Origin of the sequence: Parabacteroides merdae ATCC 43184, from assembly GCF_025151215.1 — a bacterium.
GTDB lineage: Bacteria > Bacteroidota > Bacteroidia > Bacteroidales > Tannerellaceae > Parabacteroides > Parabacteroides merdae.
The window spans coordinates 4,037,003-4,377,447 of the sequence record NZ_CP102286.1; the positions used below are offsets into that span (position 1 = coordinate 4,037,003).

The following is a 340,445-nucleotide window of genomic DNA, read 5'->3' on the forward strand; positions in this document are numbered from 1 at the left end:
CATTGGCAGCCATGGAAGATGGATAGAAATTCTTTTTACTGTATGCCCGTTCAGCAATTTTGTTAAGTGAAGCAATCGCACCGGGCAAATCATTTTTTGCTAATTTGATTTCTGCATCAAATAGGATGGCGTCAGCATAACGGTATACGATTATATCTGAATCAAAGATACGTGTTCCGTTTGTCCATGTTCCGGCAAATTTATTGATCCATTGAAATGTTGCATTTTTCGGTTCGTCGAAATAAGTTTCGAAACTTACAATTGTTCTTTGATCTTCTTTATTTTCAGAAAGTAAAGCTTTGTAATCTTCTGTATAGAAGCACCATTGTTGATGGCTACCTACTTTTACCGGATTTTCTATTGCTTCGACAGAAACATATTGAGAAGGAACCAGATAATCTCCAGGATATCCACCTGTATATTCATCTTGAATGTAACTCCACGCAAATATAATCTCGTTACCTAATTCGTTGTAAAAAATGTTGCCGAAATCTTCTTCAAGCGAGTAATTTGAGTTGTTCAAAACAGCTTGGACAGCAGTGTTTGCATTGTCGAGTGCCACCTCTCCTGCGTTTCGTACTTTATACATCCATAAAGAGTAGTCTGCTTTCAACATATTAATGGCTCCCAATGATGCCAGATTCCTGTCTGCTACAGATGTAGGCATCAAAGTTAAAGCATTGTCGATGTCTTCGCCTACCTGTTTGAATACATCTTCGGCTGGTTGACGCGTCGGAAAAAGTCCTTCTTGCTGATCCGATTCAAAGCCGTCCAGCAATATGGGAGCATCTCCCCAAATACGCCCAATCCAATAGTAGCAAAATGCTCTTACATAATATGCGTTTGCTAAAATCTTATTTTTAGCATCTTCACTATTGAACGCAATATCCGGTGTGTATTTTAAAATCAAATTAGCATTGTTGATTGTTGTATATAAATCAGCCCAATTTGCATAACCGTGGTTTGTTGGTATCTGATTTTGATATACTTGGTCACGTGCTGTTTGTCCGGCTAAACCGTCTGCCCAAAGACCGGTTCTATATTCTCCCCAGTAAATGTAACCAGTGCTGAATGTAGCTCTGAATTTATTAAACATACCATACATGGCAGAAGTTGCATCTCCTTCATCTTGCCACATGGAGTTGGCTGATACTTCACTTTTCTGGATGATATTCAGATCACCATGGCATGAAGCAAGTAGAGTTCCAGCCAATAATATTACTAATATTGTTTTGATTTTCATGATATAAATGTTTTTATAACTTAAGAAATCGTTTGATTAGAAAGTAACTTTTACTCCTACGGAATATTTACGGATAGGAGGATAATTGTAATAATCCTTATTATAGGTCGTAGAAGCACCCACTTCAGGAGAGACACCCTTTACAGCTGTAAAGTAATGCAGATTGTTTCCTGCTAATGTAATAGCCAAATTTTGAATACCCAGTTTTGTCAACTTATTTGTTGGAACATTGTATTGTAGACTTATTTCACGGATGCAGAGGTAATCACCTTTGTAGTTGAATACATTCGATGTACGGCTAAAATTAGCATTTCCATCATCCGGATCATTGGCTGTAAAACGTGCGTATTTTGTATTGTCGCCCGGCTGTTTCCAACATTGTTTCACTTCATCAATCAGTGTATAATTGTTTGCAAATGTATTCATGAAATAACGCATTTCTGAATTGTTATTGATGGAGTGGCCTAAAGCCCAATCAACAAAGATATTCAAAGTGAAATTTTTATAGGTGAAATTGTTGTTCAAACCTCCGGTTGAATGTGGAACTGTATAACCAAGCAAGAATTGATCTTGACTGTCAATATAATCTTTTCCGTCTTTTGTTTGGCTACCTTCACGGTTTTTCCATTCGTAATCACCGATTTCTTTACGTCCGGCTATATTTTTTCCATCGGAAGGCCGATAACCTTTTGCGGAACTATCATACATCGCATTGTCTGCTTGTTCTTGTGTTTCGATAATATGGTCAACTACATAACCATAATAACGATATAACGGTTCCCCCTCTGCTGTTCCCCCGAAGGCTGTCCCATCTGCCAAAGTAATACCTCCTATACGATTTTTGTCTCGTCCGTTGTCAGGGAGTTTTAAAACTTTATTTTTTACATAACTCCATGTAAATTTGGATGTCCATATGAAATCTTTTGTTTCGATGTTTGTGGAACTGATTTCGATATCGAAACCATAGAATTTTACTTTACCAATGTTAGTTTGAACATTGTCAAAGCCAGAAGTATTTGGTAATTCTTTGCTAAATAATAGGTTGTCAGTTCTTTTGTCGAAATAGTCTGCGCTGATGTTTAAGCGATTGTTAAACATTGATAGATCGAAACCTGCATCTAACTGTGTAGAGACCTCCCATGTTAATCCTAAATTAGGCATAGTAGACGGGATAATTCCTGCAACTCCATCGTATTTGGCATTTGTTGAATATTTGCCATAAGCGTCATATAGCCCGATTGCATTGTTTCCTGTTTGTCCATAGCTTATACGCCATTTCAAGTTATCAATGGGTTTTATATTTTGCATAAAGGATTCGTCAGACATAACCCAGCCCACGGAAGCACCAGGGAAAAAACCCCATTGATTTCCAGTCGCAAAACGGGAAGATGCATCTTCTCTAAATGTGGCAGAAAACAAATATTTCTTTTGGAAATCATAGGATAATCGGCCGAAATAACCAATTGTGACATCCTCTGTGAAATCACTTTTTGCGTCTTTTTTATTGGGACCTGCTGTTAATGTCGGAACTTTGTCGGAACTGGCACCTGTAACAGTTGCTTCCATTGATTGATTTTTATCTTTCTGATAGGAGTAACCAGCCATAACAGAGAAAGAATGATCTTTGATTGTCTTGTTATATGTTCCATAGGCTTCCAATTTATTTCTGTTTAATTCACCGAATTGCGCAGTGGTTGTACGTAAACCACTGAATTCGTTGGCTTTTTCGAAACTGTCACTTCTCCAATGATGATTATATGTAGACATTTGCACATCTGCTTTCAGACCTTCAATAATGTGGTATGTTAGTCTTCCAAATGCAGACATTCGTTTTTCCTCTTTGCTTTGGTCATTGTAATATTGATACCATAATGGGTTAGGAGATGTTGCATTATAGCCTTTTGTGGGTGTTCCGTCTTCATTATATTTCTTTTGAGTCGGTGGAGTTGCTAGACCTCTTGATATAACATTCATCTGGTTAGGATATTCAGATGAATTGGTTTTAGAATAATCAAAACCCATTGCAAAAGACAATTTGCTATTAATTTTTACATCCAGATTATTCCGCATGCTTAAACGGGAATAGCCTGTAGCTAAAGCGACTCCCCCGTCATCTGTGTATCCTGCACTAGCACTGTATCTGACAGATTCACTTCCTCCATCAATTCCTACATAATAGTTTTGCCATAGTGCGTTTTTGTAGATTTCGTCTTGAAAGTTGTTATCCTGGAAAATCAGTGTTTTAGTTGGATCTAATGGATCTGGCATGGATTTGTATCCAGTTGGTATGCTTTCCCCTTCTTTGAGGTAGCGAGTTGAATAGATTGAAGATTCTGTATTTCCTGAACTTGCAGAATAACCATCCATAAAGTTGTAGTGAGATTTGGGACCTAAGGCTACAGCTGGACGAACAGTATTGATATAATCTTCGGCATTCATGAAATTATACAATGTTTCTGCTTGTTGTAATGCCAAATTAGCCTCGAATGTTATTCGGGGAGCTTGATTGGCTGATCCTTTTTTTGTAGTGATAAGAATTACACCATTAGAAGCTCTTGAACCATAGATTGCAGTGGATGCCGCATCTTTTAAAACTTCAATAGATTCAATGTCATTTGGGTTAATACCCGAGAATGCACGTTCTACGCCATCAACTAAGATCAGAGGGTCGTTGCTTTTATTGATAGAAGAACCACCACGAATGCGGATTGTAGCATCAGCCCCAGGTGTGTTGTTATTGGAGTATAGGCGTGCACCGGCAATTTTTCCTTTTAAACCTTCACCAATAGTATTTACTGGAACATTTTTTAATGCATCACCACTTACTTTTGTAATAGCAGAGGTGATTGTTCTTCTTGATTGTGTACCATAACCGACAACAACTACTTCATCCAAACCTATAGTAGAGGCGTTTAGTGTAATGTTTAAAATGTTTTCGTTTCCTACTTTTACCTCTTTTGTCGTATATCCGATAAAAGAGAAAAGAAGAGTTGCCCCTTTTTGTACATTGAGGTTGTATTTACCGTCAATATCGGTAATAGTACCTGTTGTTGTTCCCTTGACAGAAACAGAAACACCTGGCATAGTTAGTCCATCGTTGTCTATAACAACGCCCGAAATATTCATTTCTTGAGCAGAAATTGAAATAAAAGGGAATAATAAGAGGACTAACAGTAAACATAAATGATTTAATTTGTTCATCTTTGTACTGGTTTTAAAATAGTGCTATTTTAAGATTGACACGAGGGAATAAGTACCGATCAAAGTTTTATTCCCCGTGTCTTTTTATTTAGATAAGAAACCGATTTTTATTAAATCGTTTTTCAGCATATCATATTCTTCCTTGCTTACAGCTGGAATGGGTAGTCTGCATGGGCCGCACTCTATTCCGATCAAATTCATAATTGCTTTACCTCCTCGTACACCTCCTCCGTATTTAATGATTATTTTTACTATTTCTATTGATTTCATTTGTAATTTTCTCGCATGTTGGAAGTCCCCTTCTTCAACTGCTTTCAAAATACCGTGGTAGACTTCGGGAAGATAGTTATAGGTGCTTCCAACGCCGGCAACTGCTCCGAATGCTAATCCTGAGATTAGAATTTCATCATACCCGTGAAGTACTTCAAATTCACCGTTATTTAATGTTAAACATTCACCCATTTCCATGAGATTATTGTGTGTAAATTTTGTTCCCACTAAATTAGGCATCACTTTTTTACCCTCTGTCAGAAAGGTCGCAACAGGTAAAAATACACCAGTCATAGATGGCATATTGTAATAATAGAATGGTAGTTCTTCTGCACTGTTGGCAATCGGAGTAAAAAAGTCAATTAAATCTTTGACAGTTTCCGGCTTGAAGAAACAAGGTGCCATTGCGGCAATAGCATCGGCTCCTGTCTCTGCCGCATGGCGTGCTAATTCGATTGCTTCTACTTGTGAATTACTGCCTACATGGACTATTACTTTAAATCGTCCATTGGATGATTTAACCCATTGCTCTAGAATATTTTTTCGTTCATTAGTTGTTAGGGATTGCGACTCTCCGGTCGTACCGCACACGAACACTCCTGTCATATCAGATTTAGCCATCAGATCTGCATACTTATCGATTACGGAAAGATTAATCTTTCCTTGGGCATCCATAGGAGTGAAAGATGCCGCAATTAGCCCTTTTAAACGTTGATAGTTTTTCATGTTTTTATTTTTTAGAGAATATTTTATATATTGTTAAATGATCTATGTTTTTAGTCTTGCCGGGAATAATCCAACTTGCTATATACCCAATAACGAAGCATGAGACAAATCCAGTAGTTGTATATAGTAAGAGATGTACGGATTGCTGTTGGATGACGATCAGTTGTATAAATATACTACCGATAATGCCGCATAATGCTCCTGCAGTATTTGCTTTTCGTGTGATCATTCCTAATAGGAAGAGTCCACCAAGGCTACCTAAAATGATACCTAAAATTTTATTGAATTCATCCCATAATGATTTTATTTCCCAAGTTGCCATCATATAAGCAAAAGCTATTCCTGCAATACCTAAGAAAAGAGTTGCTATTTTTGCTGTGCGTAAGTTGTCTTTTGCTTCTTTTTTAATTATTTTGCCGTGAATATCAACAATGTAGGCGGTGGCGGCCGAATTCATACTGCTACTGAGGGTAGACATGGCTGCTGCAAATATCCCTGAAATTAAAAGTCCTGTGACTCCTTGGGGGAGTTGAGAATAAATGTACCAAGGGAGAATTGCATCTCCGTCTGTGATTGTCAAACTTAAATCTGTTGGATTATGTTTATAGTAAACATATAATACTGTGCCTACGAAAAAGAAAAGAAGTGTCGCGGGAATAGTAAGAATTGCATTTGTCAGTACACTTTTCTGTGCTTGTTTTTCTGTTTCGGTAGTCATATAGCGTTGTACCATTGTCTGGTCTGTACCATAAGTTGTTAAATTGGTAAAGAAAGTCGCAATTAGTACAGTCCATAATGTTGATTGCCTCAAGTCGAAATTTAAACTTCCCAAGTCGAATTTATTGTCAACTGATGCTTCTCGGATAATACCTGAGACCCCATCAGGGATATTGCATGCGGCCATGATAACAACCAGGATGGCACCACCTAATAGAATAACGACTTGTAAAGCATCTGTCCACACTACAGCTTCAATACCTCCCATCATGGTATAGATAAGACTTAATATTCCCATCAGCCCTATGCAGAGAAATATATCGAAGCCTGTAACAACATTTAATGCTATAGCTGGTAAGAATAAGACAATTCCCATACGACCAACCTGAAATAGGATGAAAGCTATACTGCAAAGTACCCGAATTAAAGAACTGAATCGTTGTTCTAAATATTCGTATGCTGTTGTAACATTCAGTTTGCGATAGAATGGAATAAACAAATATAATATGAATGGAACAACCATTAAGATACCTGCATTTACAAGCATGTAGCTCCAATCGGAAGAATAAGCTTTTGCGGGAATGGACATGAATGTGATAGCACTCAGACTCGTTCCGAAAATACTTAGTCCAACAGCCCACCAAGGGAGTCGTCCTCCTCCTTTGAAATAGTCGTCTGTATTTTTTTGCTTCTTCGAAAAATAGTAGCCAATCCAACCAAGAGATACAAAATATAAAATGATAACAATTGTATTGACTATACCCAGTTTTTTTTCGAATGGGATGATTTCCCCTTTTAGGACATGAGGTGTACGAATACCAGGCTTGACTTCACCACTCCCTACATAAAATGTATTGCCTTTTTGGGCAATATTGGTTGTAACGGAAATAGGATAAGGAGCAACTTCTTTCTTTATCAAACTTTGGGTGATAGTATGGTAAAGACGAATTGTATTGTCAAAACCTGGATGATCATCGGATCCTGGAATTAATTGTGGTACACCCCCTAAAAAAAGAATATGGTTTGCACCACAAGATAATGCATTGCCAGCCATGACTGGAAAGCTTTGTTTCAGTTTCTTCCATGAATTTAAACGTGGGTTGAAGGCATAGCCATCTGTAAGTGTATTTATGTATCCGTCAGCTTTATAGTTACGCCCACTAAAAAGATAAAAGCATTTATCAAAACCGTCACTTTGAGTTGTACTCACTGCATATCCTCGAGGTTCTCCTGGCCATGATGGTAATTCTTTCCAACCTTTATTGCGGCTGTTGAGATCTAGAACAAAAAAATAATTGGTAGCTTCGGGCTTTTCCATGCTTTTCTGACCTCCGGCCACATATATTTTATCTCCAAGCAAAGAGGCTGTCGCATTTGCTAAAGGAACAGGTAAGGAAGGCCACTCTGTGTCAATTTTTATTTGTCCGTCAATTAGTTGAATTTGGAAAACATCATTATAGCATTGGATGGAATCGCAACCTCCAATACATAATATACCTGTATGCAATTCTATAGAATTGCCGTATGCCAAGGCTTTTGGCATACTTTCTGGTAATACTAACCATTTGGAGGCTGGCTGGATTGTGTTTATACAATATATTGTATTCTGATAAGTCTTATTTCCTCCATTCCAAGGTGTGGCATAAGGAAAATTTGCGCCTCCTGCAATAATTAGGTGGTTGTCTATAAAACCTGAAAAAGCTCCCGCAACTCCGATATTCGGCTTGCCGTCTAAATCAGGTAGAGTAAGAGAATTATCCCATTTGATTTTTTCCAATCTAGGATTAGTTGAAGGGATACTTTCTTTTAATGCTGCGGCTTGAAATAAATTCAATAAACAAGCCAGAAAAATTGTTCCTATTTTGACTGTATTAGACATATTGTTAACAAGTTATTTCTTCATTTTCTACTGTTTAGAAATCTTTTATATACTTCAAAGTGTTGTTCTATTGCTTTTCGATACCCAAGCTCATTTCTGTTTTTGAGAAAATTAAGCAGATCTACGTGGGTAACTATCTGCCCTTGCTCTTTCATTTCTATATTGATAGGTTCTAATAAATCCTTGAATTTGTTTTTTACAAAAATCATTACGGGATGAATGATATCTTGGAATTCGGAAATAGTTTTATTTCCTGTGATTTCGTATAATTTAGCATGGAATGTAAATTCGCTGACAGGGGCATATTCATTATTTTCAAAGACAATTCCCATTTTTACAATTTCTTCCAGTTCTGAAATGTCTTCCGGAGTAATATTTCTGAAAATATCGCTACATATCCCTATTTCCAAAGCAATTCTGAATCCTAAAATATCGAAAAGAGCCTCTTCGCCTAAAATACGTGGATCGACAACTCGTTTCATTCCTCCAAGAATCGTTGGTTCTGTTAGGATCATCCCCCGACGCGTACGAGTTTCTATCATCCCCATCATCTTTAACCGACTTAAAGCCTCTCGAAGTACACTGCGAGCTACCCCCAGTGCTGCTGCCAATTCCAATTCATTAGGAATAGAATCTCCTGTACGTATATCTTTTTCTTTTAAATAATTGAGAAGTTTATCCTCTACTTGATCAACAAGTGTGATTGTCTGACTATGTACTTTTAATGTATCCATTGCAATAATATTAGACGATAATTATGATTAATCTTATTTGTCAGACAAATAAATGCAAAAGATATATTATATGCAATAATTGGGTTAGTTTTTTGGATAAATTAACTATTCTTCTATTTCATCCAGCCAGATTTCCAAGCAAACCTGAGGGAATAGCTCCATTGTTTCCTGTACGGTAGTCAACGACTTCATCCGGTTAGCAATCTTATCCGCTGTATTGGGGTAGGCAGTTTCGATCAGATCGTTCAGAATGAAAGAGAAGAAAGGGGGATTTCGTTTTAGGTAGCGGTCCATTAACAAATAGCAGGTAGCGGGAGAGGATGACAGTATTAGCTTTTTCAGATCTGCATACTCTTCCGTTTCCATATATTGATAGGGAGTATTTTCTGATCCCATTTCATCGCATTTGTGAAGAAAAGAGTTGAATGTCTCGTTGAAAAGCCTCTTTTCTGTGCGGGAAGCCATTTTTATCCCAGTATTGATACGGGTGCGGAGGTCTGGTGTTACCTTGAAAACATCCGGTTCCGGATAATCTTCATTATTGCATGCTCCCAGCATGGCAAAGATGAAAAGTGCCAACAGTGTAGCTAATAGTTGTATTTTTGTCATAACCTGTTTCCGATTAATATTTCTTGTATAACTATAAGACGTTATATGACACTGGATTGTTGCAAAATGATACGACTTTTTTTGAAAATTTATTCTATGGGCTGTTTAGTTCATCGGAGCAAAGGAGGTTACGTGTGTCGTGTCTTTTAACTGCAACGAATCCTTGCGTGACAAAAGCGTATCCTGCCTGGCAAATTCCGGATGACCAGTTGCGAGTTTCTTCTTTTTCTTGATGATGTCGGGAGTAGGCAGATTGTTGTAATTTCTCCATGTCCCATCTCTTTTGGCATTACGTTTGTGTATATAACTCTTCCTGCTGGTCATTTCTGCGAAGTCGAAAGTGACGAAGCCTGTGTTATGAGAACGATTCATAGGATCGTTTTTCCATGTTTCGAGCATATTTTTATAGACCGGTAAAAATTTACCGGGAGGAGGAGCATATAACCAGAAAACACCAGGAGGCAGGTCCTTTAATGCTATTTTACGATGGGTTGAATCTGTTTGTATGTATTCGGTGAAATCTTTGAGGATGGGTAACGGGGTTACCGGTGACATTTTCATGTCGGAAGCCGGTTCATCCAAGTTTATAAAAGAACCTGATTGAATCGCTTTCATCGTCTCTGGATTCAGTTCCAGCTTTTCTTTACCGGACAAGACGTTCTGGAGCCAGACTGAATCCTTTTTTGTCCACTGCTGTGCAGATATATAATCGGCACCTTTCAGACAAATCAACATCACTATAAGCAGTTGTTTGTGCATGTTATATTATTGCATCATCTCTTTTACTTTTGCTTTCAACGCATCGCCTCTCAGGTCGCGAGCTACGATTGTCCCGTCAGGGCCAAACAAGATGATATGCGGAATTCCGTTGAAGCCGTACAGTTCAGAAGGCGTGTTCTGGGCATTGAGAATCTGTGGCCAAGTAATCTTCAAATCTTCGATGGCTTTCTTTGTATCTTTCGGCTGGTCCCATGTGGCTACACCAAGTACTTGGAATCCTTTATCCTTGTATTGGTTATACACTTCTGCCAGTATCGGGGTCTCTGCACGACAGGGGCCGCACCAGCTTGCCCAGAAGTCAACCAATACATAATTCCCTTTTCCTACATAGTCGGAGAGGGAAACCTTTTTGCCATCTTCGGTTTCCACTGTAAAGTCGGTGAAAGGTTGTCCGACGGCCGTCTTTTTCAGGTTGGTAATCCGTTGGCTCAGTTTCCGGATGATGTTCCTACTTTGGATAAAGGCGCTGGATTGGGCAATGATAGATTCCATTTCTTCCGGGTTCATAAAGTTCGATAGGTTTTGAAGGGCAAAAGCACCGATGTAATTATCTTGGTTTTTATCGATGAAGTCCTTCAGCATAGCCATATAGGCCGGCTTATACTCATTGTCGTAATAGGTCTTTGTCAATTCTTGGACTTTACTTTTATCTTGTTCCTGCTCCCGGATCTCTTTCATTTTGTTCTGGAAGAGTTCACTGATTCTTTTTTCTTCTTGGATATAGCTGCTGAAGGTCTCATTCAAGGGAGTGCCGGACGCGCTGTTCGGAGTTTCCATGTTCAGTTGGATGGTACCGTTTTCGAGCATGAAGGTGGTATAGTATTTCCTTCCGACTTGGGTTAGGCATAAAACAGCGGTGTCAATCTGACCGGTGAACGTAAACGCTCCGTTTTCAATCACTGCGCTGTCAATGTTTTGCCCCTTATCCCGGTCGAAGATATAGACTGTTTTCCCATTAAAGGTAGAATCGGGGATATTTCCCATTACCGTGTAGGAGGGAATCGGCTGTGAACAGGAGGCAAGGCCTGCTCCTGCCATGAGCAATGCGATTAATGTTTTTGTATTCATAAAATAAATATTAATGTTTTGAGGACAAAAGTAAAACATGTTGGCTTATGATAAGCCCTAATTCATGTAATTTGTCTTATCATCCAAAATATTAATTGTTTTTAGTGCTGTGTTCCCGCGCTTAATGTGGGAACACATCCTCCTTTATTCCGTTTTGATTACCTCTGCCGGGTTCAACCGTGAAATCAGCCAGATACGATAGGCGACGGTTACGAATACGATAGTGGTGGTCAGAAGGAGGATTGCCAGCCACATCAATGGATTGTTTAACCAGCCGGGATCAATCGTTATCTTTTCTTGCGTCAATATTCGCAGGAGCATATAGACGATTGCCAGCGCAGGGATGGCTGAAATGGCAAGTAAACGGATATATAGTTTACCGAACAATAGTGCAATGACCTTAGGGCCGGCTCCGTTGATTTTCCGTATGGCGACTTCTTTTTGCCGGCTGACCGTGTCGAGTGTAATGGCGGAATAGATACCCAGGACTGTAATGACTATGCTGATAACGGACAATAGGCTGAACAGGTCGCTTATCAGCATCTCCCCTCCATTGAGCCGGAATCGCTCCTCTTGTTTGGTGGTCAGCAGGAAAGGAATGGATGCCGGCAACCAGTTATGTACGATTTTGAGTATTTCTTTCCGTACGTTCTGTTCCTGTCCGGCTATGCATTTGATGTAAGCGACCCTATAGTTCGGTTCCTTAGGAACGGAGATGAAGGAGAAACGGTGATATTGAGATTGATTGGCTTTAGCCATTTGATCTTGGGTATATACCGGTTCGAACGGTAGTTGCTCATATATGCCGGTAATCTGGAAAGTCTGGTCTCCCAATTGTACGGATGTCGGATTCTTTTCCCCGTCTTTCTCCAATTCCCAGATAAGCGACCGTGAAACCACTATTTCGTTAGCCGCCTGTGGCATTCTTCCCTCTATCGGCAGTTTCATGAAAGACGGGTAGTTTTTACTGGTGAGGAAATGTATCCCGTGCAGTGTCTCTCCCTGTTTGTTCTTATAATCCAGATATTTGCCGGGAGTCTCTAAAAGCACGTCTTCAACCCCAGCAAGCGTACGGATACGGGAGACGATCTCTTCTTCGTGTCCTTGTACTTGCGGTTCCCAAAGTTCTATCTTCCAGATACGGGTACATTCTTCTTCCGTCAGCGTGTTGTTCCTTTTTTCTTCTGCGAGGTGGTAAATATTTCTTAGTCCGATAGCTCCGGCAATAAAGAGGAAACAGATGAACAGTTGGACTCCTAACATGAAGTTCCTTATACTATGTTTCTGTCGTTTCACGCCTTTTATTCCTTCTGTCAATGTGATATGTTTGATGCGGAAGATGACCAATGACACAATCAAGGCGCAGAGAACAAACAAGAAACAGAGATACTCCATTTCCTGCTGGATCAAGGTAGGCGTATGGATAAACAGATTCTCGTTGATCGTTTCTTTCGAGGCCATATACTGATAATAAACAGGCACTATCCATTCGGTCAGGACGAGACTTGCCAATGCCGACAGGATGAAAAGAACCGCAATCTCGCTGAAGAGTAATCTGAACAATCCTTTTGCGTCTGAACCTAAGCATTTCCGTAAACTGAGTTCTCGTGTCCGGTTATAGAACGACTGAATGCAGAACTTCAGGAAGTTTATCATCGCGGCAATCAATATCAGGAGGCCGATCAACGGGATGAAGAATGTCGCACTGAGATTATCCGGTTTGTACATCTCTTCCTTGAAAGTGCGTGCTGTCAGATAGTGATCGTTGTTTTTTCCAAAAGCCGGTATTTGTTGGCGTAACCTTTGGTTTATTTCTTTGCTTGAAACACCTTTATCCAGCAGGACCACCAGATCTCGGTATTTACGTTTTGGTTGGATGCCGGCTGTTTCCAGGAAATAAAAGTCACTCTTTTCCCGTGTCCCATCCGGAAAATCCCTGATAACGGCGCTGATTGTGGAATAGTGGATGGCAGACGTGTCGCTGTCTGCACGACTGAAATAGAGTGTTTTTCCGATAGAGTTTTCTGCTCCGAATATTTTTTTCGCGGATGATTCGCTGATGAATACTTCTCCCGGTTTGAGTGTCGGTGTCTGGCCTTCCAACGTTTGAATGCTGAATATGGTCGGAAAATCTTTTGTGACATTCTGGATGCTGCACTGGTACGGGATTTCTTTCTGGTTCTCTTTGGATATGGAAATATTGGCTTGGCCGTATCCGTATGAATAAGCGATTTGCCCAATTCCGGTGATCGGATTCCCCATCAGTTCTTGCACCACCTCTCCTGGAATATAAGGGTCCTCATAACCGTATTGGGCCGATTTGACATATATATTCGCCATCCGATCGCTGTTTGCCCAAGCAATAAACTGGTTGTTGAATCTTCTGATATAATAAGAGGTTATACTGAAACAAAGAAGTCCGACTGCGATTCCGATGATGGAAAGCAAATACTGGATCTTGTTTTTAAGAATTTGGCGGATAGCCATTTTCAAGTAGTGTTTGAACATGATGTGATGTTTTTGTCGTTATTATGTTTTTGTTTTTATTATTCCGTTTTGATTACCTCTGCCGGATTGGTGGCGGCTGCCCTTTTGACCTGACGGAATATAGAGAGCAGCACGATCCCACAGGTGATAAGGAAAACCAACAGGAACAATCCTGCCGGCAATGTGGTATGGTTGGCGTATGTCTCGAGCCAACGTTTTATAACCAAGTAGCCGACTGGAAGAGCAAAAACATTGCCTAATGTCACTAATATGAAATACTCTCGGAAGAACAGTTGAAGAATGTGATAAAAGGTAGCTCCGTTTACTTTGCGGATGGCAATCTCTTTCCGCCGCTGTTCGGTGGCGAGGCTCACCAGAGAGTAAATGCCGAATGTGGAGATAAGGATGCAAACCAGCGAAAGGATGCTGAAGATGGTAAAGATCACTTTTTCCGGCCGGTTGAACCGATCTATTAGATCGGACAGCTCCGTAAACATTTTACTCCGGTTGACATTGTCATTCTGAATATGTGATGTTATCTCGTGAAGATGTTCCAGCACTTCTTTTTTATGTCCTTTTGCATAGCGGACATAAATAAGGTAAGGACGCTCGAAGTCTTTTACCATCGGATTTTCGTATGTGGTGAAGAACAGCGGTAATATAGGATATTGCATCGGAGCGTAGAGATAGTCTTTGATGACACCGCAAACTCGGGCTTGGCTTGCTTGCCCTTTTATGTATATAGGCCGTTCAAGCAGATCCGTGTAGCCTAATGTTTGCAGGCAAGTTGCATTTACCATATAGCTATATGGGGTTGCGTCCGTCGGCCAGCTACCTGCTTTCAGTTGCAGTTTGAAGAACGAAAAGAAGTCCTTGTCGGCAACGATTACCGAGTTGTAACTATTGGGTTCGGCTTCATTCGGATTGAAACAGAAATACGAGTAAAAGGAACCGTACCAATCCCCTTGTTCCGTAAAGACTGGAGCGTTCCCGCAGGTGTATGTGACTTCTTCTACATACGGATGGTTGGTCATTTCCGGTTTCAAAACACTTAAATCCGTCTGAAAGGAGGTGTCATATCCTAAATCTACCTGTATGACCCGTTCATAATCGATCCCTTTATCTTTTGAAAGGATAAAATGCAACTGTCGGAACAATCCGATGGAGGTGATAAAGAATAGTGAACCGATAAATATCTGAACGATGATCAGGCCCTGTTTGAAAAGAGCCGGTTTCTGTATTTTATGCTCTAAAAGATTTCGTATCGGATAATAACAGATAAGAAGGAATACTAACATACAGATTCCAGCGAGTGACAGCGTATTGCCTAAAAGTGAAGTTCGTGAAAGGTGGCGACTGACGTTCTCATAGATACCATACCGGTGCCAGGTCGTATAGCTTTCATAGTAAGGATAGATGCTCTCGATCAGACAGAAAGAAATCAGGAAGGCGATGATCAAAGGAAGTGCCAGTTCGATGAAACTTTTTGTAATCATACTTGTGGTTGAGGCTCCTATACAAAGATAAGTCCGGTTTTTTTGTTGTTTCCGTTGCTGTTGACCGATAAAAAGGACAAGTAGGTTGATCAGAGCGCTAAGGAAAGCCATTGTCCCGGCCAAAGCCAGGATATGAATGTTACGGATGCGGTCTGTCAATTCAGGATGGCACCGAAGATGCACTTCGGAGGCTGTCAGCAGGTTTATTTTCCAGTTTTTTACCTGTTCGCGATCCCATTTGTTTTCGGCATGGCTTTTATAGTGCGCCAGTTTGTTCCGTACATTTGCCACGTTCGCATTCTTTTGGAGCCGCACGTAGGTCGTCATGCGTTTGACATGATTGGGGTGAGGGGTTCTGATCAACAGAAAGTCGAACAGCAGATCAGTATTATCCGGATAGTTACGGATAATACCGACTACAGAGGGACGAAGATTATTATCCAATACGACTTCCTTGCCAATACAGTTTGTTGTCCCGAACAATTTGTGGGCTGTCCGTTCCGTTAAAATGACAGAACTGCCGTCGGGAATGACCCCTTGGTGAGTCCCTTCGATAAAATCTGCCCGGAAAAGGTCGAAGAAGGACTGTTCGCTTTCCATTCCATGCAGGTTGATTGCTTCGTTGTCCTGTTTCAATGTAAAACTGAGGTGGTTGAATGAACAAGAGACTTCGATTTCGGGGAGCAGCTTGAATAATTCTTCCCGGTCGTTAATATGTAACTGGTCTAAATCTGATTGTGTTCCGTTGGCACGCTTGACAAGTCCTTCTGTCGTCAGGCAGTAAAGTCGGTCTGCTTCCGGATGGAAATTATCGAAATGTGTCTCCCACCATAGCCAGTAACCTCCTAAAATGAAGGCAGTAAATCCTACGGCCAGACCAATGATGCTGACAATTGATTGAGTTCGGTATTTCAGTAGTTCCCGAAAAGAAACTTTGACATAGTGTGATAACATAATCTGATTGTTTGTTATAAGATATTGTTCAAAGACATTCTTATTCCGACTTGATCACTTCTGCCGGGTTCTGGTTCGCTGCCTTCTGTATGCGCCAACCGGTACAAAGAGTCAGCAGCAGGACCAGTACACCCCAGATGACCGGATAAAGCCACCAACTGATTGCTGCTTGCAACACATAGTTTTCAATCCATGATTTCATGATCAGGTAACTGGCCGGAAATGCTATGACCGAAGCGATGCATAGCAGGCGGAGATTACCGGCAAAAAACATTCTCATGATATCGGAGGCCTCTGCCCCGTTTACTTTACGGACAGCGATTTCTTTCTTCTTCTGTTCGCAGTCCAGAGTTACTTGAGAGAATACGCCGAACAATGAGATCAAAATACAGACTATAGTCACGAAGTCAAGCATCTTGAGTAGCGCCTTTTCCGATTTCAGAAACTTTTCATACTCTTCTTCCATAAAAGTAACATGTATGTCGACGGCGTTCGGTTGCATTTTCTTTGCCAACTGTTCAACCTGTTGTTTGCACAGTTCGCGGCTTCCCGGCTGATGCCGGAATATGGCAGTCGTTGAATAATCATTCTGTATATTCTTTTTTCCCGGACTGAACTCGAGCATAACCGGCTTTACCGGAACGGTAGGAGGTGCGATATAAAAGTCTTTGAAAATGCCGTCGATGATAAATCCTTTCTGATCTTTGCGGCTAAGTGTTTTGCCAATCGGGTTGTCGATCTTCAATTCCTTTACAGCTGCTTCGTTTAGGAGTATGTGCCGTTCGGTATCTCCTTCCGGCAACTTGCCTTTTAGCAATTGCAGACCATAAAATTCAAAGTAGCGATTGTTGCATGGGATTATTTGGATCGTAAGACCTTCCACAGAGGCCGGCTTGCCTTCCCAATCGGTAAAGGACCTGTAGGAACGTGAATGGCTTGGAAATAGTGGATCGTTTTCATCCGGATATACTTCGGCGATGGAGGAGAGTTTGGCAATTTCTTCTTTCAAACCGTCTGTTTGGGGATATATACGGACATCGCCCCGGTCTTTCCGGTTTAGTCCGATATCGGTGGTGTGCAAGTGATGGATTTGCTTGATCAGTACCGACGAACAGAATATGAATCCGATGCTGATTATCAATTGCAAGGTAAGGCTTGCTTTGGGGAAGAGGTTCTTTCCTTTTCCGTCAGACGAACCTTTAAGGGCCTTTTGTAGCGAACGCTTCCTGAAATAGTAGATAGGGAATAAAGAGAACAGGAAAGCCAGTAAGGTGATGAATCCGAAATAGACGAATGTTTCCAGATAGAGACTGAACGAATCCGTTTTTACATTCGATAATTCTTGGAATACAGGCAGTATGATTTCGATCAAGGCTATTCCGGCTAAAAGAGAGATGGAAAGCGTAAGCAGGTATTCGGAAGCGAACAGGACAAACAGATTGCCGTCAGACGAGCCGCACACTTTCCGAAGCCCGATCTCTTTACTGCGTATTCGTATACGGTTTACGAATAGGGTCAGATAGTTGAATAGTGCGCACAGGATTACCAATCCTCCGGCAAGAGCGAATAGCAAGATATGTTCGAACTTGATAGTTGGCTCTTCTTCGGGGTGGTCATACCGCATGGCGGTGATTGACGTCAGAACGAAATGACTCAGCGAGTCTCTGTCTTTCTTTATTTTATGTTCGTAAAGTTTCTTTTTAAAAGCTCTCATATCCGTTTCCGGACGGACCTTTATAAAAGTCTGACAATAGGCTACGTTCCATTCCTCCGTTTGTCGGGACGGCTTCAGTATTCCGAACGGGAAATTCGAGTGCTGGTCCTGACTTTTGACTATGGCACATATTTCCATATCGTCAGACCAAATTTTCAGTTTTTCACCTAATGGGTCCTTTGTGCCGAAGACCTCTTTGGCAAGCTTGTCCGTGATCGCGATCTTGTTACTTTTCGGGATCATAAAATCCCGGCTACCGGAGATCAGTTCTATTTCGAACATATGTTCGGCAGCTGAATCCATGACCATGTCGAAAGATTCGTATTTCTTCTCGTTGTAGAGGAAATCGGTTTTCCAGGCACTCGTGTTGCAACTTTCCTCTATCTCCGGGAATGTCTCTTTCAAATATCGGGCCAGCGGGTAAGGTGTAACGCTTGATAATCCTTGGTCATCGGTTTCCGATTCCATCCGGACGTAATAGATCCGGTCTGCGTCTTTCCTAAACGTATCGTAGGTCAGTTCATATCGTATCCAGAGCGACGATAACGCGAAACTTGTAAATCCGATTGCGAGCCCGACGATACAGATGAATGATTGCAATTTATATTTCAAGAGATTACGGAAAGCTATTTTGATGTAATGGTGTAGCATGGTTCAATGATTTAGTTTGTTATTATTCCGATTTGATCACTTCCGCAGGATTGGTCCGGGCAGCCTGTATCGTCTGATAGAGGACGGTTCCGATGATCAGAGTGATGGTGGCAAATACGATTACGATATACATCCAGGCAGAGATATGGCTCCGATAGGCATATTGCTGCAACCAACTTTGCATGAACAACCACGCGAGTGGCAATGCAAGAAGGTTGGCTATCAATGCAATTGTCAGATATTCCATAAAAAACATTTTGACAATCGTGCCGGCAGAGGCTCCCATCACTTTCCGTATGGCAATTTCTTTCCTTCGTTGTTCCATATTGCTGGATGAAATGGAATAAAGCCCGAAGATGGAGATTAGCGTACAGAACAGAGCCAGCAAAGTAAAGAGCTGCAGGCTGGCATCTTCGGAAGTGCTGAGCCGATCAAGTATCTGGCTTATGGTCTGTACATTGCAGGTAGTGGGATCGCCTGACTTAGAGTGTTTTTTGAATATATTCCGGATTGCTTTGATCGTGGCTTTTTCTTTTCCGGGTTCGGTACGGGCATAATAAAAATAACTGTTCCATTTGCTTTGGTCGATTACGATCACTTGTGGCAGGATCGGGTTGCGCAAACTGGCCGCTTGGAAGTTTTGGATGATCCCGACGATCTCCATTTCGGCACGTCCTCTGCTTCCGTCTTGCATGATCGTATAATTCCAAATACTGATTTTCTTGCCGATCGGGTTATCGATGCCCATGATGCGAGCAGCTTCTTCATTGATGACGGCTTTTGTCCAAGAAGCTCGCCAATCTCCATTGTCTGCCAGATCGCCGTCATTGATGAAACGGCCTTTCAGCATCGGTATGTTAAAAACTTCCGAGAAGTTGCTGCCTACTTGCAGGACTTGGAAGTTTGGATTGAAATCCAGAGGCTTACCTTCCCATTCGACTTCGTTTTGTGTATAAGGTTCATGGGTGATGGTAAATATTCCGGCTTGTGTGAATCCTTTTAGGACTGCTAATGAAGAAATCTCGCGATTGATTCCTTCCCGGTCGTTGAATGTCATTTCCATCTGTATCAGACCCTCTTTCTGGAATCCCAAGTTTTTATGTTTCATGAAAGATATTTGCCTGAACATGATAAATGTGCTCATCAGGAAGAATATGCAGATACATAGTTGGAGTGTCATGCTGATTTTGCGGAAACCGCTTTTCCGGGTAGGAGAGATTCCTCCGGATATTAATAGAGAAGAAGCGCGTACAAAATGCAAGAATAACGGTAGACTGACAATCATGAGTGTCAGCCAGCTAATGCCTGCTATGATACAAAGATGGCTGAATAATAACTTTCGCTGTAATGTCGTATCGAAGAGGTGTGAGAAACCGCCAGCGGTTAATTCCAACAGGCAGGAAGCCAATAGAAAACTGATCCCGACAAGCAATGTCAATTCCAGCAACAACTGGATAACCAAGTTCTTTTTATCAGCGCCGATCGCATTTCTCAATTTCATTTCTTTGTTCCGTAAGTAGATACGATTCAACAGCAGATTGGTGAAATTAAAGAAAACGCAGAGTAACAATAAGAGGCCGGTTACCGTGAATGTCCGGATGTAGGAAAGATTAAATGTCAATTCACTTCCGAATGTATGACGGACATCTGTCAGGGGAACCAACTTTAACAAAATTGATTTATTATATTCATGTTCGACTATATAAGAATTGATCTTCTTCTCAAAAGCTTTTATATTAATGTTGGGTGCTAATAATAGATAGATTTTAGTGTTTAGCAAGGCCCATTGTTTTTCGTCCGTGATCCGGTTTTCCCGGTCACGGTCGAATTTGTCCAGTTCATAAACATCGGCTTGCATCATGGAGTTGTTGGGCGAATCTTCCAGGACGGACACGATCGTAATGCTTTTGCGATATCCGTTTTCAAGGGTTTTGCCTAATGCTTCCTCCGGTGTTTTGAAATATTTCACGGCAAAAGAGCGGGTGACGGCTATCTCATCCAGCGTTTTCAGGATATCATCCCTTTTACCGCAAATTACGGGACGTGGAAAGAATTTGAAATACTGTTCGTCAATGAATTCCTCGTCCGGATCCTCTAACCTTGTTTCTCCATATTTGAAAGTCGAGCCGTATTTGGAATAAATCTGCGTTGTCTCTATTACTTCCGGGAAATCTTTTTTCAGTTTGCGTGCCAGAATAAGTGGTAATTCCTCCGATTTCTTTCCCGTTTGTTTATCGATTCCGTATATTCGGTAAATTTGTCCGGATTGTGGGTAGAACCCGTCGTAGTTCGTTTCATACCTGTACCAGTTCCATCCGTATGTAAAACAGATCAGCCCGATTGCCAAACCGACAATACTGATGGCAGATTGTACTTTATATTTTGCCAAGTTACGAAATGCAATTTTGATATAATGTTGTAGTATCATGATTCGAATATTATTTTAAAATCAGTTCTTCCGCATCCCCAAAGGTACTATATCCTGTGACAATCACCTTGTCGCCCGGTTGGAGGCCGCCGGTTATTTCGTATTGCTGCGGGTTTTGGCGGCCGATGCTGACCGGGGTTTTCCGGGCTTTCGTGCCGGATTCATTCAGTTTGTATATCCATTGGCCGCCGGTGGCCTGGAAGAAGTCACCACGTGGGATGACGAGGGCCTCTTCCGGTTGTCCGAGTTCGATCTGGACACGGAAACTTTTTCCGATGCGTACGTTCTCCGGGCTTGCCTCCGTAAAGACCAGGTCGACATCGAAGTTCCGGTCTTTGACTTCCGGAACGACTTTGGTGATCCGGAGCGGGTACTTTTTGTTTTGCCAGGTGATGGTGGCGGGTAGACCGGTGGTGATCCGGTCGATGTAGTATTCGCTGAGGGAAGTATGGATCTTGAACTGATCGAGGACTTTGATCTCGGCGATCGCTTCGGTACTTTGCACCTGTTGTCCGGGAGTTACTTTCACAAAACTGAGTTGTCCGGAGAGAGGAGCACGAACAACCAAGTCCTCCATGCGTTCCCGGACACGTTCGAACTTTTTACGTTCCCGTTCAAGATCGTTTTTCATCAACTCACGGCGCAAGATCGTAGCTGCACTATCATGGCGCAAACCTTCCAACTGCAAAGCGGTGCTTCGGGTTTTATAGTCGAATTCGTCCCGGGCCACTTCGAGCTGTGCTTTGCTTTTGACTCCCATATTGAATTCCTCTTCATCGAGTGCATAGCTTTTTTTGAGCCGGTTCAGTTCGTAGGTCGTTTGTAAGGTCTTTTGTTGCAGGTCGATACTTTTCTGTTCCATCTCGATCTCTTTCTCCTGATAAGAGATCAGCTGCTTTTCCCATTCATCCTGTTGGTCCTCGATGGCGCGGATAAGGTCGGGATTGTTGAGTGTCAGGATCGTGTCTCCCTTGTTCATCATAGTTCCTTCCTCTGCAATGATCCTGTCCACGCTGCCGGCTTCGCGGGTGTTGATCTGGATGGTGAGGATGGGTTGCACGACGCCTTCGACGTCTACATATTCCAGAAATTTGTCGCTTGTCGCTTCTCCGATGATCAGGTTTTCTGCATCGGTACGGAGCTTCCTGCCACCGGAAGCGGCGATCCCGACATAGATGAGAAGAACAATAAATGCGATTCCCCCGGCGATATGCCAGCGGTAGCGGTAATAAACGGGTTTCTTTGCTATGGGCTTGTCCATGTATATGATTTATAATTTATGATTTATGAATTGTCAATTGTCCATTGTCAATTGTTTAAAAGGAGTTCATAGTCTTCTGTGATCGGGATCATCTTCTCGAAATCGTAACCGGTCAGGCTGCGGAGACCGTAATAGAGATTCCAATAATTATATAAAGCCGCGATGTAAGCACGACGGGAATTGTCTTTTTCGGCTATGGCGGCATTGAGATCGAGAATCGTCGATTTGCCTAACAGGTAGAGCCTGCGTGCCACATCGTTACGGCGCTGGGCCGTTTGGTCTGTTTTATAGGCTATGGCAACTTTTCCGGCCTGTATGTTGAATTGCTTGACAATCTTGGCTACGTTCAGTTCGAAATCCATCCGTTCTTGTTCCAGTTCGGTGTAAACCTTGTCGCGGTTGCTTTTGGCCACTTTCACCCGGCCTTTACCTACGCCCCAGTCCAATATCGGTATGCGTATCCCCAATGTCACCAATTGCTGGTCCATCGGGTCGCGGTAGGATTCTTTCAGCTTTTCGTTGCTTTGCGTCAGACCGAACTGTGCATATAAGGCTGCTTTAAAACCCCGGTTGGCTTTTGCCTCGGCAACGTTGCTTTCACTTTGCAGCCGGCGGCGTTCGAAAGCGCTGATATCCGGGTTGTTTTGGAAAGCAAGCTGCATGGCTTCGTTTACGTCGACTGTGAAGTGAGGAATACTGTCGTCGGGAATCACTACCAAGTTTATATTTTCGGAAATGCCCAGATAACTGCGGAGCGACTGGATATAATCGTCGACCTCGATTTGCGCATTGAGGCAGTTTGTTTGTTCGGTCAGTTTGTTGAGTTCCAATTGGAGCATTTCGTTTTCGGTGATCGTTCCGATATTGTAACGTCCTTGTGCATACCGGTAAAGCGTGTCGGCGTATGCAAAATTATAGTTCGCGATTTCCAGCGATGTCTGTGCCGTAGCCAAGTTAAAAAAGCGGTTGGTCGTATAGGCTGCTACCAGTTCAAGTGTTTCGATATAGGTCTTTTTTGCTTCTTCGTATTTGATCGGCTCGATACGGCGTTCCCATTTAAGGTCATTGAAGCCGAATAAGTCTTGTTCATATCCTACGACAACCGGAGTACTTTTGTAAGACGAGATATTGTCGGTAAACATATCCAGTCTTTCAAGTCCGGTTTTCAATAAAACCTTTCCCCCTGTAAGGGCTATATTTTGTTGGATTTCGAGGCTGGCATCGACTGAGAGTTGGTTCCGATGCACAAACTTGTCGCTACCGTCTTCCAAGGTGACTGACTGGATGGAACGATTCAAGCTCGGATCGGATGTAAGTGTCAGGCTCGGCAACTGTTTAGCCCGGAACGAACGCCAGTTCCAGTAAGAAGCCCTGAAAGCGTGACGGGCGGCAATCGCTTCAGGAGAATTCCGACGTGCCATTTCGATAGCTTCGCTCAATGTCAGCGTAAGTGTTTTCTGCGCCTGGAGCTGTAAGGGGAGCAGAAATAGTATTGCTATGTATATTATTTGTTTCATGGCAAAAATGAAGCAAATAATATGCCATTTTTGTAAAAGGTTGGTACTTATGTAAATAGTGATGTGTAGTGATATGGATAGGGTGCTAATCCGCACAATTTACGTGCGGATTAGCACGGTATATTCAGGCTGAAATTGTATTAAGAAACGATAGACATCTCTTTATGGTTTTGCGGGATTCTCTATCACTCTATCACGCTTTGCTTTGTAAGTATTGATAAGCATGATGTACAAGGAGTGATACATGCCGGATTCATGTATCACTCCTGTGTCACACTTGTATCAATTGAAACGGAGAATCGGTATTGTTCTGAAAGTAGCGGGAAGCGTATCTATATGTATTTGTGAGCAAGTTATTTCGTCGACATAAGGTCCTTTTTTGCAGAAAACAAGGAGGAAAAGAGTGGAAAGCAAGCAGAAATGTTCGGAAACATGCCCATCTTCCGGCATTCTACACCCGGATGTTGACGCTCCCTACACCCGGATGTTGACGCCTCGAACATCCGGGTGTAGAGAATCATTACATACTGACATGTTGTAATGAAGATGCTTATTATGCAAGAAAAGGCTATATGTATTCCAAACATTCTTAATATGTTACTATTAGCTTGCCTGTAAGTGTATGAAAAAACGTGTTATTTCGCACAAATTATGTGCAGTATCGCACATACATTCCGTATATATAATACATATCTTTGTCACGTCAAGGATGATTTTTTACACGAGATAGAATAATACCAGGAATATGAAGAACGGGAAAATATTGATTATAGATGATAACGAAGATGTCCTCTTTGCGTTGAATCTGTTGCTTGAACCTTATGTGGAACAGATAAAAGTGACGACGCAGCCGGAACGGATCGAGCATTTTATGTCGACATTCGTGCCCGATGTTATTTTATTGGATATGAATTTCCGGCGGGATGCGATCAGCGGACAGGAGGGGTTCTTTTGGCTCGAAAAGATAAAGGCCGCCGACCCCGATGCCGTGGTTCTTTTTATTACGGCCTATGCAGATACGGAAAAGGCCGTACGTGCCATAAAGGCGGGGGCTACCGACTTTATTCCGAAACCCTGGGAAAAAGAAAAACTGCTTGCTACTCTCTCGGCAGCCTTGAAACTGCGTGAAAGCCGTACGGAAATCAATACATTGAAACAGCGGGTCGAGGCATTAGGAAGCCCTGATGATACCGGCTTTGAGATTATCGGTGAGAGCGATGTCATGCAGGAATTGTTTGCCACGATTGCCAAACTGAAGGATACGGATGCCAATATTCTGATTTTAGGCGAAAACGGGACTGGAAAGGATCTGATTGCACGCGCTCTTTATCATCATTCGCCCCGTTGCAACCAGGTTTTTATCAGTATCGATCTTGGGAGTATCCCGGAACAATTATTTGAAAGCGAACTGTTCGGATATGAAAAAGGAGCTTTCACGGATGCACGGCGCGATAAGCCCGGACGTATGGAAGTGGCTTCCGGCGGGACCCTGTTTCTGGATGAAATCGGTAATTTGAGCTTGCCGATGCAGGCGAAGTTATTGACCGCTATCGAGAAAAGGCAGATTCTCCGTCTGGGTGCTACCCGTTCCGTGCCGATCGATGTCCGGCTGATCTCTGCCACGAATATGGATATCCATGCGATGGTACAGGAAGGAACTTTCCGGCAGGATTTGTTGTACCGGATCAATACGATCGAGTTGCATATCCCTCCACTCCGCGAACGGGGAAATGACATCTTGCTGTTGGCCGATTATTTTCTGGACTGTTATGCCCGCAAGTATAAGAAAAAGATAGGAGGGCTTACCAGAGATGCGAAAACGAAATTGCAAAGCTATGCATGGCCGGGCAATGTCCGCGAACTGCAACATGCGATCGAGCGTGCCGTGATTCTTTCGGATGGCCCCATGCTGAGACCTGAAAACTTTATGCTGCATCCTGCACCTGCCCAAAAGAAAGGGGAGCCGGAAGAACTGAACCTGGGAGTTCTCGAAAAGGAAGCGATTGAACGAGCCCTCCGCCGGGCGGACGGGAATATCACGCGTGCTGCCGAGCTGCTGGGAATCACCCGTTTTGCCTTGTACCGGAAACTGGATAAGTTGGGCCTATGAAACGATATGTCCTTTTCCTGAAGATCGGGTTGTTGGTCGGGCTATCTCTTTCAATTGCCTTTCTGCTTTTGAAGGAATTGTATTTTACGGCTGTCATGTGTTTTATAATCTTGCTGGGAACTGCTTTTTCCCTTTATCAGGATCAGCGGAAAATGCTTCAGAAGATGGAGCATCTGATTGCCAACATCCACTATGGAGATATGAATCTGTCTTTTCCTATCCCTTCGACAGACGGGCCCGAAGCCAACCTGACGCGTGCCATGAATGAAGCGCTATCTGCTTTTCGGACCCGTCTGTACAATGTGGTGGTGGCGGAGGCGGAGACAGAAGCCTGGCAAAAGCTGATCCGTGTCTTGACGCATGAGATCATGAATTCTATCGCCCCTATCATTTCCTTGTCGGAAACGGTGACGGAACGTGCGAGTTCCAACGGGTTGAACGAGCGGGATTACAGTATTATGTTGCAAGCCATGCAAACGATACACCGTCGGAGCAAGGGGTTATTGGATTTTGTCGAAAATTATCGGAAACTGACTCGTATTCCGGTTCCGATGCAGCAGTTGTTTCCGGTTTCCTCTCTTTTTGACGATTTAAGGGGGCTGTATCCTGCCGGTGCTGTTTCGTTCTCTTTCTCTGTCCGGCCGGTAGACTTGCGTATTTATGCGGATCGTGCCATGATTGAACAGGTGTTGATAAACCTGTTGAAAAATGCAGTCGAGGCATGCCAGGAACGTTCTTATCCCGAAGTCCGGGTGAATGCGTTCAGGCGTGAAGGTGTTCCGGTGATTACGGTCTCCGACAACGGATACGGCATTGTGCCGGAAGCGATGGATAAGGTATTTGTTCCGTTTTTTACAACTAAACAGGGCGGTTCGGGAATCGGTCTGAGTGTTTGCCGTCAGATCATGAACCGGCATGGCGGTAGTATTTCCGTTATTTCAGAAGAAGAGAAAGGAACTACTTTCACTTTGCAATTTCCCCAGACGCGTGTGTTGTAAGGGAGAGATATTGGACAATGATTTTTTTCAATTCCGCCGGTTTGATCGGCTTGGCCGCATATCCGTTGAAGCCGTTTTGCTTTACTCGCTGCTCATCCTCTGAAAAAGCAAAAGCGGTTACGGCAATAATAGGAATGTCGGAGTCTTCTTTTCTGATTTCGACAGTTGCCTCATATCCGTCCATGTCCGGCATCTTGAGATCCATCAGGATAAGGTCGGGACGGTGTTCGCGATAAAGCCGGACGGCTTCGTTACCATCGTGGGCATGCAATAGGTCGTATTCTTTCAGGACCGCACGGATCAGTATGTAGTTGCTTTCGTTGTCTTCTGCGATCAGCAGCGTCGCTTTTTTCGGATTCGTGTTGTCGATTACAGCATCTTCGTTTACCGCCGTTTTTATCGACTGAACGTCAATGCCATGAATGACGGTATCCGGCAAAGTGAACCAGAAAGTCGAACCTTTCCCCAATTGGGATTCCACACCGATCTCACCGCCCATTTTTTTGACGATCATCTGGCAGATGGCAAGTCCCAGGCCTGTTCCTTGTGCAAAGCTGTTCAGCTTTACGAAACGGTTGAACACAAGATCTTTCTTCTCCGGTTCTATGCCACATCCCGTATCTCTGACGTAGAGTAACAGTTTATCGTCTTTATGCCGGTAGCCGAACCGGATGCTTCCTTCTTTCGTAAACTTGATCGCGTTGTTGATGAAGTTCGTGATGACTTGTGCCAATCGGTTCTTGTCCGACATGATGATGCAATAAGGCATTTTTTCGACAAAAGAAATCTGTACCCCTTCGGGTGCTTTTAGGCGGGACGATTGCTCGATATCGGATAATAGGGCGTTGATGTCTATCTCAGAGTCGATAAATTCCAATGTGCCGGCCTCGATTTTGGCTACGTCCAGGATATCGTTGATTAGTTGCAGGAGCAATTCATTGTTGCTGCTGATGATATTGATATATTCATTCCGTTCCTCTTCGTCCTCCGCCATGGTCAGCAGGTTGGAGAAACCGACAATTGCATTCAGCGGCGTACGGATCTCATGGCTCATATTGGCCAGGAAAGCCGATTTCAAACGGTCGGATTCTTCTGCCTTGTCTTTGGCTTTTCTCAGTTCTATTTCGTCTTCTTTCTGTTTGTCGATCAGGATCAGTAATTTATTTTTCAGCTTGCTGGTGCGCAGGTAAAAGTAAAGCACCATGATCAGGAACAGTAACAACACGATTGCGACCAACAATAGGATTTCAAATTTATATTGGACGAATAATCCTACCTCGGTATTAATAAATACGGAATGAGGAGGCAGTTCTTTTGTCGAGATGTGCCTTTCTTTCAGTTTCTTGGCATCGAATGTATATAGGTTCGGAATTGTTTCTGTGTCCAATTTTTCAGGATGTTCCTTTAAAAGGTGGAGAGCCTGACGGGCCAGATCTTTTCCTATGGAGCGGTATTGGGGTATACAGCCTCCGATTGCCCAATGCCCCAGCCCGATGGAAGTCAGTGAAAATGCCGGTACTTTGGGATTTGCCAACATCATGGTGTAAGTTGCGTTGCCGACATAGTATCCGTCATTGACGTCTACACGCCAGGTTCCCAGAAGAATGATGCTTTGCGGGGGTAACTGCTTGATCTCCTCGATGATGTTATAGATGTCGTTCTTACGCCCGTCCAAAGGGATGAAGTCTATCCCCTTTATTTTGCCGATTTCCTTTTTTACCAGGGCTTGGAGAGAAATACCGCCATAGCTGTTGTCTGTGATAAGGGCAAAATGTTTGGTGCTCGGATACAATTTCCGGACCAGTTCTATATTGGCTTTGATATCATAGTTGTAGACGAATCCAGCCAGGTTTCTTCTCTTGTTTTTCAGGTCTTCTACATTTACACTTTCGGGAGTCCATTCCGCTACGTTTATATTACTGTCAGGTAATAAGACGGCATTTCGGCTGACCATGCCGCAAAGTATCGGAATATCTCGGATTATGCTGTCATCTTGAGAAAGGTAGGAGGCCCATCCTTCTTGTCCGAGTATAACGATCAGGTTAGGGCTGTTTTCTCCCTGATATTTGTTCAGCAGTTTACGCATTCTTTCCTTCCAGAGGGGAGCTTCGGGCAGGCTTTTGCAGTTCATGTTCTCGATTACGACAGGCGAGTTTCCCCCCTGTTTCTTATACTCTTCCATGAATTCGGAAATATTTTGCGTCGTATTGCGTGTGTCGGGATTGTAAGAGCTGATGATCAGGATAGGGTTATTTTCATCAGCATGGACCCGGCATGTGAAGAGTAGGCATATGACAGTGAAAAAAAATAGCCATCTGTACATTACTTTGTAGTCTGATGATTTGCCCATTAAGTAAATATTATTCTAAACTCCCAAATAGATTCCTTTTGAATCCCGCATGCAAAAATAGGAATTATTTGGTATAAGCTTACATAAATCAACACTTTTCTAAAATTCGATCATGAGTCCTATGCTGGGTAATAGGGTCCCGGTACGTCGTTCTACAGGTTTTAGTTCATATCGTTGTTGGTCGAGAGGTGCGTCCGGATTTAGGATTTTACCTGTTTTGATATACACATCCTGTTCTTTATATTTGGAATTCAGAATATTCTGAATGTCAATATAGGCCCCCAACATGAACTTTTTCAGATAGAAGGTCTTGTCTATCCGGATATCCAGTTGGGTGAAAGGTTTTAACCGTTCGCTGTTGAAGCGGCTGTAATCGTAATAGAGACTGCCGCTGGCGTCCCAAGCTTCGACCAGGCTACTTTTTTCAACATCGTAAGGGGTATAGGGCGCACCGCCCACAACTCTTAGTTTGGCTCCGATATCCCAGTTTTTAGGCAGTGCGTAGGTCCCGCTGAATGTAAAGAGATGGCGGTTGTCCCAAGCTGACGGAATGTATTTTCTGCTCCCGCGTCCATCCTTGAATTCGCTCCGTACATAGGTGTAAGAAGCGATAAAGGTCAGTCCTTTATAATTATACCACCGTCCGGTAAGTTCGAGGCCGTATGCTCTTCCTGTGGCGGTCGAGCTGACCGCTTCGTTTCCTAAAACCCCGTAGTCCGTACCTTTAGAGGCGAGTGGAATGCTATCGACTAATGACATCGGGTATTGGTCGTATTTCTTGTAAAAACCTTCTGCCGAGAATTTCAGATATGAGGAAGGGCGATACTCCAGTCCGAGTCCTGCCTGGTCGCTTCGGATATAAGTCAGGTGGTTGGCTTTATTCAGGTAATTACCTTGATTGTCTTTGAATCCTAGAACCGTGTAAGGTGGCAATTCGTAATATCTGCCGATGCTTCCGTTCAGATAGACCGCTCCAAACAAACGGTAGGAAAGGGAGAGACGGGGCGAGAGTTGATCCAGGAGGTTGTTCATCTCCGGCGAATAGTCGTTGGCATCCGCCCGTACTCCTAAAGAAGCGGTGAAACGCTCGTTGTCGCTTTCGTATATGGCTGTGGCATAAAGCCCCCATTTCAAAAGTCCTAGATCTGTGTGATAGTTGATCACTCTGGGGATCGTGGTGAACTGTTTCTGGTATGTACGATTGGTGTAGGTCGCATATTCGAGGTTTCCGCCGACATTCAGCCGGAAGAAAGGAAAACGGAATATATTTTCACTGCGCAGTTTATTTTCGATTTCGTCCGAACGGTAATTGAGAGTCAGGTTCTCTTCCGAACTTTCGTCATTATCCCTGTATTTGATATTCTTATTGTTTAACTGGCTCCGGCTGACAATTAGCGAATAGATGTTTTTGCCAGAGTAATGTTTGTAAACAGCTCCTAATGTGTATGTCTTTTGCTTGACCACCGGCAGGTAGGCTAAGATATACTGGTTCTTTTCACTCATGTCTTCCATACCGGTGTTGAGTTTCATGTCGTCTATGGCTCCCAATCCCAGAATAGCCAGTTCGTTTTTCCGGTCGAATGTATGTTTCACTTTGAATTGTGCGTCTGTGAAGGTCGGCAGGAAAGGCAGCCCGATCATGTCGAACAGGAACTGAAGGTATGAACGGCGAATAGACACTTGGTAGGTCGTCTTCTTGCCGGCCGGTCCGTTGGCAGAGAATCCGATATCCGAAGCTCCTATCACTCCCCGTAGGGAGAATTTTTCTTTGTTTCCGTCCTGCAACTTGAAATCAAGAACCGAGCTAAGAGCGTTTCCACGCGCGGCAGGATAGGCTGCAGAGTAGAAATCGACTTCGCGTATGAAATCTGGGTTAATGATCCCGACAGGACCTCCGGATGCTCCCTGTGTGGAGAAGTGGTTGATGTTCGGTATTTCTACGCCATCGAGAAAGAAACGGTTTTCAGACGGTCCTCCTCCTCTGACCATCAGGTCGTTTCGGAAAGCAGCCGTAGATGCCACACCAGGAAAAGATTGCACGACCCTGGATATGTCCCGGTTTCCTCCGGCACTTTTCTCGATCTCTTTGAACCCGATCACGCGCAGTCCGAGCGGACTTTCTGCCGTCTTGCGGAAAGGAGAGGCGACAATGCTCACTTCTTGCAGGCTTTCACTACTTTCTTCCAGTTCGATCGGAAAAAACATGTCCTTGTTGGAAATTCTGAATTCAGCCGTAACTGTTGGTTTATAACCGATAAAGGAGGCTTGCAGGCGATAGCTTCCGGGAGAGACTCCGGTGATCTCGAATTGGCCGATCGAATCAGTGACAGTCCCTTCTATCGTGTTCCAGATGACCACATTGGCGAAGCTAACCGGTTCGCCGTTGGCGGCATCTTTTACAATCCCTTTTATTGAATATGTTTGTTGGGCCTGCATTATTTGTAAACCCGTAAACATCAAGAGTAAAAGAAAGATAAATTTTTTGGTCATCTTTGATTCTTGTTATGGTTACAAAGGTATATAAAAACCGGGATTAAAAACTTACCTTTGCAGGCATATTATAGAAATACATGCAGAACGCAACGAATCATATCAAACGGGAATTGCAACTGACGGCGGATGGGAGCCATACGCTTTTTATCCCCGAAATGGACGAACACTACCATTCTGTGAACGGCGCCGTGCAGGAGTCGCGCCATGTCTTTATTGAAGCTGGGTTACACCATCTGGAACGGAAAGAAATCGTCGTTCTGGAAATAGGTTTCGGTACTGGGCTCAATGCCTTCTTGACTTTGTTGGATGCCGAGGTGCATCAACGGAAAATACATTACTATTCGGTTGAACTTTATCCGCTTGATATGGACGTGATCGAGAGCTTGAATTACGGCGAAATGATCTGTGCCGGACGGAAAGATGTTTTCCAAGCCTTGCATCAGGCGGAATGGAATGTTGCGGTCCAGGTTACGGATTTCTTTGGACTGCATAAAATACAAGGAGACAGTAATACGTGTGCTTTGCCGGATCGGATCGACCTGGTCTATTTTGATGCGTTCGCTCCCGATAAGCAGCCGGAGATGTGGAATCAGGAAATCTTCAACCGACTGTATGCCCGCATGACCGGAGGCGGTGTTTTGACAACCTATTGTGCGAAAGGTGTCGTCAGACGTATGATGAAAGAAGCCGGATATTCTGTCGAAAGAATACCCGGCCCCCCAGGAAAACGCGAAATGCTTCGCGCTATTAAATTATAAAAGAGCTTCTATTTTAGATACGAATGTAGTTTTAGGAGCAGCACCTACCTGTTTATCTACTACCTTGCCGTCTTTGAAGAAAAGAACGGTCGGAATATTACGGATGCCAAATTGTGCAACCACGTCGTTGTTGTTGTCTACATCCATTTTGCCGATAGTAACACGGCCTTCATATTCGGTAGCCAGTTCATCGATGATCGGACCAACCATGCGGCAAGGACCACACCATTCAGCCCAGAAGTCAAGGACCATAGGCTTACCAGAGTTTACCAACTCTTCAAAATTTGCATCTGTAATTTGTAGTGCCATATCTTTAATTATGAATTATATATTCGAATTTTGTGCAAAAGTACAAATTCTTTTATACCATACAAATACTACCCGTTAATTTTAAAATCCATATTCTCGTTCGTTTGCAAGAATTCGACTAGGTTGCGTGTGACATTAAGCCGTATGTTTTGTGAGAAAAAATTCTGTATGACATTATGTTCGCAGTCAACCACCTTGAAATATAACAGGCTCTGACCCGGATTGTTTTTAATCAAGGTCGACAGTTCGTTTATGGTCGGTTCGTCCAAATCGTGGATCGGGACCGTGATACTGATCTTTTCGATCAGGCGGTCTTTCTCTTCCTGCAGCAATTGGATGGCCCCGATAGACAAGCTAAGGCGACCTGAATTGTAGCGGTCTTCCACACGCGCCTTGATCAGCAGGTACATGCCGCGCTTGCCGAATTTGCTGTAATCGACGTAATCTTTACCGAATAATGCTATTTCGCCGCTACCGGTAAAATCTTCTATCTTGATAATGCCGTAAGGATTCCCTTTTTTGGTCATCCCTTCGCGGAAGTCCGTAACGATACCGCCGAACAGCAAGTCTTTGCCTACCAGGTTTTCCTTGTCGTTTATTTCCGCCATGCCGGTATTACAAACATATGTCAGAATAATACGGTATTCATCCAACGGATGGGCGGAAAGATAGATACCGACCAGTTCTTTTTCTTTATTCAGGCGTTCGAGGTCGCTCCAACGTTCACATTTGGGAATCTCCGGTTTGGCGATGGCGATAAAAGCATCTCCTCCGAACAGGGAATTGGTAGCCGTGCTCTTGTCTGTCTGGAACTTATTGCCATAGCGAACCAGTGTTTCAAGGAATATTTCTCCTTTTCCGGTTTCGGCAAAGAACTGTTCCCGCTGGATGCCGAAATTGTCAAAAGCACCGGCTAATGCCAGCGATTCGATGTTTTTCTTGTTGCAGGCAGTCAGGTTGACACGTTCCACAAAATCAAAGATATCTTTGTACGGACCGTTTTTCCTCCGTTCTTCAATGATATTCTGCACGGCGGCTTCGCCGACACCCTTCACAGCACCCAGACCGAAGCGGATGTTCTTATTCTTGTCCACACTGAACTTCAGGATCGACTCGTTCACGTCCGGTCCGAGCACCTGAATGCCCATCGCCTTACATTCGTCCATGAATTTCGTGATATCCACAATATTCGATAAACTTCGGCTCAAGACGGCAGCCATATACTCGGACGGGTAGTTCGCTTTCAAAAAAGCTGTCTGATAGGCTACCCATGAGTAGCAGGTGGCATGGCTCTTGTTGAAGGCGTATGAGGCGAATTTTTCCCAGTCGGACCATATCTTCTGCAAAGTTTCTTCCTTGTAACCATTCGTCTTTCCACCCGCCATGAATTTGGATTTCAGGTGGTTCATCTTTTCGATCAGCTTCTTACCCATTGCCTTACGGAGGGCGTCACTCTCGCCACGGGTGAAGTTCGCTAACAGACGTGACAGAAGCATGACCTGCTCCTGGTAGACGGTGATGCCATATGTGTCTTTCAGATACCGCTCCATGACGGGAATATCGTACTTGATTTCTTCTTTTCCCTGTTTACGGGCGATAAAGGAAGGAATATAATCCATAGGTCCCGGACGATACAGGGCGTTCATCGCGATCAAGTCTTCGAATTTAGACGGTTGCAGTTCTTTCAGGTACTTCTGCATACCAGCGGATTCAAACTGGAAGGTACCTGTGGTTTTCCCGTCGCAATACAGTTTGTAAGTTGCCGGATCTTCCAGACTGATATGATCGATATCCAGGTCATGGCCGGTCGTCAGCCGGATGTTTTCAATTGCTTCCTTGATGATGGACAGTGTTTTCAGTCCTAAGAAGTCCATCTTGATCAAACCGGTCTCTTCGATCACCGAACCTTCATATTGGGTGACGAGCATCTCTTCACCGGTATCTTTGTCCTTGGCCGTACTGACAGGTACGACATCCGATATATCGTAGCGTCCGATAATGACGCCGCAGGCATGTACACCTGTGTTGCGCACGTTACCTTCCAGCATTTGGGCATATTTCAAGGTGTCGCGTGCCAGCGGGTCGTTTCCGGTAGCCGCTTCTTTCAGCTCCGGCACATAATTGATCGCATCCTTCAGCTTGAACTTCTTCATATCCGGAATCTTGTCCGGAACGAGTTTTGCGAGGCGGTTCGATTCGGCAAGCGGAAGCTTCTGTACACGTGCGACATCCTTGATGGCCGATTTGGTCGCCATCGTACCATACGTGATGATATGCGCTACACGTTCGGCCCCGTATTTTTCCGTTACCCAACGGAGTACTTCCCCGCGGCCGTCATCGTCGAAGTCGGTATCGATATCGGGGAGGGAAATACGGTCCGGATTCAGGAAACGTTCGAACAGCAAGTCATATTTGATCGGGTCGATGCGGGTGATCCCCAGACAGTAGGCAACAGCCGAACCGGCTGCCGATCCACGGCCGGGACCGACCGAAACGCCCAGTTCTTCGCGGGCGGCCCGGATGAAGTCTTGCACGATCAAGAAGTAACCGGGGAACCCCATCGTCTTCATGATGTGCAACTCGAAGTTCAGCCGCTCCTTGACTTCGTCGTTCAGATCATCTCCGTAGCAAATCTTTGCCCCGTCGTATGTGATCTTTTTCAGGTAGTCGGCTTCCAGTTTGATGCGGTATAGTTTTTCGTAACCGCCTAATTTTTTTATTTTGTCGTGTGCGGCCTCTTCACTCAGGACAACGTTTCCGTTTTCATCGCGGGTGAATTCGTCGAATAAGTCCTGTTCGGTGAATTTCTGGCGATATTCTTCTTCCGTCCCGAAATCTTCCGGGATGGCGAAGGTCGGCATGATAGGACCGTGGTCGATGGAGTAGAATTCCACCTTGTCGGCTATTTCCAGTGTGTTGCTGAGGGCTTCAGGAATATCAGAAAAGATGGTATTCATCTCTGCTGTCGTCTTCATCCATTCCTGTTTGGTGTAGCGCATACGGTTCGGGTCATCCAAATCTTTACCCGTACTAAGGCAGATTAGGCGGTCGTGAGCTTCCGCATCTTCCGCATTGACGAAATGAACGTCGTTGGTCGCGATAACCTTGATATTGTGTTTACGCGCCAGTTCCAGAATCGCCTTGTTTGCCGTAACTTGGTGGGGGTATACATCTTGTGCGGCGTTCGGGTCATGTGTCTCGTGTCGCTGTATTTCCAGATAGTAATCTTCTCCGAACAGGTTCTTGAACCAAAGGACCGATTCTTCGGCCTTGTCCATCCGTCCGTTCAGGATATGCTGCGGAATTTCCCCACCGATACAGGCGGAGCAAATGATCAGGTCTTCATGATATTTTTCCAACAACTCCTTGTCGATGCGCGGACGTCCGTAAAATCCTTCCGTCCAGGATAAGGAAACCATCTTGATCAAATTTTTGTAACCGTTCAGGTTCTTAGCCAGCACGATCAAGTGCCATCCGCTTCGGTCGTTCTGTGAAGCAAGCTTGCTATGCCGTCCGTTACGAGCACAATAGCACTCGCAACCGAAGATCGGTTTGAATATTTTTTTCTTCTCTTCTTCGATCTTTGCAGGTATTTCTTCAAGGCGGGCTTGCTCTTCGGCGGTCAGTTCCGTTTTACTTTTTAGCTCTTTTAGCTCTTTTTCATAGTCCTTGATGGCTCCTAACGGCTTGCCGTTTTTTTTGGATACCTTGTTGAAGAACTCTTTTATTCCGAACATCACACCATGGTCAGTGACGGCAATCGCCGGCATACCATCCTTTTGCGCTTTGTCAATCAAAGCGTCGATCGATGCTTGTCCGTCCAGCAGTGAATACTGGGTATGTACGTGCAGATGTATAAACGGTTCCATATGGGGTCTTAATCTTTTTTATTTCGGCCTATAAAGATACGGGTTATTTTATAAATTTATTCTATCGGCTGCAATAATCCGGTTGAAAAACTCTATCTTTGCTTTTAATAACTCAGAGATTAGCAATATGAGAAAAATTATATTTATCGCCTTTTGGGCAATGTTGATGATTATGCCGGCTGTCGGTCAAGTTACTTTCGGCGTGCGTGCGGGTGGTGCTTATTCTTCTCTGGTGCAAAAAGTTGAAGGGACATACAATGCAGGTGCCCGTTTCGGTTTCAGCTTGGCCGGACTTGCCGATATACATTTATATAAGGGCTTGTCTTTGCGTCCCGAACTGGCGTTTGTGAACCAAGGTGGTTCTTTCTACTCTAATCCGCAGGTGGAAGGGGCAAAGAATTCTTTCAATAAATGCAGTTACTATTCTATCCAGGTTCCGGTGAACTTGGCTTATACCTTTATTATAAATGATGTGCAGTTGGGCGTTTATGCCGGTCCGGCTCTCGACTTCTCTCTTTTTGGAAAGATGAAAACTGAAAACCAGAACGTCGATATCCATTTCGGCCAGACCAAGGAGGCTGATCTCAAAACATTTGATCTGGGTGTCAATGTCGGCTTGCGTGTGGATTACAGTCGCTACTTCTTTTCCGTCAGCGCCCTTTGCGGCACACTGGATCGTCGCGCTATAGAACGCGAAGGCGAATCTTCCCTCTATCAGAACAACGTGACGTTGTCGTTGGGGTATATGTTCCGGTAAATATTTATTACTCCGGCATACCGAAAACGAGATGATCCTTCTTTGTCATTTAGACGGAGAAAGGATATATTTCTTGATGTAAAATATTAGATGCTTTTTATGTCCGGTCTATAGCATCTTTTTCCTGAATTTGACCTACTTGTGTAAATTCTTTCTACGAAAAGTTTTGTGTTTTGCAGAAAAACCGTACCTTTGCAAGCCGAATATTATCAAAATTGTACTAAGAGTTTAATTTTTAGCACGTTGTTATGTCAAGTGTCCGTGGTGACAGCGCATGCGAGGATTGGATTCTTGTTTTTTAGAGTTATTAATTTATTAATTTTTTAAGCAAGTGGATACTTTAAGTTTTAAGACCATTTCTGCAAACAAAGCAACTGTAAACAAAGAGTGGGTCATTGTTGACGCCGAAGGACAGACTTTGGGACGCCTTTGCGCAAAGGTAGCGAAGCTTTTGCGTGGTAAGTACAAACCCAATTTTACTCCGCACGTTGATTGTGGTGATAACGTAATTATCATCAATGCAGACAAAATCGTTCTGACAGGTAATAAGTGGAACGATCGTATTTATTTGAGATATACCGGATATCCCGGTGGACAGATCGCTTATACGCCGGCTGACTTACAGGCTAAAGGTGACGACCGTCTGTTCCGTAAAGTAGTAAAAGGTATGCTTCCGAAGAATCGTCTGGGTGCTAAACTGTTGAACAATCTGTATGTATATGCAGGAACAGAGCACAAACACGAAGCTCAGCAGCCTAAATTAATCGATATAAACTCATATAAATAATCACAATGGAAGTAGTAAATGCAATAGGAAGACGTAAGGCAGCAGTTGCTCGCGTATTCGTAAGCGAAGGTACAGGAAAGATTACTATCAACAAACGTGATCTGGCTAATTACTTTCCTTCTACAATCCTTCAGTTCATTGTTAAGCAGCCGCTCGCAAAGCTGAACGTTGCAGAACAATATGATATCAAGATCAACCTCGATGGAGGTGGCTTCAAAGGACAGTCTGAGGCAGCTCGCTTGGCTATCGCTCGCGCACTGGTTAAGATCAATCCGGAAGACAAATCCGCTCTTCGTGCAGAAGGTTTCGTTACTCGTGACCCGCGTGCTGTTGAACGTAAGAAACCGGGACGTCCTAAAGCTCGTAAGAGATTCCAGTTCAGTAAACGTTAATCTTATTTGTGAGTCCCTTACAAGTATAGCAAAGCGTTTAGTATCTAAATTATCAGGATTCTTTTTATATGCTGACATACAGGAGGACTACCTGATGATTGAGTTAAACAAAAGAAAGTAAACGATTTTAAGAAAAAAACAATGTCAAGAGTTAATTTTGATCAGTTATTAGAAGCTGGCGTACACTTCGGACACTTAAAAAGAAAGTGGAACCCTGCAATGGCTCCTTATATCTTCATGGAGCGTAATGGTATTCATATCATTGACTTATATAAAACAGTTGCTAAAGTAGACGAAGCAGCAGAAGTAATGAAGAACCTTGCAAAACAAGGTAAGAAAGTACTTTTCGTTGCTACTAAAAAACAAGCTAAACAGGTTGTCGCTGATAAGGCTTCTTCTGTAGGTATGCCTTACGTTATCGAACGCTGGCCGGGTGGTATGTTGACCAACTTCCCGACTATCCGTAAAGCTATCAAGAAGATGGCTACTATCGATAAGATGACAAAAGATGGTACATTTGATAATCTTTCTAAGAGAGAAAAACTTCAGATCACTCGCCAGCGTGCTAAGTTGGAAAAGACCTTAGGTTCTATCGTGGACCTGACTCGTCTTCCGTCAGCTTTGTTCGTCGTTGACGTAATGAAAGAGCATATCGCAGTTCGTGAAGCTAACCGCTTGGGGATTCCTGTATTCGGTATGGTTGATACAAACTCCGACCCGAACAATATCGACTACGTGATTCCGGCTAACGATGACGCTACAAAATCTGTAGAAGTTATCTTGGGAGCTATCTGTGAAGCAATGAACGAAGGTTTGCAGGAACGTAAAGCTGAAAAGATCGATACAGAAGCTGCCGGTGAAGGCGAAGCTCCTAAAAGAGAACGCAAAGCTAAAGCTGCTGTAAAGAAAGAACGTACTAAGAAGGAAGACGACGAAGCTCTGAATGCTAACGTTGCTGACAAATTCGCTAAGGACGAAGAGTAATTCAATTGACAATTGAAAATTGACAATTGAAAATTAAGAGAAACATAAAATGAAACGATGGGCAATTGGCTTTTGACTTGAATTGTCAATTGTCAATTGTCCATTGTCAATTAATAAAGTAAATATTTAATAAATAAGAAAATAAGATTATGGCTGTAACTATGGCTGATATTACCAAGCTGCGCAAAATGAGTGGAGCTGGTATGATGGACTGCAAGAAGGCTTTGACCGAATCTGATGGTGATATCGAAAAGGCAATGGAAATTATCCGTAAAAAAGGACAGGCTATTGCTGCTAAGCGTTCTGACCGTGAAGCTGCTGAAGGTTGCGTATTGGCAAAGAAAGATGGCGAATTCGCTGCTATCATCGCTTTGAAGTGCGAAACAGACTTTGTGGCTAAGAATGAAGATTTCATCGCACTGACTCAGGCTATCTTGGATGCTGCTGTGGCTAACAAGTGCAAGACTCTGGACGAAGTGAAGGCTTTGCCGATGGGTAAAGGCACTGTACAGGATGCTGTTACCGACCGTAGCGGTATCACGGGCGAAAAGATGGAATTGGACGGCTATAACGTAGTGGAAGGCGCTTATACCACTGTTTATAACCACATGGGTAAGAATCAGTTGTGTACGATCGCTGCGTTTAATAAGGAATCTGAAGAAGCTGCTCACAACATCGCTATGCAGATCGCAGCCATGAACCCGATCGCTATCGATGAAGCCGGTGTTCCTGAATCTGTAAAAGAACAGGAAATCCAAGTGGCTATCGAGAAGACTAAAGCTGAACAGGTACAGAAAGCTGTTGAAGCTGCCCTGAAGAAAGCTGGAATCAACCCGACACACGTTGACAGCGAAGACCATATGGAAAGCAACATGGCTAAAGGCTGGATCACGGCTGAAGATGTTGCCAAAGCAAAAGAAATCATTGCTACTGTTTCTGCTGAAAAAGCAGCAAACTTGCCTCAGCAGATGATCGAGAACATCGCTAAGGGGCGTCTTGGCAAATTCTTGAAGGAAGTTTGCTTGCTGAACCAGGAAGATATCATGGATGGCAAGAAGACTGTAAAAGAAACAATGAAGGAAGCTGATCCTGAATTGCAGATCTTGGCATTCAAACGCTTTACTTTGCGTTCCGAATAATTTTGCTACGGCAGTTTGAAATAAAAAAGGAGATGTTTTCAAAAAACATCTCCTTTTCTGTTTTTTAGACACGGATTTCACAATTGTGAAATCCGTTTATATCCGTAGGTTTATTTTAAAGCAGCCAAAGCCTCTTTGATACGTTTGATAGCTTCCACGATGTTTTCATCGCTGGTAGCGTAACTCATGCGGATGCATTCGGGGGCACCGAAAGATGTTCCGCCAACGCAAGCTACATGGGCGACTTCTAACAAGTACATGGCTAGATCATCTGCATTCTCGATCGTGCGTGTACCGTCGGTTTTGCCAAAGTAATAGCTACATTTGGGGAACAGGTAGAAAGCTCCTTCCGGCTGATTTACTTCGAATCCCGGAATCTCTTTCGCTAAGCCGACAATCAAGTTGCGGCGGCGTTCGAATGCCTGGCGCATTTCTTCGACCGGTGCTTGTGAACCTGTGTAAGCAGCTTCTGCCGCTTTCTGGGATACGGAGCATGGTCCGGAAGTATATTGTCCCTGCAATTTGTTTACTGCCTTTACGATCCATTCCGGTCCGGCAATGAAACCGATACGCCATCCGGTCATGGCATAGGCTTTGGAAACACCGTTGACAATGACAGTACGGTCTTTCATTCCGTCCACCTGTGCGATGCTGTTATGTTTGCCGATATAGTTGATATGTTCGTAGATCTCGTCTGCAATCACGATGATTTCCGGATGTTTTTTCAGGACTTCGGCCAAGCCTGCCAATTCTTCTGCACTATAGACCGAGCCTGTAGGGTTAGACGGGGAGCAGAGGATCAACGCCTTTGTCTTCGGTGTGATAGCCGTTTCCAACTGTGCCGGAGTGATTTTGAAATCCTGTTCGATACCGGCCGCAACGATTACTGGTGTACCTTCGGCCAATTTTACCATTTCCGGATAGCTGACCCAGAACGGAGCCGGGATAATCACTTCGTCACCCGGATTTACCAATACCATGATTGTATTACAAACGGATTGTTTGGCACCATTTGCGCAAGAAATCTGGTTGGCTGTGTATTCCAATCCGTTTTCGTTTTTCAGCTTGGCAACGATGGCGTTACGCAAGGCCGGATAACCAGCGACGGGAGAATAACGAGAATAGTTTTCGTCGATAGCTTTTTTGGCAGCATCCTTAATAGGTTCGGGAGTATTGAAGTCGGGTTCTCCGACACTTAAGTTGATAACATCAACTCCCTGAGCCTTTAATTCACTGCTCTTCTGGGACATCGCCAATGTTGCGGATGGCGACAAACTTGCTAAACGTGCTGATACTTGTGTCATGATAGTGTTATTATGTAATTATGAATTATTTGATATTGTGCAAGACGTGTCCCATACGTTCCTTTTTCGTTTTCATGTAGAATTCGTTGTAAGGATTCGGAGCGACTTCGATAGGAACGTTTTCTACGACTGTCAGCCCGTATGCTTCCAGTCCGACACGCTTGACGGGGTTGTTGGTCATCAGGCGCATCTTGGTGACTCCCAAATGGCGCAGGATCTGGGCACCGACGCCGTAATCGCGTTCGTCTGCCTGATGTCCGAGATGCAAATTTGCATCGACAGTGTCCAAACCGTCTTCTTGAAGTTTATAGGCTTTCATCTTTTCCATCAGTCCGATGCCGCGTCCTTCTTGGTTCAGGTAAACGATTACTCCTTTGCCTTCTTGCTCGATACGTTGCATTGCTTTGTGCAACTGCTCGCCACATTCGCAGCGCATGGAGCCAAAGATATCACCGGTTGCACAAGAAGAATGTACACGGACCAAGATCGGTTCGTCCGGTTCGAACCTACCTTTTATCAGGGCAATATGTTCCAGTCCGTTGCTTTTTTGGCGGAAAGGGATCAAGCGGAAGTGGCCATACTGGGTGGGCAGATCAACTTCGACGCCATTTTCTACGATCGATTCTGTTTTCAAACGATATGAAATCAGATCTTTGATACAGATGATTTTGATATCGAACTTCTTGGCGACCTCGATCAGTTGGGGCAGGCGAGCCATGGTCCCGTCTTCATTGATGATTTCGATCAGTGCGCCAGCCGGGTATAAACCGGCAAGGCGTGCCAGATCAACAGCTGCTTCGGTATGTCCGGCACGGCGCAACACACCACGTGAACGGGCACGAAGCGGGTTGATATGTCCCGGACGGCCCAGGTCGGACGGTTTGGTTTTCGGATCGGCAAGCGCCAGAATAGTTTCTGCACGATCAAACATCGAAACGCCGGTTGTACAGCCACCTCCTAATTTATCAACCGTTATCGTGAAAGGAGTTCCTAGTAAAGAGGTATTATTTGCAACCTGCATGTCCAGTTCTAATTCTTGACAACGTTCTTCCGTGATCGGTGCGCACAATACGCCACGACCGTTTTTCAACATGAAGTTTACTTTTTCAGGAGTTATCTTTTCGGCGGCAATAATAAAATCACCTTCATTTTCGCGATCTTCATCATCGACTACGATTAAGAATTTTCCTTCTCGGAAGTCTTCAATAGCTTCTTCAATGGTGTTTAATTTGATTTCGCTCATATATTATTTTACTTATATTTCTTATTTTACAAAGATACAGGTAATTTTTCAATTATATCAATCAGTTCATAGCTTGTCTTTTGTACCATCTTGATATCGTGCCGTAAAAGTTTACGCTGATACGTGGCAAGCAGATAAACCGGGAATCCGATCGGGAAAAAGAGGCTGATTGCCAGCCCGGCTTTTCCATTTATTTTTGCATTTATCTGGTTGTAACCGTTGATGACCGGATAGTCCATCAGTTTGTTCAGAACCAAGTTTTGGTCCGAATTAGACAATTCTTCGATGATCCCGTCCATTTTTACTGCTAATTGTTCGGCCGTATGGTCACGACCTCCCTGTTTCCAGAAGAGAAAATAGTTTGTCCATCGTTTATGGGCGGCTAGGTAGGCATTGCTTTCTTCTGCCAGTTGTTTCAGGCGGAGAATGATTTGCCCGTAATCCGGATTGAACATGATCACCTCTTTCATTTCAACTTTTCTGCCCGAACGTTTTCCGAACAGGTTTTTTAAGGCATTCAGGTATGTGTCGGCATTCAGGATGACGGAGTCGTTGACCGCTTTATAAGTCAGGAAGATACCTAACGGAGCCAAAATTGCGGAACTTAGCCACATCCCTTGCCATGCTTCCCATACGCCGTCACGCGCCATTTTGAAACCGATATTGTCAATGATGTAATAGAAAATAAACAGTATGACCGAAATGACGACCGGCATCCCCAATCCGCCTTTACGAATGATGGCTCCCAGCGGTGCGCCGATAAAGAAAAAGACCATGCAGGCGAAAGACAAAGTGAACTTCTTGTGCCATTCCGTCAAGTGGCGGCGTACCCTGTAAGCTTCGTCTCCGATAGTGGCTGCTTTGAAGAAGTAATCAGCCTTCATATTTTCTATGCTCGATTTCGCACGTGTCAGGATAGTTGCCTTCTTTCCGGGATTTTCTGCCTGATAGAGACTGTCAAAGTTCATGACAATTACCGGCTCGTCCGTTTTGGGCGTCTCTAGTGTCGTTTTTGTATCTGATTTTTCACTATTCGAATCATCCTTTACGTTATTCTGCTTTATGTCTTGCGGCTTCTTTAGTGTCTTTTTGTATGAGGTTTCGTAAACATTTTTGGCGTTGACGTTTTGTATGCTGTCTAAGCGTACGGAAACAGAATCGATGAAGATTTGTAAATCATGCATGTTTTTACCCATAAACTGGTTTTGCATGAATGATTCGTCCGTCCGTGAAAAGTTGGCATCAAATTCGATCAGGATATCCCGGCTTTTGAATGTCTCCCTTTGGTAAGGAACGGAACTTTTTGTACCTGCGGTACTCGGTTGCTTGTCCAGGCTTCTAAAGGATTCTCCATTAAATAGGGAAAGGACTAAGAACATTTTGTCTGCCGATGTCTTCAGGCGTCCCGAATCTGCGACCATCACGCTTACTTTGTTGAATCCTTCAGAATAATCATAGATCATCATATCGCGAAGGAGCCCCGTTTCAGTATCCTTATGCTTCACATATACATTAAATCCAGTGATTTCGCTGTAAAAAACCCCTTCAGGAATATCTAGCTCCGGCGATTTCTGCCGCATAGACCAAAGTAGCGTGTAAAGTTTGACTTGTACGACAGGCATGGCATAGTTCTGGAAGAAGAAAGCCCCGATACTTATAATACTGATGGTGATGATTAGCGGGCGCATGATATGGACAAGTGAGACACCCGCCGATTTCATAGCCAGTAATTCCAATCGTTCGCCAAGATTCCCGAAAGTCATAAGCGAGGCAAGCAAAATAGCCAGTGGTAGTGCCATCGGTACGAGAAATAGGGCGGCATACATAAACATTTCCGCCAAAACAGGAATCCCCAAACCTTTCCCGACCATGTCGTCAATGTACCTCCACAGGAACTGCATAAGCACAATAAACAGACAGATGCCGAAGGTCATCAAGAACAACGGCAGGAAAGTCTGCAGCATAAATGTATATAATCGTTTTATTTTCAACATTGCTTATCCGGTTGACGGCGCAAAAGTAGTGAAAAAACGATATGATCGCTAACAGAAATCACTAAAACAAGCTAAATACCGAGTGTACGTTTCAGTTCTTCTACTTGCGTGTCCCATAAATCGATAGAATCCTTTTTTTCATCTTGTTCGGCAAAATCCGTTATTTGTAAAGAAGTCGATCCTGTTAATTCATGGCTGTGGATCTGGAATTCGAAATAGGCATTTTCATCCTCTTCATCCATCCAACGGTAACGGATGCTCATTTCCGGTTTTATAGACAGCACTTCCGCTTCCTGTTCGGCTTTGTTCCATTTAAAAACATATATGTTACCATTGATAATAACATCATCGGCGAACCAGGCGGATAGTCCTGGAGGAGTTGTGAGGTGATTCCATAAGCTTCGTCGTGAAACTTTATCGAAAATGTATTCGATATGAAATTTCTCTTTTTTCATCTTTCATCGTGTTTATTGCGCAGCAAGATAATAAAAGAATTGATATTTGCCAAATCTGTTCGCCAAAAAAACAACTCTGAATTAAGATCTTAACAGGAAGCTTTCAAAATAATTGAATTTTTTTTCATGAAAGTGTTGCACAATATAAAAATAAGCTCTACTTTTGCAGCGTCAATCAAGGAAATGGTGACATTTGATGGCGAGATAGCTCAGCTGGTTAGAGCGCATGATTCATAATCATGAGGTCCCCGGTTCAATCCCGGGTCTCGCTACACGGAAAAAGACTTCGTAAACTAAACATTTACGAAGTCTTTTTCCGTTTTATTTAGTAATCAAAAACGAGAAAAAAGTCCAGGTTTTCTGTTCTTGTCAAAAAGAAGCAGAGAGCCTGGACTTTTATGATAATTATGTAACCTCACGGTTATATTAATTAGGTTTGCTTGCAGAATTAAGGGATTCGTGCAAACAGAGTATAGGGTAAAATTTCACAAATTGTATTGTGTTATTTCTTGCTACAAAGTTACGCTATCAATAGTGTTTATATGCGTGGCAAAAATATCATACGGGCATTGTACCCATATCATTCGTGATAATGTAAAATGCTTGTAATCAGATGAAATATTTATTAACGATTGTATTTGTATCATATTGGCTGGTATTCCTATCACGGAGGATCGCATATTTATAAAAAGTGGTGCACACTCGGAATAATCCGAATGTGCACCTATTGCATATAAAAAATTGAGGGTCGAATTATCCGACTGTAACATACTGAATAACAGTACCCCATTCTGAAATGCTAATATTGATATTGTTGCGGGAAAGGTCAAAAATGATATTTGTTTGTTCTCCTTCGTTTGCAGCCACATTTTCTGAATTTTTGACATTTTCGGAAGAAAGAACTAAAACGTCATCTCTGTAAAGCTCTATAGTCATATTATCAGCCGGTAAAATGGAGAATGTACCTGTGGTTAGGTTGCCATTATCATTTAAAGTAGCTGGAATAATATATCCGATATCATTGCCTGTCAATTCACCATTGCAGTTGAATGAGCTTTTTGTTCTTTTGATTTTGTAATAATAATTGCCTTCTTTGGAGTCAAATACCTTTAAAGCACCTTTTGTCAAGATCGACATGGAAGACACCTTGCGTTCGATCTTTAATTCCTGCGAAGTTGCTTTTGTAGAAGAACGATGTAGAACGATTTGTCCATAAAACAAGTCTCCCGGCAGATTGTTTGCAACGCCATTATTGTGTTTTAGGCTCACTTGCAGGTCTGAGATGACGTTTGCCTGGTTCATATTGCTGATTTCTTCGCTATTGCTTGAAAGGCCTGCCCAAGCGATGACGGTGATCTTGTCGGATCCCGGACAGTTTATTTCGACCGGCTTAACCTGTAAAAGATAATCATTGTCCACTGTGATTTGTTTGTAGAAATCGTTATTTTCATCGAAAACATACAGTGTAGTGCTTTTTACGTCCCCTTTGGCAGTGATGTCCGAATTCTCGGAGTATGCTTTCAAGATTATGGAAAAAGGTGCTTCTGTTTCCAGTGGAACTCTTTCATCTATGATTGAAATGGAATCACCATCGGAAGAGCAACTTGCGAAAGATAGAATAACGGACAATGTCCAAATAGAAAACAAACAATTTGTGAAAATTTTACCCTTTTTCATGACCCTAATTTTTTTTATATGCTAATTAAAACCCTATACTCCGAAAGAACATTTGTAAGGTTAAGACCCTCATCAAAACCTTCGTTTCTTTTTTTCGATAGTGCAAATGTATCATTGGTTTTCGAATAATACAATAATTCTGTATGTAAAATATGTTAAACGAATCAAAATGGTTGGAGAATATCTCTTTATGAGGGTTGTTTGTCTCATTTTTGCATGGTAAAGGTATTAATTATCATTCGTTATTGAAAGGTCTACCACTTTTCTAGAGGCAGGTAAAGTGTCATGAATGTGGTTGATTCTGTCATGACTCGGATTTTGTTTTTAGATTTACCATTTCGCTGGTAAATGTATCAGCTGAGATAGGTGAAACTATTGGTTCTCCCTTGAAGTTGGTGATTGCCTATGTTGATAGGTTTTCTGAATATTCATAATATAATGCCCCTTCTATGTCGTGTATAAAATATGTACGTGCATAAAACAGGCAAAAAAAGTGGCGCACACGCGGAACAATCCGGATGTACGCCTATGCATATAAAAAATTGAGGGTAAAATAAATCAAATGAAATATTTTATTGATGGACAACTCATTTAGAGAAGCTTGTTTTGAAAAGTTTCCGATACTATGAGTATTGATAATTAATGATTGTTTGCTATGAAACAAGCTGCATTCTATAATACCTTAATTTGGAACCGATAAGCCTCGTCTGAATCTCTGTCCATTATTTTTGTACAAAAATAAAATGTCTTTTTCTGTTCTACAATAATACGTGCGTAAAAGATGTTAAACGTGTCAATGTGTAGGTATTCGTGTCATGTTCTGATGGGGAAGAGTTTTTTGATGCCCTATTTTTAATTGCGTCTATCGGATGAAATTTGGATGCTGTCATGTTTTTGTAACGATTTTGTATGTTTAAAAATATATGATTATCATGATATTTTTTGAAAAATAGTTGGTGTTAAATATCTCGTAAGAAAAATATTTTTGCCATCTTTGTCGTTCAATGCTGACGATGAGTTTTGATTTATAGAAGGATATATAATAAATGCATATAAATATGAAGAAAAAATCTCTGTTCAAGAGGGTGAGTGGAGTATTGACAGGTGTTTTTTTCAGTACTTCATTTATCTTGGCTGCCAATGAAAACGGACAACTATTCGGAAGTGAGACATTGATTGTGGTGGTTGCTCTACTGCTTTTATTTGTCCCCCTGTTTCTTTATGTGAGAAAATTACATTCCAATATGAATGATCGCTCGGATCGGATCATCAAGGAAAACGCCGCACTTGAAAGTTTGAATAAAGAAATCAGCTCCCGAAACGAAGAAGTGAATACCCGCAATGAAGAACTTGATTCCCGGAATAAGTCGTTGGAAGGGCAAATCGAGCAACAGGAAGAAAGATACCGGGTTTTACGGGAGCAGAATGACGATTTGGCGAAAGCCAATAGTGATTTGGTCCGGAAGAATAACGAACTGGAGTTGGTGATCTCTACATTAAACAATAACAAGAAAGAGTTGGAGCAGCTCATCGTAACCAAGATTAAGGAAAACGACATGATCCAGCGTGAGGCTGCCGACAAGCTTGCCGAAGCGGAAAAACGCCTGAAAGACGCTGAAAGCATCAACGACAACTTCTTTATCGAGACGATCCACGAAATGCGCACCCCGCTTTCCTTAGTGTTGGGTTCTCTTGCCTTGGTGGTGCAGAACGACGATCCGGAGAAAGATATGTCTACCCAGTTGCTTTCCGCTTATCGTAATACACTTGCCATGCAGGACTTGGCGGACCAGTTGATCGGTACGCACCGTTCGAACGATGTCGCCAATTATTTGCGCATCGCCCGTTACGATATGGTCGAGATTGCCCGCCAGATCTGCGATATCTTTGTCGATTGGGTAGCCATGAACAACATCGATTTCCGTATCAACACGCAGACGCCCGCCCTTTGGGTCTGGATGGACCGCCGCAAGATGGAGTTCGCTCTGCGTATGTTACTGTCGAATGCCTTCAAAAATACGTTTGTTTATGGGAAAGTGACACTCGATATATCTGTTGTAAATGAAAACGGAAAAGCCTACAGCGCACTGGTTGTGACAGACGAGGGGTTGGATGAAGACGAAAGTACACGCCGCGGCTTGAAGCAGATCATGGACATGGCTGATGCGATAGGCGGTATGTACCGAAGCGAGTCGGACAAGAACGGCACTTCCTACATAATCATGATCCCGCTTGGCAAGCAGCATCTGTTGGACCGTCGTGTCGAGTTTGTGGAACCCGAATCCGACCTGGTCAAACTGAATGCCCGCCAGAAAGAAGAGATCGCCGAACTGATCCATGTGATTCCGCAAAAGAAGGAAACCGGAAAGAAACTCCTTGTGATCGACGACAGCGACCAGATACGTTGGTTCCTGAAGCATGTCTTTAATAAGGAATACCAGATATTGGAAGCCCGCAATGGCCAGGATGGGATAAACGTCGCTTTGAAAGAAGAGCCGGACCTGATCCTTTGTGATGTCATGATGCCGGTGAAAGACGGCTACGAGACCTGCCGTGAGATCAAGAACGATCCCAAGATGGCGCAGACGCCTGTCGTGATGTTGACAGCCAAAGTCGAGAGCGAAGATGTGATTACCGGTATCGAAGCGGGTGCTGACGATTACATCACGAAACCTTTCGACGTGGAAATCCTGCGGAGCAAGATCAACAGCCTGATGAAGAAGCGCGACGATATGAAACGTTACTTCTCTAATTCTTCTGCTGCTTCGCACAATGAAGAAAACACGCTGTCGACCAACCCGTTCATGGATGCCGTTGTCAAAAACATAGAGAAACACCTCGATGACTCTACTTTTGAGGCAAAAGTGCTGGCAGACTCATTGAATATGAGTCTGCCAACCTTGTATAGGAAAATTAAACAATACTCAGATCTGAGTATCCTTGAACTGACACGCAACATAAGGCTGAAAAAAGCCGCCGAACTGCTTGCCAGCCAGCAATACTCCGTACAGGAAGTCGCCGAAATGGTGGGATTTAACGATACGGCTACATTCCGTAAACGTTTTACCGAGCAATACGGAGTTACACCTTCACAATACGGAATTCCAGCTTAAGGCTGGACATTCCGTCCTTCCGGACAATTAGTCGTACTATATTCCTCTCTTATTCTTGTTCTATAATAAGATGTAAGCACCATAAAAACTGAAAATATCTCAAAAATAGGTGCAAATAAATCAAAATAGTCACTTAGAGTTTTACCGATTATATTTGAGAGTCACGCCCCTAATGCGTATTTACTTTTTCTCCCACCTTTGCAATGTCGAAAGACGATAACCCGAAACGATGAGACAGATAAAGATAATATTATAGATGGTATCAATAAATATAGTAAAGATAGTTAGCCGATGGGAAGTATAGGACAACATAAAACACAACAATCGTTCCGAACAACTCAGTAAGCTATAGGGGAAGAAAAATAAAGATCATTATATAAACGAATTTATTAACTTTTTAATTTTGAAAAATATGAAACTAAGAAATTTAATGTATGCAACAATGATTGCATGTGCTTTCGCTTCGTGTTCGAATGATGATGTGCCGACTCCGGATAACGGTAATCCTGATGCGCAGGGTGGGACAAGTTTGACCGTGAAGTTTGACAAAGCAGCTGATACAAAAGCATCTGGTGATATTACGTCTTTATCCATGTTGGTTTTTAATGCAGATGGCAAACTGGAAGTTGTCGGAACTAAAGTAAATACACCTGCTGTGGAAGGGGGAAATGATGCCGTTGCTCATGCTGAATTGACTGCTGGTGTTAAAGAGGTGGCTTTGATTGCCAATTATACAGTACCAACAAATTTGATAGGAGAAACAAAAGAGGAGGTTTTTACTGCTTTAAATAAAACGTTTGATTCTGAATTGGAAGTTGGTGCAGCTCTTACAATGAACAGTAAAATCTATACTGGTGTGGTTGTTGCTGCTGAAAAGAAGAATGTATTTGGTTTCACAACTGAGCCTACTGGTTATGTAAATGTAGAAGGCTTGTCTGACAATGATTTGAAAAAACCGGTGAAATTGTATCGTAACGTGGCTAAAGTTGTGTTGAATAAAATTTCTGCGAAAGTGACAACTGATGAAAATAAGCCTAAATATTCAGATCCTCAGTTGGATCTTAAAGAAATCTTTATTCTTCAGGGACATAAGAAAACTAATTTGATGGGTGAGGACTGGAAAGAATATGGATCTACAAATGTAGAAAATGAATGGTATAGTGCTTATGAGCATACGACTGATTGGCTTAACAAGGATGACAAGTATACGCTTGTTGATAATCCTACTGTCCCAGATGGGACTCCGTCTTGGATTAAAACAACTATCACTGGTACAGTTACAACTTCAAATGCTTATGAGACAGTAAACAGTTTTTATGTGTATGAAAATACAAATTTAACCAATAGAACACTGTTGGTTGTGAAAGGTGACTTCTCTTATAAAATCAATGATACTGATCGTAAAACAGAGAGCGATCGTTATTACACAATCGCTTTAGGTGAAAATTTCCAAGTGTCAGCTGGTGAAAGCAATGTCGCTTCTGAGCTTTTGACTCTGCGTGGAGTAACAGGAAATGATGGCAAATACAATGGTTTGTATCGTAACTTGCAGTATGATTTGACTTTGACAGTTACAGGACCGGGCTATCAGACTCCTGGTGGTGGTGGCGATCCTACAACGCTGGATGTACAGTGCGTGGTTGTTCCTTTCGGGTATGTTAGTCAAGATGTTGAAATCTAATCATCATTTATAAATATAGAAAATCCCCGGTCCTTAAAGGCTGGGGATTTTTAGTTTATAGAAAGGAGGTATTTATGGCATCTGTTGCACAAACCTATGCAAACCTATCAAAACGCCTGTGTGATAGGTTTATCTATTAATAAAGAGAGTGACACCTATTCTTAAAACACGCAAAGCTAAATACTTTTGTATTGTATAAATCAAAATAAGGGATAAATAGAAATTAATAAAATATACATATTTATGAAATTGAAGAGTTATTTTCTTTTGAGTATAGTGGTAGGGATGACATTTGCGTGTTCATCAGACGAGAACGTCCCGGAGGTGGAGGTTTTTACTCCGGATGCAACTTTGTCTTTGGCTGCTGTTGCAGATGGGAAAAGCTTGACTAAAGCCGGTGAAGGAGAGGGGGAAAATATTGATCAGGAAGATGCTATTAATAGTTTGCATGTGATGGTTTTTTATGCTGATGGAAACTTGCAAATTGATAAAGTGGTTGCAATCAATAGAGTGGAGGATTTGGATGTACAAAGCGGTGCTGTCAAAATTCTTGTATTAGCAAATGCTGGAACGCGGGAAAAACAATTTGGCACATTAAAGGAAGCATTAGTATATCAGAGGGCATTAGATAATGAGAATGAAAATAACGGATACTCTATGAGCAGTCGGTTAATCGAGGCTACGTTAGATGAGGGAAAGCATAATATTTTTGGTGAAATAAAAGATTTCTCCGGTCATATGCCGAATGTATCAAAGGACGGAAATAATATTAAACTGACACGCCACATTGCCCAAATCAACTTGAAATCAGTTTCTGTGAAATCTGATAATGGAAAAGCTTCTTTCGTCATTGACTCTGTCTTTATGGCAAATGTGAAAGGCTATTCTTTGATGGCGGCCAATTCCACTGAAGAATGGGGGATGGTGGAGAGCAAAGGAGCACCGGAAGGTAATTTCTTATGGTGGTACGGCCAATATGAAAATGAATATTGGAATGGTGAATACAAGACGATTGAGGATGGTTTGTTGAAGGCTGATTTGTTAGGCTTTAATGCTAATAAACGGAAAGTGACCTCTTCCTCTCCTTGGAAACCAGAAACAGGCCAACTCGCTTGTGGCAAATCATTTATCGTATATGAAAATATGGTTGATGCCGTCAAGCCCGGACAACGTACTTTGTTAGTGTTGAAGGGCACTTATACAGATGATAACGGCAGAGTAGAAGAGAACCGTTTTTATACGATCCCTGTCAATGCAATGGGGACGATGACAAATGCTGAAGGTGGTACACCTGACCACTCTTACGTCAAACGCAACTACCGTTACAACATCTCCCTCACCATTAATAGCAGTGGTTCCGACCGGCCGTATGATCCGGTGACTGAGGCTTGTATGGATGTGGCTGTTACGGTGGCTGACTGGGATGTGATCGAGCAAAATGAAGATTTGGATTAATAGGGTAAAATGAATGGGAATAAAAAACAAAACGTTATGAAATCAATATTGACAAAAAAGGTTTTATTTCTGGCACTTGTCGCAGTTACGGTCTTTGCCACCGGCTGTATCAAGGAAGACTTGGACGAGTGCTATAAGCTGACACTAAAGGTCGTGAACCACAAAGGTGATGATATCACGGCTTTGAGCGTTGTTTCGGAAGCCAAGCTCTTTATCTACGATAACAACTCGAAGCTGCTTGATACGCGCGATCTCAACGATGCCTTTATCAGAGGCAAAGAAACCATTGAGTTGAACTATCCCGAAAGTTCGAAACTGCACCTGATCGCATGGGGAAACCTCAAAGGACATCAGGACGTGAACGAGGCCACCAAGGCCGAAGACTTCGCCGTTTCTCTGAAGAGCGAAGGCGAGATCGCACAATCTCCCGACAGCATCTTTTTCGGCGATATCGATGTGACAGTACGCGGGAACGGTGTGGCTGGCGGAAACCAGGAAATCGTGCTCGAACCCAAAACCGGAACGGTCGAGATGAGAACGCTTAACCTTCAATATGCCCTGACGGCAAGAGGGCTGCGTGCGACCGATGAATGCGATTTCTATATGGACCGCACCTTGAACACGATCGACTATAAGGGCGAGTTGACCGGCGACAGCGTCTACTACAACCCCGAAGCCGACTGGAAAGACTCCGAATGGGAAACGACAGGACCGCAGGCGCTCTATTTAGGTCAGAATATGACCGGAAGCATACAGGTCGGTAACGACCGTTACGAAGTGAAGGAAGGAACTTTCGACGACGGTACGACAGGCCCGATCGAAATCCATCCGTTCCAGCGTACATTGGTACTATTCGCATGGGGCGAAGACGGCGCCTTCTTAGGCGCAAGGATCAAAGTGACTCCTTGGGGTGTTGTCGATGATGATATTGAATGGTAATAAGAAACGAATGCTAATATATAAAGACGAATGAGTATGTTACATAAAAATATAGTAAAGCTGGCAGCCCTCCTTTGGTGTGTGCTGACAGTTGCTTCGTGTACCAACGAAGATTTCGATAAAGGCAACAACGGTCCGGATGTCCCCGAAGGTCTGCCGGTGACCTTGAAACTGAATATCGGCACCCCCGAAGTCCCGGTGGTGGAAACAAAATCCTTAGACAATGGCGCTACTTTCGGTGCGATCAATGACTTGGCGGTGTTAGTGTATGATGAGAAGGGGGAAAACCCGATCGTTACGTTTCATGATGTGGAAGGAGAGAATCAAACATCTGTAAACAATATGACTTTCGATGCCAAGACCGGCAAGCACAAGATCTATGTGTTGGCAAATGTCGGTTCTGAAGATGCTGCAAAAGAATATACAACGGAACAAGCTCTGTTATCCAAACAAATTGAATCTCAAGAACCGATGGGAACAGAAATGATGCTGGGGTTTGTCGCAAAAGATATGGAGACGAGCATAAATCTATATAACAGTGGCAATAACGAAGTGATTGATATAACAGGCGATGCTTCCTTTGCAGCAAAAGTCGTGCCGCCTTATTCAAAGATAACGTTCAAGATCACGAAGGATCTGCCGAGTGACAAACATGTTTATTTGGCCATAACAGAAGTCAATGTCCGTCATTTGCCTGTTAAATATAGTCTGCTCCCCTATGAAAAGTGGACGATGGACAATGGTGTATCGGGTGAAAGCATCATCTCTTTGTATGAAAATAAATCGGCAAAGCCGGAAGATGAAGTAGACGGATTAGCCACCGGCAGGGATTTTTATATGTATGAAAATTTGCAAGGTGAGAATAATATTAACAACGATGATCCATCATTAAAAACTCCTGTTGGTTTGGAGGTCCCGACAATAGGAGATGGCAAGATCGACTATACTGAGTGGTTTAAAAAATGGTCTTCCGTACCTTGTACTTATATAGAGGTGAAAGGGAATTACACGATTTTTACTTCTGAACCGGGTGTCAATCATGTCGGGGATGGCGAGATCAACTATCGTTTTTTCTTAGGTGAGAATAGTACATCGGATTTCAATATCAAACGCAATACTCATTATAATGTGACTTTGGCCTTTACCGGTTTGGCCGGCAAGAACGAATTGCAGTATGAATGGCGCGTACAAGCGGATCTGGAAAACTCGACGTTTTATCCGAAGGGAACATTGGTAATTGATGGGGCTCCTTCAACCATTGGCATCGTTCCTTTTTATGTGGTTAACAATAGTGGTAGTGCTGTAAACATGACTACTGATGGATACACAGGTTCTGATATGAAAGTTTTTTATGAAACTACAGAGTCTGGATATTGGACAAATGCTTCGACAGCAACTGTTGAAGTAAAGAATAATAATTATAGTAAATTGGGTGTTGCAAGTAATTATATTGGAATCATTGGAAGCCAAGGACATACAAGTATCTATGGAGAGAATAATGAATATAAGAATCAAAATACAAATACGGAAGTTAAGGAAGAAAGTGACAATTATACTTTAAGAGATCAAGTCGCTAACGGTACTATCTATAGGAAAAGAGATTTCAAATTGAATACTGGAGAAACTATTGAAGTACACGAATATCCATTGCTGTATTTAGGTGATTTGAGTAGTGGAATTGGGGCTGCTGGTTATTCTGCCTATTATGCACGAAGAGTTGATGGTGGATCTTATTCGGTTGGTGAGAGTTGGTTGAATCAGTGGGAAACAAAAAGTGGAAAAGTACAGTCTGTGCAAGATGCCAAGTTATTGTGCAATGATCAATATGGAACGATGAATATTGATTACATTCAGTCTGTTTCAGGAACTGCTTATATCATATCTCTGTTGCCAACCCAAGAGGATATTAAAAAGATTATTTACCATGAAAAGAAGTTCCAATTGAAAGATGAAGCTTATTGGACAAGAGATGCCGGTTTGGTAAGTGGAAAAACGGGTGAACGGACTACATCACGCGATGGTGGTTATGTTCGATGCGTTTATAAAAGTAAAGGTTTGCTGAAATAATATTATAGACTTATGAAACTATCAAACATATTCCTCTCGACCCTGGCAGTACTCCTATGCTGTACTGCCTGCTCCAAGGATGAAGAATCATTTAAGGGGAAGGATGCGGATGCTTCGTTGAGCATTGCGGTCAAGGCGGCGGGGTCGGCCGTAACGAAAGGGTTTCACCCGAATGATGAGAATGAGTTGGCCGGAGAGGCCAAAGTAAATAACCTTTCGGTGCTCGTTTTCGACGAAAGCGGTGCACAACTGATTGGCTATGGCTGGCAGGCAACCAACTCGGAAGGCGAGGCCTCTATCCTGAACGTGCCTGCTATGACCATGCGGGCGCAGATCGTGATCGTTTCCAATACGCCGGAAAATTCGCTTGCCGGTGTTACGAGCTATTCCGATTTCGAATCCAAGCTGGCACAACTTGCCGACCAGTCTCAGAGCAACCTGGTCATGAGCAGTCCGGTTATTACGACCCAAGCGCCTCTTGTCAAGGGAGACAACTATCTGGGATACGCATCGATGGGCAGTGAAAATATCAACGGTATCGCCGAACCAGTCGAAATCACTCGTCTTGCCGCCCGTCTCGACTTGGTCAATGTCAAGACCGATTTTACAAAAACACTTCTGCGCAATCGTACAGTGAGAGTGGAAGAGGTCACGATATTGAACCAGAGTACGGCTTCACGTTTTTTCAGCCGTGATTATTGGGGAGTGGTGATGGCAACCGGACACCTCGGCAACAGCGATGCGACAGCATTGAACCGCGATATCGCCAACGGTTCTCCGATAAACGACACACCTTATGTGCACTACGTGATGGAAAACGATGGCTCTGAAGCCCCGACAGAAATACAGGTCAGAGCAACTTTGCTTGAAACGGACACGTATGAGGCGGAAACAAAAATATTCACCGCCGTAATCAACCGGAACGGTCTGGACAGAGGATATAATCACAACTACGTTAAACGCAACTATGTATATCGCCTGAATGTCACCTTCGGAGATACCAGCTTCGATGGCGACCACGAAAAAGATCCCAATATACCGATTCCGCCACGGCCGACTACCGGAGACCTGGATGTACAAGTCGAAGTGGTCAATTGGGGACAAGTGAGCCAGGATGTTGAAATCTGATGATGGCAACACATAGGGTAAATATTTAAAGTAGAACAAATTAAACGTATTATAATTATGAAATTAAGAAATTTATTTTTAGCCTCTTTGGCAGTTTGCACAATGGCATCCTGCTCAAAAGACGATGACGGAATATCCGGCCCGCAGGAGGTAGACGCTTATCTCTCTTTCGCCTCCACAACCGATGTCATGACGAAGGCATCGACCGAAGGTGACGCTGATGCCGGCAACGGCAAAGAAGCCAAGATCCAGTCTTTGACGGCTTATGTCTTTGACGAAGCCGGAAAGTATGTGATCAGTAAGCATGTCAGTTTGGAAGGTTCCGGTACGGTAGGTGAGGACTATAATGTTACTGGAGAAGGCGAAAATCAGTCCATCACCTCAATCAAGGCTATCCATGTGAAAGTGGCAAAACCGACTACAGAAGGGGGAAATTCTTCTACAACCTTTAAAGTTGTTTTGTTGGCCAATACGGAGCATTATAATGATGTTACCAAGTTAGTGGATTTGGAGGGAAAGACAACGAAAGACATCAGATCATTAAATGCTGTAGGAGTAGGAAAATCTTATTTGCCAATGCACAGTCCAGAGTTGACTGTTGGAGGTTTAAAGCCTTCTTCCGACACGGAACATTTCATAAATTGGTATAATGGTGCTTCTTCTTGTACACCGGAAAAAGTAACAGCAAAGGACGATCATACAGGAAGTATTCCAGCTGCAGGTGCGACTAAAGTAATAATGACTCGCTCCATCGCGCGTGTGCAATTGGTTTCTTTGAAGGCTGACTTCAGCGCATTGGAATCTGATGGTAAAACGATAAGATTTGATGTTACGTCTGTGTTCTTGGCCAATGTCCGTGCTAACGCATCGGTTATGGGCGAAGAAAATACGGGAGCCAGTTTCTACAGAGGAGCCCCTGAATCGTTTGATGAACATCAGTTTTTGATTGCATTGAATAGTACTGTAGATGAAGCATTGGTGGCTACATATTCCGACAGGTCATTGACTACGGCTGGAAACGCTTTGACAGGATGGGATTTTGACAAATATATCAATGCAAATAGCCCGGAAAGCATTATGGGTATTCCATTCACTGCTAATGGTGATGGGTCTTATTCGAAAGAAGAGGGTGGCGCTTACCAGACCCGTTTGATTATTGCCGGCAACTATTATGATGGGAATCAAAGTAAAGGAACAAGATACTTCCATATCCCTTTGAAGTTGGTTGGTGATGCCGGTAATGTTGCAAGCAACAAGTTTTTCAAGGTCTCGGCAACTATCACCGGTGAAGGTAGCCCGAATCCGGATGAAATCTTGGAAAATGCTTGTATCAATTTCAGTATTGAAGTGGCACCGTGGAATGTGGTCGAGCAAACAGAAGATGATACGAATTAATAAAATCATTGATTCACAATAAACAAAGGGGACGTTTCAAAACGCCCCCTTATTTTTTGTCTATTAAAAGAAGCTTATCGTTTCTATCGCAATTAAAGGGTGTACCTCTCAATTTGCCTTTTGGTATTTTTACCACTTAATCTTGAAAGTTTCGCCTATCGCCTCCTGTCGGCATTCCCTGTACATTTGCACCGTAAGTCAAATGAGAAAATACATAGGATTATGAAAATTAAGAATATATTTTTCGCAGCAATATTGGTTCTTGCCGGTTTTTCCTGCTCCATGGAAGATGATGCTATCATGAATGATGTAGAGAAGGGTATTGAAGAAGCCACGGAAGCTTATACAGTATTGGACTTCGGTGTCGCTTTTAATGAAATGGCTACAAAAGCTTCAACAACTGTTGTTCCCGGTGAAGACAGACCTGCAACAGGTGATGAGAACAATGACGAAAAAAAGATATCTGAAGTATCTGTATTCTTATTGGAAGATGGAAAGGTAATAGGTATTTTAATCCCCCAAAATAGGAATCAGGTAAGTTCTAATAGTGATGGTTCTATCACTTTGAAGGATCTGAAGTTTGTGACGAAGTACAAAACTAATCGTACATTGGAGGCCCATGTTGTTATAAATGGTAATCAATTTTTGAAAAATATCAATATTGGAGATGCACAAAGTGCTTTGAATCAACAAATATCCGGATGTCTTTCTGCGGATCAACTAATCAAATATGGTTCTACGCGCATTGTTTTTGGAAAAGATATAACTAATTCTTATTCATCTCCGTCTGTTGCGGAAAATAATCCTACGACCATTCTTGTGAAGGTATCCCATGTGGCTGCACGACTTGACTTCTCTCAGTTTGATGTGACACTTAACGGTTTTGAAGGGAATCCGACTGTTGTTTTTGATGAAGCTAAATTCGTGAACTTGCAACAAAATGGCAAGATTGTTGAAGGGGATGCGAGTGTCAATGTTAAAGATGGCGCTTTTTTGAACCGTAGTAACCGAATTGGAACGAGATGGACTGACATGGGAACAGCCTATGGCTATGCTAACCAATATAAACAAGATTCTGAAATGAATACAGCCTTGTATGTGAAGTTCACAGTTGACGGCAGAACATTTGAGAAAACATACCCGATCAATCCGGCTGGTATAACGAAGGAAGTCGATCATAACGGTATCAAAGGCGGCTACCTTTACGACATAAAAGTGCGTTGGACGATCACTCCGGACTGGGGAGATTCCACAATCGAATTCTATACGAGAGACTGGGTTCATAATTCCATCCCGGAAATTGTATTGTGATTAAATAGGAGAGTATAAAAATGAAAGTATCGACAGGTAAAATACACACAATTATGAAAACGAAAAATATATTCCTGACAGCTATATCTGCATTGTTCATCTTTGCAGCATGTACTGAAGAAAAAATAATAGACGAGCCGGGCGTTTCCGGCAAAGGCGATCTCGTCATCGAACTATCTCCCTCTTCCGTCATCACAAAAGCTGCTGCAACAAACGAAGGATATGTGTATGCGACAGAGGAAGAATTGAATGTAGAGGATTGCTGGATATTCGTGTTCGGTGAAAATGAAAAATATATTACGTCTCAGTATTTTTCTGGCGATGCTTTATCGGAAACTGAGAATGAATATGTAGATACCCCCGTTCCAAATGGAGGTAGCCAGACGTATAAAAAAGGATATACAATCACTTTAACCGGTTTGGATTATGGTACTTATGACTTTTGGGTCGTAGCCAATCCGACAGAGGCTAATGATGCTTATAAATCTTGTCAATCTCTGGATGCATTGAAGGAGATTATTGAAGGTGGCGATTCATATCAAACTGCATTTGCAGAGAAAGCTGACCAGTTGGTGAAAGTCGGTAACAAATCCGCAACATTTAACGTGACGACTGTCGCTTCTCCAATCCAGATCCCGTTAACACAGTTGGCTGCACGGGTGGAACTGAAAGTGCGGGTGGATATTCCGAGACAATTGTTAGAAGGGAAATATGAGTATCCGGATTTAGGAAGTATGAGTGGAGTGCTTACAGAGGCACAATTAGAAAAATTATTCCCTGATGGTAAGATACCTGGAGGAGTAAAGACGAATGCACAAGAATTAAGTGAAAGAGACAGTAATGGTAAGCTAAAGTATACATATTTTGGTCATCCCGTTACGACTACATCTACTCCCAAAAGTGCACATCCTGGTGCTTTGTCAGTTATTAAAAAGACAAAATATAAAGGTTTTTTGTTGAAAGAAATTAAGCTTGTGGTAGAGGATATACGAATTAAAAGTGAACTTGTGCCGAACAAAGAAGAATTTGAAGGACAGTTGGGTATAGCCTCTTTTGATCCGAATGAAGATGTAAGTACTACTTATTCTTTTAAATTTTACACATATACAAAAGAAGATTTAAAGATAAACTTGACGGGGAATCTTTATGATGCTGAATATCAAGTTTCTCAAAAAGGAAAAGTAGAAGATTGTATGTTTGTAAACGATAAGGCTCCAAGTGAGTTGGTTGCGCAGATTAATTCAGGTAATATTAAAGAGGGTGAAACCTTACATTTTACTGGTGGTAATGGTTGGGGAGATAAGGGAGTTGGTGTCATGCTCTGTAACGAGGAGACTTGGGTTGCTGTTGATGAAACAATAGAAAATTCGACGATTGAGGGGGAGGTTAAGCATTATTCCTCCGGTAGCGTAACCCTGAAACCCGAAGGCGGTTTTCAAGTCGGCAATATGTATGAAGCATCTGCATTGATACAGAGTGTTCCGGCTACAGGTTCTTTAAATATAGTGATAGAAAATATTCAGTCTGGAGGCGAGATCAAATTCGGCTTCAATTAATTACCAAAGCGATTATTAGTCTTTCAAGGGCTATGCCGAAACAGCTTTGTTCCCGCACCAAGCGTGTGGAGACAAGGCTGTTTCGGCATAGCCCTTGAATTTTGATGGAGGTGTGCCAATATCGGTATCCCCCGTTTTTCAGCAGTTTAAACCTCTATCTCCCCGCAAACTATCCCGAATCTTCCCACAAACTAACTCAAACCATGCCATAAACTAATTCATAGCATATTACATACTCTCGATAGATAGTACGACATAACACCGATAGGTAGTACTACCTATTAGCAATTCATAGTACTACCTATACCTTATACATAGTACTACCTATCCCAACTTTCCTGTATGTCCCGGATTAGTTTATGGTATGGTTCGAGTTAGTTTCCGGTATGTTTTGTATTAGTTTGTGCATAAAATAATTGAAAAACATAGAATATCCGAAATATAAACCTTACCTTGCAGGAAATTTAAAAACTAATGCTAATATGAAAATAACGCAACTTCGCGGTGACCTGGCGGCCTTCCGTAACCTTGAACTAAGCATTGTCCTGAACGCCATGAAAACGGAAAATAGCCGGAAGCCGGTGACCACCTTGCGGCAGAACATTCCTTATCTGACTCCCGGGATAAAAAGCCTTGCAGCAGAAAAGATACCTGTAGTTTTGTTTGGCGTTACGCTGAAGCGGGATGATGAGAGGATCGGTGTGGCTACCTATGCAGGATTGGTGCTGCTCAGTATCGGCAACCTGATCGATTATGCGGAGGCGGCTGCCATACGGGACCGGGCGGCGGGATTTCCGCAGACACTCGCTTCGTTTGTAGGATCGAGCGGACGGAGCGTTAAAATCGTGGTTCCTTTTACCTTGTCGGACGGTTCGCTGCCGAAGACGGAAAGGCATATGCGCCTTTTTCACACCCATGCCTGCCTTCGTGCAGGACGCTATTACGAAGCACAGCTCCAGTTGCCCGTCGAATGGAAAGAAGAAGGATGCCCGACGCCGGAACAAGGATGCCGTGTGTCGTATGATCCCGACCTGTATTATAATCCGGATGCCTTGCCGATCCGCCTGGAACAACCTTTGCAGATGCCTGCTCCTGTGACGACACGCGAGGCACACGATGCCGAGACGGACCCTCTGTTGCGCATGGCGCCCGGCTATGAACGCTACAAACGCATATCGCTCCTTTATGAAACCAGCCTTACCGACACCTTGCGGCAGGTCGGGTCGGAAGACGGTGGCGATGAAGGACGGAAAAAGTTCATCGTGCATCTGGCGCGTAAATGCCGGCAATCCGCCATCCCGGAGGAAGATGCCGTCCGTTTTGCCCTGATACACCCGTTCGGCAGGGAGCAGGAGATGGAGTTGAGGGCGACGTTCGGGAACGTCTACAGGAAAGAAAAACATTGCAGCGTACGGCCCTGTATGCCCCGGCGGATGCTGGTGGCGATGCAGATGGAAGAGTTTATGACAAGGCGTTATGAGTTGAGGTTCAACCGGATGAAGGGATGCAAGGAGTATCGCGAACGACATTCGCTGTTTACGGACTATCGCCCGGTGACGGCCGAGGCGGTCAAAAGCATCTGTTTCGAGGCGCAGTTGGAAGGGATATCGGCAATCGAATATGACGTGCAGCGTTACGTGGACTCCCGGCGTGTTTCCCATTACTGGCCGATCGAGGAGTTCCTTTTCGATCTGCCGCATTGGGACGGGCAGGACCGCATCCGTGCCCTTGCCGATTGTGTGCCATGCGAAAACAAGGAGTGGAGGGATTTCTTTTATATTTGGTTCCTCAGTATGGTGGCACACTGGTTGCAGATGGACAGGGAACATGCCAATAGCACGTCACCCCTGTTGGTCGGGCCGCAGGGTTGCCGCAAGAGTTCTTTTTGCCAGAGTCTTCTGCCGCCCGAATTGCGACCTTACTATGTCGATGGGATCGACTTGGGAAGCCGGAAGGATGCGGAGATGGCGTTGAACCGTTTCGCGCTGATCAACCTGGATGAGTTCGACTCGATACCCGCTTCCCGTCAGCCTTATTTGAAAAACCTGCTTCAGAAGGCGAAAGTGACGTTGCGCAAGCCTTATGGCGAGAGCATGGAGGAGATGAGGCGGTTCGCTTCGTTTATCGCAACCTCCAATACGTTCTCTTTGCTGACCGATACCACCGGCAGCCGCCGTTTTATCGGGGTGGAGGTGAAGGGGATGATCCGGATAGAACCCATCGATTATCCTCAACTCTACGCCCAGGCGGTCAGTGCCTTGAGGGAAGGTGAACGCTATTGGTTTACCCCGGAAGAGGAGGTGCTTTTGAACCGGAATAACCGGATGTTCGAAAAGCGGCCTTTGCTGGAAGAGTTGTTCCTCCATTATTTCCGTATTCCGGAGGAAGAGGAGGTTTGTGAGCCGTTGTCAGCACCTGAAATATTGATGACAATCAGCAAACAGAGCAAAATAGACCTTACGGAAACAAAGCTGAGGTTGTTCGGACAATTAATGCAAAAATATAATGTACGGAAGAAGATGAAAAAAGACCGGAAATACTATTATGTCATACCGGAAACAGAAGAACCGGGTGCCGATGTGCCGGTCGGGTGAGTACATCGACATCTGTATCGACACCAACATCGACACCTGATAATAGATAAATAATCAGGTGGTTGGGTTGAAAGGTGTCGATGTGTAGCATGATAATCATTTATAAAAATAATATAGTATGAGTATACAATACAGATTTGTCCCCATTTATGATAACCTGAATGAGGACAGCGAGAAAGTAACGGGTTTTTATCCCAAAGTAGTCAGCCGTGGCACAATAAACAAAGAGCGGATGTTTGAAGAAATATCGCACGGTTCGTCTTCCCTCCGTTCGGAACTGGCACGTTCGTGGATGCTGATGGAAGACTATATTATAGATCGGTTGAAAGATGGTTACGATGTCTGCCTGAACGATTTTTGCACTTTCGGTATCTCCGCCAAATACCGTCGTGTAGACCGCATCAACGAAATCCGAGCCGAATCCATTTTCGTAAAGGGCATGCATGTCCGCACTTCGGAGGTCGTCAATAAAAAACTCAAATGGGCGCGTTTCGAGAGGGAGTCGGAGAAATGAATCGATATGATAATATTTCCGTGTGTTAATCGGTATTTCTATCGTCTTGTCCTTTTTTCGTCGGTATTTATATCACGCGGTCCGTTCTTGGTAGCTTTGCCCGTGAAACTTGAAACGAGCACCTACCGCGCGTGGTAAAGACTTATTCTATTTTTGTGTCGGGATAAACTGTATTATCCCCTTTGCTGTTTAACATGGGATAGAAAAACGAAAGATAATTAAAAATGAAGTGTATGAAAAAAGTACTTTTCCTCTTTTTGCTTCTAGCCGGCATGACGAATGTTTATGGGCAGAAGTTTGCGGTAAAGTCAAACTTGCTGTACGACGTGACTGCAACGATCAACCTCGGTGTTGAAATGGGATTGAGCAAGAAGTGGACACTGGACTTGTCCGGTAACTACAACGGATGGAAGTTTGGCGACGACATGCGTTGGAAACATTGGATGGTTCAGCCGGAAGCGCGTTATTGGTTATGTGAGAAGTTTAACGGCCATTTTCTCGGAGTGCATGCCCATTATGCCGATTATAATGTCGGCGGGATCAAATTCCTGAGTAAAAATATGGAGAATTATCGTTATCAGGGCAACCTCTACGGAGCCGGCTTGTCCTATGGTTACCAATGGCTGCTGAGCAACCGTTGGAGCATGGAGGCTGTGATCGGTGTCGGATGGGCGCATCTGGACTATGATAAATATCCGTGCGCATCGTGCGGTACGGTTCAGAAGAGCGAAACGAAAGACTATTTCGGAGTGACGAAGGCTGCTCTTTCTATTATTTACTTTATTAAATAATCGGAGCGATGAAGAAAACAATGAAAATATATATGGCAGCAGCTTTGCTGGCTGTCGTTTCGCCGGCTATCCTGGCTCAGGCCCCGGTAAAAGTGGTTTGTAACGAACTGAAACAAAAAGGGAACGAATTGGTGATCGACGCCGTGATCACGGTCGACGGTAGCCGGATCAAATCTCGCGATAACCTCTCCCTGACACCGGTCTTGGAATCGGCTTCGCAGAAGGAAGGGCTGCCTTCCATCCTGCTGAACGGACGGATCAGTCAGAAAGTGTATGACCGCGAGATCGCTTTGAACAACTTGCAGGATGAACCCCGCTTTTTGGTCGTGCAGGCCGGAAAGAGCGAAAGCGTCATCAACTATAAGACGGTAATCCCGTTTGAGCCGTGGATGAAAGACGCTCGCTTCGTGCTGATCCCGAACATGTGCGGTTGTGGAAAAGAGGAACAGGGTGCTCTGCTCGTGATGGCCGACAAGGTCCTGACCCGTCCCGACAAGCGGTATGAGGTGCAGCCTACCCTGGCTTATATCTCTCCGGAAGCGGAAACGGTAAAACATCGTGCCGAGGTGGGGACTGCTTATCTGGACTTCCAGGTGGGAAAATATGCGATCCTGCCGGATTTCCGTAACAATGCGCTGGAACTGGCGAAGATCGACAATACGGTCAGTACGGTCGTAAACGATAAGAACATCACGCTTGAAGGCATTATCCTGAAAGGTTTTGCGTCGCCCGAAGGCAGCTACAAGTCCAATACGGTCCTGGCCGGCAATCGTGTGAAAGCGCTTGCCGAATATATACGGAAGAAACACGACTTCAAACCGGAGCTGTTCACGTTAGATAACGGTTCAGAAGATTGGGAAGGCCTGAAAGCAAAAGTAGAGGCCGACCGGAGCGTTCCTTCGCGTGAGGCTGTGCTGGCTATCATCAACAGCAATGACGAGCCGGACAAGAAAGACGCCAGGCTGGCTGCTTTGGACGGAGGGGCTCCTTACCGTTATGTATTGAAGAATATCTATCCTTCGTTGCGCCGTTCCGATTACCGTGTCGCTTACCAGGTGCGTTTCTTTACGGTCGAAGAAGGACGCGAGATTATCAAGACGCGTCCGCAGCAGTTGAGTTTGAGCGAAATGTTCGCGGTGGCCAACAGCTACGAGATCGGAAGCAAGGAATATAATGAAGTGTTCGAGATTGCGGTCCGCATGTACAGCGACGATCCTGTCGCCAATCTGAACGCCGCCAATATCGCATTGTCGAAGAACGATTTGGATGCGGCCCGTACTTATCTGGCTAAGGCCGGCAATAGCCCCGAAGCCATCCATGCGCGTGGTGTCCTGAACCTGCTGGATGGGAATCTGGACGAGGCAGGAAAACTGCTGGAACAGGCAAAAGCTGCCGGTGTGAAGGAAGCAGCGGCCAATTTGGACGAGTTGCGTAAGAAAGAGGCCGATAATCAGCTCTTTGATAGCTTTGAGTAGTAAGATTGAGACTTTTACAGTGCAACCTTTGCGGCATTAACCCATATCTTTGTAATATGGAGTTTGCATATAGGAGATTGAGAATTTAAATTATTAAGATTATGGAACGTATAGTGGATGTCGAAAAGGTTCTGATGAACGAGATAGACAACCTGCATGGTGTCTACTTATATCTCGAAGGCGATTCATGGTGCGCGTATGAACGTTCTGCTTATTATCTGGCCAAATTGAATGTGCCGGTGATACTACAGAAAGAAGTAATCCGCGAGGGGTACGATGTGGTTTTGTTGAAAGCACTGTTTGCAGTGGATGACATGTGTTTGCCACTGGCTCCTAAAATGGAGTTGAAGAGGGTGGCGGATGACAAGTTGCAGTTCCACATGTATGACGATATTGATGGTTTTCCCGAATGGAAAGCTTCTCAATTGAATAAGCTGCCTGCGTGACAGGTTGTTGAATAGCATTTTTATTAAACAGCCGTGAGGCTTGAATAAATACTAAGTTGTAAAATTGAGGGTGTATTTTGTCCCGAAGGCTGATCGAAAGATCCCCTTCGGGACTTTTTATTATAAGAATATTTGAAACATACAAATGATGATTTACATCTGCCAAAATTGAACTACATTATTTGGAGGGTGCGGTAAACTATGATCCGGGCATCCGCAGAGAGGGTGACGGTGAAGTTGTTACCGGTTGCCTCGTTTAACGTGCCTTGCCACCAGGCTGTCAGCCGGCGGTTGCGGATGGGCCAGCGCAGCCCGGTGGTGGAAATCGTGCCGGAAGGGGCGAGCGAGAAAAGGGACACTTGGGTTCCGGGTTTACTTTCCAGTGTTGTCGTTTGAAGGATAGGAGTGAAGATCCCATAGTCTGAAAGCATCTCTATCCGTTGGAACAGCGGGGCGTAGTCCATCAGCAACGAGATATTGCCTAACGTATGGTCTTCGCGCAGCCCGGTAGCTCCTAATATCAGAACTTCCTGCTGCCCGGACCGGTGGGCGAAGCGGACGGATTTTGTCAGGTCGTTTATTTCCTGGTCCTCTACGATATGGATGCGGTCGGCATACTGTTCACGAAAACGGGATGGGATACTGTCGAGGTCTCCGACAATCGCTGTCGGAGTGATGCCTGCTTTATCCAACGCCTCGACGGCTCCGTCACAAGCGATGACGACGGAGGCTTGATGCAGAAGATGAAGCGGTAAAGCTGTTTGCGGAAAACGGCCGTTTGCCACGACTACGCAATTATAAGGTGCTATCATTTGTTCTTATTCCTTTCTTTTTCCAAGTGTATAATCCGGCTGCCGCCAGTATGGCGTAGCAAATATAGAGAAACATTGTGGGATAGAGCCCACGCAGGTAATAAAGATAGACGGACACGCAGTTGACGACGATCCAGAAGATCCAGTGCTCGACGATCCGGCGTGCCAGCATCCAAGTGGCGACGATTCCGACGGCGGTGGTAAAAGCATCGCCTGCCGGTATCGGCGAATCGGTGAAATAATGCAGGACATAATAGAGTAACGCAAACAGGGCGACGATGGAAAAGCTGATCCCGGCAAAAAGACGGAGTGTCATATTGCGGTAGAGGATTACCTCCTGAGGAGCTGTCTCTATGTCTTCCGCTGTTTGTTCTTGCCTGCCCTTGCTGCGTGTCCATTGCCAGAAACCGTATATGCTGATGGCTACATAATAGATGTTCAATCCCATATCCGCATATATCTTTGAAAAGAAAAAGACAAAAACATAGACAAGGGAAGTCAGGAAGCCGACAACCCACATGGCACGATGCTGCCTTATCTCCAGAAAGAGATAAAGCAGGCCGGTCAGTACTCCGAAATATTCCAGTAATTGTTCCATCATTTAGAATTTGAATGTTACCCGTGCCATTGCGTTTGTTCCCGCCTGGGTGAAATAGCCGTCTTCTTTGTAACGTTCGCCGTCGACCATTGCCGAGTATACCCATGCATTGGTTTCGTATTGCTCGTTGAACAAATTGTTGATCGTGACATCGAGGGCGATCTCCTTCATAAACTTCGGTTTGAAAACGTAGCCGACACGCAGGTTGCTGACGAAATAGGGATCGATGGAACGGTCTTTGCAAGAGGTGTTGTCGATATACTGGCGGCCGACAAACTGGGAGTTGAAACTTGCGCTGAATTGTTTCCAGCTGAAATTGAACATGCTGTTGGCGATGATGTCTGGCGAAAAGGCGATGTCGGTTGTCCCTAAGTCGTTGTGGTCCTCGCGTAGGAAGTTCCAGTCGGCATCGTAAACCTCGATGCTTTCGATGAAGTTCTTGATCTTGTTCCGGCTGAGTGTCAGGTTTCCGCTCCAGTCCAGCCAGCGGGCGATTTCCACGCCTCCCGTGAGTTCTATTCCCATCCGGTAGCTGTCTTTGATATTGGAAGTGAGGGCTTCGCCGATTTCGCTGATCTTGCCGGTCAGGATCAGCTGGTTGCTGTAATCCATGAAGTAAAGATTGGCGCCGACATGGAAACGGGAGTTTCCGAAACCGTAACCCGCTTCATAGTCGTAGAGCGTCTCGTGCTGCGGGCGTTCGTCCCGGCCGGCCTCGGTGAAGTTGTCCCGGTTTGGTTCGCGGTTGGCTACCGAGAACGAGACGAACGCGTTGTGGCCTCCCTTCTGGAAGTTAATGCCCGCCTTGGGGTTGAAGAAGTTCCAGTGCTTGTCGACATTCACGTGGTCGCCGGCTTTGTCGTCGCTGCCTTCGATCGTGTAGTGGATGCCCCGGTACTGCATGTCCAGATAACCGTTCAGGTTGGGATGGAGCTGGTAATTGGCCTTGGCATACATATTATAATCCAGTTTGTCACCCGTGTTACGGTAATATTCGTAGTCCGGTTCGGGAAGGTTGTTCGATTGTTTCGCCCACATGACACGCCCGAAGTGGTCGCCGTCGTAACGGTTGATGGCGGCTCCGGCTGAGAATTGCAAACGCTCTCCCCGATAGTTGGCGCTGTAGATCGCTCCGTAGAAGTCGTTTTCCAGCCACTTGCGGCGGACGAGGTCCGTCTTGGCGATGGTGTCTCCCTGGCTGTCGATATATGGGGGCAGTTTGTAGTCCTTGACTTTGGCTCCTCCTTTATAATCTTCATAATAGCCTGCCCCATGTGTGTAATGGAGTGTCAGGTTCATGTTCCACAGATCGCTCAGGCGCTGGCTGGCTGTCAGGTGGTAGTTCTGCTGCCGGTAATTGTCTGTTTGGTTCTTGTAATATTTGGTGACCCCGTCTTCTTTATATTCCCCGCAAGGGTTGTAGGTGCGGTCTGAATCTAGCAGATAGGAAGGGACGCCGGTCCATGCCTGGTAGGTCTTCTCGATGCTGCCGAAAGTCTGGAAGCGAATCAGCGTGTTGTTTCCGTAGTAAGCCGCCGAAGCAAAGTAAGAGTGCATGTTGGCCTTGGCTCGGTCGATGTATCCGTCGCTCTGGATATTGGAATAGCGGGCATCGAAAACGAAATGGTCCTGTAGAAGCCCGGTTCCGAGCTTGACAGTGTTCTTGACTGTCCCGAACGATCCGGCCGAGACCGAATATTCGGCATAAGGTTTCAACTCCGATTTCTGCGTCTGCATGGCGACGGTTGCTCCGAAGGCGGCTGCCCCGTTGGTCGAGGTCCCGGCTCCGCGTTGTATCTGGATATTATCGACCGAAGAGGCAAAGTCTGGCATGTTCACCCAGAAGACCGTGTGTGACTCGGAGTCGTTTACCGGTACTCCATTGACTGTGATGTTGATACGGTTGGCATCCGTCCCCCGGATGCGGAAACCGGAATAGCCGATACCTGTCCCTGCATCTGACGTCATGATTACGGACGGCGATTGGAGGATCAGGAAGGGGATGCCTTGTCCGTCGTTCCGACGATTCAGCTCGTCCTTTGTCAGTTCGCTGTAGGCAACCGGTGTCCCTTTGGCTACTTTGGTTGCGGTGACGACCACTTCGTCCAGCGAGATGTCTTTTGAGATTTTCAGAGAATCGGCCGGTCCGGTCGTTTTGCCTTCCGCCGACAATGCCATTAATGTTGAGGCAATAATAAGAACACTTTTCATCCTTTTTCTTTTTGATAACCTGAATTTTAAAAGGAATAGCAGAGGTGGACTGTTTTTACTGAAGATACACTTTTTTCCCTTCGTCGGCATTACCCGTACAGGTTCAATGGGTATAATCTCAGCCAGCCTTCCTGTTTTTGGGCGTCATTCCGGCAAGCACCCCTTATATTCGAGGGCAAAGGAACGAAAAAAACGGGTAATGACCAAATGTTCTGATATATGCTTACTTTTGACATATTAAGTATAAATGTACGCGATAAATCTCTTAACATGCAGAAAAAATATATATTTATTTGAAAACTCACTGATTATTTGTATATTTGCAGACGATTAAGCGAAGATGAGGAGGGGGCGGGCAGTCCCCTTCTTTTGTTCTTAACTGTATGTATATGATTGAAAAGGACGTGATAAGTCAGTTGGTAGAAGAGAAATTAGCTTCTTCCGGCAATTATTTAGTGGATGTAGTAATAAAACCAGGTAACCTGATTATCATAGAAATAGATAATGATGAGGGTGTTTGTATCGACGATTGCGCTGAGTTGAGCCGCTATGTGGAAGGTCACCTGGACCGTGATGTGGAAGACTTCGAACTGGAAGTCGGTTCCGCAGGGATAACATCTCCGTTTAAAGTGCTTCGCCAGTATGTGAAAAATATAGGTAACGAAGTGGAAATGCTGCTTAAAAGCGGTACGAAGTTGACCGGCGTATTGAAATCGGCCGACGAAAACGGGGTGGTGGTCACTGTTGAAAAACAAGTGAAGCCCGAAGGAGCCAAGCGTAAAGTGACTGTCCGGGAAGACCAGTCATATACATTCGATGAAATAAAATATACAAAATACCTAATAAGATTCAAGTAAAAAGATTATGGCCAAGAAAGAGGAAACAATCAGTATGATTGACACACTTGCTGAGTTCAAGGAGTTGAAAAATATAGATAAAGATACGATGATCAGCGTGTTGGAAGACTCATTCCGCAACGTGATCGCTAAAATGTTCGGTACGGATGAAAATTACGATGTAATTATCAACCCGGAAAAAGGTGACTTCGAAATCTGGAGAAACCGTACGGTTGTCGCCGATGACGAACTGGAGGACGAGAATCTTCAGCTGACACTGACCGAGGCCCGTAAGATCGATGCCGACTGTGAAGTGGGCGAAGAGGTGACTGATGAAGTGCATTTTGCCGATTTCGGACGTCGTGCCATCCTGAACCTGCGCCAGACGTTGGCTTCAAAAATACTTGAATTGCAGAAAGACAGTTTGTTTGCTAAGTATAAGGATAAAATCGGCAATATCATCGCAGCCGATGTTTACCAGGTATGGAAGAAGGAGATCCTGTTGTTGGATGACGAGGGTAATGAGTTGCTGCTCCCGAAAACAGAACAGATCCCGACTGATTTTTACCGTAAAGGTGAAACCGTGCGTGCTATCGTACAGCGGGTGGATAACTATAACAACAATCCGAAGATCATCCTTTCCCGTACAGACAAATTGTTCCTGCAGCGTTTGTTCGAACTTGAAGTTCCGGAAATCAACGATGGTCTGATCACCATCAAGGCGATTGCCCGTATTCCGGGAGAGAGAGCAAAAGTGGCCGTTGAGTCGTACGATGACCGTATCGACCCGGTCGGCGCTTGCGTCGGAATGAAAGGTTCCCGTATCCATGGTATCGTTCGCGAGCTGAGAAACGAGAACATCGATGTTATTAATTATACATCCAATATATCGCTGTTTATCCAGCGTGCATTAAGCCCGGCAAAAATTTCCTCTATACGAGTGAACGAAGAAGAACATAAGGCAGAGGTTTATCTTCGTCCTGAAGAAGTTTCATTGGCTATCGGTAAAGGTGGTTTGAATATCAAGCTTGCCTGTATGCTGACCGAATACGCCATCGATGTCTTCCGCGATGTGGAAGGTGCAGATGAAGAGGATATCTATTTGGATGAATTCTCGGACGAAATTGACAGCTGGGTAATCGAAGCACTGAAGAATATCGGGTGCTACACGGCGAAGAGCGTATTGGCTATGAACCGCGAAGAGATTGTAGAACGTGCCGACCTCGAAGAACAGACTGTTGACGAGGTACTTGCTATCTTATCTGCCGAATTTGAAGAAGAAGAGGGAGAACCTCAAGAATAAGTATTACGACAAAGTTTGATATGCCCATAAAATTAATACAAGTACAGAGAAAATTAAATGTAGGAATCAACACGGTTGTTGAGTTTCTACGCAAGAAAGGGTTCGAGGTTGAGGATAACAATCCCAACACGCGAATCGGTGATGAACAGTATGCTTTGCTCGTAAAAGAGTTTGGAAAAGATTTACCGAACGGCGGACGTGAGCGTGAACGGGTCGTGCCCGAACGCTCTCACAGGGAAGCTTCTTCTGTGAAAGAAGAAAAGAGTTCGGAAATAAAGACTGTAATACCGGAAGAATTCAGACCTAAAATTGTGACGAAGGGTCGGATCGATCTGGACAGACCGCATAAAAAAGTGCAGGAGGTGCAGCATCAGCCTGTTTCCGTTCCTGTGGAAAAGAAAGTGGAGAAGCCTGTGGAGGCGGCCACTGCTGCAAAAACTGCTGATGCTCCGGTTGAGGAGGTGAAAACCCCCGAAGTAAAGGCACCTGAGGTGGAAATGCCTGAAGTGAAAATCCCGGAAATGAAACAGCAGCCAGAGGAGATAAAAGAAGAAAAAGTTATAGTAGTGGAAAAGGAACCAGCAGAAGTGATGAAACCGGAGCCTGTACAGGAGCCGAAAACTGCAAATGTAGAGTCAACGACTGCGACGACTGCAGAACCGGCGGCATCTGCCGGCAACGATTCTGACGAGGGATTATTCCGGTTGAATACTCCGAAGTTCGAGTCGAAAATCAAGGTGACAGGGAAGATAGATCTGAACGCGTTGAATCAGTCTACCCGTCCGAAGAAAAAGACGAAGGAGGAACGCAAGAAAGAGCGGGAAGACAAGCGCGAGAAGTTCGCCGGTAACAAAGCGGGGCAACAGTCGGGTAACGGGCTTTTCAATAAAGGACCGAAAGACGGAACGGCAAGACCAGGTGCTCCTGTCAAACCGGGAGAAGGCGGTACGGATGCAAAGAAAAAACGTAACCGTATCAAGAAAGACCGCGTAGATGTGAACAATACGCCGGGAACTAATGCACGCCCGTCACGTCCGAACGATGATCGCAAGCCGCGCCTACGCAAGCCGGTGAAGGCGGAAATCAGCGAGGAAGATGTACAGAAGCAGGTAAAGGAAACCTTGGCCCGTCTGACCAACAAGGGAAATAAGAATAATAAAGGTGCCAAGTACCGTCGCGACAAACGCGATGCCATCCAGAAGCGTGAACACGAACTGATGGAACAGGAAGAAATGGAAAGCAAGGTGTTGAAGCTGACGGAGTTTGTGACTGCCAATGACCTTGCCAACATGATGGACGTTCCTGTGACGCAGGTTATCGGTACTTGTATGAGTATCGGTATCATGGTTTCCATTAACCAGCGTCTGGATGCGGAAACAATTAATATCGTAGCTGAAGAATTCGGTTTCCAGACCGAATATGTAAGTGCCGAAGTGGTGGAAGCCATCAAGGCCGACGAAGAAGACGACAACGAAGAAGACTGGGTGGCGCGTCCTCCTATCGTGACTGTGATGGGACACGTTGACCACGGTAAGACCTCTTTGTTGGATAATATCCGTAATGCAAACGTAATTGCCGGTGAGGCAGGAGGTATCACGCAGCACATCGGTGCTTACAACGTGAAGTTGCAGAGCGGGCGTCGTATCACGTTCCTGGATACGCCGGGCCATGAGGCTTTTACCGCCATGCGTGCCCGTGGTGCCAAGGTGACGGATATCGCGATTATCATTGTGGCTGCCGACGATAATGTCATGCCACAGACTGTCGAAGCGATCAACCATGCTTCGGCTGCTGGTGTACCTATCGTATTTGCTATCAATAAGATCGACAAGCCTCATGCCAATCCTGACAAGATCAAGGAGGAACTGGCTAACATGAATTATTTGGTTGAAGACTGGGGAGGTAAGTACCAGAGCCAGGAAATTTCAGCCAAGAAAGGTATCGGTGTGGAGGACTTGTTGGAAAAAGTATTGTTGGAAGCCGATTTGCTCGACTTGAAGGCTAATCCGAAGAGACGTGCTGTTGGTTCCATCATCGAATCTTCACTTGACAAAGGACGTGGATATGTTTCTACCGTGTTGGTTGAAAACGGAACACTGAAGGTCGGTGACATCGTACTGGCCGGAACCCATTTCGGTCGCGTAAAAGCGATGTTCAACGAACGTAACCAGCGTATCGAAAAGGCTGGTCCTTCCGAACCGGCTCTGATCCTCGGTCTGAACGGTGCTCCGCAGGCTGGCGATACGTTCAACGTACTGGAAACAGACCAGGAAGCCCGCGAAATTGCCAACCGTCGCGAACAGTTGCAGCGTGAGTTGGGCCTACGTACGCAGAAGATGCTTACGCTGGATGATATCGGTCGCCGTATCGCAGTCGGAAACTTCCAAGAACTGAACGTGATTGTGAAGGGTGACGTGGACGGTTCCGTAGAAGCGTTGTCAGACTCCCTGATCCGTCTGTCTACAGAGGAAATCCAGGTGAACGTGATCCACAAGGCTGTCGGTCAGATCTCCGAATCGGATGTCGTACTGGCTGCCGCTTCTGATGCGATTATTATCGGATTCCAGGTGCGCCCGGCATTGCCTGCACGCCGCCTGGCAGAGAAAGAGGGAGTTGAAATCCGTCTGTACTCGATTATCTATGATGCGATCGAAGAAGTGAAGAGCGCTATGGAAGGTATGCTTTCACCGGAAATCAAGGAAGAGATCACTGCGAACGTGGAAGTGCTTCAGGTCTTCAAGATCACGAAAGTGGGTACGATTGCCGGGTGTATGGTACGTGAAGGTAAGATCAAGCGTTCGAACAAGGTGCGCGTGATCCGTGACGGTATCGTGGTTCATTCCGGAGAGTTGGAATCTTTGAAACGTTTCAAGGATGATGTGAAGGAAGTGGTTGCCGGTTTGGATTGTGGTTTGAACATTGTCAACTACAATGATATTCAGGTTGGTGATATCATCGAGGCATACGAAGAAACGGAAATCAAGAAGACATTGTAAACATGAACTGGTTGGACATTACATTGCTATGTCTGGCAGGAATAGGATTTGTGAAAGGCCTGTTTGATGGAGTCATCAAACAGGTTGTTTCGCTTATAGCCCTTTTGGTCGGGATCTTTTTTTGTACGAAGGCGGCACTTTGGCTGCGTGGATATATATTGGCATTGGGCTGGTTTCCCGAACAAGGAGTGACGGTGCTCAGCTACGTGGCGGGTTTCCTGTTGATCGTGGGTGTCATATTGCTGGCGGGTGAGATTCTGACTCGTGTCGTGGGAGCGACGCCGTTGAGCGTCCTGAACCATTTGGTGGGTGGTGTCTTGGGGCTTTGCTTTATGATGGCGTTTGTCAGCCTTCTGCTGAACAGTATGGAGATGATAGACAAGGGATCGGTCCTGATCCCGCGTCAGGCAAAGGTCGAATCCCGTTTTTATAATTCAGTCAAAGAAATAATCCCAACCATTTACTTCCAAAATTTGTTTTTTAAGGAGGAATAGGTTTCATAATTTGAACAATATATTTAATGTATAATGGAAGATTCAAACGACATACTAAATGAGGTGACGACCGGTGATTATAAGTACGGATTCGTTACCGATATAGATACGGAGGTGATTCATCGCGGATTGGATGAAGAGACTGTTCGTATTATTTCCGCCAAGAAGAATGAACCGGAATGGCTGCTTGAGTTCCGCTTGAAAGCCTTCCGCCATTGGCAGACACTGGAGATGCCGACATGGCCTCACCTGAATATCCCGCCGATCGACTATCAAGATATCATCTACTATGCCGCTCCGAAGAAGAAGGAAGGCCCGAAGAGCCTGGATGAGGTCGATCCGGAACTGATGAAGACTTTCGACAAACTGGGTATTCCTCTGCACGAACGTGCGCAGCTTAGCGGGATGGCGGTCGATGCAGTGATGGACAGCGTCTCCGTAAAGACAACATTCAAGGAGACGCTTGCTGAGAAGGGCATTATCTTCTGTTCTTTCAGCGAAGCCGTCCAGCATCATCCCGATTTGGTCCAGAAATATCTGGGAAGCGTGGTCAGTTATCGTGATAATTTCTTTGCCGCATTGAATTCGGCGGTGTTTTCGGACGGTTCGTTTGTCTATATCCCGAAAGGCGTGCGTTGTCCGATGGAGCTTTCTACCTATTTCCGTATCAATGCGGCCAATACCGGACAGTTCGAACGTACATTGATTGTGGCGGATGATGAAGCCTATGTCAGTTACCTTGAAGGTTGTACCGCCCCGATGCGCGATGAGAACCAGCTTCATGCGGCTATCGTCGAAATCGTAGCGCATGAACGGGCCGAAGTGAAATATTCCACCGTTCAGAACTGGTATCCGGGTGACAAGGATGGAAAGGGAGGTATCTACAACTTCGTGACTAAACGCGGACTGTGCAAGGGCGAAGGGAGCAAGATCTCTTGGACACAGGTGGAGACTGGTTCCGCTATTACCTGGAAATACCCAAGCTGTATTCTGGCCGGTGATAATTCGGTAGGCGAGTTCTACTCGGTGGCCGTCACCAACAATTACCAGCAGGCCGACACCGGTACGAAGATGATCCACCTTGGACGGAATACTCGCAGTACGATCGTCTCGAAAGGTATCTCCGCCGGGCATAGCCAGAACAGCTATCGCGGCTTGGTGAAAGTTTCTCCCCGTGCCGAAGGCGCCCGTAATCATAGCCAGTGCGACAGCCTGTTGCTTAGTTCGACTTGCGGTGCCCATACCTTCCCCTATGCCGATATCCAGAACGAGACGGCGGTAGTGGAACACGAAGCGACGACGAGCAAGATCAGCGAAGAACAGTTGTTCTATTGCCGGCAGCGCGGTATCTCGGTCGAGGAAGCTGTCGGTCTGATCGTCAACGGGTATGCCCGCGAGGTAATGAACAAGCTCCCTATGGAGTTTGCCGTGGAGGCACAGAAGCTGCTGACTATTTCTTTAGAAGGAAGCGTAGGATGATTTTATGATTTATGATTTATGATTTATGCGTCGATGATAAATCATAAATCATAAATCATAAATCGCATAAATCATAAATTATAAAGTCATGTTAGAGATAAAGAACTTACATGCCAATATCAATGGCAAAGAGATATTGAAAGGAATCAACCTTTCTGTCAAGGCGGGTGAGGTACACGCCATCATGGGGCCGAACGGTTCCGGGAAAAGTACCTTGAGCAGTGTGTTGGTCGGTAATCCGGCATTCGAAGTAACGGAAGGGGAGGTGATCTTCAACGGTAAGAGCCTGTTGGATCTCGAACCGGAAGACCGTAGCCGTGAAGGTATTTTCCTGAGTTTCCAGTATCCGGTGGAGATTCCGGGAGTCAGCATGGTGAACTTCATGCGTGCCGCCTTGAACGAACATCGTAAATATAAAGGGCTGGAACCTGTTTCGGCTACCGACTTCCTGAAGCTGATGCGCGAGAAGCGTGCGATTGTGGAATTGGACAATAAGCTGGCGAGCCGCAGCGTGAACGAAGGTTTTTCGGGTGGTGAGAAGAAGCGGAACGAAATCTTCCAGATGGCAATGCTCGAACCGAAGCTGGCGATTCTCGATGAGACGGATAGCGGTCTGGATATCGATGCCCTCCGCATCGTGGCAAATGGTGTCAACCAACTTCGTACGCCAGAGAATGCGGCTATCGTGATCACGCACTACCAACGTCTGCTGGATTATATCAAGCCTGACGTGGTCCATGTCCTCTACAAAGGACGTATTGTCAAAACCGCCGGTCCCGAACTGGCTCTCGAACTCGAAGAAAAAGGCTACGACTGGATCAAGAAAGAGATGGGAGAAGAATAAGAATAATTAGGCACGGATTACACGCGAAATCCGTGTAATCCATGCCAAAAAATTAGATAGTAATGAAAGCAGAACAACAATATATCGATCTTTTCACCCATTATGAGGATCTGATTTGTCGGCATGCGGCGGGGTTGATGAATTTGCCGCGTGCAGAGGCTTTGGCTGATTTGGAACGGTTGGGCTTTCCGACGGTGAAGAGTGAAGATTATAAATATACAGATGTGGCGCAGGCTTTTGCTCCGGATTACGGGGTGAATATCAATCGTCTTGATATCCCGGTCAATCCGTACGACGTGTTTCGTTGTGATGTCCCCAACCTGAGTACCTCGCTTTATTTTGTGGTGAATGATACTTTCTATGACAAGATGTTACCGAAAGCCCATCTTCCCGAAGGTGTTTATGCCGGGGGAATGCGTACTTTCATGGAAAAGTATCCCGAAGTGGCTTCCCGCTATTATGGCAAGGCGGCACCAACCGGTAAGGATGGTATCGTTGCCTTGAACACTATGTTGGCTCAGGACGGTTTTGTGGTCTATGTGCCGGAAGGTGTCGTAGTGGAGCGTCCGATCCAGTTGGTGAATATCTTCCGCAGCGATGTAGACACGATGGCGAACCGCCGTATCCTGGTGATTATGGAGCCTCGTTCGGAAGCCAAGCTGTTGGTGTGCGATCATAGCATCGACGATGTTAAGTTCTTAGCCACGCAGGTTGTCGAGATCTTTGCGGGTGAAGGTGCCTTCTTCGATTATTACGACCTCGAAGAGAGCAGCATGTCGACTACTCGTTTTGCCTCCGTGCATGTGAAGCAGGAAGCGGGAAGTAATGTTTTGGTGAATGGTATCACGCTGAATAACGGCCTTACCCGTAACAACTATTATATCGAGCTGAACGGCGAACAGGCTGAAGCGACTTTGTGCGGTATGTCGATCCTAGACAAAGAACAGCAGCTGGATACCTATAGCCATATTACGCATGCCGTACCTTATTGTACTAGCAACGAACTGTTCAAGAATGTTTTGGACGATCATGCGGTCGGTGCGTTCAGCGGCCGTATTTTAGTGAAGGAAGATGCACAGAAGACTGCGGCCTATCAGACGAACCGCAATCTTTGTGCGACCCGTGAAGCTCGCATGTACAGCAAACCTCAGTTGGAAATCTATGCCGACGATGTGAAATGTTCGCATGGCATGACCACCGGACAGTTGGACGAAACTGCTTTGTTCTATATGCAGAGCCGCGGCATTCCTCGTGACGAGGCACGCATGTTGTTAAGCGTAGCTTTCACCGCGGACGTGATCGATTACGTACGTCTGGATGCTTTGAAAGACCGTTTGCATAAATTAGTAGAAAAACGTTTTCGTGGAGAACTGGCGAGATGTGCCGGTTGCCGGATTTGTAAATAAGAATAACATATGCAATTGACTCATATCGCTATCTGGACGAACGAACTGGAACGTTCGCGTGATTTCTATATCAAGTATTTCAACGGGAAAAGCAACGAGAAGTATGTGAATCCGAAGAAAGGCTTTGCCTCTTATTTCGTCACTTTCGAGGGAGGGGCTTCACTTGAAATCATGCAGCGGACCGATATTACCAAAGAAACGGCAGATGTCTTCATCGGACTTGCCCATTTTGCCTTTTCTACCGGATCGAAAGAGAAGGTGGATGCCATGATCGAACAATTCCGTTCGGACGGTTACAAGATCGTAGGCGAGCCGCGTATTACTGGTGACGGTTATTATGAAGGAGCTGTTTTGGATCCGGATGGTAACATTGTTGAGGTGATCGCTTGACGGAAACGTACCGGGATTGATATTACCAGACGCAGATAAATACGGAAGGGCGCTGAGTTATGCGGACATCATTGGTAAGATAAGTCCGCATGATTCTGCGCTCTTTTGTTTTCGGTACTCAGTAAAGCCAGACAGCCGTGTATGGGCGGAAAGGCCGGATCAGTTCATATAGGATAAGAATACCAACAGAGGTATGTAGTCTTTCAGATTGACATGTAACTTTTTCAGAGCCTGGGCGATATGGTATTCCACGCCTTTGGTTGTCATACCGAGTGTTTCTGCGATCTCTTTGTAAGGTTTGTTTTCGTAGCGACTCATGATGAAGATACGGCGGGTCTGTTCCGGCAGGGAGGCCAATGTCTTGTTCACGATTTCTTGTGCTTCGGCTGTAAACAGTTCTTCCGGATTGCAGGCTTCGAGGGTGGAGATGCGGGTGTTCAGTTCCCATTCGGCATGATTCTTCAGATGTTCGCTGGCATCTTCCCTGACTTGTATATGTTGCAGGTAGTTGATACATTTGTTTTTGATGATCGTGAGTATATAGGCCGGAACATTGGAATCTGCCTTTAACGTGTTCCGGTTTTCCCAGTATTGCATCAGTGCCTCTATGGTGAAATCTTCGGCAACAGCTATATCCCTCACATATATATTCGCAAAGCGGATGAACCGTCCTTGATAATCTGCGAATAATTGATTGAAGGCCTTTAAATCTGCTGAATATTCCATATACCCTATCGATTAGCGCGTAAATATAATAAAATTTAAAAGAAAAGCTATATTTATTCCACGTAGATTACCTTTCCGATTTTTACCGCTTCCTTCTCTATATTGAAAATTCCTGCCCTGTGTCTGGTAGGACGGTGAGGCAGAGCAGGAATATGTAAATGATTTTTTTATGCGTCGTTCTTTATAACCCCATTGAAGGTGGAAGCGATCCGGCGGAAGAAGCCCATTCTTTATTGGGGCTATCTCCCATGACGAACGAAAGGATGCCTCCGTTCATGATGTCTTTGTGGAGGATGTAGCTCTTGTTGTATGGCTGACCGTTAAGGGTAGCCGACTGAATGTAGATATTCTTTTCCGATGCCCCTTTGGCTTCGATTGTGAATTTCTTGCCGTTTTCAAGTGTGATAACGCTTTCTTCGAATGACGGGCTGCCGATCACGTAGTAGGGCATGCCCGGACAGACCGGATAGAAGCCGACCATGCTGAAGACCAGCCAGGATGACATCTGGCCGGCATCGTCGTTGCCGGATAGTCCGTCGGGAGTCGTGAAATACTCGCGGTTGATGATATCATGTACCCATTTTTGTGTCTTCCAAGGTTCACCGGCATAAGCGAAAAGATAGGCGATGTGGTGTCCCGGCTCGTTGCCATGCCAGTAATAGTTCCCTTCGAAGAAGTTGTCCAGACGGTTGATGAAACGTTCTTTTCCGCCCATGTGCCGGATCAGTCCGGCTATGTCCTGGGGAGCATACCAGGTGTAGTGGTAAGGAGTCCCTTCACAGATGAACGAAGTGGAGGCAAACGGATCGAATGGCTCGATCCAGGTTCCGTCGGCATGGCGTCCACGGGCATAGCCTGTTTCGGGGTCGATTACGTTCCGGTAGTTTTCCGCCCGTTTGATGAGTGCTTTATAATCGTCTGTCTTGCCTAACTTCTTGGCAACCTGTGCAAGGACAAAATCATCATAGGCATATTCCAGTGTGCGGGATACTTGTTCACGACGGTGGAATGCTTCCGTTACTTGATCCTCTAACGGCACGTAATTGTATTTCAGGTAAGACTCCATTGCCCGTCGGCCTTTCCCGTCGCGATAGCTGCCGGAGTCCGGATTGGCCTCGAAAGCGTTTTTGCGCATCAGCGTGTAAGCTTCTTCATAGTCAAAACCCGGAGTGTCTTTGACGATGGCGTCTCCGATCATGGCGATGCAGTGGTCACCGATCATGGCAGCCGTGTAGCTGTTCCAGGACGGGAAGATGGGCAACCAGCCGCCCTGCTGTCCTTTTAATACGAGCGAATGTGCCATGTCTCCGTTGCGGGAAGGGGTAAGGATAGAAAACAGAGGGTGGACGGCACGGTAGGTATCCCATTGCGAGAAGTCGCAATAGTAGGTTCCGTGGTCCATCTTCATAATCTGTCCGTCACCGTCGAATCTCGGATAGGAGCCGTCCACGTCGCTGAACGCGCGGGGCAGGAAGTGTGCGTTGTAGAGAGCTGAATAGAATTTGACCTTTTCTTTTTCGTTGTTTCCTTTTACTGCGATTTGCCCCAATGCCTGGTTCCAGATGTCGGAGGATGCCTGTCGCACTTCGTTGAAGTTCCATCCCGGAATTTCGGCAGCCAAGTTTTTGCGGGCATTGTCGATGCTCGTAAAGGAAGTGGCAACTTTGACCAGTATTTTCCCCGGCTTATCGGAAGTCAGCTTTATCCAAGCTCCGACAGCATGTTTTTGTCCTTTTGCCGATTTTCGTCCGGGGGTGATCGTGGTGCTGTCCCAAACGCCATAGTCGGCAATCTCTTCATTCAGCTGAATCACGAAATGTCCGCTGAATCCGGCTTCCTTACCGTATCCTTGGTAGATGCGGTGTACGGGGTTGTAACCGGTAATTTCTTTTTTCTCCGGATCGATTTCGACGAAGGCGACACCTTCATCACTATTGGGTTCGATCACGATGTAGTGGTCGCCATCCTGTTCGAAGCTGAATTGCATGATGCCTGCACGGGAGAGTCCGGTCAATTCGGCATGGATGTCATAGTCGTTCAAGTCGACCGAATAATAGGAGGGAGTTGCTGTTTCCTGAGTGTGATCGAAAGTGGAGGCGCGTTTGACCGGGTCTATTTCGAGCTTATTGCTGAGCGGCATAATTGTGATGCTGCCGTAGTCTTGTGTACAGGAGCCGTTCATCCAGTGGCTGGCCCGGAATCCCTGGATTGCATCCTGGAAATAATAGTAGGGAGGATGACATTTCTGTTCGGTCGCCTGTGTCTGTGCCACCCAGTTGGTCATACCGTGTGGAACCCCGACTGCCGGCATGATTTGTCCGCGTTCTTCCGTCGAGTTCTTGTCTTTTCCTTGTACGATGCGGATATCTGTACCGATCAGCGGGTCTACATATTTTTCAAATTTATTTTCCTGTTGGTTGCATGAGAATAAACACAACGTACTTAATAAAATTGTCCAGCTCTTCATGTTATATTATTTTAGGTATGCTGTAAAGATAGAAAAAAAGCAGAAAAGTGTATCAAAACTATCCTTTGTTCCCGCGCTTGACGCGGGATCGCATTATATCAAGCGCGGGGACAAGGGGATTTTGATACACTTTTGAGTGTATATTTGCTTGCTGTAATAGTTTGAAGTGAATCCTAAAAGCTTAGATATAAAACTTTTAGAGTTTACTTCTTTATCCAGATTAGGCTTTATTTTTCAATGAATATCTTTATTCATTAATTGAGCCCAAATATTTCCTGGATAGAGCTGAAGAGCTTGAGTAAAGTCATTTTTTGCTGCTGACGGATTATTTTGTAGGAGATGTATCAAGCCGGAATAATAGGAGATATTGCTCTGTTGTACGTTTTGGTTGGCTTCACCGAATTTAGCATATGAATCCGTTGGATTTCGCAGTATACGTTCCAGTGTTTTTTGCATATTACTTAGAGCTACATCTGCTTCTCCATTTCTGTTTAGTTTCCTGAGAGATTTTATTTTATAGTAATTTAAATCTGTCAGATGGCTTCTGAAGTGTGTGTCAGCAGATTTTTCGAAACATATCTTAGCTTTATCTGTTTGCTTCATTGCTTCGTATGCAATGCCGGATAAATAATAGATCTTGGCTTCGTAACCGCCATTGGGTGAAGGTGCTACTTCCAAATTGGACGGATATTGATTGGCAAGGTCAAATTCTCGGATCGCTTCTTTGTACTGTTTTCTTTTCAGAAATTGCATCCCTTTCAATATATGTGAATCGGCGTAAATATCGTGTACTTGTCCGCCTCCTTCCCATAAATGAAAATGTCTGGTATTCAGTATTTTTATTGATTTGTCATATTTTGATTCGGCATTATAGAGTGTAAGCAATCGCATCACGGCATCGTCATGTTTCATGACGGTTTTCAAGTGGGATTCCAGTCTTTTTAGTCGTTGGTCTGTCGGGATGTTTGCTTGCTCATATATTTTGTCCGATTCTGTCAATAATAGTGGATCATTTGGATTGGCATTGATTGCTCTATCATAATATTTTATGGATTTTTCCAAGTCGTTTAGGCATCCATATCCGAAGCCTACATTACGTGCTGCAATAGCAAAAGATGGATCAGTTTCTGTTGCGTGTAACCAATGTTCGAGACCACTTTCTTTCTGTCCGAGAAAATAGAGTAAATTACCCAAATGATAGTGAAGGAGCGCATCGTCTGGTCTTTTTTGTAATAGCGTTTTGAAAAGAGCTATTTCTTCAATCCGGAAAGGATAATTGTTTAATGGTGATAACGATCTTGCTTTATCTAAACAAGTTTGGAATTCGATTGAGTTTTTGCTTTTTAGTAGATTATATGCCTTGTAATAATAAAGCAAAGGATTAGAAGCATAAGGTTCACCTAAAGAAATAGCACTGTTCAGCAAAGTAAGTGCGTCTTCTGTTGCTCCGATAGTCATGTAATTGTTCACAACTTCCAGTAATTCTTGTATAGCTATGATTCCTTTGCTGTTATGATTCGTTCCTGCTTTTAGAAAAGAAGCACCTTGTGAAGCGGATAAGCTAGCTTCGGCTGCACTCCAGTAATCAAGCGGATCAATCTGTTGGATATAGTGGATCGTTTCCTGTGCCTCTTCTTTCTTATCTTGCATCCTGAGAATATATGCTTTGAGAGTAAGTGCTTGTAAGTCACGTCCTCCAACGTAAAGTGATTGGGTGATCATGTCCATCGCTTGTTTGTAATCCTTATCTTTGACAGCCAAGACGGCTAGCTCATAGAAAGAGCGATGTTTGAAGTCTGGAGTCCAGGTTGCAGCCCAATAAGCATCAGTTGCCTTACTGATCTTGCCTGTCATTTGATATAAATACCCCAGATAGTAGAGGGCTTCTGTATTCTTTACCGTTGTATAGTCGTGGGACAAGCGTGCCTGAGCACGTAATAGGTGCTGTTCTGCTTTTTCCCACTTTCCCTGGCGAATATAATGTTTTCCTATTTCGATGTTTACACGTGCATCCATTGAGTCACGTAAAAGAGCCTCGTTGTAAAAATCCATATAATCCAGACGGGCATTGTTGAACTGGTCGATGCGAAGACCTGCCAGATAGAGTTCTTCGTTTGTTTTGTATTCTTTGACAGGTTTGGTTCCGTCGATAACTTTTGGCAGTTTTTTTTCTTCCTGTACGATCGGACGGTAATCGACTAACAAGTTGTCTTTTGCATCGTAAAGTGCAGTGTAGAGCATCGAGGGGATTAAGGAATCAGGCACGGCTATTTGATCAAGAAAATATTTGTCTGGATCAATGTTGACCTGTTTATCCAGTATTATCTGATTTTTATATTTTACGACAACGCGGGCGTTTTTGTATGAAGTAGTTGTACAATAACCTATACGGTAGTTGTTGCCTTCAGTTGGTTCAAAGTTTACGGCTGCGTCTTTCGTTGCATTTTTTACGCCTTTGATACCTTTTATCGGATACCAGATTTGACTGAATTCACGGATTTCACCTGGATTTATCCAACTGTAATCAGGTTGGTTATCGGAGTAACCGCCTACCATCAACTCAAGGTAATGTCCGTCGTTGTCGGATAGTATTTTGTTCCACATTTCGCCGTTTGCATTGTTCCCCCATAAGAAAAATTTCTTTCCGGGGACGATATGCCGATTGGCTACGTGTACTGTTCCTGCATCTTTTCCATAGTCATAGCCCGCGAGGAAAGACATTTCACTACCCCAGGCAAAAATAGAACGGGAGTTTCCCGTAAAGTTTTTCCACCAAGATAAATTGGCATTTTTTCCGCTGCCGAGGTTCGCTTCTCCGATCGGCCAATTTGTGAAGTATACTTTATGATGATCGGCACCAAATTGTACGTCAGGTGGAAATATCACTTGATATTGATCGTTACAATGGACGGATACATTAGCCCAATATAACATCGATTGGATCATCGGGGTTGGGTTAATCACTTTGATTTTGGCTTCTACCCAAGAACGGTTAGGATATACTGATATACCTATCGACCATTTTAGTCGATGACGCAATTCTGTCTCTCCTACCCAGATGGTTTTGCTTCCGTCTTCATTTTCTTTCATTGTCCAATTGATAGGCATATAGCTGCTGGCACGATGATGATCGGGAATATTCCACTCGACACCACCTGAAAGCCATGCTCCCAACATGCCAATCAAGGCCGGTTTTATTCCTGTTTGGGTGTAGAAAAAAGGATAATCGTTTGTTTTGTCGGAGGCTGCAAAGATACGGCCTCCGATCTCTGGAAGAATAGCAATGTCTACGTACTGATTGTTCAACCGGAGTACATTATAATCCTTTTCAATTTTCTTTTCTGTTAGGATATCATAAAGGGGATAAGGGTAAATATATCCTTCTGCTCCTTGATAAACACGACCAGTAAAAAAAATCGGATCGATTTCCGGGGCACCGATTTGATAGGTTGGTATTTTCTCTGTTACAGATTTCATGTGAACCTCTTGAGCCAAAAGAGGAGTTGCACATAACAATAACGCTGATAGAAATTTAGAATTCATGGTGTCACAACTTTAATTTATTATTAAGTATGCATAATAGGATGATTTTGAGGGGATAAAGAACTGCTCGAGATTTATTCCCGAACAGTTCTCAACAAGTTGCATTTTGACTAATACCGTAATTTGAAAGGTAAATTCATCGAGTCAAATTAGGATTCAGTTGGGTGTCGGATGCTGGATATGGCAGATAAATGGATTTTTCACCTTGCCAGGTAAGAGAAGCCGGCAATTCCACTTTTTCCTTTCGCATAACGCCAGGAGCTACTTCGATAGCTGTGTTGGCTTTACGTTCATTGAATGCCTGTTCTAGTAATTCCATACGCATCTGGTCATCGCGACGGGTTACCAAAGCAACAAAGTAGCCAGCTACTTCCCAACCGTGTTCTTTCAAGGCTGCATTAGCAAAAGCTTCACCGCTCATACCTGATTGTAGTGGTTCTAAACCGGCGCGTTCACGTACTTGGTTTATACATTCATAAGCCATTGCGTTCGGTGTGCCATCGGCACGAGCCTGTGCTTCGGCATACCATAGTAATACTTCCGAATAACGAATCAGACGATGGCGGTGATCGTTGGTCATTAAGGAGGTATTGGCTGGTTTTGTATAATCATAATCCCCACCGTCTTCACTGATGGTAAAAGCGCAGAACATGGGTTGTTGTTCTGGAATACTTTCATCCCACCAATCCAACAATTTGCCTCCTTCTTTGTTACCCTCTAGAATCTTTGGGTTGTAGGTTGCATCTTTTCTAGGACCGGAAGGAAATTCTTTCCAAAATTTGATTTCTCCTAATGCATCTCCCCATCCGGTAAGTGATTCGAATAAGTGGCTATTTGTCATCTGTGAATCTTCTGACCAAGTTCCGACAGCACTGGAAAAATTGATGCCGACTACTGTTTCATTCGTATAATTATGACTTGGAGCATATACATACTTATATTCCGGCTCTAAAATATATTCATATGTTCCGCCATTTACACCGTCAATAACCGCTTTTGCCTGTTCTGCAGCGGATGCATAATATTGTGTCTGTTTTAAAGGCCAGCCTGCCATTGCCATATAGACGGCAGCCAGCGTTGCTTGAGCAGCCTGCTTGGTAATGAAGATGTTGGCCCCTTGATATTTCTGGGGAGGTTTGGAGTAATCGGTCGGAAGCGTAGTAACGCAGTCTTGTAAATCTTTGACAATTTGATCATAGATCTCTTGTATGCTGGCTAAAGGACGTTCGTAGTTGACTTCGGTGTCTAAAATCAGAGGAACGGCTCCCCAACGACGAACTAACCAGAAATAATGTACTGCACGCCAATATTTGGCCTGACCTAATGCAATATTTATTTCTTCTGGAGTTGTAGGCGTTTTAGCGCCATTCTCTATGATATAATTGGCCGCTTTGATCACGACATATGAGGTAGACCAAGCTGCTTCTACTCCTTTGTTGGCATCTGAACCTCGGAAGGCATCTATTTCTGCGTAAGCTTGTTTGTTACTGCCTGGGTTAGCTGTTACATCGTCACCTAACCAAGAAGGAATTGTTGGATTGGTATTGGTCTGTGTTAAACAGACATTTTTGTATAGCGCATAAGTTGCCATTGTCAATTCATCTTGTGTTGAGAAAAAAGTTCCCGGTGTAAGTTTGCCTTTTGGATCTTCGTCAAGAAAATCATTACATGAGCTTGACAACATGGCTATGCCTAAAGTATATAATATATATTTTGCTTTCATGATAATTATGCTTTATTTTAGTTAGAAATTCATGCGAACTCCGAATGTATATGAACGAGTTAACGGATAAGCTCCAAGATCGATACCATCGTTTACATCCACACTGCCTGTACCTGTATCTACAAATGAAATACCAGCTGGATCCATTCCTTTATAGTTGGTTATAGTGAATAAATTCTGACAACTAAATGTAAAGCGGAGATCTGCAAATTTGGAGACTGCTTTTGGTAGATTGTATGACAGGCTGATATTGTCTAGCCGGAAATAATTTGCTGATTCCAAATATTTTGTAGATGTTGCAGCTGCTTGATAATTATTACCTTTAACATTTACGGAAGGATAGCGGGCTGATTGTCCTTTTGTATCGAAATTATCATTCAAATACTCTTTAAGAGTGATGAAAGCAAAGTCACCAGTCATGGAGGTACCGGTATAACGTACCATATTGAAACGTTCAGCTCCGAATGAGCCAGTAAAGAATATGTTCAAGTCCCAATTTTTCCAGTGTAAGCTATTGTTCCATCCCAAAGTGAAATCTGGAGTGGCTTTACCAATAAAGGTACGGTCTTTGCTATCGATTATGCCATCCTTGTTCCGATCAACGAATGAGTCATTACCTGCTGCATCCAATCCAGTCCATTCATAACCGTAGAATGCACCGATCGGTTGTCCTACTGCTATACGGGTGACACCATCTGTGGAAAACATTCCGCTAGCGATATTCGCACCTTGGATAAAGTCCAAACCCGCCAGATCTTTTACTTCATTCTTTAAATAAGTACCGTTAAAGTTCGTATTCCAACTGAAATCTGAGCTTTCGAAAATATTTGCATTGATAGAAAAGTCAATACCACGATTGCTGATTTCAGCGGCATTCACCCAGTAAGAACCTCCACCGTCATAATTTGGAATTGTTCGTTTTAGTAGACCGTCTTTTGTCCGTTTGTCAAAATAGTCGAAAGATATATTCAATCGGCTATTCAAAATGGAAAAATCTAAACCTACGTCGAATTGGTGAGTCGTTTCCCATGATAAATCAGGTGTTGCAACAGTTTGTCCAATCCAATATCCTGTATAATAAGCGTTTCCTCCGAATGCATACATGGCTTGAGTCATTAATCCCAATGTTTCGTACGGATCGATGGCTTGGCTGCCGATCAAACCGTAGCTGGCGCGTATCTTGAGGTCTTGTATGAAATTCTGATGTTGCATAAAGTTCTCATTGCCCATTGACCAAGCGGCTGCAATTGAAGGAAACCAACCCCATTTATTGTTGAAAAACTTCGATGAGCCGTCGGCACGAATCGTTCCGGTCAGCATGTAACGGTCTTTGTAGTTATACATTACACGACCTACGCCAGACATCAGAGCCCATTTTGAATAATCGTTTTTCGCATTGCGGGTGCCGGCCATTTCTACATTCCACCATCCCACGCTTTCTGTCATCAGATTATTCCCACTGATATTCATATAGCGGTATTCTGATTGTGTAGCTTCGTAAACGGCAGTAGCAGTCAAAGCATGGTCGCCCCATTTACCGTTGTAGGTTAAGTTATTTGTCGTTTGTAAAGTCATTCGGTACGCATCATTGTTACTCATACTGCTTGAACTGGATACTTTTGTGGTAGCGAAAGAGTAATTTTTTACATCGTTGTAATCAATACCGTTGCTAGTCGTAAAAGTTAAACCAGGCAAAATGTTGAATTTTAAGTCTATATGAGCATTGACGATATCTCTCATTGATTCTCCGATTTGCTCATTAAGCAGACCTACCGGATTCAATTGGGTGATAGCACTGTATGGGTCACGTGTATAGGTGCCATCTTCATTCATGATTCCGAGTACCGGTGCATAATTCATTGCTATATTGACAATATTACCTTTTGCTGCGCTGAAATCGGCACTTCTCTTCACATTGTGAGATGCATTTACATCGGCCGTTAGGTGTAACCAGTCTGTCAGCTGAGAAGTAATATTGGCACGTGCCTGATAACGTTTGTTTGTATTTTCTTTGACAACACCTTCCTGTCCGACGTAGTTACCAGAAATAATATACTGGATTTTATCACTACCCCCTGAAAGAGTTAGTTTGTAATCCTGTGTGATGCCATTTTGAAAGATTTCGTCCAGCCAGTCTGTACCTGCTGTTCCGTTTTGAAATGCGGACAACTGTTCAGGTGAGAATGTCTCTTTCCGATATGTATTATATAGTGTTGCAAACTCATATGGATTGAGGGTTTCGTAACGTTTGGCTACAGTACCGACACCAATTTGTGCATCAAACATGATTTGACGGACATTTGCTTTACCGGTTTTTGTCGTGATTAGAACGACCCCATTTGCACCACGGGAACCATAAATGGCTGTAGAAGAGGCATCTTTTAATATTTGCATGGACTGAATGTCTTCCGGATTCAAACCTGTCAGACCACTTTCACGAACGATACCGTCAATTACATACAAAGGATCGTTACTGCGATTGATAGAACCGGAACCACGGACGCGAATCTTAACAGTTCCACCAGGTACACCGCTGCTCTGTACTTGAACGCCTGACACCCGACCTTGCAAAGCGTCTGATATCTGTGTGATCGGCTGATCTTTGAATGCCTTATTGTCCAAAACTGCTACAGAGCCTGCTAAATCGGCCTTACGAACTGTACCGTAACCTACAACAACGACTTCGTCGAGTGATTGATTATCTTCTTTCAACATAATGTTATAAGAAGACTGGTTGTTAACTGTAATTTCTTGTGGAAGATAACCGATATAGGAAATTTGCAGGATTGCGTTGGCAGGAACATTTTCCAGGGTAAATTTTCCATCTAGGTCACTGATTGTTCCGTTGGTCGTTCCTTTGATAACAATGTTAGCACCAGTAACAGGCCCCATATTATCTCTTACAATACCTGAAATTGTACGTGTGTCTTTTTGATTTGTTTTAGTATTTACAGGTGTTTCTTTTTTAGAAATGATTATCTGACGGTCAGATATGGAATAATTATTTTCCGTGTTGGAAAATAATTGATCAAGGATAGTCTCTATTTTCTGTTCTTTTACATTGATAGATACTTTACGGTTCAGATCAATAGATTTGTCTAGGTAAAAGAAGATAAATTCGCTGTTGTTTTCTATTTCGTTAATAATTTCTTTAATCGTTTTGTTTTCGTAGTTCATAGAGAATGATGCTTCTTGAGAATATGTTTCTGAAGCAAAACATGATCCTGTTGTCAAGAGTGCAAAAAGTAGAAAAAACTTCATGGCGCGTATCAGTTTTTTAGGTTGTTTTTCCTTTTGAGGAAACCTGATGTTCTTATTCATGTTGTGTTACGATTTAAGTTTATAATACGGTTTTAATACATGTAATTTTACTGTTGAGGAAAAATTTCTAAAATTTTATTCCTCTGAATCTAAGGTCCCATAATATTTTGATTTTTAATGTTTAACAATAAAAATATGAATCTGTTCGTCTATTTGCTCAACTTTGATCGGGGCTGCGTTCTGAAGAGCATTGAGTACTTTCTCCGGATTCTCTTTCAGATCCAGCTTTCCGCTGCAAGTGAGTTCACCGACTTTTTCGTCCCAATGGATTTTGATCCCATAGTATTTACAGAGCTTTTCCAGTACAGTGTCTAACTTCTGGTGATTGAATTGATAATACCCGTCTTTCCAGGCAACATAATCTTGTGTATTTACTTGGTGTACGGATTCTTTGTCTTTCTTGTTGTCATACAGGAACAACTGATTGGGACTTAATGTATTTTTCCTTTTTCCTTTTGTTTCGATTTCAACTTTTCCTTTTACCAGTACGACATGGCTGTTTGCATCATTATTGTAGGCAGAGACACAGAACTGAGTACCAAGGTCTCTGATTTCCATCTTTCTGGTTTTTACAATGAAAGGCCTTTTTTCATCATGTACTATGTCAAGATAGATTTCTCCTTCTATAAATATTTCCCGACTATCGGTGGTAAATTGAGCGGGGTAGATCACTTTTGAACCTGAATTCACCCAAATTTTGCTTCCATCAGTAAATGTAATAGAAGTACGTTTACCTATCGGGACAATTAGTTGATTGAAAGATTGGATTCCATCGTTTTTCTCCTCTTCTTTTTTTATGCTTTTTTCTTCAGAGTTTACATTAATGTTTCCTTCTTTTGTATATTCCAATTGGATATCTTTCCCTTCAATAGATATTTGTTTCCCTTTTGAAAGGATCAGCTGAACATTCTCTGATGGATTATCTACTTGTGGGATAGAATTTATCATTGCTTCATAATTAACTACTTGTTTCTGATCATGTAAAGTATGCCATCCATAAACGGAAATTATCAATAAGGATGCTGCGACAGAAGCTGCTATTTTTAGAAAATGAATTTTCTTTTTGTGTTTTTCGTATGATGCATTGGCCGTCTGTATGCGTTTCCATAATTCTTTTTCTTCGTCAATTGATAGGATACTATTTGTTGAGTAATTTTTTATGCCTTTAAGAAAAAGGCGAGCGACTTCGATCTCTTTGGAAAAAGTGTTGTCTGTTTGCTGAAGTTGATACCAAAACTTCCGATTATTTTCTGTCGGATATAATTCCGATTGCAGAAAATAATCGTCGTTCAGTAACTCGTCTGCCTTATATTTCGTATAGTCTTTCCCCATTTGTTTAAAAGGCTTTTTTATATAAGGAGACATTGTTTTCTGTTTTATACTCATTAAAAAGAATCTTTTTTTAAAAAAAGATATATTTATTGATATTTCATTGAAAGGTAGAGCAGTAGAAGATATAATCCGAAAGAACTGTGATTTTGTTTGATTTTTTTTAATGACCGTTGTATTAGGTTTTGTGCAGATTGGTAGTTTATATCCATCAATATACAGATATCTTCCATACTCATTTCTTGAATGAATCGGTAATATATGATCTCTTTTTGGCGGGGAGTCAGAATAGAAAGGATTTCTTTAACTTTTTTTTGTTGATTATTGTATTGTTCATTATTGACGAATTCGTCTTCAACAGTTGGTTCGAGTAAAAATGGAACTTGTTCCATTGCACTTCTTTCATAGATTGATTCTTTATAAAGAGTTCGTTGGATGCAGTTTTTTATGGCAACGAACAGATACACTTTGATATTATTGGGAACGATGAGACGCTCTCTGTTTTTGTATAATCCGGTAAAAACATCCTGGATGCAATCTTTTATAAGTTCCGTATCGGAGGTAAAGTTGTGTCCGTAACGGAACAGCATTTGTATGTAGACTTTGTATATCCAGCAATAAGCCTCATTATCGCCGGCTAGGAACTGACTCCATTTTATTTTGCTTTCATCTTCCTGCATAATTGTGCTGTATGGTCGCAAATATAATATTTTTGTTAGAATAACGGAAACTTACCGCAACTTCGTTAGGGCAACCTCACCAAAACCGTGGTTAAAAAAGCAGGTATTCCACTGGATTATAATCAGAAACAGTGCATAAAATCTCCTCAAACAAGGCAGATAAACAGCTCCACATCCCCGTTCCGGTTTCACGAAGATCCGGGTCTCCACCTCCTCCACACCCGGATCTCCCATGCCCTTCCACCCGGGTCTGAAGAAACTTTTCAAGTTGTTTTTCACCAAAAAGTAGCTTGTCTTCATGAAAAAACGAGCCTATTTAATCTGTTTTGTATTAGCTTCAGAATATATCTGAAATTTGATAGAATGTTGATATATAATGATTTATTATTTTTACCCATGATAGTTATGATAGATAAATGATAGTTAAAAATAGGAACTATCATGGAGTAACATGCTGTTTTACAATTATATAAATTTGATTATGATAGTATGATAGTTGTTTTGCTCAAAAAACTTTATATAGAAATACCCGTACTAAAGACAAGGATTGATTGTCCCTTATGATTTTGGTGCGGTTACACTACAACTTCGTTCAGAGCTTCGGAATCTTTCAGGAGAGTATTTTAAAATATTCCCGATCCTTCTTGGAAGGAGCTATTATTGCAGGTTTCCAAGACTGTGAATGATGACAAACAGGGGTTCTGGTTGGAACGGATATTTCTTGAAAAAGAACGTAGTTCCAAGAGAACTATGGTATTCGATATCGGAAGAAAAAATATAAAAATGAAATTTTTTCCATTTTTAACTGGGGATATAGGCTTGTGAACTGTTAGTATTATGTAAGCATAAGTAAAAAGATGAAAAATGGACAGGGAAACGTTATATAAGTTCTTTGAAGGAGCCGCTTCTTATGAAGAAGAAGTCCGGATCCGGCAATGGATGGAACATTCCCCGGAAAACAGACGAGAATTCTTGAAAGAGAGAAAGATATTCGACTCGATGTTGCTTCTTGGCGATGAAAAAACGATCGAAGAAAAGATGCGACACAAGTCATGGAGCTTGAGTTCTCTTGGAACTGAGTTAATCAAGATTGCGGTAGCTGTCGCTGTGACATTGGGGCTTAGCTTATTATATCAATTTGTTTCAGATAAAAATGGAGTTGTGCCGATGCAATCCATTTATGTTCCTACCGGACAACGGGTGAACATCACGCTGTCGGACGGGACGAATGTCTGGCTGAATGCTCGGACGAAGATCGTTTACCCGGCTGTGTTCGACAAGTCCGTACGCCAGGTAGCGGTAGACGGAGAAGCCTATTTCGATGTAGCCAAAGATAAGAAAAGGCCTTTTATCGTGGAAACGGGCAAATGTAATATGGAAGTGCTGGGAACAAAATTTAATGTGGAAGGCTATTCCGATAAAGACGATTTCGAGGTTACGTTGATGGAAGGAAGTGTGCGAGTTGCCTCCCGTATCGGTCTGGGGGATACATTGATGTTGAAGCCGGACAGCAAAGCTTGCCTGCAAAAGGACGGCAGGCTGAAAGTCATTCCGGTTGACGATTACAATCCCTATCGTTGGAAAGAAGGACTGATATGTTTTCGGAACGAATCATTCCTCTCGATCATGAATGATCTGGAGAAATATTTCGGAGTTAGCATAGTTGTTGAGAATAAGAATGTATTGAAATACTATTTCACGGGAAAGTTCAGGCAAGCAGACGGTATCGACTATGCGTTGAGGGTATTGCAGAGGGATATTCGTTTCAAGTATGAACGGGACGATGAAAATCAGATTATTTATATTAGGTGAACACAAGTAATAGAAGAACAGAAATAAAAAACACAATAATTAGTATTAACCTTATAAAATAAAAGGAAACATGAAAACAGGCAGTCAATAACAGAAAAATGCCGGCAAGCGCTGGGGGGCATTTACCGGCATTCCAATCAACACAATTTTAATTCATTGTATTAACTTCAAATCAGTTACAAAGGTATGAAAAAAAACTTTTTGTCGGGGGGATATTATCCGAAAACTCCGTCAGGTAAAAAAATCTTGAGAACTATGCGAATATCCACATTCCTTTTGGGAGCCTGCGTATTCTGTTCGTATGCTGAAGATTCACATTCGCAGAATGCCCGGGTTAGTATTAACAAGAACAATTCTCAGTTAGAGGAAATTCTAAATGAGATTGAAAGTCAGACAGATTATTTGTTTATCTATAATAACCAGGTAGATGTTAACCGGAAAGTTTCGGTAAAGGCGAAAACGAAACCTGTTTCAGAGGTATTGGATAACCTGTTCAAGAATGCGGGTGTCGAATATGAAATGGAAGGAACTCATATTATTTTGTCTTCGAAAAGCCGGGATGCGATCGCTGCCGCTCAACTGCAGACACATGTCTTAACCGGTCGGATTGTCGATAATAACGGCGAAGCGATCATTGGAGCGAACGTGGTGGTGAAAGGTACTACAAATGGTACGGTTACCGATATAGATGGTAATTTCTCTATCGAGGCCGATCCTAATTCGGTTTTGAATATTTCTTATATTGGTTACCTGTCAAAGGAGATCGTTGTCGGTAACCAAAAAACAATCAATGTCGTATTATTGGAAGATACGAAAACGCTGGATGAAGTTGTCGTGATCGGTTACGGTACGCAGAAAAAGGCGGACTTGACCGGTTCTGTAGCTAACGTGAGCACAGATGATTTGAATACACAGAGCAACACTACTATCGGGCAGGCCTTGCAAGGTAAGATTGCCGGTGTGGATATCGTTTCGCAGGGTGGTGCGCCGGGCGGTAGTACCCGTGTCATGGTCCGTGGTATCGGAACGTTGAACAATTCTTCTCCTTTGTATATCGTGGACGGTATGTATATGAGTGGAATCGATCATATCAATCCGAACGATATTGCCAGTATCGATGTGTTGAAAGATGCTTCTTCGGCTGCGATTTATGGTTCACGTGCAGCTAACGGCGTCGTTATAGTAACGACAAAAGAGGGAAGCAATACGGAAGGGAAACCGATTATCGATCTATCGGCCAATGTCGGCGTCAGTTCGCCTTCCAAATATCTGGATTTATTGGATGCTGCCGGCTGGGCGGAAGTGACGACCGTTTCCAGAAGGGGCCGGATTGAGTCCGCTCGAAATGGCACAGGATTTGGCTTCAAAACCGGATAATGACTGGCAGGACTTGATGTTTGGTCCGGCATTGATGCAAAACTATGCGCTTTCTGTGAAGGGAGGAGGTAAATATTCCACCTACTATAATAGTGTGGGGTATACGAATCAGGACGGCGTGATGAAAGGCACGAACTACCAGCGTTACACGTTGCAGAGCAAACAGGATTTCAAGAAGGGTATTTTCCAGGCTGGGACAAATGTCGTGTTGACTTATGATCAAAGTAATCCTTTATATTCGGTCATTAGAGGGGGAATGGTCGGACATACGTTGCAGGCTATTCCGACATGGGAACAATATGATGAAAACCGGACAGGTGGATATGGTGGCTTGTACGGAGACGTTGTGAATTTGACTCATCCGTTAGGTATGGTGGACGATAATTTAATGAAGAGATATAGTGATAATGTAAAAATATTTGCAAATGCTTATGTCTCCGTAGAATTAATGAAAGGTCTGAAATATAAGTTAAACCTGACTCCGGATTTCCAATTTTATCGCTATAATAGTTATGAAGGTCTGTTTGATTTCGGGCTGGCAAAACATGATATAACAGCGGTGACGGAACAGCAGACCCGTACACGTAATATTTTGGTCGAAAACTTGCTGACTTTTGATCGTACGTTCGGAGACCATAAGGTGTCGGCTCTTGTCGGATATACATATCAGGATTCCCGGTATCGTTATATGCAAGGTTCCGGGCAAGGAATGCCGACTGGAATTACTGAAATAGATGCCGCATCTCAAGGATTGGCCGTAAGTGGTAATTCAAGCCGCAGCGTGTTGACTTCCATTTTAGGACGTGCTTTCTATTCTTATAAGAATCGCTATTTGTTGACTGCGACCATTCGCCGTGATGGTTCTTCTAAGTTCGGTTCCAATTATCGGTATGGTAATTTCCCATCGGTATCTGTTGGTTGGAATATTGCAGAAGAGGATTTTGTAAAGAATAGCGTATCTTGGTTGGATCAGTTGAAGTTGAGAGGCGGATATGGGGTGCTAGGTAATCAGGAAATTGATAACTATCAATATGTGTCTGTTGTTACGACCGGCATTAATTATCCGGATGGAAAGAGCGGACTGATACAAGGTGCTTTCCCAAAAACGTTTGCCAATCCGGATATCAAATGGGAAGAAACGGCGATGACGAATGTCGGTATTGACTTTATGGCCCTGCGTAATCGTTTGACTTTGACTGCCGATTGGTATGTAAAGAATACGAAAGATATCTTGTTGAATGTGCCTATTCCTATTTCTACGGGAGGTGCTAATGATCCGATTCGTAATGCAGGTAAGATCCGTAATCAAGGATTTGAATTTAATTTGGGATGGAATGAGTCTTTGAATAAGGATCTGTCCTATGGTGTAAGTTTCCTTGGAACTTATAATAAAAACGAAGTGGTGGAAATGGGGGCAGAATCGCAGGTAATTACCGGTGGGACGATTCATGGAGGAACTTATACGAGCAGAACGTTGGCCGGTTATCCTATAGGTGGTTTTTGGTTGATTCCTACTGACGGCTATTTTAATAGCACGGAAGAGGTGCAAGCTCATCAGAAAGATGGGGTTCTGATTCAGCCGAGTGCCGAACCCGGCGATATTCGTTTCAAGGATACAAATAATGACGGAACGATTAATGATGAGGATCGTGTGTATTGTGGCAGCCCATTCCCGAAATTCACCTATTCGATCAATGGTAATATTACGTATAAGAATGTTGATTTCTCGATTGGTTTCCAAGGTGTCACTGGTAATAAAATTTATAATGCGACGAAATTGGAATTGACGGATGTGACCCGTGGTACGAACTATTTGGCAAGTACTTTGGATTATTGGACGCCTGAAAATCAAAATGCGTCCTCTCCTCGGCTGATTTGGACCGACCCGAATAGGAATGCCCGTTCCGAATCCGACCGTTATTTGGAGAGCGGTTCTTATTTCCGCTTGAGAAATCTTCAGGTAGGTTATACCTTGCCTACGGTTTGGTTTCATGGCTTTGTCCAGAAAGCTCGTGTGTATGTCAATGCGGAGAATCTCTTTACGATCTCCTCTTATTCGGGGTATACGCCGGACGTGAATTCTTCAGATGTATATTCTCGTGGTTTCGATGAATTTATATATCCTTCTAATCGTACATTTATGTTTGGTTTGAATGTCACATTTTAAATAAAATAACAGTATGAAACGAATATATCTATATTTTATATCTTGTATAATGGTTGTTACAGGTTTGTGTACTTCGTGCGACGCTCAGTTGGAGCAGATGAATCCGAACAAGGCGACCGAAGATACTTTCTGGCAGACCGAAGCTGACTTTGAATTGGCTTTGACTTCATGCTATACCCCTTTGAAAAATGCTCTAAACGGGGGATATTATGGAACTCGTGGTGTAATGATGCGTATTGCTCGTGCGGACGAAGTGGAGTTTAGAAACGATATCAGCGATGTCTTTCAAGCCTGTTATTTTACAAATACAAATGGTAATTCTCTTTCACAAGGGATGTTTTATCAATTCTATAATGCATTGTATAGAACGAATTCAATCATGCAGAAGCTGGAAGAGAAGCAAGGAGAATTCGGAGAGGATTTCGTCAATAAGGTGAAGGCGGAGTGTTTGTTTATTCGCGGGTTCTATTTGTTCCAATTAGGAAAAGAGTTTAAAAATGCACCTTTGCGTCTGACAGCTTCTCAGTCTCCTTCTACATTCCCTTTGGAAAAGTCTTCTCAGGCCGAGATATGGTCGCAGGCTGAACAGGATTTGCTTACTGCGGCTTCTTTGTTGCCGGTGAAGAATGATGTTATCGGAAAACCGACAAAAGGTGCAGCGTATGCTGTGTTGGGTAAAATATATGTATATGAAGAAGACTTTGATAAGGCAATTGAAATATTGGAACCTTTGACAAAATCACCTTATACGTATCGTTTGGTAGAGGATTTTGCATGGAATTTTGATGATGTACACGAAAACAATGAAGAGAGTATTTTCGAATTGTTGATGGAGCCGGTTGGTGGAACGGATATTTGGGGAGATGGAGAGAATATCAATTCGACTCAAACGAATACACGTCCGAAAGAATATGCGGCACCGGAAGCCAGTGGTTGATATGAGGCAAATCCGACCCCGCAAATAATGGATTATTTCTTGGAAGAAAAAGATAAAGATGGAAATTTTGATTATCGTGCACGTTCATCGGTTGCTTGGGATTATGAAGGATGTATGTATTATTTGAAGCCTTTTCGGGAGAAGTTTGCAGAAGACAGATGGAATACATATTGGATTTTGAAATATCAGAATTGGAATACGGCCGAATCGGAGGCTGATCCGCCTATGTCTTGCATCAATGAACGGGCGATACGGTATGCAGATGTGCTTCTTCTGCTTGCTGAGTCTTATTTACGTGGAAAGCAGGATTTGCCGATGGCAATCGGGTATTTGAATCAGATTCGTGAACGGGCTAATTTGAACCCCTATAGCGGAGCACAGACGTATGAGGCTGTCTTTAATGATTTGGAGCGTCAGCGTGCCATCGAGTTCTTTGTGGAAGGGGAACGTTTTTACGATCTTCGCCGTTGGGGATTGTTGGAAAAGCGTATGCAGACTTGTAATGAAGTTCGGTATAAACAATTAATGACTGGTAAGGTCGGGGATACGAATCGTTATTATTATTATCCTATACCATCCAAGGAGTTGGAGACAAATCCGTTATGTACCCCGAATGAAGGTTGGTGATTGACCGTTTTTTAATAGGTATTATTCTAAGGGTCGGTTGTAATGGTGTAAAACATGTTATGGCTGGCCCTTTTCTTCTTTTATTTATTAGGACTTTCTTTTTGAGTCCCGTATCTTTGATAAAAATAACGTATATCATGAAAATACAACTATTAATCATAAGTCTGTTGTTTATGACAAATGGCTTCTGTGCCCGTGGCTTGGACAAGGCGTTTCAGCTCCTGCCCCAACCTCAATCTGTCGAACTGCTTCCGGGAAAAGGAATTATGTATACCGATCTTAAATTTGTATCGGCCGCATCAGACACACTTGTCCCTATATTGGGAGCGTTGACGGATGTCCTTCCCCGTGCAGGACATATGGGAAAGGGATTGTTCTTACAACTTTCCGAATCGAACGTGCCTGATTCGCCCGAAGGATATGTTTTGGAGGTGAATGATAAAGGTGTGACAGTCACGGCCCGCACAGAAGCCGGACTGTTTTACGGTTGCCAAACGTTAGAGCAGTTGTTGGAAGATAGCCGGGATTTTGACCTGGAAATTCCGCAGATGAAGATAACTGATTATCCGGCTATCGCCTACCGTGCCGTCCATCTTGATACGAAGCATCATCTGGACCGGATGGAATATTATTACCGGATGATCGACAGGTTGGCACGTTATAAAGTGAATGCGATTATCTGGGAACTGGAAGATAAACTGCGCTTTACTCGCCGTCCGGAAGTCGCAGCTCCGAATGCGATCAGCAAGCAGGAGATGCAGGCGCTCTGCCGGTATGCGAAGGAACGGAATGTCGAGATCTGTCCACTTGTGCAAGGACTCGGCCATGCCGGTTTTATATTGAAACATCATTGGGAACTGCGTGAGAATCCGGACAGCGATTGGGAATTCTGTCCGTCCGATCCGCGTACATACGAGGTGCAGTTCGATCTTTATCTGGATGCGCTTGAAGCCATGCCGTACGGGAAATATCTGCATGTCGGTGGGGATGAGATCACGGCGATCGGAATCGACGACCGTTGCAAGGCTACAGGCAAGACTGCTTTCGAATTGCAGATGATCTGGTTGAAGAATGTCTGCCAGTTTGCTGTAGACCATGGTCGTATTCCTATATTTTGGGATGATATGCCGTTAAAATATGCCGGTATATGGGAACTTGCGTTAAGCGATAAATCCGAAGAGGAAGTGGTGAAGGTCTGGAACACCGACAAACTGGATGAGGCGATCGGTTTGTTTCCGAAAGAATGCGTGTATATGCGTTGGAAATATGAGGATGCGACGACGCCTGCCCATCGACGCCTTTTGGAATGGTATCATGATAAGGGGCTGAAGGTGATGGGGGCGACGGCTGCTTCTGCCGGTGACTCGCCTTTTATGCCGCGCCGGAATACCCGTTCGGAATACGTGAAAGGATTCAGCCAGTTGGTTGCCGACAATCAACTGGAAGGAATATTGGCGACTGCTTGGGATGACGGTTCGCCGCATCTGGAAACGGTATGGAGGGGGTTCATTGCACAAGGAGAATTCGGTTGGAATCCGTCGGCACGGGATATCGAAGCGTTTAAAAAAGCACATGCACAGCGGGAATATGGTTTTCGCCCGGAGGATAACCGGATGGCCTTTCTGGATGAACTGGAGAAGGCGGTCTTTTTCTTCGATGGCGCGTTGGTGACTTCCGGACGCCGCAATCCGGCGTGGGGCACGACTGCTTTCACATTGATGGAGTTGCCGGACAAGACGAAACCGGGGGCATGGAGCGAACTGTATAAAGATAAAATTGCACAGGCAAAGATTGAAGCCGGACGTTACGAGAAGATAGTCCAGGGTATCAGAACGGCGCAGGCGGAGGCATTACGCAATCGCTATACGCTGCAAGTCTATGAACAGACGAATAACCTGCAAAACTATCCGGTGCGCCTCATCCTGGCCTTGAACGCTTATGACACGGCAAAGGACGATGCAGCCCGGGAAGCGGCTTTGGAGAAAGTCGCAGAGGTGTGTAGTTATTTCGATGTCATGCGCTCCAACCTGGAATCGGTCTATTCCGAAACTCGCTTCATGGAGCAGCCTGAAGGTTTCATCTCTGATCTGAACCATCACAATCATCTGGCTTCTAAAACGAACAATAGCGATTGGTGGTATTATTACGAGATTCCGATGGTGAAGAAAGTCCGCGCGTGGATGAAATAGTCGTACGGAATGACCAAAAAAATAATTTGGACACTTTGTACGACATCAAACCCTTCAAAAAAATGAATTGGACACTTTGTGGCTTACAAAACGTCCCCTCAAAATAATTTGAACACTTTGTACAGCTTCAAAACGTTCAAAAAAATATTTTGGCCTCATTGAAGTACTTCAATGGCCTCACTGGAGATTTCGGGGGCGTTGTCGGGCGACAATAAGAACAAACGATCTGTTCTAATGATGCATAAAAATAAAATGGTGTAAATCATCATTTATGTGTACGTCATTATATTAATATATCACTTAATGAAAAATTATAAATATTCATATCATGAAGAAAATTACATTCAGTATCCTGTTTGTCTGGCTTAGCCTGTCCCTGTGGGCAGCCCGGCAGCCGGAGTTTTCGACAGCCGGCTTTTTCCGCCTCGATAATAGCGGGCGGGAAGTCTATTCGATGAATCCTGCCTGGCGCTTCCATAAAGGTGCGGTGGAAGGTGCGGAAACAAAAGAATTTAATGATAAAGACTGGACGGTTGTCTCCCTGCCGGACGGTATCGAATATTTGCCGACCGAGGCGAGTGGTTGTATCAATTACCAAGGGGAGGTCTGGTATCGCAAGCATTTTACGCCCGATGCCGCTCTGAAAGGGAAGAAACTTTTTCTGCATTTCGAGGCCATTATGGGCAAAAGTAAGGTGTTCGTGAACGGCAAACTGTTGACGGAGCATTTCGGCGGTTACCTGCCTGTCATAGCCGATGTGACGGATGTGCTGGATTGGAATGGCGATAATGTGATTGCCGTCTGGGCGGATAACAGCGACGATCCTTCCTATCCTCCCGGAAAGGCGCAGGACGTGTTGGACTATACCTATTTCGGCGGCATCTACCGGGATTGCTGGTTGATCGCGCATAACAATGTGTTTATCACCGATCCAAATTATGAAAACGAGGTAGCAGGAGGCGGCTTGTTCGTCGCTTTCGGAAAGGTTTCGGATGCCTTGGCGGAAGTTCAGTTAAAGATACATGTGCGCAATGCTACGAAGAACCCTTTTTCCGGTCGGGTGGAATATATGCTGTTGCAGCCGGATGGCACCGAAGTCGCCCGGCTGAGTGACAAGATACAGGTGAAGGTGGGTAGGGCAACTACTGTTTCCGACCGGATGCCGGTGAAGCAGCCGATGCTTTGGACCCCTTCGACACCGACCTTGTATAACCTGCTGGTGCGGGTACTTGATAAGGAAGGAAATGTGATCGACGGTTACCGCCGCCGTATCGGAATCCGCAGCATTGAGTTTAAAGGGAAAGACGGCTTCTACCTGAATGGCAGACCGTACGGCAAACCGTTGATCGGAGCTAACCGCCACCAGGATTTTGCGGTTGTCGGAAACGCTGTCGCAAATAGTATTCATTGGCGGGATGCCAAGAAACTGAAAGATGTCGGGATGGAGATCATCCGTAATGCTCACTGTCCGCAAGATCCGGCTTTTATGGACGCCTGCGATGAGTTGGGCTTGTTCGTGATCGTCAATACGCCCGGCTGGCAGTTCTGGAATGACGCGCCCGAATTTGCACAGCGTGTGTATAGCGATATCCGCAATGTCGTGCGCCGCGACCGTAACCATCCTTCGGTCTGGCTGTGGGAACCGATCCTGAACGAGACTTGGTATCCGGCTGATTTCGCCAAGAACACCCGTGATATCGTGGATGCCGAATATCCGTATCCTTATTGTTATAGCGGAAGTGACAGCGAAGCACGCGGGCATGAGAATTTCCCGGTCTATTTTGCCCATCCCGCCAATATGCAGGATGCTTCGAAAGAGATCGATCCGACGAAGACCTACTTTACCCGCGAATGGGGCGACAATGTGGATGATTGGAGCTCACACAATTCGCCGAGTCGTGTAGCCCGTAACTGGGGAGAACAGCCGATGCGCGTACAGGCACAGCATTATGCCTGCCCTTATTATCCGGTGACCAGCTACGATGTTCTTTATAAGCAGTCTCCGCAGCATGTCGGCGGTTGTCTCTGGCATTCGTTCGACCATCAGCGCGGTTACCATCCTGATCCTTTCTATGGTGGTTTGATGGATGTCTTCCGCCAGCCGAAATATTCATATTATATGTTTATGGCGCAACGTCCGGCAGTCAAGAATGACCGAAATGCCGGAAGCGGGCCGATGGTGTATATCGCCCATGAGATGACGCCTTTCTCCGGCAAGGATGTAACGGTCTATTCCAATTGTGACGAGGTTCGTCTCACGTTCAACAAGGGTGGAAAGACTTATACTTATAAGAAAGACAAGAACCGTCCCGGAATGCCTTCTCCGGTTATCACTTTCCCGGATGTCTATGATTTTATGGTGGACAAGGCTTTTTCAAGAACTCAAAAACAAGATGATGTCTATCTGCTTGCCGAGGGTTTGATCGACGGCAAGGTCGTAGCTACACATAAAGTCGTACCTGCCCGTCGCCCCGAAAAAATCCTGTTGTGGATGGATAATGAAGGCACGGACCTGAAAGCCGATGGTTCCGATTTCGTTACGGTAGTGGCAGCCGTCGCTGATAAGAATGGGAATATCAAACGGCTGAATAACTATAATATCCGTTTTTCTATTGAAGGTGAAGGACGTTTGTTAGGTGGTCCAGGAGTACTGGCAAATCCGGTTCCCGTAAAATGGGGAACTGCGCCTGTCTTGGTTCAGTCTACCTTGAAACCGGGTAAGATACGGATTACGGCGAGTGTCCTGTTCGAAGGTTCGCAAATGCCGATAAGTGGTGAACTTGAGTTCGAATCGAAGCCGTCTGTTTTCCCGTTGGTCTATGATGCTGCGGATGCTGCCCGCATCCCGCTTGGTAGTGCTTCGGCCGGACAGAACACCGCTTCCAAAACGGATGCAGAACGGGAAGTGGAACGTCTGCGCAAGGAGTTGAACACCTTGAAACTTAAAGAGGTGGAACGGCAGCAGTCGGAGTTTGGTGAAAAAGAGTAGTTATAAAATGCAGAGGTACGGAGTTGGATGTTTAAAATGAACAGGATTCTCTGTACCTTTGCGTTGAAAAGAACTATTTTTGCAAAAAAATAAAAATAGGTTGATAATAATGAAGCAAGGATTATTCACATTAGGACTGTCAGTGGCTCTGTCGATTATGGCAGGTTGCCGGTCGCAACAGGAAGGGTGGAAATTGGTTTGGGAGGAAAACTTCGACCAGGAGGATCATTTCGATGAGGCTTCGTGGAGTAAGATACCGCGTGGAAAGTCAGACTGGAATAATTATATGTCGGACTTCGATTCCTGCTATACTATGCGCGATGGCAATTTGGTTTTGCGTGGATTAGTCAATTACAGTTTGCCGGCTGACACGGCTCCTTTTATCACGGGGGGCGTTTATACGAAGGGCAAGGTCGGTTTTTCCGACGGGCGCCTGGATATCCGTGCCAAGTTGTATGGGGCAACTGGCGCATGGCCAGCATTCTGGTTGTTGCCAGAAAATGAGGGTTGGCCGAATGGTGGCGAGATCGACATCATGGAACGCTTGAATAATGATACGATTGCTTATCAGACCGTTCATTCTGCCTATACGTACACTTTGGGAATCAAAGATAACCCGAAGCAGGGCGGTATCGGTTTTATCAACCGCGATGATTATAATGTCTATAGTGTAGAAATGTATCAGGACAGTCTCGTTTTCTTTATCAACGAAACCCGCACCTTCGCTTATCCTCGCATCGAGACGGACAAGGAAGGCCAGTTCCCGTTCACAGACAAAAAGTTTTATCTGTTGCTCGACATGCAGTTAGGCGGAAGCTGGGTAGGAGCAGTCGATTCATCGGATCTGCCTGTCGAGATGGAGATCGACTGGGTGCGTTTCTATCAGAAGAAGAAATGAAAAGGGGAGGGGGTATTCGGATAAATCGGACAACTTGGAGATGATCGCCTTTTTTAGCGATTGGAGTTCATTACTTAATATCCACCAGATAACATCAATATCAATTTCAAAATAATGATGGACCACAATGTCCCGCAGACCTTTAATTCTTTATCATGACACATCTTAGAGTGTTTCCGTTTGAAACAAAAGCATAAATTTGATTAGTACAAACAAAACTTTTAGCTTATAAACTGTATGAATAGTATATTTTACTGTTAAACATACTATCTTTGACGCTTGTTATTAAGTTAAATAGTTACAGTCATGTTAGATGTACAGTCTATCCGGAAGGATTTCCCGATTCTGGATCATAAGATATACGATAAGCCGCTTATTTACTTCGACAACGGAGCGACAACCCAGAAGCCACGCTGTGTGGTGGAAAAGATCGAGAGTGGCTATTATAATGTGAATGCCAATATTCACCGCGGCGTTCATTTCCTGAGCCAGGCGGCGACGGAAGCGCATGAGGATGCACGCAAGACCGTGCAGCAATTCCTGAACGCCCGCTCTTCCAACGAGATTATTTTCACGCGTGGGACGACAGAGGCGATCAACCTGATTGCTTCCAGCTTTACCGACGAATGTATGTCGGCCGGTGACGAAGTGATCGTTTCGGTGATGGAACACCATTCCAATATCGTTCCCTGGCAGATACAGGCTGCCCGTAAAGGGATCACGTTGAAAGTGATTCCGATGAATGAAAAAGGCGAGTTGTGCATGGACACGTTCCGTAGTCTTTTTTCGGAACGGACAAAACTTGTCTCGGTTACACATGTGTCGAATGTGCTCGGTACGATCAATCCGGTAAAGGAGATTATCGAAGAAGCCCATAATCACGAGGTTCCGGTACTGATCGACGGAGCGCAAGCCGTTCCCCATCTGAAAGTGGATGTGCAGGATTTGGATGCCGAGTTCTATGTGTTCTCCGGTCATAAGATTTACGGTCCTACCGGTATCGGTGTCCTGTATGGCAAGGAAGAATGGCTGGACAAGTTGCCTCCGTACCAGGGAGGAGGGGAGATGATTGCTTCCGTGTCTTTTGAAAAGACGACTTTCAACGAATTGCCTTTCAAGTTCGAGGCCGGAACGCCTGATTATATAGGAAGTACGGCTTTGGCGGAAGCCTTGCGCTATGTTGGTCGTTTGGGAATGGACAATATTGCGGCCTATGAAGACGAGTTGCTTCGTTATGCGACCGATAAGCTGAATGCGATCGACGGTATGCGCATTTTCGGACAGGCGGCGCATAAAGGGGCGGTACTTTCTTTTCTGGTAGGCAATATCCATCATTATGATATGGGGATGTTGCTGGACCGTTTGGGCATTGCAGTCCGTACCGGACATCATTGTGCCCAGCCGTTGATGCAGGATTTAGGTATTGAGGGGACGGTTCGAGCCTCTTTCTCGTTCTATAATACAAAAGAAGAAATAGACGCTTTTGCCGCCGGTATCGAACGGGTGCGGAAGATGTTCTGAATATATTGAATGGAGTAATAGTGATGTTGTATTACCTGAAGAAATATCCGATCTCCCTGACGATTATCGCAGTGGTGATCTATCTCTCTTTCTTTAAACCGCCTTCTCTGGAGGTCGGAAAAATCGTGGGGATAGACAAGGTGGCTCATCTCTGTATGTATGCCGGCTTGTCCGGTATGCTGTGGATCGAGTTCCTGCGCAACCATCGCAAATACGACGATGTGTTGTGGCATGCTTGGATCGGAGCCGTCCTGTGCCCGGTCTTGATGAGCGGAGCAATCGAACTTTTGCAGGAATATTGTACGACATACCGTGGTGGCGACTGGTTCGATTTCCTTGCGAATATCTGCGGTGTTACTCTCGCTACGCTGTTTTCTTACTTCGTCCTCCGTCCCTGGATAATGAAGAGAAAGACTGGTATTCATTAGTTTATGTATTTATCCATTTGTTGTGGGATTACCGACAAGATCCCGCCATTTGATGAATTTGATAGAAGAAGTTGATTAACCATGTTATTATCCTACTTAGAAGCAAATCGTATAGAGGCCGGCTGTGATGAGGCCGGCCGTGGATGTTTGGCGGGTTCGGTGTATGCCGCTGCGGTTATCTTACCGCCGGACTTTCATAATGAAGATTTAAATGACAGCAAGCAATTGAGCGAAAAGAAACGTTATGCACTCCGTCCGATTATCGAGCGGGAGGCGATTGCTTGGGCTGTTGGTATCGTTACGCCTGAAGAAATCGACAGGATCAATATCCTGAAAGCCTCTTTCCTTGCCATGCACCGGGCCATTGACCAGTTGAAGGTCAAGCCGGAACATTTGTTGATCGACGGGAACCGCTTTACGCCTTATCCCGGTCTCAAACATACGACTGTCGTAAAAGGAGACGGCAAATATCTAAGCATTGCCGCCGCTTCCATCCTGGCGAAAACCTATCGTGACGATTATATGGACAGTCTCGACCGGGAATATCCCGCCTATCATTGGAAGGAAAACAAAGGCTATCCCACAAAAGCCCATCGTGAAGCCATCCGGGAATGCGGGATAACTCCTTATCATCGCAAGACATTTACTTTGCTGCCGGAACAGTTGGAGTTGAAGTTCTGACGGAATTTTTATTTTTGTTTCTGTTTGATCAGCATGATGACCGGATTGGAATCTTCTTTCAATTCGGAGGCGATTTCTTTCAGTTTACCTTTTAGCCGATCTCTCTCATAATCATGAATGAGATCTGCCGCTTCTAAATGTTGCCAGGAAGGAATTTCGCCATTTATCGGTCTTCTTGAATTTAAGTAGACTGTTTCTTCGTCGGTATAATCTCCATTATAGACTTTGCTTCTGAAGAAAGCCTTTTAGGTTTTTCCCATTTCCTCTGTCACTGTGTCACTGATTTCTTTTTACAGGTTGATATTCAATTTGTTTCGTCTGTGATACATGCCCGTTTTCTCTATCACTGCCCTATCACCGGCAATAGCAGTTTTTCCCATCCCTGCAAATCACTCGATCATTTTCCAAAAAAAACGGCTGTAAAATAGGTAAAACCTGTTGGTTTTTATTGTCCGGCACGGTACTTTAGTTGCCGGACACCCCCATGTTGCCATCCTTTACATCCGGGTGTAGAGAGCTGGTACATCCGGGTGTTAAGGAGGGTAACATGGGGGTGTTTACGGAATTATGTGCTTGTCTTTGCTAAAAAAAGAAAGAGCTTTTTGATTTTAAACATAGGTGGTTTGGAGATCACCCTTGCTGTTCCTTAGTACGGAATGCCAGCGCGTACATGCGCATCTGCTTGACCATTGCCACCAGGCCGTTCGAGCGAGTAGGGCTGAGGTGCTCTTTCAAGCCGATCTTTTCAATGAAGTAAAGATCGGCATCCAGTATTTCCTGCGGGGTGTGGTCGGACAGGATGCTGATCAGCAAAGAGACGATCCCTTTGACGATTACCGCATCGCTCTCGCCTTTGAACAGGATCTTGCCATCTACGTAATCCGCCTGCAGCCAAACACGGCTCTGGCAACCTTCGATCAGGTTGCTTTCCGTTTTATACTTTTCCTCCAAAGGGGGAAGCGAGTTACCCAAGTCTATCAGTAACGCATACTTGTCCATCCAGTCGTCGAAGTCTGCAAACTCTTCGATGACGTTGTTTTGAAGTTCATTGATTGTCATTTCTTTTCTATCTTTTATCTGTTATATACAACTTCGAGTACTGTCTGGCCGACGGCTTTCAGTACGTTTTTGTCTATATTGCTCATGTTGTCGTTCTGCGTATGCCAATGGTCACGGAAACCTTTGTCCGAGTTCGGATCATAGTTGATGATATCCAGGCAAGGAATACCGGTTTCTTCGATGACTGCTTCATGGTCGTCTGTCACGCCTCCGCCGTTTGCGTTGATGAAATATTTGCCGTATCCTAAGTTACGGGCCGCTTCCCATACTTCATCCACATAACGGGCGGCATATTTCATCGAAATGTATTCTTTATAGAAGACCGCATCTTTGGCACCGACCATGTCGAGTAGAATACCGAATTCGGCTTTGTAGCCCGGTTTGTGCGGGTTCTTCCCCCAGAAGCGACTGCCGAGGCACCAGGTGTCGCTCGTGTCGTTGTACCTGTCTTTAGCAAATTCGGGGGTCCCGTAGTCTTCGGCATCAAAGAAGATGATGTCTACCCCTGTTTCGGGAGCCTTCATTCCTATTTGTCGGGCGATTTCCAACAAGGCGCCTACACCGCTTGCACCGTCATCAGCCCCATCCAACGGTTTCTTATGGTTGGCAGGGTCGGGATCGTGGTCTGAATAAGGACGCGTGTCCCAATGGGCGAAAAGCAGGATGCGTTTGTCTTTATCGGGATTGAAGGAACCGATGATGTTACGTGATTCCAATGGGGTTCCGTCGTAAGCTGTAAGTGTAGCTTCCTGTTCGTATACTTGTGCTCCGAAACGTTTCAGCTCGGATGCTAGGTAATCGCCACAAGCCTTATGGGCTGGCGTGTTCGGGACGCGATAACCGAATGATACTTGTTTCTCGACATAAGCATAAGCACTGTCCGCATCAAACAATGGGGCGGTTGTTGCTGGAGCTTTCTTTACTTCCGTTACGGGAACTGTTGTCTCGCTGGTTCCTTTCTGACCGCATGCGAACAGGGTCATGGAGAATAATAATAAAATCAGTTTAGTCATATCTTGTCGTTTATAAGGAGTTATCGGGAGCGGATTGCGCTTTGTTCATCACGCGCAACAGATTACCTCCCCATATTTTAGCAATATCATTTTCTGTATATCCTTCTTTTAGAAGACGCATTGTGATGTTTATCAGTTCATTGCTCGCCCGGCAGCCGATCAGTTCGCCGTCACCGTCAAAGTCGGAACCTATCCCGACATGGTTGATCCCGATCAGGTCCACGATGTGGTCGATATGACGGATCGCATCGCTCAGGGACGCTTTTTCGGCATCTTCGTTGATGAATCCTTTGTAGAGGCATATCTGTGCGACACCTCCCTGTTCGGCGAGCGCCTTCAGTTGTTCGTCCGTCAGGTTGCGCGGATGGTTGCAAAGCGCGCGGGCAGAAGAATGGGAGGCGATGATCGGGTAGGTGCTTGTTTCAAGTGCGTCATAAAAGGTACTTTCGGCGGCATGCGAGATATCGACCAATACCCCTGTCTCATTCATTTTGCGGACGACTTCTTTCCCGAAAGGACTGAGGCCGTTCCATTCCGCGTCTCCTCTTGCTGAGTCGCATATGTCGTTGCTCCCGTTGTGGCAGAGAGTGATATAGGAAACTCCCATTTTCCGGAAACGTGTGATATTCTCGATGTCCTTGCCTATCGCATATCCGTTTTCCACGCCTAACATGATCGCTTTCTTTCCGGCGGCTTTCAGTACGTGGACTTCCTGTGGCGTGTAGGCGATGCACATGCGTGTACGGTTCAACTCCATTTGCCGGTGTATTTCCTGCAGGCGGTTCATGGCGAAGTCCGTCGCTTTCAGCAGTGAAGCGTCGTCTCTCGGTCCCTGCGGAATATAGGCTACCATGATCGTCGCGTCAATCAGCCCCTCTTCCATGAAAGGGAGGTTTACCTTACCGCCTTCTTTCAACCCGATGTTGAATTCACCCGGAAAGATCATTGGAGTGTCGGTATGGGAGTCGAGCGTCACGTTCCTGTGGTGGATGTATTTGGCCTTTTTGAATAGGCGGGACGATTCGACATGATGCTTGAAAAGTTTCAACATCTGTTCATCGTCATTGGCAGCCATCGCTTCGGGGTGCCACTGGACACTGAATATTTCTTTTTCCGGATGCTCCATCGCTTCGTTGATCCCATCGGGAGCTGTCGCCGTAGTGATAAATTCGGGAGCCGGCTCTTTGATTGCCTGGTGATGAAAAGAGTTGACCAAAAGTTCTTTTTCACTGTCCAGCATGGTGCGGAGCTTAGAGGGGCCTTCGTTCAGTGTGACGGAATGGGAAACCTGTTCGCGGGAAAGCGTCTGGCTGTGTTTCAGTAGCTTTTGATTGTGTTGGGTATGGATATCCTGGTATACGTTGCCGCCAAATGCGACGTTCAGTATCTGGTGGCCGCGGCATATTCCCATGACCGGCAACTGGCGGTTGGTCGCCAAGCGGAGCAGTATCAGGTCGTATTCATCCCGGTAGGTATCTACATCCTGCAAGGCGGGAATTGGTTCTTCCTGCATGTAAAGCGGGTTGATATCGCCACCACCGCTCATGACCAGCCCGTCCAACCCGTTCACTATTGCCGTCAACGCTTCGATATCCGTAATGACCGGGATCAGAACCGGAGCACCTCCAGCTTTCAGTACCGCCTGTACATAGGTTTCTGCTATGCAGGAAAGTCCGTCTTTCCGATTGGCGGATATTCCTATACGGGGAGGTTGAAGATTTTCTTTTTTCGGAATATAATGATCTACTTCCCTGTAGATGGCCTCTAAATTCGGACGACGGAGCTTCATGTATTTATGATTTATGATTTATAATTTCTGAATTATGATTTATAATTTATGATTTATTATCGGTGCATAAATCATAAATTATAAATCATAAATCTTTACGCATCGATGTTTGCGTACGTTGCATTTTCTTCGATGAATTCGCGGCGCGGGCCGACATCTTCACCCATCAGCATGGCGAATATCTGGTCAGCTTCGGCAGCACTGTCGATCGTGATCTGTTTCAGCGTACGGTTTTCCGGGTTCATGGTCGTATCCCACAACTGATGGTCGTTCATTTCTCCCAAACCTTTGTATCGCTGTGTGTGGATCTGGTTTTCGTTACCGCCGCCATATTTGTCGATGAATGCTTGACGTTGTTGGTCAGTCCAGCAATATTCTTCCACTTTGCCTTTCTTGCATAGGTAGAGAGGAGGAGTGGCCAGATAGACATATCCGTTTTCGATCAGCGCACGCATACGGCGGAAGAAGAAAGTAAGAATCAGGGTGGCAATGTGGCTTCCGTCCACATCGGCATCGGTCATGATAATCACTTTGTGGTAGCGCAGTTTGCTCAGGTTTAATTCTTTCGGATCTTCTTCGGTACCGATGGTGACACCCATTGCGCGGAAGATATTCTGGATTTCTTCGCTTTCGAATACCTTGTGGTCCATCGCCTTTTCGACGTTTAGGATCTTACCGCGGAGCGGCAGGATGGCCTGGAAGTTACGGTCGCGTCCCTGCTTGGCTGTACCGCCTGCAGAGTCTCCTTCGACGAGGAACAGCTCGCAAAGTGCGGCGTCCTTTGAAGAACAGTCGGCCAGCTTACCGGGAAGACCGCCGCCTGTCATCGGTGATTTGCGCTGTACCAGTTCGCGAGCTTTGCGGGCAGCCTGGCGTGCTTGGGCTGCAAGGATCACTTTGTCGACGATTATCTTGGCTTCCTTAGGATGTTCTTCCAGGTAGTAGCCCAATGCTTCGCCGATAGCCTGGTCTACGGCACCGGTTACTTCGTTGTTTCCCAACTTTGTCTTGGTCTGCCCTTCGAACTGTGGCTCTGCCACTTTAATAGAGATGACCGCTGTCAGACCTTCGCGGAAGTCGTCGCCGGAGATTTCAACCTTTGCTTTTTCAAGCAGCTTGGAGTCGTCGGCATATTTTTTTAGCGTACGGGTCAAACCGCGGCGGAAACCGGCCAGGTGAGTACCTCCTTCTATGGTGTTGATATCGTTTACATACGAAAATACGCTTTCGTTGAATGAAGTGTTGTAAGTCATGGCGACTTCGACCGGAATACCCTGCTTTTCCGTAACGATGTGGATCACATCCGGGATCAGTTGCTCTTTGGAGCGGTCGATGTAGCGAACGAATTCTTTCAACCCTTCTTCCGAACGGAATATTTCAGATTTGTAGCTGCCGTCTTCCTTTACGACGCGTTTATCTGTCAGGCTAAGTGTGATGCCTGCATTCAGGAATGCCAGCTCGCGCAGACGTGCAGCTAAAATCTCGTACTTATACTCGGTCACGGAGAAGATACTTCCGTCCGGTTTGAACATGATGGTTGTACCGGTCACATCTGTCTCGCCGATCACTTCGATAGAATGAAGTGGCTTACCACAGGAGAATTCCTGCATGTGGACTTTTCCATCGCGGCGGACTTCTGCTCTCAGGTAAGTGGAAAGTGCGTTTACACAGGATACACCTACGCCGTGCAAACCTCCTGAAACCTTGTAAGAGCCTTTGTCGAATTTACCTCCTGCATGGAGCACGGTCAATACGACTTCAAGCGCTGACACGCCTTCTTTCTCATGAATATCTACCGGAATACCACGGCCATCGTCTGTAACAGAGATGGAGTTATCTTCGTTTATCACTACGTCAACTTGGGTACAAAATCCGGCCAGTGCTTCGTCAATAGAGTTGTCAACAACTTCGTATACTAAATGGTGGAGACCTTTCTCGCTGGTATCGCCAATATACATGGACGGTCTCTTACGCACTGCCTCTAACCCTTCAAGTACCTGAATACTATCCGCAGAGTACTCTGTGGAAGTATTCTTAATTTCTTCACTCATGAGTCTTTATCGTTTAAAATCTGTAATTATCTGTCTGTCTAAAAAAGCTAACAAATATAGTGAAAATAATTAACTTAGAAGGTATAGGGAGTGTGAAAATAGTCAAACGGAGGTGTATAACAAAAAAAGAGACAAAGTCAAACTTTGTCTCTTTAAAAAAGGTAGCCCGTGGGGGAATCGAACCCCCCTTTCAAGAATGAAAATCTTGCGTCCTAACCGATAGACGAACGGGCCATCAGGTTTAAAAAAGCCGGGCTAACCAGTCCGGCTTTATACTATATAAAGTATAATACCTTATTTTGCAAGTGCGTTGACGTGCTTCGCTAATTTGGATTTCAAGTTGCCTGCCTTATTCTTGTGAATAATGTGTTTTTTAGCAAGCTTATCCAACATAGAGCACACCTTCGGGAACAGAACCTGAGCTTCGTTCTTATCTTCAGTAGCACGCAAAACTCTCATTGCATTTCTTGCAGTCTTAGCATAATATCTATTATGCAGACGCTTTGCGTTGGTCTGTCTGATTCTCTTAATTGATGACTTGTGATTTGCCATTTCTTAGCTATTCTCTTTATTTATTCTTTAATCCTGTTTATTGTAGCCCGTGGGGGAATCGAACCCCCCTTTCAAGAATGAAAATCTTGCGTCCTAACCGATAGACGAACGGGCCATCATGTCAAAGTTTTTACTTTTAGCTCTCTGGGATTGTTGATTTCCCGATTGCGAGTGCAAAGATAGATGTTCTCTTTAAATTGACAAAATATTTGAAAGAAAAAAGTTTTGGGTTAGTCGTATTTAACATCTATTTGGAACTCATATCCTGTAGGTGTATCTCTAAAGCATTGACGGAAATATTTATTTCCCAGATACATACGCATAGCGAAGCTGCCAATAGAAGCAATCCTATTCCAAATATCCAGGCGGCTATGATTTGCCATGAGATATAGATGAAGAACATCGAGACCACGCAAAAGAGTAGGCTTAGCAGACCTAATATCTGCATGGAGCGTGTCAGGTATAACCGTTTCCTAAGATTGGCTATCTGGGCGATGTCTTTCGGGTCGTGTGTCTGTTGATGCTTTTCTTTCAATGTGCGTACGAGGCTCGCATACGAAATAAAACGGTTTGTATAGGCCAATAGGATAAGTGAAACTGCTGAAAATAGCAGTGATGGGGTTGTGAGCGTGAGTTCTTGCATGTTTATATGTTCTTTATAATTTAGTAGTTTGTTATTCAATAAAACAAGGCTGAGAAGGAAAATGTTGTAACTTTGTTTTCCAAATTTCAGTGATATGTTGTGTAAAACGCGTGGGATTGTCCTGCATTCCATTCCATATAATGATAAGTACTCCATTATATATATGTACACGGAGGCTTTTGGACGTGCTTCTTATCTGGTTGCCCGTTCCCGTGGAAAGAAATCTTCTGTCTCGAAAGCGTTGTTCATGCCTCTTTCGGTAGTGGAGATGGAGGTTGAGCATCTGAATAAGCGGGATTTGCATCGTATCCGTGAAACGAAACTCTGCTATCCGTTGACGGACGTGTTTTGTAATCCGGTGAAAAATATACTTGCGCTTTTCCTTTCCGAGATCCTTTTCCGCGTGGTGAAGGAGACGGAGCCGGATTCGCGCCTTTTCGAGTATTTGTTCGAGTCGATACAATTGTTAGAGCTTTCGGATAAGGGGGTGGCGAATTTTCATCTGGTCTTTTTGCTGCGACTCTTGCATTATCTGGGGATATATCCGAACGTCGAATCATATGTGGCAGGTTCTTGCTTCGATATGTTGAATGGCGTGTTTGTCGATCGTATACCGATGCATCGCCATTATCTGAACCGGCAGGAGAGTGTGGTTTTTGCCCGGTTGCTGAAGATCAGCTTCGAGAATATGTCGTTGTATTCTTTTTCCCGGCAGGATCGTGTGAGTGTCATAAACCGTATTCTTGAATATTATCGCCTGCATTTGCCGGATTTTCCCGAAATAAAGTCCTTATCCGTCATGCAAAGTCTGTTCGATTAGCATATTGCTCCTTTAAATACTTGCCAGTTTGCGGAAAAGATTATACTTTTGCCGCACTTATTATAAAAATGGCTCTGTAGTTCAACGGATAGAATAGAAGTTTCCTAAACTTTAGATCCGAGTTCGATTCTCGGCGGAGCTACAATAAAAAAGGCAATCGTTACGATTGCCTTTTTTATTACCAGTGGAATGCCTCGAAGGTCACCCGGTCTCCGTTTAGGAAACACTTTAAATATTCGTTACCTATTCGAACATCCTCGTAATAATCAGTCCCGTTTGCATATTCGACATAGAAAGAATCGAAATATTCGTCTTTCCAGTCCCAATAAAAACTTGTTTTCAATTCGTCAGTCATACCGTTAGGATAATAGATAATTGTAAAATCTTCTCCCGTATGATCGTTATAGAAGTCGAGCCGTTGTTCGCATTCGTACCCTTTGTTATTGGTATAAAAATCAACCCAGGTATTATTGCATAATGCATCGGTCGCCCAGCCGTAATCATCATAATACGGATCATCCTCACAACTGTTGAACAGACAGAGTGCGGACAGCAGAAATAATAAACCGAGTATATTCTTCTTAATCATGATTCCAAATATTAATCATTCAATGACAAAGATATGAATTAAAACGATATAGAGGAATGTTTGTGCGGCCGTATTGTTGATGGAAAGCATGTGTTTATACAAATTTTATTCGTAATCAGGCAATTCAATATCGGTTGTCTCTTCCCATTTCCCATTGTTGTAGATGCTGATCTGGAATGTGTCGTCGGATTCGGAACGGCTGTAGAGGCGGCCTTTATAACGGATGATTTTGTTTTTTTCCGGAATGATATTGTCGATTTGCCGTTCCCGGATCGGTTCGTCGTTTTTGGCGATGGCCGAAAGGCGGACGGCTATTTTATTGTCGGTGGGAGGTATGAAAGTATAAAAAGAATGTACTTTGTTTACTTCTCCGATCTCATTATTCTTGAATGTATAGGAGAGGATTTGCTTATCCGGGATTTTTATCCCCTGACCGGTGGCGATGTCCAGCTGATTGGATATTCCGTCGATCTCCATATCGAACTGTTTCAGTATGTCGGAAACCGAATCGGTCGCCATGAACTCAATACGGCTGACGATACGTTGAAGAGAGACATCTTTGTTGGTGATTTCTGCAACATCGATGTTTAGGGATATCATTTCGTAGAATGTATCCGAGATGCTGTCGAAAGAAAAAGTTGAACCGGATAATACAGCGTTTTTTGAATTGTGGGCTAAAAAGTAGAATTTGTAGTCGCCTTGTGGCAAACTGTCATATATGCAACTGAAATCCGCATCCAGATCGGTGGGATTGTAAGTGAACTGCTTGTGCTTGATTAATGCAGGAGTATCTTCGTTTTTGAATACTACATATTCGATGGTGGAACATATTTCGTTCAATTCGGCGTCGCTCTCTCCAGCTTTCGAAACCGTCGGTTCCGGAATCACGTTATTCGGTATGCTGCGGGTGGGAAAAGACACTATCTCTTTTTCCATCTGAATGCTGAATTGAATGGGGAAAAACTTTGTTTGCGGGATGACTTTTTCGAGTGAAGAACTGTCGCAACCTGTCAAGTAGAGTACGCAGCCAAGTGCAAAAAACACTTTCTTTCTCATAGTTAAGTTTTTTAGTTGTTTATAATGTTACAAAGGAAAGATAAATAATCAGAAATGAAAAATATTTGTAGATGAATTTAAAAAGATATTTTATATTTGTCGAACAGACACAATGTATTAACCTTAAAAAGAACGAAAAACATGGCACGTCCTGTAACATTATGTACATTGCAGTGGGGAGACTTACCGCTGGATGTTATTTGTGAAAAAGCAAAATCATTTGGTTTTGACGGTGTTGAATTGGGATTACCATCTCATTTGGATGTTCGGCAGACAGATCCGGAATATTATCGGAATATCAAGGTGACACTCGATAAGTACGGTTTGCAACTGTTTTGTATTTCGAATCATCTGGTCGGCCAGGCGATATGTGATAATATCGATCAACGGCATAAATCCGTATTGCCTGATTATATCTGGGGCGATGGCGATCCTGATGGAGTGCACCTGCGGGCGGTCGAAAATATGATTCAGGCAGCCCATGCCGCTAGAATGCTGGGAGTCGACACCGTAGTTGGTTTTACGGGAAGTTCGATCTGGCAATGGCTCTACTCCTTTCCTCCCGTTACCGACGAGATGGTGAATGAAGGGTATGCTGATTTTGCCCGACGTTTTATTCCGATTTTAGACGAATATCAAAAGTTAGGTGTCCGTTTCGCTCTCGAAGTGCATCCGACCGAGATCGCGTTCGATACTTATTCTGCCCGTAAGGCTCTTGAAGCGATCGATTATCATCCGGCTTTCGGTTTTAATTACGATCCGAGCCATTTGGGGTATCAGGGAGTGGATTATGTAGACTTCATCAACCAGTTCCCGGATCGTATTTTCCATGTCCACATGAAAGATGTGTATTGGAGCGATACTCCGAAACAGATCGGCGTGTTCGGCGGCCATTCAACTTTTGGCGATGCCCGCCGCTTCTGGAATTTCCGTAGCTTAGGACGTGGAAAGATCCGGTTTGAAGAAATTATCCGTGCTTTGAACGATATCGGCTATCAAGGTCCGCTCTCGGTGGAGTGGGAAGATAGCGGCATGGATCGTGAACATGGAGCACGCGAGTCTTGCGCTTTTGTCAAACAGGTGGATTTCCTGCCGTCGGCACATGCCTTCGATGCCTGTTTTGAAAGATAAGAGGATGTAGGTAAGAAGGGATAAGTGCGGCAAAGGTTTATCCCTTCTTTTTTATTTAGTCCATTTCATACATGTCCGGTTCCTCGCTCCTGCTTTTGTCTTTTTTCTTGTTCATATTGCCGAAGTTGTAGGTCAGGGTAAAACCAACTCTTCTGCCACCACGCCAGTTCTCGGAATCCTGCCAGAAACCGTCTCCGGATGTAATGGTGCGGAATCTGCGGGAGTCCAGCAAGTCGCGTGCATTGATACTTAACGTCAACTTGTCTTTTAAGAAAGATTTGCGCAATCCAAGATCGACTGAGTAGTTCGGTTCGCGGTATCCTTGTGCCATCAAGCGCTTGGAATTATAGTTGCCTGTGCCCTGTAGGGAAACACCCCAAGGAAGACTGACATTGGCAATCATGCGTACGTTCCAGTTGAAGCTTTCATCCTCCTCTCCAGTGACAGGAGCTTCCGCTCCTTCGGGCAGATAGCTGAAACCGTCTAATTTGGAGTAGTAGAGGTTTACGGTCGTTGTCAGGCTAAGGATGCTGAATAAATTGTTTTTTCCAACGATTTCCAGACCGCTGTTTTGCTGGCGGGCTACGTTTTCACTGGTCGTGTACATTACATTGTCTGCCGTGTTCAAGAAACGAATGCGCTGGATCACGTCATCTGTCGAGCGATAGTAGCCGGATAATGATAGGGTATGGCCGGATTCCCAGGTCTTGATATAATTCAATTCGAAAGAATGGGAATATTCAGGTGTCAGTTCCGGGTTACCGAAAGAAATGTTGGAGGCATCGGAAATATTGCGGAATGAATTTAATTGTCCACCCCAAGGACGACGTAGGCGACGGGTATAGTTCACTTGTATTTCATTGTTTTTAGGGAGGGCATAGGAGATAAAGGCACTTGGGAACAACTTGAAATAGTCTTTCTCGAAAGTTTCCGACGGCTTGCCGTTAAATTCCTGGTCGAAGTCCAGCGAGCGGGTATCCACACGCCAATATTCTCCACGTAGGCCGGCTTGGTAGCTCAGATTGTTCCACTTGCCTCCATACGTCATGTACAAGGCATGCACATCCTGGTTATATAGAAAGCGGTTGTAAAGTGCCTGGTCCTGTTCGATGTCGGTAGCAGTTGTTCCGGTATAGGTATCCACAGGGCTGGATTCTCTTTGGAATGTCCCTTTATAACCTGCCTCGATCCGGCTCGCGTCGGATATTTTGTTTGTGTAGTCGGCCTGAACTTCCCAGCTTTTGTTTTTGATGTTGTTTTCCTGAGTTTGATATTCCTGTTTGTCGGTTAAGTCAGTGTCCGTATATCGGGTTGATTGTTCGTAAATGCTTAGTCCGTCGTTTCTCCATTGGTTATTGCTGACGGTTAAGTCTATATTGCTGTTTTCCGAGAATTTGTGTAAGTAATTCAATTCCAGGTTGTACATTTTCATGTCCGAGTTTCCGTCTGTTGTACGGTCGCTGGTGTAAACCGTATTCTTTTGCTTGTCTGTCGAAATGTAATGGATCGATTCGTTGTTGTCACCCCCTCCAGTCATGCCGGTCATGTTGAATGCTAGGTCGTCGCTTTTGGTAATGTGCCAGGTTGCCCCGATACGTCCGAACCAGTTGTTGTGTTGTCGTTTGGAGTTGTTGGTCTGGTCGAGAAAACTATTGTTGGCTGTATTTTCACGACTTGTGATTCCACCGCCTTTCATTTCCCGGTTTCGATAGCTCAGATTGGCGTACGCGTCTACTTTGCTACTGCTGTAGTTGATGTTTCCACTTGCCTGATAACCTCCGTCCGTATCGGCTCCGGCTTTTACGCTGCCGTAGTAACCGGGTTTCCGGTCATCCTTTAAAATAATGTTGATAATCCCGGCTGTTCCCTCCGGGCTGTATTTAGCAGAGGGATTGGTAATGACTTCCACTTGTTTGATATCTTCTGCCGGCATCATTTCCAGTATGTCCGCCTGGTTGTCTGCTGTCAGTCCCGATGCTTTTCCGTTGATCCAGACTGTTACGCTGGAATTTCCACGCAATGAAACAGATCCTTCGTTATCGACTTCCACGGATGGGATATTGGCAAGCAAATCACTGGCCGATCCCCCTTCGGATGCGATATCTTGTGTTGCGTCGAAAACTTTTCTATCGAGCTCGAATCTCATTTGGGGCTTTTTTGCTACGATTTCTACTTCTCCCAATTGGTTGGCATCTTCTTCCAGGGTGAGTTCTCCAAGATTAAGAGTTTGAGAATTGTTGCTGATTGTTATATTTTTAGAAATTTCCGCGTAGCCGATATAGGAATAAGTAACTATATATTCCCCCTTCTTCAGTCCTCCGATACTGTAATTTCCGTCACTTCCGGTAACGGCTCCCTGCAATATTTTGTCCGAACCTTTTGCTTTAACCTGGACGGTTACAAATTCGAGTGGTCCCCCTAATTCGCCGTCCATTACAATACCTTTAATCCTTCCGTCCGTTTCATTACCTTTTATATCCGGAGCCAAACACAAAAGCATACCGGTTAAAAGTAAGCTCATCTTTTTTGTCATCATCTTCCAAATCTGTCTTTTACATTTTACAAAACGATTTATATGACTGCTATCATACAAAAAGGTTTATTTGAAAAAATCAAAAATTAGGTAAAATCCTTTTGTATGGTATGATGATGGATCGGGTATGCCATCTCTTTTCCTTACCTTTTAAACCCTGTCAATGATGAAGTTTTTTTACAGGCTCTTTCTGCTGAGTGGAAGGCGGGAAGTTGAAGAAAGAAGAAACAAGCTGTTTTGTGATACATGAATGACTTTTTATTATCTAATACCTGTTAGAGTTTGCTCTACCTTTTATTCCATGATAAAAAGCAATCAAGATGAAGTATTTTTTCATTCATCTTATCCCGATGTCCCGTTACGCAATTCTATAAATAGGAATTGGATAAAAAACTCCTTCTTGCTTAATACTATGACTGAAAAATATGATCATTTCTTTTATGAAGAAATTAAGGGGGAATATATTGATTTCCATGAACAATGGTGGGGAACTGTTCGTTTGCAACGAACGATGATGTGGTTGCCTTAGGTTTTTCAAAAGTTTTGGTGCCAATATGGTGTAGGTTTTATCATAGTCCTGCAAGAACTGCGGTGATTTGGAGTGATTATTTAATATATAAGTTGTAGAATCTTGGTTATATCTGTATGATACAAAGAATCTAATTTACTTTTTATCGAATTGATTAAATTATTGTGTGTTTTTTTATAGAAAGTTGTGGATATTTGCCTATATTTGAGCCGCAGTTCTTGCAGAACTTAATGTAAATATAAAGAATGTATAATCGTGTAAAATTATAAGTCTTTGTGTTTTAGGATCTTTAGGCTATTTTTTTATTATAAAATAAAAATGTTAACTTATGAATTTAATCTCAATTAGAAAAAAGCGGAGACCTGCAATTGCTTTATTGCTTTGTACTGGTTTGTTGGGGGCTTGTCCTCCGGATGCCGTTGCTGATGCGGGAGATAGATTGCCCGTCCCTGAAATCCAACAAAGTAAGTCGCCTGTTAAACGTACGTTAGTCGGTACTGTTACGGATGCCTCTACCGGTGAAACACTGATCGGTGTAAATGTTATCATTAAAGGTACTACTCAAGGTACGGTGACTGATCTTGACGGAAAGTTTTCCATTGAAGTAACAGGTAAAGATGAAATCGAAATCTCTTATATCGGTTATAAGACACAAACGATCGAAGTGGGTGACTTAGGTATCTTGAACGTTAAGATGGAGGGGGATAATGAAGTTTTGGACGAAGTCGTTGTCGTTGGTGCCGGTACTCAGAAGAAAGTATCTATTACCGGTGCGATTACGGCAACGGAAGGTATACAGCTGAAAGCTCCGACATCTTCATTGACCAGCTCACTGGCTGGTAAACTGGCTGGTGTCATTTCTACGAACAGCAGTGGTGAGCCGGGTTCTACTTCTGCGTTCTATATCCGTGGCATCAATACGTTTGGTGGTGTGGCAACTCCATTGATTTTGTTGGATGGCGTGGAAATATCGTCTGGGGACTTGAACCGTATTCCGGCAGAAAGTATCGAAAGTTTTTCGGTTTTGAAGGATGCTTCGGCGACGGCAATCTATGGTAACCGTGGTGCGAATGGCGTCATGCTTGTTACAACCAAACATGGGAAGGAAAATACAAAAGCAACGGTCAACGTGTCGGTCGAGGCTTCTTATTTCCAGCCGATGAATACACCGGAGTTTGCTGATGGACCGACATTCATGCGCACCTATAACGAGGCGCAGCAGGCGCGTAGCGCGACAGTAATTACACCACGTTATTCGGATGAGATCATTGCGGCGACAGAAAGTGGTATCAATCCGTATGTCTATCCGAATGTAGATTGGTATGACATGATTTTCCGTAGTGGAAATTATAATCAACGTGCTAATGTGAACGTATCGGGTGGTGCGTCGCGTGTTACTTATTATATGAGTTTGCAGGCAAACCATGATACAGGTTTGCTCAATGCTGCGGACAATTCAGCTTTCAATCCGAACATTAACCATTGGGAGTACAATTTTCAAAATAACATCAGTTATAAGTTGACGAATACGACGACTGTCAATCTTCGTATGATGGCGCAAATCGGTAGCCAAAAGGGACCGAATAATAAGACTACTGATATCTACAAAAAGGTGATGTATGCCAATCCTGTCTCTTTCCCCGCTTATTTCCCTGGCGAAGAAGATCATATTTATTATGGTAATGCCGAAATTAAAGCTGGGGCTTACGGAGAAAACCCTTACCAATACATGATGGGATCGTTCAGGGAAGACAACTTCAATACGCTGAATACCTCTTTGGATATCTCGCAAGACTTGGGATTTGTCACAAAAGGTTTAAGCGCAAAGGTTTTAGTGAACTTTAAAAATTGGTCAAACTCTTATTATACCCGTTCGCTATCTCCTTATTACTATCAGGTACAGCCCGATAGTTACGATCCCGAAAATGATACCTATGCTTTGCGACTTTTGCAAACTGGTACGGATTATATCAGCCAGTCTGACATCACTAAAGAGGCCGATCAAACATTCTATTTGGATGCCCGTTTGGATTGGAAACGTTCGTTTGGCAAGCATAATATGACTGCCATGTTCATGTATATGATGAGAGAGTATCGTAATGGAGTCTTGCCTAATCGCAACCAGGGTTATTCAGGACGAGCCACTTATGATTATGACAACCGCTACTTGGTAGAGTTCAATTTCGGTTACAATGGTTCCGAACGGTTGGCAAAGGAGGATCGTTTTGAGTTTTTCCCAGCCGCATCTCTCGGTTGGGTATTAAGCGGGGAGCAGTTTTGGGAGCCGATTGCCGATTATGTGGATTATTTCAAGATTAGGGGATCATACGGTTTGGTTGGTAGTGACCAGTTCAACAGTGGTGCACAACATTTTCTTTACCAAAATCAAGTAGCTATTGGGAGCGGTGCCTCTTGGCATTCGGGACTTCCCGGGCAATGGTTAAATCGTCAGGGGCATGGTTTCAATATTCTTGCCGTACAAAATGCAGGATGGGAACATGTGAAAAAGTTGGATATCGGACTTGACGCTTCGCTTTTTAACCAAGTGAACATTACATTCGATTATTTCCGTGACTACCGCGACCGTATCTTGATGAAACGTGCCAGCTTCGGAAAGCTACTCGGTTATTGGGGCAGTACGCCTTGGAGCAATATCGGCGAAGTGTTGAATACCGGTTTCGAAGTCAGTGTCAATTGGAAAAAACAATTTGGAAAAGACTGGCAAGTCGACTTCCGTGGTAACTTCACCTATAATCGAAACGAATACAAGTTTTCTGACGAACCGAATTATCCCTATGTATGGCAAACGGAAACTAACAAACCGTTGAATCGATTGACCGGTTATGTGGCAGAAGGGCTTTTCAGCAGTCAAGAAGAGATAAATAATTGGCCTGATCAAACACAGTTAGGTTCGAAGCCGATGCCTGGTGATATTAAATATCGCGATATCGATGGTGATGGTGCGATCACATCCGAGGATAAGGTAATGCTTTCGCCTTACGGTGATATGCCGCGTATCCAATATGGGTTAGGATTGAACGTTCGTTGGAAGAAATTCGACTTCGGAGTCTTCTTCAATGGTTCGGCCAAACGTAAAATTATGATCAATTCCGGCTTTGCTCCATTTTTGGCTTCCGGTGGCGATGGTGGTCCGTCGGAATCTTTACCACGCAATTTGATGTCGTGGATTGCCGAGAGCCATTGGTCGGTCGACAATCCTAATCCGGATGCACTCTACCCGCGTTTAGGAACTTCAAATGCTGACATCGCGGGTAATATCCAACCGAGTTCTTATTGGATGCGTAACGGCAATTTCCTTCGTTTCAAAACGTTGGAATTGGGTTATACCTTCCCGATGTGCCGCGTTTATTTCAGCGGTGATAACTTGGCCGTATTCAGTCCCTTCAAGTTGTGGGATCCGGAATTGGCTTGGAACGCTTATCCGTTGCAGCGGACTTTTAACCTGGGGGTGCAATTTACTTTCTAATGTTTAATTAACTAATAGAATAACGAGATGAAACTAACAAAAAATATCAGACAATATATCAAGATAGCCTTGTCGGCCGGTCTGCTGGCATTCCCTTCTTGCAGCTATTTGGATGTCATACCACCGGCACAGCCGGATTTTGATGACACAATGAAGGACGAGTCAGCAACTTTAGGTTTCCTTTTTACCGCTTACTCAGGTACTTCGCGATATACCTTCTGTCGAGAAAGTGATGGAGATGCTTCGTTGGCCACCGATGAATATGTCGAGCCGAAAGACTGGGACTGGAATATGCAGAAAATGTTGTACGGAACCGTTTCGGCGGCCGATGATATCGGTGACTGGGAGAATTTATATAACTACATCGGATATGTCCACTACTTTTTGGAACAGTTGGATCGTTTGAACCCGGCAGGTGTGACAGAGGAGGAGAAGGCACAATACCGTGCCGAATGCTGGTTTCTCGAAGCATATTATCATTTCAAAGTATTGCAAAACTATGGGCCTTGTCCTATCATCGAAACAAAGGTAGATCAAAACATCCTTCCGTCCGAAATTCCGGGGCGTTCGCATTTTGATTATTGTGTAGATTGGATTGTCGGAAAATTAGATGCGGCAGCCGAAGTTTTACCGGCAACACAGACAACTGAAAATTTAAGCCGTGCAGATGCCACTATCTGCAAAAGTTTGAAAGCTCGTGTGCTGCTCTATGCTGCTTCTCCTCTTTGGAACGGTTCATTTGTTTATCCGAACTGGCGGAACACAAATTATGAGACACCGGGCTATGGAATGGAGTTGGTTAGCAATAAATATGATCCTGCCAAGTGGGAACGTGCTCTGACGGCTTGTAAGGAGGCGTTAACAGCTGCTGAAGCTGCCGGATATAAATTGTTCGATCTTGAAGCTTCTGAAGCAAAGGCTGCTATTGATAAAGTACCGCTTCCATTCATTCCGGGGAAAGAAGAGGATACGGAGGAAAATGAATTGTTCAAAAAGCAAGTTCGAATGCTCCAGTATATGATTACGGCGCATGAAGGGTTTAGTAATAAGGAAATTATTTGGGCTATCAATCCTCAGTATGGTGATGGTAATGATGCGAATGATGTTGGTTGCGGTCGTTCGAAATCGCGGCTTCCGAACCGACTTGTCAAAAAGAGTGACGGTTCGTGGGCCGGAGGCTATCATGGGACTGCACCTACTTGGGCGGCTGTAAACCGTTTCTATACGGAAAACGGTCTTCCTCCTGCTAAAGATCCGGATTTCTATTTGCAAAGCGAGTGGCTGACACGTTACTATGAGGGAGCTTCCAGTCCGGAGTTGTCGAAAGATCAATTGGATAGCGAGGAAATTAAGAATGATATTGTCAAGTTTAATGTTGGTCGTGAACCGCGTTACTATGCGTGGATTGCCTATGACGGTTGTGAGTATATGCCGTTAATCAACAACAATAACCCATTATGGCTGAACTTGAAGAATTCCAATACGAATGGTTATTCACTTTCTAATACGCGTAATGCAACAGGTACCGGTTTCTTGAATAAGAAATTCATCGTGCCGAACGGGGTATATCTGTCTTCCGGATCCACTTCAGGTGACAAGTTCCGGATCATTCTGATTCGTATGGCGGAATTGTATTTGAATTTGGCTGAATGTTATGCAGCATTAGATCGTACAGATGAAGCGTTAGAGAACCTGAATGTTATTCGGGAACGGGCCGGTGTACGTAAGTTGACTACAGCTGATCTTTCGACCATGTCACTGATGGAATGGGTCCGTAATGAACGGGCAATCGAACTGCATGCCGAAGGTCACCGATATTATGACGTCCGTCGCTGGCGTATTGCCGACCAAGTAATGCAGCCCTCCGAATTTAAAGGGCTGAATGGAATGACTGTCAATCCTTCATTTGAGGAGTTCAATCAAATCGTGCCAATCGACCAGCCGATCCAATGGAACGTCAGACAGTATTTGGTTCCGATCAAGAATAGTGAATTGTACAGTGATCCTCAGTTGGTGCAAGCTCCTGGTTATTAATCTAAAAAACGAATTGTATGAAAGTGAATTATATAGGAATTGCATGTCTGGCTGTTCTTTTGTTGACAGCTTGTGACGAGTCGAAATATGAATTGGAAAACTTAGTGCCGGAAGAATATCACAAAGTGCTTTATATTAATAAATCCGGTACGCAGGAGCTCACTCTTTACAATACGGGAGAGCTTAATACTTATGCTTTCTCCGTTTATAAGGGGGGGAGTGATCCGTCATTGACGGCAAGCGGGGAAATAGCCGTTCACTCGCAAGAGGAAGTCGATGTACTTTATGGCACGGACTATCGGATAATCCCTTCAGGTTCTTATTCGATGGACACCGATCGATTGGATTTTGCGTCGGAGGAACGTAGTAAAGTCGTTACGCTTTCGTTGTCGACAGATTTGATCGGTGCGGCGATGGAGGCGAATCCGGAAGCGACTTATGTGCTTCCGCTTTACCTGACGAGCGAGAAGGACTCGGTCAATGCCGATAAAAGTGAATTGTTTATCCGGATAACAGATGTGTTGACCCCGGCTATGGGGTTCACGGATACCGACATTCAGCCATTGTCTTACACATATGGATTCAACACGGAGTCAGTTGAAGTCGGTTTCGGTTTGGATACGGACAACAATTGGGATGTAGAATGTCAGTTTGTCGTAGATCCCGGATATGTTACAGCTTATAACGCAGAGAACGGCACAGCTTATAAGCTGTTTCCGGAAGGGAACTATTCATTCGAAGATGTTGTCACCTTGCCTACGGGGACGAGCACGACCGATTTGGCGGTGACGCTCAACGGCAACGGATTGACTCCGGGAGAATATATGTTACCTATTCGTTTGGATAATGTTTCGCTGTTCAATATTGCTGAAAACGCCGTCTACCCGTTGGTAGTTCGGGTTGTCGGAATCAAGTTGGATCGTGCGGGCTGGAGTATACAAGCTAATACGGAAGAACGGACCGGAGAAGGTATCGGAAACGGTGTGGCGACATGTTTGCTGGATGGGCAATTATCGACTTTCTGGCATTCACAATGGAGTGGCGGATCGATTCCACTTCCGCATGAAATCGTTGTGGATATGAAGAAGGAAACAACTTTGACCAACATCAGCTTGACTGAAAGGCAGCATGATAGCTACCGGGATGTGAAGGGTGGTGAATTTTTTGTCAGTTCAGATAAGCTCAATTGGACAGCAGTCGGTGCATTTGAAGCGCAGAAGGTACTCGAAGAGCAAATCTTCAGCATCACACCGACAAAGGGACGCTATTTTAAGATAAAAATTACTGATAGTTATCGTGCAAGTAATTCGTCGTTGGCTGAAATCCATGCTTATGGAATAGATTGATTTTGCTTTTTAGGAGTGTTGCTGTTTTATTGGATTTATTCAAAAAATGGAAGAGGAAAATTTGTTGTTGAAGAGAGGAAGCTTCTTATTCGCGGTAGTTTTTGTCTTTCAGTTATTTGGGCAATACTCTTTTTTGTGATAACTGTTACAATGTTTCTTTCATTAGCTTTCATGGGGAAATATATGTATCAACTTGTTGAACCTATGTCCCGAATGGTGTTTGGCGAATGATGAATTATATAAAAATTGTTGGCCGGGAGAGGCTGAATCGGGTTCGGTTTCTCCCGGTTGGGTTGTCCGTCAGGAATCCAATTGGTATCCAATACAGGGATGTGTACTGATATGAATGTGTTCGTCTGACCGGAATTTTTTGCGGAATTGCGAGATGACATTGTTCAGGCTTTCTTCGCTCGAATCGTTTCCAACCAAGGCTTGTGTAATCAAATTCCCTAAGATCTGATCGTCTTCGATGTATATGAGTTTGCTGTTCGTCATTTTCCTTTTTTTGTTTCAGAGAGCAAGATAGTAAAAACATCCTATATGATATAGGATGAGGGAACCTCTTTTCATTTTAAACAAAAACAACATACCCCTCTCTTGTCAATCCCCTAATTATAACTACTTTTGTGGCTGAAGAAAAAGTAAAAACTAAAGTATGAAGAAGATTAGAGCTGCCATTGTTGGATATGGCAATATTGGAAAGTATGTATTGGAGGCCCTGGAAGCTGCTCCCGATTTTGAAGTAGCAGGTGTTGTACGTCGTAATCCGAATGATATTCCGGATGAATTGAAAGGATATGCCGTCACTGATACTATCACGAAGTTGGATAAAGTGGATGTAGCTGTTCTGGCAACTCCGACACGTAGCGTAGAGACTTACGCCAAAGAAATACTTTCTTTAGGCATCAATACGGTGGATAGTTTCGATATCCACGGAGGTATTGTCGATCTGCGCCGTTCGCTTGATGCTGTAGCGAAAGCTCATAATACCGTTGCTGTCATCTCTGCCGGATGGGATCCGGGAAGCGACTCAATCGTTCGTGCTTTGTTGCAGGCGATCGTTCCGAAAGGAATTACATATACGAATTTCGGACCGGGCATGAGCATGGGACATACCGTTGCCGTGAAAGCCATCGAAGGTGTAAAGGCGGCTTTGTCCATGACAATCCCGATGGGTACAGGCGTTCATCGTCGTATGGTTTATATCGAAGTGGAAGAAGGATATGATTTTGAGAAAGTAGCTGCTGCCATCAAGGCGGACGACTATTTTGTGCACGACGAAACGCATGTGATCCAGGTTGACTGCGTGGACGACCTGAAAGATATGGGACATGGCGTGAATCTTGTTCGTAAAGGTGTTTCCGGTAAAACGCAGAACCAGTTGATCGAATTCGACATGAAGATCAACAACCCGGCTCTTACTGCCCAGATATTGGTTTGTGTTGCCCGTGCAAGTTTCAAACAGCAGCCAGGTGCCTACACGATGATCGAATTGCCGGTGATCGATATGCTTTATGGCGAAAGAGAAGACTTAATAAAAAAATTGGTTTAAATGAATTGACAGTGGATAATTGACAGTTAGGGAAGGAGCCTCATTCTCTTAAATTGCCAGTTGTCCATTGTCAATTATCAATTGATGTAATAATTATGCTTGATTTTATTACCTGGACGGCTGACCCCGCCATCTTTTCCATCGGTTCGCGTGAGATACGCTGGTACGGACTGGCGTTTGCCATCGGTTTCCTGATCGGTTACAAGATCGTGGAAAAGATGTGGAAAAGAGAGAAACTCAATCCGGCATGGATCGATTCCCTGCTGATTTATACGATGTTGGGAACAGTTATCGGTGCCCGTTTGGGGCATTGTCTGTTTTATGCACCGGATTATTATCTGGCGAATCCGCTCGAAATTCTGAAGGTTTGGGAGGGTGGACTTGCCAGTCATGGGGGAACGTTGGGTATAATCATCGCCATCTATTTTTATTCTAAGCGGGTTAGCCATCGGAGCATGCTTTGGACATTCGACAAACTGGTGGTCCCTACCGGCCTTGTGGCTGCTATGATCCGATTGGGAAACCTGATGAATCATGAAATATACGGACATCCGACAGATCTGCCCTGGGGGTTTCGTTTTATTGAAAACCTGCATGCTTGGAAAAGAGGAGCAGCTCCCGTTTTTACCGCTCCCAGTCATCCTACACAACTTTATGAAGCCGCCAGCTATTTGGTGACTTTCGTTATTTGTATGTGGCTCTACTTCAAAAAAGATGCCTGGAAGAAGGAGGGGCTTATCTTCGGTGTATTTATGATTTGCGTATTCGGTTCGCGCTTCTTCATTGAGTTTTTGAAAAACGATCAGGAAGAGTTCGAGGCTGATATGATGCTGAATATGGGGCAATGGCTCAGTATTCCGTTCGTTTTGGCCGGTATCTACTTCGTATGGCGTGCCATGCGGCTTGGAAAAGGAATGAAGAAGATTTGATTTTTGATTTTCAACTTTTAATTTTTAATTTTCAAAGTGTATAAGTTAAAAGAAATAGCAGATAAAGTTTACTATGTAGGGGTAAACGACCGGCAAAAAGCTCTTTTTGAGAATATGTGGCCTTTGCCTTATGGTGTATCTTATAATTCCTATCTGATCGTGGACGAGAAAACGGTCCTGGTCGATACGGTGGATGTGTGTTATTCCGATATTTTCCTGAAAAAAATAGCGGATGCTCTCGACGGGCGTCCTTTGGATTTTTTGATCGTGAACCATATGGAGCCGGATCATGCGGGCAGTATCCGTTTGTTGCGCCAGCAGTATCCGGATGTCCAGATTGTCGGAAACAAGCAGACTTTCGGCATGTTGAATGGGTATCACGGTATTTCGACGGGATTGTATGAAGTGAAGGAAGGAGACACCCTGAGTGTGGGCCGTCACCAACTGTCTTTCTATATGGCTCCGATGGTGCACTGGCCGGAAGTGATGGTCACTTACGATTCGACTGACAAAATCCTGTTCTCTGCCGATGCCTTCGGTACTTACGGAACGTTGGATGGCGGTGTGATCGACTCTGAAATGAATGTGGAACATTATTGGGAGGAAATGCTCCGTTATTATTCCAATATTGTCGGTAAATATGGAAATCCTGTACAGCGTGCTTTGCAGAAGTTGTCGGCTTTGGATATCCGGACGATCTGTTCGACTCACGGTCCGGTGTGGCGTGAATATGCAGCAAAAGCGATCGATATTTATGACCGTATGAGCCGTTATGAAGGTGAAGAAGGTGTGACGATCGTGTACGGCAGCATGTATGGCAATACCGAACAGATGGCAGAAGCGATTGCCGCTTCTTTGGCCGCGAACGGGGTGAAGAATATCGTCATGCACAATGTGAGCAAGAGCCCTGCATCTTATGTCTTGAAAGATATTTTCAAGTATAAGGGCTTGATTATCGGTAGCCCGACTTACAGTAACCGTCTGTTCCCTGAAATCGAATCGATTCTGGATAAGATCGAAACGCGCGAAGTGAAGCATCGTCTCTACGGCTATTTCGGCTCTTTCACTTGGGCGGGAGCTGCGGTGAAAAACTTGGCGGCATTCGGCGAGAAGATGAAATGGGAAGTTGTGGGTGTTCCGGTGGAACAGAAACAAGCTCTGAAAGCCGACAAGTATGAAGAATGCTGGGCTTTGGGAGAAGAAATGGCCAAGAAATTGAAAACTGAGAATTGAAAATGGAAAATTCTTGGTCAGAAAGAATAAAGGTATTACTTTTAGGAACGAAAGAACTAAATTAAAAAAAGCGTATGAGACTAATTATTGAACCTAATTACGAGCAACTTTCAAAGTGGGCTGCTAATTATGTGGCCGCCAAAATTAAGAAGGCGAATCCTACGGCAGAGAAACCATTTGTATTGGGCTTGCCTACAGGCTCTTCTCCCTTGGGCATGTACAAGAATCTGATCGAACTGAACAAACAGGGGGTAATCTCTTTCCAGAATATCATAACTTTCAATATGGACGAATATGTAGGTTTACCGAAAGACCATCCTGAAAGCTATCATTCTTTCATGTGGAACAACTTTTTCAGCCATATCGACATTAAGCCTGAGAATGTGAACATCCTGAATGGAAACGCAGAAGATCTGGAAGCCGAATGCACCGCTTACGAAGCAAAGATGAAAGCTGCCGGTGGTGTGGACCTGTTCCTGGGCGGTATCGGTCCTGACGGGCATATCGCTTTCAACGAGCCGGGTTCTTCTTTGTCTTCCCGTACCCGTGTCAAGTCTTTGACAACCGATACGATCATCGCCAATTCCCGTTTCTTCGATAACGATGTCAACAAAGTTCCGAAGACTTCCGTTACGGTCGGCGTTGCTACGGTATTGGATGCAAAAGAGGTGCTGATTATGGTGAACGGTCATAACAAAGCCCGTGCTTTGCAGCAGGCTGTTGAAGGTGCGGTAAACCAGATGTGGACTATCACGGCTTTGCAGATGCACCCGAAGGGTATTATCGTTGCCGACGAGGCTGCTTGTGCAGAACTGAAAGTCGGTACATACAACTATTTCAAGGATATTGAGAAAGACAATCTTTGTCCCTGCTCTTTATTGAAGTAAATTTTTATTATTCATAATAGTTTTGATTTAACATCGAAAGGCTGTGTCTGTGATAGATGCGGCCTTTCTTATTGGTTGAACATGTCCTTGTTGTAGAAGTTCATGATTGAAATCAGTTGATCGTGGGCAATTTGTGCGGGACTGTCGGAGTTCAGCTCCATCGCCGTAAGATAGTTGTTCAGGGCCTGCCGGATATCCCCTTTTTTACGGTAGGCATTGCCACGTAAGTAATACGCTTCATCAGAAGATGTGTTTTTTTCTATGTATTCGTCCAACAAACGGATAGCTTCGTCTGTTTTACCGTCGGTAATGAGTTGTTTAATAGTTTCCATTTCGAGATTTATGATTTGTAATTTATGAATTATAGATGCCGATTTGGGCAGATAAAGTGCAAATTTAAATCATAAATCATAAATGATAAACCATAAATCATGGATTTTGTGTAAGTTTGCACCCGATTTCAAAAAGATAAGACGTTATTATGCAAAAGAATCTGGTAATAGTGGAGTCACCCGCTAAGGCAAAAACCATTGAAAAGTTCCTCGGAAAAGATTATAAGGTTATGTCGAGCTATGGTCATATCCGCGATCTGAAGACGAAAGAGTTTAGTATTGACATCGAGCACGACTATGCTCCGCAGTACGTGATACCGGCCGACAAGAAGAAGCTGGTCAGCGAACTGAAATCCGAAGCCAAGTCTGCCGAACAGGTATGGCTCGCTTCCGATGAGGACCGTGAGGGAGAGGCTATATCCTGGCACCTGTATGAAGTGCTGGGCCTGAAACCTGAAAATACCAAACGTATCGTCTTTCATGAAATTACCAAGAATGCCATTCTGCATGCTATTGAAACACCACGCGATATCAATATTAACTTGGTGAACGCCCAACAGGCACGTCGTGTGTTGGACCGTATCGTGGGATTCGAACTTTCGCCGATTTTGTGGCGTAAGGTAAAACCCGCATTATCGGCCGGACGTGTGCAGTCGGTGGCTGTGCGCCTGATTGTGGAACGGGAGCGGGAGATCAATGAATTTGTAAGCGAGGCGGCTTTCCGTGTGATTGCAAACTTTATCCTGCCTGACGGCACAACGGTGTTGAAAGCCGAATTGAACCGCCGCCTGAAAGACAAGAAAGAGGTGGAAGCCTTTTTGGAATCCTGTAAGAATGCTTCGTTTACGATTGACGATATCACGACGAAACCGGTAAAGAAATCGCCGGCGCCTCCTTTTACGACTTCCACTTTGCAGCAGGAAGCGGCTCGTAAGTTAGGATACTCCGTGTCGCAGACGATGATGATCGCACAGCGTTTATATGAATCCGGACTGATCACTTATATGCGTACCGACTCCGTGAACTTGAGCGATCTGGCATTAGGTACGGCGAAAGAGGCTATCTTCGAAACATACGGTGAGAAATATTATAAGTTCCGCCAATATCATACCAAGAGCAAAGGGGCGCAGGAAGCACACGAAGCGATTCGCCCGACTTATATCAGTAATGTGGAGGCAGGGAGTTCTTCGCAGGAAAAGAAGTTGTATGAACTGATCCGTAAACGTACGATCGCTTGCCAGATGGCGGATGCCGAATTGGAACGTACGACTATTTCGGTCGGTATCAGCGGACAGACGGAACGTTTTGTCGCTGTCGGCGAAGTGATCAGTTTCGAAGGCTTCCTTCAGGTTTATATGGAGAGCAATGACGACGATACGGAGAAAGAACAGGAAAACGGCCTGCTTCCTCCGGTAAAGCTTCATGAGACATTGTCATTGAAAGATATCGTGGCGACAGAGCGTTTCACGCAGCGTCCTCCGCGCTATACGGAAGCCAGCCTAGTTCGCCGTTTGGAAGAATTGGGCATCGGACGTCCGTCTACCTATGCGCCGACTATCCAGACGATCCAGAACCGCGAATATGTGGTGAAAGGAGATAAGGAAGGCGTGGAACGTGCTTACACAGTTGTTTCGCTGTCCAAGGGAAAGATCGAGGAAGCGGAAAAGACCGAGACCGTCGGGGCCGACCGCAATAAACTGATGCCGACCGATATCGGTACGGTAGTAAACGACTTTTTGATGGAGTATTTCCCGGATGTGTTGGATTACAACTTTACGGCCAGTGTAGAAAAAGAATTCGACTCGGTTGCGGAAGGCGAACTGGTATGGACGAAGGCCATCGATAAATTCTATAAGATTTTCCATCCGATCGTAGAGGCTACGGCTGCCGTTAAGACCGAACATAAAGTAGGGGAACGCGAGCTCGGTATCGATCCGAAGAGCGGCAACCCGGTGTTTGTGAAGATCGGCCGCTATGGTCCTGTCGTTCAGATCGGGGCGGCACATGCTGACGACAAAGAGGCGCCGAAACCTCAGTTTGCCTCTCTGATGAAAGGCCAGTCCATTGATACGATTACATTGGAAGAGGCTCTGAAACTTTTTGATCTTCCCCGGACGGTCGGTGAATATGAAGGCAAGGTGATGGTGGCGGCTGTCGGCCGTTTCGGGCCGTTTATCCGTCATGACGGTAAATTTGTTTCTATTCCGAAAGATTTGAATCCGCTGACGATTACGGCAGAGGAAGCAATTGCTTTGATCGAAGGGAAAAGGGTGAAAGACGAACAACGTTTTATCAAGAAGTTCGAGGAGGATCCGGAGATGGAAATCCTGAAAGGTCGCTTCGGTCCTTATATTTCTTATCAGAAAGCGAACTATCGTATTCCGAAAACGGTAACCGACCCGACAGTCCTGACACTTGAAGATTGTAAAAAGATCATAGCCGAAGCTGGAGAAAAACCGGCTGCAAAGAAGACAACGCGTAAAAAGAAAGCCTGACAAAAAGCTTACTTATTATTGATTGCAAAAACAACTGTCATACTATCATGCTCTGCTCTTGATATTATGAATATCAATGTTTGTGTGAGATGATAGTAGGCATGATAGATGTTTTTTCAACTATCATGCTATCATAAAGACTGTATCTTTTTTACGCGTTTTATATAGCTTATTTTCATAAGAATAACTACATATTTTTATTGAGACCCGGATGTCGGCTACCTGCAGACCCGGGTGTCGATACCCGTCAGATGGAGGTATAAAAGGCTCTGATACGGGTATTTCAGGGAGAAGATCTAATGTCTTTTGTGTAAAAAAGTAACGTGTTCCGGCAAAAAAGCCTTATGTTTTCCGGAAAACAGTCTGTTTTTAACTCTTTTGGAGTGTTTTTGTTTCGGGTAAAACGGCTAAAATGATGGTTAAACAGCTGATTTATGATAGTAGAATGATAGTTAAAAAGGAAACTATCATATCTGCATGTTATGATATTCAATCTTCACACAAGAAACATGATGGTATGATAGTTGTTTTTCAAATTTTTTTATTGTTGGCATATCTTTGCACCTTCCTCGCTACTTTCCATTAGCTTGATGGCAAAAGTAGTGCTAATATACGGGCCAGCACATTCTTCTTGTCCGAATCTTTCTCGATTGCCGCCAGCTTTGTATAAAAACAATGCTCTCTGTGACTTCATTACGCTGAAATCGCAGGAGAGCATCGTTTGTCTGTTGGTCTATATTCATGATCCGTTTCTTACATTCTCTCCGGAACTTCGATTCCCAACAATGACATGGCCGATTTGACAATCTTGGCTACGTTGGCGGAGAGGACAAGGCGGAACTCTTTTACTTCTTCATTCTCTTCGCGGAGGATGGAGAAATCGTGATAGAACTGGTTGTATTCTTTTACCAGGTCATAAGTATAGTTGGCGATGAGGGCGGGGCTGTATTCCTTTCCTGCTTCGCGAACGACGGAAGCGTAGTCGGCTATCATCAGGATCAGGTTTTCTTCCTTCTCGGATATGGTAGTCGTTGTCGGCAGCTGTTCGGGCAAAACGATGCCCTGTTCGGCAGCTTTACGCAGAACGGAACGGATACGGGCATATGTGTATTGGATGAACGGGCCGGTATTACCGTTGAAATCGATCGATTCCTTCGGGTTGAAAGTCATGTTCTTGCGCGGGTCCACCTTCAGGATGAAGTATTTCAAGGAACCGAGGCCGACCATGCGGGCGATGTTTTCGGCTTCTTCCGGTGTCATTTCGTCCACTTTGCCCAGTTCCTGCGAGATTTCGCGGGCTGTACCCACCATCTCTTCCATCAGGTCGTCTGCATCGACAACCGTTCCTTCGCGGCTCTTCATCTTGCCTTCCGGCAGTTCGACCATGCCGTAAGAGAAATGTACAAGGCCTTTGCCGAATTCAAAACCCAATTTATCCAACAGGATGGACAATACCTGGAAATGGTAGTTCTGCTCGTTTCCTACCACATAGATCATTTTGTTGATAGGATAGTCATCGAAACGCAATTTGGCAGTTCCGATATCTTGTGTCATGTAGACGGAAGTTCCGTCGGCACGGAGCAGCAGTTTCTCGTCCAGGCCGTCTTTGGTCAGGTCTGCCCATACGGAACCGTCTTCACGGCGGTAGAAAATGCCTTTGTCGAGCCCTTCCAGCACTTTGCCTTTACCTTCCAGGTAGGTCTGTGATTCGTAATAGATCTTATCGAAGTCTACGCCCATCATTTTGTATGTCTCGTCGAATCCGGCGTACACCCAGTTGTTCATCATTTCCCAAAGAGCGCGTACCTCCTTGTCGCCGGCTTCCCATTTGCGGAGCATCTCGCGTGCTTCGGCCATCAGGGGAGAAGCGGCTTCGGCTTCCTCTTTCGTCATGCCTTTTGCTTCGAGGGCGGCAGTCTCTTCTTTCAGTTTGTTGCTGAAAAGGACGTAGAAGTCACCGATCAGGTGGTCGCCTTTCTTGCCGGCCGTTTCGGGAGTCACGCCGTTGCCCCATTTCTGCCAGGCGAGCATGGACTTGCAGATATGGATACCGCGGTCGTTTACGATGTTCGTCTTTACCACTTTATTGCCGTTTGCTTTCATGATCTCGGACAGGCTGTAACCCAATAGGTTGTTACGCACGTGTCCAAGATGGAGCGGCTTGTTGGTGTTGGGAGAAGAATATTCGATCATGACCAGCGGAGACTGTTCCGTTACAGGGATGATCCCGTATGACGGCTGGCCGTTGATTTCGTTTAATAAATCGATCCAGCAGGCACAGGCGATGGTCAGGTTGAGGAATCCTTTGATTACATTGAATTCGGCTACAGCCGGTTCATGCCGGAGCAGGTATTCGCCAATTTCCTGGGCAGTCTGTTCCGGAGATTTCTTCGACATGCGGAGGAAGGGAAAAACAACCAGAGTCAGATGTCCTTTGAACTCTTTCTTTGTCTTTTGCAGTTGTACCTGGTTGGCTGCCACATCGGCGCCATACAGTTCTTTTATGCCGGTAATGATAGCACCGGTAATCTGTTGTTCGATAACCATATTCGTTTAGTATATGTTCGGATTTATTTTACCTGCAAAGGTACAGGTTTATTTTGTAAAAACCATAAGATTGGTGTGGGTAGGAAAGAGATAACTATGATTTGATAAAGTAACCGGCATGCAATAAGTAAAAAGGCATTCCGATTGCGGAGTGCCTTTTTACTTATTGAGAGTGTAAGACTAATTTACTTGATGATTTCTGTCAATTCGGCGCCAGCTTTGAATTTAACTGATTTGCGTGCCGGGATTTCGATTGGTTGTTTAGTCTTCGGGTTAACACCTTTGCGTGCAGATTTTTCAGCAACAGAGAAAGAACCAAAACCTAAAAGGGCCACTTTGCCACCTTCTTTTAATTCACTGGATACTGTTTCAACAAAAGCTTCAACAGCTTTCTTTGCATCAACTTTGCTTAAACCGGATTTTTCCGCTACAGCATTGATAAATTCTGTTTTGTTCATGATGGTTTGATAATTAATATATTAAACAATATTTGTGATAGCCTAAAAAGTCGGTGTCAAATGTAATTCTATTTTGATATATCGCAAAGAAAAAAAGAGTTTTTTTTATTGATTTACTATGTTTTAGTGCTATTTTGTCAGAAAACTGCCGAAATATATATACCTTTGTCCTTAAATTGTAAATATATGATGAATCAAAATAGTTCGGGATTCCTGAGCAGTATCCCGATGGTTACGAAAAACCTTATCATTATCAACCTGTTGTTTTGGGTAGCGAGTCTTGTTTTACCTAAAGTCGGGATTGATTTAGTCCAGTTATTCGGACTGCACTTTCCGGGTGTGAAGGATTTCTATCCTTTCCAGTTTGTGACTTATATGTTCATGCATGATACCCATTCGTTTGCGCACGTGTTTTTCAATATGTTCGGTGTGTATATGTTCGGACGCGTGCTGGAGAATGTCTGGGGGCCGAAGCGCTTCCTGATTTTTTACATGGTGACGGGTATCGGGGCGGGTATTACGCAGGAACTGGTTTGGCTGTATTCCGTCCATTCCTTCGCAAGTGCGAACGGGGTTACTCTGGTACAGTTGGTTGCAGGAGATCCTTCATTGAACTATCTGATTACGATCGGTGCTTCTGGTTCCGTATTCGGTATTTTGCTGGCATTTGCCATGTTGTTCCCGAATGTTCCGCTGTACCTGATGTTCATCCCTATTCCTATCAAGGCAAAATATTTCGTGATCTTTTACGGATTGGCCGAATTGTTTATGGGTGTCGCTAACAACGGTGGTGATTCCGTGGCGCATTTTGCCCACCTGGGCGGTATGCTTTTCGGTTATTTCCTGGTTCGGTATTGGAAAAAGAAAGATATAGACAATGGGCGATATTTTTACTAATCTCAAACGGACTTTCAATTCCGGCAACATCCTGGCAAAACTGATTTATATCAATGTCGGGCTATTCGTCATTATACGGTTGGCAAGTGTGATCCTGATGCTGTTCAATCTGGGCGGTTTTCCGTTTTTGCAGTATTTGCAAGTGCCTTCGTCTCCCGAATTGCTTTTGTACCGGCCGTGGACGATTATTACTTATATGTTCACGCATTTCGACTTTCTGCATATTCTGTTTAATATGCTGTGGTTATACTGGTTCGGCGGTTTGTTCCTTACTTTTTTCAGTGAGCGGCAATTAGGCGGCCTGTATCTGTTAGGAGGTATTGCCGGGGCTGTCTTGTTTCTTGTGGCATACAACATATTCCCTTATTTCCGTACAGTTGCCGCCTATAGTTATTTGATGGGAGCGTCGGCTTCGGTTATGGCCATTGTGTTTGCCGTCTCTTTCTACCGGAAAGACTTGGAGATCGGCTTGTTCCTGATCGGGAGGATCAAGTTGATTTATCTGGCCTTGTTTACATTTGTGATAGACTTGCTGGCTATTACATCGACGAATGCCGGCGGTCATATCGCCCATATCGGCGGGGCGTTGTTCGGCATCTGGTTTGCCGCCCGGATCAAGGAAGGCAAAGATCTGACGGCTCCTATGAACCGCTTACTTGACTGGGTGGTGAATCTGGGAAAGCGGAAACCCAAGATGCGTGTGACTTATAAACGTCCGGAGACCGATTATGAATATAATGCCCGTAAACATCGGGAAACAGTCGATCTGGATGCAATATTGGATAAATTAAAACGTTCCGGTTACGAAAGCCTTTCGGCAGAAGAAAAGAAAAAACTATTTGATGCCAGCAAAAAATGAGCGAGCGGTTTAAAGCGATCAGGATTCTGTTTAAATCTGTAGTCGGTACTGCCAATGTGATAGTTATTCTGCTATTCATTGCTTCGGCCTTCTCGGACAGAATTTCACCGGACAGGAGTGTGTTCTTCTCTTATCTAGGGTTGGGATTTCCTGTGTTTTGCGTTTTGAACCTCTGTTTTGTTGTTTATTGGCTGTTTCTTTGGGAATGGCGGTTTGTGTTGGTCGGACTATGTTCGTTCCTGATCTGCCGGGGGCCTGTAACCCGTTATTTCCCTTTCCATGACAGAGTGGACGATATTCCGAAAGAGAATGTACTGAAAGTCTTGACTTATAATGTCATGGGATTCGGTTATAAAGGCCATACGGAAGATGCTCCGAATCCGATCATACGGTATATTGCGAATTCCGGTGCGGATATCGTATGTCTGCAGGAATATGCAGTAGGTACTTCCAAGAACTTTTTGACGAATCAGAAGATCGCCAATGCCTTGAAGATGTATAGGTATCGCTCCATTATTCCGATCGGAACCTCCGGTACGCTCAAATTCAATATAGCCGTATTTTCCAAATATCCGATCTCCAAATCCCGTAAGATCAAGTATGACAGCTCTTTCAACGGCTCGTCCATTCATGAACTGGATATAAGAGGAAAGAAGTTGACTTTGATCAATAACCACTTGGAGTCTTTCAAGCTGACGATGGAGGACCGGAGCCATTATTCCGCATTTATCAAGAATCTGAATTCCGAAACGCTCGATGGTTTGAGAAGTTCCATCGAACAGAAGTTGGGACCTGCATTCCGGATACGTGCCCGTCAGGCGAGAGCGGTTGCCGAAGAAATCAAAAAGATCGATACCGATTATGTATTGGTCTGCGGTGACTTCAACGATACGCCGATTTCCTATGCCCATCGTACGATCCAGGGGCCGTTGAAAGATGCTTATGCTGCTTCAGGCCGTGGTGTCGGAGTCACCTATAATGAAAACTTCTTTTGGTTCAGGATCGACAACATCCTGCATTCAGCCAATATGAAACCGATCAACTGCACGGTCGACAAGGTGCGTTATTCCGACCATTATCCGTTATGGTGTTACTTGCAGTTGAAAGAGAATGATTGAAAATGAAAAATTCCCCTATACAGGAAGCCGTAGTTTCTCGTATAGGGGAATTTTTGTGCCGTGCTTATGGAGTTAGCTCTTTATGCTACAGTTCCGCATCGTTCACTGCATCCAGGATGTCGGCAAACAGGTTCTCGACGAAGAAGAACGTGGCATTACAAAACAGCTTCGGATCCTTGATCAAGGCAACTGTATTGCTTTTGCCATTATTGGCGATTACGCTTTCTGCCGAATACGTCTTGAACTTCTTATTGTTCTGTGGATCGTATTGATAAACGATATTGCTTACTTCTGCCGAGTAGCAGTTGTCGTGGCAATTGATTTTCATCTTGTATTTGATGATCGTTTTGTCTGTATCGTTCAACAGCATCTCGACTTTGGAAGAAACGTTGATAGTCCCTTTGGACTTCTTGGAGTTGACATTCGACAGGAATATATCTTTCGCATAGCTTTTCTTCGCCCATTGGTTGATTACTTCGAATATCTGGTCCTGGCTCATGTCTTTCACATGGACTGTGTCGCGATAGCATACTTTCCCGTTTCTCATCGGGGCACACTCGTCGACTTCGCCTTTATGCCCCTGTGCCGTTGCCAGCGCAGGGAGCATGATCAATAGAAGGAAAAACAGCTTTTTCATCATCCTATTTCATCCATACATTTACGATTTCACCGATGACGGTTATCTGCTGGCCTTCTGCCGTTTCGCCCTGCTTGCGGCAGTCGATGATCAGCCAGGCATCTCCGCTTTCACCTTTCTTGAAGAAAGACAAGCTATATGTGTCATTGTTACCTATTTCTTTATAGACAGGACTGTCTTTGCTGATGGCGATCGAGGCAATCGATTTGCCGAACATATTACCCGTGCCTTTCCACTGGGCGGATGTCTCTTTTGTATCCGGCTTACCGGCGGATACGACCTGCATATCGCTTTCCGGTAACATCTGTAATAATGTAGACGGAACCTTATCGGCGGCAAAAGCCACATATCCTTCTTTTGCCGGAACCGGAGTTGCCGGTTGGGTGGTCTGGGCTGGTGTCACAGTCCGAGCGGGAGTGACCGGTGTTGCCGGAACTACGTTGGCGGTTGCCTGCGTGCCTAAAGCGGCGGAGGCGGAGGCAAACATTTCGTCAATGAAATCGACTGTCTTTCTTCGGAATTTGCCGTTGCCTCGGTTCAATTTGGTTTGGTCTTTGTTCAGGCAATACTTATCTGTAATCCATTCTTCGGCGGTGTATTTTTCCGGTTCACGCTGGTACGATACATTATATTCGTAACGGATACCGGCCACTTTCACTATACATTTCTGGTTCTCGCATTCCATCGTGACGCGATAGTTCATTTCCGTACGGTCCAGAGAAAGGGCGGTGCTCTGGAAGACCAGGTTGGTTTGCCCTACTGCGGCGATGTCGCCTTTTGCCTTGTCGGAATAGACAACGCGGTTGCCGTCTTCACTGAAGAAACCGTCCGCCCAGTCCAGCATTTTGTCATATACTTCATCTTTCGAAAAAGAAGGTGCGTTTATCTCCTTTGCGAATACTACTTTACCATTCTCGACCGGAACGGCTCCGGCTAAATACTTGGAATCTTCCTGAGCCCAGAGTAGGGCCGGGATAAATAGCGTTAATAATAAAAGTTGCTTCATGGTTATTCTTTACTTATGTTTTTTACGGGCAAAGATATATAATTGTGGCTGAAATAAACTAAGAGTGTGACAAATAAATTAATCTAATTACTGTTGGACAAAGAAAAAAAGCCTATATTTGCACCCTGTGAAAAAACGAATAATAACATAAACATAAGATTCAAATGCAAAACAAAGGATTTGTAAAGGTCTTTGCGGTGTTACTTACGCTTGTCTGTATGTTTTATCTGTCATTCTCGTTCGTGACAAGACATTACAACAGTAAAGCCGCTGAGTATGCAGGTGGAGATCCGGTAAAAGAGAGTTCTTATTTGGACTCGTTATCTACTCAGAAGGTATGGTTGGGCTATACGCTCAAGGAGTGCCGTGAAATGGAAATCAGTTTAGGGCTTGACTTGAAGGGCGGTATGAACGTCGTTCTGGAATTGAATGTGGCCGATGTGATTCGCTCGCTTTCGAACAACAATCAGGACGAGAACTTCAATAAAGCATTGGACCTGGCTTATGAAAATCAGGCTACAAGTCAGAAGGACTTTATTGATCTATTTGCAGAAGAGTATAAGAAGTTAGATAATGGCGCCCGTTTATCCGCTATTTTCAGTACTTTCGAATTGAAAGACAAAATCACTCCGCAGAGCTCGGACGCACAGGTAATCGCCGTGTTGAAGGAAGAACTGAAGAGTGCAATCGATAATTCATTTAACGTATTGCGTACCCGTATCGACCGTTTCGGCGTGGTGTCTCCGAACATCCAGCGTTTGGAAACTGCCGGCCGTATCCTGGTTGAACTTCCGGGTGTGAAAGAACCGGAACGTGTGCGTAAATTATTACAGGGTAGTGCCAACCTCGAATTCTGGGAAACATACAACTTGCCGGAAATCTACCAGCAGTTGGTTGCCGCCGATAATATGTTGGCTACAATCCTGAAATCGGACGATACTGCTGCTGTAGGTTCGGATACTACGGCTATCGAAGCAACGGAAGAAGTAGTTGCCGACAATGCTGCTGCCGAAACAACCAACGACGCAGATTCTCTGCTGGCTAAGATCGGTGAAGACAAGCCTGAAGCACAGGCAGCCAAGAGCATGGAAGAATTCGCAAAGCAACATCCGTTGTTCGCCGTTCTGCAGATCAACCAGTATAACGGACAGTTGGCTCCCGGACCGGTTGTCGGTATTGCCGATAAGAAAGATATTGCCAAGATCAACGAATACCTGAACATGAAGCAGGTAAAAGATATTCTGCCGCGTAACCTTTCTTTGAAATGGGGCGTAAAGGCTATCGATGAAAAAGAACAATATTTCTACTTGTATGCAATCAAGATGACGAACCGCGACGGAACGCCTGCTTTGGGAGGTGACGTTGTAACGGATGCTAATGCAGACTTCGTTCAGCAGGCAGGCCGTTCAGAACAGCAGGTTAGCATGACTATGAACGCAGAAGGGGCTAAAGCATGGGCTCGCCTGACAAAAGAAAATATCGGTAAAGCGGTTGCTATCGTTCTCGACGATATGGTTTATTCAGCTCCTAACGTGCAGGTGGAAATCACAGGCGGACGTTCTCAGATCACAGGCCACTTCACTCCGGAAGAGGCAAAGGACTTGGCTAACGTGTTGAAATCCGGTAAAATGGCTGCTTCCGTACATATCGTACAGGAAGACGTTGTCGGCCCGTCTTTGGGTCAGGAAGCTATCAATTCCGGTGTTATCTCATTTGTTTTGGCTTTGATCCTGTTGATGTTCTACATGTGTGCCTTCTACGGAGTTCTTCCGGGCTTGATCGCCGACGGTGCTTTGGTATTGAACATCTTTTTCACAATGGGTATCCTTGCATCCTTCCAGGCAGTCCTTACGTTGCCGGGTATTGCCGGTATGGTGTTGACGCTGGGTATGGCTGTCGATGCCAACGTGTTGATCTACGAACGTACGAAAGAGGAACTTCGTGCCGGTAAATCGTTGAACAAAGCAATTGCCGATGGTTACAGCAACGCATTTTCTGCAATCTTCGACTCGAACTTGACTTCCATCATCACTGGTGTCGTATTGTTCTATTTCGGTACGGGTCCTATCCGTGGTTTTGCCACGACGATGATTATCGGTTTGTTCGCGTCCTTCCTGACGGCAGTCTTCCTGACTCGTATCGTTTACGAAGCACTGTTGGCAAAAGATAAACTGAAGAACGTGACCTTTACGACTTCTATTACGAAAGATTTATTGACGAATCCGAAGATCAACTTCTTGGCAGCCCGTAAGGTTGGGTATCTGATTCCGGCCGGTATTATTGTTTTGGGTGCGATCTCCATGTCTACTATCGGTTTGAACAACGGTATCGATTTCACCGGTGGACGTAACTATGTGATCCGTTTCGCCCAGGATGTGAAGACTGACGAAGTCCGTAATCTGTTGGATGCGCAGTTGGATGGTTCTGTTAGCGTTATCCAGATCGGTACTCCCGACCAGGTTCGTGTATCTACCAACTATAAGATTGAAGACAATGATCCGGCTATCGACCAGGAAATCGAAAATAAATTGTTTGAAGGTGTCAAGTCATTGCTTCCGGAAGGAACGACTTTGGCTCAGTTCACGGATCAGTATATCCAGAGCTCACAGAAGGTAGGACCGAGTATGGCAGACGATATCAAGAACGCTGCGTTTCTCGCAGTTGTATTTGCCATGTTCTGTATGGCGGCTTATATCTTGCTTCGTTTCCGCGACATCTCATTCTCTGTCGGTGCATTCGCTTCTGTAGCTGTCACGACTTTGTGTATTATTTCTTTCTATACGTTGCTTTGGAAGGTATTGCCTTTCTCTATGGAAGTCGACCAGACCTTTATCGCGGCTATCCTGACAATCATCGGTTACTCTATCAACGATACCGTGGTTGTGTTCGACCGTATCCGTGAAACAATCGGTCTGTATCCGAAGCGTGATCGTTATCAGGTGATCAACGATGCATTGAACTCGACTTTATCCCGTACCTTCAATACATCATTAACTACATTGGTAGTTGTATTGTGTATCTTCATCCTGGGTGGTGCGACGATCCGTAGCTTTACGTTCGCTATCTTGTTAGGTATCATTATCGGTACATATTCTACTCTGTTCGTGGCAACTCCTATCGCTTACGAATTGCAGAAGAAGAAGATCAATAAGAAAGCAGCTGCTGAAGCTGGTAAATAAGAATAGATTTTAATCCGATAGAAAAGGGCTGTTCCTGGTTAAGGGAATGGCCCTTTTTGTGCTTCTAAACATAATTGTGCCGGTTGGCAAGATGAAAGAGAATGCTTATCTTGTACGCCTCTTACTTCTGCTATTTACTTACAGATTGTAAGAAAACACCTTAAAATATCATGTTATGGAAGTACGCCTAAGTAACCAATTGCCGGTTTACCCATCTTTTGTTCCCGGTATCCGCCGCGCTCCTGATCGCGGCTATTCACTTACGCCTGCACAAACAGAAACGGCCTTGAAGAATGCGCTCCGTTACATTCCCGAAGAGTTGCATGAAGTGCTGGCTCCGGAGTTTATGGAAGAGTTGATGACTCGCGGCCGCATTTACGGATACCGTTATCGGCCGGAAGGAGACTTGAAAGCCAAGCCTGTCGACCAATATAAAGGGCAATGTCTGGAGGGAAAGGCTTTCCAGGTGATGATCGACAACAATCTCAGTTTCGATATCGCTCTCTATCCATACGAACTGGTCACGTATGGCGAAACCGGGCAGGTTTGCCAGAACTGGATGCAGTATCGCCTGATCAAGCAATATCTCGAAATACTGACGAGCGAGCAGACACTCGTGATCGAGTCCGGACATCCGTTGGGACTGTTCCGTTCCAAGCCGGATGCACCCCGTGTGATTATTACCAATTCCATGATGGTCGGCCTGTTCGACAATCAGAAAGACTGGCATATAGCCGCCCAGATGGGTGTCGCTAATTACGGACAGATGACCGCCGGCGGCTGGATGTATATCGGTCCGCAGGGGATTGTGCACGGGACGTTCAATACCTTATTGAATGCCGGGCGGAAGAAATTAGGCATTCCGCAGGATCAGGATTTGCGCGGGCATCTCTTTGTCTCCTCCGGTCTCGGAGGAATGAGTGGGGCACAACCGAAAGCGGCCGTTATAGCCGGTGCTGCCAGTATCATTGCAGAAGTGGACAGTTCCCGCATCCAGACCCGCCATTCGCAAGGTTGGGTTCAGCATGTGACTGAAGATAAAGCAGAAGCATTCCGTATGGCGCAGGAGGCTATGCAGGTAAGGGAACCGATTTCGATCGCTTATCATGGCAATATAGTAGACTTGTTGGAGTTTGCCGAGGCGCAGGCGATCCGGATCGATCTGCTGAGTGACCAAACTTCCTGTCATGCCGTCTATGAAGGTGGTTACTGTCCTGTCGGCATCTCCTTTGCCGAGCGTACGGAACTTCTTTCTCACGATATGGACCGGTTCTGCTCGTTGGTCGATCAATCTCTGCACCGTCATTTCGAGGTAATCAAGAAGCTTGTGGCTTGCGGCACTTACTTTTTCGACTATGGAAACTCGTTTATGAAAGCCATCTACGATGCCGGTGTAAAGGAAATTTCCCGGAACGGAATAGATGAGAAAGACGGTTTCATCTGGCCTTCCTATGTCGAGGACATTATGGGGCCGGAACTGTTCGATTATGGTTACGGGCCTTTCCGCTGGGTATGCCTGAGTGGGAAACATGAAGATCTGGTAAAGACCGACCAAGCAGCTATGGATTGCATCGATCCGAACCGGCGCGGGCAGGACAGGGATAACTACAACTGGATTCGCGATGCCGAGACAAACCGGCTTGTTGTCGGTACCGAGGCGCGCATTCTCTACCAGGATGCGGAAGGAAGATTGAATATCGCGCTCCGCTTCAACCGCATGGTGCGGGACGGAGAAGTCGGGCCGATCATGCTTGGACGTGACCATCATGATGTGAGTGGGACGGATTCGCCTTTCCGCGAAACGTCCAATATTTATGACGGAAGTAACGTCATGGCCGATATGGCTGTCCAGTGTTTTGCCGGAAATGCGGCACGGGGTATGAGCCTTGTTGCCCTTCATAATGGCGGCGGAGTCGGTATCGGGAAAGCGGTAAACGGTGGTTTCGGTATGGTGCTGGATGGAAGCGAACGGGTGGACGAAATCCTTCGTTCCGCCATGCTCTGGGATGTGATGGGAGGAGTGGCACGCCGTTCCTGGGCCAGGAATCCGAATGCCATGTCTACCAGTGCCGCCTTTAACGAAAACTATGGCGACTGGTATCATATCACGCTGCCTTTTATTCCGAAAGAAGATTTAATTCAAAATAGTATACGTACCTCTTTAAAACGCAAAGTATGAGTACATGGAATAAGATAATGGAATGTGTCCCCAATTTCAGTGAGGGAAGGGATTTAGAGAAAATAGAAAAGATAGTAGATAAATTTCGTGCCAAAGCCGGTGTAAAGCTGTTGGATTACAGTAATGACGAAGATCATAACCGACTGGTCGTAACGGTAGTCGGTGAACCGGAAGCTTTGAAGGACGCTTTGCTCGAAGCCATCGGACAGGCGGTGGAACTGATAGACCTCACGAAACACTCCGGGCAGCATCCGCGGATGGGAGCGGTCGATGTCGTTCCTTTTATCCCGATCAGAGGGTGTACGATGGATGAGGCGATTGCGCTCTCCAAAGAAGTGGGCGAGAAGGTGGCCGCTCTCTATCGAGTACCGGTTTTCCTGTATGAGAAGTCGGCTTCGGCTCCACACCGAGAGAACTTGGCGGCGATCCGCAAAGGTGAGTTTGAGGGTATGGAAGCAAAGATCAAGCAGCCGGAATGGAAACCTGACTTCGGGCCTGCCGAACGGCATCCATCGGCAGGGACAGTGGCGATCGGCGCCCGTATGCCGCTGGTGGCTTATAACGTCAATTTGGGCACGGCAAACCTGGAGATCGCGAGCAGTATCGCCAAAAAGATCCGCTTCATAGGTGGCGGGCTCCGCTACTGCAAGGCGATGGGAGTGGAACTGAAAGAACGCGGCATCGTGCAGGTTTCGATCAATATGACCGATTATACCCGCACCGCCCTTTATCGCGCTTTCGAGCTGGTACGCATTGAGGCACGTCGCTATGGTGTCCCAGTCGTCGGAAGCGAGATTATTGGGTTGGTTCCGATGGAGGCGTTGATTGATACGGCTTCTTACTATTTGGGACTGGAAGACTTTTCAATAGATCAGGTATTGGAAACCAGGATAATGGGATAGACGATGGAAGACGAAAAGATATTGATACGGAATGCGTCGCAGGTGGTGACTTGTTCTGGTTTTGAAGCGAAGAAGGGGAAGGCTATGTCCGATGTCGGGATAATCGAGGACGGGGCGGTTGCTGTATCGGATGGTATTATCACGCATGTGGGACCGACTGAAGAGGTCCTCCGGCAAGTGGATGTCGGAGATTATCTGGAAGTAGACGCTTCCGGACGTGCGCTTCTGCCAGGGTTTGTGGATAGCCATACGCACTTCGTCTTCGGTGGTTACCGCGAGGAGGAGTTCTCTTGGCGGATGAAAGGAGACAGCTATATGTCGATCATGGAAAGGGGAGGCGGGATCGTCAATACGATGAATGCGACCCGGAACGCCAGCTATGATGACCTGTACGGCGATGCATACGACCGTCTCGACGCTATGATGGATATGGGCGTGACTACTGTCGAAGGAAAGAGTGGTTACGGTCTTGACTTGGCGACCGAGCTGATCCAGCTTCGTGTCATGAAGGAGTTGAACGACGAACACCCGTTGGATGTGGTCTCTACTTTCCTCGGTGCACATGCTGTCCCGCCGGAGTTTGCCGGGCGTACGGACGCATATGTCGATTACATAATAGAAGGAGTGTTGCCCCATGTGCGTGCAGAACATTCGGTAACCTTCTGCGATGTCTTTTGCGAACAAGGCGTTTTCTCGGTCGAACAAAGCGAACGTTTGTTGAAAGCAGCCCGCAGCCAGCGTTTCAAACTGAAACTTCATGCCGATGAGATCGTTTCTTTCGGAGGAGCCGAATTGGCAGCCCGCCTGAAAGCCGTGAGTGCCGACCATCTGTTGCATATCTCCGATACCGGCATCAAACGCCTGGCACGTTCGGGGACGATCGCGACTTTGCTTCCGCTTACCGCTTTCTCGCTAAATGAACCTTATGCTCCGGGACGCCGGATGATAGATGCCGGTTGCGCCGTGGCACTGGCTTCCGACCTGAACCCCGGTAGTTGCTTCTCCAGTTCGATCCCGTTGTTGTTCGCCCTGGCCTGCATCCAGATGAAACTTACTCCCGAAGAAGCCCTGACCGCCCTTACGATCAACGGAGCGGCAGCGTTAGGGCGGGAAAAGAAGGTCGGTAGCATCGATGTCGGAAAGAAGGCGGACTTGGTCTTGTTGAAATTCCCTTCTTATAAGTTCCTTCCTTATCATATAGGAATGAATATCGTGGACACGGTTATCAAAGACGGCGTGCTTTATATCGTTTGACGGGATGAAGATAAAATGTTTAATCTTAAATAATAGACACAATGCTTGTAGATTTGACAATCAAAGGATTTCTTGCCGAAACGGCGGGTAGCGCGCCTGTTCCGGGGGGCGGAAGTATCTCGGCTCTGAACGGGGCTATTGCGACGGCACTTACCGAGATGGTGGCAAACCTGACGATCGGTAAGAAGAAATATGCCGATGTGGAAGGCCAGATGCGGACAATCGCGACGGAGGCAGCCATCATTCGTGAACGGCTGATCCGGGATATAGACCGCGATAGCGAAGCGTACGACCGTGTGTTTGCCGCCTTTAAACTCCCGAAGGAAACGGAGGAGGAAAAAGCCGAGCGCAGCCGGGTGATCCAGGATGCGACGAAACAGGCGGCTATGGTCCCGATGGAAGTGGCCGAAGAGATTGCCTCGGTGATGGAGACTATTATATATGTGGCGCATAAAGGGAACCGGAATGCCGTGACCGATGCCTGTGTGGCGATGATGACGGCCCGTACCTGTGTGTTAGGGGCTTTGCTGAATGTCCGTATCAATCTTACATCTATCAAGGATGAAGCGTTTGTCAAACGGATGTCGGAGAAAGCGGATTTCCTCGAATCCGAAGCGATCCGGATAGAGAAGAAGTTGCTGGATTGGACGCAGGAGCAATTGAAAGTTGAAAATTGAAAGTTATGGGAAATGTACATTATGTGGGGGCGGAACCGCTGACGTTCGAACGTATCGAAGAGATATTGACCGGAAATATGAAGTTGGAACTGACCCCGGAAGTGAAGGAACGTATCCAGCGTTGCCGCGATTATCTGGACCGGAAGATCGAGACACAGAGCGAGCCGCTTTACGGCATCACGACAGGCTTTGGTTCCTTGTGTAATAAGAATATCTCGCCGGATGAACTCAGCACCTTGCAGGAGAATCTGGTGAAAAGCCATGCCTGTAGCGTGGGGGATGAGGTGAGCCCGGTGATTGTCCGCCTGATGATGCTGTTGAAGGCGCATGCTTTGTCGCTGGGGCATAGCGGCGTGCAGGTGATAACGGTGCAGCGTATCCTTGATTTCTTTAATAATGACGTGCTCCCGATCGTCTATGACCGGGGTTCGCTTGGGGCGTCGGGCGACCTGGCTCCGTTGGCGAATCTTTTCCTTCCGCTTATCGGAGTGGGAGATGTGTATTATAAAGGGAAGAAGAGGGAGGCTATCAGTGTCCTGGACGAGTTTGCCTGGAAGCCGGTGCGCCTGATGAGTAAAGAGGGATTGGCGTTGCTGAACGGTACGCAGTTTATGAGTGCCAACGGCGTGTTTGCCCTGATGCGTGCTTTTGCCGTGTCGAAGCGGGCGGATCTGATTGCGGCCTTGTCGCTCGAAGCCTTCGACGGGCGGATCGATCCTTTTATGGATTGCATCCAGCAGATGCGTCCGCATCCCGGACAGATCGAGACGGGCGATGCTTTCCGCCGCATTCTGGAGGGCAGCGAACTGATCAGCCGGAAGAAGGAGCATGTGCAGGACCCGTATTCGTTCCGCTGCATCCCGCAGGTACACGGGGCGACGAAAGATGCGATCCGGTATGTCTCCGGCGTATTGCTTACCGAGATCAATTCCGTGACGGACAACCCGACGATCTTTCCCGACGAGGACAAGATCATCTCCGGAGGTAATTTCCACGGCCAGCCGTTGGCGATCTCCTACGATTTCCTTGCGATTGCGTTGGCTGAGTTGGGAAATATTTCCGAACGCCGTGTCGCGCAGTTGATCATGGGACTTCGGGGCTTGCCTGAATTTCTGGTTGCCAACCCCGGACTGAATTCCGGCTTTATGATCCCGCAATATGCGGCAGCCAGCATGGTAAGCCAGAACAAGATGTACTGTTATGCCGCCAGCAGCGACTCGATCGTGTCCAGCAACGGGCAGGAAGACCATGTGAGTATGGGGGCCAATGCAGCGACGAAGCTCTTTAAGATAATGGACAACTTGGATCATATCCTGGCGATTGAGCTGATGAATGCGGCACAAGGTATCGAGTTCCGCCGTCCGGCGCGTACTTCCCCTATCTTGGAGAAATTCCTGAAAGCCTATCGCAAAGAGGTTCCCTTCATTGGCGAAGACATCATCATGTATCCCGAAATACATCGGACGGTCGCTTTCCTAAGACGGTATACTTTATAATAAGAAGATAGGATTGTGTCCAATTTCTTGGTGATGTGTCAAAATTTATCTCTCTCTTTTGCCGGGGGATTAATCCCCCGGCAAGGAATTGATTTCTCTTTCTTTTTGACACATCCTACTCACTCTCTTATTACTTCTTGGTAACAACAACCCTCTTTGTCGGATCCAAATGTTCGTTACGGTAATCGATCTGTTTCACGACATTTTCGGCTAACTTCTGGAATGCCTGGCCAGTGATGCTGTCCGGATTGAGGGCGACTGGCTTTCCGCTGTCTCCACCTTCGCAAATGCTTTGTACGATGGGGATTTGTCCTAGCAACGGGATATTCAGTTCTTCCGCCAGACGTTTGCCTCCTTCTTTGCCGAACAGGTAGTATTTGTTTTCTGGCAGCTCGGCAGGCGTGAACCAAGACATGTTCTCGACCAGTCCCAATACTGGTACGTTGATCTTCTCACCTGTAAACATACTGATCCCTTTGCGGGCATCTGCCAACGCCACTTCTTGCGGTGTGCTGACAACGATGGCGCCGGTGATGGCCAATGTCTGTACCATCGTCAGGTGGATATCGCTTGTTCCCGGTGGCAGGTCGATCAGGAAATAGTCCAGATCGCCCCAGTTGGCGTCGCCGATCAACTGTTTCAAGGCATTGCTTGCCATTGCGCCGCGCCAAAGGACGGCGTCTTCCTTATTGATAAAAAAACCGATGGACAGTAGCTTCACGCCGTAGTTGGCAGCCGGTTCGATCAGTTCGCGGCCTCCCACCTCCACCATATAGGGACGGGCTTCTTCTACATTGAACATCTTAGGCTGCGAAGGACCGAAGATATCGGCATCCAGTAAACCGACCTTGTGACCCTGCAAAGCCAGCGCTACCGCCAAGTTGGCCGCTACTGTACTTTTGCCTACGCCACCCTTGCCGGAAGATACGGCGATGATATTTTTTACCTCCGGCAGCAGCTTGTCTGGTTCAGGACGGGCCGCCTGCTTGGCGTCAACCGTGATATTACCCTTGATGTCCACTTCTTCTCCTACGTAAGTAAGGATAGCCGTCTCGGCAGCTTTTACCACCGATTTGATAAACGGATCGTTCGGTTTTTCGAAAAGGAGCGAGAAGCTTACTTTGTTACCGTCGATCCGGATATTATCTTCTACCATACCCATTGTCACAAGGTCTTTTCCTGTGCCGGGGTAACGCACCTTTGCCAGTGCGTCCATGATTAGCTTTGGATAGAGTGTCATGTTGTATGATTTATAATTTATGATTTATGAATTATTTGCCGGAAGCCAACGCACTCCGTTTGCTCCGGTTGAAACTGCGATACGGATCGTATTCGATTTCCACTTCCGGTTCTACCAGTTCATCCCGTTCTTCACAGACAAACTTGATGTATTTGATGGTTAACCCGCGGTCCAACCACTGCTGTTCATAATAGGTCTTGATAGAAAGAATGTTGTCTGTCAGCCCCGAATGATACAAATCGTCGTTGCTGAACAGTACGGGATAGCGATTTGCTTTTACCATCTCGCAGGTGTAGGTGTACATGAAGTTGCTGTCTGTTTTCAGATGTATGATGCCATCTCCCGCCAGTATCTCGCGGTACATCTTCATGAAGCGAGTGGAGGTAAGGCGTTTGTTCGCTTTCTTCATCTGCGGGTCAGGGAAGGTGAGCCAGATCTCGGCCACCTCTCCGGCAGCAAAGAAATGGGCGATCAGTTCGATACTGGTCCTGAGGAAGGCAACGTTCGTCATACCTGCCTCAAGCGATTCTTTCGCCCCTGTCCACATACGGGCTCCCTTGATATCGACTCCTATAAAATTTTTGTTGGGAAATAACTTTCCCAAACCTACCGTATATTCTCCTTTTCCGCAGCCTAATTCAAGCACGATCGGATTGTCGTTCTTAAAGAACTGTTCGTGCCAGTGCCCCTTTAGCTCAAATCCTTTCTCTTGAAGGGTTGCAAACGGATATTGGAACACATGGGGATAGCTCGCCATGTCGTCAAACTTTGCTAATTTATTCTTTCCCATAATGCAAAGGTAATATAATTACACGTAAAAAGACTATAACCTGCTAGGCAATTATTCGATCAGGTTATCGTCCCAATCATGCATAAAAAAAGAGATACTCTTGTGAAGTATCTCTCTCTTTCGCTCTTCCTCTTGGACTTGAACCAAGGACCCTCTGATTAACAGTCAGATGCTCTAACCAACTGAGCTAAGGAAGAATATGTCTTTTTCAGTCTTTCCCGATGCCTTTTTTTGCTCTTCCTCTTGGACTTGAACCAAGGACCCTCTGATTAACAGTCAGATGCTCTAACCAACTGAGCTAAGGAAGAATATGTCTTTTTCAGTCTTTCCCGATGCCTTTTTTTGCTCTTCCTCTTGGACTTGAACCAAGGACCCTCTGATTAACAGTCAGATGCTCTAACCAACTGAGCTAAGGAAGAATTTATTTCTTTCAGTTCGGGACTTATTAATCCCTTTCTGAATTTGCACTGCAAAAGTAGAGGTTCTTTTTGAAATATGCAATATCTTTGCGAAAAAAAATAGAAAAAATGAATACGATTGGATTAGGAAACGCTTTGGTAGACGTTCTGCTGAAGCTTGAGAACGATGATGTACTGGCGGAAGTAGGCATACAGAAAGGCGCAATGGATATGATCAACCAGGAGCAGATGATTAAAATCCGTAAATCGCAGGAAGGCCTTGAACGCAGTCAGGCACCGGGAGGTTCAGTATGCAATACCATGCGTGCGATGGCTATTTTGGGAGCAAAAGCAGGATTTATAGGTAAGATCGGATCCGATTCTGTAGGTGAGTATTATGAAGAGGCTTTGAAAAAAGCGAATGTCTCTCCCTATTTTGCCAAGACAGACGGTATTTCCGGTAGCTGCACAGTTCTGATTTCTCCCGATGGCGAGCGTACGATGGGAACCTTCCTCGGACCGGCCCCGACGATCACGCCGGATGAGATAACGGAAGAGATGCTTTCCGCTTACCAATGTATTTATATCGAAGGCTATCTGTTGGTGAACGAAGAACTGGTGCGCACTACTATGCAGAAAGCGAAAAAGTTAGGATTGAAGGTTGCCCTCGATCTATCTAACTTCAATATCGTGAATGCTTTCCGGGGGCTATTAGACGATATTATCCCTGAATATGTCGATATCCTTTTCTCCAACGAAAGCGAAGCGGAAGCCTTTACCGGGCTGAAAGCACACGAAGCGGTCAAGGTCCTTTCAGAACAGGTAGAGATTTCTTTAGTCACTTTAGGAAAAGAAGGCGCTCTGGTGGGAAGCAAGGGACAGGTTATCGCTGTTCCGGCGGAAGGCGGCAAACCGGTCGACACGACGGGAGCCGGCGACCACTTTGCCGCCGGATTCCTTTACGGACAGTCGGTCGGTGCGACTTTGGAGCAGTCGGCACGTATCGGATCGCTTTTGGCCGGTTACATAATTGATGTTATCGGGGCGCAGATACCGGATGATAAATGGGAACAAATAAAGTTAAAAGTAAATAGTATATTGTCCTGACAAGCGTTTATTATATACATTTACGTCGTTAATTAACTAAATATTCTATGTATAAACAACGAGAGAAAATAATAGTTCTTTTTAGTTTGCTGCTTCTGTTAGGAGGCGTGATTCCCGGACAGGCACAGAAAGACAATCGTTTCGAGGTCAGTAAGAACCTGGATATCTTTAACGCTCTGGTAAAAGAGGTGGAAATGTTTTATGTGGATTCGGTCGACGTCGAGAAAACGGTGCGTCGGGGTATCGATGCCATGTTAGGCGGCTTGGACCCTTATACCGAATACTACCCGGAGCAGGAAATGGATAAACTGAAATTCATGACGACCGGCGAATATGGCGGTATCGGTTCTTATATCCGTGAACGGAAAGAAGGCGGTGTCTATATTATTGAGCCGTTTGAAGGGATGCCGGCTGCTTTGGCAGGATTGAAAGCGGGCGACCGCATTCTGGCTATCGATACGGTGGATGTGACCGACAAATCTTCGGATGAGGTGAGTGCCCTGTTGAAAGGTGTCCCCAATACGAAAATGGTATTGAAGATACAGAGTCCGTATGACAAGAAACCGCGTGAAGTGGAACTGGTGCGTAGGCAGATTTTGGAAAATCAGGTTACTTATTATGGTGTGCGTGGTGATAGCGTAGGCTATATCTATTTGAAGGGTTTTACAGATAAGAGTGCGCAGGAAGTAAAAAATGCGTTTGAAGACTTGAAAAAGAACCATCATATAAAATCACTGATTCTGGACTTGCGTAACAATGGCGGCGGTTTGTTGGAAAGCGCTACGCAAATAGTCGGTATGTTCGTCCCGAAGGGGAAAGAAGTGGTTTCGACAAAAGGGAAGATCAGCCAGTGGGACCGCACTTACCGGACACCGGGCGAACCTCTCGACACGGTGATGCCGATGGCTGTCCTTATTAATGGAGCCTCTGCTTCTGCTGCCGAGATCGTTTCGGGCTCTTTACAGGATATGGACCGTGCTGTGTTGATTGGACAGCGTTCTTTCGGAAAGGGACTTGTGCAGTCTCCCCGTGAACTTCCTTATAATGGAAGTGTGAAAGTGACGATGAGCAAATATTATATCCCTAGCGGCCGTTGTATCCAGCAGATGGACTATTCGCACCGGAAAGCAGATGGTAGCGTCGGGGCTATTCCAGATAGCCTGACGTCTGTATTCTATACTTCCAAAGGACGTCCCGTTCGGGATGGAGGCGGTATTACCCCTGACTTTAAAATAGAAGAACCGGAAACACCGACTATGATGTTCTATTTGGTGACAGACTTTCTCTTGACGGACTTTGTCGCCGAATGGTCCCAGAAACATAAGAAAATCGCTCCGCCCGAAGACTTCGAGGTGACGGATGAAGATTTTGAGGCTTTCAAGCAATATGCTAAAGAAAAGAACTTCACCTATGACCGGCAGAGTGAAAAGCTGTTGAAGAACTTGAAAGAAGTGGCTAAGTTTGAAGGTTACATGGATAATGATTCTACCATTTTCAACTCTTTGGAAGCTAAACTGACTCCGGACTTGGATCGGGATTTCGACCGCAACAAGGATCAGATTAAGAAACTGTTGACTTCCGAGATTATGAAACGTTATTATTTCCAGAAAGGCGAGTTGATAAACAGCTTGAAGGAAGATGATGTTTTGGATAAGGCGCTAGAAGTGTTGGGTGATCCAGCATTATACCAGCAGACATTGGAAGCGCCGGGAAAGGTAGAGAAAACGGCTACATTATAATCGAGGTAAGAGACTTGCCATGAAGAGTGCTTTGAAGTTGCTTGTGTTTTTGGGCATCGGATGTTTGATCGGCATTGTTTTGGTGTGTGCCGGTATCGTGTCGTTTACGGATATGACATGGAATGAACTGGTGCAGAAGCTGGCCAAGATAGAGGCGCTTGAGGTGGTGGGGATATTTGCCGGGAGCATCGTTTGTACGTTGGTCGCTTTTATTTTGCAAATTGTTTTGCATGAAGGAGGCCATTTGCTTTTCGGGCTGCTCTCCGGCTATCGTTTTGTCTCTTTCCGTATTTTCAATTGGACGCTGATTCGCCAAGAAGGGAAATTCCGTTTGAAGCGTTTCGGCATCGCGGGGACAGGTGGACAATGCCTGATGCTCCCGCCTGACAAGCCTTTGGAAGAGATCCCTGTTGCGCTTTACCATTGGGGAGGCGTTATTGTCAATATGTCGGTAGCGCTTTTGGCTTTTGTGGTTTGGTATGTGGTGGAAGATCCTTCTCCTCTGCTGGCACAATTCCTGGTTATGATGTGTTTTGCCGGTGTGTCGTTGGGATTGCTCAATGGCATCCCGTTCAAGAGGGGAATTACTAATGATGCGGCCAATGTACGTTTGATGAGGAAGTACCCGAAGAGTAAAAAGGCGATGATAGTCCAGCTGCGCGTCAATGCCTGTATACAAGAAGGTATCCGGATAAAGGATATGCCGGAAGAGTGGTTTGCTTGGGTGGATGACATTGATTACGGGGAACCGATGCAACTGAATATCCGTTTGCTGCAAGTAGGGCGACTGCTGGATTTAGGGCAAATGGAAGAGGCCTATGTTGCATTGGAAGAGATTGCAAGACACAAGGGGGAGATGATCGGGCTTTTGGCGAAAGAGGTGGTTTGCGAACTCATCTATTTGGATCTGGTGACTGGGCATAACCGATGGGCAGATACGTTATACACGAAAGAAATAGAACTTTACGTCCGGCAATACCGTGTTTTGATGTCTTCAAAACAGCGTTTTCTCTGTGCTTGGGCACTTTATAAGGAGCGAGATCGGGAGAAAGCGTTGGCAATCTATAAAAATGTAGTCCAAAAGCAAACTCAATATCTGTTGCTGGGGGAAGTGAAGATGGATATCGCCATGATGGAGGCAATGTTTCATCCTGCTTAATTGGCAAACCGGATGTGCAGCACGATCATTTCTGATACAGTACCGACCCGGTAGGGAGGTCCGGCTATCCCGATGCCGGAAGATACATAGAACTGGACCGGCCCTTTCTTATGGTAGCCATACGGACATTCATAGATCAATTTCATTACGAGGGGGTAAGGCCATAGCTGTCCGTTATGGGTATGTCCGTGGAGTCCGAGATCCACACCGTTCATTGTCATTTCGGCGAACGACCAGGGTTGATGATCCAATACGATGATCGGTTTGGTTGTGTCTATGCCTGCCATGAGTACATGTAACGGCTTTCTTTTCTTGTTGATATGGTCGTCCCGTCCGATCAGATAGAATGAAGAGTCCGGACGTGCAACGGAATCGATCAGAAGCGTCGCCCCTGTTTTCTTCAGCCAACGGTATTTGGCTATGCGGTTGGCGCGATACTCATGGTTGCCATAAACCACATACACGCCTAATGGGGCTTTCAGTTGTTTCAAATCCTCTTCGATATGTGCTTTTTCGGCAAAGCGTGATTCATAATCCATGATATCGCCTACTAGGACGACCAGGTCGGGATGTTGTGCGTTGCTCATCTTCACGTATCGCTGTACCAGTTCCTTACCGATCATTTCTCCGATATGGAGGTCGCTCATCATGACAATCGTCATGCTGTCACGGTCGCTACTTCCTTTGGGTAGGGTGACATATACATCTTTGACAACCGGATAGGCGACGACATGGTAAGCATGAAACATCAGGCCGGTAACGATTGCCATGACTAAAAAGAACAGGACCAGTTTCGTTTGTTTCCAGTGGCTCGTAATCCAGCCGGGAAACCAATGGAAGAAACGGTTGCTAAGCCGGAGCACTTCCAGACCCAATAGGGATAGCGTGATATAAATAGATGCGATATACCAGGTGTTACAGATATATTGGATGGCAATCATGACAGAGTCCGGCAATACATTGCGGAACGTAAATCCGAAAAAGAAGATTGATAATTCAAGGATAAAAAACAAGATATAAGGAATCCTCCAACTCTTTTTGGGGGGAATTGCCTGATACCCTCGCCAGAAGATGTAAGGATTCAGTAATATCTGTGCTACTATCGATTGAATGAAAACTTTCATGTCTGCAAACTATTTACAGGTAATGTTGAATACGACAAGCTCGCTGTCGGTACCTATCCTGAAAGGTGGTCCCCAAAGCGATAGTCCGGAGGAAACGTATATGTGGCTGTTTCCCCACTTACGGTAACCATAACTTTGATCGAACAGATGGTCGGTAATGAGACTGACCGGCCATACCTGTCCACGATGCGTATGTCCGCTGAACTGAAGGTCGATGCCCGCATTTTCCGTATCCGACAAGTTGTACGGTTGATGATCCAAAAGGATAACAGGTTTTGCCGGATCAATGTTTTTCACCAGTTCTTGCAGGGATAACCGGGATTTATTGCTGCGGTCGTCCCGTCCGATTATTTGTATACCGCCAGGCAATGTTACGACATTGTCTCTCAATAGGCGGATCGGCGTTTCATTTATGAATTGCATACTCTTCCGTATGCCGCTGATGTATTCATGATTTCCAGGAACCATATAGATTCCCAAAGGTGCTTTCAATTCAGCCAGTTCCTCCATCATCTTTTCTTCATAAAGGGGAACTACGCTGTTGTCGATCAAGTCGCCGCCTATCAGGATCAGATCCGGTTTCTGCGCGTTGATCATCTCGACATATTGTTTGAGTTCTTTCTTGTCTGTCCCGTACCCTAAATGAACGTCGCTGACGGAAACGACTTTCAACGGCTGTTCATTATGAACCGTCTGCTTGTTGATAACTATGTTGAAAACTTCTGTTTTCGGATGTTGGTAGTTATAGTATCCATAGCTTAATAGGCTAAGTGTCAGAAATAAGGATATATAGAAACCATATTTGCATGGAAAGTTGAAAAGTCGGAATAAATCGAATATGATTAGGCATAGTACCATATAAAGCGTGAAAACTAACCAGCCGGTCCCTATCTCGTGGGCTGTATGAGCCAAAACAACCGGCAATTTGGTGTTTCGTGCTAAAAAACTACCGATAAACGCCAAGGCACCGCACCAGAATAGTACGGCTAATAAAACTTTAACACCGAAAGGCTGAGCTACCAAAGCCTGTGCCCCTCTCCTGAATATATAGATGTTTCCCGCAAGATAAATACTGATGAGGACAACGAAAAATGTCGGCATAGTTGTAAATTTTCGGCAAAAGTACGGAAACAAATTTAGTTATGGTCGTATTTGATATGAAATTTCTCCAGCAAAACCTTGAAATGATCCTGTGCCGTCAGGCAGGTATCGGCCAGATATCCTTTGATGTGCGGCCAGTGCCGTAAGCCGTTGTAGTAGAACATTTCTTTTCGTTCTTCAGATGTACCGGATTTCAAAATAAAGTGGAGTTGTTTGATGTACGTTTCGGTAAGTTTGCCGTCGTTCTCTTGGATAATGTAGTCTACGGCACGGAAATGATTGGTGGTTTCGATGATGTCGTCTACATTAATCGCTTCATCCGTCACTCCGATCGTGTTGGTTTTCCATCTATCGGCAAGTTTGATAGTGACATTATATCTACAAAGGTAGTATTTCTTGCTGATATCGGCAAGAAATACTACCATATACTGCATTTACCGTTATGGAATTACAATTTGAAACTACTCGGTTTGATATTCCAACCTTTCACAACGAATGTCGGTTCGGATGGCATATCGCTTGCGGCTGTTTCTATGATGACGGTTTTACTTTCTCCCGGTAAGAGCGAGAAGAAGTTGTCTGTGTAGAAACTGGGGCGCACCGGCTTTTTGTCCTGACCAAGCAATTGAAGCTGGGTGAAGAATGCTACGGTTGAAGAAGGGTTCTTTATTTCAGCTTTAATGAAATGCCGATCACCTTCTTGATAAGTTTGGTAGCGAGTCTTCAGTTGCACCTGTTTCAATTTCGACAGATCTTCGAAGCCGGATGAGGTCGGGCCTGTTAAGGTCTTGCGTCCTTCATACTTGTCGTTGGAACGCCAGTAGAATGTATTGGCGACTTCTTTCCCTTTCGTGTCGAACAGGCGTAGTTTTATGAAATGGACCTGCGTGATGTTTTGGGGAAAATCGATTGTGAAGATATCGTTTACGACACCGTCTTCCGGGATATCGATCTTTTGGCTTTTGCCCCATACCTTTTTGCTGTTCAGGTCGTACACTTCGGCAGTTACTTTATAGTCCTTGAATGCCTGGTAGTAGTCATTATAAACAGAAACCGTATTTTTCAAGTAATCAAACTGTGCGTGAAGCGGTTCCAATGCGTTCTGAGTATGATATAAAGAGGCGGTCGGTTCCAAAGAGTAGTCCCACATACGGGCGCAAACCTGACTGACTGGGCAGTTGTGATACCAGAACAATAACCCTGATGCGTAGCGGTCTCCATAACCGAATTTGTTATAGTTCCAGACTTCCCAGATCGATTTTGAGTTCATCGCACCGACCGCCTGACCTTTGGTGGCAAACTCTTCGATGGAAGAGGAAGGGCCATAATGGTTGGTAAGGTCCGTGTACATGGTCGACATCAGATGGAATCCTCCGCCATCATGATAATCCCATACCTCCTTATTGATCGGCCAGAGGTCTTTCTCGTCCATTACTTCGCGGAGTGTTTCGACTGTCGGGATAGTGGGCGAACCATATTCCGGGTTGAAGCCATCGACACGGCTACCGCGTTCGGATGCTGTATTCTCGTAGTGCTGCATCGGGTTTACCTGTTTGTAAGGGCTGCCGTCGTGCATGCCGTCACATTCCGACTGCATCTGGTAACCGCGTGTCCCGTCCAGTTTCATGATCAGGTCTTTTGCTCCTGGCATTTCCGTGCTTTCATTAGACGAAACATAGTAGGCCAGTGAAGGATGGTTGCGCAGGCGTTTTACGGTTGCCTCGACGTTGCTCAGGTATAGATCTTTATCCTGCGGATGTTTGGTGTCTCCGGTCATCCAGAATTCCTGCCAGACAAGGAGTCCCATTTCGTCGCATAGCTGGAAGAAATAGTCCGATTCGGCAATGCCGCCGCCCCACATGCGGATCAGGTTGATACCGGATTGTTTTGTATAGCGCAATTCTGCATAAGTACGTTCGTCGGAGGTACGGAGCATCCCTTCCGGAATCCAGTTGGTTCCCCGGATGAAAAGTTTCTTGCCGTTCACATAGAATTGGCGGGATTTGTCCGGTGTATTCTGGTCGGATGTGATTTCCCGGATACCGAAACGGGTTTTTGTCTCATCGGACACTTTACCGTCTATGCTTACGGTCAGTTTCAGTTCGTACAGTTCCGGATTCCCTTTGAAGATCGGCCACCACAGACGTGGGTTCTTGATTGTCAGTTGTGGGAATTCTTCCGGAGTAAAACAAATTTCCTTTGTTTCTCCTCTGAATAGGTTCAGGTCTTTGCTGAACGTGATGTTTTCGCCGATGATTTCTCCTTTGACCGTGCATTTTATGCCACGCTGTGTCGGGTTTGTCACTTCTACGCTGACAGTTTCTTTTGCCAGGTCGTAGTTGGGTTTTGAAAGTTCGGATTTGATGAACGGATGGCGGATAACTGCTTTATCTGTGGCATAGAGACTGATGTTTTTCCAGATGCCGGTATTACGGTCGCGGATGCCGTCGTTGAAGGTGAAATCCCAACCGACACTCATCAGCATGGTTGTGTTCAGTCCGATGTTACCGTCTCCACCATTGTGAAACTCGCCGGCAGCTCCCCACTGCTTCGGTTTGATGGTTCCCGGCATATCGACCGGATAAACCTTGATTGCCAAGGCATTCTTCTGACCGATACGGGCGAAGTCGGTGATATTGATATACTCCGGTTTGAACATGCCGGACATATTGCCAAGCAGATAACCGTTTACCCATATTTCGGCACGATAATTGATACCGTCTACCTGAAGCCAGACGATTTTGTCTTTATAGTTTTCCGGTACGTCAAATTCCGTGCGGAACCAATAGGTGTAGAACTCGCGTCCTGTTTTGGCAAGATCTGGGATGATATTCCGGTCTAACTTGTTGTTCATGCCATAATAAGGCTCCGGATACATCTTGTTGTGGACAAGGGAATTCAGGACCGTACCCGGAACGATTGCCGGCATCCATTTTCCGGTCTGATAGCCTGGTTGTGAGATTTTTTCAGCCGGATCTTTCGTCTCGTCGGCCTTATGCATCTGCCAGGTAAAACTTCCGTTATGTCCTTCTTTCGAATCCAGATATATTTTATCCGGGTTTCGGTAATAATTGGGTGTCTGAGCTTGCATGAAGCAGGCAGACACAAGTAAAAATATTCCTGTAAAAATGTTTTTCATAAATTATTCTTTTAATTCGGGATCTGATCGCCAGGAGTTTTCTTGGCCGGATCGTAAATAGCTACGCTGACCTGAGAATCTGCACATCCGTAATAGAGATACCATTTGTTTTTGAAAAAGACCAAACCTTCGATAAAGACGGTTCCGTCGACATACTGTCCGCTCTTTTCGAATGAAGCCATCGGACGGAAGAAAGGAACGTCCAGACGTTGCAGAACCTTCATCGGTTCCTTCGGATCGGTCAGAATCTGTCCGGCACAGTAAGCTCCGGCTGTGAAACGCTTGTCGCGCTTGCTGTCGTTTGTCTGGTTCTTGCCGTTATAAAGCAAGACGATACCTTTGTCTGTCAGGATAGCGGGAGGACCACACTCTGTCAAGGCGCTGTCGAAATATTGGGGACGGGGTTTGATGACAGTCGCCAGTTCATTTTTTTCGTCCAATATCGGTGTCCAGTTGACCAAATCGTCGGAGGTTGCTGCGTAGACCGCATGTTCCCCCCAATACATGAAGTATTTTCCATCGATTTTCGTCAGCACTTGTTTCCCGTCTTTGATCGTTGTCACCATGGAACCGGATTTGCAGAAAATGTCTTTGAAACGTCCGTTGTAGGCTTTAGCAAAAGCAGGTCCATGTTTTTCCCATTTGACCAGGTCATGTGAGGTGGCGATGCAGAGGCGTGCTACTTTCCGGTTCCAGGAAGTGTAGGCCATGACATACAGACCGTCTTCCGTCATTGTCACACGTGGGTCTTCGCAACCGCCTTCCCATTCGTATTCCTTCATATTATCTTTGTCCGGGTACATGACGGGGGTCTTCCTGCGTTTCATGTGGATACCGTCTTCGGATTCTGCTAATCCGATACGTGAAGTACGTTTACCGATTCCTGTTGCAGAATTGTCCTCAGCTCGGTAAAGCACATATATTTTACCGTCTTTTACGGTTGCTGCGGGATTGAACACATCGCTCTCTTCCCATCCTATTTTTTTGTCCTGCATGGGACAGTCGAATTGATTGGAAGGATTGGGAGTAATGATCGGATTGGCTTTTTCCGGTCTGACAAAGCCGCCTAAAGCCCAGTCCGGTAATACATTTTGGCTATACCCGAATAGGGGGAGAACTGCCAGACTGATGAGTAAGATACTTTTTTTCATGCTCTAAAGAATAAAAAAGGCACAGAGATCCAAACAAAAAGGATATCTGTGCCAAAGGTTATTTATTGTACAATCGTTTCTATAATGGTACTGTAGTTGACTGCGCCTTCTGTTTTAGCACCGACACGTACATATATTTTGTTGCCATTTGCTTGTATTTTGTACAGATTGTCCTGATAGGTTTTATCGTTTTCCAGATCGAAAACGATCGTCCCTTCCTGCTCTTTAACGGTCTGCTTTCCTGCTTGGTTGGCATTTCCATTATCAACACCCGGAGCAAAATTCCAGTAGCCGTACACTTCGGATACCTTGAAATTGCTGTTTGTCGGATTCACCTTGTATGTAATCGTGATTTTTTTACCCGTAACCTGGGCCGAAGCGTTGATTCTTGCATACGGAGTTGCTTTCAGATCCAATGTTGTTTGTCCTTTTACGGTTACAAATTCTTCGCAAGGAGAAACAAACGGACCGTTTACAACAATTTTATAATCACAGTTGAACAACTTCGCGTTTTCGTATGAACCATCCATCTTTGCATAGAAATCGACCGATTGTGTTGCATCTGTGTTCTGTTCGAACATATTAATAATAACACCGGTAGATCCTTGGACAGGCAGTGGTATCGGTTCATTCGTTTCCGCATCTAAGATTTGTCCTTTGATGCCTCCGTTGGGGGATTCATAATTATCCATATCGCTCAAACAACTTGTGAAGCATAATGAGCAAACGGCCATCAGTAATAAACTTATCTTTTTCATATCAAATTTCTAAATTATATGATTAATTGGTATAGCCCGGGTTCTGAATGAGATTCGGATTTGAATTCATATCGTCTTGGTTGATTTTTGTATAATAATTTTTTTCCAAGAAGATTCGTAATTGTTTAGGGGTGTTACGTCCTCTTTCAAATACATATTTACCATCACGAATATCATACCAAGGATACAAAGCCGTTCCTCTGAATCCATTCAGCCCGCCTTGTGTCACATCCAAGTGAGCAATTCTCCAACGCTTCATGTCCCAGAAGCGATGGCCTTCGAATGCCAGTTCCACTCTGCGTTCGTGGCGGATCTTTTCCATATTGATGTTTGACAATAAGGCAATTCCGGCACGTTCGCGGATCTTGTTAACTGCATCCAAAGCTTCGGATGATTTGTTCAACTCCATTGCAGCTTCCGCCAAATTTAGATAAATTTCTCCTAAACGGAAAACCGGCCACGGAGTTTCTGACTTACCCATATTCATATCGGTCAATGTTTCGTCCCAGAATTTCTTCTGATAGAAGCCTGTTTTGGAGGCATCTCCGGCATCGGATCCACCATCTTTTCCAGATGTACTATAGGTGACTCCGTTGATTTCAACCGTATTACCACCATCCGGCTGGCTGGTTGCTACATGTCTCTTATTATCGTTTTCGATGACACCTCTTTTCCATTCGATCTTTGTGCTTTGGCAAGGAGAGCCGGGCAGATATACGGATGCGAACAAGCGTGGGTCTTTATTGGCAAATACTTCGTATGGATCATCGAAACGAAGAGGTTTGCCGTTTTCTTCCAACTTCAGAGTTCCTTTGGAACCGTCTACATATTCATATGCTTCCACCAATTCAAGTGTCGGGGCGATACCGCATCCCCAACCACCGGCACGATAAGAGAACGGTGCGTTACGTTTGTCCCAGTCGTGACCTTTGCCTCCTGCAACGTTATATTGCTTCTGGAAGATATATTCTCCGTTATCACCGTTACCTTTCAGGAACATATCACAAAAGTTCTGTGCTTTGTTGTCAGGCTTGTTGTTATACAAGGCATATTTGCCAGAAGTAATGATTGCTTTAGATGCCTCGTAAGATGTTTGGAAAAAGCGATCGGCTTCGGAAGCGGGGATACCTACAAGTCCTTCTTGCTGGACCGTTCCGTAGCGGGCAATGGAACCGGCATACAAAGCAGCTCGTGAACATAAAGATAATGCAACATATCTATTTGCTCTGTATTTGGCTTCTGCCTCTCTTGTTTCGGGAAGATCTTGTGCGGCTTCTTGGCATTCTTTTACGATAAAATCATAAATTTCAACTTCTTTGTTGCGAGGAACCATCAGAGCTTCCAAATTATTGGGATCATACTGCTGCGGTTCATCGATAAGAGGTACACCTCCGTATCGCTTAACTAATGTGAAATAGTGCATGGCACGTAAGAAACGGGATTCGGCTAACAGCAGTTTCTTTTCAGAATCCGATAAGGCCGTTGCTTCCTGTAATTGGTAGATAAAGTCGTTGCAATTTCGTATATTCTTGTATCGATCGGAGAATTTCTGTTCGAACAACGCGTCTTCGTATGTGTATGTCGCATTTCCGTTATCGAAAAGAGGATCTTTTTGGAAAGAACCTTGCGCTTCGTCAGACATGGAAGAGGCGTTTTGTAAACGCCATGCATCACGATACCAGTAATTGAAATCTTCTAAGTTCAGACCGTCATATAAATTAACCATTACACCGTTGATCAATTTAGGGTCTTGCCAAACCTGTTCAGGAGTGATGATGTCGAAAGATTCTTTATCAAGGTAGTCGGCACATGCTGTCGTACCTAACAAAAGTAATCCGCATCCGATATTTTTTATGATTGTTGTCTTCATCATTTCTTTTTTTAGAATGTTAGATTAACACCGAAATTAAATGTTTTCATTTGCGGGTAATAGCGGAACATGCTTTCGCTATTTTCCGGGTCCATATATTTCATGATACCTGTGCGGCTTGTTATTGTTGCAGTATTGAAACTGTTTACATAAACACGCAGGTTTTCAATGCCGGCCCTTTGCATCCATTTTTTAGGGAAGGTATATCCGATTTCGATAGTTTTCAGACGTAAATAATTAGCTTTTTGTCTGGTCCATGTATTTTTGCTGGCATTTGCTGAAAAGCCTGTAGGACGAAGAGCGGGCATATACCCAGGAATCCATTCGCTACTCATGTCGGAAGGATCTTCTCGATGCCAACGATCCAGGTTCAGAGTAATACCATTTCCAAGACCTTGCTGGATGAATGGAGCCATAAAGTCACCAGTTGTGAAAACCTCATGTCCGGCTGCACCTTGGAAGAATACAGTCAAATCGAAGCCTTTGTACTCTCCGTAAAGATTCAAGCCATAATACATACGAGGTGTATTGCCGAATCCGATAGGTTGATCGTCTTTACCGTCTATAATACCATCATTATTCCAATCTTCGAATTTCAAGTCGCCAGGCATTAGGGATTTATTTCCATTGTTGTCCTGTACTGGTGAATTCAGTATTTCTTCGTAACTTTGAAATTGTCCGATGCAGACTTTACCCCATTGAATATCTTTATAACGGTCGTTACTGTTATTTCTCCAATTGTCGTACATATTGGCTGAAGCTGCGCGTTCTACATGGCGATTATAATTACGTGTTGTAGAAAAATTCGCTTTTACATCGTATGTAAAGTCTCCAATAGTTTTACGGTGTCCCAACACAATTTCAAATCCTTGTGTTTTATCAGAATTGAGATTCTCTTGTGGTAAAGATTGACCGAAAGTGGTCGGTAATGTTAGTATACGAGTAGCTAGCAAGCCGTCTCTTTTTCGGATGAAGTAATCAAATTCCACGTTTATCAAACCGGATAAAACAGAAGCTTCAAATCCTACGTTGGCTGTTGTTGATTCATACCAAGTTAGGTTTGTATTAGGCATTCCTTTATCTTTAGCTCCGTTTGTAAGTCCTCCGGATCCAAGAACATAATTACCAGAAGGATAGGTGTAGCCAGTTAAGTATTGATAGGCGGCAAAATCACCTTCATCTCCCACTTTACCATAAGAGCCCCTGATTTTGAAGTTATCGAACATCGGTAAAGATTCTTTGAAAAAATCTTCTTCAGAGATTCTCCATCCTAAAGATCCTGCAGGGAAAAAGCCCCAACGTTTTCCTGGTGCAAATTTGTAGGAACCGTCATATCTGAAACTGAATTCTGCCAAATATTTACTGGCAAAAGCATAGTTTATTCGTCCGACTAATCCTGTATGTGCAGAAACGGATGCTTTACCATCATTATTTATATTTGTCTTGTCTCCTGCACCGATCTGATCAATGGCTCCAACTGTAAATTGACGATAGGCTTTGACCCAGTCTGTTCGATCATTGTAAAATTCCCATAAGGCTAATACCCCAACGTCATGCTTTCCGAATGTATTTTTATAGTTTAAAGAAACCTGCCCGTTAGGTTTGAAATAATTGTCAGATTGTGTTGTCAATTCGGATATAGTGTGACTGCCTGATTTGTTATAAACATCATTAACGGCGTCATATGTATACTCATAATATTCCTTATACCATTTACGACTGTATTTATTGTTGTAGTCATAGGATAATAATGCTTTAGCAGAAAGACCTTTTACCCAAGGTACTTCCCAGTTTAGAGTGATTGATCCGTTAAATTCACGGCGATCTCTTCTGTCATAACCGACATTGTCGATATCGGATAGATGAACGGGATTACCTTTATCTCCAGGATTTGACCAATAATCAGGATTGTTGTTGGCATAAATCGGGAAAATAGGTTTAGCCATTTGAATACTACGACTTAGCGGTTCTGCTTCATAAGGTTTCATTCGTGTATCCAAGCGTCCGCTTAATTGTAGATCTACCGTGAAACCTTTGACTATTTCGGCACTGATATTGGAGCGTACGTTATATTTTTTATAATTAAATGCTTTGGACTTGTAAATTCCTTCTTGATCGGTGAAACCAAGGGAGAAGAAGTATTTCACTTTTTCTGCACCTCCCGATACGCTTAAATTGTGGTAGGTAGTGGGAGCTGTTTTTCGAATGACCTCATCATACCAATCAGTTGTTCCAATCCCTTGTTTGAAACGTTCCAAATCTTCAGCCGAATAGGGCGCGGATACTCCGATATTCTGTTGAGCTTCATTATACAAAGTCGCATACTCGTATCCATTGTAATATTCTGGATAACGGGTGATATTTTGTAAACCGACATATCCGTTATAGTTGATCTTGGGTTTCCCAATTTCCCCCTTTTTGGTTGTAACAAGGATCACACCATTTGCACCTTTAAAACCGTAAACGGCGGCGGAAGCATCTTTCAAGATACTGATCGATTCGATATCGTTTGCATCGATTTGTTTGAAATCTCGTTCCACACCATCTACGATAACTAATGCATTACCAAAACCACGAATATCAATGCTTGCATCGTCGTCACCCGGAGCACCGCTTCTTTGTACGGCACGTAAACCTGGCAACTTACCTGCTAACGCATTACTGACATTCGGAGTCTTGACAGTTGCAATATCCTTGGCTTGAAGTGAAGCAACCGATCCTGTTACGGATGCACGTTTCTGGACACCGTAACCGACAACGACTACTTCATCCAATGCTTGTGAGTCCTCGACTAATTTAATCTGGATATTTGTCTTGTTGTTGACCGCAATTTCCTGATCCTTGTAGCCGATATACGAAATGACCAACGTTGCGTTCGGTGCTACATTCAATGTGAAATTACCGTCCATATCGGTAATCGTACCGTTTGTTGTTCCTTTTTCTACCACATTGGCACCTGCGATAGGGCCTAATGCATCTTCAACCACACCTTTCACTGTGTGTTTTGCTTGTTGTGGGCTGCCTGTTGCTCCTGCTGGTGAGAGAACGATGTAAGAACCTTCGATTTTGAAGGATACATTGTTGTCGAACAGGTTCTGCAATACTTCCTGTAAAGAAGTATTTTGGGCATTTACTGAGACTTTTCGGTTAACATTTACGTTCTTGTTGTAAATGAACAGTAAATTAGTCTGGCTTTCAATGTCGTTCAAGATGTTTTCCAGCCGGACATTGTTTTTGTTAAGAGTGATGCGTATGCTCTGTGAACTTACCGTTTCTGCTTGTGCGCACATGGCACAGGAAAGGAAGAACAGAGATGTCATCTTTAAAACACGAGATACACAAATTTTTCTTTTCTTCATCTTTGTGATAGTTTAATAAATGATATTAGATTGAAACTTCATTTTTACATTGGACATGGTTTGCCCGTCATTCTGATTATCTCCTTTTCATAGGCTTATCTATTTAATTGTTTATTGAATGCGAATTTCAGTTCCGCTCTCTCGCTCGAAGGTGAAGTGAGCATCTTGTTGTAAAGCTCTCAACACCTGCTCAATCCCGTCGGATATACGGAACTTCCCACTACATGCATAATTGTCGAGCGTATGATTGTCGATAATTATTCGGATACCGAAATTTTTCTCAAGTTCCTTCATCAAATCCTTGAAATTGATATCCTTAAAAGTGATAAGTCCCTCTTTCCAACTATATGGATTGAAGTCGGTGATGGGAGTGACCGTCAGTTTTCCGTTGTTGAGACTGACTGTATTATTGGGTTCTAACACAACTGATTCGTCTGGCTGTGATTTGTCGGTAACTTTTACGCTGCCTTGTATGAGGGCTGTGGAAAATTCATTTTCGTTATAGGCTTCCACATTAAATTGTGTTCCTAAGACTTCCACTTCGCAGCGGCCTGTATTGACAATAAACTTTTTGTTTCTATCCTTGGCTACATCGAAAAATGCTTCTCCTTTTAAACGGACTTCTCTTGTATTTCCGTTAAACGAAGCCGGATAAGAAAATTCCGACCGGGCATTCAGCCAGATATGAGTCCCGTCTGAAAGCGTTACTTCAACCCGTTGTCCGGCAGGAACTTTAATTGTGTTGAGCGCTATTTCTGGCTGGATACTTTTAGTGGTGAATACCGGAATGTTATATAATAAGAATAGGGCGATAACAGCAGCGGCAGCACTTCCGATCCATTTCCAGAGTGGTACGGACTGCTTGCGGACATGATTTCCTTTTTGAAAAGCATTTAATTGGAGTGCGTCGAACAGGGCACGTTCATGATAGAAAGTTTCTCTGTTCATTTTATCGGCATTTACCCATTGGCGGATCTGAGTCAGCTCGTTATCTGTGGCCTCTCCGTTAAACATTTTATGTAGTAACTTCTGTTCCATTTTTTCCTGTTTCTATTATTAAGGGCGAACGGGAGGAAAAATACCCTAAAGGGAAAACGAACTATTTTTTATCTCTTGGCAAGAGGGTTTATTTTCACTGTCTGGTTAACGTGAAAATATTTAGGGAGTATAAAAGAAGTCCACCACAAATAGCAGACAAGGAAGGTAGTCTTTTAACTCTTTGCGTAGTAAATTCAGAGCTTTACTGATATGGAATTCGATACTCTTCACTGAAAGGTTGGTTTCCTTGGCTATTGTTTGGTAGTTTTTCCCTTCGTATCGGCTCATGATAAAAATATGTCTGGACTTTTCCGGTAGTTTGGCCAGTGCTTGGTTGACAAGTTCTTGTACTTCATTGCTGAACAATGTCTCCGGCTCACATGCTTCCAGGCTGGAGATGCGCATTTGTAGTTCCCATTCTTTGTTGGACAGTAAGTTTTCAGCGATGTTATTCCAGGTTCGTTCACGTTGAAGGTAATCCAGGCATTTGTTTTTTAGGGTGACTAATATATATAAGGGTATGTCTTTGACTTCTTCTAACCGATGCCGGTTCTCCCAGTAATACATCAGGCTTTCCGTCACCAGGTCTTCTGCTGTTTCTTGATTATATGTGTAAGAATAGGCGAACCGAATGTATCGGTCCCGATGGGTGACGAAAATATTATTGAATCGTTTTATGTCCGCTTTCTCATCCATGATGTGTTGTTCGAATGGATTTAGTTCTAAGGGAACTATGGATTTTGTGGGGGAGATTAGGACGGTAATGGTACTTGTTTTCACCCGGTGAATAGTTGTTTGCAGAAAAAAATGACGTTTTTTATATTTGTCCCCTCAAATTACCGACTGTGAAAAAGAATTTTACTTATTTTTGTCAGATAAACAACCATAGTTCCCTTAGTACTAAGGTCACAATCCTCTCATTATATTATCAACTTTGTACATTCTTAATTGTCGACAACGCGGAAGGCGGGCAGATATATCGTTTGTCAGGGTCGGAGGCCAACCGAGCTGTTTGGCGAGTTGTAAAGCTATGCATTAGCATTCGTAACCAATAGGGTTATTGTTGAAAAATAGTCATTGTTGATTATCAGTCGTTTATGGTGAAAGATGAAAGATAAAAACAGCTTTTGGTAAAAGTTTATGAAAAATGAATTAAAAAACGCCGCCTTTAAGGTGGCGTTTTTTAATTCGAAATCATAAGAGCCTGTTTAAATTTCTCTGAAATAAATTTTGCATAGCCCTCATCGGCCTGCTTTATTGCATTATAGGATTATTTTGAAAAACAACTGTCATACTATCACTAATTTCCTTTTATCAATTGAATATCAATAGATACAAGCAATGATAGTAGGTATGACGGATGCCTATTCCATCTATCATACTATCACTAACCGCCTGTCCAAGATTCTTCTTCACATGACTTATTTTCAATAACATAATAAGATAAACCCATTGCCACCCGGGTCTCGATATCATTCACACTCGGGTGTCAAGACCGTTCACATCCGGGTGTAAAAAGCCTGTAAACGGGAATCTTCGGCACTTTTTCTGCCTGTTTGAAGCAAAATAAGTCACGTGTTTCAACAAAAAAGACGGCATCTCCTACAGAAAAACATCCTCAATACAACTCTCACAACCAACAAATGCAAAATTTAAACAGGCTCTAAAAGTTTTGCCAAAAGGCCTTTTATCTTTCATCTTTCACCATAATCGTTTGATAATCAATGAAGGCTTATGATAGAGAAAATAACAAACGCTTTTTATTCACGTGGATATCCCACCGGATTGTTCATGATTGGCAATTGGCTGTCCGTTAGTTTCAAGATCCGTTTTAAAGCAGCCTGGTCCATCGTGGCACGGGGAACGGTTGCCAGACCGGTGGCTGCGCAGAAAATATTGATGTTTTGGCAAACGATGCCGGCATCGACAGCGGCCATCAGTTTGGTGTGGTCGGCAATGTTTCCGAAGCGTGAAAGATCGGAAACGAGTACCAAGCTGACTGGGGCTGATTTGACAAAATCCTGACTGCCGGCAACAGCGGCCCGGTGATCTCCTTTAGCAATAGGTTGCAGGCTGTTTGCCTTGGCATCGTACAGGTAAGCGCCCTCTTTCATAATGACATAAATGTCGATATCCTGTTTGTTCAACGCTGAGGGAGCCGTTCGTTTTCCGTCCGGGCGGTTAATCCCGTTTGCTGCCCATAATAGATCCGATAGATCCTGTAAACTGAGTTCCTTGGCTGCATATTCCCGGTCGGAGTGACGGTCGGATAACGCTTTCATAATGGAACTGCCTCTGTTTTTGTCCGGAGAGCTTAATTTGATTGCTTTCAGATCTTGTGCATACATGGTGACGACGAGTAATAATGATGCAAAAATGAATGATAATTTTCTCATAAACTTATTCTTTTTATGATTGGTTTCAACAAAAATAGGTGAAATATGCAGAAATCGAACACCAAAATACAACTTTTACAATTCTTTAAACTGTAAAATTACGAATGGCTCGTAGATAAAGTTACATTTGCAACTGTTTTTATGTGAATGTATAATCGATAATATCTAAATTCTCAAATTTAATGAAAGAAAAACTACTCTACTTAATGCTGATACTATTTGTGTCTGCGTCAGTGTTTGCGCAAACCGGAGGTGGATCAGCCGCCTTTACAATTAAGGGCCAAGTAGTCGACTCTCTATCCAATGAGTCCGTACCTTATGCCACGTTGAGGATAGCTTTGGCTTCCGCACCGCAGAATCCTGTGAAATTGTTGGCTTGTGATGATGATGGCAAGTTTACGGCAACGATGAACAAGCCGGGTAAGTATGTGATGACAATGGAATCTTTAGGGAAAGTGCCTGCCAAGAAAACATTTACATTGTCGGAGAGCAAGAAAGTCGTGAATTTCGGTAAGTTGTTTATGCATGACGATACGCAGCAGTTAAAAGAGGTTACCGTAACAGCCCAAAAGCCGTTGGTGAAGGTGGAAGTCGATAAATTGACTTATAGCCTGGAAGACGACCCGGAAGCTAAAACCAGCAATGCGTTGGAAATGTTCCGTAAGGTTCCGATGGTCACGGTGGATGGCGAGGATAAAATCCAGTTGAAAGGATCTTCCAATTATAAAATCTATATGAATGGCAAACCCTCCAATTTATTGAGTGGCGACAACGCATCCGATGTATTGAAAAGTATGCCGGCCAGCTCGATCAAGAACATCGAGGTCATTACCGATCCTGGTTCCAAGTATGATGCAGAAGGGGTTGGAGGTATTATCAATATCATTACGACCAAGAACGCATTGCAAGGATATACGGGAACGATTCGTGCCAATGCCAGTACGCTGGGTAGCTTTGGTGGCGGTGGTTATGTTTCGATGAAGGCAGGAAAGTTCGGTATTACTGCGAATTATGGCTATAACTACCGTAATTCCCCCTGGAATGATACCTATTCGATGCGAGATGAGGAAGAAGCGAAATACCAGCAGGGTGACGAGACTTTTACCCGTCCGTCTTCTTTGTTGAATGAGCATGGACGCAGCAAAAACAAAGGGCCGTTCCAATACGGTTATTTGGAAGGTAGCTATGAGATCGATACGTTGAACTTATTAAGTGTAGGTGTCAATTTGTTCCGGGGAAAATCAACTAATCTCTCCGAATTGATTGCGGATAAGGTCAATCGGACCGATCTGACAAATGGGGAACCGACAACGATGTATTCTTATAAACGTTATTCGGATTCAAAAGGAACATTCGGCTCTACAGACGTCAATGTCGATTTCCAGCATTCAACCAGTAAGAAGGATGAATTGCTGACTTTGTCCTACCGCTTCAGCCAATCCCCCAATGACAATGAAGGGCATTCCCGGCTTGAAGATCTGGAAGGGGTTTATAGCCAGGCTTACCGCTATCCTAACTGGAATATTAATGATGCTTCAACGACGGAACACACGGCACAGGTCGATTATACGACTCCTTTGTTTAAAGATCAGACATTGGAAGCCGGTGTGAAATATATAAATCGCCAGAGCAAGAGTAATACATTGGAACAGGTGAAGGATTCTTTAAATGCCTGGCAGGATATTTCGCAGCGTAATAGTGACTTCCGTCATACTCAGCATATTTATTCCGCTTATTTGGGATATATGGTCAAGTTCAATAAATTCGGGGCTAAAGCAGGTGTCCGTGCGGAAGGAACCAGCTTGAATGCGGAGTTTGCCAAGGCGCCGGAAGAAAACTTCAAAACAAATTACTTTGACGTTGTCCCGAATGCGACATTGACTTACCAGTTAGACATGTCTTCACAGTTACGTTTAGGATACAATATGCGTATCCAGCGTCCGGGGATCTGGTATCTGAATCCGTATTTGAATAACATCGACCCGCAGCGTATCTCGCAAGGTAATCCGAATCTGGATTCGGAAAAGAGTAATAATGTGAACTTCAACTTTAGTAAGTTTGCACAGAAGTTCAGTATAAATGCAAGTTTGAGCTATACATTTGTTAATAATGCGATTGAAAGATATACAATAATTGCCAACTTCCCGGAATCCGATCCGCTTTCTCAATATAACGGAGCTTCTTATAGCACTTATGGAAATATGGGAAAACGTCAGCAGGTCGGATTGTTCCTGTATGGCAGTTGGAATCCGGTTCCTCTGTTCCGTATCTATATGAACGGTGGGTTGGATTATACGAATATCGACAGCAAAAAGTCATTGGGACTGACAAAGGATGGTGTGGCTGGCCGAATCTTTGCAGGGACACAGTTTAATTTGCCGAAAGATTTTCGTATTAATTTGCATGGTGGTTATTTCAGTCCGTGGATTCAATTGCAGGGAAAACAATCTCCTTTCTACTTTGCAGGTCTGAATATCAGTAAGGATTTCCTGAAAAAGAAACTCTCCGTTTCTTTGGGTGCACAGAACCCGTTCTGGAAAACCATGAAGATGGAATCGACTACGACAGGTGAAGGTTTTGTGGACCGTTCTACTACTTGGCGTCATGCCCGTGAGTTCCGTTTGAGCGTCTCTTACCGTTTCGGTACGATGAAAGGCCAGATCAAGAAAGTGCGCCGCGGTATCAGCAACGACGATACTAAAGGCGGTGGAGAAGGCAATAACGCCGGTGGCGGTGAACAGGCAATGTAGAAATTTATGAATTCTGATTTATGATTTATGGGTTTCTAATAAATCATAAATCAGAATTCATAAATCATAAACCTCTCCTTAAATTTCCGCTCTCGGACAAATCTATCCATCCAATTAGACAAATTGTGCCTGTCTTTCTGCCGCCAATCACCTACTTTTGGCTCGTATATAAAGAATTTTGTAAACATGAAACACACGATCTTTAGTCTGATACTCTTTTTTATCAGCACTTCAACCTTTGCTACGCGTAAAGAAATCCTGTTGAACGAGAACTGGATGTTTCGTTTTTCCCATCAGGTACAGTTTAAAAGTGAAGAACGGGTGAACCTGCCCCATACTTGGAACAGTGGCGATGCCCTTTCCGGCAAGCAGGATTACTATCGTGGAATGGGTAACTATACCAAAACGCTGTTTGTAAAACCTGAATGGAAAGGCAAACGTCTCTTTCTGCGTTTTGAAGGAGTCAATACAATAGCGAATGTTTTTATTAATGATGTGCATATCGGCGAACATCGCGGCGGATATGGCGCGTTTGTATTCGAGATTACCGATAAAGTGAAATATGATGCCGACAACCGGATATTGGTGAAGGTCAACAATGCCTTGCAGCAGGACGTCATGCCTTTAGTCGGCGATTTTAATTTCTATGGAGGTATTTACCGGGATGTGAATCTGATCATAACGGACCCGGTTAATATCTCACTCACCGACTATGCTTCTCCTGGTGTCTATCTGATTCAGAATAAAGTGACGAAAGAGCAGGCCGATGTGAAGGCAAAAGTGCTCGTCTCTAACGGAAGCGCGAAGGTGCAACCCGTAAAAGTGGACATCAAGATCTGGGAGGACGACAAGCTTGTCCAACAGCAGGATATAAAAGTCACGGTGGATGCCAATGACTGGGCTACAACCGGAATGGATTTGACAATCCGAAATCCCCGTCTTTGGAATGGCCGTAAAGATCCGTTCATGTATAAGGCCGAAATATCTCTTCTTTCCGAGGGTCAAATAATAGATCGGATTGTACAGCCATTAGGCTTGCGCTATTATCATGTGGATGCCGAGAAAGGTTTCTTTCTGAATGGGGAACATCTGAAACTGAAAGGAGTATGCCGCCACCAGGATCGGGCGGAAAGGGGAAATGCGCTTTATAAAATGCATCACGATGAAGATGCGGCCATTATGGTCGAGATGGGGGCTAATGCCGTTCGTCTGGCTCATTATCCGCAAGCGACTTACTTTTATGACCTGATGGATAAATACGGAATTGTCACCTGGGCTGAAATTCCGCAGATCGGGCCGGGCGGATACCAGGACCAGGGCTACATCAACCAGCCTTCTTTCCGGGAGAACGGGAAAGAGCAGTTGAAAGAATTGATTCGCCAGCATTATAATCATCCGTCGATCTGTTTCTGGGGGTTGTTCAATGAGTTGAAGACCATCGGAGACAATCCGACCGAGTATATCGAGGAATTGAACGACCTGGCCCATCAGGAGGACCCGACTCGCCTGACAACATCTGCCAGCTTCCTTTCTTACGACGATGATATAAATAAGGTGACTGATGTGATAGCCTGGAACCAGTATTTCGGTTGGTATGGCGGTTCTCCTTCCGATATGAGGAAATGGCTGGATGCCAATCATAAGGCACATCCGGAGTATAAGATTGCCATCAGCGAATATGGGGCAGGGGCGAGCATCTACCATCAGCAGGATTCCGTGAAACGGGGGATTGCTTCCGGTTGGTGGCATCCGGAGAATTACCAGACTTATTATCATATCGGAAACTGGAAAGCATTGGCGGAACGTCCGTTCGTCTGGGGTTCTTTCATTTGGAACCTGTTTGACTTCGGTGCGGCTCATCGTGTGGAAGGCGATCGTCCCGGTATCAATGACAAAGGGCTGGTGACTTTCGACCGCAAGGTGAAAAAAGATGCTTTCTATTTCTATAAGGCAAACTGGAATACCGAGGAACCGTTTGTTTACATCACGAACCGCCGCCACCGCGACCGTTCCTTGGCTGTTACGGACATCATGATCTTTTCTAATCAACCAGAAGTCGAATTGTTTGTAAACGGAAAAAGCCTCGGCCGGCAGAAGCCGGATGAATATGCGACATTCAAGTGGAAAGGGGTTGCTCTGCAGGATGGGGAGAATACGATAGAGGCTCGTTCCACCCAAAAGAAGAATCCAGTGAATGATAAGGTGGTCTGGACGGTGAAATAATAATAGTTAGAATTTTTAAGGGAGGTGCCAAAATTCCTCTCTCTTGTCGGGAATTAATCCCCCGACAAGAGAGAGATTTCTTTTTTTGACATTCCCCTTTTTTATTCCTTCCCGTAAGGGATCAGCTCTTTCAGTATTTGTTCTTTATACCACGGATCGTCTGCTTCTTTCAGCAAGGGAACCATCTGTTTGCATAAGTCGGATACGATTCCCTTATTCTCCTGCCAAGGGAGATTCTGCATCTGATACGGATCTTCCAGGTCATTAAACAAAAGGATGTCCTTGAGTTCTTTTGTCTTTCGGTCGATTGTGAGTGACATGGTATATTGATGTGTTTTGATCCCTCTCGACACCGGAAAATAAGAAATGACTTTTCCATCGGCATCCTTTTCCCCATCGATATTTTTGATGTACAAGGCTCCCTGACGCAAAGGGACGGAAGAATCCTTTCCTGTAAAACGTCCCGCATAATTCCGCCCTTCCACAGTGGCCGGAATCTGTTTTTCCAGACCGCACAGTCCGAGTATGGTCGGCATGATATCAGGAGAAGACAACAATAGTTCGCTGTCGATCCGAGGTATTACTTTTTCAGGAAAACGAACTATGAACGGGACGTTCATGCTTTCTGCATAAGGTGAGTTTTTGGGATCGTCCGTATTTTGGCTGCACATGGTTTCTCCATGATCGGAAGAGAAAATAACGAGGGTGTTCTTGTCCAATCCCTGTTTTTCGAGTTCGTCCAGTATTCGTCCGAAAGCCCGGTCGACACCTGTCACCGATGCAAAGTAATAACGTACGGATGGTGCTTTTTTCATTTCCCGGTTCGCATTCGGACGAATCAACAGGCTGTCCAGCGGTAGGTCTTTGTATAAGTTGTAATCTTCCTCCATGCAATCTTCCAGTGAGGCGTACGGACTGTGAGGCGGGTTGAAGCTGACCATCATAAAGAACGGCTTTTCAGGGTCCCGTACGTTCCCCTCATTCCGCAGATAGGAGATGGCTTTGTCTGCTTCATGTTCGGGCGACCACTCGTTTATCTCATGCTTGACGCCTTCGGTATCCCAATAGTGCGGATGCTTGTGGACGTCATAGGTCCCGTACGAATACCAGTAATCGAAACCATGCCGGCGTTCTGCCGGCGTATAGGCATCCCAGGCCGGAACACGGTCTTCCACGTATTTTCCGGGACGTTCCGGGTCATTGGGAGTCGGGCAGTCGACATGCAGTTTCCCGATATAAGCACAGTTATATCCGGCTTGGCTGAACACGTCGCTAATGCAGGTCGCATCTTCGCGCAATGAACTGATCGGGCGGTTGGCATTACAGTTCAGAGGTACTCCGCTATGTTCCGGATACATCCCCGTCAACAATATTCCCCGATGCGGACTGCTCAGCGGGCAGTTGCTCATGGCCGAAGTCAGCACAACAGATTCTTTCGCAAACCGGTCCAGATTAGGCGTATGCACCGGATCTCCCTCGAAATTCACCGCATCCCGGAATCCTGCCTCTTTCCAGAAACCCATCGCATGGTTACGCATTTGGTCTGGAAAGATGTAGATGACGTTAGGAGTACTTGATTTTTGTGTTTTACATCCTAGTAAGGAGAATATAATCAAATTACTTAAATAGAAGTAGCGACTTTTATTTTTCATAATTATCCCCCCTATTCTCCAATAGCTTTTTGCTTAACTCTTCTATAATCGCTTTATTCTCTTCTTTTCCTGCCACATTATAATTCTCATCTCCATCATTCGAGTGATCAAATAACATCCGTTCTATGATCCGTTCGTCTTTGTCCCTCCATTCTGTATAAAAATACTGATCCTGTATAAAAGTGAAACCGTTTGCCCAACGGGAAACCCCATACCCCTTTGTTTTCGCCTCCGGTGATTTTAACAAAGGAAGCAGGCTGGTCCCTTCCAACTGAGCAGGCCGTTCGATTCCGGCAGCATCGCACATGGTCGGATATAAATCGACAAATTCCACAATTTGTTCACAACGGTGTGGTGTTTTTATTTCAGGAGAATTGATTATAAGAGTCGAATGCAAACAGGTATTCATAATGCTATGTTTGCACCAAGTACCATGTTCTCCCAAATTCCACCCATGATCTCCAATCAATACGACAGTCGTATTTTTATCGAGTCCTTCTTCTTCCAGGGTTTTTAACAGCCGACCGATCTGTGCATCCACAAAAGAGACAGAAGCATAGTAACCATGTATCATTAATTTGGCAGTCTCTTCATCCAACGGTCCCTGTTCCGGGATACCGCTATAGGCTCTCAACTCGGACCAATTAGTCAAAGCACGTTCCGGGATATTGTTTCCTGATTTTAATATATAATTCTCAGGAATCTCAATTTCAGAATGATCGTACATATCCCAATACTTCTGAGGCACAACAAAAGGCAAATGAGGACGAATAAATCCTACGGCAAGGAAAAAAGGCTTTTCCTGCTTTTTCAGTTTTTTCAAATCCTGTATGCTTTTATCAGCGATTTGCCAATCCAGATAGTCCTTTTCAGGAAAATCTCCATGCTCATAAAAATACCCGCGTCGGCCTTTGCCTGTTTTTTGCTGTTTCTGCATTAAAGCCAAGTTTTCATCCGAATGATATCCCATTGCCGTACCAGGCACGGGAGGCATGACATCATCCCAATATTTCATGGAAGCCTCATCCTGGTGATGATAAATCTTTCCGTTTGCGATCGTTATATATCCGGCGTCTCTAAAACATTTCTGTATGGTAACTGCGTCAGGAACATCCACATCGGTACGGGCATTCCAAGTCTGTAACAGATTTTTTGTCGGACGCAATCCGGTTAACAGGCTTGCGCGGGAAGCTCCGGAGACAGCAATATTGCAGTACGCCCGGTCAAATAATACACTCTGTGTCGCCCATCGATCAATATTCGGAGACTTGATCTGCTTCCGGCCATAACAGCCCAACTCTGGGCGAAGGTCATCGCAAACGATAAACAAAATATTTTGTCTGTCGTGATTCGTTTTCTGTTGTGACCAAACATTTATAGAAGCCGTAACGGCCAAACCTGTCAAAATAAGATTGCGTTTATACATAATATTAATATGATATCAGATTATACAAAAAAACGAAGTTACTTTCGGAAAGGCCGAACCCTTCACAAAAGTAACTTCTAAAAATCTTAAAAAACTATTACCAGTTCGGATTTTGTTCTAAAGATCCATTTATTTCGATTTCAGTAGCAGGAATCGGCCACAGATAATCGCGATTTTCACGGAATACACGCGTCAACAACCGTTTACCGGTGATACCGTATTCTTCACGGTTTAATAAAGTATGGGATAATTTCCAGCGGCGCAAATCGCTGTCACGAATACCTTCACCGGCTAATTCATAAGCTCTTTCACGGAAAATACGCTGGAACACTTCATCCTTGCTATTTGCAGCCAGATAAGAAGGACCGCTATTCAACAAAGCAATGCCGGCACGGGCACGGACTTTATTGATATATTCGACAGCTTTTGGCTGATTCCCTATTTCATTGTAACATTCGGCCAACATCAGATAAACGTCCGCCAAACGGATGATCGGAAAGTTGACAGGTGTATGTTCACGGTTCGTAATAGCTCCGTTCCAGTCACCTTCGGGAACAAATTTTCTCCAGAAATAAGTTTCCCAACCCCCTTTATTATTACGCATGAAACCATTATTTTCATTTACTGCCACAACATCACCTTTCTGGTTCTTTGCAAAGATGAATGTCATTAGACGCTCCTCATTACGATTCCATCCCAGATAAGTAGTATAAGGAGCAATAACCGTAGCCATCAAACGCGGATCGCGCTGGTCCCACATCTCCAATACTTTATCCGCTTCGACCGGTCTGTCCAGAATTTCGGCACCGGCATCATCGACTGTGCATCTGAATACTCGTTCACGAACCTGGTTATCTGTCGTATAACCAGGAAACAATTCGTCCCAATCAAACGGGCGTCCATCTTTGTATTCGTACATATCCACCAGGTTGACAGAAGGTAACGTATTATTCCAGCAGCTACCGTAAGAATTACGAGTACCGGCATAGAAACACAATGGCATACCATAGTCATTGCCTGTACCTCCCAAATTGATAATGGAGAAAATCATTTCAGAACTTGTATGGCCAGTCAGGTTGAACAGATCTGCAAAATTACTGTACAGTTCGTGCCCGTTTGTTGACTTTTCAAGATTTTCAATAGCCTTTTCGTAGTTCTTATTATAAAGATACACCTTGCCGAGCAATGCCTGGACAGCTGTCAATGTTACACGGCCATAGTTAGCATCATCCCATTTGTCAGGCAGCCCTGAATTCAGAGCCTTTTCCAGATCACTGATAATAAACGCCCGTGTTTCTTCTGCAGAACTTCTGGGTTTCATCAAGTTGTTGAAATCCTGTTCCAGGTTTGTTGTCTCGTCATACAAAGGAAGCCCTCCGAAATAGTCCATCAGATGGAAATAGATCAACGCACGTAAGAAATGGGCTTCCCCCAACATTTTGTTTTTTGCGTCTTCGGCAATGGGTGCTTCACCAATGCTGCGAATAGCCAGATTGGCACGCTGGACGGCATTGTAACCGTTCTGCCATTTGCCATTCAAGAAGCCGGTACGTGGTGTACAAGTACCCAATTGAAGAGCTTCATACTGGTCATAACCAACGGCAACATCAGAATTCACGTCAATCATGAACATCTTGCCATACAAATCAGTATTTTTTAGGGACGCATAAACCCCCATCAAACCAGACTTACATTGATCCTCTGTCTGCCAGAAGGTTGAAGAACTTAACTGGTCGTAAGGAGCCCTGTCTAAATCATAGCAGCTTGTCAATGCCAAGAGTGCTGCTAAAAAAGGCATAATATATTTTTTCATCTTATAATTCTGTTTATAAATTCAACAAACATGATCAGAATGTTACATTGACACCGATTACGGCTTGTCGCATTGTCGGATATGTAATGCCGTCGATTTCAGGATCATATCCTTTCCACTTTGTGAATGTAAAGAAGTTTTCCAAACTACCGTAGATTCTGACTCTATCCATATAGGCAACTTTTGTCCATGCCGAAGGCAATGTATATCCCAACGTAATATTTCGTATTTTCAGATAAGCTTTGCTTGCCACCCAAAAATCAGAATATTGCTCATTACGCGTATCACTATAGTCCAACAGACGGGGATATTTCGCATCTGTACGGCCTTCGTACCAACGTCCTTCGATTATATCAGCGTTCAACTGATAGCCCTGACGGACTGTTGATTTATACAGGGCACTCAGATATACATCTTTTATACCTGCTTGTCCCTGGAGCAGAGCAGAGAAATCGATGCCTTTCCAATTGAATCCCAAGTTCATACCATATGTGAATGTCGGGTTTTTACCATTACCGACAACAACACGGTCGTCATCATTTACCAAACCGTCACCATTCAAATCCTTGTAAAGGATATCACCTTTTTGCGGGGTTCCATATGGGAATACAACTTTACCTTTCACATCCGGATTATCCAACATAGACTGTACCAAAGCCAAGTCTTCATCTGTCTGAACAATACGATCTACTTCGCGAACATACAACGACCAGATAGGCAGGCCTTCCTTCAACATTCTTGCACCATCATAAGAAGGATCATCCCCTTTGAACTTATCCACGTTATTTTTGATATAGGTAAAGTTGAATCCGATGTTATAAGAGAAATCTTTACCAGCTCTGTCACTCCAGTTTGCAGAGAATTCAAGACCTTTATTGGTTACTTGCGCTGCGTTTTGCTTGGGGATGGTAGCATTACCGTGTACCATCGGGGCAGGAAGGTCGATCAAGATGCCATCCGTCTTCTTGTTAAAGAATTCAATACTTCCGGACAGACGGTTTCCTAAAACGTTATAGTCAAGACCGACGTTTGTGATATAAGTAGTTTCCCATGTCAAGGCTGCATTCGCGATAGCAGTTTGCGACAATCCCATTGCCACTGCACGAGCCAAGACATAGTTCGTTTGTGCATACAAAGATTGTGAAGTATAGTTGCCATCGTTATCGCGGTTAGAGCCTAACGTGTTGTTCCCCAGTGAACCGTATGAAGCACGGATCTTCAAGTTATCCAACCAACTGATATTCTTCATGAATTCTTCTTCAGAGATACGCCATGCTGCAGAAAAAGACGGGAAATACCCCCACCGGTTATCAGCCAAAAAACGCGAAGAACCATCTGCACGTAAGTTTGCTTCAAACAAGTATTTGTCGTCCCATCCTAAATTCAGACGTCCGAAGTAAGAACGCATAGCCCATTCTGTAATATTACCGGTTGAAGAAGATTCACCGATTGCACCGTCGATCACACCCAATGATGGATCAATAAGATCTTTGCGTGTTGCACTGAAATATTGGCGTTTATACTGTTCCTGGCTGGCTCCGACCATCAAGTTCGTACTCAAACGATCATCAAAGAAGTTTCGTTCATATCGTATAGTCGCATCCATAAAGTTTCTGAAAGTCTTTTCATTATAATTATAAATGCTGGTTTGTCCCACTCCGTCCGTATATAAAGTATTCGTTTGGAAGTTATACATCGGAACAAAATTAGGTTTGCTCTCTTTAAACTTATCATAATAATCATAAGTATAAGAACCTTGAATCGTTAAACCTTTCAATGGCGTCAGAATGGCATACAAACGGGTTTTCAATGTATTTGTCTGGACATTACCAGTCGTGTTTCTCAGACGATTATAAGGATTGTTCGTTGCATTTTGAGGATCGTCTTCCGCATTTGCATTGATACCTAATCTGTTTTGATCATCCAAATATGCAATACCCGGATTTCCACCAGTTAAACCATAAGTATAAATATCTTTGATATTTTCGCTGACAGGTGTCGTATTTGCGGTATATCCACTTAGATTAACTCCCAACTTCAACCAATCTTTAATTTGAGAATCAATATTCGCACGGAGACTAAAGCGCTCATAGCCACAATTTTCAAGGATACCCGGATTATTCAGATAATTGAACGAGGTGTAATAGGTAATCTTCTCTGAACCGCCGGATGCAGACAGATTATGTTGATGAGAAACACCTGTTTCATAGACATCAAAAATGTCACTGTTCGGGTAAGCCAGATAGTTAGGCATGCCATATTCGTTCAATCCGTTCGGATCTTTCGATTTTTCACGCCAAAGATTGATCACATTCTGAGAGAAAGGAGCCGGCTTATTACTATTGGTCATACCTTCATTCAGGTATTCCATATAGCTTGCATAATCGGAAACTACATCATAAGGCTTATCCAACGTTTGGAAAGATACATAACCCGTATAATCCAACTTCATTTTACCGGATTTACCGGATTTAGTCGTAATCAAGATAACACCGTTGGCTGCACGGGAACCATAGATCGCAGATGAAGCCGCATCCTTCAAGACACTGACTGTTTCGACATCCTGCGGGCTGACACTATTCAGGCTGCCTTCCACACCGTCGATAATGACCAGAGGCGAAGAGTTGTTCAAAGTACCCTGACCACGCACCTTAATATCTGCATCTCCATTATTGGACGGAATATTGTTGCTGGACGTGATTTGCACACCGGGAGCAGTACCGGCCAAAGCTGTTGAAATGTTTGTCAATGGGCGGCTTTCTGCCATTTCACTGACATTAACGGATGTAACAGAACCAGACAGGTTAACTTTTTTCTGCGTACCATAACCTACAACTACAACTTCTTCCAATGCTTGTGAGTCTTCAGTAAGTTTGATAGTAACGGTTTTCTGGCTATTTACCGGAATCTGTTGTTCTTTGTATCCGATAAATGAAACAATTAAAATAGAGTTAGGCGCGACTTCAAGAGAAAAATTACCATCCATATCGGTAATAGTTCCATTAGTTGTCCCTTTTTCCACCACGTTTGCACCTGCAATAGGTCCAAACTGATCTTCTACCACACCTTTAATAGTGTGTTTTGCCTGTTGAGGAGAAGCTACAACAGGATTCGGCTCATTTGAGCCAAACGTATCGGTAGAAGGATTAGCGGAGGCCATTCCGATTGATGCCAGGAACATAGTAGCTCCCAGGAACATCGCTCTCGATACATAAAAGCGTTTAAAATCTTTTGTCATAATAACACCAGATTGATTAATAAATTGATAATAATTCTCATTTCTCTAAATAGGCACTTTGTGTTTTTTCAATTGTGTTTTTCACAAAAGTGTGTTACTGATCTAAGTTCTTCAAGGACTATGGCGTTTCGCCATCATCCGCGAATTGCCTTCACCGCTTATGTTTGCCTTCATCAGAGACCAGGTCGGCCTCGGAAGATTCTATATTAAGTGACAATGGGTATGTTTCTGTTGTCAAACAGCCTGGTCATAGACCTTTTGCCTTTAGTCGAATACCTTTTCGACCAAGGTCAAAAGCCTTTTCGACACTGGTCAAAAACCTTTTCGCCCTTAGTCAAAAAGGTAAGGAGTGGTAGTAATAGCTGTTAATGCCTGTGTATTTGTTTATTAATCAATATTGTAGTCTCCTTGTTTTTCACTTAATTATATAGATGTGAAACCGAGAGGAACATGACCAACCCAAATCAGGACGAGACAGAGTGAAGGCAAATTTTTGAGGTGAAGGCAGTCCGGATATCTGCCTTCACCCTTGTATGACATGACAATCAAAAGGTATCAAAGACGGGTGAAGCTGAATCGGAAATCCATGTTGAACTATCATGATGATAAATCATCATTTATGATTCATATCTGCCAAACTATGAGAATTTGCCTTAGCTGTATCGTTTTTACACTTCAATGTATACCTATGTGAATATTACAAACTGAATTCTAAATAAATATATTGCCAATTAAGCTTAATTTATATGTTATACAAAACATGCAAATCACAATATGTTAATATATAGACATTTAACACATTGCTAAAAACTCACCGTTGGAAGATTAGTGCATATCAAATGGATAAAAATATACATTCATACACATTATTAACATCTAAATTTGCAACGTTTTCATCATAGTTCTTGAAGAACTACGATAAAAATACTCTTTTGTGAAAGGTGCATATAGAAAAATGCAAGGTTCCGGTTTTGGAGGATGAGAATTATAATGTGGCAGGAAACACCTTAAATTTCCGCTTTTGGACAATCCGTGCACATGAATTGGATGAATATGTCTCTTTCTCATAGAGGGGACCTCTATTTTTGCGATATTGAAAAATAATACCTATGAGAACACAACGATTCATCACAATCGTGTGCCTGTTGCTTTGGACAGTCGCACACTTGCACGCGTATGAAAAACGCGACTTGTTGCAAAAAGAGGTCGATTTTGAGAAAGTCAAATCCGCGTTGATAATGGAGCAGAAGTGGGTGCCGTATCCTGATTATTCTGACCGGGCCGGTTGGGATAAACTCCTCGGTGATTATAAAGAAAAGTATATCCGGAAAGGAGAAAGTTATCTGGATTATGAGTGGAAGGTTGTGAAAGCGACCGATTATCTGGAGTTCGGACGAAGTGGTGACCGGGCGATTATGGAGAGTCCGTTCGGTAAAAACAATTCCGCACTCGGAAGTCTGTTCATGGCAGAGATGGCTGAAGGGAAGGGACGCTTTGTCGATCAGATTATCAATGGTGTTTTTGCAAGTTGTGAAATGACGAGCTGGGCATTGTCGGCCCATTTGGGATTACAGAAGGTCGGAGGATGCTTTCCGAGCTATGAAGAACATGTGATTGATTTGGGTTCAGGAAATCTTGCTTCCCAGTTGTCTTGGATTTATTATTACCTGAAACCTTCGTTCGATAAGGTAAATCCTTTGATTTCAAAAAGGCTGCGGCATGAATTACAGGTCCGCATCCTCGATACCTATATGAATGAAGATCATTTCTGGTGGATGGCGTTCAACCTGAAGCCTGGCGGATTGGTGAATAACTGGAATCCGTGGTGTAACTTCAATGTGCTGCAATGTTTCTTCCTGCTTGAGAATGATCGGGATAAATTGGCAAAAGCGGTTTACCGGACGATGACTTCCGTGGATCATTTCATCAATTATACGCATGGAGACGGAGGTTGCGAGGAAGGCCCTTCTTATTGGGGACATGCTGCTGGAAAGATGTACGATTATCTGCAGATGCTTTCTGACGGGACAGGTGGTAAAGTCTCCGTATTCGATCAGCCTATCATTAAGAATATGGGTGAATATATTGCCCGCTCTTATGTGGGGAACGGCTGGGTGGTCAACTTTGCCGATGCTTCTGCCAAAGGAGGAGGGGATGCCGATCTCATTTTCAGGTATGGGAAAGCAGTCGAAAGCCCTCTTATGATGAACTATGCTGCTTATCTCAAGAGTCTTTCTGATAAGGACGGTATTCCTTCCGGTGACCCTTTCCGTCTGTTCCAAACCTTGCTCTCCCGTGAAGAACTGGAAGGAATGAGTGCAGATTATCAGGCTCCCGGCTATTCCTGGTATCCGGAAACCGAATTTTGCTATATGACCAACAAGAATGGCTTTTTCGTGGCAACGAAAGGAGGCTATAATAATGAAAGCCATAATCATAACGATGCAGGGACCTTCTCCCTTTACTTGAATACGACGCCTATTTTTATCGATGCCGGAGTCGGGACCTATACCCGTCAGACCTTCAGTTCCGAACGCTATTCAATCTGGACAATGCAGAGTAATTATCACAACCTGCCTATGGTGAACGGTGTGCCACAGCAGTTCGGTTCGGAATTTAGGGCTACGGATGTGCACTTTGATTCGAGACGTATGTATTTCTCTGCAAATATTGCGACAGCTTATCCGGCAGAGGCAAATGTAAAAAAATGGGTCCGTTCGTACCAGTTGGGAAAGAACTCCCTGAAAATAGAAGATTCGTTCTCTTTGGACAAGGCGGATAAACCGAATCAAGTCAATTTCCTCACTTGGGGGGAGGTGGATGTGTCGGTTCCGGGAGTAGTCACGGTTGAAGTGAATGGTGAGAAAGTCCGGATGACGTATAATAAGAGCGCCTTTACACCGACTGTCGAAACGATCCGCCTGGACGATCCTCGCTTGTCGAATGTTTGGGGCGAACAGGTCTGCCGGATATCGTTGAACGCTAATAAGCAGCCGCTTTCCGGCTCCTATACTTATACAATAACAACAATAAAATAATTGGTACATGATGAAAAATTTGATTGCATTTGCTTTTTCGGCATTTCTGCTATCTTGTGCAGGTGCCCCTAAAACAGAGGAAAAAAGTTTTATTGACGAGAATATCGATTTTGCCCGTGCACAAATAGGGAATGAGATCGGTGTGATCGAAGCGAGTGGGAAATGCTTGAATCCGGTGACGCTTAAGACAGACAGTTCTGTCTATTATTGTGGTTATGCGGATTGGCGGAGCGGCTTTTTCCCCGGATCTGTCTGGTATTTGTATGAACTGACGGGCGACAGCACGTTGCTGCCGTTGGCCGCCAAATATACGGATGCCATAGAGGAAGCCAAAAACCTGACTTGGCATCATGATATCGGATTTATTGTAAATTGCAGTTTCGGGAATGGCTTGAGACTGGCAGGGACGCCTTCTTATAAAGATGTGATGGTGCAGGCTGCCAAGTCGTTGTCTACCCGCTTCCGTCCGGCTGCCGGGATTATCCAGTCGTGGGATGTGGAACGTGGATGGCAGTCTGAACGGGGTTGGGAATGTCCGGTTATCATTGACAACATGATGAATCTGGAACTGATGTTCGAAGCGACGCGTCTGTCCGGCGACTCTTCTTTCTATAAGATTGCGGTGTCGCATGCCGATCGTACCATGGAGGAACATTTTCGCCCGGATGGAAGTTGTTACCATGTGATTGACTACAGTATCAAGGATGGTAAAGTGCGCCATCGCCAGACGGCACAAGGATATGCCGACGAATCTATCTGGAGTCGCGGGCAGGCATGGGCTATCTACGGTTATGCGGTATGCTATCGTGAAACCAAAGACCGTAAATATCTGGATCAGGCATTGAAAACTTTCACAATGATGAAGAATTTGAAGAATATGCCGGAAGATCTGATTCCTTACTGGGATATGTCGGCTCCGAATATCCCGAACGAACCACGCGATGTATCGACGGCTTCCTGTATCGCTTCCGCGCTTTATGAGATCAGTACGATGGATGTACCGGATGCAGCCGGCTATAAAATGTATGCCGACAGTATCATGGTTTCACTTTCTTCTCCGGCCTATCGGGCTGCATTGGGCACAAATGGAAACTTCCTGCTGATGCATTCTGTTGGCAGCATTCCTCACAATTCGGAAATAGACGTCCCATTGAACTATGCCGATTACTATTATCTGGAAGCATTAAAACGTAAACGGGATATCGAGAAAGGTCTTTAATTAATGAGTATGCATTATGCTTAAATATCTATTTCCCTTATCATTTTTCTTTTTTATATAATATTCATAACTTTGCTTATCCGCGCGTATCGGGACCGGCAAGGAGAGTTTCCGTCCGATAAACCCTATTATTTGCTGATCGATATGTTGTTGGGTGGAGCTTGTATTGGCGAAGTCGATTCTTTGGCTTTGCCGGTGGAGATGAAAGTGGGGCAGGTACGATATTATAGGAAGGATTGATATATTTAATTTAAGATAGCATGAAAACAGGAAAGTTGATTTTCGCATTGGTATTTCTGATGTTGTTTGCCGATGCTTCGATGGCTGCCAAGTGGAAAGCCAAACATGTAGTTTTGATCGGTCTGGACGGCTGGGGCGCTTATAGTGTGAACAAGGCCGAAATGCCGAATGTGAAGAAGTTGATGGAAGAAGGATCTTATACGTTGAAAAAACGCTCTGTACTTCCGTCTTCCAGTGCCGTAAACTGGGCTTCCATGTATATGGGGGCGGGACCGGAACTTCATGGTTACACGGAATGGGGATCGCAAACTCCGGAACTGCCTTCCCGTGTAGTGAATAAGCACGGTATTTTCCCGACTGTGTTCAGCTTGCTTCGCGAGTCTGATCCGAAAGCTGAAATCGGCTGTATCTGTGAATGGGCGGGAATCCGTTACGTTGTCGATACGTTAGCTTTGAGTTATGATAAAAATATTACGGAAAAGCCGCAGAATCCGGCCACTGCCAAATGTGCGGTTGAATATATCAAGCGTGCACATCCGGCATTGGTCAATATCGTTTTCGACGAACCCGATCATGTCGGTCATGCTGAAGGTCATGACACACCTGCCTACTATGAAAAGCTGAAAGAGCTCGACGGCTATATCGGCCAAATCATTCAGGCGGTTAAGGATGCAGGTATGTTGGATGAGACTATCTTTATCGTCACAGCCGATCATGGTGGTATCAAGAAGGGGCATGGCGGCAAGACCATGGAAGAAATGGAGACTGCCTTTATTATTGCCGGCAAGGGAATCAAGAAAGGATATGAATTCCAGGAAAGCATGATGCAGTTCGACTGTGCTTCGACAATCGCTTATATCTTCGGGTTGAAACAGCCGCAGGTTTGGATCGGACGTCCGATGATCCAGGTGTTTAAATGACCGTTTTCTTTCTGTATTCAGCCGGGGTAATTTCAAACTGGGCTTTGAAACAGCGGGTGAAATAACGCGGAGAACCGAAGCCCAGCCGGTCGGAGATGTCGGCGATCTGTAGATCGGGGTTTTCCGTCAACATGGTTGCGGCCCGCTTCAGTTTGCAGTTGAGGACAAAGTCATTGGGTGTCATACCTGTCAGTGCCTTGAATTTGGCATACAATGAACTTCGACTGAGTCCCAACTCGCGGGCCATCATATTCATGTCGAAGTCGATATTATCAAGATTCTTTTCAATGATCGAGTTGACCGTATCCAAGAACTTTTGGTCTATCGGGTTGCTTGCCAGCGATTGCGCATCGAAATCTTTCTGCTGGCTGAATTTCTTTTGCAGGATAATACGATTACGGACTAGGTTATTGCAACGCGCCAGTAATACCTTTGCATTGAATGGTTTGTTTATATAGTCGTCGGCGCCTCGTTGTAAGCCTTCGATATTTTGCTCGGCGGAAGTGAGTGCCGTAAGCAGTACGACCGGGATGTGGCATACATCAAAATCATTTTTGATCTTCAAGCACATCTCTGTTCCGGACATTTCCGGCATCATGACATCGCTAACGATGATGTCCGGTCGTTCTGCGCGTGCCTTTTCCAATCCTTCTTTACCGTTTCGTGCCAGTAGGACGCGGTAGGTCGGTGAGAACAGGGAGTTGAGTATCTGGAGTAACTCTTCGTTGTCTTCGACCAGTAGGATCGTATGAGGGGAATCGTCTCCTTCGATCAATAGCTCTTTTTGTTCCGTATCGGAAAACTCTTCCATGTGATCGGAAAAGGCGACCGTGTCGGGAATCAGGCTTTCCGTTTGCTTTTTTTGCTGCTTTTGTGCCAGTTCTTCCTCGGTAAAATGCGTGTAGCCTTTCTGGAGATGGACAATGAAAATACTACCGTAGCCCGGTGTACTTTCCACTTGTATCGTTCCGTGGTGCAACTCGATTATGCTTTTGGTCAATGAAAGTCCGATCCCCGTGCTGGGAGTCTTGGTGATATTCGAGATACCGTTTTCAGCCTGATAGAATCGGTCGAATATTTTGTCTATATCTTCTTTGCTGATACCGATACCGTTGTCGATAACTTTAATGGTAACTTCATTTTCTTTGTTTTCCAAAATCATTTCAATGGCTGCATTCGGTTTGGTGTACTTGAAAGCATTGGATAGCAGGTTATAGAAGACTTTTTGCATTTGCTTCGGGTCGAAATAACACAAAACATTCTCTTGCGGAGCCGTGAAATTGTATGTGATGGAACGGCTGGACGCATATTCATAAAAAGACAGGTAAATCTCTTTCAGGAACGGGACGATGTCTTGCTCGTACACTTTCAGCTTCATATGTCCCTGTTCCAGTTTACGGAAATCCAATAACTCACTGATCAAGTTCCGCATATGATAAGTGTTTTTATATACTTTCAGCAGTTTGTTGTATACGGAAGGTGACAATGAACTGCTTTGTAATAAGAGTTCTATCTGGGAGATAATCAGTGTCAACGGTGTCCTGAACTCATGCGAGATGTTGGAGAAGAACTGTAGTTTTGCCTGATTCAACTCTTCGATCGCTTCTTTTTCCTTCCGTTCCATTTCCAGTGAAGTTTGCAACATGTATTGTGATTTCTTGAAACGGTAAATGCTGTACAGTATACTAATGATCAAGATGAAGTAGAGGAAATAAGCTAAGTTGGATGCATACCAGGGGGAATGGATATGAATGTCCATCTTGATGGTACGCGGTTGTTCCTGATTCGGGTCGTATTGTATTTCCCGGACGATGAGCGTGTACTTTCCGGGGTTCAAGTTCGTATAGAAAATATTGTTGTCTTTGCTGGGTATCCATTTCTTGTCGAAACCTTCCAACATGTATTCGTAAGACGCCTTTTTCAGCGTATTGACATAGTTGTTCGATGTAAAAGTGAAAATCAGATTATTTTGATTATAGGCCAGCTCTATTTCTCGAGTGAAAGGTAGGGCGGTGGCCAGCACCTTGTTGTGGTCGCCGGGAGAAACTTGTTCGTTGTTAATGAACAGGTCGGAAAAATATAGTTGGTAGTCTTTGGCGGAGTTGAACAACTGCTGTTCAAAGAATGTCGCCATGCCATTGCTGCTGCCGACGAATATTTCTCCGTTTTTGCAGACCAGGATTCCGCAACCGATGTTTATGCCTGTCAGAGGCAGGGCCGTCCCCAGTTCCACGACCTTGAACAGGTTTTGATCCGGATCGAAAAAGGTAATTCCTTTGTCGCCTGTTATCACTAATTGGTCCAGGGTCGACAAGGTGAGTTCATAGCAGTAGTCACTGGCGATGAAGCTATTTTCGGTTGTATATCCGATAAACCGTTTGTTCTTCTCGTCATAGTGGAACAGGCCGGAGCCACGGGTTCCGAGGAAGATCCGTCCCTCTTTGTCTTCGATTATTTGAGATATGGGAAATGTTCCCAATCCGTTTTCACCAGAACGGTATTGTACCTTGTCTTCTTCATTTTCGAGGTTGATCTTCCAGACACCTTTGCCGTAGGCCAACCAAATGTACCCTTTCGAGTCAATTAGGAAGCAGGTGTTCCCGTAATACTTACCGCTTTTGAACAATGGAGATACTTTTTCTGTATATAGATTCATTTTGAAGATTCCTTTCGGTCCGGTACAAATCAATTCGTCATTGTAGATTCTCATCTGGTTGATGCGGTCGCCTGCTATTACGGCATAAGACGGATCTTCGAAATAGGGATTTTTGAACCGTTTGTTTTTGATGTCGTAGATGGATAGTCCTCCGGTATGTGTTCCAATATACAGTTTGTTGCGTTCAGGGCTGTAGGCTATTGCCTTCAGGTTGTTATGAGCAATGGAGTTACGATTCTCATCGGCCATGAAGTAGGTGAATTTCTTCGTTTTCCGGTCGAAAAAGTTCAACCCACCTCCTTCGGTACAGATCCAGATATTATTGTCTTTATCTTCCACCATATTACCGACGAAAGGATAATTCAGGCAATCGTTCCGGCTGTTGTTAGCTGCATAAACCGTGAAAATATCTGTCTCCGGGTTGAAATAATTGACACCGCCGTAATAGGTCCCCAACCAGATCGTGCCTTGTCTGTCTTTGTAAACGGGGAATACGGATGAATGGGTCATGCTGCCGGGCAGAGGGTTGCGGGCATAAACTTCGAACTGATTGCTGGTCGGATTATATTTGTTTAGCCCGGTGAAAGTGCCGAACCAGATGTTCCCGAAGTTGTCTTCCACGAAATCCCGGACCTGGTTGCTCGATATGTTGTTGGGGTTGGAAGGATCGTAACGGTAACGGGTGAAATTGCCGTGCACGTCCCTTTTGTACATGCCATTCATGCGAATGGATATCCAAAGATTATATTTGGAGTCTTCATATAGGTCGTAAATGTCTTCTCCCATGATCATACAGGTCAGGGATTTGTCGTCATTCATCTTGAAGAGTCCGTCTGTAGTGCCGATCCAGTACCGGCCGCCGGAATCTTCCAACAAACAGGTCGCACGCTGGTTCCGATTTTCCAGCCTCGTGACGAAATCGAAATCGTTTTTATCCGGATTCCAGGTGAGTATGGAGTCAGCTATTCCTACCCATATTGTTCCTTTGATAGAAGCGACGGTATATACGTTTGATTTCCGTAGGCATGAGAATTTCTGTGTCTGGATGTCATAGCGGATCAAGGATTGATCGGAGTCGAAGAAAACATTTCCATCTTTGTCGCCTGCAATGAAGTGCGTCTGGTTACCTATCGGATTGGCGTTTTGGCGATGAAATTCGGATGGTTTGTATACTTTGGTCTGTACGCCGTCGTATATGCTGATTCCCTCTTCCGTCCCGAACCACATTCTACCCAAATTATCCTGGTAGATGGCCATGACGGAAAGTTGTGACAGGCCTTCCTGCATGCCTATATGCTTGAAATATATCGGGTATGTGCCGGAGCAAAATCCTACAAGCAGTATGAGTGATATGATGATTCTTCTCATAGTATTATAGTATATAACATTAGCAGTTCTGTTGTTTAAGGGGCTAAGATAAAAAATTTTTCCAAAAGCATTATCTTTGCAGGCATGAAAAAGCAAGTCTTCATTTTTTATCCGTTTTTGTTAGTTCTCCTGTTGCTGTTGTTTGCCGGCGGACTGGTTTATGGCGCTGTCTCGATACCCGTTGAAAGTGTGGTGAATATATTGCTGGGAGAGGGAACGGAGCGACTTGCATGGCAGAATATTGTGTTGCAGAGCCGTTTTCCCCAGGCTGTAACGGCTTTGTTAGCAGGTGCTTCGCTGGCTGTTAGTGGATTGTTGCTACAGACATTGTTCAGGAATCCGCTTGCCGGTCCTTCCATATTGGGAATCAGTGACGGGGCCAATCTGGGAGTCGCTGCGATCATGCTCTATTTCGGCGGTTCGTTGAGTATGGTGACCGATTTGCCGATCAGCGGTTATCTGGCGGTTATCATGGCCGCATTTAGTGGTGCGGCCTGTATTTTGGGATTGATTATTTATTTCTCGGCGAAGGTGAAGAATAACGTCATGTTGTTGATTATCGGTATTATGATCGGTTATCTCGCTTCATCATTGATTTCGGTTCTGAATTATTATGCATCGACTGACAAGGTGCATGCATTTGTGATGTGGGGATTGGGGAACTTCTCCGGGGTTTCCTTGCAACAGCTGCCTTATTTTGCCGGTTTTACCTGTATAGGATTGCTATTGGCCATTCTTTTGATCAAACCTCTGAATGCATTGCTCTTAGGAGAAATGTATGCTGCCAATTTAGGAATCAAGATCAGGCGGACGCGTATTCTGATCCTGTTGTGTACAGGATTGCTTACTGCGACTACGACTGCCTTTTGCGGGCCGATCTCCTTTATCGGGCTGGCGGTCCCGCATGTCGCACGTTTGATGTTGGGCTCATCCAATCATAAGATGCTGGTTCCTGTAACGTTGCTGACCGGTTCTTGCATCGCGTTGCTTTGTAATCTGTTGATGGTATTGCCGGGTACGCATAACATATTGCCGCTGAATGCCGTGACTCCGATGCTCGGTGCGCCTGTCATCATTTATGTAATTGTGAACCGGAAAAACATCCAATACTTTGACTGACCGATATATGACAAAAGTAGCTGCAATAGAAACAAAAGGACTTTGTATCGGTTACCTGCTGAAAGGCGGTAAGAGGAAAGTGGTCCATGAGGATTTGAACCTGCAACTCGTTTCGGGCGAGGTGACTTGTTTGTTGGGACTGAACGGTGCCGGTAAATCGACGCTGCTTCGTACGCTTTGTGGTTTTCAGCCTCCACTCGGAGGGGAAATACGTTTGATGGGGAAGCCTCTTTCCGGTTATTCGCAGGCAAACTTTTCCTTGACTGTCGGTGTTGTACTGACAGAAAAGACTAATGCAGGAGGAATTACCGTCTATGAACTGGTTTCGTTGGGCAGGCATCCTTATACCGGCTTTTTCGGACAGTTGAAGAAGCGGGATCATGTTATCATCGAGCAATCGCTTGAAGCTGCCGGCATAGCTCATAAAGCCAATAACTATGTCTCGGAGCTAAGTGACGGTGAACGGCAGAAGGCTATGATTGCCAAGGCGCTTGCCCAACAGTGCCCGATTATCCTGTTGGACGAACCGACCGCCTTTCTGGATGTGACCAGCCGTATCGAAACAATGGTTTTGTTGCATCGCCTGGCAGTCGAGCAAGAGAAAGCGGTTCTGCTTTCTACTCACGACCTGGACCTGGCTATCCAAATGGGGGATTGCCTTTGGCTACAGGAGAAAGGACGTCCGATGGCTTGCGGAACTCCCGAAGACCTGATTATGAGTGGAGCTTTTGAATCTTTTTTCGGTAAGGAGGGAATCGTATTCGATCCGGCAACCGGAAAGCTGAATACGGAAGCTCCTACGTCACCCATCGGTGTGGAAGGCGACTTTCTGACTTCTTATTGGGTAGGGAATGCTCTGATCCGTAATGGTTACCGTCCTTCGCCCGTAAAGGAAGGGCAGTTGAATATCACTTGCAAGAGCCCGCATGAACTGGTTGTGGCTTTCCCTGAGGGCTGCAAGGAAGAACTCCGGACGGTGGCGGAGCTTGTCTCTCTTATCGGCATGAGAAAAAGTTTTTATGGACATGGAAACAACGTTTCTCGCTTATGACAATAAATTTTCCCGGTAGGAAATAAAAGTTTTGTTTAAGATTAAAAGGAATAAATATGGCAAACGAAATAACATGGCGGCTGGAGCATGAAAGGATCGGCCGGTTGTTGTTGCATTATGCGATGCCGGCAGTGATCGGTACAATGGTGAATGCTCTTTATAATATTGTCGACCGTATCTTTATCGGTCAGGGAGTCGGTCCGCTGGCAATGGCAGGATTGACGCTGACATTCCCTATTCTGTTGTTCCTCCAAGCGTTTGGAATGCTCATAGGGGCGGGGGCTGCGACGCGTGTCTCCATCTATCTGGGACGGAGGGAGAATGAGATGGCGGAAAAGGTATTGGGGAATGCTTTCACCTTGACATTCATCATAACGCTTGCGACAGTAGTTCCCTGCATGATCTGGATGAAAGATTTATTACTGGCTTTCGGGGGAAGCGAACAGACCATCCCGTATGCACAGGACTATCTGAATATCGTGGTTCCGGGGACGCTCCTGACCTCCCTCAGTTTTGGCTTCAACGCTGTCATGCGTGCTTCCGGCTATCCGAAGAAAGCAATGTTTACCATGCTGATCGGGGCGATAACCAATGTGATACTTGATCCTATTTTCATTTTCTGGCTGGATATGGGGATTAAGGGGGCTGCCATTGCGACGATCATCTCGATGCTGCTCTGTACTCTTTTTGTCATGAACCATTTTGTCCAAAAAGACAGTATCGTCCGTTTCCATAAAGGGACGTTCAAGCTGGAAAAGCATGTGGTATGGAATATCCTGACGATCGGTGTTTCGCCTTTTGCCATGCAGTTGGCGGGAAGTTTGGTGGTGGTGATCCAGAACTATGCACTCAAACAGCATGGGGGAGACTTGGCATTGGGGGCAAACGGCATTATCACCAGTGTCGGAATGCTTTTGGTGATGCTGATTATCGGGATCGCGCAGGGGATGCAGCCGATTGTCGGTTTCAATTTCGGGGCAAAGAAATACGAGCGTGTCCAGGAAACGCTACGTCTGGTCATTATAACCGCTACCATTATCATGGGAGTCGGCTGCTTTTGTAGCGTGGCGTTTCCGAAATTGATCACCCGTGCCTTTACGAACGATCCTGATTTATTGGATGTGACGGCAAATGGCTTGCGGATCAGTTTGCTGGTATTTGTGGTCGTCGGTTCGCAGATCTCGATCAGCCAGTTTTTCCAAAGCATCGGGATTGCTTGGAAGGCTATGTTTTTGAGTTTAAGCCGCCAAGTCTTGTTCCTGATACCAGCGATGTTGCTGTTCTCCCGCTTTTGGGGGTTGGATGGTGTCTGGTATGCTGCTCCCTTCTCTGATTTTGTTGCGGCTGTAACTGCTTGGCTCTTTTTGTGGTATCATGTTAAAAACATGAAAAGTAAGAATTCGGATTGAACTTTTTAGTATCTTGTTTGTCATACTATATGAAAGTAGATTGATTAGGTTTCAACTAAAAGAATGAGAAGTATGAAAAGAGTATTATTATTACTGGCTGTCCTGCTATTTAGTGCAGGGACAATGATGGCCCAGCAGGATAAAGCTGCCGAGAAGGCCGCCAAGAAAGCAGAAAAAGAAGCGAAGAAAGCCGCCGAAGCAGCTGAACAGATGGCCTTGTTCGAACAAGGTGTACAAGCACTGAAGGAGAAAGATTTTGTATTGGAAGCCGAACGTGTCGAGTTTAAGCGTGGACAATTCGTCTATGTGACCCCGAGCACGAACTTTGTTTCCATGAAAGGTGACCGGGCGACTATCCAGTTGGCTTTCAATACTGCCGCTGCCGGCCCGAACGGGATCGGGGGGATAACGGTCGATGGCAGTGCTTCAAATATAGAGATGAAAACAGACAAAAAAGGAAATGTCACGTTTAGTATGATGGTACAAGGTGTTGCAGTCTCCGCCAATGTGACAATCCGTATGGTAAAAGGCACGAACAAGTGTACGGCAACTGTGAGTCCGAACTTCAACAGCAACCGTATTTCGTTTACCGGTTATCTGTATCCGTCGGATCAGTCCAACGTGTTTAAGGGGCGTGCCATCTGACGTGTAGATTCTTTTGTTCAGGAAAAGCTGCTTTCGGAAAGGAAAGCAGCTTTTTTTGTGCAACGTATTTTATATCTTTGTCCGTCAAAATATCATAAACATAAAAGTCATGCAATTAGCAATAGATCAGAAAGACATAGATAAGTTCCTGATGGTGGGTGACAAGGTGCTTATCAAACCGAAGAACCCGCAGAGTCAGACAAAATCCGGATTGTATCTGCCGCCTACCGTCCAGCAGGAGAAGATTCAGAGCGGCTATATCATCAAGGTCGGTCCCGGTTTCCCGCTTCCTTCCCAGAGTGAGGAACATGAAGTATGGGAAAAGAAGAAAGAGGGTGAGGTGCATTATCTTCCTTTGCAGGCGCATGAAGGCGATTTGGCTGTATTTCTACAGAATGCGGCTTACGAGATCAATTTTAATGAAGAGAAGTTCCTGATCGTCCCTCATTCGGCTATTTTGATGTTGGTTCGTGACGAAGGTTTGTTCGAATAACTCCTTTTTGTTTGGCAAAATACTGTGCTATCCAGTTTTTTGATGTATTTTTGCAACCAAATCAACAAGACTAACTATCAATAGTAGCGATTATAATGAATAAAATTGTAAGTAAAGAACATTTCTCTGCCAACGTAGTGAAACTGGAAGTGGAAGCACCTTTGATTGCTCGCTCCCGTAAGGCAGGCCACTTTGTTATCGTGAAGGTGGGTGAGAAAGGTGAACGCATTCCCCTCACCATTGCCGGAGCTGATACGACGAAAGGAACTATCACACTCGTGATCCAGGCTGTAGGAGGTTCGTCAAAAAAGATATGCGAACTGAATGCCGGTGATTATATTACCGATTTGGTCGGTCCGCTGGGGCAAGCCACCCATATCGAGAAAGTCGGCACGGTCGTGTGTGCCGGCGGTGGTGTCGGTGTGGCTCCTTTATTGCCGATCGTGGAGGCTTTTCATAAGGCGGGCAACCGTGTGATTGTAGTGCTGGCCGCCCGTACGAAGGAGCTGGTTATCTTGGAAGAGCAGATGCGCGCCAACTCCGATGAGGTGATCGTGATGACAGACGACGGTTCTTACGGTACAAAAGGTTTGGTGACGAATGGCGTGGAAAGTGTGATCAACCGTGAAAAGGTGGATTTGTGCGTCACGATCGGTCCGGCCGTCATGATGAAATTCGTCTCTGCCCTGACGAAGAAATACGAGATCCCGACAGTCGCCTCTTTGAATACGATTATGGTGGACGGGACCGGAATGTGTGGCGCTTGCCGTATTACGGTCGGAGGAAAGACGAAGTTCGTCTGTGTGGACGGACCGGAATTCGATGCTCACCAAGTAGATTTCGATGAGATGCTGATGCGCCTCGGTGCTTATAAAGATATTGAAAAGAAATAACGAAACCACAGTAAACAAATGACAACAGAAGAACTGATCGCTGCCCGTCGTGCCGAACCGTGGAGAGAAGCACTGCGTAAAAGCAAAAAAAATAAGGAACGTACGGATATCCCCCGTGTAGAAATGAATGAGCTGGATGCGGAATACCGCAGCCATACCCGCCTCGAAGAGGTAAACCTCGGATTGACGAAGGAGCAGGCCATGCAGGAAGCCCAGCGTTGTCTGGACTGTCCGAATCCGACCTGTATGCAAGGATGTCCGGTAAGTATCAATATCCCGACGTTTGTGAAGAACATCGAGCGGGGAGAGTTTCTGGAAGCAGCCAGAGTGCTGAAGGAAACAAGTGCATTGCCGGCTGTCTGCGGCCGTGTATGTCCGCAGGAAAAACAGTGCGAAAGCAAGTGCATTCATCTGAAGATGGGTAAACCGGCTGTCGCTATCGGTTACTTGGAACGTTTTGCCGCCGATTATGAACGGGAAAGCGGAAACATTTCCATCCCGGAAGTAGCGGAGAAGAACGGCATTAAGATTGCCGTTGTCGGTTCAGGTCCCGCCGGCCTTTCGTTTGCCGGTGATATGGCAAAGCGTGGCTATGATGTGACGGTGTTCGAAGCTTTGCACGAAATCGGTGGTGTGTTGAAATACGGTATTCCCGAATTCCGCCTGCCGAATAAGATTGTGGATGTAGAGATTGAAGGGCTGCGCAAGATGGGTGTGAAGTTCATGACAAACTGTATTGTCGGTAAGACAATCAGTTATGACGATCTGCATGCGGATGGTTTCAAAGGAATCTTCGCTGCCAGTGGCGCCGGGCTTCCTAACTTTATGAATATTCCGGGAGAGAACCTGGTCGGGGTGATGTCTTCCAACGAATACTTGACACGTGTCAATCTGATGGATGCAGCCAATCCGGATAGCGATACGCCTGTCTTGCAGGGTAAGAAAGTGGCTGTCATCGGTGGTGGCAATACAGCAATGGACTCGGTCCGTACTGCTCGCCGCTTGGGTGCCGAACGTGCCATGATCGTTTATCGCCGTAGTGAAGAAGAGATGCCCGCACGCTTGGAGGAGGTGAAACATGCCAAAGAGGAAGGTGTGGAGTTTATGACCTTGCATAATCCGGTCGAATATCTTGGTGACGAACGGGGCCGTGTCAAACAGATGCGCTTGCAGAAGATGGAGCTGGGTGAACCGGATGCTTCCGGACGTCGTCGTCCTGTACCAGTCGAAGGAGCGATCGAAACAATTGATGTGGATGAAGTGATTGTCAGCGTCGGTGTTTCTCCCAATCCGCTTATCCCGCGTGCTTTCCAGGGATTGGAAGTAAGCAAAAAGGGAACGATCGTGGTGAATGAAGAAAATATGCGCTCAGCCTTGCCTGATGTATATGCGGGTGGTGATATCGTCCGTGGCGGTGCAACCGTAATCCTGGCAATGGGTGACGGTCGTAAGGCTGCTGCTGCAATGGATGAAGCATTGAGGGGATAGTGTGGTATTTTTTCAATATTTTGACTTTTGAGGATAGCTTTTCGGGGTTCGGGAAGCTATCCTTTTTTTAGAAACTGTTTTAGTGATTTATTTATACTTGCACCGATGTATGGTTATGTGGAATGTTGCTGCAATAAGAAATAAAGTGTATACCAGGACATGAAACATTGCCCAGTTATGTCACAATTCATGGTTATATTTACTGGACGCAGATTACGCAGACAAGCGTAGATATATTAATTGACAATATAAAATAAGTCTGCGTTAATTAGCGCATTCTGCGACGTCTGCGTCCAGTTTATCTTCTTTATACACTTTTACTCTCCAAGCCAAAATGGGCCTTGAACCAATGTTGGATCCTTATCTATTTCTGATTGATGTATCGGATACCAATAGAATTTGCGAGGATAAACACGATCCATGTATTTTGTGCGTTTGAAGAAGGCGTTGTCTCCTTGATCAGTATATTCGGTTCCATAATAATTCATCCCATAATCCGGTCCATTGACACCCCAATCTGGATTTTCACCCTGCTCATTTAGGTTTCCGATGCCATAATGGGCTGTTTTCCAGCGACGCAAATCATGGTAACGAACTCCTTCACCCACAAATTCTACTCGGCGTTCTTTGTGTATCAAACGTCTTACCTCTTTCTGGTCTGAGAAATTGATCTTAATGCGGGTAAAACCATTCTCATCCGTGCCAGTTCCATATTCGGCAATACCAGCCCGATGGCGAATCTTATTCAAATTGTCGAGTATTTCTTGTTTGTGGCTCATGCGTTCTGAACTTTCATTTAATGCTTCAGCATAACTTAGATAAGCTTCTGCCATGCGGAAAATGATAGCCGGACGATAAGGGTGATTGTTATCACGAGGTATATAATCCAATGATACTCGACTACGATTTAAATAACCGTTTTGCGGAGCATCGTGTGTTGGTCCTCCGTCCGGTTGTCCATACAAAAAGTTCGTATTACGGTTTTCCCATTTGAACCATTGTCCATTCCATACTACAGTCAGGTAAAAACGAGGTTCCCGATGGCAATACATATTAAATGTGTTGGGTTGTACAATCAAGCGTTTCCCGTCTCGTTCCGGTGTAACGTCAGGGTAATTACTATCATTGTACCCATCCATTAAATAATAATCGGTTGCCCTATATTCGGGTTTTGTAGAAAATCCCTTCTCACTATATAATGGCGCATTCGGATTGATTTTCGGACTACCGTCCGCATTATATCCCAGTATAGGTTCCGTTCCGTCTTCCATAAAGAAAGCATCTACCAGTGATTGAGTAACTCCTAAGCCTCCATTACCGCCGCAACCGCGAGGAGTTCCGTGCTGTTCCCAATCTCCGTAATTTCCTTTAGGTCGGAACCAAATGATTTCATTGTTACCCTCTCCTTCTGTTCTCATTGTGGCTCCGTAACAGGACATGAAGGGATCCACTTTGCCGTTTTCTTTGTTATTTACGATATACAACCCCTTTCCTTTTTTCTCGGCTTCATCGATCAGCTGCTTACATGCGTCAGCTGCTTTTTTCCATTTGTTGGCATCATAAGCTTGGCTGAAACGTTCTTCTCCGTCAGAATTTTTAAAGCCGAGATACCATTCATTTCCATTTACTAACGGACTTGCTGCAAATAGCAATATGCGGGCGCGAAGCGCCAATGCTGCCAATTTAGTTGCGCGACCACCATACAACGTACTCCAACTGTCCGGAAGGACTTTCGACAATTCTAAAAATTGATTATCCAGCCAGTCGATCATCCATTCAAAGCTTTTCTGACCGCGCATTAGATCCGGAGAATCCGAAGTCATATCATCTTCAAAATAAGGGACTGCTCCATAAGCCAAGGTCATCATCCAATAGTAATACGCAACCATGAAACGACATTCGTTTTTCATTGTCTCCACGTCACTCTCCGTTACGTTTTGTTTTGGTAAAGCCTTTACGTTATCCATGAAAATATAGGCTTGTCGAATATATTTGGACATTGTCCAATAGGATCCGCTCCAACCTGAATTAGGTTCCCATTGTCCTACGCGAAATCCTAATCCGCAGTCACTACCCCAATATGGTAACCAGCCTTGCGATGGAGTGATATCGTTTGCCAGCATCTCGAACGCATCGTAACGCGTATAATCCCAGTATGGATCCCGAATGCCTTGGTATACACCTGCTAGCCAATCTTCCGTACGAGTCTTGTCGTCGAATATCATGTCTATTGTAATAATATCGTCTGGTGCATTGTCTATAAAATCCGTGCATCCATTTAAGCACATACATAATGTCGCTAAACCAATATACTTGCTAAATTTCATTTTTTTATTTTTTTTATTTTTAGAAATTAATATCAAAACCTGCTGAAAATGATTTCATTATCGGGTATTTTGTTCCTACGGATGTGTCGACTTCAGGATCCCATAAGTCAAATTTTGAGAATGTGAACAGATTACTACCTTTTGCATATAAACGAATGTTCGACAGGCCAATTTGTCGTACCCAAGATTTCGGGAGCGTATAGCCGATCTCTATATCTTTCACTCGGAGAAAACTCATGTTTTCCAACCACCATGTAGAGTTTCGAACATTATTCTCGCTTTTCCCCCATGTCAAACGTGGGTAATATACATCTTGGCTTGGATTTTCAACGGTCCAACGGTCTTGATAGTTAGTCAGGATATTTCCCATGGCCCCCATTGTTTCACCAGGGGTAAACTTGTTGCTGCATCCTCCTTTAAATCCGTATGTCATCCCATTCCCTTGGAAGAATATGTTAAAATCTAGATTCTTATAGCGAAAATTGGCACCGAAGCCGTATACGATCTGAGGGTTGTATGTTCCTCCTATGGCAGTCTCGTCCAATGAACTGACAACGCCATCCCCATTCACGTCTTTATATTTGATGTCACCGGGGCGAACCGGACCGAATGTATGGGTAGGAATATCCTCGTTTACAACGTAACCGCCATTCTCGGCAATCAGATAATCTCCGTTGGCATCTTTTTGGAAATCATCAAAAGTAAACAGGCCTTCGTCGACTAATCCAAATAACTGGTTGACTTTTTCGCCTGTCCGTTGACGATTCGTCCCCATGACGCCTAATGCCTCATCCTGTTCGATGATTTTGTTCTGGGCGTATGTAAAAGATCCCCGGAAGCCGACGTATAAATCTTTATTGATTTGTTTGTTTACGTTTAATGCTAGGTCGATCCCCTGATTATTTACTTTCCCATAATTAGCCCATGGTGTATTTCTAAATCCTGCTGATGTCGGAATATTATTTCGTTTCATAAAGATATTATATCTGTGTTCAAAGAAATAGTCCACTTGGAAGTCGATCATATTCCAGAGGCCCAATTCGAAACCTGCATTTGTTTTCGATACGGTTTCCCATGTCAGATTAGGAATTCCGAAATCACCTTCAAAGCGAGAATTCCGATGATAATATTGTCCGTTGGTTCCCCAGTCATAACCCGTTCCGTCTTCTCCCAATGTTGTCTGGTAAGCAAAGCGACGTCCGTCTAATTGGTCGTTCCCTGTCAAGCCGAATGAACCACGAAACTTGATTTTGCTGAACGTGTCTTTGTATGGTTCCATGAACTTTTCTTCCGAAAGCAAGTAACCAATTGCTACGGACGGGAAAAATCCGAAGCGATATCCTTTGGCAAAATTCTCTGATCCGTTATAACCGAAATTAAATTCTGCAATATATCGATTGTCATATGTGTAAGATGCTCGTCCGGCGATACCCATGCGGCGATAAGGTACGATGTCGTACGATTCTTCAAATTGCTGGTAATCCCGTTGGTTATACAAGAACAAACCTTCAACCTGATGTTTCCCGAATGTCCTTTCATAATTCAAATTCAGTTCTACATAAGTTGCTTTGTTTCCCCAATCATTATTTTCGGAAGTGCTCAAAAATTGTTGTCCGTAACTGGATATGTTCAAAATTAAATTACCATTTTCATCGCGTTGGGTAGCCGGTTGATACAAGTCTGGTGTTTTTGAACGAGTAACGCCTGACCAAGAATAGCGATCAAATGAGAAAATACCCTTTATTTTCAGTCCAGGAGTAATAAATTTCAAATCTTGCTCTAATGCGAACAACGATTCGATTTTACTTTGAGAGGTTGTTGCATATCCTTTTTGAGTAACCTGTACGTACGGATTCACTCGTTGATTGACTACTGGAAAATAGATATTATCATCTTCTTTATAATAGGCCGGATGTATGAATGGAGGGGTCTCGAATGCTCCCGAAAATGCATCATCGGAAGATATTGCCATTTTATTCATCTCCTGTAAATAGCCACCGACACTGACTGTCAATTGCGTTGTTTTTGTGATATTGATGTCTACATTCGAGCGTAAGTTGAATTTGTTTAGATGTGTTCCACTGTTCCAACTTTGACTCTTGTCGCGTTCGAAAATACCTTGTTCGCCATAATATGATCCGACCACTGCATAGCGTAAAATGTCAGAACCTCCGTTGACAGTAATATCTGCACGTTGATTCATGGCAAAATCTTTCGTAATCAGATCCATCCAATTTACATCCGGGTATAAATCCGGATCAGTTCGATTTATGTAGTGATCAATGGTTTCTTGCGAATAGGGAGATTGCTGTTGACCGTTATCTTTTGCTATTTCATTCAATAATGTCAGATACTCTGCTGAACCGATGTATTGGGGTAATTTTGTTGGTTGAGTAAAACTTTGTTCGAAATGGACATTGACTGTAGGTTTTCCTAATTTCCCACGTTTAGTTTGCACCAAAATAACGCCGTTTGCTCCACGTACACCATAAACGGCTGAAGCAGATGCATCTTTTAACACAGAAAATGATTCGATTTCAGCAGGGTTCAAGTCATCGAGTGTTCGTTCGATGCCGTCGACTAATACTAAAGGACTGGTTCCTGCTCCTTGGAAAGATGAAATACCTCGTATCCAGAAATTGGAACCGTCCGCTCCCGGTTCTCCTGATCGTTGCACGGCAATTACACCTGCCACATTTCCCGCCAAGTTGTTACTTAAGGCACGTGTTGTCCCTTGGCTTAATACCTGAGGCTCGATTGTTGTAATCGAACCTACTATCGATGCACGTTTTTGAGAGCCATAGCCGACTACTACCACTTCATTCAAGCCTGTCGAAATTTCGTGCATGTTCAAGTTTATGTTGATTTGGTTACCAACAACAATTTCCTGCTCTTCAAATCCAATGTAAGTGAATACTAGTATAGAACTTCGACTTGGAACTTCTAAAAAATAGTTGCCATCTATATCTGTTGTTGTACCTATCGTTTGTCCTTTTATTACAATATTCACTCCAGAAAGTGGTTCTCCCTGGGAATCTCGTACTGTACCATTTATATGGATCCCTTCTTCTGTGAGTTTTTTAACAGTAGGGATTATTTCCTTTTCATGTCTATCTAACCATTTGCCATTGGCATGAAGATAATTTGTACCTGATAGCAATGCACACACGATACATGTTAATTGCAATTTTTGATTTAATTCATTTTTGATCATGTTTTTTACGGAATTATAGATTTTACGTTAACTGTTGTTACTTTTAACTGTGTTCTTTTTTTGTTTTTATCCCATAGGCTATTTTTTATTGATTATGAATTTCTACTTTAAGCATATTATTTAACTAATTATCTAAATGATGTCTCCATAGTCCTTGAGGAACTATGGAACTTATATATAGAAAGAATCTTATTATTCAATGTCTTAAATGTATGAGGAGTGGAAATTGTTATCATTACAATGTCTTTTTTGACATAGGAGAAAATTATTTTATTCCTATTGTTTTAAATGTTGAATTTATTTTGTAAAAAAAGTTGCTCATGTTAAATGGATTGTTTACGTTTGCAAAAACGTAGTATTTAATATACTCTATTATTAAGTTTTTTTTCTGAAAGCTTTTTGTTATTATGGTGGAATTCCATAGTTCCTCAAGAACTATAGTTTGTTTATTATAGTGAGATGCAACGTTCTTTTTTGTATTAAAACCACGTATGTTGCCGGATCACCACATGGTCGGTTGTGCAGATATTTGGCTCTGTACGTCTCTTACCTCCCGAGTTTCGAGAGGCTGTTCAAGTTGTTTTTAACATTCAATACCTATTTTGCATATATCTGTGTGCGCTCGGTATTTAAAAGATACGCATTCTCTTGTGGCAAAAGCAAATGGTAGGAAAATAAAAAGCCCCGCTATTCCTAAGAATAACGAGGCCTTTTGGAAGCGAGCGGAAGACGGGACTCGAACCCGCGACCCTAACCTTGGCAAGGTTATGCTCTACCAACTGAGCTACTTCCGCAAAATATTGTTTGCTCAAACTTGTGTACTCGAAGCGGGACTTGAACCCGCACAGCCGCAATGGCCAAAGGATTTTAAGTCCTTCGTGTCTACCGATTCCACCATTCGAGCATCCCTTTCTCTTAAGAGATGAGCGGAAGACGGGACTCGAACCCGCGACCCTAACCTTGGCAAGGTTATGCTCTACCAACTGAGCTACTTCCGCATTGTTGCATTGTTTTCGTTTGCGAGTGCAAAGGTAGATGAAATTTTTGTTTCTGCAAATATTTGGAATAAAAAAATGCAGGGCAACGCATTTTTTTAGTTTCTCACAACCCATTCCTGTCTGTCGGACGATACTGGAGTCATGTAATATTTTCTTAATGGAAATTGCGATACGCCCTTTGTCGGTGCTCCGGTCCCATAGCCGATATCATATTCAGTTCCGCATTCCGGGCAAATTGCTTTTCCTGCATTGTCGGCTTCTATGATGATATTCTTTTTGGCTTCGTGGGGACAGCACAGATCAAATGCATAGTAGGTCGCATTTCCGTAATTGTCGATTCCGCATACAACCAAAACACCGGAAAAGCCCGTCTTTTCTCCGGCAGTACGGGCTTTAGTGATGGATTTGTGATTGTATATGCCTACTAGATCTTTGTCGCCGAAGCGCAGGTCTAGTTCTAAATATACCGGTGCATAGGGTATATCCGATTCTTCGAATTTGGAACACGAACAAACTAATGATATAAGTAAGCAAAATAAAAACCGTTTCATCGTTTATTAGGATAACAGCTGTTGCTCAGCCTCGTTTACTCTATTAAACGCGAAACCGTCCATGATATTTTGCATCAAGGCGGAAATCTGGTCATTGCATAAATTTCCGATACTTCCTTCGTGCGTATGGTGAACTTTCTTGACAGGGACGAATTTACCAGCTTCGATGTTCAATCCTACCTGCTTGTAAGCGTCACGGAAAGGCATACCTTCCAAAACGAGGCGGTTTACCTCTTCCACACTAAAGAGGAGTGCATATTTGTCATCGTCTAAGATCTGCTCGTTCACCTTTACTTCCCGCATCATGTGCGTAACCATGCGGAGGCAATCCTTCAACTCGTCGAAAGAGGGGAGGAATACTTCCTTTATGATCTGCAGGTCGCGGAAATAGCCTGATGGAAGGTTGTTGCTGATCAGTGTGATCTGCTGGGGCAATCCTTGCAGCTTGTTGCATTTGGCACGCGTCAGCTCGAACACGTCCGGATTCTTTTTATGCGGCATGATACTGGATCCTGTTGTGAACTGGTCCGGCAACTTGATGAAACCGAAGTTCTGGCTGTTGAACATACAAGCATCGAAAGCTAGTTTGGAAAGGGTTGCCGCAATGCCGGCCATGGCAAAAGCTACGGTACGTTCCATTTTGCCACGTCCCATCTGGGCGTAAACGACATTATAATCGAGCGAGTCGAAGCCGAGCAGATCTGTTGTCATCTGGCGTCTCAGCGGGAAAGAAGAGCCATATCCGGCCGCAGAGCCCAACGGGTTGCGGTTGCAAACTTTATAAGCAGCCTGCATCATCTGCAAATCATCGGTCAGGCTTTCGGCATAGGCGCCGAACCAAAGTCCGAATGATGACGGCATGGCAATCTGTAAATGTGTATATCCGGGAAGCAGCACGTCCTTATAACGGTTACTCTGCGAGATCAACACCTCGAACAGGTCGGATACCAACTCTACGATTTCCTGAATCTGTGCGCGGGTGAACAGCTTCAGATCCAGCAGCACTTGGTCGTTACGTGAACGTCCGCTGTGTATCTTTTTCCCTGTGTCACCCAGGCTGCGTGTCAGCATCAGTTCCACCTGCGAGTGGACGTCTTCCACGCCCTCTTCAATTACAAACCGGCCACAGTCGGCAACGGCATAGATATTTTTCAGTTCGGCAAGCAAGATCGTCAGTTCCTCTTTGGTAAGCAGCCCGATGCTTTCCAGCATGGTGATGTGAGCCATCGAGCCGAGCACGTCGTACTTGGCGAGATAGAGATCCATCTCACGGTCTTTGCCTACCGTAAAGGTATCCACTTCCTGGTCTACCTGAACATTCTTTTCCCAAAGTTTCTGAGCCATCAAAAAAACATTTAATAAGGCAGGGATGCCAACATGGTCGATATTTTATCGATCGCATCCTGCAATGGTTTTGATACCATTGGTTTGATAAACGGATTCAGTTCGGCGCGGACGGTTATTTTCATCCGTGTGTCGTTCTCTTCTACCTGTTTTAGCTGAATCCAAAGGAACAGGGGAACAGGCGAGTTCGTGGTCGTGAATTTGATCGTCTTGTTCGGTTCACGTTCCACGATCTGGAAGGTTATCTTGCCTACCGGTGCGACGGAAAAACTGCAAGAGTCTTTATCGAACTCGAAATCTTGAATCTTATCTTGAGGTATGCGGTCCTGCACCTTTCCTAAGTTGGATAGGTCGGACAGCATATTAAAAATACGATCCTCGTTAAAGGGGATCGTTTTCACTTCGCTAACAAATTCAGTCATTTTCACTTACTTTGTTTCGGGATTCCAGTTTGCCGGATCTTTGCGCCATTCCTGAAGGACTGCGATTTCGGATTCGTCAATGTAATCTGTACGCAATGCTTCTTCCAGCACGGCATCATAGTTACTTAGAGTCGTCAATGTAACTTTTGCCTCTTTGAAAGCCTCTACTGCAACAGGGAAACCATACGTGAAAATGGCAACCATACCGGCAACGTCACAACCGAAATTACGGACAGCCTGTACGGCTTTCAAACTACTACCACCTGTAGAAACCAAATCTTCTACAATCACTACTTTTGAACCCGGTTTCAGTTCGCCTTCAATCAGGTTTTCCAATCCATGATCTTTAGGAGTTGAACGGATGTACACGAACGGCAGACCCAGTAGGTCGGCAACTAATGCACCCTGGGCGATTGCTCCGGTTGCAACACCAGCAATAGCATCGGCATTTTCATACTTTTCGCTGATTGTGCGAGCCAGCTCCAGTTTAATGAAACTTCTGATTTCCGGATAGGAAAGTGTCTTTCTGTTGTCGTTGTAGATTGGTGATTTCCAACCGGATGCCCATGTGAAAGGATTGGCCGGCTGCAATTTGACCGCCTTAATCTTTAATAATCTCTCTGCTACTAATCTTTCCAGTGTTTTCATACAACCTAATAAAAATGTTTATATCAGTCTGCAAAGGTAGACAAAGGGAATGAGATAACCTTGTAGTTCTTCAAAAAAATAAGCTATACATATTGTATAGCAGGTTTAAGGAGAGTTTATGCCACAGCTATGCCTAAAATACTGATCCGGATGCCGGATATGGCTTTCATGGCTTCTGCACAGGCATTCATGGTGGAACCGGTCGTAATAACATCGTCCACCAGTAGAATGTGTTTGTTTTTCAACGTGTCGGTGTTCTCTACACGGAAGATGTCCTCTACATTTTCCGATCGTTCGAATATCTGCTTGCGGGTTTGACTTTCGGTCTTTTTTATGCGGGACAAGGATGAGGTGTCGACCGCGATTCCAGTGGCGGAACGGATGCCGTATGCGATCCATTCCGACTGGTTATAACCTCTTTGCCTCATTCTTTTCGGGTGGAGCGGGACCGGCAAAAGGAGATCGACGGTGTCGAACAGCCCTGTCTCCCGGTAGGTGGTAGCAGCCATGCGTCCCAGTTCGTATCCGAGTTTTTTGTTTCCATGATATTTTAAGGAATGGATTAGCTTTTGCCCGCTTCCCCCTTTCGTGAAGTGGAGCAGAGCGGTGGCGGCGACGAAAGATGTTTTTCCCTGTAAAAGCAGACAGACCGGATTCGTCTCCATATCCGTAAAATGCGTGTAGGGCAAATGATTCGAACAATGCAGGCAAATATGCTCTTCCCCTTCCACTAAAGACCTCTGGCAAAGCAGGCAGAGGCGAGGATAGAAAAGGTTGAGGAGGTCATTCAAAATCATCCTCGTAGTCATTCCCGTTGAACAGTTGTTTCAGGCAGCGGCTTGTTTCCCTTGTTTCGAAACCGCGTCCGGCGGCGAAGCGGAGCAGTTTGGCGTAAACCTCCCGATCGTCCTTACCACGGGTTACTTTCTTTTTGCTTTTCAGGAGAGAAAGGAGGATGGAGCGATATTCTTGTTCGTCGATACCTTCCAGTGCTTCCGAGCGGATACTGGATGGAATGCCTTTCCGCTGCATCTCGTAGTTGATCTTGACACGTCCCCATTTGTTGAAGCGTAATTTGTCGTTTACGAAATAGCGTGCAAAACGGCTTTCGTCGATGAAACGTTCTTGTAGCAGGCGGGAGACGATCCGGTCGCTTTCTTCCCCGGCCAATCCCGCCGCTTTGATTTTCTTTTCGACATCCTGGATGCAGCGTTCGCTGGCAGAACAGTAGGCGGCTGCCCGGTGAAGCATTTCAGATTCACTGATTTGTTTCATTTGCGTGCTTTTATAATCCGGTCCTTGCCAGACAAGTCTTGGATCAATTCGATATTCTTGTAGCCTTCTTCCTCCAGCATCTCAACAACCATATTGCCGCATGCCGCATTGATTTCGAAGTAGAGATGGCCGTTTCTTCTCAGTTTTTTCTTTCCGAAATGGGCAATATGCCAATAATAGAGCAGCGGGTCGTTGTCCGGGACGAAAAGAGCCAGGTGTGGTTCGTAGTCCAGCACGTTCCGCTCCATGTCTTTTTTTTCTTCCTCCTTGATGTAGGGCGGATTGCTGACGATGACGTCCAGAATGAACGGAATGTCCATTTCCGCTTTCTCCGGGTCTAGGATATCTGTCTGGATGAAAGTGACCGTTGTGTTGTTGCGTTTGGCATTCCGGCGGGCGGTCGCGAGCGCTTCCGCCGAAATGTCCGTCGCAATCACGCTTGCTTTTTTCAGATGCTTCCGGAGTGTGACGGCTATGCAGCCGCTTCCCGTTCCGATATCCAATATCTTGATCTTTTGGTCTGCATTGTCGAGGATGACCTGCTCGACCAGTTCTTCTGTTTCCGGACGTGGTATCAGGACGGACGGGTCTACTTCGAACTGAAGGCTGTAGAAATCGGCCGTTCCTAATATGTATTGGATAGGCTCCATCTGCTTCAAACGTTCGACTATGTCATGAATTCGGCTTTTTTCGCTTTCTGGCAGTTCTTTGTCTTTACAAAATAAAAAATGATGCGGCTGAATATTACAAACCCGCTCCATAATTAAACGAACTAGGCTGCTGACCTCGGAGGATGGGTATAGATCCCTCAATGATTCCTTAATGTATGCGATGGTTTCAGTCATATTTTGTTTTTGGGCAAAAGTAAGCATAAGATAAATTGCAACCAAACAAAGAAAGAATTTTCCGATATCGAAACAAAGGTTTCCAAACAGTGAAACAAAAATTTTTCTACGGTGAAAATATATTTTCCCGCTGGTTTTTCATAATCTTTGTACTTTTGTTGAATAAAGAACAAAAGAAGATGGTTGTCGAAGAGAAATATATGGCCCGCTGCATCGAGCTTGCACGGGGTGGAGAAGGCAATACGGCTCCGAATCCGATGGTCGGTGCGGTGATTGTGCATAAAGGGAAGATCATAGGGGAAGGGTTTCATCGCAAATGTGGCGAAGCGCATGCCGAAGTGAATGCGGTGGCTTCCGTTCGGGATGAAGCGCTTTTGCGGGATTCTACTATCTATGTAAGTCTCGAACCCTGTTCCCACTACGGAAAGACACCTCCTTGTGCGGAGTTGATTATAAGGAAAGGTATCCCGCGCGTCGTGGTCGGCACTTTGGACCCGTTTCCAGAAGTGTCGGGACGAGGAGTACGCATGTTGCGCGAGGCGGGTATCGAAGTCGTGACGGGTGTGCTGGAAGAAGAGGCCCGTGCCTTGAATCCTGCTTTTATGACTTTCCAGATACGGAAACGCCCTTATGTCTATCTGAAATGGGCCCAGAGCGCAGATGGGTTTATCGATATCCGGAGGGAAGATGCTTCTGTACCTTCGGTGCTTTTGTCTTCAGCCGAGACTCTCCGAAGGGTTCATCGGCTTCGTTCCGAAGTGGCGGCTATTATGGTCGGGACACGTACGGCGTTGTTAGACAATCCGTCGCTGACTGTGCGGCATTGGGCTGGCCGTTCTCCAGTCCGGGTGGTTCTCGACCGGACGTTGAAGTTGCCGGTCGGTTCGCATCTGCTGGATGGCGCGGTGCCTACGCTCGTATTTACAGCTGTCGAAGTCGAAAGCCGACCGAATGTCGAGTATGTGCAGATTGATTTCGGGCAGGAGGTCTTGTCGCAAGTCTTGCAATATTTGTATGGACAGAATTTGAATTCGTTGATGGTCGAAGGAGGTGCGGAACTGCTGGAAAGCTTCCTTGATGCCGGCCTGTGGGACGAGGCCTGGGTTGAGACGGCTCCGGTCGTTTTGGGTGCGGGTGTAAAAGCGCCTGCTGTTCCTGGCGTGTTGACCGGTACGGAACAGAGGCACGGACATCTTTTGGAAACCTGGAAACAAAAGGCTTAAAATGAACTTTATAATTCGTAACGACACTAAAATATTATAAATATTCTCCTATATGGGGTATAAAGCAAAAAATGTTTCTACTTTTGTGCCTTTATATGCAACAAACTTATTTTTTGATGAAAAATAGAATAGTACTGTTTATAGCCGGATGTTGTGCTCTGTTATTGTCGTCTTGTTTGGGTTCGGATGATACGCAATATGAGTTGAGTAAAGATTGTCAGATTCTATCTTTTTCTTTGTCGAATGATTCTATCCCGGGTTTGAAAGATGTCGTTTTCACGATTGATCAGGTGGAAGGGAAAATATTTAATATCGATTCAATGCCTTATGGAACAAAGCTGGATGAAAAAGTGATTTGTACGGTTAAGCTGGCTTCTACGGTGTATACTTGTCAGGTCATGCAGGAAGCTATCAGTGATACGTTAAGCTACTGGAACCTGGAAGACTCGCTGGATTTCTCCAAACCGGTTAAGTTCGTGAACACATTGTGGGACGGCCAAACGACAAAGACATACATCGCGCAAGTCAATATTCACCAGGTTGTTCCCGACTCGATGGTCTGGGGTGTTTACAAGGAAGGTATTACGAACGGTGCTGTCAAGGAAGAAAAGGTAGTTGTTTTCGGTGAAGGAAGTGGCGAGTCTTATTATATGTATACGCAGCCTGTAAACGTAAACGAAGGCTACCGGTTGTACCGTTCGGCCGTTACGGATGGAAAGAACTGGACGGAACTGTCTGTATCGGGGCTTCCTGCCGGAGAAATCCGTTTGTCACAGATTACTGCTTATGAAGATGCGTTTTATGCCGTTACGACGAAAGGTATCCTTTATAGTTCAGCCGATGGCCAGACTTGGTCGCTAGTCGAAAATGCACCGGTGATAAAAGCCCTTTTGGGAACTATAGATGTGGAAGATGATTTTACGGCAACCGGTAAGCAGCCGTCAGCCCTTAGTGTGGTTATCGACAAGAATGGCACGTTGGTTTACGGGTATATGAATGAAGCGAAGGTATGGAACGAAGGAACTCTTCTGAACGAAGGTTTCCCTTTGACCGGATTCGGTAATCTTTCCTATAATTCGATGTTCCGTGCCCGCTTGTTAGTGGTTGCCGGAAGAGATAAGGATAATAAACTGACGAATACGGCCTGGGCGACGGAAGACGGAAGAGTCTGGGCGAAGTTGACGGACGATGAAACGGCGCCTTTTGATAAACAGGAGGGGGTCGCTGTAGCGGAATATGACGATAAAATGTTTATGTTGAGTGGTATCGATGAAGCAGGTAAGGCCTCTTCTGACATTTACCTGTCACGTGACGGCGGCGTAAACTGGAGTCTGTCGGATACATTGGTTGTAATGCCGCAGGAATTCAAGGCAAGAGGGTTCTCTTCTATCTACGTGGATAAGGATAATTATATGTATCTTTTCGGTGGAAAAGAAACCAATAGTTCGAATGTATTAAATCAAATCTGGCGCGGCCGTATTAACCGTCTGGGTTTTTAAGTATAAAGAAAGTTCGTGGAGGACCGTATAATTTTATGAGTGATTCGGCGTTAGAAAAGAAGGTATAGATTATAACAGAAAACGATTATGACTTCAACTTTCTTTCAGCGCATACTCTTATTAGTCCTTTTGGCCGGTTGCATGACCGGTCTTCACGCACAAGAATATAAATATGAGATCGGAGGAATGGCAGGCGGAGCCTTTTATATGGGCGATGTCAACAAGAACGCTTTTTTCAAAGGGTTGAATCCCGCGTTCGGAGCCGTTTTTCGCTATAATCCCAATTTCAGGTGGGCTTTAAAGACCAATCTGATGTGGGGGCAGGTTTCAGGTACGACGGAAGGGCAGCAGAATGTTTTTCCGGACCATGCACAAGGTTCTTTCAGTCGGAGCCTGATCGAACTGGGCGGGCAGATGGAGTTCAACTTCTTTCCGTACAGTGATAAATTTGCGTATTCAAACGCAAGACGTTTCACTCCCTATATTTTTATGGGATTGGGGGTGACGGTAGCGCCGGGTAGCGGGAAGACTTTTGCCGGTCCGAACATTCCGCTCGGTGTAGGTTTGAAATACAAGGTTAAGAACAGGATCAACCTGGGATGCGAGTTCTCGTTCCGTAAGCTATTTGGCGACGGTCTGGACGTGACGGACGACAGCAATGCGTTTTTGGATGATCCCTACCATATGAAAGGTAGTTTTTTGAAGAATAAAGATTGGTATTCTTTTTTGTTGTTTACGGTTACTTGGGATTTCGGTCCGCGGTGCAGGACTTGCAACAATGCGAAGAATATAGATAATATACAGTAGTTATAGATGAAAACACTATGTCGCTGATTGAACAAATAGATAAAAATCGATTGCCGCAGCATGTGGCGATTATTATGGACGGTAACGGACGTTGGGCCAAAGCGAAGGGAAAAGACCGGAGCTATGGACACCAGGAGGGCGTTGTCTCTGTCCGTAAAGTCGTGGAAGCCGCTACAACCGTGGGTTTGAAATATCTGACGATGTACACGTTTTCGACAGAAAACTGGAATCGTCCGGAGGCGGAGGTACAGGCGTTGATGAGCTTGCTGGTCGCAGCCATCCATCGCGAGACTCCCGATCTGATGAAAAATAACGTCCGTCTGATGGCGATCGGCAATCTGGATCGCTTGCCGGCAGATGCATATGCCACTTTGCAGGATTGTATTGCACAGACTTCAGCCAATACGGGTGTTACGCTCATATTGGCTTTAAGTTATTCGGCCCGTTGGGAAATAACCGAAGCCGTGAAACGTCTGGCCAGGGAGGCGGTGGAGAAAAAAATAAACCCTGACGATATAACCGAGGCTGTCGTCTCGGATTATTTGACGACCAAAGGTATTCCCGATCCGGATTTATTGATCCGTACCGGAGGAGAACAACGCGTCAGCAACTTCCTGCTTTGGCAGTTGTCATATGCCGAATTCTTCTTTACCGATGTGTATTGGCCGGATTTTAGAGAAGAAGAGTTGTATGGAGCTATATTGTATTACCAGCAGCGTGAACGGCGCTTCGGTAAGACAAGCGAGCAATTAATCTTATAAACAATAGCTGTTATATGTACAAAAGAATAGTGCTGTTTTTCATGTTTCTGGGATTTGCTTTCGGGGCTTTTGCTCAGGAAACTGACACTACCAAGGTTGAAGAGCCGGCAGAAGTGCCGGTCATTTCCTATTCGTCACCTCCCAAAAAGTATAAAATTGCGGATATCAAGGTGACGGGGATTAAGAATTATGATGATTTCGTGTTAATAGGCTTTTCCGGTTTGTCGGTAGGGGATGAGGTTACTATACCTGAGCCGGGCGGGGCGATTACAGATGCTGTAAAGCGTTTCTGGAAACATGGACTATTCTCGGATGTAAAGATTTTGGCAACTAAAATAGAGGGAGATCAGGTTTGGTTGGAAATCCGATTGAAACAGCGTCCGCGTATTTCGGAAGTCAACTATCATGGTATCAAGAAGGGGGAACGTGAAGATCTGGAAGCCCGTCTGGGGTTGCGTAAAGGATACCAGGTGACTCCTAACCTGATCGATCGTGCGACCACGCTGATCAAGAAGTTCTTCGATGGCAAAGGCTTTAAGAATGTGGATGTCGAAATCCTTCAGAAAGACGATATCGCACATGAAGGTGAAGTGATCGTAGATATCAACATCAACAAGAACGAAAAGACCAAAATCCACAAGATCCATTTCGAAGGAAACAGTGCGTTGACTGATCGCGACTTGAAAAAGGCGATGAAAAAGACGAACGAGAAGTTCAGCCTGTTTAACGACTGGAAGAGCAGTATCTTGGAAGCATTCAGCACGAAGAAATTTACGACTGAAGAATACGAAAACGATAAGAAACACATTATCGAGAAATATAATGAAAAGGGATATCGCGATGCTGTTCTTGTGGAAGACAGTGTTGTGAACTATAACGATAAACGTGTGGATATCTTCCTGAAAGTGGAAGAAGGTGACAAATATTACCTGAAGGATATCAACTTTGTCGGTAATACGAAATATCCGACGGAACAGTTGTTATATATTTTAGGAATGAAACCTGGCGATGTTTACAACCAGAAGAAACTGAATGAACGATTGACGACCGACGAGGATGCCGTTTCCAACTTGTATTATAACAACGGTTACATTTTCTTTGGGGCGGACCCGGTAGAAGTGGATGTCGAAAACGACTCCATCTCTTTGGAAGTACGTATTCAGGAAGGTCCTCAGGCGACTATCAACCGAGTGATCATTAACGGTAACGACCGCCTGTATGAAGATATCGTGCGCCGTGAACTCCGTACGAAGCCGGGTATGTTGTTCAGTCGTGACGACTTGATGCGTTCAACCCGTGAAATAGCACAGATGGGACATTTCGACCCGGAAAACTTGGTTCCGCAACCAATACCCGATCCAGATAACGGAACGGTGGATATCCAATACAACCTTGTGTCCAAGGCAAATGACCAGATCGAGTTCTCTGCCGGTTGGGGACAAACTGGTGTGATCGGTAAATTGAGTTTGAAGTTTACGAACTTCTCCATGAAGAACCTGCTGAATCCGAGTACATATAAAGGCATTATTCCGCAGGGTGAAGGACAGACGCTGACGTTGAGCGGTCAGACAAATGGACGTTACTATCAGGCATACAGCATATCGTTTATGGATCCGTGGTTCGGAGGCAAACGACCGAATACATTGTCCGTGAGCGCCTACTTCTCCAAACAGACGGATATCAGTAGTAATTATTTGAGCAATAACAGTTATGGTTATAACCCGTATTACGGTTATGGCGGCTATCCATACTATGGCGGCTACGGTGGCTATGGTTATGGCTACGGTTACGGTTATGGCAATTATGGTAACTATGAGCTGGCCTATGACCCGGATAAGTCGATCATGATGTTCGGACTTTCTGCCGGTTATGGTAAGCGTTTGAACTGGCCGGATGATTACTTCCAGTTTATGGCGACTCTGAACTATCAGTTGTATATGATGAAAGACTGGGATTACTTCCTGGTAAATAACGGTAACTGTCATAACATCAACTTGGAATTGAATTTGCAGCGTAACTCTATTGACAATCCGCTGTACACACGTAAAGGCTCCCAGTTCATGTTCTCGGTTGCCGCCACTCCTCCTTGGTCTTTATGGGACGGCAAGGACTATAAGAATATGAGCGATCAAGATGAAGCCAAGTTCCGTATGATCGAATATCATAAATGGAAATTCAAAGCGAAGATATTCTCTCCGCTGGCTCCTCTGACAGTAAAACGTACGCCGGTATTGATGACACGTGTCGAATACGGATTTCTGGGTTCTTACAACAAGTATAAGAAATCGCCGTTCGAAACCTTCTATATGGGGGGTGACGGTATGAGTGGATACTCAAGTACCTATGCAACCGAAACGATCGGTTTGAGAGGTTACGAGAATGGTAGTATTGCCGGTAACGGTGGCTACAATTCCTATGGTTACGCTTACTCCCGTCTGTCGATGGAGTTGCGCTATCCGTTCCTGTTGGAACCGTCTTCGACGATCTACGGTCTGGTATTTGTGGAAGCGGGTAATGCTTGGAGAGATTTGAAAGATTTCAATCCGTTCCAATTGAAGCGTTCTGCCGGTGTCGGTGTCCGTATCTTCCTCCCGATGATCGGTTTGATGGGTATCGACTGGGCTTACGGTTTCGACCGTCCTGATGGATACGATCAGAGAGGTGGTAGCAACTTCCACTTCATTATCGGTCAGGAATTTTAGAAAATTGAATATTGAATGTTCAATATGAGATAGAAAAGACAATCGGATTTGTTTCCGGTTGTCTTTTTTGCGTTTGGGCATTCTTTGAACCGTACTTGGCAAGTCTGTTAAATTGTTAATTGTATCTTATTAATTTTCAATTTTCAACTTTCAAATTTCAATTCTCTTATCTTTGCAGTCAGAAGGTGTAACTATAAATGACATGTGTATGAAAAAGATTATTGCCTTAAGCTGTCTGTTGTTCCTCTGCTCGTTTGCAGGGCACGCACAAAAGTTTGCATTAATAGATATGGAATATATATTGAAAAATATTCCGGCTTATGAAATGACGAATGAGCAGTTGAGTCAGGTTTCCAAAAAATGGCAGAACGAAGTGGATGCTATCCAGCAGGAAGCGCAGAACATGTACAAGACTTACCAGAGCGATCTTGTATTTCTGTCTGCCGAGATGAAGTCGAAACGTGAAGAAGCGATCGTTCAGAAAGAACAGGAGGCACAGGATTTGAAACGTAAATATTTTGGTCCTGAAGGCGAACTGTTTAAAAAACGTGAAAGCCTGATGAAGCCGATACAGGATGAGATCTACAATGCCGTGAAGGAAATCTCCGAAGACAAAGGTTATCAGATGGTCATGGACCGGGCGTCGTCAATGAATATCATTTTTGCTTCTCCGAAGATCGATATAAGCAATGAAGTCCTGATAAAGTTAGGATATTCAAAATAAATGCTTACATTTGTGCGCTTTAATGAAGCAAATTAAGAATATGATTAATAACAAGTAATATTTTATAGGAAAATGAAGAAACTGATTATTTTTTTGTTGATGATGCTCCCGTTGGGCGTTTTTGCTCAAGAATCTAAGATTGCGATTGTAAATACGCAGGAAGTGATCCAGGCTATGCCGGAATTTGCAACGATGCAGAAACAAATGGCTGATATGGAAGCCAAATATAAAAACGAAATGCAGGTGATGCAGGATGAATACAATAAGAAGTATTCCGATTTTGTTGCACAGCAGGATTCATTGACAGAAAATATCAAAATGAGAAGAATGCAGGAATTGCAGGATATGGAACAGCGTACACAGAACTTCATCCAGATTTCTCAGCAGGATTTCCAGAAGAAGCAGGGTGAGTTGTTTACTCCGATCCAGGACAAACTGAAAAATGCAATCAAGGCAGTCGGTGACGAAAAAGGATATACTTATATTCTGGATCCTCAGATTGTTCTTTATCAGGGTAATACTGCTGTTGACGCAACTCAGTTCGTAAAAGCTAAGTTAGGTATTAACTAATATAATTAGCAAACATAAAATAGCGAAGACTGAAGTCCTCGCTATTATCTTTTAAGGCACGGATTTCACGTATTTACACGGATAAATTTATTTTCTTTCCGCGTTTTCAGTGAAATCCGTGCTTGAATTATATATAAATAAACAACTTCTCTCATGTTTTCATCAGTACCAGGTCCGATTGGTATCTTCGACTCCGGTTACGGGGGGCTTACCATTTTTGATAAGATCAGAGCAGCAATGCCGGGGTATGATTATATTTATTTGGGCGATAATGCCCGTTCTCCCTATGGTACGCGTTCGTTCGAAGTCGTGTATCGTTTTACAAAGCAGGCTGTGGAGACGCTTTTCAATGAGGGATGCCAGCTTGTAATCTTGGCTTGCAATACGGCATCGGCAAAGGCATTGCGTACGATCCAACAGCGGGACTTGCCACAGTGGGACCCGGCTCGTCGGGTGTTGGGCGTAATCCGTCCGACGGTGGAGCTGATGGATAAGATCAGTAAGAGCAAGCATGTCGGTATTTTAGGGACGACCGGCACCATTACTTCCGACTCCTATTCGCTGGAAATAAAAAAGATGTTTCCTCATATGACGGTGACGGGTGAAGCCTGCCCGATGTGGGTTCCGCTGGTTGAGAATAATGAGTTCGATTCACCGGGAGCGGATTATTTCGTGCGGAAGCATTTGGAACATATTTTGGCTGCCGATCCGGAGATCGATACGCTCGTCTTGGGCTGCACGCATTATCCGTTGCTGATCGAAAAGATCAAGGCATTCCTGCCTGAGGGAATTACTTTATTCTCGCAGGGAGAATACGTAGCCGCGAGCCTGACCGACTATCTACGCCGTCATCCCGAAATGGATATCCGTTTGACAAAGCAGGGAAACTGTCGTTTCCTGACCACCGAGTCCGCTGCCAAATTCTCCGATGCCGCCTCTGTTTTCTTGAATCATCCGGTAGAGGTGGAACAGATTCGATTGGTTGAATGAATAATCTGCCAATCGATGCTTGCACTTGTGTGTGGAAGCACGACTGGACTATCTGGTGATAGACTGTCCTTTTCTCTTAAACGATATTTTTTCCGAACGGCGAAAGAGCCAGTGCGGCCATCTTGAAATGCTGTCTGCCGAAAGGAATGCCGATAATCGTGATGCACAGCAGTAACCCGAAAAACAGGTGTGTCAGGCAGATCCAGAAGCCACCGATGAAGATCCAGATCACGTTCATGACCAGGCACAGGCAACCACCTGAATTACCGTTGTCCGTCACCCGGCTGCCGAAGGGCCAAAGGGCCAGCATTCCTAATTTCAATGTCTGCAACCCGAAAGGGATACCGATTATCGTAATCATCAGCAGCAAGCTGGATATCAGATATTCCACAGCGGTAAGCAACCCGCCGCAGATAAGCCAAATGATATTACCCAAAAATTTCATAGCATCAATATTATAAATTATTTTTTACTCTCATGCTGTCCAATTCTGCCAACACCGTCTGCTTCACGATGGCAAAGCTGTCGCGCAGTTCCGGTTTGACCGGCAGCGAAGGCGGAGCTTCCATCTGTAACGGGTTGATCGGCTGTCCGTTCTTATATACCCGGAAATCGAGGTGAGGCCCTGTCGAAAGCCCTGTCGAGCCAACGTAGCCGATAACCTGTCCCTGCTCGACATGGCTGCCGACTTGTATGTCTTTGGCATATTTGCTCAGGTGCATATAGGAAGTCGTATATACGGAGTTATGTTTTACTTTCAGCGTATGGCCTCCTCCGCCCATATAGCCTTTGGCGATGACGGTCCCCGCTCCGATACTCTTGACTTCCGTTCCGACGGGAGCCGCATAGTCTACTCCATGATGTGCCCGATAGCGTTTCAGGATCGGATGGAAGCGGGCGTTCGTGAAACGCGATGTGATGCGGAAGAAGTCCAACGGAGCCTTCAGGAAAGCCTTCCTGAGGCTGTTCCCTTCAAGATCGAAATATTCGAAAACGCTATCCTGGGTGAATGGTATGGCTGTAAAATCTTTTCCTTGATGCGTGAAGACGGCTCCCTCGATGGAGGTGATATTCAGGGCTGTCGTGTCGTCTATATAGGCAACGTCGTACAACACCCGGAATGAGTCTCCTTCTTTTACATCGAAAAAGTCGATCTGCCAGGCATATACATCCGAAATCTTGATCGCCAGTAACGGGTCCGCTCCACTTGCCTTGATCACGTTCCAAAGGGAAGAATTGATTGTCCCTTCTGTGTAATGGCGTTTGATGGTAATAGGCTTGTTGAATTCGTATGCCAGGATCGAATCGCCTGTCAGGTCGATGACGGCATAATCGACAAGTGATTTGGCAAAGGCGATATAACGTATATCGGCAACGCTGTCCTGAGTTGTAAATGTATAATAGTTCATACCCGCACGGAGTTTGGTCGGGTTCAGAACATGGATGGAGGCTTTCGTAATGCTGTCTGCTTTCAAGGCGGAGAAACCGAGGGCTGAAAAGATTGCGGCGGGATTATCGCCGTTTCTCATCTTGTACTCCGTCACGTCCAACGAGTCGATGCAGATGCCATATTGATATACGTGTTGCAGGCTGTCCAGCCATTCGCTGTCGACTCCTTCTTCTTCGGGTTGTTGTTTCGTATGTGTGCAGGAAAAGCAGGTAAGCAGTCCTGCGAGTAACAAATATAGGACGATGCTCTTATTCATTCTCCGGCTTCTTTTTTCATCTCTGTTAGTTCTTCTACCTGTTTTTGTGACAATTGAAGTGCCTTTTCCAGGTCTTCCACTTTAAATCCTTTTCTATTCATAAGGCAAACGAGGTTGCGTCCGTGATGTATGCTGCTGTCGTTCAATAAATCTTTTGTGTCCATATCATACTATTTTATACGTTGCAACAAATATACAAAATTAATCTGTAAGCCTTATTAATTGACCAACTCCTTTGTCGGTGGTCCGGATATTGGCGAAGCATAAATGTTGATACCGGTAAATCATCATTCGGATTATTATTCTACAAACTTATTATTGATTGTGAAAACAACTGTCATACTATCATACTTTGCTTTTGGCAGTATGAATATCAATACTTATGTGGAATGATAGTAGGCATGATGGATGTTTTTTCAACTATCATACCATCATGAAAACAATAACTTTTTCACATGTAACATATAGCATATTTTCAGCAATATAGTTACATTTTTTTGTCGAGACCCGGGTGTCAGACGTCTGCAGACCCGGGTCTCAAGACCGCTCAGATGGAGGTGTAAATGGCTCTGATACGGGCATTTTGAGGAAAAAATCTAACGTCTTTCTTATAAAAAAGTAACGTGTTCCGGCAAAAAAGGCTTATGCTTTCCTGAAAACATTCTGTTTTTAACACTTTTGGAGTGTATCTGTTTCGGGTAAAACGGCTAAAATGATGGTTAAACTGCTGATTTATGATAGTTGCATGATAGTTAAAAAGGAAACTGTCATGCCTATATGTTATGATGTTCAAGTTATATACAAGAAACATGATAGTATGATAGTTGTTTTTTTTAATTCATTATAGTACTGATAAGTTTGAACCGTAAATGCAGATTTACCGGTGAACTAACGGGTAAGGCTGAACCTCGTGCCGCAAGCTCTCTTTTGCCGTCTGCTTTAGCTGATGAATAGATGATTGTTCCCGGCTTTGCCGGTTCCTCTGTGGTTTTTTAACCCCTTTAAATACAATACAAGCTGTGAATGGGGTGTAAGAATGGTTAATGAATATTAAATAATGAGCTTGTCGGGAACTTTTTGCAATGATTCGGCGTCTTATATTTACGAGTGATTATTATAAATGAAAAAGTAAAAAATGAAAAAAGCTATTTTGACACTTTTGATGATTCCTGCTTTTGTCGGGATGTTGTTTTCTTGCTCTGAAGTCAAAACGGATGCAAAGAAGTTGGAAGGTAAATGGAATATTGTGGAAGTAAAAGGAGAAAAAATACTGAAAGAAGGTTTGCCCAATATGGAGTTTGATATGAAAGATAATAAAGTTCACGGTAATGCCGGATGTAATATCTTTAATTCGACTGTCGTGCTGGACGACCAGGATATTTCTTCCATCACGATCAACCCCGCAGCCACTACCATGATGGCTTGTCCGGATATGGAGATCGAAGATGCGATCTTGAAAGCTATGGGAAACGTGAAAGGTGTGAAGGCCGGCCAGTCCGAAAATGAAATGTTGCTGGTCGATGCTGACGGTAACGTGTTGATGGTTTTGTCAAAAAACTAATTGGATAGAAATGAAGAAGTACATGTATCTTTGTCTTGCGGCGTTGAGTATCGGTATCTTTGCTTCTTGTAAGGCGAAAAAAGGTGTGGAAGCGACTTTCTCCGACCTGGATGGTAGTTGGAATATTGTCGAATTGAACGGCAAGGTGTTGAATCCTGCCGAGACGAATCAAGTCATCGAGTTCGACGTGGCTCGCCATTCCCTTTCCGGAAGAGCTGGATGCAATCGGATGATGGGGCAGATCGAATACAGCGATTCCCGCAAGAATATCATTAAATTCCCGCAGGTTGCGACAACGCGTATGGCTTGTCCGGATATGAGTGGTGAGCGTGAATTGTTGCAGGCTTTGGATAAAGTCGTTCGCTTTGATGCAGTAGGTGAGGTGAAACCGGTCAATAAAATCGCTTTATATGGCACGGACAATACCAAATTGATGGTAATTGAAAAGAAGTGACTTTCATTGTGAAATGTTTGGAAGGCGGTTCCGGTTGTGACGGGCCGCCTTTTTTATTTCGGCCTGCAAGGGATGATCAGGGTGAAGCGGCTGCCTTTTCCTTCCTGGGAAGAAAGGGTGATTCGCCCCTCCAGGCGCTCGGCGATGGTTTGACAGATCGATAGGCCCAGTCCGGTACCTTGTGCAAATTCGTCCACCTTGAAGAAACGTTCGAACACTTTCTTCTGGGCCTCTTCCGACATGCCTTTTCCTGTATCTTCGACAAAGACATGAACTTCTTTCTCCTCCTTCTTATAGACAGCTCCTAACAGGATGTGCCCTTTAGTGGTGAACTTGACGGCATTGTTGATGAAATTCGTAATCACTTGCGTGAACCGGAAACGGTCTACATGAATGATAAGTTCCGTTTCTTGGAATTCTTTCAGGAAACGGATATTCGACGGCATAAGCAGGTGATGTGTCTGGTAGATCTCTTCTAACAGTTCGTTTAGAGAGCAATCGTCGAAAGCGAAAGACATCCGTCCCGACTCAATGCGCGAGAGTTCCAGGATATCATTAATCAGTTTCAGCAGCAGATTACTGTTTTTGTTGATCGTATTGCGGAAAAGGTCTTTTTCTTCATCGGTCAATTCCTTTTCGTCTTGTAATAGGTTGGTGAAACCGACTATCGCATTTAACGGTGTGCGTATCTCATGGCTCATGTTGGCGAGGAATGCCGATTTCATCTTATTGGCTTCTTCGGCTCGCTCTTTCTCTTCGATCAACCGGAGTTGCACCTGCCTTTTCCGTTCGCTTTCGCGGTAGTACATGTAAATGAGGTGAAGGATGATATAGACGATTGCTATGACGAGCAGGATTCCGCCTGCAATAATATAGTTTAGGTAACGGACTTCCAGTGGCATGTTATAGATGATGCTTCCCTGTGGCAGATCGCTCAACCGTATGTTGAAACGTTGCATCTCTTTCCAGTCGAAAGCAAATGTTTTGGGGCTTTCTACGATAGGAATGTCATTTGGAGAAGTGCCTTTCAGGATGCGGGCAGCTGTTTGGGCAACACAATCAGCCTGGATTTGCAAGGTAGTGAAATAGCCACCGGTGATCCCTCTGTTGTCGTTGAACCCGTTGTTAATGACTGTGAAGTTCGGCACATTGGCCAGGCGTCCGACGGTCAGGACATTGAAGTCGAGAATGATTTGTATGCAGGCGGTGTAAGGCTTGTCTTCAAATACCCAAAGAAGCTGGCGGGCGGTCAGGTTGGCTGTTGAGGTCGTATATAAGGCAGAAGCGCCTTCTTTGCCGGGCTGGATTTCCGTGGAAGTAGTTTGGGGCCTTGTTTGATACAATCCTTCGTAAACAGCTATTCCATGTCCCTGGATATTGTCCATCAACGTTTCGAACGCTTTTCTGCCGATGAATTCTTTCGTTTTGAAGATCAGTATTTTTGATCTTCCGTATAGTTTTTCGATCAGTTGTATGTTTTTCAGATATTCAGGCTTGTCCCAATAACCCGTGAAGTTGGGATGCTGTTCCAATAGTTCCCAGTTGGGAAAGTTGACACCTGAAAAGACAACCGGAATCGTCTTGCCGAGCGGATGGTTGCAGGCCATTAAAGTATAGGTAGCCTGATCGTCATTGGAAATGATGATGTCCGGTTTGAAACTTAAAGTGTCGAGAAAGGAGTACATCCGGGCTTCTTCGTCTGTGGCATTATAGCGTTCGCAGTCCAGGTAGAATGTGTGGATGGAAGAGTATATCTGCTTTTCCTCCAGTTCCTCGTGCAGCAGCTTGTCGAACTTGGAGTAGGCACTCAGGCTTTGATTGTATGACTGTATGACAAGGACATTAAACAGTTCCTTCCCTTTTTTATCGGAGGAACCCTTTGCTTCACGCGGAAAACAAAGGGCCAATATCAATATCGCTATGTATATATGTATTTTCAAGGAAGAAGCACTTATCAATTGTACCCGTATGTTTTAAAAAACCGTTCAAAGTTAACGATAATCGGGATATAACAAGTACTTCTTTCTGATTTTCTTATATTTATTTAATGCCGGTTGCCAACTTGCGCGTATTTCGTTCTCCTTTAAGCCGCGGACAATCTGGAAACGTAATTCTTTTGTCCCGGCAAGCAGGTCGAACCATTGTGGGCGGGTGAAGAAAAAAGCTTGGTCGTTGCCTGCTTTATTATAGAAATCAAGGAGGAATTTCAGCGTCAATCCCCCGGTAAAGGGATATTCTCTCAAGTCCGTGCCGTAGCATTCCTTGTCCTTATGCAACGGTTTCGTGTCGAAACCTGGCAAGGAGGTGGGCGTAAAGGTGAAATCTCCGTATCTGGCATCGGGTGCTCCCAATATCTGGAATGGATAATAGGTCCCGCGACCGACACTGATATTGGTCCCTTCGAAGAAACAGAGTGAAGGGTAGAGACGGATCGACTGGTCGTTCGGCAGGTTGGGAGAGGGCTTTACCGGTAACCAGTACGGATCTCCGTGACGCCAGTTTTCCATCTTGACGATATGCAGTTTACAGGTGTCGGGAGTACTTTTCAGCCAACCTTCCTTGTTGATCATCCAAGCCAGTTCGCCAACCGTCAGACCGTGCAGTATGGGTAATGGGTCAACGCCGACAAAGGATTCGAATCCTTTCTGGCGGACAGGACCGTCAACGAAGTCGTTCGGGTTAGGGCGATCCAGGACGATAAATTCGACATCGTTTTCGGCACAGGCTTCCATCACATAATGCATGGTGCTGATGTAAGTATAAAAGCGGACTCCGACATCCTGAATGTCGAACACGACCACGTCCAAGCCGGCCAACTGCTCGGCTGTCGGCTTCTTGTTCTTTCCGTATAGGGATATGATGGGGACTCCTGTTTTTACGTCACGGCTGTCTTTGATCTCGGCTCCCGCATCGGCCGTCCCGCGGAAACCATGTTCAGGGGCGAACACTTTCTTTATGTTGATACCCTCTTCCAACAAGGCGTCCAGCAAATGCTTCTGCTGCTTTTCGAGGATGGAGGTTTGGTTCACTACTAATCCGACCTGTTTGTCTTTCAACAGACGGGTAACGACGTCCATACGTTCGGCTCCCAATTTTAGAGGGGCTTTCTGTGGAGTGACGGCCTGGATTTCAGACATTAAGAACAGGCTTAACAGCCAGAAGGCATACCTGATAACTGTTCTCATAGACTCATTCCTTACTATTTGTTTCTGCAAAAGTAACGATTCTTTTTGTTTATTGCGTATCTTTGTCTCTCAATAAAGCGATTGATTGTTATGAACCCTTTAGATATTATTGCCAAATATTATCCGGTAGGTTCGGAGGCGTACCGGATTTTGGTTATTCATAGTAGAAGTGTGGCAGATAAAGCTTTGGCTATAGCCCGGATGCATCCGGAGATGAATCTTGACCTTACCTTTGTAGAAGAGGCAGCTATGCTGCACGATATCGGTATTTTCCGTTGTAATGCTCCCGATATCGATTGTCATGGAGATGCGGAATATATTTGCCACGGTTATCTGGGGGCCGAATTGATGCGGGCGGAAGGTTATCCCCGCCATGCCCGCGTGTGCGAACGGCATACGGGAACAGGTATTACGCTGGCAATGATTGAAGAACGAGGTTTGCCTCTTCCGCACCGGGACTTTATGCCGGAAACCTTGGAAGAACAACTGATTTGCTACGCCGACAAGTTTTACAGCAAAACGAAACTGGACAAAGAAAAATCTGTCGAAAAGGTAAAACAGGGCCTTTCGAAGTATGGAAACGAAACTGTCGAACGGTTTGATAACTGGTGTAAACTCTTTTTAGGGGAATAAAAAGGGATTGGCTCGCTAAATTGTTATACATTTGCCCGCTGTAACACACTGCAAATAACGACGGAATGTTTTTGAAATACAAATGCCTGATTATTTTGTTGCTTTTCCTTACTGGAAACATGATGACTGAGGCGCAGGAACTTATAGCCCCGACCGATACCGTGATGGCCGTTGTGGGCGATACGGTCGTATCTGCCGGACAAGATAGTGTGCTTGCGTTAGACAGTGTACCGAAGAAGCAGACAGGGCTGGACGCTCCGGTTTCTTACCAGGCGAAAGACTCCATCATCATGACGGGAGCGAACTGGGCTTATCTATTTGGGGAAAGCGATGTGAAATATCAACAAATCGAACTTCAGTCCGAGAAAATCGAGATGAATATGGACAGTAGCCTGGTGTATGCCACTTTCGGCCTCGACTCGATCGGGGAGGAATTCGGCTATCCTCTTTTCAAAGATGGCGACCAACAGTATGAATCCAAGACGATGCGCTATAATTTCGGTACGAAAAAAGGATATATCACAGATGTGATCACGCAACAAGGCGAAGGTTATGTGACGGCCGGACGTACCAAAAAGATGGACAACGATGTCCTGAATATGAAGGGGGGACGGTATACGACTTGCGACGAGCATGATCACCCCCATTTCTATATCCAGATGACGAAGGCGAAAGTCCGCCCGAAGAAAAATATCGTGACGGGTCCCGTCTATATGGTGTTTGAGGACGTCCCGCTTTATCCGATCGGTCTGCCTTTCTGTTTCTTCCCGTTTTCGAGCTCTTATTCTTCGGGCATTATCATGCCCACTTTCGGGGATGAAAGTTCGCGTGGTTTCTATCTGCGCGACGGCGGGTATTATTTTGCGTTGAGCGATTATATGGACCTGGCCTTGACCGGTGAAATCTATACGAAAGGTTCTTGGGGACTGTCGGCTCGTTCTTCTTATCGGAAACGGTATAAGTTTTCGGGCAGTTTCAATGCCTCCTATCTGGTTACCCGTTTGGGCGACAAGGGACTTCCCGATTATAGCTTGTCTAAGGACTTCAAGCTGAACTGGACACACTCGCAGGACCCGAAGGCAAATCCGTACCGGACTTTCTCGGCGAGTGTGAACTTTGCGACCAGCAGTTATGACCGTAATAACCTGAACAGCTTCTATCCTGGCTCGCAAGGTTTTGCAGATGCGAACCAGAATACCAAAGGGTCCAGTATCAGTATAACACAGCGTTTCCCGAATAATCCGTTCAGTATTTCGGCTACCATGAATGTGAACCAGCGTTCGAAAGACTCGACGATCTCGCTGACATTGCCTGATATTACAATTACGATGAGTCGTATCTTCCCGTTCAAGCGGAAGAATGCGGTCGGAAAAGAACGTTGGTATGAGAAGATTTCCATGAGTTACAACGGTTACCTGCGTAATAGTATCGATACGAAAGAAGACAAATTGTTCAAGTCGAGCTTGGTGAAGGATTGGCGGAATGCCATGCAGCACCAGATTCCGGTGAGTGCTACTTTCTCTTTGTTCAAGTATTTGAATATCTCGCCGTCGTTCAATTATACCGAACGTTGGTACACCAATAAGGTGGAAAAAGCATACGACATGCAGAAGAAGCAGGTGGTTGCGCGTGATACGACTTATGGTTTCTACCGCGTATTCGATTACAGCACATCCGTTTCAGCTTCCACCACGCTATATGGTTTCTATAAACCGTTGCCGTTTTTGGGTGACAAGATCAAGATGATTCGTCATCGTTTCGAACCTTCGGTAACGTTGAGTTATACGCCTGATTTTGGAGCTTCCAAATATGGTTTCTGGAAAGATCTTATGTATGAAGATCAATATGGACAGACGCAGCAGATCTCTTATTCGCCGTTTGAAGGCGGTATGTTTGGGACGGCCCCTAACGGGAAGTCGGGGAGCGTGAGTTTTCAGTTAGATAACAATCTCGAAATGAAGATCAAGTCGGATCGCGATTCGACAGGTGAGCGTAAGATCAGTCTGATCGATAAGTTGTCGTTGGGGATGAGTTATAATATGGCGGCCGATTCGTTCAAGTGGAGTGACTTGAGTGTAGGCTTGCGTCTCAAGTTTTCGAAGAGCTATACATTGAACCTGAACGGTACGTTCGATACCTATACCTATGGCTACGATGAAGCGACGAAGACCGTTCGCCGGTTGGATATTCCGCGTTGGCAGGCCGGTAAAGGATTAGGCCGTTTGCGCCAGACCGGTACGAGTTTCTCTTATACCTTTAATAATGATACGTTCGGCAAATTGTTCGGCAAGAAAGATAATAACGACGATTCCAACAACCCTCCGACAGACCCCAATGCATCGAACGATCCGGAATTCGAACAAATCTCTTCGGGAGAGGAAGGGGACCAGCAGGGTAAAATGGAAGGAGGCCGATTGCGTGGTGCCAAGAAAGATACGGGTGAGTTCGATTCGTATGGCTATATGGTCAATAAAGTGCCCTGGAGCCTTTCGTTCAGCTATAGCATGCAATTGCGTTATGGAGACTTTGACCCGAGCAAGCTCGAATATAAGTACAAGCTTACACATGCATTGAGCTTTAACGGTAATATCCAGCCGACGAAGAACTGGCGTTTTAACTTTAATGCCACCTATGACTTCGATACGCATAAGATATCCTATATGACTTGCAATATCACTCGCGACCTGCATTGCTGGCAGATGACTGCCAGTTTTGTGCCGGTGGGACCTTATAAGTCCTATACCTTCAATATTGCAGTAAGTTCGTCTTTGCTGAAAGACCTGAAATGGCGCCAGAGCAGCAACTATCGTGACGGGCAGAAATGGGAGTAATTCCAATTGTCAATTGATAATTACCAATCTATTGGTGTCTGTCCGGTTGCGATCAGATAATCATTTGCTTTGCTGAAATGCTTGTTCCCGAAGAATCCGCGGTAAGCGGAGAGGGGAGACGGATGAGCCGATTTCAATATCAGGTTGCGGGAGGCGTCGATGAAAGCGCCTTTCCGTTGTGCATACGACCCCCACAGGATGTAAACGATATGGCTTCGCTCTTCTGTCAGGCGGTGGATTACGGCATCCGTGAATTCTTCCCAACCTTTATTCTGGTGTGAGCCGGCTTGGTGTGCACGAACCGTCAGGGTTGCATTGAGAAGCAGGACGCCCTGGTCCGCCCAACGGAGCAGATTGCCGGTTTGCGGCATGGGTTTGCCTAAATCGCTTTCGATTTCTTTGAAGATGTTGACGAGCGACGGGGGAAAGGGTGTCCCGTCTTGGACGGAGAAACAAAGTCCGTGTGCCTGTCCGGGTTCATGATAGGGGTCTTGTCCGAGAATGACTACTTTGACTTTGTCGAACGGACAGTGTTCGAACGCACTGAAGATACAGGGACCAGGAGGATAGACGGTTCTTTGGCGGTATTCTTCTTTAACAAAGGTGATCAACTGGCTGAAATAATCCTTTTCAAACTCAGAACTTAATCGTTCTTTCCAGCTCTGTTCTATCTTGACGTCCATAATGGTAATTGAAAATTGAAAATTAGAAATTGGAAATTCTCTTTATTACGCGAATATCAGAAATAATTATCAATAATCCATCCTTAATTTTCAATTTTCAATTTTTAATTATCAATTAGATCAAGTACATACCGGCAGCACGGGCTTCACGACGCATTTCTTCCGGCCATATACTTGCTTGAATTTCACCGATATGGGCTTTGCGGAGGTAAAACATACACAAGCGACTTTGTCCGATACCTCCCCCGATACTTAGAGGCAGTTCGTTGTTTAGCAAGCGTTTGTGGAAATATAGTTCTTTTTTTTCTTCCGCGTTGCAAATCTCCAACTGGCGGAGCAAGGCTTCCTTATCCACACGAATACCCATGGAGGACAGTTCGAGCGAACGGTTCAGTACTTCGTCCCAGACGAGCAGGTCGCCGTTTAATCCGACTTGTCCGTTTTCTGCAATTGTCGACCAGTCGTCATAGTCCGGAGCGCGTCCGTCATGTTTCTCTCCGTTGCTTAACTTACAACCGATACCGATAATGAAAACGGCTCCGTATTCTTTCGTAATCGCATCTTCCCGTTCTTTCGGCGTGAAGGTCGGATATTTTTGCAATAAATCTTCGGAGTGTATGAAATGGATTTGCTGGGGCAATGTAGGACGGATTTCAGGGAACATCTCATAGACCAGATATTCGGTACGTACCATGGCTGCGTAGATGCGACGTACGATTTCTTTCAGAAAATCTACATTCCGTTCTTCGGCTCCCATGACGCGTTCCCAGTCCCATTGGTCGACATATAAAGAATGTAGGTTTCCCAACTCTTCGTCAGAGCGGATAGCGTTCATGTCGGTATAGATACCGTAGCCTTTTTCGATTTGATAATCAGCAAGAGTAAGGCGTTTCCATTTGGCAAGCGAATGGACGATTTCAGCTTTGGCATCGTCCAAATCCTTGATCGGAAACGTGACCGCACGTTCCGTTCCGTTCAGGTCGTCATTGATACCCATCCCTTTTAAAACGAACAACGGAGCAGTGACGCGCCGCAACCGTAATTCGGAAGACAGGTTTTGCTGGAAAAAGTCTTTGATCTTTTTGATACCCATCTCGGTCTGCGATAAGTTCAATAAAGCCTTATATCCTGCTGGTTTAATTAAGTAACTCATATACTTGTTGTGCTTTATGTTTGTGAATAATGCGTGGCAAAGATACTAATTAATGGCAAAATAGCAATTATGTGCCTTTTTTTATTTGCAAAATGGAAGTGATTGTCGTTAGGATGCTTGCAAAATATCAAAAGTAATCTTTTTTTGCCCGTTCATTTGTTTTCCTGCAAGATTATATATACTTTTGCGCTGTCTTTGGCTGGGTAGCTTAGCTGAATAGAGCGTCAGATTCCGGTTCTGAAGGTCGTGGGTTTGAATCCCACCCTGGTCACAAAAGGATTTCCAAGTGTTGGAAGTCCTTTTTTTATGGGGTTACGCGTAAACTTTTCTTTTTTATTTATGTTTTATAAATGAATAACTAATTTAAGAAAGAACAAAGATTATGTCAGTGGTTTATAAATTTCTTTTTCCTGCCAAGCCGGTAGGAAATGCTTTTTCTCTTTTTTTGTTGGCGTTGCGTATCCTTTTCGGAGTATTGCTGCTTTCGCATGGTATCCAGAAATGGACGAATTTTAGTGTCATGTCGGAATCTTTCCCGGATCCATTGGGTGTAGGAAGTACGTTGTCGTTGGGGCTGGCTGTTTTCGGTGAGGTATTTTGTTCCGTAGGCTTTATATTCGGTGCGTTTTATCGTCTGGCTATGATCCCGATGGTCTTTACAATGGGAATGGCTTTTTTTGTGATACACGGGAATGATCCGTTTGCCGTGAAGGAACTGGCCTTTATTTATCTGGTGGTATTTGTGCTGATGTACATAACGGGACCGGGTAAATTTTCTATCGATCATGTCATATCTTCTGCATTATATAAAAAGAAACGGTGAGGTTCTATAGGGGAAGCTGTTAGGTGTATACGAAAGGAAACAAAAAGGCGGGAATTATTATTCCTGCCTTTTTTGTTGTGTTAGCCTTCTTTTAAAGAATAGTGGGAGAATAAGGTGTTTCTTTGTGTTGGTTGGGAAATAAAAAAAGCAATCATGTAATCATGATTGCTCTTAAAAAAAAGTGGGCGTTGACGGATTCGAACCGCCGACCCTCTGCTTGTAAGGCAGATGCTCTGAACCAGCTGAGCTAAACGCCCGAATATGAAATCATTTTGGTGATGAGTGGGCGTTGACGGATTCGAACCGCCGACCCTCTGCTTGTAAGGCAGATGCTCTGAACCAGCTGAGCTAAACGCCCAAAGTGAAATCAATTCGTTATGAAAGGTGGGCGTTGACGGATTCGAACCGCCGACCCTCTGCTTGTAAGGCAGATGCTCTGAACCAGCTGAGCTAAACGCCCTTTCATTTGTTCATTAAGTTTGATATGCTCTATCTCTCTAAAGCGCTGCAAAGATACGGCTTTTTTTATTACCTCCAAATATTTTTGCGAAAAAGTAGAAAAAAACTTCATCTCCGCCTATATGTATTAAGATTTATAGTAACTTTGCAACTCCATATTAATAATGTATATGATATTTTCGACACTGACAGCAATTTCGCCTGTAGACGGGCGATATAGAAATAAAGCCGAGAACCTGGCGGCTTACTTTTCAGAGTATGCGCTCATTAAATACAGAGTGCAGGTTGAGATCGAGTATTTTATTACTCTGTCTGAATTCTTACCGCAGCTTCGTGCGTTGACGACTGGGGAGAATAAAGAGGCTTTGCGGAAAATTTACCGCGAGTTTTCGGTTGAGGACGCTACCCGTATTAAAGAGATCGAGAGTGTGACAAATCATGATGTAAAGGCTGTTGAATATTTTATAAAAGAGAAATTCGATTTGTTGTCTTTGCAGGAATATAAGGAATTTATCCATTTCGGATTGACTTCCCAGGATATTAACAATACATCCGTTCCATTGTCTATCAAGGATGCACTGAACGAAGTGTATTTTCCCGGTTTGCAAGAAGTGATCGACATGTTGAAGAAATATGCCGAAGACTGGGCGGATGTTCCCATGTTGGCCAAGACACATGGGCAGCCGGCTTCTCCTACCCGTTTAGGAAAAGAAGTGATGGTGTTTGTTTACCGTTTGGAACAACAGGTGAAGCTGTTGAAAGCGACTCCTGTTTCTGCTAAGTTCGGTGGAGCAACCGGTAATTTCAATGCGCATCATGTGGCTTTTCCGGAATATGACTGGAAAGCTTTCGGGAATAAGTTTGTGAATGAAGTGTTGGGACTGAGCCGTGAGGAATGGACGACACAGATTTCCAACTATGACAACATGGCTGCTATTTTTGACGGGATGAAACGTATCGATACGATTTTGATCGATTTGTGCCGTGATTTCTGGCAGTATGTTTCTATGGAGTATTTTAAACAGAAGATCAAAGCCGGTGAGGTCGGTTCTTCTGCTATGCCGCACAAGGTGAATCCGATCGATTTCGAAAATGCGGAAGGTAATTTGGGTATGGCAAATGCTATCTTGACGCACCTGGCAACCAAGTTGCCGATTTCACGTTTGCAGCGCGACCTGACAGACTCTACAGTCCTTCGTAATGTCGGTGTGCCGATGGCTCATGTCGAAATCGCATTCAAAAGTTTAACAAAAGGGCTGGGTAAGTTGTTATTAAACGAGAAAGCATTGTACCGGGATTTGGATAACTGCTGGGCTGTAGTGGCCGAAGGAATTCAGACTATCCTTCGTCGTGAAGGGTATCCGAAACCTTATGAAGCATTAAAAGCCTTGACTCGTACAAATGAAGGTATCACAGCCGAATCGATCAGTAATTTTATTGATACGTTGCAGGTTAGCGATGCTGTTAAAGCTGAATTAAAGGCGATAACGCCGCATAATTATACAGGTATTTAGTGAGAAACAATGGGTAGCCGTGAGGTTACCAAGTAGTTAATTATCATTTAATTTACATCAAATGAGCACAGAAGAAAGAGATGAATCTCAACCGCGTCCAAGAAAGGTGATACCAAGTATCAGACGGGAAAACACAGACCAGGATTCTGAAAGAAGACCTTACAATCAAGGTTATAACAGACCTGAGGGAAACAACTATGAACGGAGACCATATAACCGCGGAGGTTATAATTCTTATGGGGACAACCGCTCTTATGGAGACAGACCGAGTCGCCCGCGTACGTATGATAACCGTGATGGCGGTTACAACAAACCGTATAACCGCGATAATGGTGGAAACCGTAGCTATGGCAACTCTAATCGTGAAGGCGGCTATAACAGCAGACCTTCTTATGGTAGCAATCGCCCTTACGGTAACAACGATCGCCCTTCTTACGGCAATGACCGTTCTTATGGGAACGATCGTCCGTACAATCGTCCGTCTCGCCCGAACTATGAAGACAGAGGAAAGGCTTATTCGGCTACTCCGTCCGGCGAAGGTGTTTCGGGTGATGGTGTAAAGAAAAGAAGACCGCGTGTAGGTGATACCCGTGTAAGTTCGTCTTACGATAATCGTGATAATCGTGGTGGCAGACCTTCATACGGTAATAACAACAACCGTTATGGAAATGGCGGCGGACGTGGCGGCTACAATAACAACAGACGTCCGAACAACAATCGCCGTACCGGTGATTACAATCCGAATGCCAAGTATAACTTCCAGAAGCAGTTGAAGTATAAAGAAGTGCTGGCAGATCCTAACGAACCGATCCGCTTGAATAAGTTCTTGTCCAATGCAGGTGTTTGTTCTCGTCGCGAGGCGGATGAATTTATCCAGGAAGGAGTTGTTCAGGTAAATGGTCAGATTGTAACTGAATTGGGAACGAAGATTACGCGTCAGGATACGGTGTTGTTCAAAGACCAGCCGGTTCAGATCGAGAGTAAAGTGTATATCGTCCTGAATAAGCCGAAGAACTGTGTGACAACTTCGGATGATCCTCAGGAACGTCTGACTGTCATGGATTTGGTAAAGAACGCTTGCCAGGAACGAATTTATCCGGTGGGACGTCTGGACCGTAATACGACAGGTGTACTGTTGCTGACGAACGATGGCGATCTGGCTTCCAAGCTGACGCATCCTTCTTTCAAGAAGAAGAAAATCTACCATGTATGGTTGGATAAGAACGTATCTATCGAAGATATGGAAAAGATCGCTAACGGATTAGAGCTTGAAGACGGAGAAATCCATGCTGATGCCATCAGTTATGCAAGCGAAGATGATAAGAGCCAGGTCGGTATCGAAATTCACTCAGGACGTAACCGTATCGTCCGTCGTATTTTCGAATCACTGGGCTATCACGTGGTTAAACTGGATCGTGTATATTTTGCCGGTCTTACAAAAAAGAACCTTGGACGTGGAAAGTGGCGTTATCTGAACGAACGTGAAGTGAACGCGCTCCGCATGGGGGCTTTCGAATAATATAGAGTTTAGCCGGTTGGAAAAGCCGGCTAACTTGTTTTGATTACCTAAGAATAAAAATATAAACATGGAAGCAATTAAAAGAACAAAAATTGTAGACGTACTGAAAAGCGAAGCTTTCGGTACGACCGTTAACGTGAAAGGATGGGTCCGTACCCGCCGTGGTAGTAAACAGGTTAGTTTCATAGCCTTGAATGACGGTTCTACAATAAATAATGTTCAGATCGTTGTAGACGTGGACAAGCTGGGCGAAGAATTTCTGAAGCCGATAACAACAGGTGCGAGTATCAGTGTAAACGGTACGTTGGTGCAGTCGCAAGGAAAAGGCCAGAATGTGGAGATCCAGGCTACTGAAATAGAAATTTACGGTTCTGCCGATCCGAATACTTATCCTTTGCAGAAAAAAGGCCATTCGATGGAGTTCCTACGTGAGATCGCTCATCTCCGTCCACGTACGAATACATTCGGAGCGGTGTTCCGTATTCGTCATAACATGGCTTATGCCATTCATAAATTTTTCCATGACAGAGGGTTCTTCTATTTCCATACACCGCTGATCACAGCTTCCGACTGTGAAGGTGCGGGTCAGATGTTCCAGGTGACGACCATGAACCTCTATGATCTGAAGAAGGATGAAAACGGATCTATCGTTTATGATAACGATTTCTTCGGTAAACAGGCGAGCCTGACCGTTTCTGGACAGTTGGAAGGTGAATTGGCGGCTACGGCTTTGGGACAGATTTATACATTCGGTCCGACTTTCCGTGCGGAAAACTCCAATACGCCGCGCCACTTGGCCGAGTTCTGGATGATCGAGCCGGAAGTGGCTTTCAATGATATCCTGGACAATATGCAGTTGGCGGAAGAGTTCATCAAGTATTGTGTACAATGGGCTTTGGACAACTGTATGGATGATATCAAATTCTTGAACGATATGTTCGATAAGGGTTTGATCGAACGTTTGCAGGGAGTGTTGAAAGACGATTTCGTCCGTTTGTCTTATACGGAAGGAATCAAGATTCTGGAAGAGGCCGTTGCTAAAGGCCACACGTTCGAGTTCCCGGTATATTGGGGTGTCGACCTGGCTTCTGAGCATGAACGTTTCCTGGTTGAAGAGCATTTCAAACGTCCGGTAATCCTGACTGACTATCCGAAAGAGATCAAAGCTTTCTATATGAAGCAGAATGAGGACGGCAAGACGGTTCGTGCGATGGATGTGTTGTTCCCGAAAATCGGTGAAATTATCGGTGGTTCCGAGCGTGAAGCCGATTATGACAAACTGTTGAACCGCATCAATGAAATGGGGATTCCTATGAAGGATATGTGGTGGTATTTGGATACCCGCCGCTTCGGTACGGTTCCTCATTCCGGTTTTGGTTTGGGCTTCGAACGTCTGCTGTTGTTTGTGACAGGTATGACAAATATTCGCGACGTGATTCCTTTCCCTCGTACACCGAAGAATGCCGATTTCTAATTTCGCATAGAATTGAAAAATCAAAACTCCGCATAGAACGTTCAGAGGACTATGCGGAGTTTTTTATTTAATCTTCATCTTCCAAGTCGATTGGGATCTGCCGTTTGAACGCTTCCTTGAAAGAGATCAGCGATTCGGTTCGGGCAAGGCCTAACGGTTGAAGCTTATTATGGATAATGCTTAGCAAATGCTGGTTATTCTTTGCATATATCTTTATGAATAAATCATATTGTCCAGTCGTGTAGTGACATTCAACCACCTCCGGGATTTCCTTCAGAGCCTCCGTCACCGATGGAAACTGCCCGGGAGATTTGAGGTACAAACCCATGTATGCACAAGTTTCATAACCTACTTTTGTGTTGTCGACGATAAATTCAGATCCTTTGATTACACCCAGGTTGGTAAGTTTTTGTATACGTTGGTGTATTGCTGCACCCGATACATTACACTCCCGTGCAACTTCGAGGAAAGGCATACGGGCATTGCCTATGATTAGTTTTAATATCTTCTCGTCAAGTTCATCCAGTTGATGGTGTGCCATAATTTATCTATATTTGTATATCTGTATAAATCAGTTCTTACAATCTTAATACAAATATAAATAATCTCTAATGATTAACCTCTATTTTTTAGTGGAATATTTTAGTTTGTAAGTTTCTTTAGTAATAATAATCTTCAATTTTATAGTTTTATGAGTTTACAATCAGTAGTAGCATGTAGGTCTGTAAAAGACTTTTCTGATCCGGCATTGGATCTGATAGAGAGAACGTACACAGAATCTTTTCCGGAAGTGGAACGCCGTGACTTTTCGCTTGTCCGCAATTTGGTTAGAGACGAATCCCGGTTTATCGTGTATGCTTTATCAAAAGAAGACCGGTATGTCGGCTTCATCACCGGTTGGCTTTTTGACGGTTATACTTATGTGGAGCATTTTGCAATTGATCCGGCGGCCCGTAATGGAGGAATAGGGGCTGAGGCAATGAAGCAATTTCTGGTCTTCTGCGGTACTCCGGTTGTTCTGGAAGTAGAAATGCCTACTGATGAGATGAGCAAGCGCAGGATTGGCTTTTATGAACGTTTGGGCTTTAAACTGGACAATCAGGTTTATCACCAGCCTCCTTACCGGGAAGGTGGAGAATGGCTGGAGATGCGGCTTATGACATATGGCGATGTTGATCTGGAGCATTCTTTCGAGCTGGTGAAGAATTGTCTTCATAAGAATGTGTATGGAGTGAAAGATGGGCTCACCCGGTGATCGTTTTGCACATTGCCTATTTGTTTTCTCGTTCTAATTCGACGATTTAAGTGGCAGTAGCCATGTTTCTGTTGTCAAACAGTCCAACTGTAGAGCTTTTGCCCTTAGTCGAATGTGCTTTCGCCCTTGGTCAAAAGCGCTTTCGACTAAGGGCAAAAACCTTTTCGACCAAGGGCGAAAAGTAAAAAAGTGGTAGCTATTGCTGTAAATAGCTATGTGTCTATTTATTATTGGATGGGTGTCATGTCCTTTGAGGGAAAGGGCTCTGATCGGTGACTAAAAGGCAATAAAAAAGGCGGGGTTAGAAACCTCGCCTTTTTTATTTTGTGTATCCAGAGATTAGTCAGCAGCCTGACGGGCAGAATAACTAATCTTCAATGCGTATGCTTCACGAAGCGCCTGCTTCACGTCTGTGATCAGACCCATCTTGGTTTCCTTATCGGCCTTGATGGAGACTGTCATAAACGGCTGGTCTTCTTCTTTCATACTGGATTTTTCCTGAGCGATGTAGTCCTGAATTTCCGATACTTCAGCGAACTTGTCGTTCAACTGCAAGCGGGCTTCAGAACCCATTTTAGCCTGATATTCCTGGGTCGGCTTTCCTACATAGATGAATGTAACCAACGATTTCTTTTCCAGCTTCTGAAGTTCAGTAGCCTGTGGAGCGCGGAATTGCACCATCAATGTTACTTCACGCATGGATGTTACCATCATGATGAAGAACAAGAATGCGAACACCAAGTCAGGTAATGATGACGTATTCAATTCGGGCATTTCACGTCCGCCCGCTTTACTAAACTTTCCCATTACTTCTTATCTCCATAATTTTTAGGTTCTGCCTCAGAAATCTTTTGCGGATAAATCTGCTGCACAGCCTTTTGTTGGTCTTCATCTAGATCTGCGAATAATTTTCCGAATTTCTTTCTGGAAATATCATCACGCAATTCGTTGTATGCCTTTGCCAATTCGTTCTGAACGCTGATATAAGCCTGATATTCGGTACCACGGTCATTCTGTAAAGAAATTACGTGTTTTTTAGCGGTCATTACTTTTCCGAAGAAAGGAACGTCCTCTTCAACCTTTTCAGGTTTATTTGCGTCATTATACGGGTTGTCAATGAACTCTTTTACCTTGTCTTTCAGTTGCTTGATGTCGGTAGGTTCACCGTTAAAGAGGATTTGGTTACTGCTGTTGATCAGCACGACAACCAAGTTTCTCTTGTTAACATCAACATCATTCTTCTTTTGGTCTTTAGGAACAGGAGGCGGCAAACGTCTTGCCAGACCTTTATCTGTATCCATGGATGTAGTAATAAGGAAGAAGATAAGCAACATGAAAGCAATATCGGCTGAAGACGATCCATTAATACCCGGTGTCTTTCTTTTACTACCCATTTCTTTCTTGTTTTATCAATTCGTTATTACTATTATTTACCGAGCATTCTTTTGACAGAGCCCCAAACCACACATGCAACGATTAAAACCAGCAGGACAACTGTAGACCAAATCCACATATCTGTGATTTGCAACCAACCGGCTGTGTTATATTTCTGAGAATCTGCATTCAGACCTTGTAACGGAGTTCCATCACCGATTGAATAAGTGATAAACAGCATTGCAACGAAAGCAACTACGACACCTAAAGCAGAAAGAGCTGATTTAGGATTAACTTTCAGCAGGGTGATAAACTGCCAAACAGCAAATAACACCATGCAAATGATTGTGACGAAGAATAATGCTGAAGTCCAATTAAGCAAAAGACCTGTATATACATATTCTTTCATTTCTTCTCCCGGATTCGTGATGCCTCCGCCGAAGAACATACCCAGAACGACAATACTGATAAGCGATACTATCAGTAATGTCCAACTGGACATTTTTCTTATTTTAGTAACTGCCATAGTTGTTTCTTATTTTTTAAATTTGAGGTTATATTTAATAACTAAGTCCAGCAAAGTGATAGAAGCATCTTCCATCTGGTTCAGGATAGCTTCCAGTTTGCTCAACAAATAGTTATAGAATATCTGAAGGATCAAAGCAACGATCAAACCACCTACTGTTGTGATCAAGGCCACTTTCATACCACCTGCTACAACCGTCGGGCTGATATCACCAACCTGTTCGATTTTATCGAACGCCATGATCATACCTACTACAGTTCCCAAGAATCCTAATGACGGAGCCATTGCGATAAACAATGTGATCCAAGACATGTTCTTTTCCAAAAGACCACCCTGAACACCACCATAAGAAACAATAGATTTTTCAACAACATCAATACCCTGGTCGATTCTCATCAAACCCTGGTAAGCGATAGAAGCGATAGGACCTCTTGTGTCACGAGCAATAGCTTTTGCACCTTCTACATCACCTTTATCCAAAGCATCTTCGATACCTTTCAGCAATTTGCTGGAGTTAGTTTCAGCCAAGTTCAGGTAAATGATTCTTTCCAAGCAGAAAGCCAAACCGAAAATCAATGCGATGGCAACCAAACTCATGAAGTCGGCACCACCTTCGATAAACTTAGTCTTCAAAGCCTGGTACATGCCACCTTCAACAGCGGTTTCGGTAGCTTCTTGCGCGAATGCTACAGAAGAGATTCCAAGAGCACATAAACTCATGAACGTTTTTGCAAAATACTTTTTCATTGTGTGTTTAATTTTTAAGATTAATAATTCTCTTATTTGTTTTTATTTTTTGTTATTAATAATCGTCATGGTATCTTAAAGCGGAGAGAGCGGGATTCGAACCCGCGAAACCCTTTAGGGGTTTACACGCTTTCCAGGCGTGCCTCTTCAACCACTCGAGCATCTCTCCAAAAACGAGCTACCGCTTCTCTAAAACGGGTGCAAAATACGAAAAAAATCGCATATCCAAACGTTTCAGTGCACAAATCTATAGTTTTTGCCTGACATATACACAATATCTGGTGGATAAATTTTGAATACGCGCGAAAATATCTCACGATATTGGTTTATTCTCGATTTTAAATAGTTTTAGAGCATTTATCCGTGTTGTTTCAACGGTCTCTTCGAGTGTCAGTCCATAGGTCTGGGCTACTTTTTCAGCCGTTTTCCAGATATAGGCCGGCTCGTTCCTTTTTCCTCTGTAGGGAACAGGGGCGAGATAGGGGGCGTCTGTCTCCAATACTATTTTTCGGATGTCTGTCTGCCGGATGATTTCCGACAGCCTGGAGTTTTTAAATGTAATGACTCCATTTATCCCGATTTTGAAATTATTTAATTTTTTAATCTCTTCCAATTCGGCTTCATTACCGGTAAAACTATGAAAGACTCCGGTGAGCGTGTCGGCTCCTACCTTATATAGAGAATCGAAAACTTCCGGGTATGCTTCGCGGGTATGAATGGCGACCGGCAGGTTGAGGTCGATGCTCCATCTGAGCTGTTCCTCGAATACTTCTTTCTGCTCCTTCAGGTATGTTTTGTCCCAATACAGGTCTATACCTATTTCCCCGATTCCGCAATAAACACGTTTACCGAGCCATGACTCTGTTTCCTTCAGATTTTTTGCATAATGCTCGTCAACGCTGGTCGGATGCAGTCCCATCATCGGATAGGCGAAATCCGGATAACGGTCGCATAAGTCATGCATCCGCCTGATGGTGCTCGTGTCGACATTCGGAAGTAGCAGGGTGTCTATGCCCGACTCTTTTGCGATTGTGACCAGTTGATCCTGTTCCGGATCAAAATCCTCTAAGTACAGATGGTTGTGTGTGTCGATCAGTTTCATTTTAAGACTGGCGGTTCATTAAACGGGCGCTGACTTCTTTCAGTATGTTTAGCCTTTCGGGAGCTACGTTTAATGAGGTTAGACAGTTCATTGCCTGATTATAATATGCGTGTATTTTTTCTTCGGACAACTCTTTTAACCGCAATTGATCATAGATGGCTGTTACGGCGGCGATTTTCTCTGCCGGATCGAATGTCTTTTTACCTATCCAACTGTTCAGTTCCGCTTTTTGAGTATTTGAAGCAAGGCGTAAAGCGTTGATCAGCATGAATGTCTTTTTGTTGCAGAGTATGTCTCCTCCAATATTTTTGCCGAAAGTGGCCGTGTCTCCGTAGACATCCAACAGGTCATCCTGCAATTGGAAGGCCAGTCCGATGTTGATGCCGAACTGATACAGCGTTTCGGCATCGGCTTTCGGAGCGTTCCCCATGATGGCTCCCATCTTCAGGGCACAGGCTAGCAATACGGCCGTTTTCAGTCGGATCATTTCGATATATTCCTCTTCCGTTACATCGGTTCTCGATTCGAACTCCATGTCGTACTGCTGCCCGCCGCATATTTCAAGCGCCGTACGGGTAAACAGGTCTAATATTTCTTTTAATGATTCGGATTCTGTTTCGCCGATCAGTTGATAGGCTGCGATCAGCATGGCATCGCCGGATAGGATGGCTGTGTTGGCATTCCATACTTTATGGACGGTCGGTTTGTTTCTTCTTTTATCGGCATCGTCCATCAGGTCGTCGTGCAAAAGGGTGAAGTTATGGAATACTTCAAGCCCTAACGCCGGATTGACGGCTGTATCTACGTTTTCCTTATATAAGTTACATGCCATCAGTACGAGTGCCGGACGGATTCTTTTTCCACCGAGTGAAAGTATGTACTCGATTGGGTCGTATAAGCTTTTGGGCGGATAGGTGAATTGGAGCCGGGTAATTTCCTGCTCTATTTTCTGTAGGATGTCATTGAAAGCGAACATAGATTATTTGTTTAAATAAAAAAGGCTGCGATAGAAGCAGCCTTTTTGTACTATTTACATGTTATTATTGCAGTCTGAATGTAACAGGCACTGTGTATTTAACACGTACGGGTTTACCTCTCTGTTTGCCCGGTGACCATTTCGGCATGCTGTTGATCACACGGAGAGCCTCTTTATCCAGTGACGGGTCAACACCACGGATAACTTCTGCGTCTACGATAGAACCGTCTTTGTTAACCACAAACGAGCAGGATACACGACCCTGGATACCGTTTTCCTGAGCAATAACCGGATACTTGATTGATTTTGCCAGGTATTGTAACAAAGCTCCTTGTCCGCCGGGGAATTCAGGCATTGTTTCTACAACAGTAAAGATCTGCTGTGAAGATTCCTCTTCTTCTTCAACTACTGCGGGAGGAGTATAAGCTTCAACCTGTGCAGAAGCGGCATCGTCTTCGGATGATACGATTTCGACGTCGTCCAACTTGACGTCATCTTCTACAACGGTTAATACTTCTGCCACAGCAGGTGCGGGAGGTGGCGGTGGAGGGGGAGGAGTGTCCTCCGGTCTCGTAATTTCAACTTCTTCTTCTGCGATGATATCAGCAACGCCCTGATCTTGGACGATTGTGATTTCACGGTCGCTCCATTCGAAGCCCACGAACAGTACTGCAAGTCCGACGATCATACCCATCAGGATACCCATCGTCTTACCTTTTTCCAGGTCCGCTTTCGGTGATTTCTTAACTTCCATATCTCTTAGTGTTTAAAGATGTGTTTTTCTTCTGCGACAAATATACGGAGTTATTTTTTAAATCCGAACAATTCGTATTAAATATACGCTATTTTTACTTTTTTTTTGACTGAGAATAAAAATAATAGCTCCCAATATACCTTTTTCGGCTTTTTCCCGTTTCTGTAAGTGGGGTGTATGTACCCGTTTTATTTATCTTTGTATGCATTTTACCAGAGAAATATGAGAAATATTCTATTTATATTCTTCTTTTCCTTCTTGTTACGGGCTGTTGTCGCGCAAACCGGCGACACCGGATATACTTTTCTTCGCTATCCTTCTTCGGCAAGAGCCAATGCGATGGGAGGCAATACGATGTCTCTGGTCGAAAGGGATCCTTCCCTGATTTTTCATAACCCGGCTTTATTGGGAGCCGAGATGGACCAGATGGTTAATCTGAATTACCTGAACTATATATCGGATATCAATGTCGGGAGCGCTCTTTTTACCAAGGCGTATAAAGAAAAAGGAGCTTGGGGTGTGGGAGCCTCGTTCTTCAGTCAGGGAAAGATACGGGGAATGTCGGAAGAAGGTCTTCCGACGGGAGATTTTACGGCAAAGGACATCAGTGTGAACGGTTTCTTCTCGTATGACCTTTCCGAGCGCTGGCGTGGCGGGGCTTCGTTGAAGTTTTTATATTCGGGTATCGGCGATTATACTTCGATCGGCATGGTGGTCGATGCCGGTTTGAGTTATTATGATTCTGAAAAAGGATTTTCTTTCGGTTTTGCTTTTAAAAATATCGGAGCCCAATTGAAAGCCTATGAAGATGAGCGCCAGAAGATGCCCTGGGATATCCAGTTGGGGATCACCAAACAGATGGCCCATGCGCCGATCCGTTTGTCGCTGACTGCACAGTATCTGACGAAATGGAAGGTTGAGTATGTAGACGATTACGATAGGGAGTATACAGGAGATAATTTTTTCAAGTCTTTTGTGAAGCATCTGGTGATCGGTGTTGATTATATCCCTTCCGACAACTTCTGGCTCGGTATCGGGTATAACCCCAAGACGGCGTTGGACATGAAATTGCAGGGAAGTAACGCTCTTGCCGGTTTTTCCGGTGGTGCTGGTGTGCGGATCAAGATGTTCGACGTCGGTGTTTCCGTAGCCAAATACCATCCTTCAGCTCTTTCCATGATGCTGAGCATCTCCACTACGATCAGCGATTTCTAAGTAAATTCGGTTTTTCGTTCTCCTTTACGATAGGACCTTTTGCCAATGGATTACTGGTCCGTTGGCTTCTTTGTCGTATCTCATAGATCGTCCGCTTGGTTGCGAACGGTTTCCGGATTATATGGAAAACAATAAAATATAAGGATGAATAGGATAATTTATAAGGAAGGGAGCGATAAACTGTTGTATATTTGCATTTCCTTTACATTAATATATGTAGTGATGAAAAAGATAATTATAGCGATAGACGGTGTCTCTTCTACCGGGAAGAGCACGATGGCAAAAGATTTGGCAAGGGAGCTGGGATATACCTATATCGATACAGGGGCGATGTACCGGGCTGTCACTTTGTACAGTTTGCAGCACGGTTTCTTTACAAGCGGCGGTATCGATGAACAGAAGTTGCAGGATGCCATGAACGATATCGATATCTCTTTCCGCTTTAACCCGGAAACCGGACGTCCGGATACCTATCTGAACGGCGTGAAAGTGGAGAAAGAAATACGGGGGATGGAAGTGGCCAACCGCGTGAGTCCGATTGCTGCTTTAGGTTTTGTACGCCGTGCGATGGTCGCCAAGCAACAGGAAATGGGGAAGGCGAAAGGGATCGTGATGGATGGTCGCGATATCGGTACGGTTGTCTTTCCGGATGCGGAACTGAAGATTTATGTGACAGCCAGCCCGGAAGTGCGTGCCCAACGGCGTTTGGACGAACTGAAAGCCAAAGGCGAGGTTGCTTCTTTTGAGGAAGTCCTTGAAAATGTGAAGACGCGTGACCATATCGATATGACTCGTGTAGAGAGTCCGCTTCGTAAAGCTGATGATGCGCTGGAGCTGGATAACTCGCATTTGACGATTGCCGAGCAGAAGGCTTGGCTCTTGGAACAGTATGAAAAGGTCGTTACATCAGACTAGCCATGATAGAAGTCGAGATAGATAAGGGTTCCGGCTTTTGTTTTGGCGTGGTAACGGCTATCGAGAGTGCAGAACGCGAACTGAAAAATACGAATACGTTGTATTGCCTCGGAGATATCGTACACAATAGCTTGGAAGTGGAACGGTTGGAAAAGTTGGGACTGCGGACGATCGGGCACGACGAGTTTACCCGTTTGAAGGGAGAAAAGGTGTTGCTTCGGGCGCATGGGGAACCGCCTTCGACCTACGAGATCGCCCGGCGGAACAACATCACGATCGTGGATGCGACCTGTCCGGTGGTGCTCCAGTTACAACGTAAGATCCATAAATGCTACGTGGCTACGCGCGATAGTCATACGCAGGTCGTGATCTATGGAAAGAAAGGGCATGCCGAAGTAAATGGTCTGGTCGGGCAAACGGAAGGGACGGCCATCGTTATCGAGAAGGTACAGGACCTTGGCCGGTTGGATTTTAGCCGGAATATCTGCCTCTTCTCGCAAACGACCAAGTCGCTTGACGGGTTTCGTGAAGTCGTGGCTGAGATCCGGCGGCGTATTGCAGATGGGGTACAATTCGAGTATTTCGATACGATCTGCCGCCAGGTGGCCAACCGTTTACCGAACATCAAGGCGTTTGCTTCCAAGCATGATTGGGTGTATTTCGTTGCTGGAAAGAAGAGTTCAAATGGCAAGATGCTGCTGGAGGAATGTCGGAAGGCAAACCCGAACACGGTCTTTATCTCGGAGGTAAAGGAGATTACCGAGCCGTTGCCTGAAGATGTGGGGAGTGTCGGGGTGTGCGGGGCCACATCCACTCCGAAGTGGCTGATGGAAGAGGTGGCTGTGCGTATTCGTGAATTGAATGCCAGCCGTTGACTTTTAGGGGTAAGATTTGATGAAGTTTTGGAAAATAGACAGGTTTTTGGCAAATAATTATTACTTTTGCCGCGAACATATAAAATATAAGACGCTATGTCTACAGTTAAGTGTATTGGCATTTTAACGTCCGGAGGTGATGCTCCCGGAATGAACGCTGCCATTCGCGCAGTGACACGTTCCGCTATTTATAACGGAATGTCCGTTAAGGGTATCTATCGTGGATACAAGGGTTTGATAACCGACGAAATTGAAGATTTCAAGACTCAGAATGTAAGTAATATTATTCAGCGTGGCGGTACTATCCTGAAGACGGCCCGTTGTGCGGAATTCAAGACGCCGGAAGGCCGTAAGCAGGCTTACGACAAACTGATGGAGCATGGTATCGATGCTTTGGTCGCCATCGGTGGTGACGGAACGCTGACGGGGGCTCGCATCTTTGCACAGGAGTTCAATTATCCGATTGTCGGCCTGCCTGGTACGATTGATAATGACCTGTATGGCACGGATATCACGATCGGCTACGACACGGCTTTGAATACGATCATGGAATGTGTCGATAAAATCCGTGACACGGCAACCTCCCATGACCGTCTGTTCTTTATCGAAGTGATGGGGCGTGATGCCGGATTTCTGGCTCTTAACGGAGCGATTGCATCGGGAGCTGAAGCGGCTATCATTCCGGAGATATCGATGGAGAAAGACCAACTGGCCGAGATGATCGAAACTGGTTTCCGTAAGTCCAAGAACAGCAGTATCGTCCTTGTTGCGGAAAGTGAGGTGACCGGTGGTGCGATGGGCGTGGCTGAACGTGTAAAGAAGGAATATCCGCAGTTTGACGTACGTGTTTCAATTTTGGGACACTTGCAGCGCGGTGGTTCACCGACTGCACAAGATCGTATCTTGGCAACCCGGATGGGAGTGGCTGCCGTCGACGCGTTGTTGGATGACCAGCGTAACGTGATGATGGGTATCCAGAATGATGAGATTGTTTACGTTCCTTTCTCCAAAGCGATCAAGAACGACAAACCGATCAATCGTGATTTGTTGAATACGCTTCGTATTTCTTCTATTTGATCTGTTATTGGCAAGTATATGAAAAGCCCCGCGGATATTTTTCATTCGCGGGGCTTTTTGCATATAGAGTTCAGCTCTGTTTACTCGTTGCATTTGAAAGCATAGACATTGCCTCCGAAATCGGTTGCGAAGATCATGTTGCCGTTTGTTGACAGAGTGGAGAATAGCGGAGCTCCCGTTTTATGTTTCCATGTCGTTTGCCCGCTTTCCTTATCTATGCCATAGATGATGCCGTCGGATGCTCCGAAGTAAATCGTATCTCCGATGAGTAGGGGGCTCGTTTCGACCGTGGCAGCCGGATGGCGGGAATAGGGAGCCGTATAAACCAGAGCTGGAGATGTCCGGGCTTTCCATCTGACCTCGAATGTCTCACGGTCGAGTGCGACCAGGCCATCAGTCTGCGTCCCGAAAACAATCAGTTTATCCGTGACCAACGGGGTCGAATTGACTTGGACATTGAATGGTAACTCTTTACGGACAATGACTTCCCCCGAATGGCAGTCGATGATAAATAAAGACTGGCGCGAAGTAACATAAAGCAGATTACCGTCATATGCCGGTGTTGCGCCTCTATCCGTAATTCCGTCTTTATCGAGTTTCCAAAGCAACTCTCCCGTTTGTGCGTCGTTGCCGTAGAAGCCTCGCCAGTTGGCGCCTGAAATAACTACTCCGTTTGCCAGCAGAGGAGTCGATGTCGTGGCTTCTCCTTGCGGCCAGCCTTTGTTCAGCCAGACTGCGTCACCCGTTTTACCGTTGTATGCTCCGAATGCCTTTCCACTTCCGGCATAGACAATGCCATTGGCGGCTGTCAGCCCGTCCACAAGGACAGGAAGGCCGGCGACATCCATCTTTTTGTCCCATTTTAGTTTGCCAGTCTGTGAGTCGATGGCGTATAAATAACCTTCCGCATCTTGTGCGAAGACGGTTCCTTCGTCTACGGCAATCGTGTTTTTGATGGAGTTGCGAACCGGATATCTCCATTGTAATTCACCAGTCTTTGCATCCAGAGCGAAGATTGCACCTTCTCCCTTCAAATCTTCATCGAGAGAAGCGACGTACACTTTACCGCCGGCAACGACCGGAGAAGAGAAATACAGGTTGGCATTTACGTTACGGGTCCATGCCAGTCGGGGTGTTTTGCCGATCTCTTCCGGCTGGTATACGAATGAGGAACGGCTGATTGCTGTTTCCCCATTGTTGAACAATGCTTTGGCTGTAATGAAAATCCGTTTGCCTTTACAGTCTGCCGGGAGTTTGGCCATTCCGGACCAATTCCAGTCTGTATTTTGAGTAAGCTGTGTTTCCGGTAGGACAGTATTGCCGTCTACGACGCAACTGTAAGTGACACGTATGGCAGGAGCAACTGCATTGTAGGTGTTGACCGATACCGGAATCTTTTCGTCTGACGTCATTGTACATGCATCATTCGCGATAGAGGCGGTTTCGATGGACTTGTTTATATAGGTATAGCGGAGCATAGTCTGGACATCTCCTTTTTGATCCACGTCTACCACACGGAAGGCGGAAGTCGAGTGGTCGATTCCCCCTTTGTCGAGTGTTGCGGTCGAGATTGTCAGGACATCTCCTTGTTTCCGCACGAAATGATTATGCCAATGGCCGTACAGCCACGCTTTCAGGTTATGTTCGTTCAGGTTAATCTTCTCGTTATCGTCAATACCGAAAACAAACTCGTTCCCGGAAGTCAGCAGGTCATGGTTAAAGACGATGATCGGTTTTCCTGTCGGTACTTGCGCCAGGTCATTCTTTAACCAGCGGTATACATCTTCTTTTGTATAGCCGGGCTGATGATCTCCTCCTGCCATTGGTGTAACGACGTAGTGGACATTTCCGAAGTCGAAGGAATAATAAACCGGACCGTAAACATTTTCAAAAACCTCTTCTCCATATTTCCCTTTTACAAGGTCATGGTTACCGATACAGTAGAACATCGGGCAGTCCATGTTTGACGTGTTCATCAGATGGATATGGTTCTTCAATCCATTTTCATAGCAGATATCACCGGTATGGATGATAAATGAGATATTCTCGTTAGCCGCATAATCCCGGATGTTATTCGCCCAGTCTTCTTGGTTTTCCGTATTGAATATCTCGGTATCGGAAATATGGATGAACCTGTGACTGCCATTCGGCTTGATGCGTCCTTTCCAGGGTTGCAGGCCGAAATCGTATGTTTGCCCTGTGCCGTTGATCCGCCGGTAATATTGATTGTCTGTCCTATAGCCGGAAGGAGTGGTGATGAAGATAAATCGTTCTCGTTTGTGTCCGGGAAGTGTATATACTCCTTCGGCATTCGTTTTGACAACGTTCAACCCGTCGGAAACCCGGATGCCTTTTAAGACTTTCTCTCCTTTGTCGTAGATTCCGTTCCGGTTGGAGTCTACATATACGTGGCCTTGATAGGCAGCATGAGCCTCCGTGATTACCGCGCAACTTAGTAATAGCAGTATAAGTTTTTTCTTTTCCATTTATTTATTTCTTTGCAGACAGATTTTCCAAGAACAGGTCCATCATCCGTTTGGCTGCAACGAACGAACTGATCTCGTTATTCAATACCTGCTGCTCCGTGAAGTTCAACATTTTTTCTACCGCCGGATTGTGGTAGAACGTTTCGCGGAGTGTGTCGTTGATACTTTCGTACATCCAATATTTGGCTTGTTCGTTGCGCTTGTAGTTGAAGTAGCCGTTCTTTTGAGTGAATTCCATATATTCTCCGACCATATCCCAGATTTCTTTAATCCCCAGATTGTAATAACCGGAATAAGTCAATACTTTCGGGCTCCAACCGGATTCGGGGGCCGGAAACAGGTGCAAGGCGTTGCGGAATTGTGCCGCTGCCAGTTTTGCTTTTTCGAGGTTGTCACCATCCGCCTTATTGATGATGATCCCGTCCGCCATCTCCATGATCCCGCGCTTGATGCCTTGCAATTCGTCTCCAGTACCGGCAAGTTGGATCAACAGGAAGAAATCGACCATCGAGTGGACAGCCGTCTCGCTTTGTCCGACACCGACCGTTTCGACAAATATCGTATCGAATCCGGCAGCTTCGCAAAGAACGATCGTTTCACGTGTTTTACGGGCAACGCCACCTAAGGAACCTGCTGATGGCGAAGGACGGATGAAAGCGTTCTTTTCACGGGACAAGGCCTCCATACGAGTTTTGTCGCCGAGGATGCTGCCTTTCGAGCGTTCGCTGCTGGGGTCGATTGCCAGCACAGCCAGTTTACGTCCTTGCCTTATCAAGTGCATGCCGAACGCATCGATCGAGGTGCTCTTACCTGCTCCCGGTACTCCGGTGATGCCGATACGGACAGACTTTCCTGCATGCGGCAGGCATTTTTCGATAATTTCCTGTGCTACTTGCTGGTGTTCGTATTTGGAGCTTTCCACCAGTGTTACCGCCTGGCTGAGGATCGTAATGTTTCCTTTCAGGATACCTTCTACAAATTCGGCAGGCGTATATTCTTTGCGTTGAATCCTTTTTTTTAGATAAGGATTTACGGTCGGTACATCGGCTACTCCCTTGTTCACCTTTAATCCTTTGTACAGATCGTCGTTTTCGGGATGTTCCATAATTTAGTTGAAAGTTGAAAGGTGAAGGTTGAAAGGTGGAAGAGGAAGCTGTTTTAACTTTCACCTTTCGACTTTCACCTGGTTATTTATTGGCTGTCACCTTCACAAGCCGTACCGGACCGTTCGGGTCGTTGCATACGAAATTGATGAGGGCTTCCAGTTTTGTTTTTATCTCTTTCGGGCGTACTGTCACTTTGAAAGTGGCTGTCGTGCCCGGCTTTATTTCTCTTTTGCCACCGGAAACAGCTACGCGTTCGTCTTCGCAGGTCACACTATAGATGACAAGTGGTGATTTTCCTGAGTTGGTAATTTCGATCGTGCCGCTCACCCGACCGCCGACCAGTGGGATGAAACTGCTTTTGTCAGGTAGTTTGCCGAAGTCGAGCAAGGTACCCGATAGCTGGGCTACCGGAGCTTTCGCCTTCTCCGAGGCAGTCAGTTTGCTGAAGTCGTCTATGATATTGGCTGCAACATGTAGTTTGCCTTCTGTTCCTTTCTTCTGACCGATACTTTCGACCGTTACCGGAATTTCGGCTGTCATGCGGCCTTTCCGTTTTGCCTCTTTCGCATTCATGAGGATGGATATTTCGCCTGTTTCACCCGGAGCCAGTTTTGTAGGATTGGCTACGACGTTCAGATAATGAGGCGTCTTTCCTAAATGAATGTTCAGAGATGTCTTTCCTTCATTGATTATGTTGATCTTCTCTCCCAATGTTTCTTCCGGACGGACTGTGCTATAGAGGACATTCTTGGTTTGCAACTTCAAGTCGCCGATGCTATACGGATAAATCAGTATGGGTTGAGCTTCTTTAGGGGTTACGTTTCCTTTGATACCTAAGGAGAAACTGCCTTTTTTCCCGTTACTGTAGATCGCTATAGTTTTGTAAAAAGGGCCGGGACGTCCTTTCGGGTTGTAGGTTACTTTTACTTCTCCGGTCTTTCCCGGAGCGATGGGCTCTTTGGTCCATTCGGGCTGCGTACAGCCGCAGGATGCTGTGATCCTCGTGATGACAAGCGGACCGTTACCTGTGTTTTTGATCGTAAATATGTGACTTGCCAATCCATCGGATTCTCCAATCGTACCGAAGTTATAGATCAGCTCATCTGCACTGATTCGGGCGTTATTTTGTGCCGATATACTGCTTATTGCAAACAGTATACCGGCAAGAATAAAGACTAGTTTGTTTCTGTTCAACATTCTTTATCGTTCAGTTTTCCTGTTATTATTCTACTTCTCCCCGGATCGTCAGGATAAAACTACCGGTTTTACCATTACTGTATACGGAAATAGTCTTGACAAAAGGACCGGGGCGGTCTTTCGGATTATAAGTGATTTTGATATCACCTGTTTTACCCGGAGCTATCGGTTCCTTTGTCCATTCCGGCGTCGTACAACCGCAAGAGGCGATGACACGAGTCAAGACCAACGGTGCTTCGCCTGAGTTCTTTATTTTAAAAGTGTGCGACACATTGCCGTTCGCTTCCTTGATCGTTCCGAAATCGAAAGAGGTTTCATCTGCCGAGATTACAGCTTTGTTTTGAGCTGAAGCTATTCCTGTTGCCAGCAGGATTGCCATAAAAATAAAAATAATCTGTTTCATCTTCTCTTTTTATTTAGCTATTGTTTAAAATGCAAAGATAATGTTTACTACTGAATTAGTTTCTTTAAAAAATAAAATTCTGCTTCCATCGCGAGTCGGGGATACCGGATTTGTGTGCACTTGCCATCGCTGGGAGTCTCACTCAATCTACCTTGATGATGTTTCCTTCCGTATGCGATACGAATTCGGGTGCGTACAGGCATTGGATCGTACTGATTCCTCCTGCATATTCACCGGTACGTGACACGTATACGGCATATTCCAGTACAAAAGTCCCCTGGGGCAGGCGTTCGAAGAAGAAATTCTCCGAAACATCCGTCGGCGACTGGTAATACCAGACCCCGTCCCTATAGATAGAACCGGAAAGTTGGTCTGCCGGTTCAAAACATCCGGCTCGGAGGTCTTTCAGGAAGACGTAATCCATTTCGCGATCGGTACGGACCACAAGGCGGACGACCACTTTGTCGCCGACACTGAGCGGTTCATCCGGGGTGACCGGACGAAGTTGCCGCTCAGTCCCGTTATTGGTTTCTACGAATAGCAGCTTTTCTACGTTCAGGACGCCTTTCTGTTTTTTTACCTCGTTGATGTTCTGGAAGTATTGCTCGTAGACAGCTCCCCATGCAGGCGCCGAGCCTTCTTTCCGGATAGAGATGGAGGTTCCTTCGGATGAGGTCGCTTTTTCATCCGATATGGTTACTTTCAGATAGCCGGTGGCCAATTCGCCGCTTGTCGTGCTATAGGTTTGCTTGCCCCATTGGGCGGTGCAAGTGTTGGCAGTGTCCAACCAGTTGCTGCCTGTCAGAAGCAAAGTATAAATAGCGTTGACCGTTGCCGGTACGGATTTCCAGTTCTGCGTCTGTTTCTGGTTGAGTAACCATTGTTTCATACGGTCTGTTTCTTGTTTGTCGGGCGAAACTTCATTGAAGAAAGCCATCAGCAGGCAATGGGTGTCGATCGGAGAGGCAAAGGCGTTTGCTCTGCTCCGGTTGTTCGCCCAATACATACCTTTGTCCGGAGAGGTCGAAGCTGTTTTACGCAGCCAAGTGATAATCTTTCCGGCAATCTCTTTATTTCCATTCCTCCACATGAGCCACCCTATTTCTCCTTTGCCGTGGATGGATTGTTTGTCCCACTGCTTTTCCGCCAGGTTCGTATAGTAGCGGATTGCTTCACGGGCCGAACCCAACTCCGGAATGTCTCGGTAATTGCTGCGGACAAACAGATATTCGATTTCCAATGGAGAAATTTCGTTTTTCTGCCAGTTCTTGATCTTTTGTAATGCCTCATAATCGGACTGGATTTGTTTGTCAACGAATTTGAGTGCTTTCATCTGCATCTCTTTTTCCTGCTGGTTATATTCGACTGCATTCAACTCCGTCAGTTGGCTCATCCCTTTCAGAATATAGAGTGTGATCTCCTGGCTCGGATACATGCCTTTGAACCAACCCCAACCTCCATCCGGCGTTTGCAGGTCGAGAAGATGTCGGAGGGCGGTTTCCCGCTGTCCTGCTGCCCGGTTCATATCGAAAAGGAGGGACAAACGCTGTTTTTGTTCCGTTTCATTGTCTGCTTCCAATACCCAGGGTGTTTCCTGTAGAAGGATGTTTTTCAGTTCTGCATTTTTTTCCAGGTTAGAATAGAGCGTGGAGGCGTTTCCGCCCTGTGCTTTCCACTGGCTGATGACCTGCTGGATACGCGGGTGGGCGGTGGCGATGTAGCTCGCCAAAGTGTTACTGTAATAAGAGGCGAACCAGGAAATGACGTTGTCGTTTTCCGGTTGGGATAGGGTCGGCAATGCCTGTACGGCATACCAGATAGGGTTGGCAGTCAGCTCCAGTGTCGTGCGGAACGGACGGATATTTTTGTTGTCTTTCGGGCGGATCACTTCTTCGTTCTTGTCGAACAGGTAGAACGGAGTGCTTTCCGTTATCAATATCTCGTTCGATAGAACCGGGATCAGATGCTGTTCGCCGTCGCTTCCCTTGTCTGAGTCGGCAATGATACGGCAACCGATAACACCGTCCGAAGAGGCCGGAACCTTGAATGACCAGTTGACAGTCGTGGTGCTGTCAACCCCCAAGGTGAAAGGCTTCTGCGATTTGGTGAGGCAGATCACCGGCTGGCCGTTGCCCGGATCGAACAGTTCCAGGCTGGCGCGTCCGTCCATAGTGGCAGACGACTGGTTGCTGATTTGCGCCGTGATGGTCACTTCATCGCCCTGGCGCAGGAAGCGCGGAAGGTTAGGGGTTACCATCAACGGTTTGCTGGTGATGATTTCGCGGGACAGGTAGCCGTATTTCAGGTCTTCCGTCTGGGCCAGCAGTTGCAGTTTCCAAGTCGTGTTGCTTTCGGGCATCGTGAAGCTGAACGCTACATCGCCTGCTTCGTCGGTCACTAAGGCCGGATAGAAGAATGCGGTTTCGGCAAAGTTTTCACGAAGTTCGACCGGTTTGTTCGGGAAGAACGGTGTTCCATTTTCTTCCACTTCTTCTTCTGCTATGATATTAGCGACACCCTGGTACGCTTTTACTGCCGGTTCTTCTAGTGGCATACTGTCTTCGGTGATGTTGAGAACTTCGGTTATTGCCGGTGCTGTCCCTGATTTCATGACGGCTCCGGTTGCATAGCGTCGTTCGCTTTGTTCATATTGCCAACCGATTCTCAGTACGTCCTGCCAGTCGAGTCGGTCGTATTGGAACTGTGGGACGTTCAATCTTTTCCGATCTCCTGTTTCGTACCTGCTGCTGTTAGTGAATGCTGTCCCTTCAGAAAAACGAGGAGCATACAGATAAACATATCTTTTAGGAGAGAAAGACCAGCTGAAAGGCAATAACTTGTCCAATGAAGCATCGTACATGCCAGCCAAAACTTCAGCGGAGACGGTCAAGGAATCAGCATCCGTAATACGGAATTTCCAATTTTCCTTGCTTCCCGGCAGCAGGTGGTCACGGAATGTCTTTGCCTGGATATTCAATCTCCGATCCGGTTGCCGGCGTTGAACCGGAACTTGTTTCACATACATCTTGCCGTCTTTGACAAATGTGAAAGACACGGTGAAACCTTCCCCATCCGTTTCTTTGAACGGGATGCGGAATGTCCGGTTTTCATCGCTCAACTGGATCAGTTTGCGTTCCGTGCATTTATTGTCTGCTGTATAAATTTCATATAATATATGTGTGTCTTTGTCGGATGTTCCGAAAATAAATGCGGCCTCTTCTCCCGGCGCACAGGTCGTGTGCTCATTAACCAGCCAGGTATGCATAAATACGGGCGGCCGTTTATCCCGGCGGTTGTACAAGATGAAATCTTGATTGGCGGAAACTTCTTTTCCGTTGGAGTCGGTCGATTTCACTTCCAGGCGATAGCGTCCGGCGGGAAGTTCGCGGAATACGGCAGGTGATATTTCGTATCCCGTTATGAAAGTTCCAACAGTCACCAGTTTATTGATTTTGTACCGGTCTGCACCGAACATATCCTTTTCTGGCTTTTCGTCCGACAGTGAATAAATCGTGTAACTTCCTTCCGCAGATGTTTTTTGCCTATTCACGGTATAGGCCGTTACCACAGCCTTGGCGGAATCATTTTCCATTTCCTCTCCGGGCATTTGGATATCCAACAGGATACCTGTATCGCCGACGGAGAAGGTATAGCTTGCCTCTTGTGTCTCTCCTTTGCTGTCGGTCAGGGTTGCCGTTACTTCGTAGCTCTGGAAGGCAGGGCGCATATCTGATGTTTCCGGCCGTTCGGGTATGAAGGAGATCGTGAAGTTTCCTTTATTGTCAATTTTTGCCGTTCCGTTAGCCACCTGCTTGTATGTAAAATCGAACGGGTCCGGCATATAAAAACGTGCCCAGAACGGGCGGCGGGTGATCGTCCAGTTTATCTCACCTTCCTGCAAGTTTATACCGGAGAAAGTTTGTGCTTCGCCTGTCAACTTCACCGGATGGCCGAAAGACACCTCTTCCTTGAGCGGCAGGAAACTGACTTTGAAAGTCGGGCGTTTGTATTCTTCTACCCGGATATTCGTACGAGACCTTTCTGTGACAAGCGTGAAGTTCCCGCTCAAAGTCTGTGCCGGGATGGTGAACTCTCCGTTGAAGGAACCGAACCGGTCGGTCTTGAATTCTTTGCTGGCTACATCCTTGTAGTTGGCATCCCGCAGGGTGACGGTATAGGTGCGTCCGGCCACGACATGCGGGTTGTCCGTATCTTTCACATAAGCGATCCCTTTGAAGAATACGTTTTGCCCCGGCCGGTAGATGCCCCGGTCCGTAAAGAGTGACAAACCGACTGTCTCCTTTTCCTGTCCGGAGCGGGAAGTGCCGTAAGGATATATATTTGTGATGATGGAAGAGGAGTCTTCGCGAAGTACCGGACGTATGTGCTCGATTTTCTTTTTGGCCGGGAGGATGGCGATTCCCAACCGGTCTGTTTTGACTTCTCCCTGGCGTTGGATGGTTCCGTTCATCATATTGGTTTTGTAATAGATGACGGTTGCCCCTTCGATCGGTTTGCCGCTTTCGAGGTCGGTGACAAGTACTTCCGGGTTGTTTGTCTGGCTACGGGTGAGGGCTGCCAGACGGCTGACGCTAAAACGGTTGGAGACTGTCAGCTGCTTGCCGGGAACCGTGATCACATATTCGTATAATCCCAACCTGTCCATCGGAATGGCCAGCGTGGAATCGGCTTCGGTGTATGAGTTGGCGAGATTCATCTTGAATGTGACCTCTTTTACCAGTTCTCCCCGCATGCTTTTACTGTTCTTGCCGTAATTCCGCCAGGCATCTTCCGGCTGGCGAAGGCTTTTGTAGATGCGCACAACTAACCGGGGTGTGTTGACATACTTGATTTGCAATGTAAGGTCCTTGCCCGGATACACATTGTTGTCGGATTGGATATTCAGGACCGGCGTTTCCATTTCGTTTAACTGGTTCTTGAAAACGTTTATGCGGTCGTATTTGGGATATTGCGCGATACTTTCTTTGCAGAGCGAATAAATGAGCGCCTGGACGGAGTCTTGGTGAGCCTTGTTGCCTTGATAACGTTCCCGTTGGAGAAGATTCATCTCGGCAATGCGTATTTCGGCGGCAAACGGCTCTTTGCCGTATACATTATACAAACTGTCCAACGTGTTTCTGTAGTCGTTGGTGTTTGTAGACTGGCTGTCGTATTTATATTGCCAGTAGTCCAGTTCGTCCAGTAATAAGGCTTTTTTCTCCGGTTGTGTACGGCGGAAGTCGATCACATCTTCATACCATTTATCCGACGGCTGTATGTCGATCGCCCGGAAAGCCAGGAAATCATATAGAGTAGGGCGAAGTTGAGGCGTGTCTTTCCCTTTTTTCAGGATCAGGTTATACTGGCTGACCGGTGTTTGTTGCAGCAACCGAGCCGGTTGGAGAGATAGCGTCAGTTCCTGTTTGATCTTTTCTCTGAACAGATTGGAGGTCCATTCCCGGATATCATCGGGAACATAGCCTGCCAGTTCGGTCCGCTGGTTGACGTTCCAACGGTTTTGCATATAATAGTTGTTATACATCTCCGCGATCATGGAGTGGAGTATGGCTACAGATGCGGAGTCGGGACATGTACCGGCATAAGTTTCCACCTCTTTGATCAGTTCGGGGAATGTATTGACGTCTTTTTCCAGCTGATTTTTCATCCGGGTGATAAGCGCCTGGATCAATGCCGGAGTGTTTTTCGTTTGGATGGCTTCTATGATAGCCTTTTCGTTGGTGGATACCTGATTTGCTTTCACGTAGAAGATCGTGGATACTATTCCGCATACGATCAGGGCTAAAACAATAATTGCTCTTATCTTCATATCTTTCAGATTTATGATTTCGGATTTATGAAGTATGACTGATAAATCATAAATCCGAACCCGTTTCTTAGATATAGATACAAAGAAAGAGCAAAAAGTTGTAAAATTACCGTTAATTAGGAGTAATTTTATTTTTTACGGACGTAGGTCAGGAATGTGTAAGGATACGGATTTTTCTCGTCAGCGGGAAATTCCTGTCGTTCCACCTCTTCCCACAGATCCCAGTTGACAACCGGGAAAAATGCGTCTGCATCCGGAAACTCCCCGTGAATACGGGTCAGATACATCTTGTCGGCAATCCCTAATCCTTGTCTGTAAACCAGAGAACCTCCGATGATGAAGATGTTTTCTTCCTTTTCGCAGATATCCAGTGCGTCATGCATGGATTCGCAGGCAAAGCAATTGATGAAACCTGCTTCAGGCATCGTCGTCAGCACGACATTTTTACGGTTGGGCAATCCGCCTTTTGGCAAAGATTCGAAAGTTTTACGCCCCATTATTACGGCGTGTCCTGTTGTCAGGTCTTTAAAACGCTTCATGTCTGCCGGCATGTGCCAGAGCAGACCCAGATTCTTCCCGATCGCATTGTTGTCGGAAATCGCTGCTACAATTGAAATAGTACTCATTGCCATTTATGATTTATTATTTATAATTTATGATTTATGATTTCAAGTTTATGGTTTATGAGGTCTGACTATATGCAGTTCATGAATCATAAATCTGAAATCATAAATCTCTTATACGGCCACTTCTCCCTTGATATGAGGATGAGGGTCGTATCCCGTTAGGTTGAAATCCTCGTACTGGAAACCGAATATATCTTTTACATCCGGGTTGATTTCCATCCGGGGAAGAGGCCGTGGATCGCGTGTCAGTTGCAACTTTACCTGTTCAAGATGGTTCGTGTAAATATGTGCGTCACCAAGCGTATGGACAAAATCTCCAGCTTTCAGTCCGGTTACCTGTGCCATCATCTGTAATAACAGGGCATACGAGGCAATATTAAAAGGTACGCCTAAGAAAATATCGGCACTGCGCTGGTACATTTGCAGGCTCAGGCGGCCGTTTGCCACATAAAACTGGAAAAAAGCGTGGCAGGGAGGCAGATTCATATTGTCCAGGTCTGCTACATTCCAGGCGCTGACGATGATACGGCGTGAATCCGGATTATGCTTGATTGTCTCTACCGCTTCACTGATCTGATCGATATTGCCGCCTTTATAGTCCGGCCATGAGCGCCATTGGAAGCCGTAGATATGTCCTAAGTTTCCATCCGGATCTGCCCACTCGTTCCAAATCCTCACTCCATGTTCCTGCAGGTATTTTGCATTTGTATCGCCCTGAAGAAACCAAAGTAATTCGTATATAATGGATTTCAAATGCAGTTTCTTTGTTGTGAGCAGAGGAAAACCGTCTTCAAGGTTGAAGCGCATCTGATGTCCGAATACACTGTATGTACCGGTTCCTGTCCGATCTTCTTTCTTGACTCCTTCGCGGAGGACACGATCGAGTAATTCTAAATACTGTTTCATTTTTCTCTATTATGACAGACAAATGTACGAAAGTGATTTGTATTAAGCAACATTATTCTACAGCATCGTTTGTTTTTGATAATAATAGCGTATATTTGTTGCCTATCTAACAAACATTAATTTATTAGTATCGAAAATGAAGAGACTATGTATGGCTGTCATGGCAATGTGTGTTTTGTTGTCATGCACTGAGAAAAAAGAGGAAGCCACTCTTTCTGGACTGATGAAATCTAATTTCGTATCAGAAGTACAGGGAAAACCGACTGCATTATATGTGTTGAAGAACCAGAATGGTGCAGAGGCCTGTGTGACAAACTGGGGCGGGCGCCTGGTATCGGTTATGGTTCCTGACAAGAATGGCAAAATGACGGATGTCGTCCTGGGATACGATAATATCCAACAGTATGTGGACAATCCAAACAATAACTACGGCGGGTTGATCGGTCGTTATGGAAACCGTATTGCAAATGGCAAGTTTACGCTGGATGGTGTTGAGTACCAGCTTCCGCAGAATAACAACGGACATTGCCTGCATGGTGGTCCGGAAGGTTACCATACGGTTGTTTGGGATGCCAAACAGGTAAATGACCAAAGTGTGGAATTGACGTATCTCTCCAAAGATGGTGAAGCCGGTTTCCCCGGAAATCTGAACCTGAAAGTCACATACACATTGACGAATGACAATGCCGTCGATATCAAATACGAAGCTACAACGGACAAACCGACTGTCGTGAACTTGACGAACCATAGCTATTTCAACCTTTCCGGTGTTCCGGGTTCTCAGATCTTGGATCATTCTATTATGATTGCTGCAGATACTTATGTTCCGGTTGATGAAACATTGATCCCGACCGGCACGCTTGATCCGGTAGAAGGAACTCCGATGGATTTGCGTACGGCTGTTGCCGTAGGCGCACATATCGATGATCCGTTCGATCAGTTGGTAAGAGGCAAAGGCTATGATCATAACTGGGTGTTGAATAATAATTGCGACATCAATGTGTTGGCTGCAAAGGCTGTTTCTGCAAAGAGCGGTATCGGCCTTGAAGTGTACACAAACGAGCCGGGTATCCAGTTCTATGCCGGAAACGCAATGACGAAGGATGGAGATAAAGGAAAGTTAGGTGTGATTTATCCGCATCGCGGTGCTTTGTGTCTCGAAACACAACATTATCCCGATTCTCCCAACCAGCCGAGCTTCCCAAGTGTGGTGCTGCGTCCGGGCGAAAAGTATTTCAGCGAGTGTATATATAAATTCACGGTTGAAAAGTAGGATACGTATTATTTTTAGGGAAACTTTCCGGTAATCGGAATGCTTGGAGGGGCGGCAGTAAAAGGCCGCCCTTTTTTTGTTTCCAAAAATCTTTGATTTATATCTGTTAATGTTTCTTCGTAAACAATATGGTTTGCCGTTTTTCACTATCTTTGCGATTGACATAGGATTGTCGAAGCTTTGACTTTTCGGCTGTTCTGTCGATGGATAACGTTAAGCGTTTAAGATATTATCTTTGGAACTGAAAATCGCCAACTTTCCAGTCGGACAAAGATAATAGACAACTGGACGCTCACGCTTGTTATATATACTTGTGTATATAGAATAAAGCGTGGGCTGTTGTTTATTATTTGTCCGATGGGTGTTTGGCGATACCTCAGTTTCAAAATAGTAGATTAACAGTTCCCACGCTTTTTAATTAATATAGATGCCAAACATAGGGGAGCAGGGCGGCACCATAATTTGAGTATGAGCTCAGAAGAATCGGAAAGAATTGCAATCTGTTGCGTATTATTGGATATTGTGGAAGCTATGGGCACAAGTGCCGACATAAAGGGCTGCCGACATTATCAATCGTTGAGAGATAAAACGGATATTACCGATTCTGACTTTGAAGGGGCACGCTCCGTTTCGGTATTGTCCAGTTTGGTTACTTTGAAGGGGATGCATTATAATAAAAAGATGTTGCTTGCATTGACTGTATGTGATCTTTATTCCGGACACACCCCTGTGTCTCTTAATTTAAGGATTGCATTCGAAACATTGATGAATGCAATCGAATGGCCGATATCGTTTTCCGAGATATTGACGATCAGCCGGACGGAATAACTCTATTCATGTTTGGATGATACATATAGTCTTTTCTTGTCGGATAAGTATCTTAATTACAATTAGTCAGTATGAAAAGACTCTGTGCATCCGGGTGTAGCCGTCCCGAACATCCGGATGTAGAGAGTGGCTACATCCGGGTGTAGAAAGCCGGAAGATGGGGGTGTTTCTGAACATTTCTGCTTGCTTTCCGCTCTTTTCCTGCTTGTTTTCAATTAAAAAGTATCTTATGTTGACGAAATAACCTTCTTGCAAATGTATATTGACATGTTTCCTTCCGTGTTTGAAACAATACCGGCTATCTGTTTCAATGTCAGGGAGAGTGATACAAGTGTGACATAGGAGTGATACATGGATCAGGCATGTATCACTCTTGCTCTTATTGTTTATCAATGCTTACGAAGCAAAATGTGATAGAGTGATAGAGAATCTTGGAAAAACGATAAAAAGGAATCGGCCGTTTTTAGTCGTATTCAACATATTGCGGTCGGAATCAACAGCAATCATATAATGGGGATGGGGAAATGTCCGGATACAAAAAAGGCTGATGAATCTGATTCACCAGCCTTTTTGTATATCCAATATAATAGTTAAAACATCCCTTTTTCCAAATCAGCAGCTTTTACGCGGAAGATGTATCCGTTGCGCGAGAAGACTAATTCACCGTCTTCTTTCTTTTTCTGGTTTACTAATCGCTGGAATGCGATATTGGCACCTTTAACTATATTCTCTTCAAATTCTCTAACTTCTTGTTCACTCATGATGCTCAAGTTTTGTATAAATATCCGAATTATATATCTCTTTTTTATCACTCCTGAAACCTTTGGCGATTACTTCCATCGGTGACATGGAGTTGTCTGCAATCATCCAATAATCACAAATGGGGATATATAGTTCAAAGAGATTGTGAATACCTGCCTCGTAACGACGGCGGATAGTACTCTCCGGAATGTTATGTCCTCCGGCGGCCACTCTCATTTTTACTCGCTCCACTGCCAGATCCGGTGTGTTCAGCCAGAAATATAACAATGTCACATAATACCCTTCCCTTTGTGCTTCCCGAATCAGGTTTGCGCCTGAACGGGTGGCCAGTGTAGTTTCCATAGCAAACGTTTCGCCTGAAGCGATTAGTTCTTTAATGCGTTTATACATAATACGACTGGCTTCAACGGCTACCGCGATACTATCAGAATTAAAAGGGGAAAGCCCCTTGGCAATCTCGTCGGAATTTACGAACTCTTTACACTTCAACATCTCTGGAAGAATTGTGAAGGAAGCTGTCGTTTTTCCTGCTCCGTTGCATCCCGATATTATGTATAGATATGGCACTACTTACTGTCTTTTGTTGGGGCAAATATAGATAATAGTTTAATATGTTGGTTAATTTTATTCTCAAAAATAGTAAAAATGTGCAGAAAATGTACGGATAACCCCTCAGTTCGTTGTAAAAACAGGCGGTTTGGTGTAATTTAATGGCTTTGTCAAATGTCTGCAGCATACCTTTATACCCATAAAAGGTCGCTCATTATGCCGTCTGAGATGAAAATGCCTTTTTTCGAGAGGGTTAAAGTGTCGTTTTCACGGATAAGCAACCCTTGACGCAAATAGGTAGCTGCCTGCTGTTCGAGATAGGTTTGCTTTTCTTCTCCGAACCGCTCCCGGATATCAGCTGTCCGGATTCCCCACATTGTGCGTAGTCCGGTGATGATGAAGTCGTTGTATTTTGTGTTGATGTCCAATTCTTCTATCTCTATATCGGGAATGCCTGCCTTGATCCCTTGTAAGTAGCGGGGAAGGGAAGATATGTTCCATTGCCGGCTTTCTCCATCATAGGAATGGGCGGAAGGTCCGATGCCTATATATTTCGTGCCGGTCCAATAGGAACTGTTGTGCCGGGAAAAATAACCGGGACGGCCAAAATTGGAAATCTCGTAATGGAGATATCCGGCTTCGGTCAGCCGATTGATTAAAGTGGAGAAAAGGGTGACGCTCAAGTCTTCTTCTATAGGAGTCACTTTCCCGGCTTCCATCAATTTATATAGGGCTGTCCCTTCTTCATATATTAAGTGGTAGGCTGATATATGGGGAATTTCCAGACGGATCGCGTCATCCAGATTCTCTTGCCACTCTTCCAAGGTCTGTCCGGGCAACCCGTATATCAAGTCGATGCTTATGTTTTGGATGCCGTTTTCTTTGCAAAGCCCGACTGCGCGCAAAGCCTGTTCGCGGTTATGGCGCCGGTTCAGGAAACGGAGGTCTTTTTCTTTGAAACTTTGTACTCCCATACTGATCCGGTTGAAGGGCAGGTTGCGGAGGGAGGCGACGTATTCCGGTGTCATATCGTCAGGATTGGCTTCCAGCGTAATTTCTGTGCATGAGCTTGTGCCGAACAAGCGGTCCGCAGCCTCGAATATCCGTTCGAAGTCGGCCTGTTGAAGTTGGGAGGGCGTACCGCCTCCGAAATAAATGGTGTCAAGAGGTTCCCCTCCTATATATTCCTGACGTAATTCCATCTCCCGGATAGCTGCATCGATATACGGCTCTTTGAACTTCATATCCGTATTGGAAAAGAAGTCGCAATACAGGCACCGTTTGGCGCAAAAAGGAATATGGATATATAAACCTGCCACTTAGTTCTGCTTTTTAACGATACAAAGATAGCAACATTTTATCTCTATCTGTCTTTCTTTCCGCTCTTTATCTTTGAACTGTTAAACAACATAGTTCTCAAACACCGGGTTTGAAATTGTTTTTCTCCTTTACAATCTCTAATTTGCGGTCCCGTGAATGAAAAGGGTTTTCGGGGCAATCTTTATTGTTAAACACAAATTAATACCTTGATATCATGAAAGTATACCAAACAAACGAAATTAAGAACATCTCTATCTTGGGAAGTTCGGGCTCTGGGAAAACCACTCTCGCTGAAGCAATGCTTTACGAGGGTGGAGTTATAAAACGTCGCGGAAGTGTGGAGTCTGGAAACACTGTGAGCGATTATTTCCCGGTTGAGAAGGAGTATGGTTACTCGGTATTCTCGACCGTTTTCAGTGTAGAATGGCAGGACAGAAAGTTGAATTTCATTGATTGTCCGGGTTCAGACGATTTTATCGGCGGTGCAGTTTCCGCTCTGAACGTGACAGACACGGCACTGATGGTACTGAATGCCCAGTACGGCGTGGAAGTCGGTACAATCAACCAGTTCCGGTATACAGAACAATTTCATAAGCCGGTTATCTTTGTTGTGAACCAACTGGATAACGATAAAGCTGATTATGATGGGACAATCGCCCAGCTGCGTGAACAATGGGGAGGTAAGGTTGTTCCTATCCAGTATCCGGTTTCTACGGGTTCGTCTTTCAATGCGGTTGTCGATGTGTTGAAAATGAAGATGTATCGTTGGAAACCTGAAGGTGGTGTTCCCGAAGTGTTGGAAATTCCGGCAGAAGAAATGGATAAGGCGATGGAACTTCACAAGGCATTGGTCGAATCGGCTGCCGAACATGACGATATGTTGATGGAAAAATTCTTTGAAGAAGGTACATTGAGTGAAGACGATATGCGTGCCGGTATTCGCGCCGGTCTCGTTATCCGGGGGATGTTCCCCGTATTCTGCGTATGCGCGGGCCGTGACATGTGCGTTCGTCGTACACTTGAATTCTTAGGTAATGTCGTTCCTTGTACGGATAAGATGCCTCGCCCGGTTACGACAGAGGGTGTGGAAGTGACTCCCGACTCCAACGGACCGACCAGTTTGTTCTTCTTCAAGACGACTGTAGAGCCGCATATCGGTCAGGTTTCTTATTTTAAGGTGATATCAGGTAAGGTAAAAGAAGGTGACGATTTGTTGAATGCCGATCGTGGTTCGAAGGAGCGTATCGCGCAGTTGTTCTCTGTTGCCGGACAAACCCGTAACGCCGTGACCGAAATGGTTGCCGGAGATATCGGTGCTACCGTTAAGCTGAAGGATGTTCGTCGTGGTAACACATTGAATGGTAAGGGATGCGATTATCGTTTCGACTTTATCAAATATCCGGACCCGAAATATCGTCGTGCCGTGAAGCCGGTTAATGAAGCAGATGCTGAAAAAATGATGGAAATCTTGATGCGTATGCGTGAAGAGGATCCGACGTGGATGATCGAACAGTCCAAGGAATTGAAGCAGACGATCGTTTCCGGCCAGGGAGAATTCCATCTTCGTACGTTGAAATGGAGAATCGAGAACAATGATAAATTGCCGATCGAATTCTACGAACCGAAAATCCCGTATCGTGAAACCATCACGAAAGCAGCCCGTGCGGACTACCGCCATAAAAAACAGTCAGGTGGTGCGGGGCAGTTCGGTGAAGTTCATCTGATCGTCGAACCGTACTACGAAGGTATGCCGGCACCGGATACATATCGTTTTGGCGGACAAGAGTATAAAATCAGCGTACGTGATACGCAGACTATAGATTTGGACTGGGGTGGAAAGCTGGTGTTTGTTAACAGTATCGTTGGTGGAGCCATCGATGCCCGTTTCCTGCCGGCTATCTTGAAAGGTATTATGGCTCGTATGGAGCAGGGACCGTTGACCGGGTCGTATGCCCGTGACGTGCGCATCATCGTCTATGACGGAAAGATGCACCCGGTAGACAGTAATGAAATTTCTTTCATGCTGGCAGGCCGTAATGCTTTCAGTACCGCATTTAAAGAAGCCGGTCCTAAGATCCTGGAACCTGTTTATGATGTAGAAGTATCGGTTCCGGCTGATTATCTGGGCGACGTGATGAGTGACCTGCAGGGACGTCGCGCCATCATTATGGGTATGAATAGTGAAAAAGGCTACGAAAAGCTATTGGCAAAAGTGCCTTTGAAAGAGATGTCTTCGTACTCGACATCTTTGAGTTCCATCACAGGTGGACGTGCTTCATTTACCATGAAGTTCTCCAGCTATGAACTGGTTCCGTCGGATGTCCAGGACAAGCTGTTAAAAGCTTACGAGGCAACTCAGGCAGAAGATTGATTTGGATTTTCTATAAATTGTATGAAGGCTGCCCCTGTGAAGGAGTGGCCTTCATTGTTTTTTCATATGGCTGTTGCAATGCCGTAATATGAAGTACGTTTTTTTGTATCGTGTTAATAGAAACAACATGAAACTAAGAAAGTATTATCCAACCATTGTCCTGTCGGACATTCACCTGTTTGGTATGGGGATATCCATTATCTGAATTCCGGTGATTGGGTGGAAAGCCTTACGGCTTTTGTCGAAAATGAACAAGGTGAATAGAATATTGTTTTTTATAATAAGGAGGGATACACAGCGGATGAAATGCAACCTTCCTGTTTACACTATGCCGAAGTGATATGAAAATATTGTTTATCATACAGGGTGAAGGCCGGGGACATCTGACTCAGGCACTTTCTCTCCGTCAGAAGCTGACGGACGAAGGCCATCAGGTGGTTGGTGTCCTGGTTGGCAAAAGTCCTGCCCGCCGTCTTCCAGATTTCTTTAGCAAGAAGATCGAAGCGCCTGTCTATCCGTTTGAAAGTCCCAACTTCCTGCCTTCCGCCCAAAATAAACAGGTCAACCTGGTCAAAAGCGTAGCTTATAATGTTTTCCGGTTGCACAAATATATGTCGAGTATCCGGTATATCAACCGGATGATAAAGGAGACAGGAGCAGATGTGGTCATAAACTTTTATGAGCTGTTGACCGGACTTACTTACCTGTTTTGCCGGCCGAAAGCTGTCATGGTCTGCATTGCGCACCAGTACTTATTCCTGCATCCGGACTTTACTTTTCCGAAAGAAAATCGTCTGTCGCTTGCTTCCTTGAAGTTCTTTACCCGCATTACGGCTATCGGAGCTGCTAAGAAGTTGGCGTTATCTTTCCGTAAGATGCGGGAGGTTCCGGCCGACGGGATCGTGGTGGTTCCTCCTCTTTTGCGTAAGGAGGTTTTAGAAATGACACCGACAAAAGGGGATTATCTGCATGGCTATTTATTGAATAGTGGATTTGGTGAAGAGATATGTTCCTGGCATAAGGTACATCCGAGTGTCGAACTGCATATCTTTTGGGATAAAAAAGAGGTGCTTCCTGAAGTGAAAGTTGATTCCCGTCTTTCTTTCCATCAATTGAATGATACACTGTTTGTCCGTTATATGGCAGGAGCGAGGGCGTATGCCACGACTGCTGGGTTCGAGTCTGTTTGTGAAGCGATGTATTTGGGTAAGCCTGTTTTGATGGTTCCGACGCATATCGAACAAGCTTGTAATGCTTTTGATGCCGTTCATGCCGGGGCCGGCGTTATTGCGGATCGGTTCGATCTGGATGCTTTGTTGCAACTGTCGCAAACGCATCAGCCGGATCTTGCTTTTTCTCATTGGGTGAAGCAGGCGGATTGGTTAATCCTGCGTGAGTTCCGCCCGGACTTATTGATGGAGGAAACACCTGCTTCCCTATGGCATCGCTTGTCTACCCGTTGGATATACCGGTTTGGAAAATCGTTATCGATTTGATGGCGGTTTTTTGATTCATGATTTGACAGATTTGAAACATGAAAAAAGATCTATCGGTGAATTAACAGACAAGGCGCAGCCTTGTCTGTTAATTCACCGATAGATCTTTATTTTAAGGTTCAAATATTCTTATATACTATTTCAACGCCTGCTCGATATCCGCAATGATGTCGTTTGCATTTTCGATGCCGACAGACAGGCGGATCAGGTCGGGAGCTACGCCTGCTTCGATCAGCTGTTCGTCCGTCAACTGGCGGTGTGTATGGCTGGCGGGGTGGAGGACACAGGTACGGGCGTCCGCTACGTGGGTCACGATGCAGATCATCTTCAGGTTATCCATAAAGCGGATCGCATCTTCGCGGGAACCTTTCAGGCCGAAAGCGATCACGCCACAAGTCCCGTTCGGCATGTATTTTTGTGCCAGCTCGTAATATTTGTTGCTCTTTAATCCGGGGAAGTTCACCCAAGCGACCTGCTCGTTTGCTTCGAGCCATTCGGCAACCTGTTGGGCGTTCTTGCAATGTTGAGGCATACGCAGGTGCAAGGTTTCGAGTCCTAAATTCAAGAGGAAGGCGTTCATCGGAGCCTGGATGGAACCTAAGTCACGCATCAACTGTGCCGTTGCCTTTGTCATATAAGCCATCTTGCCGAAAGCTTTTGTGTAGGTCAGGCCGTGATAGGATTCGTCCGGGGTTGTCAGGCCGGGGAATTTGTCGGCATGTGCATCCCAGTCGAAATTGCCGCTGTCCACAACCGCACCGCCTACGCTTGTCGCATGGCCGTCCATATACTTGGTTGTAGAATGCGTCACGATATCGGCTCCCCATTCGAACGGGCGGCAGTTGATCGGCGTAGCGAATGTGTTATCCACGATCAGAGGCACACCATGACTGTGGGCGATACGGGCAAACTTTTCGATATCGAGCACACTCATGCCCGGATTGGACAAGGTTTCGCCAAACAAAGCCTTTGTGTTCGGACGGAAAGCAGCCGATATTTCTTCTTCCGAAGCATCAGGGTCGACGAATGTCACTTCGATGCCTAACTTCTTCATTGTCACGCCGAACAGGTTGAACGTTCCACCGTAGATCGTGGACGAGCAAACCATATGGTCTCCGGCCTGGCAGATGTTGAATACGGCATAGAAATTGGCTGCCTGTCCGGAAGATGTCAGCATGGCGCCTACGCCACCTTCCAAAGCGGCGATCTTGGCTGCGACAGCATCGTTTGTCGGGTTTTGCAGGCGGGTATAGAAATATCCGCTCTCTTCCAAGTCGAACAGTTTGGCCATCTGTTCACTGGTGTCATACTTGAATGTCGTGCTCTGATAGATGGGCAGGACGCGCGGTTCTCCCTTTTTCGGTTGCCAGCCTCCCTGCACGCAGAGGGTTTCCGGCTTTAATGAATTGTTCATTATGATAATGTTTTACTATGTATTTGTTATTATCCGGCAAAAATAAGGAATAGTTTGTTTGTATCACAATATCTTCTTCTGTAAAATACGGAACCAAATGAATGCGACGATCCCTTTCAGCATACTGGAAATGCTGATTGCCCACCAGACACCGGTAATGCCCAGCCCCATTGCTGTCAACCCGATCGCCATTGGGATACGAAGGCTGTTGAACGTGATGCTGATGATGGCGGGTGGGAGCGTGCGGCCCGTACCGTAGAATAATCCCTGCATTGTTATTTCCAGCATCATGAACAACATAGAGTAGCCGTCGATGCGAAGGAAAACGCCTCCTGCCTCATAAGCGGCCTTTTCGGGTATGATCAGTGAGAATACTTCGCTGCCGAAGAACACGAAAAGCAACGTACAGAAGATTCCGAACAGGGCAGTCATTTTCAGTGTCGTATGGTAAGCACCCAGGACACGTTCTTTTTTCCGGGCGGCAAAGTTTTGCGCCACGAACGTGCTTAGAGCCGTGCTGAATCCTTGCGAGGTATTCCAGGCGATCGCTTCGATCTGTCCGCCGGCTGTCATCGTCATCAGTCCGATATGTCCGCCATAGGTGGAGGCCGTGCGTGCCATCATCAGGTTGATAACGGCAAACAGACTGTTTAGCAGTGCTACGGGAAGCCCCAACTGAAAGATTCGTCTGCTGTAGCGGCTTTTCAACCGGATGAGGAAAGGGAATCCTCCGAACAGCCGTTTTTTCTTTTTCAGGTAATAGATAAAGATGGCCAGTACGGTCGCTTCCGACAACCAAGTCGCACAAGCCGCTCCGTTTGTTCCCATTCCAAACCCGAATATAAACAACGGATCGAGTACCATATTCATGATCAATCCGCTACCGCTGACATAGAACGGGATTTTACTTAGTCCAGCCGCATTATAAATTCCGGTACAGGCGGCTGCCAAGAAAATGAACGGAAACCCGGTTGCCACGATCTTGAGATAAGATACTGCTGTGCCGGAAATTTCTGTGTCGAGCTTGAAGAAACTGATGATCGGATTTGCCAGGACGAACAGCAGAAATCCCCAACAGACGGAAATCATAAGGGCGATCGTCAGGTTGTGGGAGGCAAAGGCGCGGGCATCATCTTCCTCACGGGCTCCGATGCTTTGTGCCACGCTGACTTCCGAACCCACTTTATTCAGATAGGAGATCGAAGTCGTCATCCACGTCAGGATACCGACAGCTCCGATAGCGGCTACCGCTTCGCTACCCAGACGCCCTACCCAGGCCATATCGGTGATACTGTAGGCCATTTGTATAAACGAGGTTCCCATGATGGGAAGCGCCAGGTTGAACAGTTGCTTTTTAATAGGCCCTTCTGTCAGATTTTTTGTTCCTTGCATGTTTGTTTATTTAATTCGGGGACAAAGATACGATGTTTTCCGCTGAAAAGATGTCGGCATGCAGCATGCCGGGGAGCTTTTGCCTGAAAACAGCCTCTACATGCCTCATGCCGGGATGTTTTTGTTGGAAAACAGCCTCGCATGTTTCATGCCAGCTTCTCTATAAACAAAAACAGCCTGTCGCGAGTGGCGGCAGGCTGTACGGATAAAAATTAGTATCAGAAATTGATGTTTACCCCGATCATCGCGCTGAAACTCTGCATCGGATAGCCGTAATAGAGTTCGTATTTCTGGAACAGGACGTTGTTCAGTTTCAGATACAGCCCGAAGGTGTCATTTAGGGTGTAAGTTCCGGTCAGGTTGAGTTCGTTGATGTTTTTCATCTTTTCACCTTCCGATCTTCCTAAGAACGTCTTGCGGCCGGTTGCTAAATAATAATCCAAAGAAGCAGTTACTTGGCTGATCGGACGGACGGTGATGCCGGCTGTCAATTCCATTTCGGGTTTGCCGTAAGCATCTTCGATATCGTCGACGTTCCAACTATTGTAGACACCTTTCAGGTTGATGTCGAATAATTGCTGATAGCTATATTTCAGATTGACACCGCCGAACGCATGTTTTGCATTTGCTTGCAAAGCTCTACTGGTATTGGCAAAAATATCGCCTTGCACACTTGGAGCAAGGAGCGTCGGAGCAAAGAAAACTTCATCACTCGTGATCTTATATCCCCCGAATACATCGAACCAGAAACCGGGAGCGATACCGCTTCTGATACCGACCGTCCCATCCAGATAGTTACGGGAAGGAAGCAGCTCCATCGTCGGGTTGATATAGCGGTTGACCTGCGAAATTTCGTACATGCTGTTTGAGTAGAGTTTGCCACCGGCAACCAGGTAAAGCTCGGTTTTATCGGCAACTTCCACGTCAGCCGTAATATTCGGGGAGGCCATGAATTTGCTGTTGTCACCGGTCACGAACATGATGTTCGCACCTAACTTCAAATTCCAATTGTCTCCCGACACTTTGTAATAAGGCGAAAGAGTTGCTTCGGCATGGTTTTCAAATTCCAGATATTCCTGTCCGCCCATTGTCGGCAGGCTGTAATTGAAGTATTCTACGTTTCCTCCTAATCCGATGCGCTGTTCACCGCCGAAACGGGCGTTCAAATCAAACTTTACGTCGAACGTATGTTCCGTAGGTCCGTCCTGCTCCTTGCTTAACGCATATTTATGGGAGAAGTTGGTATATCCGAGATCTAACAGATAGCCGACAGGAGCGTCTTCTTTCGATTCGACTCCGATCTTTGCCTGGATAGTCTGGTTTACCTGATTGGTCTCACGGTCGAAATTTTCCGGAACTAATGTTACTGATGATTCGGGACTGTAAACCGGTAGCCCGTAGTAATTGAATGCGGAGTATCCGTATTTGATCCCCATGTCCAACGATAGTTTTTCAAATGCGTGTTTGAAGTTGAGTCCACCTAAGTTATCATTCAATTTGGCCTTAACCTTGTCGAAGTCCGTATCGATATATTTCACCTTCCCGTTCGTCGAACGATGGGAGAACCAGATATTCAGCTTATCCTTGTCCGTGCTCAGGATGTGGTAGCCTAAGTCGCCGTTCAGGTTCAGATACGTACCGCCGCCGAAGTTGAAATAACCGCGGCGTTTGTTGTACTGGATATCCGTCATGATATTGCCTGAAGGCAGGAGGCTGATCTCCTTCTCCGGATCGGCGGGGACGGTGAAAGTCGCGTAGTCGATCGCCATCTTCTTGACAACCGGTTCTTTGATGACCGGCAATGTGTTCACTTTGCTGGCATCCTGTACGGTCGGGTCATATTCGCGTTCAAGCGTCATTTCCCGGTTCAGGTTTTTTTCCTTCGTTTTGTCTTCCTGTGCGCTGACGGTTGCGACACTCCCTAACAGGGCCATCACACACAGTGCTTTGATGTTGTATATTGTCTTCATCACTTTTTCTTAGTTCTTAAGTTTACCCAATCTATTTTCTATCATACCGGCGATATCGTCGTCACCTTTATAATTGTTCTGCAGGCTGGTGAGGTATTGACGAGCCTGGAAGTCATCACCCTGGCGGATATAGATGTCGGCCAGCAGGATAAATCCGCGAGCCAGCCAGTATTGGTGAGGCGTACCGTTCTCAATGAAGTTCATGAGCACCTTTTCGGCATTCTTGTCATCGTTGGTATCGTAATATAGTTGGGCCAACAGATATTTGGCCTCCGCACCGTGTACCGTACGGGTATCTTTGCTCAATTCTTTCAGGTCGGCAAGCGCCTTGTTCGCCTGTTTTTGGGCGATATAGGCTTTAGCACGTACGTAACGGGCTTCGGCTTCCAGTTCGGGAGAGAGCTTCGGTTCTTTCAGCAATTCGTCTGCCGCCAGAAGGGCATCCTTTTGCTGTCCCGTCTGCAAGGCGCAGCGCATGATGCCTAAACGGGCGGCCTGTCTGTTCTCCGGATTCTCGGCTACGATCTGCAAGCGTTTGAAGCTTTCCAATGCGGCCGGATAATCTTTGCTCAGGTATTCGATTTCGGCCGTGCGGGCAACCGATTCTTCGAGGAACTTGGTGTCGCCGCTGGCAATGACCGATTTGAACCGTTGGATGGCTTCGTCGAACTCTTTCTTGGCAAAAGCGATGCTACCTAAGTAGAAGTTGGCATTCGAACTGAACGCCCCTTCGGGGAATGTTTGCAGGTAGTTGATCAGGCTACGGCGAGCACCGTCGTTGTCACCGCGCATGAAGAGTTTTTCGGCGGCGATATAGGTCAGCGAATCCTGTTCGCCTACTTCCAAGCGGATGTTGCCGCCTATGGAGTTCACATAGCTGGCATAAGCATTGATATCGTTGAGGTCGATATAAACAGACTTCAAATCCTGCAATGCGATTTTAGCTTCTTCGCTACCCGGATAATTGCTGATCACCTGCTTGTAGGCGGCGAGCGCCTTTTCCGGCTGGTTGTCGTTGTAGTATAGTAAACCGAGCTGGATGCCTGCTTTACGTGCCAGGCTGCTCAGAGGAAATTCGCGGATCAGCTTTTCGAACGCCTGTGCGGCGGAAGAGCTGTTTTCGAGCAAGACATAAGAGCGTCCTTTCTCGAACAACGCATCGTCTACATATTGCGATTCCGGATATTCGCTGATCAGGCGGTCCATTGCGCTGATCTTGCCTTTATAGTCTTTCTGCAACCCTAACAGGAATCCTTTCTGGTAGATCGAGTAATCGCCAGCGGAAGGAGACAACTGGGCTGCACGTGAATAGTTTTCTTCTGCCAGACTGAACTGGCGGTTCTGATACAGGCAATCGCCGATACGGTTGTAAGCGTCAGCCAAAGAAGCGGCCTGCCGATTACTTTCCAGGTCGACATATTGGCGGAAACGGTTCAGGGCCGCACTGTAATCCCTCAGTTTGAAATAGCTGTAACCTAAGTTATAATAAGCCAGAGCATACATGTCCGTATTGCGCTGGCGCGTATTGTTCAGATACGTGCGATAGTCCGATATCGCGTTTTCATATTCTCCCATGCGGTAGTAGGATTCGCCACGCCAGAAATAGGCGTCGTTGCGGGCTTCCATATTATAAGAACCGAGCTGGATTGCCTGGCTGAACAAACTAACGGCGTCATCCAGCTTGACATTGGCAAAAGCCTGTGTTCCGAGTTGGAAAAGGATGTCCTGTTTGGCTTCCAGTATCTTGGTGCTCGGATGTTTGATCTTGTTGATTGATTTCAAAGCGGCTTCGTAGTTTTTGGTAGTCAGGTAGACTTCGACCAGATAGTCGTTCACCTTGTCTGCGTATTGCGAGTTAGGAAAATCGTTCAGGAAGTCTTCGAAGATCGTCACCGACTCGCCGAACCCTGTAAATGCCGTTTCGTGGATGAGCAATGCGTAGTTGTACATGGCGACTTCCTTTATCTGTTTGTCGAATGAAGAGGTGGCAGCAGCCTCGAATGCCATGCGGGCATTGTTTTTGTCGCCTAACTTCAGGTAAGACTGTCCGAGATAGAGATAGGCGTTCTGTGTCAGCTCGTCGTTCTGGCGTACGGTCCGGCTCAGGGCGTTGACCGTATTGCTGTAATTCCCTTTATTGAAGTAGCATACACCTAAAATGTACAGATCGCTGCGGAGCGGGTTTTCCGTAGATGAAACATATTTGCTCAACATCCGGATCGCTTTTTCCTGGTCGCCTAAATGATAATATGAATCACCGACGATCCGGTACATCTCGCTGTTGTTCTTGCTATCGGGATATAGAGAGAGAAGCTCTTCACCTTCTTTCACTACCTTTTCGTATTTGCTCTGGATAAAATAAATCTGTGCGATGTAGTATTGTGACTGCTCGCGGTATTTCGGGCTCTCTTTCAGACGGGAAAACTCGATCAGAGCATTGTTGTAATTCCCCATCGCGTAGTCGATGTAGGCGACATAATAGGTCGAGGCTTCCTTATATTTGTCTCCGACCTGCTCGATCCGTGCGAAGTAGCCGCGGGCTTTTTCCATCTCACCAGTCTGCAACAGCGAATAAGCCAGACGGAAAGAATAAGCCTCCTGCTGTTCGGGACTTAACATGTCGATATCGGCTTCGTTGAACCAGAAAATAGCTTTTTCATATTCACCGCGTTTGAAATGTACGGAACCGATCATGTAACCGATCTCGTCGCTATGGCGGGAAGCTGGATATTCTTCCAGATAGTCTTTTAGCAACTCGTCTGCATTAGGGCGTCCCTGTTCATAAGCGGCATAGACCAGCATATAGTCTGCCTCTTGGATCAGGTCGGCATTCGTGGAATGCTGTTTGTAAGCCTCCAACTTGTCAATGCAACCGGCATAATTTTTTAAACTAAACAACTCTTTCCCTTCTACAAATAGGCGATCCGGTGCATCAAACTGGTACGACCGCTGCCCGTATGCGACATGACTCCCCACCACTATGCACAGTGGAATAAGTATTCTTTTCATCACTCCTTAGCTTTTATAATACAGATATATATATAAATATAACGGTATATGTTGGTTCTAAGTTGCAAATATAAGAAATATATTACTTTATATAGCGGTCTACTGCTTTTTTGATAGATTGCAATCCGAAATCGTCCGAATTCAACTGGTTGGCTGGCAGAATAATGATCTCGGCTGCATCGTCTTCAGCTTTTGCTCCGTCGAAGGATTCGGTCAGACATTCGAAGAACATATCGACCGTATGTACCTCGAAGCCGGAATAGGGATAAAGATTGGGAATGGAAAAGAGATAACGGCAGCCGGCGATGTCAAGTCCCGTTTCCTCTTTCACTTCCCGGTGGGCTGCATCTTCGGCTGATTCATACATATCGACAAAGCCTCCCGGCAAGTCGAGTGTCCCTTTAGCGGGTTCTTTGGCACGACGTACCAACAGCAGTTCTCCTTTTGAATTGCGGATGAAGCAGGCGACAGCCGAGGAAGGATTGAAATAATAGACGAACCCACAAGTTGTGCATTGTTTGGCTTTCTCGTTGCGTTCCACAAATGTCCTGGCTCCGCATTTCGGACAATACGTAAATTGATGTAAAGGATGGGACATGATATTTTATATTTAATAGTCAGGCACGGATTACACGGATTTCACTGTTCTAACAAACTGTGCAATCCGCGAAATCCGTGCCTGAAATAGCTTTGTGTTTTTATTACTTCACTTCCCAACCCAGTGCGCTTGCGCCCAATACGGCTGCATCGCTTTCTTTCAATTGGGAGAATAATAATTTTGTCTTGCCTTCGAACACTTTCAACATGTTCTTTTCCATTGAACGTTTGATCGGATTCATAATCAGATCTCCGGCTTTAGTTAGGCCTCCGAACAGGATGATCGCTTCTGGGCTGGAGAATGCAACGAAATCAGCGAATGCTTCACCCAGGATGTTACCTGTGAATTCGAAGATTTCCAAAGCCAGCTTGTCATTCTTCATTGCTGCGTCATACACGTCTTTGGATGTGATTTCGTCCGGATCCAATTCGCGAAGCAAGCTGTCATCCTTACGGATTTCCAGAAATTCGCGTGCCGTACGGGCAACTCCTGTAGCAGAAGCATATGCTTCCAAACAACCTTGACGACCACAACCACAAGGACGTCCGTTATTACGACGCATGATCACGTGACCTAGCTCGCCTGCAAATCCATCATGCCCGTAAACCAGGTTACCGCCGATTACGATGCCGCTCCCGACACCTGTACCTAATGTGATCACGATAAAGTCTTTCATACCGCGGGCAGCACCATACGTCATTTCACCGATAGCAGCTGCATTCGCATCATTTGTCAATGCCACGGGCACACCACCCACCTTTTCGCTGATTAACTGAGCCAAAGGAATTTTACCTTTCCAAGGAAGGTTTGGTGCAAATTCGATACAACCGTTAAAGAAGTTACCGTTCGGAGCTCCTACACCTATACCTTTTATTTTATCTACACCGCCTGCCTGGTCGATCACTAATTTCAGGCCATTTGCAAGTTCGCTGACATAATCGTCGACATCAGTATACTTTCCGGTTTTAATTGAACTACTGTACAAGATCGTTCCTCTTGCATCTACTACGCCAAAAACAGTATTGGTACCACCTATATCGATACCTACTACATAAGGCTTCTCCATGATTTTATATTTTAGATTAATAATGCTTTTTCTGGAAAGCAAATATAAGAGGAATCTGGTAAGGTACAATGATTTTATTCAAAAAAAACCGAAATGGACGTGAATATGTTACCCGATATGTTATTTAGCAGGTAAAATTTCAATCCAATAATCGTCTGGATCATTGATGAAATACAAGCCCATCTCGTTATTTTCGAAACAGATGTATCCGAGTTCTCGGTGATATTCGCGTACCTTGTCATAATCGCCGGCTACACGGAAACAGAGATGGCTTTCATTGTCTCCCAATTCGTATGCTTCTTTCCGGTCGCGAAGCCAGGTCAGTTCCAACAGAAATCCTGTCTCGTTGTCTGTCAGATAAACCAAGGTGAACGAACCGTCTGTCGCTTCCTTGCGGTGATGTTCTTTCAAACCAAGCGCTTTTCCATAAAACGCAATACTTCTGTCCAGATCCAAGACATTGATATTAAAATGATCAAATCTGCTCTTTATTTCCATTTTCTCTCTATTTTTTTATTTTCTATTTTCAAATGTCTGTCCCTTCTCCCGGAACGGATATCAACGCATACCGGCAACCACGCAATTCCGCGTAAGGTCTGAAAGCAACCACCTCCGCCGGACGATCCCAAAAATGCATCGGTACAAAGATATTGGTTTTGATATGATCTACAAACTGTTGTGCACCGCGCATGAAGTCGGTCCCGATACGCGGATCGACCGGAAACATGGTAGCATCTAGCTTGTCGGTCGCCTTTGCCAAATCACCTAATTCTTTCAGATAATTTTGTTCTGCTTCTGCGACTTCTTCGGGAGTCGATTCGTCTTTCCAGTGCCAGTTATTTAGGTCGCCGGCATGGAAAAGGCGTTTCCCTTCGGCTTCGATCAGGAAGGATATGCCGGAGTCTGTTGATCCGAATGCCTTGATCCACAGGTTATGATCTTCATAAGAATCTTCTTTTTTGAGATAGATCGCATCTTCTTTCCCTGCCCGGTTCCTTTTCAAAATATCTTTGCCGAAAAGATAGACGATATCTTTTTTGTATGTTTTCCATCTCAAAACCTCCGGATTGAAATGATCCGGATGGAAATGGGATGACAATACATATAATGTACCCGCACGATTCAATAGTTTCTCATGCACGAAACCTTTTTCCGGTGACCTCCCTGTGTCTTTATAATAATCGATCAAAATGGCAAATTCGTCTGCCTCGATAGCAAAACCACTATGGTAGATATAAGTAAGTCTCATGTATATTTTCCTTTCTTTTTATAAACAAAACACGGAAGGTCGCATTCTTGTTGTGCAAATCAGCGTTCGTTTGCGTCCGGTCAATGCTGATTACGATATTACAACTTTATTTCCAGTTGCTCCATCATCACCCCTGTCTTTCGGCGTGCATCGGCCACATCCAATCCGCGTGCCAGCAGCACTGCCATACGGCGATGTCCGTGGACTTCCGGTTTACCGAAGAAGCGCATTTGGGTGTCCGGCTGTTCCAAGACCTTATCCAGGTTGCCTAATGAAAGTTGGTTGCTGTCCCCTTCGACCACAACAGCACGCGAAGCGCCTGCACCGTGAAAAGCTATGTTCGGGATCGGTAGGCCTAATATAGCACGGGCATGCAAAGCGAACTGCGAAAGATCCTGCGTGATCATTGTGACCATTCCTGTGTCATGCGGACGGGGAGAGACTTCGCTGAAAATGACATCTTCGCCCTTAACAAACAATTCGACCCCGAAAATACCGCGGCCGCCGAGCGCCTCCGTGATTTTGCCTGCAATTTCGCGTGCCTTTTCTTTGGCAACCGGGTTCATTGCCTGTGGTTGCCAGGATTCACGATAGTCGCCGTCAACCTGTACGTGTCCGACCGGTTCTAGGAATGATGTGCCTCCAATATGACGGACGGTCAACTGGGTGATTTCGTAATCGAAATCGACAAACCCTTCCACGATCACTTTTCCGGCGCCGGCACGTCCGCCTTCCTGTGCATAGTGCCAGGAGCGGTCGATATCTTCTTCTTTACGGATAATGCTTTGTCCGTGTCCGCTCGAGCTCATGATCGGCTTGACGACACATGGCATTCCGATAACTTTGACAGCCTCGATAAATTCTTCTTCTGTCTCGGCAAAACGATAAGGAGAGGTCGGCAAACCCAATTCCTCGGCAGCCAGACGGCGGATGCCTTCGCGATTCATAGTCAACCAGGTGGCACGGGCTGTCGGGATGACATGGAATCCTTCTTTTTCCAGTTCCATCAACGTCTGTGTTGCGATGGCCTCCACTTCGGGAACGATATAATCTGGTTTTTCTTTTTCTACAATCTCGCGCAAAGCGTCTCCGTCCAACATCGATACGACATACGAACGGTGGGCGACTTGCATGGCCGGAGCATCTGCATATTTGTCCAAAGCGATTACTTCCACTCCATAACGCTGTAATTCAATTACAAATTCTTTGCCTAATTCGCCAGAACCGCAGAGCAAAACTTTCGTTGCGGTAGCCGACTTCGGTGTTCCTATTGTTACCATATTTATTGAATGTATTATATTTCTTTTGTTCATAGGTGCAAAGGTACAGTAATATTGGCAATTGACAAGTGGTTCTCAATAGGGGATTTCCGAATGGATACAAGTGTAATCTGTTTTCGACATTGTAGAAAATAAAATAGATGCAAATCTGATTAGGTTTCCATGCAGATGTAAATGTCGTTTTCTACAAAGAAATATATACCTATGTGAGGTTAATTTGGGTTAAATATAAGTACCTTGTGATACAAGGTATCTTGGTAAAGCATATATTTGTGGCAGTTAATGACAAAATATTTTTCTATTTATGTAACGATTTCGCAAAATGTTCGTCTAATAGATAAAAGTAACAACAAATATGATGATTCATCTGGAAGGAATTAACAAAACGTATTTCAACGGTGCGCCGCTGCACGTTTTGAAAGGCATAGACCTGGATATAGAGAAGGGAGAGATGGTGTCTATTATGGGCGCGTCCGGATCGGGAAAATCCACACTGCTGAATATCTTGGGAATACTGGATACATACGATACGGGCACTTACACCCTGAACGGGCAGTTGATCCGCAATCTGAGCGAAACCCGCGCGGCGGAACTGCGTAACCGGATGATCGGTTTCATCTTCCAGTCCTTTAATCTGATTTCATTCAAAAATGCGATGGAAAATGTTGCCTTGCCCCTGTATTACCAGGGTATAAGCCGGAAGAAACGGAATGCTATGGCGTTGGAATATTTAGATATGGTCGGGCTGAAAGACTGGGCGGAACATATGCCGAACGAAATGTCCGGCGGGCAGAAACAGCGTGTTGCCATTGCCCGCGCCCTGATTGCCAAGCCGCAGGTGATCCTGGCGGATGAGCCGACCGGAGCGTTGGACAGCAAGACGACGGTCGAGGTGATGGAGCTGCTCCGGAAAGTAAACCTCGAAGGGCTGACGATGGTGATCGTGACGCACGAACCTTCCGTGGCCGAGGCAACCGACCGCATTATCCGCGTGAAAGACGGTCTGATAGAAACAATAGAAAAAGGATTGGGACATGTTTGACTTTGATAATTTCCGAGAAATATGGAGTACGATCCAAAAGAATAAACTCCGTACCTTCCTGACCGGCTTTTCCGTAGCATGGGGGATTTTCATGTTGATTGTCCTCTTGGGGGCAGGAAACGGGATGAAGAACGGGATCATGTCGAACTTTCGCAACTTTAGCCTGAATCGGGTGGAGACATGGCCGCGCTACACGAGCAAGCCGTACAAGGGAATGCAGATGAACCGGAGGATCGAATACAAAGATGAAGATCTGATTGCCATCCCTCGCGAAAATCCCGAAGTGGATTTGATCACGGCGAGTATCAGCCGGAGCGATACGCTTTCCTACGGAGACGAATATAATGCCTATTCCCTGAACGGAGTGCACCCTTCGAAGGCGGTGATTGACAATATCGAAATGACGGTAGGAAACGGCCGTTTTATCAATGATATAGATGTAAAGGAAAAAAGGAAGGTGATTGTCTTGAGTCCCCGCATGAAAGAAGTACTTTTCAAAGGCGAGGACCCGTTGGGCAAATATGTGAATGCCGGAAGTGTCGCATACCAGGTTATCGGTGTCTATAAGGCGGAGGACAACGACAACAACGCGCCGGCCTATATCCCTTTCAGTACGGCGCAGACCTTGTATAACGCCGGCTACGGACTGGATGAGATCATCTTTACGGTGAAAGGTATTTCCACGCAGGAAGAATTTGACGCTTTCGAGAAACGTTTCCGCCAGCAGATGGGAGCGCGGCATAAGTTCGACCCCGAAGACCGGCGGGCGATCGGTATGTGGAGCACGCTCGAAAACTTCATGATGCTGAATGGGATGATGAACGGTATCGCCCTCTTTATCTGGGTGATCGGCATCGGGACACTGACTGCCGGGATCGTAGGCGTGAGCAACATCATGCTGATAACGGTACGTGAGCGGACGAGGGAGTTCGGCATCCGGAAGGCGATAGGGGCGACTCCGTTCTCCATCCTGAAACTGATCATTGTCGAATCGATCCTGATCACGGCGGTGTTCGGTTATTTGGGGATGATCTTAGGAATCGGGTTGACGGAAGGAATCAATTCGGTCATGGAGATGATGAATGCCGGAAAGAATGTTTCACAGGATGACATGAGTATCTTCCTGAACCCGACGGTGAACCTCAGTGTGGCGTTGTCTGCTACGGCCTTGATCATCGGAGCAGGTGTGTTGGCAGGCTATTTCCCTGCCCGCAAGGCGGTCAAGATCACGGCGATCGAGGCCATGCGCAATGAATAATTGGTAATTGAAAATAGAAAGATTATGTTCATATTTGATATAGATCGCTGGGTGGAAATATGGGTGACGATCACCCGTAATAAAACCCGTAGCCTGCTGACCGGCTTCGGTGTGTTCTGGGGCATCCTGATGCTGGTGATCCTGTTGGGTTCCGGCAACGGTTTTAAGAATGGCGTGTTGAAGAACGTCGACGGTTTTTCGACGAACTCCGCATTCTTCTTTTCCGAACGGACCGGCGAACCCTACAAAGGGTATAAGAAAGGGCGTTACTGGCAGATGCGCAACCGCGACTTGGAGACGATCCGCCAGCGTGTGAAAGGAGTGCGCTATCTTTCGCCGATGATTATGCAATGGGGCGGACAGAATAATGTAGTGAGAGGACAGAAAGCTGGTACATATAACGTGCGTGGCGTCTATTCTGAATATTTCAATATCGAAACGCAGCATATCTTGGCGGGACGCTTGTTAAATGAAATCGACATGATCGAAAAGCGTAAGGTGTGCCTGATCGGTAATATCGTGCGCGAAGTCCTTTTTGCCCCGGATGAAGATCCGATCGGACAGTACATACGGGTGAATGGCATCTATTACCAGGTAGTCGGTGTGATCAAGCCGAAGCCCCGTGCCCAGATTGGCGGGCGTACGGAGGAAAGCGTAATGATCCCGTTTAAGACGCTCCAGCAGGCTTCCAACCAGGGAGACAAGTTCTGGTTCCTCTGTGCGACGGCCGACGACGGTTATTCCTGTGATAAGATGGTGGAAGACATAAAGACGGTCCTGCGTTCGCAGAACGAAATTTCCCCGACGGACGAACATGCTATCAGCAGCTTTACGATAGCCAAACAGTTCGAAACATTCGATATGTTGTTCACCGGTATTAATATTCTGGTTTGGCTTGTCGGTATCGGAACTCTGCTGGCTGGTATTATTGGGGTTAGTAATATTATGATGGTGACAGTTCGGGAGCGGACACGCGAGATCGGAGTGCGCCGTGCGATCGGTGCGAAGCCTTTCGATATTATATCGCAGATCATGAGTGAGAGCCTGCTGTTGACATCCCTTGCCGGGTTGATCGGGCTTAGCGTGGGGGTATTCCTGCTCGATGTGGTGAACAATGCGATGGCAAGCGACGGAGATGTGTCTAACGACACGTTTTTTTCCAATCCCGAAATCCATATCGGGACAGCGGTGGCAGCTACCGTAATTCTGTTGTTCAGCGGTCTCCTTGCCGGATTGATCCCGGCCTGGCGTGCCATGCAGATCAAGGCGATAGATGCTATCAGGGAAGAGTGAATTGGATTTCAGATTTATGATTTATAATTTGTGTCTACGTATAAATCATAAATATTTCCATTGTCAATTAATAAAAAAGTATAGTTATGAAGAATCGTATCGTAAAAAAAGTCCTGCGGATCATCTTTTTGGTATTTGTGGGAGTTGCTGTTGTCGGCACTTTCTATTTCTTGTGGAAGAAAGCGCAACCTGTCATTACCCTCTATGAGTTGGTTACCCCTGCACGTGACACGATTGAGACGAAGACCGTGGCGACCGGAAAGGTCGAACCTCGTGATGAAGTCCTTATCAAACCGCAAATGTCGGGTATCATCTCCGAATTGCTGAAAGAAGCTGGACAGATGGTGAAAGAAGGGGAGATCATTGCTCGTATCAAGGTTATTCCTGAAATGGTTCAGTTGAATAGTGCCGAATCGCGTGTACGGGTGGCGAAGATCAACCTCGAACAGATCAGTGCTACCTTCAAGCGGGATAAAGAGTTGCATAAACAGGGGGTTATCTCCAAAGAAGATTACGAAACATCTCTTGCCAACTATAAAAAGGCGCAGGAAGAGGCAGAGAACGCTCAGGATGCTCTTGAGATTATCCGTGAAGGTATCTCTAAACGGTCTGCCGCTTCCAGTACGACACAGGTTCGTTCTACTATCACCGGTATGATCTTGGATGTGCCTATCAAGGTCGGTAACTCGGTGATCCAATCGAATACTTTCAACGACGGTACGACGATCGCTACTGTTGCCGATATGAGCAATATGATCTTTAGGGGGAAAGTAGACGAGACGGAAGTCGGCCGTATCCATGAAGGAATGCCGATCAAATTGACGGTTGGCGCTATGGAAAGCCGCACGTTCGATGCTGAACTGGAGTATGTGGCTCCTAAAGGTGTGGAAGAGAACGGGGCTGTGCTGTTTGAGGTGAAGGCAGCCGTGCATATGCCAGGCGATGCCTTTATCCGTGCCGGCTACAGTGCCAACGCCGAGATTGTGTTGAAGCGTGCGGAGAATGTATTGTCCGTACCCGAAAGCTGTGTCGAGTTTAGCGGTGATTCTACTTTCGTACAGGTAGTAAAAGCGGAAAAGCCGGAACAGAAGTTTGAAAAGCGTGCCGTTAAGGTAGGTTTGTCCGATGGTATCAAGATCGAGATTAAGGAAGGTCTTGCCGAAAACGAAAAGGTACGCGGGGCGATTGTCGATCCGAATAAGAAATAATTGTAAACGATAAAATGATGAGAAGCCAATTAATAATAGCTACGACTTTGTTTCTTTCCGGTACTTTTGCTTGGGGGCAGGAACTCTCCAAACGATGGTCTTTGGAAGAATGCATCCGTTATGCAATTGAGCATAACATCGATCTGAAGCAAAAAGAGCAGGATCAGGAAAGCCGGAGAGTAGAATTGCATACCAGCAAGTTCAGTTGGTTGCCCGATCTGAATGCCAATGTCGGACAGAACTTCGACTTTGGACGTTCTCCTTCCAAATCAGGTGTGATTGTGGATCAGAACTCGGCTAATACTTCGGCATCTGTCTCTTTGAGCATGCCGATATTCGACGGCTTGCGTATTCCCAACGATATCGCTGCCCGCAAGCTGGACTTGAAAGCGGCTGTCGAGACTTTGAATAAGGCGAAGGAAGACTTGTCGATTAATGTTGCTTCCTACTATTTGCAGGTTTTGTATAATAAGGAAGTCCAAAAGATTGCCGAGTTGCAGGTTGCGCTGAGCAATGAGCAGGTCGTGAAAACCGAAGCATTGGTAAAGAACGGGAAGGTTCCCCTTTCCCAGTTATACGATATGAAAGCGCAGCTAGCGAAGGACGAAGTCTCGCTGACCGAAGCGCGTAACAATGTGAAACTGGCATTGCTCGACTTGACGCAAAGCCTCGAACTGGAACGCGACGGTGAAAATTTCGATATCGTAGTCCCTGAAATAGAAGATGCGGTTGAACAGTATATGGGCAGCATCCTTCCTCCGGACAATGTCTATGATCATGCTGTCGCTTTCAAGCCGCAGATCAAGGAGCAGGAATTTCTCTTGGAAAGCCAGAAGAAAATGCTGAAAGTGGCTCGGGCAGGTTATTATCCGAAACTGAATTTCGGCGCCAGCTACAGCAACGGCTATTACCATTATTCCGGTGATGGCGAATATACGAATCTTCCTTTCAGCGACCAGTTGAAGAATAACGGGCGTAAGACGATCGGGTTCAGCTTGAGTATCCCGCTGTTCAACCGCTTTCAGGTTCGTAACAGTGTCCGCTCCGCCCGTATCAATATCCGGAACCGGGAGTTGATGATGGAGAATACGAAGAAGGTGTTGTATAAAGAAATCCAGCAAGCCTACTACAATGCGACTGCTGCCCAGGAGAAATATACCGCATCCGACAAATCTGTCCTCGCTAGCAAGGAGGCTTTCTCTTATGCCGAAGATCGTTATGCCGCCGGTAAGAGTACGGTTTTTGAATACAGCGAAGCCAAAACGAAGTATGCCCAGAGCTTGTCCGAACAGGCTCAGGCCAAGTATGACTTCATTTTCCGCACCAAAATCTTGGACTTCTATAACGGCACACCAATAACACTATAACATATTTAGGTTAGACACATTTGTTTAAGAAAAAGAAGGTCTCTGCGATGGAAACCTTCTTTTTGTTCTTATATTTGTCCGAGAGATTATGATTTACAATTCAAGGACCATGAAAGTATAATCGTTTAATGGAGTGGATCTAATATTAATACCTAGAAAAACATATTATGAATGCAAGATTTGTGACATTAGTTTTGCTGCTATTCGTTTGGCTGGAGGGGGACAGCGTTTGGGCCCAATATCTTCCCAAACTTTATCAGGTTTTCTCTCCCGACAAAAAGTTGAAGATGGCTATTCAGCGACATAACGACGGTTTGCTGACCTACACTTTTGCAGCTAATAGAGAAATATTGATCAAAGAATCTCCGCTGGGTTTCAAATTGGAATCACAGGAGACGGTTCCTTCTTCCGGTTGGAAAATAGAGAAAGTATCCGACCGGAAAGTACGGGATGAATGGAAACCGCTTTGGGGTAAACGGGCTGTGGTTGAAGATCATTTTAATGAATTGGTGATCGATTTGGTGAATCCGGCCGGACAACCGGAGCGGATGCAGTTGGTTGTCCGTGGATATAATGACGGCTTTGCATTCTGTTATAAAATACCGGATGGAAAAGGACCGTGTGTAAATGTGCAGTCCGAATTGACGGCCTATAACTTTGCAGGAGATTATACGGCATGGTTCTATAATGGCGAAAATCATAATATAGGACCCGAAAAGTTGACGGAAACAGATGGAACCCGTTTGCCGGTGATGACCGTGAAGGCGGGTGATAAACATTATATGGCAATCCATGAAGCCTGCCTGGAAACAGGAGCACCTCTTGTTTTACAATCTAAGGGGGGGGAATCGCTCTTTTCGGTCGCTTCCAAGCCGACCAGTCTGTCGCCGGGATATACATCAGCCTGGCGTGTCGTTTTGTATGGGACGACACCTGGCGTGTTGACCGATTCCCATTTGTTGGAGTTGCTGAATCCGGATCCCGACTCTCGTTATGATTTTTCGTGGGTGAAACCGGGGTTGGCTGTCTGGGACTGGCGTATCAACGGAGCTGTGTGGGATGGATTTACATACGGGATGTCTTATCCTTCCTGGGTACGAATGGTCGATTTCGCTGCCGAGCAGGGTTTCAAATACCTGGTGTTGGATGCCAATTGGTATGGACCGGAATTCGAATCGGATTCCGATCCGGTTAAAGGAGAAAAAGCGCAGGATGTGCAACGGCTGTTGAAATATGGAAAAGAGAAAGGTGTCGGAATCTGGCTTTATCTGAATGATGTCGGAGGTCGGAAATATCCGATAGAAAAGACCTTGAAACAGTATGGGGATTGGGGAGCAGCCGGGGTTAAATACGGTTTTATGAGCGGAACACAAGAAGAAAAGAACCGGTGGACGAAAAAGATCACGGAGCTTTGTGCTCAAAATCACTTGTTGGTCGATTTCCATGACGGTCCGGTTCATCCATACGGACAAATGCGTACTTGGCCGAACGCTGTGACACGCGAATATTGCCATGCCCAGTTGGACGGACATCATGTGTTCGAGCCTAAAACATTTGTGACGACCGTTTTCGTCAATATGGTTGCCGGTCCGATCGATATGAACAACGGAATGTTTGACCTTCGCCAAGGGCATACGACACGTGTGGACGAGAGTCAGCCGGTTCCTTCCACACTGGTTTCGGAAGCTGCCCGTACGTTGATTGCTTTTTCTGGCGTGACTATTTTGCCGGATATTCCAGAATACTACCGGAAGTACCCGGCTTTGTTGAACTTCCTGTCTGCCCAAAAGATGCCGTGGAAAGAGAGCCGTACCCTGGCCGGTGAAATCGGGGAGTATATCGTGATGATGCGTGAAACGGAGGATGCCTACTTAGTCGGTGCGGCCACGAATGAGTCCGGAAGGACGATAGATCTGCCTCTTTCTTTCTTGGAAAAAGGAAAATATACTGTTGAAGTCATCGAAGACGGCGACGATGCCCACTATCTGACAAACCGGGAAAGCTTGAAAGTTACGACTTGGCAACTGACAAACAATGATAAACTGGCATTGAAGTTGGCACCGGGCGGTGGTGCGTGTCTTGTTATTAAGAAAACTCCGTCCATGCGTGTTGGTGAGCAAGCGGCTTTTCCGCTTGTCAGCCCTTCCTGGAAAATTGGTCGAGAATAATTACTTCATACTTAATCTGAACGAACCTAATCAGATTGCGAACACTAGCTGGATCAAGCCCGGACAGGTAATTCGTGAAGTTACATTGACAACGGCTGGCAGTATGGCTTGTATTGATTTTGCCGCAGAAAACAATATAGCCTATGTGCTGTTTGATGCCGGTTGGTATGGGGCGGAAGAAGATGTGAAATCGGATGCGACCACCGTTACGGTTGATCCGGCCCGTTCGAAAGGACCGCTTGATTTGCCTAAAGTAATAGAATATGCCAATTCAAAAGGAGTTGGAATACTGGTTTATGTGAATAAAAAGGCACTGCATCAGCAACTGGATGAAATTCTGCCTTTATATAAGAAATGGGGGATCAAAGGTGTAAAATATGGTTTTGTGAATGTGGGCGACCAATACGCTACGGCATGGTTGCATCAGGCAGTACGCAAAGCAGCCAAATATGAATTGATAGTTGATATCCACGACGAATATCGTCCGACGGGTTATTCACGCACGTATCCGAATTTATTGACTCAGGAAGGTATCCGCGGTGACGAAGAAAGCCCGTCGCTAGACCAAGCCATCTATACATTATATAATCGCATGATTTGTGGAGCTGGTGATTATACCAATTGTTATTTTGCGGAAAGAGTCACGGAAAAGATGGGAGGACGTGCTGCCCAGTTGGCTAAATTGGTCGCTATTTATAGTCCTTGGCAGTTTGTCTATTGGTATGACCGCCCCGAAAAATCACCGAGGCGAGCCGGTGGCGCAGGCTCTGCCGAATCTGTGATCAAAACAGATGCCGCAACTCGTTTTTATAATTCTATTCCGACCGTATGGGGCGAAACCCGCTTCTTGGATGGAGAAATGGGCAAATATGTTGTGGTCGCCCGCCGTTCGGGGTCCGATTGGTATGTAAGCATGTTGAATGCCGGAGACAAGAAACAAATCTCCTTACCCCTTGATTTTCTGAAAAACAGAAAGGGCTATACCGCCACACTCTATTATCAGGCTTCCGAGGAGAAAAAGGATGTCGTCGATACCAAGAAAATCAGGTTGGAGAACCGCAATGAGGTTATCATTGATTTGGTCGGTAATAGCGGCTGTGTGCTGCATTTTTCGATTCTTAATTTCCAATAGATTTATTTCAAATTACGTGGTAAGCCGGAGGAAATGTTCCTTCTCCGGCTTTCTTTTTATTTATCTGTTATCGGCTTCTTTTTTCCGATAAGAGGAAGGAGATATTCCCATGACTTTGGTGAAGACACGGGAAAAATAGGCCTGCTCCTCGAATCCGAGCCGCATCGCAATTTCGTTCAGTTTCATATCCGTAAGTTCGATATACTGACAGGCTTTCTGTATTTTTAGGCGTGTAAAGTAATTGATGGGGGAAGTACCCGTTTCTTTCTGGAATAAGGTGGAAAAGTGAGATTCCGAATATTTGAAATATTCCGCTAAATCTTTTAAGGTCAGATTGGTTTCCACGTGTTCTTGTAAGTAATAGATAACTCGCATCGAGAATGAATTTTCTTTGTGGGTCGGAAGATCGATATGGCGGAACTGTTCCTGAAAAATGAAAGTTGAGAGAAACGTATATAAGCACATGGATGAATAAGCCAGATATTCTTTTATGTAACCTCTGGCAAAACTACTGTATATCTCTTCGAATAGACGGATGCGGACGAGTTGCCGTACATGTTCGTCTGCTAATATTTCTTGAGGAGCGGGGTTGGGAGAAAGGAATGATTCGGTTAGCTTACCACAGAAATGAATCCAATAGATTGTCCAAGGATCATGGCTATCCGCCTCAAATGAATAAGGGACATGGGGGAGGTACGATGATATACTGATTTTTCTGTACGGGACTTCTCCCGCCGGGCCTTTTACCTATATGGAGAACAGTCCGGTTTCTTATAAACCGACCGGTTTTATCGGAGGGGCGGGACATGGTTGTATCTTTACGGCCGGTAGTGAGAACTATTGGAAAGCCGCGACCAATTCAATTTCCGTCCGGCATATGTTTGAACGCAGGGTCTCTTTCTATCCGTCCGGCTTTGATAAAGACGGCTATTTGTTTACGAACACCTATTTAGGAGATTACCCGATGTTCCTGCCCGGAGGAAAGGAACAGATCGCCGGTGAATATCAACCCGGGTGGATGTTGCTTTCGTATGGAAAAAAAGTGAGCGTATCTTCTTCGCTGGAAGGTTATCCGGCAGAAAATATAGTGGATGAGGACGCCCGTACGGCTTGGGTCGCCCAATCGAACCGTGACATGGAGTGGGCACAAGTAGATTTGCAACGGCTTTCGTCTATCCATGCTATTCAGGTGAATTTCGATGAATACGGGGCTAATCAAAAAGGTGCTGTCTCCGGAGTTTACCAGAGCTATCTGATTTACGCTTCGGTAAATGGCGAAGATTGGTCTTTGGTGGTGGACTATGGTACAAAGAAAACAGACACTCCTCATGATTATATCGAGTTTGAAGAACCGTTCAAAGCCCGGTATATCAAGTTGCAAAACAAGGAGTATATGGTGTCGGAAAATTTTTCCGTACGCGATTTGAGAATTTTTGGAAAAGGTCAGGGGAGTACTCCGCGTGCCGTAAATGATTTCACGGTGGAAAGGGATGAGGCCGATCCGTGCAAGGCGCGTCTTTGTTGGGAGGCTGTTCCGGATGCTCAGGGGTATATTGTTCGCTACGGAATAGCCGGAGACAAATTGTATAATAATTTCCAGGTGATGGGAGAAAATACATTGGAAATCGGAAGTCTGAATAAAGGGGTTGCTTATTATTTTACGATAGATGCCTATAATGAGAACGGTATTACCCGGACTTCCCGGATAAAAGTTTGCCGTTAATCAACAGACTTCTTTTTACCTCTTCAGCTTTCCCACAAACATCAGGTTATTGTCGTTCTCATGGAGCGTAGCAGCCAATTCTTTCAGTTGGGCTTTCGCTTCGGGAGGACATTTGCCGGAGGCGAGATGGGCTTCGATCATATCCTGAAGTGCAGCCGGTTCGACATTGAAAATGAATCTGCCCTTGTTGAAGTGGTTGTTCGGATTGGGAATCGGGAGATTCCCGTAGAAGTCGTTGACCAGGTGATATTGGGAAGATGACATTTTCATCTTATCTACCAGTATGTCTCCTCCGGGTGTGAACCGGCCTTTATCCCAAGTGTAGTAGTGGATGAGGATATGATTAGGCAGTTCCGTGTAGATATGGATAGGTTTTTGAGCAAAACCGGTGAAGTTCATCGTGAAACGGGGGATCAGCTTGTTTGCTTCCGTATCGTATGTGAAAGTCGTGTCGATGCCGGTATAAAAGAAGTCGAATGTCCCGGTATTCCGGTAGGAAAATATCTCATTGTCGAAATTTCCTGCCAACATATAGTCGAGTGCCGGTATTTGTGATAGGATGTTCCCGTTCGTGTCCATCCGGAAAGCGATCGGCGTCCCTTCTTCAAAAGGCATGTGTACGACCGAGAGCGTACCGTCGGCATTGACCTCGATTTTCGGTTTGTTGATTTGTCTGGGAAGATTGATATCTTTTATCCATTTCCCGTCAAGGCCGTACATCATGATTTTCTTCCCATAAAAGAGAGAGAGGAATATATGGCCGCCTCGTTCGTCGATACTCCCGTCGTAGATAGTCACCGGATACTCGCCCGGTCCGTTTCCCATTGCACCTATGTTGCAGAGGAATTTTCCGTCCTTGTCGTATAGCTTGACCACGTTGGATTGCTGTCGTACGCAAATGTAGTTATCGCTCACCTCGATCCACCAGGCCTTGAACAGGGCCTCGTCGGAGGTTTCAAAACGCACGATCCGGCAATCTTCGACCAGTTCGCTAAGTGGGATATCAATCGTATCGCCTGCCGCTTTCAGGTCGCAGATGTAAAGCGGGCCGTCCGGGTTTTCGATTATCCTGACACTGCCGTCGTCAGTTACCAACGATTTCGGAACGGAGGAATTACAACTTGCAAGGCTTGCCAGAAGGAAAACGATAGCGGGAAGGAATGCTTTTGTTTTCATATTCACGTAGATTTAAGTGATTATAAAAACAAAAGTATGAATAATTCGTAGATACGAACTATTCATACTTATATAATAATTAAATGATTAATGTAAATTAACGGATGAACAACAGTTCCCTATATTTCGGCAGCGGCCACATCTGGTTATCGACCATCAGCTCCAGGTCGTCGATGTGGCTACGGATTTCGTCCAGATAGGGAGCGACGGTATCATGGTAAGCGATCGCTTTGGTACGCAAATCCGTGATACGGTTTGCTTTTTTGCGGGCTTCCACCATTTCGTCCACCATGCGAGTGACGGAACAGATATGTCCGGCAATCTTGCGAACCAGGCGTCGGGGCTCTTCCGACATATCGTCATATTCCGGATATCCGCCGAAAGTCTCTTTCAGTTTGGCGATGTTGTCCAATAGCAATGACTGGTAGCGGACGGCAACCGGGATGATATGGTTGAGCGATAGGTCGCCAAGGACACGAGCTTCGATCTGTACCTTTTTGATATAGATTTCCCATTTCACTTCGTTGCGGGCTTCCAATTCCTTTTCGCTCAGTACACCCGTTTCTTTGAACATCCGGATAACTTCCGGTTTCAGGTAAGCATCGTATTGTAATGGAACGCTGTTTTCGCAATCCAGGCCGCGGCGGGCAGCTTCTTCCTTCCATTCGTCGCCGTAGCCGTTCCCGTCGAAACGGATCGGTTTGGATTCCTTGATATAGGCTTTCAGCACTTCGAAGATGGCGGCCTCCTTGCTCTTGCCTTCGGCACGCAAGGCTTCGACATCCTGTTTGAACTGGCGGAGCTGGTAGGCTACGGCAGAGTTCAGTGCCAACATCGCCGAACCGCAGTTGGCCGACGATCCCAATGCACGGAATTCGAAACGGTTTCCGGTGAAAGCAAAAGGAGAGGTGCGGTTACGGTCCGTATTGTCTAACAGCAGTTCGGGGATCTGTCCGAAGCCGAGATGCAGGCGTTTCTTGTCGTCCACCTCGATAGCGTCTTCGATGGAACAGTTCTCGAACTTATCCAGAATTTCGGTGATCTGTGTTCCTAAGAAGGATGAGATGATGGCGGGAGGCGCTTCGTTGGCGCCCAGGCGGTGCGCGTTGGTAGCCGAAGCGATACTGGCTTTCAGCAAGGCGTTGTATTTATAAACGGCCATCAGCGAGTTGACCACGAATGTGATGAAACGCAGGTTGTCTTCCCGGTCCTTTCCCGGAGAGAAGAGGTTGATGCCCGTATCGGTTCCCATCGACCAGTTGCAGTGCTTACCCGAACCGTTCACACCCATAAAAGGCTTTTCGTGGAGCAGCACGCGGAAGTTGTGGCGGCGGGAAACACGTTTCATCACCGACATCAACAACTGGTTATGGTCGTTGGCGAGGTTGCATTCCTCGTAAATAGGCGCTAGCTCGAACTGGTTCGGGGCAACCTCGTTATGGCGTGTCTTGACCGGGATGCCCAACTTGTAGCATTCAGTTTCCAGGTCTTTCATAAACTCCTGTACACGGGAGGGAATGGCTCCGAAATAGTGGTCGTCCAATTGCTGGTTCTTTGCGCTTTCGTGTCCCAACAGGGTACGTTCCGTCAGCGACAGGTCGGGACGGGCGGAATAGAGGTCTTCGTCTACCAGGAAATACTCCTGTTCCCAGCCTAAATAGGTGATGACTTTATTGACGTCTTCGTTGAAATAATGGCAAACATCTTTGGCTGCCTTGTTCAAGGCTTCGATGGAGCGGATCAGCGGGGTCTTGTAGTCCAGCGCTTCACCGGTATAGGCGATGAATACGGTCGGGATACACAAGGTGTCGTCTACGATAAACGCAGGTGAGGAGGGGTCCCAGGCCGAATAGCCGCGGGCTTCGAACGTGTTGCGCAATCCGCCGTTGGGGAAGCTGGATGCGTCCGGCTCCTGTTGTGCGAGCAGCTTGCCGCTGAATTCTTCGATCATGCCGCCGCCGCCGTCATGTTCGACGAATGCGTCGTGCTTTTCGGCTGTCCCGTCGGTAAGAGGCTGGAACCAGTGTGTGTAATGTGTGACTCCTTTTTCCAGTGCCCACATGCGCATGCCGGCAGCCACATGATTGGCTATTTCGCGGTCGATAGGGGTTCCGTTGTCGATGGCATGGGTCAGGGCTTTGTAGGTTTCCTTGGAGAGATACTTTTGCATTGCCTTCCGGTTGAAGACGTTCTCACCATAATATTCGGATACTTTCTGATTGGGAGTAATGGCTTCCACTGCCTTTCGGTTGGATGCTTTCTCCACTGCATTGAAGCGTGAGATTGACATACAGATTGTTTTTATGTTATACCGGCTGCAAAGATACATGCAATTCTCCATGAATGCTTTCATCCGGTAGTTAAAAATAGATGAGTAGGAAACGATTTGTCCCGGCGCATCCCGTTTGGCAATGCACCAGCTTCTCTAAAGCTATGCATTAGGTTGCGTAACCCATAGCTTTAGCCTTCATAAAGCATAGCTTTACGGTAGCCTTTTTGGGGTGTCTGTCCTTTCGAATGAGGGCGTAAATGAAGATTCAAACATTTCATCGCGTGGGATAAATAAAAAAGGTGTATTAAGAAATGCTATTATTGATTATCAGTGATTTATGGTGATAGGTGATAGGTAAACCCCCGTTTCTGTAAAAGTTTAGGAAAAATGAATTAAAAAACGCCGCCTTTAAGGTGACGTTTTTTAATTCAAACTCAGAAAAGTTTTACAAAAAGGCCTTTTCACCTATCACCTATCACCCGATCAGAACAAACTCCAGGCTACTGTCAATCCTGCCATGACGATCGCTACCATGCTCATCAGCTTGATCAGGATGTTGAGGCTGGGACCGGAGGTGTCTTTGAACGGGTCGCCGACCGTATCGCCTACGACTGTCGCCTTATGGGCTTCGCTGCCCTTGCCGCCGTGGTTTCCTTCTTCGATATGTTTCTTGGCGTTGTCCCAGGCGCCTCCCGAATTGGCCATGAAGATCGCCAGTACGAACCCGGTGCTCAGGCCGCCGATCAGCAGTCCGACCACTCCTGTCACTCCGAATATCAGACCGGTGAGGATCGGTGCGATGATGGCTAACAGGGAAGGGGTCACCATCTCATGTTGTGCCCCTTTTGTCGAGATGGCCACGCAACGGGCGTAATCGGGTTCGGCTTTTCCTGTTAGTATTCCGGGGATTTCACGGAACTGGCGGCGTACTTCCTCCACCATGTGTCCGGCTGCCCGTCCGACTGCATTCATTGTCAACCCGCAGAACATGAAAGCCATCATGGAGCCGAGGAACATCCCCGCCAACACCTTCGGGTTCATAAGTGTGACATCATAATAGATCATAAAGTCGGAGAAAGAGGCTTTTGATACCTCGATGGCTTTGCCGTCGGAAAATGTCAGGACTGTTTCGCCCAACCGGAGCAAGCCTATTTTAATCTCTTCCACGTAAGAAGCCAGCAAAGCCAAGCCAGTCAAGGCTGCCGAGCCGATCGCAAACCCTTTGCCTGTTGCGGCGGTCGTGTTGCCTAAGGAGTCGAGCGCATCCGTACGTTTGCGTACTTCTTTGCCCAAGCCGGACATTTCCGCATTGCCGCCGGCATTGTCGGCAATCGGCCCGTAAGCGTCCGTAGCCAAAGTGATCCCTAATGTCGAGAGCATCCCGACGGCGGCGATGCCGATGCCGTACAACCCCATCCCTACATTGTTGAAATCGAAGCCGGAAGCAAAAAGGAACGAACAGATGATCCCGGCTACTACGGCCAGTACCGGAATGGCGGTCGATAGCATGCCAAGCCCCAAGCCGGAGATAATCACCGTTGCCGGTCCGGTCAGTCCGGCCTCTGAAACCCGCTGGGTGGGCTTATAAGACTGGGAAGTATAGTATTCCGTCGATTGGCCGATCACGATCCCTACCAACAATCCGATTATGACCGAACAACTGATCCAGAACCAATTGTCCAACTCTAACAAATAAAGAATGCCGAAAGTGGAGAGGGCGATCAACACGGAACTTAGGTTTGTCCCTATGGCAAGCGCTTTCAGCAGCTCACGTATAGTCGCATTTTCCTTCGTGCGGACGGCGAAGATGCCGATGATCGACAATACGATCCCGACCGCGGCGATCAGCATCGGCGCCACGACCGCCTTGTATTGCATCTCTACGTCGCCGGACGCCACGAATGCGGCAGCACCCAATGCGGAGGTTGCCAGAATGGAACCGCAATATGATTCGTACAAATCCGCCCCCATGCCGGCCACATCTCCGACGTTGTCTCCCACATTGTCGGCAATGGTTGCCGGGTTGCGCGGGTCGTCTTCGGGGATGCCGGCTTCGACTTTGCCGACCAGGTCGGCTCCGACATCGGCTGCTTTTGTGTAGATACCACCGCCGACACGGGCGAAGAGTGCCTGTGTGGAAGCTCCCATACCGAAGGTCAGCATGGTGGTGGTGATGATGGTCAGTTTATGTGTGGCATCCATCGTTTCTGCCGGAATGCAGATATTCAATAATATGTACCAGAACGAAATGTCCAGCAAGCCGAGGCCGACGACAACCAGCCCCATTACGGCACCGCTCCTGAAAGCAACCTGCAAGCCGCTATTCAAAGACGACCGGGCGGCATTGGCGGTACGGGCGGATGCGTAAGTAGCCGTCTTCATTCCTAAGAAACCGGCAAGGCCAGAGAAGAAACCGCCGGTCAGGAAAGCGATCGGAACCCATTCGTTTTGTACTCCGAATCCATACGCCATGATGGAGAACAAAACCACCAGGGCGAGAAACACCGAAGCGACAACCTTGTATTGTTGTTTCAGGTATGACATAGCCCCTTTGCGTACGTGCCGGGCTATTTTTGCCATTAACTCCGTCCCTTCACTCTCTTTCATCATCTGCCTGAAGAAGAACCAAGCAAATACCAGTGCCAGGATGGAGGCTACCGGTATGATCCAAAAAATAGGTGTAATCATAGCAATGAGATTTAAAATTAATACGAATTTAATCGTTTTGACACTTAGCGTCTTACGATCCTTTATTGTTCATCTGTAAATATAACAAAAATAAAGAAGTAGAGAAACTTTTTCGTAAATAATAATGTTTCATTCTAAAAAAAACAGCATATTTGTCACAGAATAAGAATGAAAACGCAAATGACGGAAGAAACGAACCATAATGCCTATAAATTAGGCTTGGCTCTGAGCGGAGGAGGAGCGAAAGGTTTCGCTCATATCGGAGTTTTTAGATTACTGGAAGAATGCGGTCTGAAGCCGGATATCATCGTTGGTACGAGTGTCGGTTCGTTGATGGGTGCTTTGTTTGCCGATGGCTATACGTCCGACGAAATTAAAGAACTCTTTACCGGTCGTGAGTTCTCCGAATTCGCCCAGTTGCAAATCCCGAAATCGGGATTGTTCGACAGCAAGCGGTTCCGCTATTTTCTTCGTCGTCATTTGAGGGCTAAAACGTTTGAAGAGCTGAAAACTCCTCTGGTTGTCGTGGCGACCGATCTTGACAATGGCGAGAGCCATGAGTTTCGTAGCGGTCCCATCGTAGAGGCGGTGACCGCTTCCTGTAGTATTCCGATTATCTTTAGCCCGGTCGTGATAAACGGAGTGCATTATGTTGACGGAGGTCTTTTCCATAATTTCCCGGTTTCGATCATCCGTGAAGAGTGTGAGCGTATCATCGGTGTGAATGTCAGTCCCCTTGTCCCGCAAAAGTACAAGCAGACGATTTTCCATATCGCGGAACGTTCCTACCACTATATGTTCCGGGCGAACACGTTGGAGGACCGCGAGATGTGCGATGTCCTGATCGAGGCGGAGGAGTTCGGTATGTATAAGACATTCGATCTGGAAAATGTGGATGAGATCGCGAGTATCGGATATGCTGCGGCGATCCGGGCATTCGAGGTCGTGATAAAAGAAAATAAATATGAAACCTTGGTGAACGCTATTATGGCAAGAAGAAACAACGCCTTGATGCCATAGTTTTTTCCGGAAGTTCCGGTGTTCACCCCAAATATTAACTAAGTTGGCAAATAACGCGATGAAACAGGCAAATAAGATGGTAATATATCAGGTCTTTCCACGTTGGTTTGGAAATATGAAATCATCCCTGGTGAAGAATGGAAGTAAAGTTGAAAACGGAGTAGGAAAGTTTTCGGACTTTACGCCGGTTGCTTTGTCCAAGATTAAGGAGTTGGGAACCACCCATATCTGGTATACCGGAGTGATCGAACATGCAACGAATACTGATTATACGGCTTACCAGATACGAAGAGACCATGCGGCAGTCGTAAAGGGGAATGCCGGCTCGCCTTATGCGATCAAAGATTATTATGATATAGACCCGGACCTGGCCGATAATGTGCCTGACCGTATGAAAGAATTCGAATCGCTGGTCAGAAGGACGCATGAAGCCGGAATGAAAGTAATCATCGATTTCGTACCTAATCATGTGGCCCGCCAGTATTATTCGGATGCCAAGATGGCATATGTGGAAGACTTGGGGCAAAAAGACAATACTTCGAAAGCTTTCGATCCTAATAATAATTTCTATTATATACCGGGGCAGACTTTGTGTCTGCAATTCGGTGCTCAGCAGGAAGATTTTGAATATAGTGAATTTCCGGCGAAAGTCACGGGGAATGATTGCTTCAGTACCTGTCCCGGACAAAACGACTGGTATGAGACGGTCAAGTTGAATTATGGTGTTGATTATGTGAACGGCCGTACCCTGCATTTTGATCCGGTTCCCAATACATGGGCGAAGATGCTGGATATCCTGCTTTTCTGGGCGGAAAAAGGGATAGACGGTTTCCGGTGCGATATGGCGGAAATGGTTCCGGTTGAATTCTGGAACTGGGTGATCCCGAAGGTGAAACAGGCTTATGATGTTTGTTTTATTGCCGAAGTTTATAATCCGGCAGAATATCGCAATTATATCTGGAACGGACATTTTGATTATTTGTATGATAAGGTCGGACTGTACGATACGGTACGGGCGGTCATGTGTAACCAGGCTCCGGCAAGCAATATCTCCGGATGCTGGCAGTCACTCGAAGGCATCCAGCATAATATGTTGAACTTCCTTGAAAACCATGACGAGCAGCGTATCGCTTCTTACTTCTTTGCCGGTGATCCGCGTCCGGGAATTCCGGGGATGATCGTGTCGGCTATGATGAATACCAATCCGGTGATGATCTACAGCGGACAGGAGTTAGGAGAGCCGGGAATGGACGATGAAGGGTTCAGCGGACGTGATGGGCGCACGACGATTTTTGATTACTGGAGTCTTGCCAGCTTGCGTAACTGGATAAACGAGGGAGCTTTCGATGGCGGCAAACTGACTGCCGAACAACGGCAGTTGCGCGAGGTGTACGCAAAGATCTTGAATATATCAAAGTCCGAACGGGTTATCACGGAAGGAGTTTTCTATGATTTGATGTATGCAAACCTGAGCAATCCGTATTTTAATTCACACCGTCAATTCGTGTTCATGCGTAAATATCAGAATGAAGTGTTGTTAGTGGTGGTCAACTTTGACAAGGCAGAGCAGACGGTACGCATCCAAATTCCTGACGAGGCATTCAAGGCACTTGATTTCGGGGACAACAAAGCTGCCGTACAGACCGATCTGATGACTGGAGAGAACTGTATCAGCACATTGACGGCTGCTTGGCCCTATCAGGTCGTTATACCTGCTTATTCCGGTCGTTTACTGAAGTTTACATATTGATTTATGATTTATGGTTTGTGATTTATGATCTGCTCTGACCGATGTGTTTGGTAATAAATCATAAATCATAAATCATAAATCATAATTGTTTTGTACCTTTGCACTCACAATTCAAATCTATTTACTTAAGATAAATATTCGGAATAATGAGTGCACAAACTCCTTTCTTGGTGTTTTCGGGAACTAACTCCCGGTATCTTGCAGAGAAAATTTGCAATAGTCTTGGTTGTCCGCTGGGACAGATGAACATTCAACACTTTGCCGATGGTGAATTTGCCGTCTCTTATGAAGAGTCGATTCGCGGTCGCGATGTATTCCTGGTACAATCAACGTTTCCTAACTCTGATAATCTGATGGAGCTTCTCCTGATGATCGATGCTGCCAAGCGTGCTTCAGCACACTCTGTAATCGCAGTTATTCCTTATTTCGGTTGGGCACGTCAGGATAGAAAAGATAAACCGCGTGTTTCTATCGGGGCCAAACTGATCGCAGACATGCTGAGTACTGCCGGTATCGACCGCTTGATTACGATGGACCTGCATGCCGATCAGATTCAGGGATTCTTTAATGTTCCGGTCGACCACTTGTATGCTTCTTCCATTTTCCTGGATTACATCAAAACATCATTGCCTCTGGATAACCTGTGTATCGCTACACCGGATGTTGGAGGAACTAAACGTGCCAGCAGTTATTCCAAATACCTGGGTTTGCCGATGGTTATTTGCCACAAGTCACGTCTGCGTGCCAATGAAGTGGCCGAAATGCGTATCATCGGTGATGTGAAAGGTTTGGATGTACTTTTGATCGACGATATGGTGGATACGGCCGGTACTATTACGAAGGCTGCCAACCTGATGCTCGAAAACGGTGCTAAATCCGTGCGTGCCATCGCCAGTCATGCCGTTATGTCCGACCCGGCTTCTACACGTGTAGACCAGTCTGCTTTGACTGAAATGATCTTTACGGATTCTATCCCTTATGCAAAGAAATGCGAAAAGGTGAAAGTGTTGTCTGTTGCCGATATGTTTGCCGAAGCCATCCGTCGTGTTTGTAGCGGTGAATCTATCAGTTCTCTGTATACTATTTAATTAATGCATATATCAAGGAAAGGCTGCAATCCTGCGGGATGAGCAGCCTTTTTATTTCCATATAATTCTTAACTTTGTCTGCATGAAAAAGAGCGAGAACCTTCTCGCTTGATATGATTAAGATGAATTATTGGTTTAATCTATAGGTCAGAATGGATCAGCATGCGTACCGGTATCGGTAAAAAGGAGTATAAGCTCTGTTTCGTTTTGGCTCCAGACTAATAACCGGTCTGATTATATAATGGCACTCCCATAGACCGTCATACTTATGTTTTTACCGTTTCTTTTTTACTTGTTGCCTCCATCTTTACTTAATTTGAATATTACGGCCAAAAATAATAATTAGCAATTTGCCTATTTCTCTTCATCAATAATCATGCCACTGCCGAGGCAAAGACGATGGTCTTTGTCGTAGACTACTCCGTACTGTCCGGGGGCGATTCCTTGGATTTTGTTGTCGGATTCGATGCGGTATAAGTCTCCGATGCGACGGATGCGGCCGTGTGTGAAGTCCGGTGTGTGACGGATCTTGAAAGTGATCTCTTTCTCGTCCGCAAATTCTCCCCATGGGTCTTCGGTGATAAAGTCGAAGCCGTGCATGTTGATAATCTTGCCGTACTGTGTTTCCGGATCATAACCGTTGGAAACATAGATAATGTTCCGCTTGATGTCCTTTTTGATAACGAACCACGGTCCTCCGCTCAAGCCTAAACCCTTACGCTGTCCGATGGTGTGGAACCAGTAGCCGTTGTGTTTGCCTAACACCTTGCCTGTTTCCAGTTCGACGATCTTTCCGGTTCGTTTGCCCAGGTAGCGTTCGATGAAATCATTATAGTTGATCTTGCCTAAGAAGCAGATTCCCTGGCTGTCTTTCCGTTTGGCACTCGGCAGTTTTTGTTGTTCGGCTATAGCTCGGACTTCGCTTTTCATGAGATGTCCGATCGGGAACATTAATTTCTGTATTTGCAAACGAGTGATTTGGCCGAGGAAGTCGGTCTGATCTTTTACCGGATCCTTGGCGGTGGAAAGCCATACTTTACCGTCTATCTCGGTTGTCGTGGCGTAATGACCGGTCGCTATTTTATCGAAATCCTTTCCCCATTTCTCTTCGAAGCAGCCGAATTTGATATATTTATTGCACATCATATCCGGGTTGGGGGTGAGTCCGCGTTTTACGGAATCAATGGTGTAGCTCACGACACGATCCCAATATTCGTCGTGCAAGGAGACGATTTCAAACCGGCAACCGTACTTCTTGGCGATATAAGAGGTGATTTCAATATCTTCTTCGGCAGGGCAGTCTATATATCCGTCTTTATCTTCCATGCCGATACGGATATAGAAAATGGTAGGATCGTATCCTGCCTCTTTCAACTGGTGGACGACTACGGAGCTATCTACTCCTCCCGAAACTAATGCTGCGATTTCCATATTTTTACAGTGAATAAGAATTGTACAAAGGTACGGTAAATTTTTCAATTAAAACAGGAGAGATACTTTGGGTGCATCGATTACCGATAAGATACATGTCGGAACGACGAAAAATTATTGGCAGTATCTTTCGGAAATGTTGGGTTTGGAACTGCTCGATTACGGTATTATATCTAGCCGGACGAATCTTATTCTAACTGAAGGGATAGTAGTGACGATTTGATAGAATTGAAAGAGCGATTCTTGTTGGGATACTTTTAACCTGCAAAACATTTTTCATCTCATCGGAATTGCTTATTTTCGCATCCATAATAGTTCTCTTTTATGAATGTAGACATAACAGATTTAAAGACGGTCCGTTTGAGTCAGGACGGGAGTGCTGTGATTATCTTGGACCAGACCTGCTTGCCGGGATCTGAAGTCTATGTTTCCCTTTCTTCTGCAGAAGAGATTTGGGAGGCTATATATAGATTAAAGGTGCGCGGGGCGCCGGCTATCGGGATAGCTGCTGCCTATGGCATTTATGTTTGTAGCCGACAGATTGCGGCAAACACTTATGGTGGTTTTTGCAGTGAGTTTCTCCGAATCAAGGATTATCTGGCATCTTCTCGCCCTACTGCGGTCAACTTGGTTGCGGCTTTGGACCGGATGGAAAAAGTTGTGGTCGCCCATTCTGTGAATCCTGTTCCGGAAATAGTGGAACTGTTGCGTGTCGAGGCGGAGGCGATCCGGGCGGAAGATGCGGCTGCTTGCCGTAAGATAGGAGAGAACTGCTTGTCCTTGTTGCGCCCGGGAATGGGAATCCTGACACATTGCAATGCCGGTCATTTGGCGGTATCGGAATATGGAACGGCTCTCGCTCCGGTTTATTTAGGAGAAGAACGTGGATATGGCTTTAAGGTGTTTGCCGATGAAACGCGTCCGCTGTTGCAGGGTGCACGCCTGACGGCCTACGAATTGCAGAAGGTGGGTGTGGATGTTACCTTGATTTGTGATAATATGGCGTCGACCGTCATGCGGAAAGGCTGGGTACAGGCTGTCGTGGTCGGTTGCGACCGGGTCGCGGCAAATGGCGATACGGCTAATAAGATCGGGACTTCGGGAGTGGCGATCCTGGCTCGTTATTACGGTATTCCTTTTTATGTGTTAGGTCCGACATCCACTATTGATTTGAATTGTCCGGATGGGGATTCGATCGTGATAGAAGAACGGAATCCCAAGGAAATTACGGATATGTGGTATGCTTCGCGGATGGCTCCTGAAGGGGTGAAAGCTTATAATCCGGCTTTTGATGTAACTCCTCACGACTTGATAACTGCGATTATAACCGAAAAAGGTATTGCTTATCCTCCTTTCCGTCTGGAGGATTTCTGAAAAATATTTACGGAAAGTTTTGCTAATCCCGAAACAATCAGTAATTTTGCTGCCCAATTTGTGGATATAGTAATTAAACAATATAATAAATTAAATTATGATCGTAGTTCCATTAAAAGAAGGCGAAAACATTGAAAAAGCGCTGAAGAAATTCAAAAGAAAGTTCGAAAAAACAGGTGTAGTAAAAGAATTGAGAAACCGTCAGGCTTTCGAAAAACCCTCTGTAGCAAAGAGAAAACAAACTATGCGTGCTGTTTACGTTCAGCAATTACAGCAGGTAGAAGAATAAAAATACAAAATCTATCTGCCAGGCTTGTTTTATTGGATTCTTATTCTTATTTTCGTTGCATAAAAGTTGATGCAACGTGAATGTGCTGATTGATTCATTTTTAGATTATCTTCGGTATGAGCGGAATTATTCCGAATATACGATTAATGCTTATTTCAAAGATTTACAGCAGTTTGAAGATTTTGTAAAAGAGAAGAAGGAAGGCATATTTGTGCCGGAGGAAGTTGATACGGATATTGTACGGAATTGGATTATATCTTTGTTGGATAATAAGATTTCGCCCGTATCTGTCAACCGGAAGTTGAGTTCTTTGAAATCTTTTTTTAAATTCCTTATGAAGCAGGGATTCGTTTCTGTAAACCCGTTACGGTTTGTGACCGGTCCGAAAACAAAGAAACCGTTACCTACTTTTGTAAAAGAAAAGGATATGGAAGAGTTGTTGGATGGAGACGGGTTTGATGAGGATTTTGAAGGGGTGAGGGATCGTCTGGTACTTGAAATGCTGTATGATACCGGGGTGAGACGTTCGGAGTTGGTCGGTTTACAAGATACCGATATAGACTACGATGCTATGCTGATCAGGGTGACAGGTAAGCGTAACAAGCAGCGGCTGATTCCTTTTGCAGAAAGATTAAAAAACTTGATGCTTGCATACACTGAAGTCCGAAATCGTGAAGTTGACGCAGGATGCGGATGGTTCTTTGTCCGGAAGAATGGAGAACAATTGTCTACGGGTATTCTTTATACGATAGTAAAAAAGAGGCTTTCGGACATTCCGACATTGGCAAAATGCAGTCCCCACGTATTAAGACATTCGTTTGCAACAAGTATGTTGAATAATGGAGCGGAGTTGAACGCCGTGAAAGAGTTACTCGGTCATAGCAGTCTGGCTTCTACCAGTATTTACACACATACAACCTTTGAGGAATTAAAAAAAGTGTATCATGCTCATCCAAGAGCACAAAAAGAAGGAGGTTTATTATGAACATTAGAATTCAAGCAATCCATTTTGATGCAACTGATCAATTAGAAGCGTTTATTCAGAAGAAAGTGGCTAAGTTGGAACAGTATTTCGACGGCATTATATCGGCAGAAGTTAGTTTGAAGGTTGTAAAACCAGAATCTGCAAAGAATAAAGAAGCTGCTATTCGGTTGATTATTAAAAACGGAGATTGTTTTGCCGAAAAGGTAAATGATACCTTTGAAGAATCAATTGACGAATGCGTAGAAGCATTGGAGAAACAGTTAGTTAAATTCAAAGAAAAAATCAGAGCCAAATAAAAAAACGGTAGATAAATTTGGTATATAAGAAATAATGCCTAAATTTGCAGCCGTTTCGCCTTGGTGACGAAATGGCTGCTTTTTGAAGCAGATTGCCTCTTTAGCTCAGTTGGCCAGAGCACGTGATTTGTAATCTCGGGGTCGTTGGTTCGAATCCGACAAGAGGCTCAAAATAGTTGATAGTGGAAAGTTGACAGTTGACAGTTTATGTCACTTTCCAGTTTTATCTGTCAACTATCAATTTTCAACTGTCAACTTATTGGGCAGTTACCAGAGTGGCCAAATGGGGCTGACTGTAACTCAGCTGTCTTTCGACTTCGGTGGTTCGAATCCATCACTGCCCACAAAATAAAACAATTTATAAAAGAATTGGTTTGTTTGAAATTGCGGAAGTAGCTCAGTTGATAGAGCATTAGCCTTCCAAGCTGAGGGTCGCGGGTTTGAGTCCCGTCTTCCGCTCTTATTTATTGCCTGTGTAGCTCAGCGGTAGAGCACTTCCTTGGTAAGGAAGAGGTCCCGAGTTCAAGTCTCGGCACCGGCTCAAAATGGTATTTTAGAACATGATCATTAATCAAATAAAGAACAATTAAGTTATGGCAAAAGAGAAATTTGACAGATCGAAACCACATGTGAACATTGGTACGATTGGTCACGTTGACCACGGTAAAACAACTTTGACAGCTGCTATCACAACAGTATTGGCAAAGAAAGGTCTTTCAGAATTGCGTTCATTCGACTCAATCGACAACGCTCCTGAAGAAAAAGAAAGAGGTATCACTATCAACACTTCTCACGTAGAGTATTCGACTGCAAACCGTCACTATGCTCACGTAGACTGTCCGGGTCACGCCGACTACGTAAAGAACATGGTAACTGGTGCTGCTCAGATGGACGGTGCTATCATCGTAGTTGCTGCTACTGATGGTCCTATGCCTCAGACTCGCGAGCACATCTTGTTGGCTCGTCAGGTAAACGTTCCGAGATTGGTTGTTTTCATGAACAAATGTGACATGGTGGACGACGAAGAAATGTTGGAACTGGTTGAAATGGAAATGAGAGAACTTCTTTCATTCTATGATTTCGATGGTGATAACACTCCGATCATTCGTGGTTCTGCTTTGGGTGCTTTGAATGGCGATCCGAAATGGGAAGAAAAAGTAATGGAACTGATGGAAGCTTGCGATACTTGGATTCCGCTGCCTCCGCGTGAAGTTGACAAGCCTTTCTTGATGCCTATCGAAGACGTATTCTCTATTACTGGTCGTGGTACAGTTGCTACTGGTCGTATCGAAACTGGTATTGTAAAAGTTGGTGATGAAGTTCAGATCATCGGTTTGGGTGCTGACGGAAAGAAATCTGTTGTTACAGGTGTTGAAATGTTCCGTAAGTTACTGGATCAGGGTGAAGCTGGTGACAACGTTGGTTTGTTGCTTCGCGGTATCGACAAGAACGAAATCAAACGTGGTATGGTAATCTGCCACCCGGGTCAGGTAAAAGAACATTCTCGTTTCAAAGCTGAGGTTTATATCTTGAAGAAAGAAGAAGGTGGTCGTCACACTCCGTTCCACAACAAATATCGTCCTCAGTTCTATATCCGTACATTGGACGTAACTGGTGAAATCACTCTTCCGGAAGGAACTGAAATGGTAATGCCTGGTGATAACGTTACAATTGACGTTGAACTGATCTATCCGGTAGCTTGTAATGTAGGTCTTCGTTTCGCTATCCGCGAAGGTGGTCGTACAGTAGGTGCTGGTCAGATCACAGAATTAGAAAACTAATTCAAACATATAAAATGTAGCCAGTCTTTTTTAGGGCTGGCTATTTTACGGAACTAGCTCAGTTGGTAGAGCACTGGTCTCCAAAACCAGGTGTCGGGAGTTCGAGCCTCTCGTTCCGTGCTAAAAATCTATAGATTCGATGAAAAAGATAATTAATTATATTAAGGAATCTTATAACGAACTTGTTTATAAAGTTTCTTGGCCTACGAGAACAGAGCTTTCCAATAGTGCTGTGGTTGTTATGTTTGCTTCCCTTATAATTGCGGCATTAATCTTTGTTATTGATTTAGGCTTTGAGGGCGTGATGCGTTTCTTCTACGAGAAAATCTTTTAATCAGTTTAAAGTATGTCTGATATTCAAAAGAAATTTTATGTTCTGCGTGCTATTAGTGGCAAGGAGAATAAAGTCAGAGAGTATCTTGAGGCTGAGTTGAAGAATACTGACTTAGGTGAGTATGTGTCACAGGTCTTGATTCCTACTGAAAAGACTTTTACGGTACGTAATGGTAAGAAGGTGATGAAAGAACGCGCTTACTTGCCTGGATACGTTTTGGTAGAAGCCGCTTTGGTTGGAGAAGTCGCTCATCGATTGAGAAACATTCCTAACGTAATCGGTTTTTTGGGTGGATCGGATAATCCCGTTCCCTTGCGCCCGGCAGAAGTTAGTCGTATTTTAGGTACGGTTGATGAATTGCAGGAACAGCAGGATGACCTAGATATTCAGTTTTATGTTGGTGAGAATGTGAAAATCACTTTTGGACCCTTTAATGGCTTCACTGGTGTGATTGAGGAGGTCAATGCCGAGAAAAAGAAACTTAAAGTGATGGTAAAAGTTTTCGGACGTAAAACACCGCTTGAGTTGGGTTATATGCAAGTGGAGAAGGAATAAGTGCTTTTGTTACGAAAAGTATTGTCTTTCTTTAAAAGTTATCGATGTTATATATCTAAAAAATTTTAGAAACAATGGCTAAAGAAGTTGCTGGACAAATCAAATTGCAGATTAAAGGAGGAGCAGCAAACCCTTCTCCCCCTGTAGGACCTGCTCTGGGTTCTAAGGGTATTAATATTATGGAGTTTTGCAAGCAATTTAATGCCAGAACCCAAGACAAGGCCGGTAAGATATTACCTGTTGTAATCACTTACTATGCCGATAAGTCTTTCGACTTTGTTGTAAAAACTCCTCCTGTTGCTATCCAGTTGTTGGAAGCTTCCAAACAGAAGAGTGGTTCTGCTGAGCCGAATCGTAAGAAGATTGCAGAAATCTCTTGGGATCAGGTAAAAACTATTGCAGAGGACAAGTTGGTCGATCTGAACTGCTTCACTGTCGAGTCAGCTATGAGAATGGTTGCCGGAACAGCAAGAAGTATGGGTATCACTGTTAAAGGGACATTCCCGGGTAATAATTAATAAACTTCAATTGAGATGAGTAAACTTACAAAAAATCAAAAGTTGGCTTTGGGCAAGATTGAAGCTGGGAAAGCGTACACATTGAAAGAAGCTTCAGCTTTGGTAAAAGAAATTACTACTACTAAGTTTGATGCCTCTGTAGATGTTGATGTTCGTTTAGGTGTTGACCCTCGTAAAGCTAACCAAATGGTGAGAGGTGTGGTTTCACTGCCTCACGGAACGGGTAAGCAGGTTCGGGTTCTCGCATTATGTACACCAGACAAGGAAGCTGAAGCTACTGCTGCAGGTGCTGACTATGTTGGATTGGACGAGTATATTGAAAAGATTAAAGGCGGTTGGACTGATATTGACGTAATTATCACTATGCCTTCTATCATGGGTAAGATTGGTGCTTTGGGTAGAGTATTAGGTCCGCGTGGTTTGATGCCTAACCCGAAGAGTGGTACGGTTACCAATGAAATTGGAAACGCAGTGAAAGAAGTTAAGCAAGGTAAGATCGACTTTAAGGTAGACAAATCCGGTATCGTTCACACTTCAATCGGTAAGATTTCTTTCAATTCCGATCAGATTCGTGACAATGCTAAGGAATTTATTTCAACTCTTTTGAAGTTGAAACCGTCTGCAGCTAAAGGTACATATATAAAGAGCATTTATCTTTCAAGTACAATGAGTGCGGGTATTAAAATTGACCCCAAATCAGTTGAAGAAAACTAATTAAATTTATTGGACAATGAAAAAGGAAGATAAAGGCTTAATTATAGGTCAACTGACTGAGATCGTAAAGGAATATCCTAACTTTTATTTGACTGACATCGAAGCATTGGATGCTGAGAAAACCAGCAAATTGAGACGGGAATGTTTCAAGAAAGAGATCAAGTTGGTTGTTGTAAAGAATAACTTGCTTAAAAAGGCATTGGAAAATGTAGAAGGTGATTTCTCACCTCTGCAGGTTGCAATGAAAGGCAATACAGCTGTGATGTTCTCACAGACTGCTAATGCTCCCGCTCGTCTGATTAAGGAATTTACTAAAGATGCTAAAAAGGATGCTCCTGTTAAGCCGGAATTGAAAGCTGCCTATGTACAGGAAAGTTTCTATATCGGTGCAGAAAATCTCGAAGCCTTGGTAAATATCAAGAGCAAAAACGAACTTATCGGAGATGTTATTATGTTGTTGCAATCTCCGGCGAAGAACGTTATCTCTGCTCTTCAGTCATCAGGACAAACTATCCATGGTCTGTTGAAGACTCTGGAAGAAAGATAATTTTTTTAATTTACACAGATAAACAAACATTTAAATCATACAAAAATGGCAGATTTGAAAGCTTTTGCAGAACAATTAGTAAACCTGACCGTAAAAGAAGTTAGCGAACTGGCTACAATCCTGAAAGAAGAATATGGTATCGAACCTGCAGCTGCAGCTGTTGCTGTTGCTGGTCCTGCTGCTGGTGGCGCTGCTGCCGCTGCAGAAGAAAAAACTTCTTTTGACGTAGTATTGAAAGCAGCTGGTGCAAACAAGCTGGCTATCGTTAAGTTAGTAAAAGAATTAACTGGTCTTGGTTTGAAAGAAGCTAAAGATATGGTTGACGGTGCTCCTAGCGCTATCAAAGAAGGAATCGCTAAAGCTGATGCTGAAGCATTGAAGAAACAGTTGGAAGAAGCTGGAGCTGAAGTTGAGCTTAAATAGTATTTATAACCTGGTAATCAGGTGATTTGGTTAAGAGTCTCCCTTAAAGGAGATTCTTAACCTTTTTGTGTCTATAATTTCAATAAGTTCAATAAATTCCTTACTAGATGTCTTCAACAGCTGAAAACCAAAGAGTTAATTTTGCTTCGATCAAAAATCAGTTCCCATATCCGGACTTTCTCGAAGTACAATTGAAGTCATTCCAAGACTTTCTTCAACTTGACACACCTCCTGAAAAGAGAAAAAAGGAGGGATTGTATAAGGTATTTGCCGAGAATTTTCCGATAGCAGATACGCGTAACAATTTTGTGTTGGAGTTCTTAGATTACTATATAGATCCGCCTCGCTATACGATTGACGAATGTATTGCTCGCGGGTTAACCTATAGTGTGCCTTTAAAAGCGAAGTTAAAACTGTATTGTACAGACCCTGATCACGAGGATTTCGATACAGTGATACAGGACGTATATCTGGGCCCGATTCCGTATATGACGGAAAGGGGTACTTTCGTGATAAATGGTGCGGAGCGTGTTGTGGTTTCACAATTGCACCGTTCACCGGGTGTATTCTTTGGACAAAGTACACATGCCAATGGTACGAAGTTGTATTCAGCGCGTATCATTCCTTTTAAAGGTTCCTGGATCGAGTTTGCAACTGACATCAACAATGTGATGTATGCTTACATCGACCGTAAAAAGAAATTACCTGTAACAACCCTTTTAAGAGCTATTGGTTTTGAAAGCGATAAAGACATTCTCGAGATCTTTAATCTGGCTGAAGAAGTAAAAGTTTCGAAAGCTAACCTGAAGAAGCTGATCGGTCGTAAACTGGCTGCTCGTGTTTTGAAGACTTGGGTGGAAGATTTCGTAGATGAAGATACCGGTGAGGTTGTTTCTATTGAACGTAATGACGTTATCATCGACCGTGAGTCGGTTCTCGATAGCGACAATATTGAGGCTATTCTGGAATCTGGCACGCAAAACATTCTATTACATCGTGAGGACCAGAATCTTTCAGATTATGCTATCATCTATAATACGCTTCAGAAAGACCCTAGTAACTCTGAAAAGGAAGCTGTCCTGTATATTTATCGTCAGTTGCGAAATGCAGAACCTGCAGATGAAGCAAGTGCCCGTGAAGTTATTCAGAACCTGTTCTTCTCTGAAAAGCGTTATGATTTAGGTGAAGTTGGCCGTTACAGAATTAATAAGAAGTTGAACCTTACTACCAGCGATGATATTAAGGTTTTGACAAAAGAAGATATAATTGAGATCATCAAATATCTGATTGAGTTGATCAACTCGAAAGCGATCGTTGATGATATCGACCATTTGAGCAACCGTCGTGTGCGTACAGTGGGCGAACAGCTGTACAACCAGTTCGGTATTGGTTTGGCTCGTATGTCTCGTACGGTTCGTGAACGTATGAATGTACGCGATAATGAAGTGTTTACTCCGATTGACTTGATTAACGCGAAGACTATTTCTTCTGTCGTTAACTCATTCTTCGGAACGAATGCTTTGTCTCAGTTTATGGACCAGACAAATCCACTGGCTGAAATTACGCATAAACGTCGTTTGTCTGCATTGGGACCGGGTGGTCTGTCTCGTGAACGTGCTGGATTTGAGGTTCGTGACGTACACTATACGCATTATGGTCGTCTTTGTCCAATTGAAACTCCTGAGGGACCGAACATCGGTTTGATCTCTTCTTTGTGTGTATATGCTAAGATTAACGATCTTGGTTTTATCTCTACTCCGTACCGTAAGGTTGTTGATGGTAAGGTGGACTTTTCTGAGGAAGGTTTACAATATTACACTGCAGAAGAAGAAGAAGAATTGACGATTGCCCAAGGGAATGCTCCATTGGATGATAACGGCAAGTTTGTTCGTGATAGAGTGAAAGCTCGTTTTGAAGCTGATTTCCCGGTCGTGCCTCCTACGGAGATCGATTTGATGGACGTTGCTCCACAGCAGATTGCTTCTATTGCGGCTTCTTTGATTCCGTTCTTGGAACATGACGATGCTAACCGTGCATTGATGGGATCTAACATGATGCGCCAGGCTGTTCCTTTGCTGCGTACGGATGCTCCAATCGTTGGTACAGGTATCGAAGCGCAGGTTGCTCGTGATTCACGTACCCAGATCATGGCTGAACGTGAGGGAGAAGTTGTATTTGTGGATGCAACTTGTATCAAGATCAAATATGACCGCTCGGAAGATGAAGAATTCGTAAGTTTCGAAGATGCGGTTAAGACATACAATATTCCGAAGTGGCGTAAGACTAACCAAAGTACGACTGTCGATCTGCGTCCGATCTGTCATCGTGGTCAGCGTGTGAAGGCTGGCGATATCCTGACGGAAGGTTATTCTACTCAGAATGGTGAGTTGGCCTTGGGACGTAACGTGAAAGTGGCATATATGCCGTGGAAGGGTTACAACTATGAGGATGCTATCGTTTTGAACGAACGTATGGTCCGTGAAGACTTCTTTACTTCAGTTCACGTTGACGAATACATTTTGGAGGTTCGTGAAACGAAACGTGGTATGGAAGAGTTGACTTCCGATATCCCGAATGTCAGCGAAGAAGCGACTAAGGATTTGGATGAAAGAGGTATTGTCCGTGTGGGTGCTCGTATTGAACCGGGTGATATTTTAATTGGTAAGATTACTCCGAAGGGTGAATCTGATCCTTCTCCAGAGGAAAAATTGCTTCGTGCAATTTTCGGCGATAAGGCTGGTGATGTGAAAGATGCTTCTTTGAAAGCAACCCCGTCTCTTCGTGGTGTAGTTATTGAAACTGCTTTATTCTCGAAAGCCATCAAGAAGCGTAAGTCCAGACTGACAGACAAGGCTATTCTTCCTAAATTGGATGAGGAATACGAAATGAAGATGGCTGACCTGAAGAACTTGTTGGTTGATAAACTGTTGGTTTTGACTAATGGTAAGGTTTCTCAGGGAGTTAAAGACTATATGAATACAGAGATTATTGCGAAGGGAGTAAAGTTCTCTCGCAAGGCTCTGGAAGAATTGGATTATAATTCTATCCAAGTAAGTAAATGGACTGCCGATGCTGATAAGAACGAACTTATCAAGCAGGTGATTCTGAATTATTTGAAGAAATATAAGGAACTGGATGCTGAGTTGAGACGTAAGAAATTTGATCTTACGATCGGCGATGAACTGCCTACTGGTATTGTTCAGATGGCTAAGGTTTACATTGCTAAGAAACGTAAGATCCAGGTTGGGGATAAGATGGCCGGTCGTCATGGTAACAAGGGTATTGTTTCCAAGATCGTCCGTCAGGAAGATATGCCATTCCTTGAAGATGGAACTCCGGTTGATATCTGTTTGAATCCGCTGGGTGTACCTTCTCGTATGAACTTAGGACAGATTTTTGAAGCTGTGTTAGGTTGGGCAGGCCGGACGATGGGGGTTAAATTTGCTACTCCTATCTTTGATGGTGCAACATTAGATGATATGAATGAATGGACGGACAAAGCCGGATTACCCCGTTACGGTAAGAGCTACTTGTATGACGGTGGAACAGGTGAACGTTTTGACCAGCCGGCTACAGTGGGTGTTACTTACTTCCTGAAGTTGGGTCACATGGTTGACGATAAGATGCATGCTCGTTCAATCGGTCCGTACTCTCTTATTACTCAGCAGCCTCTGGGTGGTAAGGCACAGTTTGGTGGTCAGCGTTTCGGAGAGATGGAAGTTTGGGCACTGGAAGCTTTCGGTGCTGCACATGTTCTTCAGGAAATTCTTACGATCAAATCTGACGACGTTGTTGGACGTTCTAAGGCTTACGAAGCAATTGTGAAAGGTGATCCGATGCCACAACCGGGTATCCCCGAATCTTTGAACGTATTGCTGCACGAGCTGAGAGGTCTTGGTTTAAGCTTTACTCTGGATTAATTCAAAAACAATATAAGTAGATGAGTTTCGGCTCATCTACTTACTCATTGATAACTCTTTATAAATAAAAAATATGGCCTTTAGAAAAGAAAACAAAATAAAGAGTAACTTTTCAAAAATAACCATCGGTCTGGCTTCCCCTGAAGAGATTCTTGAGAACTCTAGTGGTGAAGTTTTAAAACCGGAAACGATTAATTATCGTACGTACAAACCTGAGCGTGACGGTCTTTTCTGTGAGCGTATTTTCGGTCCTATCAAGGACTATGAATGCCATTGCGGTAAATACAAGCGTATTCGTTATAAAGGTATTGTCTGCGATCGTTGCGGGGTAGAAGTTACAGAGAAAAAAGTACGTCGTGAACGTATGGGACACATTCATTTGGTTGTACCTGTTGCTCATATCTGGTATTTTCGTTCCCTGCCCAATAAAATCGGTTACTTGTTAGGCTTGCCGACCAAGAAACTGGATTCTATTATCTATTACGAACGTTATGTCGTGATTCAGCCGGGTTGTGTAGACACTATTGCTGAATTGGACTTGCTTTCGGAAGAAGAATATTTGCAGATTCTGGATAACCTGCCAAAGGAAAACCAGATGTTGGAAGATACGGATCCGAATAAGTTCATCGCAAAGATCGGTGCTGAAGCCATCTATGATTTGTTGGCTCGTCTGGACTTAGATTCTTTGTCTTACGAATTGCGCCATCGTGCAAGCACAGACGGTTCGCAACAGCGTAAGAACGAAGCATTGAAACGTTTACAGGTTGTTGAGTCCTTCCGTGCATCCAGAGGGCGTAACAAACCGGAATGGATGATCGTGAAGGTTGTACCTGTTATCCCTCCAGAACTGCGTCCGTTGGTTCCGTTGGATGGTGGCCGTTTCGCTACTTCCGATTTGAATGATTTGTATCGTCGTGTTATTATCCGTAATAACCGTCTGAAACGATTAATCGATATTAAAGCTCCCGAAGTTATTTTACGTAATGAAAAACGTATGCTTCAGGAAGCTGTGGATTCTTTGTTTGATAACTCTCGTAAATCGAGTGCTGTTAAGACAGATGCTAACCGTCCGTTGAAGTCTCTCTCCGACAGTTTGAAAGGTAAACAAGGTCGTTTCCGTCAGAACCTGTTGGGTAAACGTGTTGACTATTCGGCCCGTTCGGTTATCGTTGTAGGTCCTGAATTGAAGATGCATGAATGTGGTCTGCCAAAGAATATGGCAGCCGAACTTTATAAGCCTTTCGTGATCCGTAAATTGATTGAACGCGGTATCGTAAAAACGGTTAAGTCTGCTAAGAAGATCGTCGACCGTAAGGAGCCGGTGGTTTGGGATATTTTGGAATACGTAATGAAAGGACATCCGGTATTGCTGAACCGTGCACCGACACTGCACCGTTTGGGTATTCAGGCATTCCAGCCAAAGTTGATCGAAGGTAAAGCTATTCAGTTGCACCCGTTGGCATGTACGGCATTCAACGCCGACTTCGACGGTGACCAGATGGCTGTTCACTTGCCTTTAGGAAACGAGGCCGTATTGGAAGCACAGATGCTGATGCTTGCTTCTCATAACATTCTGAATCCGGCTAACGGTGCACCTATTACTGTTCCTTCCCAGGATATGGTGTTAGGTTTGTACTACATAACCAAAATGCGCAAGGGAACACAAGGTGAAGGTCTTGTTTTCTATGGGCCGGAAGAAGCAACGATCGCATATAATGAAAAGAAAGTGGATATCCATGCTCCGATCAAAGTATATGTGAACGACATAGATAAGGAAGGTAATCCGGTTAAGAAAATGGTCGAAACTTCTGTCGGGCGTTTGATGGTCAATGAATTTGTTCCGGAAGAAGTCGGTTATATTAATGAAGTATTGGGTAAAAAAGCTCTCCGTGATATCATCGGTAAGGTGATCAAGGCTTGTGGTGTTGCCCGTACGGCTCAGTTCTTGGATGATATCAAGAATCTGGGTTATTATATGGCTTTCAAAGGTGGTTTGTCCTTCAACTTGGCTGACGTTCTGATCCCACCTGAAAAAGAGGCGTTGGTGAAAGAAGGTTATGACGAAGTTGAACAGATTATGAACAACTATAACATGGGGTTCATTACCAACAACGAACGTTATAACCAGATTATTGATACTTGGACACATGTTAACAGCAAGTTGTCCGATACATTGATGAAGCAGTTGACTGCTGATAATGATGGTTTCAACTCTATCTATATGATGATGGATTCTGGAGCCCGTGGTTCTAAAGAACAGATTCGTCAGTTGTCCGGCATGCGTGGTTTGATGGCAAAACCGCAGAAAAGTGGTGCAGAAGGTGGTCAGATTATTGAAAACCCGATCCTTTCTAACTTTAAAGAAGGTCTGTCTGTGTTAGAGTATTTTATCTCTACTCACGGTGCTCGTAAAGGTTTGGCCGATACAGCTTTGAAGACTGCTGATGCTGGTTATTTGACTCGTCGTCTGGTTGACGTATCGCATGATGTGATCATTAATGAAGAAGATTGTGGTACGTTGCGTGGTTTGGTTTGTACGGAATTGAAGAACAATGATGAAGTGATCGCTAGTCTGGGTGAACGTATCTTGGGGCGTGTTTCCGTTCATGATGTTATTCATCCGCTGACAGGAGAAGTAATCGTTCGGGCCGGTGAAGAAATTCGTGAAGATGCGGCTAAAAAGATCGAAGATTCTCCGATCGAAAGTGTTGAAATCCGCTCTGTATTGACTTGTGAATCCAAGAAAGGTGTTTGTGCGAAATGTTATGGCCGTAATCTGGCTACGAACCAGATGGTTCAGAAAGGTGAGGTTGTGGGTGTTATCGCAGCACAGTCAATCGGTGAACCGGGTACTCAGCTGACACTGCGTACATTCCACGTCGGTGGTATCGCATCTAACGTGGCAACAGAAAACAGTATCACTTCTAAATATGACGGTGTTCTGGAAATCGAAGAACTTCGTGCTGTGGATAGCGAAGAAAACGGTAAGAAGTTCCAGGTTGTTGTCAGCCGTTTGGCTGAACTCCGTATTGTCGATCCGACAACGAAGATCGTATTACTGGCTCACAATATTCCTTATGGTTCCAAATTGTTCTTCAAGAATGGAGATACAATCAAGAAGGGGGATGTTATTATCGAATGGGACCCGTTCAACGCCGTTATCGTATCGGAAGTTTCCGGTAAGATCGAATTCGAAAGTTTGGTTGAAAATGTTACTTACAATGTTGAAAGTGACGAAACGACCGGTTTGAAAGAAAAGATCATTATCGAATCTAAAGATAAGACAAAAGCTCCGGCTGCACACATCGTGGATGAAAACGGAAACTATCTGAAGAATTATTCATTACCGTTGGGTGCACACGTTGTAAAAGACGAGGGAGATATGGTTAAGGCGGGTGAAGTCTTGGTCAAGATTCCGCGTGCAGTAAGTAAAGCCGGTGATATTACTGGTGGTTTGCCTCGTGTAACGGAATTGTTTGAGGCTCGTAACCCGTCTAACCCGGCTGTCGTTTCTGAAATCGATGGTGAAGTTGGTTTCGGCAAGATCAAGCGTGGTAACCGTGAAATTACTGTTACATCCAAATTGGGTGAAGTAAAGAAATATATGGTGCCTCTGTCCAAGCAACTGCTTGTTCAGGAAAATGACTACATTCGTGCTGGTATGCCTCTGTCTGATGGTGCGACTACTCCGTCTGATATCCTGGCAATCATGGGACCGACGGCTGTTCAGGAATATATCGTAAATGAAATCCAGGACGTATACCGTCTGCAGGGTGTAAAAATTAACGATAAGCATTTCGAGGTAATCGTTCGTCAGATGATGCGTAAGGTTGAAATCATCGATCCGGGAGATACTCGCTTCTTGGAACAGCAGGTGGTTGATAAGCTGGAGGTAATGGATGAAAACGATCGTATCTGGGGCAAGAAGGTTGTGACGGATCCGGGAGATTCTCAGACATTGCAGGCAGGTCAGATCGTGACTGTTCGTAAGTTGAGAGATGAGAATAGTATGCTGAAACGTCGTGACTTGAAATTGGTTGAAGTCCGTGATGCAGTTCCTGCTACGGCTAACCAGATTCTTCAGGGTATTACTCGTGCCGCTTTGCAGACAAACAGCTTTATGTCTGCCGCATCTTTCCAGGAAACAACTAAAGTGCTGAATGAAGCTGCTATCAATGGAAAAGTGGATCGTCTGGAAGGTTTGAAAGAAAACGTTATCTGCGGTCATTTGATTCCTGCCGGTACAGGCCAGCGTGATTTCGACAAATTGGTTGTCGGTGCTAAAGATGAGTTCGAACGTATCTTTGCAAATCGTAAGAATGTCGTAGATTTCAATACTATGGACAGAGACGACGAGTAAAATGCGGAATAAATAAAAGAGAAGGGTTACCGATATTCGGTAGCCCTTTTTTATTTTCTGTTATTTGTTTAATAAAATCAGAGTCCTTATATTTGTGTATTATCTTGATAATTAAAATAAATCATATATGAAGAAAGTACTATTTTATTTGTTCACCCTTTTGATCTCGACGAATATTGTTTTTGCTGAACATCTTGATAATGAGATGAATGTGATGTCTTTTAATATTCGCATGAGTACAAAGTCTGACGGGGCTAACTGGTGGGAGTACAGGAAAGACCTGGCTGCCAATGTGATCAAGTTTTATGATGTCGATATGTTTGGTGCGCAAGAAGTCTTGCATAATCAGTTGACGGATTTATTGGACCGTTTGCCGGACTATGGTTATGTCGGGGTGGGGCGTGAAGATGGTAAGACAAAAGGTGAGTATTCTCCTATCCTTTACAGAAAGGATCGTTTCTCTGTTGTCAAAAGTGGCAATTTCTGGCTGGCGGAAGATATGAATGCCGTGGGCAAAAAAGGCTGGGATGCCGCTTGTGAGCGTGTTGCAACTTGGGCGATATTCAAAGATAAGAAATCCGGAAAAGAGTTTTTCTTTCTGAACACTCATTTGGATCACATGGGACAGGTTGCTCGTCATGAAGGGGCTTCTTTAGTCTTAAAGCAGGTGAAGTTGCTTTCCAGAAATCTACCGGTGATTGTTACTGGTGACTTTAATGCTGTTCCGACTGATGATCCGATTAAAGTTTTAACGGACGAAAAAGATCCGCGACATTTGACACATGCCCGTACATTGGCTCCTTTGTGCTACGGACCTGAGTGGACTTTCCACGATTATGGGCGTGTTCCTTTGGACGAACGTGTATGGATTGATTATATCTTTGTAAAAGGTAATGTCAAAGTACTTCGTCATGGTGTTTTGGCTGAAAGTCTGGATAACTTATATCCTTCAGACCATTGTCCTGTTATATCGAGAATAATTGTTCAGTAAATGTTATGGGTTCCGTAGATGTATTAAGAGAAATTACGCCGCTTTCACCGGAAGATTGTTTTCTGGTGATGCAGCGACCTAAGCGTAGTTTTTCCTATCCGCTTCATGTGCATCCGGAATTTGAACTGAACTATTTGGAGAATGCTGCTGGCGCGATTCGAATCGTTGGTGATTCGGTGGAGGAGATGGAAGAGCTTGATCTGTTATTGGTTGCAGGTGGAGCCAAGCATGCTTATTCAAATCACAAATGTCTGAGTACGGATATTTTGGAAATAACAATTCAGTTCCATGCCTCTCTTTTTGATAGTTTTATCAACAAGCGTCATTTCAAGACTATAAAAGATATGTTTGAGAAAGCCTCGTGCGGTCTTGTCTTTAGCCGTGAAATGATTTTGCGTATTCAACCCGAACTTAAAAAGCTATCGAGTGATAAACCGGATTCGTTTCACAATTTATTACGTTTGATAGAAATACTCAAGACTTTGTCGTTAGATGAAAAGGCACGCAAGTTAAATGCTATCAATACTGTAGAAAACTTTAGCAATATAGATAATGACCGTCTGGATACGATCATGTTGTTTTTGCATGAAAATTATCAGCGTCCGGTTTTATTGTCCGAACTTGCTTCGTTAATAAATATGAGCGAAGCGTCGCTTACTCGGTTTCTGAAAAAGTGGACGGGAAAAACTTTTATCGACAATTTGAATGACATTCGTATAGCTGAAGCGGTTTGCCGACTGATTGACACAAGTGATACAATAGCAGAAATATGCTATAAATCTGGTTTTAATAACTTATCGAATTTCAATCGGGCTTTTAAGCGACGAAAAGGTAATACTCCTACCGAATATCGTGAAAAATATGCACGTACTCGTTTTAGGATTTAAAACATGATTTTAAACTAATTTGCAAAATAGATGAATTATCTGTGACGGAATAGTATCATATAATGATAAAATAGTATTTGGTGGTTAATTGTATGAGGCATATCTTTGTAACGTTGAATAAACAATGAAATTACTAAGACGAATTGCCTTAGTTTAAGCGTCGAGATTATAGAATATTAAACACAATAAGGTATTTTTTTTACATTGGTCTAAAGAATTGAGAATTAAAAACACAACTGAAAAAGGGCTGCCTGTGAAGGTGGCCCTTTTTATTTGATATTATTCCGATTTTAATATGTATATTTGTCTTGGAATATTTATAATCAAATAATAAGAATATGGAAAATAACAAACCGACAAATGAGATTCAAGTAGAGCTGTCAGAAGAGATGGCTCAGGGAACGTATGCAAATCTGGCAATTATATCACATTCTTCATCCGAGTTCATATTGGATTTTATCCGCGTTGTGCCGGGTGCTCCGAAGGCACAGGTGAAAAGTCGCGTCATCCTGACTCCGGACAATGCAAAACGACTGTTGTTTGCTTTGCAAGATAATCTGGCAAAGTTTGAAGAACAAGCAAATGGTAAGACTGCCAAATTTGAAGATTTTGTTCCTCCCATCGGAGGTGTGAAAGGGGAAGCCTGATTCCCGGACAGAAAATAAAAAAGGTCGCTCAACCGGAGCGACCTTTTTTATTTGTAAGTGTGTGATTATCCGAGTCTCTTGTTTATAACGATATGACCGATATAACCCAGAATAATGACTCCTAAACCGGTAAGAAGAATAGTATTTGACAATCCTCCGTTAATTGCCGGTACAGCCAAAATGATAACACCGATAAGGAGTACGATTACCCCCAGATTTTTCAATAATTCGTTCATGGTGATAGATATTTTATATATTATTTTTTTTCTACCGCAAATAAAGCAATAATAACCCGATTGCAAAAATATTTTGGGACAAAAATGATGAAACCATTGAATTTAGCTTTTATATTTGTGAAATAATACAGTTATATATGCTACGGATACTTTATATGCTCTATTTATGGCTGTTTGTGGTTCCTGTTTTTGTGGTATTGACCATACTGACAGCCCTTACGGTTATTGTTGGTTGCCTGTTAGGCGGGGAAAGAATATTTGCTTATTATCCGGGAATGATTTGGTCATGGCTGACTTGCCATTTGGCCCTTTGCCCGGTGAAGGTAAAAGGACGGGAAAATATAGACCGGAAGAAATCGTACGTATTTGTTGCCAATCATCAAGGCGCTTTCGACATATTCCTTATATATGGTTTTTTGGGTGTACCGATCAAGTGGGTGATGAAAGCCGGTATTGCCAAAATCCCGTTTGTGGGAGCTGCTTGCCGGGCTGCAGGTTTTATCTTTGTCGATAATTCGACACCGAAAGCTGCCGCCCGTAGCGTGTTGGAGGCGGAACGTAGCTTGAAGAACGGAGCGTCGGTGGTGGTATTCCCAGAAGGTTCACGTACTTATAACGGAAAGATGATCCGTTTTAAGAAAGGAGCTTACCAGATGGCAGCCGACCAGCATTTACAGATTGTCCCGATCACCTTGAACGGACCTTTTGACGTATTGCCGATCGGTTCGTTGAATGTTCACCGTCACAAGATGGAAATGGTCATTCATCCGCCTATCCCGACCGAAGGGATGGATGCTTCCCATAAAGGATTGCAGCAGATGGCTGACAAAACACAAGACATCATTGCGTCAGCCTTATGGGAGCAATATAAATAATCTATTTCCAGGATTTTAAAATGTCGCGTTTGCAGACACTCAGACTGAACCCGACGTTATCCCCATAGAGTGAACCTGCATCTGCGGCCACAGCTCCTGTGAATTCCCAACCTTGCAGGCGTGGATGGTGATATTTGACTTCCACCTGTCCGGAATTGCTTCTTTTGTTATTCAGAAACGGGGCGTAAGGTTTTCCCCAGCTATTCATGAGTGTGTATCTGAGGCGATAGGAAACCATTGGCGACAGGTCTCCTTCAAATGCCAAATGCCAGGCACGTACACGTGTATTCTTGAAATCTATATCCCCGTTCGTATTGTATTGGGGGGAAGTCAGAAGCGGTGATCCTATACCTTGTCCGAAATAGGAAGAACCGGTTATGTATTCTATATTATTGTAATAATCATCTCCGCCACCACCCGGACCTTGATATTTGTCATGATCGAAGATGATAAAATGGAACGGTCCGCTCTGATTGCGGGTGACCAAATATTCCGTTACAACCTTTTTTAGCCAGGGAAGGCGTGGCAAATCCAACTGTGCTCCCCAAAGTCCGTCTGTCCCGTTCACGAATATCATTCCGGATTTATCTTCGAAATAATGCTGATGATAAGCTGCCAGTTTCCAGTTCGGCATCGTATATTCCAGTTTGAAATCGTACGAACCGAAATGATTGCCAAGCACGTTGACCTGGTCCGACAGAGTTGCATTGTCTCCGCCTTCGCTACCACAAACTACCCGGATAAAATCTTTCAGGGAGTGAGGTTGTACACCTATTCTCGGATTGCTGGATGTTCCACCCCATTGCGCCCAGTGTTGCACGCCGATAATACCGGAAAGCGGGAATTTGTTTTGCGTGTCCTTGATGCGGACGTAAAAAGATTTATGATGCCAAAGGACGTTCTTTATATAGGTTTGTTTTCCATTGGAGAAATCTTCCAGATATTTGGTATCGAAAGACTTGCCTACCGCAAAATCTCCTTTCACCTGCATCCAACCCTTTGTGAGCGGAACGACGGTGAATTCCGGCATACTCAGTTTTATTTCCGGAATCGGGCGTGCGTTGGAGGAGAGAACCATGTCACCGGAACTAAGGGAATGATCCCAAAGCGAATGCCGGTTTTCTTTGCTCCCCACACTCAGAAGCATACTTTTATATCCTAACTCGGCATATATCTGTTGGATATACACATTACGGTAACGGGGTACGACAGCTACAATGTCCAGCCCTGCACTCCAGCGAAATCCCTTTCCAAAATGTTGTTGATGAAAAACTCCAGCGTTGAGATAGCCGTTATTGGCGTCTAGGGGAACTACCCCGTACCGATTGCTCACCATCCAGAACGGAGTTGTCGATCCGCTGCTGGCCGATCCGAAAACTTCGGCTTTATATGAGGTTGCATCTTCTGCTTCTTCCGTCTGTGCAAAAGTATTTGCAGCATGGAGAAGAGTGGCAACTGCAATGATTGTCTGTAAGGCTTTCATTCCATATTTATTTTAACCGGACAAAGGTAAGGATTAAAACTTACCGGCCGATATCTCATTTCGAAAAGAAGTATAAGCATTCTGAAAATACAAATATCAGAATAATCAATGTTTATTTTCCCGGCAACCAGTCGAACACTGTGCGATATACATGGTCGCGCGAGTCTTTTTCAGAGAGTATCAAGTCATGAATCCCGTTCTGTATCGTGTCGCGTGTAACATAATTGCCTAATTTCTGTCCGTATTTTTGAATATCGTGTATGTCCAGCACGATGTCGGAAGACAGATATTCGTTATTCCATTCTTTTGTTTCCGGGAACGACTTGTTTGACGAAATCACCAGTACCGGACAGTCCAGGCCGATCCCTTTCTGCACTGTTTTCTGCGCTTCTTGTATGGCGTTTATCCATCCGGCTTTTTTCGGATGGCCGTTAATCATCTTCCAGTCCGTATTATATACCCATTCCCCTTTGAATTGTTTGAGCAGACTATGAGCATACGAAGCATCCCCGTATCCTTGTACGGTCAGGTTGGGAAATAGTTTCCCTATACAGGAAACTACAGGGATCACGATTTTTTCCATCATCCATCCGAAATTCCAGTCCAGAAAGGGACTGTTCAATATCAATCCGTCGACAGGAAGTTTACCTTTTTTGCTGTCCAGATAATACGGGGTAATCAATCCACCGGTAGAATGTGCCATCAGCAATATTTTGTCATTCCCCTCTTCCCTAATAATGGCAAGGGCAGTATCGAGGTCTGCAAAATACTCTTTCAAGCTTTTGCAGAAGAAAGGATTCTGGTTCGGCAGTATCGAGCGTCCGTACTTGCGGAGGTCCATAGCATAAAAGTTATAACCGTGGGCATTCACGCTGTCACCCAATTGTTTCTGAAAAAAATAGTCATTGTAGCCATGTATATACAAGATTGCCTGTTTGGTCTCCGGTAACTGTGGCTTCTTGACAAGCGTGCAGACGACTTTCCCCTCGTAGTCATCTGGCATCTGAATGGTCCGGCGCAGATAATTATCGCCCAGTATGTCCGGGACGTATTGAGCGTAAATTGTAGATATGAAGAGCAGTGATAAGATTGTAAAATATAGTTTTCGTGTCATATCGTTTTTAATTTCTTTATTATAACGCATTCGTCCTGATGTTTGTTGCAGATAACCGATTGCAAAGATATCGATTTTTATGAATTCGTATTGGTCGCTCTACCTGTTTTCATTATCAATGACAACACGAAGGTAGGGCTTCGCAACAGGCAGGAATACGTTTTTGGGAATATCGGCGAAGATCGGTGCGGTAACAGGTAGGAAAAGGTAGAATATAGATGCCATTATGTTTTGAATATCATTAATTATTGCTTATCTTTACGGGACGATAAAACGATGGGGATTACGATGATGAATGAATTCGAAGTCAGGAGTTACGGGGGGGAGGAATTGGCGGTCCTTTACGGTTCTGATTTGATGCCGGTATCGGCAGGGAAACGGTTGTCCAAATGGGTAGGGGTAAACCCGGAGCTAAAGACAGAGCTACAGGGAAACGATTGGAGGAAAGGGAAGAAGATGTAGACTCCCCCTACAGGTGAGGACGATCGTGCAATATCCGGGTGAGCCTTGAAATAAGGGACTTCTGTGTACGAAACAAGGGACTTTGGCGTGTCAAACCAAGAAGTTCGGGAGGTAAAAGACCGGACTTCCGGATGCGAAAGAAGGGATTTTTCTCATTCCTGTCGTGTCTATGCCGGTTTAAAGGGGTACAAGGAAATGAGCCTATATATATTATTAATATATTTATTTTAAGATGTAGGATTGAACCACAATGAACGGAAAACCTCTGTAAGCTACTTGTAATGAGTTGTTTATATTGAGTCATTGACTGCACCGTTTTTATTAGAGGTGAACTGTTTGGTTTAGAGCCTGTTTAAATTATATTCAATAATAATCTTATAGTAGGCAATTTAATCATTTCCTCTGCCGGATAAAACGTTAATTCATGGCTTCGGCAGAGTTTTCTATTCTGATTTGCTACTGAGCTTACTAGGATAAACATAATTGAGGTTGCTCTGAAAAGATAAAAGTTTTTGTTTGCAGAATAAAAAAAAGTTCCTACCTTTGCACCGCAAAAAATATTTAGTAATAACAATACAAAACAGCGTTTTATGAACAATTACGAAACCGTTTTCATTTTGACTCCCGTTTTGTCTGACGCTCAGATGAAGGAAGCGGTAGAAAAATTCACGAACCTCCTGAAAGAACAGGGTGCTGAAATCGTGAACGAAGAAAATTGGGGTTTGCGCAAATTAGCTTATCCTATCGACAAGAAAACAACAGGCTTCTACCAGTTGGTTGAATTCAAAGCAAATCCGGAAACAATCGCTACACTGGAAATTAACTTCCGTCGTGATGAACGTGTGATTCGCTTCCTGACTTTCCGCCAGGACAAATATGCAGCAGAATATGCAGCAAAGAGAAGAAGTTTGAAATCATCTAAAGAAACAGTAAAGGAGAATTAATCATGGCAGCAACTCAATCAGAAATCAGATATTTGACTCCGCCTTCAGTAGACGTTAAAAAGAAAAAATATTGCCGTTTCAAAAAGAATGGCATCAAGTATATCGATTACAAAGATCCTGAATTCTTGAAGAAATTCCTGAACGAACAGGGTAAGATTCTTCCGCGTCGTATCACTGGTACTTCTTTGAAATTCCAGCGTCGTGTCGCTCAGGCTGTTAAAAGAGCTCGTCATTTGGCGTTGCTTCCTTACGTAACCGATTTAATGAAATAATAAAAAGAGAGGAGACAGAATATGCAAGTTATTTTGAAAGAAGACGTAATCAACTTAGGTTACAAGGACGATATCGTAACGGTTAAAGACGGTTACGGACGTAACTTTCTAATCCCCACGGGTAAAGCAGTTATCGCATCTGAGTCTGCAAAGAAAGTATTGGCTGAAAACTTGAAACAACGTGCTCACAAGTTGGCTAAGATCAAAGAAGATGCTCAGGCTTTGGCTGCTAAGTTGGAAGGCGTTGCCCTGACAATCGGTGCTAAGACAAGCTCTACAGGTACGATCTTCGGTTCTGTAACGAATATCCAAGTGGCTGATGCATTGGCAAAAGCCGGTTTCGAAGTAGACCGTAAGATTATCTATATCAAGGAATCTGTTAAGGAAGTTGGCAATTACAAAGCTACCTTGAAACTTCACAAAGAAGTATCGGTAGAAGTTCCTTTTGAAGTAGTTTCTGAATAATCCTATACCGGATCTATAAAATGGAAAGGGCGATTCCTTGCGAATTGCCCTTTTTTTATTTCAGATCAGCCCAGTTTAACTCATCAAAAAACATTACATTTGTCCCGAATTTGCAAGAAATTTTTAAAGTGGTAAAAAGAACTTTTCTATATATCAATTTGGTGATAGCCCTGTTTTTTGTTTTACCTGTGTCGCAGGCAAAGGAAAAGACGTTTACGGTGGTGATCGATGCCGGGCATGGGGGGAAAGACCCTGGTGCGCGTGGTTCGTCCATCAATGAAAAGGCTATTAATCTGGCGGTAGCTCTTAGGCTCGGTAGCCTGATATCGGAAAAGCATGATGATGTGAAAGTCATTTATACACGCAAAACGGATGTCTTCATCGAATTGGACGAGAGAGCGAATATCGCCAACCGGAATAAGGCGGACCTGTTTATCTCCATTCATACGAATGCGGTGAAGAGAGGCAGTTCCGTATCGGGAACGGAGACTTATACATTAGGTTTGGCCCGTACGGATGAGAATCTGGAAGTCGCTATGCGCGAAAACTCAGCAATCCTTTTGGAAGATAATTATCTGCAGAAGTATGAAGGTTTCGATCCGACTTCTTCCGAATCGTATATTATTTTCGAATTTATGCAGAATAAGCATATGGAGCAGAGCATTAGCCTGGCTTCGGAGGTGCAGAAATGTTTTGCTTCGGCCAAGCGTAATAACAGGGGAGTGCGGCAGGCGGGTTTCCTTGTGCTGCGTAAGACGAGCATGCCGAGTATTCTTGTGGAATTAGGGTATATCTCGAATCCTGCGGAAGAACGCTTCATGAGAACGAAGGAAGGGCAAAACAAACTGGCAACCGCCATTTATAATGCTTTTACAAAATATAAGTGGGAGTATGACCGCAAGCGCGGTGCGTTGGCGGGAAATGCAAGTGCTGCTCCTATATTGGAAGTTGCAGATAATATTGATGATAATCAACCGATTTCTGCGCCTCCTGGAAGCGAAGAGTATATTCGCCAAAAGAACAAGATGGAGGAGTCCAACCAGAGTCGCGTGTCTAAGTCGGCAGTCTCCGCGAAGCAAGCGGGTCGGGTTAAAAAGGGGCAAACGATTTATAAAATACAAATACTTACCTCGGATAAAAAACTTTCTTCCGGTTCTAAATTGTTTAAAGGATATAAGAATGTCGATTACTTTATTGAGAAAGGCATTTACAAGTATACATACGGCGAGACGACAAGTTTCGATTCTATCCGCAAGTTGCGCCGGCAGGTAGCGAAAGATTTTAAGGACGCTTTTATAGTCGCCTTTAAAGATGGAAAGAAAGTGAAATATTGATAGTAACAGAATTTATATTTATATATACAGAGAAGAAATGAAAAATGTATTCACCAAAGAAGCAAAGATCGGACTTGTGTCTATAGTCAGTCTGGCATTGCTATATTTAGGAATTAATTATTTGAAAGGGATCAATCTGTTTAAACCGACAAATCATTATGTGGTGGCTTGTACGAATGTAAAGGGAGTGACGGTTTCGAGTCCTGTATTTGTAGAAGGTTTTAAAGTCGGTCTGGTGCGTGAGATAGTTTATGACTATGATGCCGTCGATAAGATTTCGATCGATATCAGCCTGGAGGACCACATGAAAATTAATAAAGGCAGTTATATCACGATTGTAAACAGCTTCCTCGGTGGCGGTGAATTGCATATCCATCTGAACAAGTATGTGGACGACTATCTGAAGCCTGGTGATACGATCGAGGGGAGGATGGAGTCGGATATGATGCAATCCGTGCAGGAAAAGATTCTCCCGCAGGTGGAACTGCTCTTGCCGAAGATCGATTCGATTCTGGGCGGTTTGCAAACGCTGGTAAATCATCCGGCATTGGCCCAGTCTTTGAATAATATAGAGACAACGACTAATAGTCTGGCTGTTTCTTCCCGCCAGCTCAACCAGATGCTAAGCAAGGATGTGCCGGGCATTATGAGCGATCTGAAGGTCATCACCGGAAACTTTGCCGATGTCAGCACGGATTTGAAAAAACTGGATCTGGCAACGACCGTGAATGCGGTGAATGCAACATTGGATAACGTGGAACAGATGACGCGTAAGCTGAACTCAAAGGATAATAGTATGGGACTCCTGTTGAACGACCGTGCTCTTTACGATAACCTGAACAGTACGGCAGACAATGCCTCCAAGCTTTTGCTCGATTTGAGGCAGAACCCCAAAAGATATGTACATTTTTCTGTATTTTAAGATTGCATAAGATTTGTTGTACAAATCTGTTTATTTAGAATTATTCCAATTAAACGAAAAAATATAAAATACAGAAGCTTGACTTCTATAAGGCCTTTAGATTGAGAAGTATAACTGGATCGAAAGGCCTTTTTTGAAGTCGGTTGCCAGAGATGGCAAGGAGCTAAAGAATGCTCTTAAACAAAGGTTTTCTGTGATTCTGATATTTTAAAATAAAGATATTCAGATTGTTGGAATTAACTGCCTGACAATAAACGGGATATTGAACAATCAAAAGTTCCAAACAAAATGATACTTTTTTTTTCGGAATTAATTTCTAAACTTTGTAGTCGTAAAAATAAAAATTGAAGTTGTAAGTAGAGTTGGGAGAGTAAAAAATC

250 protein-coding genes, 20 tRNA genes and 3 pseudogenes (1 of these 273 cut by a window edge) are annotated in these 340,445 nt (G+C 44.8%); 142 read left to right on the forward strand and 131 right to left on the reverse strand.

Going from position 1 to position 340,445, the window contains the following annotated elements; translation table 11 throughout:
- From NQ542_RS16425 to NQ542_RS16490, 14 genes are all read right to left on the reverse strand, one after another.
- Positions 1–1,243, reverse strand: partial view of a RagB/SusD family nutrient uptake outer membrane protein gene (locus tag NQ542_RS16425; RefSeq protein ID WP_005637694.1) — the 5' portion only. The gene continues 212 nt to the left of window position 1, outside the view; the window shows 1,243 of its 1,455 coding nt (coding positions 1–1,243); its start codon is at positions 1,241–1,243; the stop codon falls past the left edge of the window.
- Between the two features lie 36 nt (positions 1,244–1,279).
- Positions 1,280–4,444, reverse strand: a complete 3,165-nt coding sequence (locus NQ542_RS16430) for a SusC/RagA family TonB-linked outer membrane protein (protein WP_005637692.1) — start codon at positions 4,442–4,444, stop codon at positions 1,280–1,282.
- Between the two features lie 84 nt (positions 4,445–4,528).
- On the reverse strand, positions 4,529–5,440 hold the full coding sequence (locus NQ542_RS16435) for a dihydrodipicolinate synthase family protein (RefSeq protein WP_005637689.1): 912 nt from the start codon (positions 5,438–5,440) through the stop codon (positions 4,529–4,531).
- Between the two features lie 4 nt (positions 5,441–5,444).
- A complete protein-coding gene (locus NQ542_RS16440) occupies positions 5,445–8,036 on the reverse strand; it encodes a sodium:solute symporter family protein (protein WP_005637686.1) in 2,592 nt (863 codons plus the stop codon).
- Positions 8,037–8,056: 20 nt separating this feature from the next.
- Positions 8,057–8,770: a FadR/GntR family transcriptional regulator gene (locus tag NQ542_RS16445; protein WP_005637683.1), complete on the reverse strand. Its 714-nt coding sequence runs from the start codon at positions 8,768–8,770 to the stop codon at positions 8,057–8,059.
- 105 nt (positions 8,771–8,875) lie between these two features.
- Positions 8,876–9,379, reverse strand: coding sequence for a hypothetical protein (locus NQ542_RS16450; protein ID WP_005637679.1), 504 nt, complete (start codon positions 9,377–9,379; stop codon positions 8,876–8,878).
- A 105-nt stretch (positions 9,380–9,484) separates the two neighbouring features.
- The gene (locus NQ542_RS16455; RefSeq protein ID WP_005637675.1) at positions 9,485–10,138 is read right to left on the reverse strand and encodes a DUF4858 domain-containing protein; all 654 of its coding nucleotides are present in this window, start codon (positions 10,136–10,138) and stop codon (positions 9,485–9,487) included.
- 6 nt (positions 10,139–10,144) lie between these two features.
- Positions 10,145–11,227, reverse strand: coding sequence for a redoxin domain-containing protein (locus NQ542_RS16460; protein WP_036724363.1), 1,083 nt, complete (start codon positions 11,225–11,227; stop codon positions 10,145–10,147).
- A 144-nt stretch (positions 11,228–11,371) separates the two neighbouring features.
- Entirely contained in the window at positions 11,372–13,735 is a 2,364-nt protein-coding gene (locus NQ542_RS16465) for an ABC transporter permease (protein WP_005637671.1), read from the reverse strand.
- A 38-nt stretch (positions 13,736–13,773) separates the two neighbouring features.
- On the reverse strand, positions 13,774–16,164 hold the full coding sequence (locus tag NQ542_RS16470) for an FtsX-like permease family protein (protein WP_005637669.1): 2,391 nt from the start codon (positions 16,162–16,164) through the stop codon (positions 13,774–13,776).
- Between the two features lie 40 nt (positions 16,165–16,204).
- Positions 16,205–18,529 carry an ABC transporter permease gene (locus NQ542_RS16475; RefSeq protein ID WP_005637667.1) on the reverse strand — a complete coding sequence of 775 codons (2,325 nt, stop codon included), beginning with the start codon at positions 18,527–18,529 and terminating at the stop codon, positions 16,205–16,207.
- A gap of 22 nt (positions 18,530–18,551) precedes the next feature.
- A complete protein-coding gene (locus NQ542_RS16480) occupies positions 18,552–20,957 on the reverse strand; it encodes an ABC transporter permease (RefSeq protein ID WP_005637665.1) in 2,406 nt (801 codons plus the stop codon).
- Between the two features lie 10 nt (positions 20,958–20,967).
- Entirely contained in the window at positions 20,968–22,218 is a 1,251-nt protein-coding gene (locus tag NQ542_RS16485) for an efflux RND transporter periplasmic adaptor subunit (RefSeq protein WP_005637664.1), read from the reverse strand.
- Positions 22,219–22,265: 47 nt separating this feature from the next.
- The gene (locus tag NQ542_RS16490; RefSeq protein ID WP_005637662.1) at positions 22,266–23,735 is read right to left on the reverse strand and encodes a TolC family protein; all 1,470 of its coding nucleotides are present in this window, start codon (positions 23,733–23,735) and stop codon (positions 22,266–22,268) included.
- Positions 23,736–24,480: 745 nt separating this feature from the next.
- On the opposite strand from NQ542_RS16490, the gene NQ542_RS16495 reads away from it, so the two are divergent.
- Together NQ542_RS16495 and NQ542_RS16500 are read left to right on the forward strand one after the other, a co-directional pair.
- On the forward strand, positions 24,481–25,845 hold the full coding sequence (locus NQ542_RS16495) for a sigma-54-dependent transcriptional regulator (protein ID WP_005637658.1): 1,365 nt from the start codon (positions 24,481–24,483) through the stop codon (positions 25,843–25,845).
- The gene (locus NQ542_RS16500) at positions 25,842–26,843 is read left to right on the forward strand and encodes a sensor histidine kinase (RefSeq protein WP_005637656.1); all 1,002 of its coding nucleotides are present in this window, start codon (positions 25,842–25,844) and stop codon (positions 26,841–26,843) included. The genes NQ542_RS16495 and NQ542_RS16500 overlap by 4 nt, the downstream gene beginning before the upstream one ends.
- Here NQ542_RS16500 and NQ542_RS16505 read toward each other — a convergent pair.
- The gene (locus NQ542_RS16505) at positions 26,809–29,193 is read right to left on the reverse strand and encodes an ATP-binding protein (protein WP_005637654.1); all 2,385 of its coding nucleotides are present in this window, start codon (positions 29,191–29,193) and stop codon (positions 26,809–26,811) included. The two genes, NQ542_RS16500 and NQ542_RS16505, sit on opposite strands and share 35 nt — an antisense overlap.
- 99 nt (positions 29,194–29,292) lie before the next feature.
- Complete coding sequence (locus NQ542_RS16510; protein WP_005637652.1) at positions 29,293–31,683, reverse strand: TonB-dependent receptor; 2,391 nt, start codon at positions 31,681–31,683, stop codon at positions 29,293–29,295.
- An 80-nt stretch (positions 31,684–31,763) separates the two neighbouring features.
- Here NQ542_RS16510 and mnmD point away from each other — a divergent pair, with 80 nt between their 5' ends.
- Entirely contained in the window at positions 31,764–32,444 is a 681-nt protein-coding gene (gene mnmD / locus NQ542_RS16515) for a tRNA (5-methylaminomethyl-2-thiouridine)(34)-methyltransferase MnmD (protein ID WP_005637651.1), read from the forward strand.
- Here mnmD and trxA read toward each other — a convergent pair.
- Positions 32,439–32,753, reverse strand: a complete 315-nt coding sequence (gene trxA / locus NQ542_RS16520) for a thioredoxin (RefSeq protein WP_005637649.1) — start codon at positions 32,751–32,753, stop codon at positions 32,439–32,441. The two genes, mnmD and trxA, sit on opposite strands and share 6 nt — an antisense overlap.
- A gap of 68 nt (positions 32,754–32,821) precedes the next feature.
- On the reverse strand, positions 32,822–36,622 hold the full coding sequence (gene dnaE / locus NQ542_RS16525; RefSeq protein ID WP_005637647.1) for a DNA polymerase III subunit alpha: 3,801 nt from the start codon (positions 36,620–36,622) through the stop codon (positions 32,822–32,824).
- Between the two features lie 127 nt (positions 36,623–36,749).
- Here dnaE and NQ542_RS16530 point away from each other — a divergent pair, with 127 nt between their 5' ends.
- The 5 genes from NQ542_RS16530 to tsf all read left to right on the forward strand — a co-directional run bounded on the left by NQ542_RS16530 (position 36,750) and on the right by tsf (position 40,681).
- A complete protein-coding gene (locus NQ542_RS16530; protein ID WP_005637646.1) occupies positions 36,750–37,379 on the forward strand; it encodes a porin family protein in 630 nt (209 codons plus the stop codon).
- Positions 37,380–37,710: 331 nt separating this feature from the next.
- Positions 37,711–38,166, forward strand: a complete 456-nt coding sequence (gene rplM / locus NQ542_RS16535) for a 50S ribosomal protein L13 (RefSeq protein ID WP_005637644.1) — start codon at positions 37,711–37,713, stop codon at positions 38,164–38,166.
- Positions 38,167–38,171: 5 nt separating this feature from the next.
- The gene (gene rpsI, locus NQ542_RS16540) at positions 38,172–38,558 is read left to right on the forward strand and encodes a 30S ribosomal protein S9 (protein WP_005637642.1); all 387 of its coding nucleotides are present in this window, start codon (positions 38,172–38,174) and stop codon (positions 38,556–38,558) included.
- Between the two features lie 141 nt (positions 38,559–38,699).
- The gene (gene rpsB / locus NQ542_RS16545) at positions 38,700–39,542 is read left to right on the forward strand and encodes a 30S ribosomal protein S2 (protein ID WP_005637640.1); all 843 of its coding nucleotides are present in this window, start codon (positions 38,700–38,702) and stop codon (positions 39,540–39,542) included.
- A 149-nt stretch (positions 39,543–39,691) separates the two neighbouring features.
- Positions 39,692–40,681 (forward strand): translation elongation factor Ts, encoded by a 990-nt coding sequence (tsf, locus tag NQ542_RS16550; RefSeq protein WP_005637638.1) that lies wholly within the window; start codon positions 39,692–39,694, stop codon positions 40,679–40,681.
- Positions 40,682–40,791: 110 nt separating this feature from the next.
- Here the strand turns inward: tsf and NQ542_RS16555 are convergent, their stop codons facing one another.
- From NQ542_RS16555 to NQ542_RS16570, 4 genes are all read right to left on the reverse strand, one after another.
- Positions 40,792–41,985: a pyridoxal phosphate-dependent aminotransferase gene (locus tag NQ542_RS16555; RefSeq protein ID WP_005650649.1), complete on the reverse strand. Its 1,194-nt coding sequence runs from the start codon at positions 41,983–41,985 to the stop codon at positions 40,792–40,794.
- Positions 41,986–42,010: 25 nt separating this feature from the next.
- Positions 42,011–43,228, reverse strand: a complete 1,218-nt coding sequence (locus tag NQ542_RS16560) for a bifunctional 3,4-dihydroxy-2-butanone-4-phosphate synthase/GTP cyclohydrolase II (RefSeq protein WP_005637634.1) — start codon at positions 43,226–43,228, stop codon at positions 42,011–42,013.
- Positions 43,229–43,254: 26 nt separating this feature from the next.
- A complete protein-coding gene (locus NQ542_RS16565; RefSeq protein ID WP_005637631.1) occupies positions 43,255–45,222 on the reverse strand; it encodes an LptF/LptG family permease in 1,968 nt (655 codons plus the stop codon).
- A 71-nt stretch (positions 45,223–45,293) separates the two neighbouring features.
- Entirely contained in the window at positions 45,294–45,677 is a 384-nt protein-coding gene (locus NQ542_RS16570) for an START-like domain-containing protein (RefSeq protein WP_005637627.1), read from the reverse strand.
- 198 nt (positions 45,678–45,875) lie between these two features.
- Here NQ542_RS16570 and NQ542_RS16575 point away from each other — a divergent pair.
- Positions 45,876–45,949: transfer RNA gene (locus NQ542_RS16575), tRNA-Met, on the forward strand.
- Positions 45,950–46,430: 481 nt separating this feature from the next.
- On the opposite strand, the gene NQ542_RS16580 is transcribed toward NQ542_RS16575, so the two are convergent.
- A complete protein-coding gene (locus NQ542_RS16580; RefSeq protein WP_005637625.1) occupies positions 46,431–47,354 on the reverse strand; it encodes a FimB/Mfa2 family fimbrial subunit in 924 nt (307 codons plus the stop codon).
- A 1,058-nt stretch (positions 47,355–48,412) separates the two neighbouring features.
- Here NQ542_RS16580 and NQ542_RS16585 point away from each other — a divergent pair.
- The 14 genes from NQ542_RS16585 (at position 48,413) to NQ542_RS16650 (ending at position 67,819) form a co-directional block, all read left to right on the forward strand.
- Complete coding sequence (locus NQ542_RS16585; protein WP_005650645.1) at positions 48,413–50,467, forward strand: response regulator; 2,055 nt, start codon at positions 48,413–48,415, stop codon at positions 50,465–50,467.
- 412 nt (positions 50,468–50,879) lie between these two features.
- Complete coding sequence (locus NQ542_RS16590) at positions 50,880–52,148, forward strand: fimbrial protein (RefSeq protein ID WP_005637621.1); 1,269 nt, start codon at positions 50,880–50,882, stop codon at positions 52,146–52,148.
- A 243-nt stretch (positions 52,149–52,391) separates the two neighbouring features.
- Complete coding sequence (locus NQ542_RS16595) at positions 52,392–53,603, forward strand: fimbrial protein (protein WP_005637619.1); 1,212 nt, start codon at positions 52,392–52,394, stop codon at positions 53,601–53,603.
- A 36-nt stretch (positions 53,604–53,639) separates the two neighbouring features.
- Complete coding sequence (locus NQ542_RS16600) at positions 53,640–54,542, forward strand: FimB/Mfa2 family fimbrial subunit (RefSeq protein WP_039849980.1); 903 nt, start codon at positions 53,640–53,642, stop codon at positions 54,540–54,542.
- Between the two features lie 36 nt (positions 54,543–54,578).
- Positions 54,579–56,609, forward strand: coding sequence for a DUF4906 domain-containing protein (locus NQ542_RS16605; RefSeq protein WP_005650640.1), 2,031 nt, complete (start codon positions 54,579–54,581; stop codon positions 56,607–56,609).
- Between the two features lie 12 nt (positions 56,610–56,621).
- Positions 56,622–57,737 carry a fimbrial protein gene (locus tag NQ542_RS16610; RefSeq protein WP_005637613.1) on the forward strand — a complete coding sequence of 372 codons (1,116 nt, stop codon included), beginning with the start codon at positions 56,622–56,624 and terminating at the stop codon, positions 57,735–57,737.
- 57 nt (positions 57,738–57,794) lie between these two features.
- On the forward strand, positions 57,795–59,132 hold the full coding sequence (locus NQ542_RS16615) for a fimbrial protein (RefSeq protein WP_005650638.1): 1,338 nt from the start codon (positions 57,795–57,797) through the stop codon (positions 59,130–59,132).
- A gap of 222 nt (positions 59,133–59,354) precedes the next feature.
- Positions 59,355–60,443, forward strand: coding sequence for a hypothetical protein (locus tag NQ542_RS16620; protein WP_005637610.1), 1,089 nt, complete (start codon positions 59,355–59,357; stop codon positions 60,441–60,443).
- Between the two features lie 53 nt (positions 60,444–60,496).
- Complete coding sequence (locus tag NQ542_RS16625) at positions 60,497–61,999, forward strand: hypothetical protein (protein WP_005650635.1); 1,503 nt, start codon at positions 60,497–60,499, stop codon at positions 61,997–61,999.
- A gap of 482 nt (positions 62,000–62,481) precedes the next feature.
- The gene (locus NQ542_RS16630) at positions 62,482–64,593 is read left to right on the forward strand and encodes a VapE domain-containing protein (protein WP_005650633.1); all 2,112 of its coding nucleotides are present in this window, start codon (positions 62,482–62,484) and stop codon (positions 64,591–64,593) included.
- A 118-nt stretch (positions 64,594–64,711) separates the two neighbouring features.
- On the forward strand, positions 64,712–65,107 hold the full coding sequence (locus NQ542_RS16635) for an HU family DNA-binding protein (protein WP_005637603.1): 396 nt from the start codon (positions 64,712–64,714) through the stop codon (positions 65,105–65,107).
- 233 nt (positions 65,108–65,340) lie between these two features.
- A complete protein-coding gene (locus tag NQ542_RS16640; protein ID WP_039849979.1) occupies positions 65,341–65,898 on the forward strand; it encodes a DUF3575 domain-containing protein in 558 nt (185 codons plus the stop codon).
- An 8-nt stretch (positions 65,899–65,906) separates the two neighbouring features.
- Positions 65,907–67,373: a DUF3868 domain-containing protein gene (locus NQ542_RS16645; protein ID WP_005637596.1), complete on the forward strand. Its 1,467-nt coding sequence runs from the start codon at positions 65,907–65,909 to the stop codon at positions 67,371–67,373.
- 101 nt (positions 67,374–67,474) lie between these two features.
- Positions 67,475–67,819: a hypothetical protein gene (locus NQ542_RS16650; RefSeq protein ID WP_005637594.1), complete on the forward strand. Its 345-nt coding sequence runs from the start codon at positions 67,475–67,477 to the stop codon at positions 67,817–67,819.
- Positions 67,820–67,992: 173 nt separating this feature from the next.
- On the opposite strand, the gene NQ542_RS16655 is transcribed toward NQ542_RS16650, so the two are convergent.
- From NQ542_RS16655 to NQ542_RS16665, 3 genes are read right to left on the reverse strand one after another with little or no spacing between them, the layout of a single operon-like run.
- Positions 67,993–68,631: a thiamine diphosphokinase gene (locus tag NQ542_RS16655; RefSeq protein WP_005637592.1), complete on the reverse strand. Its 639-nt coding sequence runs from the start codon at positions 68,629–68,631 to the stop codon at positions 67,993–67,995.
- Positions 68,615–69,229, reverse strand: a complete 615-nt coding sequence (gene pnuC, locus NQ542_RS16660) for a nicotinamide riboside transporter PnuC (RefSeq protein ID WP_005646935.1) — start codon at positions 69,227–69,229, stop codon at positions 68,615–68,617. Before pnuC ends, NQ542_RS16655 begins: the two co-directional genes overlap by 17 nt.
- Positions 69,230–69,232: 3 nt before the next feature.
- The gene (locus NQ542_RS16665) at positions 69,233–71,440 is read right to left on the reverse strand and encodes a TonB-dependent receptor (RefSeq protein WP_039849966.1); all 2,208 of its coding nucleotides are present in this window, start codon (positions 71,438–71,440) and stop codon (positions 69,233–69,235) included.
- Positions 71,441–71,829: 389 nt separating this feature from the next.
- On the opposite strand from NQ542_RS16665, the gene rimP reads away from it, so the two are divergent.
- The 8 genes from rimP (at position 71,830) to NQ542_RS16705 (ending at position 81,188) form a co-directional block, all read left to right on the forward strand.
- Positions 71,830–72,297: a ribosome assembly cofactor RimP gene (gene rimP / locus NQ542_RS16670; protein ID WP_172676530.1), complete on the forward strand. Its 468-nt coding sequence runs from the start codon at positions 71,830–71,832 to the stop codon at positions 72,295–72,297.
- A 7-nt stretch (positions 72,298–72,304) separates the two neighbouring features.
- Positions 72,305–73,579 (forward strand): transcription termination factor NusA, encoded by a 1,275-nt coding sequence (gene nusA, locus NQ542_RS16675; RefSeq protein WP_005637585.1) that lies wholly within the window; start codon positions 72,305–72,307, stop codon positions 73,577–73,579.
- Between the two features lie 20 nt (positions 73,580–73,599).
- The gene (gene infB, locus NQ542_RS16680; protein WP_005637583.1) at positions 73,600–76,575 is read left to right on the forward strand and encodes a translation initiation factor IF-2; all 2,976 of its coding nucleotides are present in this window, start codon (positions 73,600–73,602) and stop codon (positions 76,573–76,575) included.
- A 2-nt stretch (positions 76,576–76,577) separates the two neighbouring features.
- Positions 76,578–77,069 (forward strand): CvpA family protein, encoded by a 492-nt coding sequence (locus NQ542_RS16685; protein ID WP_005637581.1) that lies wholly within the window; start codon positions 76,578–76,580, stop codon positions 77,067–77,069.
- 33 nt (positions 77,070–77,102) lie between these two features.
- Complete coding sequence (gene sufB, locus NQ542_RS16690; protein WP_005637579.1) at positions 77,103–78,548, forward strand: Fe-S cluster assembly protein SufB; 1,446 nt, start codon at positions 77,103–77,105, stop codon at positions 78,546–78,548.
- An 88-nt stretch (positions 78,549–78,636) separates the two neighbouring features.
- Positions 78,637–79,392: a Fe-S cluster assembly ATPase SufC gene (gene sufC, locus NQ542_RS16695; protein ID WP_005637578.1), complete on the forward strand. Its 756-nt coding sequence runs from the start codon at positions 78,637–78,639 to the stop codon at positions 79,390–79,392.
- 62 nt (positions 79,393–79,454) lie between these two features.
- Positions 79,455–80,798, forward strand: coding sequence for a Fe-S cluster assembly protein SufD (gene sufD / locus NQ542_RS16700; protein WP_005637576.1), 1,344 nt, complete (start codon positions 79,455–79,457; stop codon positions 80,796–80,798).
- Positions 80,799–80,807: 9 nt separating this feature from the next.
- The gene (locus NQ542_RS16705) at positions 80,808–81,188 is read left to right on the forward strand and encodes a VOC family protein (RefSeq protein ID WP_005637574.1); all 381 of its coding nucleotides are present in this window, start codon (positions 80,808–80,810) and stop codon (positions 81,186–81,188) included.
- A gap of 159 nt (positions 81,189–81,347) precedes the next feature.
- Here NQ542_RS16705 and NQ542_RS16710 read toward each other — a convergent pair whose 3' ends face one another.
- From NQ542_RS16710 to NQ542_RS16745, 8 genes are all read right to left on the reverse strand, one after another.
- Complete coding sequence (locus tag NQ542_RS16710; protein WP_005637572.1) at positions 81,348–81,914, reverse strand: RNA polymerase sigma-70 factor; 567 nt, start codon at positions 81,912–81,914, stop codon at positions 81,348–81,350.
- 181 nt (positions 81,915–82,095) lie between these two features.
- The gene (locus NQ542_RS16715) at positions 82,096–84,381 is read right to left on the reverse strand and encodes a GH92 family glycosyl hydrolase (protein ID WP_005637570.1); all 2,286 of its coding nucleotides are present in this window, start codon (positions 84,379–84,381) and stop codon (positions 82,096–82,098) included.
- Between the two features lie 234 nt (positions 84,382–84,615).
- A complete protein-coding gene (locus NQ542_RS16720) occupies positions 84,616–87,924 on the reverse strand; it encodes a DUF5107 domain-containing protein (protein WP_005637567.1) in 3,309 nt (1,102 codons plus the stop codon).
- A gap of 136 nt (positions 87,925–88,060) precedes the next feature.
- Positions 88,061–89,647 (reverse strand): RagB/SusD family nutrient uptake outer membrane protein, encoded by a 1,587-nt coding sequence (locus NQ542_RS16725; protein ID WP_005637565.1) that lies wholly within the window; start codon positions 89,645–89,647, stop codon positions 88,061–88,063.
- A 21-nt stretch (positions 89,648–89,668) separates the two neighbouring features.
- Positions 89,669–92,968, reverse strand: coding sequence for a SusC/RagA family TonB-linked outer membrane protein (locus NQ542_RS16730; RefSeq protein ID WP_005637563.1), 3,300 nt, complete (start codon positions 92,966–92,968; stop codon positions 89,669–89,671).
- Positions 92,969–93,082: 114 nt separating this feature from the next.
- Positions 93,083–94,354, reverse strand: a complete 1,272-nt coding sequence (locus NQ542_RS16735; protein WP_005637561.1) for a FecR family protein — start codon at positions 94,352–94,354, stop codon at positions 93,083–93,085.
- Positions 94,355–94,386: 32 nt separating this feature from the next.
- On the reverse strand, positions 94,387–94,977 hold the full coding sequence (locus tag NQ542_RS16740; RefSeq protein WP_005637560.1) for an RNA polymerase sigma factor: 591 nt from the start codon (positions 94,975–94,977) through the stop codon (positions 94,387–94,389).
- Between the two features lie 51 nt (positions 94,978–95,028).
- Positions 95,029–95,277, reverse strand: a complete 249-nt coding sequence (locus NQ542_RS16745) for a hypothetical protein (protein ID WP_005637558.1) — start codon at positions 95,275–95,277, stop codon at positions 95,029–95,031.
- Between the two features lie 564 nt (positions 95,278–95,841).
- Between NQ542_RS16745 and NQ542_RS16750 the strand changes: the two genes are divergently transcribed.
- From NQ542_RS16750 to NQ542_RS16775, 6 genes and pseudogenes are all read left to right on the forward strand, one after another.
- On the forward strand, positions 95,842–96,789 hold the full coding sequence (locus NQ542_RS16750) for a FecR family protein (protein ID WP_005637554.1): 948 nt from the start codon (positions 95,842–95,844) through the stop codon (positions 96,787–96,789).
- A gap of 255 nt (positions 96,790–97,044) precedes the next feature.
- Positions 97,045–100,333 (forward strand): annotated as a pseudogene (locus tag NQ542_RS16755) (TonB-dependent receptor).
- A gap of 13 nt (positions 100,334–100,346) precedes the next feature.
- Positions 100,347–101,897, forward strand: a pseudogene (locus tag NQ542_RS16760) (RagB/SusD family nutrient uptake outer membrane protein).
- Between the two features lie 137 nt (positions 101,898–102,034).
- Entirely contained in the window at positions 102,035–104,086 is a 2,052-nt protein-coding gene (locus NQ542_RS16765) for a family 20 glycosylhydrolase (RefSeq protein WP_039849964.1), read from the forward strand.
- 328 nt (positions 104,087–104,414) lie between these two features.
- A complete protein-coding gene (locus tag NQ542_RS16770; RefSeq protein ID WP_005637543.1) occupies positions 104,415–107,075 on the forward strand; it encodes a glycoside hydrolase family 2 TIM barrel-domain containing protein in 2,661 nt (886 codons plus the stop codon).
- Positions 107,076–107,184: 109 nt separating this feature from the next.
- A complete protein-coding gene (locus tag NQ542_RS16775; RefSeq protein ID WP_005637541.1) occupies positions 107,185–107,973 on the forward strand; it encodes a glycoside hydrolase family 16 protein in 789 nt (262 codons plus the stop codon).
- Here NQ542_RS16775 and NQ542_RS17980 read toward each other — a convergent pair.
- Entirely contained in the window at positions 107,911–108,099 is a 189-nt protein-coding gene (locus NQ542_RS17980) for a ribonuclease HepT family protein (RefSeq protein ID WP_230199212.1), read from the reverse strand. The two genes, NQ542_RS16775 and NQ542_RS17980, sit on opposite strands and share 63 nt — an antisense overlap.
- A gap of 180 nt (positions 108,100–108,279) precedes the next feature.
- On the opposite strand from NQ542_RS17980, the gene NQ542_RS16780 reads away from it, so the two are divergent.
- The 3 genes from NQ542_RS16780 to NQ542_RS16790 all read left to right on the forward strand — a co-directional run bounded on the left by NQ542_RS16780 (position 108,280) and on the right by NQ542_RS16790 (position 110,603).
- Positions 108,280–109,494, forward strand: a complete 1,215-nt coding sequence (locus NQ542_RS16780) for an aminotransferase class V-fold PLP-dependent enzyme (RefSeq protein WP_005637540.1) — start codon at positions 108,280–108,282, stop codon at positions 109,492–109,494.
- Between the two features lie 23 nt (positions 109,495–109,517).
- Positions 109,518–109,922: a VanZ family protein gene (locus tag NQ542_RS16785; RefSeq protein WP_005637539.1), complete on the forward strand. Its 405-nt coding sequence runs from the start codon at positions 109,518–109,520 to the stop codon at positions 109,920–109,922.
- Positions 109,923–110,003: 81 nt separating this feature from the next.
- Positions 110,004–110,603, forward strand: a complete 600-nt coding sequence (locus tag NQ542_RS16790) for a ribonuclease HII (RefSeq protein ID WP_005637538.1) — start codon at positions 110,004–110,006, stop codon at positions 110,601–110,603.
- 630 nt (positions 110,604–111,233) lie between these two features.
- Here NQ542_RS16790 and NQ542_RS16795 read toward each other — a convergent pair.
- The 8 genes from NQ542_RS16795 to NQ542_RS16830 form a co-directional block, all read right to left on the reverse strand.
- Positions 111,234–111,662: a SufE family protein gene (locus tag NQ542_RS16795; RefSeq protein WP_005637535.1), complete on the reverse strand. Its 429-nt coding sequence runs from the start codon at positions 111,660–111,662 to the stop codon at positions 111,234–111,236.
- Between the two features lie 14 nt (positions 111,663–111,676).
- A complete protein-coding gene (locus NQ542_RS16800; protein WP_005637533.1) occupies positions 111,677–112,675 on the reverse strand; it encodes a M28 family peptidase in 999 nt (332 codons plus the stop codon).
- Between the two features lie 10 nt (positions 112,676–112,685).
- Positions 112,686–114,464 carry a gamma-glutamyl-gamma-aminobutyrate hydrolase family protein gene (locus NQ542_RS16805; protein WP_005637532.1) on the reverse strand — a complete coding sequence of 593 codons (1,779 nt, stop codon included), beginning with the start codon at positions 114,462–114,464 and terminating at the stop codon, positions 112,686–112,688.
- Between the two features lie 95 nt (positions 114,465–114,559).
- Positions 114,560–116,515, reverse strand: coding sequence for a DNA topoisomerase (ATP-hydrolyzing) subunit B (gene gyrB, locus NQ542_RS16810; RefSeq protein WP_005637531.1), 1,956 nt, complete (start codon positions 116,513–116,515; stop codon positions 114,560–114,562).
- A gap of 162 nt (positions 116,516–116,677) precedes the next feature.
- Positions 116,678–116,749, reverse strand: a tRNA-Glu gene (locus tag NQ542_RS16815).
- 60 nt (positions 116,750–116,809) lie between these two features.
- Complete coding sequence (gene rpsT / locus NQ542_RS16820) at positions 116,810–117,067, reverse strand: 30S ribosomal protein S20 (RefSeq protein ID WP_005637528.1); 258 nt, start codon at positions 117,065–117,067, stop codon at positions 116,810–116,812.
- A gap of 43 nt (positions 117,068–117,110) precedes the next feature.
- Positions 117,111–117,182: transfer RNA gene (locus tag NQ542_RS16825), tRNA-Glu, on the reverse strand.
- A 132-nt stretch (positions 117,183–117,314) separates the two neighbouring features.
- Entirely contained in the window at positions 117,315–117,710 is a 396-nt protein-coding gene (locus NQ542_RS16830) for a DUF2721 domain-containing protein (protein ID WP_005646993.1), read from the reverse strand.
- Positions 117,711–117,804: 94 nt separating this feature from the next.
- Here NQ542_RS16830 and recO point away from each other — a divergent pair, with 94 nt between their 5' ends.
- A complete protein-coding gene (recO, locus tag NQ542_RS16835; protein ID WP_039849963.1) occupies positions 117,805–118,530 on the forward strand; it encodes a DNA repair protein RecO in 726 nt (241 codons plus the stop codon).
- A gap of 70 nt (positions 118,531–118,600) precedes the next feature.
- A tRNA-Arg gene (locus NQ542_RS16840) sits at positions 118,601–118,672 on the forward strand.
- Positions 118,673–118,708: 36 nt separating this feature from the next.
- On the opposite strand, the gene NQ542_RS16845 is transcribed toward NQ542_RS16840, so the two are convergent.
- The gene (locus NQ542_RS16845) at positions 118,709–119,119 is read right to left on the reverse strand and encodes a hypothetical protein (protein ID WP_005637519.1); all 411 of its coding nucleotides are present in this window, start codon (positions 119,117–119,119) and stop codon (positions 118,709–118,711) included.
- Between the two features lie 105 nt (positions 119,120–119,224).
- A complete protein-coding gene (locus NQ542_RS16850; protein ID WP_005637517.1) occupies positions 119,225–120,175 on the reverse strand; it encodes a hypothetical protein in 951 nt (316 codons plus the stop codon).
- 141 nt (positions 120,176–120,316) lie between these two features.
- Between NQ542_RS16850 and NQ542_RS16855 the strand changes: the two genes are divergently transcribed.
- On the forward strand, positions 120,317–121,306 hold the full coding sequence (locus NQ542_RS16855; RefSeq protein WP_005637515.1) for a sugar phosphate isomerase/epimerase family protein: 990 nt from the start codon (positions 120,317–120,319) through the stop codon (positions 121,304–121,306).
- Between the two features lie 55 nt (positions 121,307–121,361).
- Here NQ542_RS16855 and NQ542_RS16860 read toward each other — a convergent pair whose 3' ends face one another.
- A complete protein-coding gene (locus NQ542_RS16860; RefSeq protein ID WP_005637513.1) occupies positions 121,362–123,842 on the reverse strand; it encodes an outer membrane beta-barrel family protein in 2,481 nt (826 codons plus the stop codon).
- Between the two features lie 854 nt (positions 123,843–124,696).
- On the opposite strand from NQ542_RS16860, the gene NQ542_RS16865 reads away from it, so the two are divergent.
- The 3 genes from NQ542_RS16865 to NQ542_RS16875 are packed head-to-tail and all read left to right on the forward strand — an operon-like array spanning position 124,697 to position 131,235.
- Positions 124,697–127,855, forward strand: coding sequence for a SusC/RagA family TonB-linked outer membrane protein (locus NQ542_RS16865; protein WP_005637509.1), 3,159 nt, complete (start codon positions 124,697–124,699; stop codon positions 127,853–127,855).
- A gap of 27 nt (positions 127,856–127,882) precedes the next feature.
- Positions 127,883–129,889: a RagB/SusD family nutrient uptake outer membrane protein gene (locus NQ542_RS16870; protein ID WP_005637507.1), complete on the forward strand. Its 2,007-nt coding sequence runs from the start codon at positions 127,883–127,885 to the stop codon at positions 129,887–129,889.
- 17 nt (positions 129,890–129,906) lie between these two features.
- Positions 129,907–131,235, forward strand: a complete 1,329-nt coding sequence (locus NQ542_RS16875; RefSeq protein WP_121955695.1) for a BT_3987 domain-containing protein — start codon at positions 129,907–129,909, stop codon at positions 131,233–131,235.
- A gap of 300 nt (positions 131,236–131,535) precedes the next feature.
- Here NQ542_RS16875 and NQ542_RS16880 read toward each other — a convergent pair whose 3' ends face one another.
- On the reverse strand, positions 131,536–131,730 hold the full coding sequence (locus tag NQ542_RS16880; RefSeq protein WP_005637499.1) for a hypothetical protein: 195 nt from the start codon (positions 131,728–131,730) through the stop codon (positions 131,536–131,538).
- A 160-nt stretch (positions 131,731–131,890) separates the two neighbouring features.
- Between NQ542_RS16880 and NQ542_RS16885 the strand changes: the two genes are divergently transcribed.
- The 4 genes from NQ542_RS16885 to nagB all read left to right on the forward strand — a co-directional run bounded on the left by NQ542_RS16885 (position 131,891) and on the right by nagB (position 135,836).
- Entirely contained in the window at positions 131,891–132,787 is an 897-nt protein-coding gene (locus tag NQ542_RS16885; protein WP_005637497.1) for a diaminopimelate dehydrogenase, read from the forward strand.
- A gap of 95 nt (positions 132,788–132,882) precedes the next feature.
- Positions 132,883–133,716: a prolipoprotein diacylglyceryl transferase gene (lgt, locus tag NQ542_RS16890; protein WP_005637495.1), complete on the forward strand. Its 834-nt coding sequence runs from the start codon at positions 132,883–132,885 to the stop codon at positions 133,714–133,716.
- Positions 133,717–133,752: 36 nt separating this feature from the next.
- On the forward strand, positions 133,753–134,949 hold the full coding sequence (locus NQ542_RS16895) for an FprA family A-type flavoprotein (protein ID WP_005637493.1): 1,197 nt from the start codon (positions 133,753–133,755) through the stop codon (positions 134,947–134,949).
- 74 nt (positions 134,950–135,023) lie between these two features.
- On the forward strand, positions 135,024–135,836 hold the full coding sequence (nagB, locus tag NQ542_RS16900) for a glucosamine-6-phosphate deaminase (RefSeq protein WP_005637491.1): 813 nt from the start codon (positions 135,024–135,026) through the stop codon (positions 135,834–135,836).
- Between the two features lie 68 nt (positions 135,837–135,904).
- On the opposite strand, the gene NQ542_RS16905 is transcribed toward nagB, so the two are convergent.
- The gene (locus NQ542_RS16905; RefSeq protein WP_005637489.1) at positions 135,905–136,168 is read right to left on the reverse strand and encodes a tetratricopeptide repeat protein; all 264 of its coding nucleotides are present in this window, start codon (positions 136,166–136,168) and stop codon (positions 135,905–135,907) included.
- 149 nt (positions 136,169–136,317) lie between these two features.
- Here NQ542_RS16905 and topA point away from each other — a divergent pair, with 149 nt between their 5' ends.
- Positions 136,318–138,663 carry a type I DNA topoisomerase gene (gene topA, locus NQ542_RS16910; RefSeq protein ID WP_005637485.1) on the forward strand — a complete coding sequence of 782 codons (2,346 nt, stop codon included), beginning with the start codon at positions 136,318–136,320 and terminating at the stop codon, positions 138,661–138,663.
- Between the two features lie 753 nt (positions 138,664–139,416).
- On the opposite strand, the gene argS is transcribed toward topA, so the two are convergent.
- Positions 139,417–141,210 carry an arginine--tRNA ligase gene (gene argS, locus NQ542_RS16915; protein WP_005637480.1) on the reverse strand — a complete coding sequence of 598 codons (1,794 nt, stop codon included), beginning with the start codon at positions 141,208–141,210 and terminating at the stop codon, positions 139,417–139,419.
- Between the two features lie 185 nt (positions 141,211–141,395).
- Positions 141,396–141,668, reverse strand: coding sequence for an HU family DNA-binding protein (locus NQ542_RS16920; RefSeq protein ID WP_005637478.1), 273 nt, complete (start codon positions 141,666–141,668; stop codon positions 141,396–141,398).
- Between the two features lie 186 nt (positions 141,669–141,854).
- Between NQ542_RS16920 and NQ542_RS16925 the strand changes: the two genes are divergently transcribed.
- From NQ542_RS16925 to NQ542_RS16935, 3 genes are read left to right on the forward strand one after another with little or no spacing between them, the layout of a single operon-like run.
- Complete coding sequence (locus tag NQ542_RS16925) at positions 141,855–142,565, forward strand: rhomboid family intramembrane serine protease (protein WP_005637476.1); 711 nt, start codon at positions 141,855–141,857, stop codon at positions 142,563–142,565.
- Positions 142,546–143,424, forward strand: a complete 879-nt coding sequence (locus tag NQ542_RS16930; protein WP_005637474.1) for a rhomboid family intramembrane serine protease — start codon at positions 142,546–142,548, stop codon at positions 143,422–143,424. Before NQ542_RS16925 ends, NQ542_RS16930 begins: the two co-directional genes overlap by 20 nt.
- The gene (locus tag NQ542_RS16935) at positions 143,421–144,542 is read left to right on the forward strand and encodes an endonuclease/exonuclease/phosphatase family protein (RefSeq protein WP_005637471.1); all 1,122 of its coding nucleotides are present in this window, start codon (positions 143,421–143,423) and stop codon (positions 144,540–144,542) included. Before NQ542_RS16930 ends, NQ542_RS16935 begins: the two co-directional genes overlap by 4 nt.
- Positions 144,543–144,627: 85 nt before the next feature.
- Here the strand turns inward: NQ542_RS16935 and NQ542_RS16940 are convergent, their stop codons facing one another.
- Both NQ542_RS16940 and NQ542_RS16945 read right to left on the reverse strand, forming a co-directional pair.
- Positions 144,628–145,179 carry a DUF4468 domain-containing protein gene (locus NQ542_RS16940; RefSeq protein WP_036724423.1) on the reverse strand — a complete coding sequence of 184 codons (552 nt, stop codon included), beginning with the start codon at positions 145,177–145,179 and terminating at the stop codon, positions 144,628–144,630.
- Between the two features lie 4 nt (positions 145,180–145,183).
- Positions 145,184–146,185 (reverse strand): DUF4468 domain-containing protein, encoded by a 1,002-nt coding sequence (locus tag NQ542_RS16945; RefSeq protein WP_005637466.1) that lies wholly within the window; start codon positions 146,183–146,185, stop codon positions 145,184–145,186.
- Between the two features lie 164 nt (positions 146,186–146,349).
- Between NQ542_RS16945 and secDF the strand changes: the two genes are divergently transcribed.
- The 6 genes from secDF to hutH all read left to right on the forward strand — a co-directional run bounded on the left by secDF (position 146,350) and on the right by hutH (position 155,872).
- Positions 146,350–149,364, forward strand: coding sequence for a protein translocase subunit SecDF (gene secDF / locus NQ542_RS16950; protein WP_005637463.1), 3,015 nt, complete (start codon positions 146,350–146,352; stop codon positions 149,362–149,364).
- Between the two features lie 175 nt (positions 149,365–149,539).
- Positions 149,540–151,543, forward strand: coding sequence for a urocanate hydratase (locus tag NQ542_RS16955; protein ID WP_005637460.1), 2,004 nt, complete (start codon positions 149,540–149,542; stop codon positions 151,541–151,543).
- On the forward strand, positions 151,540–152,445 hold the full coding sequence (ftcD, locus tag NQ542_RS16960; protein ID WP_005637457.1) for a glutamate formimidoyltransferase: 906 nt from the start codon (positions 151,540–151,542) through the stop codon (positions 152,443–152,445). The genes NQ542_RS16955 and ftcD overlap by 4 nt, the downstream gene beginning before the upstream one ends.
- A gap of 3 nt (positions 152,446–152,448) precedes the next feature.
- The gene (hutI, locus tag NQ542_RS16965) at positions 152,449–153,699 is read left to right on the forward strand and encodes an imidazolonepropionase (RefSeq protein WP_005637454.1); all 1,251 of its coding nucleotides are present in this window, start codon (positions 152,449–152,451) and stop codon (positions 153,697–153,699) included.
- A gap of 41 nt (positions 153,700–153,740) precedes the next feature.
- On the forward strand, positions 153,741–154,376 hold the full coding sequence (locus tag NQ542_RS16970; protein WP_005637450.1) for a cyclodeaminase/cyclohydrolase family protein: 636 nt from the start codon (positions 153,741–153,743) through the stop codon (positions 154,374–154,376).
- 5 nt (positions 154,377–154,381) lie between these two features.
- Positions 154,382–155,872, forward strand: coding sequence for a histidine ammonia-lyase (hutH, locus tag NQ542_RS16975; protein ID WP_005637447.1), 1,491 nt, complete (start codon positions 154,382–154,384; stop codon positions 155,870–155,872).
- 130 nt (positions 155,873–156,002) lie between these two features.
- Here the strand turns inward: hutH and NQ542_RS16980 are convergent, their stop codons facing one another.
- The 5 genes from NQ542_RS16980 to NQ542_RS17000 form a co-directional block, all read right to left on the reverse strand.
- The gene (locus NQ542_RS16980) at positions 156,003–157,112 is read right to left on the reverse strand and encodes an Mrp/NBP35 family ATP-binding protein (RefSeq protein WP_005637441.1); all 1,110 of its coding nucleotides are present in this window, start codon (positions 157,110–157,112) and stop codon (positions 156,003–156,005) included.
- 31 nt (positions 157,113–157,143) lie between these two features.
- Positions 157,144–157,902: a tRNA (guanosine(46)-N7)-methyltransferase TrmB gene (gene trmB, locus NQ542_RS16985; protein WP_005637438.1), complete on the reverse strand. Its 759-nt coding sequence runs from the start codon at positions 157,900–157,902 to the stop codon at positions 157,144–157,146.
- A gap of 123 nt (positions 157,903–158,025) precedes the next feature.
- Positions 158,026–158,099 (reverse strand) — tRNA-Asn (locus NQ542_RS16990).
- A gap of 37 nt (positions 158,100–158,136) precedes the next feature.
- Positions 158,137–158,210 (reverse strand) — tRNA-Asn (locus NQ542_RS16995).
- A 37-nt stretch (positions 158,211–158,247) separates the two neighbouring features.
- Positions 158,248–158,321: transfer RNA gene (locus NQ542_RS17000), tRNA-Asn, on the reverse strand.
- Positions 158,322–158,429: 108 nt separating this feature from the next.
- Here NQ542_RS17000 and NQ542_RS17005 point away from each other — a divergent pair.
- Genes NQ542_RS17005 through NQ542_RS17015 form a run of 3 tightly spaced genes read left to right on the forward strand, consistent with a single transcriptional unit; the run spans position 158,430 to position 162,305 of the window.
- Complete coding sequence (locus tag NQ542_RS17005) at positions 158,430–159,407, forward strand: adenosine kinase (protein WP_005637436.1); 978 nt, start codon at positions 158,430–158,432, stop codon at positions 159,405–159,407.
- A 47-nt stretch (positions 159,408–159,454) separates the two neighbouring features.
- Complete coding sequence (locus NQ542_RS17010) at positions 159,455–161,146, forward strand: S41 family peptidase (protein WP_005637433.1); 1,692 nt, start codon at positions 159,455–159,457, stop codon at positions 161,144–161,146.
- Positions 161,147–161,165: 19 nt separating this feature from the next.
- Entirely contained in the window at positions 161,166–162,305 is a 1,140-nt protein-coding gene (locus NQ542_RS17015; RefSeq protein WP_005637431.1) for a zinc metalloprotease, read from the forward strand.
- Here the strand turns inward: NQ542_RS17015 and NQ542_RS17020 are convergent.
- The 11 genes from NQ542_RS17020 to NQ542_RS17070 all read right to left on the reverse strand — a co-directional run bounded on the left by NQ542_RS17020 (position 162,302) and on the right by NQ542_RS17070 (position 178,241).
- A complete protein-coding gene (locus NQ542_RS17020) occupies positions 162,302–163,429 on the reverse strand; it encodes a metallophosphoesterase (RefSeq protein ID WP_005637430.1) in 1,128 nt (375 codons plus the stop codon). The two genes, NQ542_RS17015 and NQ542_RS17020, sit on opposite strands and share 4 nt — an antisense overlap.
- A gap of 9 nt (positions 163,430–163,438) precedes the next feature.
- Complete coding sequence (locus tag NQ542_RS17025) at positions 163,439–164,530, reverse strand: metallophosphoesterase (RefSeq protein ID WP_005637428.1); 1,092 nt, start codon at positions 164,528–164,530, stop codon at positions 163,439–163,441.
- 35 nt (positions 164,531–164,565) lie between these two features.
- The gene (locus NQ542_RS17030; protein WP_005650525.1) at positions 164,566–164,955 is read right to left on the reverse strand and encodes a hypothetical protein; all 390 of its coding nucleotides are present in this window, start codon (positions 164,953–164,955) and stop codon (positions 164,566–164,568) included.
- Positions 164,956–164,978: 23 nt separating this feature from the next.
- Entirely contained in the window at positions 164,979–167,669 is a 2,691-nt protein-coding gene (locus tag NQ542_RS17035; protein WP_005650523.1) for a glycoside hydrolase family 2 protein, read from the reverse strand.
- An 11-nt stretch (positions 167,670–167,680) separates the two neighbouring features.
- Positions 167,681–168,820: a glycoside hydrolase family 130 protein gene (locus NQ542_RS17040; RefSeq protein WP_005637422.1), complete on the reverse strand. Its 1,140-nt coding sequence runs from the start codon at positions 168,818–168,820 to the stop codon at positions 167,681–167,683.
- A gap of 62 nt (positions 168,821–168,882) precedes the next feature.
- Complete coding sequence (locus NQ542_RS17045) at positions 168,883–169,578, reverse strand: DUF3823 domain-containing protein (protein ID WP_224204268.1); 696 nt, start codon at positions 169,576–169,578, stop codon at positions 168,883–168,885.
- A 22-nt stretch (positions 169,579–169,600) separates the two neighbouring features.
- The gene (locus NQ542_RS17050) at positions 169,601–171,451 is read right to left on the reverse strand and encodes a RagB/SusD family nutrient uptake outer membrane protein (protein ID WP_005637418.1); all 1,851 of its coding nucleotides are present in this window, start codon (positions 171,449–171,451) and stop codon (positions 169,601–169,603) included.
- A gap of 8 nt (positions 171,452–171,459) precedes the next feature.
- On the reverse strand, positions 171,460–174,807 hold the full coding sequence (locus tag NQ542_RS17055; RefSeq protein ID WP_005637416.1) for a TonB-dependent receptor: 3,348 nt from the start codon (positions 174,805–174,807) through the stop codon (positions 171,460–171,462).
- 111 nt (positions 174,808–174,918) lie between these two features.
- Complete coding sequence (locus NQ542_RS17060) at positions 174,919–175,845, reverse strand: FecR family protein (RefSeq protein ID WP_005637414.1); 927 nt, start codon at positions 175,843–175,845, stop codon at positions 174,919–174,921.
- A 120-nt stretch (positions 175,846–175,965) separates the two neighbouring features.
- Positions 175,966–176,541: an RNA polymerase sigma-70 factor gene (locus tag NQ542_RS17065; RefSeq protein WP_005636964.1), complete on the reverse strand. Its 576-nt coding sequence runs from the start codon at positions 176,539–176,541 to the stop codon at positions 175,966–175,968.
- 1,064 nt (positions 176,542–177,605) lie between these two features.
- A complete protein-coding gene (locus NQ542_RS17070) occupies positions 177,606–178,241 on the reverse strand; it encodes a SagB/ThcOx family dehydrogenase (RefSeq protein ID WP_005637407.1) in 636 nt (211 codons plus the stop codon).
- 182 nt (positions 178,242–178,423) lie between these two features.
- Between NQ542_RS17070 and NQ542_RS17075 the strand changes: the two genes are divergently transcribed.
- Together NQ542_RS17075 and lacZ4 are read left to right on the forward strand one after the other, a co-directional pair.
- Positions 178,424–180,991 (forward strand): TonB-dependent receptor domain-containing protein, encoded by a 2,568-nt coding sequence (locus NQ542_RS17075; protein WP_005637405.1) that lies wholly within the window; start codon positions 178,424–178,426, stop codon positions 180,989–180,991.
- Positions 180,992–181,177: 186 nt separating this feature from the next.
- Positions 181,178–183,214, forward strand: coding sequence for a beta-glucuronidase LacZ4 (gene lacZ4 / locus NQ542_RS17080; RefSeq protein WP_005637401.1), 2,037 nt, complete (start codon positions 181,178–181,180; stop codon positions 183,212–183,214).
- A 101-nt stretch (positions 183,215–183,315) separates the two neighbouring features.
- Here the strand turns inward: lacZ4 and NQ542_RS17085 are convergent, their stop codons facing one another.
- From NQ542_RS17085 to NQ542_RS17100, 4 genes are all read right to left on the reverse strand, one after another.
- Positions 183,316–184,866, reverse strand: coding sequence for a sulfatase family protein (locus NQ542_RS17085; RefSeq protein ID WP_005637400.1), 1,551 nt, complete (start codon positions 184,864–184,866; stop codon positions 183,316–183,318).
- The gene (locus tag NQ542_RS17090) at positions 184,856–186,292 is read right to left on the reverse strand and encodes a sulfatase (RefSeq protein ID WP_005637398.1); all 1,437 of its coding nucleotides are present in this window, start codon (positions 186,290–186,292) and stop codon (positions 184,856–184,858) included. Before NQ542_RS17090 ends, NQ542_RS17085 begins: the two co-directional genes overlap by 11 nt.
- A 97-nt stretch (positions 186,293–186,389) precedes the next feature.
- Positions 186,390–188,105, reverse strand: a complete 1,716-nt coding sequence (locus tag NQ542_RS17095; RefSeq protein WP_005637396.1) for a RagB/SusD family nutrient uptake outer membrane protein — start codon at positions 188,103–188,105, stop codon at positions 186,390–186,392.
- A 34-nt stretch (positions 188,106–188,139) separates the two neighbouring features.
- Positions 188,140–191,343: a SusC/RagA family TonB-linked outer membrane protein gene (locus NQ542_RS17100; protein ID WP_005637393.1), complete on the reverse strand. Its 3,204-nt coding sequence runs from the start codon at positions 191,341–191,343 to the stop codon at positions 188,140–188,142.
- A 1,109-nt stretch (positions 191,344–192,452) separates the two neighbouring features.
- Here NQ542_RS17100 and NQ542_RS17105 point away from each other — a divergent pair.
- The 4 genes from NQ542_RS17105 to NQ542_RS17120 all read left to right on the forward strand — a co-directional run bounded on the left by NQ542_RS17105 (position 192,453) and on the right by NQ542_RS17120 (position 196,760).
- Entirely contained in the window at positions 192,453–194,381 is a 1,929-nt protein-coding gene (locus tag NQ542_RS17105; RefSeq protein ID WP_005637387.1) for a heparinase II/III family protein, read from the forward strand.
- Positions 194,382–194,388: 7 nt separating this feature from the next.
- Positions 194,389–195,600: a glycoside hydrolase family 88 protein gene (locus tag NQ542_RS17110; protein ID WP_005637385.1), complete on the forward strand. Its 1,212-nt coding sequence runs from the start codon at positions 194,389–194,391 to the stop codon at positions 195,598–195,600.
- Positions 195,601–195,672: 72 nt separating this feature from the next.
- A complete protein-coding gene (locus NQ542_RS17115) occupies positions 195,673–195,840 on the forward strand; it encodes a hypothetical protein (RefSeq protein ID WP_154647508.1) in 168 nt (55 codons plus the stop codon).
- A 20-nt stretch (positions 195,841–195,860) separates the two neighbouring features.
- Complete coding sequence (locus NQ542_RS17120) at positions 195,861–196,760, forward strand: alkaline phosphatase (RefSeq protein WP_005637381.1); 900 nt, start codon at positions 195,861–195,863, stop codon at positions 196,758–196,760.
- Here NQ542_RS17120 and NQ542_RS17125 read toward each other — a convergent pair.
- Positions 196,753–200,784, reverse strand: a complete 4,032-nt coding sequence (locus tag NQ542_RS17125; RefSeq protein ID WP_005650501.1) for a hybrid sensor histidine kinase/response regulator transcription factor — start codon at positions 200,782–200,784, stop codon at positions 196,753–196,755. The two genes, NQ542_RS17120 and NQ542_RS17125, sit on opposite strands and share 8 nt — an antisense overlap.
- 84 nt (positions 200,785–200,868) lie before the next feature.
- On the opposite strand from NQ542_RS17125, the gene NQ542_RS17130 reads away from it, so the two are divergent.
- From NQ542_RS17130 to gltA, 7 genes are all read left to right on the forward strand, one after another.
- On the forward strand, positions 200,869–201,903 hold the full coding sequence (locus NQ542_RS17130; RefSeq protein ID WP_005637378.1) for an iron ABC transporter permease: 1,035 nt from the start codon (positions 200,869–200,871) through the stop codon (positions 201,901–201,903).
- 7 nt (positions 201,904–201,910) lie between these two features.
- On the forward strand, positions 201,911–202,954 hold the full coding sequence (locus NQ542_RS17135; RefSeq protein ID WP_005637376.1) for an ABC transporter ATP-binding protein: 1,044 nt from the start codon (positions 201,911–201,913) through the stop codon (positions 202,952–202,954).
- A 56-nt stretch (positions 202,955–203,010) separates the two neighbouring features.
- Positions 203,011–204,363, forward strand: a complete 1,353-nt coding sequence (locus NQ542_RS17140) for an MATE family efflux transporter (RefSeq protein ID WP_005637374.1) — start codon at positions 203,011–203,013, stop codon at positions 204,361–204,363.
- A gap of 72 nt (positions 204,364–204,435) precedes the next feature.
- A complete protein-coding gene (locus NQ542_RS17145; RefSeq protein WP_005637372.1) occupies positions 204,436–205,008 on the forward strand; it encodes a DUF4251 domain-containing protein in 573 nt (190 codons plus the stop codon).
- Between the two features lie 109 nt (positions 205,009–205,117).
- A complete protein-coding gene (locus tag NQ542_RS17150) occupies positions 205,118–205,501 on the forward strand; it encodes a co-chaperone GroES (protein ID WP_005637370.1) in 384 nt (127 codons plus the stop codon).
- Between the two features lie 95 nt (positions 205,502–205,596).
- Positions 205,597–206,394 (forward strand): sulfide/dihydroorotate dehydrogenase-like FAD/NAD-binding protein, encoded by a 798-nt coding sequence (locus NQ542_RS17155; protein ID WP_005637368.1) that lies wholly within the window; start codon positions 205,597–205,599, stop codon positions 206,392–206,394.
- Positions 206,395–206,412: 18 nt separating this feature from the next.
- The gene (gene gltA / locus NQ542_RS17160) at positions 206,413–207,882 is read left to right on the forward strand and encodes an NADPH-dependent glutamate synthase (RefSeq protein WP_005637367.1); all 1,470 of its coding nucleotides are present in this window, start codon (positions 206,413–206,415) and stop codon (positions 207,880–207,882) included.
- Positions 207,883–208,199: 317 nt separating this feature from the next.
- Here gltA and NQ542_RS17165 read toward each other — a convergent pair whose 3' ends face one another.
- The 12 genes from NQ542_RS17165 to prmC all read right to left on the reverse strand — a co-directional run bounded on the left by NQ542_RS17165 (position 208,200) and on the right by prmC (position 219,506).
- Positions 208,200–210,209, reverse strand: coding sequence for a RagB/SusD family nutrient uptake outer membrane protein (locus NQ542_RS17165; RefSeq protein ID WP_005650498.1), 2,010 nt, complete (start codon positions 210,207–210,209; stop codon positions 208,200–208,202).
- Positions 210,210–210,228: 19 nt separating this feature from the next.
- Positions 210,229–213,423, reverse strand: coding sequence for a SusC/RagA family TonB-linked outer membrane protein (locus NQ542_RS17170; RefSeq protein WP_005637363.1), 3,195 nt, complete (start codon positions 213,421–213,423; stop codon positions 210,229–210,231).
- Positions 213,424–214,144: 721 nt separating this feature from the next.
- A tRNA-Gly gene (locus NQ542_RS17175) sits at positions 214,145–214,217 on the reverse strand.
- Between the two features lie 25 nt (positions 214,218–214,242).
- Positions 214,243–214,327: transfer RNA gene (locus tag NQ542_RS17180), tRNA-Leu, on the reverse strand.
- A 21-nt stretch (positions 214,328–214,348) separates the two neighbouring features.
- Positions 214,349–214,421, reverse strand: a tRNA-Gly gene (locus NQ542_RS17185).
- A 95-nt stretch (positions 214,422–214,516) separates the two neighbouring features.
- On the reverse strand, positions 214,517–214,972 hold the full coding sequence (locus NQ542_RS17190) for a Rieske (2Fe-2S) protein (RefSeq protein WP_005637353.1): 456 nt from the start codon (positions 214,970–214,972) through the stop codon (positions 214,517–214,519).
- A 6-nt stretch (positions 214,973–214,978) separates the two neighbouring features.
- Positions 214,979–216,316, reverse strand: coding sequence for an argininosuccinate lyase (argH, locus tag NQ542_RS17195; RefSeq protein ID WP_005637352.1), 1,338 nt, complete (start codon positions 216,314–216,316; stop codon positions 214,979–214,981).
- Between the two features lie 11 nt (positions 216,317–216,327).
- The gene (locus tag NQ542_RS17200) at positions 216,328–216,738 is read right to left on the reverse strand and encodes an SRPBCC family protein (RefSeq protein ID WP_005650490.1); all 411 of its coding nucleotides are present in this window, start codon (positions 216,736–216,738) and stop codon (positions 216,328–216,330) included.
- 6 nt (positions 216,739–216,744) lie between these two features.
- The gene (gene pyrE / locus NQ542_RS17205) at positions 216,745–217,386 is read right to left on the reverse strand and encodes an orotate phosphoribosyltransferase (protein WP_005637349.1); all 642 of its coding nucleotides are present in this window, start codon (positions 217,384–217,386) and stop codon (positions 216,745–216,747) included.
- 116 nt (positions 217,387–217,502) lie between these two features.
- Positions 217,503–218,195 carry a ComF family protein gene (locus tag NQ542_RS17210; RefSeq protein ID WP_039849956.1) on the reverse strand — a complete coding sequence of 231 codons (693 nt, stop codon included), beginning with the start codon at positions 218,193–218,195 and terminating at the stop codon, positions 217,503–217,505.
- Positions 218,170–218,661 carry a regulatory protein RecX gene (locus NQ542_RS17215; protein WP_005637346.1) on the reverse strand — a complete coding sequence of 164 codons (492 nt, stop codon included), beginning with the start codon at positions 218,659–218,661 and terminating at the stop codon, positions 218,170–218,172. Before NQ542_RS17215 ends, NQ542_RS17210 begins: the two co-directional genes overlap by 26 nt.
- Positions 218,658–219,506: a peptide chain release factor N(5)-glutamine methyltransferase gene (prmC, locus tag NQ542_RS17220; protein WP_039849975.1), complete on the reverse strand. Its 849-nt coding sequence runs from the start codon at positions 219,504–219,506 to the stop codon at positions 218,658–218,660. The genes NQ542_RS17215 and prmC overlap by 4 nt, the downstream gene beginning before the upstream one ends.
- 179 nt (positions 219,507–219,685) lie before the next feature.
- Between prmC and ribD the strand changes: the two genes are divergently transcribed.
- From ribD to murI, 8 genes are all read left to right on the forward strand, one after another.
- Positions 219,686–220,729: a bifunctional diaminohydroxyphosphoribosylaminopyrimidine deaminase/5-amino-6-(5-phosphoribosylamino)uracil reductase RibD gene (gene ribD, locus NQ542_RS17225; protein ID WP_005650483.1), complete on the forward strand. Its 1,044-nt coding sequence runs from the start codon at positions 219,686–219,688 to the stop codon at positions 220,727–220,729.
- A 71-nt stretch (positions 220,730–220,800) separates the two neighbouring features.
- Positions 220,801–222,228: a DUF6242 domain-containing protein gene (locus NQ542_RS17230; RefSeq protein WP_005650481.1), complete on the forward strand. Its 1,428-nt coding sequence runs from the start codon at positions 220,801–220,803 to the stop codon at positions 222,226–222,228.
- An 87-nt stretch (positions 222,229–222,315) separates the two neighbouring features.
- Positions 222,316–223,035 (forward strand): type IX secretion system protein PorG, encoded by a 720-nt coding sequence (gene porG / locus NQ542_RS17235; RefSeq protein ID WP_005637342.1) that lies wholly within the window; start codon positions 222,316–222,318, stop codon positions 223,033–223,035.
- 17 nt (positions 223,036–223,052) lie between these two features.
- Positions 223,053–223,796: an isoprenyl transferase gene (locus NQ542_RS17240; RefSeq protein ID WP_005637341.1), complete on the forward strand. Its 744-nt coding sequence runs from the start codon at positions 223,053–223,055 to the stop codon at positions 223,794–223,796.
- 14 nt (positions 223,797–223,810) lie between these two features.
- Positions 223,811–226,498, forward strand: a complete 2,688-nt coding sequence (gene bamA, locus NQ542_RS17245; protein ID WP_005637340.1) for an outer membrane protein assembly factor BamA — start codon at positions 223,811–223,813, stop codon at positions 226,496–226,498.
- Between the two features lie 208 nt (positions 226,499–226,706).
- Positions 226,707–227,222 (forward strand): OmpH/Skp family outer membrane protein, encoded by a 516-nt coding sequence (locus NQ542_RS17250; protein WP_005637338.1) that lies wholly within the window; start codon positions 226,707–226,709, stop codon positions 227,220–227,222.
- 72 nt (positions 227,223–227,294) lie between these two features.
- Complete coding sequence (locus NQ542_RS17255) at positions 227,295–227,792, forward strand: OmpH/Skp family outer membrane protein (RefSeq protein WP_005637336.1); 498 nt, start codon at positions 227,295–227,297, stop codon at positions 227,790–227,792.
- Positions 227,793–227,945: 153 nt separating this feature from the next.
- Entirely contained in the window at positions 227,946–228,782 is an 837-nt protein-coding gene (murI, locus tag NQ542_RS17260; RefSeq protein WP_005637335.1) for a glutamate racemase, read from the forward strand.
- A 76-nt stretch (positions 228,783–228,858) separates the two neighbouring features.
- Here murI and NQ542_RS17265 read toward each other — a convergent pair whose 3' ends face one another.
- Genes NQ542_RS17265 through NQ542_RS17275 form a run of 3 tightly spaced genes read right to left on the reverse strand, consistent with a single transcriptional unit; the run spans position 228,859 to position 230,652 of the window.
- The gene (locus NQ542_RS17265) at positions 228,859–229,227 is read right to left on the reverse strand and encodes a YccF domain-containing protein (protein ID WP_005637334.1); all 369 of its coding nucleotides are present in this window, start codon (positions 229,225–229,227) and stop codon (positions 228,859–228,861) included.
- Positions 229,228–229,237: 10 nt separating this feature from the next.
- Positions 229,238–230,488 (reverse strand): M23 family metallopeptidase, encoded by a 1,251-nt coding sequence (locus NQ542_RS17270; RefSeq protein ID WP_005637333.1) that lies wholly within the window; start codon positions 230,486–230,488, stop codon positions 229,238–229,240.
- Complete coding sequence (locus NQ542_RS17275) at positions 230,485–230,652, reverse strand: hypothetical protein (protein WP_005637332.1); 168 nt, start codon at positions 230,650–230,652, stop codon at positions 230,485–230,487. The genes NQ542_RS17270 and NQ542_RS17275 overlap by 4 nt, the downstream gene beginning before the upstream one ends.
- A 971-nt stretch (positions 230,653–231,623) precedes the next feature.
- On the opposite strand from NQ542_RS17275, the gene NQ542_RS17280 reads away from it, so the two are divergent.
- Both NQ542_RS17280 and NQ542_RS17285 read left to right on the forward strand, forming a co-directional pair.
- A complete protein-coding gene (locus tag NQ542_RS17280) occupies positions 231,624–232,049 on the forward strand; it encodes an META domain-containing protein (protein WP_005637320.1) in 426 nt (141 codons plus the stop codon).
- Positions 232,050–232,059: 10 nt separating this feature from the next.
- Entirely contained in the window at positions 232,060–232,503 is a 444-nt protein-coding gene (locus NQ542_RS17285) for an META domain-containing protein (RefSeq protein WP_005637317.1), read from the forward strand.
- A gap of 53 nt (positions 232,504–232,556) precedes the next feature.
- On the opposite strand, the gene NQ542_RS17290 is transcribed toward NQ542_RS17285, so the two are convergent.
- Positions 232,557–234,461: a sensor histidine kinase gene (locus NQ542_RS17290; RefSeq protein ID WP_005650474.1), complete on the reverse strand. Its 1,905-nt coding sequence runs from the start codon at positions 234,459–234,461 to the stop codon at positions 232,557–232,559.
- Positions 234,462–234,494: 33 nt separating this feature from the next.
- Complete coding sequence (locus NQ542_RS17295) at positions 234,495–235,688, reverse strand: exo-beta-N-acetylmuramidase NamZ family protein (protein WP_005637313.1); 1,194 nt, start codon at positions 235,686–235,688, stop codon at positions 234,495–234,497.
- A 90-nt stretch (positions 235,689–235,778) separates the two neighbouring features.
- On the opposite strand from NQ542_RS17295, the gene NQ542_RS17300 reads away from it, so the two are divergent.
- Positions 235,779–236,321 (forward strand): HDIG domain-containing metalloprotein, encoded by a 543-nt coding sequence (locus NQ542_RS17300; RefSeq protein WP_005637310.1) that lies wholly within the window; start codon positions 235,779–235,781, stop codon positions 236,319–236,321.
- Positions 236,322–236,386: 65 nt separating this feature from the next.
- Positions 236,387–239,152, forward strand: a complete 2,766-nt coding sequence (locus NQ542_RS17305; RefSeq protein ID WP_005637308.1) for a putative LPS assembly protein LptD — start codon at positions 236,387–236,389, stop codon at positions 239,150–239,152.
- Positions 239,153–239,172: 20 nt separating this feature from the next.
- Here the strand turns inward: NQ542_RS17305 and ung are convergent, their stop codons facing one another.
- On the reverse strand, positions 239,173–239,835 hold the full coding sequence (ung, locus tag NQ542_RS17310; protein WP_005637306.1) for a uracil-DNA glycosylase: 663 nt from the start codon (positions 239,833–239,835) through the stop codon (positions 239,173–239,175).
- A 115-nt stretch (positions 239,836–239,950) separates the two neighbouring features.
- Positions 239,951–240,988 carry an aspartate--ammonia ligase gene (gene asnA, locus NQ542_RS17315; RefSeq protein WP_005637304.1) on the reverse strand — a complete coding sequence of 346 codons (1,038 nt, stop codon included), beginning with the start codon at positions 240,986–240,988 and terminating at the stop codon, positions 239,951–239,953.
- A 197-nt stretch (positions 240,989–241,185) separates the two neighbouring features.
- Here asnA and NQ542_RS17320 point away from each other — a divergent pair.
- Both NQ542_RS17320 and NQ542_RS17325 read left to right on the forward strand, forming a co-directional pair.
- A tRNA-Arg gene (locus NQ542_RS17320) sits at positions 241,186–241,259 on the forward strand.
- 111 nt (positions 241,260–241,370) lie between these two features.
- Entirely contained in the window at positions 241,371–241,811 is a 441-nt protein-coding gene (locus NQ542_RS17325; RefSeq protein ID WP_005637295.1) for a DoxX family protein, read from the forward strand.
- Positions 241,812–241,993: 182 nt separating this feature from the next.
- Here the strand turns inward: NQ542_RS17325 and NQ542_RS17330 are convergent.
- The 3 genes from NQ542_RS17330 to NQ542_RS17340 form a co-directional block, all read right to left on the reverse strand.
- A tRNA-Val gene (locus tag NQ542_RS17330) sits at positions 241,994–242,068 on the reverse strand.
- Between the two features lie 26 nt (positions 242,069–242,094).
- Positions 242,095–242,169 (reverse strand) — tRNA-Val (locus NQ542_RS17335).
- 27 nt (positions 242,170–242,196) lie between these two features.
- Positions 242,197–242,271 (reverse strand) — tRNA-Val (locus NQ542_RS17340).
- A gap of 169 nt (positions 242,272–242,440) precedes the next feature.
- On the opposite strand from NQ542_RS17340, the gene purB reads away from it, so the two are divergent.
- The 3 genes from purB to asnS all read left to right on the forward strand — a co-directional run bounded on the left by purB (position 242,441) and on the right by asnS (position 246,777).
- A complete protein-coding gene (purB, locus tag NQ542_RS17345; RefSeq protein WP_005650469.1) occupies positions 242,441–243,784 on the forward strand; it encodes an adenylosuccinate lyase in 1,344 nt (447 codons plus the stop codon).
- Positions 243,785–243,845: 61 nt separating this feature from the next.
- Positions 243,846–245,303, forward strand: a complete 1,458-nt coding sequence (locus NQ542_RS17350) for a pseudouridine synthase (RefSeq protein ID WP_005650466.1) — start codon at positions 243,846–243,848, stop codon at positions 245,301–245,303.
- A gap of 67 nt (positions 245,304–245,370) precedes the next feature.
- Positions 245,371–246,777 (forward strand): asparagine--tRNA ligase, encoded by a 1,407-nt coding sequence (gene asnS, locus NQ542_RS17355; protein WP_005637279.1) that lies wholly within the window; start codon positions 245,371–245,373, stop codon positions 246,775–246,777.
- Positions 246,778–246,844: 67 nt separating this feature from the next.
- On the opposite strand, the gene NQ542_RS17360 is transcribed toward asnS, so the two are convergent.
- Complete coding sequence (locus NQ542_RS17360; protein ID WP_005637278.1) at positions 246,845–247,318, reverse strand: Lrp/AsnC family transcriptional regulator; 474 nt, start codon at positions 247,316–247,318, stop codon at positions 246,845–246,847.
- Positions 247,319–247,468: 150 nt separating this feature from the next.
- Here NQ542_RS17360 and NQ542_RS17365 point away from each other — a divergent pair, with 150 nt between their 5' ends.
- Positions 247,469–248,032 (forward strand): GNAT family N-acetyltransferase, encoded by a 564-nt coding sequence (locus NQ542_RS17365; RefSeq protein WP_005637277.1) that lies wholly within the window; start codon positions 247,469–247,471, stop codon positions 248,030–248,032.
- 339 nt (positions 248,033–248,371) lie between these two features.
- On the opposite strand, the gene NQ542_RS17370 is transcribed toward NQ542_RS17365, so the two are convergent.
- The 8 genes from NQ542_RS17370 to NQ542_RS17405 form a co-directional block, all read right to left on the reverse strand.
- Positions 248,372–248,839 (reverse strand): ExbD/TolR family protein, encoded by a 468-nt coding sequence (locus NQ542_RS17370; RefSeq protein WP_005637276.1) that lies wholly within the window; start codon positions 248,837–248,839, stop codon positions 248,372–248,374.
- Positions 248,839–249,426, reverse strand: coding sequence for an ExbD/TolR family protein (locus NQ542_RS17375; protein ID WP_005637275.1), 588 nt, complete (start codon positions 249,424–249,426; stop codon positions 248,839–248,841). Before NQ542_RS17375 ends, NQ542_RS17370 begins: the two co-directional genes overlap by 1 nt.
- A gap of 32 nt (positions 249,427–249,458) precedes the next feature.
- Positions 249,459–249,932, reverse strand: a complete 474-nt coding sequence (locus tag NQ542_RS17380) for a hypothetical protein (RefSeq protein ID WP_005637274.1) — start codon at positions 249,930–249,932, stop codon at positions 249,459–249,461.
- Between the two features lie 9 nt (positions 249,933–249,941).
- The gene (locus tag NQ542_RS17385; protein WP_005637272.1) at positions 249,942–250,679 is read right to left on the reverse strand and encodes a MotA/TolQ/ExbB proton channel family protein; all 738 of its coding nucleotides are present in this window, start codon (positions 250,677–250,679) and stop codon (positions 249,942–249,944) included.
- 81 nt (positions 250,680–250,760) lie between these two features.
- A tRNA-Ser gene (locus NQ542_RS17390) sits at positions 250,761–250,848 on the reverse strand.
- 144 nt (positions 250,849–250,992) lie between these two features.
- Positions 250,993–251,781 (reverse strand): TatD family hydrolase, encoded by a 789-nt coding sequence (locus NQ542_RS17395; protein WP_005637271.1) that lies wholly within the window; start codon positions 251,779–251,781, stop codon positions 250,993–250,995.
- Position 251,782: 1 nt separating this feature from the next.
- On the reverse strand, positions 251,783–252,757 hold the full coding sequence (locus NQ542_RS17400) for a polyprenyl synthetase family protein (RefSeq protein WP_005637270.1): 975 nt from the start codon (positions 252,755–252,757) through the stop codon (positions 251,783–251,785).
- Between the two features lie 64 nt (positions 252,758–252,821).
- A complete protein-coding gene (locus NQ542_RS17405) occupies positions 252,822–253,511 on the reverse strand; it encodes an energy transducer TonB (RefSeq protein WP_005637269.1) in 690 nt (229 codons plus the stop codon).
- A gap of 222 nt (positions 253,512–253,733) precedes the next feature.
- Here NQ542_RS17405 and porQ point away from each other — a divergent pair, with 222 nt between their 5' ends.
- From porQ to pfkA, 4 genes are all read left to right on the forward strand, one after another.
- A complete protein-coding gene (gene porQ, locus NQ542_RS17410) occupies positions 253,734–254,726 on the forward strand; it encodes a type IX secretion system protein PorQ (RefSeq protein ID WP_005637256.1) in 993 nt (330 codons plus the stop codon).
- Between the two features lie 222 nt (positions 254,727–254,948).
- Positions 254,949–255,641: a (d)CMP kinase gene (cmk, locus tag NQ542_RS17415; protein WP_036724312.1), complete on the forward strand. Its 693-nt coding sequence runs from the start codon at positions 254,949–254,951 to the stop codon at positions 255,639–255,641.
- Positions 255,642–255,643: 2 nt separating this feature from the next.
- The gene (locus tag NQ542_RS17420) at positions 255,644–256,516 is read left to right on the forward strand and encodes a 4-hydroxy-3-methylbut-2-enyl diphosphate reductase (protein ID WP_005637253.1); all 873 of its coding nucleotides are present in this window, start codon (positions 255,644–255,646) and stop codon (positions 256,514–256,516) included.
- A gap of 96 nt (positions 256,517–256,612) precedes the next feature.
- The gene (gene pfkA / locus NQ542_RS17425) at positions 256,613–257,593 is read left to right on the forward strand and encodes a 6-phosphofructokinase (RefSeq protein ID WP_005637251.1); all 981 of its coding nucleotides are present in this window, start codon (positions 256,613–256,615) and stop codon (positions 257,591–257,593) included.
- A gap of 80 nt (positions 257,594–257,673) precedes the next feature.
- Here pfkA and NQ542_RS17430 read toward each other — a convergent pair whose 3' ends face one another.
- The 7 genes from NQ542_RS17430 to NQ542_RS17460 form a co-directional block, all read right to left on the reverse strand.
- Positions 257,674–260,079, reverse strand: coding sequence for an outer membrane protein assembly factor BamB family protein (locus NQ542_RS17430; RefSeq protein WP_005637250.1), 2,406 nt, complete (start codon positions 260,077–260,079; stop codon positions 257,674–257,676).
- A 4-nt stretch (positions 260,080–260,083) separates the two neighbouring features.
- Positions 260,084–261,184, reverse strand: coding sequence for a methylmalonyl Co-A mutase-associated GTPase MeaB (gene meaB, locus NQ542_RS17435; protein ID WP_005637249.1), 1,101 nt, complete (start codon positions 261,182–261,184; stop codon positions 260,084–260,086).
- A gap of 82 nt (positions 261,185–261,266) precedes the next feature.
- Positions 261,267–262,382: a DUF1573 domain-containing protein gene (locus NQ542_RS17440; protein WP_005637248.1), complete on the reverse strand. Its 1,116-nt coding sequence runs from the start codon at positions 262,380–262,382 to the stop codon at positions 261,267–261,269.
- Positions 262,383–262,407: 25 nt separating this feature from the next.
- Positions 262,408–262,785 (reverse strand): DUF1573 domain-containing protein, encoded by a 378-nt coding sequence (locus NQ542_RS17445; RefSeq protein WP_005637247.1) that lies wholly within the window; start codon positions 262,783–262,785, stop codon positions 262,408–262,410.
- 142 nt (positions 262,786–262,927) lie between these two features.
- Entirely contained in the window at positions 262,928–268,612 is a 5,685-nt protein-coding gene (locus tag NQ542_RS17450) for an alpha-2-macroglobulin family protein (protein ID WP_005637246.1), read from the reverse strand.
- A gap of 128 nt (positions 268,613–268,740) precedes the next feature.
- A complete protein-coding gene (locus NQ542_RS17455) occupies positions 268,741–269,238 on the reverse strand; it encodes a dihydrofolate reductase (protein WP_005648179.1) in 498 nt (165 codons plus the stop codon).
- Positions 269,239–269,349: 111 nt separating this feature from the next.
- A complete protein-coding gene (locus NQ542_RS17460; protein WP_005637244.1) occupies positions 269,350–270,144 on the reverse strand; it encodes a thymidylate synthase in 795 nt (264 codons plus the stop codon).
- A gap of 136 nt (positions 270,145–270,280) precedes the next feature.
- On the opposite strand from NQ542_RS17460, the gene NQ542_RS17465 reads away from it, so the two are divergent.
- Together NQ542_RS17465 and NQ542_RS17470 are read left to right on the forward strand one after the other, a co-directional pair.
- Positions 270,281–271,417 (forward strand): aldose epimerase family protein, encoded by a 1,137-nt coding sequence (locus tag NQ542_RS17465; protein ID WP_036658961.1) that lies wholly within the window; start codon positions 270,281–270,283, stop codon positions 271,415–271,417.
- 468 nt (positions 271,418–271,885) lie between these two features.
- Positions 271,886–272,245 (forward strand): hypothetical protein, encoded by a 360-nt coding sequence (locus NQ542_RS17470; RefSeq protein ID WP_005637239.1) that lies wholly within the window; start codon positions 271,886–271,888, stop codon positions 272,243–272,245.
- A 590-nt stretch (positions 272,246–272,835) separates the two neighbouring features.
- Here NQ542_RS17470 and NQ542_RS17475 read toward each other — a convergent pair.
- From NQ542_RS17475 to hemW, 3 genes are all read right to left on the reverse strand, one after another.
- Positions 272,836–273,006, reverse strand: coding sequence for a hypothetical protein (locus tag NQ542_RS17475; protein ID WP_005637232.1), 171 nt, complete (start codon positions 273,004–273,006; stop codon positions 272,836–272,838).
- Positions 272,999–273,574, reverse strand: a complete 576-nt coding sequence (locus NQ542_RS17480) for a zeta toxin family protein (RefSeq protein ID WP_008154394.1) — start codon at positions 273,572–273,574, stop codon at positions 272,999–273,001. The genes NQ542_RS17475 and NQ542_RS17480 overlap by 8 nt, the downstream gene beginning before the upstream one ends.
- A gap of 173 nt (positions 273,575–273,747) precedes the next feature.
- The gene (gene hemW, locus NQ542_RS17485) at positions 273,748–274,875 is read right to left on the reverse strand and encodes a radical SAM family heme chaperone HemW (protein ID WP_005650451.1); all 1,128 of its coding nucleotides are present in this window, start codon (positions 274,873–274,875) and stop codon (positions 273,748–273,750) included.
- Positions 274,876–275,090: 215 nt separating this feature from the next.
- Here hemW and NQ542_RS17490 point away from each other — a divergent pair, with 215 nt between their 5' ends.
- The 3 genes and pseudogenes from NQ542_RS17490 (at position 275,091) to NQ542_RS17495 (ending at position 278,743) form a co-directional block, all read left to right on the forward strand.
- Complete coding sequence (locus NQ542_RS17490; protein ID WP_005637225.1) at positions 275,091–277,247, forward strand: elongation factor G; 2,157 nt, start codon at positions 275,091–275,093, stop codon at positions 277,245–277,247.
- 177 nt (positions 277,248–277,424) lie between these two features.
- Positions 277,425–277,592, forward strand: a pseudogene (locus tag NQ542_RS17890) (UDP-2,3-diacylglucosamine diphosphatase); the annotation flags it as partial.
- Entirely contained in the window at positions 277,589–278,743 is a 1,155-nt protein-coding gene (locus NQ542_RS17495; RefSeq protein ID WP_005637221.1) for a glycosyltransferase family protein, read from the forward strand. The pseudogene NQ542_RS17890 and the gene NQ542_RS17495, both read left to right, overlap by 4 nt.
- Positions 278,744–278,879: 136 nt before the next feature.
- On the opposite strand, the gene NQ542_RS17500 is transcribed toward NQ542_RS17495, so the two are convergent.
- The 9 genes from NQ542_RS17500 to purT form a co-directional block, all read right to left on the reverse strand.
- A complete protein-coding gene (locus NQ542_RS17500; protein ID WP_005637217.1) occupies positions 278,880–280,157 on the reverse strand; it encodes an O-acetylhomoserine aminocarboxypropyltransferase/cysteine synthase family protein in 1,278 nt (425 codons plus the stop codon).
- Positions 280,158–280,220: 63 nt separating this feature from the next.
- Positions 280,221–281,549 (reverse strand): MATE family efflux transporter, encoded by a 1,329-nt coding sequence (locus NQ542_RS17505; protein ID WP_005637216.1) that lies wholly within the window; start codon positions 281,547–281,549, stop codon positions 280,221–280,223.
- A 218-nt stretch (positions 281,550–281,767) separates the two neighbouring features.
- Entirely contained in the window at positions 281,768–283,519 is a 1,752-nt protein-coding gene (locus tag NQ542_RS17510; RefSeq protein ID WP_005637211.1) for a TonB-dependent receptor, read from the reverse strand.
- Between the two features lie 9 nt (positions 283,520–283,528).
- Positions 283,529–286,528, reverse strand: a complete 3,000-nt coding sequence (locus NQ542_RS17515; RefSeq protein ID WP_005637209.1) for a tetratricopeptide repeat protein — start codon at positions 286,526–286,528, stop codon at positions 283,529–283,531.
- Positions 286,529–286,610: 82 nt separating this feature from the next.
- A complete protein-coding gene (locus NQ542_RS17520; RefSeq protein ID WP_005650444.1) occupies positions 286,611–287,126 on the reverse strand; it encodes an NUDIX domain-containing protein in 516 nt (171 codons plus the stop codon).
- Positions 287,127–287,229: 103 nt separating this feature from the next.
- Positions 287,230–288,192 carry an ROK family protein gene (locus tag NQ542_RS17525; RefSeq protein ID WP_005637207.1) on the reverse strand — a complete coding sequence of 321 codons (963 nt, stop codon included), beginning with the start codon at positions 288,190–288,192 and terminating at the stop codon, positions 287,230–287,232.
- Positions 288,193–288,312: 120 nt separating this feature from the next.
- Positions 288,313–288,690: a VOC family protein gene (locus NQ542_RS17530; protein ID WP_005637205.1), complete on the reverse strand. Its 378-nt coding sequence runs from the start codon at positions 288,688–288,690 to the stop codon at positions 288,313–288,315.
- A gap of 28 nt (positions 288,691–288,718) precedes the next feature.
- Positions 288,719–289,441, reverse strand: a complete 723-nt coding sequence (locus tag NQ542_RS17535; RefSeq protein WP_005637202.1) for an MBL fold metallo-hydrolase — start codon at positions 289,439–289,441, stop codon at positions 288,719–288,721.
- A gap of 98 nt (positions 289,442–289,539) precedes the next feature.
- The gene (gene purT, locus NQ542_RS17540; protein WP_005650442.1) at positions 289,540–290,721 is read right to left on the reverse strand and encodes a formate-dependent phosphoribosylglycinamide formyltransferase; all 1,182 of its coding nucleotides are present in this window, start codon (positions 290,719–290,721) and stop codon (positions 289,540–289,542) included.
- Between the two features lie 358 nt (positions 290,722–291,079).
- Here purT and NQ542_RS17545 point away from each other — a divergent pair, with 358 nt between their 5' ends.
- From NQ542_RS17545 to NQ542_RS17575, 7 genes are all read left to right on the forward strand, one after another.
- A complete protein-coding gene (locus NQ542_RS17545; protein WP_005650440.1) occupies positions 291,080–291,763 on the forward strand; it encodes an ABC transporter ATP-binding protein in 684 nt (227 codons plus the stop codon).
- Entirely contained in the window at positions 291,756–293,021 is a 1,266-nt protein-coding gene (locus tag NQ542_RS17550) for an ABC transporter permease (RefSeq protein WP_005637195.1), read from the forward strand. The genes NQ542_RS17545 and NQ542_RS17550 overlap by 8 nt, the downstream gene beginning before the upstream one ends.
- Positions 293,022–293,051: 30 nt before the next feature.
- Positions 293,052–294,314, forward strand: coding sequence for an ABC transporter permease (locus NQ542_RS17555; protein WP_036724415.1), 1,263 nt, complete (start codon positions 293,052–293,054; stop codon positions 294,312–294,314).
- 86 nt (positions 294,315–294,400) lie between these two features.
- Positions 294,401–295,522, forward strand: a complete 1,122-nt coding sequence (locus NQ542_RS17560) for an efflux RND transporter periplasmic adaptor subunit (RefSeq protein WP_005637191.1) — start codon at positions 294,401–294,403, stop codon at positions 295,520–295,522.
- A 17-nt stretch (positions 295,523–295,539) separates the two neighbouring features.
- A complete protein-coding gene (locus NQ542_RS17565; protein WP_086004233.1) occupies positions 295,540–296,889 on the forward strand; it encodes a TolC family protein in 1,350 nt (449 codons plus the stop codon).
- 167 nt (positions 296,890–297,056) lie between these two features.
- A complete protein-coding gene (locus NQ542_RS17570) occupies positions 297,057–299,057 on the forward strand; it encodes a glycoside hydrolase family 97 protein (protein WP_005637184.1) in 2,001 nt (666 codons plus the stop codon).
- On the forward strand, positions 298,996–300,189 hold the full coding sequence (locus NQ542_RS17575; RefSeq protein WP_005650434.1) for a glycoside hydrolase family 97 catalytic domain-containing protein: 1,194 nt from the start codon (positions 298,996–298,998) through the stop codon (positions 300,187–300,189). Before NQ542_RS17570 ends, NQ542_RS17575 begins: the two co-directional genes overlap by 62 nt.
- Before the next feature lie 60 nt (positions 300,190–300,249).
- Here NQ542_RS17575 and NQ542_RS17580 read toward each other — a convergent pair whose 3' ends face one another.
- On the reverse strand, positions 300,250–300,564 hold the full coding sequence (locus NQ542_RS17580; RefSeq protein WP_227226067.1) for a helix-turn-helix transcriptional regulator: 315 nt from the start codon (positions 300,562–300,564) through the stop codon (positions 300,250–300,252).
- A 376-nt stretch (positions 300,565–300,940) separates the two neighbouring features.
- Here NQ542_RS17580 and NQ542_RS17585 point away from each other — a divergent pair, with 376 nt between their 5' ends.
- On the forward strand, positions 300,941–301,912 hold the full coding sequence (locus NQ542_RS17585) for a discoidin domain-containing protein (RefSeq protein WP_005637175.1): 972 nt from the start codon (positions 300,941–300,943) through the stop codon (positions 301,910–301,912).
- A 15-nt stretch (positions 301,913–301,927) separates the two neighbouring features.
- On the opposite strand, the gene NQ542_RS17590 is transcribed toward NQ542_RS17585, so the two are convergent.
- From NQ542_RS17590 to NQ542_RS17600, 3 genes are all read right to left on the reverse strand, one after another.
- On the reverse strand, positions 301,928–303,088 hold the full coding sequence (locus NQ542_RS17590) for a 6-bladed beta-propeller (protein ID WP_005637171.1): 1,161 nt from the start codon (positions 303,086–303,088) through the stop codon (positions 301,928–301,930).
- Positions 303,089–303,185: 97 nt separating this feature from the next.
- Positions 303,186–305,378: a glutamine synthetase III family protein gene (locus NQ542_RS17595; protein WP_005637168.1), complete on the reverse strand. Its 2,193-nt coding sequence runs from the start codon at positions 305,376–305,378 to the stop codon at positions 303,186–303,188.
- A gap of 465 nt (positions 305,379–305,843) precedes the next feature.
- Positions 305,844–308,048: a sodium-translocating pyrophosphatase gene (locus NQ542_RS17600; RefSeq protein ID WP_005637161.1), complete on the reverse strand. Its 2,205-nt coding sequence runs from the start codon at positions 308,046–308,048 to the stop codon at positions 305,844–305,846.
- Between the two features lie 180 nt (positions 308,049–308,228).
- On the opposite strand from NQ542_RS17600, the gene NQ542_RS17605 reads away from it, so the two are divergent.
- From NQ542_RS17605 to NQ542_RS17615, 3 genes are all read left to right on the forward strand, one after another.
- On the forward strand, positions 308,229–309,068 hold the full coding sequence (locus NQ542_RS17605; protein ID WP_039849947.1) for a patatin-like phospholipase family protein: 840 nt from the start codon (positions 308,229–308,231) through the stop codon (positions 309,066–309,068).
- A gap of 58 nt (positions 309,069–309,126) precedes the next feature.
- Positions 309,127–310,818 carry an alpha-amylase family protein gene (locus NQ542_RS17610; protein WP_005637159.1) on the forward strand — a complete coding sequence of 564 codons (1,692 nt, stop codon included), beginning with the start codon at positions 309,127–309,129 and terminating at the stop codon, positions 310,816–310,818.
- 146 nt (positions 310,819–310,964) lie between these two features.
- Positions 310,965–311,906, forward strand: a complete 942-nt coding sequence (locus tag NQ542_RS17615) for a ribose-phosphate pyrophosphokinase (protein WP_005637158.1) — start codon at positions 310,965–310,967, stop codon at positions 311,904–311,906.
- Between the two features lie 354 nt (positions 311,907–312,260).
- On the opposite strand, the gene mnmA is transcribed toward NQ542_RS17615, so the two are convergent.
- Positions 312,261–313,337: a tRNA 2-thiouridine(34) synthase MnmA gene (gene mnmA, locus NQ542_RS17625; RefSeq protein WP_005637157.1), complete on the reverse strand. Its 1,077-nt coding sequence runs from the start codon at positions 313,335–313,337 to the stop codon at positions 312,261–312,263.
- 324 nt (positions 313,338–313,661) lie between these two features.
- Here mnmA and mtnA point away from each other — a divergent pair, with 324 nt between their 5' ends.
- The 21 genes from mtnA to NQ542_RS17735 all read left to right on the forward strand — a co-directional run bounded on the left by mtnA (position 313,662) and on the right by NQ542_RS17735 (position 331,958).
- Positions 313,662–314,711 (forward strand): S-methyl-5-thioribose-1-phosphate isomerase, encoded by a 1,050-nt coding sequence (gene mtnA, locus NQ542_RS17635; RefSeq protein WP_005637143.1) that lies wholly within the window; start codon positions 313,662–313,664, stop codon positions 314,709–314,711.
- A gap of 97 nt (positions 314,712–314,808) precedes the next feature.
- Positions 314,809–315,000, forward strand: coding sequence for a 30S ribosomal protein S21 (gene rpsU / locus NQ542_RS17640; RefSeq protein WP_005637142.1), 192 nt, complete (start codon positions 314,809–314,811; stop codon positions 314,998–315,000).
- Positions 315,001–315,082: 82 nt separating this feature from the next.
- Positions 315,083–315,985 (forward strand): tyrosine recombinase XerC, encoded by a 903-nt coding sequence (locus NQ542_RS17645; RefSeq protein ID WP_039849972.1) that lies wholly within the window; start codon positions 315,083–315,085, stop codon positions 315,983–315,985.
- A complete protein-coding gene (hpf, locus tag NQ542_RS17650; RefSeq protein ID WP_005637140.1) occupies positions 315,982–316,281 on the forward strand; it encodes a ribosome hibernation-promoting factor, HPF/YfiA family in 300 nt (99 codons plus the stop codon). The genes NQ542_RS17645 and hpf overlap by 4 nt, the downstream gene beginning before the upstream one ends.
- A gap of 94 nt (positions 316,282–316,375) precedes the next feature.
- A tRNA-Thr gene (locus tag NQ542_RS17655) sits at positions 316,376–316,449 on the forward strand.
- A gap of 93 nt (positions 316,450–316,542) precedes the next feature.
- Positions 316,543–316,625 (forward strand) — tRNA-Tyr (locus tag NQ542_RS17660).
- A gap of 42 nt (positions 316,626–316,667) precedes the next feature.
- Positions 316,668–316,740, forward strand: a tRNA-Gly gene (locus NQ542_RS17665).
- Positions 316,741–316,750: 10 nt separating this feature from the next.
- Positions 316,751–316,822, forward strand: a tRNA-Thr gene (locus NQ542_RS17670).
- Positions 316,823–316,874: 52 nt separating this feature from the next.
- A complete protein-coding gene (gene tuf / locus NQ542_RS17675) occupies positions 316,875–318,062 on the forward strand; it encodes an elongation factor Tu (RefSeq protein ID WP_005637139.1) in 1,188 nt (395 codons plus the stop codon).
- Between the two features lie 47 nt (positions 318,063–318,109).
- A tRNA-Trp gene (locus NQ542_RS17680) sits at positions 318,110–318,182 on the forward strand.
- A gap of 19 nt (positions 318,183–318,201) precedes the next feature.
- A complete protein-coding gene (gene secE, locus NQ542_RS17685) occupies positions 318,202–318,396 on the forward strand; it encodes a preprotein translocase subunit SecE (RefSeq protein WP_005637138.1) in 195 nt (64 codons plus the stop codon).
- Positions 318,397–318,408: 12 nt separating this feature from the next.
- Positions 318,409–318,951 (forward strand): transcription termination/antitermination protein NusG, encoded by a 543-nt coding sequence (nusG, locus tag NQ542_RS17690; RefSeq protein ID WP_005637137.1) that lies wholly within the window; start codon positions 318,409–318,411, stop codon positions 318,949–318,951.
- A 74-nt stretch (positions 318,952–319,025) separates the two neighbouring features.
- Complete coding sequence (gene rplK / locus NQ542_RS17695; RefSeq protein WP_005637136.1) at positions 319,026–319,469, forward strand: 50S ribosomal protein L11; 444 nt, start codon at positions 319,026–319,028, stop codon at positions 319,467–319,469.
- A gap of 15 nt (positions 319,470–319,484) precedes the next feature.
- The gene (rplA, locus tag NQ542_RS17700; protein ID WP_005637135.1) at positions 319,485–320,183 is read left to right on the forward strand and encodes a 50S ribosomal protein L1; all 699 of its coding nucleotides are present in this window, start codon (positions 319,485–319,487) and stop codon (positions 320,181–320,183) included.
- 16 nt (positions 320,184–320,199) lie between these two features.
- A complete protein-coding gene (gene rplJ, locus NQ542_RS17705) occupies positions 320,200–320,730 on the forward strand; it encodes a 50S ribosomal protein L10 (protein WP_005637134.1) in 531 nt (176 codons plus the stop codon).
- Positions 320,731–320,775: 45 nt separating this feature from the next.
- Positions 320,776–321,153, forward strand: a complete 378-nt coding sequence (gene rplL / locus NQ542_RS17710) for a 50S ribosomal protein L7/L12 (protein WP_005637133.1) — start codon at positions 320,776–320,778, stop codon at positions 321,151–321,153.
- Positions 321,154–321,260: 107 nt separating this feature from the next.
- Positions 321,261–325,073, forward strand: a complete 3,813-nt coding sequence (gene rpoB, locus NQ542_RS17715) for a DNA-directed RNA polymerase subunit beta (protein WP_005637132.1) — start codon at positions 321,261–321,263, stop codon at positions 325,071–325,073.
- Between the two features lie 73 nt (positions 325,074–325,146).
- Complete coding sequence (gene rpoC, locus NQ542_RS17720; RefSeq protein ID WP_005637131.1) at positions 325,147–329,433, forward strand: DNA-directed RNA polymerase subunit beta'; 4,287 nt, start codon at positions 325,147–325,149, stop codon at positions 329,431–329,433.
- 127 nt (positions 329,434–329,560) lie between these two features.
- Entirely contained in the window at positions 329,561–330,424 is an 864-nt protein-coding gene (locus tag NQ542_RS17725) for an endonuclease/exonuclease/phosphatase family protein (protein WP_005637130.1), read from the forward strand.
- A gap of 5 nt (positions 330,425–330,429) precedes the next feature.
- The gene (locus NQ542_RS17730) at positions 330,430–331,311 is read left to right on the forward strand and encodes an AraC family transcriptional regulator (RefSeq protein WP_005637129.1); all 882 of its coding nucleotides are present in this window, start codon (positions 330,430–330,432) and stop codon (positions 331,309–331,311) included.
- A gap of 338 nt (positions 331,312–331,649) precedes the next feature.
- Entirely contained in the window at positions 331,650–331,958 is a 309-nt protein-coding gene (locus tag NQ542_RS17735) for a DUF3467 domain-containing protein (protein ID WP_005637128.1), read from the forward strand.
- A 65-nt stretch (positions 331,959–332,023) separates the two neighbouring features.
- Here the strand turns inward: NQ542_RS17735 and NQ542_RS17740 are convergent, their stop codons facing one another.
- On the reverse strand, positions 332,024–332,194 hold the full coding sequence (locus NQ542_RS17740) for a hypothetical protein (protein ID WP_005637127.1): 171 nt from the start codon (positions 332,192–332,194) through the stop codon (positions 332,024–332,026).
- A gap of 137 nt (positions 332,195–332,331) precedes the next feature.
- Between NQ542_RS17740 and NQ542_RS17745 the strand changes: the two genes are divergently transcribed.
- The gene (locus NQ542_RS17745; protein WP_005637121.1) at positions 332,332–333,069 is read left to right on the forward strand and encodes a lysophospholipid acyltransferase family protein; all 738 of its coding nucleotides are present in this window, start codon (positions 332,332–332,334) and stop codon (positions 333,067–333,069) included.
- A gap of 1 nt (position 333,070) precedes the next feature.
- Here NQ542_RS17745 and NQ542_RS17750 read toward each other — a convergent pair whose 3' ends face one another.
- On the reverse strand, positions 333,071–334,552 hold the full coding sequence (locus NQ542_RS17750) for a capsule assembly Wzi family protein (RefSeq protein ID WP_005637119.1): 1,482 nt from the start codon (positions 334,550–334,552) through the stop codon (positions 333,071–333,073).
- A 112-nt stretch (positions 334,553–334,664) separates the two neighbouring features.
- Entirely contained in the window at positions 334,665–335,666 is a 1,002-nt protein-coding gene (locus tag NQ542_RS17755) for an alpha/beta hydrolase (protein WP_036724403.1), read from the reverse strand.
- A 288-nt stretch (positions 335,667–335,954) separates the two neighbouring features.
- On the opposite strand from NQ542_RS17755, the gene NQ542_RS17760 reads away from it, so the two are divergent.
- The 6 genes from NQ542_RS17760 (at position 335,955) to NQ542_RS17785 (ending at position 340,065) form a co-directional block, all read left to right on the forward strand.
- On the forward strand, positions 335,955–336,128 hold the full coding sequence (locus NQ542_RS17760) for a DUF4248 domain-containing protein (RefSeq protein ID WP_005650419.1): 174 nt from the start codon (positions 335,955–335,957) through the stop codon (positions 336,126–336,128).
- Positions 336,129–336,718: 590 nt separating this feature from the next.
- Complete coding sequence (gene rpsF, locus NQ542_RS17765; RefSeq protein ID WP_005637109.1) at positions 336,719–337,072, forward strand: 30S ribosomal protein S6; 354 nt, start codon at positions 336,719–336,721, stop codon at positions 337,070–337,072.
- 2 nt (positions 337,073–337,074) lie between these two features.
- Complete coding sequence (gene rpsR / locus NQ542_RS17770) at positions 337,075–337,344, forward strand: 30S ribosomal protein S18 (RefSeq protein ID WP_005637107.1); 270 nt, start codon at positions 337,075–337,077, stop codon at positions 337,342–337,344.
- A gap of 21 nt (positions 337,345–337,365) precedes the next feature.
- Positions 337,366–337,809 carry a 50S ribosomal protein L9 gene (gene rplI, locus NQ542_RS17775; protein WP_005637097.1) on the forward strand — a complete coding sequence of 148 codons (444 nt, stop codon included), beginning with the start codon at positions 337,366–337,368 and terminating at the stop codon, positions 337,807–337,809.
- A gap of 128 nt (positions 337,810–337,937) precedes the next feature.
- Positions 337,938–339,143 carry an N-acetylmuramoyl-L-alanine amidase family protein gene (locus NQ542_RS17780; protein WP_050760746.1) on the forward strand — a complete coding sequence of 402 codons (1,206 nt, stop codon included), beginning with the start codon at positions 337,938–337,940 and terminating at the stop codon, positions 339,141–339,143.
- Positions 339,144–339,180: 37 nt separating this feature from the next.
- Positions 339,181–340,065 (forward strand): MlaD family protein, encoded by an 885-nt coding sequence (locus tag NQ542_RS17785; RefSeq protein WP_005637091.1) that lies wholly within the window; start codon positions 339,181–339,183, stop codon positions 340,063–340,065.
- Positions 340,066–340,445 lie beyond the last annotated feature (380 nt).

Excerpts from the sequence above, each read along its gene's own strand:
- NQ542_RS16430 (WP_005637692.1), bottom strand. The coding sequence starts at position 4,444 with ATGAACAAATTAAATCATTTATGTTTACTGTTAGTCCTCTTATTATTC.
- NQ542_RS16435 (WP_005637689.1), bottom strand. The coding sequence starts at position 5,440 with ATGAAAAACTATCAACGTTTAAAAGGGCTAATTGCGGCATCTTTCACT.
- NQ542_RS16440 (WP_005637686.1), bottom strand. The coding sequence starts at position 8,036 with ATGTCTAATACAGTCAAAATAGGAACAATTTTTCTGGCTTGTTTATTG.
- NQ542_RS16445 (WP_005637683.1), bottom strand. The coding sequence starts at position 8,770 with ATGGATACATTAAAAGTACATAGTCAGACAATCACACTTGTTGATCAA.
- NQ542_RS16450 (WP_005637679.1), bottom strand. The coding sequence starts at position 9,379 with ATGACAAAAATACAACTATTAGCTACACTGTTGGCACTTTTCATCTTT.
- NQ542_RS16455 (WP_005637675.1), bottom strand. The coding sequence starts at position 10,138 with ATGCACAAACAACTGCTTATAGTGATGTTGATTTGTCTGAAAGGTGCC.
- NQ542_RS16460 (WP_036724363.1), bottom strand. The coding sequence starts at position 11,227 with ATGAATACAAAAACATTAATCGCATTGCTCATGGCAGGAGCAGGCCTT.
- NQ542_RS16465 (WP_005637671.1), bottom strand. The coding sequence starts at position 13,735 with ATGTTCAAACACTACTTGAAAATGGCTATCCGCCAAATTCTTAAAAAC.
- NQ542_RS16470 (WP_005637669.1), bottom strand. The coding sequence starts at position 16,164 with ATGTTATCACACTATGTCAAAGTTTCTTTTCGGGAACTACTGAAATAC.
- NQ542_RS16475 (WP_005637667.1), bottom strand. The coding sequence starts at position 18,529 with ATGCTACACCATTACATCAAAATAGCTTTCCGTAATCTCTTGAAATAT.
- NQ542_RS16480 (WP_005637665.1), bottom strand. The coding sequence starts at position 20,957 with ATGATACTACAACATTATATCAAAATTGCATTTCGTAACTTGGCAAAA.
- NQ542_RS16485 (WP_005637664.1), bottom strand. The coding sequence starts at position 22,218 with ATGGACAAGCCCATAGCAAAGAAACCCGTTTATTACCGCTACCGCTGG.
- NQ542_RS16490 (WP_005637662.1), bottom strand. The coding sequence starts at position 23,735 with ATGAAACAAATAATATACATAGCAATACTATTTCTGCTCCCCTTACAG.
- NQ542_RS16495 (WP_005637658.1), top strand. The coding sequence starts at position 24,481 with ATGAAGAACGGGAAAATATTGATTATAGATGATAACGAAGATGTCCTC.
- NQ542_RS16500 (WP_005637656.1), top strand. The coding sequence starts at position 25,842 with ATGAAACGATATGTCCTTTTCCTGAAGATCGGGTTGTTGGTCGGGCTA.
- NQ542_RS16505 (WP_005637654.1), bottom strand. The coding sequence starts at position 29,193 with ATGGGCAAATCATCAGACTACAAAGTAATGTACAGATGGCTATTTTTT.
- NQ542_RS16510 (WP_005637652.1), bottom strand. The coding sequence starts at position 31,683 with ATGACCAAAAAATTTATCTTTCTTTTACTCTTGATGTTTACGGGTTTA.
- mnmD (WP_005637651.1), top strand. The coding sequence starts at position 31,764 with ATGCAGAACGCAACGAATCATATCAAACGGGAATTGCAACTGACGGCG.
- trxA (WP_005637649.1), bottom strand. The coding sequence starts at position 32,753 with ATGGCACTACAAATTACAGATGCAAATTTTGAAGAGTTGGTAAACTCT.
- dnaE (WP_005637647.1), bottom strand. The coding sequence starts at position 36,622 with ATGGAACCGTTTATACATCTGCACGTACATACCCAGTATTCACTGCTG.
- NQ542_RS16530 (WP_005637646.1), top strand. The coding sequence starts at position 36,750 with ATGAGAAAAATTATATTTATCGCCTTTTGGGCAATGTTGATGATTATG.
- rpsI (WP_005637642.1), top strand. The coding sequence starts at position 38,172 with ATGGAAGTAGTAAATGCAATAGGAAGACGTAAGGCAGCAGTTGCTCGC.
- rpsB (WP_005637640.1), top strand. The coding sequence starts at position 38,700 with ATGTCAAGAGTTAATTTTGATCAGTTATTAGAAGCTGGCGTACACTTC.
- tsf (WP_005637638.1), top strand. The coding sequence starts at position 39,692 with ATGGCTGTAACTATGGCTGATATTACCAAGCTGCGCAAAATGAGTGGA.
- NQ542_RS16555 (WP_005650649.1), bottom strand. The coding sequence starts at position 41,985 with ATGACACAAGTATCAGCACGTTTAGCAAGTTTGTCGCCATCCGCAACA.
- NQ542_RS16560 (WP_005637634.1), bottom strand. The coding sequence starts at position 43,228 with ATGAGCGAAATCAAATTAAACACCATTGAAGAAGCTATTGAAGACTTC.
- NQ542_RS16565 (WP_005637631.1), bottom strand. The coding sequence starts at position 45,222 with ATGTTGAAAATAAAACGATTATATACATTTATGCTGCAGACTTTCCTG.
- NQ542_RS16570 (WP_005637627.1), bottom strand. The coding sequence starts at position 45,677 with ATGAAAAAAGAGAAATTTCATATCGAATACATTTTCGATAAAGTTTCA.
- NQ542_RS16580 (WP_005637625.1), bottom strand. The coding sequence starts at position 47,354 with ATGAAAAAGGGTAAAATTTTCACAAATTGTTTGTTTTCTATTTGGACA.
- NQ542_RS16585 (WP_005650645.1), top strand. The coding sequence starts at position 48,413 with ATGAAGAAAAAATCTCTGTTCAAGAGGGTGAGTGGAGTATTGACAGGT.
- NQ542_RS16590 (WP_005637621.1), top strand. The coding sequence starts at position 50,880 with ATGAAACTAAGAAATTTAATGTATGCAACAATGATTGCATGTGCTTTC.
- NQ542_RS16595 (WP_005637619.1), top strand. The coding sequence starts at position 52,392 with ATGAAATTGAAGAGTTATTTTCTTTTGAGTATAGTGGTAGGGATGACA.
- NQ542_RS16600 (WP_039849980.1), top strand. The coding sequence starts at position 53,640 with ATGAAATCAATATTGACAAAAAAGGTTTTATTTCTGGCACTTGTCGCA.
- NQ542_RS16605 (WP_005650640.1), top strand. The coding sequence starts at position 54,579 with ATGTTACATAAAAATATAGTAAAGCTGGCAGCCCTCCTTTGGTGTGTG.
- NQ542_RS16610 (WP_005637613.1), top strand. The coding sequence starts at position 56,622 with ATGAAACTATCAAACATATTCCTCTCGACCCTGGCAGTACTCCTATGC.
- NQ542_RS16615 (WP_005650638.1), top strand. The coding sequence starts at position 57,795 with ATGAAATTAAGAAATTTATTTTTAGCCTCTTTGGCAGTTTGCACAATG.
- NQ542_RS16620 (WP_005637610.1), top strand. The coding sequence starts at position 59,355 with ATGAAAATTAAGAATATATTTTTCGCAGCAATATTGGTTCTTGCCGGT.
- NQ542_RS16625 (WP_005650635.1), top strand. The coding sequence starts at position 60,497 with ATGAAAACGAAAAATATATTCCTGACAGCTATATCTGCATTGTTCATC.
- NQ542_RS16630 (WP_005650633.1), top strand. The coding sequence starts at position 62,482 with ATGAAAATAACGCAACTTCGCGGTGACCTGGCGGCCTTCCGTAACCTT.
- NQ542_RS16635 (WP_005637603.1), top strand. The coding sequence starts at position 64,712 with ATGAGTATACAATACAGATTTGTCCCCATTTATGATAACCTGAATGAG.
- NQ542_RS16640 (WP_039849979.1), top strand. The coding sequence starts at position 65,341 with ATGAAAAAAGTACTTTTCCTCTTTTTGCTTCTAGCCGGCATGACGAAT.
- NQ542_RS16645 (WP_005637596.1), top strand. The coding sequence starts at position 65,907 with ATGAAGAAAACAATGAAAATATATATGGCAGCAGCTTTGCTGGCTGTC.
- NQ542_RS16650 (WP_005637594.1), top strand. The coding sequence starts at position 67,475 with ATGGAACGTATAGTGGATGTCGAAAAGGTTCTGATGAACGAGATAGAC.
- NQ542_RS16655 (WP_005637592.1), bottom strand. The coding sequence starts at position 68,631 with ATGATAGCACCTTATAATTGCGTAGTCGTGGCAAACGGCCGTTTTCCG.
- pnuC (WP_005646935.1), bottom strand. The coding sequence starts at position 69,229 with ATGGAACAATTACTGGAATATTTCGGAGTACTGACCGGCCTGCTTTAT.
- NQ542_RS16665 (WP_039849966.1), bottom strand. The coding sequence starts at position 71,440 with ATGAAAAGTGTTCTTATTATTGCCTCAACATTAATGGCATTGTCGGCG.
- rimP (WP_172676530.1), top strand. The coding sequence starts at position 71,830 with ATGATTGAAAAGGACGTGATAAGTCAGTTGGTAGAAGAGAAATTAGCT.
- nusA (WP_005637585.1), top strand. The coding sequence starts at position 72,305 with ATGGCCAAGAAAGAGGAAACAATCAGTATGATTGACACACTTGCTGAG.
- infB (WP_005637583.1), top strand. The coding sequence starts at position 73,600 with ATGCCCATAAAATTAATACAAGTACAGAGAAAATTAAATGTAGGAATC.
- NQ542_RS16685 (WP_005637581.1), top strand. The coding sequence starts at position 76,578 with ATGAACTGGTTGGACATTACATTGCTATGTCTGGCAGGAATAGGATTT.
- sufB (WP_005637579.1), top strand. The coding sequence starts at position 77,103 with ATGGAAGATTCAAACGACATACTAAATGAGGTGACGACCGGTGATTAT.
- sufC (WP_005637578.1), top strand. The coding sequence starts at position 78,637 with ATGTTAGAGATAAAGAACTTACATGCCAATATCAATGGCAAAGAGATA.
- sufD (WP_005637576.1), top strand. The coding sequence starts at position 79,455 with ATGAAAGCAGAACAACAATATATCGATCTTTTCACCCATTATGAGGAT.
- NQ542_RS16705 (WP_005637574.1), top strand. The coding sequence starts at position 80,808 with ATGCAATTGACTCATATCGCTATCTGGACGAACGAACTGGAACGTTCG.
- NQ542_RS16710 (WP_005637572.1), bottom strand. The coding sequence starts at position 81,914 with ATGGAATATTCAGCAGATTTAAAGGCCTTCAATCAATTATTCGCAGAT.
- NQ542_RS16715 (WP_005637570.1), bottom strand. The coding sequence starts at position 84,381 with ATGAAGAGCTGGACAATTTTATTAAGTACGTTGTGTTTATTCTCATGC.
- NQ542_RS16720 (WP_005637567.1), bottom strand. The coding sequence starts at position 87,924 with ATGAATTCTAAATTTCTATCAGCGTTATTGTTATGTGCAACTCCTCTT.
- NQ542_RS16725 (WP_005637565.1), bottom strand. The coding sequence starts at position 89,647 with ATGAAAGCAAAATATATATTATATACTTTAGGCATAGCCATGTTGTCA.
- NQ542_RS16730 (WP_005637563.1), bottom strand. The coding sequence starts at position 92,968 with ATGAATAAGAACATCAGGTTTCCTCAAAAGGAAAAACAACCTAAAAAA.
- NQ542_RS16735 (WP_005637561.1), bottom strand. The coding sequence starts at position 94,354 with ATGAGTATAAAACAGAAAACAATGTCTCCTTATATAAAAAAGCCTTTT.
- NQ542_RS16740 (WP_005637560.1), bottom strand. The coding sequence starts at position 94,977 with ATGCAGGAAGATGAAAGCAAAATAAAATGGAGTCAGTTCCTAGCCGGC.
- NQ542_RS16745 (WP_005637558.1), bottom strand. The coding sequence starts at position 95,277 with ATGAAGACAAGCTACTTTTTGGTGAAAAACAACTTGAAAAGTTTCTTC.
- NQ542_RS16750 (WP_005637554.1), top strand. The coding sequence starts at position 95,842 with ATGGACAGGGAAACGTTATATAAGTTCTTTGAAGGAGCCGCTTCTTAT.
- NQ542_RS16765 (WP_039849964.1), top strand. The coding sequence starts at position 102,035 with ATGAAAATACAACTATTAATCATAAGTCTGTTGTTTATGACAAATGGC.
- NQ542_RS16770 (WP_005637543.1), top strand. The coding sequence starts at position 104,415 with ATGAAGAAAATTACATTCAGTATCCTGTTTGTCTGGCTTAGCCTGTCC.
- NQ542_RS16775 (WP_005637541.1), top strand. The coding sequence starts at position 107,185 with ATGAAGCAAGGATTATTCACATTAGGACTGTCAGTGGCTCTGTCGATT.
- NQ542_RS16780 (WP_005637540.1), top strand. The coding sequence starts at position 108,280 with ATGTTAGATGTACAGTCTATCCGGAAGGATTTCCCGATTCTGGATCAT.
- NQ542_RS16785 (WP_005637539.1), top strand. The coding sequence starts at position 109,518 with ATGTTGTATTACCTGAAGAAATATCCGATCTCCCTGACGATTATCGCA.
- NQ542_RS16790 (WP_005637538.1), top strand. The coding sequence starts at position 110,004 with ATGTTATTATCCTACTTAGAAGCAAATCGTATAGAGGCCGGCTGTGAT.
- NQ542_RS16795 (WP_005637535.1), bottom strand. The coding sequence starts at position 111,662 with ATGACAATCAATGAACTTCAAAACAACGTCATCGAAGAGTTTGCAGAC.
- NQ542_RS16800 (WP_005637533.1), bottom strand. The coding sequence starts at position 112,675 with ATGACTAAACTGATTTTATTATTATTCTCCATGACCCTGTTCGCATGC.
- NQ542_RS16805 (WP_005637532.1), bottom strand. The coding sequence starts at position 114,464 with ATGAAGCTCCGTCGTCCGAATTTAGAGGCCATCTACAGGGAAGTAGAT.
- gyrB (WP_005637531.1), bottom strand. The coding sequence starts at position 116,515 with ATGAGTGAAGAAATTAAGAATACTTCCACAGAGTACTCTGCGGATAGT.
- rpsT (WP_005637528.1), bottom strand. The coding sequence starts at position 117,067 with ATGGCAAATCACAAGTCATCAATTAAGAGAATCAGACAGACCAACGCA.
- NQ542_RS16830 (WP_005646993.1), bottom strand. The coding sequence starts at position 117,710 with ATGCAAGAACTCACGCTCACAACCCCATCACTGCTATTTTCAGCAGTT.
- recO (WP_039849963.1), top strand. The coding sequence starts at position 117,805 with ATGTTGTGTAAAACGCGTGGGATTGTCCTGCATTCCATTCCATATAAT.
- NQ542_RS16845 (WP_005637519.1), bottom strand. The coding sequence starts at position 119,119 with ATGATTAAGAAGAATATACTCGGTTTATTATTTCTGCTGTCCGCACTC.
- NQ542_RS16850 (WP_005637517.1), bottom strand. The coding sequence starts at position 120,175 with ATGAGAAAGAAAGTGTTTTTTGCACTTGGCTGCGTACTCTACTTGACA.
- NQ542_RS16855 (WP_005637515.1), top strand. The coding sequence starts at position 120,317 with ATGGCACGTCCTGTAACATTATGTACATTGCAGTGGGGAGACTTACCG.
- NQ542_RS16860 (WP_005637513.1), bottom strand. The coding sequence starts at position 123,842 with ATGATGACAAAAAAGATGAGCTTACTTTTAACCGGTATGCTTTTGTGT.
- NQ542_RS16865 (WP_005637509.1), top strand. The coding sequence starts at position 124,697 with ATGAATTTAATCTCAATTAGAAAAAAGCGGAGACCTGCAATTGCTTTA.
- NQ542_RS16870 (WP_005637507.1), top strand. The coding sequence starts at position 127,883 with ATGAAACTAACAAAAAATATCAGACAATATATCAAGATAGCCTTGTCG.
- NQ542_RS16875 (WP_121955695.1), top strand. The coding sequence starts at position 129,907 with ATGAAAGTGAATTATATAGGAATTGCATGTCTGGCTGTTCTTTTGTTG.
- NQ542_RS16880 (WP_005637499.1), bottom strand. The coding sequence starts at position 131,730 with ATGACGAACAGCAAACTCATATACATCGAAGACGATCAGATCTTAGGG.
- NQ542_RS16885 (WP_005637497.1), top strand. The coding sequence starts at position 131,891 with ATGAAGAAGATTAGAGCTGCCATTGTTGGATATGGCAATATTGGAAAG.
- lgt (WP_005637495.1), top strand. The coding sequence starts at position 132,883 with ATGCTTGATTTTATTACCTGGACGGCTGACCCCGCCATCTTTTCCATC.
- nagB (WP_005637491.1), top strand. The coding sequence starts at position 135,024 with ATGAGACTAATTATTGAACCTAATTACGAGCAACTTTCAAAGTGGGCT.
- NQ542_RS16905 (WP_005637489.1), bottom strand. The coding sequence starts at position 136,168 with ATGGAAACTATTAAACAACTCATTACCGACGGTAAAACAGACGAAGCT.
- topA (WP_005637485.1), top strand. The coding sequence starts at position 136,318 with ATGCAAAAGAATCTGGTAATAGTGGAGTCACCCGCTAAGGCAAAAACC.
- argS (WP_005637480.1), bottom strand. The coding sequence starts at position 141,210 with ATGGTTATCGAACAACAGATTACCGGTGCTATCATTACCGGCATAAAA.
- NQ542_RS16920 (WP_005637478.1), bottom strand. The coding sequence starts at position 141,668 with ATGAACAAAACAGAATTTATCAATGCTGTAGCGGAAAAATCCGGTTTA.
- NQ542_RS16925 (WP_005637476.1), top strand. The coding sequence starts at position 141,855 with ATGATGAATCAAAATAGTTCGGGATTCCTGAGCAGTATCCCGATGGTT.
- NQ542_RS16930 (WP_005637474.1), top strand. The coding sequence starts at position 142,546 with ATGGGCGATATTTTTACTAATCTCAAACGGACTTTCAATTCCGGCAAC.
- NQ542_RS16935 (WP_005637471.1), top strand. The coding sequence starts at position 143,421 with ATGAGCGAGCGGTTTAAAGCGATCAGGATTCTGTTTAAATCTGTAGTC.
- NQ542_RS16940 (WP_036724423.1), bottom strand. The coding sequence starts at position 145,179 with ATGAAAAAGCTGTTTTTCCTTCTATTGATCATGCTCCCTGCGCTGGCA.
- NQ542_RS16945 (WP_005637466.1), bottom strand. The coding sequence starts at position 146,185 with ATGAAGCAACTTTTATTATTAACGCTATTTATCCCGGCCCTACTCTGG.
- secDF (WP_005637463.1), top strand. The coding sequence starts at position 146,350 with ATGCAAAACAAAGGATTTGTAAAGGTCTTTGCGGTGTTACTTACGCTT.
- NQ542_RS16955 (WP_005637460.1), top strand. The coding sequence starts at position 149,540 with ATGGAAGTACGCCTAAGTAACCAATTGCCGGTTTACCCATCTTTTGTT.
- ftcD (WP_005637457.1), top strand. The coding sequence starts at position 151,540 with ATGAGTACATGGAATAAGATAATGGAATGTGTCCCCAATTTCAGTGAG.
- hutI (WP_005637454.1), top strand. The coding sequence starts at position 152,449 with ATGGAAGACGAAAAGATATTGATACGGAATGCGTCGCAGGTGGTGACT.
- NQ542_RS16970 (WP_005637450.1), top strand. The coding sequence starts at position 153,741 with ATGCTTGTAGATTTGACAATCAAAGGATTTCTTGCCGAAACGGCGGGT.
- hutH (WP_005637447.1), top strand. The coding sequence starts at position 154,382 with ATGGGAAATGTACATTATGTGGGGGCGGAACCGCTGACGTTCGAACGT.
- NQ542_RS16980 (WP_005637441.1), bottom strand. The coding sequence starts at position 157,112 with ATGACACTCTATCCAAAGCTAATCATGGACGCACTGGCAAAGGTGCGT.
- trmB (WP_005637438.1), bottom strand. The coding sequence starts at position 157,902 with ATGGGAAAGAATAAATTAGCAAAGTTTGACGACATGGCGAGCTATCCC.
- NQ542_RS17005 (WP_005637436.1), top strand. The coding sequence starts at position 158,430 with ATGAATACGATTGGATTAGGAAACGCTTTGGTAGACGTTCTGCTGAAG.
- NQ542_RS17010 (WP_005637433.1), top strand. The coding sequence starts at position 159,455 with ATGTATAAACAACGAGAGAAAATAATAGTTCTTTTTAGTTTGCTGCTT.
- NQ542_RS17015 (WP_005637431.1), top strand. The coding sequence starts at position 161,166 with ATGAAGAGTGCTTTGAAGTTGCTTGTGTTTTTGGGCATCGGATGTTTG.
- NQ542_RS17020 (WP_005637430.1), bottom strand. The coding sequence starts at position 163,429 with ATGAAAGTTTTCATTCAATCGATAGTAGCACAGATATTACTGAATCCT.
- NQ542_RS17025 (WP_005637428.1), bottom strand. The coding sequence starts at position 164,530 with ATGCCGACATTTTTCGTTGTCCTCATCAGTATTTATCTTGCGGGAAAC.
- NQ542_RS17030 (WP_005650525.1), bottom strand. The coding sequence starts at position 164,955 with ATGGTAGTATTTCTTGCCGATATCAGCAAGAAATACTACCTTTGTAGA.
- NQ542_RS17035 (WP_005650523.1), bottom strand. The coding sequence starts at position 167,669 with ATGAAAAACATTTTTACAGGAATATTTTTACTTGTGTCTGCCTGCTTC.
- NQ542_RS17040 (WP_005637422.1), bottom strand. The coding sequence starts at position 168,820 with ATGAAAAAAAGTATCTTACTCATCAGTCTGGCAGTTCTCCCCCTATTC.
- NQ542_RS17045 (WP_224204268.1), bottom strand. The coding sequence starts at position 169,578 with ATGAAAAAGATAAGTTTATTACTGATGGCCGTTTGCTCATTATGCTTC.
- NQ542_RS17050 (WP_005637418.1), bottom strand. The coding sequence starts at position 171,451 with ATGATGAAGACAACAATCATAAAAAATATCGGATGCGGATTACTTTTG.
- NQ542_RS17055 (WP_005637416.1), bottom strand. The coding sequence starts at position 174,807 with ATGAAGAAAAGAAAAATTTGTGTATCTCGTGTTTTAAAGATGACATCT.
- NQ542_RS17060 (WP_005637414.1), bottom strand. The coding sequence starts at position 175,845 with ATGGAACAGAAGTTACTACATAAAATGTTTAACGGAGAGGCCACAGAT.
- NQ542_RS17065 (WP_005636964.1), bottom strand. The coding sequence starts at position 176,541 with ATGGATGAGAAAGCGGACATAAAACGATTCAATAATATTTTCGTCACC.
- NQ542_RS17070 (WP_005637407.1), bottom strand. The coding sequence starts at position 178,241 with ATGAGAAAATTATCATTCATTTTTGCATCATTATTACTCGTCGTCACC.
- NQ542_RS17075 (WP_005637405.1), top strand. The coding sequence starts at position 178,424 with ATGAAAGAAAAACTACTCTACTTAATGCTGATACTATTTGTGTCTGCG.
- lacZ4 (WP_005637401.1), top strand. The coding sequence starts at position 181,178 with ATGAAACACACGATCTTTAGTCTGATACTCTTTTTTATCAGCACTTCA.
- NQ542_RS17085 (WP_005637400.1), bottom strand. The coding sequence starts at position 184,866 with ATGAAAAATAAAAGTCGCTACTTCTATTTAAGTAATTTGATTATATTC.
- NQ542_RS17090 (WP_005637398.1), bottom strand. The coding sequence starts at position 186,292 with ATGTATAAACGCAATCTTATTTTGACAGGTTTGGCCGTTACGGCTTCT.
- NQ542_RS17095 (WP_005637396.1), bottom strand. The coding sequence starts at position 188,105 with ATGAAAAAATATATTATGCCTTTTTTAGCAGCACTCTTGGCATTGACA.
- NQ542_RS17100 (WP_005637393.1), bottom strand. The coding sequence starts at position 191,343 with ATGACAAAAGATTTTAAACGCTTTTATGTATCGAGAGCGATGTTCCTG.
- NQ542_RS17105 (WP_005637387.1), top strand. The coding sequence starts at position 192,453 with ATGAGAACACAACGATTCATCACAATCGTGTGCCTGTTGCTTTGGACA.
- NQ542_RS17110 (WP_005637385.1), top strand. The coding sequence starts at position 194,389 with ATGATGAAAAATTTGATTGCATTTGCTTTTTCGGCATTTCTGCTATCT.
- NQ542_RS17120 (WP_005637381.1), top strand. The coding sequence starts at position 195,861 with ATGAAAACAGGAAAGTTGATTTTCGCATTGGTATTTCTGATGTTGTTT.
- NQ542_RS17125 (WP_005650501.1), bottom strand. The coding sequence starts at position 200,784 with ATGAGAAGAATCATCATATCACTCATACTGCTTGTAGGATTTTGCTCC.
- NQ542_RS17130 (WP_005637378.1), top strand. The coding sequence starts at position 200,869 with ATGAAAAAGCAAGTCTTCATTTTTTATCCGTTTTTGTTAGTTCTCCTG.
- NQ542_RS17135 (WP_005637376.1), top strand. The coding sequence starts at position 201,911 with ATGACAAAAGTAGCTGCAATAGAAACAAAAGGACTTTGTATCGGTTAC.
- NQ542_RS17140 (WP_005637374.1), top strand. The coding sequence starts at position 203,011 with ATGGCAAACGAAATAACATGGCGGCTGGAGCATGAAAGGATCGGCCGG.
- NQ542_RS17145 (WP_005637372.1), top strand. The coding sequence starts at position 204,436 with ATGAAAAGAGTATTATTATTACTGGCTGTCCTGCTATTTAGTGCAGGG.
- NQ542_RS17150 (WP_005637370.1), top strand. The coding sequence starts at position 205,118 with ATGCAATTAGCAATAGATCAGAAAGACATAGATAAGTTCCTGATGGTG.
- NQ542_RS17155 (WP_005637368.1), top strand. The coding sequence starts at position 205,597 with ATGAATAAAATTGTAAGTAAAGAACATTTCTCTGCCAACGTAGTGAAA.
- gltA (WP_005637367.1), top strand. The coding sequence starts at position 206,413 with ATGACAACAGAAGAACTGATCGCTGCCCGTCGTGCCGAACCGTGGAGA.
- NQ542_RS17165 (WP_005650498.1), bottom strand. The coding sequence starts at position 210,209 with ATGAAATTTAGCAAGTATATTGGTTTAGCGACATTATGTATGTGCTTA.
- NQ542_RS17170 (WP_005637363.1), bottom strand. The coding sequence starts at position 213,423 with ATGATCAAAAATGAATTAAATCAAAAATTGCAATTAACATGTATCGTG.
- NQ542_RS17190 (WP_005637353.1), bottom strand. The coding sequence starts at position 214,972 with ATGAAACGGTTTTTATTTTGCTTACTTATATCATTAGTTTGTTCGTGT.
- argH (WP_005637352.1), bottom strand. The coding sequence starts at position 216,316 with ATGGCTCAGAAACTTTGGGAAAAGAATGTTCAGGTAGACCAGGAAGTG.
- NQ542_RS17200 (WP_005650490.1), bottom strand. The coding sequence starts at position 216,738 with ATGACTGAATTTGTTAGCGAAGTGAAAACGATCCCCTTTAACGAGGAT.
- pyrE (WP_005637349.1), bottom strand. The coding sequence starts at position 217,386 with ATGAAAACACTGGAAAGATTAGTAGCAGAGAGATTATTAAAGATTAAG.
- NQ542_RS17210 (WP_039849956.1), bottom strand. The coding sequence starts at position 218,195 with ATGACTACGAGGATGATTTTGAATGACCTCCTCAACCTTTTCTATCCT.
- NQ542_RS17215 (WP_005637346.1), bottom strand. The coding sequence starts at position 218,661 with ATGAAACAAATCAGTGAATCTGAAATGCTTCACCGGGCAGCCGCCTAC.
- prmC (WP_039849975.1), bottom strand. The coding sequence starts at position 219,506 with ATGACTGAAACCATCGCATACATTAAGGAATCATTGAGGGATCTATAC.
- ribD (WP_005650483.1), top strand. The coding sequence starts at position 219,686 with ATGGTTGTCGAAGAGAAATATATGGCCCGCTGCATCGAGCTTGCACGG.
- NQ542_RS17230 (WP_005650481.1), top strand. The coding sequence starts at position 220,801 with ATGTTTCTACTTTTGTGCCTTTATATGCAACAAACTTATTTTTTGATG.
- porG (WP_005637342.1), top strand. The coding sequence starts at position 222,316 with ATGACTTCAACTTTCTTTCAGCGCATACTCTTATTAGTCCTTTTGGCC.
- NQ542_RS17240 (WP_005637341.1), top strand. The coding sequence starts at position 223,053 with ATGTCGCTGATTGAACAAATAGATAAAAATCGATTGCCGCAGCATGTG.
- bamA (WP_005637340.1), top strand. The coding sequence starts at position 223,811 with ATGTACAAAAGAATAGTGCTGTTTTTCATGTTTCTGGGATTTGCTTTC.
- NQ542_RS17250 (WP_005637338.1), top strand. The coding sequence starts at position 226,707 with ATGAAAAAGATTATTGCCTTAAGCTGTCTGTTGTTCCTCTGCTCGTTT.
- NQ542_RS17255 (WP_005637336.1), top strand. The coding sequence starts at position 227,295 with ATGAAGAAACTGATTATTTTTTTGTTGATGATGCTCCCGTTGGGCGTT.
- murI (WP_005637335.1), top strand. The coding sequence starts at position 227,946 with ATGTTTTCATCAGTACCAGGTCCGATTGGTATCTTCGACTCCGGTTAC.
- NQ542_RS17265 (WP_005637334.1), bottom strand. The coding sequence starts at position 229,227 with ATGAAATTTTTGGGTAATATCATTTGGCTTATCTGCGGCGGGTTGCTT.
- NQ542_RS17270 (WP_005637333.1), bottom strand. The coding sequence starts at position 230,488 with ATGAATAAGAGCATCGTCCTATATTTGTTACTCGCAGGACTGCTTACC.
- NQ542_RS17275 (WP_005637332.1), bottom strand. The coding sequence starts at position 230,652 with ATGGACACAAAAGATTTATTGAACGACAGCAGCATACATCACGGACGC.
- NQ542_RS17280 (WP_005637320.1), top strand. The coding sequence starts at position 231,624 with ATGAAAAAAGCTATTTTGACACTTTTGATGATTCCTGCTTTTGTCGGG.
- NQ542_RS17285 (WP_005637317.1), top strand. The coding sequence starts at position 232,060 with ATGAAGAAGTACATGTATCTTTGTCTTGCGGCGTTGAGTATCGGTATC.
- NQ542_RS17295 (WP_005637313.1), bottom strand. The coding sequence starts at position 235,688 with ATGAGAACAGTTATCAGGTATGCCTTCTGGCTGTTAAGCCTGTTCTTA.
- NQ542_RS17300 (WP_005637310.1), top strand. The coding sequence starts at position 235,779 with ATGAACCCTTTAGATATTATTGCCAAATATTATCCGGTAGGTTCGGAG.
- NQ542_RS17305 (WP_005637308.1), top strand. The coding sequence starts at position 236,387 with ATGTTTTTGAAATACAAATGCCTGATTATTTTGTTGCTTTTCCTTACT.
- ung (WP_005637306.1), bottom strand. The coding sequence starts at position 239,835 with ATGGACGTCAAGATAGAACAGAGCTGGAAAGAACGATTAAGTTCTGAG.
- asnA (WP_005637304.1), bottom strand. The coding sequence starts at position 240,988 with ATGAGTTACTTAATTAAACCAGCAGGATATAAGGCTTTATTGAACTTA.
- NQ542_RS17325 (WP_005637295.1), top strand. The coding sequence starts at position 241,371 with ATGTCAGTGGTTTATAAATTTCTTTTTCCTGCCAAGCCGGTAGGAAAT.
- purB (WP_005650469.1), top strand. The coding sequence starts at position 242,441 with ATGATATTTTCGACACTGACAGCAATTTCGCCTGTAGACGGGCGATAT.
- NQ542_RS17350 (WP_005650466.1), top strand. The coding sequence starts at position 243,846 with ATGAGCACAGAAGAAAGAGATGAATCTCAACCGCGTCCAAGAAAGGTG.
- asnS (WP_005637279.1), top strand. The coding sequence starts at position 245,371 with ATGGAAGCAATTAAAAGAACAAAAATTGTAGACGTACTGAAAAGCGAA.
- NQ542_RS17360 (WP_005637278.1), bottom strand. The coding sequence starts at position 247,318 with ATGGCACACCATCAACTGGATGAACTTGACGAGAAGATATTAAAACTA.
- NQ542_RS17365 (WP_005637277.1), top strand. The coding sequence starts at position 247,469 with ATGAGTTTACAATCAGTAGTAGCATGTAGGTCTGTAAAAGACTTTTCT.
- NQ542_RS17370 (WP_005637276.1), bottom strand. The coding sequence starts at position 248,839 with ATGGGAAAGTTTAGTAAAGCGGGCGGACGTGAAATGCCCGAATTGAAT.
- NQ542_RS17375 (WP_005637275.1), bottom strand. The coding sequence starts at position 249,426 with ATGGGTAGTAAAAGAAAGACACCGGGTATTAATGGATCGTCTTCAGCC.
- NQ542_RS17380 (WP_005637274.1), bottom strand. The coding sequence starts at position 249,932 with ATGGCAGTTACTAAAATAAGAAAAATGTCCAGTTGGACATTACTGATA.
- NQ542_RS17385 (WP_005637272.1), bottom strand. The coding sequence starts at position 250,679 with ATGAAAAAGTATTTTGCAAAAACGTTCATGAGTTTATGTGCTCTTGGA.
- NQ542_RS17395 (WP_005637271.1), bottom strand. The coding sequence starts at position 251,781 with ATGAAACTGATCGACACACACAACCATCTGTACTTAGAGGATTTTGAT.
- NQ542_RS17400 (WP_005637270.1), bottom strand. The coding sequence starts at position 252,757 with ATGTTCGCTTTCAATGACATCCTACAGAAAATAGAGCAGGAAATTACC.
- NQ542_RS17405 (WP_005637269.1), bottom strand. The coding sequence starts at position 253,511 with ATGGAAGTTAAGAAATCACCGAAAGCGGACCTGGAAAAAGGTAAGACG.
- porQ (WP_005637256.1), top strand. The coding sequence starts at position 253,734 with ATGAGAAATATTCTATTTATATTCTTCTTTTCCTTCTTGTTACGGGCT.
- cmk (WP_036724312.1), top strand. The coding sequence starts at position 254,949 with ATGAAAAAGATAATTATAGCGATAGACGGTGTCTCTTCTACCGGGAAG.
- NQ542_RS17420 (WP_005637253.1), top strand. The coding sequence starts at position 255,644 with ATGATAGAAGTCGAGATAGATAAGGGTTCCGGCTTTTGTTTTGGCGTG.
- pfkA (WP_005637251.1), top strand. The coding sequence starts at position 256,613 with ATGTCTACAGTTAAGTGTATTGGCATTTTAACGTCCGGAGGTGATGCT.
- NQ542_RS17430 (WP_005637250.1), bottom strand. The coding sequence starts at position 260,079 with ATGGAAAAGAAAAAACTTATACTGCTATTACTAAGTTGCGCGGTAATC.
- meaB (WP_005637249.1), bottom strand. The coding sequence starts at position 261,184 with ATGGAACATCCCGAAAACGACGATCTGTACAAAGGATTAAAGGTGAAC.
- NQ542_RS17440 (WP_005637248.1), bottom strand. The coding sequence starts at position 262,382 with ATGTTGAACAGAAACAAACTAGTCTTTATTCTTGCCGGTATACTGTTT.
- NQ542_RS17445 (WP_005637247.1), bottom strand. The coding sequence starts at position 262,785 with ATGAAACAGATTATTTTTATTTTTATGGCAATCCTGCTGGCAACAGGA.
- NQ542_RS17450 (WP_005637246.1), bottom strand. The coding sequence starts at position 268,612 with ATGAAGATAAGAGCAATTATTGTTTTAGCCCTGATCGTATGCGGAATA.
- NQ542_RS17455 (WP_005648179.1), bottom strand. The coding sequence starts at position 269,238 with ATGAGTACTATTTCAATTGTAGCAGCGATTTCCGACAACAATGCGATC.
- NQ542_RS17460 (WP_005637244.1), bottom strand. The coding sequence starts at position 270,144 with ATGAAACAGTATTTAGAATTACTCGATCGTGTCCTCCGCGAAGGAGTC.
- NQ542_RS17465 (WP_036658961.1), top strand. The coding sequence starts at position 270,281 with ATGAAGAGACTATGTATGGCTGTCATGGCAATGTGTGTTTTGTTGTCA.
- NQ542_RS17470 (WP_005637239.1), top strand. The coding sequence starts at position 271,886 with ATGAGCTCAGAAGAATCGGAAAGAATTGCAATCTGTTGCGTATTATTG.
- NQ542_RS17475 (WP_005637232.1), bottom strand. The coding sequence starts at position 273,006 with ATGAGTGAACAAGAAGTTAGAGAATTTGAAGAGAATATAGTTAAAGGT.
- NQ542_RS17490 (WP_005637225.1), top strand. The coding sequence starts at position 275,091 with ATGAAAGTATACCAAACAAACGAAATTAAGAACATCTCTATCTTGGGA.
- NQ542_RS17495 (WP_005637221.1), top strand. The coding sequence starts at position 277,589 with ATGAAAATATTGTTTATCATACAGGGTGAAGGCCGGGGACATCTGACT.
- NQ542_RS17500 (WP_005637217.1), bottom strand. The coding sequence starts at position 280,157 with ATGAACAATTCATTAAAGCCGGAAACCCTCTGCGTGCAGGGAGGCTGG.
- NQ542_RS17505 (WP_005637216.1), bottom strand. The coding sequence starts at position 281,549 with ATGCAAGGAACAAAAAATCTGACAGAAGGGCCTATTAAAAAGCAACTG.
- NQ542_RS17510 (WP_005637211.1), bottom strand. The coding sequence starts at position 283,519 with ATGAAGACAATATACAACATCAAAGCACTGTGTGTGATGGCCCTGTTA.
- NQ542_RS17515 (WP_005637209.1), bottom strand. The coding sequence starts at position 286,528 with ATGAAAAGAATACTTATTCCACTGTGCATAGTGGTGGGGAGTCATGTC.
- NQ542_RS17520 (WP_005650444.1), bottom strand. The coding sequence starts at position 287,126 with ATGTCCCATCCTTTACATCAATTTACGTATTGTCCGAAATGCGGAGCC.
- NQ542_RS17525 (WP_005637207.1), bottom strand. The coding sequence starts at position 288,192 with ATGGAGAAGCCTTATGTAGTAGGTATCGATATAGGTGGTACCAATACT.
- NQ542_RS17530 (WP_005637205.1), bottom strand. The coding sequence starts at position 288,690 with ATGGAAATAAAGAGCAGATTTGATCATTTTAATATCAATGTCTTGGAT.
- NQ542_RS17535 (WP_005637202.1), bottom strand. The coding sequence starts at position 289,441 with ATGAGACTTACTTATATCTACCATAGTGGTTTTGCTATCGAGGCAGAC.
- purT (WP_005650442.1), bottom strand. The coding sequence starts at position 290,721 with ATGGTAACAATAGGAACACCGAAGTCGGCTACCGCAACGAAAGTTTTG.
- NQ542_RS17545 (WP_005650440.1), top strand. The coding sequence starts at position 291,080 with ATGATTCATCTGGAAGGAATTAACAAAACGTATTTCAACGGTGCGCCG.
- NQ542_RS17550 (WP_005637195.1), top strand. The coding sequence starts at position 291,756 with ATGTTTGACTTTGATAATTTCCGAGAAATATGGAGTACGATCCAAAAG.
- NQ542_RS17560 (WP_005637191.1), top strand. The coding sequence starts at position 294,401 with ATGAAGAATCGTATCGTAAAAAAAGTCCTGCGGATCATCTTTTTGGTA.
- NQ542_RS17565 (WP_086004233.1), top strand. The coding sequence starts at position 295,540 with ATGAGAAGCCAATTAATAATAGCTACGACTTTGTTTCTTTCCGGTACT.
- NQ542_RS17570 (WP_005637184.1), top strand. The coding sequence starts at position 297,057 with ATGAATGCAAGATTTGTGACATTAGTTTTGCTGCTATTCGTTTGGCTG.
- NQ542_RS17580 (WP_227226067.1), bottom strand. The coding sequence starts at position 300,564 with ATGCGAGTTATCTATTACTTACAAGAACACGTGGAAACCAATCTGACC.
- NQ542_RS17585 (WP_005637175.1), top strand. The coding sequence starts at position 300,941 with ATGGAGAACAGTCCGGTTTCTTATAAACCGACCGGTTTTATCGGAGGG.
- NQ542_RS17590 (WP_005637171.1), bottom strand. The coding sequence starts at position 303,088 with ATGAAAACAAAAGCATTCCTTCCCGCTATCGTTTTCCTTCTGGCAAGC.
- NQ542_RS17595 (WP_005637168.1), bottom strand. The coding sequence starts at position 305,378 with ATGTCAATCTCACGCTTCAATGCAGTGGAGAAAGCATCCAACCGAAAG.
- NQ542_RS17600 (WP_005637161.1), bottom strand. The coding sequence starts at position 308,048 with ATGATTACACCTATTTTTTGGATCATACCGGTAGCCTCCATCCTGGCA.
- NQ542_RS17605 (WP_039849947.1), top strand. The coding sequence starts at position 308,229 with ATGACGGAAGAAACGAACCATAATGCCTATAAATTAGGCTTGGCTCTG.
- NQ542_RS17610 (WP_005637159.1), top strand. The coding sequence starts at position 309,127 with ATGAAACAGGCAAATAAGATGGTAATATATCAGGTCTTTCCACGTTGG.
- NQ542_RS17615 (WP_005637158.1), top strand. The coding sequence starts at position 310,965 with ATGAGTGCACAAACTCCTTTCTTGGTGTTTTCGGGAACTAACTCCCGG.
- mnmA (WP_005637157.1), bottom strand. The coding sequence starts at position 313,337 with ATGGAAATCGCAGCATTAGTTTCGGGAGGAGTAGATAGCTCCGTAGTC.
- mtnA (WP_005637143.1), top strand. The coding sequence starts at position 313,662 with ATGAATGTAGACATAACAGATTTAAAGACGGTCCGTTTGAGTCAGGAC.
- rpsU (WP_005637142.1), top strand. The coding sequence starts at position 314,809 with ATGATCGTAGTTCCATTAAAAGAAGGCGAAAACATTGAAAAAGCGCTG.
- hpf (WP_005637140.1), top strand. The coding sequence starts at position 315,982 with ATGAACATTAGAATTCAAGCAATCCATTTTGATGCAACTGATCAATTA.
- tuf (WP_005637139.1), top strand. The coding sequence starts at position 316,875 with ATGGCAAAAGAGAAATTTGACAGATCGAAACCACATGTGAACATTGGT.
- secE (WP_005637138.1), top strand. The coding sequence starts at position 318,202 with ATGAAAAAGATAATTAATTATATTAAGGAATCTTATAACGAACTTGTT.
- nusG (WP_005637137.1), top strand. The coding sequence starts at position 318,409 with ATGTCTGATATTCAAAAGAAATTTTATGTTCTGCGTGCTATTAGTGGC.
- rplK (WP_005637136.1), top strand. The coding sequence starts at position 319,026 with ATGGCTAAAGAAGTTGCTGGACAAATCAAATTGCAGATTAAAGGAGGA.
- rplA (WP_005637135.1), top strand. The coding sequence starts at position 319,485 with ATGAGTAAACTTACAAAAAATCAAAAGTTGGCTTTGGGCAAGATTGAA.
- rplJ (WP_005637134.1), top strand. The coding sequence starts at position 320,200 with ATGAAAAAGGAAGATAAAGGCTTAATTATAGGTCAACTGACTGAGATC.
- rplL (WP_005637133.1), top strand. The coding sequence starts at position 320,776 with ATGGCAGATTTGAAAGCTTTTGCAGAACAATTAGTAAACCTGACCGTA.
- rpoB (WP_005637132.1), top strand. The coding sequence starts at position 321,261 with ATGTCTTCAACAGCTGAAAACCAAAGAGTTAATTTTGCTTCGATCAAA.
- rpoC (WP_005637131.1), top strand. The coding sequence starts at position 325,147 with ATGGCCTTTAGAAAAGAAAACAAAATAAAGAGTAACTTTTCAAAAATA.
- NQ542_RS17725 (WP_005637130.1), top strand. The coding sequence starts at position 329,561 with ATGAAGAAAGTACTATTTTATTTGTTCACCCTTTTGATCTCGACGAAT.
- NQ542_RS17730 (WP_005637129.1), top strand. The coding sequence starts at position 330,430 with ATGGGTTCCGTAGATGTATTAAGAGAAATTACGCCGCTTTCACCGGAA.
- NQ542_RS17735 (WP_005637128.1), top strand. The coding sequence starts at position 331,650 with ATGGAAAATAACAAACCGACAAATGAGATTCAAGTAGAGCTGTCAGAA.
- NQ542_RS17740 (WP_005637127.1), bottom strand. The coding sequence starts at position 332,194 with ATGAACGAATTATTGAAAAATCTGGGGGTAATCGTACTCCTTATCGGT.
- NQ542_RS17745 (WP_005637121.1), top strand. The coding sequence starts at position 332,332 with ATGCTACGGATACTTTATATGCTCTATTTATGGCTGTTTGTGGTTCCT.
- NQ542_RS17750 (WP_005637119.1), bottom strand. The coding sequence starts at position 334,552 with ATGAAAGCCTTACAGACAATCATTGCAGTTGCCACTCTTCTCCATGCT.
- NQ542_RS17755 (WP_036724403.1), bottom strand. The coding sequence starts at position 335,666 with ATGACACGAAAACTATATTTTACAATCTTATCACTGCTCTTCATATCT.
- NQ542_RS17760 (WP_005650419.1), top strand. The coding sequence starts at position 335,955 with ATGATGAATGAATTCGAAGTCAGGAGTTACGGGGGGGAGGAATTGGCG.
- rpsF (WP_005637109.1), top strand. The coding sequence starts at position 336,719 with ATGAACAATTACGAAACCGTTTTCATTTTGACTCCCGTTTTGTCTGAC.
- rpsR (WP_005637107.1), top strand. The coding sequence starts at position 337,075 with ATGGCAGCAACTCAATCAGAAATCAGATATTTGACTCCGCCTTCAGTA.
- rplI (WP_005637097.1), top strand. The coding sequence starts at position 337,366 with ATGCAAGTTATTTTGAAAGAAGACGTAATCAACTTAGGTTACAAGGAC.
- NQ542_RS17785 (WP_005637091.1), top strand. The coding sequence starts at position 339,181 with ATGAAAAATGTATTCACCAAAGAAGCAAAGATCGGACTTGTGTCTATA.